This window comes from Neobacillus sp. DY30 (genome assembly GCF_030123065.1).
Classification (GTDB): Bacteria; Bacillota; Bacilli; order Bacillales; family Cytobacillaceae; genus Neobacillus.
Genome location: NZ_CP126093.1, coordinates 2047474 through 2508846 on the forward strand (window position 1 = coordinate 2047474; position 461373 = coordinate 2508846).

396 protein-coding genes, 2 tRNA genes, 2 pseudogenes and 3 riboswitches (2 of these 403 cut by a window edge) are annotated in these 461373 nt (G+C 38.0%); of the genes and pseudogenes, 311 read left to right on the plus strand and 89 right to left on the minus strand.

Features of this window, described 5'->3' with window-relative positions; genetic code table 11:
- The 7 genes from QNH29_RS10000 to QNH29_RS10030 all read left to right on the plus strand — a co-directional run.
- On the plus strand, positions 1–1033 hold the 3' portion of the coding sequence (locus QNH29_RS10000; RefSeq protein ID WP_283864637.1) for an APC family permease. The gene continues 323 nt to the left of window position 1, outside the view; 1033 of the gene's 1356 nt are visible here — the last part of the coding sequence; its start codon lies beyond the left edge, outside the window; its stop codon occupies positions 1031–1033.
- Positions 1034–1055: 22 nt separating this feature from the next.
- Positions 1056–2678, plus strand: a complete 1623-nt coding sequence (locus QNH29_RS10005) for an amidohydrolase (RefSeq protein ID WP_283864638.1) — start codon at positions 1056–1058, stop codon at positions 2676–2678.
- A 121-nt stretch (positions 2679–2799) separates the two neighbouring features.
- Positions 2800–3381 carry a TetR/AcrR family transcriptional regulator gene (locus QNH29_RS10010; RefSeq protein WP_283864639.1) on the plus strand — a complete coding sequence of 194 codons (582 nt, stop codon included), beginning with the start codon at positions 2800–2802 and terminating at the stop codon, positions 3379–3381.
- Between the two features lie 415 nt (positions 3382–3796).
- Complete coding sequence (locus QNH29_RS10015) at positions 3797–4135, plus strand: YolD-like family protein (RefSeq protein ID WP_283864640.1); 339 nt, start codon at positions 3797–3799, stop codon at positions 4133–4135.
- Positions 4136–4426: 291 nt separating this feature from the next.
- Positions 4427–4651 carry a hypothetical protein gene (locus tag QNH29_RS10020; RefSeq protein ID WP_283864641.1) on the plus strand — a complete coding sequence of 75 codons (225 nt, stop codon included), beginning with the start codon at positions 4427–4429 and terminating at the stop codon, positions 4649–4651.
- Between the two features lie 442 nt (positions 4652–5093).
- Complete coding sequence (locus QNH29_RS10025; RefSeq protein WP_283864642.1) at positions 5094–5654, plus strand: RNA 2'-phosphotransferase; 561 nt, start codon at positions 5094–5096, stop codon at positions 5652–5654.
- 130 nt (positions 5655–5784) lie between these two features.
- A complete protein-coding gene (locus QNH29_RS10030; protein ID WP_283864643.1) occupies positions 5785–6162 on the plus strand; it encodes an Imm50 family immunity protein in 378 nt (125 codons plus the stop codon).
- 132 nt (positions 6163–6294) lie between these two features.
- On the opposite strand, the gene QNH29_RS10035 is transcribed toward QNH29_RS10030, so the two are convergent.
- Positions 6295–7311 carry a DUF3231 family protein gene (locus QNH29_RS10035; RefSeq protein WP_283864644.1) on the minus strand — a complete coding sequence of 339 codons (1017 nt, stop codon included), beginning with the start codon at positions 7309–7311 and terminating at the stop codon, positions 6295–6297.
- A 306-nt stretch (positions 7312–7617) separates the two neighbouring features.
- Positions 7618–8835, minus strand: coding sequence for an IS110 family RNA-guided transposase (locus QNH29_RS10040; protein WP_283862563.1), 1218 nt, complete (start codon positions 8833–8835; stop codon positions 7618–7620).
- A gap of 713 nt (positions 8836–9548) precedes the next feature.
- On the opposite strand from QNH29_RS10040, the gene QNH29_RS10045 reads away from it, so the two are divergent.
- The 6 genes from QNH29_RS10045 to QNH29_RS10070 all read left to right on the plus strand — a co-directional run bounded on the left by QNH29_RS10045 (position 9549) and on the right by QNH29_RS10070 (position 15629).
- Positions 9549–9893 (plus strand): PadR family transcriptional regulator, encoded by a 345-nt coding sequence (locus tag QNH29_RS10045; RefSeq protein ID WP_283864645.1) that lies wholly within the window; start codon positions 9549–9551, stop codon positions 9891–9893.
- Positions 9884–11152, plus strand: a complete 1269-nt coding sequence (locus tag QNH29_RS10050) for an FtsW/RodA/SpoVE family cell cycle protein (protein ID WP_283864646.1) — start codon at positions 9884–9886, stop codon at positions 11150–11152. Before QNH29_RS10045 ends, QNH29_RS10050 begins: the two co-directional genes overlap by 10 nt.
- A 271-nt stretch (positions 11153–11423) precedes the next feature.
- The gene (locus QNH29_RS10055) at positions 11424–11723 is read left to right on the plus strand and encodes a hypothetical protein (RefSeq protein ID WP_283864647.1); all 300 of its coding nucleotides are present in this window, start codon (positions 11424–11426) and stop codon (positions 11721–11723) included.
- A 431-nt stretch (positions 11724–12154) separates the two neighbouring features.
- A complete protein-coding gene (locus QNH29_RS10060; RefSeq protein ID WP_283864648.1) occupies positions 12155–13450 on the plus strand; it encodes an IS110 family RNA-guided transposase in 1296 nt (431 codons plus the stop codon).
- A 939-nt stretch (positions 13451–14389) separates the two neighbouring features.
- Positions 14390–14920, plus strand: a complete 531-nt coding sequence (locus QNH29_RS10065) for a hypothetical protein (RefSeq protein ID WP_283864649.1) — start codon at positions 14390–14392, stop codon at positions 14918–14920.
- A 145-nt stretch (positions 14921–15065) separates the two neighbouring features.
- Positions 15066–15629, plus strand: coding sequence for a DMP19 family protein (locus tag QNH29_RS10070; RefSeq protein ID WP_283864650.1), 564 nt, complete (start codon positions 15066–15068; stop codon positions 15627–15629).
- Between the two features lie 72 nt (positions 15630–15701).
- On the opposite strand, the gene QNH29_RS10075 is transcribed toward QNH29_RS10070, so the two are convergent.
- On the minus strand, positions 15702–16541 hold the full coding sequence (locus tag QNH29_RS10075; protein ID WP_283864651.1) for a tyrosine-type recombinase/integrase: 840 nt from the start codon (positions 16539–16541) through the stop codon (positions 15702–15704).
- Between the two features lie 543 nt (positions 16542–17084).
- Here QNH29_RS10075 and QNH29_RS10080 point away from each other — a divergent pair.
- The 7 genes from QNH29_RS10080 (at position 17085) to QNH29_RS10110 (ending at position 25233) form a co-directional block, all read left to right on the plus strand.
- Positions 17085–17651 (plus strand): CBO0543 family protein, encoded by a 567-nt coding sequence (locus QNH29_RS10080; protein WP_283864652.1) that lies wholly within the window; start codon positions 17085–17087, stop codon positions 17649–17651.
- Positions 17652–18019: 368 nt separating this feature from the next.
- The gene (locus tag QNH29_RS10085; protein WP_283864653.1) at positions 18020–19315 is read left to right on the plus strand and encodes an IS110 family RNA-guided transposase; all 1296 of its coding nucleotides are present in this window, start codon (positions 18020–18022) and stop codon (positions 19313–19315) included.
- A 614-nt stretch (positions 19316–19929) separates the two neighbouring features.
- A complete protein-coding gene (locus tag QNH29_RS10090; protein WP_283864654.1) occupies positions 19930–20508 on the plus strand; it encodes a biotin transporter BioY in 579 nt (192 codons plus the stop codon).
- 406 nt (positions 20509–20914) lie between these two features.
- Positions 20915–21193 (plus strand): FAD-dependent monooxygenase, encoded by a 279-nt coding sequence (locus tag QNH29_RS10095; RefSeq protein ID WP_481858790.1) that lies wholly within the window; start codon positions 20915–20917, stop codon positions 21191–21193.
- Between the two features lie 511 nt (positions 21194–21704).
- Positions 21705–23069 (plus strand): MFS transporter, encoded by a 1365-nt coding sequence (locus QNH29_RS10100; protein WP_283864655.1) that lies wholly within the window; start codon positions 21705–21707, stop codon positions 23067–23069.
- A 344-nt stretch (positions 23070–23413) separates the two neighbouring features.
- Complete coding sequence (locus QNH29_RS10105) at positions 23414–24712, plus strand: aromatic ring-hydroxylating oxygenase subunit alpha (RefSeq protein ID WP_481858823.1); 1299 nt, start codon at positions 23414–23416, stop codon at positions 24710–24712.
- Complete coding sequence (locus QNH29_RS10110) at positions 24709–25233, plus strand: aromatic-ring-hydroxylating dioxygenase subunit beta (RefSeq protein ID WP_283864657.1); 525 nt, start codon at positions 24709–24711, stop codon at positions 25231–25233. Before QNH29_RS10105 ends, QNH29_RS10110 begins: the two co-directional genes overlap by 4 nt.
- Before the next feature lie 779 nt (positions 25234–26012).
- Here QNH29_RS10110 and QNH29_RS10115 read toward each other — a convergent pair.
- Both QNH29_RS10115 and QNH29_RS10120 read right to left on the minus strand, forming a co-directional pair.
- A tRNA-Arg gene (locus QNH29_RS10115) sits at positions 26013–26086 on the minus strand.
- Between the two features lie 68 nt (positions 26087–26154).
- Positions 26155–26862 carry a YwaF family protein gene (locus QNH29_RS10120; protein WP_283864658.1) on the minus strand — a complete coding sequence of 236 codons (708 nt, stop codon included), beginning with the start codon at positions 26860–26862 and terminating at the stop codon, positions 26155–26157.
- Between the two features lie 162 nt (positions 26863–27024).
- Between QNH29_RS10120 and mutS the strand changes: the two genes are divergently transcribed.
- Complete coding sequence (gene mutS / locus QNH29_RS10125) at positions 27025–29619, plus strand: DNA mismatch repair protein MutS (protein ID WP_283864659.1); 2595 nt, start codon at positions 27025–27027, stop codon at positions 29617–29619.
- Positions 29620–29631: 12 nt separating this feature from the next.
- The gene (gene mutL / locus QNH29_RS10130; protein ID WP_283864660.1) at positions 29632–31518 is read left to right on the plus strand and encodes a DNA mismatch repair endonuclease MutL; all 1887 of its coding nucleotides are present in this window, start codon (positions 29632–29634) and stop codon (positions 31516–31518) included.
- Positions 31519–31719: 201 nt separating this feature from the next.
- On the opposite strand, the gene QNH29_RS10135 is transcribed toward mutL, so the two are convergent.
- A complete protein-coding gene (locus QNH29_RS10135; protein WP_283864661.1) occupies positions 31720–32091 on the minus strand; it encodes a VOC family protein in 372 nt (123 codons plus the stop codon).
- A 221-nt stretch (positions 32092–32312) separates the two neighbouring features.
- Between QNH29_RS10135 and QNH29_RS10140 the strand changes: the two genes are divergently transcribed.
- From QNH29_RS10140 to QNH29_RS10150, 3 genes are all read left to right on the plus strand, one after another.
- Positions 32313–32765, plus strand: a complete 453-nt coding sequence (locus QNH29_RS10140) for a hypothetical protein (protein WP_283864662.1) — start codon at positions 32313–32315, stop codon at positions 32763–32765.
- A 328-nt stretch (positions 32766–33093) separates the two neighbouring features.
- Positions 33094–33666 carry a YsnF/AvaK domain-containing protein gene (locus QNH29_RS10145; RefSeq protein ID WP_283864663.1) on the plus strand — a complete coding sequence of 191 codons (573 nt, stop codon included), beginning with the start codon at positions 33094–33096 and terminating at the stop codon, positions 33664–33666.
- Between the two features lie 67 nt (positions 33667–33733).
- Complete coding sequence (locus QNH29_RS10150) at positions 33734–34159, plus strand: YsnF/AvaK domain-containing protein (RefSeq protein WP_283864664.1); 426 nt, start codon at positions 33734–33736, stop codon at positions 34157–34159.
- Between the two features lie 100 nt (positions 34160–34259).
- Here QNH29_RS10150 and mreBH read toward each other — a convergent pair whose 3' ends face one another.
- Positions 34260–35267: a rod-share determining protein MreBH gene (gene mreBH, locus QNH29_RS10155; RefSeq protein WP_283864665.1), complete on the minus strand. Its 1008-nt coding sequence runs from the start codon at positions 35265–35267 to the stop codon at positions 34260–34262.
- A 329-nt stretch (positions 35268–35596) separates the two neighbouring features.
- Between mreBH and miaA the strand changes: the two genes are divergently transcribed.
- The 3 genes from miaA (at position 35597) to spoVK (ending at position 37999) form a co-directional block, all read left to right on the plus strand.
- A complete protein-coding gene (miaA, locus tag QNH29_RS10160) occupies positions 35597–36553 on the plus strand; it encodes a tRNA (adenosine(37)-N6)-dimethylallyltransferase MiaA (protein WP_283864666.1) in 957 nt (318 codons plus the stop codon).
- Between the two features lie 26 nt (positions 36554–36579).
- Positions 36580–36810 (plus strand): RNA chaperone Hfq, encoded by a 231-nt coding sequence (gene hfq, locus QNH29_RS10165; RefSeq protein ID WP_034672853.1) that lies wholly within the window; start codon positions 36580–36582, stop codon positions 36808–36810.
- Between the two features lie 238 nt (positions 36811–37048).
- Positions 37049–37999, plus strand: a complete 951-nt coding sequence (spoVK, locus tag QNH29_RS10170; protein ID WP_283864667.1) for a stage V sporulation protein K — start codon at positions 37049–37051, stop codon at positions 37997–37999.
- Between the two features lie 36 nt (positions 38000–38035).
- On the opposite strand, the gene QNH29_RS10175 is transcribed toward spoVK, so the two are convergent.
- Positions 38036–38641, minus strand: a complete 606-nt coding sequence (locus QNH29_RS10175; RefSeq protein WP_283864668.1) for a trimeric intracellular cation channel family protein — start codon at positions 38639–38641, stop codon at positions 38036–38038.
- 175 nt (positions 38642–38816) lie between these two features.
- Between QNH29_RS10175 and hflX the strand changes: the two genes are divergently transcribed.
- The 4 genes from hflX to glnA all read left to right on the plus strand — a co-directional run bounded on the left by hflX (position 38817) and on the right by glnA (position 43264).
- Positions 38817–40085 carry a GTPase HflX gene (gene hflX / locus QNH29_RS10180; RefSeq protein ID WP_283864669.1) on the plus strand — a complete coding sequence of 423 codons (1269 nt, stop codon included), beginning with the start codon at positions 38817–38819 and terminating at the stop codon, positions 40083–40085.
- 4 nt (positions 40086–40089) lie between these two features.
- Positions 40090–41361, plus strand: coding sequence for a methionine gamma-lyase family protein (locus QNH29_RS10185; protein ID WP_283864670.1), 1272 nt, complete (start codon positions 40090–40092; stop codon positions 41359–41361).
- A 144-nt stretch (positions 41362–41505) separates the two neighbouring features.
- Positions 41506–41907: a MerR family transcriptional regulator gene (locus QNH29_RS10190; protein ID WP_283864671.1), complete on the plus strand. Its 402-nt coding sequence runs from the start codon at positions 41506–41508 to the stop codon at positions 41905–41907.
- 22 nt (positions 41908–41929) lie between these two features.
- Positions 41930–43264: a type I glutamate--ammonia ligase gene (glnA, locus tag QNH29_RS10195; RefSeq protein WP_283864672.1), complete on the plus strand. Its 1335-nt coding sequence runs from the start codon at positions 41930–41932 to the stop codon at positions 43262–43264.
- A 187-nt stretch (positions 43265–43451) separates the two neighbouring features.
- On the opposite strand, the gene QNH29_RS10200 is transcribed toward glnA, so the two are convergent.
- Together QNH29_RS10200 and lexA are read right to left on the minus strand one after the other, a co-directional pair.
- Positions 43452–43742, minus strand: coding sequence for a DUF4257 domain-containing protein (locus QNH29_RS10200; RefSeq protein ID WP_283864673.1), 291 nt, complete (start codon positions 43740–43742; stop codon positions 43452–43454).
- 304 nt (positions 43743–44046) lie between these two features.
- Positions 44047–44670 (minus strand): transcriptional repressor LexA, encoded by a 624-nt coding sequence (gene lexA, locus QNH29_RS10205; protein WP_283864674.1) that lies wholly within the window; start codon positions 44668–44670, stop codon positions 44047–44049.
- Positions 44671–44827: 157 nt separating this feature from the next.
- Between lexA and yneA the strand changes: the two genes are divergently transcribed.
- The 9 genes from yneA to QNH29_RS10250 all read left to right on the plus strand — a co-directional run bounded on the left by yneA (position 44828) and on the right by QNH29_RS10250 (position 53674).
- Positions 44828–45151 carry a cell division suppressor protein YneA gene (yneA, locus tag QNH29_RS10210; protein ID WP_283864675.1) on the plus strand — a complete coding sequence of 108 codons (324 nt, stop codon included), beginning with the start codon at positions 44828–44830 and terminating at the stop codon, positions 45149–45151.
- Between the two features lie 9 nt (positions 45152–45160).
- Complete coding sequence (locus tag QNH29_RS10215; protein ID WP_283865583.1) at positions 45161–45820, plus strand: YneB family resolvase-like protein; 660 nt, start codon at positions 45161–45163, stop codon at positions 45818–45820.
- Between the two features lie 118 nt (positions 45821–45938).
- Entirely contained in the window at positions 45939–46169 is a 231-nt protein-coding gene (locus tag QNH29_RS10220; protein WP_283864676.1) for a DUF896 domain-containing protein, read from the plus strand.
- Between the two features lie 180 nt (positions 46170–46349).
- Positions 46350–48356 carry a transketolase gene (gene tkt / locus QNH29_RS10225; RefSeq protein ID WP_283864677.1) on the plus strand — a complete coding sequence of 669 codons (2007 nt, stop codon included), beginning with the start codon at positions 46350–46352 and terminating at the stop codon, positions 48354–48356.
- 244 nt (positions 48357–48600) lie between these two features.
- Positions 48601–49041: a sporulation inhibitor of replication protein SirA gene (gene sirA, locus QNH29_RS10230; RefSeq protein ID WP_283864678.1), complete on the plus strand. Its 441-nt coding sequence runs from the start codon at positions 48601–48603 to the stop codon at positions 49039–49041.
- A gap of 77 nt (positions 49042–49118) precedes the next feature.
- Entirely contained in the window at positions 49119–49340 is a 222-nt protein-coding gene (locus QNH29_RS10235) for a YneF family protein (protein ID WP_283864679.1), read from the plus strand.
- A gap of 151 nt (positions 49341–49491) precedes the next feature.
- Positions 49492–49962 (plus strand): hypothetical protein, encoded by a 471-nt coding sequence (locus QNH29_RS10240; protein ID WP_283864680.1) that lies wholly within the window; start codon positions 49492–49494, stop codon positions 49960–49962.
- Between the two features lie 165 nt (positions 49963–50127).
- Positions 50128–51879: an ABC transporter transmembrane domain-containing protein gene (locus tag QNH29_RS10245; RefSeq protein WP_283864681.1), complete on the plus strand. Its 1752-nt coding sequence runs from the start codon at positions 50128–50130 to the stop codon at positions 51877–51879.
- Positions 51866–53674, plus strand: a complete 1809-nt coding sequence (locus QNH29_RS10250) for an ABC transporter ATP-binding protein (RefSeq protein WP_481858791.1) — start codon at positions 51866–51868, stop codon at positions 53672–53674. The genes QNH29_RS10245 and QNH29_RS10250 overlap by 14 nt, the downstream gene beginning before the upstream one ends.
- Positions 53675–53711: 37 nt before the next feature.
- Here the strand turns inward: QNH29_RS10250 and QNH29_RS10255 are convergent, their stop codons facing one another.
- Positions 53712–53891 (minus strand): aspartyl-phosphate phosphatase Spo0E family protein, encoded by a 180-nt coding sequence (locus tag QNH29_RS10255; protein WP_283864682.1) that lies wholly within the window; start codon positions 53889–53891, stop codon positions 53712–53714.
- Positions 53892–54152: 261 nt separating this feature from the next.
- Here QNH29_RS10255 and QNH29_RS10260 point away from each other — a divergent pair, with 261 nt between their 5' ends.
- A complete protein-coding gene (locus QNH29_RS10260; RefSeq protein WP_283864683.1) occupies positions 54153–54860 on the plus strand; it encodes a cytochrome c biogenesis CcdA family protein in 708 nt (235 codons plus the stop codon).
- A gap of 37 nt (positions 54861–54897) precedes the next feature.
- Positions 54898–55371: a CcdC family protein gene (locus tag QNH29_RS10265; RefSeq protein ID WP_283864684.1), complete on the plus strand. Its 474-nt coding sequence runs from the start codon at positions 54898–54900 to the stop codon at positions 55369–55371.
- A 48-nt stretch (positions 55372–55419) separates the two neighbouring features.
- On the opposite strand, the gene QNH29_RS10270 is transcribed toward QNH29_RS10265, so the two are convergent.
- Positions 55420–55902 carry a hypothetical protein gene (locus QNH29_RS10270; protein WP_283864685.1) on the minus strand — a complete coding sequence of 161 codons (483 nt, stop codon included), beginning with the start codon at positions 55900–55902 and terminating at the stop codon, positions 55420–55422.
- An 80-nt stretch (positions 55903–55982) separates the two neighbouring features.
- Complete coding sequence (locus QNH29_RS10275) at positions 55983–56411, minus strand: DUF2621 domain-containing protein (protein WP_283864686.1); 429 nt, start codon at positions 56409–56411, stop codon at positions 55983–55985.
- Between the two features lie 217 nt (positions 56412–56628).
- Between QNH29_RS10275 and QNH29_RS10280 the strand changes: the two genes are divergently transcribed.
- From QNH29_RS10280 to QNH29_RS10315, 8 genes are all read left to right on the plus strand, one after another.
- Positions 56629–56725, plus strand: a tRNA-Sec gene (locus QNH29_RS10280).
- Between the two features lie 138 nt (positions 56726–56863).
- Positions 56864–57370 (plus strand): tyrosine-type recombinase/integrase, encoded by a 507-nt coding sequence (locus tag QNH29_RS10285; RefSeq protein WP_283864687.1) that lies wholly within the window; start codon positions 56864–56866, stop codon positions 57368–57370.
- A gap of 9 nt (positions 57371–57379) precedes the next feature.
- Entirely contained in the window at positions 57380–57817 is a 438-nt protein-coding gene (locus QNH29_RS10290) for a tyrosine-type recombinase/integrase (RefSeq protein ID WP_283864688.1), read from the plus strand.
- 355 nt (positions 57818–58172) lie between these two features.
- Entirely contained in the window at positions 58173–58784 is a 612-nt protein-coding gene (locus tag QNH29_RS10295; RefSeq protein WP_283864689.1) for a hypothetical protein, read from the plus strand.
- A gap of 146 nt (positions 58785–58930) precedes the next feature.
- Positions 58931–59818, plus strand: coding sequence for a hypothetical protein (locus QNH29_RS10300; RefSeq protein WP_283864690.1), 888 nt, complete (start codon positions 58931–58933; stop codon positions 59816–59818).
- A 136-nt stretch (positions 59819–59954) separates the two neighbouring features.
- Positions 59955–60596: a DUF5655 domain-containing protein gene (locus QNH29_RS10305; protein WP_283864691.1), complete on the plus strand. Its 642-nt coding sequence runs from the start codon at positions 59955–59957 to the stop codon at positions 60594–60596.
- Positions 60597–60620: 24 nt separating this feature from the next.
- Complete coding sequence (locus QNH29_RS10310) at positions 60621–60917, plus strand: hypothetical protein (RefSeq protein ID WP_283864692.1); 297 nt, start codon at positions 60621–60623, stop codon at positions 60915–60917.
- A 110-nt stretch (positions 60918–61027) separates the two neighbouring features.
- Positions 61028–62125: an L-dopachrome tautomerase-related protein gene (locus QNH29_RS10315; protein WP_283864693.1), complete on the plus strand. Its 1098-nt coding sequence runs from the start codon at positions 61028–61030 to the stop codon at positions 62123–62125.
- Between the two features lie 148 nt (positions 62126–62273).
- Here the strand turns inward: QNH29_RS10315 and QNH29_RS10320 are convergent, their stop codons facing one another.
- The 6 genes from QNH29_RS10320 to QNH29_RS10345 form a co-directional block, all read right to left on the minus strand.
- Entirely contained in the window at positions 62274–62573 is a 300-nt protein-coding gene (locus tag QNH29_RS10320) for a spore coat protein (RefSeq protein ID WP_283864694.1), read from the minus strand.
- 18 nt (positions 62574–62591) lie between these two features.
- Positions 62592–62786 carry a hypothetical protein gene (locus tag QNH29_RS10325; protein WP_007083743.1) on the minus strand — a complete coding sequence of 65 codons (195 nt, stop codon included), beginning with the start codon at positions 62784–62786 and terminating at the stop codon, positions 62592–62594.
- A 17-nt stretch (positions 62787–62803) separates the two neighbouring features.
- On the minus strand, positions 62804–63940 hold the full coding sequence (locus QNH29_RS10330; RefSeq protein WP_283864695.1) for a zinc-dependent alcohol dehydrogenase: 1137 nt from the start codon (positions 63938–63940) through the stop codon (positions 62804–62806).
- 18 nt (positions 63941–63958) lie between these two features.
- Positions 63959–64327, minus strand: coding sequence for a spore coat protein (locus QNH29_RS10335; RefSeq protein WP_101648872.1), 369 nt, complete (start codon positions 64325–64327; stop codon positions 63959–63961).
- A 16-nt stretch (positions 64328–64343) separates the two neighbouring features.
- On the minus strand, positions 64344–64589 hold the full coding sequence (locus QNH29_RS10340) for a spore gernimation protein GerQ (protein WP_066255762.1): 246 nt from the start codon (positions 64587–64589) through the stop codon (positions 64344–64346).
- A 254-nt stretch (positions 64590–64843) separates the two neighbouring features.
- Positions 64844–65281 (minus strand): hypothetical protein, encoded by a 438-nt coding sequence (locus tag QNH29_RS10345; RefSeq protein ID WP_283864696.1) that lies wholly within the window; start codon positions 65279–65281, stop codon positions 64844–64846.
- Between the two features lie 667 nt (positions 65282–65948).
- On the opposite strand from QNH29_RS10345, the gene ltrA reads away from it, so the two are divergent.
- From ltrA to QNH29_RS10375, 6 genes are all read left to right on the plus strand, one after another.
- Positions 65949–67241 carry a group II intron reverse transcriptase/maturase gene (ltrA, locus tag QNH29_RS10350; protein WP_283865585.1) on the plus strand — a complete coding sequence of 431 codons (1293 nt, stop codon included), beginning with the start codon at positions 65949–65951 and terminating at the stop codon, positions 67239–67241.
- A 418-nt stretch (positions 67242–67659) separates the two neighbouring features.
- Entirely contained in the window at positions 67660–67989 is a 330-nt protein-coding gene (locus tag QNH29_RS10355) for a zinc-ribbon domain-containing protein (RefSeq protein WP_283865586.1), read from the plus strand.
- A complete protein-coding gene (locus QNH29_RS30405) occupies positions 67958–68080 on the plus strand; it encodes a zinc-ribbon domain-containing protein (protein WP_481858824.1) in 123 nt (40 codons plus the stop codon). Before QNH29_RS10355 ends, QNH29_RS30405 begins: the two co-directional genes overlap by 32 nt.
- A gap of 462 nt (positions 68081–68542) precedes the next feature.
- Positions 68543–68818, plus strand: coding sequence for a hypothetical protein (locus QNH29_RS10360; protein ID WP_283864697.1), 276 nt, complete (start codon positions 68543–68545; stop codon positions 68816–68818).
- Positions 68819–69501: 683 nt separating this feature from the next.
- Entirely contained in the window at positions 69502–75840 is a 6339-nt protein-coding gene (locus QNH29_RS10370; RefSeq protein WP_481858792.1) for a pectinesterase family protein, read from the plus strand.
- A gap of 89 nt (positions 75841–75929) precedes the next feature.
- Complete coding sequence (locus tag QNH29_RS10375; protein ID WP_283864698.1) at positions 75930–78266, plus strand: OmpL47-type beta-barrel domain-containing protein; 2337 nt, start codon at positions 75930–75932, stop codon at positions 78264–78266.
- Positions 78267–78417: 151 nt separating this feature from the next.
- On the opposite strand, the gene QNH29_RS10380 is transcribed toward QNH29_RS10375, so the two are convergent.
- A complete protein-coding gene (locus QNH29_RS10380; protein WP_283864699.1) occupies positions 78418–78546 on the minus strand; it encodes a hypothetical protein in 129 nt (42 codons plus the stop codon).
- Positions 78543–79796, minus strand: a complete 1254-nt coding sequence (locus tag QNH29_RS10385) for an ATP-binding protein (RefSeq protein WP_283864700.1) — start codon at positions 79794–79796, stop codon at positions 78543–78545. Before QNH29_RS10385 ends, QNH29_RS10380 begins: the two co-directional genes overlap by 4 nt.
- Before the next feature lie 415 nt (positions 79797–80211).
- Between QNH29_RS10385 and QNH29_RS10390 the strand changes: the two genes are divergently transcribed.
- From QNH29_RS10390 to QNH29_RS10435, 10 genes are all read left to right on the plus strand, one after another.
- Positions 80212–80661: a YflT domain-containing protein gene (locus QNH29_RS10390; RefSeq protein WP_283864701.1), complete on the plus strand. Its 450-nt coding sequence runs from the start codon at positions 80212–80214 to the stop codon at positions 80659–80661.
- Positions 80662–81386: 725 nt separating this feature from the next.
- A complete protein-coding gene (locus QNH29_RS10395; protein WP_283864702.1) occupies positions 81387–82124 on the plus strand; it encodes a GntR family transcriptional regulator in 738 nt (245 codons plus the stop codon).
- A gap of 66 nt (positions 82125–82190) precedes the next feature.
- Entirely contained in the window at positions 82191–83033 is an 843-nt protein-coding gene (locus QNH29_RS10400) for a fructoselysine 6-kinase (protein WP_283864703.1), read from the plus strand.
- A 104-nt stretch (positions 83034–83137) separates the two neighbouring features.
- Entirely contained in the window at positions 83138–84430 is a 1293-nt protein-coding gene (locus QNH29_RS10405; RefSeq protein WP_283864704.1) for an ABC transporter substrate-binding protein, read from the plus strand.
- Between the two features lie 152 nt (positions 84431–84582).
- On the plus strand, positions 84583–85470 hold the full coding sequence (locus QNH29_RS10410) for a carbohydrate ABC transporter permease (protein WP_283864705.1): 888 nt from the start codon (positions 84583–84585) through the stop codon (positions 85468–85470).
- Positions 85471–85472: 2 nt separating this feature from the next.
- On the plus strand, positions 85473–86372 hold the full coding sequence (locus tag QNH29_RS10415) for a carbohydrate ABC transporter permease (RefSeq protein WP_283864706.1): 900 nt from the start codon (positions 85473–85475) through the stop codon (positions 86370–86372).
- A gap of 149 nt (positions 86373–86521) precedes the next feature.
- On the plus strand, positions 86522–86668 hold the full coding sequence (locus QNH29_RS10420; RefSeq protein ID WP_283864707.1) for a hypothetical protein: 147 nt from the start codon (positions 86522–86524) through the stop codon (positions 86666–86668).
- Between the two features lie 65 nt (positions 86669–86733).
- Entirely contained in the window at positions 86734–87915 is a 1182-nt protein-coding gene (locus tag QNH29_RS10425; RefSeq protein ID WP_283865588.1) for an MDR family MFS transporter, read from the plus strand.
- 133 nt (positions 87916–88048) lie between these two features.
- Positions 88049–89062 carry an SIS domain-containing protein gene (locus tag QNH29_RS10430; RefSeq protein ID WP_283864708.1) on the plus strand — a complete coding sequence of 338 codons (1014 nt, stop codon included), beginning with the start codon at positions 88049–88051 and terminating at the stop codon, positions 89060–89062.
- A gap of 12 nt (positions 89063–89074) precedes the next feature.
- On the plus strand, positions 89075–90088 hold the full coding sequence (locus QNH29_RS10435) for an SIS domain-containing protein (protein WP_283864709.1): 1014 nt from the start codon (positions 89075–89077) through the stop codon (positions 90086–90088).
- A 26-nt stretch (positions 90089–90114) separates the two neighbouring features.
- On the opposite strand, the gene QNH29_RS10440 is transcribed toward QNH29_RS10435, so the two are convergent.
- On the minus strand, positions 90115–90273 hold the full coding sequence (locus QNH29_RS10440; protein ID WP_283864710.1) for a TIGR03943 family putative permease subunit: 159 nt from the start codon (positions 90271–90273) through the stop codon (positions 90115–90117).
- A gap of 434 nt (positions 90274–90707) precedes the next feature.
- On the opposite strand from QNH29_RS10440, the gene rpmG reads away from it, so the two are divergent.
- From rpmG to QNH29_RS10465, 5 genes are all read left to right on the plus strand, one after another.
- Positions 90708–90857 (plus strand): 50S ribosomal protein L33, encoded by a 150-nt coding sequence (rpmG, locus tag QNH29_RS10445; protein WP_283864711.1) that lies wholly within the window; start codon positions 90708–90710, stop codon positions 90855–90857.
- 113 nt (positions 90858–90970) lie between these two features.
- Positions 90971–92173: a GTP-binding protein gene (locus QNH29_RS10450; RefSeq protein WP_283865589.1), complete on the plus strand. Its 1203-nt coding sequence runs from the start codon at positions 90971–90973 to the stop codon at positions 92171–92173.
- A 125-nt stretch (positions 92174–92298) separates the two neighbouring features.
- Positions 92299–92595, plus strand: coding sequence for an AbrB/MazE/SpoVT family DNA-binding domain-containing protein (locus tag QNH29_RS10455; protein ID WP_283864712.1), 297 nt, complete (start codon positions 92299–92301; stop codon positions 92593–92595).
- A gap of 328 nt (positions 92596–92923) precedes the next feature.
- A complete protein-coding gene (locus QNH29_RS10460; RefSeq protein ID WP_283864713.1) occupies positions 92924–95428 on the plus strand; it encodes a cyanophycinase in 2505 nt (834 codons plus the stop codon).
- A 300-nt stretch (positions 95429–95728) separates the two neighbouring features.
- Positions 95729–97162 carry an alkaline phosphatase PhoX gene (locus QNH29_RS10465; protein WP_283864714.1) on the plus strand — a complete coding sequence of 478 codons (1434 nt, stop codon included), beginning with the start codon at positions 95729–95731 and terminating at the stop codon, positions 97160–97162.
- Between the two features lie 179 nt (positions 97163–97341).
- Here the strand turns inward: QNH29_RS10465 and QNH29_RS10470 are convergent, their stop codons facing one another.
- On the minus strand, positions 97342–99165 hold the full coding sequence (locus QNH29_RS10470) for a helix-turn-helix domain-containing protein (RefSeq protein ID WP_283864715.1): 1824 nt from the start codon (positions 99163–99165) through the stop codon (positions 97342–97344).
- Positions 99166–99329: 164 nt separating this feature from the next.
- Between QNH29_RS10470 and QNH29_RS10475 the strand changes: the two genes are divergently transcribed.
- The 4 genes from QNH29_RS10475 to QNH29_RS10490 all read left to right on the plus strand — a co-directional run bounded on the left by QNH29_RS10475 (position 99330) and on the right by QNH29_RS10490 (position 106587).
- Positions 99330–100511 (plus strand): M20 metallopeptidase family protein, encoded by a 1182-nt coding sequence (locus QNH29_RS10475; protein ID WP_283864716.1) that lies wholly within the window; start codon positions 99330–99332, stop codon positions 100509–100511.
- Positions 100512–100558: 47 nt separating this feature from the next.
- On the plus strand, positions 100559–101806 hold the full coding sequence (locus tag QNH29_RS10480; protein WP_283864717.1) for an MFS transporter: 1248 nt from the start codon (positions 100559–100561) through the stop codon (positions 101804–101806).
- 246 nt (positions 101807–102052) lie between these two features.
- On the plus strand, positions 102053–104677 hold the full coding sequence (gene ppsA / locus QNH29_RS10485; RefSeq protein ID WP_283865590.1) for a phosphoenolpyruvate synthase: 2625 nt from the start codon (positions 102053–102055) through the stop codon (positions 104675–104677).
- Positions 104678–104880: 203 nt separating this feature from the next.
- A complete protein-coding gene (locus QNH29_RS10490; protein WP_283864718.1) occupies positions 104881–106587 on the plus strand; it encodes a hydroxysqualene dehydroxylase in 1707 nt (568 codons plus the stop codon).
- A 228-nt stretch (positions 106588–106815) separates the two neighbouring features.
- On the opposite strand, the gene QNH29_RS10495 is transcribed toward QNH29_RS10490, so the two are convergent.
- From QNH29_RS10495 to QNH29_RS10505, 3 genes are all read right to left on the minus strand, one after another.
- Positions 106816–107553: an SH3 domain-containing protein gene (locus QNH29_RS10495; RefSeq protein ID WP_283864719.1), complete on the minus strand. Its 738-nt coding sequence runs from the start codon at positions 107551–107553 to the stop codon at positions 106816–106818.
- Between the two features lie 5 nt (positions 107554–107558).
- Entirely contained in the window at positions 107559–108479 is a 921-nt protein-coding gene (locus tag QNH29_RS10500) for a hypothetical protein (protein WP_283864720.1), read from the minus strand.
- Positions 108480–108743: 264 nt separating this feature from the next.
- Positions 108744–109715 carry a bile acid:sodium symporter family protein gene (locus QNH29_RS10505; protein ID WP_283864721.1) on the minus strand — a complete coding sequence of 324 codons (972 nt, stop codon included), beginning with the start codon at positions 109713–109715 and terminating at the stop codon, positions 108744–108746.
- 555 nt (positions 109716–110270) lie between these two features.
- Here QNH29_RS10505 and QNH29_RS10510 point away from each other — a divergent pair.
- On the plus strand, positions 110271–110471 hold the full coding sequence (locus tag QNH29_RS10510; protein ID WP_283864722.1) for a hypothetical protein: 201 nt from the start codon (positions 110271–110273) through the stop codon (positions 110469–110471).
- A 347-nt stretch (positions 110472–110818) separates the two neighbouring features.
- Positions 110819–112831 (plus strand): glycoside hydrolase family 43 protein, encoded by a 2013-nt coding sequence (locus tag QNH29_RS10515; RefSeq protein ID WP_283864723.1) that lies wholly within the window; start codon positions 110819–110821, stop codon positions 112829–112831.
- A gap of 580 nt (positions 112832–113411) precedes the next feature.
- On the opposite strand, the gene QNH29_RS10520 is transcribed toward QNH29_RS10515, so the two are convergent.
- Both QNH29_RS10520 and QNH29_RS10525 read right to left on the minus strand, forming a co-directional pair.
- On the minus strand, positions 113412–114575 hold the full coding sequence (locus tag QNH29_RS10520; RefSeq protein ID WP_283864724.1) for a serine hydrolase domain-containing protein: 1164 nt from the start codon (positions 114573–114575) through the stop codon (positions 113412–113414).
- An 85-nt stretch (positions 114576–114660) separates the two neighbouring features.
- Positions 114661–115938, minus strand: a complete 1278-nt coding sequence (locus tag QNH29_RS10525) for an endo-1,4-beta-xylanase (RefSeq protein WP_283864725.1) — start codon at positions 115936–115938, stop codon at positions 114661–114663.
- 332 nt (positions 115939–116270) lie between these two features.
- On the opposite strand from QNH29_RS10525, the gene QNH29_RS10530 reads away from it, so the two are divergent.
- On the plus strand, positions 116271–116432 hold the full coding sequence (locus QNH29_RS10530) for a hypothetical protein (RefSeq protein ID WP_283864726.1): 162 nt from the start codon (positions 116271–116273) through the stop codon (positions 116430–116432).
- A 195-nt stretch (positions 116433–116627) separates the two neighbouring features.
- On the opposite strand, the gene QNH29_RS10535 is transcribed toward QNH29_RS10530, so the two are convergent.
- Positions 116628–117497, minus strand: a complete 870-nt coding sequence (locus QNH29_RS10535; protein WP_283864727.1) for an SDR family oxidoreductase — start codon at positions 117495–117497, stop codon at positions 116628–116630.
- A gap of 486 nt (positions 117498–117983) precedes the next feature.
- On the opposite strand from QNH29_RS10535, the gene QNH29_RS10540 reads away from it, so the two are divergent.
- The 9 genes from QNH29_RS10540 to QNH29_RS10580 all read left to right on the plus strand — a co-directional run bounded on the left by QNH29_RS10540 (position 117984) and on the right by QNH29_RS10580 (position 127303).
- On the plus strand, positions 117984–118175 hold the full coding sequence (locus tag QNH29_RS10540) for a hypothetical protein (protein ID WP_283864728.1): 192 nt from the start codon (positions 117984–117986) through the stop codon (positions 118173–118175).
- Positions 118176–118331: 156 nt separating this feature from the next.
- On the plus strand, positions 118332–118952 hold the full coding sequence (locus tag QNH29_RS10545) for a class I SAM-dependent methyltransferase (protein ID WP_283864729.1): 621 nt from the start codon (positions 118332–118334) through the stop codon (positions 118950–118952).
- A 230-nt stretch (positions 118953–119182) separates the two neighbouring features.
- A complete protein-coding gene (locus QNH29_RS10550) occupies positions 119183–119650 on the plus strand; it encodes a hypothetical protein (protein ID WP_283864730.1) in 468 nt (155 codons plus the stop codon).
- A 1-nt stretch (position 119651) separates the two neighbouring features.
- Positions 119652–120146 carry a hypothetical protein gene (locus tag QNH29_RS10555; protein ID WP_283864731.1) on the plus strand — a complete coding sequence of 165 codons (495 nt, stop codon included), beginning with the start codon at positions 119652–119654 and terminating at the stop codon, positions 120144–120146.
- 154 nt (positions 120147–120300) lie between these two features.
- A complete protein-coding gene (locus QNH29_RS10560) occupies positions 120301–122067 on the plus strand; it encodes a sigma-54-dependent Fis family transcriptional regulator (RefSeq protein WP_283864732.1) in 1767 nt (588 codons plus the stop codon).
- A gap of 212 nt (positions 122068–122279) precedes the next feature.
- The gene (locus tag QNH29_RS10565) at positions 122280–123257 is read left to right on the plus strand and encodes a 2-keto-3-deoxygluconate permease (protein WP_283864733.1); all 978 of its coding nucleotides are present in this window, start codon (positions 122280–122282) and stop codon (positions 123255–123257) included.
- A gap of 107 nt (positions 123258–123364) precedes the next feature.
- On the plus strand, positions 123365–124654 hold the full coding sequence (locus QNH29_RS10570) for a four-carbon acid sugar kinase family protein (RefSeq protein ID WP_283864734.1): 1290 nt from the start codon (positions 123365–123367) through the stop codon (positions 124652–124654).
- Entirely contained in the window at positions 124655–125650 is a 996-nt protein-coding gene (pdxA, locus tag QNH29_RS10575; protein WP_283864735.1) for a 4-hydroxythreonine-4-phosphate dehydrogenase PdxA, read from the plus strand.
- Positions 125651–126058: 408 nt separating this feature from the next.
- Positions 126059–127303, plus strand: a complete 1245-nt coding sequence (locus QNH29_RS10580; protein WP_283864736.1) for an endo-1,4-beta-xylanase — start codon at positions 126059–126061, stop codon at positions 127301–127303.
- Positions 127304–127402: 99 nt separating this feature from the next.
- Here QNH29_RS10580 and QNH29_RS10585 read toward each other — a convergent pair whose 3' ends face one another.
- Complete coding sequence (locus tag QNH29_RS10585; protein ID WP_283864737.1) at positions 127403–127846, minus strand: GNAT family N-acetyltransferase; 444 nt, start codon at positions 127844–127846, stop codon at positions 127403–127405.
- A 119-nt stretch (positions 127847–127965) separates the two neighbouring features.
- Here QNH29_RS10585 and QNH29_RS10590 point away from each other — a divergent pair, with 119 nt between their 5' ends.
- From QNH29_RS10590 to katG, 4 genes are all read left to right on the plus strand, one after another.
- Positions 127966–128418: a MarR family winged helix-turn-helix transcriptional regulator gene (locus QNH29_RS10590; RefSeq protein ID WP_283864738.1), complete on the plus strand. Its 453-nt coding sequence runs from the start codon at positions 127966–127968 to the stop codon at positions 128416–128418.
- 27 nt (positions 128419–128445) lie between these two features.
- On the plus strand, positions 128446–128964 hold the full coding sequence (gene paiA, locus QNH29_RS10595) for a spermidine/spermine N(1)-acetyltransferase (protein ID WP_283864739.1): 519 nt from the start codon (positions 128446–128448) through the stop codon (positions 128962–128964).
- A 398-nt stretch (positions 128965–129362) separates the two neighbouring features.
- Positions 129363–129545 carry a Fur-regulated basic protein FbpA gene (locus QNH29_RS10600; protein WP_283865591.1) on the plus strand — a complete coding sequence of 61 codons (183 nt, stop codon included), beginning with the start codon at positions 129363–129365 and terminating at the stop codon, positions 129543–129545.
- A gap of 247 nt (positions 129546–129792) precedes the next feature.
- A complete protein-coding gene (gene katG, locus QNH29_RS10605) occupies positions 129793–132003 on the plus strand; it encodes a catalase/peroxidase HPI (RefSeq protein ID WP_283864740.1) in 2211 nt (736 codons plus the stop codon).
- Positions 132004–132187: 184 nt separating this feature from the next.
- On the opposite strand, the gene QNH29_RS10610 is transcribed toward katG, so the two are convergent.
- Positions 132188–132352 (minus strand): hypothetical protein, encoded by a 165-nt coding sequence (locus QNH29_RS10610; protein ID WP_283864741.1) that lies wholly within the window; start codon positions 132350–132352, stop codon positions 132188–132190.
- A 144-nt stretch (positions 132353–132496) separates the two neighbouring features.
- Between QNH29_RS10610 and QNH29_RS10615 the strand changes: the two genes are divergently transcribed.
- The 3 genes from QNH29_RS10615 to QNH29_RS10625 all read left to right on the plus strand — a co-directional run bounded on the left by QNH29_RS10615 (position 132497) and on the right by QNH29_RS10625 (position 135001).
- Positions 132497–133162, plus strand: coding sequence for a GntR family transcriptional regulator (locus QNH29_RS10615; protein ID WP_283865592.1), 666 nt, complete (start codon positions 132497–132499; stop codon positions 133160–133162).
- 5 nt (positions 133163–133167) lie between these two features.
- Positions 133168–134142: a DMT family transporter gene (locus tag QNH29_RS10620; RefSeq protein WP_283864742.1), complete on the plus strand. Its 975-nt coding sequence runs from the start codon at positions 133168–133170 to the stop codon at positions 134140–134142.
- A gap of 523 nt (positions 134143–134665) precedes the next feature.
- Entirely contained in the window at positions 134666–135001 is a 336-nt protein-coding gene (locus QNH29_RS10625) for a hypothetical protein (RefSeq protein ID WP_283864743.1), read from the plus strand.
- A 78-nt stretch (positions 135002–135079) separates the two neighbouring features.
- Here QNH29_RS10625 and QNH29_RS10630 read toward each other — a convergent pair whose 3' ends face one another.
- The 3 genes from QNH29_RS10630 to QNH29_RS10640 all read right to left on the minus strand — a co-directional run bounded on the left by QNH29_RS10630 (position 135080) and on the right by QNH29_RS10640 (position 139055).
- Positions 135080–135202 carry an anti-repressor SinI family protein gene (locus QNH29_RS10630; protein ID WP_283864744.1) on the minus strand — a complete coding sequence of 41 codons (123 nt, stop codon included), beginning with the start codon at positions 135200–135202 and terminating at the stop codon, positions 135080–135082.
- Positions 135203–135699: 497 nt separating this feature from the next.
- Positions 135700–137007 carry a M14 family zinc carboxypeptidase gene (locus tag QNH29_RS10635; protein ID WP_283864745.1) on the minus strand — a complete coding sequence of 436 codons (1308 nt, stop codon included), beginning with the start codon at positions 137005–137007 and terminating at the stop codon, positions 135700–135702.
- 227 nt (positions 137008–137234) lie between these two features.
- Complete coding sequence (locus tag QNH29_RS10640) at positions 137235–139055, minus strand: helix-turn-helix domain-containing protein (RefSeq protein ID WP_283864746.1); 1821 nt, start codon at positions 139053–139055, stop codon at positions 137235–137237.
- A 257-nt stretch (positions 139056–139312) separates the two neighbouring features.
- Between QNH29_RS10640 and QNH29_RS10645 the strand changes: the two genes are divergently transcribed.
- From QNH29_RS10645 to QNH29_RS10675, 7 genes are all read left to right on the plus strand, one after another.
- Positions 139313–140452, plus strand: coding sequence for an acyl-CoA dehydrogenase (locus tag QNH29_RS10645; protein WP_283864747.1), 1140 nt, complete (start codon positions 139313–139315; stop codon positions 140450–140452).
- Positions 140453–140490: 38 nt separating this feature from the next.
- Entirely contained in the window at positions 140491–142461 is a 1971-nt protein-coding gene (locus QNH29_RS10650) for an acetate--CoA ligase (RefSeq protein ID WP_283864748.1), read from the plus strand.
- 172 nt (positions 142462–142633) lie between these two features.
- The gene (gene accC / locus QNH29_RS10655; protein ID WP_283864749.1) at positions 142634–143995 is read left to right on the plus strand and encodes an acetyl-CoA carboxylase biotin carboxylase subunit; all 1362 of its coding nucleotides are present in this window, start codon (positions 142634–142636) and stop codon (positions 143993–143995) included.
- Between the two features lie 12 nt (positions 143996–144007).
- Positions 144008–144220 (plus strand): acetyl-CoA carboxylase biotin carboxyl carrier protein subunit, encoded by a 213-nt coding sequence (locus QNH29_RS10660; protein WP_283864750.1) that lies wholly within the window; start codon positions 144008–144010, stop codon positions 144218–144220.
- 33 nt (positions 144221–144253) lie between these two features.
- A complete protein-coding gene (locus QNH29_RS10665) occupies positions 144254–145180 on the plus strand; it encodes a hydroxymethylglutaryl-CoA lyase (RefSeq protein WP_283864751.1) in 927 nt (308 codons plus the stop codon).
- A 13-nt stretch (positions 145181–145193) separates the two neighbouring features.
- The gene (locus tag QNH29_RS10670) at positions 145194–145976 is read left to right on the plus strand and encodes an enoyl-CoA hydratase (RefSeq protein WP_283864752.1); all 783 of its coding nucleotides are present in this window, start codon (positions 145194–145196) and stop codon (positions 145974–145976) included.
- A 41-nt stretch (positions 145977–146017) separates the two neighbouring features.
- Positions 146018–147550, plus strand: coding sequence for an acyl-CoA carboxylase subunit beta (locus QNH29_RS10675; RefSeq protein ID WP_481858825.1), 1533 nt, complete (start codon positions 146018–146020; stop codon positions 147548–147550).
- A 148-nt stretch (positions 147551–147698) separates the two neighbouring features.
- Here the strand turns inward: QNH29_RS10675 and QNH29_RS10680 are convergent, their stop codons facing one another.
- On the minus strand, positions 147699–147902 hold the full coding sequence (locus QNH29_RS10680; protein WP_283864754.1) for a hypothetical protein: 204 nt from the start codon (positions 147900–147902) through the stop codon (positions 147699–147701).
- 376 nt (positions 147903–148278) lie between these two features.
- Between QNH29_RS10680 and QNH29_RS10685 the strand changes: the two genes are divergently transcribed.
- Entirely contained in the window at positions 148279–150261 is a 1983-nt protein-coding gene (locus QNH29_RS10685) for an oxidoreductase (protein ID WP_283864755.1), read from the plus strand.
- Positions 150262–150413: 152 nt separating this feature from the next.
- Here the strand turns inward: QNH29_RS10685 and QNH29_RS10690 are convergent, their stop codons facing one another.
- Complete coding sequence (locus tag QNH29_RS10690; RefSeq protein WP_283864756.1) at positions 150414–151256, minus strand: aldo/keto reductase; 843 nt, start codon at positions 151254–151256, stop codon at positions 150414–150416.
- A 196-nt stretch (positions 151257–151452) separates the two neighbouring features.
- Between QNH29_RS10690 and QNH29_RS10695 the strand changes: the two genes are divergently transcribed.
- Positions 151453–152106 (plus strand): DsbA family oxidoreductase, encoded by a 654-nt coding sequence (locus QNH29_RS10695; RefSeq protein ID WP_283865593.1) that lies wholly within the window; start codon positions 151453–151455, stop codon positions 152104–152106.
- A 41-nt stretch (positions 152107–152147) separates the two neighbouring features.
- Here QNH29_RS10695 and QNH29_RS10700 read toward each other — a convergent pair whose 3' ends face one another.
- The 4 genes from QNH29_RS10700 to gltC all read right to left on the minus strand — a co-directional run bounded on the left by QNH29_RS10700 (position 152148) and on the right by gltC (position 154424).
- Positions 152148–152387 carry a hypothetical protein gene (locus QNH29_RS10700; RefSeq protein WP_283864757.1) on the minus strand — a complete coding sequence of 80 codons (240 nt, stop codon included), beginning with the start codon at positions 152385–152387 and terminating at the stop codon, positions 152148–152150.
- Between the two features lie 27 nt (positions 152388–152414).
- On the minus strand, positions 152415–152849 hold the full coding sequence (locus QNH29_RS10705) for a glycine/sarcosine/betaine reductase selenoprotein B family protein (RefSeq protein ID WP_283864758.1): 435 nt from the start codon (positions 152847–152849) through the stop codon (positions 152415–152417).
- A 36-nt stretch (positions 152850–152885) separates the two neighbouring features.
- Positions 152886–153386, minus strand: coding sequence for a peroxiredoxin (locus tag QNH29_RS10710; protein ID WP_283864759.1), 501 nt, complete (start codon positions 153384–153386; stop codon positions 152886–152888).
- 135 nt (positions 153387–153521) lie between these two features.
- Positions 153522–154424: a glutamate biosynthesis transcriptional regulator GltC gene (gene gltC / locus QNH29_RS10715; RefSeq protein ID WP_283864760.1), complete on the minus strand. Its 903-nt coding sequence runs from the start codon at positions 154422–154424 to the stop codon at positions 153522–153524.
- 133 nt (positions 154425–154557) lie between these two features.
- Here gltC and gltB point away from each other — a divergent pair, with 133 nt between their 5' ends.
- Both gltB and gltD read left to right on the plus strand, forming a co-directional pair.
- Positions 154558–159105 carry a glutamate synthase large subunit gene (gene gltB, locus QNH29_RS10720; protein ID WP_283864761.1) on the plus strand — a complete coding sequence of 1516 codons (4548 nt, stop codon included), beginning with the start codon at positions 154558–154560 and terminating at the stop codon, positions 159103–159105.
- A 17-nt stretch (positions 159106–159122) separates the two neighbouring features.
- Positions 159123–160589, plus strand: coding sequence for a glutamate synthase small subunit (gene gltD / locus QNH29_RS10725; protein ID WP_283864762.1), 1467 nt, complete (start codon positions 159123–159125; stop codon positions 160587–160589).
- Positions 160590–161161: 572 nt separating this feature from the next.
- Here gltD and QNH29_RS10730 read toward each other — a convergent pair.
- Positions 161162–161740 (minus strand): M15 family metallopeptidase, encoded by a 579-nt coding sequence (locus tag QNH29_RS10730; RefSeq protein WP_283864763.1) that lies wholly within the window; start codon positions 161738–161740, stop codon positions 161162–161164.
- Positions 161741–161999: 259 nt separating this feature from the next.
- On the opposite strand from QNH29_RS10730, the gene QNH29_RS10735 reads away from it, so the two are divergent.
- The 7 genes from QNH29_RS10735 to QNH29_RS10765 all read left to right on the plus strand — a co-directional run bounded on the left by QNH29_RS10735 (position 162000) and on the right by QNH29_RS10765 (position 168922).
- Positions 162000–162788, plus strand: coding sequence for a C39 family peptidase (locus tag QNH29_RS10735; protein ID WP_283864764.1), 789 nt, complete (start codon positions 162000–162002; stop codon positions 162786–162788).
- An 87-nt stretch (positions 162789–162875) separates the two neighbouring features.
- Positions 162876–163574 (plus strand): response regulator transcription factor, encoded by a 699-nt coding sequence (locus tag QNH29_RS10740; RefSeq protein WP_283864765.1) that lies wholly within the window; start codon positions 162876–162878, stop codon positions 163572–163574.
- The gene (locus QNH29_RS10745) at positions 163552–165036 is read left to right on the plus strand and encodes a sensor histidine kinase (protein ID WP_283864766.1); all 1485 of its coding nucleotides are present in this window, start codon (positions 163552–163554) and stop codon (positions 165034–165036) included. Before QNH29_RS10740 ends, QNH29_RS10745 begins: the two co-directional genes overlap by 23 nt.
- A 143-nt stretch (positions 165037–165179) precedes the next feature.
- Positions 165180–166328 (plus strand): efflux RND transporter periplasmic adaptor subunit, encoded by a 1149-nt coding sequence (locus QNH29_RS10750; protein WP_283864767.1) that lies wholly within the window; start codon positions 165180–165182, stop codon positions 166326–166328.
- Entirely contained in the window at positions 166325–167590 is a 1266-nt protein-coding gene (locus QNH29_RS10755) for an ABC transporter permease (protein ID WP_283864768.1), read from the plus strand. Before QNH29_RS10750 ends, QNH29_RS10755 begins: the two co-directional genes overlap by 4 nt.
- 14 nt (positions 167591–167604) lie before the next feature.
- A complete protein-coding gene (locus tag QNH29_RS10760) occupies positions 167605–168237 on the plus strand; it encodes a hypothetical protein (RefSeq protein ID WP_283864769.1) in 633 nt (210 codons plus the stop codon).
- Complete coding sequence (locus tag QNH29_RS10765) at positions 168182–168922, plus strand: ABC transporter ATP-binding protein (protein ID WP_349654897.1); 741 nt, start codon at positions 168182–168184, stop codon at positions 168920–168922. Before QNH29_RS10760 ends, QNH29_RS10765 begins: the two co-directional genes overlap by 56 nt.
- Before the next feature lie 69 nt (positions 168923–168991).
- On the opposite strand, the gene QNH29_RS10770 is transcribed toward QNH29_RS10765, so the two are convergent.
- Positions 168992–170191, minus strand: a complete 1200-nt coding sequence (locus tag QNH29_RS10770; protein WP_283864770.1) for a nitrate/nitrite transporter — start codon at positions 170189–170191, stop codon at positions 168992–168994.
- An 870-nt stretch (positions 170192–171061) separates the two neighbouring features.
- Between QNH29_RS10770 and nirB the strand changes: the two genes are divergently transcribed.
- The 11 genes from nirB (at position 171062) to QNH29_RS10825 (ending at position 190511) form a co-directional block, all read left to right on the plus strand.
- A complete protein-coding gene (nirB, locus tag QNH29_RS10775; protein WP_283864771.1) occupies positions 171062–173422 on the plus strand; it encodes a nitrite reductase large subunit NirB in 2361 nt (786 codons plus the stop codon).
- Between the two features lie 36 nt (positions 173423–173458).
- On the plus strand, positions 173459–175609 hold the full coding sequence (gene nasC, locus QNH29_RS10780) for an assimilatory nitrate reductase catalytic subunit NasC (protein WP_283864772.1): 2151 nt from the start codon (positions 173459–173461) through the stop codon (positions 175607–175609).
- Between the two features lie 305 nt (positions 175610–175914).
- A complete protein-coding gene (locus tag QNH29_RS10785; protein WP_283864773.1) occupies positions 175915–176445 on the plus strand; it encodes a hypothetical protein in 531 nt (176 codons plus the stop codon).
- A 247-nt stretch (positions 176446–176692) separates the two neighbouring features.
- Positions 176693–177790 (plus strand): Wadjet anti-phage system protein JetD domain-containing protein, encoded by a 1098-nt coding sequence (locus QNH29_RS10790; RefSeq protein ID WP_283864774.1) that lies wholly within the window; start codon positions 176693–176695, stop codon positions 177788–177790.
- A complete protein-coding gene (locus QNH29_RS10795; protein WP_283865595.1) occupies positions 177781–179292 on the plus strand; it encodes a hypothetical protein in 1512 nt (503 codons plus the stop codon). Before QNH29_RS10790 ends, QNH29_RS10795 begins: the two co-directional genes overlap by 10 nt.
- Positions 179289–180038: a DUF6063 family protein gene (locus QNH29_RS10800; RefSeq protein WP_283864775.1), complete on the plus strand. Its 750-nt coding sequence runs from the start codon at positions 179289–179291 to the stop codon at positions 180036–180038. Before QNH29_RS10795 ends, QNH29_RS10800 begins: the two co-directional genes overlap by 4 nt.
- The gene (locus tag QNH29_RS10805) at positions 180016–184473 is read left to right on the plus strand and encodes a coiled-coil domain-containing protein (RefSeq protein WP_283864776.1); all 4458 of its coding nucleotides are present in this window, start codon (positions 180016–180018) and stop codon (positions 184471–184473) included. Before QNH29_RS10800 ends, QNH29_RS10805 begins: the two co-directional genes overlap by 23 nt.
- A gap of 393 nt (positions 184474–184866) precedes the next feature.
- Entirely contained in the window at positions 184867–186612 is a 1746-nt protein-coding gene (locus tag QNH29_RS10810; RefSeq protein ID WP_283864777.1) for an alkaline phosphatase D family protein, read from the plus strand.
- A 208-nt stretch (positions 186613–186820) separates the two neighbouring features.
- On the plus strand, positions 186821–187312 hold the full coding sequence (locus tag QNH29_RS10815; protein WP_283864778.1) for a DUF6803 family protein: 492 nt from the start codon (positions 186821–186823) through the stop codon (positions 187310–187312).
- A 784-nt stretch (positions 187313–188096) separates the two neighbouring features.
- Positions 188097–189458 (plus strand): cytochrome ubiquinol oxidase subunit I, encoded by a 1362-nt coding sequence (locus QNH29_RS10820; protein WP_283864779.1) that lies wholly within the window; start codon positions 188097–188099, stop codon positions 189456–189458.
- A 12-nt stretch (positions 189459–189470) separates the two neighbouring features.
- The gene (locus QNH29_RS10825; protein WP_283864780.1) at positions 189471–190511 is read left to right on the plus strand and encodes a cytochrome d ubiquinol oxidase subunit II; all 1041 of its coding nucleotides are present in this window, start codon (positions 189471–189473) and stop codon (positions 190509–190511) included.
- A gap of 401 nt (positions 190512–190912) precedes the next feature.
- Here QNH29_RS10825 and QNH29_RS10830 read toward each other — a convergent pair whose 3' ends face one another.
- Entirely contained in the window at positions 190913–193477 is a 2565-nt protein-coding gene (locus QNH29_RS10830; protein ID WP_283864781.1) for a substrate-binding domain-containing protein, read from the minus strand.
- Positions 193478–193667: 190 nt separating this feature from the next.
- Here QNH29_RS10830 and QNH29_RS10835 point away from each other — a divergent pair, with 190 nt between their 5' ends.
- The 14 genes from QNH29_RS10835 to QNH29_RS10900 all read left to right on the plus strand — a co-directional run bounded on the left by QNH29_RS10835 (position 193668) and on the right by QNH29_RS10900 (position 211514).
- On the plus strand, positions 193668–194384 hold the full coding sequence (locus tag QNH29_RS10835) for a LytR/AlgR family response regulator transcription factor (RefSeq protein ID WP_283864782.1): 717 nt from the start codon (positions 193668–193670) through the stop codon (positions 194382–194384).
- 204 nt (positions 194385–194588) lie between these two features.
- Positions 194589–195584 carry a LacI family DNA-binding transcriptional regulator gene (locus QNH29_RS10840; protein WP_283864783.1) on the plus strand — a complete coding sequence of 332 codons (996 nt, stop codon included), beginning with the start codon at positions 194589–194591 and terminating at the stop codon, positions 195582–195584.
- A gap of 208 nt (positions 195585–195792) precedes the next feature.
- Positions 195793–196965, plus strand: a complete 1173-nt coding sequence (locus QNH29_RS10845; RefSeq protein WP_283864784.1) for a substrate-binding domain-containing protein — start codon at positions 195793–195795, stop codon at positions 196963–196965.
- A gap of 439 nt (positions 196966–197404) precedes the next feature.
- On the plus strand, positions 197405–198436 hold the full coding sequence (locus QNH29_RS10850; RefSeq protein WP_283864785.1) for a Bug family tripartite tricarboxylate transporter substrate binding protein: 1032 nt from the start codon (positions 197405–197407) through the stop codon (positions 198434–198436).
- Between the two features lie 59 nt (positions 198437–198495).
- Positions 198496–198951: a tripartite tricarboxylate transporter TctB family protein gene (locus tag QNH29_RS10855; protein WP_283864786.1), complete on the plus strand. Its 456-nt coding sequence runs from the start codon at positions 198496–198498 to the stop codon at positions 198949–198951.
- A 33-nt stretch (positions 198952–198984) separates the two neighbouring features.
- Positions 198985–200511 carry a tripartite tricarboxylate transporter permease gene (locus QNH29_RS10860; RefSeq protein ID WP_283864787.1) on the plus strand — a complete coding sequence of 509 codons (1527 nt, stop codon included), beginning with the start codon at positions 198985–198987 and terminating at the stop codon, positions 200509–200511.
- Positions 200512–200580: 69 nt separating this feature from the next.
- Positions 200581–202203: an ATP-binding protein gene (locus tag QNH29_RS10865; protein ID WP_283864788.1), complete on the plus strand. Its 1623-nt coding sequence runs from the start codon at positions 200581–200583 to the stop codon at positions 202201–202203.
- Positions 202169–202888, plus strand: a complete 720-nt coding sequence (locus QNH29_RS10870; RefSeq protein WP_283864789.1) for a response regulator — start codon at positions 202169–202171, stop codon at positions 202886–202888. Before QNH29_RS10865 ends, QNH29_RS10870 begins: the two co-directional genes overlap by 35 nt.
- Before the next feature lie 29 nt (positions 202889–202917).
- On the plus strand, positions 202918–204525 hold the full coding sequence (locus QNH29_RS10875) for an ATP-binding protein (protein ID WP_283865596.1): 1608 nt from the start codon (positions 202918–202920) through the stop codon (positions 204523–204525).
- The gene (locus QNH29_RS10880; RefSeq protein ID WP_283864790.1) at positions 204509–205201 is read left to right on the plus strand and encodes a response regulator; all 693 of its coding nucleotides are present in this window, start codon (positions 204509–204511) and stop codon (positions 205199–205201) included. The genes QNH29_RS10875 and QNH29_RS10880 overlap by 17 nt, the downstream gene beginning before the upstream one ends.
- 87 nt (positions 205202–205288) lie before the next feature.
- Positions 205289–206686 (plus strand): CitMHS family transporter, encoded by a 1398-nt coding sequence (locus tag QNH29_RS10885; protein ID WP_349654898.1) that lies wholly within the window; start codon positions 205289–205291, stop codon positions 206684–206686.
- Between the two features lie 257 nt (positions 206687–206943).
- On the plus strand, positions 206944–207876 hold the full coding sequence (locus tag QNH29_RS10890; RefSeq protein ID WP_283864792.1) for an AEC family transporter: 933 nt from the start codon (positions 206944–206946) through the stop codon (positions 207874–207876).
- A gap of 117 nt (positions 207877–207993) precedes the next feature.
- Positions 207994–209742: a sigma-54 interaction domain-containing protein gene (locus QNH29_RS10895; protein WP_283864793.1), complete on the plus strand. Its 1749-nt coding sequence runs from the start codon at positions 207994–207996 to the stop codon at positions 209740–209742.
- A gap of 23 nt (positions 209743–209765) precedes the next feature.
- Positions 209766–211514, plus strand: a complete 1749-nt coding sequence (locus tag QNH29_RS10900) for a sigma-54 interaction domain-containing protein (RefSeq protein WP_283864794.1) — start codon at positions 209766–209768, stop codon at positions 211512–211514.
- Positions 211515–211711: 197 nt separating this feature from the next.
- Here QNH29_RS10900 and QNH29_RS10905 read toward each other — a convergent pair whose 3' ends face one another.
- The 3 genes from QNH29_RS10905 to QNH29_RS10915 all read right to left on the minus strand — a co-directional run bounded on the left by QNH29_RS10905 (position 211712) and on the right by QNH29_RS10915 (position 214333).
- Positions 211712–212146, minus strand: coding sequence for a CBS domain-containing protein (locus tag QNH29_RS10905; protein WP_283864795.1), 435 nt, complete (start codon positions 212144–212146; stop codon positions 211712–211714).
- A 101-nt stretch (positions 212147–212247) separates the two neighbouring features.
- Positions 212248–212805, minus strand: a complete 558-nt coding sequence (locus QNH29_RS10910; RefSeq protein WP_283864796.1) for a CBO0543 family protein — start codon at positions 212803–212805, stop codon at positions 212248–212250.
- Between the two features lie 178 nt (positions 212806–212983).
- Positions 212984–214333: an MFS transporter gene (locus QNH29_RS10915; protein ID WP_283864797.1), complete on the minus strand. Its 1350-nt coding sequence runs from the start codon at positions 214331–214333 to the stop codon at positions 212984–212986.
- A gap of 514 nt (positions 214334–214847) precedes the next feature.
- Between QNH29_RS10915 and QNH29_RS10920 the strand changes: the two genes are divergently transcribed.
- The 6 genes from QNH29_RS10920 (at position 214848) to QNH29_RS10945 (ending at position 221444) form a co-directional block, all read left to right on the plus strand.
- Positions 214848–215978 (plus strand): FAD-dependent monooxygenase, encoded by a 1131-nt coding sequence (locus QNH29_RS10920; RefSeq protein WP_283864798.1) that lies wholly within the window; start codon positions 214848–214850, stop codon positions 215976–215978.
- 32 nt (positions 215979–216010) lie between these two features.
- Positions 216011–217117, plus strand: coding sequence for an alpha/beta hydrolase family protein (locus tag QNH29_RS10925; RefSeq protein ID WP_283864799.1), 1107 nt, complete (start codon positions 216011–216013; stop codon positions 217115–217117).
- A gap of 34 nt (positions 217118–217151) precedes the next feature.
- Positions 217152–218096, plus strand: coding sequence for a VOC family protein (locus QNH29_RS10930; protein ID WP_283864800.1), 945 nt, complete (start codon positions 217152–217154; stop codon positions 218094–218096).
- 81 nt (positions 218097–218177) lie between these two features.
- Complete coding sequence (locus QNH29_RS10935; RefSeq protein WP_283865597.1) at positions 218178–219086, plus strand: fumarylacetoacetate hydrolase family protein; 909 nt, start codon at positions 218178–218180, stop codon at positions 219084–219086.
- A gap of 114 nt (positions 219087–219200) precedes the next feature.
- On the plus strand, positions 219201–219956 hold the full coding sequence (locus QNH29_RS10940; RefSeq protein WP_283864801.1) for a cyclase family protein: 756 nt from the start codon (positions 219201–219203) through the stop codon (positions 219954–219956).
- Positions 219957–220181: 225 nt separating this feature from the next.
- Complete coding sequence (locus QNH29_RS10945; protein WP_283864802.1) at positions 220182–221444, plus strand: MFS transporter; 1263 nt, start codon at positions 220182–220184, stop codon at positions 221442–221444.
- Between the two features lie 67 nt (positions 221445–221511).
- On the opposite strand, the gene QNH29_RS10950 is transcribed toward QNH29_RS10945, so the two are convergent.
- Complete coding sequence (locus QNH29_RS10950) at positions 221512–222447, minus strand: amidohydrolase family protein (protein WP_283864803.1); 936 nt, start codon at positions 222445–222447, stop codon at positions 221512–221514.
- Between the two features lie 23 nt (positions 222448–222470).
- Positions 222471–223247, minus strand: coding sequence for an IclR family transcriptional regulator (locus tag QNH29_RS10955; protein WP_283864804.1), 777 nt, complete (start codon positions 223245–223247; stop codon positions 222471–222473).
- 225 nt (positions 223248–223472) lie between these two features.
- Here QNH29_RS10955 and QNH29_RS10960 point away from each other — a divergent pair, with 225 nt between their 5' ends.
- The 22 genes from QNH29_RS10960 to QNH29_RS11065 all read left to right on the plus strand — a co-directional run bounded on the left by QNH29_RS10960 (position 223473) and on the right by QNH29_RS11065 (position 245409).
- On the plus strand, positions 223473–224936 hold the full coding sequence (locus QNH29_RS10960) for an aldehyde dehydrogenase (protein ID WP_283864805.1): 1464 nt from the start codon (positions 223473–223475) through the stop codon (positions 224934–224936).
- A gap of 15 nt (positions 224937–224951) precedes the next feature.
- Positions 224952–225728 (plus strand): 2-keto-4-pentenoate hydratase, encoded by a 777-nt coding sequence (locus QNH29_RS10965; protein ID WP_283864806.1) that lies wholly within the window; start codon positions 224952–224954, stop codon positions 225726–225728.
- Between the two features lie 18 nt (positions 225729–225746).
- A complete protein-coding gene (locus QNH29_RS10970) occupies positions 225747–226529 on the plus strand; it encodes a 2-keto-4-pentenoate hydratase (protein WP_283864807.1) in 783 nt (260 codons plus the stop codon).
- A gap of 24 nt (positions 226530–226553) precedes the next feature.
- Positions 226554–226736 (plus strand): 4-oxalocrotonate tautomerase, encoded by a 183-nt coding sequence (locus tag QNH29_RS10975; protein ID WP_179599365.1) that lies wholly within the window; start codon positions 226554–226556, stop codon positions 226734–226736.
- 610 nt (positions 226737–227346) lie between these two features.
- Positions 227347–228195: a DODA-type extradiol aromatic ring-opening family dioxygenase gene (locus QNH29_RS10980; RefSeq protein ID WP_283865598.1), complete on the plus strand. Its 849-nt coding sequence runs from the start codon at positions 227347–227349 to the stop codon at positions 228193–228195.
- Positions 228196–228215: 20 nt separating this feature from the next.
- A complete protein-coding gene (gene pobA / locus QNH29_RS10985) occupies positions 228216–229421 on the plus strand; it encodes a 4-hydroxybenzoate 3-monooxygenase (protein WP_283864808.1) in 1206 nt (401 codons plus the stop codon).
- A 461-nt stretch (positions 229422–229882) separates the two neighbouring features.
- A complete protein-coding gene (locus QNH29_RS10990) occupies positions 229883–231175 on the plus strand; it encodes an ABC transporter substrate-binding protein (RefSeq protein ID WP_283864809.1) in 1293 nt (430 codons plus the stop codon).
- 116 nt (positions 231176–231291) lie between these two features.
- Positions 231292–232233: a carbohydrate ABC transporter permease gene (locus QNH29_RS10995; protein ID WP_283864810.1), complete on the plus strand. Its 942-nt coding sequence runs from the start codon at positions 231292–231294 to the stop codon at positions 232231–232233.
- On the plus strand, positions 232234–233049 hold the full coding sequence (locus QNH29_RS11000) for a carbohydrate ABC transporter permease (RefSeq protein ID WP_283864811.1): 816 nt from the start codon (positions 232234–232236) through the stop codon (positions 233047–233049).
- Between the two features lie 151 nt (positions 233050–233200).
- Complete coding sequence (locus QNH29_RS11005; protein WP_283864812.1) at positions 233201–234544, plus strand: ADP-ribosylglycohydrolase family protein; 1344 nt, start codon at positions 233201–233203, stop codon at positions 234542–234544.
- Entirely contained in the window at positions 234541–235332 is a 792-nt protein-coding gene (locus QNH29_RS11010; RefSeq protein ID WP_283864813.1) for a zinc-dependent alcohol dehydrogenase family protein, read from the plus strand. Before QNH29_RS11005 ends, QNH29_RS11010 begins: the two co-directional genes overlap by 4 nt.
- A gap of 537 nt (positions 235333–235869) precedes the next feature.
- Positions 235870–236721, plus strand: coding sequence for a helix-turn-helix domain-containing protein (locus QNH29_RS11015; RefSeq protein ID WP_283864814.1), 852 nt, complete (start codon positions 235870–235872; stop codon positions 236719–236721).
- Positions 236722–236783: 62 nt separating this feature from the next.
- Entirely contained in the window at positions 236784–237836 is a 1053-nt protein-coding gene (locus QNH29_RS11020) for a zinc-dependent alcohol dehydrogenase (protein WP_283865599.1), read from the plus strand.
- An 18-nt stretch (positions 237837–237854) separates the two neighbouring features.
- Positions 237855–238667, plus strand: a complete 813-nt coding sequence (locus QNH29_RS11025; RefSeq protein WP_283864815.1) for a sugar phosphate isomerase/epimerase family protein — start codon at positions 237855–237857, stop codon at positions 238665–238667.
- A gap of 58 nt (positions 238668–238725) precedes the next feature.
- Complete coding sequence (locus tag QNH29_RS11030; RefSeq protein WP_349654908.1) at positions 238726–239046, plus strand: ABC transporter permease subunit; 321 nt, start codon at positions 238726–238728, stop codon at positions 239044–239046.
- Between the two features lie 12 nt (positions 239047–239058).
- On the plus strand, positions 239059–239199 hold the full coding sequence (locus tag QNH29_RS11035; protein ID WP_283864817.1) for a hypothetical protein: 141 nt from the start codon (positions 239059–239061) through the stop codon (positions 239197–239199).
- An 83-nt stretch (positions 239200–239282) separates the two neighbouring features.
- On the plus strand, positions 239283–240461 hold the full coding sequence (locus QNH29_RS11040; RefSeq protein ID WP_283864818.1) for a Gfo/Idh/MocA family protein: 1179 nt from the start codon (positions 239283–239285) through the stop codon (positions 240459–240461).
- Positions 240458–241429, plus strand: a complete 972-nt coding sequence (locus QNH29_RS11045) for a sugar phosphate isomerase/epimerase family protein (RefSeq protein WP_283864819.1) — start codon at positions 240458–240460, stop codon at positions 241427–241429. Before QNH29_RS11040 ends, QNH29_RS11045 begins: the two co-directional genes overlap by 4 nt.
- 119 nt (positions 241430–241548) lie before the next feature.
- Complete coding sequence (locus QNH29_RS11050) at positions 241549–242286, plus strand: glycerophosphodiester phosphodiesterase (protein ID WP_283864820.1); 738 nt, start codon at positions 241549–241551, stop codon at positions 242284–242286.
- Between the two features lie 65 nt (positions 242287–242351).
- The gene (locus QNH29_RS11055; protein ID WP_283864821.1) at positions 242352–243089 is read left to right on the plus strand and encodes an MgtC/SapB family protein; all 738 of its coding nucleotides are present in this window, start codon (positions 242352–242354) and stop codon (positions 243087–243089) included.
- 359 nt (positions 243090–243448) lie between these two features.
- On the plus strand, positions 243449–245119 hold the full coding sequence (locus tag QNH29_RS11060) for a glycerol-3-phosphate dehydrogenase/oxidase (protein ID WP_283864822.1): 1671 nt from the start codon (positions 243449–243451) through the stop codon (positions 245117–245119).
- 137 nt (positions 245120–245256) lie between these two features.
- Positions 245257–245409, plus strand: coding sequence for a hypothetical protein (locus tag QNH29_RS11065; protein ID WP_283864823.1), 153 nt, complete (start codon positions 245257–245259; stop codon positions 245407–245409).
- A gap of 133 nt (positions 245410–245542) precedes the next feature.
- On the opposite strand, the gene QNH29_RS11070 is transcribed toward QNH29_RS11065, so the two are convergent.
- Positions 245543–246301, minus strand: coding sequence for an IclR family transcriptional regulator (locus QNH29_RS11070; protein ID WP_283864824.1), 759 nt, complete (start codon positions 246299–246301; stop codon positions 245543–245545).
- Positions 246302–246484: 183 nt separating this feature from the next.
- Here QNH29_RS11070 and QNH29_RS11075 point away from each other — a divergent pair, with 183 nt between their 5' ends.
- The 9 genes from QNH29_RS11075 (at position 246485) to QNH29_RS11115 (ending at position 258114) form a co-directional block, all read left to right on the plus strand.
- On the plus strand, positions 246485–247339 hold the full coding sequence (locus tag QNH29_RS11075) for a dimethylarginine dimethylaminohydrolase family protein (protein WP_283865600.1): 855 nt from the start codon (positions 246485–246487) through the stop codon (positions 247337–247339).
- Positions 247340–247356: 17 nt separating this feature from the next.
- Positions 247357–248118, plus strand: coding sequence for a dimethylarginine dimethylaminohydrolase family protein (locus tag QNH29_RS11080; protein WP_283864825.1), 762 nt, complete (start codon positions 247357–247359; stop codon positions 248116–248118).
- Positions 248119–248162: 44 nt separating this feature from the next.
- Positions 248163–249572: an amino acid permease gene (locus QNH29_RS11085; protein WP_283864826.1), complete on the plus strand. Its 1410-nt coding sequence runs from the start codon at positions 248163–248165 to the stop codon at positions 249570–249572.
- Positions 249573–249719: 147 nt separating this feature from the next.
- Positions 249720–251345, plus strand: coding sequence for a M20/M25/M40 family metallo-hydrolase (locus QNH29_RS11090; protein WP_283864827.1), 1626 nt, complete (start codon positions 249720–249722; stop codon positions 251343–251345).
- A gap of 140 nt (positions 251346–251485) precedes the next feature.
- Positions 251486–252130: a DNA-3-methyladenine glycosylase gene (locus tag QNH29_RS11095; protein WP_283864828.1), complete on the plus strand. Its 645-nt coding sequence runs from the start codon at positions 251486–251488 to the stop codon at positions 252128–252130.
- A gap of 101 nt (positions 252131–252231) precedes the next feature.
- Positions 252232–253419 carry a GDSL-type esterase/lipase family protein gene (locus QNH29_RS11100; protein WP_349654899.1) on the plus strand — a complete coding sequence of 396 codons (1188 nt, stop codon included), beginning with the start codon at positions 252232–252234 and terminating at the stop codon, positions 253417–253419.
- Between the two features lie 128 nt (positions 253420–253547).
- Entirely contained in the window at positions 253548–254951 is a 1404-nt protein-coding gene (gene thrC, locus QNH29_RS11105; RefSeq protein ID WP_283864829.1) for a threonine synthase, read from the plus strand.
- Positions 254952–255089: 138 nt separating this feature from the next.
- Complete coding sequence (locus QNH29_RS11110) at positions 255090–255431, plus strand: hypothetical protein (RefSeq protein ID WP_283864830.1); 342 nt, start codon at positions 255090–255092, stop codon at positions 255429–255431.
- A 142-nt stretch (positions 255432–255573) separates the two neighbouring features.
- On the plus strand, positions 255574–258114 hold the full coding sequence (locus tag QNH29_RS11115) for a GH39 family glycosyl hydrolase (protein ID WP_283864831.1): 2541 nt from the start codon (positions 255574–255576) through the stop codon (positions 258112–258114).
- 35 nt (positions 258115–258149) lie between these two features.
- Here the strand turns inward: QNH29_RS11115 and QNH29_RS11120 are convergent, their stop codons facing one another.
- Complete coding sequence (locus tag QNH29_RS11120) at positions 258150–258542, minus strand: C-glycoside deglycosidase beta subunit domain-containing protein (protein WP_283864832.1); 393 nt, start codon at positions 258540–258542, stop codon at positions 258150–258152.
- Position 258543: 1 nt separating this feature from the next.
- Positions 258544–259563, minus strand: coding sequence for a sugar phosphate isomerase/epimerase family protein (locus tag QNH29_RS11125; RefSeq protein ID WP_283864833.1), 1020 nt, complete (start codon positions 259561–259563; stop codon positions 258544–258546).
- Between the two features lie 358 nt (positions 259564–259921).
- Between QNH29_RS11125 and QNH29_RS11130 the strand changes: the two genes are divergently transcribed.
- From QNH29_RS11130 to QNH29_RS11175, 10 genes are all read left to right on the plus strand, one after another.
- Positions 259922–260710 carry a sugar phosphate isomerase/epimerase family protein gene (locus tag QNH29_RS11130; RefSeq protein WP_283864834.1) on the plus strand — a complete coding sequence of 263 codons (789 nt, stop codon included), beginning with the start codon at positions 259922–259924 and terminating at the stop codon, positions 260708–260710.
- A gap of 20 nt (positions 260711–260730) precedes the next feature.
- Positions 260731–261825, plus strand: a complete 1095-nt coding sequence (locus QNH29_RS11135) for a Gfo/Idh/MocA family protein (RefSeq protein WP_283864835.1) — start codon at positions 260731–260733, stop codon at positions 261823–261825.
- 83 nt (positions 261826–261908) lie between these two features.
- A complete protein-coding gene (gene bglX / locus QNH29_RS11140) occupies positions 261909–264155 on the plus strand; it encodes a beta-glucosidase BglX (protein ID WP_283864836.1) in 2247 nt (748 codons plus the stop codon).
- 394 nt (positions 264156–264549) lie between these two features.
- Positions 264550–265947, plus strand: a complete 1398-nt coding sequence (locus tag QNH29_RS11145; RefSeq protein ID WP_283864837.1) for an MFS transporter — start codon at positions 264550–264552, stop codon at positions 265945–265947.
- Positions 265948–266016: 69 nt separating this feature from the next.
- A complete protein-coding gene (locus QNH29_RS11150) occupies positions 266017–268695 on the plus strand; it encodes a sugar-binding domain-containing protein (RefSeq protein WP_283864838.1) in 2679 nt (892 codons plus the stop codon).
- A 259-nt stretch (positions 268696–268954) separates the two neighbouring features.
- Positions 268955–269860 (plus strand): sugar phosphate isomerase/epimerase family protein, encoded by a 906-nt coding sequence (locus QNH29_RS11155; protein WP_283864839.1) that lies wholly within the window; start codon positions 268955–268957, stop codon positions 269858–269860.
- Between the two features lie 54 nt (positions 269861–269914).
- A complete protein-coding gene (locus QNH29_RS11160) occupies positions 269915–271042 on the plus strand; it encodes a Gfo/Idh/MocA family protein (protein WP_283864840.1) in 1128 nt (375 codons plus the stop codon).
- 11 nt (positions 271043–271053) lie between these two features.
- Entirely contained in the window at positions 271054–271509 is a 456-nt protein-coding gene (locus QNH29_RS11165; protein ID WP_283864841.1) for a C-glycoside deglycosidase beta subunit domain-containing protein, read from the plus strand.
- On the plus strand, positions 271506–272477 hold the full coding sequence (locus tag QNH29_RS11170) for a sugar phosphate isomerase/epimerase family protein (protein ID WP_283864842.1): 972 nt from the start codon (positions 271506–271508) through the stop codon (positions 272475–272477). The genes QNH29_RS11165 and QNH29_RS11170 overlap by 4 nt, the downstream gene beginning before the upstream one ends.
- Positions 272478–272528: 51 nt before the next feature.
- Positions 272529–273497: an ROK family glucokinase gene (locus tag QNH29_RS11175; protein WP_283865601.1), complete on the plus strand. Its 969-nt coding sequence runs from the start codon at positions 272529–272531 to the stop codon at positions 273495–273497.
- Positions 273498–273563: 66 nt separating this feature from the next.
- On the opposite strand, the gene QNH29_RS11180 is transcribed toward QNH29_RS11175, so the two are convergent.
- The gene (locus QNH29_RS11180; protein ID WP_283864843.1) at positions 273564–275105 is read right to left on the minus strand and encodes a DUF5597 domain-containing protein; all 1542 of its coding nucleotides are present in this window, start codon (positions 275103–275105) and stop codon (positions 273564–273566) included.
- Between the two features lie 123 nt (positions 275106–275228).
- On the opposite strand from QNH29_RS11180, the gene QNH29_RS11185 reads away from it, so the two are divergent.
- From QNH29_RS11185 to QNH29_RS11230, 10 genes are all read left to right on the plus strand, one after another.
- Positions 275229–276050: an AraC family transcriptional regulator gene (locus QNH29_RS11185; RefSeq protein ID WP_283864844.1), complete on the plus strand. Its 822-nt coding sequence runs from the start codon at positions 275229–275231 to the stop codon at positions 276048–276050.
- A 282-nt stretch (positions 276051–276332) separates the two neighbouring features.
- On the plus strand, positions 276333–277226 hold the full coding sequence (locus tag QNH29_RS11190) for a sugar phosphate isomerase/epimerase family protein (protein ID WP_283864845.1): 894 nt from the start codon (positions 276333–276335) through the stop codon (positions 277224–277226).
- 11 nt (positions 277227–277237) lie between these two features.
- Complete coding sequence (locus QNH29_RS11195) at positions 277238–277639, plus strand: C-glycoside deglycosidase beta subunit domain-containing protein (protein ID WP_283864846.1); 402 nt, start codon at positions 277238–277240, stop codon at positions 277637–277639.
- A gap of 396 nt (positions 277640–278035) precedes the next feature.
- Positions 278036–279688 carry a glycoside hydrolase family 43 protein gene (locus QNH29_RS11200; RefSeq protein ID WP_283864847.1) on the plus strand — a complete coding sequence of 551 codons (1653 nt, stop codon included), beginning with the start codon at positions 278036–278038 and terminating at the stop codon, positions 279686–279688.
- 186 nt (positions 279689–279874) lie between these two features.
- On the plus strand, positions 279875–281128 hold the full coding sequence (locus tag QNH29_RS11205; RefSeq protein WP_283864848.1) for an MFS transporter: 1254 nt from the start codon (positions 279875–279877) through the stop codon (positions 281126–281128).
- 7 nt (positions 281129–281135) lie between these two features.
- Positions 281136–281996, plus strand: a complete 861-nt coding sequence (locus QNH29_RS11210; protein WP_283865602.1) for a sugar phosphate isomerase/epimerase family protein — start codon at positions 281136–281138, stop codon at positions 281994–281996.
- 114 nt (positions 281997–282110) lie between these two features.
- Positions 282111–283040, plus strand: a complete 930-nt coding sequence (locus QNH29_RS11215) for an AraC family transcriptional regulator (protein ID WP_283864849.1) — start codon at positions 282111–282113, stop codon at positions 283038–283040.
- A gap of 165 nt (positions 283041–283205) precedes the next feature.
- Positions 283206–284693 carry an ABC transporter substrate-binding protein gene (locus QNH29_RS11220; RefSeq protein ID WP_283864850.1) on the plus strand — a complete coding sequence of 496 codons (1488 nt, stop codon included), beginning with the start codon at positions 283206–283208 and terminating at the stop codon, positions 284691–284693.
- A gap of 197 nt (positions 284694–284890) precedes the next feature.
- On the plus strand, positions 284891–285793 hold the full coding sequence (locus QNH29_RS11225; protein ID WP_283865603.1) for an ABC transporter permease: 903 nt from the start codon (positions 284891–284893) through the stop codon (positions 285791–285793).
- Between the two features lie 17 nt (positions 285794–285810).
- Positions 285811–286698, plus strand: coding sequence for a carbohydrate ABC transporter permease (locus tag QNH29_RS11230; protein ID WP_283864851.1), 888 nt, complete (start codon positions 285811–285813; stop codon positions 286696–286698).
- 85 nt (positions 286699–286783) lie between these two features.
- On the opposite strand, the gene QNH29_RS11235 is transcribed toward QNH29_RS11230, so the two are convergent.
- From QNH29_RS11235 to QNH29_RS11255, 5 genes are read right to left on the minus strand one after another with little or no spacing between them, the layout of a single operon-like run.
- The gene (locus QNH29_RS11235) at positions 286784–288112 is read right to left on the minus strand and encodes a replicative DNA helicase (protein ID WP_283864852.1); all 1329 of its coding nucleotides are present in this window, start codon (positions 288110–288112) and stop codon (positions 286784–286786) included.
- The gene (locus QNH29_RS11240; RefSeq protein ID WP_283864853.1) at positions 288027–288371 is read right to left on the minus strand and encodes a replicative helicase loader/inhibitor; all 345 of its coding nucleotides are present in this window, start codon (positions 288369–288371) and stop codon (positions 288027–288029) included. Before QNH29_RS11240 ends, QNH29_RS11235 begins: the two co-directional genes overlap by 86 nt.
- Positions 288371–289327, minus strand: a complete 957-nt coding sequence (locus QNH29_RS11245) for a hypothetical protein (protein ID WP_283864854.1) — start codon at positions 289325–289327, stop codon at positions 288371–288373. The genes QNH29_RS11240 and QNH29_RS11245 overlap by 1 nt, the downstream gene beginning before the upstream one ends.
- 34 nt (positions 289328–289361) lie before the next feature.
- Positions 289362–290906: a response regulator transcription factor gene (locus tag QNH29_RS11250; protein ID WP_283864855.1), complete on the minus strand. Its 1545-nt coding sequence runs from the start codon at positions 290904–290906 to the stop codon at positions 289362–289364.
- Entirely contained in the window at positions 290881–292653 is a 1773-nt protein-coding gene (locus QNH29_RS11255) for a cache domain-containing sensor histidine kinase (RefSeq protein WP_283864856.1), read from the minus strand. Before QNH29_RS11255 ends, QNH29_RS11250 begins: the two co-directional genes overlap by 26 nt.
- A 373-nt stretch (positions 292654–293026) precedes the next feature.
- Between QNH29_RS11255 and QNH29_RS11260 the strand changes: the two genes are divergently transcribed.
- The 6 genes from QNH29_RS11260 (at position 293027) to QNH29_RS11285 (ending at position 304599) form a co-directional block, all read left to right on the plus strand.
- Positions 293027–294043, plus strand: coding sequence for an ABC transporter substrate-binding protein (locus QNH29_RS11260; RefSeq protein ID WP_283864857.1), 1017 nt, complete (start codon positions 293027–293029; stop codon positions 294041–294043).
- A 121-nt stretch (positions 294044–294164) separates the two neighbouring features.
- Complete coding sequence (locus tag QNH29_RS11265) at positions 294165–295655, plus strand: sugar ABC transporter ATP-binding protein (protein ID WP_283865604.1); 1491 nt, start codon at positions 294165–294167, stop codon at positions 295653–295655.
- Position 295656: 1 nt separating this feature from the next.
- Positions 295657–296700 carry an ABC transporter permease gene (locus QNH29_RS11270; RefSeq protein WP_283864858.1) on the plus strand — a complete coding sequence of 348 codons (1044 nt, stop codon included), beginning with the start codon at positions 295657–295659 and terminating at the stop codon, positions 296698–296700.
- On the plus strand, positions 296697–297695 hold the full coding sequence (yjfF, locus tag QNH29_RS11275) for a galactofuranose ABC transporter, permease protein YjfF (protein WP_283864859.1): 999 nt from the start codon (positions 296697–296699) through the stop codon (positions 297693–297695). Before QNH29_RS11270 ends, yjfF begins: the two co-directional genes overlap by 4 nt.
- Before the next feature lie 24 nt (positions 297696–297719).
- The gene (locus QNH29_RS11280; protein ID WP_283864860.1) at positions 297720–303812 is read left to right on the plus strand and encodes an immunoglobulin-like domain-containing protein; all 6093 of its coding nucleotides are present in this window, start codon (positions 297720–297722) and stop codon (positions 303810–303812) included.
- A gap of 154 nt (positions 303813–303966) precedes the next feature.
- On the plus strand, positions 303967–304599 hold the full coding sequence (locus tag QNH29_RS11285; protein ID WP_283864861.1) for a fumarylacetoacetate hydrolase family protein: 633 nt from the start codon (positions 303967–303969) through the stop codon (positions 304597–304599).
- Positions 304600–304669: 70 nt separating this feature from the next.
- Here QNH29_RS11285 and ligD read toward each other — a convergent pair whose 3' ends face one another.
- Positions 304670–305569 carry a non-homologous end-joining DNA ligase gene (ligD, locus tag QNH29_RS11290; RefSeq protein ID WP_283864862.1) on the minus strand — a complete coding sequence of 300 codons (900 nt, stop codon included), beginning with the start codon at positions 305567–305569 and terminating at the stop codon, positions 304670–304672.
- Positions 305570–305634: 65 nt separating this feature from the next.
- On the opposite strand from ligD, the gene QNH29_RS11295 reads away from it, so the two are divergent.
- A complete protein-coding gene (locus QNH29_RS11295) occupies positions 305635–306591 on the plus strand; it encodes an ATP-dependent DNA ligase (protein WP_283864863.1) in 957 nt (318 codons plus the stop codon).
- Positions 306592–306653: 62 nt separating this feature from the next.
- Here QNH29_RS11295 and QNH29_RS11300 read toward each other — a convergent pair whose 3' ends face one another.
- Complete coding sequence (locus QNH29_RS11300; RefSeq protein ID WP_283864864.1) at positions 306654–307517, minus strand: YhcN/YlaJ family sporulation lipoprotein; 864 nt, start codon at positions 307515–307517, stop codon at positions 306654–306656.
- Between the two features lie 437 nt (positions 307518–307954).
- Here QNH29_RS11300 and QNH29_RS11305 point away from each other — a divergent pair, with 437 nt between their 5' ends.
- The 5 genes from QNH29_RS11305 (at position 307955) to QNH29_RS11325 (ending at position 312863) form a co-directional block, all read left to right on the plus strand.
- Positions 307955–308356, plus strand: coding sequence for a hypothetical protein (locus QNH29_RS11305; protein ID WP_283864865.1), 402 nt, complete (start codon positions 307955–307957; stop codon positions 308354–308356).
- Positions 308357–308446: 90 nt separating this feature from the next.
- The gene (locus tag QNH29_RS11310; RefSeq protein ID WP_283864866.1) at positions 308447–308662 is read left to right on the plus strand and encodes an aspartyl-phosphate phosphatase Spo0E family protein; all 216 of its coding nucleotides are present in this window, start codon (positions 308447–308449) and stop codon (positions 308660–308662) included.
- Between the two features lie 118 nt (positions 308663–308780).
- Positions 308781–309413 carry an SIMPL domain-containing protein gene (locus tag QNH29_RS11315; protein ID WP_283864867.1) on the plus strand — a complete coding sequence of 211 codons (633 nt, stop codon included), beginning with the start codon at positions 308781–308783 and terminating at the stop codon, positions 309411–309413.
- 177 nt (positions 309414–309590) lie between these two features.
- On the plus strand, positions 309591–310838 hold the full coding sequence (locus QNH29_RS11320) for a S1C family serine protease (RefSeq protein ID WP_283864868.1): 1248 nt from the start codon (positions 309591–309593) through the stop codon (positions 310836–310838).
- A 66-nt stretch (positions 310839–310904) separates the two neighbouring features.
- Complete coding sequence (locus QNH29_RS11325) at positions 310905–312863, plus strand: peptidoglycan D,D-transpeptidase FtsI family protein (protein ID WP_283864869.1); 1959 nt, start codon at positions 310905–310907, stop codon at positions 312861–312863.
- 189 nt (positions 312864–313052) lie between these two features.
- Here QNH29_RS11325 and QNH29_RS11330 read toward each other — a convergent pair whose 3' ends face one another.
- A complete protein-coding gene (locus tag QNH29_RS11330; protein WP_283864870.1) occupies positions 313053–314081 on the minus strand; it encodes a LacI family DNA-binding transcriptional regulator in 1029 nt (342 codons plus the stop codon).
- Positions 314082–314591: 510 nt separating this feature from the next.
- On the opposite strand from QNH29_RS11330, the gene QNH29_RS11335 reads away from it, so the two are divergent.
- The 16 genes and pseudogenes from QNH29_RS11335 (at position 314592) to QNH29_RS11410 (ending at position 333655) form a co-directional block, all read left to right on the plus strand.
- Positions 314592–316277 carry an alpha-amylase family glycosyl hydrolase gene (locus QNH29_RS11335; protein ID WP_283864871.1) on the plus strand — a complete coding sequence of 562 codons (1686 nt, stop codon included), beginning with the start codon at positions 314592–314594 and terminating at the stop codon, positions 316275–316277.
- 12 nt (positions 316278–316289) lie between these two features.
- On the plus strand, positions 316290–317588 hold the full coding sequence (locus QNH29_RS11340; RefSeq protein WP_283864872.1) for an ABC transporter substrate-binding protein: 1299 nt from the start codon (positions 316290–316292) through the stop codon (positions 317586–317588).
- 102 nt (positions 317589–317690) lie between these two features.
- Complete coding sequence (locus tag QNH29_RS11345; protein ID WP_283864873.1) at positions 317691–318560, plus strand: carbohydrate ABC transporter permease; 870 nt, start codon at positions 317691–317693, stop codon at positions 318558–318560.
- Positions 318560–319414: a carbohydrate ABC transporter permease gene (locus QNH29_RS11350; protein WP_283864874.1), complete on the plus strand. Its 855-nt coding sequence runs from the start codon at positions 318560–318562 to the stop codon at positions 319412–319414. The genes QNH29_RS11345 and QNH29_RS11350 overlap by 1 nt, the downstream gene beginning before the upstream one ends.
- 29 nt (positions 319415–319443) lie before the next feature.
- Positions 319444–320502 carry a zinc-dependent alcohol dehydrogenase gene (locus QNH29_RS11355; RefSeq protein WP_283864875.1) on the plus strand — a complete coding sequence of 353 codons (1059 nt, stop codon included), beginning with the start codon at positions 319444–319446 and terminating at the stop codon, positions 320500–320502.
- A 73-nt stretch (positions 320503–320575) separates the two neighbouring features.
- Positions 320576–321370 (plus strand): sugar phosphate isomerase/epimerase family protein, encoded by a 795-nt coding sequence (locus QNH29_RS11360; protein ID WP_283864876.1) that lies wholly within the window; start codon positions 320576–320578, stop codon positions 321368–321370.
- Between the two features lie 15 nt (positions 321371–321385).
- Positions 321386–322420 carry a Gfo/Idh/MocA family protein gene (locus QNH29_RS11365; protein ID WP_283864877.1) on the plus strand — a complete coding sequence of 345 codons (1035 nt, stop codon included), beginning with the start codon at positions 321386–321388 and terminating at the stop codon, positions 322418–322420.
- The gene (locus tag QNH29_RS11370) at positions 322417–324639 is read left to right on the plus strand and encodes a glycoside hydrolase family 65 protein (RefSeq protein ID WP_283864878.1); all 2223 of its coding nucleotides are present in this window, start codon (positions 322417–322419) and stop codon (positions 324637–324639) included. The genes QNH29_RS11365 and QNH29_RS11370 overlap by 4 nt, the downstream gene beginning before the upstream one ends.
- An 11-nt stretch (positions 324640–324650) precedes the next feature.
- On the plus strand, positions 324651–325322 hold the full coding sequence (pgmB, locus tag QNH29_RS11375; protein WP_283864879.1) for a beta-phosphoglucomutase: 672 nt from the start codon (positions 324651–324653) through the stop codon (positions 325320–325322).
- Positions 325323–325388: 66 nt separating this feature from the next.
- On the plus strand, positions 325389–326543 hold the full coding sequence (locus QNH29_RS11380; protein ID WP_283864880.1) for a glycerate kinase family protein: 1155 nt from the start codon (positions 325389–325391) through the stop codon (positions 326541–326543).
- 248 nt (positions 326544–326791) lie between these two features.
- Positions 326792–327048: pseudogene (locus QNH29_RS11385) on the plus strand (transposase); the annotation flags it as partial.
- A gap of 213 nt (positions 327049–327261) precedes the next feature.
- Positions 327262–328014 (plus strand): NAD-dependent epimerase/dehydratase family protein, encoded by a 753-nt coding sequence (locus QNH29_RS11390; RefSeq protein ID WP_283864882.1) that lies wholly within the window; start codon positions 327262–327264, stop codon positions 328012–328014.
- Between the two features lie 96 nt (positions 328015–328110).
- The gene (gene uxaC, locus QNH29_RS11395; protein WP_283864883.1) at positions 328111–329547 is read left to right on the plus strand and encodes a glucuronate isomerase; all 1437 of its coding nucleotides are present in this window, start codon (positions 328111–328113) and stop codon (positions 329545–329547) included.
- Positions 329548–329622: 75 nt separating this feature from the next.
- Positions 329623–330621, plus strand: a complete 999-nt coding sequence (locus QNH29_RS11400; protein ID WP_283865605.1) for a LacI family DNA-binding transcriptional regulator — start codon at positions 329623–329625, stop codon at positions 330619–330621.
- A gap of 61 nt (positions 330622–330682) precedes the next feature.
- Positions 330683–332146, plus strand: coding sequence for a tagaturonate reductase (locus QNH29_RS11405; protein ID WP_283864884.1), 1464 nt, complete (start codon positions 330683–330685; stop codon positions 332144–332146).
- A 15-nt stretch (positions 332147–332161) separates the two neighbouring features.
- Positions 332162–333655, plus strand: a complete 1494-nt coding sequence (locus tag QNH29_RS11410; protein WP_283864885.1) for a UxaA family hydrolase — start codon at positions 332162–332164, stop codon at positions 333653–333655.
- Between the two features lie 542 nt (positions 333656–334197).
- On the opposite strand, the gene QNH29_RS11415 is transcribed toward QNH29_RS11410, so the two are convergent.
- Together QNH29_RS11415 and QNH29_RS11420 are read right to left on the minus strand one after the other, a co-directional pair.
- Positions 334198–335961, minus strand: a complete 1764-nt coding sequence (locus tag QNH29_RS11415; RefSeq protein WP_283864886.1) for an ABC transporter ATP-binding protein — start codon at positions 335959–335961, stop codon at positions 334198–334200.
- A 41-nt stretch (positions 335962–336002) separates the two neighbouring features.
- Positions 336003–336686 carry a rhamnogalacturonan acetylesterase gene (locus QNH29_RS11420; RefSeq protein WP_283864887.1) on the minus strand — a complete coding sequence of 228 codons (684 nt, stop codon included), beginning with the start codon at positions 336684–336686 and terminating at the stop codon, positions 336003–336005.
- A 307-nt stretch (positions 336687–336993) separates the two neighbouring features.
- Between QNH29_RS11420 and QNH29_RS11425 the strand changes: the two genes are divergently transcribed.
- The gene (locus QNH29_RS11425; protein WP_283864888.1) at positions 336994–339255 is read left to right on the plus strand and encodes a helix-turn-helix transcriptional regulator; all 2262 of its coding nucleotides are present in this window, start codon (positions 336994–336996) and stop codon (positions 339253–339255) included.
- A gap of 45 nt (positions 339256–339300) precedes the next feature.
- Here the strand turns inward: QNH29_RS11425 and QNH29_RS11430 are convergent, their stop codons facing one another.
- Positions 339301–340185 (minus strand): carbohydrate ABC transporter permease, encoded by an 885-nt coding sequence (locus QNH29_RS11430; RefSeq protein WP_283864889.1) that lies wholly within the window; start codon positions 340183–340185, stop codon positions 339301–339303.
- A gap of 443 nt (positions 340186–340628) precedes the next feature.
- On the opposite strand from QNH29_RS11430, the gene QNH29_RS11435 reads away from it, so the two are divergent.
- The 13 genes from QNH29_RS11435 to QNH29_RS11495 all read left to right on the plus strand — a co-directional run bounded on the left by QNH29_RS11435 (position 340629) and on the right by QNH29_RS11495 (position 358764).
- Positions 340629–341486 (plus strand): ABC transporter permease, encoded by an 858-nt coding sequence (locus QNH29_RS11435; protein ID WP_283865606.1) that lies wholly within the window; start codon positions 340629–340631, stop codon positions 341484–341486.
- 21 nt (positions 341487–341507) lie between these two features.
- Positions 341508–342191 (plus strand): YesL family protein, encoded by a 684-nt coding sequence (locus QNH29_RS11440; RefSeq protein ID WP_283864890.1) that lies wholly within the window; start codon positions 341508–341510, stop codon positions 342189–342191.
- Positions 342136–343665 (plus strand): extracellular solute-binding protein, encoded by a 1530-nt coding sequence (locus QNH29_RS11445; protein WP_283864891.1) that lies wholly within the window; start codon positions 342136–342138, stop codon positions 343663–343665. The genes QNH29_RS11440 and QNH29_RS11445 overlap by 56 nt, the downstream gene beginning before the upstream one ends.
- Positions 343666–344039: 374 nt before the next feature.
- Positions 344040–345155, plus strand: a complete 1116-nt coding sequence (locus QNH29_RS11450) for a glycoside hydrolase family 88/105 protein (RefSeq protein ID WP_283864892.1) — start codon at positions 344040–344042, stop codon at positions 345153–345155.
- 4 nt (positions 345156–345159) lie between these two features.
- Entirely contained in the window at positions 345160–346494 is a 1335-nt protein-coding gene (locus QNH29_RS11455) for a glycoside hydrolase family 28 protein (RefSeq protein ID WP_283864893.1), read from the plus strand.
- Positions 346491–347390: a dienelactone hydrolase family protein gene (locus tag QNH29_RS11460; protein ID WP_481858793.1), complete on the plus strand. Its 900-nt coding sequence runs from the start codon at positions 346491–346493 to the stop codon at positions 347388–347390. The genes QNH29_RS11455 and QNH29_RS11460 overlap by 4 nt, the downstream gene beginning before the upstream one ends.
- Before the next feature lie 20 nt (positions 347391–347410).
- Positions 347411–348298 (plus strand): pectinesterase family protein, encoded by an 888-nt coding sequence (locus QNH29_RS11465; protein WP_283864894.1) that lies wholly within the window; start codon positions 347411–347413, stop codon positions 348296–348298.
- A 19-nt stretch (positions 348299–348317) separates the two neighbouring features.
- A complete protein-coding gene (locus QNH29_RS11470; protein WP_283864895.1) occupies positions 348318–348779 on the plus strand; it encodes a DUF4064 domain-containing protein in 462 nt (153 codons plus the stop codon).
- The gene (locus tag QNH29_RS11475) at positions 348736–350304 is read left to right on the plus strand and encodes a glycoside hydrolase family 43 protein (RefSeq protein ID WP_283864896.1); all 1569 of its coding nucleotides are present in this window, start codon (positions 348736–348738) and stop codon (positions 350302–350304) included. The genes QNH29_RS11470 and QNH29_RS11475 overlap by 44 nt, the downstream gene beginning before the upstream one ends.
- 39 nt (positions 350305–350343) lie before the next feature.
- Positions 350344–353286, plus strand: coding sequence for a fibronectin type III domain-containing protein (locus QNH29_RS11480; protein WP_283864897.1), 2943 nt, complete (start codon positions 350344–350346; stop codon positions 353284–353286).
- A gap of 89 nt (positions 353287–353375) precedes the next feature.
- The gene (locus QNH29_RS11485; RefSeq protein WP_283864898.1) at positions 353376–355799 is read left to right on the plus strand and encodes an Ig-like domain-containing protein; all 2424 of its coding nucleotides are present in this window, start codon (positions 353376–353378) and stop codon (positions 355797–355799) included.
- Between the two features lie 607 nt (positions 355800–356406).
- On the plus strand, positions 356407–357621 hold the full coding sequence (locus tag QNH29_RS11490; RefSeq protein WP_283864899.1) for an MFS transporter: 1215 nt from the start codon (positions 356407–356409) through the stop codon (positions 357619–357621).
- A gap of 183 nt (positions 357622–357804) precedes the next feature.
- Positions 357805–358764 (plus strand): aldolase catalytic domain-containing protein, encoded by a 960-nt coding sequence (locus QNH29_RS11495; protein WP_283864900.1) that lies wholly within the window; start codon positions 357805–357807, stop codon positions 358762–358764.
- 52 nt (positions 358765–358816) lie between these two features.
- Here the strand turns inward: QNH29_RS11495 and QNH29_RS11500 are convergent, their stop codons facing one another.
- Positions 358817–359557, minus strand: coding sequence for a metallophosphoesterase family protein (locus tag QNH29_RS11500; RefSeq protein WP_283864901.1), 741 nt, complete (start codon positions 359555–359557; stop codon positions 358817–358819).
- Positions 359558–359569: 12 nt separating this feature from the next.
- Complete coding sequence (locus QNH29_RS11505) at positions 359570–360301, minus strand: hypothetical protein (protein WP_283864902.1); 732 nt, start codon at positions 360299–360301, stop codon at positions 359570–359572.
- 296 nt (positions 360302–360597) lie between these two features.
- Here QNH29_RS11505 and QNH29_RS11510 point away from each other — a divergent pair, with 296 nt between their 5' ends.
- A complete protein-coding gene (locus QNH29_RS11510; RefSeq protein WP_283864903.1) occupies positions 360598–360747 on the plus strand; it encodes a hypothetical protein in 150 nt (49 codons plus the stop codon).
- Positions 360748–360873: 126 nt separating this feature from the next.
- Positions 360874–361012, plus strand: a riboswitch (cyclic di-AMP (ydaO/yuaA leader).
- A 177-nt stretch (positions 361013–361189) separates the two neighbouring features.
- Complete coding sequence (locus QNH29_RS11515) at positions 361190–362659, plus strand: amino acid permease (protein WP_283865608.1); 1470 nt, start codon at positions 361190–361192, stop codon at positions 362657–362659.
- A 59-nt stretch (positions 362660–362718) separates the two neighbouring features.
- On the opposite strand, the gene metE is transcribed toward QNH29_RS11515, so the two are convergent.
- A complete protein-coding gene (gene metE / locus QNH29_RS11520) occupies positions 362719–365013 on the minus strand; it encodes a 5-methyltetrahydropteroyltriglutamate--homocysteine S-methyltransferase (RefSeq protein WP_283864904.1) in 2295 nt (764 codons plus the stop codon).
- 175 nt (positions 365014–365188) lie between these two features.
- Positions 365189–365370, minus strand: a riboswitch (cobalamin riboswitch).
- Positions 365371–365516: 146 nt separating this feature from the next.
- Positions 365517–365694: riboswitch (cobalamin riboswitch) on the plus strand.
- Between the two features lie 130 nt (positions 365695–365824).
- Here metE and QNH29_RS11525 point away from each other — a divergent pair.
- The 5 genes from QNH29_RS11525 to ypfJ all read left to right on the plus strand — a co-directional run bounded on the left by QNH29_RS11525 (position 365825) and on the right by ypfJ (position 372036).
- Positions 365825–368137, plus strand: a complete 2313-nt coding sequence (locus QNH29_RS11525; RefSeq protein ID WP_283865609.1) for a ribonucleoside-diphosphate reductase subunit alpha — start codon at positions 365825–365827, stop codon at positions 368135–368137.
- A gap of 27 nt (positions 368138–368164) precedes the next feature.
- Entirely contained in the window at positions 368165–369208 is a 1044-nt protein-coding gene (locus tag QNH29_RS11530; RefSeq protein WP_283864905.1) for a ribonucleotide-diphosphate reductase subunit beta, read from the plus strand.
- Positions 369189–369683, plus strand: coding sequence for a flavodoxin domain-containing protein (locus QNH29_RS11535; RefSeq protein WP_283864906.1), 495 nt, complete (start codon positions 369189–369191; stop codon positions 369681–369683). Before QNH29_RS11530 ends, QNH29_RS11535 begins: the two co-directional genes overlap by 20 nt.
- A 147-nt stretch (positions 369684–369830) precedes the next feature.
- Entirely contained in the window at positions 369831–370628 is a 798-nt protein-coding gene (locus QNH29_RS11540; protein ID WP_283864907.1) for a DUF2935 domain-containing protein, read from the plus strand.
- Positions 370629–371199: 571 nt separating this feature from the next.
- Positions 371200–372036 carry a KPN_02809 family neutral zinc metallopeptidase gene (gene ypfJ / locus QNH29_RS11545; RefSeq protein WP_283864908.1) on the plus strand — a complete coding sequence of 279 codons (837 nt, stop codon included), beginning with the start codon at positions 371200–371202 and terminating at the stop codon, positions 372034–372036.
- Positions 372037–372076: 40 nt separating this feature from the next.
- Here ypfJ and QNH29_RS11550 read toward each other — a convergent pair whose 3' ends face one another.
- The 3 genes from QNH29_RS11550 to QNH29_RS11560 all read right to left on the minus strand — a co-directional run bounded on the left by QNH29_RS11550 (position 372077) and on the right by QNH29_RS11560 (position 374347).
- The gene (locus QNH29_RS11550; protein ID WP_283864909.1) at positions 372077–372634 is read right to left on the minus strand and encodes a hypothetical protein; all 558 of its coding nucleotides are present in this window, start codon (positions 372632–372634) and stop codon (positions 372077–372079) included.
- Between the two features lie 74 nt (positions 372635–372708).
- Positions 372709–373617 (minus strand): AEC family transporter, encoded by a 909-nt coding sequence (locus tag QNH29_RS11555; protein WP_283864910.1) that lies wholly within the window; start codon positions 373615–373617, stop codon positions 372709–372711.
- 151 nt (positions 373618–373768) lie between these two features.
- A complete protein-coding gene (locus QNH29_RS11560; RefSeq protein WP_283864911.1) occupies positions 373769–374347 on the minus strand; it encodes a LysE family translocator in 579 nt (192 codons plus the stop codon).
- A gap of 133 nt (positions 374348–374480) precedes the next feature.
- On the opposite strand from QNH29_RS11560, the gene QNH29_RS11565 reads away from it, so the two are divergent.
- From QNH29_RS11565 to QNH29_RS11580, 4 genes are all read left to right on the plus strand, one after another.
- The gene (locus QNH29_RS11565; RefSeq protein ID WP_283864912.1) at positions 374481–375383 is read left to right on the plus strand and encodes a LysR family transcriptional regulator; all 903 of its coding nucleotides are present in this window, start codon (positions 374481–374483) and stop codon (positions 375381–375383) included.
- A gap of 76 nt (positions 375384–375459) precedes the next feature.
- Positions 375460–375606: a hypothetical protein gene (locus QNH29_RS11570; protein ID WP_283864913.1), complete on the plus strand. Its 147-nt coding sequence runs from the start codon at positions 375460–375462 to the stop codon at positions 375604–375606.
- A 55-nt stretch (positions 375607–375661) separates the two neighbouring features.
- Positions 375662–375949, plus strand: coding sequence for a hypothetical protein (locus QNH29_RS11575; protein WP_283864914.1), 288 nt, complete (start codon positions 375662–375664; stop codon positions 375947–375949).
- Between the two features lie 42 nt (positions 375950–375991).
- Positions 375992–376570, plus strand: coding sequence for a uracil-DNA glycosylase (locus QNH29_RS11580; RefSeq protein ID WP_283864915.1), 579 nt, complete (start codon positions 375992–375994; stop codon positions 376568–376570).
- A gap of 83 nt (positions 376571–376653) precedes the next feature.
- Here the strand turns inward: QNH29_RS11580 and QNH29_RS11585 are convergent, their stop codons facing one another.
- Positions 376654–378666, minus strand: coding sequence for an alpha-galactosidase (locus QNH29_RS11585; protein ID WP_283864916.1), 2013 nt, complete (start codon positions 378664–378666; stop codon positions 376654–376656).
- A gap of 288 nt (positions 378667–378954) precedes the next feature.
- Here QNH29_RS11585 and QNH29_RS30410 point away from each other — a divergent pair, with 288 nt between their 5' ends.
- Entirely contained in the window at positions 378955–379167 is a 213-nt protein-coding gene (locus QNH29_RS30410) for a YczF family membrane protein (protein WP_481858826.1), read from the plus strand.
- 13 nt (positions 379168–379180) lie between these two features.
- On the opposite strand, the gene QNH29_RS11590 is transcribed toward QNH29_RS30410, so the two are convergent.
- Genes QNH29_RS11590 through QNH29_RS11600 form a run of 3 tightly spaced genes read right to left on the minus strand, consistent with a single transcriptional unit; the run spans position 379181 to position 382974 of the window.
- Complete coding sequence (locus QNH29_RS11590; protein ID WP_283864917.1) at positions 379181–380281, minus strand: GerAB/ArcD/ProY family transporter; 1101 nt, start codon at positions 380279–380281, stop codon at positions 379181–379183.
- Positions 380282–380301: 20 nt separating this feature from the next.
- Positions 380302–381474 carry a Ger(x)C family spore germination protein gene (locus QNH29_RS11595; protein WP_283864918.1) on the minus strand — a complete coding sequence of 391 codons (1173 nt, stop codon included), beginning with the start codon at positions 381472–381474 and terminating at the stop codon, positions 380302–380304.
- A 9-nt stretch (positions 381475–381483) separates the two neighbouring features.
- Positions 381484–382974, minus strand: coding sequence for a spore germination protein (locus QNH29_RS11600; protein WP_283864919.1), 1491 nt, complete (start codon positions 382972–382974; stop codon positions 381484–381486).
- 241 nt (positions 382975–383215) lie between these two features.
- Here QNH29_RS11600 and QNH29_RS11605 point away from each other — a divergent pair, with 241 nt between their 5' ends.
- Positions 383216–384439: an ATP-binding protein gene (locus QNH29_RS11605; protein WP_283865610.1), complete on the plus strand. Its 1224-nt coding sequence runs from the start codon at positions 383216–383218 to the stop codon at positions 384437–384439.
- A gap of 253 nt (positions 384440–384692) precedes the next feature.
- Here the strand turns inward: QNH29_RS11605 and QNH29_RS11610 are convergent, their stop codons facing one another.
- Entirely contained in the window at positions 384693–385391 is a 699-nt protein-coding gene (locus tag QNH29_RS11610) for a hypothetical protein (RefSeq protein WP_283864920.1), read from the minus strand.
- A 379-nt stretch (positions 385392–385770) separates the two neighbouring features.
- Between QNH29_RS11610 and QNH29_RS11615 the strand changes: the two genes are divergently transcribed.
- The 4 genes from QNH29_RS11615 to QNH29_RS11630 all read left to right on the plus strand — a co-directional run bounded on the left by QNH29_RS11615 (position 385771) and on the right by QNH29_RS11630 (position 390632).
- Positions 385771–385905, plus strand: coding sequence for a hypothetical protein (locus QNH29_RS11615; protein ID WP_283864921.1), 135 nt, complete (start codon positions 385771–385773; stop codon positions 385903–385905).
- 203 nt (positions 385906–386108) lie between these two features.
- On the plus strand, positions 386109–386738 hold the full coding sequence (locus QNH29_RS11620; RefSeq protein WP_283864922.1) for a hypothetical protein: 630 nt from the start codon (positions 386109–386111) through the stop codon (positions 386736–386738).
- Between the two features lie 316 nt (positions 386739–387054).
- The gene (locus tag QNH29_RS11625; RefSeq protein WP_283864923.1) at positions 387055–388842 is read left to right on the plus strand and encodes an ABC transporter ATP-binding protein; all 1788 of its coding nucleotides are present in this window, start codon (positions 387055–387057) and stop codon (positions 388840–388842) included.
- A 23-nt stretch (positions 388843–388865) separates the two neighbouring features.
- On the plus strand, positions 388866–390632 hold the full coding sequence (locus QNH29_RS11630) for an ABC transporter ATP-binding protein (RefSeq protein ID WP_283864924.1): 1767 nt from the start codon (positions 388866–388868) through the stop codon (positions 390630–390632).
- Positions 390633–390678: 46 nt separating this feature from the next.
- Here QNH29_RS11630 and QNH29_RS11635 read toward each other — a convergent pair whose 3' ends face one another.
- A complete protein-coding gene (locus tag QNH29_RS11635; RefSeq protein ID WP_283865611.1) occupies positions 390679–391527 on the minus strand; it encodes an AraC family transcriptional regulator in 849 nt (282 codons plus the stop codon).
- A 236-nt stretch (positions 391528–391763) separates the two neighbouring features.
- Between QNH29_RS11635 and QNH29_RS11640 the strand changes: the two genes are divergently transcribed.
- Both QNH29_RS11640 and QNH29_RS11645 read left to right on the plus strand, forming a co-directional pair.
- The gene (locus QNH29_RS11640) at positions 391764–392456 is read left to right on the plus strand and encodes a response regulator transcription factor (RefSeq protein WP_283864925.1); all 693 of its coding nucleotides are present in this window, start codon (positions 391764–391766) and stop codon (positions 392454–392456) included.
- Positions 392434–394677, plus strand: a complete 2244-nt coding sequence (locus tag QNH29_RS11645; protein WP_283864926.1) for a histidine kinase dimerization/phospho-acceptor domain-containing protein — start codon at positions 392434–392436, stop codon at positions 394675–394677. The genes QNH29_RS11640 and QNH29_RS11645 overlap by 23 nt, the downstream gene beginning before the upstream one ends.
- A 34-nt stretch (positions 394678–394711) precedes the next feature.
- On the opposite strand, the gene QNH29_RS11650 is transcribed toward QNH29_RS11645, so the two are convergent.
- Complete coding sequence (locus QNH29_RS11650; RefSeq protein ID WP_283864927.1) at positions 394712–395278, minus strand: cysteine dioxygenase; 567 nt, start codon at positions 395276–395278, stop codon at positions 394712–394714.
- 11 nt (positions 395279–395289) lie between these two features.
- Entirely contained in the window at positions 395290–396213 is a 924-nt protein-coding gene (locus QNH29_RS11655; protein ID WP_283864928.1) for a DMT family transporter, read from the minus strand.
- Between the two features lie 160 nt (positions 396214–396373).
- Between QNH29_RS11655 and QNH29_RS11660 the strand changes: the two genes are divergently transcribed.
- The 25 genes and pseudogenes from QNH29_RS11660 to QNH29_RS11780 all read left to right on the plus strand — a co-directional run bounded on the left by QNH29_RS11660 (position 396374) and on the right by QNH29_RS11780 (position 421942).
- Entirely contained in the window at positions 396374–397063 is a 690-nt protein-coding gene (locus tag QNH29_RS11660) for a DUF4145 domain-containing protein (protein WP_283864929.1), read from the plus strand.
- Between the two features lie 381 nt (positions 397064–397444).
- A complete protein-coding gene (locus tag QNH29_RS11665; RefSeq protein ID WP_283864930.1) occupies positions 397445–397798 on the plus strand; it encodes a hypothetical protein in 354 nt (117 codons plus the stop codon).
- 177 nt (positions 397799–397975) lie between these two features.
- Complete coding sequence (locus QNH29_RS11670) at positions 397976–398446, plus strand: PTS sugar transporter subunit IIA (RefSeq protein ID WP_283864931.1); 471 nt, start codon at positions 397976–397978, stop codon at positions 398444–398446.
- Between the two features lie 153 nt (positions 398447–398599).
- On the plus strand, positions 398600–399316 hold the full coding sequence (locus QNH29_RS11675) for a (Fe-S)-binding protein (protein WP_283864932.1): 717 nt from the start codon (positions 398600–398602) through the stop codon (positions 399314–399316).
- A gap of 202 nt (positions 399317–399518) precedes the next feature.
- Positions 399519–400943 (plus strand): LutB/LldF family L-lactate oxidation iron-sulfur protein, encoded by a 1425-nt coding sequence (locus QNH29_RS11680; RefSeq protein WP_283864933.1) that lies wholly within the window; start codon positions 399519–399521, stop codon positions 400941–400943.
- Between the two features lies 1 nt (position 400944).
- Positions 400945–401664, plus strand: a complete 720-nt coding sequence (locus QNH29_RS11685) for a LutC/YkgG family protein (RefSeq protein WP_283864934.1) — start codon at positions 400945–400947, stop codon at positions 401662–401664.
- 24 nt (positions 401665–401688) lie between these two features.
- A complete protein-coding gene (locus QNH29_RS11690) occupies positions 401689–402654 on the plus strand; it encodes a Gfo/Idh/MocA family protein (protein WP_349654901.1) in 966 nt (321 codons plus the stop codon).
- Between the two features lie 405 nt (positions 402655–403059).
- Positions 403060–405129 carry a bifunctional aldolase/short-chain dehydrogenase gene (locus QNH29_RS11695; protein WP_283864935.1) on the plus strand — a complete coding sequence of 690 codons (2070 nt, stop codon included), beginning with the start codon at positions 403060–403062 and terminating at the stop codon, positions 405127–405129.
- A 13-nt stretch (positions 405130–405142) separates the two neighbouring features.
- Positions 405143–405283, plus strand: a complete 141-nt coding sequence (gene sda, locus QNH29_RS11700) for a sporulation histidine kinase inhibitor Sda (protein WP_283864936.1) — start codon at positions 405143–405145, stop codon at positions 405281–405283.
- Positions 405284–405523: 240 nt separating this feature from the next.
- The gene (locus tag QNH29_RS11705) at positions 405524–406159 is read left to right on the plus strand and encodes a YesL family protein (protein ID WP_283864937.1); all 636 of its coding nucleotides are present in this window, start codon (positions 405524–405526) and stop codon (positions 406157–406159) included.
- Between the two features lie 301 nt (positions 406160–406460).
- A complete protein-coding gene (locus QNH29_RS11710) occupies positions 406461–407615 on the plus strand; it encodes a family 8 glycosyl hydrolase (RefSeq protein WP_283864938.1) in 1155 nt (384 codons plus the stop codon).
- A 127-nt stretch (positions 407616–407742) separates the two neighbouring features.
- Positions 407743–409323, plus strand: coding sequence for a response regulator transcription factor (locus QNH29_RS11715; RefSeq protein WP_283864939.1), 1581 nt, complete (start codon positions 407743–407745; stop codon positions 409321–409323).
- Entirely contained in the window at positions 409320–411107 is a 1788-nt protein-coding gene (locus tag QNH29_RS11720) for a sensor histidine kinase (protein WP_283864940.1), read from the plus strand. Before QNH29_RS11715 ends, QNH29_RS11720 begins: the two co-directional genes overlap by 4 nt.
- Positions 411108–411190: 83 nt before the next feature.
- Complete coding sequence (locus tag QNH29_RS11725; RefSeq protein WP_283864941.1) at positions 411191–412849, plus strand: ABC transporter substrate-binding protein; 1659 nt, start codon at positions 411191–411193, stop codon at positions 412847–412849.
- Positions 412850–413035: 186 nt separating this feature from the next.
- A complete protein-coding gene (locus QNH29_RS11730) occupies positions 413036–414010 on the plus strand; it encodes an ABC transporter permease (RefSeq protein WP_283865613.1) in 975 nt (324 codons plus the stop codon).
- Between the two features lie 11 nt (positions 414011–414021).
- The gene (locus tag QNH29_RS11735) at positions 414022–414951 is read left to right on the plus strand and encodes a carbohydrate ABC transporter permease (RefSeq protein ID WP_283864942.1); all 930 of its coding nucleotides are present in this window, start codon (positions 414022–414024) and stop codon (positions 414949–414951) included.
- A 69-nt stretch (positions 414952–415020) separates the two neighbouring features.
- Positions 415021–416010: an endo-1,4-beta-xylanase gene (locus QNH29_RS11740; RefSeq protein WP_283864943.1), complete on the plus strand. Its 990-nt coding sequence runs from the start codon at positions 415021–415023 to the stop codon at positions 416008–416010.
- 44 nt (positions 416011–416054) lie between these two features.
- Positions 416055–416395: pseudogene (locus QNH29_RS11745) on the plus strand (SDR family NAD(P)-dependent oxidoreductase); the annotation flags it as partial.
- A 68-nt stretch (positions 416396–416463) separates the two neighbouring features.
- Entirely contained in the window at positions 416464–416604 is a 141-nt protein-coding gene (locus QNH29_RS11750; protein ID WP_283864944.1) for a hypothetical protein, read from the plus strand.
- Positions 416605–416693: 89 nt separating this feature from the next.
- Positions 416694–417488, plus strand: coding sequence for a Nif3-like dinuclear metal center hexameric protein (locus QNH29_RS11755; protein WP_283864945.1), 795 nt, complete (start codon positions 416694–416696; stop codon positions 417486–417488).
- Between the two features lie 39 nt (positions 417489–417527).
- Positions 417528–419627, plus strand: coding sequence for an alpha-glucuronidase family glycosyl hydrolase (locus tag QNH29_RS11760; protein WP_481858794.1), 2100 nt, complete (start codon positions 417528–417530; stop codon positions 419625–419627).
- 69 nt (positions 419628–419696) lie between these two features.
- Positions 419697–420155, plus strand: a complete 459-nt coding sequence (locus QNH29_RS11765; protein WP_283864946.1) for a VOC family protein — start codon at positions 419697–419699, stop codon at positions 420153–420155.
- Positions 420156–420224: 69 nt separating this feature from the next.
- The gene (locus QNH29_RS11770) at positions 420225–420920 is read left to right on the plus strand and encodes an SDR family oxidoreductase (protein ID WP_283864947.1); all 696 of its coding nucleotides are present in this window, start codon (positions 420225–420227) and stop codon (positions 420918–420920) included.
- A gap of 15 nt (positions 420921–420935) precedes the next feature.
- Entirely contained in the window at positions 420936–421592 is a 657-nt protein-coding gene (locus QNH29_RS11775; RefSeq protein ID WP_283864948.1) for a ThuA domain-containing protein, read from the plus strand.
- Positions 421593–421678: 86 nt separating this feature from the next.
- The gene (locus QNH29_RS11780) at positions 421679–421942 is read left to right on the plus strand and encodes a hypothetical protein (RefSeq protein WP_283864949.1); all 264 of its coding nucleotides are present in this window, start codon (positions 421679–421681) and stop codon (positions 421940–421942) included.
- A 76-nt stretch (positions 421943–422018) separates the two neighbouring features.
- Here QNH29_RS11780 and QNH29_RS11785 read toward each other — a convergent pair whose 3' ends face one another.
- The gene (locus tag QNH29_RS11785; RefSeq protein ID WP_283864950.1) at positions 422019–422462 is read right to left on the minus strand and encodes a cell wall hydrolase; all 444 of its coding nucleotides are present in this window, start codon (positions 422460–422462) and stop codon (positions 422019–422021) included.
- Between the two features lie 222 nt (positions 422463–422684).
- Here QNH29_RS11785 and QNH29_RS11790 point away from each other — a divergent pair, with 222 nt between their 5' ends.
- From QNH29_RS11790 to rhaA, 4 genes are all read left to right on the plus strand, one after another.
- Complete coding sequence (locus QNH29_RS11790) at positions 422685–423137, plus strand: PNPOx family protein (RefSeq protein ID WP_283864951.1); 453 nt, start codon at positions 422685–422687, stop codon at positions 423135–423137.
- Between the two features lie 273 nt (positions 423138–423410).
- Positions 423411–424019: a hypothetical protein gene (locus tag QNH29_RS11795; RefSeq protein WP_283864952.1), complete on the plus strand. Its 609-nt coding sequence runs from the start codon at positions 423411–423413 to the stop codon at positions 424017–424019.
- A 170-nt stretch (positions 424020–424189) separates the two neighbouring features.
- Positions 424190–425608, plus strand: coding sequence for a rhamnulokinase (gene rhaB / locus QNH29_RS11800; protein ID WP_283864953.1), 1419 nt, complete (start codon positions 424190–424192; stop codon positions 425606–425608).
- 21 nt (positions 425609–425629) lie between these two features.
- The gene (gene rhaA, locus QNH29_RS11805; RefSeq protein ID WP_283864954.1) at positions 425630–426883 is read left to right on the plus strand and encodes an L-rhamnose isomerase; all 1254 of its coding nucleotides are present in this window, start codon (positions 425630–425632) and stop codon (positions 426881–426883) included.
- A 100-nt stretch (positions 426884–426983) separates the two neighbouring features.
- Here rhaA and QNH29_RS11810 read toward each other — a convergent pair whose 3' ends face one another.
- The 3 genes from QNH29_RS11810 to QNH29_RS11820 are packed head-to-tail and all read right to left on the minus strand — an operon-like array spanning position 426984 to position 427795.
- Entirely contained in the window at positions 426984–427121 is a 138-nt protein-coding gene (locus QNH29_RS11810; protein ID WP_283864955.1) for a hypothetical protein, read from the minus strand.
- A 26-nt stretch (positions 427122–427147) separates the two neighbouring features.
- Complete coding sequence (locus QNH29_RS11815; RefSeq protein WP_283864956.1) at positions 427148–427492, minus strand: spore coat protein; 345 nt, start codon at positions 427490–427492, stop codon at positions 427148–427150.
- A 27-nt stretch (positions 427493–427519) separates the two neighbouring features.
- Positions 427520–427795, minus strand: a complete 276-nt coding sequence (locus tag QNH29_RS11820; protein WP_283864957.1) for a ferritin-like domain-containing protein — start codon at positions 427793–427795, stop codon at positions 427520–427522.
- Between the two features lie 186 nt (positions 427796–427981).
- Here QNH29_RS11820 and QNH29_RS11825 point away from each other — a divergent pair, with 186 nt between their 5' ends.
- Positions 427982–428743: a DeoR/GlpR family DNA-binding transcription regulator gene (locus tag QNH29_RS11825; RefSeq protein ID WP_283864958.1), complete on the plus strand. Its 762-nt coding sequence runs from the start codon at positions 427982–427984 to the stop codon at positions 428741–428743.
- Positions 428744–428852: 109 nt separating this feature from the next.
- Positions 428853–429686: an SPL family radical SAM protein gene (locus tag QNH29_RS11830; RefSeq protein WP_283864959.1), complete on the plus strand. Its 834-nt coding sequence runs from the start codon at positions 428853–428855 to the stop codon at positions 429684–429686.
- 68 nt (positions 429687–429754) lie between these two features.
- On the opposite strand, the gene QNH29_RS11835 is transcribed toward QNH29_RS11830, so the two are convergent.
- Positions 429755–430639 carry a LysR family transcriptional regulator gene (locus QNH29_RS11835; RefSeq protein ID WP_283864960.1) on the minus strand — a complete coding sequence of 295 codons (885 nt, stop codon included), beginning with the start codon at positions 430637–430639 and terminating at the stop codon, positions 429755–429757.
- Positions 430640–430803: 164 nt separating this feature from the next.
- On the opposite strand from QNH29_RS11835, the gene QNH29_RS11840 reads away from it, so the two are divergent.
- The 7 genes from QNH29_RS11840 to QNH29_RS11870 all read left to right on the plus strand — a co-directional run bounded on the left by QNH29_RS11840 (position 430804) and on the right by QNH29_RS11870 (position 440124).
- A complete protein-coding gene (locus QNH29_RS11840) occupies positions 430804–433698 on the plus strand; it encodes a 2-oxoglutarate dehydrogenase E1 component (RefSeq protein ID WP_283864961.1) in 2895 nt (964 codons plus the stop codon).
- A 72-nt stretch (positions 433699–433770) separates the two neighbouring features.
- Positions 433771–435021: a 2-oxoglutarate dehydrogenase complex dihydrolipoyllysine-residue succinyltransferase gene (odhB, locus tag QNH29_RS11845; protein WP_283864962.1), complete on the plus strand. Its 1251-nt coding sequence runs from the start codon at positions 433771–433773 to the stop codon at positions 435019–435021.
- Between the two features lie 260 nt (positions 435022–435281).
- Positions 435282–436112, plus strand: coding sequence for a rhamnulose-1-phosphate aldolase (gene rhaD, locus QNH29_RS11850; protein ID WP_283865615.1), 831 nt, complete (start codon positions 435282–435284; stop codon positions 436110–436112).
- A gap of 130 nt (positions 436113–436242) precedes the next feature.
- Positions 436243–437202 (plus strand): AraC family transcriptional regulator, encoded by a 960-nt coding sequence (locus QNH29_RS11855; protein ID WP_283864963.1) that lies wholly within the window; start codon positions 436243–436245, stop codon positions 437200–437202.
- Positions 437203–437245: 43 nt separating this feature from the next.
- A complete protein-coding gene (gene brnQ, locus QNH29_RS11860) occupies positions 437246–438571 on the plus strand; it encodes a branched-chain amino acid transport system II carrier protein (protein WP_283864964.1) in 1326 nt (441 codons plus the stop codon).
- Positions 438572–438861: 290 nt separating this feature from the next.
- Entirely contained in the window at positions 438862–439107 is a 246-nt protein-coding gene (locus tag QNH29_RS11865) for a hypothetical protein (RefSeq protein WP_283864965.1), read from the plus strand.
- Between the two features lie 234 nt (positions 439108–439341).
- Positions 439342–440124 carry a hypothetical protein gene (locus tag QNH29_RS11870; RefSeq protein WP_283864966.1) on the plus strand — a complete coding sequence of 261 codons (783 nt, stop codon included), beginning with the start codon at positions 439342–439344 and terminating at the stop codon, positions 440122–440124.
- 65 nt (positions 440125–440189) lie between these two features.
- Here the strand turns inward: QNH29_RS11870 and QNH29_RS11875 are convergent, their stop codons facing one another.
- Both QNH29_RS11875 and QNH29_RS11880 read right to left on the minus strand, forming a co-directional pair.
- A complete protein-coding gene (locus QNH29_RS11875) occupies positions 440190–440852 on the minus strand; it encodes a Crp/Fnr family transcriptional regulator (protein WP_283864967.1) in 663 nt (220 codons plus the stop codon).
- Positions 440849–441484, minus strand: coding sequence for a Crp/Fnr family transcriptional regulator (locus QNH29_RS11880; protein ID WP_283864968.1), 636 nt, complete (start codon positions 441482–441484; stop codon positions 440849–440851). The genes QNH29_RS11875 and QNH29_RS11880 overlap by 4 nt, the downstream gene beginning before the upstream one ends.
- Positions 441485–441922: 438 nt before the next feature.
- Between QNH29_RS11880 and QNH29_RS11885 the strand changes: the two genes are divergently transcribed.
- The 14 genes from QNH29_RS11885 (at position 441923) to QNH29_RS11950 (ending at position 455838) form a co-directional block, all read left to right on the plus strand.
- A complete protein-coding gene (locus QNH29_RS11885) occupies positions 441923–443200 on the plus strand; it encodes an MFS transporter (protein WP_283865616.1) in 1278 nt (425 codons plus the stop codon).
- A gap of 157 nt (positions 443201–443357) precedes the next feature.
- Positions 443358–444836, plus strand: a complete 1479-nt coding sequence (locus QNH29_RS11890; protein ID WP_283864969.1) for a 4-hydroxyphenylacetate 3-hydroxylase family protein — start codon at positions 443358–443360, stop codon at positions 444834–444836.
- 32 nt (positions 444837–444868) lie between these two features.
- Entirely contained in the window at positions 444869–445393 is a 525-nt protein-coding gene (locus tag QNH29_RS11895) for an FAD synthetase family protein (protein ID WP_283864971.1), read from the plus strand.
- 43 nt (positions 445394–445436) lie between these two features.
- Positions 445437–446000: an NADPH-dependent FMN reductase gene (locus QNH29_RS11900; protein ID WP_283864972.1), complete on the plus strand. Its 564-nt coding sequence runs from the start codon at positions 445437–445439 to the stop codon at positions 445998–446000.
- 64 nt (positions 446001–446064) lie between these two features.
- Positions 446065–446604 carry a 3-hydroxyanthranilate 3,4-dioxygenase gene (locus QNH29_RS11905; protein ID WP_283864973.1) on the plus strand — a complete coding sequence of 180 codons (540 nt, stop codon included), beginning with the start codon at positions 446065–446067 and terminating at the stop codon, positions 446602–446604.
- Complete coding sequence (locus QNH29_RS11910; RefSeq protein ID WP_283864974.1) at positions 446589–447599, plus strand: amidohydrolase family protein; 1011 nt, start codon at positions 446589–446591, stop codon at positions 447597–447599. Before QNH29_RS11905 ends, QNH29_RS11910 begins: the two co-directional genes overlap by 16 nt.
- A gap of 19 nt (positions 447600–447618) precedes the next feature.
- On the plus strand, positions 447619–448095 hold the full coding sequence (locus QNH29_RS11915; RefSeq protein ID WP_481858795.1) for a RidA family protein: 477 nt from the start codon (positions 447619–447621) through the stop codon (positions 448093–448095).
- Complete coding sequence (locus QNH29_RS11920; protein WP_283864975.1) at positions 448088–449554, plus strand: aldehyde dehydrogenase; 1467 nt, start codon at positions 448088–448090, stop codon at positions 449552–449554. The genes QNH29_RS11915 and QNH29_RS11920 overlap by 8 nt, the downstream gene beginning before the upstream one ends.
- A 66-nt stretch (positions 449555–449620) precedes the next feature.
- Positions 449621–450400, plus strand: coding sequence for a 2-keto-4-pentenoate hydratase (locus QNH29_RS11925; RefSeq protein WP_283864976.1), 780 nt, complete (start codon positions 449621–449623; stop codon positions 450398–450400).
- 20 nt (positions 450401–450420) lie between these two features.
- Positions 450421–451209 carry a 2-keto-4-pentenoate hydratase gene (locus tag QNH29_RS11930; RefSeq protein WP_283864977.1) on the plus strand — a complete coding sequence of 263 codons (789 nt, stop codon included), beginning with the start codon at positions 450421–450423 and terminating at the stop codon, positions 451207–451209.
- Positions 451210–451254: 45 nt separating this feature from the next.
- Complete coding sequence (kynU, locus tag QNH29_RS11935; RefSeq protein WP_283864978.1) at positions 451255–452526, plus strand: kynureninase; 1272 nt, start codon at positions 451255–451257, stop codon at positions 452524–452526.
- Positions 452527–452551: 25 nt separating this feature from the next.
- On the plus strand, positions 452552–453982 hold the full coding sequence (locus QNH29_RS11940) for an amino acid permease (RefSeq protein ID WP_283864979.1): 1431 nt from the start codon (positions 452552–452554) through the stop codon (positions 453980–453982).
- A 40-nt stretch (positions 453983–454022) separates the two neighbouring features.
- Entirely contained in the window at positions 454023–454871 is an 849-nt protein-coding gene (kynA, locus tag QNH29_RS11945) for a tryptophan 2,3-dioxygenase (protein WP_283864980.1), read from the plus strand.
- Positions 454872–455022: 151 nt separating this feature from the next.
- A complete protein-coding gene (locus tag QNH29_RS11950) occupies positions 455023–455838 on the plus strand; it encodes an alpha/beta hydrolase (protein WP_283864981.1) in 816 nt (271 codons plus the stop codon).
- A 16-nt stretch (positions 455839–455854) separates the two neighbouring features.
- On the opposite strand, the gene QNH29_RS11955 is transcribed toward QNH29_RS11950, so the two are convergent.
- The 4 genes from QNH29_RS11955 to QNH29_RS11970 form a co-directional block, all read right to left on the minus strand.
- Positions 455855–456148, minus strand: coding sequence for a hypothetical protein (locus tag QNH29_RS11955; RefSeq protein WP_283864982.1), 294 nt, complete (start codon positions 456146–456148; stop codon positions 455855–455857).
- A 94-nt stretch (positions 456149–456242) separates the two neighbouring features.
- Complete coding sequence (locus QNH29_RS11960) at positions 456243–457505, minus strand: cation:proton antiporter (RefSeq protein WP_283864983.1); 1263 nt, start codon at positions 457503–457505, stop codon at positions 456243–456245.
- Positions 457506–457510: 5 nt separating this feature from the next.
- Positions 457511–458011: a cation:proton antiporter regulatory subunit gene (locus QNH29_RS11965; RefSeq protein ID WP_283864984.1), complete on the minus strand. Its 501-nt coding sequence runs from the start codon at positions 458009–458011 to the stop codon at positions 457511–457513.
- 47 nt (positions 458012–458058) lie between these two features.
- Positions 458059–458619: a tyrosine-type recombinase/integrase gene (locus QNH29_RS11970; RefSeq protein WP_283864985.1), complete on the minus strand. Its 561-nt coding sequence runs from the start codon at positions 458617–458619 to the stop codon at positions 458059–458061.
- A gap of 197 nt (positions 458620–458816) precedes the next feature.
- Between QNH29_RS11970 and QNH29_RS11975 the strand changes: the two genes are divergently transcribed.
- On the plus strand, positions 458817–459779 hold the full coding sequence (locus QNH29_RS11975) for a 2-hydroxyacid dehydrogenase (protein ID WP_283864986.1): 963 nt from the start codon (positions 458817–458819) through the stop codon (positions 459777–459779).
- A 20-nt stretch (positions 459780–459799) separates the two neighbouring features.
- On the opposite strand, the gene QNH29_RS11980 is transcribed toward QNH29_RS11975, so the two are convergent.
- A complete protein-coding gene (locus QNH29_RS11980) occupies positions 459800–460585 on the minus strand; it encodes an alpha/beta hydrolase (RefSeq protein ID WP_283864987.1) in 786 nt (261 codons plus the stop codon).
- Between the two features lie 384 nt (positions 460586–460969).
- Between QNH29_RS11980 and QNH29_RS11985 the strand changes: the two genes are divergently transcribed.
- Positions 460970–461176: a Fur-regulated basic protein FbpA gene (locus tag QNH29_RS11985; protein ID WP_283864988.1), complete on the plus strand. Its 207-nt coding sequence runs from the start codon at positions 460970–460972 to the stop codon at positions 461174–461176.
- A gap of 145 nt (positions 461177–461321) precedes the next feature.
- A protein-coding gene (locus tag QNH29_RS11990; protein ID WP_283864989.1) for a GNAT family N-acetyltransferase crosses the window boundary here: on the plus strand, positions 461322–461373 show its 5' portion. 1160 nt of this gene lie beyond the right edge of the window; 52 of the gene's 1212 nt are visible here — the first part of the coding sequence; the start codon lies at positions 461322–461324; its stop codon lies off the right edge, out of view.

Genomic DNA, 461373 nt, shown 5'->3' on the forward strand with positions numbered 1-461373 from the left:
GCTATTTGGTATTTTTATAAATGCGTATTTACCTATGATTCCAATGCCAGTTTGTATCATTGGCTTCATTCTCATCATTACTGTCATTAATATTCTGGGAATTAAGTTTGCGACTAATGTAAGCTCTGTTTTGCTAGCTTTTCAAATCCTATTCATTGTTACCTTTTGCATTTTCAGTATAAAGGGGCTTATCGATGGAAAGGGAACAGGAGATTTATTGTCAATTACCCCATTTTTTGATGCTAATGTTGAGTTTTCTAGTATTTTATCGATTGTTCCACTGCTTTGCTTTAGCTTTTTAGGTTTTGATGCCGTGACAACATTAGCGGAAGAAACGAAAGACCCTAAGAGAACATTGCCGCGAGCCATTTACCTAATTACGTTTATCGGAGGCATACTATTTGTCGCTTCAACCTATTTTGCCCAATCAATTTACCCGAATTTTGCGTCTTTTAATGACCCTGAATCCGCTGCAGTCGATATTCTAATTTATGCTGGTGGCAATTTCTTAAATGCTTTCTTCCTTAGTGTCACTATTACGGCTGCCATTTCATCGGCTGTTGCATCAGGTGGAAGCGGTTCCAGAGTTTTATTTGCAATGGGCAGGGAAAATATTTTGCCGAGTAGGATTTTTGGTTATTTATCACCAAAATATAGAACCCCAGTCTTTAATATCTTTATTATTGCTCTCATTGCCTTATCAGCGCTCTTTTTAGATTTAAATACAGCTGCGGCTTTCATAAACTACGGAGCCCTGTTTGCTTTTACCTTTGTTAATCTTTCCGTGATGGTTCATTTTGTTGGCAGGAAAAAACAGCGGACATTCAAAGATATCCTTTTTTATTTTATTATTCCTTTGTTTGGTGCATCTATCACCGCCCTATTTTGGTCGAAACTGGATATCCATTCGATGGTATTAGGGAGCCTTTGGCTGCTAATCGGCTTTAGTTATCTTGTTTATTTAACAAAGTTTTTCCGTCAGAAGCCGCCTGAGTTGGACTTTGATGAATCACAGATTGATATGTCAGTATAAAAAATAAAGATTGGAGATTAGTATGAAAGCGGATATTATTTTAACTAGCAAGGCGGTGTTTACTGGATTAGAGGAGGTACCAAAACCAGCAGCTATCGCTATTTCAGAGAATCGAATTATCGCAGTTACATCTATAGAAGAAATGGATTCCTATATTGGTGAGCGTACCTTAATTTACAATTATGAGAATCAACTAATCATCCCTGGTTTTCATGATTTTCATGTCCATGCCATGATGGGAGGTCTTTCTCTAGAAAGTCTGAACCTATTTGAGGCGCGTTCAGAAAGAGAAGCAGTTGAAATGGTTAAACGATATGCTGCATCTAAAGGTCCAGAGGAATGGATTATTGGTTTTATGTGGGATTCCAGCTACTGGGACGAAAAAAAGTTTCCCAATCGGCATTCTTTAGACCAGGCTATTCCAGACAGACCTGTTGTCCTATTCCATGCAGAAGGACATTATACATGGGTGAATTCAAAAGCGTTGGAGATTGCATCCATTTATAAGCATACCCCCAATCCCCCGAACGGAATTATTGAGAAAGATGCGAATGGGGAACTTTCAGGCATCCTAATTGAAGAAGCTTCTTCACTTATTACCATGTATGCCTATGATTTCTCACAAGAGAAAAAGAAACAGTTTTTTAAAAACTTTTTACATGAGGCGGCCCGGTTGGGTGTAACCTCAGTAAATAATTTATTTGGAACAGAAACATTAAGTAAACTAGATGATTTTGAGCTTTTCCGTGAATTTGAATCCGCAGATGAACTTACGGTACGAATGCATCTTTTTCCAGCCTTGAATGGGAATATAGAAGAGGCAATCGAACTACGTGAAAAATATCAATCTAGTAAATTGCGGGTAGCAGGACTTAAACAGTTTATTGATGGGGTCATCACTAGCAGAACAGCTTTTTTGCTTGATCCATATTCGGACAAGACTGATACTTTCGGGATGCCTGCGCATAGCTTCGAGGAGGTTTTTAAATGGGTAGAGGAAGCGGACCGTCATGGATTTAGCATTCGTTTTCATGCGATTGGGGACGCAGCTATCCGATTTGCACTTGATGCCTATGAAAATGCCCAACAAAAGAATGGTATACGTGACTCCAGGCATTCGATTGAACATATTGAAGTGATTCATCCAAAAGATATCTCTCGGTTTGCAGAGCTAAATGTGATTGCTTCGATGCAGCCTGATCACATTGCCTTGTCTGAAAGGGATACCTATACCGAACGGATTGGTAAGCAACGTGAAAAATATGTGTTTATGATTAATACGTTAAAAAATGCTGGAGCAAAATTGGCTTTCGGATCAGATTTTCCAATTGACTCCTTAAATCCATTACGGCAAATTTATCGGGCAGTAACCCGGATTGACAGCAGCGATAAGGATGTTTGGAATCCAGATGAACGAATTACCGTTTCGGATGCTATTAAAGCGTATACATCGGGTTCTGCCTATGGAACATTTAGGGAACATGAGTTGGGAACCATTGAAGAAGGCAAGCTGGCGGATTTAGCTGTGCTAGATCGAAACTTATTCGAGATTCCAGCTGTGGAAATCTTAAAAGCAAAAGTTCAATTAACCTTAAGTGATGGAAAAATTGTTTATTCCGATCAACCGGTTATAGTAAAAAAATAATAATTAGTTGAAAAGCCCTGTTGATTATGAAAGCAGGGCTATTTTTATTGGTATTTTTAGACTTAACGGGGAATTCATTATATAATTTAATGAATGATAGGTAGTTTTGGAGGATATTCGGATGACAAAGGATAAGATAATCGCAGCGGCAATGGCGCTTTTTGCGAAAAATGGATATGAAGGAACCGCTTTATCTGACATTGCAAAGGAAGTTGGCATCCGCAAACCATCCATTTATAATCATTTTAAAAGTAAAGAAGAGATCTTCTTAAAGATTTACGAGGATATATTATGGTTGCATGTTAAAAAAATAGAGAAGCTAATGGACGAGATTAAAGACCATCCTCCAAAAGATCAGCTTTATCAAATTCTTATGCTTACATGTCAGTATTATCTTGATTACCAGGAGCAGTCCACTTTCCTGAATAGGGCTACTTTTTTCGCTCCAGAAGGGTTAAAGGAAGAAATACAAAACCAATTTATGGCTGCAGAAGAGAAAATGTCCGAGATTTTAAGGAAAATTCTGAATGAGGGAATGGAAAGCAAGGAAATTCGAGAAGGGAACATAGAAGATTTTATCATGTCCTTTTATTGTTTAATTGATGGAATCTTTATTGAATTTTCCTATTATGGTGCGGAAAAAATGATTCCAAGAATCCCGAACATTTGGAAGAACTTTTGGTACGGATTAAAGAATGATTAATGAGCGCACCGATGTTAGATTCATACCTGAATGAATTTAAATATTATGCCGGAAACTTAGCTGTTTCATAAATACAACTATTACAAATAAAACAGAAAAAACCCTTGCTAAGCAAGGGTTTTTGTACGTCCCGAAGAGGATTCGAACCTCCGACCTACAGTTTAGGAAACTGTCCGTTATGGTCCGGTGAGCTACTCGTTATGTAAAACGCTTATGTCATCGCATTGTCAGCGGATTGATTGACCGATAGTGTCGACGTAAGTCCTACGGCTTTTTATTTTGTAACCTACATACGTATTTTGCCGAATAGTCAGCGAATTGTCAATACACGTCGTTTTGTACGTTTTTATTTTGTTTACATACGGAACGTTTGTTCGTATATAATAGTAATATTAAAACGAAGGAGTGATTCGATATGGCAATACGCGATAGGGGAAAAATCAAGTGGAATCCCGCATCATTTATGCCTGAAGGCTTCGCTATGACTCGCGAAATGTATAAGGACCAAATGCGCCAGGCTAAGCCGATACTGGACGAATATCAGACGGAGGAGTTCGACCTGCGCATTAAGTACGCAATGGAATACAGACATGCGGTAAAGATATCGGTATGGTGTGACGGTTTCATAACGGACTATACTGGCGGCATACAGCGCGTGGAACCTATTACGCATGAGCTGCGCCTTGAAGTTAATCCAGGCGAATATGAGCGCATCGCTTTCGATGATGTTACCGCAGTGAAGGTCGTAGATTGAGCGAAATAAAAAAGAGGATTACCCACGCAGGGTAATCCTCCTATGTTCTATAGAGAAGTTGGGCAACCAAAAAAAGTCAGGTCGGGTTCGAGATTCGGAGTTGTACTATTATTAACGAATTGTAAAATAACAAAGGTAATCAATTGATCGGCAGTTGGAGAAGGGTTGTTTCTGAGTGTTAATGAAAATTGTCTCGGAGTGGTTTCACCCGATACTAGACCCATTCCAGACATAATGACTTGACAAGAAGCATTTTCTTGGAAACAGATAACATTTTGAAAGCTTGTCGCAGTGAATGTGAAATTTCTAGGCGGAATCACGCCACTCGTATCGGTAAATGTTGCGGAAAATGTGGAGAAGTCAAGCCTATCTACACAAGCGTCAACGTTTATTGTAAGATTTCCGCTTCTTGTCACATTATCTGCGAAAGTCATATTAATTGTACCGATTGTTGAGGTAATAGGCGTTGAACGTACGCCACAAGAACATCTAATTCCCATCGTTACACATCCTTAACTATTAATTTACTTCTATTGTATTTTTACTTGGAGAAGCCCGTGTGTGTTAACGTCATTACAACGATACCTACCGGGGGTATATAATAAACTACGTGGAACAGTCGGTAGACCGCCAAAGAAAAATGAAATTTAACTTTAATAATGTAATTTCTAATTTAAACACTTCCTAGCTGTAATAAGGTGCTTAGGAGGTGTTTTATTATTTTGTGAGTTATTTCAAGATTTTCAATATAAGAAGAGGTGGACAGTAATGAAAAACTTATTAAAAATAACAGAAGTTGCATTATCTTAACTGATTGGGAATTGTATAAATTATCAGATAAAATATGTGTGTGGTGGGAGGGATTATGAGTGGTAGACCAGAAAGAAATATAAAAAATTAATTAAATCCTAATGGAGGCATATTTTTAATTAATTGATTTACTAAAGGGGGAGAATCCTTGTACGATAAGAAAAAAAGAGACAAATTAAGTAAATTTATGAGCTATATTCTAAGACACAATCCAGCTGAATTTGGGCTAACACATGATTTTGAAGGATTTGTTCCACTTGTAGAATTTATTAGTGCCGTTCAAAAAGAAAAGCAATGGGAGGATATTAATCAGGAGGTAATTGAACAGGTTGTCCGTGAATGTGAAAAGCAGAGATATGAAATCGTTGGAGCAAACATCCGTGCGAGATATGGGCACAGCAAGACAAATGTTTCATATCATCCAAGCGTGCCACCGAATATTTTGTATCACGGTACTAACAGTAATGCTATCTCTGATATCCTTCGAACAGGAGTACAGCCTATGAATAGGCAATATGTGCATCTCTCGGAAACAACTAAATTTGCCTCACTCGCTGGCAAACGTCGAGGTGAGTTGGTGCTGGTTGTAGTAGATGCTCAAAGGGCTCACAATGCGGGAGTGAAGTTTTATCCTGCAGGAGGTGAGGTGTGGCTTAGCGAAGCTATTCCTCCGCAATTTATCAAATATAATAAGCAGGACCAGTTGTAAAAGGACATTTTTATGTCATCCTCTGGGAAATATTAGATCAGCCTTCTTCAAGTAACGGGGCAGTTTAGCCGAAGAAGGAATGGTAAAATAGAATAAACAAATTGAGTGTAATTTATGGGGGCTGAAGAATATGTGGAATGATTATTTTAGTGATGACAAATTCATCTCAATGATATACACCAATATACCTCCTTTGATAAACCTTCGAATTGAAAAGATTGAAATTTCCCGTGAAGGAGATAGGATAACAATAGGTTTTGATTTGCCTACTTTCCCAGATAAACCACCAAAAAAGTGGCTTGAAAGAGGCTATTCAACTGCTTTTATTGAAATAGACTTCTTTGACATAAAAGAAGTTAATATAAAATCAATTGAAAATACATATAGAGGCGATATTGAAATCAAAAAAGATGTTGAAACCGATATTTTTATCGTCAAAATAATCGGTACAGTTGAAACATTAATAAAAGCAGGTGCTGGTATTATTCAATCTGTTAAAGGATATTAAATTTTTCTTGTTGGACTAACGGGTCAGTTTAGTTGAACAAGTAGATGTGATTTTATGTTGTCTTTGAATCATGAAGTGCTTAACATTAAAAAGCTAGGAATCGTTCCTAGCGTCCAGTTTCTGAAATATTATTTATTTCCCTTTTCCGTTGGCAAGCGATTCTCGGTCACTTGCTGTTGGAGGCTGCTCTAACCATCCATTTTTTATCATTAGGTTTGCTCCGTCTTCTCCAAATTTTAAAAGTTCTAAAATTAGTCGTAAGTAATCGGCACCTATATCTCTTCTTGAATTGACACTCATAGCAGAGCCGTAAAATGATAGGGATAATTGTGTAGACAATTGAATTTGGTACATCATATATTTATCTGAAAAGGTCATAGAAGTAGAATTTGTGATCATCGATTGCCAAGAAATAGGTGAATTTAATTTATCTTCCTTAAACACCGAGTCAAATATTTTTATGTGTTTATTGGCAATTTCAAGTCCCCTCATGAAATGTTGACGAATCTCTTTTGATTGGGTTACTTGAATGAATCCCACTTTTAAAGCAGCATGTAGATGCATTTTTAGCATATTGAAACTAATATCTCCAATTTCAATAGCATTCAGCGGACGACGATCTCCCAACCATCCCGTTAAAAAACTTTGATGCTTTACAAAATCAATTGAATCGGGTGGTGAAATAATAGGAGGTCGTGTAAAAAGTCCTTTTGAAAGCATCAAATCAATGGATTGATCAAAAAGCTCCATCGTTTCGGACATGCAGGTTATGTAATACTTCCGCAAGTCAGAACGAATTGAATTACTAACAGACAAAGCATATCCAGTCATCCCTTGCAAAGTCATGATATAAATATAATTTAGGTAGAAAGGGTCTTGAAAAAGACGAGGTGCGTGGATGTTTACGTCGTCTTCTTCCGTAAACCCAAGTGGAATAGGGTAATTTTCTTTCGACATGAATTCTGTAATTTTTTTGACATGCTTTTTGGATAATTCAAGGGAAGTTTGGTAGATCGATTTGACTTCATGATCTTCGATATGTTCGAGTGCATAACGAAAGAAACAAATGGACATTGTCTCAAAAATGTATTGAGTCCAAAGGCTTGCAATTTCTGGAGCAGTTAATCGAATTGGGTTATTTGTCTTCAAGATTTATCCTCCAATAAGCGAAATTCTAAAGTGTTTTTATTGTTCTCTCAGAGAATGAAAAATATGTTAAAAATCGGAAAACTTCAACCATCATATTTCTATTGTGAAAAATTGTACTTAAGCTAACGGGTGCAATAGTTAAAGATAATGATCGCTGCTGGGGCGGTCTTTTTTCTTATTGTACTACCATGAAAATTAACTTCTGTTAGAACCGAAAAATGGCAATACTTAAATAAACGCAGCTCATTCATCTTTTTAAAAGGGGAGAGCGTCTGATCTTTGGCGGTTATATACTTGTTTAATGGATTAGGAAGCTTCTGTTATTGTAACCGAATAGCCTAAGTTTTCTAGCCTACGAACCGAATGGCGTACAATAGATACCTGTCTTTGTTTATCAAAGTAGTCTTCGCCTAAGTCTACATACATTTCTTTTCTAATTAACAGGTAATATGCAATCCGCAATATTGCATGTGCAACTACTATTGCTGCTCTTTTGTTTCCTTTTCGTCCTGCTGTTCGTCGATATAGTGCACCTAGATAGTTTTTAGAACCTCTCACTGATTGAGCTGCTTCAGTTAATGCTGATCTTAAATACTTATTTCCTTTTTTCGATCTAGTTGATTTTCTTTTTCCAGCACTTTCGTTATGTCCAGGTACGAGAGCTGCCCACGAACAAAGATGTGCCGCAGTTGGAAATTGTTTTTTAACATCAGTACCGATTTCAGCTAGAATTTGTTCAGCCATTCTTCTGGCGATTCCAGGTATCGAATCTAGTCTTTCAATATCTTCTTCATAAGTGCTAACTCGTTCGGCTATTTCTTGATCTAGCATTTCAATTTGCTCAGTTAGAAAATCAATGTGGGTTAAAATCGTCTTGAGCATTAAGCGTTGATGTGGGTTTACATAGCCCTGAAGTGCTAATTCAAGTTGTTCTTTTTTCTTTTTCATTGTACGACGAGCGAAGTTTGCTAGTTTCTCAGGATCATCTTCGCCATCAGCGATAGCTCGAAGCATATCCTTTGAGGAAACCCCCATAATATCAGAAACGACAGAGCCTAGTTTGATGTTGGCTCCTTCTAAAACTTTTTGAATCCGATTATGTTGTCTTGCACGTTCTTCTATAATACTACGGCGATAACGAACAAGTTCTCGCAGCTCTCTTTGAGTTCGATTTGGAATGAAACTCGCTTTGAGTAGACCATGGCGAAGAAGTTGTGCAATCCATTCGGCATCTTTAACGTCGGTCTTACGACCTGGGAGTGCCTTCATGTGTTGGGCGTTTACAACTAGAAACTCAATCCCTTCAGATTCTAGTAAGTTGACTATAGGTTTCCAATAAACACTCGTGCTTTCCATTGCTACATGTGTACAACCATGTTCTTTAACCCAGTCGATTAACTTGAGTAGAAAAACTGTTTTAGTAGAAAACGTTTGAATCTCCTTTCCATCAGGTGTCATAATACACGCAGTGATATTATCTTTATGAACATCCATACCACATGCTCTTTCAATGATTACATCCATTGAAATTCTTCCTTTCTAGGCTTATAAATTGGAGGCTGGTGCAACAATCAGAATAAGGATTAATCTACCATGAGTGCTTCCCGTAAGGGAGCGACAGTTTGTGGTGCACCGTGGTCGTTGGAGTCAGACTAACGGATGGGCTCTATGGCACCATAGTACATCGACCTTCCTCTCCAGCCTTAGGACAAGTATGGACGGATTCAATACATTTTCATTCTTTGTGATGAAGAGCTGTTTTTTAGTGATTCATGGATGGCTAACGGGACAGTTTAATAGAATAAAGAGTTTTACCATAACTAGGTTAATAACATTAAGGATTATCATATGGGGAATATAAATTTGTTGGAGATAAGATTAAAAGTATTTCAGCTTTAGCTTGGAATCCTTTTTAAAGTATAATTTATTCGTTTATTGAAGTATTCGTAAAACCGCACTTATTTAATAATACAAATAAATTTAATATCAGTTTCATCTTATTCCCTTTAGTACTTAAGATACTTAAATATAAATATGATACAAGTGGTGTTCACCGATCTGGGAGAATGATTTTTGATAAAGCGGTTAATTTCCTTGTGATTAGAGTAGATTCTACTAAATTATCCTTGTTAGAATCAAAAAGCTGTATCAAAAGAATTGACACACATAAATATGTAATATAACATATACCTATGATTACTATGCATAGAAATAGTATGTATTGGAGGGAGACTGTTATGAAGATTAGTAAAGAGTTGCTAAAAGGTAGTACCACTACTCTTATTTTAAGCCTACTTAATTCAAAACCAATGTATGGCTATGAAATTATTAAAGAGTTGGAAATGAAGTCTGAGGGAATTTTTAGTTTTAAAGAAGGAACGATTTATCCCATCCTGCACACCCTTGAAGATAAAGGACTGATTATTTCTTATTGGGAAGAAGGCCACGGGAAGAGAAAGAGAAAATATTATAATATCAATGGAAAAGGTAAGGAATTTATAAAGGAAAAAAAAGAAGAATGGTCAATCTTTAAGACTGCAGTGGACGAAGTGTTGAAAGGAGAGAAAATCGTATGGGATTAGAAAACGATTTTGAAGTATATATTAAAGAATTGTGTAAACAAATAAGAAATAAAGATGTACACTCTAGTATAAAACTTGAAATAAGTGATCATCTTCAGACACTTAAAGAGGAAGCCTTGCTTGCTGGACTCTCAGAAGAAGAGGCAATCGATCAAGCATTGGCTCGTATGGGAGATGTAAAGTTGCTTGGAAAGCAGCTTAACGAGACCCATAAAGCCCCAATGGATATCAAAACCATACTTCCAGTAATGACAGCTTCACTGTTTGGATTACTAGTAATGTATTATTTACAATTTCATTCTACTTTTACAGAGATTCAGGATATGAAAGTATTTAATAAAAGTCTTATCTTTTACTTGTTAGGAATTCTGCTGATGCTAAGCTTGTCTACGTTTGATTATAGAAAGTTATTAAAGTTCTCCAAACACCTATATGCGGGAACGGTCCTAATTCTATTAATAACTGTTCTTTTTGGTGTTAGAGTCGATGGTGTTCCTTTTTTAATCTTAGGTTTTGCCAATATTAATTTTACCGAGATTACTCCTTTTCTCCTTGTTATGTCCTTTGCTGGAATCTTTCATTCTTGGAATTGGAATGATTCTCGAAAATCTTGGCTTGGAGTAGGTATTCTGGCATTACCTATCTTATTGTTATTAACAACAAGTGCCATAGCAACTTCTATCATTTGTATTATTGGCTGCACAGCCATTATGTTTGGATCTAGAGCCAGTCTTAAACAAGCAATAACATTCGCAGCAGCTGCCTCTATATGGCCAATCTTCAACCTGTTGGTTCTATCTCAAAATTATACATCGATCGATACCAAGGATATTAAAAAATTAGGCGCATCTGATTTTATTGGAAATAGTCTTAATCTAACCCCAAATTTAATTTCTGAAGTACATACAGATTTTATATTCACGTACATCATCTATTCATTTGGCTGGTTAGCCGCGATTATTGCTTTCGTATTGGTTGTGTTTTTTATTTGGAGAATATTGAGTGCTGCGAAAAGCGTTAATTTCATTTATGGTAAAATGCTGGCTATAGGGTTGGCAGTAACCTTTGCTAGCCAATTTATACTAAGCATCCTGACAAACCTGGGCTTATCACCTTTACCTGGTGTAGCCATGCCATTCATGAGCTTTGGAGGCTCACATATATTGTTGGAGATGATTGCAGTAGGTCTGATTTTAAGCATATTCAGAAGACTAAAAGCAGCTGATATACTCTGGTTGGACGTAAAAAATAATACCTAAACTATTATAGTGATATTCCCTTAATTCCCCTCTTCGTAATATAAAAAAGGGGAATTATTTTTTTTCATTTTAGGATGCGTAAATTAGTTTAAGTGTAATAACTTCAAAATATCAAAAAATAACAGATGACTATGCCAATCATTTTTGACCCAGTATAAGTCTACTATGCATTAAAGAATGACTACTTTCTTATTACACATTCCTGCACCTTTACTTCCATAACCGCAGCAATCTATTTATGTATAAAAATTAGTTCTTATACATATTTTTCATGCAATATGTTTCATTCAGTTTAATAAACATACTGCCAAAACATACATTCATTAAATGCCAACAACATAATGGAATTATTCTTATCGTGATTGGTATCATCTTTTTTCTCATTTCAAAGTGGTTATGGAAAAAGGGAGACCCCAAAGAGACCTTTATGGAAGCAATAGGAGATTTAATATCAGATTTAATAGGCTGGCAGTTACCTGTTGTCTTTTCTGGAATAAAAGCGTGGTCATTATTTATATGGTTTATTGGGTTAGTATCAGTATTATTTGGAGTGGTATTGATTATATTCTAATGCAATAACGGGTGCAATAATTTAGGAGAGAATTTCAAGTGAATGACAAAATTATGGAAACATCTATTGCAGAACTATACTCAAGACTTGCGGTAGCCCCTTTATATATTATCCAACTGATATTTTGTATAGGCTACTTAATTTTCACACGAAAAGACAAAGGGATTTTTGTGTTTATATTTAAAATTTATTCCATTTTTATAATTGTTAATTATCTTGTTGCACTTTATTATCGTTTCTTTCACTAACGGGTAGCAAGAGTTAAGGATGGGATCGCTGCGGCGATCTTTTTTCTTGTTGAGCTAACGGGGCAGCATTCCTGTAATGAATGAAAATGAGATTTGAACAAAAAAATAACCTCTTGGTAGAATGAGAGAGTCCTAAGCCGGCAAGCAAAAAGGATAAACTCAATAAAACCAGGAGGATATGAAATGAATTATAACCAAAATGAAAAGATTGCTCAAATTACTTCTCAAACTCTAATTATAGGCGTTGATATCGCGAAATTCAAACATGTGGCACGGGCACAGGACTACAGAGGAATAGAATTCGGATCACCTTGTTATTTTGAGAATACTAAGCAAGGATTTGAAGTGTTTCTCGAGTGGATCTTTCATTTAAAGGAAGATCAGGCCATGGAAAAAGTGATAGTAGGTATGGAACCTACTGGCCACTATTGGCTAAATCTAGCTCATATACTAAAAGAAAATAATATAAAGTTTGTCGCAGTGAACCCGTTACATGTAAAGAAAAGTAAGGAACTTGATGACAACTCACCGACTAAGAACGATGTGAAAGATGCTAAAGTCATCGCACAGCTGGTCAAGGATGGGAGATACGCTGAACCAACGATTCCACAAGGTGTTTATGCAGAACTCCGCGTGGCGAAAAAAATGCGTGATCTCTTAACTGACGACCTTCAAACGGTACAAGGTCAGATTCACAACTGGCTAGATCGCTATTTTCCTGAGTTTTTAACAGTCTTTAAGAGTTGGGAAGGGAAAGCAGCCTTGCAATTTTTAAGGCTAGGAGCCCTACCGTATGAACTAATTCATTTCACGGATCAGTACTTATTGGATCATTTACGAAAAGCAGTTAGTCGGAGTGTAGGACTAAACAAAATACTAGAGTTAAAACAAGCAGCTAGAGAGTCCATCGGACTATGCCAAGGTTCTAATATGGCCAAATTAGAACTAGCGACTCTGCTTGATAAATATGACTTGATACAAGAGAAGTTCGTAGAACTTGATAATAAGATTGATAACCTAATTGAACATATCCCTGGCGTTCAACAAATGTTAGCTATTAAGGGAGTAGGGAGAGATACGGTTGCCGGCTTCTTTGCGGAAGTTGGAAATCTTCAAGACTATAATCACCCTAGACAAATCATAAAGCTAGCTGGATTGAGCTTGAAGGAGAACACCTCTGGCAAGCATAAAGGACAAACAAAAATCACAAAACGAGGTAGGAAGAAGCTGAGGGCTCTCCTCTTCAGGGTTTGTATGATCATGGTCGCGAAGAATTCGGCCTTTAATGCATTGCATACCTATTATACTCAACGCCCGGATAATCCACTCAAGAAAATGCAGTCTCTGATTGCCTTATGCAATAAGTTAATACGTTTATTCTTTGCCATTGGTAAGAAACAATTTGAGTTTAGTGAAGAGCGAATGTTAAAGGATATTCCTCATATGAGAGCAAACATAGAAGTTGAAAAAGCAGCTTAATTCAGTTGAAACAGTAAAGTAGAAAAGAGTTTTAGTTTTAAAAGTCTCGTACATTTGAAGCACGGATTAGTCAGCAAAGCAACTAAACATCGGGCAATGACCCTGTGGGGCAGCATGACTGACATCCACCTCATGGAAAGGTTGGACGAAGGAATTTGAGAGCGAAGACTCTGTGAGACATGGGAGGGTTGACCTCCATGAGATATGTGGACATCCACCAGTGCGATCATATTTTTACTCATTTACCATTTTTTGCAAATGCGTGGCTAAAGAGCAACAGTCTTTTTTTCTTCGAAAGCCCAAATTTATCCTTACGAGATAAATCCAACCATAGTAGCGAGCATTTACTCAAAAATAACATTCTATAAAATACTGAGAAAGCTGGAGAAAACGTGAGTTTTCACTTTGTTTATTGAGGGAGGTTAGTTGAATAAGATGATAGATGTAATCCTTTGGGATTAAATGTTTTGCTTTGTTAGAACGATAAATTAATTGGTATCTATAATGACTAGTTACAAGGAAGTCAATTTTAAGCTTTACTTAATACAAAATGAAGTTTTCTGGAATGATTATTTGCGTTGAGCAATCATAAGAATTAGTTGAGTCTCTACCTTGCTCAAATTTATGAAGAATATCTACTTATTGAGTTAAACGGGAACGTAGAAAAAAGGGATGTGAAATAGAAATGGAGAAAAAATTATTATCTATTGGATTACAAATTTTAGTTTTATATTCGTTTGTATTAATTTGTTTATTTAAATAAAGGTATGGACTTAATTGAAAAAGAATTTGGGAAAAGGGCAATCATTCGTGGGGGGGGATTTATCTTTTTCAACCATCAGATGCCATCAAGGTCATACACAAATGCAAAGAACTTGGACTGAACATACTTGGCTCAATTTATCAGAATATTTAAAATATTCAAAGGGGGAATGATTTTTGAAAAAGAATATTTTTAGTTTTATACTTGTTATTATTTCAATTTTTCTGTTAAGTATTGGGATTTATCAAGGAATTAAAATTCACAAATTAGGAATTAAAAATCACAAATTAGCTTCAAGCTTAGAAGAAAAAGCAATAAAAGAAGTAAAAGCAAAAGCAGAAATAAAAGCACAAAAAAAAGAAATAGCAGAAATTAAACAAAAAGTAGAAGATATGGAATTTGGAGATAAACTTTGGGATATGATTTATAATGCAAAAATTGATGTAATAAAAAATGAAACAACCTTCATAAAAAGTTATACAATGATAAATACCAGTGGTAAAGCATTAAAGGATGTATTTATTGATTATTTTATTTATGATAAAAATGGAGTTAAAATTGCTAAATCAACTATGGTTTATACTGAACATATTGGAATTGGTCAAAAGTTTACAATGACAGCAGATGTAAGTGCAATTCAAGGTAGAGATATTGAATTAAATTATGTAACTTGGGATTATGCCGAAGGAACAGATATTACGAATTAAAATATTGTGAAGTTTTGTACTTAAACTATAGGGTGCGATTGTTCAATAAGAACAGTCGCTTTTCTTGTTCCGCTAACGAGGCAGGTTAGTTGAAGTAGAATTATGGGTAATTGTAGTAAAATGTTTTTATTAGGGGGAATGTGTTGTGAAACATAGAAAAGAAAAAGACCTAGTGACTAATGAAATGACTGAGGATGATATCTGGAACTTTCTTATGAAACATTTAGATGAATATAAATCCCCAACAGAAAACAAAAGAAAAGACCAAATGACTAAGGACGATATCTGGAACGCAGTTATTAAAATGATGGGCAAATATGACTTCCCAACAGAAAACCAAATTGCTAATGAAGTATTTATTGTTTTTAATTACTATTCAGAAATGGAAAGTGGAGGTCACGAAAGTTTGTTCACTTGGTTCTCATGGCATATTGAGAAAGTAGGAATAACCAATTACTTGAAGGAACTTACAGGTATTCTTGAAAAAATTGGTGCTTATGATTATTCAAAAATTGAAAAAGAATATGGTGAAGAATTATGGAAACTATTCAAAGCATTGGAAAATAATGATAATGAAGAAGAGGATTTTTCTAGTATTCTCAGGAAAGCGAATAATGAATATAAAAAACTCGATGGGAAATTGGGTGATTTATTAGAAACTTATTTTGTTAGTATTTATACTGAATTGATTGAAGTAGTTGAAGATTAAGTCGTTCTTCAACAAACGGGTAGCAAGAGTGAAATAAAGCAACGCATTCAAGATGCGCTGCTTTATTCATTTTTAAAAATACTTCATATATAATTGCTGCCTGATGCTTCCGCTTAACTGGGCATATATCCGGGTGGTTTCACTTTTTTCATGACCTAATAGGCTTTGAATAACATCTAGAGGTGCTCCATTATTCAATAAATGGGTTGCATAGCTGTGCCTTAGTTGGTGCGGATGAATTTCTTTGTTAATGCTGGCGCGGTTTGAAATCCGCTTAATAATGTATCGCATCTGGGCAATGCTCATTCGATGAGGATCCCGTTCCGTGACAAAAATAGCAGTGTCCCTGTCTTCGCGATTATCTAGGTATCGTTTTAACCAAATTTCGCTGCGGATATTGAAATAGACCTCCCGTTCCTTATCGCCTTTACCTCTGATAATGGCGGATCGGTTCGACCAATTAATTCTGCCTCTATCTAAGGAAACAATTTCTCCTATTCGGCATCCAGTGGAGAACATGAATTCAAACAGAGCCTTTTCCATTGGGGTGCAGCAGGCTTCCCGTAAATGCTCAATTTCCATTTCGGTCAGAAATTTAGGTATTCTTTTCCCGGTTTTAGGTTCTTTAATTTTAGCTGCTGGGTTTTTGGGGATATGCCCTTCTTCATGAGACCATCGAAATAATGATTTCATAAAACGAATTCGATGAGCCAAACTTGCAGGCTTAAGGCTTTCACTTGATTTTGCTAAATAAGCTTTTAATTGAACCGTAGTGATCGTATCAAGTTGAACATCATTAATAAAGCGTATAAGTAAGCCGGACTGTAGTTTATATGCTTTTAATGTTTGCGGCGAAAATCCTTCAATACGTTTATCAGATTCATACGTTTCCCAAGCTTGTGACAATAACAAGTTCATCTCTCCCTAAAAATTCTATTTTTCAGGAATTATTGACCTGATTCACGAAATTGAAACGGAGGTTCTTATTAAGCTAAAGGTGCAGTTTAGTGGAAGAAGGGATTATAGTAAAATAAGGCTGGTTATTGATAAAAATCTAAGTTATATGACTTATTAGCAACCAGTCGTGATAATATTGGTTATTTAAATCGAAGGTTATTTACATCAAGTTCTACTTACTGGTAAAAAGTGTCCCAAACAACAGTTAGAGCAAAAATATCTGCAAGCAAAAGAGTTAACCTATGAGATAAAAGACCTTCCTAATGTGTTTTGTAGGTTTCACAATTTTGAGCCAATTCCTTATGACTGCGATATAAAAGTCGAGTTTGTTATTGATACCATATAGATAGAGTTTATTCACCTTCTTATTAAGCTAACGAAACCGTATAGCAAGACAACAGACACCTAAAATAGGTGTATTTTTTATGGAAGTATATTCAATTCATAAAGTGTCGAAAATATTTAATATGTCTAAGGTCCGTTGGAGTGGATTTATAAATGGAATATAAAGAAAATGTAAAAAAGATGATTGACGATAATACCAATCAGGCCCAAGAAATAATACAACAAAAAATTGAGATTTGGTCCAATCATGTAGTCTTCTCAGGTTTATGGTGGTTTGGGGTAGTACTATCCATTATACCTTGGCTTATTTGGATAAAATACAGAAAAAAGGATAGTACCGACCGTATTTTATATGCTGGTTTTTACGTAATCATTGTATCACTTTGTTTGGATGTGGTAGGAGATCAATTTGGTTTTTGGCATTATAGATTTAATGTAATGCCTGTACTTCCAACTTATTTTCCTTGGGATATTACATTAATGCCAATATCCGTCATGTTTATTCTGCAAATTAAACCTGCTTTTAATCCAGTTATAAAAGCAATATTGTTTGCACTTTTTTCTGCGTATATAGCCGAACCATTCTTTCATTGGATGGGCGTTTATGTTCTAACTGGATGGAAATATTCCTATTCCTTCCCTATACAGATCATAATATATTTAATTGCACATTACCTTAGTAGAAGAGAAAGATTTTCCCCGTTTTATATCAAGAAGTAACTAAAGATATTATTAATAGTCCTTCAAGGGCTCTTTTTGTTTGCTTTTTAATGAAAGTGACAAGCAACTAACGAATATCTCTAGTGATAAAACAGAGCTGTCATAAAAGGCAGTCTTTTTTATTGAGCTAACGGGCAGCATTCCTGTAATAAAACAAAGTTTGTGAAAAAATGTACTTAAACAAACGGGTGCAATAGTTAAAGATGAGATCGCTGCGGCGGTCTTTTTGCTTGTTCAGCTAACGAAGCAGCATTCCTGTAATGAATGAAAATGGGGTTTGAACAAAAAAAGAACCTCTTGGTAGAATGAGAGAGTCCTAGAGCTGGCCAGCAAAAAAGGACAATCCCCAAATACCAGGAGGTCTTAACATGAATTATAACCAAAATGAAAAGATTGCTCAAATTACTTCTAGGACATTAATTATAGGTGTTGATATTGCGAAATTCAAGCATGTCGCACGTGCACAGGACTACAGAGGAATGGAGTTTGGTTCCCCTTGTTATTTTGATAATACCAAGGAAGGATTTCAACTGTTTCTTAATTGGATCAATCAATTAAAACTGGAACAACACATGGAAAAAGCGATCGTAGGGATGGAACCTACTGGCCACTATTGGCTAAACCTAGCTCATATTCTAAAAGAAAATCAAATAAAGTTTGTCGCTGTGAACCCATTACATGTAAAGAAGAGTAAGGAACTTGACGATAATTCACCGACTAAAAACGATGTGAAAGACGCTAGAGTCATCGCTCAGTTGGTCAAGGACGGGAGATATGCTGAACCGACGATACCACAAGGTGTTTATGCAGAACTTCGTGTGGCGAAAAAAATACGTGATCTCCTAACTGATGACCTTCAAACGGTACAAGGCCAGATTCACAACTGGCTAGATCGCTATTTTCCTGAGTTTCTAACCGTCTTTAAGAGTTGGGAAGGAAAAGCAGCGTTGCAATTTTTAAGGTTAGGAGCATTACCAAATGAACTGATCAATTTCTCTGATCAGTACTTATTAGACCATCTACGGAAAGCAGTTAGCCGTAGTGTAGGAATAAACAAAATACAAGAGTTAAAAAAAGCAGCTAAAGAGTCCATCGGACTTTGCCAAGGTTCAACTATGGCCAAATTAGAACTGGCCACTCTGCTTGATAAATATGACTTGATACAAGAGAAGTTCGAAGAACTAGATCAGAAGATAGATAACTTGATTGAACATATACCTGGTGTCCAGCAAATGTTAGCCATCAAGGGCGTGGGGAGAGATACGGTTGCCGGCTTCTTTGCAGAAGTGGGAGATCTACAAGAGTATTCGCACCCGAGACAAATCATAAAGTTAGCTGGATTAAGCTTGAAAGAGAATACTTCTGGCAAGCATAAAGGGCAAACAAGGATCACTAAAAGGGGGAGGAAGAAGTTAAGGGCTCTCCTCTTCAGAGTGAGTATGATTATGGTCGCGAAGAACTCGGCCTTTAAAGCGCTGCATGTCTATTACACGCAGCGTCCGGACAATCCTCTAAAGAAAATGCAGTCTCTGATTGCATTGTGTAATAAGCTAATACGTATATTTTTTGCCATTGGAAAGAAACAATTTGAGTTTAGTGAAGAGAGAATGTTACAGGATATCCCTCATATGAGAGCAAACATAGAAGTTGAAAAAGCAGCGTAATTCAGTAAGAGCAGTAGGTAGAAAAGGATTTTAGATGTTATAAGTCTCGGACATTTGAAGCACGGATTAGTCAGCAAAGCAACTAAACTTCGGGCAAGGATCCTGTGGAGCAGCATGACTGACATCCACCTCATGGAAAGGTTGGACGAAGGAATTTGAGAGCGAAGACTCTGTGAGGCATGGGAGGGTTGACCTCCATGAGAAATGTGGACATCCACCAGTGCGATCATATTTTTACTCATCCACCATTTTTTGTAAGTGTGTGGCTAATGTGATATCAGTCTTTTTGCTTCAAAGACCCAAATTTATCCTGACGAGATAAATCCAACCAAAGTAGCGAGCTGTAAACTCTAAAATAACAATCTATAAAATACTGAGAATACTGGAGAAAACGTGAGTTTTCACTTTGTTTATTGAGGGAGTTTAGTTCAACAAGTTGGATCAAATGCCATTTCTTTTTATGTTTCTTTTGAAACCCTTTCAGATATTTCAAAATAAATCCTCGGAGGTGCACTGGCACCTCTTTTTTTGGGTTGACAAATTTTTTAAATATAAATATAGTTTAATTGTTAACTAAATATAAAAATTAGTTTACATTCGAAAGGGAGAAACAGATGACAAATCCACAATTGAAATTAAGAATGATGATTGTGACAGCACTTTTTGCTGCAATCATTGGCGTAATGGCTCAAATTACAATTCCACTTCCGCTCGTTCCAATTACAGGACAAACCCTTGCCATTGGCTTAGCAGCAACAATCCTAGGTTCTCGTTATGGAACCTTATCGGTCATTTTATATTTAATTATTGGTTCTGCAGGAGTACCTGTATTCGCTGAATTTTCAGGTGGAATTTCAAAGCTTATCGGACCCACTGGAGGTTATTTAGTTGGCTTCCTTCCAGCTACCTTCCTAATCGGATGGTTTATGGAAAAAACAGCCTTCAACTTCAAGAATGCTGTGATTGCTAATAGTATTGGAATGCTCGTTACTTTGGCATTCGGCACTGCTTGGCTAAAGATTGCTGCCGAGCTTTCTTGGACAGCTGCTTTTGCAGGAGGATTTACTCCGTTTATCATTGTTGGATTAATCAAGGCTGCCCTTGCTTCGTGGATTGGTGTCTTAATTCGAAACCGATTAACTTCTGCTAGGCTATTGTTTTCAGAAAAAAAAGACCAAACAAAATCAGCCTAAAAAATTTTAATGTTTGTAATTTATGCTTCAGATCCATCGCAGGGAAAGGCTAATAAACTCTTAATTCTGCCGTAAATGTGTTCCAATCCGTGCAAATAAAGCTTTATTATTTATGCAACTAACTGGTGCGATTCTTCAATAACGAGGGGTCGCTTTTTTTATTGAAGTAACGACGCAGGATAGCTTAATAAGAGATGTTAAGATTATAATGTTAAAATTGAAATCAATAAGTGAGGAGAAATAATGAAATTTTATATTGCATCAAGCTTTAAAAATATAGATAGGGTTAGGTATGTTAGTGAAAAATTAAAAGAAAAAGGGTATAACATATTGAAGGAAATTTATCTTGTTTTCATTTTACCTAGAAAAGCCCTATTTAAAGCGCTTTTTCTAGTATATTTTTTTTGTGTACCTGTTTCTTGCAGGTGATGCGGCCCATATCGTTCCTCCTACAGGGGCAAAGGGGCTTAATCTAGCAATCTCCAACATTCTTGTCCTATCAGAAGGGCTTAAGGAATACTTTCAATCAGGAAATGGTAATATTCTATCCCGTTACTCTAAATTATGTCTGCGTAGAATTTGGAAGGCACAGCGATTCTCCTGGTGGATGACAACCACCTTGCATCGGAATTTTGACCATAGCTCATTTGAGTACAGCATCCAGCTAGCTATCTGGAGTACGTAACATCATCCCATATGGCTGCAGCAAGCCTTGCAGAAAACTATGTCGGACTGCCATTCGAGATTAACAGTTCTTTTCTAAATAAGAACACTGTGCTTTCAACTCTGTAAAATGAAAATCAACTGCTGCTTCCTAAAGCTTAAGGAGCCAGCTTTTTTATTTTGGCTTTTGAAAAAGACTATAGATGGGCTGATGAGGACAGTGAAAGGAAATTTTTTCCGATTTATGTCCTCATGAAAGGCTGATTAGGAAAGATTATGTAATTTCTTCAGTTTATTATTATTATGGAAACACATGAGGATTGTTAGTGTACGGTCTTAAAGAAAAACTAAAAATATTTTTGATTGTTGCCTATAGCGAAACTAGCTGATTGTTCGTGGGCAAAAACCACTCTATTATAACTTTAGAAAATATATTTCAGAAAGGGAGGAGAATTAGCATAACCGTAAGAAAATTTCTATTCATTTTTGTATGCGTTTACAGATTATAATAATTAAGTTTGGAGCTGATAATTATGCGTACAGTAAACCCTTCTGAGGTTGTTGCTGCAAGTAAATTTAACCGCTTTCATCTTCTTGTTTATCTTTGGTGCTTTTATGCCATTATGTTTGATGGGTTTGATATTGCAATGTTTGGAGTCAGTTTGCCTTGGCTGATGGAGGAATGGAATTTATCACCGGTTCAGGCAGGGGCCGTAGGAAGTTATTCGCTGGTGGGCATGATGGTGGGTGCGTTTATTTTTGGCCCTTTGGCTGATAAAATCGGCAAGAAAAAGGTTTTAGGTATTTGTATGATTCTATTCAGTGTCTTCACTCTTGGGGCAGGGCTGGCACCTAATACAACATTTTTTACGGTCATGCGTTTTATTGCTTCTCTTGGAATGGGCGGTTTAATGCCAATGGTTATTTCCACGATGACAGAGTATTCACCCAAGAAAAACAGAGCATTAATCGTTGCTACAATGTATTGCGGATACTCTCTTGGAGGAATCCTGGCAAACCTTATCGGAATGTATCTGGTGCCATCTACTGATTGGAGAGTCATCTACTGGATTGGAGTTATTCCATTTTTTACCTTACCATTCTTTTTTAAGTATTTTCCTGAATCCCTTTCATTTAATGTCATCAAGAAAAAAACAGACGAGCTTGCATCCGTCCTAAATCGGGTTGACCCTGGTGGTAATTATAAAAATTCGGATTCCTATCAATTTTCAAATGGTCAAAAAGCTTACAAAGGATCAACGGTTAAAAAGATATTTGAAAATAATCGTACGGTAAGCACGATTGCGATTTGGTTTGCCGTCTTTAGCTGCCTGCTGATGGTTTATGGTCTAAATACTTGGCTGCCTAAGATCATGCAGCAGTCAGGTTATGGTATGACTTCAAGCTTATCTTTTAATCTTGTGTTATGCTGCGGTCAAGTGCTTGGTTCCTTATTTGGCGGATATTTAGCCGAGAAAATTGGACATAAGCGCATTCTCATCAGTCTTTATATATTAGGCGCAGTGTGCTTTGTATCCTTAAGTATCACTTCTAACCTATTTCTTCTATATATCTTGATTATGATTGGCGGGGCATGTACAGTCGGTAATATGAATCTGGCGAACCCATACATTGCGGAGTATTATCCCCCAGAGGCCCGCGCAACGGGTATGGGCTGGGCCCTTGGATTTGGCCGGATTGGTGCCATTTTAGCACCAACATTGATTGCCTATATTCTCGCCATCGGGATTGCACCGCAACACGCGTTTATTGCCTTTGCTATCCCAAGTATTGTCGGAGCTATCTCTCTATTAATTGTTAATGAAAAGTATGGCAGCTTTGATAAATTAACTGAAGAAAAGGCTGCGATGAAGATGAAAGCACCAGTTAATGCTTAATTAGAAAGGTCCTTTGTAATAAATAAAAAAACGCCTTCCGGTTTGCTTTATTCCGGAAGGAAAACTGCGTATTTTTTATACATAGGCTGTGTTAATGGTTATTGTTGATTTTGTCCAATGTTGATTGGAGCGGAAGGCGCGAGACTCCTGCGGGCGGTAGGGGACAGGGGAGACCCCGCAGGTGCTAAAGCGCCGAGGAGGCTCCCCGTACCGCCCGCGGAAAGCGAAACGCCTGGAGCGCAAATCAACAAGCAAGTTTAACACAGCCTATACATAAAAAGGAGGACGACTACGTGATCAAGAAAACATTGAATGAAAAGGCTTTTCATTTGTTAAAAGAAAAGATGGAACAAGGTCTATTGCCTCAATGGGTCATTACCGATCCAGATATTTATGATTTGGAAATTGAAAAGATTTATGGACATACATGGCAATTCCTCGGCCATGAAACAGAAATTAAGGAGCCTGGCAGCTATGTAACACGCTGGATGGTGAATGATCCTGTTCTTCTTGTCAGGACACGTCAAGGGGATGTCAAAGCATTTCTAAATTCCTGTACCCACCGCGGGACACAGCTGTGCACGGCTGACCGCGGGAATAAAAAAACCTTTACGTGCCCGTACCATGGATGGAGCTACAATCTTGAAGGTGAACTAGTCGGTATCGTTGCAGGAAATAAGGTTTATGGAGAGGAAATGGACAAGTCAGAGTGGGGGCTTCGTCCGATTCCGCAAGTGGCAAGCTATCAGGGAATGATCTTTGGGAATCTGGACCCGAACGCTGAATCTTTAGAAGATTATCTTGGCGAGATGAAATGGTATTTTGATATTCTACTAGGCAGAAGCGGCGGCATGGAGGTAAGGGGACTGCCGCAGCGATGGGTGGCAAAAGCCAATTGGAAAGCGACAGCCGAAAACTTTGCTGCCGACCCGTATCATGTACAGACGACTCACCGTTCCACGGTTGAAATGGGAATCAGCCCGGAAGATCCTCTTTATGCAGGATATGGGCATCAAGTTGTCATGAAAAATGCCCATGGAATCAATGTCATTACCTCAAAAACGGGGAAAGCAAGAGTTCCTTTCCAAGGTACTCCCGAGTCAATGTGGCCATTGTTTGAAAAACATTTGACTCCTGAGCAGCTCGACATACAGTCAAAGGTGACGGTTTTTGTAGGCGGTGTTTATCCTAATCTTTCATTTGTCAGCCCGATTCACGGAACAGAAGGGCATTTACATAATTACTTAAACTTCCGAATGTGGAGGCCGATTGCACCTGACCGGGTGGAGGTTTGGTGCTGGTTTTTAATCGATAAAGCTGCTCCAGAAGAATATAAGGAAGACGCCTATCGCGGTTATCTTGGTTCGTTTGGTCCGAGCGGAACGTTGGAACAGGATGATACAGAAACATGGGCACGGATTGTGGAAGTAAGTAAAGGGTTGATGATGCGGGATAAAGAACTGAATTATAACAGTGTCAGCAACTATTTGATGGGATATTCCCATGTGAAACCAGATGAGAATTTCCCTGGACCGGGAACAGCGTATCCAACGACCTATATTGATACCTTATCACGAAAAATGCATGAGCATTGGCTTGAACTAATATCAAAAGACATGTTTGAGAAGGAGGTAAGCCGATGAGCTTGAACGTCCAAAACAAAGTAACAGCTGATATTCATTTGGAAATAACCAACCTTCTTAACATGGAAGCTTATTATTTGGATAACCGAAAATATAAAGAGTGGCTTGAGCTTTTGGCAGATACCATTACCTACAGAATGCCGCTGCGTGAAACCGTGGAAGGTGTTGGTGTTTCCAATATTGCCGAGGATTCTGCCTTTTTCGAGGAAACGAAGACTTCGTTGAGAACAAGGGTCAATCGATTATATACGAAATCCGCCTGGGTCGAAAACCCATCAACTAGACAGCGTCATTTTATTACCAACATTTATGTTGAAGCGACTGCTGATCCGGATGAATACAAAGTACGGAGTTATTTCCTTTTCATGCGCAGCAGAGCATCTACTTCAGATATTGAGCAAATGTTTGGCGAACGCCATGACATCATTAGAAAAATCGATAACGAATGGAAAATTTGTTCGCGAACCATCTATCCTGATCAATCCGTTATTACCACGATGAACATGAGTATGTTTTTATAAAAATGCTTTGTTCATTTTTAATTGTCACTAGGACGGGGGTATGCGTATTTGAAGTTTTAAAATTTAATCCCTTATTGTAATCTAGATTATCTTGACATTTCCTTATTTCTGGTGGTCACAGTTTCGCTGGTACTACCTCAATATATAAGCTAGAGTTTAAGAAGATATGCTGTTTAGAGCGCATTTTTTCACTATCTAATGGGGGACACTTTGGGGACAAATTTGGGCAAACTGTTCCCAATATCAAAGACTGAATCATAAAGAGACTTAATAAAAACCTTGTTATATCAATACTTTCATAATTAAACTGTTATAATCATAAAGTATAACTATCATTGACAGAGTGAGCTCACATAAAGCCCTGATATTAACCAGGGCTTTTCTTTTTATTTTGAATACGGTACATGTTATTTGGATTTTAAAGAAGCTGAATACGTCTGTCCACTGAATTAATTTTGTTGGAAATCCTCCCCAAACAGCCCCCAAAACCTCCCCCAAATGGTTGGGGGGAAAAACATGATTATACAGGTAGAAATAAAAGAAAAAACCCTAGAAGCGTTGATATAACGCGGTTTCTAGGGTCTTTATGAATGCTCTTTACAGAGCATTTCAATTAACGTGAGTAGAACTCAACTAGCAGTTATGTTTGTAAATCCATTCATGAGGGAACAATTTTTTAATTTTTACATTTGCGGCAGATTTGCGGCAATGAAGAATCATATAAAATAAAAAACCTTGCCGCACATCCTAAATAGGTTGATTTGACAAGGTTTTTGTTACGTCCCGAAGAGGATTCGAACCTCCGACCTACAGTTTAGGAAACTGTTGCTCTATCCTGCTGAGCTATCGGGACACTTTTATTGGGAACGTTACTTATTATAAATAGTTAATCTAAAAAGGTCAATAAGTAAATACCCAGAACTAACCAAGTCTTTTTTTACGGAAAATGAACCAAACGATTAGGCTAAGGGAAATTAATAAAAACTCCATTGAAAGGATGTACAAGGGATACGGACCTAAAAGATCCAAAAGGCTGGGACTCTTTGGTTTATGGCTTAAAAACATATAATTTCCGTCGACTGCTTTATTGATAAGCATAATGATTGGCATTAATACATTCAAAAAGACGAACAATTTTACAACCGATAAAATGGTTGGTCGGTAGCCTACCACCCAGGTGAAATAAAAGACAACCCAAATGTCCATTAAATGGGTATAGAAAAAATGAAAAAAGCGAAAATGCGGGAAGTCAAAATTCAATAATGGTGTAAAGATTGCTTGAGATGCTCCCAATAAGGCTGTGAATAACAATATTTCATATAAGACCTTTTTCCTCGTTAACAATAATAGCACCGATAATACCAGGCTGATACTGCACAATTCTAATGGAATGGCATGACTGACATCCCAAATGCCATTAACCGTCATCCAAATATGGTACGTTACTTCTATTAATAGTAGAGATAACCCTGCCGTTACCTCTGCCTTTTTCCACTTTTTATCCCTAAGAGAATCCCTATTAAAATAAATTAAAACAGAACCAAGAAAAAGAAGGGCAATAATCATAAAATGGCTGATAGAAAACATTTCAAAATTAAATTCCTTATAACTGCCTCCAAACCATCCCATGAGGTTCACCCTTTTCGATTTAGTACTATAAATTATATGCAAGTATCTAGTAACAACGAACATTATCGTTAAAAGAAATTTCTACCTCATCTAAGTTTAACTGATATATGATATAATAGTTTGTCGAAGATACACGAATTGATTAAACATGTGGAGGTCATTATGGCTGGTTATACGCCGATGATACAGCAATACTTAACCGTGAAGGCAGATTATCAGGATGCCTTTTTATTTTTTCGCTTAGGCGATTTCTATGAAATGTTCTTTGACGATGCGATTAAAGCATCACAAGAATTAGAGATAACATTAACTAGCAGAGAGGGCGGTACAGAAGATCGCATCCCAATGTGCGGAGTACCCTATCATTCTGCACCAAACTATATTGAACAGCTTATTTCAAAAGGCTATAAAGTGGCGATATGCGAGCAGATGGAAGACGCCAAGCAAACCAAAGGCATGGTAAGACGGGAAGTTGTCCAGCTTATCACACCTGGTACGGTAATGGATGGCAAGTCGTTAACGGATAAAGAAAATAACTACATTGCCTCGATTTCTTATTTTGATGATCAAACCTATGGTTTTGCTTATACCGATCTTTCAACGGGTGAAAGCAAAGTCACACAGCTGTCAGCTAATTTTGATGAAGTATTAAATGAACTTGCTGTTTTAAGTACAAAAGAAGTGGTTGTGGCAAGCAGTTTTGATGCTGAATTGCAACGGAAAATGCGGGAACGTGATGTACTGGCCATTTCATTTGAGGATAATAGTTCAATAGAGATTAATTTTTCGAATCTCTTGGATAACCTCAATCAAGATAAGCTAAAACAAAGTGCTGCCAGGTTATTTCACTATTTGTACCGTTCCCAAAAGCGAAGTCTTGACCACCTGCAGCCTGTGACTACTTATCAAATCCATCAATATATGAAGATTGATTACTACTCAAAAAGAAATCTTGAATTGACAGAAACCATTCGTTCTAAAGGCAAGAAAGGTTCCTTACTGTGGCTGTTGGATGAAACAATGACAGCAATGGGCGGCCGGATGCTGAAAACGTGGATTGATCGTCCCTTACTTTCACGCGAAGACATTGAGCACCGTCAAACGATTGTAGAAGTATTGATGAACAAGTATTTCGAACGCCAGGAGCTGCGGGAAAAGTTAATCGAAGTTTATGATTTGGAGCGGCTCGCAGGACGTGTGGCCTTTGGAAATGTAAATGCCCGTGATCTCGTTCAATTAAAGCGTTCATTAATGCAGATTCCATACCTAAAACAAATTCTTGAGGGCATGGAACATGAAGTGGTTAAACAGATTGCCGACTCACTTGATCCTTGTGAAGAAGTAACTGATTTATTAGAGCAGGCCATTGTTGATAATCCTCCTCTTTCACTAAAAGAAGGGAATATCATTCGTGACGGATACCATGATCAGTTAGATCAATATCGTTATGCCAGCCGAAACGGCAAAACCTGGATTGCCCAGCTTGAACGTGAAGAGCGGGAAAAGACGGGGATAAAGTCTCTGAAGGTAGGGTTTAACAGAGTATTTGGTTACTATATTGAGGTTACGCGTGCAAACCTTCATCTGTTAACAGAAGGGCAGTATGAACGTAAACAAACCTTAACCAATGCGGAACGTTTTATTACCCCAGATTTGAAAGAAAAAGAAGCATTAATATTAGAAGCGGAAGAAAAATGCGGGGAGCTTGAATATGAACTGTTTACGGAAATTCGTGAGATTGTCAAAGAACATATTCCGCGCCTGCAGGCTGCTGCAAAAGCAGTAAGTGATCTGGATGTTCTCCAGTGCTTTGCAGAAGTGAGTGAAAACCGCCGCTATGTAAAACCACAGTTTTCTACAGAGGGTAAAGTGGTTATAAAAGAAGGCAGACATCCTGTGGTAGAAAAGGTGTTGAATGCACAGGAGTATGTAGCGAACGACTGCTTTATGGACAGCGATCGTGAGGTTCTTCTCATCACGGGTCCAAACATGAGCGGTAAAAGTACGTACATGCGTCAAATTGCCTTAACTGCCATTTTAGCGCAGATTGGCTGTTATGTACCGGCAGATGAGGCAGTGCTGCCGATTTTTGACCAAGTATTTACGCGTATTGGAGCAGCGGACGATTTGATTTCCGGCCAAAGTACGTTCATGGTCGAAATGCTGGAAGCCAGAAATGCTCTTACCAATGCAACGCAAAACAGTTTAATTCTATTTGATGAAATTGGCCGCGGTACTTCTACCTATGATGGGATGGCACTGGCGCAGGCAATTATTGAATACATCCATAAACATATTGGTGCCAAAACATTGTTTTCCACTCATTACCATGAATTAACCGTTCTTGATGGCGAGTTAGACAAATTAAAGAACATCCATGTCAGCGCGATTGAGCACAATGGCAAGCTAGTATTCCTTCATAAAATAAAAGAAGGACCGACGGATAAGAGTTACGGAATACACGTTGCTCAATTAGCAGAGCTTCCGAAGGAATTAATCCATCGGGCCAATGAAATTTTATCGGCACTCGAAAAACCAGATGTACAACCTGTGGCTGTTAAAAGTGCAGTGAAGGAAATCGAGGAACAGCCAGCACAGCTGTCGTTCTTTGATGAACCGAGAGAGCCCAAGAAACAAGAGCTTTCTTCAAAAGAAAAGAAAGTTTTAGATAAAATGAAAGAAACTGATCTATTAGACATTACACCGCTTCAAGCGATTAATTTATTGTACGAGCTTCAGAAGAAGTTGAAAAACTAGGAGGTGACTCGTTTGGGTAAGATTATCCAGCTAGATGATGCACTATCCAATAAGATTGCAGCAGGTGAGGTAGTCGAACGTCCTGCTTCTGTTGTAAAAGAATTAGTAGAGAATGCGATTGATGCTGGCAGTACGGTCATTGAAATAGAAGTAGAAGAAGCAGGGCTGGCGAAGATTCGAATTACGGATAATGGAAACGGCATTGAAGAAGAAGACGTCTTACTTGCCTTCCAACGTCATGCCACAAGTAAAATTAAGAATGAAAATGACTTATTCCGGATTCGTACCCTTGGGTTTCGCGGGGAAGCTCTGCCGAGTATCGCTTCCGTTTCACGTTTGGAGATGAAGACCTCAACTGGTGATGGTGCCGGGAATCGTGTGGTCATTGAAGGCGGCAAGGTAGAAGTATATGAGAAAGCGTCAAGCAGACGCGGAACGGATATTACGATCACCGATTTGTTTTTTAACACACCAGCACGCTTAAAGTATATGAAAACCATTCATACGGAGCTTGGGAATATTACGGATGTGGTGAACCGACTTGCACTCTCCCATCCAGAAGTTGCGTTCCGCTTAATTCATAACGAACGTAAGCTGCTGCAAACAAACGGTAATGGTGATGTCCGCCAAGTGCTGGCGTCCATTTATGGAATGGCGATCGCCAAACAGCTTGTACCGATATCAGGAAAATCACTAGATTACAAGATTAGCGGCTATGCCTCCATGCCTGAGGTAACGAGGGCGTCTAGAAACTATATTTCTACAATGATCAATGGCCGTTTTATCAAAAATTATGCCCTAGCCAAAGCAATTCAGGAAGGATACCATACGTTACTTCCTATCGGAAGATTTCCGATTGTGCTCCTCAATATCGAAATGGACCCATTATTGGTGGATGTCAATGTACACCCATCTAAAATGGAGGTACGCATCAGTAAGGAAGCAGAACTAAATGAATTAGTCACAGATATCATCAAAAATGAGTTTAAATCGAAGGTTTTAATTCCATCTGCTTATACGCAAGAAAAAAAAGAGAAACCAAAGTCTGAACAGACTGCGTTAATTCTTGATGAACGGACGAATGATACGCCGGTTAGTAAAGAAATCACATGGGAACGGCCAGCCTTTGCAAATAACACCATTCAAGAAAAGACGGAACCTTTAAAGGTAAATTATGAACTCCTGCAGCCAAGAGTAGAAGTGGAAAATGACCATCAAGATTGGGAATTCGAAGAACCCGAACTCGAACCCGAACAGGAACCAATTGAAACAGTAAAGTATACTGAAGCTACGCACGAGGATGACAAAACAGAAAGCAGAATCCCTCGTTTATACCCTATTGGTCAAATGCACGGCACGTATATCTTTGCTCAAAATGAAAATGGGTTATATATTATCGACCAGCATGCGGCACAGGAACGGCTGAAATATGAGTATTACCGTGAGAAGGTGGGGCAGGTCCATGCGGAGCTCCAGGAATTGCTCGTTCCCATTACGCTGGACTATTCTACGGACGAATACCTGAAAATTAACGAAAATCGTGTAGAATTGGAAAAGGTCGGAATATTTCTTGAGGAATTCGGATTGAACAGCTATATTATTCGTTCCCATCCGCAGTGGTTCCCTAAAGGTGAAGAAAAGCAACTTATCGAAGAGATGATTGAGCAGCTCCTATCGATGAAAAAGGTGGATATCAAAAAGTTGCGTGAGGAAGCTGCGATTATGATGAGCTGTAAAGCTTCCATTAAAGCAAATCGTCATTTGCGCAATGATGAAATCCAGGCATTACTGGATGACTTAAGAAAAGCTTCGGATCCCTTCACCTGTCCGCATGGAAGACCGATTATCGTTCATTATTCGTCGTATGAAATGGAAAAAATGTTTAAACGGGTAATGTAAGCTTGTATCGAGTGTTTTCTTTTTATAAGAAAGCACTCTTTTTTTATAGGCTTTGTTCAATATGGTATTAATTTTTAGGCTTTGTTAAATAGTATTGTTGTTTTTCAGGAAAAAAATATGGGAACGTCTGATTTGGACCTTCCCGTTCTTATTTCGTTAAAGCACCCGTTAATGAAATAAGGTAATTTATTTATTATAATCCTACCAGTGTACTTGAAGTTTATTACCATTTGGATCATAAAAGTGGAAAAAGGAATGACCATTATCTTCTTTTATATCCTCGACCTTAACTTGATTATCATTTAAGTGTTGATGAAATTTAGATAATTCTGGACTTGTAAAGCCAATGCTAAATTCTTGTTCATTATCAATTGTAAAATGTGCAAATGTTTCATCTTCGGTAGGAACTAAGATAAGTAAGAAAGGTCCTTCATTTACTTTTAAAATTGCAAGTTCCTCAGTATTGTTTAGTAACTGGAGCCCTAATACATCTCTATACCATTGTGCAGACAGTTCTAAATCTTTTACAGGAATTCTAATATAATGTACTTGTTCAATAAATGATTTACTCATAGCCTTCTCTCCTTTATTTAATCCGGTATATCAAATAGTTCCCTTTCTATATACCTTTTTCCTTCCGATTATTGAATTAACCTGCCCTTTAACGGAACAATAATCTTCCATACCTCTTTACTAAAAATCAAAAATGAAAAAAATATTCAGAATAGGACTTATATTTGGCTGGTGGATAGTGTAAAATTACACTATAAGAGGGAGATAAAGGAGGTGGCCGAATGTTTGTATTTGGCATCTTAAGCACTTTTTTACCTATTGTTATCATTATTTTTGTAATCGTTTATGCTGCGAAAAACAAAGAAATGGGGGGAGAAGCAGTGATACGTCATCTTTATACGTATTTAGTTTTGTTTGCAACACTTATGATGGTGATTGGCGGGGGGATTTCGATTTTTATGGCCGCGGCAGATTTAGTCAGTCCGCCGGGCTACTATCAAAACTTTGAAGATTTTAAACAGGTTTACCATGATGGCAAGGTTCCAACAGAGGAAAGCCAAAAGTTATCAGATGATGAAATTCGTGAAAGATATGACCAAATGGTAAAAGATGAAAAGAACCGTGCTAGAGAAAATGCGAAAAACCAAATTATTAAAAGCTTAGGATTTATTGTTATCCCACTTCCAATTTTTCTTTATTTTAACAATATGAGAAAGCGTCAAAGTGAAATTTAAAGGTAATGGCAAGAGTACCCTCATTCCCAACGGGTACAGTTATATATCATAAAACTTAATAATATAGGGAAGATGACTATCAAAATGCATGTAAAACGATAGTCATTTTTTATTGGAATTTAGGAATTTCAGGTATATTTAATTAATAATTACAGTCGTCTATATTGTTCGATAAAAGTTAATAAAAAATGGGTTATAGAAGTTTTTTTGGGTGATATTTTCAAATAATAAGTTTGAAGAGGTTTTCTTAATCCATAAGAATAAAAATACCTATTGAGTAGATTATATAAAGGCATTACTTTAAAACAATTTGCGAGGAGGAATTCTTATGGGTAACATTTTTGATATGTTTGGTGATGATTCACAAAATACAAATAATCAAGACAGCAAAAATAATTCAGGAACTCAAGGAAACAATGCTAGCTCAAGCACTCAAGGAAACAATGCTAGCTCAAGCACTCAAGGAACCAATGCTAGCTCAAGCACTCAAGATAATCAAACGAACGGCTCCCTAGAGCTACATAAGGAAGAGCTAGACATTACGAAAAATAAGGTCGATGCTGGTGAAGTTGTCCTTTCAAAAGATGTTGTAGAAGAACAAAAAACTGTAGAAGTTCCTGTTATGCATGAGGAAGTTGTGATAAAGAGAACGCCAGTGAACGAACGTAGTAATGCAACGATAAGTTCTGAGGAGACCATCCATATTCCTGTCAGTCAGGAGCAAGTTCAGGTAAACAAATATACGGTAACAACTGAGGAAGTCTCAGCTTCCAAACGCCAAGTTGAGGAAACACAGCAAGTTCAGGAAACTCTTAGACGTGAAACGGCAAATGTTAATACAACTGGAAGTGTTGACTTTGTTTCTGATACAACAGGTTTTGAAGATATAAATAACAGCTAATAATAATAACACCTTTTCACCCTCCATAATGAAAAGGTGTTTTCACTCTTTTCCTTGGAGGAGGATTATGGTGTCTGAGCAGTCTGAAAAGGCAAATATCCACAATGATGATTTAACAATCAAATTACATAAGGAAGAACTGCAGGTAAGTAAAAAGTGGATAGATACAGCTAACGTTACGGTTTATAAGAAAATTTATACTGAAGAGAAGCAAATTTCGGTTCCTGTCCGCCGTGAGGAGTTAATCATTGAGAAAAAGGTAGTAAATTCAGATGGGGCAACTAATAATGATATTGAAACCATTTGTATTCCTATAAGGGAAGATCGTATTGAGGTTACTTTACATCCAACTCTGCTTGAGGATGTAGAAATATATAAGAACCAATATGAAGAAATAAAAGAGGTTATAGAAACTCTCCAGGAAGAAAAAGTTCATATTGAAACTATAGGTGACATAAAGGTAACCGTTAATAATCCATTATCAACGACATAAATGAAGAATTTCAGCCTTTTTAAAAAAATTAAAGTAATGAAAAATAAACTGGCTCTTAAGTGAACTGAGCCAGTTTATTTACCTATTCATTAATTACTCATTACTTCACTGCAGCTGGCAGTTTATGCATGTATTTAAGGGCCTTTCCCGTTCCGATTGCAACGGATTCTAGCGGGTTCGGAGCGAGTTGTACCGGAACAAAAATCTCTTTGCTCAGCCATTCTTCCATCCCTTTCATTAATGCACCTCCGCCAGTTAAAATCACACCGCGATCGACGATATCACCGCTCAATTCAGCAGGACAATCCTCAAGGGTTGCCCGAATCGCTTCTAGGATATGAGATAATGATTCTTTTAACGCATTGCGAATTTCGTAGGATGATAGTGTCACGGTTTTAGGCAAACCTGTCACTAGATCACGTCCGCGAACCTCCATGGTAAGTTCTTCGTGATCAATTAACGCATAACCAATTTCCATTTTAATATTCTCAGCAGTTCGTTCACCGATTAATACATTATATTCTTTTCGGACATATTGAATGATTTCTTCATCAAGACGGTCGCCGCCAATTTTAATAGAATGGCAGGACACAACCCCGCCGAAAGATATAATCGCTACCTCTGTATTACCTCCGCCAATATCGACAACCACATTAGCTACCGGCTCGTCCACAGGCATTCCCGCACCAATAGCAGCGGCAACGGGTTCTTCAATTAACTGGATTTTTTTTGCGCCGGCATTTCTCACGGCGTCTTGAATCGCTCGTCTTTCCACACTTGTTGATCCGGACGGTGTACAGATTACGACATTTGGCTTACGAACGGCAAAGCCAACTGATTTAGAAGCTTTTCGCATGATATGCTTCAAAAGCTCTGTAGTAAGGTCATAATCTGCAATAACGCCTTCTTTTAATGGCCGGATGGCAACAATTTTTTCAGGCGTTTTTCCAATCATTTCTTTTGCTTCTGTTCCAAAAGCAACAACTTTTTTCGTTTCTGTATCAATCGCTACCACAGAAGGTTCATTCACTGCGATTCCTTTATTTTTACTATAAACTAATATATTTGCTGTTCCTAAATCGATTCCAATTTCAAAGTTTGATAACATTCCAATTCACCTAATTTCCTATTTTTCGACAACTTGCCACGCTGACTAGCTATCTTTCTACAAAATAAGCTACGATTAAGACTACCATGAGTTTGGGGGTAAAACGCTTTTTGTAAATGAAACGTTATGTGAATGTAAAGATGTAAAAGAAATAACTTTATTGAGACAAAAATGGAATAAAATAAATCCTTTGTAAAAACATGCATAGAAAAGTTAATTTTTGATTATACTTATTTGATGTTCAACTGCTTTTAATGTTATATATTAGGATGTAAGTGTGACTTGGTTCCTGCCATCACGGAAATTGAGAAAAGGGCAGTGTGAAGATCTTGGATTCAAAACAGAAATTATTAGTCATTATTGGACCAACGGCAGTTGGTAAAACAAAGTTAAGCATTGAACTGGCCAAACTGTATAATGGCGAAATTATCAGCGGTGATTCCATGCAGATTTACCGCAGTATGGATATCGGAACTGCGAAAATAAAACCTGAGGAAATGGAAGAAATTCCTCACCATTTGATTGATATTAAAGAGCCGGATGAGAGTTTTTCTGTTGCGGAATTCCAGCAGCTGGTGCGGGAAAAAATAACAGACATTGCTTCAAAAGGCAAGCTGCCTATCATCGTTGGCGGGACTGGCTTATATATTCAATCAGTCATCTATGATTATCAGTTTTCTGAGGCTCCTGCCGATGAAGCGTTTCGGCTGCAGCTTGAAGAGAGGGCAAAGGAAATTGGCAATGAAGCTTTGCATCAGGAGTTAACGAAAGTAGATCCTGAGAGTGCCAGCCAAATTCATCCGAATAATGTAAGAAGGGTGATAAGGGCACTTGAAATTTTTCATTGTACTGGTAAGATTATGAGTGACTATCAAAATAATCAACAGCCTGACCTTCTTTATGAAACTGCACTGATCGGTTTAACGATGGAGAGGGAAAAACTTTATGAACGGATTAATATGCGAGTCGACATGATGATAGCGGAAGGTCTGCTTGACGAAGTCAGTATGTTACACAAGCAGGGGCTGAGAGATTGTCAATCCATTCAGGCTATAGGCTATAAGGAAATCTATGATTATTTGGATGGGAAGGTTAGTCTAGAGATTGCTGTTGAAAATTTAAAACAAAATTCAAGACGATATGCAAAAAGACAGCTAACTTGGTTTCGCAATAAAATGGAAGTAAAATGGTTTGACATGACAGATGTCGTAAATTTGTCAAAAAAAATAACCGAAATTTCACATTACATTGAAGGAAAGCTACAAGTAAAATCGAATACATATTAGTAGAGATAAAAGAGGAGGATATACAAATGAAAACCACGATTAACATTCAGGACCAATTTTTAAACCAGTGCCGTAAGGATAATACCCATGTAACGGTATTCTTATTAAACGGATTCCAATTACGAGGCCAAATTAAAGGCTTTGATAATTTTACTGTCCTTTTTGAATCGGAAGGAAAACAGCAGCTGGTTTACAAGCACGCCATTTCAACCTTTGCACCACAAAGAAATGTTCAGCTTGACCTGGATGCCCAATAATCACCTTTATCATCTGAGTCCATGGAATCCATGGACTCTTTTTTATTTTTAATAATGAATTGTAAATATGATGAATACATATAAATGAAGGAGTATTGCTTGGGAAGCGCATAGAAGGATTAGAGTGAACTTTATTAGCAATTTCCTCTCGTTATTTGTCAAAATGAGCAATTATTTTTTCAAGTCAACGATAAAAGCTGCCTAACGTATACTGTTTGCAGAATGAGAGGTGAAGGCTTTGGATCAACCGATTCGCATGAAAAGTAATGGACAAATAACAGTATCCCTTAACTCGCAAAAGAGGAAGTCCTTAACGAAAGAGCTGCCTGTTCCTCCAGTTGTTCCAAAGGTTATTCCCCCGGAGCACTCGGCATTAAAGGAAATTGAAGAAGAGCTCGGGGCATTAGTGGGTATGGAAGAAATGAAACGAATGATAAAAGAAATTTATGCTTGGATTTATGTCAATAAAAAACGTGAAGAACTGGGACTGAAGGCTAGAAAACAAGCTCTTCATATGATGTTTAAAGGGAATCCGGGAACAGGAAAAACAACAGTAGCACGATTAATTGGCAAGCTCTTTTTAAAAATGAATGTTCTGTCTAAAGGGCATCTAATTGAGGCGGAACGAGCGGACCTCGTGGGGGAATATATAGGACATACCGCACAAAAAACAAGAGATCTCATTAAGAAAGCGCAGGGGGGAATCCTGTTCATTGATGAGGCGTATTCATTAGGACGAGGCGGGGAGAAGGATTTCGGAAAAGAAGCGATTGATACGCTCGTGAAACATATGGAGGATAAACAGCATGAATTTATTCTAATTTTGGCTGGATATTCCCGGGAGATGGATTATTTCTTAACACTAAACCCTGGGCTCCATTCCCGTTTCCCGCTCGTAATTGACTTTCCGAATTACAGTATTGAGCAATTGATGGAAATTGCAAGCCGCATGCTCGATGAGAGAGAATATTCTTTAAGTCATGAGGCGGAAAAGAAGCTGAAGGATCATTTAATTTGGGTCAAAGCGGTACTCAGTCCAAATAGCTTTTCGAATGGGCGATATGTTCGTAATATTATTGAAAAGTCCATTCGTGCTCAAGCGATGCGGCTCCTATTGCAAAACAGCTTTGACAAACATGAATTGATGACACTGCGAAGTAATGATTTAATCTTCGAAGAAGACTCATAGTACAAAAAAATCGACGGAACGTATTCCGTCGATTTATTAATGTGCACCTAGTCTTCTCGATGGCAGTTTCCAATGGAATGTATAAGAAACCACCCGTAGAGCTGTTATGAGTACAAATAAAGAGTATAACTCCCATGGGCTTACGGCAACTTTTAACCCGATCATAAGACCTGCAAGTATCGCCCATACTGCGTATATTTCCGCTCTTAAAACGACTGGCTTTCTCCCAGCAAGTAAGTCGCGAATAATCCCTCCGCCAATTCCAGTTAAGACTGCAGCGACAATAACTGCGCTTATCGGATGATCCATATTGGCTGCGTAAATGGCACCTTGAATGGCGAATGCAGATAAGCCGATGGCATCGAAAAAGTTTCCCCATTTTTGCCAATGACGCAAGAGATTATTTGGAAACAGAAACACAGCTGTAATCGATAATAAGGCAATTTGAAAAAACATCCCTTGTTCCCATAGTGCGGAAACGGGGACACCAATTAATAAATTCCGAATTGCTCCGCCGCCAAAAGCAGTTACAATTCCTAATATATAAACCCCTAATATATCATACTCTTCTTCCATCGCAACAATGGCTCCGCTGACTGCAAAAGCAATCGTTCCAATAATACTTAAGACATCCCATGTCATGTTCGTTTCCCCTCGATGAAAAAATACTTTTATTTTTTAATTCTCTGTAAACAATAAGATTTTAACACGGAAGTAAAATTAATCAAGATAAAAATTAAAAAATCCGCTTTAGATTAGGGGATTTTCATCATTTTTGGTATGATAAGGAAAGAATTTATGAAAAAGAGGTGTTGGTATGGAACAAGAAGTGAGCTTAGAAAAAGCTATCTTAGTTGGCTGCCAAACGCAAACATTAGATGATAGTCGTTTCCAATATTCAATGGAAGAACTTGCTTCCTTAACAGAAACCGCTAAGGGTGAAGTTCTGATGTCTGTTTCTCAAAAACGAGAGCGGATTCACCCTGCTCTATACATAGGAAAAGGGAAAGTAGAAGAATTAAAAGCCCTTGTCGATGAAGTCGAGGCTGACTTGGTAATATTTAACGATGAATTATCACCAAGCCAAAAAAGAAATCTCGCTTCTGAATTAAACGCCCGCATTATTGACCGGACTCAGCTTATATTAGATATTTTTGCACAAAGAGCAAGATCAAAAGAGGGTAAACTTCAGGTGGAATTGGCACAGCTTCAATACTTATTGCCGCGTCTTGCCGGTCAAGGAACCGCTTTATCAAGATTAGGGGCTGGTATTGGAACAAGAGGGCCGGGGGAAACAAAGTTAGAATCTGACCGCCGTCATATCCGTCGAAGAATTGATGATATTAAGAACCAGCTAGGTGTAATTGTTCAGCACCGAGATCGTTACCGGGAAAGAAGAAAGAAAAACAAAACATTCCAAATCGCGATTGTTGGTTATACGAATGCAGGTAAATCCACACTTTTTAACCGACTTTCCGAAGCAGATTCTTATGAAGAAAATCAATTATTCGCAACCTTGGATCCAATGACACGCAAACTTGTTTTACCAAGCGGGTATCAAACCTTAATAACAGATACAGTTGGATTCATTCAAGACTTGCCAACAGCGCTGATTGCCGCCTTCCGTTCGACTCTAGAAGAGGTGAAAGAAGCGGACCTTCTTTTGCATGTAGTCGATATGGCCAATGCGGATTATTTCCAGCATGAAAAAACAGTTAATAAACTGCTTGAAGACTTAGAAGTAAAAGACATTCCGCAGATTACTGTTTATAATAAGAGAGATATTAAACATCCTGACTTTGTACCAACAACGAACACGCCTCTAATCTTCATAAGCGCCTATGATAAAGAGGACCGCAATGAACTAAAAAGAAAAATCGAAAAAGTCATCATTGAAATGATGGATCAATATCATGTGAGTATTCCTTCAACAGAGGGGAAACTGCTCGCACAATTAAAGAATGAAACGATTGTCAGGGAACTTGTCTTTGATGAAGTAAAAGAGCTTTATCAATGTCGAGGATTTTCTCTTCCTGACCACCAAATTTCCGGACAATTAGAGAAATATAAAACTAGAATGGAGTAACAGCATGTTTCAACAGTTAAGAAATGGGGAAAAGCTTCAACAGATCACTAAGAGTGTAGAGCAGCAAATTGCCTCCATACATAAAGGAATCGACGAAAGAATTGAATCCAATCAATTTCGAGTATTGAAAAGTTACCAAAAGCACCGAGTCAGTGATTCTCATTTTATCCCTTCGACAGGGTACGGGTATGACGATATTGGCAGAGATACATTAGAATTGATTTATGCAGATGTGTTTGGCGGTGAGGCGGGCTTAGTCCGTCCTCAAATTATCTCTGGAACACATGCAATTTCAATAGCGTTATTTGGGATTTTGCGTCCTGGAGACGAACTGCTTTATATTACCGGGAAACCGTACGATACCCTGGAAGAAATTGTCGGCATCCGGGGGAATGGTGTTGGTTCCTTAAAGGAATTTGGGATTTCTTATGATAGTGCAGCACTAACAGAAGAAGGAAGAATTGACTGGGATGTCGTTGCCTCTAAAATCAAAAGTAATACGAAAATGATTGGAATACAACGTTCAAAAGGGTATGCAACCCGCCCATCTTTCACAATCGCTGAAATCAAAGAAATGATCTCCTTTGTAAAAGAAATAAAAGAAGATGTCGTGGTTTTTGTGGACAACTGTTACGGGGAATTTGTTGAAGAATTAGAGCCATGTCATGTAGGTGCTGATTTAATGGCGGGGTCACTAATTAAAAACCCAGGTGGAGGAATTGCGAAAACAGGCGGGTATATCGTAGGTAAAAAACAATACGTAGAAGCCTGTTCGTATCGCATGACATCACCAGGTATCGGTGCAGAAGCTGGAGCTTCACTCTACAGCCTGCAGGAGATGTATCAAGGTTTCTTTTTAGCGCCGCATGTAGTCGGACAAGCATTGAAGGGTGCTGTTTTTACATCAGCACTATTAGAAAAATTAGGAATGAATTCATCACCGAAGTGGGATGCAAATCGCACGGATTTAATTCAATCTGTTCAATTTGATGATAAAGAAAAAATGATTGCCTTTTGCCAGGCGATTCAGTTTGCCTCGCCAATTAATTCACATGTTACTGCGTATCCGGCATATATGCCAGGGTATGAGGACGATGTAATTATGGCGGCTGGAACGTTTATTCAAGGAGCGAGTATTGAATTAACTGCTGATGGCCCGATTAGACCCCCATATGTGGCCTATGTCCAAGGTGGGTTAACCTATTCACATGTTAAAATGGCCGTTTGTATTGCTGTAGATTCTTTAATCGAGAAAAAATTGATTGAATTAAACTAGGGCAAAATGCAAAGGATAACGAAAGCAGTTTTCCTTTCTTTTTTAATGAAAAAACCATGTAAGAAAAGCTAACATAAGATTGACATCTTTTCTGACACGAAATATAATAGCATTATAAATCAGCAAAAGGAGAGGAGAAATTAAATGAGTGGAAAAGAATTACGCCGCTCAATGCCACTATTTCCAATTGGAACGGTCATGCAGCTAACAGAATTAACAGCTAGACAAATCCGTTACTATGAAGAGCACGAATTGATTTCTCCAGCTAGAACAGATGGGAATAGAAGACTCTTTAGCTTAAACGATATTGATAGACTATTAGAAATTAAGGATCTCATTGATCAAGGAATAAATATGGCTGGTATTAAACAGCTGTTATTGGTCAGAGAACAACAGGCGAATGTTATCCAGCAGCAGGCTGAAAAAGCCAAGCAGGAATTAACAGACGAACAGTTAAGGAATTTACTCCGTCAAGAATTACAGCAGGCTGGAAGATTCAATCGTTCGTCACTAAGGCAAGGGGATATGTCACGATTTTTTCACTAATTAAATTTTGGAGGTAATAAAGATGGCAAAGTTTACTAGAGAAGATATTAAGCGGTTGGCAGCAGAGGAAAATGTTAAATTTATTCGTTTACAATTTACTGATATTCTAGGAACTATCAAAAACGTTGAGATTCCTATCAGTCAGTTAGAAAAAGCTCTTGATAATAAAATGATGTTTGACGGTTCTTCTATCGAAGGTTTCGTACGTATCGAAGAATCTGATATGTATCTATATCCAGATTTAAACACTTGGGTGGTATTCCCGTGGACAGCTGAAAAAGGAAAAGTAGCACGTTTAATCTGTGATATCTATACGGCAGAAGGACAGCCATTTGATGGAGATCCTCGTAACAACTTAAGAAGAGTATTAAAGGAAATGGAAGAGTTAGGTTTCACGAACTTTAACTTAGGACCTGAGCCAGAATTCTTCTTGTTCAAATTAGACCAAAAAGGTGAGCCAACACTAGAGTTGAACGACCAAGGCGGTTACTTCGATTTCGCACCAACAGATTTAGGTGAAAACTGCCGTCGTGATATCGTACTAGAATTAGAAGAAATGGGCTTTGAAATTGAAGCTTCTCACCACGAAGTAGCACCAGGACAACATGAAATTGACTTTAAATATGCGGACGCGTTAACAGCTTGTGACCAAATCCAAACATTTAAATTAGTAGTAAAAACAATTGCTCGTAAGCACGGTTTACACGCTACGTTTATGCCAAAACCATTATACGGAGTGAACGGTTCCGGAATGCACATGAATCTTTCATTATTTAAAGATGGCGCTAATTCATTCTACGAGCCAACTGGTGATTTAGAAATGAGTGATACAGCTCGTCAATTCATCGCTGGTATCTTAAAGCACGCACCAAGCTTTACGGCGGTAACGAATCCAACAGTAAACTCTTATAAGCGTCTAGTTCCTGGCTATGAAGCACCTTGCTATGTTGCATGGTCTGCTAGAAACCGTTCACCATTAATTCGTATCCCTGCTTCTCGCGGCTTAAGTACTCGTGTAGAGGTAAGAAGCGTTGACCCAGCTGCTAACCCATACCTAGCAATGGCTGTTCTATTAAAAGCTGGCTTAGATGGAATCAAGAACAAATTAACTCCTCCAGCTCCAGTTGACCGCAACATCTATGTAATGAGCAAAGAAGAAAGAATCGAAGAAGGAATCATCGATCTTCCAGCAACTCTAGCTCAAGCATTAGACCTATTAAAGTCTGATGAAGTGATTATATCTGGTTTAGGAGAGCACATCTTCGAACACTTTATTGAAGCAAAAGAAATCGAATGGGATATGTTCCGCACCGTTGTTCACCCTTGGGAACGCGAACAATATATGAGCATGTACTAAAATTAAGTAACCTGGTTTGGACGCGAGTCCTTACCGGGTTTTTTTATGTTATAACAATTCATGATGACCGTTTTTTGAGTAAAAATAGAAAAGTGGTAATCATGGAGGGTTCAGATGACAGAATTTTAGGGAATGCGAAAATAGAAAAAACCCAGGATGGATAATCTTCCAATCTGGGCTATTGCGTTCATGATTCTTTTTCTTTATTTTCGGTGAGTGATCTAAAATTAGTTAGTATAATATCACCACTAATTCCAGCAAGGGCCGATAGAAAAACAGTTTCAACCATTGAATTTGGAGTTGTGTAAATCATTATGAGGAGAGCTGAGACAGCACCTAGAAGCAACTCTTCTAAAAAACCTAAATAGATAAACCTCTTTGTTTTCCTGGGCATAATTATTTTTCCGTGCTTTCGAACATGCCCGACAATCCCAACTGTACCACCAATAACCATCGAGAAAATAATGTCATTCAACACTTTTTCCACACTCCTTAAGCCTAGTTTTTTGGACCTAAGGTAAAATCATGGTGTAATACCATTATACAAATAGTGGAAACTAGTTAGAATGAGTAAATATACACATTTTTGTATGAAATGCAAGAAAATTATAAAATAATATTAAAATTGTAGTATTGATTCGGACAAGGCAAGATGAAATAAAGGGGTTATAGTCTAAATAGGACATCCAATCGGCCACTGATGATTACTACTATCAATCAGGTCTAAATGAAGCATGATAAAAAAAGAGTACAATTCGTAACTCGAATTGTACTCTTTAAGATTAATGTATATGTCGATAAACCCCAATTACTTTTCCAAGAATAGAAACATTCCTTAAGATAATCGGATCCATGGTTGAGTTTTCAGGCTGTAAGCGAATATAATCTTTTTCCTTAAAAAATCTTTTACAGGTCGCTTCATCTTCCTCAGTCATCGCCACAACGATATCTCCATTGTTCGCAGTTGGCTGCTGTCTTACGATTACGTAATCTCCATCGAGAATTCCAGCTTCTATCATACTCTCACCCATGATCTCTAGCATAAATACTTGCTCGTCTGCAGGTGCTAGACTTTCAGGAAGTGGAAAGAACTCTTCAACGTTTTCGATGGCGGTAATTGGAAGACCTGCAGTTACTTTACCCACAACCGGTACATTGACAACATTATTTCTTGGGATATGAGCAGTTTCATCTACTTCTAGGATTTCAATCGCTCTTGGTTTAGTAGGATCTCGTCTAATTAGTCCTTTGCTTTCCAAACGTGCTAGATGACCGTGGACGGTAGAACTAGAGGCAAGTCCTACTGCTTCACCAATTTCTCGAACGGATGGCGGATACCCTTTCTTCTTTACTTCCCCTTTAATAAACTCAAGGATATCCTGCTGGCGCTTAGATATTTTTGTCATATAGATACACCTCGCCCTATGTAATATTTACCTTTATTATAGCATGTTCGTATATTTTATACAAACATAAGTTCGAATTTTTATTGACAACAAACAGGTGTTCGAACTATAATGAAAACAAATAAAACGAACATACATTCTGAATAGGGGTTATAGTATGAAAAAAATATGGGACAGATACTCTTATGCGATTTTATTAATCATCTTGAGCTGCTTAGTAGCTTTTAGTTTATCATTGCGTTTTAATACGGAAGAAACAGAAACCTTCCTTACTATTACTGTTTCGGAAGGGGACTCTATTTGGAAAATCTCTAACCAATATTCCAGCCAGCATTCTTTCTCGAATGATGAATTTATCAGCTGGGTTAAGCACCATAATGAAATTGAGGGAGATAAGATTTTCCCTGGGGAAGAACTAATTATACCAGTAAACTATGAAGTTGGGTCTATGACTGAATATGCCAGCGCTGCAGGGGAATAAAGTCTGATGGTGAATGCGATTATTTACTGCCGGGTAAGCACAAACAAAGAAACCCAGGAAACGTCATTAAAGCGACAAGAAGAGGAGCTCACGCTACTTGCAAGTCAATATCATTTTAATGTTGTCTCCATTATCAGAGAACAGGCTAGTGGTTATGAACTAGAAAGAGACGGAATCCTGGAGTTATTAGATTTATTGAAACAAAAAAATATACATGCCGTGTTAATTCAAGATGAAACGAGACTCGGAAGAGGGAATGCAAAGATTGCCCTCTTGCATTGTATATTAAAAGAAGACGTGAAACTTTATAGTATTTCTCATAATGGTGAGCTACAGTTATCCGAAAGTGATTCAATGGTATTAAAGATCGTTGGGATGGTCGAAGAATATCAGCGAAAGTTACATAATATAAAAATCAAACGTGGAATGAAACGAGCCGTCGCTCAGGGATACAAGCCTGAAGAAAATCTAAAAAATCTCGAATCCAATTCTGGTCGCGAGAAAATAGAAGTACCTGTAGAAGAAATTGTCCGACTGAGAAAAAACAAATTAACTTTTTCAGAGATTGCCGCTACATTAAGAGGATTTGGATATAATATTTCTAAAGCAACCGTCCACAGACGGTATCAGGAATATCAACAAGAATCTACTGAGTCAGAAGAAGAGTAGGCCATTTGCTTGTCAGATGGTCTATTTTTTAGTAAAATCAGTCTTTAAGTGTGACTGTGTTTAGAGGGATATCAACTGACTTGGTACACAGTCTAAGTCTTTGAAAGGAGGGTCCTAAATGCTCTCAAAAGAAAAAATGGCGAGAATTAATGAGCTTGCGAGAAAAGCAAAAGCAACTGGATTAACAGAAGCTGAAGCGAAGGAACAATCAAAATTAAGAAGCGAGTATTTGACCACATTCCGCAATTCTATGCTGGATACATTAACAAATACAAAAATCATTGACCCTGAGGGAAATGACGTAACGCCAGAAAAAATTAAACAAAGAAAAAAATATAATCTTCATTAATCCAGGAAAACATTTTTGTTTTCCTTTTTACATATTGCGTAACAACCTGTGTCAAAATATAATGAAGTGAAATAATTTGTTTAGTAGTCAAATTAATTGTTGAATTAATGTGAAGAGAGCTATAATATAAAGGTTGTTATTATTTTTTTTTATCCTAGAGAATCAGGAGTGATGTAAACAATGTTTGATACTATTGATGCTTTGTCGGTAACCTCTATTCGTACGCTTTCAATTGATATGATTGAAAAAGCAAACTCAGGACATCCTGGAATGCCAATGGGTGCAGCACCAATGACCTATGCTTTATGGACTCGTTTCATGAACCACAATCCAAAGAACCCAGAGTGGTTTAACCGTGATCGTTTTGTATTATCAGCAGGCCATGGATCTGCTTTATTATACAGCATGCTTCATTTATCTGGTTATAATCTATCAATAGATGACTTGAAGCAATTCCGTCAATGGGGAAGTAAAACTCCAGGACACCCTGAGTACGGTCATACTGAAGGGGTAGAAGCTACAACTGGTCCACTTGGACAAGGTATTGCTATGGCAGTAGGTATGGCAATGGCAGAGCGTCATACTGCTAGTGTCTACAATAAGGACAATTATGAACTTGTGAACCATTATACATATAGTATTTGTGGTGATGGAGATTTAATGGAAGGTGTTTCAGCTGAGGCAGCGTCACTAGCTGGACACTTAAAATTAGGTCGATTAGTGGTTTTATATGATTCAAATGATATTTCACTTGATGGTGATTTGGACAAATCCTTCTCAGAAAGCGTTAAGGAACGTTTCTTATCATACGGCTGGCAATACCTGCGCGTAGAAGATGGAAATAATTTAGAAGAAATCTCTAAAGCCCTTGAAGAGGCTCGAAATGACCTTGACCGTCCAACGATGATTGAAGTTAGAACAGTTATCGGATATGGTTCACCAAACCGTGCAGGTACTTCTGGCGTCCATGGTTCTCCGCTTGGAGCTGACGAATTAAAGCTTACAAAAGAAGCTTATAAATGGACTTTTGAAGAAGATTTCCATGTTCCACAGGAAGTTTATGACCACTTCCAAAACCTTATCGTTGAAAACGGAACGAAGAAAGAAAAAGAATGGAATGACCTTTTTGCACAGTATAAAAAGGAATATCCTGAATTAGCAGATCAATTAGAAAAAGTATTGAAGAACGAATTACCAGAAGGCTGGGATAAGGATATTCCTGTATACAGCGAAGGAAAAAGTTTAGCTAGCCGTGCATCATCTGGTGAAGCTCTTAACGGCATTGCGAAAAACTTACCAATATTTATTGGTGGTTCTGCTGACCTTGCTGGTTCAAACAAAACTATGATTAAAGGTACTGGCGATTTCATGCCAGGAAGCTATGAAGGCCGTAATATCTGGTTCGGTGTCCGTGAATTTGCAATGGGTGCTGCCATGAACGGTATTGCATTACATGGCGGAGTGAAGATCTTTGGAGGAACATTCTTTGTATTCTCAGATTACCTTCGTCCAGCAATCCGCTTGGCTGCGTTAATGGGCTTACCAGTAACATACGTATTCACTCATGACAGTATTGCTGTTGGTGAAGATGGTCCAACGCATGAGCCTGTAGAACAGCTTGCAGCATTACGTGCAATGCCAGGTCTTTCAATTATCCGTCCAGCAGATGGAAATGAAACGGCTGCAGCATGGAAACTAGCAGTTGAATCTACAAACAAACCGACTGCGTTAGTATTAACACGTCAAGACCTGCCAACATTAAAAGGAACTGACAAAAACGCATACGAAGGCGTTTCAAAAGGAGCATATGTGGTTTCTCCTTCTGAAAGAGAGACTCCTGATGCATTACTATTAGCAACTGGTTCTGAAGTAAGTTTAGCTGTTGAAGCACAAGCTGCTCTAGCTGGCGAAGGTATTCATGTTTCTGTTGTAAGCATGCCATCATGGGATCGCTTTGAACAGCAATCACAAGAATACAAGAACTCAGTACTTCCTAAGAACGTTAAGAAGCGTCTTGGAATTGAAGTTGGTTCTTCGTTCGGCTGGCACAAATACACAGGCGATGAAGGGGATGTCCTAGCAATCGATACATTCGGGGCTTCTGCACCTGGAGAAAAGATTATGGAAGAGTACGGCTTCAGCGTTAGCAATGTAGTTGCACGTGTAAAAGCATTACTTCAAAAATAAAATGATTAACTTTAAGGGAACGGCAAATAGCCGTTCTCTTTTTTTGTCAGCAATATGATTTTATTGACCGCGGGAAGATTGTAGAGTTTTATATTATTCCAAATATTAGTGGGATATAATAAAATTTGTAAGAAACTTATGAATTCGACAATAATAGTGATATTTTTTGCCGATAAAAGACAAATGTTTCGATAGTGCATATTTTATAATTGATAGAAAGGGATTTAACGAAGGAGAGATCGTGGTGAGACATTATCAGCTTTATTTAATAGAAGATGAATTTGCCGCCCATTACTTCGGAAGAGAGCGTATGTTTTTTCAGCTTTTTCATGAACATGACAAAGCAGAAGGTGAACTTAAATTTATCACGAATAAACAAATAACGTATATAACAAAGTCGATAGAGGTTTTAAAAATCCATAGATTAATACAGAAACAGCTTGGAAAAAAGAAAGGATTTCGTGCTGAACATGGTACATACTCGATTGAGTTAAGTGGAAAACTAAGCACAGCGAAACTAAGGGTATTTCAGGATTTAATCACGATTGAGGCTTCAGGCACTTATGAAGCAGAAACTATATTCTTTGAAGTGTTGAGAAAATGTGAATCCTCTTTCATGGCATTAGACCTCGACCATCAGAGATTTGGCTGGTTAAAGCCTATTAAAGAGAGAAAATATGTCTAATCTTTTAAAAGAGAATATTGTATATTCCCGTTTAATTTAGTACACTGTATGGTAGACAACATGAAGGAGGAAGTTTAATGGGTACAGGTTTATGGATTCTAGTAGTTGTACTAGCATTAGTAGCTGGTGTAGCGCTGGGATTTTTCATTGCTCGAAGATACATGATGGATTACTTAAAGAAAAATCCGCCAATTAATGAGCAAATGTTAAAAATGATGATGATGCAAATGGGTATGAAACCTTCTCAAAAGAAGATCAACCAAATGATGTCAGCAATGAACAAACAACAAGGAAAATAATAGATGAACTAAAACCATTTTATCCTTAGATAAGATGGTTTTTTTATTTGTTCAGAAAATTATTATTTTAATAAAATATATTGAAATATGGGATAAATAGGTACATAATAGTTACGCTATGAACAACTACATATATAAAGGGGCATTTATTATGAAAAAGGTTTTATCACTTATTTTAATTTTACTTCTTGCATTAACAGCTTGCGGCACGGCAGAAAAAGAGGAAACTGCTTCTCCTGAAGAAAAGAAAACAGAAGAGGACACCAATGCTGCTAAAGAAAATACAACAACTACAAGAGAGTTAACAGCTGAAGATGAGAAGTTCAGTAAATTAATAGTAGAGAAAAAATATGATGAAGTCGTGAAGGAGACCATTTCTTTAAAGACTGAATCACAAAAAGACTTCTATTATATCGGGTCAGCATTTATTAAAACGAATGAAAATCAAACAAAGACCTATGATCCAGCCGATTTGACTGCGATGAAAACAGATTATCAGGTAATCGTAAATTATATAAACAGAGTCAAGCTTGTTCCTGATGAAATCAAAGCTGAAGTTGACGGATTAAAAACGGCTGCAGAAGCAAAAGTAGCAGAAGCGGATAAACAATTAACAAAATAATCATGGCTTAGCACTCATTACAATGAGTGCTATTTTTATATATGGAAAAAAGTGTCTAAATCTTTATTATTTTATTAATATTTGATAAAATATACCTTCGGGTGGGATGAAATATTTTTTGAAAATAATAAAAAGATAAGGTCAAATATTTTTCGGGGGAAAATTATGAGAGTATTTTTAGACTTAGGATGGTTTTTTAAGCAAGAGAAAAAAGCTTATCTATCCGGAATCGTAATTCTACTGTTTGTAGCATTACTGCAACTAATACCGCCAAAGGTCATTGGAGTGATCGCCGATCATATTCATGATGGCACGTTGACAAAAGGAGTACTCCTGGAGTGGATGGTGATATTAGTCGGAGCCGGAATCGGTATGTATGTGTTGAGGTATTTTTGGCGGATTATGATTTTTGGTTCGGCAGTTAAACTGAGCCGGCAGTTAAGAAATAACTTATATGAACACTTTACAAACATGTCTCCTTCGTTTTACCAGAAAAGGAGAACAGGGGATTTAATGGCACATGCAACAAATGACCTTCAGGCGATCCAACAGACCGCTGGGCTTGGAGTCTTAACATTAGTAGATTCGCTTTCAACAGGCGGAACAGTGATTTTAGCGATGGCTTTTACCATAAGTTGGAAATTAACGTTGATTTGTTTAATCCCAATGCCTCTTATGGTCATCTTAACAAATTGGTTTGGCACCATGCTCCACCGTACTTTCCACAAGGCGCAGGAAGCGTTTTCTGACTTAAATGATAAAACACAGGAAAGTATTTCAGGGATTAAGGTGATTAAAACCTTTGGTCAGGAAAAAGAAGACATTGAAGATTTTCGAAAGCAATCAGAAGACGTCGTACAAAAAAACATCGTGGTTGCAAAAATAGATTCCTTATATGATCCTACAATTTCAATCATAGTAGGCATTTCGTTCTTCCTTTCGATACTATTTGGTTCCAAATATGTGTTAGCAGGGGAAATGTCGATTGGTGAATTAATTTCCTTTACGACCTATTTAGGACTATTAATCTGGCCAATGCTTGCCTTCGGCTGGTTATTTAATATCGTCGAACGCGGCCGCGCCTCCTACGACCGTGTGGCAGCGCTGCTTCGTGAAAAGTCGGATATTACCGACAAAAGTGGTGCCTTGGAATTAGTACCTAGCGGCGGGATCACCTATGACATTAAGAAGTTCACGTTCCCAGGTGAAAAAGAACCCATGTTAAAGAATATCTCCTTTACGATTAATAGAGGAGAAACACTTGGCATTGTAGGGAAAACAGGCGCAGGTAAAACAACACTGTTAAAACTTCTCATTCGTGAATTTGAAGACTATGAAGGGGAAATTACCTTCGGAGGTCATACGCTCCAAGAGTATAAGCTGGAGAAATTACGTGAGGCGATTGGCTATGTTCCACAGGACCACTTCTTATTTTCGGCGAGTGTTGCTGAAAATATTGCCTTCACAAACCCTCAAATTTCAAAAGAAGAAATCTATGACGCTGCAAGGCTAGCTAGTATTCATGAAGATATCCTTCGTTTCACGGAAGGATATCAAACGGTTGTTGGTGAGAGGGGGGTATCACTGTCAGGCGGTCAGAAACAGAGAATTTCGATTGCGCGTGCGCTGTTGATGAATCCTGAAGTGCTGGTACTGGATGATTCTATTTCTGCTGTTGATGCCAAGACAGAAGAGGCCATTCTTTCTTCATTAAGGCAGAATCGTGAAGGGAAAACGACGATTATTACTTCGCACCGTTTGAGCGCCATTCAACACGCAAACTTAATCCTTGTCCTTGATGAAGGTGAAGTCATGGAGCGGGGAACGCATGAAGAGCTAATGACAAAGGGTGGCTGGTATAAGGAAATGTATATACGTCAGCAGCTAGAGGAGTTGGTTGAGCATGGAGGACATTAAGATGGAAGAAAAAGAGCAGCTGACTGAAACCGAGCAAAAAAAGGTTTTATTTCGCCTATTATCCTATACGAAACCGCATAAAAAGACAATTATCCTTGCATTCAGTCTATTGGTAATAACCACATTAGGTGAGTTAGCAGCCCCGATTCTTGTAAAAATCTTTATTGATGATTACTTAACACCAGGAAACTTAGTTTTTCAACCACTGTTCATTCTAGGGGCAAGCTATTTAGGAATTCAAATTGTAAAATCACTATTGTTGTTTTTTCAATTAGTAAAGTTTCAGGAGATTGCGTTAAAAATTATTCAACAGCTGCGGGTTGATATCTTTTCGAAGGTGCAGTCACTTGGACTGAAATATTTTGACCAAACACCGGCAGGAAGTATTGTTTCTAGGATTACGAACGATACCGAAGCGATTAAAGATATGTTTGTTACCGTACTTTCGACCTTTATACAAAGCGGATTTTTATTAACAGGTATTTTCATAACCATGTTTATTTTAGATGTAAAATTGGCACTATTCTGTTTGATTTTTATACCTTTAATTCTGCTTGTTATGAGTTTGTACCGTAAATTTAGTTCACGTTTTTATTTGGATATGCGCGAAAGACTCAGTCAATTGAATGCGAAGCTGAGTGAATCGCTGCAGGGAATGAGTATTATTCAGGTATTCCGTCAGGAGAAGCGACTTCGCAAAGAGTTCGAAGACATCAATGAAAAGCACTATAACGCGGGTATGAAAAATATTAAAATTGACGGGTTACTGCTGCGGCCTGCAGTAGACTTGATTTTTATTTTAGGACTAATCATCGTCTTAAATTATTTTGGTATCACTTCATTGGACAGTCCGGTTGAAATCGGTGTGCTGTATGCGTTTGTCAATTATCTGGAGCGTTTCTTTGAACCAGTCAATAATATGATGATGCGATTATCCTTATATCAGCAAGCCATTGTGGCTGGGGCACGTGTTTTTAGAATCTTGGATATGCAAGAATTGGCACCGGGACAACTTGAAGAAAGTAATCTATCAATCGAAGAGGGAAGAATTGAATTTAAGAATTTAACCTTTTCTTACGATGGGCAGCGAGATGTATTAAAAAATATATCCTTTACAGCACATCCTGGAGAAACGGTTGCACTCGTCGGACATACGGGAAGCGGGAAAAGTTCGATTATTAATCTATTAATGAGATTTTATGAATACGAGAAGGGCGATATTTTAATCGATGGTAAATCGATTCGTGATTTTTCGAAGGGTGAGTTACGAGATAAGATGGGGCTAGTCCTGCAGGATCCTTTCTTGTTTTATGGAACCGTTAGAGATAATATTACACTTCATAATCATCATTTAACAGATGAGCAGGTGGAGGAAGCCGCTAAATTTGTTCAGGCACATACATTTATCGAAAAGCTGGAAGATTCCTATCATCATAAAGTGGTAGAACGAGGATCAACTTTTTCAAGTGGACAGCGGCAATTAATTGCCTTTGCAAGGACGATTGCTGCCAATCCGAAGATCCTTGTCCTTGATGAAGCAACCGCTAATATTGATACTGAAACTGAAGAAGCCATTCAAACAGCTCTAGCAAAAATGAGAAAAGGGCGGACGACGATTGCCATTGCCCATCGGTTATCGACGATTCAGGACGCTAACTTAATTCTCGTCTTGCACCAAGGAGAAATTGTGGAAAGAGGAACACATCAAGAGTTATTGGCACTCGGCGGGCTCTACCATAAAATGTTCCTATTGCAAAATGGGGCTGTTGAACGTTTAGAAGATGTTATGCATTAGATAAGAAAAAATCCTGGCAAATTGCCAGGATTTTTTACTATAGACTCGCCACTCGGTGAGATTTCTTTATATACTTTCGATTATATTCATTTAATAGGTGGTCTAATTCCTGGCTATAGCGAATCGCAATGGAGGAAGTCAGGCCGTTGGTGACCGCGACTTGAATTAATTCAGCACGCTTTTTTTCAATTAGTGCAATAAGTTCTTGTTTAATCATCGCCGTGGTCCTTTCCGGAGTACTCCAATAATAGAAAACATTGATAGTTATTCTCTACCAATGTTTTACTAGTATAACCTAAGATGGGAATAAATACAAAGATATTTGTAAAAAAATATCCAAATAATGTTGGAAATTACTAGAAATATAGATGAAATGTGTATTCGCTTCTGCCGACACAAAATATTCATGTTAATCATTATCTTTTAGGGGGAAGTTTTGCTAAAATGAAGGAGTATCGACTATAGTGGGAGTGTTAATATGACGGATGTAAATATATTTTTAGCTCTAGGTGCGGGCTTTTTAAGTTTTATCTCACCATGCTGTTTACCACTTTATCCTGCATTTCTATCGTATATCACGGGGATGTCTGTAGGGGAGTTAAAAACTGATAATGCCATGCTTCAAAAGCGGAGCCTTCTACATACTATTTTCTTCCTTTTAGGGTTTTCGGCGATCTTCATCGCAATTGGTTTTGGCACCTCCTTTGTAGGAAGCTTCTTCCTCGAGTACAAAGATCTCATTCGTCAGCTTGGCGGTATATTTATTGTGCTATTTGGTTTAATTATTGTAGGAGTATTTAAACCAGAGTTCTTAATGAAAGATCGGAAATTGGAATTTAAAAATCGACCTTCAGGTTATTTTGGATCAGCGCTTATTGGAATGGCCTTCGCGGCCGGCTGGACTCCATGTACAGGTCCAATTCTTTCGGCGGTTATAGCATTGGCTGCCACAAACCCTGGTTCAGGAGTACTGTACATGACTGCATATTCTCTTGGATTTGCTATACCGTTTTTAATCTTATCTTTCTTCGTCGGTCGAATGAAATGGATTCGCAAAAACAGTGGAAAGATTATGAAATTCGGCGGTTATATTATGATTGCAATGGGTATCATCCTGTTTTTTGACTGGATGACAAAAATCATTGAGGTGTTCTCATTAATGTTTGGTGGATTTACTGGATTCTAATCATGAAAGCTGTATTTTTTAATAGGGGATGGAACCTATGAACTTCGTTGTTGTTTCTTCAATTGGAGCGGTATTTATGGGGATATTGGCTTTATTTGTCCGTATGAAAGCTGCTAAGAAACCTACAAATGCAAAGAAAATTATCCTGCCGCCTGTTTTTATGTCGAGCGGGGCATTAATGTATGTAGTACCACAATTTCGATTAACTGGTATGGAAATCATTGAGGTCGTCACTTTGGGAATGCTATTTTCGATTCTCTTAATTAAAACATCTAAATTTGAAATCCGTGAAAACGAAATCTATCTAAAACGCTCAAAAGCTTTTATTTACATTCTAGCAGGGTTATTAGTGGTGAGGCTTGGATTGAAGACGATTCTAAGTGCAACCATTGATTACGGTGAACTTAGCGGTATGTTTTTCTTGCTGGCATTTAGTATGATAGTGCCGTGGCGGGTTGCGATGTATATTGATTACAAAAAGCTATATAGGCAGCTTCATGGTCAACACTGACACTGCTATATAAATACGCTCAGGGCAATGGATAGCTCTGAGCGTTTTTTAATATCGATATCTTTTGATTTTATCAAACAAATACTGTACTCCATATAAAAGATAGGCTTTATAGTGTAAGTAGAAGAAAAACTGAATATGATTTAATCGCCCCAGATTAATAATTTTAAACTTTTTAAGAACATCAATAATAACGAAGGCAAACAGTCCATCAGAAATTACATTAAGTAACGTAAACTTCTTAAAGTTTCCGTTTGAGATTTTAAGAAGCCACATTGAAAAAGGCGCATATGGACCCACACTAAAATGAAGTTCATCTCTTATAAATGATTTTTTCTTATCGTAAAACTTCCACCAATTCCGCTTGTGTCCATATAAATGATTCATGATCTCGAAAATAATAATAAACACACCCGAAAAAGAATATCGTTTAAAATCACGCTTTCCTATAAATAATAAGGATAACCATGGAATCAATATGATCAATAGGTTAAATATTTTGTGTCTCTTAGTTGCCGAACGTTTTGCCATCCTAATCACCCCAAACTGCTATTTGACTCCTTTTTAAAATATCCAAATTTATGAAAAAAAACCGCCAAATTTTAGACGGTTTAGAATAAATGCTCATATGGAGCTACATCAATTCGATTTTCAAACAGTTTTTTACGTAAAAATTTATGATCTCTTTTCGGTGTGGCTTGAATGTAACCGCGAATAACGAGCTCTTCTGTAATTTTTGGGACTTTTTCATTTAGAGCAAGTTCGCCAATCTTACCAGCTATTTTATGCCTAGCAACATCGCGGAATAATTCGGGAACCGGGCTGACCAAATCTTCTAGAAGAGCTTTCTCTTCGTCACCCCACAAATGACGGGATTCATTCACATAGTATTCTTCCCAGTCCATTACGGATTTTCCATCGTCTTTTGGCATTCTCTTAAGAAACTTACGAAACATAAAAAATCCGCCAATTGCCATAGCCCCGGCAAAGGCAAAAATCCATATTAAAATAAACCAAAGAAACCAACCTGTTAATTGCATTGTTTTCACCCACACGATACTATTTTCATCTATTTATTATAGTCTGTAATATGGTGAAAAGACAAGCCATTGCCTTTATTATGAAGGAAAAGCGGGTATAAAAGAGGGGGCAATAATTGTCGGAAAAATGACAAAATACCCACCTCTATTGATTATTCCTATTTTCCATAGTATTATGATTACAAATGCTAGTTATCTTTTTTACAATAATAATTCTGGGGCTGAATGGGGTACTGGTGTCCTCCACAGTCTTCAAAACTGCTTGAGACCTGCGTGCCAGGTCTGGTGGGTTCGATTCCCACGCAGTCCCGCCAAAATAAGATTTTCAATCATTTACATAATTTCTCACCTCCACAGTCTTTTGTGTATTTTGAACGACACTGTGTGTGACCGAGAAGCTAAAACTGTGTGTGTTCAGAGCCTTCAAATTATTATATTTGGAGGTTTTTTATATGCGTAAAAGTGTTAGAAAACATGGAAGAGTAATTACAACGAGAACTATCAATGAAAGCTTTACAATGTGTGAGATGTTTGAGAGGTTTATGTGGTTTAAACAGTCTGAGGGTTTAGCACCTCGTACTATTGAAGAATATGAGATTCACTTTAAATGGCTATTGGATTATCTACAACAAGACTTAACAAGTGAACAAATGACACTTAAGGTGTTTCTTGATTGGATTGATTTCATGTTGAATGATATGGGTCTTCAACCAACTACCGTAAACATTCGTGTAAGAACAATGAGAGCATTTCTACGATGGTGTTATCTGGAGAATCTTATTGGTACTCCAATTCACGAGCGGTTTAAACCAATGAAAACAGCAGAAGACACAATTGAAGCTTTAACTGTTACTGAAATAAAGACTTTGTTAAACGCTTTTGATGAATCAACTTTTGTTGGTTTTAGAGATAAAGTTATGGTAATGGTTCTACTTGATTCAATGGTTCGTATATCCTAACTATTAGCAATGAAGAGGAGAAACGTTGACTTCAAAGCTGGGGTTATTAAGCTGGAAGCTATGAATACGAAAACAAGGAAAGCACGTGAAGTACCTGTTTCAAGTAAGACTATGAAGCTACTCAAGGAGTATATTATTGAATCAGAGGATTTTGGAGAAGACCTTCTTTTTTTGACTTATGACGGTAGGGAAATGGTTTCTAATACTTGGAGGACTAGACTTCATGATGTGGCACATCTTACTGGTATAAAAAAAGCTGTCAGACCTCATGTTTTAAGACATACAGGAGCATTGCTCTATATCATGAACGGTGGTGACCCTTTTAGTTTACAAAAGATACTTGGTCATACAGACATGAGTATGACAAGAAAGTATATTCAAATGACAAACATGGATGTTAAACGACAGCATAATTCCTTTAGTCCATTGAAAAATGTTTTTAGGTAAAGCTTCCAATTACTTGGGGGCTTTTTTCATTTTATAAATCATTCAATCACTTACAATTATTCGTAATGTGAAAAAACAATTGCTCATTTTCGGACACAAATCCGTTGAGCCACACTTTTTTAAGATATACAATCCAATAATCAATGCTAAATAAAATTCGGTTCTTATCAAAATGATTTTAAAATTACCTTAAAAAAGGGGTATTCTGCTCCCACGATCCGCTGTATTATAATTGCGTGCGAATCCATTCAGAAACCTGTTATTTGAGATGATTTCACGTGTGAATTGGCGTGTTTGCTTTACAAAAAGGATTTCCCCTATTCTTCCTTGAATATAGTTTTAGAAGATAAAATTGGTGGTGAAAGAGTATATGTTATCTAATATCTCAAAGGCTTTAAACGAAGGTCAATTTTCGAGTGATATATATCTAAGTTTAGATGGATTACAGGTAGATGATGATAAACTATTACTCACAATTATAGTTACAGATGACAATGATGAAAAACTCCAAGAATGGGAAGTGACCTGTACAGGTCTTAGAAATCATAAACTAGATGTTAATTTTTTTGAAGAATTTGAAGTGTTAGATGAACACATTTTTCTATGGGAGTTCAACTATAACACAGCGGATTTGTTTTTTAAGGGAAATATTAATGATATTAACGGAGTTATCGGAGAATTATTTATAATTCATTCAAACCTAGCGAAAGGTCAAATACCTCTTGAAAAGTATTTAAATATCAATTATTACAATGTGGATATAAGGCATTTATTAAGTCAAGGAGAGGGGTTATTCAGTAAAGGACCAGTTAATTTAATAAAGGTGTACGAAAAGGTATTGTCAGAGAATGGCTATAAAACATCTATTATTGAGTATCCTACCAAAGGAAGTACCGTATATAAAATATTTGTTTTTGGAGATTCATACGTTGTGGCTAAAGATTTCCAGGCTTTTCAAGTTTTGTAGATGTCTATATTGAACTAACAGGTGCATTACAGCAACAAGGGGTAATATTATTCCCCCACGATCTGCTGTTATTAATGTTACGTGTGAATATAAAGATATTCAATATAATTGCACTCCTAAACCAGAAAAAGAAGGAGGTATAATTTTTGCAAAATATACAGGTTATTGAAAAATTAAACCTTGAACAGATAGCTGGTGAACATGACACACATAATATTAGTATTGACTTTGATGGAAATTTGATTTTGCTAACGTCGACTATACGCGAGGGAAACCATCATCATACAATTTTTCAACATACAAAATGGGGGGTGCAAAAAATAAACATTCCTCCTTCACAAGAGCCTTTTCACTATGCACAGCCATTAGGTAACTATTGGCTTCTTGTAAACGCACGTGTAAGTAATAATAAAACGCATAATGCTTTTGTTTACGATGAAAATCAGAATTTGATGTCATCCTTTCATATGGGAGATGGAATAGAGGATGTTCAAACTACAAAGAATAATGAAATTTGGGTGAGTTATTTTGATGAAGGAGTATTTGGAAGTTCTATTGGAGCAAGCGGATTACTTTGCTTTGATAAAAATGGGATACAGATATTTGACTTCGTAAAATTTGTACAAACTCCTAGTAACAATGAAATCCCTTTTATTGATGACTGTTATTCTTTGAATGTTTCTTCAAATGAAACTGTATATTTGTACTATTATTCGGACTTCCCTTTGTTAGCAATTCATAATAAGACAGGTTATGAGTTAGTAAATGATAACCTGTTAAAAAAATCGCCAATTGTAGGAAGCAAAGCCTTTTCAATTTGGAAAGATTATATCCTATTCGGTCATGGTTATAAAAATAAAGGGCAAATACATCTTTATACATCACAAACAAAGACCATCCAAAGCTATATTCCAGTGAATGATGAGAATGATATAATTGACTATGATTATGCAATTGGAAGAAAGCACAGGCTTTTTTTAGTTTGTAAAAATACTGTGTACCTACTTAATATTCAAGATTTAATTGATGAGTAATGCTGTTTTCTTTTTGAGGAACGTGTGCTTTAATTCCACATCAAATGGACTGTTTTGGCAGTCTTTTAGCTAAAGCGTTTCTGTAATAAGCGGGAACGCTTTCACATGAATGGTTAGGGATTGGAGATAATTATAGATGAGGTATTTTGATTACTTAGAAATAAATCAAAAAGAATTTGTCACACAATTAGAACGTCTTTTTACTGTGTATAAAGTACAACCCGTTGGCAACGGGTACATTGATTGTATTGTGATGAAGAATGACTTCAAAGAGTTTATTAAAGAAATAACGGCTATAGGGATTCTTATTACTGATGTTTCTTGGTGGTGTTATGTAAAGCCAACCGAGGATAATGAATCTACTGAATGCCCACACGGCATGGGAGGACCAGAATCAGAATATTATGAAGGTTGGTTTAGTGAATTGCAAAATGACTTTTTTGAAGCAGATGTAGAATTCTCAAATAAGGCATCTAATGTTTATGAAATATATTCAAAAATACTCGATTTATTGAAAAAAATTGGACCTTTTGAAATTGAGTTTAAAAAGACTTCTATACATCTTTTGAATAAATCTTCCTTCGGAGGAATTCATCCAAAAAAGAAATGGTTGGATTTTAATTTAGTAACAAATCATCAAATTGAACACGAGAAGATTACTAAAATTGAACAAGTTTCAAAAAACAGATTTCACAATAACTTTAGATTTCATAGTGAAGACGAACTAAATCAAGAGTTTTTAGTTCTTTTAAAAGAATCATATCTATTAATGAGTTAGTTAGAGAAAGGATATTTATTACCAATGAACAGCATTTTCTTTGGAATTATTTCTGGTATAATATTTGGCTTATTATCTGTACTACTAATGCTCCCGATCAAATTTGAAGATAAACTTATTGCTATTATTGGTTCATTTATTAATCGTTTTACGATTGGTTTCTTAATATCAGTAACTGTTCTTCCTATGTATGGTTGGACAAAAGGAATTTTGATAGGGTTGTTAATTAGCCTCCCAGACGCACTTATTACAAAAGCCTATTTACCAATTATTGGTTTGGGAGTAATCGGAGGAGCTATTATTGGAGGCTTTATTGGCTAAAGTAGTGTCAATCAGCTTTTCGTATAGAAAAACTTATTAAGAACCATGCACTAGAAAAAATATAAATCATATATAGGTGATATCCCGTTTGAATGCTTGAGGAGGATATTATGAAACCTATGTTACCTAGTGAAAAATATTTCGGTAATTTAGAACTAGTTTATGCATTTTATGGGGCTATGCCTACAGGTGTTACTGTTTCAGAAACCGGTCGTATTTTCATTTGCTTTCCGAAATGGGGAGACGATGTTAAATTTACGGTGGGGGAAATTGTTGAGGATAAATTGCAGCCTTATCCTAATTTACAAACCAATTTGGTTAATCCCGAGAATATCACAATGACTTTCATCAGTGTCCAAAGTGTAGTTGCTGATGGAAGGGGAACGCTTTGGATATTAGATACAGCTGCACTCAATTTTTCTGAACCTATTAAAGGGGGGGCAAAATTAGTCGCTGTTGATTTAGAAACCAATACAATAAGAAAAGTATATACTTTTACAGAAGATGTTGTCCTGCCTACAACTTATCTGAATGATGTCCGTTTTGATTTTCGTGTTGGAAAAGCAGGTTATGCCTATATAACGGATTCTTCTTCAAGAGGACCTGGAGCTATTATCGTCTTAGATTTATCAAATGGAAACGCGTTTAGACGGTTAAATGGAGCAAATTCAACTTCACCCGATCCCTATTTTTTACCGAAGGTAGAAGGTCAAATTTTAATGAATCGAAACAAAGACGGTTCAACTTCTCCATTTAGATTGGCGTCTGACAGTCTTGCGATTTCTCCCGATGGAAAGATATTATTTTTTGCTCCACTAACCAGTCGTCATTTGTTCTCAATCCCAACAGAAGCCCTGAGAGACAGAACGATACCGGAAATGGATTTACCTTATCATGTGGAGTATTGGGGAGAAAAAGGTGCGTCTGATGGAATGATCACGGATGCAAAGGGAACTGTTTATGCGGGGGATTATGAAAACAACAGTATCCGTAAGGTATTGCCAAATGGCATAATGGAAACTATCGCACATGATCCGAGAATTTTGTGGCCGGATACTTTTTCAATTGGTCCGGATCAATATTTGTATGTCATTGTGAACCAATTACATCGACAGCCTAGATTTCATTATGGAAAAGACTTACGACAGAAACCATATAGTTTACTTCGTATCAAAATTGATGAATTTCCTGCTCCGACCTTTTCATAATAAAATTAGTCAATTAATTGATTTCATTATATAGTGTAAACAAACACGAGTAAGCAAGAAGTATTAACTTTATTTACTTCTGCCAAAACAACTCAAAATGGTTTAATAGGAACAGTTTAATTGGTGTTAAACTGTTCCTAGAAATTTTTTATAATGTCGGTAAGTTCAATGCTGTATTGATATTTTTTAAATCCAAACTGATCTGTTCGTTTGTATCCCAAGCATGGTACCATCCTTTTTCTACCATATATGCGGATATTTGTTCATGCATATCAAGTGCTTCCACTAAATGGCGAGTGAGCATTTCTTTAATTTCCGGTGTTCCTGATTCTGTTACTGCCATGGCATAATTTCTAACTCCACTTTTAGCTGAAATCAGTAGGTCCATTGCAACGACTTGATCCGATAGTCCGTCCATGCCAGTTAAAGTTTCTATGATTGGATTCATGTTCATTCATCTCCTAATTTACTGCTTAGCGTTGGAAAGGATAGAAGCATATTCTTGTAATTGTCTCGTAGATACATCAATGTCTTGCTGCATAATATCTTTTAAAAGCTGATCTGTAACTAACGCTTTCATCGTTTTGGATTTAGTTAAACAAGTGGTCTTAAATGCAGCCATCTCATGGACCTCAAGAACTTCATGTAAGGCGTAGTTCATTTTTTATACCTCCTTCCTTAAGGTTTCAACACGACTTTTATACAATCATCCATTTTTGTGTCAAAAATCTCATAGCCACGCTTTGCTTCACTAAGTGGAAGTACATGACTTACGACATCTCCTGGATCAATTTTTCCGGTCGTAACTAATTCAAACATATATGGCATATAGTGGATGACAGGTGCTTGACCGGAGCGGATATTGATATTTCGCTGCATAATATCTCCAAAAGGGAAACCATTATATCTGCCGCCGTAAACGCCAGTAACTTGAATTGTCCCGCCTTTACGCACTGCTTGTGAAGCCATGATAAACGCACTTAATGCTCCGCCTTGAAGCTTCATTCCGCTTGCAAGGAACTCCAAATCAGTCATTTTACCGTCCATACCAACTGCATCAATGACAACATCAGCGCCGCCTTTGGTGATTTCCTTCAGGTAACTTCCTACATTCTCATGGTCCTCAAAGTTAACAATTTCTACTTTGTTGGTGCGCTTGGCGTGCTGCAGGCGATAATTGACATAATCAACTGCAATGACTCGCTTTGCCCCTTTTAACCAACAGAATTTTTGAGCAAAAAGACCAACGGGACCACATCCAAGAACAATAACTGTATCTCCACCCTTTACGCCTGCATTGTCAACAGTCCAAAAACCAGTAGTCATCGCATCGGCAATAACGGTTAACTTTTCATCTGGTTCTTCACAAGTCTCTGGAATTTTAAAATGAGTAAAGTTGGCAAATGGCACTCTTAAATATTCAGCTTGCCCACCTGGATAGCCCCCCGTCGTACCAGAATATCCGAAATAGGCACCCATATCACCATTATCATTAGAATTATCACATTGGCTTTCCAAATGGTTTTTACAAAAAAAGCATTCACCGCATGCTATATTAAAGGGAATAATTACTCGATCTCCCTTTTTTAGTTTAGTCACACCCGGGCCAACTTCTTCGACGATTCCCATTGGTTCATGGCCAATAACATAGTTTTCTTGAAGGTTAGGAATCATGCCATGGATTAAATGTAAATCAGAACCACATATAGCTGTACTCGTTACTTTAATAATCATGTCATCTGGTTTTTCAATCTTTGGATCTGGAACTTCTTTGACTACAACATTTTTAATACCTTGATACGTTACCGCCTTCATTGGTTACAGCCTCCAGTGTTAGTGTTCATCAGGTGTCCGGTCAAACATACCTTTTCTATTGGTCTCAACAGGAAATAGATTCATTTTGCCAATCATCAAAGTATTGTTGGCAGAGAGTTGGTCTAATTGATATTGTTCACTTAATTCGTATGGATGGAACCATTTTTTACTAATCATTAATTCTGTAATTTCTTGGTGCATGGCAATTCCTTGCATTAACTGGTTTCGTAAGAGGGTTCTAACATCAGGTGACGCGGACTCCGTTAATGCAACCGCAATATTGCGCACACCTTCCTTGGCACGAAGAAGTAAATCCATCGCAAATGTGGTATCTGCTAACTCTGGTACGTGTAGCGAGTTTATAGGGTCTAAATAGTCATTGTTCAATGAATTTGCCTTCCTTTCAATTTATTATTGGTGTTGGCCGGTTTTGAGGAACAGGCGCTTCAAAAGGTGCACGTTGATAAATTGCCTGTAATTCTCCAAGTGCTTGCATGGATTGTTCAACATCTTTTTGCATTAGTGCTCTCAAATCATGATCAAATACCAGTCCTTGCATTAGTTTTGATTTCGCTAAGCAAAGGGTTTTGAAATTAATAACTTCATGTAAATCCAATGATTCATGATCGGCTAATTTTTGATTATCCATTTCTAATTAACCTCCTTATTCGTTAATACAATCAAATGTATTGTTTCAAAAATAAGAGGGAAACATTCTTTAAGTTTTTTTTATAATTGGTATATTATCTTAAATGGTTGGATTATTTATAAAGCGGGGGAAATTCATTTATTGTGATTGCTGAGGATGATTGCTGCTGCGGTTTTTTTCTTGTAGCAAAAAAAATGTTCAACCAGAAATATCTGGTTGAACTTATACTCATATTGTTGATTATGAACCTCCATCTAAGAAAAATCGTATTTATTATTGAAGAGACGTCTTATAACAGACATTGAAAATCTGACCAATAAAAAGGAAAAAGAAAGCGAATAAAAAGTGGTTTTCCAATTCCACCCCTTTTTATATTTAACAAGCTGTGTGTTTTTTTCTAGCCATAGCTCAGTCATAGTCATGGGTACACTGAAATACAGAACTTTTAAAAGGCACTGAAGGATGCGGGAATCAAACACCACACTTGTTTTAACTTGTTTTGGAAATCGGGTGGGATATTTAACATAACCAGTATTTACAACAAGTTTATCGACCAATGATGCATAATAACTTTTTATAAAGAAAACAAAGAGCCAGTCCTTTGCGAGTGATTTTTTAATTAAGTAAATAAAGGAACTAATACCAAAGAAATATAGCAATTTTATAAGGTTTTTTTCAAATTTTCGACCCATGTTTAGCGCCTCCATAAGATAGGTTATCTCTGAGGCAGGTGGTTATACTTAGGACATTCGAAAATTAGATAAGTAAACAATGAATGAATAAACAAGGGTCTATTTTTTTATATAAAAACTTAAACAAAAGGGTGCGTTGATCAAAGAAGGATTAACGCTTTTTTTGTTGGCGTGCCCAGGCAAGCCGTTAATTGCTAACTGGTGGAAGTCCAGTCTAGGTAAGAACCAAGTCGCCTAGTAGCTGACAGGCAGCTGGTGGAGTAATCCTAAGGTTGAAGCCCTGTGCCAGCAACTTTACAGGTTGTAACATAAAGTGAATCCTGCCGCCTCGTCAAGAGCAACCTGGAAACAGGACAAGGAGAAGTCGAGCCTTGCGACAAAGGGCGAAGACCATGGAAGGTGTGTAGAACTTGGAACAACACTCAAGAATCTCTCGGGGTATGGGGAACGACATGTAAAGAAAGTAAGTTTCGGAACTGGGGAGACCCTACTTTACCCTTACGGTTAAGGAAAGAGAAAGCCTATAAGCAATTGCGAAATGGTGGACTGTAAAGAGGGAGTCGGAGGAGGTCATAGTACCAATGATTATCATGACAACACAACATGATGTAGGGAAGGACCTCTACTTTGTTCATGTGTTTAAAGGAGGTAAGAGTAAGTGAATGCTATGAAATTAGCTAACTACACCGATGTAAAAGCTCAAGAACTTTGGAAAACACTATATCTATGTGCCAAGGAGAATCCGAAACGTAAGTTTCATGCTTTATATGATAAAGTTTATCGACCTGATATATTACTAGAAGCCTGGAAGCGTGTAAAAAGAAAGAGAGGTAGTGGAGGAGTAGACGGACAAACGATTGAAGAAATCGTTACTAACTACGGGGAAAGAAAATTCTTAAATGAGCTGTATACTCAGCTAAAAGAGAATAAATATAATCCAAGCCCTGTACTAAGAACGTATATTCCAAAAGAAAATGGAAAGAAGAGACCATTAGGGATTCCGACTATAAAAGATAGAGTGGTACAAATGGCAACAAAGTTGGTTATTGAACCGATATTTGAAGCTGATTTTCAAGAATGTTCTTTTGGTTTTCGCCCAAAAAGAAATGCACACCAAGCAATGGCTAGCATAAGAGAGGCAAGCAAAAGAAGTTCATGGGTAGTGGACGTTGATATTCAAGGGTATTTTGACAACATAAACCAAGAAAAGTTGTTAAAATTAATAGAACAGAAAATCAATGACCGCAGAATCCTAAAGTTAATTCGAAAATGGCTACGTGCTGGGATAATGGAGGAAGGTAATGTTAGAAATCCCCTAACGGGGACACCACAAGGAGGAGTGATTTCTCCTTTACTAGCGAATATTTATCTAAATACATTGGACAAGCTCTGGTTAAAGAAATTCCATCACCTAGGAGAACTAGTTCGTTATGCAGATGATCTTGTAATATTAACAAGAACAAAACAACAAGCGATTGAGAGTATACAAGTATTACAGGCTATTATGAAAAAGCTAGACTTGACTATTAATCGGGACAAATCAAGACTAGTCCACTTGTTTGATAATAAAGAGGGGTTCGATTTCCTAGGTTTCCACAATCGTAAATTCGAAGTACATAATAAAGGGGGAAGACCCTTTTACGCTATGGCTCATATTCCGAAGAAGAATGCCATGAAAAAGATGAGAGCAAAGATAAAGGCATTTACAGAGCCAAGAACCAAGTTATATTTAGACATTAAGGAATTGGTAAAAGGATTAAATAGAATACTGCAAGGGTATAAGAACTATTACAAGATTTCACCAATCGCATTTAAGTGGCTAAATCAGATTGACTGGTATGTGCTTGAAAGGCTCACACTCTTTTACAATAAGAAAAAGAACAACAGAAGAAAACATGGTAACTTAAAGACTATTCAGGATGAAGTAAATTATTTAATCGTAAAGCTAGCACGGAATTAACCGTAAAGCACAAGAAAGAAGAACATCGGAAAGCCGTATGAGGGAAAACTTCACGTACGGTTTGATGAGGGGGAGCTGAAATTAAATGAGGATAGCGTAAGCTATCTCATTGAAATCAGTTCTCTACTCTACAACAAGCAAGGGATAAAAAATTGGAAACCAATACCTTAAATTTATTATTCCTTCTTCAAATTTACGGGGGCTTTGTTGGAACAAGGGCTAAAGCCTTTTTCTTATTGAAGTAACGGAAGGTTAGTGGAATAATGGCTTTCATATATCTGGTACACACTTAAAGGAGATATGGAATACTCCTTTGAAAAACAAAAAAGCTACCGTAACTTAAAATGTACCCGATAGAGTAGACACTAAAAAAGTCCTCTAACTCGGTTGCCCTTTTTGTGCAGGAAAAAGGGTTTCAATTGATAATTGTTTAGCTACAGTAAATCTAGAGTTAGCCAAGGAATGGTGTCAAGAGAAAAATGGCAATTTAACAATTTATGATGTGACCCGTAGCTCTGGGAAACAAGTATGGTGGAAATGCACAAAAGGTCATGAATGGACTGCGAAAATCTCCTCTAGAAACAAAGGTAACGGTTGTCCCTATTGTTCTGGTAAAAAGGTGTGTAAGGATAATTCCTTGGAAACGGTTGATCCCATACTTGCAGAACAAAGGCATCCTGCCAAAAATTCATTGACACCTAAAGAAGTTACCGCACATTACGGAAAAAAAAGTATGGTGGGCATGTAAGAATGGTCACGAATGGGAAGCTACCGTTGACCAAAGAAGCCGTGCTCGTACTAGGAATTGCCCTATTTGTATGGGAAGGAGAAAAAATTAGACAGATTTGACACAATTAAACCTAACAATTTATTGGGTCTGTTTTTTTATTATGATTAGCATTTAAGCTAATCATTTTTTATTCACTGGACAAACGATTTTTAATTCGATAAAATTACTTTAAACTGTAGCACATGGATATGTATAAACTGTGTGGTTACGGTGAGTATTTTTATAAAATATTAAAGGATAAATCAGGACTTAGCCCATACATAGCAAGGAATCAAACATTATCAGAAAATTCAAAATGACTATCCAAGTCTTCAAAACTGCTTGAGACCTGCGTGCCAGGTCTGGTGGGGTCGATTCCCACACAGTCCCGCCAACATAACTTTAAGTAAACGCTCAATCACTTAATTGATTTTTAAGTCTAGTGGGCTTTTTTGCGTGCGAAATTATTGGCAGCTTAGAATTCTCAATCATTTTAATTAAAAATTTATTTATAAACGAAGGAGCAAGAAAGATGAAGTTTCCCAAAAACATTATATTAGATTCTGTTGCTGAACGTAAAAACGACCCAGATTACGGACTAGAATTTGTTCAGGAACTTGGAAACGATGACGCAGGTTTTTCTGAAATGGTAGTAATTATTTTTAAGTACAAAGGAAAATATTATAGTGTTGATATCCAACGTGTAAATGGAGAAAATAATTACGATCATTGGGACGTTGAAGTTGATTGTCCTGAGGTAATACAAAAACAAGCCATTCAATATTATTGGGAAGAAGTCAAAGCTTAAATTAATATTTTATACAATACTTAAAATAACGGTTTATAGTAATCTAATAAACACTATAAAGCGAGAAACCTTGATCAAACTATACTTCACGGTACATTAAAATTTTAGAAAAACTGGTGCCAGCAAACTTCAAAACAGATTGAGACCTAAGCGCCAGGGCTGGTCTGTTCGATTCCCACGCAGTCCCGCAAAAAAATATTACATAGTACTAGTGCGACTGGTTTTGTGTGTACTAGCGTGTCAAATCCACCAAATTCTTGAAAGAAGGGTGGATTTTTTTATGGCTATTTGACGTTCGAAAGAATGTCAAATACTATTTCTTCTAAAAATATTAAACAAAAATAGTAAAATTTTATATATAGTTATCTGAAATTTCTAATTATAATAAATGTTGCAAAATAGTTCTTAACCATCTTGTTCAATTTCCTTAACATGATAGAAACTATAAAACTTCTTTGCTTTTTTTCGTTTTTCATTGGTAAATCATCAAAGTCATTTCAAAATACGGATTATTAAAAGAGATATTTAGGTTATCTCTTTCTAATAATAAAGATTTTTTGTTGCAAGGGGGTGAAAAGGGGACGTCGCAGTAACTATATGATACTTATAGTTCTGTATACAACTAGGATGTAAATTGGAAACGGTTTCAAGTTATCTAGGGCAAATTAACTAGGGAGGAACAGATGGTTGTAAAAAAAGTATTAAGAATTATTTTTATGTATTCTCTTGTACTATCTATTGTAGTAAGCGGATTCGGAGGATTTCCAAACACTACGGTTCATGCTGCCAGCCTTTCAATAACTAGCGGTGGAGGTTGGTTTGAAACGGCATATGTAGAATGGTCGCCTGTAAGTGATGCGGCAGGGTATAACGTATATGTTAAATCTGCGAGTGCACAAGATTCTCAATATAAACAAATTGATTCTGAATTAATTCGAAGCTACGGATCGTATTGGAGAGCTGACGCGGTAGGGCTTGCAGCTGGAGACTATGTCATGAAAGTTGAAGCAGTACTGTCAGATCGTTCAACAGTAAGTACGGTTTCAAATACGCTGTCCGTAACAGCACATGACAGATCAGGATTTGCTTTTGCATCAAACTCAACATATGGCACAGGTTCAGGTGCTTATAATGATGATGGAACACTTAAGGCTGGTGCTCAAGTTGTTTATGTAACATCTGAGAATGCACAAACCGTAACTCATGATGTGATCACCAGCAGTTCAGGAGCTGTAACAACTGCTGTGGGTATAGGTAACATTCTGAACTTGAGACAAAAAGGCTATGATAAAACACCGCTTGCCATTCGATTTATTGGAAAAATTACAGATGCTGACATGAATGGGCAACTTAACAGCAACGGATATCTTCAAGTGAAAGGTAACTCCAATTATTCGGAAATGAATATTACATTAGAGGGTATCGGGGAAGATACTTACGCTTATGGATGGGGGATCCTGCTTCGTTATGTCGGTAATGTAGAAGTAAGAAACTTAGGTATTGCCCTATTCCCTGACGATGGTATTTCAATGGATACTGGCAACGTTAATGTTTGGATTCATCATAATGATCTTTTCTATGGAACAGCAGGAGGAGATGCCGACCAGGCAAAAGGCGACGGTTCCACTGACCTGAAAAGTGGATCCACCTATATTACCCTTTCTTATAATCACTACTGGGATTCCGGAAAAGCATCTCTAGTCGGTTTGAATGAATCAGCAGAATTCTTTGTAACCTTGCACCATAACTGGTTTGATCATTCAGACTCTCGTCATCCGCGAATAAGAACAGGAACTGTTCATGTATACAATAACTTTTTTGACGGTATCTCTAAATATGGTGTTGGTGTAACAACAGGAAGTTCATCCTTTGTGGAATCAAACTACTTTAGAAATGCGAAATATCCAATGATGAGTTCCTTGCAAGGTACGGACGCTTTAGGAGTAGGTACATTCTCGGGCGAAAATGGAGGAATGATTAAAGCATACAACAATCGGATTGTTGATGCTGCAAGTCTTATCTATGCCAATTCCGATGCAGGAACAACTCCAGCTCACGAGACATCATTTGATGCTTACTTAGCTTCGTCAAGAAGTGAAACCGTTCCAAGCTCTTACAAAACCCTAGTAGGCGGAACAACTTATAATAACTTTGATACTCTCATCGATTTGGGCGTAACGGCATCTGACATTGATGACGTAAGCCTAGTCGAACAAACGGTTACAGCAGAAGCTGGACGCCTAAATAAGGGAGACTTTACATGGGAATTTGATGATGCTGTTGATGATCGATCGGCTAGTCTAAATACAGCACTGATGTCTAAAATACAAAATTATAAAACCCAACTTGTATCTGTAGGGGGGCAATCAACTCCATCAGAGCCAACAAAACCAACAGAACCAACACACAGAAAAATCGACGTATGGGACTTTGGAGGAATTCAAACCTCGGGAGATCTATACAACAATAATATTACAGCGGAGGTTCTGAACAGTAAAACTACAATTAAGTCCGGGACATTTGTAACCACTGCTTTTGGGGATTTAACCATTGCCAATCCGGTTACAAGTGATAGGTCCTACTATTATGAGTCAGATGGCTCTACCGTAGGTGTAAATTCCTCTGGTTTCTGGGGAACTCAAAAGTACAGTTATGAAGACGGATATAACGCGAACGGAGTTTATTACGCAAACGGTACGGGAGGTTCCACGAGAAGGTATTTGACTCTTGATAATGTTGCAGCTGGGGATAAAATTACCGTTTATGGTGGAACGAGTAATGGAGATGAAACCCTTCACTTTGTTCACGCAACTGTGAGTGTAAGTGGTACCACAGTTACAGTAAAACCGGATGCTTCACAGGTTCAGGATAGTACAGCTGCTTTTACAACATCTGCACAAAAAGTTGAATTCACAGCACAATATTCCGGATCGTATCAAATTTATGTTTCAGCTGATAAAGGCGGTAAACCTTATTTCCAAAGAGTGATGAGGACTCCAGGCGTTAAGGTAAGTGGAGCTGTGAATTTAAATGGCAGCGATATTTCTGCAGGTTATGCACTTAATTTTACGAATCAGAAATCAGGCGATACTACAACCGTAAATGTTCATGCAGACAATACCTTTGATGCGGTTCTCGCAACGGGCTATGATTATATTGTTAGTTTAAAGAATATAGCCAGTTACAGAATTTCCGATGAAACCAAGGTCATAAGCACATCCACTTCTGATATTACGGCAGGAAAAAGTGTTAGCTTTGATGTTGTAGCTAACAAGCTTGTTTCCGTTAGTGGTAATATTAAGGGCTTTGACAGCAGTTATGATGTAAGTAAATTACAAATCAAATTTACTCCTCCAGATGGAAGCCTTGTCTCACCGGTGACAGCAATCGTAAATACCAATGATAAGACATTTACAGCAGATGTTCAGGATGGAGTACAATATACAGCCGTTATTTCGGGTGTTAACGATTATGAAATTGTCGATGGCGGTATTATCAATTTAAGCGCTGACACCGTTCATGATATTACAGTTGCTAAAAAAGCAGTACACACTGCAACTGGTTTATTCCAGGGATTACCGTCAACTGCTCAAATTTCAAGTCTTACATTTACAAATGTCGATGATGGATACACGTATGCTGGGACCGTTTCAAATGGCGGATACACAGTAATTCTTAGAGATGGTGCATATGAGGTTACAGCTGTTAGTTCCGAGAATTATAGTACGAGTTCTCACGTAGTGATGAATGGGCAGGATAAAACAAAGGATATTTTGTTTGTTAACAACACTGCTCCAGAATCCCTTGCCTGGGTTCCGGATTTGTATGTTGGCGACAGCTCAAAGACCAATAATTTCAGTACAGTTAAGGATGCTCTCGATGCAGCAGCCCGAATGAATCCAACAGATGAAGCTCACAGAATCACCATTCATATTGCACCGGGTGTATACAGAGCACAGCTGGTAATAAATACTCCATATATTACACTTGTAAATTCTCATTCAAATCCAACGAGCGATCCAAGTACGCAGGTTAAAATTACTTGGTATTACGGTATTGGGTATAAATATTACAGCATGGGGCCTAACGGTTTCTATGATGAAGAAAAAGCATTTGATAAGTATTCCAAAAATATTGCCAGTAAATGGGGAGGTACCGTTTATCTCACCAGTAAGGCTTCCGACTTCAAAGCAGAAAACATCATATTTGAAAATTCCTTCAACAAATATATGACAGATGAGGAATTAGCAGATGGTGTGGAGCTTGCCAATATACCATCCGCAAGCCCGATCAATGTAGAAAGAAAGTCTTTTACAGATGTTACTTCAAAAGCAGCTACAGAAAGGGCTGCCGCTATGATAATCGAGGGAAACCGTGCAGAGTTTGTGAATTGTAGTTTCCTAGGAAGCCAGGACACACTTTACACCGGTGGCAGCGGTACGAATAGCAGTTATTTTAAAAACTCTTTTATAGAAGGTAACACAGACTATATTTTTGGTGATGGAAATGTGGTATTTGATAATGTTACATTGAATTTTGCCGGTTACAGTGATAAGGCTGTAGGTGGTTATATCACAGCAGCAAAGGATACAGCATCCCATGGTTACCTATTTAGAAACAGTACTGTAACAGCCAGCAGTAAGAATATGCAAACTTCAGGTTTCTTCGGAAGACCTTGGGGAGCAGGAGCAAAAGTAACCTTCTTGAACACTAAGCTTCAGAGCAATTCGATCATAGACCCTAAAGGCTGGACGGATATGAGTGGCCCGCCTGAAAATGCAAATTTTGCAGAATACAATACAACATATAACCATTCAGCAGTAGATACATCCCAAAGAAGAGGATCCGTTTTAACGGAGGCACAAGCTGCAGAAATTAATGTTGCCGATTATCTTGGAGGTTGGACACCATCATCTTATACAGCTGACAGTGATACAGCGCCAACATTTAAGGTTGCTCCTTACTTCACAACAGATGATGATATCAATATACCTTACGTTGGAAATACCATTAGCTTAGGTTATGAATTTACTAATCCAAATGATAACGTAAACGACAGTTCTTTAATTCAGTGGTACAGAGTAAGTCCGGAGGGAACTGAAACGTTGATCCATGCAACAACAGCATATATTTCCAAAACTTACAAGATTACTAGTGCCGATGCAGGCAATTATATCAAGGCTGTTGTTACGCCGGAAACCGTGAATGGTTTGAAGGGCACACAGATGTCTATTAAACTTGACAACCTGGCTAGAGTAGGCTCGTCCGGTGGCGGAGGGAATGAGATTCCGGATGGTCAGCGTGTAAATATTTATCTAGCAGGTGATTCAACGGTCAAGACATACGGCCCAACCTCAGATACAGGCGGCTGGGGAGAATACTTACAGAAATTTTTCAATTCGGATAAGGTGAATGTTGTTAATTATGCCAACGGAGGCAGAAGCTCAAGGAGCTTTATAAATGAGGGAAGTCTTGATAAAATCGCTTCTACCATTAAAGCCGGAGACTATTTGCTGGTTCAATTTGGACATAATGATGAAGCCAATCAATCAGGATTTCTCTTAGACAGATTTGTTTCTATGGGAGAACCGGATGCAAATGGTATTTATCCTTCCATTCCGGGTGTTGAAGAGGCCACACCGGCAAGTCTTTCACTACAGTATGGAGCAACATTTTATCCATATACTAGCGGAACCTTCAAGTGGTATCTGCAGCAGTATATTGATGTAGCAAAAAATGCAGGTGCAACACCTATTTTAGTTACTCCTGTTTCAAGACAGTATTTTTACGCAGATGGCACCATAAGAACTCATCATGATGCTACGGACACCACAACTGGAACAGTTATAACTGCCAATAATGCTTATGTAAGAGCTGTTGAACAGTTAGGTGCAGAACAGGGTGTTAAAGTGATTGATATGTTTGATTTAACAAAAGAGTCCTTTGAAAAAGCATACAAGAATGACCCTGCAGCCACTAATGGAAGCTCGCCTTCAGCAAAGGCATTAATGGTTCCTGCAGATTCAACTCATAATAATAAGATTGGCGGTTTTTATAATGGCGCTTTAATTGCCGATCAAATACAGGACCTTGGATATAACATCTCTAACTACGTTATTCCACCTATAAGAGTAGGCGGTGTAGACGGTAAGAACAGCGTACAATTTGAAGTGGATTCAAACAGTAAAGTAAGTGTATATACCCCTGATGCAAGCGGTGTTTATACAAGTCAGCTAAATACGTATTGGACTGGTGAGACCCAGGCTCTTATTGACCGGCTTTCCGCACCTGTGGATCATACCGCTCCAGTCACAACCTCCAATGCTCCAACGGATTGGTCGAATGACGAGGTAACCGTCAAACTGGACGCTTCCGATAACGAGAGTGGTGTTGCCGAAACCTTTTATTCAATTGATGGGTCTGATTATGTGAAGGGTACATCCTTTACAATAGATTCCGAGGGAGACCATACTGTGTCCTTCTATTCTATTGATAAAGCAGGAAATATTGAAGAAAAGCAAACTATTTCTATTAAACTAGATTTCACTACTCCTACTATTGATATAACTGGCTTAGTGAATGATCGTTACAACGATTCCGCGGAGATCAATCCGCTCATAGAGCTCAAAGATCATTTGTCCGGAATTGACCACACAAAAACCATACTCACATTGGATGGAAACACCGTAGAAAATGGGAAGACCATTCCTCTTTATACTCTGCCGCTTGGTCAGCACGAGTATAGCGTAACAGCATACGATTTGGCTGGGAATAAGGTGACCCAAGTTGTTAAGTTCCAAACAACCACAAGCATCCAATCATTAAAGGAATTAATTAACCGCTTCACGGAAGCCGGATGGATAGATAGTAACGGCATAGCTAATAGTTTGCAGGGAAAGCTGGACGCGGAAAATTTAGCTGCATTTGTGAATGAAGTGAAAGCTCAAAGCGGCAAACATATTTCTGTACATTATGCAGATTATCTTATCCGAGATGCTGAATACTTGTTGTCTAATAAATAAATAGATTGATCAGAAAAGCTCCCACTTTTTTATATGAATGGGGAGCTTTTCTCAAGGCGGAGCTTCAATTGTTGAGAGGGGGTTCAAGAATGAAAATGAAATCAAAGAAAACGATTAGCACATTACTGACTTTCATCATGTTTTTCACCTTAGCATTTAACAACGTTGTGGCATTTGCCAGTGATACATCTAACAACTCGACAATAACAGCAAAAACTACTGCTGATACTCCAACGATTTGGATTGTTGGGGATTCGACCGTAAGCTCTTTTACGGATAATTACTATTATCCAAGGTATGGATGGGGCACTCAAATTGGAAATTATCTCGATGGCTCCTTCAACATACAAAATCTTGCCTTGTCCGGAAGAAGTTCAAAAAGCTATACATCTGATCCTGAGTATCAGACGCTGCTCGGCGGTATGAAGAGTGGAGATTATTTATTAATTGGTTTCGGCCATAATGATGAAAAAACGGAGCCGGAAAGATATACAAATCCGAATGGAACCTATTTGGATCCAGGATCATTTGCGAATTCCTTGTATGAAAATTATATTAAACCGGCTCAGGCGGCGGGAACTCAAGTCATCCTTTCTACTCCTATTGTCAGAAGAGCGGAATCGGGTGTATGGAGCAATTCCAATCTTCATATTACAGGTACTGTCGGAGAGTTTCCAGGCGGAGATTATCCGCAAGCCATTAGGGATTTGGGGACAGCGCTTAATGTACCGGTAGTTGATATGACTACTTTAACTAAAAGTTTATATGATGAATTGGGCCCAAGTGAAACTCTGTATCTTCATGCGTGGACCTCTTCAAAATCGCAAAGTGTGGATAATACACATACCAATATCTGGGGCGCAAGGTATAATGCATACCTTTTAACAAAGGCAATAAAAGAATTAGGCGTAACCGGAATAGCAGAACATGTGATAAATGCTGCAGCGCCAACGAAAGCAGATACATTAATTCCAAATCCTAATTACCTAGAGACGCCGTATAACGGTGAATTGCCGCAAAGTGCTTTATGGGCAGATTATGGTATTTGGAAAGGCACGGTGTTTGGTGATATTGGGGGTGTTCCAAGTACTGCAAATCAGACCCTTGAAACAGATAATGATGGAAACATGCATATTGCAGTAGCCAATAATAAAGGGAAAATAGCCAGTGTTACTGATGGATTTGCCATGTATTACTATAAAGTACCTGCAAACAGCACATTTACACTAACAGCTAAAGCGAAAATTAATGGGTTTAGTTTGAATGATCAAGTATCCTTTGGTTTGATGGCCAGGGATGAAATGCATATCGATTCTTATATAAACACTACTCTGGGTGATTATGTTGCAGCAGCACCTTTAAAGCTCACTAAGGCAGCGACAGGAGGATTTTGGAATAGTTTCGCTAGAAAGAGTGGAGTTCTTACCCAAGGTGGAACAGCTAAAAACCCAATTGCAGCAGGAGACACCATAAATCTTTCTATTACAAGCAATTCAGACGGTTATGCAACTAAATTTGGAAATGAAGAAACAATCACTGGTGGGTTTGATTTTAAACTTACAAGCATCGATCCAGATTACGTTTACGTAGGTATGTTCGTAGCACGTAATGCAGATATAACCTTTAGTGATATTAAACTGGTAGTTGATGGTGTTGAAGTGACAGCAGCTGATTCTACCGCACCTGTTACAGTGGCTACTGTCACACCAGCTCAACCGGACGGGCTGAACGGCTGGTATACAAACGATGTAAAGTTAAGTCTTAATGCTTCTGACAACCTATCGGGTGTGGCCAAAACGAAGTATAGCTTTGATGGTGGAAACACTTGGAAAACATACACTGAACCGATTACCATCAATCAAGATGGAAAATACGATATAAGCTATCGTTCATTGGATAATGCCGGAAATATGGAAGAGAAGCAAAACATTTCTATTAATCTAGATGCCACTGCTCCTACTATCGATATAACTGGCATTGCGAATGATCTTTACTACGATTCCGTGGACATCAATCCGGTCATAGAACTTAATGATAATTTGGCCGGAATTGACAGTACAAAAACAACAATCATTTTGGATGGAAACATCGTAGAAAATGGGAAGACCATTCCTCTTTATACTTTGCCGCTTGGTCAGCACGAGTATAGCGTAACAGCTTATGATTTTGCTGGGAATATGGTGACCCAAGTTGTTAAGTTCGAAACTTCTACAAGCATCCAATCATTAAAGGAATTAATTACACGCTTTACGGATGCAGGATGGATAGAAAGTAACGGCATAGCTAATAGCTTGCAGAGTAAGCTGGACGTGGAAAATTTGGCTGCATTTTTAAATGAAGTTAGGGCTCAAAGCGGCAAGCATATTTCTGTACAATATGCAGATTATCTTATCCGAGATGCTGAATACTTGTTGTTTAGTAAATAAATCATAATTGAAAAATTTAGCTCAACGGAAGTATAGTTCTCCCCCTTCTATATGAAGGGGGAGATTTTCTAGTAACAGCAGTGTTGTTATATTTGTAGGTTTTTTGTATGCGTAAAAATGTGAGAAAACCAGGGAAAAGTAGTAGCCAACCCTATGCTTTTTCAAGTAGAGAATCAATTTGAATTTCTCCCGAATAGCCTTTTGGCTTTTCGGCAACCCATTGATAATAAAGGCGCCAGATACCATCCAATATCTGGATGCCACCTGGCACCTTGTTCATGAAGTATAAATAGGAAGTGTTATTCGTATTATTGTTCCTTTATTTAAAACACTATTTATCTTAATTTTCCCATTCATTGTCTCTATTGTTTTTACAACAACCATTGAACCTAACCCAGTCCCCTTTTCTTTAGTGCTGTAATAAGGTTCGCCAAAACGGTTTATTTGTTCTTTGCTCATTCCAACACCGTTATCGCTTATCTCGATAATGATATCGAATTTACTTACGAGTGTAACTAAACTAAGCTCACCACCGTTTGGCATAGCCTCGATACTATTTTTAATCAGGTTTAAAAAACATTGCTTGAAATGTTGAATGTTTCCGCGTGTAATTCCTGGCACTAACTCTTCTGATATCTTCACCGAATTCATATTGGCCAATGGTTTCGTCATTTCAATAATACTTCTTATTTCACGATCTATTAAAATGATACCTATATCTTCGGTTGCAGGTTTTGCATATGCTAAGTAATCACTAATAATTGTCTCTGCAGATTTAAGCTCTCTAACCACATGTTGAAAGTACTGTTCTCTAACTTCTTGAGAAAGATTAGGGGCTTTTAGGAGATCAATAAACCCCTTTACAACTGTTAAAGGATTTCTAACTTCGTGGGAAATACTCGCTGCTAACTGGCTAACAACTTCCATCTTTTCTAGCTTTGCTATTTTTGACTTTATACTAATTGCGTCACTTAATATTTCTATTATATATACAACTAAAAACATGACTACTGGAGGAAGGAACATAAAATAAAACATATAAGCTTCAGTCACCCTAAATGAATCAGATATAATAACAGCTATAGAAGTTGTTAGTATTCCAAGACACAAAGATAACAGAACTGAGAAAATAAGCTTATTTTTTCTATTGAACATGCTGAACTTTTTTGAAAGTAGTGCCGTTATAATAAAGATCACGATATAAACAATAAGAGTTAGTGAATTGAATCCATAAATAAAAAATCTAAACGCCAACGAAATTATCAACAAGGCAGCCCCGACAGGCCATCCGCCATAAAGTATACCAATTAAAAAAGGAATTTGCCTTAAATCATGTACACAATATTCATCAATATAAATAGGGAATTTCATACATAAAATACTTGGTAAACTCATGCATGCTGTAATAAGGGTTTTTTGGTAATTTTTAAGCGTTTTAAAATTATCAATTAAAACGAAGAAAACAAAAATACTTACTAAAATGTAAAACAAATTATCTAAAACATTTTGATTAATATAAATGAAGTCCATAGTAAATATCCTTTGTCAAAATTTATTAAACAACTTAATAATAAGGGATACATCCAATAAAGAGAGATTTTTTTATTTAGTGAAAAACTCCCAAAAATGGATATTAACTTACTAGTTAAGAAATTTGCAAGAATATTATAGACAATGTTTATGTGTTAATGAAAGAGCTGTAAGATTATGATTGGTGCGAATTAAACCATGCTACAGTTAGGATTATTCATAGAGATTAAGGAAGGCTAGCAGGGGTTAAAAAGCGTATTGGTCCACAACATTCCGATATACAGGAGCGTTATGGTTTATAAAAAATGGCGGTGATCCTTCTACTTACAAAAGACTTATGGCAATAAAGTATGTTTAATTCCTTCTCAGGGCGGGTAGCTAAAATAAGGACAATCAATCCAAAGGAGGAATTTCAATGTACGAACATGAAAAGCATTTGGTGGGAGTTTACGATTCTGAACAAGAGGTTATTCAGGCGGTAGAAGATTTAAAACGCCAGGGTTATGCTTCAGAAGATATTTCAGTTATCGGGAAAGACAAAGACGTTGTTAAAGACATTAATGATACTACTGGTACGACAACTGAAAAAAGTGCCCTTACTGGAGCTGCAACAGGTGGGGCACTTGGTGGAATATTAGGATTGCTTGCAGGCGTAGGTGCCCTTGCTATACCAGGTATCGGACCTATTGTAGCGGCTGGGCCAATAGCTGCTACCTTGACTGGGGCGGCCGCCGGAGCAGGCATAGGTGGCTTGGCAGGAGTTTTAGTTGGATTAGGAATTCCTGAAGATGAGGCGGACCGTTACGAAGGCTATGTAAAAGAAGGTAAATTCCTTGTTGTGGTGGAACGCCGACAAACATTCTAGGTGAAGGAAAATGAGTGGATACAAAGATGAACCAAAACGATACAGACGTAACTATAAAATCAAATGGTCCATACAATGTTCCGGTCACTTCGATGAATCAAATAAAAGAGCTGGTATGAGAAATTTTTTTCATATCAGCTTTTACTTTAAATAGGCATTAATAAAAATGAAAAGAGTTTACGATAAAAATAATTAAGATTACTATATTTCCCCAAACTCTCTTTTTTTAATACATACGGCATCTTTCTTAGAGAAAAACTCACAAATATCGACATTATTCTAATAAGACTCATGGCAGAATTCCTAGCATTAACAGGGGGACAAGGTAAAATTGTCAATCCCTGGTTGAGTTAATTTTACTAATTTTGTAGATATTTGTTTAATAGATAATATATTGACAAGGGGGCGGAATTGAATTATTCTAAATTTAATTAATAATTCTGACAACAAGAAAAACTTTCCATGGTTTTTCAGTTACTGACAAGAATGAACTCCATTCTACAATCTCCTTCGGTAAACATCATCCTAGAGCCTTTTTTATTTCGAAATAATTGTAAGCGCTTTTAAAAAAGTAACTTCCTATTCCTAATTTCTAGATAGAATTGATCATAGCTTTACTCTAAATGGTATATACCAATTCAAAAAAACAAGAATTTACAAATGAAGTAAAAATACTATATTCTATGAATATGGATTGAATATGTGCATATACGGGAGTAATAGAGATGAGCAGAATGAACAAAGATGAAGAGGATGTTCCTTTTTACAAACAATTAAAAAATAAAATTCTCGATGAAATTGAAAGCGGAAAGCTTAAGCACGGTGATAAGCTTCCTTCGGAACGAGAATTGGCTGAGCAGTTTCAAATCAGCCGGATGACAGCAAGACATACCTTGTCGATCTTGGAGCGGGAAGGTGTAGTGGAGCGGCGTGTGGGGTCGGGTACTTTTATTAACAATAAGAAAATCCAAATGGATTTTGTTACCTTTAATAGTTTTACCAAGAACATGCTAAGTAAAGGATTAATACCGAGCACACAGATTTTGTCCATTCGTAAAATGAAAGCCACACCTAATTTAGCTCAAAAGCTTAAACTGCCCCTTGGAGAAATGATGATCGCTATTCAACGGCTTCGGCTTGTTAACGAGACTCCGATCTCGATTGAAGAATCTTTCCTGGCAGAGAAGCTTTGTCCAGGGCTCGATGAAATTATTACTGACAATGATTCCTTGTATGAAATTTTAGAAAGTGAGTACGGGATTGTCCTTGTCATGGCAAAGGAGTATATGCAGGTCACGGTTTCCGATGAGAGTGAGAGCAAGCTTTTGAAAATACGTTCCGAGAGCCCGTGTATCTTCCAAGAAGCAGTTGCTTTTGATACCAATGAAAAGGAAATTGAATTCTCCACATCCTTAACGAGAAGTGATATAGTCAAGTTTTATTCTGAATTAAAGCTGAAATGATGGTTAACATCATTTCAACGTAGTTTAAATGGTATATACCAATAGTGAAAATCGGGGGTTATTTCGATGAAGGTAATCGGTGTTGGCGATAATGTGGTTGATAAGTATGTTTATAAAAAAACGATGTATCCAGGGGGAAATGCCTTAAATTTCAGTGTATATGCTAAACAGTTAGGGATTGAAGCAGCCTATCTTGGCGTGTTCGGTAATGATCGGGCTGCAGAGCATATTATTGCCACCTTAAAAAACTTGAATGTGGACATTTCTAACTGTCGGCAATATGAAGGGGAAAATGGCTTTTCCGCCGTTGATTTAGTAGATGGTGACCGGGTGTTCATCGGCGGAAATGGGGGCGGTGTTCAAATGGATCATCCGATTGTCCTCAGCTCAGATGACTTGGAATATATTAAAAGCTTTGATATTGCCCATAGCAGTATCTACAGTGAGATGGATTCTGAGTTACATAAATTAAAAGAATCCGGGATCCTGGTATCCTATGATTTTTCGAGTGATTATAACGATGAATTGCTAGCGAAGAATTGCCCTCATATCGATATAAGCTTGCTCTCCTGCGGGCAATTGAGCGAAATGGAAGTAGAGAATCTATTAAAACGTGCCAATTCATACGGGAGTAAATTAGTAGTGGGCACAATGGGCTCACGCGGCTCAATTGTCTATGACGGCCAATCTTTTTATCGCCAGAAGCCGCACTTTGTGCAGCCGGTTGATACACTGGGTGCCGGAGATTCCTTTTTTACTGCATTTATCTTACATTATCTCTCTCAAAAAAAGGAAAATCCTGAAATTCAGGAAGCCAACCTCCTCCAAAAAAGTATGGAGGAAGGGGCCAAGTTTGCGGCAAAGACATGTCTTGTAGATGGTGCATTTGGTTATGGGATTCCCTTTTAATTTACTTAAAGGGATTAAAATATAAAACCATTCATAGAAGTTTGGGGGGTGAAGGAATACGCTTTTGTAGGATTGATTTTATAAAAATAAGGAGGGTTAATGAAATGAGAAGGAAAATAAACGTACTATTAACAGTACTAATGGTGTTCGCTCTAGTCCTGACAGGATGCTCTAGTTCCTCTTCCAGCAATGAAGAGTCGGGGAAAGTTGTATTAAAGTTTTTGCATAAGTGGCCGCAACCAGAATACGCTCCTTATTTTGAAGAAGTAGTGAAAGCCTTTGAAAAGGATAACCCAGATATCACCATTAAAATGGAAGCGATTGCAGATGAGCCTATTAAAGACAAGCTCCGTGTAATTCTAGGCGGTAACGAAGTTCCCGACATTATGTTTTCGTGGTCAGGTGAATTTGCCAGGAAATTCGTCCGTGCTGATGCAGCCTTAGATTTAACTCCTTATTTAAATGAAGATACAGCTTGGAAGGACAGTTTTATTCCGGCATCTCTTCAGCCTTTCACATCAGATGACAAAAATTACGGGATTCCGCTTCGTTTCAATGGAAAATTCTTTGTTTACAACAAGAAGATTTTTGATAAATATCAACTGCAGGCACCTACTACTTGGGATGAATTTATACAAGTGCTAGACACCTTGAAAAAGGGCGGAGAAACGCCTATTATTCTAGGAAACCAAAGTCCATGGGCAGCAATCCATTACTTAACAGGCTTAAACCAAAAGATGGTAGCCCAGGATGTGAGAATGAAAGACTATAACCCAACATCAGGTGAGTTTACAGATCCAGGCTATGTAACAGCCATGCAAATGTTAGCTGATTTGAATAAGAAGGGTTATTTTATGAAGAATGTGAACTCTAGTTCTCATGATATGGGACAACAATTATTTGCAGCCGGTAAGGGAGCAATCTTCTATGTCGAATTAGAAGAATTCCAAACGATTGAGAATAATATGAAAGGAAACTGGGGCTTCTTTCCAATGCCGTCCATTGCAGATGGTAAGGGCAGTCAGAGTTTCATTACCGGAGCACCGGATGGATTTATCGTTTCTTCCAAAACAAAACATCCAAAAGAAGCGATTAAATTCTTGAAGTTTTTAACAAGTAAAGAGAATGCCATAAAGCTTGTGGAGCAAATTGGCTGGCCAAGTCCGATTGATGGGGCTACAAACCAAGATACAGCTTTGAAGGAAGTGGCTGAGGGTGTGGAAGTCATGAAGAAGGCTGAAGGTATGGCTGAATGGCTCGACACAGATGTCCATGCGAAGGTAGCGGATGTGTATCTATCCAATATTCAACTATTGCTTGATGGATCCAAATCTCCAGAAGAAATTATCAAAGAAGTACAAGATGTAGCTAAGCAAGTACAAAGTGAAGTGGAATAAGAAAAGCGGAAGCCCCTTTTTAGAGACTAATGCACTATCATCTGGGTCCTGTGCTAGAACAGTAATCAATTTTACTGGATGTTACATTTTTTATAAACGAGAAAGGGTAGGCAGGGCACATCTGCTTACCCCCTCCTAGGAGGAAGTTGGGGATGACAAAAACATTTAAAAACAGCCAAACTGCGATACTTTTTATTTTGCCGGCGCTCCTATTCATCCTGTTTTTTGTATTTTTGCCGATTGTATTAAATCTATATAACAGTTTGTTTCGGTGGAATTCCTTTGAGGCTGGGAGAGTTTTTGTTGGCTTAGAGTATTATGGCAGACTTTTCAAGGATCCAATCTTTTTTACTGCATTGAAAAATAATTCTCTGTACGCTGTCATTTCATTGGTTTTTCAGATAGGTATGGGCTTGATCATTGCAGCCATATTAGAAGATAAATTGATTAGAAGGTTTCAGCCCTTTTTCCGTACTGTCTTTTTTATCCCATCTGTTATTTCCATTGCGGTTGTCGGTTTGTTATGGCAGCTCCTCTATAACCCAGAAGTGGGTTTAGTGAACGGGGTGTTAAATGCAATCGGGCAATCGGAATGGGCATTATCTTGGCTGGGTGACAGTAAAACCGCGATTTATGCTGTTGTTGCTGTTTCACAATGGCAGTACACCGGTTATATGGTGATGTTATTCTTGCTTGCGATGCAAAAAATTCCTTTTGAATATTATGAAGCGTCCATGATTGATGGAGCTTCTAAGATAAAAACATTCTTTTTCATCACCTTGCCGCAAATGAAGGAAATGATTCTGGTCGGTACGGTGATCACGGTAATCGGTGCGTTCAAAGTATTCGATGAAGTGTATGTAATGACAAATGGTGGGCCAGGCCGTTCAACCGAAGTGTTAGGAACGATGCTTTATCGTGCAGCCTTCCGAAATGATGAAATGGGCTACGCTTCCACCATCGGCACTATTATTTTTGTCGTCACCCTCACTCTTTCCTTAATTCAGTTAAAAATAGGCAAATCGGGAAAGGAGGCGTAGCAATGACGAATAATAATACAGTGGCTGAAACGAATGAAATAAAAGAAATCAAGACAGAAAGTTCCAAGCTGTCCTTTAAGGTGAAAAACAGAATTTTTCAAACGGGTGTGCTTATATGGTTTAGTCTCTTTGCATTGGTGATCATTTATCCAATCCTTTGGCTCGGCTTGAGCGGACTAAAATCTAATGCTGACTTTTTCTTAAATACCTGGTCGCTTCCGGAAAAATGGCTGTGGGAAAATTATCGGGCCGCTTGGGATGCCGGGATTGGTCAATTTTTCCTTAATAGTGTGTTCATTACGGTGGTATCGGTCGTAACGGTATTACTGCTGGGGTCGATGGCCGCTTTTGGATTAAGCCGCTTCCAGTTTAAAGGACAGAGTATTTTGCTTGTCATTATTCTAAGCGGGCTAATGCTGGCGCCGCAGGTTAGCTTAATTCCACTTTACAAATTACTGCAGGCGATTGGACTGTACAATACTTATTGGGCGTTAATTCTCCCGTATGTTGCATTTCAACTGCCGTTTTCAATTTTCTTGATGCGCTCCTATTTTTTGTCGATTCCGAAAGAGCTTGAGGAGTCAGCGATTATTGATGGGTGTAATAGTTGGAAGGTGTACCGAAATATAATTGTTCCGATGGGGAAACCGATTATTGCCTCGTGTGCGTTATTAACGGGAATGAACGTGTGGAATGAATTTATGTTTGCGTTAGTTTTTGTAGAGGATTCTGCCCTCAGGACGATTCCGGTGGGTCTGATGAATTTGAGAAGTCAGTTGAATACCAATTTCGGAATTCAATTGGCGGGGTTAGCCATTTCGGCGCTGCCAATGATTATCGCGTACATTGTTTTCCAAAAACAATTTGTGCGTGGTCTCTCGGCAGGTAGTGTAAAAGGATAATGGATACAGGTAAAGAGTCATAGGGGGAATGAAAAGGAAAGGGTTGGTTCGCTTTCCTCTTCCCTCTCCATCACTCTAGTTAGTATGTTTAGTTTAAATGGTATATACCAAATAGAAAACTACGATGGGAACAGAGTAGGAGGGATTGGATGGGCAAAATCAAACTGTCGCAAAAAGGAGGAATGAACTTTCATTATCTGCACTATCCGCTGGACTATTTGTTAGAGGTGATGGTGAAGTATGAGTTTGAAAGCGGAGGTATTGTTCCGAATAGGGTGACTAATTCAGTGATATAAAGGAGTTTTATCCTATGTCGATTTGGAGGAGTTATCCCAAGAGCCTAAAAGTTTTATTAATCGCAATGTTGGTCAATTCCACCGGTATGGCATTTCTTTGGCCCTTGCACACCATCTACATGACACAAGGGATGGAAAAAACGCTGTCTGAAGCAGGTTTTGTTCTAATGCTTCATTCAGGAGCTGAGATTGTTGGCAGTTTCCTTGGCGGCTACTTATATGACCGCATTCGTGGGAAACGGACCCTTTTACTTTCGGTCCTAGCAGCTGCCTGTTTTATTTTCATTATTTCAATTGGTCTATCATGGCCTGTCTATATCCTAATGATGGTCCTGCTTGGATTGGCCATTGGGATCATTTTTCCTCCCATCTATGCCCTTGCAGGAATTGTTTGGAAGGAAGGCGGCAGAAAAAGCTTCAATCTCATCTATCTGGTTCTTAATTTTGGTGTGGCAGTAGGTACCGCTTTAGGCGGCATAGTAGCGCAATTCTCTTTTCAATACGTCTTTTGGGTCAATGGATTCACCTATCTTGTCTTTATCATCATTGTTTGGTTCGCACTCGAAGAACCTGACCCAGTTATTGAAACTGTGAAGGTGAAGAAGGAACATGTCCTGAATCCGAAACATGAGGTGCGTCCTGCACAAAGCTTTAATTCCTTACTGGTTCTTTGTTTAGGATTTATGTTTTGCTGGGTCACCTATATCCAATGGCAAACGAGTATTTCCAACTATATGCACCAGTTAGGATTTACGTTGTCAGCCTATAGTGCTTTGTGGACCATCAACGGGATCCTAATCTTATTGGGTCAGCCTTTGATCCAATGGTTTATGGCCCGCATGAAAGTACCGATAAAGTGGCAGCTTTTATCGGGCGTACTCTTTTTTATGGCTACTTTCGGCCTCTTGTCACAGAGTCATTCCTATGGCGGGTTTGTTGCGGGAATGGTGATAATGACGATCGGAGAAATCCTTATTTTTCCGGCCGTGCCAGCGATTGCGGATCGACTGGCACCCATAAAAAGAAGAGGAATGTACCAAGGCTTAGTGAGTGGTGCTGCCAATGTGGGAAGAACAATCGGACCTTTACTAGGCGGGCTGCTCTACGATGGACTTGGACCGTTGGTGCTGCTGTATGGATGTATTTTTATTGGTGGATTCGCCTTGATTTGTTTTGGTACATATCAAAGGCTCCAATATACGCAAAATGAGTTTCATCTGCCAAAGTCAATAAATAAAGGAGGATAAAAAAATGTAAGCGACGTACAAAAGACTTTGGATGTCTTTAAAAAACAAAGCATAGATCGTGTCTATTTCGTAGGTACTATAAGGCACCAAGAAGGTAGTCCTAATAATTCAAAAAAATTTGGAGGTTGTGTACATGTTGAAATTTGATACTGAGTTATTTTTACAATTGGTTGGGAAAGAGGCCATCGCGAAGAGAGAGGAAATTGAGAAGGTTGTTGATGGCATTTCGGCTAAAGGATTTAAAAACATTTTCCTTATCGGCTCCGGCGGGACGATTGCGATGATGTATCCCTATGAGTATATCTTAAAGTCCAATTCTACACTGGAGGTACATGCGGAAATTGCAGCTGAGCTTATGGTGATGAATAATCGTCACCTGACTAAGGACTCTGTTTGTATCTTTGCTTCCGTTACTGGCACGACAAAAGAAACAGTAGCCGCAGCTGAGTTCTGTAAGAGCAAGGGTGCCACAACGATTGGACTAGTCGCAGAACAAGGCACACCATTGGCTGAGGCTGTTGATTACTGCATCTCCACTGGTCATGAGAAGCATTCGTTTGACACGTTCTTTATTCACCTGCAGCTGCTAACGTTCCGTTTTATTCATAACAATGATGAGTTTCCGCAATATGATCAGTTTGCAAAAGAAATTTCCCTTTTACCACAAGGGATCGTCGATGCGTTAGAGCAGTTCGACTCACAAGCTGAGCAATTCGCGATCAAACATAAAAATACCGATTATCATATGCTGGTTGGGGCCGGGAACCTGTGGGGGAATACTTATTCCTACGCAATGTGTATCCTAGAAGAAATGCAATGGATCAAGTCTAAATCCATCCATGCGGCTGAATTCTTCCACGGCACGCTTGAGTTGGTTGAAGAGGATACAAGTGTGATTTTATTCAAGGGCGAGGACGAAACTCGTCCATTGGTGGAACGTGTGGAACGATTCGCCGAAAATATCACCAACGAATTGTTTATTATAGATACAAAGGATTACCGCTTGGAAGGAGTTAGTGATGAATTCAGAAAGCACTTTGCGGTCTGCCTGAACTGGGCATTAACGGGCCGAATCAGTGTATATCTTGAGCGTGAAAGAAATCATCCGTTAGAGACGCGCAGATATTACCGTAAAATGGCTTACTAGGAGGCGGCCAGTATGTTTAACTTTGATGCGGAAAGATATTTAACCATTCAAAATGGTGCCTTATCTCTTAAGGATGAATTTGATCAGGTGATTGATTCGCTGATAGAAAAAGGGGTGGAAAATGTATTCTTTGTTGGGACTGGGGGAGCGGTCATCCTGATGCGACCAGCTGAATATATTTTAAAAACACATTCCAGCCTGCCGGTTTATACAGAAATCTCTTCGGAATTAATGTTGATGGATCATCAGCGCCTGGGTAATCATTCATTGGTTATCTTGCCTTCTTTGTCTGGTACAACCAAAGAAACAGTGGAGGCAGCGGCGTTTTGTAAAGTAAAGGGTGCGGTAACCATCAGCCTTGTGGGTCATGCCGGTACACCGTTAGCGAAGGAAACCGATTATACTTTTGTTAATTATGCGGCTGATGATACCTCCTGTGAATCGTTCTATATCCAGTCTTATTTACTAGCGTTTCGTTTGATGTATAAGCGAAATGAATTTCCAGTCTACCATCAATTTGTTGAGGAAATGAGACATTTGCCAAATGCCCTCCTTACCGTGAAGGAAGCGGTAGAACCGCGGGCGGCGGAGTTTGCCTTGAAACATAAAGATACACCGTACCATATCCTTTCTGGAACAGGGATCGATTGGGGTCAAACCTATTATTATGGCATGTGTATTTTAGAAGAAATGCAGTGGATTAAAACACGACCGGTTCATGCCTCTGATTTTTTCCATGGTACCTTGGAATTAGTGGAAGAAGATACGAGCATTATTCTGCTAAAAGGGGAAGATCGAACCCGTCAGCTAGCGGAAAGAGTCGAGCGATTTGCTAAACATTACTCGAAGGAAGTAACCATTTTTGATACGAAGGAATATCCTTTAGAGGGTATTTCCGAAGGTCTGCGTAGTCTCGTTTCTCCTACTGTCTTTGCAGCGTTACTTGAGAGAGTCAGCTGCCATTTGGAAGAGCAAAGGAATCACCCGCTGACAATTAGAAGATATTATAAAAAAGTACCATTTTAATAGAATAATTTGTTGGGAAGCGGCCTTCATAGTGTTGGCTGCTTTTTTTTAGTACTATTTTCTTTATATACAAATCCTTTTAATTTGATTTTTTTTCCTTTATATTTACCAATATCCATGCCTATCTCATTGTAATAAGCGGCACAAACATCTTCGTTCATCTCGATGGTGTTTTTTTGTTTCACTGTTTAACCGTTGAAATGATTAATGCCAACACAACCATAACAAATCTCGGGACCATTTCCAGTTTCTAAAAATGCTTTAGCCGGTAAAAAGGTTTGTACAGAAGCAGCAATGAATGCTTCTATTACCTGATAATAATTGTTTTAATGAAATTCCCTGCCGTAAGAAAGCAGGCAGGGATGTAAGAGGAATTATAGTTAGCAATGAGGGGGATTAAGTGTAGAAATTTTCATAAAATACTCCTTGATTTAGAATGTGATAAAACGGAATTTTTACGTTTTATAAAACTATGTGTTTGTAAATAAATTTAGGAATCATTTCGATTTATATTTTTAAAAGTAAGAAATCATCGTTCTACCGCTTGACATTAAAACGAAATTGGGATAAAGTGCAAATCGTAATCATTTTGATTTAAAATCATTAAGGAGGAAGCAAAATGCGTGTGAAAATTACTTTACAATGTACAGAAACTGGCGACAGAAATTACATTACAACAAAGAACAAGCGGAATAATCCGGATAGACTCGAACTAAAGAAATATTCTCCTCGATTGAATCGCTATACGATACACAGAGAAACAAAGTAAGAAAATGGTGTAGTTAAATGCCCTTTAATGCCTGAGTCATTTCAAGTTTATAAAATAGGTATAAAGTTTAAATCGTAATGATTATTATTTGTAAAACGAAAGGGAGAATAATGATGAAAGATAACAGAATTCCAGTAACTGTTTTAAGCGGCTATTTAGGAGCAGGGAAGACCACTTTACTTAACCATATACTTCAGAACCGAGATGGATTAAGAGTTGCCGTTATTGTTAATGACATGAGTGAAATTAATGTGGATGCAGAGTTGGTAAAACAGGGAGGGGGGTTAAACAGAACGGAAGAAAAGCTTGTGGAACTATCAAATGGATGTATATGCTGTACATTAAGAGAAGACCTTTTAAAAGAAGTGGAACGACTGGTTGAGATTGGAAATATAGATTATATTGTGATTGAATCAACAGGTATAAGCGAACCAGTACCCGTTGCACAAACTTTTTCTTACATAGATGAAGAGCTAGGTATTGATCTTACAAAGGATTGTAAACTCGATACAATGGTTACCGTGGTTGATGCAAACAGGTTTTGGCATGACTTTGCCTCAGGAGATCTCCTGCTGGAAAGAAACCAGGGTGTCGGTGAAGAGGATGAGAGAAGTGTTGCAGACTTATTAATAGACCAAATTGAGTTTTGTGATGTCTTAATCCTTAATAAATGCGATTTGCTTGAAGAGGAACAATTAATTCAACTGGAGGTTTTTTTAAGAAAGTTACAGCCTACAGCGAAGTTTCATCGTTCCATAAAGGGGAATATTCACCTATCAGAGATTTTAAATACAGGTTTGTTTAATTTCGAAGCCGCAAGCGAATCTGCCGGCTGGGTTAAAGAATTGGAAGCACCCGAGCATACTCCGGAAACGGAAGAGTATGGAATCAGCTCCTTTGTTTATAGAAGTTGGATCCCATTTCATTCTGAAAGGTTCAATCGCTGGGTAGAAGAAATGCCAGAAGAAATTGTGAGGGCAAAAGGAATCGTTTGGTGTGCAACCAGGAATGACGTAGTTTTATTATTTTCACAAGCAGGTCCATCGGTTCAATTAGACCCGGTAGCATATTGGATTGCCTCCTTGTCCTCAGAGCAACAAGCCCAATATTTTGAAGAAGACCCGACCTTAAAAGAAGATTGGGATGAAAAGTTTGGAGATCGGAAAAATGAAATCGTTGTGATCGGAATCCACATGGATAAAGAAGTTGTAAAAGCTTCTTTAGATTACTGTTTATTAACACAAGATGAGATGTTAGAAGATTGGAATAAAATGGGTGACCCCTTCGTGTGGAATATTACTACAGCAGTTAAATAAAATCAACGAGCCTACAATGTATGAATGTAGGCTCATTGATTTTATTTTAGAGCCCGCCCTTTCAATTTTATTCTTGATAAGATTGCCTGCTTCTAGCCAATCAAAACACTTCAGGGAGGGATTGAATGAGTAAAGTCAAATTAAGAAAAAATGGACAATTGTACATTCCTAAAACTCTTACTAAAATATTAAATATTGAAGTAGGTGACATTATTAATATTTTTATAGATGGTAAAAAAATAGTATTAACAAGTAAAGCGGGATTTGAAAAAGAAAATAAGTGTACCTATAATCGAAATGGAACCATCCATATACCGGTAGAAATTAGACAATTAAGTAATATCGACACAGATGCAAGTTTTACTATTACTATTGATGAAAAGGAAAAACGGGTATGCCTTATTCCTGATTTAACAGATTAAATGAGATTCGTGAAGATTTCAAAAAAAATAGGGAGTATTTGTTTTCCTAATTACCATAAAGCAAAAAATATGTAAGTTTTTAACCAAGTGGAAGATTGGCTTTTCTATCACTTGCGGCAAACTTTGAGCTTGTTCCATCCACTTATAAAGCCCCTCAAAATAGCGAAGGAAACTGGGTATATTGCTAAATGGCTGTACCAATAACAACCATTTTTCACCAATAAGAATTTTTCTCTATATAATTTCCTGATTTTTCAGAGTTCTTCTTCTGGCATAAAACTTGCAACTAATAAAAATGAACATAGGAAATGAAAGGAGAAAGATACTTATGAAAAAATGGATTGTTTTTACCATCCTTCTGCTCCTCTTTGGAAGTGCAGGAACCCCAGAAATCCAGGCAATGAAAAACTCAGACACGATTAAGGGGAATCTTGTGATTGTCGGAGGTGCTCTCGGGAGCACAAATCGGGATGTTTATCAAAAGTTTATCGATTTAGCCGGCGGGAATGACCAAGCTAAGATTGGGATCATCCCGGCTGCGTCGGGTTCACTAAAATCATCCTTTGCATATAAAAAGGACTTGCTGTCATACGGGGTGAAGGAGTCATCAGTAGAAATTCTCCCTGTATCTTCACACGACTTCAGCGGAACAGAGGAAGATGAAAGCAGCTGGAAGAAGAACAGCGACAGCAGGGAGCTCGCTGAGAAAATTGAAAAATTGACAGGGATCTGGTTTGTCGGCGGAGATCAGCTTAAAATAACTGAGGCCCTTCTAAAGAAAAATGGCAAAAATACACAAGCACTTGATGCTATCTGGAAGATTTATAGAGAGGGCGCCGTCCTAGGAGGAACCAGTGCAGGAGCCGCTATTATGAGTGATGTAATGATTACTGGCGGAGATAGCCTTGGCGGCTTTAAACAGGAATTCACTAAAAAAGACCAATCAAATCCGTCGGAGGAATATGCCCCGGTTTATATTGAGAAGGGGCTGGGATTCTTTCAATGGGGTATTTTAGACCAGCATTTTGATGAGCGTGCAAGACTTGGCCGATTAGCTGCCACAGCGATCACGTACAATACCCGAGACCTCGTTTATGGAATAGATGAAGACACCGCCATGGTCGTCAATAATCAGAATCAGACAATTGAAGTAACAGGAAGAAGCGGAGTGGCAGTCCTAGATGTCACAAAGGCCAAAAGAAAAGGAAAGCAGATAGAGAATGTTGACATCAGTTACTTATCTGCCGGCGACAAACTTCATGCGAAATCTAAGGAATTCACATTCAAAGAGGATAAAGCTGAAACGAAAGGATACGAGTATTATGACTTCAAGCCGCTGCCGGCCACAGGAGTCCTTTCCTCTTATGGATCTCTGAAACATTACCTTTCATATTCATTGGTTGACAATGCAATCACAGATAAGGTAGAGAGCTATATATACAATTCTGCTGGAGAAGGATTCAAGCTTATTTTCGAGAAGGGCGAAGATACAAATGGGTATTGGGGCTATGAAGATGGCCAGAAAGATTCCTATTCACTGCTGCATGTAAAAATGAGTATCGAGCCTGTTTCTGTCTTATTTGAGAAAAAGCCTGATCTGTTTAAGGACTTTTATCAGAATTCCAGCTTCACTTCAGAGGAAGAAGGATTAGAAGCAGGCAATAAGGGCAGCCTTGTGATAGCTGGCGGTGCGCTCGGAAGCAGCAACCAGGAAGTCTACGAAGCGTTCATTTCCAGAGCTGGAGAAAATCCCAAAATCGGAATTGTCCCAGCAGCCAGTTCCAGCTTGAAATCTTCCTTTGCATTCAAGTCAGATCTTGAACGGTATGGCGTGCCTGCAGAAAACATTGATATACTGAAAATCGCCAGCCGTGACTTTAAAGGAACAGTAGAAAATGAATCTCTTTGGAAAAATAACAGAAATGATCCGCAGCTTGCAGAGCAGATTAAAAACTATGATGCCATCTGGTTTGTAGGCGGAGATCAGACAAATATTACAGCTTCCCTTCTAAATCAAGACGGATCTAGATCAATAGTGCTCCAAAGCATCTGGGATATTTATCATAATGGAGCCGTTTTGGGAGGAACAAGTGCAGGGGCAGCCATTATGAGTGATGTGATGCTGGCAGGCGGCGGAAGCCACAACACGCTCACATCAGGGTTTATTGATAGCTATGACAACATGACTCAGCAGGAAGGCGGTCCAGGTTACTTGGAAAAAGGATTGGGATTCTTCCCGCATGGCATCGTTGATCAGCACTTTGATAAAAAGGCGAGACTTGGACGTTTGATTGCCACAGCAGCCGCACATGGACAACAGGATGAGTTTTCATATGGGATTGATGAGGACACTGCACTGGTTCTTGACAATGCCACTGGTAAATTAACAGCAGCAGGAAGAGGAGGAGTTTCCGTCATCGACTTATCGAAGGTAGAGGAACAAAAAGACGCTCCTTCTCTCTATAAAAATATCCGCCTTTCCTGGATGAAATCGGGAGATGTTCTGGATCTTGAAACGAAGGAGTTCACCATAAGGAAAGACAAACTTTCCACAAAAGATCATGAGTATTACCACTACGAAGCGGCTCCCCATTCAGGTGTGCTGTCTCCGCATGGAAGCCTGGGTCACTTTATTTCCTATAATCTCACTGATAATCGTACTGAGGAAGTGGTGAAGAGCTACAGCTTTTCTGAAGGAGAAGGATTTGAGTTAACTTTTCGCAAAGGACCTCAAACAGATGGATTCTGGGGATACAAAGACGGAAGCAAAGATGATTATTCCTTCGTTGGAGTGGAACTGGACATAGAACCCGTAACAGTAAAAATCCAGTGATAAAAATAAAGTACCACAGCTTTGAACTATTGCCTATCTGGGTGCATTTGCTATAGCAGAACAGGTTTTAATTACGTCTATCTTACTAGCAACAATTTCAGTCTATCTATTAAGACAGACCCTATACCAAACAGCTAAATAACCAGCCATTAAGAAGACTCGTTGGTAACGAGTCTTCTATTATTTACAATTCTTTATCAATCGTTTACTGAATATTTACATAAATCCCATCATCTCTTAAAACTCCTCCATTAATCTATTACTAGATTCAAAATATACATAATTGAGGAGAGATAGTTAATGATTAATGAGACTTCTAAAAACGGATTGAATAGAAGAGACTTTTTAAAAGCAGGAGGAATGGGTACACTTGCTCTTACGCTTGGATCAACTGGTGTGTTAGCACTCGGTTCGAAAGCATTTGCGGATAATACGAATAATCCTGCCAGCGGTTTTGGCGGATATGGTCCTTTGGTTCCGGATCCAAATGGAATTCTCGATCTTCCACAAGGGTTTCATTACAAAATTATCTCCAAAGAGGGAGAGTTGATGTCCAATGGGGCAAAAATCCCGGGAGCTTTTGATGGGATGGCAGCTTTTGAAGGTCCAAACAATACGACCATCCTTGTTCGTAATCATGAATTAGGGACAGGCCCGGCATTTGGAAGCAATCCGTATGATGCAAATGCACAAGGCGGTACAACGGCTCTAATTGTAGGAGCTAATCGAGAAGTTATTAAAGAATATGTAACGTCTTCAGGTACAATCCGAAATTGTGCGGGTGGTGCAACACCTTGGGGGACTTGGCTGACTTGTGAAGAAAATCGTTCTACTGGACACGGTTATGTATTCGAAGTAGATCCACAGCAGCCTGAAAATGATATGTCCAGAACTCCAATCAAGGAAATGGGCCGCTTTGCACACGAAGCCTGTGCCATTGACCCATCTACAGGATATGTATACTTAACTGAAGATGCGAGCCCAAGCTACCTTTATCGTTTTATCCCAAATAACACAAGCCAAAAGCCTGGCGCATTACAAGAGGGCGGTACGCTTTATGCGGCTGCGATTGAAGCGGTAACTGATCCAGCAGCAAGCACTTTCAAAACAGGCCAAACTTTTAAAATTGTTTGGAAGAAAGTAGACCCTCATATGTGCCGCGAGGAAGCAGCTGCACAAAACTGTATTAAATTCTCAAGACTTGAGGGAGCGTTCTTCCAAGAGGGTGTTTTCTGGTTCGACGACACTTCTGCCGGTGACAAAAAACTCGGACGCGTATACCGCTATATTCCTCACACGAATACATTAGAGCTTTTCTATGAGGGAAATGATGCACGAGAAATGGAATATCCAGATAATATCTGCATGACTCCATGGGGTGACCTTTGGTATGCAGAAGATGGTTCCGGCCAAGATCGACTGATGGGAATTACCCCTGAAGGCAAAGTCTATCCTTTTGCCGCTAACCGACTAAGTGATTCTGAACTTGCAGGCCCTACCTTCTCACCTGATGGAAACACGCTGTTTGTTAATATTCAAAGCCCAGGCAAAACCTTTGCTATTTGGGGACCGTTCCAACGAAGAAACTCTGCACGTGCAAGGGAAATGTCATATGCTGCCCCTGCGAATCTAGCACCACAAGTTTCAGATAAAGTGGCTAAGGCTGCAGAGGAACAAGGTATGTCCATTCTAGAAGCAGCAGCATTTGAGCGTCATGGAGTGGAATTAATCTAAGTTGAGGAATTCTAGTTATAACTTAAGCTAAGTGGTCCCATTATTGGTACTATACTGTGAAATTACTAAAAAGTAGAAATAAGGAGAAAAATAGCAGCCTGCATGATGCAAGCTGCTATTTCTTATATTGTACAATTGACTTCAATTTCCTTCTTGCGATTTCTAATAGGTTTCCCAGACTATGTTCCTAAAAAGGTTTTAAAAAGATAGAACCCCAGCTGTACTTTTAGGTAATCTTCATAATGATTAAAATCCATATCAAGAATATCCTCAATTTTCTTCAGGCGAAGATAGAGTGTATTTGTATGAATATGAAGTTCTTTGGCAGTAGTAGTCATGGAACGGTTATTCTGTATATACGTGAAAAGTGTGTGCAGAAGTTCGTCGTTTTTCCCCTGATCAGTCCACAATTTGGAAAACGTCTCGCGCAGAAATGCATCGATTTCTTCTAGAGAATGATTTAAAAAAAAGCTGCTGATGCCGATATTACTGTAATGAAGAATGCCTTTTTTCTTTTGTTTTTTCAAATATAGAAGGGCTTTTTCGGCTTTTAAATGATTTTCTTCCGCTTGACCGGGATAGTATTGCCCTGAACTGATTCCTGCCCGGGCTACTACTGTAAACCGTTCGTTCCACCATTTAATGCTACTTTCAATAATTTCTGTAAAATATGCTCCGTAGCTAGCATTTGGGACAGAAGAAAAAACCGTAATTTTGTTATTGTAGCTAAAAAGCAAGCTGTTTTCTAATGTTATTTTCTTTTTAATATGTGTTAGCAGAAGCAGAGCATCGTTTTCAAGAGCATGCAGATCGACGTTTCCATCTAATTCAATTAAAGCTGTTTGAAGAAAATAATGACTATTAATTCCTAACTCCTTTGCAGCAATCTCGGCATGCTGAGGATTTTTTATTTTTAGAAACTGTTGATATGTTTCATAGGTTTTCTTATACATGATTTCAGCCTGTGATCTAAGTTTCATAATTTCTAGAGAAAGAATAGGAGCACCTTGTTCAATGATAATGTGATCGAGTTGCGATAGAGGGGAGCTTCCTTCTACAATTAGACATCCTAATAAAATAGAGCCAGACCTAATCGGATATATATAACAATCAATTTGGACCGTATCACAAATTGATATATAAGCTGGTTTGGATTTATTAGTAAAGAGAAAGAAAATATCATCTATACATTTAGCGAAATCCACATCATGTTGTGGGACCAATTTTCCTTCGAGATAATCCGCATAAACAAAATTCGTGTTCATCATTTTATTCATTTCTAAAATAATAGCATTCATACCCTTGTTTTGAACTGATAGCTCCGTTAGGAGATTGTGAATGTTTGTTCTCTTTTCTAACAGCGTATTGGTTTCTTTGAGCCTTTGTGATAAATGGGTAACTTCATTCAAGGTATTCTGTACTTCTGTATAGAGATTGGCATTATGAAGTGCAATAGCAGCCTGTGAAGCAAAACTTTGTAAAAGAAGGAGGTCTGTTTCGCTGAGACCATCTTCTATATCAAAGCAATGAAGTGTCATGACGCCAATCCGTTTTGTTCCAAATGAAACAGGGACGGATAAAATAGACTTAATATTTTGGTTATTATGGTGCGCCTTTTCAATAAATTCAAAATTCTCTTTACTCAAGTCTCCCATATTATTATAAATTTCTTCCATTGTGGTAATTAGTCTAACACGTCCGTCCCTGAAAACCTTGCCTGTAATAGACTCACCGATATTTACTTTAAAGTAGTTAATATTATGATTAAAGCCAACATATGCCTTTATAATCAGTTTATTCGAAGGCTCATCAAACATTTGTATATATCCTGCCTCGGCTGTCTCCACTATATTTAACGCAAAATGCATGATTTTTTTCAATACTTCATCCAATTCTAGCGTCGAGTTTATTGCTCGAAAGCTCTCCATTAAATTCATTACATGATCCTGTGCTTTTTGACTCTCTAAACTTAATTGTTGAAAGAAGGTTTCTTTTATTTTCATATTCACACCTCTACTGTTGATATCAACATAGTTTATCTATCAACGTTGTTTAATCCTACATTGACGGGTATATCTAAAATTATATAACATTTAGTAAATACTAAAAAGTGAAAATATTCAATTTTGAAACCGTTGTCAATTGTATGAGGAGGATATAATTTATTATGGAAAAAACAGCATTCAAGGAATTAGAAAATATATTTGAAGATCTCGTTAATATTAGACGAGACTTACATATGTATCCGGAATTGTCATTTGAAGAAGAAAGAACTCCGTCCATTATTGCAACCTTTTTAAGAGAGTGTGGACTAGAAGTAAAAACCGAAGTTGGGGGACGAGGAATTACTGCCTTGTTAAAAGGAGCAAAACCAGGAAAAACTGTTGCACTGCGTGCAGATTTCGATGCTCTGCCAATTCAGGATGAAAAGTCTGTTCCCTATAAATCAAAAATACCTGGTATCATGCATGCTTGCGGGCATGATATACATACTGCATCACTACTTGGTACGGCCTATGCGCTCAGTAAAGTTAAGGAGCACCTGCATGGCAATGTGCTGTTTATTCACCAATTTGCTGAAGAGGTTATTCCTGGCGGTGCAAAAGCAATGATTGAAGATGGGTGTCTTGAGAATGTAGATGTAGTCTACGGTGCTCATGTATTGTCAAATTTACCTGTAGGACAGATTCTTTTTAAAGAAGATTACATGATGGCAGCTGGAGATAAATTTGAAATTGTTGTGGAAGGAAAAGGAGGACATGGATCTTCACCTCATCTTGCTGTGGATCCAATCCTTATTGGGAGCCAAATTGTCACGAATATCCAGCAGATTACCGCGAGCCGTATTAATGCGACAAATCCTGCTGTAATATCTGTATGTTCGTTTGATGGTGTAAGCAGATATAATATCATTCCTGATAAAGTGATTTTATCTGGGACAGTTCGTACGTTTTCGGAGGAAGCCCGAGAACTTGCCGAAACGTATATTAAGAGAGTAGCAGAGGCCGCGTGCAGCGGGGCAGGTGCCAATTGTGTCGTAACGTATGAATACGGCTATCCTTCTGTATGCAACAATTCTGAAGAAGCACTTCGTATTAAACGTATAGGTGAAAAGATTGTAGGAAAAGAAAATGTTTCAGAGTCTCCTTTACAGATGGCGATGGAGGACTTTGCCTATTATGTAAGAGAGAAGCCAGGTGCATTTTTTAATGTAGGAGGAATGAATTCTGCTATTGAAGCGGTCTTTCCACATCATCACCCAAAATTTGATGTGGATGAACAGTCTATTCTTATAGCTGGAAAAATGTTTATTTCACTTGTTTTCGATTATATAAACTACGCTAATTAATATATTTAGAGAAACTTATCCCGGTGGTATTTGTAGGAGGCATTATTATGGAAACTAAGCAAATTAACAATAAAAAGAGGCATATGATTTTAGCACTGTTGTTTTTAGGATGGTGTTTATCTTATCTTGACAGGATGGCAATGAATGTTGGGATTGTTGAAATTGCAAAAGATTTTAACCTTAGCCCGGCTGTTATGGGGATCGTGCTGAGTAGTTTTTTTGCTGGCTATGCTTTAATGCAATTGCCTGGAGGATGGCTTGCAGATAAATTTGGATCAAGAAAAGTAATTGCAATTGCCATTTTGTTCTGGTCACTATTTACCGTGTTAACAGGAATGGCCTGGTCCCTTATGTCTATGATTATTATTCGTTTTATGTTCGGTCTCGGAGAAGGAGGATATCCCGCAGCCAGCTCCAAAGCAATAGCCGATGTCTTTCCTAAAGAAGAGCGAACTAGTGCCCAAACAATCATGATGTCTTCCAATTCACTTGGCGGAGTGATTGCTCCTTTAATTGCTACTCCCCTTCTTGTGTGGGTAGGTTGGCAAAATTTATTTATCTCTATTGGTTTAGCCGGGGTTTTGGTTGCAGCGTTACTTTGGTATTATTTAAATCCGACAAATATGCAGGTCGAAAGAGTTGATGAAGAAACGGATCAAAAAGCTTCTTTTAAAGATGTTTTAAAGATGCGGACAAGCTGGCAGCTGGCCATCATGTGGTTTGGAGTAAGTACGGTTGTATGGGGACTCATTTCTTGGATGCCTCCTTATCTTGTTAATGTAAGAGGTCTCGATTTGATGTCTATGGGTATGCTTACGTCTATACCGGCACTTGCTGGAGCTTTGGGTGTTGTTATTGGTGGTCAACTTATTAAGTCTGTTCTAAGTGGAAAAGAAAAATATCTTGCAATTGTAAGCCTTATCATCATGATTGTTTCACTGTATTTGTTATTCAATGCACCGTCTGTTTCCTTAGTTATTACTTATCAAGCTATATGTATGTTTTTCCATGGACCAGTTGTAGCTACCATTTTTGGCCTTCCACATAAAATATTCTCAAAAAATGTGATAGGGTCTACTTTTGGGATGATTAATCTTGGTGGGATGATTGGTGCATTTCTTGCACCAATGGTTATGGGTTATTTAATTGAAGTCTTTAATGGTTCGTATGTATCCGCATTCATGTACATTATTGTCTGTGCTGTTTTAAGCATCTTTGCAGCAGCTAGTCTGAATTCAACAAATAATCCTTTAGGAAATGCTCAGGTAGTGACCCGCAACGAAGAAATTATATAAAATTAATGGGTAATTAATATAGGGACAAGACTTTGTCCATTTCGATTATAGTTCTGCAATAATTTTTTATAGCTATTTAATATAAATGGTGTACTTAAATGAGAAATCCACTTTGTAAAGGAAAAGTGGATTTTTTATATACTCAGTTATTACACTAAACAAATCATTTAGTGTATGCAAGGATTACATTGGCAATCTCCTCAATAAAATACAAAGAAGACATTATTTATTTGGGAGGGGTCTGCCATAAATGTCTATGTGCTCAGGTTTCGAGATATAGACCCAACAATGATTATGGCTGTTGGGGGCAAAGGGCTAAATCTGGGGGAACTCTCGAGGATTGAAGGAATTCGGGTGCCAGCTGGCTTTTGCATTACCACAGAAGCTTACAAAAAAATAATCGGCCAGGATAGTGAGATCAGCAAGTTACTGGATCAACTCTTGGAGCTAAGAGCCGATGAGAGGGTAGAAATAGGTGTTATTAGTGGTAAGATCCGCAGTCTTATTGAGAAAACGGAAATACCCCTGGATATCGAAACCGAGATCATTTGGTATCTAACAGAGTATGGAGAGAAGCATGCTTACGCGGTTCGTTCCAGTGCTACAGCCGAGGATTTGCCGCTTGTTTCCTTCGCAGGCCAGCAGGATACGTTTTTGAATATCATTGGAAAAGAGGCAATCCTTCAACATATCCGTCAGTGCTGGGCGTCCCTTTTTACAGACAGGGCGGTGATTTACCGCATCCAGAATGGATTCGACCACCGAAAAGTTTACTTGTCGGTTGTGATTCAAAGGATGATCATCCCTCAAGCTTCAGGAATTTTGTTTACAGCAGATCCTGTTACTTCCAACCGTAAGGTAATCTCGATTGATGCCAGCTTTGGACTTGGCGAGGCACTCGTCTCTGGTTTAGTTAATGCAGATAACTATAAGGTTCGGGATGGAACCATTGTTGAAAAGACGATCTCTGCCAAGAAACTAGTCATTCAGCCATTAGAAAAAGGGGGTATAAAGGAAAAAGAGATCGAGTTGGACCAACAGAACAGCCAAACCCTTACGGATACCCAAATCTTACAGCTGGAAAAAGTGGGAAGAAAGATTGAGGCTTATTTTTCCTGCCCGCAGGACATCGAATGGTGTCTTTCTGAAGAGGGGTTATATATCGTCCAAAGCCGCCCCATCACAACCTTATTCCCAATCCCTGAGTGTGAGGATGGGCAGAACAGAGTATACTTGTCGTTTGGTCATTTACAGATGATGACAGACGCCATTAGACCATTGGGTATATCCTTTTTAATGTATTTAACTGAACAATTTCCAGTTCGTATAGCTGGTGGAAGACTGTTTATTGACCTTACTTACGACCTGACCTCTCCTGTTGGCCGACGAACCCTGCTTTCTGCAATAGGCAAGCACGACCATCTCTCGAAGAATGCGATTTTAAGTTTGATACAGAGAACAGATTTTATGAATTCATTGCCGCGGGGAAAGAGAGCATTTAATCTCGGTGCCGAAGGAATATCCTGGACACTTCCCCTACAGGTAATCAACATATACCGAAAAAACGACCCGGCAATCGCCCATAATCTTATCAATCTCAACCAAGTATCCATTACGGAACTGCAGAAACGAATTGCACCACTATCGGGAGACGACCTGTTTTCCTTTATTAAGGAAGACCTTAAGGAATTAACAGAACGCTTATATGATCCTCGAAGTCTAGGCATTATTATAGCTGGGGCATTAGCATGGGACTGGATCAATAAAAACATGGAAAGATGGTTGGGGGAGAAGAACGCAGCTGACATACTTTCCCAATCGGTATTAAACAACATTACATCTGAAATGGGTCTTGCTCTCATGGATGTATCGGACATCGTTCGGCCATATACCGCGGTAATTGAGGTTTTTGAGCATACCAGTGATGAGACCTTTTTTGAGGACTTAGCCAAACTGGAAGGCGGGAGTGCTATTATAAACGCAATGAGGGGGTTCCTTGAAAACTATGGAATGCGCTGTTCCGGAGAGATTGATATTACAAGTCCACGTTGGAGAGAAGAGCCAAGCGCACTCTTTCCTATGATTCTCAGCAATATAAAGAATTTTGCACCTCATTCAAGCAAAATTAAATTTGAGCAAGGCAAGGTGGAGGCAGAGCAGCTGGGGGAGGATCTTTTGAGACGTTTGAGGCAATTGCCCGGCGGCAAACGAAAGGCAAAAAAGACAAAGAAGATGATCAGCGTTTTACGCAATTTTATCGGATACCGGGAATATCCCAAATACGCTTTTATTACACGCTTTGACATTTACAAGCAGAAGCTGATGAAGGAGGCCGCTATACTGGTTCAAAAGGGAGTAATTCAAGAAAAAGAAGACATCTACTATTTATCCTTTAAGGAACTCCGTGAAACAGTTTGCACCAATCATGTGGATTACAGGGTTATTAATGAGAGAAAAGGCGATTATGAAGTCTATCAGAAGTTGACACCACCGCGGGTGATGACCTCCGATGGCGAGGTTATATTCGGCAAATATGATACCGATGATATCCCCCAAGGTGCCTTGGCGGGGGTCCCTGCATCAACCGGCATTATCGAGGGGCGGGCACGTGTCATTTTAAAAATAGAGAATACTCAGATTGAGGATGGAGATATTCTCGTAACGACATTTACCGATCCCAGCTGGACACCGCTATTTGTATCTGTCAAAGGTTTGGTAACGGAAGTAGGCGGGCTCATGACCCATGGTTCCGTCGTTGCCCGCGAATATGGTCTTCCTGCCGTCGTAGGAGTGGAAAACGCAACAAAGCTAATAAAGGATGGACAGAGGATCCGAGTGAACGGTACGGCAGGGTATATAGAAATATTATGATTGTATGTTTCTTAAAAAATAAAAAGATATGTAATTAACTTCAGGATATCGACTTTTTCTCACTGCAGACACCGCCAATGTCCAGTCACCCACACAATGCAGGGTATGGAGTGAAGAGAGGCCAGTGTTCCTGAATGTCCAATCTCCTCCAATTCCTATTGCATATATTGGATTATTCTAATCTATGCAAAGAAGGTGAGTCCATGAAGAAAGTGGCCATCTTGGGAGGCGGGGTGGCTGGCCTTAGTGCTGCTCATGAACTGGCAGAAAGGGGATTTGACGTAACAGTATACGAAAGCAAAAAGATTCCGGGTGGAAAAGCACGGTCGATTCCTGTTCCCCATTCTGGTACGAGCGGGAGAAAAAATCTCCCTGGAGAACACGGATTTCGTTGCTTTCCCGGTTTTTATCGCCATATCATTGATACGATGAAACGAATCCCTTATGACCAAAAGCAGAGTGTTTATGATCAATTAGTTTCGGCTCGGGAGATGGGTCTTGCCCGCTTTGACCATCAACTAGTCGCCATCTCCACTTCCATTCCAAAATCTATGACCGGTATCAAAAAGAACTTGAAAGCATTGTTCGATTCGGATTGGGGACTTTCAGAAGAAGAAGTGGTATTTTTTACGGAGCGGCTTTGGCAGGTGATGACGAGCTGCAGGAAGCGAATTATGGATGAATATGAAAGGATAAGCTGGTGGGATTATCTCGATGGAGATAACCAATCGAAGAACTTCCATGAAGTGTTTGCTTCCATTTCCCGGTCATTGGTCGCCGCGAAATCTACTGAAGCAAGTACCAAGACCTTCGGAACGGTTCTTGCCCAACTCCTTATGGGCATTCTTACACCAACCAATGATTGTGACCGAGTCCTAAATGGCCCGACCAATGAGGTGTGGATTGATCCATGGATCAGCTATTTGAAACAAAAAGGAGTTCGTTATTATACCAATGCATCAGTGTGCGGCTTTCAAATCCAAGAAGGCAAAATCACGGGTGTTCATATCGAAAGGGGAGGAACTGACGAGTTAGTTTATGCGGACTTTTACTTAAGCACTCTCCCAGTGGAAGTTATGGCCCCATTAGTGTCATCAGATATGCTTAGGGCAGATCCGACACTGATAGGATTGAAGAAGCTTGCCAAAGATGTTGATTGGATGAACGGAATCCAGTTCTTTATGAAACGCGATGTGCCTATCGTAAACGGCCATCTGATCATTATGGATTCACCGTGGGCGATTACGGCCATTTCACAAAAGCAATTTTGGAACGGGAAGGACCTCCAGCAATATGGGGATGGTCAGATTATGGGGATTATTTCGGTTGATATATCAGAATGGAACAAACCAGGCATTCTTTTTGGAAAAAAGGCAATCGAATGCACAAAAGACGAAATTAAAGATGAAGTATGGGCACAGCTGAAAAAAGCCTTAAATCACGAAAAAGTGATGCTTAGGGATGAGGATATTCACTCTTGGTTTTTGGATCCGGACATTCATTTCGACGCTGCCGGAAAAATGATTAATAGTGAGCCTTTACTTATAAACAAAGTTTTTGCGTGGAGCTTAAGGCCCTATGCTTATACACAGATTCCCAATCTCTTCCTAGCTTCAGATTATGTGCGTACGAATACGGATCTGGCGTCGATGGAAGCCGCCAATGAGGCAGCACGCCGAGCGGTCAACAGTATATTAGATGCCGCCTTTTCAAATAAAAGGAAGTGCAAAATATGGGACATGTATAAATTTGACCTTTTAACTCCCTGGCACATTCACGATTGGGTACGCTATCGGAAAGGGCTCCCATGGGATGGCGGATCCTCCTTCTGTTCAAGAATTGTTTACTTGCTCCTCTATGCAGGCAAATATGCTTGGGGAAAAGCCAAAAAGTTTAGATGGTTTTCGTAGCAAGATTATGAAAGTACCATATTGGCTTAGTTTGAGAGAGGATTGTGTGAGATTGAGACTGGCAGGTTCACCTTTTGATAAATTCGTAAATCTTTAAGTCAGGAGAGCGACTATTCCACTTGGAAGCCAACTCTCCTTATTTAAGTTGTTCTTGTATTTGGAAAAGGAGCTTAAAATCAATAAAATTATTCTTTCATCACGACTCTAAGATTATCATAACCTCTTAATTTATTGCTTTTCCCTGACAATCAATGCCGATATCCAGCCTTCGATTCCGTTTGTAGTTTGAACTTTTAGCCACTTTATTCCTTTGGAATCTACTTGTTCTTCATTCAAAAAGTGTATGATTTCACCATTTGTGATCGTGTATAGACGGGCCGCGGTTAGTGCGGGAGCTTCACGAATATTTCCGCCATCTTCATATTTCTTATTTAAAATCAATTCTTTTTGATCAGGTGAAGTCCCAGATGCTTGTACGTGCACATGTTCTTGGTTTAACCAGGCCTCCGCTTTCCTCCATTCTTGTGTATACCACTCATTTGGATTGTTCATGATGGCAGCAGTTAGCAAAATCACTACAGAGGTGGCAGCATAGAAGGTCCATTTTTTAATTCTGCTCTTATTCCGTTTCCGTTTCGTGAAAAGCTCAATCATTTTGTTGAGAAAATTTTCGAACAAGGCAAACATTCCTTCAATGATTTCAATCCAAACAGGTATACCTGCTATTCCTGCTTCTCTCCGACGTCTTTGTAATGTGGCAAGAAGTGTCATGATTGGGTAAGAAATGGGATATATCATCTTTTTCAACAAACGGCACAACAGGTTTAAGAAGGGAGGAATAATGTACAACAATATCAGCCTTACGAGTTGTAAGAGCACAAAGAGAGCCAAAAAAAGACGCATCCATTCCGGCAGGAAAGAAATAAGTGACCAAATCCAAAACAGCTGGTTTAAAATGGATTCCACAATCGCTACTCTCCTTTATTTAAATAGGATTGAAGTTCTCTCTTTGGACCAGAAATCTGTTTTTTTCGATTGATATTTTCTAGATTAACAGGGAGATAGGGAAATAGTTTTTTTAGCTTGGCCAATCTTTGTTCTGCCTCAAACTGGTCAATAGAGTGATCGTTGATTAAGTTGAAAAGTTGTTTGTTTACCTCAAGTTTGAAGGCTTGATTTTGGCTAAACTCCGATTCCACTAACCGCTTTGCCATTTCATTCTTTTCTCCAAGCTTTCCAGCAGTGATAAAATCTCCTGCTTGAAGAGCATCTTTAATCGAGATAGAAATCCGGCGCGCTTCCTGCAAGTCCAGAGCCTCTTGATAGGCAGATAGTTCAGCGTTCCGGTCTAAATCAGCGATTGCCTCATCATGGCGTTGGTCCCGAATACCTTGCCGGATCAAAACACGAACATTTCGAACAACAATTCCAGCCTCTCTTAATACCTTGACTAATGGCGAGGTTTGAAAAAATTCTTCAATATGCCGGGCAAACCTAAGCTCTTCTTCAATAGGATAAAATCTTGCTTCCGACTCCACCCAGAAGGGCAAATTATTATTTATAATGTCGCCAAATTCTCCTGCATTTTGTTGAACTAACCGTTCGGGGTGTTCAACGGCAATGTCGATAAATAGATTGACAGAAAACCTTCTTCCTCTTGTTGCCGAAGGAACTTCCTCTTTGTATGTGATGGTATGCTGCTGCATATTGACTGTATAAACCCTTTTATATTTGCCAATCCGTAATTCACTGCGTGACAAACGCTCTCCATTTTTAACTGCACAGTATTCATTGTGATTATTAACATAAACAAAGGCATAAGTCATCGACGACGCAGGCGGCTTTTCCAAAAAACTAAATTTCACATCTTTAACATCTTCAATAAATTGCATTAGGTTTTTTTCCTCCTGGTTTACTATTTTAATTGAGAGATCACTTACCCTTGTCTACAATCTATGCAGACAACCGGAAGAAAAGCCCCATATCTTTGCAGAAATTGGAGAAAAGGGAGCTGAAATAATATGATTTCATTGGTTGTGGGGAAAATTTGAGGTTGTTTTTGGACAAACAAAAGTTATGCCAAATAATAAAGAATGGGAATACAAAAAAAACACCTTCATGTGGACGTTGATTTCCAACAATGAAGGTGCAGTTATCTAGTTTGTTAATTGTGAATTTTTTGAATCCGTATCAAGCGACTTATTGTTACCCATCCGATTAAATAGGGTCGCTAATATTGGTCCAGAAATATTGTGCCAAACACTAAAAATTGCACTTGGTACAGCAGATAATGGTGAGAAATGTGCAGAAGCAATAGCAGCACCTAAGCCGGAGTTTTGCATCCCAACTTCAATGGCAACTGCTTTTTTCTTTGATAAATCCATCTTGAATAACTTTCCAAAGAGAAAGCCCACTAAATAACCAAGGACATTATGAAGGATAACAACAGCAAAAATGATTAACCCCGTTTTAGCAATATTTTGTTGGTTAACAGATACTACTGCGGCTACAATCGCAACGATTCCTATAATGGATACAAGCGGAAGTACTTTTACACTTGCCAGTGCTTGACGATTAAATAACTTTTTAATAATTACCCCTAGGACGATCGGTACAATCACAATTTTGACAATGGAAACAAATAAGCTAGCTGGATCTACAGGAATCCATTCGCTTGCAAGTAATAAAATAAGGGCTGGTGTTACCACAGGTGCTAGCAGTGTTGTCACTGAGGTAATGGTAACACTTAGTGGAACATCACCTTTCGCCAAGAAAGTCATAACATTCGATGAAGTCCCGCCCGGACAGCAGCCGACTAAAATAACTCCTACAGCAATTTCAGGTGGTAATTGTAATCCTTTTGCAAGTAAAAAAGCAAGAACAGGCATGATTAAAAATTGACCAATAACTCCAATCGCTACATCCTTTGGACGTCTGAAAACTTCTTTAAAATCTCCTGCAGACAATGTTAGTCCCATTCCAAACATAATGATTCCTAATAGGAGGGAAATATGTGGTGCGATCCACGTAAATGCTGATGGCCAAAAAAACGAAAGGGCAGCAAATAATAGTACCCAAACGGCAAAAGTACTGCCGGCTAATTGGCTTACTTTCTCTAAAACTTTCATTTTTTACACCTCTGACTTGAATTTTTGTAATGAAAAGAATTATAGAGTAGTTTTTGAATAAAAACAATAGTTAGAATATTAAATTATCAAAAAAACAAGGAGATAAATATATACGTTTAAACAAGATTGGTGTCTACACCGGTGAGTAATCAGTATGAGAAGAAGATAGGGTTAAGAAAATTTTTTGCTTGCGCATTTGTAGTATAACTGCGGATTTATCATTAATTTATGATGATAGTCCAATCTATCCTTGCGTTTTGAAATAACATAGGAGGAATTAGACTTAGAAATTAGGGTTGGTGGTAAAAAAATTGAGGATCCGGATATGGCGATGGATATGGCGGTTATGGGTTCGGTTGCTTTTATGGCGATAATGCAATAAAGTTTGTAAGTCACATATTGTGCATTTTATTGTATAAGCTGATTCATTTCACTGGGGTTCGGTTTGTTTTTGATTATTTGAGCCCAGGAGATTTTTTAAAAAATTTACAAGGATTTTATTAATTTTTAGCCAATTCTATACGTAAATAATAGAAACAGGAGAGGAAGTGGAGTATGAGATATCAACGAACGTTTTTTATGATTAATGATTTGGTCATCGAAGTCAAAAAGCCTGAAATAACGTTAAAAAAAGTCATAGTAGCCAAAATTAAAATAGAAAATGAAGAATATAGAATGCTCCGAAAAAAATTCAATGAAGATTTATTTCATATAGAGAAAAAGCCTGATGGGTGGTACATAACAGAAAAAGAGTAAGAACAAGCGTAACGGAGTAGAGAAAATATGAATATAGTTGGAGGAGAGCAGTCACATGACTGTTCTCTTTCTTTTTAATTGAGCTTAAAGTATGTTGAATCGTCACGTTATCCTTACCAATATATGACCACTTGCGACTTGTCGATTAGGATTACGTAATTCGCAATCATAAAAAAACACAATTTTTTTAAAATATCCTTACTTTTCTTATTAGATTCTTTACTTATTTCAAAATATTCTCTAATATTTTCAATATATTTTCTAATTTCATTCAATTGGAAGCGTTTTATACTTTTAAAAGTATTCAAGCTTTTCTATTAATTTTTGACGGAGGGAGATTTTTAAAAATGTATAAGAAATTGTTAGCCCTTACTGCGGCTTCTTCCATGCTATTAAATTTCGTACCAAGTAATGGGTCGATTGCTTCGGCGCAACAAAATGAAAGTACACTAGATTATATGATGGCAAGTACAAATCCAGCGACCAAAACCATAAAAGCTGTGTTGGATGATGTCCCTGAAGTAATTGGGGCGCCAAATATTGAGCTAGAAGTTCAAGTGAAACTAGATGAACTAGCAAAAGGAAAGTACACTTCTTTAAATGCGTCTTTCAATATTCCTGATAGCCTTACTGTAACTGGGGTTGAGTTCAATTCGAAGAATATTATAGGAGCCAGTTCTTATACGTATTCAAAGGACAATTTAAAGCTTCATGTTAAGGGCGGGAACGTAAGTTTTGCGCATAAAGGTTCAGATTTATTCGCAAAGATCAAACTAAAAGTAAAAGATTTTGTGACATCCGACCAGACCGATGTTATCCGGACAAATTCTATTCAGGCCGAGAGTAGTGATGGCGAGGATATTGTCTATTCCGTAGATAAAGCAGTGGCCTACATTGGGTTGAAACAATTGGATACAGGTGCGATTGCAAAAATTCCTGGTTATGCCAATTCGCTAATGAGCCATAAATTTGGTGCTGATCCACATGCGATGGTCTATGATGGCAGAGTTTATATTTATATGACAAACGATGAGTTCGAATATGATGCAAACGGCAATTTAAAAGATAATTCCTATAGCAAAATCAATACGGTTAATGTCATCTCTTCTGATGATATGATGAACTGGACGGACCACGGTGCGATTCCTGTTGCTGGTCCTAATGGTGCGGCAAAGTGGGCAACCCAATCATGGGCTGTATCTGTTGAACATAAGGAGATTGATGGAAAAGATAAATTCTTCCTCTATTTTTCAAATAACGCGTCAGGCATTGGTGTACTTACATCCGATAGCCCGATTGGACCTTGGACAGATCCGCTTGGAAAACCGTTAATCGGCCGGAATGACCCTGCAGCTCAGGGTGTAACCTGGCTGTTTGACCCTGCAGGCTTTGTCGATGATGATGGTCAAGCATTTCTGTACTATGGTGGAGGAGTACCTGGTAACCCGCCTACTCAGGAGCAAGCCGAACACCCGGCAACTGCGAGAGTCATTAAGCTAAGTGATGACATGATCCATACCGTGGGGGAACCTCAAGTCATTGATGCCCCATTCTTGTTCGAAGCTTCTGGAATGCACAAGAAAAATGGCAAGTACTATTACTCATATAGTACAAACTTCTCTGGTGTGCGGCAGGGTGATGATCCGGGGACTGGCGAAATTGCGTATATGACCAGTGATTCACCAATGGGACCTTGGACGTATGAGGGTACAGCACTTAGGAATCCATGGGTTTTCTTCGGTGTCGGAGGAAATAACCATCAAGATTTCTTCGAGTTTAAAGGTGAATCGTATATCACTTACCATGCCCAAACGGTAGCAAAAGCCATGAACCAAGCCAAAGGTTATCGTTCCCCTCATATTAATAAGGTCGAATATGATGAAAATGGCAAGATTAAAGATGTCAAAGCAGATATGAAAGGTGTATCCCAGGTGGCCAACCTTGACCCGTATAAGCGGAATGAGGCTGAAACAATCGGATGGAATGCAGGTATTAAAACCGAAAAGTCCCAAGCGCCTGGCAGCATGGTTGAAAGCATTAACCTCAATGTAACCGATATCAATAATGGAGACTGGGTTGCTGTCTCTCAAGCGGATTTCGGAAAAAATGGAGCTGCTTCCTTTGAAGCAAATATTGCCTCAACTGTCGGCGGTGAAATTGAAATTCGTGTAGACAGCCCAGTTGGTGAAGTGATTGGAGCGCTCGAGGTTACCCCGACTGGAGGAGACCAGGGATGGCGATTGATGAAGACAGAGGTCAAGAAGGTTAGCGGCATACACAATATCTTCTTCATCTTTAAAGGAGAAGGAGAAAACAACTTATTTAATATGGATTATTGGAAATTCACGGAGAGAGATTAATCTTAAAAAAACGGGCTTCCGACTTTCGTTGGAGGCCCGTTCTTTGAATTTAATTTGGTTCGGAAGTCTTATTTCTTGTTTAAACTTAATAAACTTTTACTTTATATATTAATAGGTTTTGTGTCCAGCTCTAATAAGTCATTACAATCTCCATAGATTTTCTCAGTTGAAGAGGGAGATTCGTGCTCGAGTAAGCGTGAAAATTCAAGTAGCGGTAACGAAAGAGGTAGATTCGTGCTCGAGGAGTCGAAAGGTTCAGGGAGGGGAAACAAAAGAGGGAGATTCGTGCCCGATAAACCGAAAAAATTAAGGTGGCGGTAACGAATAGAGACTCATGCTAGAGCAGCGGGAAACTTAGTAGCTCAAAAAAACAGGAATAGGAAGGCCAGCCTTCCCCATTTAAAGAGAAGGCCGCAGTACTTTTGTTCCTACAGTTAAAGATCACGGATGAGTTTTTTGCACCAGAATCTTAGAAAAAATCTCCTGCATCACTATTTTTATTGAAATAGCAATTGCTTGGACCAATGCTGATTTCGATATTCATTTTGATTACTTGGTTATCCTTTATATCAACCATGTCTTATAGAGAACTATAAATAACCGACCGAAGTCGTGGATGATGGTATGCCTCAAAGTTAGGCAGCATTTGCTGCATATACACAGCAGAAACCTTTTCTTTTGGGTCTATTAATACCCAAGTGCCCGCTAATCCACACCAGCCGAATTCTCCAATTGAACTGTTACTGCCAGCTAGAAGCGGATCAATCATGACTCGGACACCCAATCCATAACCATAGCCCTTGAGAAAATCCCAGTTATAGTGCTGCGCCACGTCTGGCTGTAAATGATTGGTGGCCATTAGTTCAATCGTTTTTCTTCCTAAAATTTTGACACCGTTAAGCTCGCCTCCGTTTGCCAGCATATGGGCAAATCGGCTATAGTCACCTAACGTAGACAGCAATCCTCCGCCACCACTTTCAAACTTGGATTCTGGCTGATAATATCCATCCATTAAAGAATTTTTGGATAACTCCCCATTTTCACTGCGATTGTAAAGGGTGCAAAGACGGTCTTTTTTCTCCTCGGGAATCTTGAAAAATGTGTCTTTCATTTCCAAAGGATCAAATATTTCATCTTTTAAAAATTGTCCAAAGGATTTACCTGACACGACTTCAATCAGTGTTCCCAAGACGTCATGGCTATAACCATATTGCCATTGTGTTCCCGGTTCAAAGGCCAGTGGAATCTTGCTGAGTATTTTGGAGAGGGTTCTGACATCTAAATTTTCGGCACCGTTGTCGTTATTAAAGTTAGTGAGCGCCAGTTTAACCTGACGTTCTGTTTCATTTCCATCCCCTCCATAGGTTAATCCGGAGGTCATCATGAAGAGATCTTTGATCTTGATTGATTCGGTAGCAGGTAAAATCGATAAATCTCCGTTTTTATTTCTATGGTAAACTTTTAGTTCTTTGAATTCCGGAAGATAGTCTTCAAGAGGATCATTCAGCAAAAACAATCCCCGTTCATATAAAATAAGGGCAGCAACACACGTTACCACTTTGGTGTTTGAGTAAATTCTATAAATCGTATCCGGTAAAATTGGTGTTTCAGTTTCAATGTCGGCGTACCCAATGTAATCTTCAAATACTGTTTTTCCTTGATGGGTAACGAAACAGGCACATCCAGCAGGACCTTTTTCGACAAAGTTTTTTAATAAAGGATGCAGTTTTTCAAAAGATTTCAAATCGCTTTCCCTCCTTATGAAGCATTCACTTACAGAAAAGTAGATACTTCCATTTAACACTTTCAGCTGAAGATTGGCCTGGAATTTACAGTAGTACACCTGTCTTGGCTAGTTTGACTATCTGCATTGTTTCATCGTCATTTTCTAATTTGAAACTAACATTCTTATTTTCACAAACAAGATCATAGTCACCAAGGAATCCTTCAAATGAAACCATTCCTTTATCATCAGTTTTGGAGGTCACATTGGTATTCCAGTCACCTTTGATCAATTTCTGTAATACTTTATAAGATGGTTTTAAGCTATTATCCTTTCGAATAAATCCGCTGGGAGCACCAATCCATGCACCATCATCACTGAACTGCCAGGATGAAATGGCTTCTACCAGAGGATGTTTAAATAGAATAGAATACATTTCTTCTACTTCTTTTGCCTGGCGTTCTTCGTCCTCTGGTGTAGACGGCCAATCTGGAATCTGATAATCATTCAGATCGTTAATTTCTGGAGGCATAAGATGCCCGGATAACAATGAGTTTTCTGTAAAATGAATAGGAAGACCAAAGTGGGAGAAACGGTCCAATACTTCTTCCAATTTCTCACGTCCCCAATAACCCTGATGCTGATGGGACTGAATACCAATCGCATCAATTTGGACACCTGCATGTAAACATCCTTCTATTAAAATTTCATAGTTAATAGATGTATTAAAGTCATTTAATAATAGAGTCGCATTTGGATTGAATTCACGGGTTTTGGCAAACATTTCTTTTATCATGCCTACACGGCCAAGTTCTTTACAAATTCTTGTAATACCGTTGTCATATTTATCATAGATTGGCATGATCACCACTTCATTAATTACATCCCACATATCGATTAATCCTTTGAAGTCAGATACTTCACGTTCAATTCTAGCAAACTGTGCTTTCAGGATTTCTTCATTGCCCATATTCAGAAGCCATGGAGCTGTTGCTGTATGCCAGACAAGAGGATGTCCTTTTACTTCTACGTTTCGCTTCTTTAACCATTGTGCAGCAGCCTTTAATTCTTTTGTCCGTGGTTTTCCTTTTTCAGGCTCAAATCCTCCCCAATAGTCAGGAAAAACTCCCCAATAGAAAGGCAGAGTTGCAAAGTTAAAAACATCTAGAAACTTATCCATTTTATCTTCCAAAAATGCAAGTCGCTCAGCTGGAACACTTTTATTTGCCACTTCAATGGTATCAAAAATACCACAGCCAAATAAAAACTTATGGTTAGTTTGTCTTAGTGAAACATCCTTTCCTTTAACAGGATTTCCTGATGCATCCACGAGTTTGATGGTTTTTCGTGCCAAACGGTGTTCAAATCCAATTGTTTGTCCCATGAAAAAAATTACCTCCATTTTCAACACTAATTCCAGAGTTTATTAAAAGAAAACGTTTTCGTATTCTTGTTTAAATATTACAAAACTTAATCTAATCAGTAAACTAACTCTCTTGTATATATTTAATTTTTTAAACTTTTCCTTTAAATATTAATAGATTTTGTGTCCAGCTCTAATAAATCATAACAATATCCATAGATTATCAGTTAAAGTGGGTATTCGTGCCCGAGGAAGCGAGAACATTGAAGCAGCGGTAACGAAAAAGTTAAATTCGTGCCCGAGAAGTCGAAAAAGATCAAGGCGCGGTAACGAAAGAGGGAGATTCGTGCCCGGTGGACCGAAAAAATGTAGAAAGCGGTAACGAAAGAGAGTTTCATGCCAGAGCAGTGGAAAATGAACTGTTACTGCCAGCTAAGCACTTTCAAACTTTGCTTCTGGCTATAGGAAAAGAAAATCATAGACATGGCAAGTTAGTAATTGATGTGTTAAAATGAACTTCCTTGGCAGGGGCTTTAAAGATTGTATAAAGGAAGCAGGGATGTATGTACCAAATTCCCTGCTTCTTTTATTTTGAAATTAATCAAAATTAGTGGATTTGACTAAAATTGTATCCTTTATTTTTAATGTGTTTAGGTTTATATGGTTTTATTAAATTAAGTGTTGGTTTTAGTACATAGCTTCTATATCCATTACCCATTAACGACTTGTCCACCATTAATATGCAGAATTTGTCCAGTTACATAGGATGAATCTGAATTTGATGCGAGGTAGACAAATGCAGGAGCTAATTCTTCCGGCTGTCCAGGGCGCTTCATCGGTGTATTCTGTCCAAATTCACTTACTTCTTCCGCGGTAAAAGTAGAAGGTATAAGTGGTGTCCAAATCGGTCCTGGAGCGACTCCATTTACCCTGATTCCTTTCTCAGCAAGCTGAAGGGCAAGAGACCTTGTAAAGCTAGTAATCGCACCTTTTGTAGAAGAATAGTCTAGCAGCTTTGGATGCCCTTTATAGGCAGTGATGGACGTTGTATTAATAATGGCACTTCCTTTTTTTAGGTGCGGCAGTGCGGATTTTGTTAAATGGAACATAGAAAAAACATTTGTCCGGAATGTTTTTTCCAGTTGTTCTGTACTGATTTCCATAATGCTTTCCTGAGGGTGCTGTTCAGCAGCGTTGTTCACAAGGATATCAAGGCCGCCAAGCTCATCTACAGTTTGCTGTACAGCTTGTTTACAGAAGGCTTCATCACCGATGTCTCCAGCAATTAATAAACATCTCCCGCCTTGCTCCTCAACCAGCTGTTTTGTTTCTTCTGCGTCATTGCTTTCATTTAAATAAATAATCGCAACATTTGCTCCTTCCTTTACGAAAGCTATTGCCACTGAACGTCCAATTCCACTGTCTCCTCCGGTAATGATTGCATTTTTTCCTTGCAGTTTGTTGCTTCCTTTGTAGTCCGGATTCTCGGTTTCTGGAAGTGGCTTCATATCCTTCTGAATTCCTGGCTGTTGGCTTTGTACTTGTTCAGGCAATTTGCTAGGGTATTGTTCATTGTTCATTGCAATATGACCTCCTATAAATTTTTGATGTTAATTCAGTACCCTTTGGAGGATGAGAATAAACCAATATTCCTTACTGATTTATCTTCTAATCTTTTGAAACCAGAAAAAAATGTAGAAATTTCAATTAAATTGGAAAACGAAAAATGTTAAATATTTCTAAGGAAAGGGAATGTTAAAATCAAATACAGCTCAATTGAATATTGTTGCGAGATTAGTTGTTTTATGGAACTGAACAATACTCTAATGGGGGAATGGAAATGAAAATCTTTAAACCGGAATGGCTTTCATTAAGTAAAGAAACCAAGCTGAAACTAATTCGTTTAGCGATATTGGAAAACAAAAGAAGGTGCTTATAACATCAGCCCGAGATAATTTATGGCCAAGATATTCTCGGAACGGAAGTAATGCGGAATTGAATAAGACGACATAAATAAGATGATTTCATCATATTTATCAGCAATGAGAGGTTAAAGAGGTGAAATCATGTTACGTAACGTTATCAGAAGATTCATCTTGTTTCTGATTGGAAGTTCGATTTTTGCTGCCTTTATCGGATATGCCCTGCATAAGGCTGGCCTCATATCATTTCAAGGTAATTCTCAATCCCAAAGAGCACTGAATATCAAAGAACGTAACCGAACTAGAAGAGTTGGTAGAATTCGAGTTACTACTTAATTAGAATAAGGTGTACTGTCACTATTCGAAATAATTACATTCGACAAGTGACAGGCACCTTTTTTTTCGGTTGATTTCAACCACTGTCTTAGAGGAAATGAATTAATTAGTATAGAAATAGTTATTAAGGAAAGTTTTCTCTAGGAGAGGAAAGAAATGAATAATTTTTGGAATAGAGTAATATATAAAATTTGGTCTCCTATGTATGACAGATTCTTTAACTCTGGTGTCTTTTTGAATGCACGAAGACAAATATTTCAGCAGATACCTTTTAATTGTGATCAAGTTGTTTTGTTTGTTGGTGTTGGCACAGGTGCTGATTTGGAGTTAATTAATACTTCGGATCTCAATATAACTGCCATTGATTTTTCACCTGATATGCTTAAGCGGGCAAAGAAAAAGTTTAACCATTCCTCTATTAAGTTCATAGAAATGGACGCTCAGAATATGCAGTTTAGAAATGAAACATTTGATATTGTCGTGGCAAGTCTTATTCTATCTGTAGTACCTGATCCAGATAAGTGTTTTGCAGAAATGACAAGGGTCTTAAAAAAAGAAGGTAAAATAATTATATTTGATAAATTTGTATATAAAGAACAAAAATTATCTTTACTCAAAAAACTTCTTAGACCACTTATAAAAGTATTAGGCACGGATATAGGATTGAATTTTGAAGAACTGTTCAGCCAAATGAATAAAGCTTTAACGGTGGATGAAGATAAAGAAATAATGTTAAATGGGATGTACAGAAAAATAGTAATGAGTAAACGAAGTTGATAAGAAGGATAATTACATAAAGTATCTTATAATACTTAAAGGGAAAAGCTGACAAGGTAAACAAATCGTTCACCTTGTCAGCTTTTTTCGCACTCTACAGTTCGTATGAAAGAGTAAATTCCGCTAAACCATGCTAAAATGTTAAATCTTTCTTCTTCTTACTTGCATAAATCCTTTTATTTTATCAAAGCCTAAATAAAGGTGATTAATAAAATAAAGGTGGACCTACGATGGTATTATCTATAATTGTCTATATAGCGTGGTTAGGTATTGCAGTGTTTTATGCTATGAAGAAGCCATTTTCAAAAATTGAAATATCTGCCATCATTTTATTCGTTTTTATTATTGATATTAACCGGAGCTGGATCACTAATGATGAACTGAAATATATTACATATTCCGAGGTTCCACTAAAGTATATTGCATATATTATTGATCGTACTTTTATTACTCCATTATTTATAGCAATTGGAATAAATAGTATTCCAAGAAACTCGACATTGTTAAAGAAAACTACAGCAATCCTTATTTCTTCCTTTGTTTTAATTTTAATTAGAATTGTGTTACTCAGTTTTAATGTTGTTCATTACCATCAATGGAATTTGATTTATGATTATCTATACTTTGTTTTACTATACTTGTTAGGATATTTTATTTTATATTGTTACAACTCATTTGTTCTAAAGGAGCTAAAATGAAATGATTTGGATCGACAACTTTAGCTTGAATGAGATATCACTAATCATCATGAATATTATCGCCTACTCCTTAATGAAGTTTTTACCAAAAAAACTTAGCAGGGAAGTAACTTTTATAAGTGTACTTGCAGGATTATCAACAGGAATGTTATTTGATTTTACGCTTGGTGGAGGCCCTGTAGATTTTTATAAACAAAATGATAGTAATCACTATGAATTATTTGATGTCTTCTATTATACATTATTTGCTCCGTTTGGTTATTTTTATATGTATTTTTATCATGTATTACGGATTAATAAAATAACATTTATCTTTTATGTAACTGTTTGGTCTCTTATTGGTTTAACCTTTCAATGGATAGCTAGCCTTCTGCATATCCTTACTTATCAAAATAACTATCAATTATCGTATTCTTTTCCTATTTTCTTACTGATTCAAACTTTGACGGGGATCTTTTACGTTTTCATTACTAGTAATAATAAAAAATTGGTCTAAAGATATATTCATTAAAGAATTGTCTTAAAGGTAAGGGAGGACAGTATTTGATACTGTTCTCCTTTTCCGTGTACAGGATACAAGGACCGAGTGGTAGTCAGTCATTTCTTTTTGTATAATGATTGTAGCAAACTGCAACAGAGGGGGTAATGTTTTGGCGATAAAAACTTTATTTATTGCACCATATAGAGGGCTAAAGGAATTAGCGACGGTCCTAGCTAAACAGCAAAATGACCTTGATATTGTGATAGAAGAAGCGGATTTAGGCGATGCAATTCCTGTAGTAAAGGAAAATGAAAATAAAGGCATACAATTCATTATTAGTCGCGGTGGGACAGCAAAGTTAATCAGTCAATTCACCAATATACCGGTCGTTGAAATTAAGTTATCTGGTTATGATATTTTAAGAACCTTAACGTTGATTAAAGATTATCAAATGAAGGTTCATATGATTGGTTTTCCTAATATATGTAATGATGTTTTATCCGTCGCCAATTTATTAACTATTGATATATCCTATACGGTTGTTCATCAAAAAGAAGAAGTAGCGAATGCTGTTAAGGAAGCTTGGAAGAATGGTGCTCAGCTTATCCTGGGTGATACGATTACCGTAAATACAGCTGAAAGTTTCGGTTTGCAGGGAATGATGATCACAACGGGCAAGGAATCAGTGCTGGAAGTTTTTGACCAAGTAAGACAGATGAATCGGGCCATGAAGCAATTAGAATCGGACTACTCTGTATATAAGAATTTCATTCATTCTATGAAGGATTGTGTTGTAATCTTTCAAGAAAGCGGCAAAATTGTTTTTGCTAATCAAGCATTTATTCAGAAACTTTATAAGAAAAATAAAGAAATCAATCAACTTTCGATATTTAGTCTGCCAGAAGATTTTCTCCCGTTAATCGATGAGTTATTGGCGATTAAAACCCCTTATTCGATGATTAATAAAAATATGGTACTAGATGGTGAGGGTTTACGTGTGACTGCTGGACGAATAGATCACGGTAAATATTACTATTTTAGAATTCATGAAAAAGATGTTGAGGGGAAAAAGAATATAGAAGTACATAAAGGCCGTATTCCCAAAACATCTCTTGCTCAATTAGTAACGACAAGCCCTATTATGAAAAATGTGTTAACAAAAGCAAGGACAGCGGCAGACACGAAGGATCCCCTTATCATTTGGGGGGCTAATGGTGTTGGTAAAAAGTTTCTCGCTTCCTCGATCCATTCTGAGAGTGAAAATCGTAATAGTCAATTTGTAGAACTTGTGATTCAAACTGATTCATCAACTGTCACCGAAGAAATTGGATTTGTACTTTCCACCCTTGAAAAAACAACTGTGTATGTACTAGGATTTGAACTTATTTCTAAAGAACGGCAAAAAGAGATGATGGAACTTATTACGAATAAACAAATAAGAGCTATCTTTTCTTTTTCATTCGATCCAGGTAAGAATACTAATTTATTCCAAAGGGAAATAATAAGTCTATTGAATGCAAACTCTATTTATATGCCAACCTTAAAAGAAAGAAACGAGGACTTAGGAGAGTTAATTCGGTTGTTCGTAAGTATTTTTAATGCTCAATTTGGAAAACAAGTGGTGGGGATTAAGGAAGAGGCACTAGAATATCTCAGAAATTTCTCATGGACAGAAAACGTTAAACAACTAAAGAGTTTGGTAAAGGATTTGGTCATTGCCTCAGAAGGGGATTATATTGATAGTCAGGTAATTAATAACGTATCTCTTGATGACTCAATGGTGAGAAAGGGATCTGAGATTGACCTAACCAAAACGTTAGAAGAAATTGAAAAAGAAGTGATCCTTAAAGTTCTCAAAGAAGAAAATATGAATCAAACCAAAGCTGCTAAGCGCTTGGGAATTAACCGTACGACCTTATGGAGGAAAATAAATTAACGTTGCAAATTGCAACGTTAATTTATTTTTATTATTTTTTTAAAAAAACTATTGCAATATTGAACATAAGTATCTATAATCACATTTGTAAGCGCATTACATTTAGAACAAAAAAGAACAGTGTTGCATTTTTGATCTATTTTATTTTTTATCATAGGAAAGAGCGTTTTCATTAGAATGTAAGCGCAAATAAAAACAAAGGGGATATTACAATGAAAATTAAACAAACGTTGGATAGAATTCCAGGCGGAATGATGGTAGTACCTTTATTGCTGGCTGCTACTATTAATACATTTGCTCCAAATCTACTTCGCATTGGTAATTTTACAGAGGCTTTATTTGTAAATGGAGCAGGGACGCTAATTGCACTTTTCTTGCTTTGTGCAGGGGCTCAAATAAATGTTCGAAATATCGGAGTATCAGTTAGTAAAGGTGCAACTCTTCTTTTTGTTAAATGGGTAGTGGGTGCGATTGTTGGTTTAGTAGCCTTTATGATGGCAGATGCAAATGGTTTATTCTTTGGATTAGTTCCAATGGCGATTATTGCAGCCATGACAAATAGTAATGGCGGCTTATACATGGCTTTAGTTGGTCAATATGGTAAGGCTGACGACAAAGCAGCTTATTCACTATTAGCACTAAATGATGGTCCTTTCTTAACAATGGTAGCATTGACGATTTTCGGTACAATGGGATTTATTGAAGGAATGTTCTCGGCAACGGCATTTATTTCTGTACTACTTCCAATCGTTGTAGGTTTTATTCTTGGTAATTTAGATGGTGAAATGAGAGAATTCTTTGCAAAAGGAAGCGACATGTTAATTCCGTTCTTTGCCTTCGCTTTAGGTATGGGAATTAACTTCCAAGCAATTATTACAGGTGGATTAGCTGGTATTGCCATTGGAATCATGACTGTTTTACTAACAGGTTCAGTATCATACTTCGTTTTCAAAACACTTAAATGGAACCCAATTGTAGGTGCTGCTGAAGGATCTACTGCAGGAAATGCGGTTGCTACACCGGCTGCTATTGCAGCGGCAAGCCCGGCATTTGCGGCGAACGTTGAATTAGCGACAGTTCAGGTTGCTGCTAGTGTAGTAACGACTGCTATTCTTTTACCGCTGTTTGTTGCTTTTCTTGTGAAACGTTTAGAGAAAAAGGGTAAAACTGCATCAACTAATTTCCAATAAATAAATTAGAGGAACCATTCAATTTTCTGAATGGCTTTCTCTATTATTGTAATCTATTAAAATATAGAATAATTGTAGTTTTCTATAGACAGTAAGGAGTGCAAACAATGAAATTAGCCATTATTGCAGATGATTTAACGGGAGCTAACGACAGTGGAGTACAGCTAGCGAAGTTCGGTTTGAAAACATCTGTATTATTTGGACTAGATAAAAAAGCCGTTCATGATTCAGAAGCTGTCGTCTTTGATACGGATAGCCGTTCGATTGACAAAAATGAGGCGTACCATAAAGTTTTTGAAGTTATGCAATTTCTAAAAGAACAAGGTGTTAAAAATATTTATAAAAAAATTGACTCAACATTGAGAGGGAATTTGGGCAGCGAGATTGATGCTGTTTACGAAACAATAAAACCAGATTTTGTTTTCATCGTTCCAGGGTATCCTAAAAATGGGAGAACAGTAATAAATGGTCATCATTATTTAAATGGGATTCTTTTAAATGAAACTGAAATTGCCAATGATCCCAAAACTCCAGTTACAGAATCTCATATACCGACTCTATTAATGCAACAAACGAACCGAACTGTTGGTTTAATTGAGAAAGATGTTTTGCGAAATGGGAAAGTCAGCATTCTACAACAAGTCGAAGAATTTGCAAAAAAAGGTATTTCCTATATTGTTGTTGATTCAGAAACAGAAGAAGATTTGGAAATGATTTTAAGATATACAAAGGAAGTTAACTTTACTATCACTTGGGTAGGATCTGCCGGACTAGCTAATTATCTCCCTGCATATTACGAAATTGAAAAGACAGAGAGCCAATTGTCGATTCCATCCCATAATAAACCTATACTAACTGTGGTAGGCAGTGTAAATAAAAATTCCAGACACCAGTTAAGTGTTGTACTAAAGAAAGATGGTGTGACTGGAATTAAAGTGGAATCCTACAAAGCGGTTTCGTGTGAAGAGGAACGAACAGCGGAAATCACAAACGTGGTAAAGTCTGCCAGATCTGCAGTCAAAAATGGTCATGATGTTGTCATTTACACTACTGGCGAAACAAAAGATATAGAAAAAGCAAGAAAAACTGGGAAAGAAAATGGCTTTAATTATACAGAAACGAGTAATGAAATTGTCAAAATGATGGGTGAAATATGTGCTGCATTGATTGAGGATAAGCTATTTAAAGGGATAGTAATGACTGGCGGCGACACGGCAAAACAAGTATGTGAAATATGGGGCGTAAAAGGCTTTTATCTGCATGATGAATTAGAAATAGGTGTACCGATTTCAACATTTATCGGCATAGAAGACATCTTTGTCATTACAAAAGCTGGTGGTTTTGGGAAAGAAACGGTGTTTGTTCACGCAATTGATAAGTTAAAAGGAGTGCTTTAAATGAAACCAATTATCGGAATTACTATGGGAGATGCTGCAGGAATTGGGCCAGAAATAATTGTTAAATCGTTAATGGACAAGGATATTTATGATCAATGCCAACCGGTAGTGATTGGTGATGCGAAAATTTTAGAGCGAGTAAAACCAATTGTGAATGCTGATGTACAAATCAATGTGATTAATACTGTATCAGAAGCAAAAAACGAGTTTGGAATAATAGATGTCATTGATTTAGACTTACTTCCGGTTGATTTGCCATTCGGTCAAGTATCAGGTGATGCGGGAAATGCTGCTTATCAATACATTGCCAAAGCTGTAGCCTTAGCGAAGGAAAAAGAAATCAATGCCATCTGTACAGCTCCACTAAACAAAGAGGCTATGCATAAAGGTGGTCATCTGTATCCAGGTCACACGGAAATTTTGGCGAAATTGACGGACACAGAAGATTTTTCAATGATGCTGACAGCACCAAACTTAAAAGTAATCCATCTCACTACACATGTCGGTTTGATCAAAGCAATTGAAATGATTAATCCGGAGAGAACTTACAAGGTAATAAAATTAGCACATGATACATTATCAAGAGCGGGAATTAAAAACCCAAGTGTGGCTGTTTGTGGAATCAACCCACATGCCGGTGAAAATGGGCTTTTCGGTAATGGTGAGGAAGAAGAAAAACTAATTCCTGGAATCGAAAAGGCTAAAGCAGAAGGAATTAATGCTTCCGGACCGCACCCAGCAGACACTCTATTTTTCCGTGCGGCTCGTGGCGACTTTGATATTGTTGTGGCGTGTTATCATGATCAAGGTCACGCACCGATTAAAGTAATGGGGATAGAAGATGGTGTAAACATTACGGTAGGATTGAAAGGCGGGGTTATCCGTACATCCGTTGACCATGGCACTGCGTTTGATATTGCTGGAAAAAACATTGCTGATTCAAGGAGTATGAAAGCAGCTATAAAGTCAGCCATTGAACTTGCACCAAGAGATTAATCATAGAAAGATCCTTTCTTATATAAGAAGGGGTCTTTTTTTTGGGCAAGGCACTCAAACATAATTGGAGTTACTTAGAGATTTTGGATATACGTTGTAAGTTATATAGTACGTATATTTGTGGAACTGCTTTTTGTTTTTTAGGATAGTTAGTCTATTTGGTAAACAAACTTTTTTGTGATGATCGTGATACTCAAAAGGTAATAAAATCAACCGTGAAAATAGTCACCTTGTAAATGATGTGTACATTTTTGTATAGTGAATATACCTATTATGGAGTTGAAAACCTTTAATAGTAAAAGTAAGACCTTTACTTTGTTTGGTATATAGACAAAGTTATTTACGTTACAATAAATTCAGAAAAAGAAGAATACTCTTTTAAATCTATTAAAAAAGGGAGATTAAAACATGCTAAAAGTTTTACGTAAACCGATTATTTCTGGATTAGCTTTAGCTTTATTACTACCGGTTGGGTCAGCAGGTGCAGAAACTAATATTTCAAATAAGCCAAGTATTAGCGGATTAACAGCACCACAATTGGATCAAAGATACAAAGATTCTTTTACTATCGGAGCGGCAGTGGAACCCTCTCAATTGTTAGATTCAAAAGACTCACAAATGTTAAAGCGTCATTTTAATAGTATTGTAGCAGAGAATGTTATGAAGCCTAGCAGTTTACAGCCAGTAGAAGGAAATTTCAACTGGGAACCGGCAGATAAACTTGTTAAGTTTGCTAGAGAAAATGGAATGGACATGCGCGGCCATACCCTAGTCTGGCATAGCCAAGTACCAGATTGGTTCTTTCAAGATGAAAGTGGAAAACCAATGGTTGTTTGGCAGAATGGAAAGCAAGCGGTTGCTGATCCAGCAAATCTTGCGGCTAACAAAGAGCTTTTATTAAGCCGCTTAGAAAATCATGTTAAAACGGTCGTATCACGTTATAAAAATGATATTAAATCTTGGGATGTTGTCAATGAAGTAATCGATGAATGGGGCGGACGACAAGATGGTATGCGTCAATCTCCATGGTTCCTAATCACTGGAACGGACTATATTAAAGTTGCTTTTGAAACAGCTAGAAAATATGCTGCTCCAGACGCAAAGCTATATATCAATGATTACAATACAGAAGTAGAACCAAAAAGAACACACCTTTATAACCTAGTAAAAACTTTAAAAGGGCAAGGCGTTCCAATTGATGGTGTTGGGCATCAGTCTCACATCCAAATCGGCTGGCCTTCTGAAAAAGAAATTGAAGATACGATTAACATGTTTGCTGCTCTTGGATTAGATAACCAAATTACCGAGCTTGATGTTAGTATGTATGGCTGGCCGGTAAGGGCGTTTCCGACATATGAAGCAATTCCAGAACAAAAATTCATAGATCAAGCAGCTCGTTATGATCGTTTATTTAAGTTATACGAAAAACTTGGTGATAAAATCAGTAATGTGACTTTCTGGGGTATTGCAGATAACCATACATGGTTGAATGACCGTGCAGATGTTTACTATGATGCAGATGGAAATGTTGTAACACTGCCAACTGCACCATATGCTAAAATGGTAGCTAGATCAGGTAAAGACGCACCATTTGTATTTGATCCAGAATACAATGTAAAACCTGCTTATTGGGCAATTATCGACCACAAATAAGATAATAGAAAAATAAAAAAGCTAGCAAGGTTGACCAATCGTTGACCTTGTTAGCTTTTTTAAGTTCTTATGAAAGAGTATATTTAACTAGCCTTACCCTCAATTATTGGCAGACAAATCTTTGAGCATAAGAATATGGGGAATGCCATCTTCCATAAAGATATCAGATGAAGTCTGATAACCAAGTTTTTTATAAAAACCTTCTGCATGTGTTTGTCCATGTAATTTAACCTTTGAGGCTCCCCGTTCTGACGCAATTTCTTCTAACGTGTTTATAATGGTTTTTCCAAGGCCGAATTTACGGTAAGGTTCGAGAATACAAATTCTCTCTAATTTTCCTGCTCCATCGATAAACCTGATCCTTCCCGTTCCGACTGGTTGTTCATTGTATTGAACTAATATGTGTTCACAAAGTCCATTCAGTGTATCAAATTGATCAAATTCATCTTCCAGCGGTACGCCTTGTTCTTTTACAAATACTTCTTTTCGAATAGTAAATGCTGCTCTTAACTCTTCATCGGTTGTTACTCTTTTTGGATTCATTGTATCAGTCCTTTTTTATCCATCTTCATTTTGTTGCAAATGCAATAAAACTTGTGTATATTTAAATTATATCATTTTTATAGTAAATGCAACAAAAAATATTGGTTAAGGAGTTCAAAATGAAAGAAATATTACGTGAAATCGGAATGATCGCTAGGGCATTAGATTCTATCAGTAATATCGAATTTAAAGAGTATGACCTAACAAAAGGGCAGTATTTGTACCTTGTTCGAATATGTGAAAACCCTGGAATCATTCAAGAGAAGTTAGCTGAGATGATAAAAGTAGATCGAACAACAGCAGCCCGGGCTATTAAGAAACTTGAAATGAATGGTTTTATTGAAAAGAAACTAGATGAACATAATCAGAAAATAAAAAGACTTTTCTGTACTGAGAAAGGGAAAACTGTTTATCCTTTCATAAAAAGAGAGAATGATCATTCCAATAAGGTTGCTTTAGAGGGACTTACTAAATTGGAAGTGGAGACACTTTTTAATCTTCTTCAAAGAGTAAGGAAAAATGTAGAAGTGGATTGGGAATTTGTTAAAAAAGGTAACAAAAGAATTTATTGATTATATAGAAGGAGAGACAGAACAAAAATGGCAATAGAAATAAACAAGTGCAGGAATGAAGATTTAGTCGTACTACAAAAAATAAGTTGTGAGACATTTACTGAAACATTTAAGGATCAGAACTCACCAGAAAATATGAATGCCTATTTAGAAAGAGCATTTAACTTCAAACAATTAGAAAAAGAATTATCCCAAATCTCTTCGCAATTCTTTTTTGTTTATTTTAATAATAAAGTTGCTGGGTATTTAAAGGTCAATATCAATGACGCTCAGTCGGAAGAAATGGGTGAGGAATCCCTTGAGGTTGAGAGGATTTATATAAAAGAACAATTTCAAAAACATGGGCTGGGTAAATATCTGCTGAATAAAGCGATAGAAACTGCTCGGGAATGTAAGAAAAAAAAAATCTGGCTTGGTGTATGGGAAAAAAACGAAAATGCTATCGCTTTTTATAAAAAAATGGGGTTTGTGCAAACTGGAGCACACTCTTTTTATATGGGTGATGAAGAACAAATAGACTTTATCATGACTAAAACAATTATCTAATGTGCTTTTCATGTAGAAAAGCATGTTTTTATTTAAGGATCTTGGTTTTATGGGCGTTATCCCGATGAGATAGTTCCCGTAATGAAGGGATATCGGTTATATCGACACTATCCCGTCCAGATTGTTACGTTAATTTTGGGTTCCTCTAATTATCGGCACTATCTAGGTCTGATTGTCCCGATAATTAGAAGCACCCAGTTTTACAGGTACTATCCGTTACAGATTGTTCCCATAATTAAAGGAGCCAATTTTTAACCGGCACTATCCCGTCCTAATAGGCCATTTTTTTAATTTTTTAATTCCTACTTTACAGATAGGAATTATAAGTTTATAATAAAGTTATCAAATAACAGTTGTATTCAAGGGAAAGACTTTCTAAATCTAAAGGAGTGTTTCTAATGAGAAAAAATGATGAAAAAAAGCGGCAAAGACTTATTAATAAACTAATTTTCTTAAACGTATATAATAAAGACGATCAACAGCTATATGACTTTTCACTATCAAAATTAGAATATGAGTATAGAAGATTTAAATTATCAAACCATCCACATGATGTATTTGGTTCTATTCAGTGGGTATAAAATAAATGGTTAAGACTGCATGGTGTTTTTACACCTGCAGTTTTTTTTTTCAAAGGAAATAATCACTTGGGTGTTGGAAATCTATGGATTTTGTTACAAATTTGTGATTATTATGGATAATTTATCAAATTTTAGTAATAGCCTAGTAGAATAAAAATAGAATAGTTATTGTCAGAAGTTTGTATATTTTTGACCACTAGAAAGGATAATTATTTGTTCCTGATTTAACAAAGAGAGGGGAATAACGATGGATGTTAAAAACAATGCTAATGCAGAAGGGTGCCCGTTTCATCACGGAGGCGCTGCTAGTTATAAATCTAGCGGTACGACAAATCGGGATTGGTGGCCAAACCAATTAAACTTGAATCTTCTTCATCAGCATGACAGAAAATCTAACCCTATGGGAGAAGGCTTTGTTTATACAGAAGAATTTAAAAAACTAGATTACTATGCTCTTAAGCAGGATCTTCAAGAGCTCATGACAACCAGTCAAGATTGGTGGCCTGCGGACTACGGTCATTATGGTCCATTTTTTATCCGTATGTCGTGGCATGCCGCAGGAACTTATCGTATAACCGATGGCCGGGGCGGCGGCGGAACGGGTGCACAGCGTTTTGCTCCGCTTAACAGCTGGCCAGACAACGGCAACCTTGATAAAGCGCGCAGGCTCCTATGGCCGGTTAAGCAAAAGTATGGCAATAAGATTTCTTGGGCGGACTTGCTCCTCTTAGCAGGTAATGTTGCGATTGAATCCATGGGAGGCAAGACCTTTGGTTTTGGCGGCGGACGTGAGGACATTTGGCACCCGGAAGAAGACATTTACTGGGGCACAGAAACAGACTGGCTGGGTGATAATCGTTACTCAGGAGATCGTGAACTGCAAAACCCACTTGCTGCTGTTCAGATGGGGCTTATTTATGTGAACCCTGAAGGTCCAAACGGTAACCCGGACCCTGTTGCAAGTGCCCGTGATATACGTGAAACTTTTGCACGAATGGGAATGAACGATGAAGAGACAGTGGCACTAATTGCCGGGGGTCACACTTTTGGTAAGGCACACGGTGCTGGGGACGCTGCTCATGTTGGCCCTGAACCAGAAGCTGCCCCAATTGAAGCACAGGGCCTGGGTTGGTTAAGTACACATGGAAGCGGTAAGGGGCGAGACACTATCACCAGCGGTATTGAAGGAGCTTGGACGGCTAATCCAACAAAGTGGGACAATGGTTACTTTGATCTATTGTTTAAATATCAATGGTGGCTTACAAAGAGTCCTGCAGGTGCCTATCAATGGCTTGCTGTCAATCCTGATGAGAAGGATCTTGCACCGGATGCAGAAGATTCATCCATAAAAGTTCCAACGATGATGACCACAGCGGATATGGCTTTACGCTATGATCCTGAATACGAAAAGATTTCGCGTCGTTTCCACCAAAATCCAGAAGAATTTGCCGACGTGTTTGCCCGTGCATGGTTTAAACTTCTTCATCGTGATATGGGTCCAAAAGTAAGATATCTAGGCCCGGAGGTTCCAAAAGAAGAACTAATTTGGCAAGATCCTGTGCCGACTGTTGATTATGAATTAACAGAGGGGGAAGTAGAAGAGCTTAAAGCGAAAATCCTCAACTCAGGACTTACAGTCAGCGAGTTAGTTACAACGGCTTGGGCTTCTGCTAGCACCTACCGTGGATCAGATATGCGCGGCGGCGCTAATGGTGCACGTATCCGTCTTGCTCCGCAGAAGGATTGGGAAGTGAATCAGCCGGAGCAGCTTGCAAAAGTGTTAGGTGTATTCGAAGACATACAAAGTAAATTAAAGAAGAAAGTCAGCCTTGCTGATTTGATTGTACTAGGCGGCAGTGCTGCGATAGAAAAGGCAGCACGTGATGCAGGCTTTGATGTAACCGTTCCTTTTGCTCCTGGACGAGGTGACGCCACTGAAGAGCAAACAGATGTTGAAAGCTTTGCTGTACTAGAACCTGTCGCTGATGGTTTCCGTAACTACCAGAAAGGGAAGTATAGAGTAAGTCCAGAGGAGCTACTAGTGGACAAGGCACAACTTTTAGGTCTGACTGCGCCAGAAATGACAGCACTGATTGGCGGTATGCGTGTACTAGGCACCAACCACGGTGGAGCAGAACATGGTGTATTCACTGAGCGTGCAGGCACACTTACAAATGATTTCTTTGTTAATTTGCTTGACATGGGCGTTGAGTGGAAGCCTGTGGAGGAAAACGTATATGTAGGACGTGATCGGAAATCAGGTAAAGTCGTGCGTACCGCAACTAGAGTGGACCTCGTGTTCGGCTCAAACTCCGTTCTTCGGGCAATAGCAGAAGTTTATGCTCAAGACGATAACCAAGAGAAGTTTGTACGTGACTTTATCGCTGCTTGGGTCAAAGTAATGAATGCAGACCGCTTTGATCTTAAGTTGAAGAAAGCTCAAAAAATAAGCATTTAAAGGTAAAACCATTGTAATTTTCTAGTAATAACCAAGTGCCTGTCATTACCCGATATTGTCGATTTCACCTCGATATGATTCGGTTAGTGCCAGGCACTTTCATTTTTTTTGCCCTAAAACATGCTAGTGACCAGCTTGGAGTTTTAAGGATATAAAAAACGCCATAAAAAATGGCGTTGTATACTTATTGGCTGTTTCTATTGCGATTTCTATTTTGACCGTTGTTTCGATCATCAGGAGTAACTGCATCAACAACATTTTCGAGAGCTTGACCAATCTTGTCCATAATTCCATTATCATTGTTATTTTCGCGATTATTATTTCCTTGACGATTATTTTGATTATCCAATTTTATCACCTCCAAATAATAGAGTGCGCAATTTTTAGAAATTCAACCTGATAAATCCAAAAATAAACATCAAATAAGGGCCTTCTGAGATGATGAAGAATAGAAATGATTGTAATAAAAACCAATATGCGATATATTGGTTTTATGGAAAATAATATGATAAAACCAATTAAGCGCTTGTCGTTAAGAGATGAAGTCTATCAAACGTTAAAAAAATCCATCATTAACCTGGAGTTAAAACCCGAAGAACGCTTAAGTGACAAAGAATTAGCTGAGAAGTTTGGAATTAGCCGCACTCCAGTTAGAGAAGCACTTAAACGACTTGAAGATGAAGGACTGGTTGAGTCAATTCCAGGATCATCTACCCGGGTAGCACCATTAAAATTAGAGGAGGCGAAACATGCGTTTACTGTTGTAGCAGCTTTACATGCATTAGCTGCCCGCCTTGCAAGTCCTTTATTGAAGGAGAAGGATATTGAAGAAATAGAGCTTAGTAATCAAACTTTGAGACTAGCTATTGAAAATGGTGATGTGATTAAAGCAATTGAGGCAGATGGATCTTTTCACAAGGTTTTCCTGGACGCGGCTGAGAACCCTGAAATTGCATTAGCGTTGGAACGTATCGTCCCGAAAATCCAGCGTCTAGAAATCTCACAATTTATTTCAGTTAAAGGGTTAAAATCCGTAGAACAGCACAACCAAATAATTTCAGCCTGTAAAAATCATGAGCATGAAAAAGTAGTACGTCTTGTAGAAGATAACTGGCTTAGTCTTGGCGAACTGTTATCACAGCAAATGGGGCCGAGGTGAGTTCAGTGAAATCAATCGTAATCGGAATTTGTGCTGCCTTCTTTTTTGCATTTACATTTGTTCTTAACGCTTCCATGGAGTTGTCTGGAGGCAGCTGGATTTGGAGTGCTTCGCTCCGATACATTTTTATGGTGCCATTTCTTTTGTGTATTGTCATCATAAGGAAAAACCTGCGGCCGCTAGTAACAGAAATGAAAGCAAAACCAGGAAAATGGCTGATATGGAGCTTTGTTGGCTTCGGATTATTTTATGCCCCTTTATGTTTTGCAGCTGCATACTCACCAGGCTGGTTAATTGCCGGTACATGGCAAATAACAATCATTTCGGGCGCATTACTGGCACCGTTATTTTTTGTAACGATACATACAAAGAATGGTCCATTACAGACAAGAGGAAAAATTCCCTTTAGAGGGCTTATCATGTCTATGATCATTTTGTTAGGTATTGTTCTCATGCAGATGGAACATGCAAAGCAGCTTTCACTTGAGAATGTGTTATTAGGTGTCGTTCCGATTCTAATCGCCTCATTTGCCTATCCTTTAGGAAATCGTAAAATGATGGATGTATGTGAAGGGCGGTTAGATGCATATCAACGCGTGTTAGGAATGACATTAGCAAGTCTTCCATTCTGGCTTTTACTTTCACTCTACGGCTTGTTTACCGTTGGAGTACCTAGTGGCGGGCAAAGTCTTCAATCCTTATTGGTGGCACTTTCTTCAGGTGTCATTGCAACGGTCTTATTTTTTGCGGCCACAGATATGGTAAGAGGAAATATGCAAAAGTTAGCAGCAGTTGAAGCAACACAATCAATGGAAGTGGTTTTTGCATTAGTTGGGGAACTGTTATTTTTATCCATTGCTTTTCCAACCCTGTTATCATGGATCGGTATTTTTGTTGTCATCTTAGGGATGATTTTGCATAGCTATGTATCAAATAGAAAAGTGGAACATCATTTAAATCAGTCAGTGAACATAAACTAAGTGGCAATGCTGAGAGTAAAGGGTTCCATTTTAAGGTGCTTTATTATAAGAAACAAGAATTGGCGTATGAATTGGCATACGTCTTTTTTATGTTGAGGGCTCAGGTTAAGCACAGGAGCTGATAAATAGACGGAAAAGTTCCGCTTAATAAGTAAACATTATCAAAAAAGGCTTAAATAGACGGAGAGATTCCGCCTATTGACTAGAAAAACGTGAAATATGGTGGATTTTTTTTTGCATAAGCGGAAAATCTCCGCTTAAATACCCCGAAACGAGCTCATTTCTACATTTAACCGGAAAGTCTCCGCTTATTTTACTTTTGCTAGTTACTCGAAAAAGGATGTTACTTGTAGGTTCGAATTCATTTAAGTATCTTACCACGTGACAAAAACAGCTGTTAATAAGGCAAAACCGTTTCCTTTGAAAAAGGGTAGAGGGTTTTGCCTATTTTTGCACTTGATTGTTCTTAATTAAGAACCTATAATAATTATGAATTGTAAAAAAATGGAGGTGGGATGTTTTCATGAGACGTCAGGAGGTTGTTATTTATGCAAGTACATATGATTCCAAGAATGATGAAGGAAAAGTTGTTCAAGTTGGAGAAATTCATATTCTAAGTAAAAAACAAGCTTCTTCTAGCGAAAAAGGTGTTTCCAACGGTCACAGAATCGCTCAAGTAGAAGTACCATTTGAAGTGGCTCAAAGAATTATTGGGCAAGTACCAGCTGTTTGTGAGATTGAATATGAAATTACTGTAGTAAATAAAGCGCTTGTACTTCTTCCGAAAAACGTACAAGTTTTGAAAGAAATCGAGCGTTTAAATGTATTAGAGGAGGCCAATTATATCAGCGTAATTTGATGGTAACTCGGAACAAAGCAGGGCTATCCCAATCTGCTTTGTTTCTTGGCGGTATTAAAAAAGACCTCAGCATAAGGTCTACGAAGATTCATTGAGGAAACTCCTGATTTCATCAAAAGAAATTCCCAAATTTCGTGCTTCAACGATTAGTTCTAACCATTCTTGATCAAGCTCTTTTTCACCTTGCAAAGCTGATTCCATAATAATTATGTATCCTCCTAAAATAACAGAAAATTTTAGTTAAAACCATTAGATTTCACAACAAGAGTCTGGTGTGATTATTCATCACTAAAGAGTTTTGATGCACATTTCTTACAAGTTACCTTACCGACCTCAACAAACTTAATTTGTTTAAGTGTTTTCCTTTTAATAACCAGATCAGAATGATACTTTAGGCCACATGCACAAGAATTTAAATCTTTTACAATATGAACCTTCTTTTTCTTTTCAATAAGTGGATATAACATTCTTTCACGCCTTTATAAAAAAAATGTTCTTAATTCAGAACTTCTCTTGTTGTAATTGTAAGATAATTGCTAGAATTTGTAAATATTTTTCGGTAAAAATACCCAAATAAAACGGAATTAGATTGTGACTTTCGAAATATATATAGGTGCTTTGATTCATATTAATGTCCCAAAAGCCAAAAAAGACTGACCTCAAAAGTAATTTTTACTTTTAAGGTCAGTCTTTGCTCGTTAATCCCTAGTCGTAGGATCTTCAATTCTATTCGTTGATTCTGGGATGGCGTCATAAATTGCAGGGTCCACATCATGAATCGATCCGTCTGCAAGCCCTTTAAATACCTCAAATAATGGTACTTTTACGGTTTCCTTTAGCATGCCGGCTTGTTTTTGTCCAAGTGTCTGACTTTGTCCTTTTATTTCAATCAGCATGATAGCAGCGTCATTTAAAGCAAACGCTCCGAGCGCTGTACCTGGAAGGTTAACATCAGGATATTTCTGAATGGCTCCATAATGCGAGTTCCCTCTTTGAAGAGCAAGATTGGCCAGTGCGTTCACTTGTTTACCCAGCTTTAATACGTCCGCATCTACTTCATAGTGATTGCCTGTAAAAGGATCTGTGTAAGGATCTGCCACTACAGCAGCTACTTGAACTGGAACAGATCTATTGTCCTCATCGGAAAGGGTATTGAATCCGCGGTGGTGAACATCTACAAAAACATCAGGTTTAAAGTCTTTAAATACTTTTGTCACCGTACGTGCTTCGGCAGTAACATAGAAACCGCCATAATTGCTATTATTGGTTGCTCTATTATTCAAGAAATCAGCAATTTCAACTGGATCTTCATTTTCCACTCTAAAATCTAAATTCGGATTGTAGTCGCGGTTTTGGTCGTAACCAGGAATTCCATACACCACACGGCCCTCATTTGCCTGGCCTCTTTCACTGCCATCAGCATTATAGTACCAAGGAGCCAAGGTACCTGCAGGTAGATTTATATTTTCTGGAAGCCAGGTTTGGTGTGTATAACGAGTAGGGTACCATTTCCCTTCGAATGTATTATCTGATCCTTCAGGATTAATTCTTGGCATAATCCAAATGGACACATTTTCTAGTATTTCATCAATTTCCTGTCCGCCGCTAGATAGTTTTTTAATGATATCAATGGCAGCCTCGGTTCCAATTTGTTCGTTGCCATGAATTTGCGTCGTAATTAAAATTCTTTTTTTATTTGGATCTGCATCGCCGAATTTAACAAGGTACAATGGATCGCCTTTTTCTGCTTCGGTTTTATATCCATCTAATGTATGGTTAGAATAACCGACAACTTCTAACTTCATTTTCCCTTTAGACGATGCTTCTAGTTTCTGCAGAGTATTGGTTAGTTCCGCATTTGACATGTAACTTGATAAAGAGATATTTTGTTCTCCCTCGATGTAAGGTCCGTTTGGATTTGATTGAGGTCCGGCAAATGCTGTGGATGAAAGTGTCATCGTTAATGCCATGGCGGCTGGGATAACAGCCTTTGAAAACCTTTTCATAGAATTTTCCCCCTAGTATGTAATAGCTGCAATTTTATTTCGGGTGTAGAAATAAAACGCAGTTAATTAGTATATTACCAAGGAAAATGTTTTGATTACACTGAAAAATTGCTATATTTAGGAAAATGAATCATTAGCCCTTATCTGCACCTTCATTCCAGACAATATTACCCAATGTTATCTATTAAAAAGATGGGCTTTTTTTCCTGTTTTTACGAACATTTCTATCATTTCTTTAATGTATCTTTATCCTTTATAAACTGATAAATATTGATGGCTAAATGAATATTAAAAAGGGATTGACTATCATTCAAGTCTGTTACTAGAATTTCCTCGATTCGTTTTAAACGATAACTTAACGTATTCGTGTGAATATGCAAGGTATCCACCGTTCTCTTGATATTTTGATTTTGGTCTAAATATGCAATCAGCGTACTTAACAATTCACCTTTTCTAGATTGTTCGTATTGAATAAGTGGACCTAATACTTCCTGAATAAAATCAATTAATTCTTCCTTAGAGTTTTGTAAAATAAACCTCTGAACCCCGAGATCTGTATAACTAATGACTCTATCATCAAACAGATAGTTTTTGAGAAATTTTATGCACTTAGTAGCTTCTACAAATGACTCATGAACAAGAGTAAGACCTTGCTTCATTCTGCCAATACCAACGGACACGTCTATCTCACTATACTTATTACTCATTTCTAGCTGTAACTTCCGAGCAAGTTCCTTTATTTCAGCAACATGATTGGATGAAGAAACTCTTGAATTCAATGATAGCAGGGCTGCGATTTGATTTTTGTCCCTAACTGCGGTTACTTGAAAGTTCCTGCCAAGCAATGTCCTATTAGTCATATGGAGTAAATTTCTAATAACAGGATCACTAATAACATGTTGTTCGTTTATCTTGTCTTTAGCATTGATAATAATCGCCGCGTAGTTCCAGTTAGGATCAAAATGTAAATTTTTTGCTTTCTGAATCAACAGCTCATCAATCTGTCCTGAAAAGAGTTTGGTTACAAATTCTCCTCTTAAACGCTGCTGTGTCTCAAAAACCGCTTGTTCTTTTACAAGTTCAAGTGAAATAACCGTACAAGCATGTTCAAGAGCAGCAATATCCACTTTACTGACTTTTTGTTTTGAAAGGATGATTAGACCGCCAAGAGACTTTTGTCTAGAGCCAAGCGGTAATACAACTAATTGATATGTATCGTCTATTAATGTTATTTCAGAAACGGTATGTGAGTTTTCTAGATTTAAGATAATTTGTTTTGCATACGCTTTCATAAATTCACTCATTTCAACGGAGAAGGAGGAGTGGCAGGCAGAAGCCCTAAGCTCTCCAATTTCATCAAAAAGAAACAAATGCTGTCCAATTGTATTATGTATATAATTCAAAATTGATTGAATACCTTCTCCATTCACAACAAGGTTTGCTAAGTTTCTATGTATTTCAATGGAATGGGAAAGCTTGCGAACCATTTTTTCTTTTTCAAAAAATAGTTTTGATTTTTCCAAGGCAACCGCTGCTTGGTGACCAATCGCTTCCAATAAATGAATATCCTCCTGCTTGAACTGCAAGGATTGTTCAAATGAGTCCAATGTAATGACTCCGATACATTCTCCCTTTTGTAAAATAGGGGAAGAAATAACAGAGGTAAAATGAAAATTGCTCGGAATTGCCTGGTCTAATAAATCTCTATTATATGGAGTTAATGTAGACAATGCTTGTTTAACTTCTCCCTCATCCCAAAAAATGAGGCATTTTTTTGCAGCAAAGGCCATACCTGTCATGGACTCGCCGCTTTCTAGTTTAATTTGCCTAAAAATATGTGGATAAAATAATCCTTGAGCTGATTTTGCGATCAGCCGATTCTGGCTTTTGTCAAAAATCCAAATCGAACCGCCCCCAGCAGCTTCCACCACAGAGATCGTTTCACTCATAATGGATTCAAAAATGGAGTTGATATCCAATTTAGAATTAATAACGTTGGACACATGGATTAAGGACTTTAGTTGCCGATGAGTTAATGTTTCTTGCACCGTTTCATCACCCTTCCTATATGAAACTTATATTACATATTGGTCTACTTTTGTGAATTTGTGTAAAAGTCACAAATTTATTACAACTATATTCATGAAAAGGTACATAGCATAATAATGCTAATCGTTATATTCTGATTATAAGAAAATTATGAAAGCATTGAAAGGGGGGACTGTCCAAAGAATAGCAGTTTAATAGGTTGTTTTTAACTTTTTGGCTAATAACAATCTTAATATTTGGAAGGGGTTGTAGAAAAATGAATTTTGATTTAACAAAAGAACAAGAGATGATCCGCAATTTAATTCGGGATTTTGCAGATGCTGAGGTAGCTCCTGGGGCAGATGAACGTGATCGAACAGGAGATTTCCCAAAGGAGGTATTTTCAAAATTAGCAGAGCTGGGGATTATGGGTCTTCCATTTCCTGAACAATATGGTGGTGGTGAAGCAGATACAATCTCTTTCGCAATCGTCGTTGAAGAACTAAGCCGCGTTTGTGCCTCTACTGGTATTACATATTCTGCACATATTTCATTAGGCGGTGCTCCGCTTAATTTATTTGGTACCCACGAACAAAAAGAAAAATACTTAACACCGATTTGTACGGGAGAATCTTTCGGGGCTTTTGGATTGACGGAACCAAATGCAGGCTCAGATGCAAGTGGAACCCAAACAACAGCAGTACTCGATGGAGATGAGTGGGTCATTAACGGCTCTAAATGTTTCATAACAAATGCTAGCTATGCCAAACACCTGGCAGTGACAGCTGTAACTGACCGCTCAAAAGGAATCAATGGTATCAGCGCTTTTATTGTTCCTACAAATGCTCCAGGCTTCTCTGTCATTGATAACTATGAAAAAATGGGTCTACATGCTTCCAATACAACAGAACTAATCATGGACAATGTAAGGGTCCCTAAAGAAAACCTTTTAGGTACAATTGGAAACGGTTACAAACAGTTTTTAGCCACACTTGACGGCGGGAGAATCGGAATTGGGGCTATGGCGGTAGGAATTGCTCAAGGTGCATATGAAAAATCGCTTCAATATGCAAAAGAGAGAAAGCAGTTTGGAAAAAGTCTATCCAACTTCCAAGCTATCCAGTTTAAGCTCGCTGACATGGCCATGAATATTGAATTAGCTCGGAATATGGTCTTTAAAGCAGCATGGTTAAAGGATCAAGGAAGAGTATTTAAGAAGGAAGCAGCATATGCAAAGTTATTTGCTTCAGAAATTTGTATGCGTGCTTGTGACCAAGCGGTACAAATTCATGGCGGATATGGATATATGAAGGAATATCAAGTTGAGCGTTTCTTCCGTGACGCAAAACTCTTGGAGATCGGTGAAGGAACATCTGAGGTTCAACGAATGGTCATTGCGAAACAAATTGGATGTTAAAGAACGGTCAATAAATATTATTGTTAAAGGAGCCTAACATGGATATCAGTGGAATTTTACAAGTTGTTTCAAATAGTAAACTCATTTATCCAGCCAAAGAAAAAGTGCAGTCAACCTCTATTGGAAGCACCGAAGCTTTTCAAAAACTTCTTAAACAATCTCAAGAAGATCCTGCAACATTCTGGGATACTGCAGCACGTGAACTTGTTTGGTATGAACCGTGGAATGAAACCATAAGTGGAGAACTTCCTGATTTTCGCTTTTTTACCGGCGGGATTAGTAACCCAAGTGTAAACTTACTAGATCGTCATATCGAAAATGGTGCAGGCAACCGAACCGCTCTGATTTGGGAGGGTGAAAACGGGGACAGTAAATTCTTCACTTATAACATGCTTCTTTCCGAAGTCAATCGATTTGCAAATGTTCTTAAATCATTGGGTGTGAAAAAAGGCGATTGTGTAGCTATTTTTCTTCCAAATCTAGCTGAGGCGATTATCTCTGTTTTAGCTTGTTTTCGGATTGGCGCGGTTTACAATACGATTTTCTCTGGTTACTCTGAAAAATCACTGACCGACAGACTCGTTAATTTTAAGCCGAAAGTATTGATTACTGCTGACGCAACGGAACGGAGAGGTAAACTCATTCGTTTAAAGGAAAAAGTCGACCATGTTGTACCATCTATACCTTCTATTGAAGCTGTCATTGTTGTAGACCGATTAGGGACAGAGGTTCAAATGAAAGAAGGCCGGGATTATTGGTGGCATGAGCAGACAAAAGCAGCAAGTATAGTTTGCGAACCTGAGAGATTAGAAGCAAATGAGAGTGGTATTGTATTTTATACAAGCGGGACAACAGGTAAACCAAAAGGTGTCGTTCATTCTGGAATGGCTTTTGTTATTCAGAATTATATGTATGCCAAGTATCATATGGATCACCGTCAAGACGATGTTTTATGGTGTACCGCGGACATCGGCTGGTTAACCATGCATATTTGGGGAATAGCAGGTGCTCTTGCCAACGGTATTACAACCGTTGTATATGAAGGTGCTGTTGATTATCCAACGAAGGACCGTTTTTATCAAATCATTGAAAAATACAGGGTAAATAAACTTTTTACTGCTCCAACCGCCTTAAGGATGTTAAAAAGTATGGGAGAAAAGGTTTTAGACAAATTTGATTTATCTTGTCTCGATGTCATTTCCCTTGTTGGAGAACCTTTCGATCCTGAAACTTGGTATTGGACATATGAGGTGTTAGGTAAGAAGAAAGTTTATATCAATAACACTTGGGGTCAAACCGAAACAGCAGGGTCTCCTATTGCCGGTGCAGCATGGCTGACACCAATGAAACCTGGGGCCGCGGGAACTGCCTTTTTAGGTGCTGTTTTAGATGTAGTGGATGAAGAAGGCAATTCAGTTAACCCTGGCAGGTTAGGAAATCTCGTTATTCGAAAACCATTCCCTATGTTATGCCGTACACTTTGGAAAGAACCTGAGCGCTATTACGCATCCTATTTTAGTCAAGTGGAAGGCTGCTATTATGCTAGCGACTTGGCATTAATTGATCATGATGGATATTTATGGGTAGTTGGCCGTTCCGATGATGCGTTTAATGTTGCAGGACATCGTTTAAGTACAATGGAAATGGAAAGTGCAGTACTCGAAATTGAGGGTGTTTCGGAAACGGCGATCATTGGAGTTCCTGACGAAATTAAAGGAGAAGTTCCGCTCGTATTTGTTCGTCTCGCTGATGGGTACCAAGAAACAGCTCAATTAAAACAGCAAATAAATGATCAAATTATTCAACAAATTGGTAAGATTGCAGCTCCTAAATCAATTGTGTTTACAGATATGCTGCCAAAAACCGTCAGCGGAAAAATTATGCGCCGCTTATTAAAGGAAATTGTGGTATCTGGAAAGGTTCAAGGTGACATTACGGGACTAGAAGATCCAGCATCCGTAGCACAAATACAAAAAATTGTTGCTGAAAAGGCATCAGTCAAAAGGTAGTTAGCAGAGCTGGTCATTTATCAGGAGCATATTTGGCAAATGACCGGCTGCATATGGAAGATTAAGAGTTAAAGAGCTAAAAAAATAAATCATTATGTTTTTACATATCTTTATATAGTAGCTTACGCGTATTGAATCTATTTTGATAAAAGCGAGAAAGGGTGGAAAAGGCATGTTCAAAAAAGTATTAATTGCTAACCGCGGTGAAATTGCTGTTCGTGTAATCCGTACATGCAAAGCCTTAGGGATTACAACGATTGGAGTCTACTCTGAAGCTGACGCTGATGCTCCACATGTAAAAATGGCGGATGAGGCCTATTTAATTGGAGGTTCCCGGGTAGCTGAAAGCTATTTAAATATCAATAAAATACTAGAAGTCGCTCAAGGATCAGGAGCGGAGGCAGTCCACCCAGGCTACGGCCTTCTTTCCGAAAATGCTGAATTTGCTCGCCGTTGTGAGGAAGCCGGTCTTATATTCATCGGACCTTCTCCAAAGGTTATTTCGAAAATGGGAAGTAAAATTGAATCACGTAAAGTAATGGAAGAAGCAGGTGTTCCTGTTGTTCCAGGAATCACCTACCCACTCTCAGATGCAGAGGAAGCCGTAGAAGTGGCAGACAGAATCGGTTATCCCGTCATGCTGAAAGCTTCTGCTGGAGGTGGCGGAATTGGAATGCAGGTGGTCCAGAACGGAGATGAAATCCGTAAAGCTTTCGCGGGCAACCAAAAGCGGGCTACTGATTTTTTTGGTGATGGATCGATGTATATTGAAAAATTTGTACCAAATCCAAGACATATTGAGATTCAAATCTTAGCCGACAATTCGGGAAATACTGTTTATCTTTGGGAACGTGAATGTTCGATTCAGCGCCGTCATCAAAAAGTGGTAGAAGAAGCCCCATCCTCGTTTATCACCGAAGAAACCCGGACAAAGATGGGCGAAGCTGCAGTCAAAGCGGCAAAATCAATTGGGTATAAAAATGCCGGGACCATCGAGTTCTTAGTGGATGAAGAGCAAAACTTCTATTTTCTTGAAATGAATACACGTTTGCAAGTGGAGCACCCGGTTACGGAAGAAATTACAGGATTAGATTTAGTGGAACAACAATTGCAAATTGCGGCAGGTCAACCTTTGAGCTTTTCTCAAAAAGATGTAAAACGTGAGGGCCATGCCATTGAAGTACGAATTTATGCAGAAGACCCTAAAACATTTTTCCCTTCACCTGGAAAAATAACAAAATTAGAACTACCGAACGGACCGGGAGTTCGACATGAATTAGCTATTCATGGTCAATCGGCAGTGACTCCTTTTTATGACCCAATGATCGCGAAGCTTGTTGTCAAAGGCAGCAATCGTGACGAGGCAATCCAACGCCTGCAAGCTGCATTAGCGGATTATCAGATTGAAGGGATTAAAACAAATATCCCGATGCTGCAGGAGGTAATCGCCCATTCGGCATTCCATTCAGGCGATACGACAACAGATTTTGTCAGCAAGTATTTAAAACCAACTAAACCAAAAAAGGTGAAATAGGAGGAATAAATCATGAGTGAAATTATTGCAAGTATGGCTGGAAGTGTATGGAAGGTATTAGTTCAAGTTGGGGATCAAGTAGAAGAGGGCCAGGATGTTGTGATTTTAGAATCGATGAAAATGGAAATCCCGATCGCTGCTGAATTCGATGGAACGGTCAAAGAAGTAAAAGTGGCAGAAGGCGAATTTGTAAATGAAGGCGACGTTATTGTGGTAGTAGAATAAAGCCACAGGTAAAGGTGGAAAGGAGATGGAACAATGAAGTGGCCTGCAAGTGTAACGATTAAAGAGGTGGGTCCTCGTGACGGGTTACAAAACGAAAAAAATTTTATTTCAACAGAAGATAAAATCACTTGGATTAATCAATTGTCAGAAAGTGGATTAAAACATATTGAAATCACCTCATTTGTTAATCCAAACTGGATTCCGGCACTTTTTGATGCAGTTGCTGTTGCAACTGGCATTACCAAAGTGCCTGGTGTCACGTATACAGCACTCGTTCCAAATCTCCAAGGGTTGGAACGGGCTTTTCAAACAAATATTGATGAAGTTGCAGTATTTATGTCAGCTAGTGAAACTCATAATCTAAAAAATATCAATAAAACGATTGACCAAACTTTCCCTGTGTTAAGAGATTTGGTAAGAGAAACCCTTTCTGCCGGTAAACTCAGCAGAGGTTATGTGTCGACCGTTTTTGGCTGTCCATATGAAGGGCAGGTTGATATTGACGAAGTTATACGGGTTTCCGAATCTTTATTTGAGATGGGGATTGGGGAGCTGTCTCTCGGGGATACAATCGGTGTTGCAAATCCAAAGCAAGTTCAAGAAGTGTTGGATGTTTTATTGAAAAGATTTCCAGCAGATAAGTTAGCCATGCATTTTCATGATACGAGGGGAACCGCATTGGCCAACATCTTAGTAGCATTAGAAATGGGGATTACCATTTTTGATTCTTCTCTTGGCGGCTTAGGAGGATGTCCCTATGCGCCTGGGGCTGCAGGAAACGCAGCGACAGATGATTTAATCTATATGCTTCACGGGATGGGTATCCATACAGGAGTAGATCAGCAAAAGCTGCTGTATGCCTCTCAATTTATCCAAGAGAAAATCGGCCGAACTTTACCAAGTAAAAGTTTTCAAGCGGCAAGCTCACAGCTGGGTGGAACACTTGGAAGTACTGTGTAAGGAAGGTGAAATCATGAATAAAACGATATTAGTTAATAAACTGGATAACGGAATCGTAATGATTACGTTAAATAGACCGGAAGCTGCTAATGCTTTATCCATACAGATGTTAGAGGGTCTGCGGGACACGATCCTTACATGTAAATTTGATGTGTCAGTCCGCTGTATCGTGATTACAGGGGCTGGAGAAAAAGCTTTTTGTGCAGGAGCTGATTTAAAAGAAAGAGCTGGGATGGATCGTGTTCAGGTGAGAAAAACCGTTTCCTTGATTCGCGATACGATCAACGCTTTAGAATCATTACCCCAACCGGTCATCGCGGCTGTGAACGGTGTAGCTTTTGGCGGCGGAACGGAACTGGCGCTTGCTTGTGATTTCCGTATTGCCTCTGAAACTGCCAAGCTAGGTCTTACAGAAACTTCACTTGGAATTATTCCTGGAGCAGGCGGAACACAGCGTTTACCTAGATTAGTAGGAAAGGGACGTGCCAAAGAGCTGATTTTTACTGCGAGGAGAATTGATGCACAAGAGGCCCTTGAAATTGGATTAGTAGAGTATACAGTTCCATTTGAAGGTTTATTAGATAAAGCATTAGATTTGGCAGGGAAAATTGTTCGGAATGGTCCAATCGCCGTCGCACAAGCAAAGTTTGCAATCGATAAAGGTTATGATGTTGACCTCAGCACCGGTCTTGCGATTGAGCAAAACGCCTATGAAGTAACGATTCCAACAAAAGATCGATTAGAGGGATTACAGGCTTTTAAAGAGAAACGTACTCCAAATTACATTGGAGAATAATAGAAACTTACATGAAACGAGGAGGAAAAATGACTGTGGAAATGAAACCTCTCCAACAAACGGTACAAGATCGAGTCGAACAAATTAAAAAGGGCGGACCTCCTAAATATCACGAGAAAAACCAAGAACAGGGAAAATTATTCGTCCGTGAGCGTTTATCATTACTATTTGATTCTGACCTTGAACTAGAGGATGGTCTATTTGCAAACTGTATGGCGGGAGATCTTCCTGCAGACGGAGTTGTGACAGGGATGGGTAAGATAAATGGCCAGACAGTTTGTGTGATGGCTAATGATTCAACCATCAAAGCTGGTTCTTGGGGAGCACGGACGGTTGAAAAAATCATCCGAATCCAAGAAACGGCAGAAAAGCTCAGGGTGCCATTATTATATTTGGTAGATTCGGCTGGAGCGCGGATAACAGATCAGGTGGAAATGTTCCCCGGGCGCCGTGGTGCAGGAAGAATTTTTTACAATCAAGTAAAACTCTCAGGAAAAATTCCTCAGATTTGTATTCTATTTGGACCATCTGCAGCAGGCGGCGCTTATATTCCAGCCTTTTGTGACATTGTTATTATGGTTGATAAAAATGCCTCGATGTACCTCGGTTCACCAAGAATGGCAGAAATGGTTATTGGTGAAAATGTAACCTTGGAGGAAATGGGCGGCGCCCGCATGCACTGCTCGGTTTCAGGCTGCGGTGATGTTCTGGCGAAAAATGAAGAGGAAGCCATCGCAATGGCTAGAAACTATCTTTCTTATTTTCCGGCTAATTTTTCAGAAAAACCTCCTGTTCGTGAGGCAGTAGATCCTAAACAATTGAAGAAACCATTAGAAGAGTTAATTCCGGTGAATCAAAACGCTCCATTTAATATGGTTGATTTAATTAATGGGATTATTGATGAAGGCTCTTTCTTCGAAATTAAGAAGCTTTTTGCCGGTGAACTGATCACAGGACTTGCCCGAATGGAGGGGAAAGCTGTTGGAATCATCGCCAATCAGCCGCGTGTGAAAGGCGGAGTGTTATTCCACGATTCAGCAGATAAGGCAGCTAAATTTATTAATCTTTGTGATGCCTTCCATATTCCACTTTTATTCCTAGTGGATGTGCCTGGATTTATGATCGGAACAAAGGTAGAACGGGCAGGGATTATTCGCCATGGTGCGAAAATGATTTCTGCCATGTCTGAAGCAAGTGTTCCAAAAATCTCTGTTATTGTTCGTAAAGCATATGGTGCTGGTCTTTATGCAATGGCTGGTCCTGCGTTTGAACCGGATGCATGTCTTGCTTTGCCTTCCGCATCGATAGCGGTTATGGGACCGGAAGCAGCCGTTAATGCTGTTTATGCGAATAAAATTGCTGCACTGCCTGAAGAGGAGCGTGCTGCATTTATTGAACAAAAGCGTGAGGAATATAAAGAAGATATTGATATTTATAATTTGGCCTCCGAAATGGTCATAGATGGAATAATCCCAGCAAACTCATTACGTAAAGAACTAGTCACTCGTTTTGAAGCATATACTTCAAAATATCTGATTTTCTCAGAACGAAAACATCCGGTGTACCCGGTATAATTGGTAATCCGATTAGGAAGTAGTAAGACAAAAGGGAATAATTTGAAAATCTGCAGACCTATAAAAGAGAGGATCTGCAGATTTTTTACTTTCCATTTCTGCTTGACAACTAACAAAATTTAATACTGGTGCATTTATTAAGAAAGAGTTAAACTAGCACATTTTTTCTTTTTTCACGGAGAATTTCCTTTTCTGCAAGCTCCCACCAACGTTCGGTACTAGTCAAAGGATGATCTGTACCCATTGTTCCTGGCAGCATATCAATTCCAAATCGAACGTTATCTAGCGAATGTTCATCCTCGTTATAATTTATACAAATTCGGTAAATATCTTCAAAATCAGCGAATGACATGATCAGGACCTCCCTTCCAATTAGGATTAGGGGTTAAGAAATGATCAAAATCCCTTTCCTTTATTATACTTCCAATCATTCTTCATTTTAGGGATAATAGTGAACAAATTTTGAATTTTTAAATAATTTAGAAGACTGGCCCATAGTGGGATAAGACATAAAAAATGAACGAATATCATTCAAATGGTTAACGTAGAAAACTTTCAAGGGAAATGGTATCCACTTTCCATTTTTTCGTTAATTTTACACAGAATTGTCACGAAACAATCATATAACGGTACAAAAATTAAGTGAGTGTGAATTAAAATTAATTTAGGGGGAAAATCCTCTATAATTGTGAAAACTTTCACAAACTTAGATAAAGGGAGGCTTCAAAATGCAATACCCAAATATATTTAAAGAAGGTAAAATAGGCAATTTAAAACTAAAAAACAGAATTGTCATGCCCCCTATGGGAACGAATTTGGCTGGTCCTGAAGGGGAAGTTACGGATCAACTCCTAGCCTATTATGAAGAGAGGGCAAAAGGTGGAACAGGGTTAATCATAGTTGAATTTACCTGTATCGATTATGAATATGGGAAAGGATTTGTTAGGCAGCTAAGGCTGGATGATGATCGCTTCATTCCAGGAATAAACGCACTTGCCAATTCGGTACATAATTATGGAGCCAAGGTGTTTGTTCAAATTCATCATGCCGGCAGACAGTCAAACTCCTTATTAATTGGTGGAAAACAAATTGTCGCACCAAGCAGGATAGCCTGCGCCACAGTTGGAGAAGAACCTCGTGAATTATCAACAGCAGAAGTGAAAGAGCTAGTAAATAAATTTGTTCAGACCGCCATTAGATGTAAGCAGGCTGGCATTGATGGTGTTGAGGTTCACGCTGCCCATGGTTATTTAATTAACCAGTTCTTGAGCCCGGAGGCAAATTTCCGTACAGATGAGTACGGAGGCAGCTTTAGGAATCGAATGAGATTTATCGAAGAAATCATTGCCGGTATTAAAGAAAAGTGCGGAGACGATTATCCTGTCACTGTCCGTATTAACGTTGATGATTTTACAAAAGGAGGGATAGATTTACAGTTAGGTAAAGATATATGCCGGTACCTAGAAAAATTAGGAGTAGATGGTTTGCATGTTAGTTGTGGAACCTATGACTCTATGGACAGAATAATTGAATCTCCTTTATTTGAACAAGGCTGGAGAGTCTACCTGGCAGAGGAGATAAAAAAAGATGTAACCATTCCAGTGATTACAGTTGGGTCTATCCGCGAACCACAGTTTGTAGAAAATATTTTAGCAGAGGGAAAAGCTGACTTTGTGGCCATAGGCAGGGGGTTAATCGCTGATCCTGAATGGGTAAACAAAACCATGGAGGGACGCGAAACAGAAATTAGAAAATGTATTAACTGCCTCCATTGTTTACATTCAGTTACGGGTAACGCACACATTCTCTGTTCCATCAACGCCAGGGCAGGAAGGGAACTCGAGTTTAAGGAGATGAAGCACCTTTCTTCTGATGAAAAACGCCATGTTGTAATCGTTGGCGGCGGGCCAGGTGGAATGGAAGCGGCACGTAATCTTTCATTAAAAGGATATGACGTGACTCTTTTTGAGAAGGGAAGTCAGCTTGGCGGCCAATTACACCTTGTAACCGACCCAACCTATAAAGAGAAAATGACCTGGCATATTCAATACCTCGAGCATGAAATGAAACGTTTAAAGATTGATGTCCGTATGAATACAGAAGCTACTGTTGAAGAGATCAAATCTATCCAGCCTTATGCTGTCTTCTTGGCTACAGGCGGCAGACCAAAGCTCCCACAAGTGGAAGGTCATGATTTAGATCATGTATACACCTATGAAGAGGTAAAATTACAGGAAAAAGTATTTACGAATAATAAAGTGACAGTTGTTGGAAGTGGTATGATCTGTCATGGTACTACCCGCCGCCTTGCAGAAGCAGGCAATGAAGTGACATATGTAGAAATTCCAACAAAAGCAAGCAAAAGAATTGGGGCTGAAACAAGATTAAGACTTCTAAATAAGCTTAGAAGTGTAAATGTAAATATTATTACCGGCCACCAAGTGGTGAAAATACTTTCTGACCGTATCATTGTAGAGGACTTAGTTTCTCGAAAACGCACAGAATTGGAAACCGAGTTTATCGTCGTTGCCATGGGTGTCGAAGCATATAATCCACTTGAGGAAACCGTAAGGGAGCAGATAGAAAATGTGTTTGTATTAGGAGACGCAGCAGGCTATGCATCCCTTGGAGACGCCACTAGAGACGCTTTTGAAAAGGCATATTTCCTCGAATCCCTTGTTACAGACAGGGAAGAAGTGGTATCGATTTAGAAAATAGCAACTTATTATCATGCTTGGGACTGCCCTTTTTATCTAAAAAATAAGAAAAAATTAAAAAACTACAATACAAATTGAGGTATCTCTTTTATAAAGGAGATACCTCAAAACTTTACAAGTGTAATTAGGAAAAACGTCGAACGTGATTAAAATTCCTCATAAACCGCAGGATCCTGATTAGCAATCCTTCCATCAGGGCGGCTTAAGGCCGATATCATAGCCATTTCTGCCTCATCCAGTGAAAAGTCGAAAATAGAAATATTCTCTAATTGGCGAACCGGTGATGCTGATTTAGGAATTGAAATGGCACCAAGCTGGTAGTGCCAACGTAAAACAATTTGTGCAATTGTTTTGTTATGATGGGCAGCAATGGTTTGTAGTGTATCAATCTCTAAATCTTTGAATCCGCGAGTGAATGGGCTCCAAGATTCTGTCGCAATATTTTTCTCTTCATGATATTTTCTTTGTTCAGCCTGGTTAAAGAATGGATGTAATTCAATTTGGTTAATGCTTGGTTTGATGCCTGTTTCGTTTTCCAAACGATCCAGGTGTTCAGGTAAGAAATTACAAACCCCTATGGAACGAACAAGTCCCCATTTTTTAGCATTAATCAAAGCCTGCCAAGCTTCTACATATTTATCCTGGTTAGGGTTCGGCCAGTGAATGAGGTATAGATCATAGTAATCTAGGTTCGCTCGGTATAGAGATTCTTGAATGGTTGCTACTGCTTTGTCGTATTCATGATAGCGTCCGGGAAGTTTGGAAGTAATGAGTAATTCATGTCTTGGTACAGAACTGCGGCGAACAGCTTCCCCAACTGTTCCTTCGTTTTCGTAATTATAAGCTGAATCAATAAGGCGATAGCCATTATTGATCGCACTTACAATGGCATTTACTCCATCAATTCCTTTAAGAGGGTATGTACCAAAACCAATTACTGGAAAGCTTAATCCATCATTTAAGGTAACCTCTGGAATACTAATTTCCATAAACTAACACTCCTCTAAATTAATATCTAAAGATTACCACAATTTTAAATCTACTTCATTTATTTGTAGTGACGAGTATAAGCCAAAAACGTGTAAAATAACTTCATTTCCCCTATACTAAACATGAATATCGGTATAGGAGGGAAAGATTATGCAAATTGAAATGTGGACAGATTTTGCTTGACCATTTTGCTATATTGGCAAGAAGCGTCTGGAGGACGCTCTTAAACAGATTAACCACCCCATTGAAGTGACATATCGAAGCTATGAATTAGATCCAACAATGGGACGGGATGTTAAAGAAACTATGTACGAAACATTAGCCAAGAAATATGGCATGAGCATTGCACAGGCAAGAGCAAATGTCGACAGAGTGGTACAAATGGCGAAGGAAGTTGGATTGGAGTATCACATGGATACGCTCATCCAAACGAACACCTTTGATGCACACCGTTTAACCTTGTATGCGAAAAATCATGGGAAAATGAAAGAGATGACCGAGCGGATTCTTCGTGCTTATTTTACCGAATCTAAACATATTGGTGATCACGAAACCTTAACCGATCTAGCAGTTGAAGTTGGCTTGAATCGGGAAGCTGTAGCGAAAATGTTAGCAAGTGAGGAAATGGCAGATGAGGTTCATTTCGATGAACAGACCGCCAAACAATATGGGGTTACGGGTGTGCCATTCTTCTTGATTAATAAAAAGTATGCACTTACTGGTGCCCAGCCAACGGAGACGTTCGTTCAGGCACTGAAAAAGGTTATTGCAGAAAATCAAATTACGGTATTAAACAGTCAAGACGGAGATTTTTGTGATGACGATGGCTGTGAAATTCCTAAAAAGTAATATACAAAAGGGACGGCGACCAAGCCGTCCCTTCTTATTGCTTAATAAGATGGAAAATGAGCATCATGGATGTTGCCTGGCTCTTGTCTTTCACTTAGTTCTGCCAGTGCAGCCATTAATACTTTCATTTGTGTTGTTTTATCATGAGGCTTTCCTAATGAATGTCCAAATTCAAAACCGACAGGATGGATAGCCCGTGGCGGTCTCATTAAGCTGGATTGTTCTACGTCCAATGTAATTAATGTTGTAGGTATTCCCTGTGATTCAATGCCGCGCTGCACTGTAACTACAGTGCGATGACAAAGCGGTCAGCCGGCAGTTAAAAGAACGGCGTCCGCTTTTGACCGAACGACTTCTTTAACCAATGCAGGGATTGTTTCTTTATTAATAATGTTCAGCCGCATGGAATAACCCATCATGGTCATATGTTTCTCAGCTACCCCGCCAAGGTCTCCATCTTCAACCATTTCCCGCAAGCGGTCGATCGGGAAGACGCAGTTAATATCCTCTTTTGGAGCATCCGTATTATAATGCTCCTTTGGGGCTGCATGTGTGACGGTTAGATCCTTTGAATCAACATCTCCCGGAATAATACGGAAGGTCGCATCTCCAACTGAGGGATCCGTGTTAAATGCCTCCTGGTTCTTTAGATGAACACCAGAAGTAGAAACAATCATAATGGTCATTTCATGCAGTGGTTTGGTACTAGGTGTATATGGGATAGCTTTTCTTGAGAGTTCCATACACAGCCTCCTTATATTCTACTAACAATATTCGAATTAGAGTTTACGTAAAACATCAAACAATTCTTCGTTATCAGGCTGCTTATCTAGTGGGTGAACATCAATCCATTGAACGATTCCTTCTTTATCAATGATAAAGAGGGCGCGCTCAGAGGCTCCATATGCCGGCTCGTTTTTGTTTTTTCGAAGAACGCCATATTTCTCCGAAACTTCTCCATGTGGATAGAAATCGGAACATAGCGGATACGATATCCCGCCAATTGATTTTGCCCATGCATCATGACTGTGAACGCTATCGACTGAAATACCCAGGACCTGGGTATCAAAATCTTCAAAACGAGGGAGATCATCCTCGTATGAAGGCATTTGCGCGCCTCAAACTGGGGTCCAATCTAGAGGATAAAAACACAGAAATACATTTTTGGATCCGCGGAATTCACTTAACGTCACTCTGCGGCCGCCATGGGCTTCCACTGTGAAATCCGGTGCCGGATCACCAACTTTTAAGGTGCTTGTTTCAGTAGCTCCTTGTGGCATGTTATTATCTCCTTTCTAGTGTAAAATTCACGAACACTTTTTATTATTCCCATATACATTTTGGATTAATCGGAAATTTAAGTATATAAATCCTTCTTTCAATGGCATGGAGGAGAGTATTTTTTCAAAAACTCATTATTTGTATTGGTCCAACCGGTTGAAAAATTGGATTAGAAATTGATAGAAGTTCTTTTCGGAAGGTCCAATGTCCCTATGTTTCGGAATAATAACCCCAACTGTACGCAATGCCTTTGGTGCTTCAATCGGTACCTTGACTGTGAACCTGGGAACAGAGTCATAAAAAGTACTTTCAGGTAATAAGCTAACGCCGATTCCTGCTGATACAAGGCCTTTTAACGCATCCATATCCTCCCCTTCGGATACAATATTCGGTTCAAACCCAGCCTCGTGACAGGAATCTACAGCAATTTTTCGAAGCACATATCCCTCTGGAAATAAGACAAATGGATCTGTCCGCAAGTCACTTAAATACAGACTTTTTCTATCAGCCAATGGGTGCTGCTGTGGTATCAGTGCAACAATACTTTCCATAAATAATATCTTAGCTTCGAGATCTGGTTCCTTCATGGGGACGGGACCGAGAAAGGCTAAATCGATTTCACCGTTTTTAACCGCATCTATTAAGTTGGCATACGAGCCATGCCTTAAATGGAAATTAACATTTGGCGCTATTTCCTTGTAAGCAGAAATAAGAGTTGGAAGCCAATAAATGGAGAGACTCGAAGGATATCCGATACGAAGAGTGCCTCCTAATGGATTGAGATATTCTTCTACTTTTTCTTTCCCTTCATCTAATGTGTTTAAAGCGCTTTTGGCAAATTCTAGAAAAATATTTCCGACCTGTGTAACTTTAATATTCCTGCCGACCCTTTCTAACAATTTAACCCCTAGCTCTTCTTCCAGTTTGGTAATTTGATAGCTAACGGCAGATTGTGCAACGTTTAGATGATCAGCTGCCTCTGTAACATGCTGCCGTTCCGCCACTTCGATAAAATAACGTAATTGACGAAGCTCCATTGCTAACCCTCTTTTCATTTATATAAGAATTAGATTGATTTGATATAAATTATATATTGTTTGTATTAAATAGAAAACCTAAAATAGTGGATATAAATATTTCGACAATTCAACTTACAGGGAGAGATTTGAAATGACGTATCATCAACTACCAAAAGCACAAGGTCTCTACCGTCCAGAATTTGAACATGATGCCTGTGGAATCGGCTTGTATGCTCACATAAAAGGAAATGCCACTCATGATATCGTGGCAAAAGGACTAAAAATGCTTTGTCAATTAGATCATCGCGGCGGACAGGGGAGTGACCCGCTTACAGGCGATGGCGCTGGACTTATGGTTCAAATACCGGATCAATTTTTCCGCCAAGAATGTTCAGAAATCAACTTACCAGACAAAGGGAAATACGGCGTGGGGATGCTGTTTTTTTCAAAGGATGATAGGGAACGGGAAGAAATCGAAAACTATATTAATAAAATGGTCGAACAAGAGGGGCAAACGGTGCTTGGCTGGAGAACAGTCCCAGTCAATTCAGAAACAATAGGGCTAACCGCACAGGAAAGCTGTCCGGTAATTCGCCAGTTGTTTGTTGGTGATAACGAAAAAAGTTCGGATTCATTAGCATTTGAAAGAAAATTGTATGTGATTCGCAAACTTGCAGAAAAATGGGCAAAGGAATCAGAATATCGTTTTTACTTTGCTAGTCTTTCTAGCAGGACGATTGTTTACAAAGGGCTGTTAACGCCGGAACAAGTAGATCAGTTCTACTTGGATCTGCAGAATGAGAATTTTGTCTCTGCATTTGCTTTAGTGCATTCGCGCTTTAGTACAAACACGTTCCCAAGCTGGGAAAGAGCACATCCAAATCGTTATTTAATTCACAATGGCGAGATTAATACACTACAGGGAAATATTCACTGGATGAAGGCACGGGAAAGTCAATTTGTGTCAGAGGCGTTTGGAACAGATTTGGAAAAAATTCTGCCTATCCTCGATACAGATGGAAGTGATTCATCTATCTTAGATAATGCGCTTGAATTTTTAGTGCTTGCCGGCAGAAAGCCTGCACATGCGGCGATGATGCTTGTCCCGGAACCTTGGTCTGAAAATCCTCATATCACTGGGGATAAGCGGGCTTTTTATGAATATCACAGTACTTTAATGGAGCCATGGGATGGACCGTCTGCTATATCTTTTACGGATGGGAAACAAATCGGTGCGATCTTGGATCGAAACGGCCTGCGTCCAGCTCGTTATTATGTTACTGAAGATGATTACATTATCTTTTCTTCCGAGGTTGGGGTCATTGATGTAGAGCCAGAAAAGGTATTGTACAAAGAGCGCTTGAGCCCAGGGAAAATGCTTTTAATTGATTTAGAAGAAGGACGGATTATTTCCGATGAGGAGATCAAAGCACAGTTAGCGAGTCAACAGCCGTATCAGCAATGGCTAAATAATCAGCTTGTTCGCTTGGAAGATAACGTAGAGGCTGAGGGAGAAATCCCGGCTGATCTACTGACCCTTCAAAAAGCCTTTGGATATACGTACGAAGATATTCAAAAATATATTCTTCCTGCAGTGACTGAAGGCAAGGATCCACTCGGAGCAATGGGAAATGATATGCCGCTTGCTGTTTTATCAGACCGGCCACAGAATTTGTTTAATTATTTTAAGCAATTATTTGCCCAAGTAACCAATCCGCCGATTGACTCGATTCGTGAAGCCATCGTTACTTCCACCATTTCTTATTTAGGAGCAGAAGGCAATTTACTTCATCCATCAGCAGAAAATTGCCGTCGGATACAGTTGGAGACACCAATCCTAACCAACGGCCAGCTTGAAGATTTAAAGAATAACAAATCATTTAAAAGCAAAGTAATCGACATTCTTTTTACAGAGGATTTAGGGAAAAGCATTGGCGAAATTTGCCTTCAAGCAGAAAAAGCAATTGCAGTCGGTGCAAGCTTAATTATCCTGTCTGATCGAAATTTGAACGCAAAAGGTATTGCCATTCCGTCATTATTGGCAGTGAGCGCCCTTCATCAGCACTTGATTCGTGAAGGATTGAGAACGAAGGCAAGTATCATAATTGAAACAGGTGAAGTAAGAGAAGTTCACCATTTTGCTGTCCTGCTTGGATATGGTGTGGATGCGATTAACCCATATCTTGTGTTCGCTACCTATCAGCAAGCTGTTCAGGAAGGAACCATACCATTTACGTATCAAGAAGCGGTGAAGAAGTATATCTATGCTATGACCGAGGGTGTTGTAAAGGTCATGTCAAAAATGGGGATTTCAACTGTACAAAGCTACCGTGGGGCACAGATTTTTGAAGCGGTTGGGATCAGCTCTGATGTTATCGACACCTACTTTACTGGTACAGTTTCACAGCTCGGCGGAATTGGTTTAGACACAATCGCCGAGGAAGCGATGCTGCGTCATGGTTTAGCATTTAATGAATCAACCGACAAGACCCTAGAATCAGGAAGTAACTTCCAATGGAGACATGATGGTGAACACCATGCCTTTAATCCTGGAACTATTCATACCCTGCAATGGGCTTGCCGCAATGGTGATTATGAATTATTTAAAAAATATTCAACACAGGCAAATGAAGAAAGACTTGGCTTCTTACGCAACTTATTCTCCTTTAATGGAACACAGCAAGCTGTACCGATTGAAGAAGTAGAATCAGTTGATTCCATCGTGCGCCGCTTTAAAACTGGAGCGATGTCCTTTGGATCGATCAGTAAGGAAGCACATGAAACATTAGCAATCGCCATGAACCGTCTAGGCGGTAAGAGCAACAGCGGTGAAGGCGGGGAAGATTCAAGCCGATATATGGTAGATGAAAATGGCGACAATAGAGGAAGTGCGATTAAACAGGTTGCTTCCGGACGATTTGGTGTAAAAAGTCACTATCTTGTGAATGCCCAAGAGCTGCAAATTAAAATGGCACAAGGTGCAAAGCCTGGTGAAGGCGGACAGTTGATGGGTACTAAGGTATATCCATGGGTTGCTGATGTTCGCGGTGCAACGCCAGGAGTAAGCTTAATTTCTCCGCCGCCGCATCACGATATCTACTCCATTGAGGATTTGGCACAGCTTATTCATGATTTGAAAAATGCTAATCGTGATGCTCGGATTAGCGTAAAGCTTGTTTCTAAAGGCGGGGTCGGAACGATTGCTGCAGGTGTTGCAAAAGCAGTGGCAGATGTTATTGTCATCAGTGGTTATGATGGAGGAACAGGTGCATCGCCAAAAACGAGTATTCAGCACGCAGGATTGCCGTGGGAACTTGGATTAGCAGAAGCACACCAAACGCTTATGCTGAATGGCTTACGTGATAGAGTTGTACTTGAAACAGATGGAAAATTAATGACAGGTAAGGATGTTGTAATGGCTGCATTACTTGGAGCGGAGGAGTTTGGTTTTGCAACAGCACCATTAGTTGTCCTTGGCTGTGTCATGATGCGTGTTTGTCATTTGGATACATGTCCGGTTGGAATTGCCACTCAAAACCCAGAGCTTCGCAGAAAGTTTACGGGTGAAGCAGATTATATCGTTAACTTCATGCGTTTTATTGCACAGGAAGTGCGTGAGCTTATGGCTGAACTTGGTTTCAGAACTGTTGAAGAAATGGTCGGCCGAGCAGATGTATTAACGGTAAGTGAGCGGGCAAAAGCACATTGGAAGGCTCAGCATTTGGATTTGAAATCTTTGCTCTACAAGCCTGAAGGTGCACGTACTTTTAAACGACCACAAAATCATAGAATCAATGAATCTCTTGATATCCAAAAAATTCTACCGGCTGTTCAACCGGCATTAGAACAGGGAACACCTGTAGATTTAAGCTTCCCAATTACGAACATCAATCGCGTTGTTGGTACAATCGTCGGAAGTGAAATTTCCAAACGTTACGGAGAAGAAGGTCTTCCAGATGATACGATTACGTTACGATTTGCCGGTTCTGCAGGGCAAAGCTTTGGTGCCTTTGTACCAAAGGGGATGACTCTTGAACTTACCGGGGACGCGAACGATTATGTTGGTAAAGGTCTATCTGGCGGTAAGATTATTGTAAGAGCTGATGAGCATACAAAGATTGCTTCAGGAGAAAACGTCATTGCAGGGAACGTAGCGTTTATTGGCGCAACCAGCGGTGAAGGTTATATTAACGGGCGTGCCGGTGAACGTTTTGCAGTTCGAAACAGCGGAGCCAATGTTGTTGTTGAAGGAATAGGCGACCATGGCTGTGAGTATATGACTGGCGGACGCGTTGTTATTTTAGGAGAAGTTGGCAAAAATTTTGCAGCTGGAATGTCTGGCGGAATTGCCTACGTGTTACCAGAAGACAGGGATGCATTTACGTATTTATGTAATCAAGAATTGATTGAATTTGAATCAGTATCAACTGCTGCTGAACAGGATGAGCTAAAACAGTTAATCGAAAACCATTTCTATTACACTCAAAGTGTAAAGGCTAGCTGTGTTCTAGAAGACTGGGAAAAGTGTGTTAGAAAATTTGTCAAAGTCATTCCGAAAGATTATAAACGGATGATTGATTTGATTGAAGAGCAAAAATTAGCAGGATTATCGGAAGAAGAAGCAGTCATGAGTGCCTTTTTAGCGAATTCCTCTGCAAAATCAAAACCAACTAAACAGCAGGAAGCTGTAAACCGCTAAGAAAGGGGAGAGGAACAATGGGAAAACCTACGGGATTTATGGAGTATGCCCGCGAAAAAGTGGGAGAAAGAAATCCGCTTACACGCCAAAACGATTGGAAAGAATATACGGTTCCTTTTTCTGATGAAAAGTTACGTATACAGGGGGCACGGTGCATGGATTGCTCCATCCCCTTCTGCCATACCGGGATGGAGATTAAAGGAGCAACATCAGGCTGTCCAATTCATAACCTGATTCCGGAGTGGAATGATCTAGTCTACCGTGGCCGTTGGAAAGAAGCACTTGACCGGTTGATGAAAACTAATAATTTTCCTGAGTTTACAGGCAGGGTTTGTCCGGCACCATGTGAAGGTTCATGCACGTTAGCCATTTCCGACCCAGCGGTTACCATTAAGAATATTGAACAAGCAATTATCGATAAAGGCTTTGAAAACGGATGGATCACACCAAGAATTCCTAAGTCGCGGACTGGAAAAAAGGTGGCGGTTATCGGTTCCGGCCCTGCTGGTTTGGCAGCGGCCGATCAGCTTAATGAAGCAGGCCATTCCGTAACGGTTTTTGAACGTGCCGACCGCCCGGGTGGTTTGCTGATGTATGGAATTCCAAACATGAAGCTTGAAAAAGAAGTTGTTGAACGCCGGATTCGCTTATTGACACAAGAGGGTATCGACTTCGTTACAAATACAGAAGTGGGTAAAGATATTACAGCTGACGAACTTCAAGGACAATTCGATGCGGTGATCCTTTGTACAGGTGCACAAAAGCAGCGCGATTTAGTGATTGAAGGCCGTGAAGCAAAGGGAATTCACTTTGCGATGGATTATTTAACTCTAGCGACAAAAAGTCTATTAGACTCGAACTTTGAAGATGGTCAATTTATCAATGTTGAAGACAAAGACGTCATCGTAATTGGCGGCGGAGACACAGGTGCCGACTGTGTGGCAACAGCACTCCGTCAAAAAGCGAAGAGCGTCGTTCAGTTCGGTAAGCATCCGCAATTGCCTAGTGAACGTGCAGCTGATAATTTATGGCCAGCATATCCTAACGTATTTACAATGGATTATGCTTATAAGGAAGCAGCAGCCAAATTTGGTGACGATCCACGTGAATACTCGATTCAAACAAAGAAAATCATCGCCGATGAGAATGGAAACCTGAAAGAACTTCACACCATTCAAATGGAGAAAATAAAGGATGAAGGCGGCCGTTATTATTTTAAAGAAATTCCAGGTACTGAAAAAGTATGGCCAGCACAGTTTGTGTTTATCGCCATTGGATTTGAAGGTACTGAACAGCCATTGTTAAGCCAATTCGGTGTGGAAGCAGTCAATCAAAAGGTTGCAGCTAAATACGGTGAGTTTAAAACAAACGTTGAAGGAGTATTCGCTGCAGGCGATGCCAGAAGAGGTCAAAGCCTTATCGTTTGGGCGATTAACGAGGGCCGGGAAGTTGCACAGGAAGTTGATAAATACTTGATGGGGTGAAAAACTCCTTTCATCCAATAGATTGCTTAAATTCTTGACCTATTGCTTAAATACCGTACAGGGATACTCTCCTTGTGCGGTTTTTAGCTTGCCCACAAAGGTGTAAATGGGAATTTAGAGAGGTAGCTAGATAAAGGCTGTTTACATTTATTGTTGTTTTTATATCAGAGTTAACTTTTTAAAAAAAATCAAGTGCCTTGAGGACTAAACGGATGAGTGGAAAGAAAGATTTGTCCTTAAAGGAGGGTCTTGAGGACAAATCGGAAAAGTAGAAGGAAAGATTTGTCCTTAAAGGAGGGTCTTGAGGACAAATCGGAAAAGTGGAAAGAAAGATTTGTCCTTAAAGGAGGGTCTTGAGGACAAATCGGAAAAGTGGAAAGAAAGATTTGTCCTTAATCAAGGGTTTTGAGGACAAATCACCCGCTCCTTTATATAACACAGTTACCTTTATACCAACAAACTATGTCTGTAGTAATCTGATTGAATAACAAAAACAAACACCATCTCTATTCGATGGTGTTTATTTTTTCTTTTAAAAGTAAGTTGAGCAAAATTGGAAGAAATTATAGAAATCACTGGGTATCTGCTACGGCAGATGACTCGTCAGGTCTTGCTCCATTCTGCAAATCGGCAATTTTCAAACCAAAATCCATTTGGAAATGTGGATAATCTTTAAAACCCTTCCAGTCTCCGCCCCACTCAAACCCTAGTGACTTAGCTATTTTCACTACCTCGGACCAATCGGACTTTCCATTTTGATTACGATCATATTGACGATCCCAAATAACGTCTCCTGAAGGAGTTTCAAGAGCAAAATCAATCGCGAGCCCATAATTATGGTATGATTCTCCACCTTTTGCATTTGTGACAATATTGCCCTCTGTCGTACGTCCTTGTTCATAAATGGTATTCTGCTCCTCTATACTGCGGAATCCGTCAGTAATTACAACAACAATTCCTATTTTTGCTGCTTGTTGAACCAATTGATCGCTTCGTTCCTTTACTACGGGATGAAGTTCGGTTGGTAAAGGTACGTCTTTCTTCGGTTCCATGCCTGTTGCTTTAGAAGGCATGGTTTCTTTGTCTTTTAATATGAAAATAGTACTAATCCCTACAGCAAGTAGAAATAGTAACAATTTAACCCTTTTCATGGTGCCTCTTCCTTTCGCGTTTAGAAGACTATATTAATCTATTAATCCCTTGTATTATTCAATATAAACCTTAAACAATTCTTAATAGTATAAAACCAATATGTTACATAATAAACAATCATGATGTTCTAGTAAAGGTAAATAACTTCTATTCTATTAATTCTAACATAGGCTCGTTTTTATATGTTTAAGAAAAGTTTAAGGATGTTCCTCCATAATAAAGCTAGTCAATAATTCAATAACGGGAGGATCAAAATCAATGAAATTAAAAGTACTTATCCTAATACTTGCTATAGGGATATTCATAGGAGTTAATTATGCGGAAGCACAAAAATCTGATTCTCAACCTACTACAGAAACTAGTAATGAAATAGAAGAAACAAACCAAGAAGAACAGGATACGACTACGTATTCGACTGTATTATCCACTGACCAGGCTCAAGTTGTGAGCCTGGTTCAAAACGGGAAAATAGTTGATGTTCCCCATATCCAGCAAATGCCTGAATTACCACGTGGCTGTGAAGTTACTAGTCTAGCAATGCTCCTACAGTATGCAGGTGTTTCTGTAGACAAAATGACGCTTGCGCAAGAAATAACCACCATTCCTTTCCGTGATCCAAATGGAATGAGGGGAAATCCAAATGATGGATTTGTTGGGGATATCTATTCGTTTGATAATCCAGGTTATGGCGTTTACCATGCCCCAGTTGCAGCCTTGGCCGAAACGTATTTACCAGGTAGAATAATAGATTTAACAGGCGGAAGTATTGATTCTGTTTACAATATGATCGGCAATGGTTCTCCTGTTTGGGTCATTACAAATTCAAGATTTTCTCAGCTGCCGGAAACTGAATTTACCACATGGCAAACATCCTCTGGAGAAATTCAAATAACATATAGAGAGCATAGTGTCTTAGTAGTAGGTTACGATGAAAATAATGTGTATTTAAACGACCCATTAGCCGAACAACCTTATACTGCCGTTTCAAGAGAAGGTTTTGAAGAATCATGGATTCAAATGGGAAAACAAGCTATTAGTTATCAATAAATTAGACACGAATTTAGATTTCATCACAAACTTATCACAAACTTTTGATAATGATAAGACATACCAAGAACTAGAAAGGGATGTACTGTGAAAAAACCATTAATACTAATCGCTGATGATGAAATAAGGCTGGCAAAACTTGTTACCGACTTTCTAGTAAACTCGGGATTTGGAGTGTTAACAGCAACAGATGGGATGCAAGCATTTAACCTTTTTAACGAGTACCGAAGTAAAATAGATCTCATTATTCTAGACGTTATGATGCCGCAAATGGATGGATGGGAAGTATTAAAAGAAATCAAAAGTATCTCCTGTGTTCCGATTATTATGCTTACGGCAAAAGCGGAAGAGCCGGATCAATTAACTGGTTTCAAACTTGGCGCAAATGATTATGTGACCAAACCATTCTCTCCTAGTGTGCTCGTTGCAAGAGTTGAAAATCTATTAAAGCGTTCGGGGAAGGTTGGCGGCGAAAGACTGCTATCTGGGAACCTTTCCATCGATTTAATTGAACACAATGCATATATTGACAATACCGTTATTGAATTAACGCCAAAGGAATTTGATTTACTGGTCTATTTCATTCAAAACGATGGGATTGCGTTATCAAGGGACAATATATTGAATGCAGTCTGGAACCACGATTATTTTGGTGACTTGCGAACAGTAGATACTCATGTTAAACAATTACGCGCAAAGTTAGGGCTATTCAGTTGTTACATTCAGACAGTCCGAGGAATTGGATATAGAATGAGGTGTCAGCATGAGGATCTCGATAAGAGTTAAATTATTTTTTATCCTAACATCGATTATTCTTCTTTTTGTCATCTTAACCCAGTTTTTCGGCATCCTTTTCCTTGAGGATTTTTATATTTCTTCAAAAAAGAAGTATTTAAAGGAAAGTCTTGGACAAGTACAGCAAATCGTATCTACAGAAACTGATTATGAAAACAGCCTTGCTGCTCTGCAAGATAATAAAAATATTAATATCTTCATTACCGATAAAGAATACAATATTATTTTTTTGACCGCTCTTCTAAAACGTAAGGATAAAATTCCGGTTGACACTGGTAAATTATTGGATAAACATGAAGAACATATAAATGATGAGATTGGTCGTTTATCGGAAGAACAAGAGATTGTCACACGTACAGATCCAAGGACAGGTACTGAATTCTTGAGTTTATATTCTATTATTGAACTTCCAGATGATGTGGAAGGGTATGTAGAGATTAGCTCATCCATCGATGCCATGAAAGATAGCATCCATGCAGCAAGTAATTTTATTCTTTATTTATCAATAGTGGTTACCATAATCGGAACGTGTATCATTTTTTATGTGTCTAGAAAGATTTCAAAGCCAATTGAAAAGATCGGCATGTTAACCGCTGATATGGCTAATCTAGATTTTTCACAAAGAATTGAAGTCAACTCAAATGATGAAATAGGTGATCTTTGTAAAAATATCAATTTGCTATCTGTAAAGTTAGATAAAACTCTAAATGAGCTTGCCAATGCTAATCTTCAATTGAAAAAAGATATCGAGATGAAAGAACGAATTGATCAATCAAGAAAAGAATTAATAGCCAATGTTTCACATGAACTTAAAACTCCTATTTCGCTCATTGCAGGTTATTCGGAGGGGCTTAAGGTAAATGTAAATAAAGAGGATAAGGATTTTTACTGTGATGTCATTATTGATGAAGCGGAGAAAATGAACAGATTAGTACTAAGCCTTCTAGACCTTTCTCAGGTTGAAGGTGGATTCAAACAAATGAAGAAAGAATTTATTACCGCAAACGAAATCATTGAAATTACTCTTGAGAAATTCAGATTGATTTTTAAAGAAAAAGAGATTGATGTAGAAGTTTCATGTGATGGTGATTGTTTGGTCGATGCAGATCCAGAAAGAATAGAACAGGTTTTAACAAACTATCTTACCAATGCTATAAATCATGTTGATGATAGAAAAATAATAATACTAAGAGCACACGAGCAAGAGGAAAAAGTGGTAGTTAGTGTTTTTAATACCGGAAATCCTATTTCTGCTGATGAAATGGATAAAATATGGGACAGCTTTTACAAAATTGACAAAGCTCGTACCCGTGAATATGGTGGTTCTGGCCTCGGATTAACTATTGTAAAAGCGATAATAGAGGCACACGATGGAAAATATGGCACCACCAATCATAAAGAAAGTGTAGAATTTTGGTTCAGCTTAAATAAGCAGCATCATACAGCTCCTTAAAACAGGTGCTGTTTTTTTATGCATTTTTATTCTTGTTTCGTTAATAGTTTATTAATTAAATCTTCACATAGCCATCACAAACCCTTTCTAAAATAAAGCTTGTAAAACTAGTCCATTGTAAATTAGGAAAGGGTTGAACCATATTGAAGAAAAAGGCAATCGCAATTATTCTGTCCTGCTCGTTTGGTATATCATTATTAGCAGGATGTACCAAGGAAGCAGAAGCAGTCCCTGTAAAAACGTCTGAGCAAAAAGTAGTAAAAGGCAACTTGGAAGTTGGTCTTTCAGCAGATGGTCGAATCAGCAGATCCATCACAAATTTAAATTTTGAAGTTTCAGGAACTGTAAAAAAGATTAATGTTGCGGTAGGACAACCTGTAAAAGCTGGCGACATTCTTGCCGAACTTGATGATACGGATCTCCAGCTTGCCGTCACTCAAGCACAAAATGCACTTAGTAAGGCTGAGGCTAGCTATACAGACTCGGTAAACCAACGGGAAATAAATCAAATGGAATCGAAAATAAAGGTTGATGAAGCTAAAGCTAGATGGGATGAAAAGCCTGATGACGGGTCTCTTAAAGCGGCATATGAACTTGAGCAAAAGAAGTATCAGAATTTAGTAAATAATAATTCTACGATTCAGAACGCTAAATTAAGTGTAGAAGAAGCAAAAAACAAACTGCAGGAAGCAAAGAATAATTTGAGCAAAATTTATCTAAAAGCCCCTATCGATGGTGAAATCATGAGCCTTAAATATAAGGTAGGTGAAGTTGTCACAGGAAGTCAGTCTGGTTCGAATAATAGTTCTGCTTCATCAGGGAGTGCATTTATGACCATTGTAGACCCAAGTGTCATCTATGTTAAAGCCACTGCTACAGAGACTGATATTTCAGGGATTGAAATCGGACAGCAAATGAGAGTGGCCATTGACTCTGTATCTCTTGAAAATGTTGCGGGCGAAGTCGTAACAGTTAGTGATACTCCTTCTATTGATAGCTCTGGTGTTGTTACCTATGAAGTTACCGGAAAACTGGCAGAGCCAAATGACATTATTAAAGATGGAATGACAGCTTTTATTACCTTTTTAAAGAAAGAAAAGACAGATGTTCTGCTAGTACCAAACAAAGCGATTTTTGTTGAAGATGGTAAGCAATATGTGAATATTAAAACATCTAAAGAAGAACCTGAAAAAAGGGCTATTACAGGCGGCTTGACAAATGGTATCCAAACCGAAGTGGTTGAAGGTCTTAAAGAAGGAGAGACCGTTGTCATAGGTGGTGTACAAAAATGAAATTAGTTGAGCAGTTACGTTCCGTTATGCTCAGCGTATCTACTAATAAGTTTAGAGTAATCCTGACATCGCTCGGAATTATTATCGGTACCTTTACCATCATAATGGTTGTCGGTATTGGTAAAGCAAGTGAAAAAGCAGTAGAAGACCAGTTTAAGAGGCTTTCAGTTGAGAGTATTACCATCACAAAGGCACGTGGAGCGGGAGGCAGGGGGATGCCCGGCTCAACCTCATCGAAATCTTTGACAAAGCAAGAGGCGCTTCAGATGTCTGAACTCCTTACCAATGTTAAGAGTGTTGGAATTAGTATTGGAACATCATCAGACGTAGCAAATGGGTTAACCACTTCAACTGCAAGTATACAAGGAATCAATGAGGCTTATGCTGCTATCACCAATTTGACTCCATTAAGTGGAGATATTTTTACGGATGAAGATGGTGTATTACGAAACAAGGTTGTGGTTCTTGGTTACAATTTAGCGGATCTTTTGTTCGAAGGTGATATCAATTCAGCTGTTGGTTCAAAAATCTTGTTAAAAGGAACATCTTATACCGTTACAGGTGTTTTGAATCGTATAGGTGGTTCTGGAGGGATTAGTTCCGGCGGAGGAGCTATGGCAAGTTCAACAACTGCAGATGATATGGCGTTTATCCCTTATGATGTTGCATTAAAGTACACGACTGGTACTAGCGGTACAAGAGGTGGAGGCGGCGGGTCAGGAATGGTCACAATTATTGCCCAGGCAAACGACATTAACAGCGTTCAGCCTGCTATTGATGAAATTAAGCAATATATCGGAGAAATCACGGGTGACTCAGAATCGTATTCTGTTGTTGATGCAGGAAGTACGCTAGCATCTGCACAGGAGACGTCAAGTACCATGTCTGCCTTGTTGATAGCTGTTGCAGCTATTGTCATGATTGTAAGTGGAATCGGAATTATGAACGTGCTTATGGTGGCGGTTAAGGAACGAACACGTGAGATTGGAATTCTAAAAAGTATTGGTGCAGAGAGGAATGTCATACTCCTTGAATTCCTGTTCGAGGCAATAACTATCAGTTTGTGCGGCGGTTTGCTGGGGGTATTACTCAGTATATCTGCACCATGGGTACTATCATTTACGGAAATTGATTATTTACCTTCCCTTGAAGGGATTCTTCTAGGATTAGGATTTTCCGTGATTACCGGGGTTTTCTTTGGATACTATCCTGCTGCAAAAGCCTCCAAGTTAAAACCGATAGAAGCATTAAATTATGATTGATTGGAGTGGGAATTTTGAAAAAATTACGCTTACTAAATATCTTGGCCACTGGTCTGATTGTTTTAACGATTGTCGGTTGTTCAAGCGCAGCTGCATCAGATGATCAAACCACAGCTGAACAGAGTACTAGAAAAGAAGCAAACTCGAAATCAGTAGATTTGGCAGAAGTTGATGTGTACGGTGAAGTATCAGAGGTAATTGGAAATGAAGTAACGTTGAAGCTCTTGAAGATACCTGACATGTCAGCTGTGAACAGAGAAAAGGGTACTGGTGGCGCTCCAACTGATAGTAAAGCTGAAGGCGGAGCTGCAACCGGAACCCCTCCAACGGATGGAGCCGCAGCTGGAGCAGCCGGAGGAGGAGCAGGCGGCGGCATGAGAGAAAAGCAATATACAGGTGAAGTGAAAACCATTATTATTCCTGTCGGTACGCCTATTGTGTCAATGACCAGAGGGGAAGAGGGAATGGTGGAAACGGAAATCAGTATGAATGAATTAACCTCAGGAAATACATTGTCCATTTATTATCAGGAAGATGGAAAAACCATTGAGAAAATAACAATCAGAAAGCCAAGAACAGGGGGTGGGCAAGGTGGGCAAGGTGGTCAAGGTGGACCAGATGGACCAGGTTGGAAAACCGGTAATTAGGATGACAAATATCAACAAGTCATATGGTAAAGCAGAAAGCAAAGTCAATGTTTTAAAAGAAGTATCATTAACGGTTGAACAAGGGGAATTTGTTGCCATTCTTGGTCCCTCCGGCTCTGGGAAAACAACATTGATGAACCTAATTGGTCTTATTGATACGGTTGACAGCGGGGATTATTTTCTAGATGGGGTAGATATTAAGGAGCATTCAGAAAAAAGCTATGCCAAAATCAGAAATGAAAAAATCGGCTTTGTCTTCCAAAAATTTAATCTTATTTCAAAATATACTGCCCTTTATAATGTAGCCCTGCCTCTTCTGCTTCGAGGTGAAAGCTATAAAAAGGCAAAACAGAAAGCAACAGAAACTCTGACTAGAGTAGGACTTGGTGATCGCATTTATCACCGTCCCAACCAGCTCTCTGGAGGTCAGCAACAGCGGGTTGCCATCGCGCGTGCATTGGTCGGCGAATGTCCTTTGATTTTAGCCGACGAGCCGACAGGTGCCCTTGACCAAAAAACAGGGAGGGAAGTGCTGTCCTTTATTCAAAACCTGAACAATGAAGGTAAAACTATTGTAATGATCACTCATGATGAAAGTATTGCGTCAATGGCGAAAAGAATCATATATGTAGAGGACGGAAGGATTAAACAGGGAGAAAAGGTTAAGGAATTATCCTATAAGTGATAAAGCATGAGTTGGTTTCAATATCCAACTCATGCCTTTTAGGCTTTTTATTTAATGATAGAACTCATATTAAAAGGATGCACGATTTGACTCCAGGTTTTTCCTCCAGGATATTTGAGCCATGACTAAAACGATAAGAGCACATAATCCAACACCGGCTAAAATGTAAAATCCAGCAGCATACGTTCCTGTCATTTGTTTAAGTGACCCCAGTATGTTAGGAACAAAGAATCCACCCACGCCGCCAGCCGCTCCGACAATACCAGTGATCACACCAATTTCCTCCTGGAATCGCTGAGGAACTAATTGGAATACCGCTCCATTTCCCATGCCAAGACAAAGCATCCCTATAAACAAAATTGCAATAGCAACAGGCAGGACAGGGAGCTGGCTTATGCTGAACATAGTGAGACCAACTCCAATAAATAAGAAGGTTAACAAACGAACTCCGCCAATTTTATCTGCGATGTATCCGCCAACCGGTCGGAAAAAGCTTCCGGCCGCAACACATAAGGTAACGAAATCACCAGCACGTACCTTTGTTAACTGATATTGATCTACAAAAAAGATGCTTAAAAAACTAGAAAGTCCAACAAAGCCCCCAAAGGTCACACTATAAAGAAGGCAGAAATATAAAGTATCCTTTTGTTTAAAAACCTGAAAATACTCTTTCATTGGTTTTGCTTTTGGCTGGGATGGAGCATCTTTGGCCATTACAACGTATAAAACAAACACGATAAGAAGAGGTAAAAGGGCAAGGCCCATTACATTATGCCAGCCGATATTTTCGGCCAAACGTGGTCCGAATAAAGTAGCCAATAGCGTACCGCTGTTCCCCGCACCTGCAATACCCATAGCCAATCCCTGTAAATGCGGCGGGTACCACCGGCTCGCCATTGGAATAGCTGCCGCAAAACTTGCACCTGCAACTCCAAGGAGTATTCCAATCAGGAAAAGTTCAGTAAGAGTTTGACCGAATAACCATCCCCATAGGAGTGGTATCATTGTCACCGTCATCCCGATGACCGCTGTTTTTTTAGGACCAATTCGATCCGTTAAGAAACCGAGAATCAGCCGAAAAAAAGAACCGCTTAAGATAGGGACAGCTACTATTAAACCTCTCTCAGAAGGAGAAAGATTAAAATCGTTTGTGATATAAACCCCTAATGCCCCCAACATAACCCAAATCATGAAACTGATATCAAAGTATAGAAATGAAGCCACTAAAGATGGAGCATGGCCCGCCTTTTTTAAATCTGCTAATTTCATCCTGTTTACTCCTCTCATTTGTTTATTATTCTATCAGGAGTTACCACCCGATATTTTTGGTTCCTTTTGAAAATAGGACTTTAGCTAGTAAAACGATGAATGAACCCAAGCCAATTTTTTTCATTTTCCATACCTCCTAATTTTTATAGTTTTAAGAATAATCTGACACTGTAAATTTGTCTCAATTGTTGTTAAGAAAGCTTACACATGTATTTTTTTCTTCCATGGGAAATCGGTATAATTACTAGGTTTTTGCTAATTAAAAACATCGAGGGAAAATCCATTGGACTCTACTATGAGATTTGTCCTTAAGGCCCCATATTGAGGACAAATCTAGTGGACACGTTAATGAGATTTGTCCTTAAGGCCCCAAATTGAGGACAAATCTAGTGGACACGTTAATGAGATTTGTCCTTAAGGCCCCAAATTGAGGACAAATCAGTGGACACGTTAATGAGATTTGTCCTTAAGGCCCCAAATTGAGGACAAATCTAGTGGACACGTTAATGAGATTTGTCCTTAAGGCCCATTATTGAAGACAATCCATTGGACTCTACAATGAGATTTGTCCTTAAGCCCCCATATTGAGGACAAATCTAGTGGATTCTAATATGGGATTTGTCCTTAAGATCCAGCACAGAACGCAAAAACAGGAAAAGGTGTCTATAAGCTGTTCGCATTCCGACAGAACAACCCACAAAAAAAACAAAGCCATTCCGTATACCGGTCTTATTCAAACAGAGTACCTTTCCCTAAGAAAAAACTAGTATGTAAGGAAATATAACGTATTTCATTTTTTTATTTTGACTTTATGTAATAATTGGTGGCATTAAGTTTGATGTGAGAAAAAATAACAGCTGGAGGTTTAGAATGAGTAAAAAAAAGCTGGTATTAGTGGGAAACGGTATGGCGGGTGTCCGATGTATTGAGGAGATTTTGAAGCTGGATCCCTTAGGTTTTGAGATTACTATTTTGGGAAGTGAGCCCCACGTAAATTATAATCGAATTCTTTTATCCTCCATTTTACAGGGGAGCACCTCTTTTGGAGATATTACACTGCATGACCATGAATGGTATGAACGTCATGATATCCATTTGTTTACCGGGGAGACAGTAGTTGAAATTGATAAACAAAAGCAGGTTATCAAGACGGATAAAAACCGAATTGTTTCTTATGATCAACTAATTTTAGCTACTGGCTCTGTTCCGATTTCGCTTCCGATCCCAGGCGCTGATAAACAAGGAGTAGTTACTTTCAGAACAATAGAAGATTGTCAGAAAATAATTGAAATCTCTAAAAAAAACAAAAAAACAGTGGTGATTGGCGGAGGGGTGTTGGGATTAGAAGCGGCAAAGGGTCTTCTTAATCTCGGCATGAACGTATATGTCGTTCATATTGGCAGTTATTTAATGGAGAGGCAGTTAGATGAAACTGCGGCTAGAATGCTTCAAAAAGAACTAGAAGGTCAAGGAATGAAATTCCTATTAGAAAAAGAAACGAAGGAAATAGTCGGAGGTATTGATGCGAAAGGTGTCCGTTTTCATGATGGGACAGAAGTTGAAGCCGATTTGGTTGTGATGGCTGCAGGTGTCAGACCGAATATTCAACTTGCAAAGAAAACCGGATTGGAAACAAACCGAGCAATAATAGTCAATGATTATATGGAGACGAGTGTACCGAACATTTACGCAGTAGGAGAGTGTGTAGAGCATCGAGGAATAGCCTATGGATTGGTACAGCCTCTTTATGAGCAAGGTAAAGTATTAGCAAAACGGATTTGTGGTATGGAAGGTCCAGGTTACGAAGGAAGTGTCCTATCCACTCAGTTGAAAATTTCAGGTGTAGACCTGTTTTCAGCAGGAATTATTCATGATAAGGATTCTTCCAACCAATCAATAAAGATTTATGATGAAGTTGAAAGAGTGTATAAAAAAGTAGTTATACAGGATCAAAAGATTATTGGTGCCGTGTTGTTTGGTGATACAAAAGAACGAGTCAGGCTGCTAGATATGATTCTAAAACAACAGGATGTTTCCGATGTAGAAAAGGTTTCGCTTTTTCCACACAAAGACGCAGGATCTACAGCGTCCCTTCCTGCAGCTAAAATCATATGCAATTGTAATAATGTGACGAAAGGAACTATTCAGGAGGCTATTCAACGAGAAGGGTTGATGACTGTTGAAGAAATCAAAAAATGTACGAAGGCTTCAAGTTCCTGTGGAGGATGTAAACCACTTGTGGCCGACCTGCTGTCATATATACAGAATAATGGATTCGAAGAGGTCTCAAATGAAAAGTCATGCCTATGTTCGTGTACAACATTAAATGATGATGAAGTGGTTCAGAAGATGCAGTGGCATGGATTAACGTCTGTACAAGAAGTTATGGAAGTCTTAAATTGGAAAACTAGTGAAGGCTGTTCTATTTGCCGGCCAGCGATTAATTATTACTTAGGAATGATTAATCCAGAATATGAGATTAAACAAGAAGTTCTTTTTATAAATGAAAACATGAATGCTGTGATTCAATCAGATGGGACCTATACCCTTATCCCGCAAATGTATGGAGGCCAAACAAATCCCGATCAGTTAAGAAGAATTGCTGAAGTCGCTGAAAAACATCATATAAACGATCTGGCAATTACGAGTGACCAAAGAATTCATTTACTTGGTGTCAAAAAAGAAGCGTTGTCTCAGGTATGGGCAGACTTGAACATGCCGTTATGTACACCGCATGTTAATGGTGTCCAAAACATTAAGACGTGTATAGGGGAACATATTTGTTCATGTAATAAAAAAACATCTATCGAGCTAGCTGTAAGCATAGAAAAGCAACTCGAATTTCTAACTACCCCATACCGAGTCAAAATGGGCATATCCTCTTGCTTGCATAACGGGGCAGGTTCGACCACAAAAGATGTGGGCGTCATAAGGGTTGACCGGGGCTGGGAAATTTATGTCGGCGGAAGCAGCGGGCGGCATGTTCGTTCGGGAGAGTTATTATATGTTGCTGCAACTCCTGAAGAAGCGATGGAGTTAATCAGCGGATTTGTTCAATATTATCGTGAAACAGCTAATTATTTGGAGCGCACGTGGGAATGGGTAGAAAGAGTCGGATTAATTCATGTAAGGGAAGTATTATTGGATGAAAGCCTTCGGCAGCAGCTGCTTGAGCGTTTGGCTGAGGAGATAGCCTTCCGCAAGAATTTAGTAGAGCGAAGCCGTTATTAACTAATTAAAAAAATAATAAAATAGGGGGTGTGTCGTTTGACTGAATTGTTATTAAAGTATTTTCGTACTAAGCAGCAGGAAGTGAAGTCAGAAAAAAGATATGATACACAATGTCCGTTTTGCAGTATGCAATGTAAAATGCAGCTGCTAGAACAATCCGTTGTTACCAGAAAAAAATATGTAACGATTGGAAAAAATAACCCTACTACTGAGGGCAGATTATGTATGAAGGGGATGAATGCCCATCAACACAGCTTTCATAACGAGCGATTGAAATATCCATTGCTTAAAAAAAATGGAGAATTTGTCCGAGTTAGCTGGGAAGAGGCATTGGAACATATTAAGAGTAACTTTACTAGAATTCAAAAGGATGATGGCCAGAATGCCTTATCTGTTTATGGAAGTGCGTCCATTACAAATGAAGAAGCTTATTTACTTGGAAAATTTGCACGGGTCGCGTTAAAAACGAGATATATAGATTATAATGGCAGATTATGCATGTCAGCAGCGGCTTCCGCAGCCACTCAAACGTTTGGGGTCGACAGAGGATTTACAAATACCCTGCAGGAAATTCCATTTACTCGATGTATCATCCTTGCGGGGACGAATATCGCAGAATGTCAGCCTACCATCATGCCTTATTTTGAGAAGGCAAAGGAAAATGGTGCTTATATTATTGCCATTGATCCGCGCGAAACAGCAACAACGAAAATGGCGGACTTGCATTTGAAAATTAAACCAGGAACAGATGCCGCTTTAGCCAACGGGTTATTAAAGGTGATTATAGAGGAAAACTATATAGACCCTGAATTTATTAATGAACGTGTCAAAGGTTTTGAGGAAGTCCGACAACATTTATTAACCATGAATTTACAAGAAATTGAGGAAATAACAGGGGTTCCAAAAGAGCAAATTCAAAAGGCGGCGCGTAAGTTTGGGAAAGAAGACACGGGGATGATTTTTACTGCAAGAGGGGTAGAACAGCATACGGACGGCTCTATCGCTGTGCGAAACTTCCTGAATATTCTTATCTCCACTGGAAAAATTGGCAAGCAAAATTGTGGTTATGGAGCGATTACTGGACAGGGAAATGGTCAGGGTGCAAGGGAACACGGACAGAAAGCAGACCAACTTCCAGGATATCGATCAATTGAAAACGAGGAACATCGTGCTTATATTGCAAGCGTTTGGGGCGTGAAAAAAGATGAAATACCTAGAAAAGGTGTTTCCGCATTTGAAATGATGGAAAAAATCGATAACGGTGAGATTACGGGAATGTTTTTAATGTGCTCCAATCCAGTGGTTTCTAATCCGAACGCACAATTTGTAAAAAAGGCACTACAAAAGTTGAAATACTTAGTAGCGGTAGATCTGTTTATGTCAGAAACTGCGAGATTAGCAGATGTCATTTTACCGGCTTCTTCATATTTAGAGGATGAAGGAACGATGACGAATGTGGAAGGACGAGTGACTTTGAGGGAAGCAAGTTATCCTTGTCCGGGAGAAGTGAAACATGATTGGCAAATTATATGCGAAGTAGCACGTGTTCTTGGTAAAGGACAATATTTTAACTTTTCGTCTGCGGAAGAAATTTTTAATGAATTACGGGTTGCGAGCCGTGGAGGAAAAGCGGATTATTATGGTATCACCTATCATCGTCTGCGGAAGGAAGGAGGCATCCTTTGGCCGTGCCCTGACCTTGAGCATAAAGGAACAACACGTTTGTTTGAAGCTTCGTTTTCCCACCCTGATGGCAGAGCGGAGATGGTAGCAGTCCCAAATCGTCCAGAAATGCCTAAGGAACAGCTGAGCGAGGAGTTTCCCCTCTATTTAACAACCGGAAGAGTAATGGCTCACTATTTAACGGGAGTACAAACGAGAAAAAGTCCGGCATTGGCAGCTAGAAATGTAGAATCCTTTGTAGAAATTCACCCGGTAACTGCTAAAAAATACGGTATTAAAGATTGTTCCTTAGTAAGGATTGAATCCAAAAGAGGCAGTATTGTTGTCAGGAGTATATGGTCGGAAACCATCCGTCAGGATACCGTATTTGTTCCTTTTCATTGGTCCGACTCGCAAAATGTGAATCTATTAGTTTCACAAGACCTCGATCCTGTGTGCAAAATGCCAGGATTTAAATTAAGTGCAGTAAAAGTAAGGTCAGTTATGGATTCATTCGGAAATTAAATAGAAAAAAAGAAAAGCTGACAAGGTGTTTTTATCTACCTGTCAGCTTTTTATATCGTTTAAGTTAAAAATAAAAAATTCAAGTCTCATTAAATCGCCTGCCGTCGACATTGTACAGATTTCTAAAATAGGACTTTTTGATTAAAAAGAGTGGAAATTGTTGTTTTATGAAAGAAAAAGCAGGATTTTGATTTTAGAAAATTGAATTTAATATTACAAACTACGACCCGAATAGCTGCAGTTAGAAAATATCGGAATTATTTTATTCATCGAGCCCAATCAATCTATGAAAGAAGGTAAACGGAATGATTGAAAATTTTTTCGCTGACTATAAAAAGTATATTGTTACACCGGTCGATGAAAGGCAAAATGGTAACGAAGGATTTGATCCAAAAAATTATGCTTCACATTATATCCTGACACTGTCTATTTTTAATTCCCGTTTATCAACTTGGGAAGACGCTAGTAAATATGATATAGATGTTGAAAAAAGTATCAAAACGGTTCTCGAGGAATTTAACCTAAAGCAACGTGAAAGATATCATCTTCAATTACTTGAATTAGTAAAGCAAAAAAACTATTTTGTATTGGCTCTTTCCTCAAAAACAAAATTTGAAACAAAGGAAGAGAATGACCGTATATCTTTTATTGTTGATAAACTGCTAACGAACCCTTTTTATGTTGGACAAGGATGGTTTAATTTAATAGGGGAAAAAGGAAGAGTAGCACGAAAGCTATTTAGTTGTTCATTTATGAAATATGGAATAGAAAACCAAGAGAATATCGGCGAATTCATTCCTAAAAATGGGGAGATAAAGCTGGTAAAAAATCTATGAACCAAATAAATTTCTTGATAACTCATTATATTAAACATATCCCAAAACTTGGCGGCTGAAATCATAGATTTCAGTCATTTTTTGTATACAGGAACTAACTAAATCATTAACAGGCGTAGAGTAATCAAGCTACACTTCCTTAAAATTTGCAGCCGGTCATTATAGTAAGAAAATTTCTTTTAGAAACAATTACGTAACTAGTTTATAATATAAGGATGTCCATAATGGTTAGTAGGAGTCTTTTCCTTTGAGTCTTAAAAGATTAAAGCAGGTGATCACAATCAATATCATTGAAACACGGGTGAGAGGGTTTATAGCCGATATTCAACACCCAAAGCAAAAAAAGAAGATTAATATAAACGATTTAGAACTTCAGCTGCGCAGGCTTTTAGAAGATTATTTCGAAATGGACGGGTATACATTGTTTTACCGCACCATTGAAACCTTGCAAACTGAGGGAATACTAATACCTATACAAAATAATCAATATAATGGCAGAACTCCAAGCCTGCCTTTGAATTACTGGGTGAATATAAAAGTTCAGGAGAACAAATGGGATCGTCTCGCGATGATGAAGTTAAGTGATCAGTTTGATTTTTCCTTATATGAACGGCATCCCGAATGGCAGACGCCAGACGAATGGAGTCGCATCCAGAATGTATATACTTTTCTACAATCCTTTCAAGAACGGGAAATCGTGTCAGTTGAAGAAAGAAGCTTAGAGCTCTTTGGTCATGAAAAATTTCTACTCGACGGTGATAGTTTTCCGGAGGGGAAGGGATTTTTAGCTAGAATCGGAGTATCAGAAGACCAGCTTAAAATGGTGAACTACGGGGAGCCATTTGTATTTTGGATGAAACAAGGGAAAGAAATCAAAGATATTCATCGCGTTCTGATTGTTGAGAATCTATCCTTCTTTCATACTTCCATTAAATTATTGGAAGCCAATCAACTTGATTATGAACCTGAATTGATTATTTATGGTGAAGGAACGAAAATTGAACGGAGCTTTTCCTTTTTCTTCCGAATGTTTCCACTGAACAACTATCTTTTCTATTACGCAGGAGATCTTGATGCTGCAGGATACGGTATCATTAGCAGGCTAATAGAAAAATACCCGGATTGCTGTATTCAGCCTGCCTTGAAAATTTATCGGAAAATGCTTGAATGTATGGCACAAAGAAATGACCAAAAGCAAGGTCAAACACAAAATCTCAAATACCGTGATGCCTTCTTTCAGTGGTTTACCGAAGAAGAGCAAAATCAATTAATGCAATTATGGCAGGAAAATAAACGAATCCCTCAAGAAGTTTTAACAATTGAAACATGGAGGAGATGGATGTGAACGAATCATGGGAAGGATTCGCCCAGAGAATGCAGCGGTTAAATCCACTGTTTGAGCTTGGGAGGGGAATGGAAGTAGGCGAATTGAAACCTCATATCCAAACCATTCTCATGCAAGTGCTTCTCACCATTTTTTACAGAGAATTAAATGATGATGATCATAGAAGAAAAACAGATATCAAGTATATGGTAGAAGACTCTATTAAACAAATGAAGCTTTTAGCTGACGAGAAACAGATTGAACGGATTACGAGCGGTCTCCTGTACCAGGGAAAAGAAGAATACAGTAAACCGTTTGAAGCCTTATATTACGATGAAATCAGACAATCCTGGGAGACACAAACCTTTCGATATGTCACCATGGATGAACTATATACGAATTTAGAGATGGGTGGATCGATTGTTTATAAACTGACCGATGTTGCTCAAGAAATGATCTTTATGAGCAGGGAAATGGCTGAGGAATTTTCCATCACGATTGAACAGCTCTATAGTATGCAGCTAATAAAAAATGGTAATTTTCGAAAAGCTACTCGAAACCTCGATCACCTCATTTCACGTGTTAACCGCTTAATGGCTAATGAATTCTCTTTCCAAAAGGAAATGATCAACAATCCCAAAATCTTATTGATCGAAGAAGAATGGCAACGGTCCGACAATCGGATTGAAATTGAACAGCAATTTGAAGAAGAGAAAAATCACTTCCGTACCATTACGAGTATGATCGAAAAGACGAAGCGAAGAAATGAAGAAGATGATTATATACAAAAAGAATTAATTCTTCTCCAGGAAAAAATCGGTCATACAAGACAGCTGCATGATCGTTTTGCAAAGTTAGTCATTCAAAATATTTCCTATGAGATGAAATTAAAAGCGGAAAACCCTTCATTGTTTTGGGAAAACAGTCTCGTTTCCTTTCGGGAGCATTTTTATGAAAACTGGTTCATGAAGGAAGGCGTTCGCAGTTTCACAGACATAGAAAAAATTCTATCGCCAATCTTCTCACCGAAAAATGAATTCATATTGCCGCTTGATTGGATTTGGGGTGAGCAAGAACTTAATGAAAAAACCGTAACCGATTCAATCATGGAAGAAGAGACAGAAGAAAGTATTACCCGACTGCGAGTAACCAACTGGGATTCTGTGATTAAGGCATGGAGTTATGTATTTCAGTTTTTACAAACAAATGGTGAGTTTTCCTTAACGGATTTAAAAGAGCTGCCATTAGAAGTGCAGGATTTATGGTTTGAAGAATCTGAAACGATCGATTTATGGATGATGTTCGATAAAAAGCCGCTGAAGGTCCAAGTACTGCACCGAAAGGAAGAAACCTTAAGCGATGAAAGGGAGATTCTTCTTTATAAACTAATGCAGGAATATCCACAATTTGAAATGTTTGAAGGGTTAAAGGTTTTTACCATGTTCGATCATCAATCGGAACCTTTCCTGTGGTATCAAACAAAAATTACCCCTTTTAAAATATGTGTAGAGGAGAATAAATGATGAATGCGGAAACGATCAAAAAAGCATCAGCTGTCTATTTTACTCTATTAAAAGAAAAAGTAATTGACGAAAATAGTGAACACTTCCAAACTTATTTTGATCCGGAAGTAAGACAGACAGTACTATTATTAGCAGACGAATCTGGTACATATATCATTGAAGCACCTAAACGCATCCATTTAGTGGTTCAGCCAACCGGTTCGGTTTTTGCGACGAATTTTACCCATTTGAAGGATAAGCATAAGCAAGTTGAAACGAAAAAACATTTCCATCTTATCAGCATGATTATTATGTCTTTTTTAGCAGCCATCGATCGTAACCAGGCAGCAAAAATCCGTACGAAGCGCGAAGGAATCAGCTATTATGCATTAGAACGCCAAGTGAATGATCTCATTATGAAATGGGAGAGCATTCTTAAAAATCAACCTGCCTTCGGAGAAGAAGAACGAATTGATATGAAGGAAGTGGTGACCACATGGAAATACATGGAGGTCGATAGTGACGATTTTGGGCTAAAAAAGGGCAATAGGCGAACTAGAATCGGTTTAATTGCTGGCGCTATGCGCTTGTTAGAAACCGAGGGGCTAATCGTCATATTGGACAGGGACGATATCGCAAAGGTCATTCCAAAACAGGAGCTTTTTGAGCGAATAGATTACTTATATCACGATTATGACCGGTATGAACTTTTTAAAAAGTTAATGACGTCAGAGGAGGAAGAGCATGCCGAAAATCCATCGAATTAGAATTGTCGGCCTGAAGTATGATGGCATGCAAAAGCAATATAAAGACACCACATTTAATTTTCATAATGAAGAAACATCCACAAATGGTCTGATTGCGATGATGAATGGCGGCGGAAAAGGTGTGTTCCTTCAGACCATTTTCCAAATCCTTAAACCCGGAACTTCTTGGGGAAAGCAAAACAATCGTTATTATCAACAGTTCTTTTTTAATAATAAAGAGCAGTTTATTCCCTATACTTTTCATGTTCTCATTCAGTGGGAATTGGACGGTTCTGATCGCCGCCATTTGATAACCGGCGGAATGTTTTCAGCCGAGCAGCGGATTTCAATGAGTGAAGAAAACGAGAATAAAACCTTGGAACAAGAAGCTAAGATCCTTCCTAATATTACATTCTATACAAGAGAATTTGAGCGGAAAGAAGAAGCCGCCGTTGAACATATTCCGCTCTATGAAAATGGTGAAGTTGCTGAAACTGAGAGTTTAAAAGACTATTTAAAGTGGAATGGATATGACGTTTACCGAGATACGAAGAAGCACTATCGCATCCTTGATACATACGGGATTAACCGTAAAGACTGGGACATTATGAAGGACATTAATAAGGATGAAGGCGGCGTTGGGAAATACTTCGAAGGAGCCGAGGACGATCATTCCCTGTTCCAAAAACGAATCATTCCCACTGTAAGTCAGGTTTTACATCGAACGGAACATCAAAAGAACGATCTTGTGGAGATTTTTAAAAGTCAGGCGAGTATTGCAAAGGATCTGCCTGTACTCCTAAAAAGAGAGCAAGCACATAAAGAGTTTTTAGAAGACATTGTCCCATTTGAAGAGCACGTAGCTAAAGGGGTAGAACATAAAGAAATTGTTCAGGAAAGTGTACAGACTGGCAGGCAGCTTCTTGGCGCTCTTGAGCATTTGAAGCAAACAGAAGAGGAACATTTGCTTACTCTGCAGAAAGACATAGAGAAACTACTCATTAAGCAGGCAGATTTACGATATCAAAAGGATAATTTAGAGTTTGCAAAAGCTCACAGAGAGGTCATGGATTGGGAAAAGAAATTAGTACAAGAAAAAGAAAAACATGTATCCTTACAAGACATTGTCAAAGAGAAACAGGAGCGAAAGGAACAACTTGCTTTTCAAGCTTTATTAAAAGAATGGTATGAAAACGAACAGAGTATTCGCCTGCTATCTCAGCAGATCGCGACGTTGGAACAAAACAGCGGTTTAGAACAAGTGAATCAAAGAATGGATGAAATTAAGCAAATAGCGAAATCACAGTGGGAGCATTCCGTTTTATCGATACAAGAAGGGATAAAACAGTATATAGGGTATCAGAAGTTCTTAACTAAAAAAGTGAAGGAACTGTCTCAGCAAGACAAACATAAGACTAAAGAAATTGCACAGCTTAGTACAGAAATTGATTTTCTATATACGCAAATGCATACCTTTGATTCTAAGGAAGCAGCACTCATCCAACAATTTGGCGATCGCTTAACCTATGACTTAAAGGGCTTGACCGATAGTTTCTTGAAACAAATTGACGAGAAAAAAGCAAAATTAGCAGAACTGCAAACGAAAGATAGGGAATCTAGCGAGAAGCAAAACAAATTAGCCACTTCACATGGTACGCTCGTCCAAGCGATTCAGTTTTCAGAAGCAAAATGTGAGGAATTAAACCTTGCAAATGAAAAGCAAAAAGAACGAGAAGCGAAACTTTTCGATAAGCTTCACGGTTTATTAGATAATGTCACAGTGCCGTTTACGCACTCGCTCTTATCGAAATATAGTTTACAAATAGAAGAAGCACTGAGCAATAACCGCCAGCAAGCCGAACAAATCAAAAAAGAACTTTGGGAAACACAACTCGATCATTCTTTAAACGATGAGCCCTTCTGGATTGCCAATAAAGATGTGAAAGAGTTAAAGGAATGGATTGATGAGAAGACTGGAATTGATGTCTTTTATGGAACACAATTTCTTCAATCATTAAGCCCTGCGGAATTAGCGAATACCCTTCTCGCGTATCCGCTCCTTCCATACGGTTTGGTCGTAAGCGGGCAGCAATGGCAAAAAATTAACCAGCAGGTTCTTTCAGGAAGAATGTTTAAAAGTCCAGTTCCGATTTTCTTGCGTGAAGAAATGAACAAAGAACAGCATCAACCATCCTTTGTCATCATTAACGGGAATGAGAAAGAGCTTTTAACCGATAAAAATCAGTTTACCGGCTGGAAAATCCAGATTGCTAAACAAATAGAAGACAAGAAAGATACACTCTTTGAAATTGAAAAAACAGAAACATCCTTGCGTCGTATTTTAAAAGAAATCGATCGTTTTTCAACAAGTGAGCTTTCTAGTGATATCGAAAAAGCGATAATTACGGAACAGAATGCTCTTCTTTCTCTAAAAACGAAACTACAGGAAATTAAGACGCAAGAAGAGAAAGAAAAAGAATTACAGCTTGCGTTAAAAGCACAGCTAGAAATGACACAAGGAAAGATTGAAAAGTTCACAAGAAATGTAGAAACATTAGAGGATTTTGAAAAAGAAAAAGCGCTGCACCAAGAAAATAAACGCGTGAAACTAGAAAAAGAGAAACAGAAGGAAGCCTTAGATTCTCAACAGCAAGAAATTGGAAAAGAGTATCAGCAAACCGTTGAACTTCAAAATCAGTGGAATCAAACATACTTAGAATGGAAACTTACAACTGAACAAAATATTAAGGTCATTGCTTTCTTTATTGAAGAAGCCGTTTTTCCTGCTGAACAAAAAGGTGATCAAAGCGAAGAGGTCCCTAAGCTTTCACCACATTTATTACAAGAGATCAATGGAAGTATCGAAGAGCTAAAACAGCTTCAAAAATCAAAAGAAGAACAGGCGAGGGAATTACTTGTTCTTCAAGCCAGAAAGGAAACCGAGCAAAAGCAGCAAAAGAAATTAGAGAAAAAACTCCATGCACATGATGAGGAATGGAAAAATGGTGTTGAACCTGAGGAACCAATTAGTATATTAGAAAACATGCTGCAAAATGCTCAGAAGGAAGCAAAGACAGCGGAAAAAGAAGAACGGGAACAAGGCACAGCGGTAACCGTTGCAGAAACGAGCTTAAAGCATGCCATCGAACAGCGTGATAAATTAGGAAAAAAGGTAGAAAAGCATGAAAAACAGTCTGAAGCCTGGGAAGACCTTGACTTAGAAATCAAAGAAGTAGAAATAAAAGACCAAACGAAAGTAACGAAAGAGGCAGTAAAGAAGGCTGAAAAGGTTCAAAAAGAAACAGAAACGAATATTGCAGGCTATGAAGGAGATCTATTAACTCTTTCAGTTATTCTTAAAGAGGAAGCTGCTGTGTTTACGAATGAGGATGTTGAAAAAGTTAAGAGTCAAGGTAAAGCATGTATCTTATCCTGGTGTGAAGAACATCAAGGTATTCAAGAAGAAGGTCAAGAAAAGCATGCGAAAATTGATCAATCATTGCGTAATCTAAAGCTTACCATTGAAGGCAAAGATTGGGAGATTCGTTTTAAAAATGAAGTATTAACAACACTGGACCACTTGGATACTAGGCATTACGCGCATATCCAAAGTATCGTTAAAAATATGAAGCGTTTTTCACAAAGCGGATTGGAACAATTAGAGCGCGATAAGGAACGGGCAGAGAAGGCACAAAACTTCTGGGCAAGTCGTGCGAGCATGAAAGTAATGAGTATTTCAGAAGCGATTCGTTCGATGGTGGCAAAAATGAAGCTTAAAAATGAACGAGGATCGTTTCCGCTCGTCCAGCTTAAAGAAGACATCTTGCCCAAAAAGCCTGAAGATATTGAACCGCTGTTGAAGCAGCATTTTGTTTCTGCGATTAACAAAATTACCAAACAATTTGATATGATTGACGACCAAAACCGGGCCTTAGATGAAGAAATAAAACAACTAATCAGTGATGAACAAATATTATTTGTATCCCTTCGAAATCGTTATCCTGAGCTTTTGGTCTACAACATGCGAACGGATAATGCTTTTATGTACGGGAAACCGCAAAGAGAGCACTATTCAACCTGGCAGACAATTAATCAAGGTTCTAAGACGAAATCGGATGGCAGTGGAGGACAAAAGTTATCAGCCCGAATGGTAATGATGATGATGTTATTATCAGTAAAAAGTGAAACCGATCAAAGCTGGGTTCCTTTAGTCTGTGATAATCCCTTTGGACAAGCTGCATCGGCGCATGTCCTTGACCCAATCTTCGCCGTTGCCGAAAAACTGAAGTTCCAATTCATCGTTGTTACACCACCTGAACTGGTTAAAACGGAAATCAGTCAAAGATTTGAAGCCTATTATAAATTAGACTTCATTCGTGAAAAAGGAAAAGAAATTGTTTCCGACACGATTGTTCCTGCCTTTCGGATTTACCAGGGGCAGGAAGTAACTCAGTAAGATAATGCAAGAATTATGTCACCAAGGAAACTTAAAAAATCTCACTTTCTATAAAGAAAGTGGGATTTTTTATTGTACATGAGCCGCCTTAGAAGGTCGGAGAAGAATCAAGCATATTAAAATGAAATGGCAGTTTGTAAGTTTTTTATGAAAATACTATTAAAAAAAACAGGAGAGAATAACTATTTAAAATCGATAAATCCGCCGTTGATAGGGAAAGATAGAAATTATTATTGTAAAGTCTATTCCGTATCTAAACTGAAAGTCCTATTAATTATTAACCATCTTTCGAACACTCCTCTATCCTTCTATTTACAATCTTCATAATCCTTTAACAAATCCTGGATATAATCAGAGTCGTGGTAAAAATATGTATTCTGAGAGGGGAAAATCATGACAAATTTGGATGAAATGATTAGGAAGTTTAACGAACAAAATTTAAAAAAGAATTTAGACCGTCGTAGCTTTCTTCATGGAGCCGGCAAGATTGCTGGGCTATCCCTTGGGCTGACCATTGCTCAGTCATTGGGAGGATTTAAAGTAGATGCGGCTCCGAGTTTTAGTGAATATCCATTCACACTTGGAGTTGCTTCCGGTGATCCGCTGTCAGACAGTGTCGTACTATGGACAAGGTTGGCTCCGGATCCATTAAACGGTGGAGGAATGCCCGCTCATGTCGTTCCTGTTAATTGGGAGCTTTCAACAGACGAAAACTTTCGAAATGTAATCAAACGAGGAACGGAACATGCTTCCCCTAATCTCGCACATTCAATCCATGTAGAAGTGAGTGGCCTGAAAGCAAATACTGTTTATTTTTATCGTTTCAAGACAGGAAATGAACTCAGTCCTGTTGGAAAAACAAAAACCTTACCTGCAGCAGGTGCCAGTGTAGCAAGTATGACGTTCGCATTCGCATCCTGTCAGCAATATGAACACGGCTTTTTTACTGCATACAAACATATGGCCAAAGAGGATCTCGACCTAGTATTCCACCTTGGGGATTATATATATGAATACGGTCCAAACGAGTATCTTTCACCAACGGGCAATGTCCGTGTCCATAAAGGCGATGAAATTATCACGATTGAAGATTATCGCAACCGTCATGCTCAATATCGTTCAGATGAACATTTAAGGGCTGCGCATGCTGCATTCCCGTGGGTTGTTACGTGGGATGATCATGAAGTGGAAAACAATTACGCAAATCTCATTCCAGAAAAAGGTCAGTCTGTTGAGGCTTTTATCAAGCGCCGCGCTGCTGCGTACCAGGCTTATTACGAACATATGCCGCTTCGAAGGTCGTCATTGCCGCATGATGGCGGCATGCAATTGTATCGGGATTTTACATATGGTGATTTGGCGAATTTTTATATTCTTGATACACGGCAGTACCGTGATGATCAGGCGAATGGTGATGGTTCGAAAGCACATACACCTGAATCATTGGATCCAAAGCGCACTCTTCTTGGAGCAGAACAAGAAAAATGGCTTCTTGGCAATCTAGGAAGTTCAAAATCATATTGGAATGTCCTGGCTCAGCAGATATTCTTTGCACAGCGCAAATCTGGAAGCATTACAGCTCCAAAATACAGCATGGATTCATGGGATGGCTATCCTGCGGCACGCCAGCGCATTACGGATTTCGTTGCTGACGAAAACATTAACAATATTGTCGTTCTCACTGGAGATGTCCATGCAAGCTGGGCTTCTAACCTAATGACTGATTACAACAATCCAGAATCTCGAATTTTTGGAGCAGAGTTTGTTGGAACATCTATTACTTCGGGTGGAAACGGATCAGACTGGCGTGCAGATACGGCCAAATCTTTAGCGGACAACCCACACATTAAATTCTTTAATAATTACCGTGGTTATGTTCGTTGCCAGGTCACTCCTGAACAATGGCGTGCTGATTACCGTGTCGTCCCATTTGTGACGGAGCATGGAGCAGATATTTCAACAAGAGCATCGTTTATTTTTGAGAAAGACCAGAACGGACTCAAAGAAATAGCGGCTACTACAATACCAATGGGTGTGCAAATGTCTAATGAAGTGGAAGAAGATCGCCACCGTGCCCACTCCCGGGCCCACGAAAAACAAATGGAGAAAAAGCGCAAACGCGAAGCCGTTACGAACTAATCTTTGCTAATCATTGAATATTAAAAAAGTAAAAAAATAGAGCTGGCGGGAGATTACCGTCCGCTCTATTTTTATGAAAGTAGAAGAGCATTACTAGCGAGAACATGTCATGTTTCTGTCACAGATTCTTCATCGTATCTTTATATCCTAAACTTACAATCAAACTTCAGAGAAACAAAACAAAGAAGTTTTAGGAGGATATAGGCATATGAACATGACACATTATATGGGCTTACTTGCAGACAATCAACCATGGAACCTGATTATTTTTATGGCAATTCCGGTTATCTGTGCAGAAACAATTGCTGTAACTGAATTAGCGATATTGTTTACTAGAAATCTAACTGGTAAATTAAGATTGGTTAACAAAATAACATCCATTTTTGTTGGTATTTATTTTACTGGTATTTTTATCTACTTGCTATTTAATGCGGTTATTCCAATAACATCAAATGGAGAATGGCATGGATGGATTGATGTAGTTGCAGTAGGGTTCTACTTACTTGGAATCATCCCTTTACTGGGCATGGCACTATTGGATCTAAATCTTATTTATAAAAACAAATCACAAGAAGAAAAATTAAAAGTTCACGCAACTTTTGTTGGGATGTTTCTAATATTTGCACACATTGCCATGATCGCTGGAATGGTTGATCCAACAATCGTTTCTGACATGCCAAGAATGGGTCATAACATGTAAATATAAGGTTTGCACTAGTTGGATCGAGATCAGTAAATTTGGTTTATCGTGACCATTACTTTTTAGGCGATTCGGTCACTAAAGAACCTTTATAGTGCCCGTAGCTCTTACTTATTTTAGGTTATGGTCACTAAAGAACCTTTATAGTGCCCGTAGCTCTTACTTATTTTAGGTTAAGGTCACTAAGGAGCCCTTATAGTGACCGTAGCTCTTACTTATTTTAGATTACGGTCACTAAAGAGCCCTTATAGTAACCGTAGCTTTTACTTATTTTAGATTACGGTCACTAAAGAGCCCTTATAATGACCGTAGCTCTTACTTATTTTAGATTACGGTCACTAAAGAGCCCTAGAGTTACGATGAACTTGCCGCGGAATACAAAGCTTTTCAATACAATGAAAATCTCACCTTCAAAATGGAAGGTGAGATTTTTATTAACCTACATCGTCATATTCCCAGACTGATTCATCAAGTTCATTTGGGTCATTGTCCCGTAAGACTGCATATAGTTACTTTGAGTTGTATCCTTTAAGGCATGAATTTGATTAAATCCTCTCTGATTCGCATATTAGAAAGCTTCATAGACCATGTCAGCACTTGCATATGCTCCAAGTGTCATAGTCATAATCGAATCCTCCCAAAGGTTTATTTCGTGTATCCCTCATTAATGATTTCCCCGGCTAAACACAAATAATCTATTAAAAAAGAAATCACCAGCTCTACATATTAATGGTCATTTTGGAAATAATTATCATGACCATGATACGTTAGGGGAGAATTCATTTTGAGTGATTTATTAATAGCCCGTTCCTTATTTGGGACGACAATGGCTTTTCACATTATATTTGCTACGATAGGAGTCGGTTTGCCGCTGATGATTTTGGCTGCAGAACTTCTCTATCAAAAAACAAAAGATCAAGATTACGTGGTAATGGCGAAACGATGGACGAAGGCATTTGCCGTTCTACTGGGAGTCGGGATCCCGACTGGTACGATTGCGGGTGTACAATTATCGTTACTATGGCCTGGTTTTATGGAAGTGATTGGTCGAGTGATGCCACTTCCTTTCCAAATTGAAATCTATGCTTTTTTTATTGAGGCGTTGTTTATGTCTATTTACGTCTATGCTGCTGAGAGAATTGCTCCTTGGATGCGTATTGCCAGCTTAGTGCTGGTCGCAATCGGGGCTCTTTCCTCCGCTGTTTTAATTACCAATGTTCATGCCTTTCAAGGGACACCTGCTGGATTCCGTTATGAAAATGGAAAATTCCTAGATATCGATCCTTGGGCCGCTTTTTTTAATCCAAGCTTCTTTGTTACTGCTGGACATGTGGCATTGTCTGCCTATGTAGTGGGGGCTTTTGTTGTTGCATCTGTTGCGTCCTTTAAAATGATGAAAAATAAAATCGGGTCAAGAGTATATCTGTTTCATCAAAAAGCACTCGTCCTAAGTCTGGTCGTAGGTGGTATCTTTGCTTTTCTAACTGCTATAAATGGACATGAATCGGCTCAATACCTTCATAAATACCAGCCGGAAAAATTAGCTGCAGCAGAAGGGTTATTTGAAACACAATCCCATGCACCCTTAGCCATTGGTGGTTTTACGGACAAAGAAACGAAGGAAATTAAAGGAGCTATTGAAATACCTTGGGCGCTGAGTTTTCTCGCGGGGAACAGCTTTGATACCGTGGTTGTCGGTTTAAACGATTTTCCAGAAGAACTATGGCCGCCATTATTCATCCATACTCTTTTTAATGGAATGGTGTTTATAGGCTCGGCACTGATTATGGTTCCTTTGCTTGTTTTTGCATGGAGGAAATTTCTCAAAAAAACACATTACCCAAAGATTATGCTTTGGGGGCTGGTTACGACAGGTCCTCTGGCAGTGATCGCCATTGAATGCGGTTGGATTTTTGCCTGCACTGGCCGTCAGCCATGGGTAATCTACCATATCTTTTCGACAGCAGAGTCTGCAACGACGGCAACGAACTTAGGTACACTTTTTATATCGTTTATTGTTGTTTACATTATCCTAGGGCTTTCTGTGGTGTTCGTATTACTCTATTTCTTTAGAAAAAATACAGAATTAGATGATATCGAACGGGCAGAGAAAAAAGGCATCCCATTATTTAGTTCAAATTCGTAGGAGGAATAACAAATGGCTGATGCTCTAATTGCAATTACCGTGCTATGGGGTTTCGTGTTTATTTATGCTGTCATGGCCACAATGGATTTTGGAGCCGGTTTTTGGTCAATGATTTACATTAATCGGGAAAAAACAAAGGCAACCAACATTGCCAATCGGTATTTATCACCTACTTGGGAAGTAACAAATACCTTTATTGTTGCGTTAGTCGTTGCTGTTTACAGCCTTTTTCCAAGTGCGGCCTACACTCTAGGGACAATTTTACTGATTCCAGGCAGCTTAATTCTGCTTTTACTTGCATTACGGAGTGCCTTTTTAGTTTTTTCAAATATAGCTACGGAATATAAAAAGCCGCTAACTTACATTTCTGGCATTGCGGGAATTATTATTCCTGGCCTGTTAATTAGCGTTTTGCCAATTACGCATGGTCACTATGTTGATTTTACAGACGGCAGCGTGAATTTAAACCTTAACAGGCTTTTTTCGAGTCCCAATGAATATGCCTTTATAGGGTTTGCCATCACGAGTACACTTTTCCTCTCTTCTTTATTATTAGCGGATTATTCGAAAGCTTCGAATGAAATGGAGGCGTACCGAGTTTACCTTCGCGATGGAAAAATCCTGGGTCCGATTTCATTGATTATGGCGTTACTGATTATGCTTACGTTAAAAAATGAAGTCGGTTGGCTGTATGATAAGATGATGGAGGATCTTCCATTATTATTAATATCGGTTGGCTTCTTTTTAATAATAGGTTTTGGTTTATATGCGCCAAACCCTTTCAAAAAAGGGGAGCGTGGCATGCCAAGACTCGCTGTCATTGCCGTTACGATTCAATACCTGATTGCAAGCTATGTCTATGGAAAGGCCCATTTGCCGTATATCATCTATCCGAATGTTACCATTGAGTCCGCCTTTACAGACCCTAACTCCTTTAGAGCCGTGTTTATCACCTATATTGTCGGTTTCGCGATCCTGTTCCCAGGCTTTATTTACTTTTGGAGTTTATTCATGAATGATAAACGATATTTGAGGCAAAAGGGGAACCAGTAGGATCAGAACCGGATAGCCTGGTCATTGTCGGCATAGAGGATATTCACCTTGCCTACATACCTGGCAACGCGACCCGTATCCGTGTTAAAGCATCAGGTGATTTAGTACAAGTTGAAATGAATGAACTGGTGTAGGAGTAAACTGGATAAGAAAAGCGCAAGCGCCCTGTTAAGCCTCGACAAGCAAATGTTATCCACCCGGAAAGTCGCTCTTTGACTTTTTGGATCGAGGTTATTTGACCTCGAAGGGCTGGGCGCAGGAGTTAGACAGTTAACGTAAAAAAGCTCTAGTCCAATCTAGAGCTTTTTCTAATACTGCTGATTATCAAATATTGCAGGAAAAAAATATGAGCATAGAAACATACATAGGGGAAATCAAAAATAAAACATTAATCATGCTAATTAAAAGTACTTTTGAATGGCATCCGGAGGATCTTGACGATAAGCCAGTTTCCAAACCTTTAAGATATTTTCTTTTGTTACTTTCATCGCTGGTACAACATAGAAAGGAGCTACTTCCTTCCCAAGTAATGAATATCCCGCAATAATTGCTTGTGCAACTCCATTTTCATAAGGTAATTGCGCTCCAAGACCTTTAATATTTCCTCCAGAAGCAATTTGATATGCTGCACTACTTCCCAAATCAACGGTCGTAATGACTATATCAGTTTTCCCTGCTTTACGTGCTGCAGCTAGTACTCCTTTCGCGGGTTCATCCCAAATGGCAAAAATACCATCTAAATCTGGATTTTTTGCTAACATACCAGTGGCTGCTTTTTCCGCATCGTTTGGGGTGGTAATTCCAGTACGTACAACAATTTTAATATTTGGATATTTTTCTTTAATCGTAGTTTCGAATGCTTCTATACGCTGATTATTTACAAAGAAATCAACATTGTGGAAAATAATACCAATCTTACCTTTTCCTTTAAGTTCTTTACCCATAATCTCGGCTGCGAATATACCATTTCCATAGTTGTCAGATGTAACAACGCTCACATAATCTTTGCTAAATTCTAATCCTTCAGGCATGCTATCCATAAGAATTAGTTTGATTCCTGCTTCAGCAGCCTTTTTAAAAGCGGGAGCAGTTGCAACTGGATCAACCGGTAAGCTAACGATAACATCTGGTTTTTTAGCCATGATTATTTCGATATCTATTAATTGTTTTTCAGGCTTAAATTGTGCATCCGTAACAGCAACAACTTCAATACCCATTTTTTCAAAAGTATCTTTCAAACCATTAATGATCGCCGTTGAAAAATCATTTTCAGTATAGTGCATGGCAACAGCTGCCTTATAATTCATTTCCTTAAGCTTTTTCAGGTCTTTCAACGATAACTGGAGTGTTTTGGCTGAAATAGCCTCCTCTCCATGCGGCCCTGTGCTTAAAATTTCTTCATCCGGAATATTTTGGTTAATCGTACTATTCAGCGTTTCTCTTATGATGGTCAAAAACTCTTTTACATTAAAGGGTTTTGTTACATAATTATCAAACCCCTTGTCTAATGTATATTGAATATCCTGCGGAAGCGCATTGGCACTTACAGCAATTACGGCAATATCTTTTGTTTGTTTTATTGTTTTTAACCTATCAAATATTTCATAGCCATGGATATCGGGAAGGTTTAGATCAAGCAGAATCAAGTCCACTTTTTCATTCGCTGCCATTTCTAATCCTTCTTTTCCGGAACGAGCGGATAAAAGCGTATAGGAAGGCTGCGATTTCATGATGTTCCTTACTAGGTTTACGTTCGACGGGTTATCTTCAATATACAGTAAACGGTAGTCATCTGCCCTCCGGATATTATCCTTAGTAAGTTCAACCTCTTCACCCCATCTCATCACAGGCTTTAAATCATGGGGAAGAGGGAGGCTAAAGCAAAAATCACTTCCTAAACCTTTTTGACTCGTTACACTAATTTGCCCTCCCATTAGCTGGACGAGCTGTTTTACTAAAGACAATCCAATACCTGTACCTTCTTCTTGTGTCCCTTCAATTCTGTAAAAGGGAACAAATACCTTTTGATATTCTTCAACTGAAATTCCGACCCCTGTATCCGCAACATGAATGACCTGCTCGTTTCCTTTCAAATATGAGAATATCATGACTTTGCCACCTTCCCGATTATATTTGATCGCATTATCGAGAAGATTAAGAAAGATTTGTTTAAGACGAATGGGATCGGCAAGAATAAATATGTTTTGCCAGTAATCCAATTGGTTATGTATACTAATTCGCTTATTCTTGGCCAGTGGCTGCACGATATTGATACATTCATTGATAATCGTTAGAAGATCAATCTCTTCAATCGATACTTTTATATGGCCCGTCTCTATTCTTGATAAATCTAAAATATCGTTAATTATACTTAATAAATGTCTCCCTCCACTTAAAATCTCTTGGACAAAATCACGCTGATCATCATTTAAGGTTTCTTCAATTTCTAATAGCTGTGCAAAACCAAGGATTCCATTCAATGGTGTACGGAGTTCATGACTCATTTTAGACAGAAAGTCGGATTTAGCCATATTTGCTTTTTCTGCCTCTTCTTTAGCTTGAATTAAGGCATTTTTCATCTTTTTGCGTTCGGTGATATCAGAAATGGTAACAAGGGCAGCCTGTTCTTCATTATCACAAATTTTAAGAGGCGTTGAATTGACTGAGATCCATTTAGGTTCCTTATTCCCGTCGTTAATACCTAATATGAAATCATGGAAAGGAATACCATCCTTAAGTGTTATTATTCCTGGTAACTGAGAATAGGGTAACGGTGATCCGTCTTCATTTATATATTCTAGTTGCATCAAGCTGGATTCAGTTAAGAACTCTGATTTAATCCCCAGTATTTTTTCTGCATTTTCATTTAGGGCAACCATTTTCCCCGACTTTTCAAGAATCATTACACATTCGGACATGGTCCGAAGAACTTCCTTATATAAATTATCTTTATAAAAGATTTCCATTTTTTCTCCACCATTCCCTTTCGATTCGAAAAAACTACCTAAGCCGGATGTACTGTCTTATACTGTAAGTAGTTAGATTGCCTACTAACTAAAAAATAAGAAGTCATTTATTTCATTTTTTCACATATTATCTAGTTAATACGTTATGTGATATAGTTTAAACCAAACTTAATTACATGAGGGATGATTTATGAAAGTTTTGATTGCAGAGGACAATGCACCATCTAGAAAATTGTTAAAGCATCTGATTAAATCTGTTCCGAACTATCAAATTGTCGGAGAAGCAGTAAATGGTGAGGATTTAATCAACAAGGTAATGATGGAAAAGCCCGACATCGTGTTAGTTGATATTAACATGCCTTTATTGAACGGAATGGAAGCGGTTAAATCGTGTAAAAAAATTCTGCCAACCTTGCAGGTTATTTTTATCACAGGCCATGATGAATACGCGCTGGAAGCCTTTGGGGTGAATGCGATCGATTACATTGTAAAACCGATTGAAAGGGGCAGGCTTTATTCCGCTTTAGAGCGGGCAGCAGCCTTTTCGAAGAAAACCGGCACGGTTACGCCATCTGCTCCTGTCAAAAAGGATTTAATGATCAAACAGCGTAACCAGTATTCTTTTATTCCGTTAGAGGAGATTATTTTTATTGAAAGAGCTGACCGAAAGTCCGTCATTCATACGGTTAATCAAAAAATTGAGTTAAATGAAGCGTTAACCGACCTTGAAGAAATTCTTGATTCGCGATTTGTTGCCTCCCATCGTTCTTATATTATCAATTTGCAACATTTAACGAAAATTGAAGCGGCTGGCCAATCGTACAATGCCTATTTTAAAAATTATGAAGAGACTGCAAAGGTTTCGAAGAATAAGCTTGCAGAGTTGCAAAAATGTAAATCGTTGTAAAAAGTAAGGCTCAGTAATGAAAAATTACTGGGTCTTATTTTTTTTTAAAAAAAAGCTTTTTTTGTTCGAATGAATGAAATGGCTTTCTGGATGAAAAAAACTAGTAGCCAATTGGACAAAAAGCTTGTCTGAAGGCGATTAGACGACAGTTTTGTAATCGATTACAATCCGAGTATAGAAACAGGAAAGGAAAAGAGAACAGAGATGGTTGGGATTGTGGATGTAGCAAAAAAGGCTAATGTTTCAACTGCAACAGTATCTCGTGTATTAACAAAGCCTGAAACAGTTAGGGGAACAACGACGGAAAAAGTGTTAAAGGCGATTGAAGCATTGAATTATCAGCCTAATATCTTAGCACGCCAGCTAAGAAGACTCGAAACGAAGACAATTCTAGTCGTTGTGCCTGACATTACAAATCCCTTTTTTTCAAAGGTGTTAAGGGGGATTGAAGCTGTCGCAGTTGCAAAAGGATATCAGGTTTTACTCGGTGATACAGGCAATGATGTGGAACGAGAAAAGGGGTATTTAAACATCCTGCAGCAAAAAAAAGCAGATGGAATGGTTTTATTAACCGCCAGAATGGATGCAGCAGCCGTTGAAGAGGTGGCCCGAAGTTTTCCGGTGGTGCTGGCATGTGAATATATTGAAGGCTCCAGGATCCCAACTGTTTCCATTGATAACATCAGTGGTGCCAGAAAGGCAACGGAATATTTAATCGATTTGGGACACGAAAGAATTGGCTGCATCACTGGACCTCTCGATATCGTATTGAGCCGAGACCGCCTCAAAGGATTTTATCAGGCGATGGCAAGGAAAAACCTTATCGTTGACCCCGTGTTAGTCCAGGAGGGTGACTTCTCATTTGATAGCGGTTTTAATCTCATGATGAAGTTTTTCGCTCTTGGCCAACTCCCAACAGCGATATTCGCTGCAAGCGATGATATGGCCATGGGAGTGATTAAGGCGATTAAATCAAAGGGTCTTAAGGTTCCTGAGGATATTTCGGTTCTAGGTTTTGATAATCTAAAATTTTCCTCCATATTTGAACCGGGTCTTACAACGATTGCACAGCCAGCATTCGAAATTGGTGAGAACGCGATGGAATTACTGATGAAGCTCATCAACAAAGAGGAAGTCAAACGCGAGCAAATTATCTTAGCTGACCAGTTGGTTGTAAGGGAGTCTGTCAGAACTATTTAAAAATTTTTAATAAGAAATGTAATCCTTTGCATTTTTGGGAAGTCCATGAGATTCCTATTCTATCTCTTAAATGTAAACGATTACTAGATAAAATTTACTAAACTTTCAATTTATGAAAAGGGGGTGGTGCCACACTTTAGATTCTAAGGGTGGTGCCAACAAAATAACGAGCTTTAACTAAATAACTAAAATAGTGGGGGTTAATCAAATGAAAAAGAGTTTTTCACTTTCGGTATTATTGTTATTGATTTTAAGTATCGTGCTGACGGGATGCGGCGGCAATAAATCTACTTCAGGTGATCAAGCAACGACAAAAAAGAATGAAAACTATTCAGAAACAGCTTCAGGTCCATTAACGATCAATCCAGCAATTCCAGACTTAGAAGTTAAAGATAAAGGTCCAAACGGTGAACAAGCTGTTTCAGCAAAGACATTACAGCTTACGGAAGAAGAGCTAAAAAAGATTAAAGATGGAAAATATAAAGCGGCCATTGTTATGCATTATTCTGGTACTGACTATATGAATGCCGCAGTAGGTGCGATGCAGGATACGTTTAAGAAAATGGGTATCAAAGTAGTTGCTGTAACAGATGCACAGTTTAAAGCAGAAAAGCAAGTAAATGATATTGAAACGGTTTTAGCAAAAAAACCTGACATCATGATTTCAGTTCCAGTTGATGCCGTTTCTACAGCACCGGCTTATAAAAAAGCAGTTGCACAAGGGGTTAAATTAGTATTTATGGATGGAGCTGCAGAAGGCCTTGTCCCTGGAAAAGATTACATCAGTATTGTATCTGGTGACAACGCGGGTAACGGAGCAACAGCAGCGGACGTTATGGCTGAAAAACTAGGTGGAAAAGGTAAAGTTGGTATTGTATATCACGATGTAAACTTCTTTGTAACAAAAAATCGTTCGGATGCCTTTGAAGCAAGAATCAAGGAAAAATATCCAAATATTGAGATTGTAGCAAAAGGCGGTATTACCGGTCCAAACGATGCTGAAAAAGTAGCTTCTGCGATGCTTACAAGAAATAAAGATATTGATGGAATCTTTGCTCCATGGGATGTACCTGCTGAAGGTGTTATGGCAGCTGCCCGCACTGCAGGCAAAAATGATCTTGTTGTAACAACTGTTGACTTGGGAACAAACGTTGCAATTTCAATTGCACAGGATGGAATCGTAAAAGGACTTGGAGCTCAGCTGCCATATGACCAAGGTGTTGCACAAGGGATTCTTTCCGGCTATGCACTATTAGGTAAGGAAGCGCCAGCTTATGTTGCTTCGCCATCGATTAAAGTCACAAAAGATAATGTATTAGATTCTTGGAAGCTTATCTACGGGACAGAAGCACCAAAAACAGTTCAAGATGCAATGAAATAAAAAATAGGATAGGGGCTGCCCGAAAAGCAGCCTCTATCACGAAAAGAAGGTGAACTTGATGGAACAACCTATTCTAGAAATGAAAAATATTAGTAAAGCATTTAACGGGATTCCCGTATTAAAAGATGTTAATTTCTCCGTGAAAAAAGGGAACGGCTATTTCTTGGTCGGCTAATAGAATTTCTTTGGCACGATCTAGATTCATATGAACACCTCAATATTATCCTATCCTATACAGGAATTTTATATTCTAAGCTCAGTAATAACCCCCTGGATGAAATAATTGATAGACAGAAGAAGTAACAAAGATTATCACATATTCTTCGTGAACAAAATGAACAAAATGGTTAATAAGTTTTTAATGCTGTTTAAATGTATAATCTATTAAATATTCAAAAGTTTTGTAAAATTAAGAAAACGTTTACAAGGGGGAAATGAAATGTTTTCTATTAAAAAAATCTCAGCAGTAATGTTTGCAGGAGCAATGGCACTGAGCCTTGGTGCTTGCAGCAGCAGTAATGAAACAGCAAGCCCGGGTAAGAAAGAAGAAACTACTGGCTATCCTACGAAAGCGATTACAGTGGTCGCGCCATCAGGGGCAGGTGGCGGATGGGATTTAACCGCTCGCGCGTTCACGAAAGTGCTGGGTGAAACGAAGATTGTTGATCAGCCTTTGACGGTAGAGAATAAGCCTGGCGGCGGGGGCGCTGTCTTCATGGCTGAATACGCTACCCAGCAAGTTGAGAATAATGATATGCTTTTTGTCAATTCACCACCGATTGTGATTAACAACCTGAAAAAAGAAGGAAATAGTCCATACGGTTACAAAAATACAACACCATTGGCGCAGCTGACAAAAGATTTTGGGGCAATTGTTGTAAAAGCAGATTCCAAATTTACAGACTTAAAATCAGTTTTGGAAGAGGTAAAGAAAGATCCTAGTAAACTAACATTTGCAGGTGGATCTGCACCAGGTTCCATGGACCATTTAATTTCCATTCTTCCGGCTTATAAATATGGAGTAGATCCAACAAAAGTAAAATACGTTTCCTATGATGGCGGCGGTGAAGCAATTACTGCACTTCTTGGCGGTAACGCAGATGTCATTGGTACCGATGCCTCTAGTGTTAAAGAATTTTTAAAAGCGGGCAAGGTGCGCGTGTTGGCGATTACTTCAGATGAGCGTTTAGCTGGTGATTTTAAAGATGTTTCAACGGCAAAAGAACAGGGTGTTGACGCGGAGTTTACGATTTGGCGAGGGGTTTTCGGACCGGAAAAAATGTCTAAAGAAGCAAAGACATATTGGGAACAAGCAATTGATAAGCTAGTTAATTCTCCTGAATGGAAAAAAGAAGTAGAAACGCAAGGCTGGGAATTGGAATATAAAAACAGCTCTGATTTCAAAAAGTTTTTAGAGGAGCAAGAAAGCCAAGTCCAACAATTATTAACAGCACTAGGAATGCAAAAGTAAAACAGGAGGGAAGGAGTTAACTTTCTCCTTCCTCTATTTTTTCTAAAGGGGGATTAGAAATGGAATTAAAATTCGATTACATTGCATCCACATTGTTCCTAGCTGTTGGTATTCTCTTTATGATTGGGAGCAAGAGTCTTGGAAGCTCATCCTATGGAAGTGCAGTAGGACCTGATATCTTTCCATTAATACTTGGAAGCGCACTCGTTTTATTAAGTATCCGTTTATTTTATGAAACTTTCGTCACCCACAATCAACAGAGAACGAAGGAAAAATTACAGTACAAGCCTTTCTTAATCATTTTCGCGGCTACATTGTTTTATATATTAACCTTGGAAACAATCGGGTATGTCATCACTACTTTTCTATTTTTATTCGTTTGCTTTCAAACAATGGAACGTTCGAAAGTGATTCTATCGCTTATCATATCTGCTGGCTTTTCAGGACTTGTTTATTTTTTATATGTAGAACTTTTAAAAGGTACACTTCCGGACTGGCCAATTTGGTTTCAATAGTTAACAAGGAAGCTTTTAGAAAGGAGACGAAGCATGAGTACTATCGATTATTTATTTCAGGGATTCGGAACGGCACTTATTTGGTATAATATCCTTTTTGCTTTTATTGGCGTTTTAATTGGGACAGCTGTTGGTGTGCTTCCTGGAATTGGACCGATGAGTGGTGTTGCACTTCTCATTCCGGTAACCGCTTCTATTACAGGCGGCCTCCCGCCAGAACAGGCGGCAACGAGTGCAATCATCCTGCTCGCTGGAGTTTATTATGGAGCGATGTATGGAGGATCGACGACTTCCATTCTATTAAATACACCAGGGGAATCCTCTTCTGTCGTGACCACTTTAGATGGTTACCAGATGGCAAAGAAGGGAAGAGCGGGAAGTGCCTTGTCCATTGCGGCGATTGGTTCCTTTGTGGCCGGGATTGTTACACTTGTAGCTCTGATTCTATTAGCGAAACCTCTTTCAGCAGTAGCGATTAAATTTGGACCTGCAGAGTATTTTTCTTTAATGCTGTTGGGGCTGGGAGCTGTCAGTGGACTGGCTGGAAAATCGGTAACGAAAGCATTAATCATGACAGTTTGTGGGTTATTACTTGGAACGATTGGAATTGACAGCGTATCAGGTATTGCGAGATTCACCTTTGATGTCCCGTGGCTTTTTCAGGGAATAGAGTTTTTAACGATTGCAGTAGGATTGTTTGCACTCGGTGAAGTGTTTAAGACCATCTTGGAAAAAGATGAGGAAGAGGCTGAAATTGCAAAGATAAATAACTTACTGCCATCTAAAGAAGAGTTAAAAGAATCTGCAGGTCCCATCACCCGCGGTTCGATATTAGGTTTTTTCGTAGGAATTTTACCTGGTGCCGGGGCAACTCTTGCTTCCTTCTTTTCTTATATTCTAGAAAAAAAGATTTCAAAAACTCCTTCAAAGTTTGGAACGGGAACAATTGCTGGGGTTGCTGCACCAGAATCGGCGAATAACGCGGCATCTGGCGGGGCTCTGATTCCATTATTAACATTAGGTATTCCAGGATCAGGTACAACGGCCATTTTAATGGGAGCATTGATGATGTATAATGTTCAACCAGGACCGTTATTATTTGAGGACCACCCTCAAGTGGCATGGGGACTGATTGCCAGCATGTTTATCGGAAATATCATGCTTTTAATTTTAAATCTCCCGCTTGTCAAAGTGTTTGCCAAAATTATACAAACACCAAAACAATTCTTGATTCCTTTGATTATTGCAATCTCAATTTTTGGGGTCTATGCGGTCCAAGTATCGACTTACGATCTTTTACTTTTATTGGGATGTGGACTTCTAGGATATTTCTTAAGCAAGAACGATTATCCAATTGCCCCTCTCGTACTAGGGTTGGTATTAGGTCCCATGGTCGAGAATAATTTACGAAGGGCTTTAACGATTTCGAATGGTGATTTCAGTATATTCGTTACACGACCAATTTCTCTCGTTTTTCTTCTCATTACTCTTCTATGGCTGGTCATTCCGTTCATAATGAAAAGAAGAGGAAAGGATGTAATTATCAATATCGAAGGATAATTTTTATAATAATGCGAAAACTCCTTTATTTAAGGAGTTTTTTTACTATAATATGAATGAGGTGATTGCATGCGGTTACATTCGAAATTAATGCTAGTCATTCTTCTTCTAATTATCTTAATCGGAGTTATTTTTGAGGTCACTTTTAAGAATATAATGGAGACCAATCTTAAACATGAAATAGGTTCTAAAGCCTTATCTGTAGCTCAATCGATTGCAAGTATGCCAGATATTAAGGAAGCATTTCATGCGGAAAACCCAGCGGCCGTTATTCAGCCGATCGCAGAAAGCATTCGGAAACAGGTTGGAGCAGAATTTATTGTGATTGGGAATACGAATGAAATCAGATACTCGCATCCCAATCCGAAGCGGTTAGGACAAAAAATGGTTGGGGGAGATAATGAACTTGTTTTCAAAGGAGAACCTGTTATATCAGAATCTATTGGGACTCTCGGTCCGTCTCTAAGGGGAAAAGCACCAATCTTTGAACAGGGAGAAGTTATTGGCGTGGTATCTGTCGGCTATCTTCAAACGGATATTGAAAAGGAAGTTTCAAAAGTCCAGAAGAAAATCTTTTTTACTACGTTCCTTATTTTAATTGGTGGATTACTAGCTGCCTTACTCATTTCTTTAAATATAAAAAAAGCGTTGTTTGGTCTAGAACCGAAAGAAATCGCCTGGATGTACCAAGAGAAACATGCCATATTAGAATCAATTCATGAAGGAATCATTGCAATCGATACTGATGGACGAATTACCGTTGTGAATGAAACAGCTCATAAAATTTTAGGGGTACCGAATGAAATGCTGCTCCGTGGAAAAAGAATCGAAGAGGTCATAGAAAATACAAATTTACTAGAAGTCGTTCAAAATGGGAAGGCAGAATATGATAGGGAAACTATCATTTTTGGGGAGGTATTTTTGGCAAACCGGATTCCGATTTTTAATAAGAAAGGTGATGTGATTGGGGCTGTAGCAAGTTTACGGAATAAGTCGGAGCTTGCCCAGTTACTGCAGGAATTATCCCATGTAAAAGCCTACGCAGAAGGTTTGCGTGCTCAAACCCACGAGTATTCCAATCGTCTCTATACCCTACTAGGTTTGATCCAATTAGGGTCTTATAAAGAAGCCATTGATTTTATCTCAAAGGAAGTGGATGTCACACAAGGATTCATTCAATTTTTAATGAAGGAAATACCCGATCCTATTATTGCTGGATTTATATTAGGGAAGGTAAGTCTAGCAAGCGAATTGAAGGTGAAGTTTTCAATAGATAGAGAGAGCAGCTTTAAAGACATACCATTTGAAATCAGCAGAGATTCATTAGTAACCATTATTGGCAACCTTGTCAATAATGCTTTTGAAGCTGTAAGAGAAAATATTGGAGAAAAAAGAGTATCTCTATTTTTTACCGACCTTGGTAAAGAGCTCATTATTGAGGTAGAGGACAATGGAAAAGGAATAGATAGTAATGTTAACGGCCAGATATTCAAAGAAGGCTTTACGACAAAGGACAAGAACAGTAATGCCGGCATTGGACTGAGTCTCGTTCAAAATGCAATTAATAGTTTAGGTGGATATGTCACGTTTTCATCTAAAGTGGGAGAAGGAACGATTTTCACTGTGGCGATTCCAAAAAGCATGGGGGATGTGAACGATGGTGAACAGGAATATCGAATTGTTAATTATTGAGGATGACTTAAGGATAGCAGAGATCCAAAAACGTTACATTGAACAGATTGAAGGCTTCCAAACAGTAGGAATTGCTGCAAGTTATCTTGAGGCCAGAACCTTAATTGATATCTTAAAACCGGATTTACTTTTGCTGGATGTATATTTTCCAGACATGAATGGGCTCGATCTTTTAAAGGAAACAAAACAGCAGCCCAAACAAATGGATGTTATTATGATTACAGCAACAAAGGAAATAAATCAGGTCCAAGAAGCCATTCGTATTGGTGTTTTCGATTATATTATCAAGCCAGTTGTTTTTGACCGCTTTAAACAATCGTTACTGAGATATAAGGATTATCACACAAAGGTATTAGAATTAGGGAAAGAAAATATTCATGTCACACAACAGCAGGTGGACAAGCTTTTACGAAAAGATGTTGATGGTGCAAGTAACGAAAAGTCTTACCTTCCAAAAGGGATTGACCCGCTAACGCTTGAAAAAGTAATGGAGTTTCTCAGGAAGGTTGAATATGGACTAACAGCAGAGAGTGTGGCGAAAGAAATCGGTGTAAGCAGGACAACTGCAAGAAGATACCTTGAACATTTAGTATCAAATGACAGCATTGAGGCCGATTTATCATACGGAACTGTAGGCCGGCCAGAACGAGTTTATATCGTTTCAAACAAAGTAACTAAATTTTAAAAGCTTTATTTTAATAGGAGGTTTTCTGCCTGAAGACAATTAAAGTTTCACTGCAAACCAAAATATTCGGGCTGGTTCTCTCACTAGGTTTATTGTTAATTTTACTTTTAACAGGATTTTATAGTTATATGGAAAGTAACCAAATTGAGGAAAACAAGGGAAGGCTCGCTTTAGAATTATCGAAAACCGTATCATTTATTCCAACTATCATCGATGCTTTTCAAACAAGCGACCCAGCAAAAACGATACAGCCTATCGCAGAAAAGATAAGAAAAGAAACAGGTGCCGAATTTGTAGTCATAGGAAATAGAGATGGCACGAGATATTCGCATCCTTTGAAAACAAAAATTGGGCAGAAAATGACAGGGGGAGATAATGAAAGAGCGCTTGTCCAAGGAGAGTATTATATCTCGAAGGCAGAAGGTACACTAGGACCATCTATTAGAGGAAAATCCCCTATTTTTAATCAGCAAGGGGAGATTATCGGAATCGTTTCAGTAGGATATCTCCTTGAAGATGTCAATCAGCAAATTCTAAATAATCTGAGGAGAGTACTCATTGTATCCTTTTTCGCCATTTTGATTTCACTTATAGGCAGTGTTTTACTGGGACGAAATATCCGCAGGGATACAATGGGGCTCGAGCCTTACCAAATTGCATCCCTATATAAAGAGAAAAACGCTGTACTCCATGCGGTAAAAGAAGGCATCTTAGCAATTGATAAAGAAGGCAACATTACAATGATGAATCAGCAGGCGAAGCGGCTTCTACAGCTTCGGGGATCCGTCAGAAATATGAAAGTGGATGGGCTATTTCCATCAAATTATTTGTATGAGGTATTAACAACGGGAAACTCTCAATCAGATAAAGAAATGATCTGGAATGATAAAACCATCATCGTTAATAGTACTCCGATTGTTGATGAAAATGGTATTAAAGGGGTTGTTGCTTCTTTTCGTGACAAAACAGAAATAGAGCAAATGCTAAATACTATATCTGAAGTAAAAAGATATTCGGAAGATCTTCGTGCACAAACCCATGAATTTACCAATAAACTATACGTTTTAATGGGTCTGCTTCAGCTTGGTCAATATAGAGAGGCAATAAATATGATCCAAAGCGAAACCCAAACTCTGCAATTTCAGAATGCAGTCGTTTTTAACCAAATAAAGGATACAAAAGTGCAGGCAATCCTTTTGGGGAAATTAGGAAAAGCATCAGAAAAGAAAATTAAGTTTGAGATCATTCCAGACAGCTATTTGGAAAGATTACCATCCCATGTTAAACTATCAAACTTGATCGTGATCCTTGGCAACTTAATTGATAATGCCTTTGAAGCTGTCTATAAATGTGAAAAACCTACCGTTAAGTTTTTCGCCATGGATATCGGAAGTGATATCATTTTTGAGATTTCAGACAATGGGATGGGAATAAGGGATGAGAACATTCCTCTTCTGTTTGAAAGGGGATTTACCTTAAAAAAAGGTAATGAACCGAGGGGATTTGGCTTATCAAATGCTGAAGAGGCTGTAGTGGAGCTGAATGGGATGATCGAGGTCCAAAGTAATCCAGAAAGTGGAACTGTATTTACCGTTTATCTTCCAAAGACTGTGCAAGGAGATGAGAATTTTGGATAAGATAAAAGTGGCTATAGCGGAAGACGACTTTCGAATAGCGGATATACATGAGAAATTTTTAGAAAAGTTTAAGGAAATTGATGTGGTTGGTAAATCATTGAATGGTGAACAGACTATGCAATTATTAGAGCAGAAGACCCCAGATTTACTGCTTTTAGATGTGTATATGCCGGATGTACTTGGTTCTGAGCTGCTTCCTGTAATTCGGGAGAAATTTCCAAAGGTCAGTATTATTATGATAACAGCCGCAACAGACAAAGTTTTCCTCGAAAAAGCTTTAAGCTATGGTGTTGAGAATTACTTAATCAAGCCAGTAAGTAGGGAAAAATTTGATGAGGTCATTCAGGATTATATTAAAAAACTCGAGCTTCTTTCAGCAGCGCAGGAAGTTAATCAGAATTATGTTGATCTGCTGTTTCGTAAAGGGAAAAATGAAGCGCTGACAAAGAGCGGAGGATTGCCAAAAGGAATTGACGAAATTACTTTAGGAAAAGTTAAGGCTGTTTTCCACGTAAGAAAAGGTGGAATTTCCGCAGAAGAGGTTGGTAAGGAAATTGGAGCTTCTCGGATAACTGCACGAAGGTACTTGGAGTTTCTCTCCTCCACACAGGAGGTTAGAGCAGAAGTGGTTTATGGAATTGTGGGAAGACCGGAAAGAAAATACTACCCAGTTTAGGAAGGAGGGCAAATTACCCTCCTTCTGTTCTTTTTTAATACTTCTATTAGATTTTTTTTTGAGGAAAATCACTTTCACGTGAACAAAATGTACAAAATCAATTTTACTTACGTTAATAACTTTACTTTGGTAACGTTTTCACTACTGAATATTTTGATTATATTTAATATACAAATAAAAGGGGTGAAAAAGATGCTAGCTATATTAGGTTTTTTGATGATACTTACCTTTATGATTTTAATTATGACAAGACGTCTTCCTGCGATGATTGCACTTATCGTTATTCCTGTCATTTTTGCATTTATGGGCGGCTTTGGAAAAGAAATGGGGCCGATGGCGCTTGAAGGAATTAAAAGTGTTGCCCCAACAGGAATTATGATCCTCTTCGCAATTCTCTTCTTCGGTATCATGATTGATGCAGGTGTATTTGATCCTATTATTTCTACTATATTAAAGGTTGTAAAGGGAGATCCGTTAAAAATAGCGATTGGTACGGCAGTTCTTGCACTAGTAATATCTCTTGACGGAGACGGAACAACTACATACATGATTACGATTTCTGCCATGCTGCCATTGTATAAACGGATTGGCATGAAACCATTAATTCTTGCGGGAATTGCTGTTTCTGCTTCAGGTGTCATGAATCTTCTACCGTGGGGTGGACCTACCGCAAGAGCAATGACCGCTTTACAACTGGAGATGTCAGATATTTTTATTCCGGTTATCCCCAGCATGGTGGGTGGAATTCTTTTCGTATTGTTCATGGCCTACTGCCTTGGAAGAAAAGAAAGGAAACGGGTTGGTATTTTGCAAATTGATTTCAGCATCAATGCTGAGGTAGCTGCTACTTCAGAAGATGTTTATCTCAAACGGCCAAAGTTAATACTCGTAAACTATTTTTTAACGATTATTTTATTAGTTGCACTAATCAATGAGCTTCTCCCAGCAACTGTTTTGTTTATGATTGGATTTGCAGTGGCTATTACGATAAATTATCCAAAAATTAGTGATCAAAGAGAGCGTATTGTCAATTATGCTGATAATGCCTTATCGGTTGTTTCTATGGTATTTGCAGCAGGGATCTTTACTGGTATACTTACTGGTACGAAAATGGTCGATGCGATGGCAACCTCAATGATTTCCTATATTCCTGATGTTCTAGGTTCTCAATTTGCACTTATTACAGCGATTATCAGCGCACCTCTAACGTTCTTCATGTCGAATGATGCTTTTTACTATGGTGTTTTACCTTTGCTTGCTAAAGCAGCTAGTGTATATGGAATTGACCCTGAGTTTATCGGACGTGCTTCATTGTTGGGGCAGCCTGTCCATTTATTAAGCCCGCTTGTACCTTCAACGTACTTATTAGTCGGTATGGTGGGAGAAGATTTTGGGGACTTACAGCGCGCATTTCTCAAATGGGCCTGTGGTTCGACTTTGGTAATGATAGTCGTTGCAATTTTATTGTCAATTATTCCTTTTTAACGAAAAGTGAAAATCGATTGGGGATGAGTGTTAATGTGGATAATCACCGTCTATTCAAAGGGGAACAATATTTCTATGTTTGAATTTAATTCTGAAAAAGAAGCCAGAGAAGTTTTTAAGAATGTTAAAGGTTGTAAGATTCTATCAGAGATTATTTATTATAACGATTAGGTAGTATAAGAAATAGGAAAATGCAATTTATTAATTAATAAACTGCATTATTCCTTTTTTCATTAGAAAGAGAGAAGGTAAGCTATATGAATATTTTATTTCATATATTATTGGATATTATTTTTCCGATATTCGTGTTAATTGGGGTAGGTGCCTTATTGCAGCGGAAAATAAGAATGGATTTATCTACACTGTCAACATTGACGGTGTATTTCTTATTGCCTGCCGTTTGTTTTGTAAACATTTATCAGAGCAAAATGTCAAGTGAGTTAATTAGCCAAACATTACTATTTTTAATCCTATTTAATATTCTGCTTATCCTTACCAGTATGTTTATTGCAAAAGCGAACAAGTTTGACCGTAAGTTGACAGCAACCTTTAAGAACAGCATGGTTTTGAGTAATTCTGGTAATTATGGTCTCCCTGTAAGTGAATTAGTTTTTTCTGCTAATCCTGCTGGTATGTCGATACAGATTATTATTTCTATTTTTCAAAATCTCCTTACTTTTACATATGGCTTTTTCAACAGTGTCTCTGCCCAGAGCAGCGGTAGAGAAATCTTGAGTAAGATTATCCGTCTTCCGGTTATCTACGCTTTATTATCAGCCATATTGTTGAAAGGGCTCAATATTCAAATTCCACAATTTTTGTGGAAGCCAATTGAAAATTCATCAAATGCGTTTTTGGCCGTTGCACTGGTCACCCTTGGAGCTCAAGTAGCATTTTTAAGGATTACACGAATATCTAGACCGATTGTTTGGATTGTAACTGGCCGGTTGATTATTTCTCCTTTCGTTGGGTTACTAGTTATATACTCTCTTGGATTAACAGGAATAACTGCTCAGGCACTATTTATAGCCAGCTCATTTCCTACTTCAAGAAATAGTGCTTTACTGGCACTCGAGTATGATAATTACCCGGAATATGCTTCGCAAGCAGTTCTATTAACTACTGTTATCAGCAGTATTACCGTTGCAATTGTTGTTTATCTATCAAAAATTCTTTTTGGAAATGGATAGGGCAGGTAGTGGTTATTGCTTAATGATATTTCAAAATAATCAGACTATATGTTATAATTTTCTAATACATAAAGAATTCTTGTTAAATACTATTGTATGAGGCGGTGAATATTTAGTATGAATACAATAGAACAGCCTTTAATAGAATGCTTTCAAAAGGTTTGCAGCTCCATTGGAAGTTTTAAAACAGGGATAACAGAAATCTACCTTCTGAATAATCTTTATACATACCATTGCCATTACGATACCCGTGAGAAAAAAGTCATCGTTGATGAAAATGAGCGTAAAAGGTTGAATACGATAAATTGGAAAGAATCTATTCATTCAAATGCTATATATTCCGAGGAGTCTCAAACATTATTGATTTATGCCTGTCCGGTTTTACAAAATGGTGAACATCAATATACATTAGTGACAAAATATCATGAAAAAAATAATAAAAAAATACTACAAATTCTAGACCTCCTGGCAAAACAGCTAAGTTATCAACTCGTAACCCAGCCAAATCTTAAATCCTTATTCTTGCATAGTAAATATCAGCAGCAAATAACGAACACCATCGAGGAAGGGTACTTGACCGTTGATCAAAAAGGAATTATTACTTTTATAAATAAAATTGGGACTAGCATTCTAGGACTTGATGAAAATGAACTAACCGGGAAGTCACTAATCGGAATTCTTCCTAATTTTAAGCCTTCCCCTCTTGTAACACTACAAACAAAAGAGAACTGGGTGAACCGTGAAGTATCTTTTGAATCACCAAAAGGGAAGATTCATCTAGTTTTTTCTGTAACACCTTTATTTGAAAATGGGGGTCCTGTTGGAATCGTCATTACCTTTAGAGAAATGAAAATTATCATGAAAAAATTGGAGAGCTTAGTCAATATCAATCCAATATTTCAATTCGAAGATATCATATATAAAAGCACTTCCATGCAAGAGTTGATTAAGACAGCAAAGGTCGCGGCAAAAACAGAATCTAATATTTTAATAGAAGGGGAGAGCGGGACCGGAAAAGAACTAATCGCTCAAGCCATACATAATCAAAGCCAGCGTAAAGGGAAGCCGTTTGTTGTCATTGACTGTTCTTCCATACCGAGAGATTTAGTAGAAAGTGAGTTATTCGGCTATGTCGATGGCGCTTTTACTGGTGCCCGAAAAGGCGGAAGGCTTGGAAAATTTGAAGTTGCCAATGGAGGTACTGTATTTCTTGATGAAATCGGGGAAATGCCTTTAGAAATTCAAGTGAAACTGCTGCGTGTTCTTCAAACCCGTACAATTACACGTGTTGGCGGACATGAGCCGACAACATGTAATGTTAGAATCATTGCAGCAACGAACCGAAATCTTGAGGCAGAAGTTGAATACCAAAATTTTCGATTAGATCTTTATTATCGTTTAAATGTCCTGCAGCTAACCATCCCACCAATAAGGGAAAGAGAGGGTGACATTCCCTTATTGGCAAAAACCTTAGTTGAGGTAGCAGCAAAACGAACCAATCGTCAAGCACCAACCATCTCTTTGGAAACGATGAAAATACTTGAAAGCTATTCATGGCCCGGAAATATAAGAGAATTAGAGAATGTAATAGAAAGAGCGATTCTAATTGCTCATGTTGTGATGGAACCTGAACACTTACCCAATTATCTGCTGAATGCACTTGTTAATAGTGATAAAAGAAAACCGGCGCAATCTATCAATCTTAATGATGCGAATTCTATTAGAGAGAAGGAAAAGGAATTAATTCGTAACACTCTTGATCATGTATATTGGAACAAAAGCCAAGCAGCGCGAAAACTGGGGATATCCCGCTCAAACTTATATGAGAAAATAGCAAAATATAATATTGAACAGGTGAATAGATAAATGTAAAAGGGATGATATCAATCATGGTTATTCATATCGACCTTGTGGTGGACATAGTTAAAAAGGTGTTTGAGCAATACAAAACCTACAATGAAATAAATACGCAAATCCAAATTGTGAGTTCCGATCTATCTTACATTTGTCATTTCGACCCTCATTTAGATGAAGTGTTTTTGGATAGTGGCAGAGGAATTGACCTGCCCCGTGATGTAACACTCATGCACAAAACGACATGCTATACTAACACCTTGTCTGGATGGGCTCCGGCAGGAAAATCAGAATTTTTATACTCCTCACCCATTATCGTAGAGAAAAAAACTAAGTATTATTTGGTGTGTACCTCTGAAATTGCTCATGATGCACTTACTCTAGTTATAGTAGAACTTTTGTCAACGTATATTAGCACCATGCTTGAAACAAACATGAAGCTTCAGGAGGTTCACTTAAAAAACGATCATATGAAACAGATTACCGAAACGGTTAGTGCAGGCAGTTTATCTGTTGATAAGTTTGGAAACATCATGTTTATTAATGAGGTGGGAGGGGAAATGCTCGGTGTAAGAGCAGAAGAAGTATTAGGACAGCCCATTTCTAAGGTTTTGGATAACCAGGCATTTTCATTAGACGTTTTGGAAATTGGTATGCCGGTCATTAACAAAGACATAATTATAAAAATTAATAAGGGGCAATATCATTTTCGATTATCTTCCGTTCCCCTCTATGATAATTCGAATGAACCAATCGGGGTTATGTTTCACTTTAAAGATATTAGAAAAGAAGTAGAGATGATTGTTAACACAAAGGGCTTTTTTAACTTTGATGATATTATATATCAATGTAAAGAAATGGAGAGTTTAATCCAATTAGCCAAAAAGGCGGCATTACAGGACTCAAGTATCTTAATTGAGGGTGAAAGCGGAACAGGGAAGGAACTCATTGCCCAGTCTATTCATAATTACAGCATCCGTTCGAACCATCCATTTATTGTCATTGATTGCTCTGCTATACCAAGGAATCTAGTGGAAAGTGAATTATTTGGCTATGAAGCTGGTGCGTTTACCGGTTCTCACAAAGGCGGCATGATGGGAAAGTTCGAACGTGCCAACGGTGGGACGGTTTTCCTAGATGAGATTGGAGAAATGCCATTAGAGATTCAATCCAAGCTTCTTCGTGTGATACAAAGCAGGTCGATCACGAGAATCGGAGGACATGAACCGATTTCACTTAATATCAGGATTATTGCAGCTACAAATAGAAATTTGGCGCAAGAAGTATCGGAAGGTAATTTTCGAAATGATTTATATTATCGACTGAATGTGATCAATTTGTTCGTCCCGGCTTTACGTGATCGTAAAGGAGATCTTCCGCTACTTGTGAATAAATTGATGGAAAAGACAGCGAAGCGCGAAAAAAGGGAAGTTCCCAATCTTTTAGGCAGGGTCATGGAGGTTCTAGAAAACTACCCTTGGCCGGGGAATATTAGGGAACTGGAAAATACAATGGAACGCGCTGTCATCCTTGCAAATGGCGAAATTGATTATCTACATTTACCTAAGCGCTTATTGATACAAAACATTAACTTGAGTACCACACCGGTTCAAAGAGAAATTTTTGTTAATCAGACTCCACAAAAACCAAAGTATGTTATGGAACAGCAATTAATAATCAATGCCCTTAAAGAGTCAAAAGGGAACAAGAGTAAAGCAGCAAAAAAGCTCGGCATTGCCAGATCCACTTTGTATGAAAAAATGTATCTGTATCAATTATCATAGCCGTTTTATTACATAAAAGAGTCTTCCCTTTACAATAAAGGGGTTCCGTTTTTTTGTGTTTTCTTAACATGAATGGACCTGTATTTATAAAAAGGCCTCTACGCCAAAACATAAAATATGTTTTGGATCGTAGAGGCCTGATTACTTATTTAATATGAACTTTCCCAGTGGCACATATCGGATACATTGGCTTTTGATTAGAAGTTTGATAGTTTAGGTTCGGCAGGATTCGATATATTCTTAAGGGCTTGTCCAGCTTCATCAGTCGACTGATGATTAACAGCTAAATCACCTAGGGAGACGATTCCAACCAATTTGTCATCCTCCACAATAGGAAGACGGCGAATTTGGTGCTGGGACATGAGTCTTACCGCTTCCTCCACTGACATTTCTTTGTTTCCTTTTACAACATTGTCGGTTACTAATTCAGAAATCGTGGAGTCAGGCGTATAATCATTGACAAAACCCTTTATGACTAAATCCCGATCGGTTACGATTCCTACTAATTTTTCATTATCACAAATTGGAACGGCCCCCACATCCAGCTCTTTCATTTTCATGGCAACCTCTTTACACGTACTTTCTGGACAACAGCTATCAACATTGGTCGTCATTACTTCAGCAACATTCATGCTCATTCCTCCTTTATGATTTATCATTTTATTTACTACCCGCCACACCATATAGTTAAACATGATTTGGAGAATTTGAATTAAGGGTCACCTTTTTATCTTTAACGGTTACCCTCTCTCTGTATTTTAATAATTTTAAAAACTAACCCTCTAGAGAAAACTCCCATTAAGAAAAAACCGAAAAATGAAAAAACATGGTTCCATTTAAGTGGTTTATAAAGGTTCAGCATTTCTGCAAGAGGTTCCAAGACAAAAGCAAAAATGAGAGACATAATCAGAAGAACGATCGTAAAGGATTTCCAGCTTGAAAAATTTTGATAAACTAACATATAAAGTATTGGGAGTAACGTGTAATCTATCGGAACTAAAGGAGTACAAAGTGGAAGGAGAGTATCGGAATAAACCCACATTGAAAAATTCCACCCCATGACATCAAGAAAAGTTGACATAGATATGATAAAAAATCCATATAATAAAATTTCTAAAATACGGCTTTTATCAACTATCTTCCTCCAAAAAAACCACGGAACAATTGTCAAAACAAGTAGAATCCACCATTTTAATGAAAAAACAAAATTATGTATCCAATAATCCATCATCATATTATTTAACTCAATGGTATATTGTTGGATTTCTTTAGGTGTTGGAATTTTCTGCAAATATTACACCTCCATTTACTGCATTTAGTTTTATCCCAAAGTTTTTATCATTAAACATCCTTTTAATGTACAAATTTCTACAAAGCTCCTAATAAAGAAACTCGCCAATTTTTACTATGGCGAGTTCTGCTTTTTATATCTACCAATAAGGATGTCAGAAAAACACCTTAAAATGGACTCAACTCACATGAACTTTAATAGATTCCTCTTTGGCAACGTTCTCATTTTGATAGGCGCTTTTTAAAGGCACCATAAAGAGGGCTGCGGCTGCAATCAAGCCAGGAATCGCAAAGGCGATAAAGTTTAAGTGAATTGGTAAAGAAACGGATAATAGGAATCCTCCTAAAAGTGGCCCCAGCATACCGCCAGTCCTGCCGACTCCGGAAGCCATCCCTAATGCTGTAGATCTAATCGTTGGCGGATAGTACTGAGAAACATAGGCCTGGACAATATTCTGTGCACCAATAGTTGCCGCTCCTGCAATTGCTACCAATAGGTATATTACAAAGGTATTTCCTCCAAATCCAAGGAGTGTCAGAGCAACTGCGCCTGAGGCATACATCGGAACAAGCATTTTTTTTGAACCGTATTTATCACAAAGTCGTCCAATTATAAGTGTACCGATAATGGCTCCCCCTTGGAGGGCAATAAGAAAGCCTAGGCTTGAATTTAATCCGTAGCCTGCTTCCATCATCAATTTTGGAAGCCAAGTATTCAAACCATAAACCATCAATAAACAACTGAAAAACGCTGTCCAGAACATAACCGTACTGAATGCCCGGTTATCTTTAAATAATCCTATTATAGGAACTTTTGATTCTTGTATTTTTATGTCCATAATTTCATCATGCTCACTAAAATGCAATTCTGGACTTACTTTAGCAAGAGTTGCAATCAATTTTTCTTTTTTTCCAGTACGGATTAGATAGCTTGCTGTTTCGGGCAGCTGTTTATACATAATAGGCAAAAACAGTAATGGGACACCTGCAAACCAGAAGATAGATTCCCAACCAAATGAAGGCATTAAGAAGATCCCTATTAATGGAGCAAGAATTCCCCCAACAGAATAACCACATAATACGATACTTACAATCATACTTCTCATCGTTTTCGGAGCATAGTCCGTTAAAAGCGCGATAACATTAGGCATGATTCCTCCCAAACCTAACCCCGCTAAGAAACGGAAGGTTGAGAAAGTCGTTGGGGTTTCAGCAAAACCGCATAGGAACGTAAATAAACTAAACAGTACTAATGTTATTGCAACTACGTTTTTTCTGCCAATCCTGTCGGCTAAAGTACCGAAAAAGATTGCTCCGAACATCATCCCGAATAACCCATATGTTCCGATTGCCCCAGCTTCCACAGATGATAGATTCCATTCCTCTATTAAGCTAGGGACGACCGTTCCATAGACGACCAAATCATAACCATCAAACAAGATAATGACAAAACTCCATAATAGTAATCCTAGATGAAAGCGGTTGAATTTGCTGTTTGCAATTATTTCAGTAGAATTAATCGTTTTCATATTTTTCCCCCTAAATATTTAAAATTAAATGATAACGCTTACGAAAATGTGACAACTCATAATGGTTATGTAGGTTAACACTAATTACACTTTACTAATAGTTAATATCGTTCTCTAATTAGAGATTATAAACATTTAAAGTTTTTATTTCAATATATAATTTATATTTTTCGGAATATTAATACGAAGTTGGCACAAAAAAAGCGGGGACTATGCCTTTTTGAGTCTGGGATCCAAAAAGTCTTTATTAAAAACGCTCTCTGTTTTTAGTTTGTTGTACTGATTTCGGACAATCCAAACACATGTGTAGTGTTTTCGGACAATTACTCGCTTAAGTGTAATTCTATATTTTTGGAATATTGCAAAATGACAACGTTTTCTATTTTGGCACACTTCTTGCAATATGAATTGGTATAGGATTCACACACCTTTTTACTATGTACACAGTGTGAAGATTATTTTTTTGACTGCATGAAGCATTGAATCCTAAAGCTAAATAAAAGGAGGGGTTTTCTTGTCAAAAGTAAAAAAGGTTCTTATCGTTGGGGGCGGCATCGGCGGGCTGGCGACAGCTATTGCTTTACAAAAGGCCGGAATTGAAACAGAGATTGTTGAAAAACAAAAGGAATGGAATGTTTATGGAGTAGGGATCATTCTACAATCCAATGCACTAAGGGCAATTGATGCACTTGGGATTACGAAAGAATTCCTAGCAGTGGGAACAACACACTCTGCCTTACATATCCGCGACGCCAAAGGAAATATGATCTTTGATGCACCTATTCATCCATCAGGAAAGTTTAATATGACGGGAGGTATTCCAAGAAGGAACTTCCATGAAATTTTGCTGCATGAGGCTATTGAAAAAGGGACAAAGATTCGAATGGGTACCACTGTTGATGTGATTGAACATGCAGACAGCTTTGTTTATACACAATTTACCGATGGTACCTCAGGGACCTATGATCTTGTCATTGGAGCTGATGGAGTCAGATCAAAGGTTCGTAACTTGGTGTTTGGCGATATTGAACCAAACTTCGTCGGACAGGCTGTCTGGCGTTATACACTCAAGCGTCCTGAGAATCTCGAGAACATTACGATGTTTTATGGACGGAAAGCCAAAGCTGGGATTGTTCCTATGACCGAGGATAGCTGTTATGTTTTTGTTGTTACGGCAGAACCAGGAAACCCATGGAAGCAAGAAGACCAGCTGCATGTTCTTATGCGTGAGGCCCTTCAAGAATTTGGCGGCTTAGTTGCGGAACTAAGTGGACAAATTACCGATCCAAAAGAAGTGGTGTATCGTCCGCTTGAAACCCTTATTGTTGAGAAACCTTGGTATCGGGAAAGGGTGCTGTTAATTGGCGATGCTGCACATGCAACTGTCCCGCATTTAGCACAAGGTGCTGCGATGGCGATAGAGGATGCCCTTGTATTATCGGAATTGCTTCAAAAAGATGAGCCAGTTTCAGATATTTTAGATGAATTTATGGTTCGGCGCTTTGAACGCTGTAAGTTTGTCGTCGATCATTCAAACACGTTGGTTAATTGGGAGCTCTTGCAATTAGAAGGCAGGCTGCCGAAAGAGAATAACCCGAACGCCATTGTGGCACAAAGCTTAGTTAGAATGACAGAGGTTATCTAGAAAAAATAAATAGAATACGGAGTGTAGTAAATATGTGGCATTATTTTCCTGAACATTATATGTGGTCTTATCAAATTGTAAGGATGTTTAGCCAGGCACATTTTGGCGGCGGTGAGGTGAATGAAATTCTCGAAGCAGCCGGTAATATTACCCTTGGTGATACGGATAGTTTCCATTATGCATGGATGGGAGCTGGGAACCGCTCGCTTGCTGTTGCGAATGAAGCCCTTGATAAGGAGCATATTGGAACTGCTAGAGCTGCTTTTTTACGGGCGTCCAATTATATCCGAACCGCTGAGTTTTTCCTGCAGCCAGATGATCCTAGAAAAATACCAACCTACTTAAAAGGGGTAGAATCGTTCAGAAAAGGGGCAGAAATGGTGGAAAATCCGCCAGTGGCAGTCCAAGTTCCCTATGAAAACTCATTTCTGCCAGGGTACTTTTTCGCTGTACCAGGCAAAAAAGAATCTCCATTAGTCATCATGTTTGGCGGTCTTGATTCAACAGCAGAGGAATTATATTTTGGTCCCGCACAGCTATTAAATGAACGGGGAATTGCCCTCCTTGCTATTGACGGTCCTGGGCAGGGCGGAGCATTAAGGTTGAACCATATTTCATCCCGTTACGATTACAATGTCGCGGGTACCGCTGCTTATGAATGGGCTGCGCAGAACCTGGATATCGATCCAAATCGAGTTGGAATTATGGCGGTTTCAATGGGCGGATATATGGCAGCGAGATCAGCAGCCTTTGAACCCCGCTTCAAGGCATGCGCCGTTTGGGGTGCTGTTTATGATTATCAATCTGTTTGGGCAAAGCGTCCAGATAACCATCCGTTAGCGAAAATTCTCCAGCATGTTGTAGGTGCAGAATCTATGGATGAAGCGAGGAAAAAGTTGGACCTCTTTAATCTTAAAGGAGTGGCTGAAAAAATCAGTATGCCAACTTATATTATCCATGGTGAAGATGATCGTCAGGTCTCTGTCGAGAACGCTTACAACCTATACAATGATTTAACCTGCCCAAGATGGTTGAAAATTGTTCCAACGAGCAGTCCGGGTTCCGCTCATTGCCAGGTGGATAACGTAACCGAGACTTATGAAATGTACGATTGGCTCAAGCTTCAGTTGAACGCATAATACACTATTATTCATTTTTAGGAGGAAGAAAATCATGCCAAAAAGAAATCACTTTATCTCACAATTAGCCCACGTGGAATTATTAAGTCCAAAACCAGAAGAATCCGTGAAATTCTTTAGAGAAGTTTTGGGAATGGAGGAATCCGGAAGAATCGGCCAATCTGTTTACATGCGTGCATGGGGCGAATTTTTTCATCACAGTTTAAAGATAACTGAAGCAAAAACAAAAGGAGTTGGCCATATAAGCTGGCGTGCAGAAAGTGATGAAGATCTGCTGGATGCCGTTGAATACATTGAGAACCTTGGCTGCGGCAAAGGCTGGATTGATGGAGATCTAGGACACGGAAGGGCCTATCAATTCTACTCTCCTGATGGACATTTAGAAGAAATCTTTTGGGATGTAGAGCTTGCAGAAATCCCTGCCCATTTGAAAAGTAAATGGAGATCCCGTCCGCAAAAAAATCCAAGCCGCGGTGCGTCTGTCAGACGATTAGACCATGTGACGCTATGGACAAGTGATGTAACCCGTCATACCAATTTCTATAAAGAGTTAGGTTTTAAACATAATGAAGGAATTATCATTCCAAATGGAACAGAGGTTGGTTCGTTATTAGCTGTTTCAAGCTTATCTCATGAAATTGCCTTATTTGCTGATTTTAAAAGGGAGCATGGGCAGCTGAACCATTTATGCTTTGCTGTGGAAAACCGTGACCAAGTGCTGGAGACTGCAGATTATGTGGTGGATAACGGCTACAGATTAGAGATGAAACCATTTAAACATGCTGTGGGTGAGGCGTTTACGACTTATGCGATTGAACCAGGCGGCAATCGGATTGAAATCTATGGCGGTTCTCCATTGTACTTTGCCCCAGATTATGGTCCAAAGATGTGGAAGGTTGAGGAAAATCCGAACGATGCCTGGGATGAAGTGAATATTTTTGAATCCAAGCAGTTTGATAGTATCAGAGAAAAAGCTTAACTTATTTTAAGTTTTATGAATGTAATAAAGGGCGTCTTAGAGATGTCCTTTATTAGTTTAAGAGATTGGGGAGATTATTTTATGAAATTTGTTACTTTTCGAAACCCGGAAGGTGTCCATCGGGCCGGATGGCTTCGCAATGACGGAGTAGTGGATATGCAATTTGCTGGTCAAGGAAAATTACCAGGCAGCATTCGTGAATTGCTGCAGCACCAAGATGACTATATGCCAGTAATCCAATCAATTGAAAAAAATGTCCAATCCACCTATTCAATCGAAGAAGTTGAATTGCTTGCACCGTTGCCAAACCCATGTACATTCCGGGATTATGTAGCATTTGAAACGCATGTTAAAAACGCAGCAGCGACACATGGGAACACCGTTGCACCTGAGTGGTATGAGGTACCTATCTTTTATTTTTCAAATCCGAATGTCATGAGGGGGCCAGGTGAAGACATAGCACGCCCAAAAAAATGTGTGAGATTGGATTACGAATTAGAAATGGCTTGTATCATCGGGAAAGAAGGGAAAAACATTAAAGCAAGTGAAGCGGAAGAATATATCTTCGGCTATACGATTTTAAATGATTGGTCTGCCAGGGATTTGCAGGCACAGGAAATGAAGGTATTACTCGGTCCAGCAAAGGGGAAAGATTTTGCTACTTCTATTGGGCCATGGATTGTCACAAAAGATGAATTGCAACCATACAAAATTGGTGATGTCTTCGACTTGGAAATGACGGCGAAAGTAAACGGAGAAGTATGGTCTAATGGGAATTTTAAAGATATATACTATTCATTCGGCCAAATGATTGAGCGGGCATCAGAGGATGTGACGTTGTATCCTGGTGACATTATCGGCTCAGGAACTGTTGGATTTGGCTGTGTTTTAGAATTGGGAACTGACAAGTACCGCTGGCTGGAGCCTGGAGATGAGATAGAGTTAGAGATTACGGGGCTGGGGGTTCTTAGAAATAAGATTGTTGGGTAATGGGAATGTTTCCTCTTGAAAGGCTGTTGAGACCCGAATCTTTGAAAAACTGATAGAAAAGGTCCTCATGAAAGGCTCATGAGACCCAGACTTTTGAAAATTACGGAGGATTATATGGTTAAAATAATAGATTTAAGTGTTTCAATCGAAGAAGAATTAAAAGATCCACTTCCCTTTTCAATCCGCTATGAAACACATGAAGAGGGTGCTGAATTTGGTGCAAAGCTGGTTGGAGTTAAACCGGACGATTTTCCCGAACGAAAGGGACTTGCTGGCGAGTTTTTAACTCTCACAAGTCATGCCGGCACTCACGTCGATGCACCATGGCATTATTGGCCAACAGCAGAAGGGAAACCTGCAAGGACGATAGATGAACTCCCGCTTGAATGGTTTTTCAATGATGGCGTTGTCCTTGACTTTACTGATAAACCAGCGGGTTATGCAGTAACCATTTCAGACCTCCAGGAGAAATTACAAAAAATAGATTACCAACTAAAGCCGTATGATATCGTGATGATTCGTTGTGATGCGGATAAAAAAAGATACCAGCCCAATTATAGTGAAATTCATGTAGGTGTTTCAGCTGAGGCAACTCTCTGGCTGATTGATCAAGGTATTAGAGTAATGGGGACAGACGGCTGGGGCTGGGATACTCCATTGGCTATTCAAGCCGCGGATTATAAGGAAAATCCACGTCCAGGTGTACTATGGGCAGCTCATTATGCTGGTAAGGAAAAAGAATATTGCCAAATTGAAAAACTAGCAAACTTGGATCAATTACCTTCATACGGATTTAAGGTATCCGTTTTCCCTGTAAAAATCAAAGGCGCCAGCGGAGGGTGGACCCGGGCAGTCGCGATTATCGATTAAAACAACAATTCAAAGCGATTATGGGATGGGGATAACCGGACTTTTTGATTGGAATCGTTCCCTTAAACGGCAAAATGAGAGATATAGGGAAAGATACTAAGAGAATCGTTCCCGTGTATGGCGTAAATGAGATTAAGAGGGAACAATACCAATAAAATCTTGTTCCCATGAACAGCGAAAACTAAGTGTTATAGGAACAATCGTAAATAATAAAGGGGTGTCGTTGTGAGTAAAACTAGCCAATCATTCTTTAGGTATGAAAATAACCTGCTGATTCTTTTATTTTTGGTGTTTGGTCTTGTTTTTATGGACAGGTTAAGTATTATCTATTTGTTTCCATTTGTATCAGAGGAGTTAAATTTGAGTAACACTCAAATGGGAATGATTGTCGGAGCTACGAGCATTGCATGGGGGATCTCAACCTTACTATTTGCTAGTGTTTCAGATTTTATTGGCAAAAAGAAACTCACGTTAATTATCTTTATACTTGGTTTTTCGATCGCTACCTTTACTTCTGGTTTAGTTGGCGGGTTGGGTTCGCTTATTCTTGTTCGTTTATTGATGGGTGTTACAGAGGGCCCGGTCATTCCATTGGTTCAATCGACTATGATGGCGGAATCAATGCCAAAAAGAAGAGGCTCAAATTTAGGATTTATCCAGGGGTCTGGTGCATTATTAGGGAATGCTGTTGCTCCTGTTATCGTCGTGGCTATCGCTGCAGCAACAAATTGGCGCTATTCGTTCTTCGCATTAGCTATACCCGGAATCATCTTAGCGGTAATACTAATTTTTTATATGAAAGAGCCTAATTTTACATTCAGCCATGGGAATGACCACAAAAAAGGAAAGCCAACGTTTCAGGAGTATAAAAGTGTATTTAAAACCCGTAACGTTTGGGTCAGTATGCTGATGGCTATTTTTTACATGATGTATTTGTTAGTATTTACCAGTTTTATGCCGCTATTTTTATCGGGTGTTTCAAACTATAGTGAAGCACAATATGGAGCTATTTTAGGGATAATGGGGATAGGGATGTTCGTCTGGCAATTTCTTCTGCCGTTTTTATCCGATAGACTTGGCAGGAAGACAATCATTGTTCCTGCAACATTAATCGCTATTCTGCTTCCGCTTGCGGTGGCAGCTTTTCATACGAACTTTGCCCTGCTGGCTATTTCAATCTTCTTTCTTACGATAGGATTTGGGGCACAGCCTCTCTATCTTGCCATCATACCATCGGAGTCGGTTCCGAAGGTGTTTACTGCAACCGCCATCGCTAGTGTTGTCCTTACCGGAGAAATTATCGGCGGAACAGCAGGGCCTGTACTTGCTGGAATCCTTGCCGATAAGTTTAGTTTGTACACACCGCTGTGGCTTGCAAGCGGGACAGCAGTTGTTTTCTTCTTGTTATCGTTTCTTCTAAAGGAAACTGCACCAGTAAAAGTTTCTCCTGAGATTTCAGAAGATTCTGCTATCAACACCACTGTCTAAACTAGAAGGTTAGGAACCACTAAAGGCACCAGAATATATCGATTCCAGTGCCTTTAGTCATTCATTTTTATTCTAATAAAGAACTTACGCCGTTTTGAAATTTTCCCTCAGGCGGCCATACAGAAAGGTCGAAGGGGTAATCCGATCCCGGAACAACTCTGTCTGCTCCAACTGCATTAACCAGGAAATCCAGACTTTCTTTATTCCACAATACAGTATCATACCAAAAGCGTTTTAAGTATTCAGACGGGGTTGCCTTAAGCTTAGACGATACAAGGTTCCACTGCTCATACCCTTTGTCCAACCGGCCTATTTGATACGGTAAGAAACCGCCGCCATGGGCAAAAAGGATTTTTACATTTGGATATCTGTCAATTAGTCCGCTTAATAACAGATCCGTCGCACAAACCGTTGTTTCCCATGGCACCCCTATTAAATTGGGCATCATTCTTCTGTTTAATCGAGGGTCTTCACACAACAATGGATGGATAAAAACAATGGCTTTTTGGCGATTGGCTTCTTCAAAAAAAGGTGTAAAAAATTCATCGGATAACATCTGTCCTGAAAGACCAGGACCGATAATGACGCCTTTTAATCCAAGATTCATAGCAGTTTGTAAGACTTGGGCTGCTTTGTCTGGGTTGGTAAGGGGTACGGTGCCTAATGCTGAGATTTTTTGAGGAGCTGACCTAGACCACTCTGCCAATGAGTGATTATATACGTTAGAGATATCCGTTGTGATTTCATCAGGAAAATCATAAAGAAATAGCTGCGGGATGGGCGAAACAACAGAATGAGTTACCCCCGCGCTCTCCTGTTGCGTTAGGTAGAGTTCACTGTCAATAAAGGCTTTTTTTAGTTCAAAGCCCCATTTTTCATTAATAAATAAGAAATCATCTTTGTTTACTTCTTTTTGAATCCATTTGGCATTTACCAGTTCCTTGTTATCCTTTAGCCAGGAAATAACATCAGACGGGATAAAATGAGTATGAAAGTCATGCATTTGATAAACTCCTTTTCATAAAATTAGCCCCTGTATCCCATTCGTTCTGAGACTTCCTTGGCAGCAACTATTATTTTCTTAGCAAAACCTTGAACCTTATGAGATTGAATTCTTTGTTTCGGCCCGACAACTGACAAGGCTGCAATCACGTTACCTTTATAATCGTAAATGGGTGCAGCAATGGAATTTACTCCTTCATTTAATTCTTCAAAGCTAGTAGAATATCCATTTTGCTTTATTTCTTGTAAATTAGCACGGAGAAGCTCGGGGTCTGTAATCGTGTTTTTTGTAAATTTTTCTAATCCTTGATCGAGAACTGCGCTAACCAATTCTTCATCTGCGTAGGCAAGCAGTACTTTACCAGAGCTCGTACAGTGAGGAGGATTTCGTCTGCCAACATGAGTTAAGAATCTTACAGGATGATTACATTCTACTTTTTGCAAATAGATAACCTCTAGTTTATCGATTACAGAAATGTGAGCGGTTTCGCCAAGGTTTTCAACAAGCCTGCTTAAGACAGGGTATGACTCGCGATACACATCTGTATTGCTATTAACAATACTGCTTAAGGAAAGAAGTGAGAATCCAAGTCGATATTTTTTTGATTCAGGGTCTTTGTAAACAAAGCCTTCACTAGCCAGCGTGGCCATCGTTCGGCTGACCGTGCTTTTGTTAAGTCCAAGTTCGCTTGAGATATCACTAACCTTTTTTTCAGGCTCATCCATCGTAAAGCTTTTTAATATTTTCAGCGCATTTCTAACAGAGGAAAGATATTGATCCTCTTGATTTTTAACTTCCAAGTGACTCACATCCTTGTTTCAATATAGAAAACAATGTTGTTCTATAGTACGCAATATAGCAGAAAGTTTTTTAAAAGAAAAGGGAAAATTAAAATTATTTCGATTATTAAAATTTATTTTAAAATTCTTTATAGTTGTTGCGCATAGAGCAACAGTAGCGTTGTATGTGAAACTCGCAAGCGTTACCATCAAATTATAAATTTTCCTACTAGGAGGAATCGTGATATGCAAGTAGAAACTAAAGTTAAAGCAATTAATTGTTTACACTTCATTAATGGGCAGTTTGTTGAATCTCAAAATAAAAAATCATTTGAAAATATTAATCCCGCCACAGAAGAAGTGTTAGGAACGGTTGCAGAAGGTGGAAAAGAAGAAGTAGATTATGCGGTAGCAGCTGCCAGAAGAGCATTAAACGGAAAGTGGAAAAATATGACGACAGGAGAACGTTCAAAAATCCTTCGTCGAATCGGTGATTTGATCCTAGAAAGACAAGAGGAATTAGCTCGTTTAGAATCATTGGATACGGGAAAACCGTTTTGGCTCGCAAATAGCATAGATATCCCGCGGGCAGCGTACAACTTCCATTTTTTTGCTGATTATATGATTTCTGTTAACACGGACGCCAATCAGCAGGATGACCAGGCGATTCATTATTCGTACCGCCGTCCAGTGGGGGTTGTGGGCATTATTAAACCTTGGAACCTGCCATTACTATTGTTAACTTGGAAACTTGCACCTTGTCTTGCGATGGGGAACACAGCCGTAATTAAACCAGCCGAGTGGACACCCATGACAGCAACAGTGTTGATGGAGATTTGTAAAGAAGCTGGAGTGCCAGATGGGGTTGTCAATCTCGTCCATGGTTTCGGTCCGAATTCTGCCGGCGGTGCCATTTCTGAACATCCAGATATCGATGCGATTTCCTTCATTGGTGAACCAGGTACAGGTTCTGCGATCATGAAAGCAGCATCAAGTTCCTTGAAAAAATTATCATTTGAACTAGGCGGTAAAAACCCAAACATTATTTTTGCCGACTCTGACCTTGATGAAGTCGTTGAAACCACCATTAAATCTAGTTTCATTAACCAAGGCGAAGTTTGCTTATGCGGATCACGAATTTATGTAGAACGACCAGCCTATGAAGAATTTTTGAAAAAATTTGTTGAGAAAGTAAAAACACTAAAAGTTGGTAAGCCGGAAAATGAAGATACTAAGGTAGGAGCATTAATCAGTAAAGAACATTATGACCGTGTAAATAGCTATATTGAGATTGCTCGAAATGATGGTGCGAACATTCTTACTGGCGGCAAACGCCCAGATGGATTTGACAAAGGATATTATTTAGAGCCAACCATTATTACTGGTTTGGACCGGAATTCCCGCTGTGTCCGTGAAGAAATATTTGGACCTGTCGTAACAGTAATGCCATTTGATATGGAAGAAGAAGTGATTGTACAGGCGAACGATAGCCATTATGGTTTAAGTGCAACCATCTGGACCAATGATTTAAGACGAGCTCACCGTGTTGCCCATCAAATTGAAGCGGGCATTATCTGGGTTAATACTTGGTTCTTACGCGATCTTCGTACCCCATTCGGCGGAATGAAAAACAGCGGTATCGGAAGAACCGGCGGCATGCATAGTATTGATTTCTATTCAGAATTATCGAATATTACAATTAAGCTTTAGAAGGGAGTAAGAGAATTGAACAGTAAAATAGAAGTGTTTGCTAAAACATTGGCAGAAGCAGAGTTTACAAGAGTTGGAATTGTACCGCTTACTTCAATGGATTCTGAGCTGACAGTAAAGGAAGCCTATTATGTCCAGCTCGAAAATATCAAGAAAAAGGTAGAACAAGGACAGAAAATCGTTGGAAAAAAGATTGGTTTAACTTCACTGGCCATGCAAAACCTTTTAGGTGTTGATGAGCCGGATTATGGACACCTATTAGACAGCATGGTGGTTGAAAACGGGGGATATATTTCCATCGAGAAAGTTTTACAGCCAAAGGTTGAGGCAGAGATTGCCTTTATTTTAAAAAAAGAATTACGTGGTCCAAATCTTACCGCTCTAGATGTTCTTCAGGCAACAGAATATATTGTTCCGGCGCTTGAAATCGTTGATAGCAGAGTAAAGGATTGGAAGATAAAACTGGCTGATACAGTTGCAGATAATGCTTCGTCTGGGTTTTATGTGCTTGGCGGCAAGCCAGTGAAGGTTGAAGACATCGATCTTGAACTGCTCGGAATGGCTTTTTATAAAAATGGCGAGTTAGTCAATACAGGGGTTGGCGCGGCTGCATTAGGCAATCCAGCCAATTGTGTTGCTTGGCTTGCTAATAAGCTGTCAGAATTTGATATCCCCTTGCGCGCAGGTGAAGTGATTCTCTCTGGAGCCTTATCGGCAGCGATAGAAGCGCGGGCAGGAGATACATTTACCGCTAGATTCGCACACATTGGGCAGGTAAGCGTCCATTTTTAGAACGGAGGAGAAATTTTCATGAGTCAATATAGGGAAATTGCCAACTACCTCGTTTCAGCGGAGGAGGAAAGGCGTGAAGTTCAAAAGGTAACGGTGAGTCAGAAGCCGGATTTAACGGTGGAGGAAGCGTATCTTGTTCAGCAAGAAATCGTAAACCGCAAATTAAATGAAGGAAGAAGAATTGTTGGTCCTAAGATGGGCTTAACCAGCTTTGCCAAAATGAAGCAAATGGGCATTGAAGAACCTATCTATGGATATGTGTTTGATTATATGTTGATTGAAAATGGCGGCAAAGTCCGCTTAAGTGATTTGATTCATCCGAAAGTAGAGGCAGAGGTTGCTTTTGTAATGGGAGCAGATCTTGAAGGTCCTGGAATAACTGGGGCACAGGTTCTCGCAAAAACGGAATACGTTCTCCCGGCATTGGAAATCATCGACAGCCGTTATGAAAACTTTCAATTTACGCTGCCGGACGTCATTGCTGACAATGCCTCAACCTCAAGGGTTGTGTTTGGAACATCCTTAAAAAAACCGGAACAATTTGAATTGGACCTTGTCGGCGCAACGCTTTCCATTAATGGTGAAATCAAGGAATTGGGTGCAGGTGCTGCTGTCCTAGGACACCCAGCCCATTCTGTGGCGATGCTTGCCAATATGCTGGCTCGAAAGGGTGATAAGGTCCGCAAAGGTGACGTGATCTTAACGGGCGGCATTACCGCTGCTGTCAAATTAAGCTATGGCGATATCGTAACCGGAAAATTTGATGGTTTTGGCGAAGTATCGTTTACCGTAACCGATTAAAAAATTGTAAGTGGAGGGTTATTCATGCCGATTATTCAAGTGCAAATGATGGAAGGAAGACCAAAAGAAAAAGTAGCAGAATTAATTCGGAATGTAACGAATACCGTTTCTGAAACCTTGGATGCTCCGAAAGAAAATATACGAGTAATCGTAACGGAAATCCCTAAGACGCACTGGGGGAAAGCTGGGGAGCCAGTAGAAAAATAACCATTTAGCTAAGCATGGTGGTAATTACTGCCATGCTAAGTTGATGCTTTACTGAAAATGGTAATTTAATTCGTTCTATAGTGACCGACGCGGATCTCGATAGAGAATTTATGGACTATGAAGCTCCTTTAGTGACCAGAGTGAAGCTTAAAATAAAATTTGAGTAACTATAGAGCTCTTATAGTGACCGAGATTTAGCTCGAAAAAGAATTTCGGTAACTATAGAGCTCTTATAGTGACCGAGATTTAGCTCGAAAAAGAATTTCGGTAACTATAGAGCTCTTATAGTGACCGAGATAAAGCTCGAAAAAGAACTTGGGTAACTATAGAGCTCTTATAGTGACCGAGATAAAGCTCGAAAAAGAATTTCGGTAACTATAGAGCTCTTATAGTGACCGAGATAAAGCTCGAAAAAGAATTTGGGTAACTATAGAGCTCTTATAGTGACCGAGATAAAGCTCGAAAAAGAATTTGGGTAACTATAGAGCTCTTATAGTGACCGAGATAAAGCTCGAAAAAGAATTTCGGTAACTATAGAGCTCTTATAGTGACGACCAGAAACTAGTAATAAAGCTTTCTTTGAATGAAAAATATTTTAGGGGGTTTTATGATGACGATTGAATTTAGTATGTTAGCTCCTCACGTTCCGAGTATGTGTCATGAGGATCTAGTACCTGAATTCCAAAGGGATATGGCTGCTTCGATGAAGGAAATTGGAAAACAGCTGAAGGAGATGAATCCAGATGTAATTGTATTGGTTTCCTGTCATTGGCCGTCTACTTTCTTCCATTATGTTGATTGCACACCTATTCATAAAGGAATCCTTACCGCATTTGAAGCACCCGATTTAATTAAGGATGTTGCTTACCATTATCCTGGTGATGAAGATTTGGCTAATCAATTAGTAAAAGCAGGAGAAGAAGCGGGCCTGCAGGTGCAAGGTGTAAATGATCCCTATTATCTTTGGGATTATGGAACTGTGGTTCCTTTACGCTATTTGGTTCCGAATGAAGATATCCCGGTCATCAATTTATCTGTTACCTTGGCCGCTAGTTTAGAAGAAACATATAAATGGGGGCAAACCATTGCCAAAGTATTAAGAGAGACTGACAAAAAGGTTGTATTTGTTTCCAGTGGTGCACTTTCTCATAATTTAGTCCGTGGCAGACATAATAAGCCAACCGTTACTGAACATGCAATGGATAAACAGTTTATAGAATTTATGATGAATAAAAACTATCAAGCAGCTTATGAAATGCTGCCTGAATATACGAGGTTTGCCAGAGTCGAGTCAGGGGGACGTCACCTTGCAATGTTGTTCAGTATGATAGAGGAAGGCTGGGAGCCTGCTTTTTTGGCTGATGGTCAATCATCCGGAAGCTGGAACGCCGTCATTACATTTGGAAAAAAAGCAGCTGCAATCTCTGAAACTATTGAAGAAACAGAATTTGCTAAATAACTCTGGATAGGAGGGATCATATGCGTACACAAGTAGGAATTATCGGAGCAGGTCCTGCTGGACTTTTGCTGTCACATTTATTGCATTTACAAGGAATTGATTCTATCATTCTAGAATCGCGCTCGAGGGAAGAAATTGAAGGAACCATTCGTGCAGGTGTCCTTGAACAGGGAACGGTCGATTTATTGAATGCAACTGGTGTCGGTGACCGAATGATGAAGGAAGGGCATTTTCACCATGGAATTGAATTGCAATTCAATGGGAAAAGACATCGGATTGATATGCATGAACTAACCGGAGGGAAAAAGATTACCGTTTATGCTCAGCATGAGGTGATTAAAGATTTAGTCGCAGCACGTCTGGAAGCAGGTGCAAAGATTTATTTTAATGTTAAGGATGTCAGCCTTCATCAAATAGAAACATCAACACCTAAAATCCGGTTCCTTCCTGAAAATGGAACAGATGCAGAAGAACTAAACTGTGATTTTATTGCGGGCTGTGATGGGTTTCATGGACCGAGCCGGCAGGCAATTCCAACAAACCTCCGGGTTGAAAAACAAAAAATATATCCTTATGGCTGGTTAGGAATTCTTGCAAAAACACCAACTGTTAATCCTGAATTAATTTATTCCAACCATGAAAGAGGTTTTGCGTTAATAAGCACAAGGTCGCCTGAAATCCAGCGGCACTATATTCAAGTGGACCCAAAGAATGATATAGCTGATTGGTCAGATGATCGTATTTGGTCTGAACTTCATGCACGTGTTGATATGGATGGCTGGAGCATGCTGGATGGACCGATTATTCAAAAGAATATTGTTTCCATGCGCAGTTTCGTATGTGAAACGATGCGCTATGGGAATCTATTCCTTGCGGGTGACGCTGCCCATATTGTCCCCCCAACAGGTGCGAAAGGTTTAAACTTAGCAGCAGCCGACATTCAAGTATTGGCAAGGGGCTTGGGCGAATATTATCATTCGGGTGAGGATGATATTCTTACTCGTTATGCAGAAATTTGTCTCCGCCGTATTTGGAAAGCGCAAAGATTTTCTTACTGGATGACTACTATGCTGCATCGGAACGTTGAGCATAGCCCGTTTGAATATAATATCCAATTGGCTGAGTTAGATTATGTGACTTCCTCACAGGCAGCTGCGGCAAGTCTAGCGGAAAATTACGTCGGGTTACCGATGGAAATAAAGAGTAATTATTCGATAAAGATTTAATTAAGTCTGATATGAAAGCGAATACAAACATAGCTAAAATAATTATGGCACCTTCCACAAAGGAGGGTGCCTTTGAACATTTTCCTAGAGTAGTATCTATTAGATAAAATACTTAATTATATTTATTTTTAACAAAACACTAAGGATAATGTAGAAAGTAATTTCTAATTATTGGGCTTTAACCTGTAAAACTGTTAAATACATATGTAATCAGGATGTATAAATTTAAAAAATAATCAAATATAATTACGATGTAAACGCTTTAATTGGTAGTTTGATTGAATCAATTAACTTTTATACAGGTGATGGAGGTGTAATGGGAATTAATTAATACTAGGTGTTTTATACAAAGCACCAATTTAAACTTAATAAAGTTTGATATTCACATTGAAACAAAAATGAAAATTTTTATCGAACTCTGGTCGATTATTTCATGTGTTATTAGATAAAAAGGAGGCTGTATGATGAAGAGTTTTAGGAATGCAAGGAAAGGAATTCTTCCAGTTTTATTATTAGTAGTTTTGGTTATCTCAGGTTGCAGCTCGAAGTCCTCAGGAGAATCCAAGAACGTCATTACAGTTCCTGATGCTGCCATCTGGGGGGAGGAAAGTTCAGCTTTACAAACTATGTATGATTTATATCAAAAAGATCACCCTGAATATAAGATTAAACAAGTAACCATAAAGGAAGTTGAAACGGCCTTAGCTGCCGGTGAGGGATCTGATCTACTCCTAATGGACCCTTTTGTCGCAAAAGAGAGTTTTAAGCAGGGATATGTGGAGCCGTTAGATAAATATTATGAAAAATATCAATACGATAAAGAGATGTTCCAATGGGCTAAGAATGCATATGCCTTTGAGGGAAAAACAATTGGAATCCCATGGAACTACGAAGGTCTGGTTCTAGTCTATAACAAAACATTGTTTAAGGAAAACAACTGGGAGGTTCCTCAAAATTACAGCGAATTGGAAAGTCTAATCAAGGAATTAAAAAAGAAGGACTTGATTCCTCTAGCATGGGGAACGGCTGATTGTGCGAGTTGTGATAACTGGTGGATATCTAGCATAGTGAATAGTACATTAGGTCAGGACGGTACGAAACAACTGTTTTCCGGAGATAAAAAGTGGACAGACCCTGAAATGATAGAGGCTGTTCAGCGTTATTCTGATTTTTGGAATAATGGATATCTTAGCGATAAAAAATCCCATGCTATTTCTCAAGAAGATAGCATGCAGTTATTTGCACAGGGAAAGGCTGCCATGAAATTAGACGGTACATGGTCTCTCGCATCTGACCTTCAAACGGGCTTTGATATCGGATATGCTCCTTTCCCCAGCTGGGATCCTAATGGAAAGCCTGTTATTCCTCTTGGAGTCGGAGGCGGTTTAGTAATTAATGCGAAATCCAAACACAAAGATCAAGTGGCAGAACTATTGAGTTATTTCTTTCATGAGGATGTTGTAGAGGAAATGGCTAAGAATGGGATTCCGGAGCCTATAAATGCAGATTTCAGTAATATGGACTTAAAACCTAATGTAGCTGAAGCACTTAATTTAATTAGTGAAGCTGCCTCTAAGGGAGAGACGGGTTACGTAAGTTGGTCTTATGGTTCTCCGCGTGTAGTAAATGCTATACAGGAATTTCCAAACGTATACCTTAAGAAAACAACTCCTGAAAAATGGCTGGAAAAGTTACAAGAACTAAAAGAGAAGGATATTGTTGAAAAAACTCTTTTTGATCTAGGTAACTACTAATAACGGTTGAAAGAAGGAGAATGAAACATTTCTCCTTCTTTCTCTAAATATTTAATAGTTTTCTAGATTACAAGTTCTTGCGTTAATCATTCCACTTTCTGAAAGGAGTACAGCTTATGCAAACGATGAATACGAATTTAAAGACTTCCAGTTCTGTCATTCTAGATTCCAAGGTACACAAGAAACACACTAGGAAACGAAATTGGGTGGGATGGTTTTTTATTTTGCCGGGTCTTTTGTTTCATATTTTAGCTGTGACCATTCCTGCCGTCATGTCATTATATTTGCCATTTACAGAATGGAACGGACTGAATACCCCAAAGTTTATAGGAATAGCAAACTTTATTGAAGCTTTCCAAGACAGTGTCGTTTTTACAGCATTTTTTAATAATATAAAATGGACTCTTTTCTGGATCACCATTCCCCTTATCTTTTCATTTTTAATTGCGTATTTGTTGAGAAAAGTAAATAAAGGACAAACATTTTATCAAGCAACTTATTTCTCTACTTCCATTATTACCGTAACAGTAGCAGGTCAAATTTGGTTTTGGATTTATAATCCGTTCAGCGGTGTTAATTTTTATTTGGATAAAGCAGGTTTAGGATTTATAGAAGTGCCAGGTCTAACAATTCCTGCCATTGCATTATTTTCAGTCTTATTTGCTGATATGTGGAAAGGTTTTGGTACGAATGTCATTTGGTTATTAGCCGCAATGACTCAAACGGATAAATCTTTAGAAGAGGCTGCGAAAATAGAGGGAGCGAATCGTTTCCAAATTTTGAGGCATGTTTTTCTCCCACAATTGCGCCCGACATTAACAGTTATTACTCTATTAACCATTTTAGGATCTTTTGGAGCATTTGAAATGGTTTACGTAATGACGTCCGGCGGACCAGCTCATTCTACGGAAACATTATCTACTTATTACTACTCATTAAGTACTAGCGGCAGACGGGCTGGATATGCTTCAGCTGTTGCCTTGTTCCAGACTTTTATTGCAATCTTTATCATTATTGCATTTGCATATATTAGAAAAAAGAAGGGATGGGATGTATAAATGTCAATACCAAAAATTAATTGGCGCCATATTCCTTTAATTTTAGTGAGCATATATTCTCTATTTCCGATGTACCTGCTTCTTATTAATTCCTTTAAAACAAAGTCCGAAATTATTACAAACCCAATGGGGCTGCCATCAGTTTGGACATTCGAAAACTATAGCAATGCATGGATTCAAGGAAATTATAGTGTGGCTTACATTAACACAATCATTATTACGGGAACAACCGTTATTTTAGTTGCGATTCTTTCAGGATTAGCAGCATACGGTCTTTCCCATTTGCAAACTCCTGGTTCTAATTGGCTTATGGGCTATTTGTTTATTTCTATGAGTTTGCCTGTTGGGTTTATCCCTTTGTTCTTTATGGCTGTGAAATTTGGGCTAATAAATACTTATATGGGTGTCATTATCCCTTATGTTGGCGGGGGTTTTGCCTTTAATGTATTTTTACTTCGGGCTTATATGATTGGGATTCCAAAAGAGTTGGTAGAGTCCGCAAAAGTGGATGGGTGCAATTCATTGCAAGCTTTCTTTAAAATCATTGTACCGCTCAGTAAACCCGCTTTTATAATCGTGATGATCTTCTCTACACTTGGAACTTGGAATGAATTCTTTTTGGCAAATGCTTTATTACAAATAGAGGAAGTTAGAACGGTATCAGCTCAGTATTTAAGCTTTGGAAGCAAATATAGTACAAACTGGGCACTTATGGCAGCTGGAGGAGTAATAAGTGTTATTCCAATGATTCTTTTATTCCTCTTTATGACGAGAAAGTTCGTTGCCGGGTTGCAAGAAGGTGGCGTGAAGTTTTAATGACACGAGTTTAACAATAGTTACATAATCATTTTATGTTGGTTATGTTTATGATTAAATAGATTTTCATTAAATTTGAATAAAAAACTTATAAAAACAGAAGGGACTGATTCCTACGTATTCATTATTACCGGTAATTATAGATTATGAGTTGCAACAAAAGCTAGAAGAAGGTTGTGAAGTTGGTAACTTAAGAAAGCAATTTGATGAATGGCTTTTTTCTAAAGGGTGCAGCAAAAGAGAAGTCTTCTTCGCAATCCTTGAAAAAGAATTAGTATATAACAAAGAGGATGAAAAAGAACTGGTACCAATTTATGAACAGCTTCTACAATTGACCAATCAAGAAGAATTAGAAAATCATCCTGAGGAATTAAGACATATACTGCCCCCTTCTTCAGGAGTCTTTATAGATCCTCTAATAGACTTATCTAAGGAAGAACTGTTTGATAAAATTTATGGAGGATGGTTAGGACGTAGTACGGGGTGTACACTTGGAAAACCAGTTGAACTTTGGCCTTATGAAAAAGTTTGTTCCTATCTTAAGCTAACGAATTCCTTTCCTCTTAACGATTATATTCCTGCCCTAGAACCAATGCCTGAGGGCTATAAATTTAAGGAAGATTCTGAAACCGCTGTAAAAAATCGAGTAGACGGAACTCCTCGTGATGATGATATGGATTATCCTATCTTAAATCTTCAAGTACTTGATAAACATGGTTCCGCTTTTACCACAGAAGATGTTGCTCAAATGTGGCTGCTAACAATGCCGTATAGACTAGTTTATACAGCTGAACGTGTTGCCTATAGAAATTTTATATTGGGAAAAATACCCCCTGATACCGCTAATTATCGTAATCCATATAGAGAATGGATAGGTGCACAAATAAGGGCTGATCTTTGGGGATGGGTAAATCCAGGAAATCCCCAAGCAGCGGCTGAAATGGCATACCGCGATGCGAAGCTATCACACACCAGTAATGGACTGTATGGTGAATTATGGGTATCGGCCATGATTTCTGAAGCTTTTGTCAGGAGCAATGTAGGGGAAATCATTAATCAGGGGTTATCGTTTATCCCTCCTTCATCACGTTTAGCCAAAATGATTAACCAAGTTATTCAGTGGTCCCACCAATTTGAAAACTGGGAAGAATGCTTCCAAAAAATTCAGGAATACTATGGGGACTACAATGCAGTACACACAATAAATAATGCTGCAATAGTAACGATGGCCTTACTATATAGTAAAGGCGACTTCCATAAAGGTATAACAATAGCAGTTATGGCAGGGTGGGATACGGATTGTAATGGTGCTACAGTGGGTTCTATCCTTGGAGTAATGAATGGAGCTTCTAAATTACCTAAGCAATGGATTTCTCCTTTAAATGATACCATTACAACTCTAGTGGGCATGGACCGTGTCATTAAAATATCTACGCTCGCAGAACGGACTATGTTTCATGCTCTTAATCATACTATTGGGGTAAATAGACAATGAGGGCAGCCGTATTAACGAAAAAAATGGAGATGAAAATTAAGGAACTTTCCATTCCATCTCCATTAGAAAATGAAGTAATCATAAATGTTAAAGCCTGTGGTATTTGTGGTACTGATCAGCATATATATCATGGGCAACCTGGGTCTGCACAGGTAGAATTTCCGATCGTGTTAGGTCACGAATTATCTGGTGAAATTGTAAGACTCGGCGAAAAGGTAACTAAGTTTAATTTAGGTGACCGTGTCTCGATAGACCCGAATATATATTGTGGTGAATGTGAGTATTGTCGAGGGAATCGTCAACATCTTTGTGAAAATCTCCAAGCAATTGGAGTTACTAGAGATGGAGGAATGGGAGAGTACTGTGCTGTTCCTTCTAGTAATTGTTATATAATACCGGATGGGATTTCATTTGAAGAAGGGGCCATGATTGAACCGCTTGGTTGTGTATTGCATGGGTTTTCTCAAATAAAAATATGGCCAGGTGCCTCTGTGTTAATAGTAGGGGGCGGATATATCGGATTAATGATGTTGCAAATGGCAAAAATGTATGGAGCATTTCCAATTGTAGTAAGTGAACCTGATATAACGAAACATGAACTTGCCATCCAATTAGGCGGTGATGAAGTAATCACCCCGGAAGAACTCTCTCAACATTTAATAGGCTTTGATATCGTTATTGAATGTGTGGGTAGAAAAGAAAGTATGGAACAGGCTGTAAAAATGGCGAAAAAAGGCGGCAATATTTTATTGTTTGGTGTAGCAGCACCAGATATGAAAATTGAATAAGTCCATTTGATATTTTTTCAAAAGAGTTAAACATAAAAGGATCTTTTATTAATCCACATACACATGACCATGCGATATCGTTAGTTCAACAGGGTAAGATACAAATTAAACCTTTGTTAAGTCACTATTTCAGGTTGGAAGATATACCGACCATAATGAATGATTATCGTAAGATGAATGTAATGAAGGGAATAATCCGATATTCGGAAAAAATATAAAATAACAGGAAGAAATTTGGTATATCCAATTTATAAGCATGGTGTAGTTTATTCAAAGCATTTGATGCGATATCGCAGCGAGTGCTTTTTTCTCTTTTTTTCTGTGGTATCCTTCTTAACCCCTAAAATACTAATAACACATGGTATAATTTTCCGTATTTTACCACCTGTAAAACGGTTAAATATCACTTTATTACAAGTCTGTTAATATTTTTGAAAAGTCCATATAATGAATAATGTAAACCTTTTCATAGAGACATAAAAAGTGAAACAAGCATTTTTAAAGGTTGTAACGGATGAATTTAAGGGGGAATGATCATTGCATCCAATAATGGATTATCTTTTGCAAAGTGCAGAACTCTCAATAGTGGAATTTAATATTCATGAAAGAAATGAAATGCAAACTTTTAACCGTACCCTTCCCAGTTATGTCATGTCATATATAAAGAAAGGGGAAGCAAAGCTAAGAATTAGGGATGAAGTATATCCTTTAGCACCTGGGACTGTCGTCATCATTCCTCCCCATATTGAGCATGACCATTACAAAGAAACAAAAGATGAAACCATATTTTTATGGTGCCATTTCACTTACGAAATTGGCAGTGCTTTAGATGTAATGAAAATATTTAACCTCCCGATCACATTTAAACTACAAAACCCTGAAATATTTGAACGGGTTTTTGTAGATTTTGTGGAAATTACAGATTCTCAAGATTTTTTAATTAAAACCATCTTAAAAAAAGCGAAATCCTATGAAATTCTATACTTGCTGCTCGAAAACATTATGAGATCTCAGGAAAAAGTCTTTGAACAGGATCAATCGAAGGGATTCATTTCTATGCTAACCCAAATTGTAAAAAATCCCGAAAAGGAAGTTTCATTAAAAGAATTATCTAATCAGTTTCATCTGCACCCAACCTATATAAGTAATCGCTTTAAAGAATTGTTTGGCAAATCTCCTATTCAAATACAGCGGGAACTAAAAATTGACCGTGCCAAAAAATTATTAAGGTCGACCGAGATGACAGTAACTGAAATCGCATATGAGGTTGGTTTTACAGTAGTCCCGGGGTTTACTAGATTATTTAAGAATTATGTGGGCATATCACCTACCCAATATAGAAATATGAATACAAAATGGAACAGCAATATTTCGGTTGTTAAACAATAGGGGTACCCCCTTTTCTATAGTAAGTAAAAAGAAAAAATCTCTATTTGAGGAGGATCAATATGATAAAACAATTAGTCGCGGTGGCACCGCATAAGGCAGCTATCTTGGAATGTGAGGATCGCACAATAAAAGCAAATGAAGTGAGGGTTCAGGTAAAGTTCGCTTCACCGAAACATGGTTCGGAGCTGGCGGGTTTTAGAGGAGAAAGTCCACACATGGATGAGTATTATGATGAATCTTGGCACACCTTTTTACCACGTCCCGAGACCGATATAAAGGGCGTTAATTTCGGAAATTGGAATCTAGGAAACCAATGGGTAGGCATCATCACTGAATTAGGCTCAGAGGTTGTCGATTACAAGGTTGGGGACAGGGTTTGCGGATATGGCGGGATTAGAGAAACTCATATAGTTAACGCAGTTAATAACTTTTACCTATTAAAAATGCCAGAAGAGATGTCCTGGAAAAGTGCTGTATGTTTTGATCCCGCCCAGTTTGCATTGGGAGGAATCAGAGATGCCCATGTTAGGGCAGGAGATCGGGTCGCAATTATAGGTTTGGGTGCTATTGGACAGTTGGCAGCACAAATGGCCAAATTAGCAGGAGCTAGCTATGTTGCAGTTGTTGACCCGATTGAAAAACGCCGTCAAGTTGCATTACATACTGGTGCAGATGAAGCCTTCGATCCCCTCAATCAGGATGTAGGCTTGGAATTAAAGAAAGCAACCAATAAATTAGGTGTCGATGTTGTCATCGAAACAAGTGCGAATGAATTTGCCCTTCAGCAGTCGTTAAGAGGATTGGCATACGGAGGTACAATCGCATATGTTGGCTGGGCTCGTCCTTTTAAAGGTGGTTTAGATCTTGGCAGAGAAGCCCATTTTAATAATGCCAAAATTGTATTCTCCAGAGCATGTAGTGAGCCCAATCCGGATTACCCCCGTTGGAGCTGGAGACGTATTGAAGAAACTTGCTGGAAAATGTTGTCGGAAGGAATGCTTAATTGTGAAGGCATCGTAGATCCGGTGGTTCCTTTTGAAGAATCTGCGTCAGGATATGAAAGAAATGTAGATTTGTTTCCAGATCAAAGCGTAAAGCTGGGAGTTAAGTTTTAATGAACAGGAGGAAAAATAGTGAAATTTGCCTTGCAGGATAAGTTAACCGGATTAAAAAATTATCAGGAGATTTTTGAGGTGGCTCTAAGCCTTGGCTTTGATGGAGTGGAAATTACCCATTTTGAAGGACCATTAACCAAAGAGACTTCGCGTTCAATTCTTCATGCTTCACATGCAACAGGAATTCAGGCAAGTGCAGTTTGTGGAGGTTATAACCATTGGATTGGGGATTTTGTTGAAACGAATCGACTCGAAGCCGTCCAAGGCATCAAATCATCATTGCAATATACCGCTGAGATTGGTGCGCAAGGCATAATTGCCCCAGCAGCTTATGGGATGTTTTCAAGAAAATTGCCGCCTTTTCATCCTCCGAGAGGTGCGGAAGGGGATCGAAAAGCCTTGCTGGATTCCTTAACAAGAATTGCAGAGGATGCTGAAAAATTTAATGTTAATTTTTTCCTAGAACCCTTGAACCGGTACGAAGATCATATGTTAAACACCGTTTCCCAAGCTGTTTCACTCGCGAAGGAAGTCGGCAGTGACAAGATAAAAGTAATGGCAGACTTTTTTCACATGTCCATTGAGGAATCAAAAATAGAAGAGGCAATATCTTTGTATCATCCTTATATAGGTTATTACCATTTGGCAGACAGTAACAGGCTGGAACCGGGAAAAGGCCACACAGATTTTGCCGAACCTCTTGCTCTTTTGAATAACATCCAATATAAAGGGTTTTTGTCTTATGAATGTGGTTTAAGTGGGGAAGCGCAAAAGTCATTGCTGGAGTCTATTACATTCTTAAAAAACACACAAAAAATAGCCCAAGCTTAAGGGGGATCGTAATCTTAATTTTGGCATCTCTTGCAGATTATGCTTTCGGGAAGTTGAAATTTCCCGGCAAAAATGCACTCTTTTATTTTTTTACTTGGTAATGGTGCCGATTCAGGCGATGATTATTGCCTTATGTTACAACATCCAAGGTATGGGGCTTATCAATACCTTTTGGTCGATGATTATTCCGAATTTCGGTCTGTCGGTGCCTTTCGCCATATTTATGATACGGGCATTCTTTAAAGACCTTCCTGACGAGCTAATGGACTCTGCAAAAACTGAAAGCTGTAACGAGTTTCAAACTTTTTTCCGTGTATACCTTTCTTTGATGGTACCGGCGATCACCTCGTTATTTGTTTTTGAGTTTAAGTGGGCCTAGAATGATTTCTTGTTGCCGTTATTGTTTGTTTACGATGACGCTTACCGAACTTTGCCGCTCGGTTTGATGAATTACTATGGTGCATATACTGATGACCAATCCTTAATCGCCGCAGGCGTAAGTATATCGATTGTACTAATTATTGTTGTTTAGATGATTTTCCAAAGAAAATTGATAGAAGGGATTACGGCAGGTTCCGTGAAAGGATAATTACTGCTCGATGGGAGAGATACAAAATGGAGAAAATAAAGGTTGGAATTATCGGAACTGGGTTTATTGGACCTACCCATATTGAGGCTATTAGAAGACTTGGTTTTGTAGAAGTAATTGGTTTGGCAGAAACCAGTATCGAAATGGCGAAAAAAAAAGCAGCCGAGTTAAACATACCAAAAGCGTTTGGCGATTATCGTGAAATGCTGAAAGACAGTGAGATCCAGGTTGTACACAATTGTACGCCAAATCACCTTCATTTTATGATAAATAAAGAAATTATTTTGGCAGGCAAGCATGTCATTTCTGAAAAGCCGTTGGCGATGAATATTCAAGAGTCGGCGGAATTGTTGGATTTGGCCGAGAAACATGGTGTTGTCCATGGAGTGAATTTTAATTATAGACAACATGCCGCTGTCAAAAACTTGCAAGCAAAAATTGCAAACGGGGACATTGGACAGGTGAACCTTGTACATGGCAGCTATCTGCAGGATTGGTTATTGTATGAAACAGACTTTAACTGGCGTCTTACCCCAGAAGTGGGCGGTAAATCCCGGGCAATTGCCGACATTGGTTCCCATTGGTGCGATACGGTCCAATACGTAACCGGAAAGCGGATAGTGGAAGTTTTCGCCGATTTGGCAACGGTGGTTCCTGTCAGAAAGAAAGCCAAAAATACGATTGCTACTTTTAGTACACAAACTCCGGATGAACAAGAATATGAAGAAATTCCAATCCATACAGAAGATTATGCATCCGTTCTTGTCAGGTTTGAAGATGGTGGAAGAGGAGTCTTTACCGTCTCCCAAGTTAGCGCTGGCCGGAAAAATAGATTAAGTTTTGAAATCAATGGTAGTCAATGCTCAGTTTTCTGGAATCAGGAGGAGCCAGAAAAATTATGGATTGGTCATAGAGATCGAGCGAATGAAACCCTATTGGCGGATCCTTCCCTGTTTACCAAAGAAGCAAGGTCACAAATTCATCATCCTGGCGGACACAATGAGGGCTGGCCAGACGCACTTAAGAATATGATGCTGAATTTCTACTCTTTTGTTCGCGATGGCAAGAGCCTGAAATCAGACAAGCCAAATTTTGCGACATTTAAAGACGGCCATAATTCCATGTGTATCACAAACGCTATCTTGGAGAGTAATGAGCAGCAAAAATGGGTGAAGGTTCAGACTACAAGGGAGGTATATGCATGAAACTGGGAGTATTTACGGTTCTATATCAGAATCTGTCTTTTGAAGTGATGCTGGATAAATTGGCGGAGATGGGCGTGGAGGCAGTGGAATTGGGAACGGGGAATTATCCCGGCAATAAACACTGTAACCCGGATGAATTGCTCTCATCTCCTGAAAAAATTAGGTCTTTCCTACGAGCAATCGAAAGCCGGGGATTAATGATAAGCGGATTAAGTTGTCATGGAAATCCCTTGCACCCTGATAAAAAGTTTGCTAAAGAATCTCACGATGTATGGAGAAAAACAGTTTTGTTGGCGGAACGTTTGAGTGTCCCTGTTGTAAATGGCTTTTCCGGCTGTCCAGGTGATTATGAGGGAGCCAAGAATCCTAATTGGGTTACATGTTCATGGCCGAGGGAGTATGCAGATGTTCTTAACTGGCAATGGAACGAGGTGGTCATTCCTTATTGGAAAGAGGAGGCGAAATTCGCCAAGCTGCATGGAATAAACCAAATTGCTCTTGAAATGCATCCCGGTTTCGTGGTCTACAATCCGGAAACTTTGCTCAAATTAAGAGATTATGCAGGTGAAAACATTGGAGCAAACTTTGACCCAAGCCACTTGTTTTGGCAGGGAATTGACCCGGTTGAAGCGATTAAAACTCTTGGCCGTGAAAAAGCCATCTTCCACTTCCATGCAAAAGACACTTATATGGATCAGGCAAACATTAGAATAAACGGTGTTTTAGATACGAAACATTATGGCAATATCCTGGATCGCTCATGGTCATTCCGTTCAGTAGGATACGGGCATGATGAGAAAATATGGAAGGATATGGTCAGTGCCCTTCGCACTGTAGGATATGATTATGTTCTCTCCATTGAACATGAAGATAAGCTTGCTTCTATCGATGAGGGTCTAAGTAAAGCGATGTTGGCTCTAAAGAGCATCCTGTTTAAAGAGCAATTAACTGAGATGTGGTGGGCATAAAGTAAAGGCCTAAATGAGCACTAGCTTTGGATTGAAAAAATAAAAAAGCAATAAAGAAAGCAGTGAATTTCGTTATGAAATAGCACTGCTTTTGCATTTATAAAAATGGAGGGGTTTTTATGCCATTGTGTATGGCTCACAGGGGTTTTTCGGGGGTAGCACCAGAAAATACCTTAATCGCTTTTGAAAAGGCTTTGGAATTAGATTTTGTTACGTCAATTGAATTGGATGTCCAACTATCCAAAGACGAAATTCCAGTGATAATTCACGACTTTTCGTTAGAACGGACGACGAATGGTTTCGGGTTTGTGAAGGATAAAACGTTCCATGAATTAAGGGAATTGGATGCTGGAAGTTGGTTTTCAAATCATTATGCCGGAGAGAGAATACCAAGTTTGGAGGAGGTTTTAACATTTTTGAGGAACAAAGACTGTTTTATAAATATCGAATTAAAAACAGCTGGCGGCGAATACAAAGGGTATGAACACACTATTATTGATTTGGTTAAGAAATACGATTTGGAAAAAAAAGTTTGTTTGACCTCGTTTGACCATGAAGTCATAAAAAATATTAAAAACATAGAAACGGAAATTAGGACAGGTTTAATTATCGAGGGAAATCCTGTATTGTTACGTGAACAATTGTTAGAGTGCGGAGCTACTATTCTTTCAATTAACGTGAATTTCTTGACTTATGAATTAGTGGAAAGGTTAAAAAAGGATGATATTGACATAGTTACCTGGACAGTAAATGATGCTGCAACGATGGAAAAGGTTATCGGGATTTCGAAGGATATTTATATCTGTACGAATTTCCCTGATAGATATATGGAAACAGTAACAAACATGAATAAATAAATTTGTTAAAGTAATGGTACAGACACATAAGATGAGCCCGATAAAATGAAATAAGGTGAAGTAAAATGGACTTTATAGATTACTATTTTAACCCGAATGATCTCTTGTTCGTGAAGCGTCTGGGGTTATCTGCCCTTCTTGGATGCATGATTGGCTGGGAAAGAGAGTACTCAAATAAAACAGCAGGGGTAAAAACACATCTGTTGGTATCATTGGGAAGTTGTTTGTTGATGCTCTTGTCTATTTATGGTTTTTTGGATTGGATAAACCATCCAAACGTCCGTTATGACCCATCACGTTTAGCTGCACAAGTCATAAATGGTATCGGTTTTTTGGCAGCAGGTGCAATATTGGTTAGACCGAATTTAGTCGTGACGGGGCTAACTACTTCGGCTTCCCTTTGGGTAGCAATGGGAATTGGATTGGCAGTTGGTTCCGGAAATTATTTCATGGCCATTGCAACTACAACACTCGTACTTCTGGTATTAACCATTATCCCGCGTGTTGAGGAGCGGCTTATAAGAAGATCGAGATGGGATTTAGATCTCCTTATGGAGGATAAACCAGGTGTGCTTGGAAAAATTACATCATTTTTAGGAGGACACAATATCAATATATTAAAAATAAATACATCTATCTTAAAAGACTCAGATTATCAAGTTTGTATAAAAATAAAGGTGAAAACAAGAAAAGGATTAGATGATGTCCTTATTGGAGTTCAAAGGATTGAGGGAGTCATTGAGGTATCGAATAATATGGTGGATATTAAAAAGCATAGTCATCTCAAGGCATCCAATCTATGAGAGGCTTGATCATTGTAGAAACTGCTAATTATCAAGATTTAATAAAGCTGAACGGTAGGGATAACTAAGATATAATTTACTTATTAGTGAAAAAAACAGGAGAGCGGAGTCCATTACTACTTCCAAGAAGAAAATTTGTGAGCATTTTAGCAGAGTATAGTTGCACTTTGACTGTATTTTTAAAATACTGAATTTTTATCTTTTCACGATAATTATAAGTTATAATTATAGTAAATTAATATCTGACGGTTCGATATTTGGAGAGACCAAAACGCCAGTTATAGCATTTGCTATAATGCACGTTTGGTCTCTTTTTTTATAGATTGCTAATTTGATGATTCACATAGGAGGAACCATAAATGACATTTTCAGCATTAAAAAGAGAAGATCAGCTTAACATCATATCGAAAGAACAGTATGACCTGCTTATTATTGGCGGCGGCATTACGGGAGCAGGAATCGCTTTGGATGCCTCCCTCCGAGGAATGAAGGTTGCTCTCATTGACATGCAGGACTTTGCGGCAGGTACGTCAAGCCGTTCAACCAAGCTAGTTCATGGAGGATTACGATACTTAAAGCAATTTCAAGTTGGCTTAGTTGCAGAAGTAGGTAAAGAACGGGCAATTGTCTACGAAAATGGCCCACATGTTACCAAACCTGAATGGATGCTTCTTCCCCTCCATAAAGGCGGGACATTCGGTCCTTTGAGTACATCTATCGGTTTACGCCTTTACGATTATTTAGCTGGCGTGAAAAAGTCTGAAAAGAGACGCATGCTTTCACGGGATGAAACCATTTCGAAAGAACCGCTTATAAAAAAAGAAGGGCTCAAGGGTGGTGGCTATTATGTTGAATACCGTACAGATGATGCCCGATTAACCATTGAAGTCATAAAGGCTGCCTACGAAAATGGAGCAAATTTAATAAACTATGTAAAAGCTGAGGAGTTTATTTATCACAATGAAGTGATAATCGGGGTCAAGGCGAAGGATATGCTTACAAACAAGGCAGTAAACATCACAACGAAAAAAGTGGTAAATGCGGGTGGTCCCTGGGTTGATCATATTCGTAAAAAGGATTACTCAAGGAATAACAAACAGCTCCGTTTGACAAAAGGTGTACATATTGTTATCGATCAGGCTGTCTTCCCGCTGCGCCAAGCCGTATATTTTGACACTCCAGATGGACGGATGGTGTTCGCAATACCCCGTGACGGCAAAACCTATGTAGGAACGACAGATACATTTTATGGTGAGAACGCGACTCGTCCCAATATGCTTGAGGAAGACCGTGAATATATATTGAATGCCATGCATTTTATGTTTCCCAAGGTAAAGGTTACACACAAAGACATAGAATCGAGCTGGGCAGGCGTCCGTCCATTAATATACGAAGAAGGAAAGGACCCTTCAGAGATATCACGTAAAGATGAAATATGGGAAGGAGAAAGCGGACTCATTACAATTGCGGGAGGCAAATTGACCGGATACCGGAAGATGGCAGAGTCAGTCGTGGACCTAATTGCAAAACGCCTTGGGGAAGATGGGCAATTTTTTAAAGAATCAAAAACAAAAACATATCCAATTTCAGGCGGCAAAGTCGGAGGTTCTAAAGGGTTTCACGAATATAGTTCCCTTAAAGAACAAGAAGTAATGGAGGCAGGATTCACCAAGGAAGAAGGACGCCGTCTTGTTCAAATGTACGGTTCAAATGTGAATGAAATTTTCCATTACGCAACAACATTCAATGTGTTAGAAAACACAAAATTAACGAAAATCGTTTATTCGCAACTAATGTACTCCATTGAGCATGAAATGGCAGCTACACCTGCGGATTTCTTCATTCGCCGTACAGGTGCCCTATTTTTCAATATCAACTGGGTCCGTACTTGGAAGGATGAGGTACTGTTATTTATGGAGGAAAAATTTAATTGGAATAAGAAACAGACAGCTCTTTATAAAGAGGAGCTCGAAATAGAGCTAAAAGATGCCGTCATACCTGTCGATTTGCAACAAAACAAAGCCATTTGAGGGAGCTCGTGCTCTCTCTTTTTTGCTTTTTAAAAGGGAGAATTAGATTTAACTATATAGGTGAACTAAGTGTGATTTTTATACTAAGATAAACTATGAAATGATTGGTTACATTAATATTCTGGAGGTGATTGTAAATGGCAGATAACAAAAAGAAAAGTCGTTCATCAGAGGCTGAAATACTTGCTAATCAAGCGGAAGCGTCTCGACACCAAGCTGGGTCTTCAGGCAAATATGGAACGGAATTCGCAAGTGTGGATAACAAAGAAACTGGAAAAATTGAACCATAGAAAAAAAGGCACCCGCTCATTGGGTGCTTTGACAAGTCAGCTGCGAATTAAAAATATTAGTGTTAAGTTCACCTGCCAATTACTTGACTTATACTTAAAAGATTCAATCCAAGTGATGATTTTCACTTGGGCTTTATTTATGTTTCGTGTGGATATAAAGTTTATTGCCTAGTTTTGCTGATATACGCAAGCCGTAATGGATAACTTTTTCAATTAATAACTGTTTTTTTTCATCTGTTTGGTTGATGTCAACGTAACCAATACTTAATGCTCCTATTAATTCATTGGAGTGATTGAATATGGGAGCTGCTACAGAGGAGGTGCCTATGGTCCTTTCTCCGTGACTTTCTCCAAAACCTTTTTGCTGAATGGTGTTTAGCTGTTGTAAAAACCAATCCATTTCTTCTTTCGGTACTAACTCACTTATGATTTTTAAAGCATCATCCCTATTCATATGGGCCAGCATGACTTTATTGGCAGCCCCGATATTCATTGGGATTCTAATTCCCAACTGGTCATAAATCCGGATTGGATTATGCGGACAATCAATTCTTTCGACCACTAAAGCTTCCAAGCCAATAGGCTTACTGAAATAAACACTCTCCTCCACTTCATGCATTAAAGACTCCATTTCAGGGCGGATCAGCCCGACAAAATCAAAGGTATCATACATTTGTAAGCCATATTCCAGCCAGGAATACCCCATTGAATAGAGTTTAAGATTCGGATCCTGCTGAATTAATCCATGTTTGATCATGGATTGTAGAAGACGATGCATAGTGCTTACAGGCAAGTCACACTCCTTTGATAAATCTGTAATCGAGAACCAATTTTTAGTATCGCTTTGCGCTAGGACTTTAATTACTTGCATAGCTCGGTCAATTGTCTGCACTTTATTCAACCCCAATCATTATGTTTATGAACTAGGTAAAGAAAGGAATAATTTATTTTTCAGTAAATTCAAAATTCATTGACAAGTATTTCTAATTTTAATAATATCATATTATAAGTTTCCATTAAAAGAAAAAGTTTTCCACTATGCGGAAAAAGGAGGTTAAAAAACTTGTTATCTTCTATGCATAAAAATCTTAACAAGGTAATTTTAAAACATCCAAAGGACGCTTTTATCAGTCAAGAGCACCTAAGAAATGAATGGGAAAAGTTTAATTACATCAATGAACCGGACTACATAAAAGCACAAAATGAATTTGAACAGTTTCATGCGATTATTCGAGAACATGTGGCTGAAATTGAATTTTTACCTGCTTCAGGGACAGTTGGATTAGATTCGCTTTACGCCCATGACCCTGTAAAATTCACGAAAAATGGAGCCATTATTTTAAAATCTGGTAAAAAATTACGTCAGCCAGAGGCAGAGGCTTATAAACAATTTTTACTAGAACAGAAGATTCCTATAGTTGGTGAACTAACAGGCGAGGCGGTAGCTGATGGTGGAGACCTCGTCTGGCTCGATGATCAGACTTTATTGATTGGACGCGGTTATCGTACGAATGATGAAGCCATCCGACAAATCAAGGAAATGACAAAGGAGATGGTTGAAGAGTGTATTGTTGTTCAATTACCGCATGACCAGGGGGAAGAAGAATGTCTTCATCTTATGTCAATCATTAGTATCGTAGATGAGAATCTGGCAGTGGTTTATTCAAGACTTATGCCGGTATTCCTTCGGCAGCTGCTAGTTAAGCGAGGTTTTCAATTAATAGAGGTACCTGATGAAGAGTATCACCGCCTGGGCTGTAATGTTCTTGCGCTCGCACCAAGAGTCTGCGTGATGGTTTCAGGGAATCCGTCAACAAAGGAACAATTACTTGCAGCTGGCGCAACTGTCTATGAATATGAAGGAAATGAAATTTCTTATTTAGGAACGGGGGGACCTACATGTCTTACATGTCCAGTAGCAAGAGGTTAAAAAAGGAGGAGAGTATCATGTTTAAAAATACGATTGTTAAAATACCAAGTGAAAGCTATGTCAATGGGTTAACTACTTCCGATTTAGGAAGACCTAATTTCGAAATCGCATTAGAACAGCATCAGGCCTATATAGACGCGTTGAAAAAATGCGGTACAACCGTAACAATTCTTCCTAGTAATATTGAATTTCCTGACTCAACTTTTGTAGAGGATACAGCGGTATTGACACCTAATTTCGCTGTCATTTCGAATCCAGGGGCACTTTCCCGGAATGGTGAAATCCATGAAATGGAACCTGTACTTAAATCATTCTATGAATCTATTTATTCTATTAAGGATCCGGGAACTCTTGATGGGGGTGATATCCTTCAGATTGAAGATCACTTTTATATAGGAATTTCTGCTAGAACTAACCATGAGGGTGCGTTGCAATTAAAAACGATCCTTGAATTGGAGGGTTACAAAAGTACCATTGTTGAGTTAAAGAAATTCTTCCATTTAAAAACAGGTATTGCTTATTTAGGCAATCAAACGATAGTGGTCGCAGGGGAATTTATTGATCATCCCGAGTTTAACCAATATCAAAAAATAGTTGTTCCACCTGAAGAGGAATACGCAGCAAATTGTATCTGTGTGAATGATTATGTCATTATTCCTGCTGGTTATCCTATAACAAAACAAAAAATTAACGATGCAGGGTATCAGACCATCGAACTCGAAATGTCAGAATTCCGTAAACAGGATGGCGGATTAAGCTGCTTGTCACTGCGATTTTAATTATGTAAAGGGGTAATGCTATTTAAAGAGGGGTGGGAGAGGGAATGGAAACAGTGAATCAGGTAAGTCAGGAAAATCAATTAAATCGATCCATGAAACGCAGACATTTATTTATGCTTTCATTAGGGGGAGTTATTGGAACGGGATTGTTTTTAAATGCTGGTTATACCATTAATCAGTCGGGAGCCGGCGGTGCATTAGTTGGGTATTTGTTTGGCGGGATCATTTTGTACCTGGTCATGGTCTGCTTAGGTGAGCTCGCTGTCTATATGCCAGTCACAGGATCTTTTCAAACATATGCCAGTAAATTCATAAGTCCTTCTGCCGGGTTCTCTTTAGGATGGATGTACTTTATTGGGTCGGCTACTACGGCTGGGGTTGAATTCACCGCCGCTGGGATCCTCATGCAGAGGTGGTTCCCAGATGTTTCTGTTTGGATATGGTGTGCGTTGTTTATATTGTTGTTGTTCGGACTTAATGCTTTAACGACAAGAGGTTTCGCCGAGGCAGAATATTGGTTTGCCGGTATTAAGGTAATTGCTGTAATTTTCTTTATCATTATAGGTGCCGGAGCCATCTTGGGAATTATTCCTCTCGAAGACAGACCTGCACCATTATTGGACAATCTAGCTCCATCCGGATTATTTCCAGCAGGAATTGCCATTCTTTTTGTGACGATGATGAATGTTATTTTTTCTTACCAAGGATCTGAATTAATCGGGATTGCTGCTGGAGAGAGCGAGGAACCTTCAAAGAATATCCCCCGTGCTATTCGCAACGTGTTATTTAGGATTATTGTCTTTTATTTGGCTTCTATTATTATTTTATCTGCGATTTTTCCAACGGAAGAACTCGGTTTATTAGAAAGTCCTTTCGTAACGTTAATGGATCTTGCTGGAATTCCATTTGCACCAGATATTATGAACTTTGTTATCCTGACTGCGATATTATCAGTAGGAAACTCTTGTATCTATGCTTCTACACGTCTTTTGTGGGCCATGGCTCACGAGGGAATGGCACCAAAACGGTTTGGGAGACTTTCAAAACGGAAGGTTCCATTTAGAGCTCTAGTGTTTACGATGATATTCTCACTATTATCACTTTTGACTAGCGTTATTGCTGCAGATACAGTTTTCGTTTTATTAATGTCTGTTGCCGGAATATCCGTGACCATCTCCTGGATTGGAATCGCACTATCTCAGTTAATGTTCCGGCGCAAATATTTACAGGGCGGTGGGAAATTAGAGGATCTGCAATACAAAGTCCCATTTTATCCGCTAATTCCAATCGTATGTATCGTATTTTGCGTATCCATCCTTATATTCCTGGCATTTGACCCAACACAACTAATAGGACTCCTCATCGGACTAGGATTCCTAGCAATATGCTATATATTCTACTACATCAAAAACAAACAAACCAAAGCAAACTCAGAAACGAATATAAACGGATAACATAGGTGAAATAATATTGGTGAAATAATATTGGTGAAATAATATTGGTGACAGGCACCACTCGTGGACAGTGTCCACCTCAGGTGGACACTTCCTCGCCTCAGGCGGGCACTCGTTTATGGAATATTGGTAAAGGGGAATAAATTTATGGAACAACTTAGGTGGGGAACTCCGGATAGGCTGCGGAATTTGTTGTGTGAACTGGTGAGCTGGAAGAGTATGACGTTAACCGAGGGGGAGCGGGAGTTTCCAAGCAAGCTTCGGGCAAAATTACAGGATTTGCAGTATTTTCAGGAGAATCCCGGTTATTTAGGTCTTCATGATGCTGATTTGGGCCGGCGATTCTTAACGGGGTTATATAAGCATCCTTCATCAAAGGATACGATTGTTTTACTGAGTCATTTTGATACGGTAAACACTGAGGAATATGGGGATCTGGAGGAGTATGCCTATCAGCCGGAAGAATTGACGAAATTATTAGTAAATAGAATTGATGAATTAGATGGGGATTCGCATAGAGACCTCCTATCTGGTGAATATATTTTTGGCCGGGGCACAATGGATATGAAGATGGGACTGGCAATGCATATGGGCTTATTGGAAAAAGCTACTGTTGAGAAGTGGCCAATAAATCTCCTGCTGCTCACAGTCCCCGATGAAGAGGTAAATTCATCAGGAATGCGTGCTGCTGTTACGAAACTGCTCGACTTAAAAGATCAATATAATCTCAACTATAAACTTTTTCTGAACGGAGAGCCGGTATTTACCCAAGAACCGGGTGACAGAAGTTTTTATGTTTATTCTGGATCGATAGGAAAAATTATGCCATCTGCGCTCTTTTATGGAAAAGAAACACATGTTGGTGAACCACTCAGCGGCATTACAGCGCCATTTATTGCCTCATTTTTGACTCAGAGAATGGAGTGGAATTTGACGCTGCAAGAAAAAGTGAATGGCGAAACTACACCACTTCCTGTTACTCTTCAGCAAAAAGACTTACGGTTGGAATACTCTGCTCAAACGCCATTTCGTTCTGCAGCATTATATAATGTGTTTTTAATGAAACGGACTGCTGACGAAATTATGGAGATCTTTGAAAAAGTTGCTATTGACGCTGCAAAAGCCTGTAATCAGGCATATAAAGAGGTTTGTTTGAAGCACTCTGTGAAGCCGGTTGGTGAAGTCCGTGTTTTGCGTTACGAGGATTTACAAACATATGCAATCCGTAAATTTGGATTTGATTTTGTGGAGCAAATAAAGGCACAAGTTCAGGCAACTCCTAACTGGGATGATCGTGAAAAATCAATACGAATAGCAGACAGTTTGATGATTGAATGTCAGGAACTGACACCAGCAATCGTTTTACTCTATGCACCTCCTTATTATCCGGCAGTAAATTCATCTGATGATGATCTAGTTAAGAGATGTGTAAAGTTAGTTAGGGAACTAGGACAAAAAAATTTTAATTTACCTGTAAAACAGGTGCATTATTTTAATGGAATCAGTGACTTAAGCTATGTGAACTATCATGATGAGGGGAAAGGCTGGACTGCATTTAAAGCAAATACACCAGTTTGGGGAAGCAGTTACTGTATACCTTTTGATGCTATGACCCAGCTTCGTGCACCTGTATTAAATGTAGGTCCGTTTGGAAAAGATGCTCATAAAAGGACAGAAAGACTGCATATTAAAAGCGCTTTTGAAGAAGTACCGGCTCTAGTTGAGGATATGATAAAAATGATAATCAAAAGCATGTGTCAATCCATTCATTGATTTAAAAAACTGGCACCTTCCGCACAGGAGGGTGTCTTTTACCATTTTCACTGCATTTTTTATGATTAAAAAAATTATATTTTAATTCTCCGAAATAAGGGTAAACCAAAAAGAAAATGCATTATTATGGAGGCATCAGTATGGGTGAAATTCCACAAGACATCGATCCACTATCTCAGGATTTTTATGAACAGCCTACTCTAGAACTGGCGAAGGCATTACTTGGGTGCCTCCTTGTAAAAGAAACTGAACAGGGGTTAGCTGCAGGATATATTGTAGAAACCGAGGCATATATCGGTCCAAGTGACAGAGCCGCACATAGTTACAATAACAGGAGGACGGCTAGAACCGAGGTCATGTTCCAACTTTCTGGACTTGCCTATACTTATCTAATGCATACTCACTGCCTTTTTAATGTTGTCAGCGGCGGTGAAGAAAAACCTGAAGCTGTATTGGTTCGTGCCATAGAACCTCTGTATGGGATTGAGGTGATGAAGAGCAGGAGAGGGTTGGATGATTTGAAAAGTTTGACCAATGGTCCTGGAAAACTTACAAAATCATTGGGTATCACAATGGAAGACTATGGAAGTTCACTTACACTTCCGCCTTTATATATAGCTAATGGTATTTTTCCGGACAGTATTTCCGTTGGGAAAAGGATTGGAATTGACAACGCTGGTGAAGCCAAGGATTATCCATGGCGTTTCTGGATTACCGATAATAAGTTTGTTTCACGACATCAAAAAGCTGAATTTGTCATTCGTTCTAATAAAAACCCCTTTTAATAAAGGTAGTTTAAGATTTATAATATTTACAACAACTTAATTTATTCGACAGACAAAGTAATCGAAGCGTTTATTTAAGTGACCATGTGGAGGGGTGTAGGTTGGCTGAATTTGTTACAGAAAGATATCAGGAAATGATTTCAAAGTCTCTGTTTAGCAAGGGCAATAATAAAAGATTGAAAGCAGCAATGGAAAAAGCAGAAAGAGGCGGCGATGTTACGATTGCCTATATTGGGGGATCGATTACCCAAGGGGCAGGCGCGCAGCCAATACATACAGAATGTTATGCGTATAAATCTTATTTACAGTTTAAAAATATGTTTGGAAAACATGGCGGCGAAAATATCCATTTTGTGAAGGCGGGAGTCGGAGGAACCCCTTCACAGCTTGGGATGATACGGTATGAACGAGATATTTTAAGAGACGGAACCGTAGAACCAGATATCGTGGTTGTCGAATTTGCGGTAAACGATGCAGATGACGAAACGAATGGAGTTTGTTATGAAAGTCTTTGTTTGAAAATTCTTTCCAGGAAAAATAAACCTGCTGTTATCCTGCTATTCAGTGTGTTTGAGAATGATTGGAATCTGGAGGACAGGCTTTCTCCAGTGGGGAAACACTATGATTTGCCGATGGTAAGTGTGAAGGATGCCGTGGTTGAACAGTTCCGCCTGTCAAAGGAAGAAGGTAGCATAATTTCGAAGAATGAATTTTTTTACGATATTTATCATCCTACCAATGATGGTCATACCATAATGGCAGACTGCCTGGGATATCTATTCTCTGAAATTAAAAAATCTATAACAGATAACGACGATATAAATATAGAAAAACCACCTTTGATTGGTAATTATTTTGCTAATGTTCAATTACTGGAAAGAAAAGATAATCGAGACATCGTAAAAATAGAGGCAGGCAGCTTCTCTGATACAGATTATGACTTGCAGATGGCAGAAATGGATGAACATGATGTTCCATCACCGCAATTTCCGTATAACTGGATGCACACAGCCTTATCCGGAGATGTTAGTTTTAAAATGAGGATAAAGAGCAGCAGTCTCATCCTGATTTACAAGGATTCAGCCAGCATCGAGTTTGGGAAAGCAGATATTTTTGTAGATGGCCAATATGTACTGACGGCGGATCCTCATGAAAATAAGTGGAATCATTGCCACGCTGTAATTTTGTTTCAGGAAGAACACACCATGGAGCGTCAAATAGAAATTAAGATGGCCAGTGGATATGAAGAAAAGTGTTTTACGATACTAGGTTTTGGAGTTACGGTGTAAAAAATTAATAGACTATTCACGCAAATTTGTATTAAAATGAAATTTATATATTTAGCTCTATTGAATAACAGTATTCTCCCGCACCAAACCTAGGGCAATAAAACTTATAATATATATTGGAGGCAGCTATGAACTTTGTTAGTACACGCGGCAATGTAAGTAAAATTGGATTTATTGACACAGTCCTAATGGGGCTGGCAAATGATGGAGGACTATTAGTACCGGAGAAAATCCCACAAATTCCTGCAGAAAAGTTAGACGCCATGTCTAAGTTAACGTATCAAGAATTAGCATACGAAATCTTTTCCTATTATGTTGATGGTGAAATTCCAGACCATGAGTTGAAAGAATTAATCGAAAAAAGCTACGCAACCTTCCGCCATCCGGAGGTTACCCCTGTTCAAAAGTTAAAGGATAACATGTATGTATTAGAACTTTTCCACGGTCCAACCTTTGCTTTTAAAGATATTGCGCTTCAATTTTTAGGGAATTTATATTCTTATGTGTCTAAGAAGACAGGGGAGTCGATTCATATTCTCGGTGCTACTTCAGGGGATACGGGGGCCTCAGCGATTGAAGGTGTCAGAGGTAAAGAAGGCATTCGCATTTGTATTTTACATCCATATGGGAAAGTAAGTAAGGTACAAGAATTACAGATGACAACAGTAGACGATAAAAGTGTGTTGAATTTAGCTATCAAAGGAACATTTGATGATGGCCAAAGAATCATCAAGGAATTGTTTGCAGATGTGGATTTTAAAAATAAATATCATATGCGTGCGATTAATTCGATTAACTTTGTACGGATTATGGCGCAAACGGTATATTATTTCTATGCATATTTCCAAGTAAAAAAGGAAGCGGAGTTAAAGACGATTAACTTTAGTGTTCCGACAGGTAATTTTGGAGATATCTTTGCTGGTTATCTTGCAAAGAAAATGGGACTGCCGGTTGGTAAACTCATCGTTGCGACCAATGAGAATAACATTTTAGAAAGTTTTATCAAAGATGGAGTGTACAAGCCTGGAGAATTCCGCAGCACTTTCAGCCCTTCTATGGATATCCAAGTAGCCAGCAATTTTGAGCGCTATCTATATTATCTACTTGGAGAAGATCCAAAGGCCGTTTCGGAAGTAATGGAAAGCTTTAAAGTAGAAGGCAAAATTGTTGTAAGCGGCGATTTGCTTCATAAAGTGCAAGAAGATTTTGCGGCACATGGAGTGAATGGGGAAGAGTGCCTGCAAACTATTAGCAAGTACAATACAGAAACCCGTTATTTATTAGACCCACACACGGCGTGCGGGGTAGCTGCATACGAAAGTTGTAATAATCCAAGTGAGATTTGTGTGACATTATCAACTGCTCATCCAGCAAAGTTTAATGAATCCATTGAGCGTTGCAATATCGAGCAGACATTCCCTGAGGAAATTAATCAATTGTTTAATAAACCGCAGCATCTGGAAGTTGTTGAAGTGGACAAAGATGAAATCGTTCAGCATTTAGAAAAGCTTTTTAGTCTTTCCACAAAATAAGATGAAAATTTTGGGCGCTTTCCTAAAGGAAGGTGCTTTTTTATTATAATAGTCAACCGTCTCAATCGAACGTTAGAAATAGAATATGCTCTCCTACTTTGGATAAAGTAACACTAAAAGAGTAGAAGAGGTGTTAGTTTGAAAGTCTTGGTCATAGGGGCAATTATTTTTGGTGCTATTGTTTTTTCGTTATTACCGATCTTATCAGCACATTTTTTTCAACCAACTTTAAAAGACAGCATTAAATTTAATGTTTATTTTCTCCCTCTTTCATTTATAGGAAACATTATCCTATCATGGGGTTTCATTCAAGGCAGCAAAACTTTTGGAAATACGGTCATGCTTGGTGGTCTTCAAACAGGTGTTTATGCAGTAGTTGTTACATTGTTATCTATTTTGTTTTTACAGCAGAAAATTTCAGTGTATTCCATTATAGGTCTTGTTCTAATTGCAGTTGGTACTATTTTTTTAAATAAGTAAGGAATGAAGCAGCCTGGTTCATACGCAACTAGGCTATCCATAATATTAATTAAATTTTAAATAATTCGTCGAGTTTTAAATTGTTGATATGTTATATTAAAAAATAGTAGTTTAAAGAACAGCATTTTAGGGAGGGATGGAATTGGTTGGTTCGCAAACTTTCCAATCTTCAATCGATTCGAAGTTAGTAACGATTTCAGTGATGAACCACAAGAGTAACCTGGAACATGCCCACAGAGAGATAGAATTGATCTATATGATAAAAGGTAATTTGCAGGTTAAAGTGAATAATAAAATTTTTCAAATGAAAAGTTCTGATTTTGTATTGGTAAATTCTAATGAATTTCATTCTTTCCATTCTAATGAAGATAATTTATTTATTGTTTTTCATATTAATTACTTTGAGCTAAGTTCGCTTCTAGCCCAAAAAAATCTATTATTCACTTGTAATTCACTTGAACACGACCACTCAGCCAATCACGAATTAAGAACAGTGATTGAAAACTTACTAACAGTATATATGAAAGTAAACCATTTTTCTCAAGTAGAATTTTTAGAAAAAACTTATAAATTCATTTCAACGCTTCGAATGAATTTTTTACAGAATCAAAATCAAATGCTGCTTAATACGTCCATCAAAGGCCAAAATGATCGATTAACAGAAATCATTGATTATATTCAAAGTAACTATCGAGAGCCTTTATCGTTAGAGGAAGTCGCTAGTATTCATTATCTCTCCATTCCTTATCTATCTAAGTTTTTTAAAAAGCAAACCGGAAAAACATTCTCGCAATACTTGAATGAGATTCGTTTGGCCCATGCTGTTAACGAATTAGTTAACTCTGATAAACCAATAACTAGAATTGCATTAGATAATGGATTTCCAAATCTAGCTTCCTTTAATAGAGTCTTTAATGAAAGTTATCAACTAAAGCCTGTTGAATACAGAAAACAAATGTCTGGAACCACAGTGAAGAAAGAAAACTCAATCAATGATATTAGTAGTCTAGAAACCAATGAAGCACTAACCGAGCTGCGCGATTATCTGAAAAGTACGGAGGATAAAAGAGGTCAGTCCACTCCTGAATTCAGACATGATACGGAAACCGAAGTTGTCAAAATTGGGAAAACAGATGCTTTTATAAAGTATTGGAATCGATTACTGAATATTGGGTATGCAAAAGATTTATTGAATTCCGATATGCAGGAGCAAATTACCCTTCTGCAATCAGAAATCGGCTTTACCTATGCGAGATTTTGGGGATTGTTTGGGGATGATATGCTGCTAGAAGATCGCTCTGGAGGAAACGTTACTTACAATTTTTCGAATGCGAACAAATTATTGGATTTTCTCATTAAAAATAAATTAAAACCCTTTATTGAGATGGGGCCAAAACCAAAAATCATTCAAAAAGCGATTGGGGAAACTCTTGTCATCCAAACAATAAGCAGTGAAAGGACATTGTCCGAATGGCACAATCTCGTGACGGCGTTTTTGCTGCAATGCATCGAACGTTATGGTATTGAAGAAGTCGAGACATGGTATTTTGAATTATGGCGGCCAATGGATGAACTTAATAGTAAAGCAGAGGAAGAAAAAGATTTCCTCGCTAAAATGCAGAACAATCAAAATCGAGATCCAGAATTTGATGGGTATTTTAAGATATTTAGTGAATTTAAAAAGACTGCGCAAAACCTGGTTCCTGGAGCAAAGATAGGAGGATGTGGTTTAAGCATGGATCTAGAAGGTGACAAACTGGATTTCTTGCTGGACCAATGGAAACAGCAAGAAATTCAGCCCGACTTCCTCTCCATTTATCTTTATCCTATTGAAATAGATCGTGATAAATATAGGGTTCCAATCAAAAATTTACATTCAACGAATCCTCACTATGTCTTAAATAAGTTAAATGATGTAAGAAAATCTCTGAAAAGAGCAGGTTATGAGAATTTAGAACTAAACGTCACCGAATGGAATATCTCCATCTCTAATCGTAATTATCTTAATGATAGCAGTTTTAAAGCGTCCTATATGGTAAAGAATATTGTTGAGAATTTGAATCAAAATCAATTGAAAATGATGGGATACTGGTTGAGTTCTGATATTTTTAGTGATTTTCGAGATTCGAAAAATATTCTTCATGGCGGTGCCGGGCTGTTGACCAAAAATGGCATTAAAAAACCGAGTTACCATGCATTCGTACTTTTAAAACAATTAGGTGAGATTCTAGTAGCGAAAGGTGACAATTATATTGTTACCAAAAAATCCGGTGATCGTTATCAAGTAGTATGTTTTAACTACAAACATTTCAATTATTCTTACTACCTGCATCCTGAGGGCAGTACAGGAATCCACGAGCAATATGAAATTTTTGAAAATAATGAGCCTATGAATCTCTCATTAGAAATACTAGGTATTGCGAATGGGAAATATCGTGTTAAAGAACTAAAATTAAACCGCGATCATGGCAGTATTTTAGATGAATGGTTGAAATTTGGTGTGGTGGATGACATCAAACCGGATGAAGTGGATTATTTTAAGCAAATTTGTGTACCTCATATGAAAGTTGATCATTCACTTGTTGACAATCATTCCATTATCTTAAAAGGGGAACTTCAACCCCATGAAGTGCGCTTGTTTGAGCTAAATTTGCTATTTGGCGAGAGAGAAAAAAGAGGGTAAAAATCTTTATGAGATTTTTACCCTCTTTTAATTTATTAACCTATTTCAACAGTCCTTACTTTATGTCCAGCTAAAGGTACAGGTATATACGCAGTACGGACAATTACATCTAAAGCAATCTCGTGACTTCCCGCAGATAAACCGCCTTCTTTAAAGACTCTAACAGTTAACGGTTCTCCATATTCCCATTTATAGGTTGTGACGGTTTCCATTTCATCTAATGTAAACCAATCCACTTCATCAACTGAGCATCTAATATCCTCACGTGCCACCTTTTCACCATCTACTTCAACACCAATATCATTGACCATCGATAAGGGAATACCCCGATAATAGGTAATATTGGTCTTTAAAACAAATCCCGTTACATGATCAGCTTCTACTATATTCTTACAAGTATTTTCTAAGAACACATTATTATCAAACATCTTAGTATACCTCCTGACCTTCTAATTCTTTTATGAGGTTTCGAATAAGTGCTTGATGTGCTAAAACCTGCTCTTTTTCCTTCATTGGATTTCCAGGCAGTACCCAGCGGTTTCCTTCATATTCTGTAGAAACATAGCCATCATAGCCTTTTTCATGAAGATATTGCAGGATTCCATTATAATCCATCGAATATTCTTCTCCCGTTTCCGTCATTTCAAATAACTTAAAGTGGAAATGTTTAATGTAAGGCATATATTCATCTAAAATACTGTATGGTTCATTTTCATATCCATCTGCCATATGGGCAAAGAAGTAATCAGCATCTGACTTCAATAATTGCTTCAACTCAGCTGGGAATCCACCATTTTCAAGATAAACTTTTCTTGGGTCTTTTCCTTGCTCGAAAATGCGATTGATATAATCAATTACTTCTTGGCTTGTTCCTAAATGCTTACAATATTCTGCCATGACTCTTGGAAGCCTGCGGCAGAAAATCCCCGTATCAATCACAAGACCTACATAAGGAGAATTTAATCTCTGCATCTCTTTAATAAATTCTTGTGTTTTCTTAACATCGAAGCTCAAACCAGCATGGATTTCTAGTGCCAAAGTGACATTAAATTTTTCAGCATATGGCAACAATGGTTCGATGACAAAAGCGGGTACCATTGATACCAAACGAATCAGCTTAATCCCTAATCGACTTGCAAGTTTAATTTCTTCAATAAGTAAATCAACACACTCTTTTTTCGTTAATTCTCGATTTTTGTATAAGTTTGTATTTAAGAAAACGTCTGCAATCACTGGCTTCATTTTATAGGTCGAAACTAATCGATCCCATTCTTCTAAAGTTTTTTCTGATGGATGGGGGGCGTTATGCATCATCTGATCAGGAATGATTTCAATTCCTTCAACCGAATTTTCTGCGAGAAATTTAAAGATATCCTCTAGGCTCATACGCTTATTTAAATATTCATCCTGTAAACTATACAAACTTACGCATGTTTTTAATTTGCTCATTAAAAAATCTCCCTTCATGTTTTCTTATTTGATGTCGCTTACACATGTATCATAACCTGCGTATCTCTCCATGCCTTTTCATTAATTATCTTAGTAGATATATATTTTCGTCTCTTTTTGGTTTCCTTCTTTTACTCACAAACAGAGGTTAAAAAAAACATATAAATTTTTAACCTCTAGTCTATTCAGCTGCTTTTATGAAATTAAAATAAATTAAAATCTGCAATAAATTGGTTAACAGGTGAGGAGATGAGCAAAATCAAATGGATTAAAATAAGATTGTAAGCGTTACTCAAACACAAATAGTTATATAGATTGGTAGACCAATAATTAATAAAAGGAAAAGAGTGGGTTAAAAATGATGCAACTTGGAATTATTGCCACAGCTACAGAAGAAAGTTTTCAAAAAGCAAAGCGAAAAGGACTAGATTTTATTGAAGTATGTGTGAACGAAGGTCAAGATGTCGATGCCTTTTATCGCAATCGGGAAAATTTAAAGAGATGGAAAGATGAATACGGTGTTGCGGTTGGCTCAATTGGCAGATGGAAGTCTTTGCGCATTGATGAAAAGGGAAGTGTCATTGAAGAGGAATTAGAAAGATGCTATCAATTGATTGATGTGGCAGAAGAATTAGGTTGTACGAATTTTGTGAGTGGCTGTAATTATGTTGACGAATTATCCTTTTATGAAAACTGTACAGCAGCAATAAACTTTTTCTCCCTGCTTATGGATTACGCGAAACCAAAAGGAGTAAAGGTCTCAACTTACAACTGCCGAAAAGTAAACTATGTCAATACTCCAGAGGTATGGAAAATCGTTCATGGTCATTTAAAAGACTTAGGGATTAAGTTTGACCCATCCCACAGCCGATATTTTGGAGGAGATTACTTACAGGAAACATTAGATTGGGGAGAGCGTTTTAACCACATTCATTTAAAGGGTTCCATGATCATTAATGGTCAAAGAGTAGATGATCCACCAGCAGGGTTGGATCAAACAGATTGGAAAACCTTTATTTCATTACTAAGAGTGAAAGGATATTCCGGGGGCTTGAGTATTGAGCCGCATTCACCAGTTTGGACAGGGGAACTTGGTGAAAAAGGAATTGATTTTACCATCGAATACATGAGGAAAATTGCATTTTAATGCATGGGGGAGAGGTTTAAATGAATAAGCGAAAATTAAGATATGGGTTAATAGGTGCTGGGAGTAATGCGGAAAGAAAGCATTTAAATAATTATAGGGATCTCCCTAATATTGAATTAGTCTCTATATGTGATGTGAATATTGAAAATGCTAATAGATTAGCTGATAAATATAAGATTGATAAAGTTTATAGCAATTATAAAGATATGCTGAATGCTGAAGATTTGGATCTAGTAAGTGTTTGTACACCTAACTATTTACACGCGGAAATTTCCATTTATGCCCTTTTAAAGGGAGTAAATGTTCATTGTGAGAAACCATTAGCAGTCAATGCAATCGAAGCCAAAAAAATCACCGAAGCTAAAAATAAATCAGGGAAAAAGGTAATGCTTGGCTTAAATAACCGCTTTACAAACGAAGCGGTTTACTTGAAGAAATATATTGATGCGGGCTTCCTAGGTGAAATATACCAAGCGAAGGCTGGCTGGATTAGACGAAGTGGAATACCTGGAAGAGGCACCTGGTTTACGAATAAAGATTATGCTGGCGGCGGTGTTATGATTGATTTGGGTGTTCACTATTTGGATTTAGCTATGTACCTAATGGGTATGCCAGAACCTTCATATGTGACTGGAGCCACTTATAATAATTTTGACCAGACGACTACCCGGAATCGAAATGGGTATAAGGGAAATCCAAATGGTATCTTTAATGTCGAAGATTCTGCTATTGGCTTTATTGGTCTTAAAAATGGTGCAACAGTCAATTTTGAATTCAGCTGGGCCTCCAATATTGAAAAAGACAAGCAGTTTGTTGAAATACTAGGAACGAAAGGTGGAGTTTCTCTCATAAATGGTGTGTTAAAAATTCATTCTGAACTATTGGACACCTGTGTTGATATTTCTCCTATTTTGAATCCTACTATTAAATTAATGAATGAATTTGAACACTTTACAAATAGTATTATATCAGGAGATCCATTAATAGCTCCCGCGGAGCATGGAGTTTACATGATGAATATTATTGATCATTTTTATCAAGCTGCAAGTAAAAATGAGCCTGTTTTTTTCGAGCAAGAGAAAAATAAAATTCTATTACTTTCTTCATCGTTTTAAAGAAAAAGTATCCGATGGATAGATTTTAATTAAATCATTCTATCGGATATTTTATGTATTTTTAATTATCAAAGTTGAGAGGAATGATTATCGTTATGCTAGAAACGGCTATGCAGGATAAAATGATAGTGGAAGATTGCGAAAGTAAAATAAATGAATTAATTGGCAAAATGACTTTAGAAGAAAAGGTTGGTCAACTTACACAAATTGTTCCATCTCTTTATGGTGCATTTGAAGAAATTATTACAAAGTTGGTTGAAGGTGAGATTTCCTATCAGGAATTTCAGGCAATGGAGAAGAATTATCATAAGGATGAAATCAGAGAAGGTATTCTCGGTTCCATGGGTGGAGTTACAGGAGCAGAAATCTCTAATGAATTACAAAAAATAGCCATAGAGGAGTCAAGACTAGGAATTCCAATGCTATTTGGCTTGGATGTTATCCATGGCTATAAAACTATTTTTCCAATTCCGCTTGCAGAAGCGTGTAGTTGGGATTTGGAAATAATCGAGAAAACGGCAGAAATTGCTGCTAAAGAGGCTTCGGCAGCTGGGATTCATTGGACCTATGCACCGATGGTAGATATCACCAGAGACCCGCGTTGGGGACGAATTGCAGAAGGTGCAGGAGAAGATACATATTTGGGGAGTATGATTGGAGCTGCGCGAGTAAAAGGGTTTCAAGGAGGAGACTTATCTGAGTCTCAAAGAATTCTTGCCTGTGCAAAGCACTTTGCTGCTTATGGAGGGGCTGTGGGCGGCCGGGATTATAATACAGTGGACATGTCGCTTCAAACTCTTCATGAGGTTTACCTTCCTCCTTTTGAAGCAGCAGCGAGAGCCGGTGTTGCAACATTCATGAGTGCCTTTAATGATTTAAATGGTATCCCGTGTTCGGTCAATAACTACCTTTTAACAGAAGTATTAAGAGAACAGTTAGGATTCAAAGGATTTGTTATTAGTGATGCTAATTCGATCGCAGAAGTGGTCGTTCATGGAGAATCCGTTGATCGCAAGGAAGCAAGTAAGAAGGCATTACTAGCAGGGTTAGAAATGGATATGAGTCACGGTACTTACCAACAGGATTTACCAGAACAAATCAAAAATGGTGATATTCCTGTAGATGTATTGGACGAAGCAGTTCGCCGTGTCTTACGAGTGAAATTTCATATGGGACTATTTGATAACCCATACAGAACGAATAAAGAATTGGAAGAAAAAACCTTGCTTGCTCCTGAACATGTTAAAGTGGCTAGAGAGATGGCGCAACGCTCCATTGTATTGTTGAAGAACGACGACAATATCCTGCCTTTAAAGAAGAATCTAAAGAAAATTGCTGTTGTTGGTCCATTGGCTGATAATCAGAAGGAAATGTTGGGTACATGGGCGGTAACGGGTGATCCAACGTCGGTAGTCACTGTTCTATCAGGAATCCAATCTGCGGTGGATAAGGATACAGAAATCGTCTATTCAAAGGGCTGCGAAGTCATTGGAAATAAAAATATGGACTTTGATGCGGCCGTTCAATTAGCAAATGAATCTGATGTGATTATTGCGGTCGTTGGTGAAAATGCCGACATGAGCGGAGAAGCTTCAAGCCGTATGGATCTAAACTTACCTGGTAGACAGGAAGATTTATTAAAGGCATTGCATCAAACAGGTAAACCAGTTGTTGTTGTCCTCATTAACGGAAGACCATTAACGATTCCTTGGGCGGCTGAGAACGTATCTGCGATTGTAGAAGCATGGCAATTGGGCATTCAGAGCGGTAATGCGATAGCGGATGTTTTGTTTGGAGACTACAATCCAAGCGGTAAACTAGTCGCTACTTTTCCATATTCCGTTGGCCAAGTGCCAATCTATTATAATCATCCGAAAACAGGAAGACCAGCAGGTAAAATAAAATTCACATCCAAATATATAGATGGACCATCTGAGCCATTGTATCCTTTTGGTTTTGGTTTAAGCTACACAACATTTGAATATGAAAATCTTCTTCTTTCTTCTTCTGAAGTGACTAAAGAAGGGAAAGTGACAGTGAATGTAGATGTAATCAATTCAGGAGGCCGCACTGGAGAAGAAATTGTCCAGCTGTATATTTCTGATGTTGTTGCAAGCCGAGTAAGACCCGTTAAGGAGTTAAAAGGATTTAAAAAGGTAGCACTTCAGCCAGGGGAGACCAAAACCGTTAGTTTTGAGCTTGAGATCAAGAATCTTGGTTTCTACAATGAGGCAATGGAGTACATGATTGAACCAGGTTTATTTAAAGTTTTTGTCGGTCCTAATTCAAAGGATGAGCTTGAAGGAGAATTTATAGTAGTTAATTATTAATTTATTTAATTAATAGTTTTATTTTTGACGCAACCCTTTAATTTATTTTAGTGGTTGCGTTCTTTTTTTTGTTATCATCATGCATTGGATTGACTATTTATTCATTTAACCTAATCAAATATGTGATAAAATAACTAGAAAAAGAGATGAGCGTGAACAGTTTCAGATAGTATTTTCCTAATATTGGATTTTTTAGATTAAAAATAACAGTATAATTTTTATCCTAGTAAAAATGAAAGCCCTTTAATTTTAAAAAAGGTTAAAATATGAGAGTTATATGTTTAATAATATGAAGGCGTTTGCATAAAGGGTCAGATAATATAATGGTAACAGTAGCTACTGTAAGGAAGAAATACACATGTTGGGGTCAGTACTTAAAAATAGGAGGAGAAATATGGCAAATGTTGTTGTTCAGCAAACTAATGATATCGTTGCACCTCAGAGTACCGAAAAGCTAAGTTTTATGACCAAGTTAAGTTATGGTTTTGGAGAGTTTTCTGCTAGCGTTGTTTGGAGTTTAGCATCATCCTATTTATTATTCTTTTATACGGATGTTTTCGGAATCGCAGGTGGTGTGGCTGCTGTCATTTTACTAGTTGCCAGGGTTTGGGATTGTTTCGTAGATCCGATACTTGGACTAGTAATGGAACGTACGAAAAGCAAACACGGACGTTTTAGACCATATATTCTTTACGGGGCATTAGCTCTATGTGCCCTTAATATCTTAACTTTTTACACTCCAGATCTTTCAACTACCGGCAAGGTGATTTACGCTACGATTACTTATTTATTATTAGGTACAGTTCACTCAGTGGTTAACGTTCCATATGGTGCACTGGCAACCGTAATGACAAGAGATACAAACGAAAGAACGAATTTAAACGTTTATAGAGGAGTTTTTGGACAATTAGCAGGTATTCTAACAGGTGCTGCTGTAATGCCTTTAATTACTTTTTTAGGTAAGGGAAATCAACAAAACGGGTTTTTCTATGCAGCAATTGTTTTATCACTAGTATCAGCTCCACTTCTTATCTTAACGTTTAAAAACTGTAAGGAAGTTGTTACTCCAGCAAAAGAAGAAAGACCAACTATTAAAGAATCATTAAAATCTGTTTGGTCCAATAAACCAGTATTGTTAATTTTATCTAGTCTTTTCATTGTTTTACTTGGTGTATTTGGCAGAATAGGAACTATTGTATATTACGCTATTTATGTATTAAATCGACCAGATTTAATTGCGGTATTATTTACAATTTTATCGGTTTGTGGAGCAATTGGAGCTTTTGGCGTTTCTTTTATTGCAAAATTCTTTGAAAAGAAGACCCTTTTGATTGCCGGCTCCATTGTTATGGGACTTGGCTGGTGTGGATTGTATTTAACACCTGTGACAAACTTTACGATGATCTATATTTTGTCAGCGATTTCATGTATTCCTCTTGGATTCAGCGGCCTTATGGTGTTCAGTATGGTTGGTGACGCGATCGATGAGAGTCAATTAAAGACGGGCGTACGTGCAGACGGTGCAATCTATTCCTTTACAAGTCTAGTAACCAAGATTGCGAGCGCTGCAGTAGGAGCTTTAAGCGCCGCTATACTAGGAGCAATCGGGTATGTTGCGAATACACAACAAACTCCGGAAGTAGTGAACGGAATTAACATGTTAGTAAATTTAGGACCTGGTCTATTATTGATTATCGGAACGATTCCATTGTTCTTCTATCATATTACAAAGGCAAGAGCTATGAAGAATACAGAAGAACTTCTAAAAAGACAAAATGGATTAACAATATAAATTTGCATAGAGCTTATAAGTTATACAAATATGTGTAGCTTATAAGCTATTTTAATAGGAGGATTCATCATGGAAAGAACCATAAAGGATTTAATCAATCATAAAAATGAAAATTACATTCTTCCTTTTCTTTGGATGAAAGGGGAAGATGAACAAATAATCAGAGAAGAAATTTCAAAAATCTATGAATGCGGAATACGAGGCATCTGTGTAGAAGCAAGGCCGCATCCCGATTTCGCAGGTCCAGGATGGTGGCATGACCTCGATATCGTTATGGAAGAGGCCAAAGAGCGAGGTATGCGTGTTTGGGTGTTAGATGATGCTCATTTTCCAACCGGATATGCCAATGGTTTAATTGAGAAAAAATATCCGGACCGGAAGAAAACCTATATTAACTACAATACTCTCGATATCTTAGGAGCCCAAAATGAGGTAACGGTACATATTACCCCTATGCTAAAACCAAAGACTTCCTGGTTGGATATTGGTAAACCGATAGACAAAGAAGAACAAAAAAACAATAAATTAATTAGTGCCGTAGCAGCAAAGTTAGTAACAGACGGTATTATTTCTGAAGAATTAATAGATTTAACGGACAGAGTTGTGGGCGAATTTTTAACATGCTCATTGCCAGAGGGACCATGGAGACTTTATGTCGTCTATGAAACCAAGACAGATGGCGGGAATCCGAAATATATCAATATGATCGATGAAGAGTCTGTCAGCACACAGCTTGAAGCAGTGTATGAACCACATTTTGATCGTTATAAGGAGGAATTTGGTAAGACGTTTGCCGGATTCTTTTCTGATGAGCCAGCTTTTGGAAATGTAAATGGATTTGATTTCAATGAATCGATTGGTAGAAAAGATATGCCATTACCTTGGAGTGAAGAGGCAAAAACTATGCTTACTGACGCTCTTGGGGAGGACTGGCGGTTGTATCTCCCATATTTATGGAATAGTTCTGAAGAAATGAATCAATGTGTTCATACTCGATATACGTATATGGATATCGTTACTCGTTTATATGAAAAGAACTTTAGTAAACAATTAGGACAATGGTGCGAAGACCGTAATGTTGAATACATTGGCCACGTTATTGAAGATAATGATCAGCACAGCCGATTAGGAAGCGGTGCGGGGCATTTCTTTAGAGCTTTGTCAGGCCAGCATATGTCGGGAATTGATGTGATAGGCGGTCAAGTAATTTTTGGTGGTGCTGGTTTAGAGAGAAGGGGAGTCTTCAAAGGAGACGGAGAATTCTATCATTATACATTAGGCAAGCTCGGTTCTTCCTACGGTCATCTAGACCCTAAGAAAAAGGGTAGAACCATGTGTGAACTTTTTGGAGCTTATGGCTGGAAGCTTGGTGTCAGGGATATGAAGTATATTTTGGACCACTTACTTGTCCGTGGTATCAATTATCTCGTGCCACATGCCTTTTCTATGCGTGAGTACCCTGACTTTGACTGTCCACCGCATTTTTATGCAAGAGGGCATAATCCGCAGTTCAAGCATTTTGCCCATCTTATGCACTATGCCAATCGCCTTTGTCATATTTTTAATGGTGGTACTCATGTTGCTCCAGCAGCCATTTTATATCACGGTGAAAGTGAATGGACTGGGGAATATATGAAAATGCAAAAACCAGCCAGAGTACTGATTGAAAATCAAATCGATTTTGATTTTGTTCCGATTGATATCCTAAATAATCTAGGTTCTTATAATGGAAATGTGGAGAATAAGGTTTTACACATCAATGGTGAAGAATTTAAATGTTTAGTGATACCGTACAGTCAATATATAACGAAAGAATTGGCTGCTTTTATTAAAAATGCAGAAGGCTTGGAGATTATTTTTGTAGACGGAAGACCTGAAGGGATTTCGAATATAGTAGATCGACTGGAAGCATCAGAACTTTTGGGGGCTATTGAAAAATGTAAAGTGGTTTCTTTAAGTGAGTTAGCTTCTGTCCTTAAGTCAGATGGAATTTTTGATATTCAATTAAGGAAGCCTTTTAAAGACTTAACTTATTACCATTATACTAAGGAAAATAATATTTACATGTTTCAGAATGAATCCGCACATGAGACCTTTAGTGGTGAAATTGAATTATCCTCTGGAGAATTTGCTATTGTCTATAACGGGCTAGAAAATACATTCGAAAAACTACCACTAAGAAAGGAAAACGGAAAGGCGATAATTTATTTAGAGCTTAAGCCTTATGAATCTTATGTGGTGTTTGTTAGTGATGATGATCAAGGCAGCGAGTTCAGAGAGTATCGTCCGGTTTCTATGAAGATTTCGGATTGTGAAGATACATTGGATCTATCAATAGATTGGAACTATTCACTGGTTAAAAATATCGAATATCCAAATTTCGGTGAAGCGAATTCAATGAAAAAATTAATGCCCATTTCCAAAGAAAATCCTAGCTTCACTGGTATCATTAAGTATGAAAAGACATTTAATTTAGAAGAAGGTCCAAAAGAAGGAATATTATCATTCGAGTACATTTATGAAGCAGTTGAACTATGGATCAACGATGAATATGCAGGGATGAAAGTGTGTGCACCATATGTGTTCGATGTTACAAACTATTTAAGGGAAGGTACCAATACCATTCGTGTGGAAGTGGCAACTACCTTAGACCGGGATCGTTTCAATCACCCAGAACCTCCATTTATTGTGTGGCACGACGCAATCGACCCAACCGGAATGTTTGGAAAAATAACTCTATCGATATAAGTAACTTTTGAGGTGTGATACACAATGTATCGCACCTTTTTTATATTATCTTAATCACAATCTCCTTAGATTAAAAAAAAACATATAATTCTTAACCTATTTTTATATTTAAAAAATGAAAACTAGAAAAAAGACGAAAATTTATACCTGATAAGGATAATTAATGAAAGGGAACAGGCGTAAAAAGCAGTTATGATATATATGTAAGCGGAATCAATATATAAGTTTAGTAAAAACACAGGAGGAGGAACAGACAGCAATGAAGCTTGGATTTAATAGCGCGATTTTGAATGAATGCAGCTTTGAAGAAGTCATTGACTATGCAGCTGATAACGGATTTTCATGCGTGGAGATCTGTGCGTGGCCCAAAGGGAAAGCAGCTCGGAAATATGCTGGTGTTACCCATATTGATGTAGATCACTTAGATGTGGATTACATTAAAAATTATACCGAAGCAAAAGGAGTAAGAATTTCCGCTATTGCTTATTATCCAAATGCTTTAGATACAGATCAGGAAAAAAGTGATTACTACGTAACTCACATCAAAAAATGTATCGAGGCAGCCAACAAGCTTGATATAAACATGGTAACAACTTTTATTGGGAGAGCCCAAAAGAAAACAGTAGAAGAAAATCTAGAAATTATGACAGCAGTTTGGAAGCCTATCGTAGAATACGCAGAAGAACTTGGGGTAAAAATTGCGATTGAAAATTGTCCGATGTTATTTACTAATGATGAGTGGCCAGGTGGACAAAACCTCATGACAACACCAGCCATCTTCCGCCGTGTGTTTGAAGCTATTCCAAATAAAAATCTCGGATTAAATTTTGATCCTTCTCATTTTGTTTGGCAGCAAATGGATTATATCAAGCCGATTTATGAGTTCCAGGATCGGATTTTCCACATCCACTTCAAAGATATTAAAGTGTACAAGGATCGTTTAAATGATGTGGGAATCATGGCAACGCCTCTTGAATACATCTCACCTAAACTACCAGGTCTGGGGGATGTGAATTGGGGACAATATGTATCTGCCTTAACAGATATCGGTTACCGAGGATTTGCCGTCATTGAAGTAGAGGACAAGGCATTCGAAGATTCACTTAAATCTAAAAAAGACTCTATTAAAATTAGCAAAAACTATTTGAGTCAATACTTCGCTTAAATAGATTATCAAACTATAAATCATAAATAATGAGGAAAAAGGAGAAGATACATTATGGGTAAATTAAAAATTGGTATTATTGGCTGCGGTGGTATTGCAAATCAAAAGCATTTTCCGGCATTAGCACAGTTTAAAGAAATTAGTGAAATCGTTGCTTTTTGTGATATCGTCATTGAACGTGCAGAAAAAGCAGCGAAAGAATTTGGAACACCAGATGCTAAAGTTTACGAAGACTATCGTGAGCTATTAAAGGATGAATCGATTGATCTTGTACACGTTTTAACTCCAAACGTTAGCCATAGCCCAATTACAGTTGCAGCCTTTGAAGCAGGAAAGCATGTTATGTGTGAAAAACCAATGGCTCATACTACAGAAGCTGCTCAAAAAATGATCGATGCTTGGAAAAAGTCAGGCAAGAAATTCACGATTGGTTATCAAAATCGCTTCCGTCCAGAAGTTCAATCACTTCATAAAGCTTGTGAAAAAGACGAGCTTGGGGATATTTATTTTGCAAAAGCACATGCGCTTCGCCGCCGTGCTGTACCAACTTGGGGAGTGTTCCCAGATAAGTCTCAACAAGGCGGCGGTCCATTAATCGATATTGGTACTCATGCACTTGACATTACTTTATGGATGATGGATAACTACAAACCAGTTTCTGTAACAGGTTCTGTTTTCAATAAATTAGGTAATCTGTCAGAAGCAGTTGAAGGTAATATGTTCGGACCATGGGATCCAGAAACATATGAAGTAGAAGACTCTGCGTTTGGTTACATTAAAATGGAAAATGGAGCGACGATTTTCCTTGAGTCATCTTGGGCTCTAAACGTTTTAGAATCTAGAGAAGCAGCGACTACTCTTTGCGGAACTAAGGCTGGAGCACAAATCAATTCCGGCATGAGCTTCCGTACAAATGAGTTAGTTTATAATACTGCACGCAACGGGATGTTAACTGAAGAGAAAAACTCCGCAGGCGGAGCGATTGCGTTCTTTGAAGGCGGATCCAATAAACCAGAAGTACTAGAAGCAAAACAATGGCTAGAGGCCGTTTTGTATGATAGAGAACCACTTGTAAAACCAGAACAAGCATTTGTGGTAACGAAAATTTTAGATGCTGTTTATAAATCTGCAGAAACAGGTAAAGAAATTGTGTTTGAAGAAGAGACAGTTTTAAGCAAATAGGAGGTGCAAACATGGCATTTAGTATGAAGCTGCCATTCGTCGATGTTGTTTGTGATGATAGTTTAAAAAACACATACGTGAATGGTAAAAAGCTGGGATATGAGTTCCAAATCCGACTAAGCAACTATCGCGGACACTATTTATCTTGTATTGAGGAGTTTGCTGTAACGGTGGATGGCCAGGAAGTAAATCCAGATCATCTAACTTTTACTCTTAATGGCAAAGAGTTTACTGTAAAACAGCTGCCAAGTCTTGTTTCAGAGTTTTGGAATTTAATAGCGCCAGCTACAATTAATGTTTATCAACCAGGAGGATTGACAGAAGGGGAACATCAAATTGAAGTGAAATTAATGTTACGTATCCCTTATATGGCGGTTCCAGGAAGAAAGATTGAACGTGAATATGCCGTACTAGATTCATGTGGCAGTAAAACCCTAACAATAAGAGAGGAGGTAATGGCCAAATGAGTAACATTAAGTTAGGGGTTTCTTTATACAGCTTCACAGATGAGTATGTAAAAGGAAAATTTTCATTAGAGGACTGTATTCGTACGGCAGCTGAATATGGAGCAGAAGGGTTTGAATTGGTAGGCACGCAAATGCTGCCTTCTTATCCATATGTAAGTGACAAAGTGTTAAATGAATTTAAAGCAATGACGAATCACTATGGTATTGAATTCGTCTCTTATGGGGCAAATGCAGACCGTGGGTTAAGATCTGATAGAGATTTGACGGATGATGAATTACTACAATCGGCCATTATTGATTTGAAAACGGCCAATAAATTGGGCTGTAAAATCATGCGTGCTCAATACCTATTATCGCCGGCAGCATTTGCTAAACTCGCACCTTATGCGGAAAGCTATGGTATTAAGGTTGGAATCGAAATCCATAATCCTGAAACGCCAACTTCACCAAAAATCCAAGAATATGTGGAAGTAATTGATAAAACAGGCTCCAACTATTTAGGATTTGTAACAGATTTTGGAACTTTTGCAACTCGGCCAAATAAACCTCATTGGGACGAGGCTCTAGCAAATGGAGCTCCTCTTGAATTACTGGAAATGGCTGCTCAATTACGCTATGAAGGTGTGCCAAGAGAGGAAGCACGACAAAGGCTGATTGAAGCTGGTGCTAATGGTCCTGTAATGGGGGCATTACAGGGTATGTATGGGTTCGTGACATTCTATAACGAGCCTGATTTGGAAGGTTTAAAGAAAATCATGCCATATAATATTCACTTCCATGGGAAATTCCATTATATAGATGAGAATCTTGAGGAAGCGAGTATTCCTTATCAGGATATTTTACCGATTATCCAAAATTCTGGTTTCGACGGATATATAATGGCAGAATATGAGGATCATTTATCGGGAAGAGCTTTACAAATGACAAAACGTCTTTTGGAAATGGAAAGAAAAATACTAGCTAAATAAATTGAGAGAATACAGGTGAAATTCACCTGTATTCTTTACTAAGGCGGGAGAATATTGAAGAAATTAATTGGGATTGATTTAGGTGGCACTACAGTAAAATTCGCCATATTAACAGAAGAAGGTGAAGTTCAACAAAAGTGGAGCATTGAGACAGATATTCAAGAAGCCGGAAAGAATATTGTCCCAAACATTATCGAATCCATTAACCATCGTCTAGAATTATACGGGTTGTCAGCTGATGCATTCATAGGAATCGGAATGGGGTCTCCAGGTACAGTTGATCGTGAGAAAGGGACTGTTATCGGAGCCTTTAATTTAAATTGGAGTACTCTGCAGCCAGTGAAAGAATTGATCGAAGCAGGGACAGGGATTCCTTTTTATATTGATAATGATGCGAATGTAGCAGCATTAGGCGAGCGCTGGAAAGGTGCCGGTGAAAATGGGGCAGATGTGGTCTTCGTTACACTTGGAACAGGTGTGGGCGGGGGGATAATTGCAGATGGCAACCTCATTCATGGTAAGGTTGGAGCAGCCGGGGAAATTGGCCATATTATTGTAGATTCTGAAGGCTATCTCTGTACTTGTGAAAATCAGGGCTGTCTTGAAACTGTCGCAAGTGCTACTGGTGTAGTCCGATTGGCTAGGGATTTTTCAGAAAAATTTTCTGGGGAATCAGAACTGAAGTGGTTAATTGACGATGGACAAGAAGTAACGGCAAAGACAGTGTTCGAACAAGCCAAACGTGGCGATAAATTAGCATTAATTGTTGTAGATAAATTTTATTATTACTTAGGACTTGCCTGTGGCAATATTGGGAATATATTAAACCCTGAGACTATTGTAATTGGCGGGGGAGTATCGGCCGCAGGAGATATGCTGTTAAAAGGAGTCGAAGAATATTTTCTAAAATATGCTTTCCCAACAGTAAAAACAAGTACAAAATTAAAACTGGCTCAATTAGGTAATGATGCGGGTGTTATTGGGGCAGCATCATTGGTAAAACAATCAAGTAAGAATTAAAAATGAAAGATGCCAACTATTCACTAAAGAATAATTGGCATTTTTTTGTCCTAATATTAATTCATTCTAATACTCATATACCTGAGTTCTATAAGTTGCTGGCATATCTTTCAATTGTATCATCATTTTTTCGTCACCGTTTAAGACACGTCCCGCTTTCCATTCTCCCTTAACAAATTCGCCTTCTTCAAATCGTAGTAAATCCACGTGTGTATTGTTTCCTGATTTTGAAAATAATTGAACCTTCATCATCGTTCCAATAACGACAAATTCATTTTCTGAAACCTCAAAAATCATACCGCCAGAAGTTGGCTTATAGGGTGCTTTCGGCGAGTAAGATACGAGAATATCATATTTGTCAAAATGAAGAAGTTTACCAAAGTCATGTTCATTTCTCTTTACGAAACTTTGTAAATGACTAGTATTTCTATATTTAAAATAAAGCGGCTTGATATTTTCGATAATAGAATAGCTCTTGGCAAGATACGCTGCGCTGCCTTCTATTTCAAAAGCTGAAGGGTCAATATTTAATGCCACCATTAACTCTAGTGGTGGTTTGTCAATATTTTCAGGATTCATCAAAAGTTCCTCTATGCCAAACGGTGAATAACAAATCGCGTTACATCCGCCAACAGCATATAAAGCATATGTAGCAGATACCGCATCTTTGCGGACCTCCGGAACGAATAGCGGATTGCCGTTCTGACTATATTGATCCAGCACATCAGGTACATATGGAACATAAATATCCGGTGCAAGACAAAATAGAGATGGAGCCAATAAATTCCACATTTTTTGCATCTTCATTACGGGACCGCCGCTTGGATAGGTCCCCGCACGCCACGGGAATTGTTCCAACCAGGCATTGGCGTAGCAAGGAAGAGGATAAGCGTTTTGTCCAGCCTGAGTGATTTTTTCTACTGCGGATGAAAAATAATAAGCCATAAAGTATTCGCACGCTTCGTAGCCAAAAGCTTCTTCCCATGTTCCGAAGACTTGGAATGCTTCTGAAACTGCTTCAGGAATTTCTTGAGAAAAAGCTGCATTTGCTTGATTAGAATAATCACGATCACTACCTAAAATTCCGATTTCATTTTCAACCTGCATAACAATAACAGTATTTTCTTCTGAATCAATAGATTTGATAAATTTCATTAGGTGATAAAAAGCATTTGCATCCTTTTCAACTGCTGCTTCACATAATGGTGAAATAGTATTTAAAGGTTCTCCGGAAGCTTTACAAGCTCGGAAATAAGTTCGTGAATCTTGCTTTATCCAATGTGGTACATATTTAGATTCTGAATTTTTCCATAAGCCAAACCAGAGGAATATAAGATGCATGTTATTTTCACGCGCTTGGTTGATCAGTCCTTCAACGAGTGTAAAGTCAAATTGATTTTCTTCAGGCTCAATTAATTCCCAGTAAACAGGAACAATGACGGAATTCATATTTAATGTTTTTATATTTGGCCAAACATTTTTTTCCATATATTCGAGGCTAGAGGCACTGGAATTACGGATTTCTCCCGCTAAAGCAATAAAGGGTTCGTCATGAACGTATAAAGTTGGAATATCATTGTTTATTTTAATATGTGGCAATGTTGACATACTATAAGCACCCTTTCATAATAAGAATATATTAATATGATAATAGATTGTGAAATTAGAGGAAATCTTAGAATATTACGATGAATATGATTATATTAAGAAAAGGAAGGTGATTCTTCAGTAATGAACAAGGTTTTTTTTACAAAATATACTGAACAAAATATTAAACTTCCTTTTGTCTTATATTCTTTAGGTTTAGATCATAGGCAGGAATACATCAACAGACCAACAGGATTGCCTTTTTTTCAATTGATTCAAGCTGTCAAAGGAAACGGTGTCCTAGAAATAGAAGATAAACAGTATGTGGTGGAGGAAGGGAGTGGGATGTTACTCTTTCCTAATGTTGGTCATAAATATTACGGAGTGAGCAACGAATGGGATGTTCATTTCATGTGTTTTACAGGCTATGGAACAAAGGAATTTTTTGAAAACGTAGGAATTAAACAATCAGGCATTTATAAACAAAACGATATTGAAAAAATAGAACAATATATGGAGGATTTATTTTTAATATATACACGAAATAGTCCAACGGAAATGTATGATTTTTCAAAAATACTTTATGAAATCTTAATGGTAATTGCAAAATCAACCACGTTACACAATGAAAAGTCTTTTCAAAATCAGAATAAGAAAATACATCTTGTTATGGACTACATAAACGAACATTATACAGAGCCTATTGTGTTATCTGACTTAGCAGAGATAGTAGATTTGTCAAAAGAATATCTTTGTCAGTTATTTAAAAAAATTAATGGATTTTCTATTTTTGACTATATTACTGATGTTCGTTTAGCCCAGGCGAAAACCCTACTCATTCAAGAACGGGACGAGAAAATCAAGAACATCAGTAGATTGTGTGGATATGAAGATGTCAGCTATTTTGGGATGGTATTTAAGAAAAAAGAAGGTATGACACCAGCGAAATTCAGAGAACTACATTAAAATGGAACATACGAAAGTTTAAGGGTGCCAAGCAGAATTAAAATGCTTGGCGTTTTTATTACTGAAGATGGATCTATCGTAGACAAAATAAAAGAGGATAAAAATTAACCTTTAATTTTTATCCTCTTTTTTATAATTTAAGCTATATGGCGGTAAAAGTAACAAGAATCTATATCTATTAAGTTAATTAAAGGAAATGATTAATTGTAAAGTTAGATTATTATTAAGGATGTAAGCGTAATCAGCGATTTTTAATTAATAGTAAAAGGAGAGAAAGTCGAAATGACTAATAAGGTGGATATAAATATAAAGCCAAAACGAGGAGTTTCTCTTTACAGTTATGCAGGTGAATATGGTGTCACAATGAGTTTGGAAGATATGTTTGCTGAAATGCATGATATGGGTGCGAGGGGATTAGAAATCCTAGCAAACTCACATATTGAAGGCTATCCAAATCCTAGCGAAGAATGGCTCAAGAATTGGGACAGGTTGATTGAAAAGTATGATATTGTACCGGTTGAATATGGACATTGGGTAGATTCCCGCCTCTATCAGGGAAGACATCTTACGGCGGTGGAATCGTATGAGATGCTGGTTCGCGATTTCAAACTAGCCAACAGACTCGGTTTCACGGTTCTTCGTACCAAATTAGGAGTCATTGATAATGATTTAACTCCTGTAGAAAATTGGAGAGAGTTTATTAAAATGGCACTGCCGATGGCAGAAAAGTATAATGTGCGCATGTGTCCGGAAATTCATGCTCCTACGCTTCTAAAATCCAAGATGGTGGATGATTATGTGGCGTTCATTGAAGAGACAGGCACGAAATATTTTGGTTTGAATATCGACTTTGGTGTTTTTACGACACAGACTATACCAGCTAGTGAATGGGGGCCAAATGAGTTTATCATGCCTGAAAGTGATCACAGTCCGGTAGAGGATATTATTCCACTGCTGCCATATTTATATTGCTGTCATGCCAAATTCGTAAAGATGTCAGATGATTTCGAAGAGATGACGATTCCATATGAAAAGGTTATTAACACACTGATAGAGCACAACTGGGATGGCTATATGGTAAGTGAGTATGAAGGACCGAAGAAGGATGTGCCTGGTTATGCTGTTGAACAAGTACGGAAACACCACGTCATGATGAAAAGAATTTTGGGAGAATAGGAGAGAATCGTATGTTAGAAAAACCTTGTATTCAATCGAGAGGCTTTAAAAATGTAGAAAGTAATGGGAAAATCACAGGCTTTCAAGTTAATATCCGTTCCTTATATTATAGAGGACTCTGGCTTTCTCAGTTGCGCCCTGCTACGGTTACAGTAGATGGTGAAACGTTTTCGGGAGATCAGATTACCTGGACGATTAATGGTGCTACTTATACACAAGCGGAAATGGCTGAGCTCGGAGATGTTCACTGGGGCCTGTTAGAACCTGCCACTCTTACTGTTGCAAAAGAAGGCGGCTTGGAATCAGGAAGTCATGAAATAGAAGTTAACTATACTTATAGCTGCTCTTATTTTCCTCCAGTGGTGGATACAGTTCTTGGCGGTACACAAAAGAGGACACTGATTTTGGTTTGATTTTAAGTAATGAAACATGAAATACAGTACGTAGTTTTGGCAGGTGCCCGAACTGGATAAGGGAACCGGTGCCACGATCACCAATAAGCGCTATTCGTGCCCGAACCCGTAAAGGAACCGGTGCCACGGTCACGAATTTGCGCTATTCGTGCCCAAACTGGGTAAAGGAACCGGTGCCACGGTCACGAATTTGCGCTATTCGTGCCCGAACTGGATAAATGAACCGGTGCCACGGTCACGAAAGCTATCTTTATAAAAAGCAGTGATCCTAACGCTGACCATAATCTTGAATGAGTTCCATACTACAGTAATAACACTTTTGTAAAAGAATGTGACTTCAGACAAACTTGATTAAAAAGTTTAGTAGATTCCAAGTGAAAAACTAAAAAATAAAAGGTGATCTATTTGAAGAAAAAACAGATACACAACCCAATTTTACCAGGCTTTTATCCTGATCCTTCCATTTGCAGGGTGGGAGATGATTTCTACATGATTACATCAAGTTTCTCCTTATTTCCTGGAGTTCCTATTTTCCATAGTACAGACCTGGCTAATTGGGAACAGATTGGACATGTACTCGACCGAAAGTCACAGCTGCACACCACGGCAAATCATATGACAGCCGGAATCATGGCGCCAACACTTCGCTATCATGATGGTACCTTCTACATGATTACGACAAATGTCAGCGACAAATGGAATTTTATAGTGACTGCTACCGATCCCAAGGGTCCATGGTCAGATCCATATTGGATAGAAGGCTGTCCGGGAATTGATGCATCCTTATTTTTTGACGACGATGGGAAGGCATACATCACCGGTACTAGAGGTGAAGTCAGTCATGACGGTACACATGGAAGTCAAGTGATCTGGATTGGTGAAATTGATCTGGTCAATATGAAACTTGTCGGTGAAAAAAAGACGATATGGAGCGGAGCCTTAATGAATTGCGCTTCACCTGAAGCTCCTCATCTTTACAAGAAGGATGGGTATTACTACTTGATGATTGCAGAGGGTGGTACGGAACACTATCATTCAGTCACGATCGCACGCACAAAAAATATTTTTGATTATTATGAGGGATATGCTGGAAATCCGATTTTGACCCATCGCCACCTAGGCAAACAGTATCCTATCTGTAATGTTGGCCATGCTGATTTCGTTGAACTAATAAACGGAGAATGGTATGCTGTTATGCTTGCCTCACGCCTCATCGAGGGCTATCATAAAAATCTTGGAAGGGAAACCTTTATTGCACCAGTCGTTTGGGAAGATGGCTGGCCGGTCATTAGCCCTGGAACGGGAAAAGTAGAATGGAGTTATCCCGCACCTGAACTCCCTGCCACTGTGCAAAAGCCTAGATCTGTGAGGGATGATTTCGAGGGCGAAAAGCTAGGAATGGATTGGGTATACTTCGGCACACCTTATGAAGATTTTCATACGCTCTTAGACAGCAAGTTGACTTTGAAATTGCTGCCACGTTCCATGAGCCCTGAATTACGTAAAATCGACTTGTCTGCAACCAAAACGGATGAGGGTGCTCCGAGTTTAAGCTTTATCGGACGCAGACTACAGCATGCAAACTTTCGGATTTCGGCCAGTATGAGTTTTGATGCATGTTCAGAGAATGAGACAGCAGGACTTGTCGTGATGCAGGCATCTAATCATCAATTCCGGTTGGAACGATCGATGGAGAAAGGACAGCAGATTCTGAGGCTGATCCAGTGTACCAGTGAGTTAACCGGATACCCGCACCAGCCGCACTTCAAAGGTATAACGACTGAAAGCGAGCTAGCAAAAACTGTGGTCGATGGTGGAGATATCAATCTGAGTATTATTGCAGAAGGACAAGATTATAGCTTTTATTATGGCAAAGTGGACGAGAGCCTCACCTTACTATACGAGAACGCAGACGCTAGAAAAATAAATCCCGAAATTGTTGGCGGTATGGTGGGAACAATGCTTGGCATGTTTGCAAGTTCGAACGGACAAGAGAGTATTAACAAAGCAGAATTTGATTGGTTTGACTATAACGGAATTGAACAATAAAGATCGTTGTTAGAGAGATTAAAAATCATAGTTAGATTTTTAATCTCTTTATTTTTCAAGAAATATCCGAAAAAACTAGGATAAGAATTGCACTATTAAGAGATTAAATAATCGAAATGAAGTTAGTAAATAGAAAGGTAATATTAAATAAGCAGAGTTTTTAGTTTTTAGAACAGGAGAAAGTGAATGCAAAGGTTTAATATGTTAAAAGTAATGAGAAATATGCCATTACTAATTCTAATGGTAAACACATTTATCGCTTTAGTTGGGGTTGGTTTGGCAATTCCGGTTCTTCCCAAATTTATTTCAGAAATCGGTGCCAGCGGTAAAGATATGGGATATCTCGTAGCAGCAACAGGACTAACTCAGTTTCTATTTTCACCACTAGGCGGGAAGCTTTCAGATCAATATGGTCGGAAGATAATTACTGTTATTGGTTTGGCGATTATAATGGTGTCTCAATTTATGTTCAGTGTAGGCACTGATCTCTGGGTCCTTTATCTGTCACGCTTCATCGGGGGAATTGGTGTTGGCTTGCTTATACCCGCTACGATGGCATATGTAGCCGATGTTACCACATTAGAAAATCGCGGAAAAGGGATGGGGTTACTTGGTGCTTCCATTTCGCTCGGTTTTGTTATTGGTCCAGGAATTGGAGGATTTCTTGCAGAGTTCGGCATACGTGTACCGTTTTATGCTTCAGCGCTCGCCGCAGCTATCGCCATGCTCGTATCGCTGTTATTTTTACCAGAGTCATTGTCAAAAGCACAACAACATGAGTTTAGAAATTCATCGTTGGAACAAAACGGAATGGTTCATGACATCAAAAGGTCTTTTAAAGTGTCTTACTTCGTACTCTTACTACTCGTCTTTACTATGACATTTGGACTGGCAAACTTTGAAACAATCTTTGGATTATATGTTACTGAAAAGTATGAGTATACCCCTAAAGATATTTCTATCATCATGACGATAGCAGCTTTAATTGGTGTGATCATTCAGGCGCTCGTGGTAGATAAACTGCTGCAGCGTTTCAATGAAATTAGGGTGATTAATGTTTGTTTCTTGCTATCTGCACTAACGATGGTTGTCATATTATTATCCGGGAATTTTTTATTTATGTTAATGATGAATATTTTATTTATTTTATTTACCTCGATTCTTCGACCTGCCATTAATACGTTGCTATCAAAAATGGCTGGAAGTGAACAGGGCTTTGCTGCGGGAATGAACAATGCTTATAGTAGTTTAGGTAATATTATCGGACCTTCCTTAGCGGGAATTTTATTTGATGTTTCCTTTAATGTTCCATTTATATTTGGTGCCGTAATTTTGTTAGGCAGTATTGTCATGTGTGTGGCATGGAATCAGAAAGCTAGACAAAATTCTGATTTTGTTTTGATTTTAAGCGGCAAAAGTAAACTCGTGAAGGAGAGATGAATTGACAATGGAAATTGGATTAAATTTATTTTCAGTATTTAAGGAACTAAACGAAGATTACTTTGGTACCTTGGAGCATGTAGCAGAAATGGGGTATAAGAATCTTGAATTGCTAACAGTAAATTTTTCTACGGGAGAGCGATATTCAGATGCTTTTTCCCTTCCCGTCATTAAACAGAAGTTGGAGGACTTAGGGCTAAATGCTTTTTCAGCGCATGAAGGTGTTGCTCCAGGAAGCGCAATAATGGATGCTGATTGGGATCGTATTGTTGAAGAAAATGCTGAACTTGGTTGTCAGTCGATTGTTTTCCCAATGGCATTTATTTCAGGACGAGAAGACACACTACAAACAGCAGAACATCTAAATTTAATCGGGGAAAAATGCAATAAAGCAGGACTAAGCTTTTACTATCATAACCATGCGCATGAGTTTAGAAGAATAGGAGAAACATCATTATTTGAACTACTCGCAGAAAATACGGATCCAGCTCTCGTAAAATTTGAGTTAGATCTAGTATGGGTGATGAGAGGTGGATATGATCCGTTGGCATTACTCGAAAAACTTGGCAGTCGCTGTGATATGATCCACCAAAAAGATTTAGGGCAGCACGTGAATCCAGTAAATATTTTGTCTGCAATATCTCAAGGAAATCTAGATACGATGAAAATTTACACAGAGATGGTAAAACCAAATGATTTTGTTAATCTAGGAACCGGTATCGTTAATTTTCAAGAGACCTATCAAAAGCTTCATCAACTGGGATATGTTCGTTATGCAATTGTAGAGAATGAAGGACAGCCGGGGAATAAATTTACAAGTATTGCGGACGATTTAAAAGTCATGGAGAAATATGTTCAAGCACGTTAATGAGTAGATTATCTTGTCATCAAGTTAAGCCGCAAAGTTACAGTAAAACTTTAGCGGTTTTTTTAATTTTTAGGCATCTATTATTACCTAATTATTTAATCGTAAGGAGGCTATATGAAATATCCATATGAGTCTGTAGTAGTGAATGAGGAAATACCGATGTTTATGTTGATGACGAGTGTTAAATATGTTGCGATGCACTGGCATGACCGGATTGAATTTTTATTTGTTCTGAAAGGGCGGATTCATGTATATGTCGGCAGAGATGAATATTTTTTACAGGAAGATGACTTATTGCTTATTAATAGTAATGAAGTTCACGGTGTAGAATCGAGTGAGGACAATAAACTAATCGTTCTTCAAATCCCTGTCTCATATATCAAAAAAATTTACAAAAACATTGAAAATGAAACGTTCCACTGCCAATCTTTTCAATCTGTGGAACAAGACAGATTTAATAATATCCGATCGTTAATTGCCCAATTAATGATAATCTCAAGAAACAAAAAGGATGGGTATGAAGTTAAAATACATTCTCTTTTATTAGATATCGTTTACAACCTCATTTGCAAATTTAGAGTAAAAAATAATGTGGATTTTTACAGAAACAGTAAGAAAGATATACAACGACTTACTAGGATCACTAGCTATATTCAACAGAATTTTATGCATCCTATTACATTAAATGAAATTGCAGAAAATGAACAACTAACGGTCCCTTACTTATCCAAATACTTTCAACAGCATATGGGACAATCCTTTGTTAAATATTTAAATGGTATTCGCTTAGAACATGCTGTCCGAACGATGCTGGAATCAGATTGGCCTATTATTCAAATCGCCATGGAATCTGGTTTTTCCAATCTAAATACCTTCCATAAACTATTTAAAGAAACCTTTCACGCCACACCCTATCAATATCGAAAAAAACAATCGAATAACGCTATCAGCATACGTCAAAAGAAAAAAGGGGTTGAAGGGTATCAATATCATGAAGAAGCTGATTTAAACTATTTGAATAAATATTTGTTATTTTCTGAATAATAATAAAAATTGATATCATTTATATTAAAATACTGGACGTTTTCTAGTTAATTCCTCTCTATAATAATCAGTAATAAACCGCTTTCATATAGATGGATGTTAAAAACAAAGTAAGTAATCTATCAAAAAGGCGGGTTATGGTGATTAAAAATAGGGGGTAAATACATGAGGAAATTAATTAGTTTTATTCTTGTAAGTTTTTTACTGTTAATTACAGCGTGTAGTCCGAAACAGGAAAGCTCAACGAATGAAAGCACTGGATCTAATGAAGGTACATCAGAGGTTAATGTTGTACTATTTTCAGCTTCCGTTCCGAAAGATTTAAAAATAGTAGAAGATGAAATTAACAAGATTACCAAAGAAAAGATTAATGTGAAAATTAAATTGTCACCCATTAATATTGGTGCCTATGTTCAACAAACGAATTTGATGTTATCGAGCAATGAAAAAGTAGATTTAATGCTCGTTGCTTCCTTTTTTGGCTACACTTCCCAAGCGGCAAAAGGACAATTACTTCCTCTGGATGATTTGGTAGATAAATATGGTCCTGATATCAAAAAGGTAATGGATGAGGATTATTTGAATGCATCGAAGGTCGGCGGGAAATTATATGCGGTTCCAACCCTACGAGATATGGCTTCAGCCAGTGGGATTTTGATGCGCAAAGATTTAGTAGAAAAGTATAATATTGATGTTAGTAAGGTAAAAACTTTAGATGATTTAGAGAAAGTATTGAAAACGATAAAGGATAACGAAAAAGATTTGACTCCACTTGTTCCTTCAAATCCTGGACAGCAGCCAACCATGATTTATAACTGGTTCGATCGTCTAGGTGATGGTTTAGGTGTACTGCCTAAATATGATAATAATTTGAAAGTTGTAAACTTGTATGAAACGGACGAATATGCAGAATTTGTAAAGAAAATGAGAAAATGGCAGAACGAAGGACTTCTTATGAAAAATCCAGGTACAAATACGGAAACGGGCGGAAACTTAGTAAAGTCTAATGTAGGTTTTAGTTATTTAAGTCCTCTTAAGCCAGGGATAGACTCACAAGAATCTAAAAATACTCAAATGCCTATGGTTTCAGCCTCACTTGGAGAACCAGTATCGACAACATTTGGTGTAACAACGATGATGTGGGGGATTCCTCAAAGTTCCAAAATCCCAAAAGACGCGATGAAATTTCTAAATTTAATGTATCAAGACAAAGAGTTAGTTAATTTACTAAGTTGGGGTATTGAAGGAAAACATTATGAAAAAGTATCGGAAACCTTGGTTAAGTATCCTGAAGGCGTGGATGCAACAAACAATGGTTACAATTTAAATATGAACTTTGCTATGGGAAATTCCTTCCTTTCCTATATATTTGAAGGGAATGACCCAGAACTTTGGAATCAAATGGATGGTTTTAACAAAAGTGCCATTAAATCTAAGGCATTAGGTTTTAATTTTGACAGTTCACCGGTGAAAACAGAAGTCACTGCAGTTACCAATGTCGTTAATAAGTATACAATCGGTTTGGAAAACGGAGTGTTAGATCCCGAAACGGAATTACCGAAATTTATTAAAGAATTAAAGGCTGCCGGTATGGACAAGATTGTTGCAGAAAAACAAAAACAATTGGATGATTGGGCCAAAACGCAAAAATAACATCGTAAACTATCCGCTAATACTTTCTTAAACTTTTATATGGAGATTAAAAATCCAAGTTTGATTTTTAATCTCTTTTTTTATAATGCTTTTAAATGACAAATGTACAAGGAGGAATAGGGATGTCAGAGGTTACGGTAAAGAAATTGCAAGCAGATGTTCAAACAATACCTGTTAGAAAAGTTAACACTAGACTAATGAAATTGAAAAGGGCTCTGCCGCTATTCATCATGATGCTGCCTGGTTTACTATACTTGCTTATCAACAATTACTTACCGATGTTTGGCTTTATCATTGCTTTTAAAGATATTAATTTCGCAAAAGGAATCTTGGGAAGTGATTGGATTGGCTTTAAAAACTTCGAATACTTGTTTAGCACAAGAGATGCATTTGTGATTACTCGTAATACCATTCTTTATAATGGAGGATTTATTATTTTAAATACTGTATTGGCCATCGCGGTAGCCATAATGTTAAATGAAATTAAAAATAAGCTGGCAAAAAGTTTTTATCAAAGTGTTATCCTTATGCCATTTTTGATTTCAATGGTTATTGTCAGCTATTTGGGCTATGCCTTCTTTAGCGAGGATACCGGTTATCTCAACAATACTATCCTTCCTTTGCTAGGACTTGATGGAGTTTCTTGGTACTCAGAAGCAAAATATTGGCCCTATATTTTAACATTCATCAATATGTGGAAAGGTGTCGGTTTCTTGTGCGTTATTTACCTGGCTGCCATTATCGGAATCGACCAAGAATTCTATGAAGCTGCTACGTTGGATGGAGCGAATAAATGGCAGCAAATCCTTCATATTACGATTCCATCCATCATGCCAGTGATTATCATGATGACATTATTGGCAATCGGGCGCATTTTCTACTCAGATTTTGGGTTGTTCTATCAAGTACCAATGAATTCAGGTGCGATTTATGACACGACAAATGTTATTGATACTTATGTTTACCGTGGGTTAATGCAGCTTGGGGACATTGGGATGTCGGCAGCTGCCGGGCTCTATCAATCCGTTGTAGGATTTATCCTTGTTTTAGTATCAAACTATCTTGTTCGAAGAAAAAGTAAAGATAATGCATTATTTTAAGCCATAGGGGGAGCAAAATGTATAGATCAGATCGAATTACCGCTTGGGTGTCACATATCTTTTTAATTATACTTGCTGCAGGTAGTATTATTCCCTTGGTCCTTCTTTTATCTTCATCCTTTTCAAGTGAAGCCTCAATCTTGAAAGAGGGATACTCTTTTTTTCCAAAGGAGTTTAGCTTTGCGGCATATGAGTACCTGTTAACTAATTCAGCAAGTATTTTACGGGCCTACGGTATCACCATTTTCGTTACGGTTTTGGGAACCTTTGTCAGCTTGGCGATGACTGCACTTTTGGCTTACGCACTTTCTCGTCGTGATTTACCATACCGAAACTTTTTTGCATTTTTTGTTTTCTTTACACTCTTGTTTAATGGTGGACTTGTTCCGACCTATCTTGTATATACTCAAGTATTTGACATAAAAAATACAATCTGGGCACTAATCGTACCTGGTTTGTTAATGAACGGATTTAACGTATTATTAATGAGAACCTTTTTTATTACTTCCATACCTGAGCCTGTCATTGAATCAGCACGGATGGACGGTGCAGGTGAATTTAGAACCTTTTTCTCCATCGTTCTGCCGCTTTCATTGCCCATTTTGGCTACAATTGGGTTACTTCAAACAATCTTTTATTGGAACGATTGGTTTAATGGACTGATTTATATTACAGAACCATCCTTATTCAGTATCCAAAACATGTTAAATAGAATACTGACGGATATTCAATTTTTGGCTAGCAGTAATTTAGGTACTAACACAAGCTCTGCTGCTTCCCAGATTCCTACCACAGGTGTGCGGATGGCAATTGCAGTAATCGGTTTCCTTCCAATACTTATTGCTTATCCATTCTTCCAAAAGTACCTTGTAAAAGGGATTGCGCTAGGATCGGTTAAAGGCTGAAAACTTACATAAAACAGGTTAGAAATCGCATTTGGATTTTTAACCTGTTTTTCTATGGAATACGATGAGGATCCGAGTTGAATATCTATACCGGAAAATCCCGATAACGGCTATAGTTTTTCTCAAATAAAAGTTTAATAACACCCACCGGTCCATTTCGATGCTTTGCGATATTCAAGTTAATTATTTCAGCTGAATCCGACCTTACTGGTTCCACATCTTCCCGGCTTAGCAGCATGATTACATCTGCATCCTGTTCGATACTTCCGGAATCTCGCAAATCTGACATCACTGGACGTTTGTCAGCTCGCTGCTCGACACCTCTTGATAACTGAGACAATAGGATAATCGGTACTTCGTATTGCCTGGCAATCAGCTTTAGCTCACGTGTTATATTTCCAACCGCTAAATCCTGACGCTCAAAACTCTTTGTTTGGGTGATTAACTGTAAATAATCAATCACTATCAAGTGATTACTATTTGGATGCTCCCGCTTTGTCTTTTGAATGGAAGCACGAATGTCCGCAATCGTTTGACGCGGTTGGTCGTGTATGTGAATATTCCATTGATCTATCGTTCCAAGCTCATGAACACCTCGATTATGGTCATCACTGCTGAAATAATGATAAGGATCTTTCCATTTGGAGCCGTCTACATAGGAAATATCACTCAGCATTCGTTTAAGCAGTTGTATAGCAGGCATTTCTAATGAAAAGAAATCTACCACTCCGCCATTTTTACAGCAATTTTTTGCTAGATTATGAGCAAGGGCGGTTTTCCCAACGGATGGCCTTGCAGCAACAATGATGAGATCCCCATTTTGAAGCCCATTTAACATACCATTAACGAGGGAAAACCCAGTGTCTATTCCAGATATATTACCTTTATCTTCGACCATCTCTAAATAAACCTCGGTTAAGATATCACGTTTTGATTTGCCATTTACCTTACCTACATCCTGCATGTCAGTATAAAGTTTATAAAAATCCTCAGCTGCATCGATTGTTTTCTCGTTTAAGATGCGGAAGGCAGCCTTCTGAAACATTCGAAGTTTATAATCATTTAAAATAATAGTTTGATAGTGTTCATAATTGGCAGGGGATGGGCAGCACCCTGCAATATCTATCATATAACTATAACCTATATCTTCAATGGCGGTCCCCAGTTTTTCCGCTACCAGTACAACATCAATCGGCTTATTCTCTTTTTGCAGCTCCCGGAACGCTTGAAACAGGAGTTGATTTCGCTTTTGTGAAAAATGGCATGCCTCTAAGGTGATTTCATGTATAAGCTCAGGTGCAAGAAACACAGCTCCTAAAAGAATACCTTCAGCTTGAAACAGATTTTCGTGGTGAATATTCGGCGAGCCAGGCAGGTAGTGGTCCTCGTTTGTTAGATTTAGAGTGTGATTCAATTCTTTCACATCCTTTCTTAATCCATTCTTGTAATATTATTGGGAAATCATTGTCATCAAAAGAAAATACAGCTATATCCGCAATAGTTGGCGGGAAGGGACTTCTTCTAATATGTTTTTTGACCTTCGCTTTCACTTTTTCATAATCCATTTCGGAGCAAAATTCAAACCATTGCTGTATCGTTTCGTCCTTAAAGATACAGTTGGAATAGATGGATTCAATTAATACTAAAAGTTCCATTACTTCTTTCTTGGTCATTATGCTTCCTCCTCTAACGAAATTTTCCCTTCAAGAATCAATCGTTCAATCCGATCAGACATTGATTCTTTCTTAGATTTATTTTGCTGGTTGGGATTCTTCTCAGTTTCTAGTTTTGTCCCAATTACTTTCTCACAATACGAGACACTGCTAATATTTCCGTTTGGATTCTTCAGAAGGTATTCATCAAAAATTTCCACTAACAAAGATTCTAACTGCTCCGTTTTTACCGGAAGGCTGCAGATTCTCTCCACTGCCAATTTATCTTTTTGGCTTAATAAGTTTCCTTGATTTCGTAAATCGATAAATTTTCTAGAGAGTCTTTCTCGCTTCACAATGTCATCATCAGTGGCTCCTGGTGAAGGGTGATTGTAATTTTCTTGAATGTGATGATGTTTATTATTTTTATTTTTTAAATTCTTATATTCTTTCTTTCTATTATTTTGTTCCAGTTCCGTTTTATTATCGTTCTGCGGCCGTTCCACTTCCGTTTCGCGAAACGGAGGGCAAAAAAAATCAGCTGGTCCATCTAAACACTTAAAATCATCGGTATTTACCACTGTAAATAGTGTTCCCAACGGGGTTTCTTCAGCCAGCAGCAGTCCTTTTTTTACAAGTTTGTCAACAGCCCGTTTTACCGTACTTTTCGCAAGCGCCTTCTTGGATCTTCCTTCTATGTACATCAAATCTTGACTTAACTGGGAATAAGCCCTTATATATTGTCCTTTTTTTATCTTTATCCCGTTCAAAACGATTCCATCAGCGTAAGCTGCCTTCATCAAGATCCAAACATATAGCCGGAAAGCCGTTACGTTAAACCATAATTCATCATTCGTAAATTGTTTCGTCAATTTTACCCAGCCAGACATTTCACCATCTCCTAAAAAGTTTTTCTCACCCTTTATATATTGAAAAAATACAAAAAAGGACATGGTCATAAAAAATATTTTTTTCATAAAATAAAAAGCTGCTCATATTTTAGAGCAGCTTTTACCCACGTAACTTAAATTGTCTCGTTGTCATCCCCGTTAACTTTTTAAATAAATTACAAAAATAATGTGAATCGTTATATCCAACTTTTTGGGCGATTTCATAGGTTTTTTCGTTCGTTGATTTGAGCAGCCTTTTAGCATGTTCCATTCGTATATTGGTGATATATTCCACTAATGTCTGCCCGGTTTCCTGACTAAACATATGGCTGAAGTAAGAAGGGCTGACATTAACCCTGTTTGCGATACTCTGTAGGGATAACTGTGTGTCATGAAACTGACTTTGAATATATTCCATCGCTATTTGAATGACAGGATTATAGGGGAATTTTGACTGAGCTGCTGATTTGAAAACCGTTAGCAGCATCTCAGTTATGTAGCGATCGACCTCTGAATATTCCCTAATCCAGCCGGCTCTCATCTCTATGTTATTAATTCCTTGTAAAAGTTCGGCGTTTTCCATCCCCATTTCTTTAATATATTGCTTAATGCTAATCGTAAAATCAAGTAAAGAATAATAGATAAAAAAAGGTGCGCTATTATTTGCTTCTTGTAAAAATAGTGTATATCTTTTTGAAAAATCAGTGATTGAATCAACATCCCCGTTTTTTAGAAATTCCAGTAATTCATTACGATTCGAGAGGAATACCTCATGATTGGCTGAAACTTTCTTGTCATTGTCAACCTGTTTGTGCTTATGGATTATTTTATGATAGTTCTTTTCTTCTTCTGCATCCAAAAACGAAACAGCAATTCCTTGCATACGAGATTGTACTTTTCCAAATCCAAAAATTAAGGGGCTTTCAATATTTTGTTCCCGAATGGTGAGGCACTTTTCCCTTAATACTCTAGCTTCATGTTCGAGCCTGCTTTTGGAATCACCTTTCATAATGAAAACCATTTCCTTTGGGTTCAGTTTAAAATGGAGACAGGAATATTGGTCTGTTATCCAATTCATAGAGTCAATGTCAATGGCCTCTTTTGCTTCAATGATAAGAATATAATAATAACTTGAAACCAGGTCGATTCCTAGATGGGTGGCTTTATTAATCGCTTCGGAAGGTGAGTAAATACCTTGGCATAAATCGTGTAAGAAAGTTTCTTGGGTGATGGATTTGCTTTGTGAGGCAAGGTGTTGGAGTTCAGTTAGTTGGTTTTGTGCCAACAACTCCTCGTCAATTTGATGTGATACTTTATGTAAGATTTTCAGTAATTCAATAGCACTAATGGGCTTTAAGCAATATTCTGTAATTTGAACTCTCAACGCTTCACGAGCATATTCAAATTCATCATGACCACTTAAGATAATAATTTTAACGGCTGGCATTTTTTCACGAAGGATTCTACTAAATTCTAATCCGTCCATAAAAGGCATTTTGATATCTGTGATGACAATATCAGGCTGATATTTTTCGACTAAGGGGAGGGCGATTTCTCCATCGGAGGCATCGCCGCAGTAGACAAACCCTTCGTTTTTCCAATTGATACTATTCTTTATCCCTTCACGGACCTGTACTTCATCATCCAATAGAAAGATTTTTTTCATCACAATCTACCTCCGCTGGAATGGTTAAACAAATAATGGCACCTTCTTGATAGTGACTATTGATGGTTAATCCGAACGGTCTTCCGTAATAAAGCTCAATACGTTGTTGAACATTGTACATGCCAAAGCCGCCGCTCTCTCTTTTAGGAGGAACTCCTAGAGACAACTGCTGCCTGATCTCTGCCAAACGATCTTCTTTAATACCAATACCATTATCAATAATCTGAATACAGATATTCCCGTTCCAGTCAAAATCTCCTTTTATAATAATTAATCCTTTGCCGCGTTTGTTTTTAATTCCATGATAAATAGCATTTTCAACAAGAGGCTGTAGCGTTAATTTTAAGACCTTATAGTGAAGAATTTCTTCATTTATATGAAAAGAAACATCTAAAATATCACGATACCTAATTTTTTGGATAATGAGATAGTTTCGAATATGCTCCATTTCCTCGCGAATCGTAATCCAATCTTTACCTCCACTTAGCGTAATCCTGAAAAAGTATGAGAGAGCGTTTGTCATCTCAATGACCTCAGTACTTTTTTTCGCTTCAGCCATCCAAATGATATTGTCTAAGGTGTTGTAGAGAAAATGGGGGTTAATCTGGCTCTGCAACGCACGAAATTCCGCTTTTGTCAGCTGCTTTTGTTCTTCTACACTTTTCTGAAGCAATGATTTAATTTTGGCAATCATGCTATTAAAACTATTTCCAAGATCCGCAATTTCATCAGCACTTTCATTTACTACCTTTACATCTAAATTTCCGAGAGAGGCCAAACTCATTTTCTGTTTTAAAAGACGTATAGGTCTGATGAGTTTATTGGAAATGAAAAAATAAAGGGTAATGGTAAAAATAATACTGCATGCCACCGTAAGAATAATTAATCTTCTAATTTCATTTGCATCTCTCATGATCTCGTCAGTGTGAGCCTGGCCAATGACTTTCCAGCCAGTTGTTTCTACCGTGTCAAAAACGGTTACTACCGTCTCAGATGCATTTGTTACGACTCCTGAATCTTTTTTTCTTATGGAATTCCAGTCTGAAATAAAAAACCGTCCCGCATCACCTTTAGATGAGAAAAAAACAGATTCACCAAACCCTGTTTCAATATGGAAGGAACCCGTATCACCTAATGAATCCTTTTTAAGGATATCTTTTATGGCTGATGCATCCACAATGATATTAATAAATCCAATGACATCGTCGGTGACTTCTGAAATAACGGAACTTGTGATCGAAATGACAGGCAGACCATTATGGACGGTTGGCTGAATGAGTGTTTCTTCCTTTTGATTGAGTAACATCTTATAGTCTGGATTTTTACTAGGGATTTTTTCTAATTGATGTACTCCATATCTTTCACTAATGACCTTACCTTCAAGGTTGAAAATACTGATCGATCGAATATATTTACTAGATTGATAAATTTCCCTATAGAAAGAAAACATATTTAAGATGGTTTTTGCTTCTTCTTGGGTGTTATCCTGATTAATTAAAAACTGAATCGTGCTTTCCTGTTTACCAATTTCAGTGAATCGTTTGACGTCTTGGAAGATTACGTCTATTTCCTGGCTTACTTCGTTGGCTTGCACCTTGGCAAAGGAATTAGCATTCTCTGAAATAATATGTATTGACTTAACATAAGAAATGACTCCTACTAAAATCAGTGGAATAACCGTTAAAAGGACAAACATGATTAGTAGTTTGGTTCGCAAGCTAGAAACAATCCATTTTGTTAGTTTCATAGATAAATCCCTTTTAATAGAAATTTTTTATGATTATACCACTAATGTAAACGGTTACCAGTGAACAAAGACATAGGAACTTTTGCCTAAGATGTAAACCAATAGGTTCAAATCCTTATTCATTCTAGCAAAATAGGACTTATGAGCCAATCCGTCACACTGAAATTAACAAAAAAAATACACTTTTCTGAAAATATTATACTTTCCCTTATGACGAAGAAGATAAATAGCGAAATTATTTCTAACTTTTTCGTAAACTATTCTATTCATCCTCAGTTGAAAGCGTTTTATAATCAATTCAAGCTAATGATAGATCAACAAATAAATCTGGTTATTAGCCATTCAAGTATGGGATAGAAGGGGGATTTTACGAATGAACAAACAAGTTAAATCAAAAATTATGCTGCTCATCATGATCTCATTTGTATTATTTTTAGCTGCATGTTCGTCTGGGAGTACTGGCGGTGAGGCAAGTAGTAATGGGAACAAGGGCGGTGGAAATTCCGGTGAGAAATTGGTGATTGGGTTTTCACAAGTAGGAGCGGAAAGCGAGTGGAGAACAGCAAATACGGAGTCAGTCAAGAAAGCAATTACGGACGCAGGTCATGAATTAAAGTTTTCTGATGCGCAGCAAAAACAAGAAAACCAAATTAAAGCCATTCGTTCGTTTATTGCACAAAAGGTTGATGCCATCGTATTTTCACCAGTTGTGGAAACAGGATTTGAGACCGTTTTAAAGGAAGCAAAAACAGCAGGAATTCCAGTATTCTTAGCTGACCGTGCTGTAGACATTGAAGATGACTCTTTATGGGTAACATTCTTAGGATCTGACTTTGTGGAAGAAGGCAGAAAGGCAGCTAATTGGTTAATAGAAGAAATGGAAGATGTGGATGGAGAAGTAAATATTGTTGAACTTCAAGGTACCGTTGGATCTGCGCCAGCAATTGACCGGAAAGAAGGCTTTGAAGAGGTAATGGCTGATCATCCAAACTTTAAGATTATCAAGTCTCAATCAGGTGACTTTACACGCGCTAAAGGAAAAGAAGTGATGGAAGCTTTCTTAAAATCAGATGGTGATAACATTGACGTTCTATACTCCCACAACGATGACATGGCAATCGGTGCCATTCAGGCAATAGAGGAATACGGCCTAAAGCCAGGTGAGGACATCAAAATTATTGGTGTAGATGCGGTAAAAGGTGCGTTCGAAGCAATGGCAGCAGGAAAAATGAATGTGACAGTCGAGTGTAATCCATTATTTGGACCTCAATTGGTTGATTTAATTGAAGCACATATTTCTGGAGAAAAGTTAGAAAAACGTATCTCTGTAGAAGAAAGCATTTATACAATGGATCAAGCTGAGGAACTGCTTCCAACTCGTAAATATTAGTTTGCACAACCGGAGCCACTAAACGTCCATTTCACAATGTGTCAGTTAGTGGCTTCATAAATGATTAAACAAACAGAGTGAGGAGGTAAAGGTTTTGAGTAAACAAAAGGCAAGACTTGAAATGAAAGGAATTACGAAAACCTTCCCGGGAGTAAGGGCATTATCGAATGTAAGTTTGCGGTTATTCCCTGGCGAAGTTCATGCTTTAATGGGTGAAAATGGTGCAGGCAAATCTACACTTATCAAAGTCCTTACAGGTGTTTATATAGCTGATGAGGGTACGATCACGTTAGATGGAATCCCTATTCATGTAACAACCCCGCTTGAGGCGCAAGAATTAGGTATAAGCACGGTTTATCAAGAAGTAAACCTATGCCCAAACCTATCCGTTGTCGAAAATATTTTTATTGGCCGTGAAATCATGAAAAGAGGCCGAATTGATTGGAAAGAAATGAATCGAAGGGCAGAGGAATTACTACGTAATCTTAATCTAAAACTTGATGTCACAAAAACACTCTCTTCCTATTCTGTTGCGATTCAACAAATGGTAGCGATTGTACGTGCATTAAATGTTTCGGCAAAAGTCCTGATTCTTGATGAACCGACTTCAAGTCTGGATATGAATGAAGTGAAACAGCTGTTTTCTGTTATCAGGCAACTTAAACAGCAAGGATTATCAATTGTTTTCATCAGCCATTTCCTTGATCAAATATATGAAATTACCGATCGTCTTACCGTTCTTCGTAATGGTGAATGGATAGGCGAGTATAGAACACAAGATCTTTCAAGGCTTGAATTAGTCTCAAAAATGATTGGAAAAGAATTATCGGATATCAGTTCATTATCAGAAGCCACCAGAAACAAAGTAGATGTAGAAGGGGAGCTCCTTTTAGAAGCGGTTCAGTTATCTAAAAAAGGTCATATTGAACCGTTCGATCTTCAGTTGAGAAAAGGTGAAATGATGGGTCTTGCAGGCTTACTCGGCTCAGGTAGATCGGAATTGGCGAGATTATTGTTTGGTGCAGATAAGGCAGATACGGGGGAAATAAAAATCAAAGGGAAAACAGTTCAGCTAAATTCCCCAAGACAGGCGATTTCCAATAAAATTGCATTTTCCTCTGAAAATAGAAAAACAGAAGGGATTATTGCCGATCTATCCATCCGTGAAAATATGATTCTAGCAATTCAAGGAATCAAGGGATGGTTTAACTATATTCCCAGAAAGAAACAAGAAGAAATCGTGGATGAGTATATAAAATTGTTAAATATTAATCCTCCAAACCCCGAGCAATTAATTAAGAACTTAAGTGGAGGAAACCAACAGAAAGTGCTTCTGGCTAGATGGCTGATTACCAATCCCGACTTACTCATTCTGGATGAACCAACACGCGGCATTGATATCGGAGCAAAAGCTGAAATTCAAAAATTAATGGTTTCTTTAAGTGAGAAGGGGATGTCAATTTTATTTATTTCATCCGAATTGGAAGAAGTACTGCGGACGTGTAGAAGGATTTCTGTATTAAGAGACCATAAAAAGGTTTCTGAGATTGATAATCAACACCAGATCTCACAACAAGATATTATGAAAGAAATCGCGGGGGGAGTGAGATGATATGATCAAATCGAGATTATTTTGGCCGGTACTTATTCTACTCATTATTCTAGCTATTAATCTACTATTTGACCCAGGTTTTTTTCAAATAGAAGTAAAGAACGGTCATCTTACAGGAAGTCTCATTGATATCCTCAATCGCGGAGCACCGCTTATTCTTATTTCACTAGGGATGACGCTGGTCATTGCCACAAAAGGAATTGACCTTGGAGTAGGGTCTGTCATTGCCATGTCAGGTGCGATTGCGGCTATGACGGTAGGATCAAGTGCCTCGAATGATAGTTTGGTTCCATTGTTCACAGGTATTGCTTTTGCCATTGGTTTATCGATGGCTGCAGGTCTTTGGAACGGTCTATTAGTATCGCGATTTGGGATTCAACCGATTGTGGCGACATTGGTGTTAATGGTAGCAGGGCGTGGTATTGCTCAATTAATAACAAATGGACAAATCACTACGATTTATTATAAACCTTATTCATTTATCGGCGGAGGCTATTTGTTCGGGATCCCGTTCTCGGTGTATATCGTGGCAGCAGTGTTTTGCTTTACCCTGTTCATGACAAAAAGGACGGCCATCGGTTTATTTATTCAATCTGTCGGGACCAACCCCGAGGCCAGCCGATTATCAGGGATCAATTCAAAAAACATAATGTTATTAGTCTATTTCTTTTCTGGCTTTTGTGCCGGTGTTGGCGGTTTAATATTAAGTTCCAACGTTGCGAGTGCGGATGGAAATAATGCGGGATTATGGTATGAGTTGGATGCCATCCTTGCGGTTGTTATTGGAGGAACATCCTTATTGGGCGGCAGATTTTACTTAATGGGTACCGTGATTGGTGCGTTGATTATTCAAAGTTTGACTACGACTATTTATTCTATTGGTATTCCTCCTGAAACAAACCTTTTAGTAAAAGCCATTGTTGTGCTCATCGTATGTTTGCTGCAATCACCAGCCTTTAGGGAAAAAGTATTGGGGAAATCGAAGAGAAAGTCTTATAACAACATTTCACAAGAAAATAATGAACAAGGAGTGAATCTATCATGATCTCTCTAAAGATGAATAAAAAGTTTTACCCATTGATAGTCACTCTGAGCTTATTTCTATTCATGTACTTGTACGGTTCTTTCACTTATACGGGTTTTGCATCCCCGCAAGTGTTTCTCAACTTGTTTATTGATAATGCGTTTTTAATTATTGTGGCGGTTGGAATGACATTTGTCATCCTTTCGGGTGGAATTGATTTGTCTGTGGGTTCTGTCATTGCCTTAACGAGTATGGTAACAGCAAGCTTACTTCAATCTGGTAATCTATCAGCATGGATTGTCATCCCGATTGCGTTATGTATCGGACCCATCCTTGGTTTTATCATGGGCTGTCTCATCCATTTTTACAACTTACAACCATTTATCGTGACCCTAGCAGGAATGTTTTTAGCACGGGGATTGAGTTTTGTTATCAGTGTAGAGACGATTTCGATTAATGAAGCGTTTTTTCAATTCGCTGCAAATACGAAGATTTTTATCGGTGAATATTTTGTTTCCATAAGTGTATTAATTGCTTTACTGGTGGTTGTAGCATCCATTTTTATCGCTCATTATACAAAATTTGGCCGTAATGTTTATGCCATTGGCGGGAATGAGCAGTCTGCGATGTTAATGGGACTTCCTGTCGGGAAGACGAAAATCCTCATTTATACACTCAGTGGATTTTGTTCTTCTCTAGCAGGAGTCGTATTTACTTTTTATATGCTTTCCGGTTATGGCCTCCATGCTAATGGATTAGAACTCGATGCCATCGCTGCAGTTGTCATTGGGGGAACCCTCTTAACGGGCGGAGCAGGGTACGTTGCGGGAAGCGTGGTCGGTGTCTTGATATTAGGCGTGATTCAGACACTCATCGTTTTCGAAGGGACACTAAGTTCTTGGTGGACGAAAATTGCCATCGGTGTATTACTCCTAGTATTCATTTTGTTCCAGCGTATAAGTGCGCTTAAAGGAGTAGGGAAAAGCAGACCATATCTCAAACATAACTTGTTATAAAAATTTATTACCAGGGAGACTAAAATGAAAAAGATGAAAAAATTATCAATCTTTTTAATTGTTTTGATGGTGTTTAATACATTTTCAAGTGTGCTTCCCCAAAAAACATTTGCAGAGGAACCACCCTCACTAGCAGATGACTTGATTCTTCATTATGATATGAAGACAACCAAACAAGATGGGGAACAAATCATTGTTGAAAATGTTTCGGGCGATGGATTTGACGGTATTTTTAAAAATCCAAGCAATGGTAAACTCGTAAAAAACGATGAGGTCGGATTTATAAGCTTTAATGGCAGCGGATCGACTTCAAACAGCGGATATATCGAAATACCAAAAGGTGCTGATGGTTCCGATTTATTAAGCGGAAAAGAAGATGTAACCGTTTCCACTCTGATGAATTGGGAAAATGATGGAGCAAACCGCTGGGTATTTGGGTTAGGGACCGTCTCCGATGACGCTCAATTTGGAAACAAGTATTTTTTTGTTACACCAAGACATGGATCTGGTAATGTGGCAGCAACCGGGATTTCAAAGGCAGGATGGAGCAGTGAATCGTTGCATAAAGGATCGGCGGCTATGAACGCTAGAACCTGGGAAATTGCTACTGTTGTGTTCTCCGGAGCTACTGATACAATCACTCTCTACGTGAATGGCAAAAAGGTAGTTTCAGGACCAGCAAAGGGAATAAAGCTATCAGAGATCATCGATCCAGCTGCAGCATACTCTGGATTTATTGGAAAATCAATCTTTAAAAATGATCCTTTCTTTAAAGGAAGTATTGGCGATTTTCGTGTTTATGGAAAGGCTTTGACAGAACAAGAAGTTGGGAATGTGTATAACGTAACGGCACAAAAAATCCAACAAATTAATCAATTATTAATCATGGAAGCACAAGATTCTCTTACGATTGCAGACTATTTAGGTAAAAAAAATACTAGTGTCGATACGATAACAGAGAATTTATCCCTACCAACAGCAGGAAAAAACGGAGTAGAGATAGCATGGACTTCAAGTAACCCAGAAGTTATTGCAAATGACGGTACTGTAACCCGTCCGGCAGTTGATTCTAAAGATGCAATAGTGGAACTTACTGCTAATCTAGCATATGAAGGACTAACCTCTAGTAAAACATTTAAGGTAACAGTATTAAAGCAATATACAGATCAGCAGAAAGTAGATTTAGATGCTGCTAGTCTATCGATCCATAATTCAGATAAGGTAAAAGGGAATATCACTCTCCCTATTTCAGGTGAAGAAGGTTCAACAATTAGCTGGGAAAGCTCACACCCAGAAATCATTAAGGGATCGGTTGAAGCGGGAGACGTTGTCTCAAAACTTGGCCAGGTTACACGTCCGAATGCAGATACAAACGTTACGTTAAAAGCAACAGTTTCAAAAGGTGAAGCCTCGAAAACTGTTACCTTCGAATTAATTGTAATCAAAAAGCCGGAAAAGAAAGAATACGACGCATACTTCTTCTCCTATTTTACCGGTGAGTATGAAGGCGGAGAAGAAATTTCATTTGCGACTGCGGAAGATCCATTAAAGTGGAGAGCGTTAAATAATGGAGAATCGATTATCCAGTCAACAATGGGTGAAAAGGGATTACGTGATCCATTCATCATTCGTTCACCAGAAGGCGATAAATTCTATATGCTGGCAACTGACTTGAAAATGGGGGAAAGTACGAACTTTGATCAAGCCCAAATTACAGGAAGTCACAGCATGATGATTTGGGAATCAGATGATCTTGTAAATTGGAGCGAACAAAGAATGGTAGAGGTGGCGCCGAAAACAGGGGGAAACACCTGGGCCCCGGAAGCATTTTATAATGAAAAAACGGGAGAATACGTGGTATTCTGGGCGTCATCGATGAAGGATGCAGAAACATACGGCAGTTATCCAAACGGCAGACCATCCGGTCAATACAACGTCATGTATTATGCGACCACAAGAGACTTCTATACATTCTCTGAACCTAAAGTGTTTATTGATGAAAGTTTCCCAACGATCGATACAAGCTTTGTGGAGAATGAAGGAACACTTTATCGTTTGACGAAATCTGAAGTGAATTACAAAGTCTATTACGAAAAAACAAATGATATTTTCTATGATAAAGATGGAATTACTGAAAATGGCTACCAGTACGACCTGATTGCCGGTACAAAAGATGGAAATCGAGGGCTAATTGGTCTGAACGGAAATAACGAGGGGCAGCTGGTTTTCAAAGATATCCATGAAGATAAATGGTGGATGTTTTTAGATTCTTGGCCATATCATGTTCGGTGGTCAACGAATTTAGAAGATGGAAGTCAGTTTGTTAATAATGTTCTTCCTTCATCTGAATATGCTTTGCCTCCGGGACCTCGTCACGGAACGGTAATTCCGATTACACGTGAAGAATATAACGCGCTGCAAGAAAAATATGGCAAGCCAGGTCCTGAAAAATCAGAAAAACCGGTCGTTCACTATACATTTGATCCGGAAGATATGGAGGGAACTACGGTTAAAGATGTATCCAACAATGGTTTCAATGCAAAATTAGTCGGTGGTGCTGTCGTAGATACTAAAGAGGCAATTGGAAATTCTACTGGTTCCGTTGCTCTTGATGGATCAACAGGTTATGTTGAATTACCAAAAAATTTAATTAAAGAATTAAACCTAGAAAGTATGACGATGTCAACATGGGTAAATGTAAAGGGGAATCAAGCAAATCAGCGGATTTTTGATTTCTCTTCTGACACAGGAAGAATTGTAAATCGAAATACGATGTATTTAAGCACTCAAGGGGATTCAGGAAACTTGGAATTCGCGATTGTTACACCATTTACTGAAAAGTTTGGCAATCAAAATTCTCTTTTAGGCAGCAACTACAAATATGCGGTAAGAGCACCAATGATGGCGGATAAGTCATGGCAGCATGTAGCGGTTACAATTGAAGAATATGATGCTGTTGTCTATGTAAATGGTAAAGAGGTAGCCAGAAGTTCAACCTATAATGTTGAGCCAAGGATGCTTTTAGAAACGACCATGAACTATTTAGGTAAGTCTAGCAACAATTCACATAGTTTATTTAATGGTAAGTTTGATGAGTTTAAAATTTATAACCGTGCTTTATCTGCAGAAGAAATTGCGAACCTTGCCGATGAAGAAGTTCCTGCTCCTCCGGTTGAAGAGCCAAAAGGAGCTGAATTAATTCTCGATTACGATATGAAAAATATCGAGGGAACTACTGTAATAGACAATACAGGAAAGTTTAATGGAACACTTGTGAATCCACAAAACGCTCAAGTATTAAATGGTGAAAATGTAGGTTCCGTCAGCTTCCAAGGCGGATCGGTCAGCTCTTATATTGAAATGCCTAAGGGTGTACTAGACGGATTGGAAAGTGTAACGGTTTCTTCATTAGTAAATTGGGACGGCAATCGTGAGGCAGAATGGATATTTGCATTAGGGCAGGATAGCAATAAATATCTCTTCGCCACCCCAAGCCGCAATTCCGGAGACCGCTCCGCTCGAGTTGGACTAGGAATTACTAGCTGGCAGAATGAAGCAGGAGCCAATGCGACAACAGGTAAATTAGAAGCAGATAAATGGAGATTAGTAACCGCGGTTATGTCTGGGGAAAAGAAAAAAATCACCTTGTATATAGATGGAGTTGAAGTAGGCTCTGGTCCAACAAATGGCTATACATTAGCTCAAATTAACAATCTAAATGGCAGAAGCGGTTATATTGCCAGATCATTCTATTCCGGGGATCCATATTTCGGCGGGATGGTTGCTGATTTTGAGGTTTATAACGGAGCTTTATCTCCAGAAGAGATTTTAACATTAAAGGATAAAGCAGCAGAAAAATTGGAGGCCATGGACGGATTAATTCTTGAGAATGCAGCCGGGCAATTAGATTATGCTGATTTTCTCAATAAAAACACAAACAAGGATGAAATCTTGACTGATTTAAAGTTCCCTGAAGTGGGCACAAATGGAACCACGATTACGTGGGCATCGCAAAATAACGAGGTCATTACCAATAATGGTGAGGTAAAGAGACCGACCTTTGAAGAAGGAAACAAACAGGTTGTGATTATTGCTACGATCTCGGACGGCAAAAATACCATTACGAAGGAATTTACGGTAACGGTATTAAGTAAGTTGAAAGATTCTGTTGCAGTCAGAAAAGATGCGGAAGCATTAACCGTTTATAATATTAACGACGTTCGAGGAAATTTAACCTTGCCGAAAAAAGGGGAAAATGGTTCTATCATAACCTGGAAGTCAGCTGACTCTTCGATTATTACACCAAGTGGAGAAGTAACTCGTCCAAAACATGGGAATGGTGATGTGACGGTTAAGTTGACAGCTTCAATTCGACTCAATCATGAAGTTATTACAAAGGCATTTTTGGCCAATGTGAAAGAAATGCCTCAAAAACAAGACTATGAAGGTTATGTTTTCAGTTATTTTACAGGTGAAGGCCAGGCAAATGGTGAGCAGATTTACTTTGCTCTTAGCGAAGGAAATGATCCGCTGCATTGGAAAGAATTAAACAATGCACAGCCATCGATTACATCTGAACTCGGTGAAAAGGGCCTACGTGATCCGTTTATTATTCGCTCACCAGAAGGGGATAAGTTTTACCTTATTGCCACAGATTTAAAAATCTATGGAAATGGCAATTGGGACAGAGCACAAAGAGCAGGAAGCAAATCGATTATGGTATGGGAATCAACCGATTTGGTTAACTGGTCAGACCAAAGAATGGTAGAAGTTTCTCCTGAATCAGCTGGAAATACGTGGGCGCCTGAAGTTATGTATGACGATACAACAGGGGAGTATATTGTATTCTGGGCATCTAAACTGTACGATAACGAAGAACATAGCGGTTCAAGCCATCAGCGCATGATGTACGCGAAGACGAGAGATTTCTATACGTTTACAGAACCGGAAGTATATATTGATTACGGTTATTCGATTATTGATACAACTATGATTGAACATGAGGGAAAAGTCTATCGTTTTACAAAGGATGAAAGAGGTAATTCAGCCTCCACACCAAATGGTAAGTTTATTTTCCAAGAGGTTGGTGATTCTGTTTTAGATCCAAACTTCACTCTAATTAAAGAAGGAATTGGAAAAGGAGTCATTGGTCAAGGAGAAGGAGCCACTGTATTTAAATCAAACACGGAAGAAAAATGGTATATGTTTATCGATGAATTCGGCGGCAGAGGGTATGTACCGTTTGAAACCACTGATTTACAATCAGGTGAATGGAAGCTGTCTGAAAACTATGATTTACCTGGACGTCCGCGTCACGGTACAGTCTTACCGGTTACAAAAGCAGAATATAATGCATTACTTGCTAATGCACCTGCTGTTAAAGTACCAGACTCTGAACAAAAGGTTTCAGGGATTAGTATCGACAAAGAAAAATTGGATGTCGTAGAAGGAAATTCTGAACAAATCAAAGCAACCGTTACACCTGAGCAAGCAGTTAACAAAGGTGTTGTTTGGTCCAGCAGTAATGAAGCCGTTGCGGAAGTCGATGAAAATGGTGTGATGACAGCCAAGAAAGAAGGTAAAGTATTGATTACGGCTGCAACCGTGGAAGGTGGTTTTATAGCTGTCAGTGAGGTAACCGTTATCGATGATTCCACTCCGCCAGTGATTACCATAACTGGAAATTTGGAAACCTATTCTGTTGATTCTATGGTGGAAATTACTTGCAGCGCGGCAGATGAGTTATCCGGTATTGCTTCTGCAAAATGTCCAAATGTGGAAGGACCAGCCTACAACTTTAAAATAGGTGTTAATACATTCACTGCGTCAGCTATAGATAAAGCTGGGAACACGGTGGAAGTGGAGTTTCAATTTACTGTCACCTTAGATTTGGATAGTTTAAGCAGATTGACAGAATCATTTGTGACGAATGAAGGAATCTCCAATGGACTAACGAGCAAGCTTCAAGCAGCAAAAGAATCTTCTGTCAAAGGCAATGAAGAAGCTATGGCTGGTCAGCTAACATCCTATGAAAATCAATTAATAGCACAAAGAGGTAAGTCTATAACTGAACAAAATGCGGATATCTTACTTTCTTTCGTTCAACATCTTAAATAATAAAGTAGATTCCTTAGAACCTTAGCCCTTGACTCTATAGGGCTAAGGTTCTTTATTTGCATATGGATTATAGGTATGACACCATGTAGTAGACCGCATTAGATACGGTCAATTGGTGAAAATTCAAAGAGAATATACTTACTGAAAATGAGGGATGGTCTTGAACAAGGTAAATAACATTTATTGTGTTGGTCGAAACTACGCAGCACATGCCAAGGAACTACAAAATGAAGTACCCACTTCTCCCATGCTATTTTCTAAACCTACCCATGCCTTGGCAAAAGCTGCTGGTCGGGAAGTTTCACTCTCTGGCAATCGTGGATCTATTCATTTTGAAACGGAAATTGTCATTAGAATAGGTAAACCATATGAACAGGGGATAAAACTAGAGGATATAATAGACAGTTTTACGATTGGCATTGATTTCACGCTAAGGGATGTCCAAAATGAACTCAAGAAAAAAGGACATCCATGGCTGTTAGCAAAAGGGTTTCCTAACTCAGCCATTGTCAGCAAGTTTATTCCCTTTCCTGGGATAGAGGAAATGAAGAAGATTGACTTCATTCTTCAAAAAAACGGGGAGACTGTGCAGCAAGGCAATATCAAAAATATGCTTTTTGATTTACAGACAATTATCGACTTTACAGCCCTAAACTTTGGATTAGGTGAGGGAGATCTAATTTATACGGGAACTCCTGAAGGTGTTGGCCCCGTAAATGACATGGATCATCTAACTTTATTTTGGGGAAATTCCGTTCTAGGTGAATGTTTTATTAAGTTAGAATAAAAAACTATGCAACAGGCTCTTGAAATAATCCCTAAGGCCTGTTTCTTATGTATTACTAACAGAATCGCCCTTAAACATCGTTTCTTTCAATAAAACTGAGAATATCATCTAGTGGATGATAGAGTTTTTCTGTTGTGACCGGATTAAACAAATCCCCCATTTTTTCTATCCTATTCTTGATATTTAGTATAGTAAAGTCTGTCGGCTTAATACCTGTTTCTACCTCTTCCCAAGTTAGAGGAGTAGCTATGGTTGGATTTGATTTGGCTCTAGCAGTGTAAACCACTGGCATCGTCCGTCCTTTCCATAGCTGCAAATAATCAAAATAAAGTTTATTTCCTCGCTTCGAAACGACACGTTCAAGGGTTATGTGCTGCGGCATTTGCTCAGCAAAATACTGAGCAATAAAGGTATTTATTTTTCTGGTTTGTTCAAATGTATAATTGGGCTGAATTGGCACAAATACTTGCATACCGGATGACCCTGATGTACGAGGAACCGAGGTTAAACCAAGTGATTCCAAAAGTTGCTTTAACTTAATTGCTACCTCTAACACAATATCAAAGCTATTATCCTCGGGAGGATCTAAATCGAATACCATTTCCAGCGGATAATCGGTTTTATCGTGACGATCAAATGGAACATGAAATTCAATACCACCATAGTTTGCAGCCCAGACTAAGGTGGCGCGATTATTTAACAATATTCGCTCCTTCTGTTTATAGAGTGTATGGCTAACCCATGCTGGCGCCGTCTGAGGAAGTGATCTTTTTTCAATTTTTTTGCCATGTATTCCGTTAGGATAAACCCAAATCATTAATAATCGTTCTTTAGCATGCTGGATTAGATAAAATGAAACATCTAGCAAATACTGAATGTAATCCATTTTTGTAATGCCTTGATTTTCCCAAATAACCTTCTCAGGATGCGTAATTTCAATATGATGCCCATCAACCTCTATTTCTCCCACACGTAAAACCCCCTGTTCTACTCTATATTTTCAGTGATTATGGTTAAAACTATGTATTATTTACAATGGGGGAGATCAAGCTGGAACCGATTTTTGCAATGGAGCCTGTTAGCAGTGATACTATTCCGACAGAGGAGGAATGGATCGCACAAGTTAAATGGGACGGTGTTAGAATTCTTACCTATTCTGACAATCAAGAAGTACGGCTTTATAATCGAAAAAAGAATGAACGGACCTTTCATTTTCCAGAAATTATACCCATTCATGAATACTGTTCCAGCACTTCCGTGATTTTAGATGGAGAAGTTATCTCTTTAGGAGAAGATGGAAGGCCATCTTTTCAACAAGTGATGAGGCGAGATGGTTTGCGGAATTTAGAACGAATAAAAATGGCTGCAGAATCTATCCCAATTATATATATGATTTTCGACGTGATTTACTTGGATGGCGAGTGGATTCATAACAAGCCGTTTCATGAAAGAAATCAAATACTTGGTGACATCATCACTCCTAATGGACATATTCAGCTAGTTCCCTCCATGACTGAGGCTGAAGCCTTATTTCATGCTATTAAGGAACAAGGCATGGAAGGGATTATTATGAAAAGGACCAGTTCCCCGTATTCAATAGGAAAAAAGCGGGATGACTGGCTTAAAGTAAAAAATTATCGAGATATTATTGCTGTCATTGGAGGTTTTACTTTAGGGTATGATACTGTTAATTCAATCCTCCTCGGCTTATATGATCATGAAGGGAACCTCCATTATGTGGGCCATACAGGGACTGGAAAAATGACGGTTAGTGGTTGGAAAGAACTAACGAAAGAATTAAGGGTATTGGTGACAGGTCAACATCCTTTTAACAAGACACCTTCACGCCATGCTCATGCCACCTGGGTACGACCAGTAAAGACGGTTAAGATAAAATTCGCTGAGTGGACAGAAGGCGGGGCTATGAGGCAGCCAAGTATTGAAGGTTTCATTGAGGTTCCTCCTCACGAATGTATGTTCGAGAGAACCTAATTTTTTAATTGAAACGGGAAAACTGCCGATTCGTGAATTCGACAGTTTTTCCCATTGGATTATTAATCAAAGAACCTTCCGACAGTATCGGTAAAATCATCCCAGATACCATCTCTGTTTCGGCCATTTTGAATATCATTGGTATAAGTGTTCATTTGTGTGTAAAAATCGTTATCGTATGAAACATACACTTTGTGAATATTTTTGTCAGCTGCCCTAACTTGGTCAGCGATTCTTTGTTCTAGACGATTGGATACTTCTTTATAGTTGGTACCGCCTGTTCCATTGTTACCATTCATATTCGTGCCATTTCTGCCTGTATTACCCGTATTGCCCATATTTGTTCCTGTTCCATCATTACCATTATTACCGGTGTTTGTGTTATTTCCAGTTATACGGTCAGTCCCAGCACCTGTATTGTTTCCGTTAATTGCGCCAGCCCCAGTATTTAAGTTGTGATTCGTAGTGCCGGTTATCCCAGAGTTAGTATAGTTTCCTGTAATCCCGGTATTCCCAGTATTTGTGAGATTACCATTATTTTGGGTATTGCCAGCATTATTGCCGTTTCCACCCCTGTTATTCGTTGTATTTGTTCCCGTGCCCGCACGATCACCGGTAGTATCTCGCTGATTGTTTAACTGGACAGCCACGTAGGCATCGTTATTGCGGATGATTACATGAGCTTGATCCACTTCTCCTAAACGTTCTACATTATTTGCTGCACGCGTTGAAACCCTTAAATTTTGGTTCGAAACATTTCTTCCGGTAATACCATTGTTATCATTGTTTCTAACATCGTTTCTAACATTATTTACCCCTAAATTTCCACCGTTGTTATCGCCGCCTGCATTTTGATTATCTCCGGCACAACCCGTTAAACCGATGAGAGTAGAGGTTAAAACGAAAGTAATCAAGCCTTTTTTCAAGTTTTGTCAACTCCTCAAAAAATTATCTTACAGATATATCGTGGCTTATCTGAGTCGAACTATTCTGGTTCAGAGATGACAAAAAATAGCTTAAAAGGAAAAACCGTTGATTTTCCCTCAAATGAAAATCAACAAATGATTAACCTTTAATAAATTAACAAAGTTTATTTAGTTCGTATATTTATCAATCTTAAACTAGATAATAATAATGCGGAGATTATGGATTAACCCTATATACCTTTGCTAAAGGATAGTTTTCATAAGAGCGGTCAAGCTGTCTTTCCATACTATAAATGAAAAAACGAGAACCCCGGTTAGTGTGACCGTGGTTATTTTATTTTTTAGAGGTTAATCATTTTTTCTATTATTTTTTTGCACTTTCACCAAGTTTTCACCAAACTCTACTAAACTTAATCCATCAAAAGGAGGAGAAACAGATGAATACTAAAGTGAAAAAAAGTATTTTCTGGGTCGCACTGATTACACCAATGGTTTTAGGAGTCTACTTTCTTTTTGGAGGATATAGTGCACTGGCATCTGGATCACATGGACATGGTCGAGGAGGAATGGGACACGGTGGAGGCTTCGGAGGTTATCAGGTAATGAACGGGGCACACCATGGAGGATTTTCCTGGATCGCATTCCTATTAATCCTAATTGTTGGGATTGCTTTGGTAGTTCTATTCGTAAAGTGGCTGAGAAAAAAATCAAAAGCTTCTGCGATGAAACAGTTTATCTATACATCTATTATTACTACACCTAAACCAATCATGAACCAGACTACGAGTATTTTGGATCAGTGGGAAAAAAATTTAACAAATAAAAAGAACAATTATTAAAATGGGAATTTTTAAAAGAATTAAAAGGATTGCGAAGGCTGATATTAATGAAAGGTAAGCACTATGTTAGGTGCTTACTTTTCAGTATCTATGGAAAGAATCGTTTACTTCATGATTAAACAAGAAATGATAAAAAAAATCGAGTTAAAAAGGAGTCATTTAATTCAGGCGGCTTGCCAACATGGATTTACCTCACCGCTAACCATCAAGTATAGTGAAGAATTGGATCATCTCCTCAATCTATATGCTAAGAAACAAATAATAGTTTACAAGGAACAAAAAATAACAGCCTCTAATAACACATAGAGGCTTAATTTATGCCGAAAACAGTTACAAGTTTTAACATTTTGTTCATAATTTGGTAACAAACTTTGGACATCCTATCATCGTAATACCCAAACTATTTTTAGGAGGAATATAAAAGATGAGAAAGATGTACATGACATTTGCCATTGCCTTATTGTTTGGACTTTTCGGTTCTTCCCAGACTTATGCTGCAGCGGAAGGAAAATCAGAAGTACACGGCCATGGTCATTTCAAGCACAATCCTGAGTTTATTAAAAAGAAGGCAGAATCACTGGGGATTGAAACAGAAGGAAAAGACACAGAGACCATTGCAAAAGAAGTTAAGGAAACAATAATTAAACAAAAGGCTAAGGAACTGGGGATTGACAGTAATGGTAAAGACCTTGATTCATTAGCGAAGGAAGTATGGGAAACCGAAATAAAAAAGGAAGCAAAAGAGCTGGGAATCACGACGGAAGGGAAAGAGCTACATAATCTAGCTAGAGAAGTCCGTGAAACCCAAATTATAAAAGAGGCAAAAGAGCTGGGGATTTCTACTGATAATAAGGATCTTCACACCATAGCACACGAAGTCCGGGAAAAAAGGATATTCCAAGCAGCAGAGAAGTTGGGAATAGAAACAAAAAATAAGTCTGCTGAAGAACTTTTTAAAGAAATCATGACAAACCATGCAGATAAGGCAAAGGAGCTAAATCTATTTCCTCATAAAGGCGGTAAGGTGCACTTCTTTGACAAGTCAAAAGAAAATTAATTTGTGAATAAATAGGGTAGTAAAATGGCTACCCTATTTTTTTCTTTTTTTTATGCACCGTCAAAAAATAGCCGCTAAAGGTTCTAGGTCTATTACATTATTATTAATATTTTATTCATATCTTGGGGGTATCATGGTTTTAACAGAGAAAGTTCAATCATTGAGGAGGATATTAAAATGACTGATTTTAATAGATATAATACAAATTTGTTTGAAGAAACTGCGAAAACAGCAAAACCCAAAAAGTGGCGGGGAGTTTTAGCAACGGTGAGTGCTGGCGTTATTGGTTCGATGCTAACCATGGCTATCCTTCCTTATTCGGATCAGATAGAAAGCTTGTATTCTACGGTTGAACAAAAAGTTTCAAATCAAACCGAAAGTAGTAGTAATAATTCAGATCAAGTAATGGCACAGCAAACTACAGCAACTAATCTATCTGATACTTCAGGTTCCATGGCAGACATGGTAGAGGAAGCTTCCAAAGCTATTGTAGGAATTGTAAATAAACAAGCACAAGACAACTATTATCCAAATACTGGTAGTTCTGAAACCGTTGAAAGTGGCAATGGAACAGGAGTTGTTTTTAAGATTGACGATGACAGTGCTTATATTGTGACAAATAATCATGTGATTGAAAATGCAACTGAGCTTGAAATCACTGTCTCCGGTGGGGAGAAGACAACGGCTGAAGTGATTGGCGCAGATGTCCTTACTGACTTAGCCGTATTAAAGATTGATGCAAAATATGCAGCCACTAAATTGGATTTTGGCGATTCTAGTACTCTAAGAGCTGGTGATTCCGTCTTAGCGATTGGAAATCCGCTTGGTTTAGACTTTTCCAACACTGTAACCCAAGGAATCGTGAGTGCTGTTAACCGAACTGTTGCCGTTTCTACTTCTGCTGGAGAATGGGATTTAAATGTTATTCAAACCGATGCTGCCATTAATCCTGGAAATAGTGGTGGAGCCCTGATCAATACTTCTGGTCAAGTAATTGGCATTAATAGTTTAAAAATCTCAGAGGATGGGGTAGAGGGATTAGGATTCGCGATTCCAAGTAATGATTTAATACCAATTATTAATGAAATTATGGAAAAGGGACAAGTGGAGCGCCCTTATATTGGAATTGGATTAGCCAGTTTAGAAGAAATACCTTCGATGTACTTGCAAAATCTTCCCCAAACAATTGAAGGCGGAGCAATGGTAACAAATATTGATTCGAATTCAGCTGCTGCTCAAGCGGGCCTTAAAGTACAAGATATTATTACATCTATTAATGATAAGACGATAACAAGTTCTGATAACCTAAGAAAATACCTATATTCTGAACTTGAAGTAGGTGACACTGTGTCCCTGGGCGTATACCGTGGGGCTGAAAAAATGACCATCAAATTAACACTATCAAGCAGTAATTCTATAAAATAGGTTATTAAATTGTAGGGAGCTATACTGAGCTTCCTTTTTTATACGTCTTACGGAAGGAGAGCAAGAATGATAGAGAAGAAGCGAAACAAACTACTCTATTCTCGGATACGTATTTTATTCATTATTGTCATTTTACTATTTTCCATCTTGATTATACGCTTGGGCAAAATACAAATTGTACAGGGGGAAGAATATAGAGCCGAGAGTAAAAAAACTACAAAAACAGTCTATTCTTGGAATACCCCCCGTGGGAAAATCTATGATCGTAACGGAAATGTGTTAGTTGAAAACGAGCCTATTTATACGTTAACCTACACAAATCCTTCAAACAGCTATTCCCAGGAGGACAAACTAGATTTAGCCAACACTTTAGCTGGAATCATTACTATGACAACAGATAATGTTACAGAGCGGGATAAAAAAGATTACTGGGTATTAACGAGAAAACAGGAAGCTTATGCAAAATTAACGAGCGAAGAACAAAAGAACCTAGATGATAGTGAAGAATATCAACTTATTCTAGAGCGTATTACCGAACAAGAATTAGCAAGTATACCACCAGTTGAAATGGAAGTACTGGCTATTAAAAGAGAAATGGATGTAGACTCATCTTCAGCAAATCGAATCAAATCTGGATTAACAATTCAAGAAATGGCCATAGTGAATGAGCGTTTAGAGGAACTTCCGGGAGTAGAGGTAAAAATTGATTCCGAACGTAAATACGTTTATGGTGACACCCTCCGCCAGTTATTTGGCAATGTAGGACAAATTCCCGAAGAAGAAGCAGAATCGTACAAAAGTGATGGATATGCATTGAGTGACTTAGTTGGAACCAGCTTTCTAGAACAGCAATACGAAGAAGTGCTGCGTGGAACAAAAGAAAAACAAACCTTTGTTGAGGATATAACAGGGAAGATCTCTGACGTAAAGGTAACTGCAGGGGAACCCGGAAAAGATGTGGTTTTGACCATTGATTTAAAGCTTCAACAAGAGGTGGAAAAAATCATTGAAGAAGAATTAAAAAAGGCCGAAGGTGCTGAAAGTGCTTACGTCGTAATGAGCAATCCTGCTACAGGTGAAATTTTAGCGATTGCAGGGAAAAAAGAATCGGATAATCAACTAAAAGATGAATTATATGGAGCAATTTATAACTCTTATGCCATGGGATCAGCCGTAAAAGGAGCAACGGTGTTAACAGGGTATGAAACAGGTGTTATCTCACCGGGGGATACATTTGTCGATTCTCCTATAAAAATTAGTGGAACACCTATTAAAAAATCTTACGTCAATATGGGGACGATTAATGATTTAACTGCACTTGAACGGTCTTCCAATGTTTATATGTTTCATATTTCGATGAAAATAGGAGATTATGATTATGCAAGAAAATTAGGATTTAAAAATCCGGAGAAAGCTTATGAGACGATGAGAAGGTATTTTGGTCAATTTGGCCTTGGGGTAGAAACAGAAATCGACTTACCAAATGAAGCAACAGGATATAATGGCGGGGTACAAAAATTAGGGAACTTAATGGATTACGCCATTGGTCAATTTGATACGTATACTCCACTTCAACTACTTCAATATGTATCAACTATTGCCAATGACGGCAAGCGAGTTCAGCCTCATTTCATGAAGGAAGTGCGTGAACCAAGTAATGAGAATGGTAATTCTGAAGAAGTTATTGAAGAATTCCAAACCAATGTATTAAATACCGTTGATATGGACCTTTCCTTTATTGAACGGGTTCAGAATGGATTTCATCGAGTTATGAACGGAAATCAGGGAACCGCAACATCTGCCTTCAAAGGTGCCGTCTATGATCCGGCCGGAAAAACGGGTACAGCTCAAGTTTCTGATGGAAATGGAGGCTACAACTATAATTTAACCTTAGTCGGGTATGCTCCATATGAAAATCCGGAGGTTGCCATTTCAGTGGTCGTTCCTAATGTGGAAAATGATAGTAGTGGTATAAATAAGACAATTGGAAGAAAGATTCTTGATTTTTATTTTCAGAATAAGTAATAATAGAAAAGCTGCTATCTTTTATTAAAGAAGGACCTCTCTAACTTTAGATATAGATTATTATGAGTAGAACAAGGTAGGTAGTGATTAGTATACCACTGTTTGGAATATAATTGTTATTTTTTAACAATATTATGTAAATACACAAAAAGTCAACGGATAGTAAAAATCCATTGACTTTTTATAATTTTAACTATTATAGGTATATCTTTTGAGAACGGAATCTCGAATAACTTTTTCTGTCTTAATGATCGTATTTACTGCCTCAGGCTTCTTTTTTCTAATGATAGAAAATAGAAGGTTTGCCCCTGTTTCTCCTATCTTTCTAACCGGAATTTCTATACTAGTCAGGGAAGGAGTCAGGAAGGGATTGAAACTTGAATTACTGTAACCGACTACGGATAGATCTTGTGGAATGGAAACGCCAAGTTCTGTTGCGGTTTTATAAATGCTCATGACTTTTAAGTCATCTGTGGCCAACACGGCTGAAGGGCGATTACCTCCCAATATCAGCTTCCTAGCTGCAAGGCTGCCTGCTTCGACATTGTACCCGCCGTCAATCATCCAATCTTCCCGAACTGGCATTTGATGATCCTCCATACAGGCTTTATAGCCATTTAGACGATCCATAGAAACATGGTATTCAAGTGGAGAGTGTACACAGGCAATCCGCTTATGGCCTTGTTCTATTAAATATTTTGTTAACTCATAACTATCATGATAGTTATCGGTATCTACTGAAAATATATTCTTATAATTTCCTTCGACTTTACCAATGACGACAATTGGAATACTAAAAACGTCAAGCTGTTTGAATAATTCTTCATTGGTAGGCGAACTTAACATAATGATTCCTTTGATCATTTTTTCTTTAATTTTGGTAATGCACTTCTCGAGTTCATCCCTGCTATTTTTAGCGGTTTGCAGGATGACATCAAAATTTTCTTCCTCCGCCTTTTCTGCTACTGTCTGGAGGATTTCTGAGAAAAAAGGATTGTTTGATGTAGTTTTTGCAGACCTGGAGACCACCATGATTGCATCAAAACTGGAGGAAAGAGCTCTGGCCAATTTACTAGGCTGGTAATTCAATTCTTCAATTGCTTTCATGACACGATTTCTGGCATCTTCAGAAATATTGTTCTGATTATTCAATACGCGAGATACGGTCGATTTTGAAACATTTGCAGCCCGCGCAATATCATATATCGTATAGCCCAATGAAACTCCTCCTCTAAAAAAAAGATATATAAGATTCAAACGAATCACATTGAAATTTTATTAGTAAATTAATATACAGATTATATGGTTGAAATTCAAATCAATCAACAACAAGTTATTAGTATTTTACTATTAAATTTCTTAAAAGTAAATTCTGCACAAAATTGGTTGACATGAAAGGTGTTCTGTAATATATTTAGCACGTGGGAGCGGTACCAATGATTTAAATCTATTTTTTTAGTGGATTTGGGAGCGGTACCAAATAAGCCTATTTCTATTTTTTCTAAATTGGGAGCGGTACCACCTTAAGTGAATTTACTTTTCTAGTATAATTTACACAATGGTATCAATGAGCTCTTTATATTTTTTTATGTTTCTGGGAGCGGTACCAATCTTGACTACACAAGTTTTTTTAAAGGGAAAATCAATTTATGAAACTATCTTTCTATGATTTATTAACTAGGTACTTTTTTTTATCTTTAATGGGAGCGGTACCAACAAGGAGGAACTATGAAAACGATTAAAGAAAGACTTTCATTTATTTATGAGGATCATGATATTGATTCACTTTGGACAAGCATTGAGGAGCGTATGGCGAAAACAAAGGCGCTGCCTCTTAAGGAAAGGAAACAGAACTGGGATCAACGAGATGTTTTCCTGATTTCATATGGCGACCAATTTCAGGAAAGCAACCAACCTACTTTAAACACCTTTAAAAAGATGTTTGATAAATACTTAGCAGATAAGTTTGAAATTGTTCACTTGCTTCCTTTTTATCCATACTCCTCAGATGACGGTTTTTCCGTTATTGATTACAAGAAAGTAAATCCTGACTTGGGCGATTGGGAGCACATATCTGAGCTTTCAAAGTCTGCTAGGATTATGTTTGATGATGTGTGTAACCATATCTCTGCCAAGAGTGACTGGTTTCAAGAATTTCTAAAAGGGAATCCGGAATATGAAAATTATTTCATTGATATGGATCCAACGATTGATTTGAGTGCGGTTACAAGACCAAGGGCTCATCCACTGTTAACCAAATTCATTTTAGATAATGGAAAAGAGAAGAATATTTGGACAACCTTCAGTGAAGATCAGATTGACTTGAACTTTGCTAATCCTCAAGTGTTACTCGAGATGATTGACGTATTGCTCTTTTACATTGAGCAAGGAGCAGAATATATTCGGTTGGATGCAATCGGATTCTTGTGGAAAGAAGCTGGTACAACAAGTATCCATCTCGAAAAAACACATGAAATCGTGAAGATTTTCCGCTCCATTGCGGATGAAGTTGCGAAGGGGACAGTGCTCATTACGGAAACAAACGTCCCACACATAGATAATGTTTCTTATTTTGGAAATGGTAATGATGAGGCACATATGGTTTACCAATTCCCACTGCCGCCACTTGTTCTTTATTCTATCCATAATGGTAATGGAACGGCACTTTCGAAGTGGGCTAGGGAGCTTCCGCCAACTGGGCTGGATACAACCTTTTTCAATTTCCTCGCATCCCATGACGGGATTGGAGTAAATCCGATTCGCGGAATTATTCCGGAAGAAGAGATACTGTCTATGATCGATGATTTACAAAAAGAAGGGGCATTGGTCAACTATAAGAAAAATCCAGATGGGACCCAGAGCCCATATGAAATTAATGTCACTTATCTTGATGCGTTAAATCTACAATCTGATGATGATGATCTTCGTGTAAAAAGGTTCTTAGCTGCTCATTCGATTCTGTTGGCACTACCTGGTGTACCTGCTATCTATGTTCAAAGCATATTAGGTTCGCGGAATGACGTTGAAGGCGTATCAAGGACAGGGATGAACCGCTCGATCAATCGCCAAAAATACAATATGGACGACATTGAAAATGAGCTTAACAATCCGGAAACTTTACGGAATAAAGTCTTCACTGAATTAACCAACATCATCGCAGTAAGGAAAGAAGAAACTCTATTCCATCCGAATACGAGAATGGAAGTCCTTGATTTCGGAGAGAAGGTGTTTGCTTTTAAACGGGTAAATGATAAGGAAGAAAGCCTTTTAGCCATCACTAACCTAACCAATGAATGTATTGAATGTGACCTAAAAGGAAGCTTTTTTGATACTATTTCAGGTGAAAATATAAATTGTAATCATTCCATTTCATTAAAACCATATCAGTTTGTTTGGCTGAAGCCAGCTAATTAGGAGGGAAGAGCAATGATAAAAAGGGGATTGTTGGTATTCATTGGGTTGCTTGTCGTAGCAGTGTTAACTGCTTGTGGCAACGGAAATGAAAATGATGGAAAGACAACAATCGAATTTATGCATTCATCTGTTGAACAGGAACGGCTGGCTGTTATTAATAAATTAGTTGCAAAGTTCGAGAAAGAAAATCCAGATATTAAAATCAGGCAAGTTCCAGTCGAAGAAGATTCTTATAATACAAAAGTTGTAACGTTGGCAAGTGCAGGGGTGCTTCCTGCAGTCATTGAAGTAGGACAAGATTATGCAAAAGTAATGGATAAGGACGAGCTTATCGACAAAAATGCTGTAAAAAGTGTTCTCAATCAAGTAGGTCATGATCATTTTTATGAGGGTGCATTGAAATTAGTAAAAACAGAAGATGGCAAAAGTTTCACTGGGTTACCAATCAGTGGTTGGGTTCAAGGCATTTGGTACAACAAAGAAATGCTTGCTTCTCAAGGATTTGAAGAACCGAAAAGTTGGGATGAAGTTTTAACGATAGCAAAGGAATTTACAGACAGCAGCAACAAAAAGTACGGAATTGCCTTACCAACTGTTGAAGGTGGATTTTCTGAGCAATCATTTTCTCAATTTGCCCTTTCAAACAATGCAAATGTCCTAGATCGGGAAGGCAATCTCAATATGAATTCTTCAGAAATGAAAGAGGCACTGACTTTCTATCAAGAATTAGCAAAGTACACAATGCCTGGCTCTAACGATGTAACCGAAGTTAAGGACGCCTTCATGAACGGATCAGCACCGATGGCGGTTTATTCAACCTATATCCTTCCAGCTGTATATGAACAAGGTAATTCAGCAAATATTGGTTTTGCTATACCAACTGAAGATACAAGAGCTGTTTATGGAACTGTATCTGCACTGACTATTTCCTCTGGTTTGGAGGATGTACAAAAAACAGCAGCAAAGAAATTCGTTGAATTTATGGCACAACCGGAAAATATGACCAGTTGGGTATTAATGTCACCCGGTGGCGCCCAGCCAGTTAGCGAACTCGTTGTCGAGAATGAAGTGTATCTTGCAAACGATGTTGTGAAATCCTTTGGTGAGCTTTCAACTGAAATTGCAGCATCTTTCAATGATATTCAAGTGTTTGGATTAGTTGAAGGAAAAAACTTCCTAAAAATGGGGGATATTACGAGCTCAGGCGCTATTCCTAAATTAATCAATGCTATAACGGTTGGTGAAAAGAACGTTAAGAGTGAACTGAAAAAAGCTGATAAAGCTATTTCGGAAATTTTAGAAGAAATATAATGGGAATATAGGGGGTCTCATGCAAAAAGATCCCCTCCTACTAACAATCTTAAAAAAACAATACTTGAAATAAAACATTTCATTATTCCTTAGGGGGGTACCATGAAAACCATTAAAAGGGAGAAATCAGATTTAAAATTAGCAATGGTCTTGCTTTTTCCAAGTATCTTCTTGGTGCTGTTGCTTGTTGCGTACCCGATGATCTCCAACATCCAGATTAGCTTCTTTGATCAACCAATAAACCAGAGATTAAGTGCAACCTTTGTTGGTATTAAAAATTACATTTCAATTCTGTCAGATGGAGCGTTTTTTCAATCATTAGGCATTACTCTTTTATATATGATTCTCGCCGTGGCAGGTAGTACGGTTCTGGGATTGGGCGTAGCCATGTTCTTTAATCGGCCATTTAAATTCCGGAAACTTTCCAGGTCCTTAATCATTTTGTCTTATGTTACACCTTCCATTTCCTTGGTGTTTGCATGGAAATATATGTTCAATAATAGTTATGGTGTGGTGAACTACTTAGTTGTAGACGTTTTTAACCTGGCTGACAAGGCTCCTCTTTGGTTTGATAATCCGGTCAGCAGCTTTATTCTAGTTGTAATCTTTGCTATTTGGAGATATTTTCCTTATGCGTTTATTTCCTTTTTAGCAATTCTTCAAACGATTGATACATCTATCTATGAAGCAGCAGAAATTGACGGGGCATCTGCTTGGGAAAAATTTAAAATTGTTACCCTGCCGGCCATTATGCCAGTGCTTATCACAGTAATAACATTGCGTTCGATTTGGTTATTCTATATGTTTACTGATGTTTTCCTACTTACAAACAAAGTGGACATTCTGGGGATTTACTTGTATAAAACAGCATTTGCCTTCAATGATCTTGGCAAAGCGGCATCCATTTCAGTTATTCTATTTATCATTTTATCCCTTGTAATTATGGCAACACGAAAGCGGGTGAAATACTAATGGCAATGGCCAGAAGTAAAAAGAATCAGGCAATCAAGACAGTTGGATTTTACACGGGGCTAATCGGCCTGTTAACGATTTCCCTTTTTCCATTTTTCATTATGCTGATGACATCCTTTAAGTCTACAGAGGAAGCGGTTTCAACCAGTCCGACGCTTTTTCCAAAAGAGTGGACGTTCAAGCATTTTATCGATATTTTCAATCCGGATATTTTTCCATTTTTATCGTATTTTAAAAATAGCTTAGTTGTCTCGTTAACGGCATCCGGACTAGCTGTTCTCATCGCAATCTTTGGTGCTTACGCTCTTTCTAGACTGAAATTTATGGGGAGAACAACGATCAATGCAAGTTTTTATACGGTGTATATGTTTTCAGGTATCTTGCTAGTTGTTCCATTGTTCAAAATTATTTCCGGACTTGGTCTGTACAATACGAAAACAGCGTTAATCATTACGATGATCGTTCAGACACTGCCAACAGCAATTTTTATGTTAAAGAGCTATTTCGATACGATTCCAGAAGACTTGGAAGAGGCAGCTAGTATTGATGGTTTAAATCGTATTCAAATTATTTTCAAAATCATTATCCCATTATCTTTATCTGGGATTATCTCAGTATTTGTTTATTCCTTTATGGTTGCATGGAATGATTACTTGTTTGCCTCGATTTTCTTGTCAGACTCGTTGAATTTCACTTTGCCTATCGGATTGAACACATTATTCAGTACACCAGATTATGTTTGGGGTCGGATGATGGCAGCCTCACTAATCACCGCACTCCCAGTTGTGATTATGTACTCGATTTCTGATTACTTTATTAAAGGTGGCGCAACTGAGGGCGGAGTAAAAGGATAATACATTTAATTGAAAGAGGTTATAAAGAAATGAAAAAACTAATTGCTGCAGCACCAAGAGAGGCTGCATTGGTGGAATATGAAGATCGTCAAATTAAACCGAATGAAGTCAAAGTTAGTGTTGAATTTGCCTCTCCTAAGCACGGGACGGAAGTAGTAGATTTCCGCGGAATCACTCCGTTTATGGATGAGGATTTCAATGAAGAATGGCGCATGTTTATGCCCCGCGCGGAAGGTTCAAAACCAGGGATTGTGTTTGGTGAATTTCAACTTGGAAACATGATCGTTGGTAAAATCGTCGAAGTCGGAAGTGAAGTAACGGATTATCAGCTAGGAGAAACGGTTTGCACGTACGGTCCCATTATGGAAACTTTGATTGTGAATGCCGTTGATAATCACCGTCTGCGTAAAATGCCAGAGGGTGGAAAATGGCAAAATGCAGTTTGTTATGATCCTGCACAATATGCAATGGCAGGGGTTCGTGATGCCAATGTTCGTGCTGGAGATTATGTAGTGGTTGTCGGATTAGGCGCTATTGGTCAAATTGCGGTACAGCTTGCAAAAAGAGCAGGTGCAAGTATTGTTATTGGGGTTGACCCATTGGCAAATCGATGTGATATTGCTCTACGCAATGGTGCTGACTACTGTCTCGATCCAACTGCTTGTGATGTTGGTTATGAAGTGAAGAAGCTCACCAATAAAATGGGCGCTGATTCTATCATTGAAACAAGTGGAGTTGCTGCTGCACTTCAAGCAGCATTAAAGGGAATTGCCTATGGCGGAATTATTTCTTATGTAGCCTTTGGTAAACCACTTCCCGCAGGATTGAACTTTGGTCGTGAAGCCCATTTCAACAATGCGAAGATTATCTTCTCTCGAGCGGCAAGTGAGCCTAACCCGGATTATCCACGTTGGAACAGAAAACGTATTGAAGATACTTGCTGGGAATTGTTAATGAACGGTTATCTAAATTGTGAGGATATTATTGATCCTATTGTTCGCTTTGAAGAAAGTGCAGAAGCTTATATGGAATTTGTCGACCAACGTCCGGAGTTAAGCATCAAGATGGGAATCGAATATAAAAAGTAATCATGAGTGCCGCCTTTAATCAGGCGGCCTATCCATAGTATGAACATCAATCGCTTTCATGGAGGAATAGACGATGAAACTCGGAACGCAAAATCAAGCATTTTTTCCAGAGAATATTAAGGAAAAGTTCCAATACTTAAAGGAAGTCGGATTCGATGGCTTTGAAATAGATGGAAAATTTTTAGTAGATCATCTTGATGAAATAAAAGAAGCGATTGCGGAAACAGGAATACCAGTTTATACCGCATGTGGTGGATATACTGGCTGGATTGGGGACTTTATTGAAGAACGCAGGTTTAATGGTCTGGCTGAAATCAAACAAATTCTTGAAGCGCTACAAGAAGTAGGTGGAAAAGGAATTGTTGTTCCAGCTGCTTGGGGAATGTTTACCTATCGCCTTCCACCAATGGCTTCACCTAGAAGTCAGGCAGGAGATCGTAAGGCTGTAACAGAATCTCTTGTTTATCTTGACAAAGTGGCGGAAGAAACAGGGACGACGATTTTCCTTGAGCCATTGAACCGCTATCAGGACCATATGATTAATACACTGGCTGATGCCCGCAGTTATATTGAAGAAAATGGATTTAAGAATGTAAAAATCATTGCGGATTTCTATCATATGAACATTGAAGAAGATGATATTTCTGAAGCATTGCACAAAAACCGAGACTTAGTCGGTCATATCCACCTTGCTGATAACCATCGTTTTCAACCAGGCAGCGGTTCTCTCGACTTCAAGAAACATTTTAACACCTTAAAAGAAGATGGCTATGAAGGTTTTCTAACCATCGAATGCCGTGTCAGAGGAAACGACCTTGAAGCTGAATACAGACGGGCAGTCAAACATCTTAGAGAATCCTTACGTTAAAAGGAGGATACAACATTGAAAAAGAAAGTTGCGATTATTGGAGCAGGACAAGTAGCTGAAAAAGTCCATGTTGCCTATTATCAAACAAGAGAAGAACTAGAAATTGTCGCAGTTGTTGGTCCAAATCCTGATAAGGTGAAGGAATTCGCTGAGAGAAATCATATTCCACATTTTTATACGGATGCAGAAGAAATGTATGCAGCTGAGAAGCCGGATATTGTGAGTATTTGTAGCCCAAACCGATTCCATTGTGAGAATGTTCTACAGGCGATTGCCCATGGCTGCGATGTGATGTGTGAAAAACCGCCAGCTATTTCTGCTGCTGAAGCAAAGGAAATGAAAGAAGCAGCAGAACGAAACCATTGTTTGCTTGCGTATGATTTTCATCACCGGTTTGCAGAGGATGTTGCCATTCTTCGTGAAAAAGTCAAGGACGGTGTCCTGGGTGATGTCTATGTGACGAAAGCAAAGGCTTTGCGCCGTTGTGGAATCCCAGGATGGGGAACTTTTACAAATAAGAAAGTTCAAGGCGGTGGCCCTCTTATTGATTTGGGGGCGCATATGCTCGACGCAGCCCTCTATGTACTTGGATTCCCGAAAATCGAGAAGGTTACGGCTAAAATGTATCAAAAGATTGGAACGAAAAAATCAAAAGGTACTCTCGGAGAATGGGATCCTGCTAAATTTGAAGTTGAAGATTCCCTGTTTGGATTTATCGAACTTGAAGGCGGCCGCTTGTTACAAATTGAAACATCCTTTGCCTTAAATATAAAAGAAGACTCAGTGATGAACGTAGAGTTCTGTGGCGACCAAGCTGGTGCGACACTTTTTCCTACCCAAATCTATACAGATGAAGGAGGCGAGCTTGTTTCGCTTTTGAACAGAGAATTGGCTGATCCTGATCGCCATCAGAAAAGCATGGAAGCATTTGTGGACCGCTGCTTGGGCAAGGATGTCATGGTGGCAGATGGAAAGCAAGGATACGTCATCCAACAATTAATCGAGGCGTTGTACCAATCTGCTGAAAAAGGTGAAAGTGTATCATTATGAAAACTAAACAAGTAATATACGACAATTATTTTGATCTACACTCTCTAAATAAATACTCAAGTGTTATGGCTTTAGGAAATGGATATTTAGGTGTCCGTGCAGCACATGAGGAGAACTATACAGGTCAAACCCGCGGGATGTATGTGGCAGGTGTCTATAATAAAGCAAGTGCAAATGACACGTCAGATCTTGTTAATTTACCCGACATTTCTGGTATGTTGATTGAGATTGACGGAAAGATTTTTTCCATGCTGGAAGGAGATGTGCTTTCTTATCAGCGAGCTTTAAGATTAGAAACAGGTGAGCTAAGACGAGAGTTCATTTGGAAAGACAAAACAGGGGCACGTTTCCAATTTGTTTTTCAACGTTTTGTTGCCAAGAATCAGTTACATTTGCTTGCATCGAAGGTAACAGTTACAAGTTTGGACCAGCCAGCGAGAATTAAGATTATTACCGGAATTGATGCTCAGCAGACAAACTTTGGGAAACAACATTTAATAGAAGAAAGTGTCCGGGTTTTTAACGAAGAGATCCTTCAAGGAGTGTATCAAACGACGGAAACCGGAATTACGATTGCGATAGCGGCCAGCATACATGCTCCTGAGGGAAGCCGTATTTCTTTTTCCGCAAAAAACCGCCAATTGAATGCAGCGATTGTTCAGGATATCGAAAAAGAAGAGCCATTTGTTTTTGAGAAAATCGGAACCGTTTACACTTCGCTCGAAATTGCAAATCCGGAAAGTGCAGGTTTAGCAGATCTTGAGGCTAATAGCTTGCTAGGTTATGAGGCTCTGCTTGAAAAGTCTACTAGTGCATGGCAGGAGTTTTGGTTGCAAAAGGGCATTGAAATTCAATCTACAGATGCATTCGACCAGACCGCTATGGATTTTGCTCTCTATCACATGGAGATTATGACGCCTGCTCATGACGAGCGTTTCAGTGTCGGTGCCAAAGGGTTAACAGGGGAAGGATATAAAGGGCATGTCTTTTGGGACACCGAAATTTTTATTACTCCTTTTCATCTGTTCACAGAGCCAGAAACCGCGAAGAAGCTTTTGCGTTACCGGTACCTCCATTTGCAGAAGGCAAAGGAAAAGGCGGCCCAAAACGGATATGAAGGTGCGTTATTCCCATGGGAAAGTGCATTATCTGGAAAAGAGGAAACACCGGAGTTTGCAGCGATCAACATACGGACAGGAACTCGACAAAAGGTAGCCTCTGCACTAAGTGAGCATCATATCGTTGCGGATATTGCCTTTGCAGTTGTTCAGTATTTCCAAAACACATTAGATGAAGAGTTCATGAAAAATGAAGGCCTTGCACTGCTTAAAGAAACGGCACAGTTTTGGATTAGCCGTGCAGTAGAAGAAGGTGACAAGCTTTCCATCAAAGATGTAATCGGGCCGGATGAGTACACAGAGCACATTGACAACAATGCCTATACGAATTACATGGCGTACTACAATGTAGAACAAGCCCTTTATTTTATCAATCAATTCCACGATGCTGACGAACAGTTTGTCAGCCGAGGAAAGGACTTTTTGAACTGTTTGTATCTTCCAAAGCCTAATGAAAACAAGATCATTCCGCAGGATGATACCTTTTTATCGAAGCCTGAAATTGACTTGACCCCGTATAAACAAACACAGGGAAGTCAGGCAATTTTGCTGGATTATTCGCGTGCTGAGGTCAATGAAATGCAGATTTTAAAACAAGCAGATACCGTTATGCTGCTGTATCTATTACCGGATCTGTTTCCAAAAGAAGTTGTCGCGAAGAACCTCTATTATTACGAAGAGCATACGATTCATGATTCTTCGCTCAGCAAGGCAATCCACGCGATTGTTGCAGCCCGGTGCGACGACGAGGAAGCAGCTTACCGATTCTTTAAGGAAGCATGCTTAATCGATTTGGGGCCAAATCCGCATTCTTCTGATGAGGGCATCCACGCAGCCTCTTTAGGCGCTATTTGGCTGACTGCCATGTTTGGTTTTGCCAATATGTCACAGGTTGCGGAACGCCTTACTTTTAACCCTAAGTTACCGAAAAACTGGTCGGAACTGACCTTTCCACTTACTTATCAGGGGCGGAAACTTACTGTTAAGATGACTCACGAGCATTTTGAGATTACGAAGCTATCAGGGCCCGATTTAGATATTGAGATTAACGGTAGGGAATATCGTTTGAGTGACCGGGTTGAAGATGAAATTAAGAAATAGGGGAATGAGATATGGAAAAAAACCGTATAGAAGCAGTTGTTTTTGACCTGGATGGAGTGATTACCGACACGGCGCATTATCATTTCCTTGCATGGAAGCAGCTTGCAGAAGAAGTGGGAATTACGATTGATGAGGTATTTAATGAGAGACTGAAAGGCATCAGCCGCATGGATTCCCTTGAGTTAATTTTATTAGAGGGCAATCGGGAGAATGATTTTACCTTAGCAGAAAAAGAAGAAATGGCAACCAAAAAGAATCTGCACTACTGTGAGTTCTTAAAGGAATTATCACCAGAGGCAGTTTTGCCGGGCATTCTAGAATTAATTGCTGCGATCAAAGCTGAGGGGATTTCAATTGGACTTGCTTCCGTTTCAAAAAATGCAGAGACGGTATTAAAGGCGCTTCAGTTAGAAGCAGCATTTGATTACTGTGCAGATGCAGCCAAAATTAGCAAATCAAAGCCAGATCCAGAGATTTTCCTTACAGCCTGCAAAGGACTTGGAGCCAATCCAGCCTTTTCAATTGGTATTGAAGATGCCCAAGCGGGGATTCAAGCGATAAAAGCTAGCGGCATGTTTGCAGTTGGCGTCGGCGATTATCTGGAAGGTGCGGATTACAAGGTCGAAGCCACATCTCAACTTGATTGGGAGATAATAAAAGAAAGATATTTCGCTAGATTATAATTTAAATAAGCCTGTAGACAAATGTTTACAGGTGTTTTTTATAAGAAAAAGAGGGGGAGCAGGCAGTTGAATATTTTAGTTGCAATGGATTCTTTAAAGGGAAGCTTATCATCTGTCGAAGCAAATAAGGCCATCGCTGAAGGATTTTCAGCCATTAATTCAGATTTTAATATTGTGACGGTGCCAATTGCTGATGGTGGCGAGGGTACCGTAGAGGCGCTAGTACATGCGACAAATGGACAATTTATTGAAAAAATTGTTACAGGACCCTTAGGGCAACCGGTGAACGCACGATTCGGAATTTTAGGGGACAAGAAGACTGCAGTTATTGAGATTGCGGAAGCATGTGGATTACCATTATTATCTGTTGAGAAGCGTAATCCTCTGTTAACAACTTCCTTTGGTGTCGGGGAACTTATTTTAGAAGCGGTGGAACAGGGCTGCCATGATATTATCATCGGTCTTGGCGGCAGTGCCACCAATGATGCTGGAGTTGGAATGCTGCAGGCACTAGGGTATCAATTTTTTACTCTAGAGGGTGAACTTGTTGGATTTAGCGGAGATGAGCTAAAGAAAATTGCAAGGATAGATACGAGCGCTGTTCCCGATCAGGTGAAAAACTTGAAGTTTCGTGTTGCTTGTGATGTAAATAATCCGTTATATGGCTTGAATGGTGCGGCTTATATTTATGGGCCACAAAAAGGAGCAACACCAGAAATAGTAAAGGAATTAGATGATGGCCTTCGGAATTTTGCTGCAGTGGTTTGGGAACAGGTGGGTAAGGATTTGCAGCAGATACCAGGAGCGGGTGCTGCCGGTGGGTTGGGAGCGGCTTTTGCAGGTTTCTTAGGTGCTGAACTGGAATCCGGTGTACAGCTGATACTTGATTACGCGAGGTTGGAGGAAAAGCTACAGGGAGTGAACCTTACGATTACAGGTGAGGGGAAACTTGATGGTCAAACGTCAATGGGTAAAGCCCCGGCAGGAATTGCAGATCTTTCCAAAAAGCATGGAATACCTGTTATTGCGCTTGCTGGAGATATATCAGAAGGAAATCCTTCCCTGCATGAGTCAGGAATCACCTCGTACTTTACCATCGTGAGCGGGCCTGTTGACTTAGAAACAGCAATTAATCCAGAAGTAACCAGGTTAAACTTAAGGCGAACAGCAGAGCAAATAGGCAGGTTTTTAATAAAGTTTGATTTTCAATTGATTCATTAAAAAAATATGCTCCTTTATGTTACTTCAAAACACAATGTGGTGGTCAATCAAAATTTCCTTTCGAATTAAGACTCATATTAAAATAAGCTCTATCAATAAAAAAATAACATTCATCAGCTTGTTTTTCTAAATAAACTAAAAACTTTAAAGGATAAAGTCCATATAATTGTGTAAAAAGAAAGAGTCATTTTATTCACTCTTGGCAACACTGTTTTCAACCACGATAAACAATGAAAAGAGGAATTAAAATGACTCAGTTACAGTTTAACCTAGATTTAGACCTTTTAAAAGAATCTGTTATCAATTCTAATCTGGATATGGTGATTAAATCAGCGATTGTCTTAGTCATTAATGAAGTCATGGAAAATAAAAGGGACAATTATTTGCGTGCGGCTTCTTTTGAACGGTCTCCAGACCGCCGAGACTACCGAAACGGCTACTATGAACGTGAATTGATTCTAGGTATTGGAAACTAAAACTAAAGGTACCAAGGACCAGAAATGGTATAAATAAGTCAATTGGAAGAAAGATTCTCGATTATTATTTTCAGAATAAGTAAATGTATGAAAGAGCTGCTCCGAATATAGAGCAGCTATTTCCACGTGTTGTATTTACTTTTTTCTTTTCACAAAAGGGATATCTTCTTTCGTGAACGGAAATTTTAATAAAGAAAAGCGTTAACCTAAATAAAGGAATTAACTCCAACGGAGGAAAAACAATGAAAAAAAAGGTAACCATCATAGGCGGGGCTGGGACAATTGGAACGATTTTATACAAAGGGCTCCGTGACAAATATCATATCGTTATCCTAGATAAAAATGTTCCTGAGCATTCGGACGAATTTGTAGAAGTTGATGCCACTAATTTTAATATGCTACTAGAGAGCATCCCGAAAGATTCCGAGGCCCTTATTAATTTACTTACCATAAAAACTGAAAATGATTTAAACAATGTCCAGGAGTTCCATAAGATGACCAATATTCACTTTATTTCTTCTTTCTATGTGTTACATGCAGCCATAACATTAGGAATTCCTAAAGTAGTTTATGCAAGCAGTAATCATACAACTGATTATTATGAGAAAAACGGGTTTTCATCATTAGGCAGGGAGATCAACACCAATGATTTTCCTTCATCCCGTGGACTTTACGGGGTTTTAAAATTTGCTTCTGAAAATATTGGTCAAATATTGGCTCTGCAGACAAACAATCTTTCAATCATTAATTTGCGAATTGGAAGTGTACATCCGGATGAGGAAAAAGCAGTGAAAGAAGATGAACGTCTACTTCGGACTTTGTTGTCTCATGAAGATACAGTTCAGCTTTTTGAAATAGCTCTTCAGTCAAGCGTTAGGTTTGGAACCTATTATGGTGTTTCTGATAACCCTGGTAAACCTTGGTCAACGGAAAGTGCCATGCGAGAGCTTGGCTTTATTTCAAAGGTTAATTCAACAGACATTGAAAAATGTTAACGTTAACATTCTCTGTTTACATTGGTCCACGAAATTGTTAGACTAAAAGTAAGTTAATTTGTTAACGTTAACATTTTAAAAATAGGATGGTGCAGAATGGGAAAATTTATGGATGAAAACTTTTTACTGAAAAATAAAACCGCAATCACTTTATTCCATGATTACGCAAAAGATATGCCAATTATTGATTACCACTGTCATTTAAGCCCGAAAGAAATCTATGAAAATAAAAAATTTAAAAATATTACGGAAGCCTGGTTGTATGGTGACCATTACAAATGGAGAGCCATGAGGGCGAATGGAATTGAAGAAGAATATATCACTGGTGGAGCAAGTGATTATGATAAATTTCTTGCTTGGGCAAAAACCATCCCGATGACCATTGGTAACCCTTTGTATAACTGGACCCATTTAGAATTACAACGTTTCTTCGGAATTTATGATATTTTGAATGAACAAAGTGCCCCGACTATTTGGGAAAAAGTAAATGCTAAATTAAACGAGGAAGGATTTCGTGTCAGGGATTTTATTAAAAATTCAAAGGTAAAAGTGGTTTGTACCACAGATGACCCGATCGACAACCTTGAATACCATCTAAAGTTAAGAGAAGAAAATGACTATTCAGTAAGTGTTGTACCAGGTTTCAGACCGGATAAAGGATTAGAAATAAATCGAGAAGGCTTCATTGATTGGGTGGCTAAGCTTGGAGAAGCTGCAGAAATTGATATAAATAATTATGAAGATTACCTTGCTGCACTTGAATCACGCGTTCATTTTTTCCATGAGGCAGGCGGGCGAGTGTCAGATCATGCTTTAGATTCTATGGTATATGAAGAGGCGAGCTTTGAAGAAGTGGCTGAAATTTTTGCTAAAAGAACGTCTGGCAGTGTGATTTCTCTTGAAGCAGAAAAGAAGTTCAAAACGTTCACGTTAATTTATCTTGGGAAGCTATATGCAGAGCTCGACTGGGCGATGCAGTTCCATATCAATGCTCACCGTAACAATAATAGCAGGATGTTTAAGATTCTTGGTCCCGACACCGGTTATGATTCTATTAACGATGACCAGATTGCAAAGCCGTTAGTAAAAATTCTCGACGCGTTAGAGCAGGAAAACAAGCTTCCCAAAACCATTATTTATTCTTTAAATCCAGCCGATAATGTGGTAATTGCAAGTATCATTAATAGCTTTCAAGACGGCAGGACTCCAGGGAAAATTCAATTCGGTACAGCTTGGTGGTTCAACGATACAAAGGAAGGTATGCTTGAGCAGATGAAGGCATTGTCTTCCGTTGGTCTTTTCAGCCGGTTTATCGGAATGCTTACTGACTCAAGGAGTTTCCTATCTTATACAAGACATGAATATTTCCGGAGACTGGTTTGTAATTTAATTGGAGAATGGGTTGAAAACGGTGAGGTTCCATGTGATATGGATTTACTTGGAAATATCGTTCAAGGAATATCCTATCACAATGCTAAAAATTATTTTGATTTTCAGGAAACAGCAAAAGTCGAACATATCTCTAATAATTAATGGATAAGAGCTGGCGGGGCGGGGCAGATAAGGTATAATGAACGAAAATAGAGAATGCAAAAGGAAGGTCAGACAATGGTTACGATTAAAGATATTGCTAAATTGGCCAACGTATCTCATACAACTGTTTCTAGGGCACTGAATAACAGCCCTCTTATCAAAGAGCCAACAAGGAGAAAAATCCTTGAAATTGCTTCCCAGCTAAATTATTCACCAAATTATAATGCCAAAAGTCTGGTTATGCAGAAGTCTCATACGCTTGGTTTATTTTTAACCAGCATCAGTAATGGGACTTCCGCAAGCTTTCTTGCTGATACAATTAAAGGTGTAAATAGTGTCATTACCCAAGAATATAACTTGTTTATCCGTGGCATCGATGATTATCAGGATTTTTCGAGTATTAATCCACAAAGATTTGACGGAATTATCGTGATGAGCCAAAGTGTACGAGATCATGCTTTTATTTATCATGTACTGCAAAAAGAAATTCCTCTTGTTGTCCTTAACAGAGAAATTGAGGAAGATTACATCATCAACATTTTATCCAACGATACAGAGGGATCAAGACAAGCTGTCCAGTATCTGATTGATTGCGGACATACAGACATCGCAGTTATTGAAGGAATTCCAACCTTTAAATCTACGCAAATGCGTAAGGACGGTTACCTTACTGCGCTGATTGAAAATGGCATTTCGATTCAACCTGAGTATTCCGTGAGCGGAAATTATGATATGGAAAGCGGATATCGGGGAATGGAAAAATTACTTTCCTTAAGCAAGCCTCCGACAGCCGTTTTTTGTTCAAATGACGATATGGCCATTGGTGCAATGAATGCCGTGTTTGCTAGTGGATTGAATGTCCCGAATGACATATCCATTATTGGGTTTGATGACATTGGTTTTGCCCAGTATACAACACCAAAGCTAACAACGGTAAAACGACCGGTAGAACAAATCAGTATACTAGGTGCGAAAAAAATCCTATCACTGGTAACAGGCCAAGAAGAAAAAACCGAAAAAGTCTTTACCAATACAGAACTAATCATAAGAGATTCGGTTAAGAAGAGAGGTTAGTTTTAACCTTTCTTTATAGATAAAAATGTTAACGTGTGCATTTTAGGAAGGGGAAGGATTCGTGCAACGACTAAATCAAAAAATACACCAGAAATATACCTCATATCCCGAGAAGGTGCTCCAGTTCGGGGAAGGAAACTTTTTAAGAGGGTTTATTGACTGGCAAATCCAAGTTCTTAATGAGAAGACGAATTTCAATGGAAGTGTAGTTGTTGTTCAGCCCCGGGGCAATAACAAGATTGAAAGGCTGAATAAACAGGATGGACTGTTCACCCTTTATTTACAGGGCATAGAAGAAGGTCAATTAGTAAATCAGCATCAAGTGATCGAGTCAATCAGCAGAGGTATTAATTTATTTACCGATTATCCGGAATATATCAAGCTCGCAGGGACAGAAGATCTCCGATTTATCATTTCAAATACGACAGAAGCGGGAATTGTGTTTGACCCGACAGATCAGTTGGAGGATCGGCCGCAAAAGAGTTTTCCAGGGAAACTGACTGCATTCCTTTATCACCGTTTCAAGGCGTTTGCCGGTGATGAAAATCGAGGGTGCATTATCGTTCCATGTGAACTAATTGAAAGAAACGGGGAAGTGCTGAGGGAAATCGTATTCCAATATGCAAGATCATGGAACCTTGAGGATGAATTTATTGAATGGATAAAGAACGCTAATACCTTTTGTTCATGCCTTGTCGACCGAATTGTACCAGGATTTCCGAGCGATTCCTATAATGAAAAAACCCAACAACTTGGATATAAGGATGAATTAATGGTGGTAGGGGAGCCATATCATCTTTGGGTCATTGAGGGACCAGAATGGATAAAAAATGAGCTGAAAGTGGAAGGGACAGGGCTAAACACACTGATTGTCGATGATTTAACTCCTTACAGAATACGGAAGGTCCGGATATTAAACGGTACACACACAGCTATGACTCCGGTTGCTTATCTTTACGGTTTAAACACGGTGGAAGATAGTATAAATCATGAAGAAGTAGGCATGTTTATTAAAAAAATGATCACAGAGGAAATAATCCCTACTTTAGAGGGTAGTAAAACAGAGCTGGCAAGCTATGCAAATGATGTGATTAGCCGTTTTGCTAATCCGTATATCAAGCATTATTTAATGAGCATTGCCTTAAATTCTATTTCTAAATTTCAGACTAGAAACCTGCCTGCCTTATTGGATTATGTTGAAAACTATAATAGTCTGCCAAAGCGTATAGTATTTTCACTTAGCTGCCTGCTTTATTTTTATCGGGGAATCAGAGGGAATGAGGTAATAGAACTACAAGATAATCCAGAAATTATTCAGTTCTTTAAAACTCAGTGGGAAAAATTTGATCAGCAAGAACAAACAATGGCAGAACTGGTGAATAAGGTCCTGGCGGAGCAAAGGTTATGGGGGATGGATTTGACTTCTATTCAAAATCTAGAAAATACCGTCAGTACCAACCTCCTTACTATCTATCAAAGGGGCGTTAAGGAAGCTCTTAAAGAATTGTTTGAAAAATCCATTTAGTAGGAGGCAGATAAAATGAAAGATTTTCTTCAAATCACCGACAACGATAATATTATTCTAGCACTTAGAAACTTTAAGAAAAATGAAACCATTCATATTAATGGCAAGAATATACAAATAAAAGAAGACATCAGCCGTGGCCATAAAATAGCTATAAAAGATATTTACCTCAATGATAATATTATTAAATATGGTTATCCAATCGGCCATGCACTGGGGATGATTACACCTGGTGAACATGTTCATACCCATAACACCAAAACGAATCTATCAGGAACACAGGAATACGAATATATGTTTAAGGAATCTCCGAATCTATATAAAAATGAAAATCGAACATTCCAGGGATATCGTCGAGAAGATGGTAATGTTGGAATTCGGAATGAATTATGGATTGTGCCTACAGTCGGCTGTGTCAACGGAATTGCCGAGAAGATTATCAAGCGGTTTGAGCGTCATGTTGGCAACATTAGCCCGTTTGACAACGTCCTTGTGTTAAAACATAACTATGGATGTTCACAATTAGGTGATGACCATGAAAACACAAAGCAAATACTGATTAATGCAGTAAAACATCCCAATGCAGGCGGTGTTTTGGTTTTAGGTCTTGGCTGTGAGAATAATGAGCTGCCAGAGTTTAAAAAGGCGTTGGGTGAAGTAAATGAGGAGAGAGTGAAATTTCTGATCTCTCAAAATGTTACCGATGAAATCGAAGAAGGTTTTAAACAGGTCATGGAAATCTATGAAAATGCTAAAAATGACAAAAGAGAACCCATTCCTCTATCTGAATTGAAAATAGGTTTAAAATGCGGTGGATCTGATGGTTTTTCTGGCATTACTGCCAACCCGCTTCTAGGTAAATTCTCAGATTATTTAATTGCACAAGGGGGCACAACCGTCCTCACTGAAGTCCCGGAAATGTTTGGTGCAGAAACGATATTAATGGAACGTGCTGCCGATGAAAAGGTCTTTGATAAGATTGTGGATCTGATTAATGACTTTAAGGAATATTTTTTGCGCCATAAGCAACCTGTTTATGAAAACCCTTCCCCAGGGAACAAATCTGGAGGGATTACGACACTAGAAGACAAATCCCTTGGATGCACACAGAAAGCGGGAACAAGCACCATAGTCGATGTCTTAAAATATGGCGAAACACTTAAAACAAAAGGTTTAAATCTCTTAAGTGCCCCGGGCAATGACCTGATTGCTTCAACGGCGCTTGGTGCGGCCGGCTGTCAGATGGTTTTGTTTACGACAGGTCGGGGAACACCGTTCGGAACCTTTGTGCCAACGATGAAAATTTCAACTAACACCCAAATCTATGAAACAAAGCCACATTGGATTGACTTTAATGCAGGAACATTGTTGGATGATGGGGTAATGCCAGAACAAGTGTTGAATAATTTTGTTGATTATATTGTTCAAGTTGCAAGCGGCGAATTTGTCAATAATGAGAAAAATGACTTTAGAGAGATTTCGATTTTTAAGAGTGGAGTTACGCTTTAATATGACACTAAAAAATCCCTTTTGAGGAGACAGTGATACAGTCGCTCAAAAGGGGTTTTTTTGGGTGTGTCTTGATAGTTCCGATAATTAGTGGCGGCTAGGTTTATCGGCACAATCCCGGCCAGATAGTTCCGATAATTTGGGAAGCCCGGGATTATCGGCACAATCCCGGCCAGATAGTTCCGATAATTTGGGAAGCCCGGGTTTATCGGCACAATCCCGGCCAGATAGTTCCGATAATTTGTGGAGCTGGGTTTATCGGCACAATTCCGGCCAGATAGTTCCGATAATTTGTGGAGCTGGGTTTATCGGCACAATTCCGGCCAGATAGTATCGATAATTTGTGGAGCCTTGGTTTATCGGCACAAACCGTGTCTGATAGTTACGCTAATCTGTGGACCCGTGATTTATCGGCACAAACCTGGTCAGAAAGTTCCGATAATTTGTGGAGCCTCGGTTTATTGGCACAATCCCAAACTGGTAAAAAAAAGATGCCTGGCTTGGTTTCCTTAGCATCAAGTATTATCCTTTTTGCTAGTCTGCTACATTTGTAATTGCTTCAACTCATAAAACTTCCCTTTAGTAACCATTAATTCATCGTAGGTACCGAATTCTACGCAACGTCCGTTTTCGATAACTGCTATTTTATCTGCATTACGAATAGTCGAAAGACGGTGAGCCACGATAAAAGTAGTCCGGCCATGACATAAAGTATCCAAGGCTTCTTGAATCTTTTTCTCAGAATGGCTGTCTAATGCTGAAGTGGCTTCATCTAAAATTATGACCTTTGGATTCCGAATTAATGCTCTCGCGATTGATACCCTTTGCCTCTGACCTCCTGACAGCTTATCCCCATGTTCTCCGATTTTCGTGTTCAATCCATCAGGAAGCTTCTGAATGACATCCCAAAGGTTTGCAGCTACTAAAACCCTTTTTAGTTCTTCTTCTGTAACAGATGGCATGCCATAAGTTATATTTTGAAGAATGGTTCCAGAGAATAAAATGGTTGCTTGAGGGACTACTGCTAAATGATATCGAAAGGATCGTAAATCAATGGAGGACATATCATGACCATCTAAAAGAATTTTTCCATCAGTAGGTTGAATAAACCCAATGAGTAAATTCAAAATGGTTGATTTTCCAGAACCAGATTCGCCGACAAATGCGACAGTTTCTCCTTGTTTAACCTCTAAGTTGATATCTTGGAGAATCGTTTGATCACTATTAGGATACCGGTAACAAACCTGTTGTAAGGAAAAATTTCCATTTACTTGTTTAACTTTTGGTTTGTTTTCATGATTTTCAACTTCACCTGCTGTTAAAATTTCGCCGATCGAATTAACCGATTCCAGGCCCTTCGCGATAGTGGGTATTAAAGTTATTATACTAGATACAGAATTTACTACAGTTGTAAAGTACGTTTGATACATCACCACTTCACCTGGAGTAATAGAACCACGTAATGCCAAAATACCCGTGAAAACTAAACAAATAATTTGAAAAACTTGAAAACTAGCCCAACTGACAGAACCAAATAATGATTGAATGATGTCTAATTGAAACCCTTTTGTTAATATTTGTTGGAATCGGCGATTTAAACGGCGTACCTCTTGATTCTCTAACGCATGCGCACGAGCAATGGGCACTAATTCAATCATTTCAATCACACGGGCAGAGGTTTCTTCCATTTCTTGACGAAATTCAGAGTTTGAGGTTTTGATTTTTTTACGGAAAACCACAATGATAAGAGCAGAAATCGGTACAGTTAAGATAAAAAATAGAAATACAGTAGGACTGTTGTATAACGTAATTGCTAAGGCAACTACTAGATTAACTAGAATATTTAAACTACTGACAAACACTTGTGAGGAGAGTGTTTGGACAGCTTCTACGTCTCGCATTATTTTCGATTGGAGCCTGCCAGACTGCATCTCCTTTTGATAGGGAATCGAAAGTTCTTGCAGTTTTTTTATAAGCGAGGCACGTAAACCTGATTCGACACTACGAATTGCATAGCTATGCAGTTTAGTATGATAATAATTTGTTACGATGTTTTGCAGTACCAATATAAACATAACAATCGCATTAAGATAAATCGTTTGAATGCCACCGCCATCCTGAATCGTAGCTGCATTAATTACATTTGCAATGGCAATGGGCATTACCCAAGCGGGGATATGTTTAATGATAAAAAAAACAGCCGAATAAAATATTCTTAAGTAATTTCCTTTATATAATCCTACTAGTACCTTAAAGGAATTTTTCTGATTTTTATTATAGATTTGCTGTACAAATGACTCTTCCATTGATTCAACTCCCTATAATGGCTGAAAAATATAGTAGTTCACTATTTTAGTAGGTTTCTTAGTGGTAAGTCACTTTGTTGGATTGCTTCAATAATTAATTGAGCCACTTTTTTTGCACCCTCTTCATTGAAGTGGGTGTTGTCGATAATCCCCTCAGGATAGTTTTCGGATTGACCCGGAGGTAAATGCAAGTAGTACTTTTTTGATTCCTCATTGCCAATCTTTCCTATAAATTCGGTGGTAATCCTATGTATGTCTATAACAGGTACATGGTTTTTCTCTGCAAATTGAATCATTGCCTGGGGATATTCTCCAACTGACATGTAATCAATTTTGTCCTCTTCAAACTTTCTTCGAGTGACGGATGTTAAAAGTAGTGGATAGGCATTTTTTCGAAAAGCCACCTGGATAAATTGGCCGAGGTTCTCCTGATAGTCACCATAAGGGAGCGTTCCGCGTTCTGGATCTTCTATTTTTTGATCATTGTGACCAAACTGGATAATTAAGAAATCTCCGGGTTGAATGCTTTTTTCGATTGCAGCTAAATGACCCTCGTTTATGAATGATTTTGTGCTGCGTCCATTAATGGCATGATTTTCAATCCTGACATTCTCTTTAAAGTAAGCTTGAAATGCTTCCCCCCAGCCCGTTTCTGGCCGTTTTTCAGGTAGTTTCATAGCAGCTGTTGAATCTCCTGCAATATAAATCGTGATTTGATTCTCCATTTTTCTCAGCGCTCCCATTTATAAAAATTTCTTAATAATACCTGCTAAATGCATATGTACACGTTAACATTTTTATGTTAAAACAAAAATAGACCCTATTTTCATTCATCAAGGTTATTACAGAGGGGAGATAGTTGAAGTGAATGGGAAAATGTTAACGTTAACATTGTATAATCTAACGGTTTTTGTGTCAATGCATATAAAATACTAGATATAGATGCTCGGTTACATAGTCTTGTAAATATAGAATTTGTAGTTTATCATTACGTAAGCGTTATCAAATTTTTGAAAATTTAATTTTTTATACATGGAAGAAGAAACATTTAATGAAGGAGTGAAATTATTGAGACGAGCAAGAGTGTTTTACAAGCTGTTTATCCCGTTTTTCTTAGTAGGTACAGGGCTTGTCATTGGATTTAGCATATTTATCTATAATTCCACTTATACTTCCGTTGAGGAAAGTTTCTTAAAGGACAAGAAAAATTATACAAAACAAATTCTTAACAATGTTGAACAAAAAGTAAGAACAATCGAGTATGGCTATACTGCTTATAGTGCAACTTCTAAATTCGAAGAAATCTTTAAGAATCCTTTGTCAGGTAAAGATTTTGCTATATACCGAGATATCAAAAAAGAGATGAGTTACATAGAAATGATGGGAATAGAAGGCAGCAATAATAGTTTAGTAAGCTTGGAAGGCAACTGGGGAATTATTAGCGGTTCTTTGAAGTCACTAACAGCGGAGGAGGTTACTGAATACAAAAATACATATATTAACAATATTAACAATAACCTTTTTTGGAAACCGATAAAATCTGGAATCGAAATGGTGATGACTTTACCGATGTATAAAAGGGAAAAATTCGCGTTAGGAATATCGTATATTCCCAGAAGAAGTATTGAACAGATTATTGGTGACCAAAACAATAGAGTAGAAATTTATAATAAAAAAAATCAATTACTTTACTCGAGCATGAAGAAGGATAGTGAAGTGAAAAAAGGAAGCTTTCAAGATTTTAATGCAGTGACTAATAAAAGCGGGCAACCTGCCAATGTTTTAGAAACAGATGATGGAAAGAAATATGTTTATATGCAGTCTGACTATAATCATTGGCTTTATGTAGTGGAAATAGATGAAAATGAGATTGGCAGTATTATTCATAATACGAGAGTAGGACTTTTTATTGTCTCGGCCCTATTGATTGTTTTGGTAGGAATTATTTCATATGTATTGGCGGTTTCATACACACGACCGATAAAGAAAATACAGGAAAAACTGGACATTCAGGGGGTACATAAAAAACAAAATGAACTTTCCTTTTTGTCAGACTCGATCGATAAAATTGTTGGACAAAACGAACTGTTAACCGCCAGCCTGTCTATGCAACAACCTCAATTAGAGACATTATTTGTTTTAAGTTTATTTAGAAAACGAATCTCTGAAAACGATGTGATGAATCGTTTAGAGCAATTTGGCTACCATTTTGATGAGGAAAAGGTGTTTTATACTGGTTTGATTCAAATTGACAGCATGGATCATCAACAAGTTGGAGATAAAAATCTTTTATTATTGGCGATTAATAATATCGTGGGAGAAATTGTACCTAAGGATGAACGGTTAAATCCAATCGTTTTAAATGATGAAATGCAGGCAACAATCTTTATCTTAGATAAAAGTGATCAAGAACCTGAACGGCGAATTATGAAGTTTTATGAGGAAATCCGAGATGAAGTGAAAAAATCGCTGAATATCATTATAAGTGTTGGTATTAGCCCCATCTATGAATCGTTAATTGATAGTAAAAAAGCGGTAGATTTAGCAAAAGAATCGCTTCATTACCGAGTAAATGTTGGACCAGAATCCATTATATTCTATAATGATATTTCTTCGATGTTAAATGATGCGTCCATTTCCAAATTCCCTGTCGAATTACTTAATGAGTTATTAAATGCTGTTCGCTCTGGTCATGAGGAAGACGTCATGAACATGGTCGACCTGCTTGTCGATGAGATTTTTCGTCTAAATAAAAATCCTATTAGCTTGGGAGTTACCTTAATAAGAGTAATAAATGAGCTGGTACAATTAGGACAACTATTAGGTGCTGAATCAAAAATCTTCGAAAATATAAAGAAACTATATCAAGCAGCCATAAATGCCTATTATCCAGAAAAAATTAAGGAAATGTTAATTAACGATTTAATTAAACCCGTCATTATAAGTACACACGATAAGACAGAAAGAGGGTTTAAATCCTTATCTGAAAAAATCGTATATATCGTACAAACCGAATACGACCAGGAAATTTCCCTGGATATTATTGCAGATCGGTTGCATTACAACCCTAACTATTTAAGCAATGTATTTAAAAAGGAGTATGGGGAGAACTTTGTAGACTATCTAATGAATTACCGTCTCCAAATGGCACAAACCTTGTTAAAGGATACCGATTTGGCGGTGAAAGATATCGCTGAACGCTTGCAATATCGGAATTCCCAAAACTTTATCCGTTTCTTCAAAAAGAAGTTGGGAATGACCCCAGGAGATTATCGTAAAGAATATATGCATTAGGAAAGCTTCTGCAGCAGCAGAAGCCTTTTTTGATGAGTATCTATTTTATCCTTTTACAGATCCTACTAACGCACCTTTAACGAAGTATTTTTGCACAAATGGATAAGCAATTAACATTGGAACAGTAGCAATTACAATTACAGCCATTTTAATCGTTTGAGCAGGCGGTACGACATCTACTGAGGATCCTTCGGCTTGCATACCACTAGAGACAATGACAATTTGTCGTAATAGTACTTGTATCGGCCACTTAGTAGAATCATTAATGTATAGAATGGCCGTCATATACGTATTCCAATAGGTGACTGCATAGAACAAAGAAATGGTAGCGATGGATGGTAATGCCAGCGGCAGCATGATTTTAACAAAGACACCAAAATCTGTGCAGCCGTCCATTTTAGCCGATTCTTCTAAACTATCAGGTAAGGCTTGGAAGAAGTTTCTCATAATAATTAAGTTGAACGCATTAATGGCAACAGGCAAGATTAATGACCAATAAGAATCAATTAAACCGACGGATTTTACAACTAAGAAGGTTGGAATCATACCGCCGCTGAACAGCATGGAGAAAACAACAATAAAATTAATTGAATTTCTCCCCACTAGATATCTTCTGGATAAGCCGTACGCCATTAAAGCAGTTAGAACCATACTAACCAAAGTACCGATACCCGTTACTCCAATCGAAACAGCTAATGATTTAAAGAGGGTAGGGGTTGATAAAATATAGCGATAGGCATCCAAAGAAAAAGTACGTGGAAATAAGATAAACTTTCTTGCTACCACTTCCTGGGTAGAGGCAAATGAACTTGCGATCACATTGACAAATGGAAGAAAACAGATAAGTGCAATCAAAATTAGAATGGTTCCATTAATAATCGGAAAAACTAGACCTCCTTTTTTTCTTTTATTCTTTTGCGTTTTCTTCATGTAAATCCTCCTCGCTTGAGTATAATAAGCCTTTATCTTTTAGTAAGATAATCCAACCTTATCATTCGATCTAAATTACGTATATAATCAATATCCCACTATTGATTCAATAGAATAGAGAGCGCTTTCACCAAGAAAAAGATGCTCTGAAAAGAGATAATCATATCCCGTTGAAAACTATCATTATGGTGGATACAATGCTTAAAAACCTTGATACCAAAGGGGATTATAAGCGTAATCATAAAATGATTATGTACGTAATTTTTCCATTTCAGTATGCTTAAAACAAGCAAGGAAAACAAATAGAAAAGAGGAGGAATGAAATGGAAGGTGCTGTAAACCAAAATAATCAACCATTGCCCATTTTGACAGCGAGAGAGCTAAAGATTAAAAAAAGACAAAAAATCATTGCCGGATTAAAAACGAATAAGTTCTTATATTTTATGATCTTTCCTGGGTTACTTTATTTCATTATATTTAAGTACTTACCGATGGCTGGTCTCATTATTGCGTTTCAAGACTATCAGCCATTCTTAGGGATCTTAGGAAGTCCATGGGTTGGTCTCAAACATTTTATTCGTTTATTTACGGAACCTACTTTCTTCATGTTATTAAAGAATACGTTAATTTTGTTTGCTTTAAATCTCGTAATCTTTTTTCCAATGCCAATTATCGTAGCTCTCATGCTGAATGAAGTGAAGAATAGATACTTTAAAGCTGGAATTCAAACCATTATCTATATACCTCACTTTATGTCTTGGGTAATTATTGTTTCCATCTCTTTTATCTTTTTAAATGTGGATGGCGGTATTATTAATGAATTCTTAGCTTCTATAGGAATGGAGAAAATCAGCTTCTTAACTTCACCGGATTGGACCAGGACCATTTACATCACACAAATCATTTGGAAAGAATTAGGGTGGTCAACAATCATTTATCTAGCTGCTATTACAGCAGTGGATACACAATTATATGAAGCAGCTGAAATGGATGGTGCTGGCCGTATTCGAAAAACTTGGCATGTAACCTTACCTGCTATTCGTCCAGTCATTATTACTCTATTAATCTTGAAGATTGGAAGCACCTTGGATTTAGGTTTTGAACATATGTACCTTTTACTGAACTCCTTAAACCGCAGTGTTGCAGAAATTTTTGATACTTATATCTATACAGCAGGTTTAAAAAATGGACAGTTGAGTTTCAGTACTGCTGTAGGTTTATTTAAAGGGCTTGTTGGATTGGTATTGGTCATCCTTGCGAATAAACTAGCAAAGAAATTTGGAGAAGATGGCGTGTATTAAAGAGGAGAAGGAGGGGATATCATGCTGAAATCAGTGGAAAGGTTAAACCATGTATTAACGATCATCCTTAACTTGGTATACGTAAATTTTTTATGGATACTCTTTACCATTTTGGGAGTAGGTATCTTCGGTATTGGCCCCTCCACTTATGCATTGGTTAGTATTTGCAGGCAATGGATTCGTGGCCAAAGCCTGCCCGTTTTCAAGACCTACTGGAAGTATTACAAAGAGAGTTTTATAGAATCTGTCATCATTAGTTGGCTTTATCTAATAGGCGGGATTGTTTTAATCGTTGATTTAATGCATGTATCTAATTGGTACATTAGAGTTGCATTATTTTTGATAAGTTTTGTCTATTTATTATCACTCATTTATATCTTTCCGATTATGGCTCATTATAATTGGAAGGGAATTCTCATTAAAATCAAGATGTCCCTATTATTTGGTTTTTCCTGCCTGCAGTACTCACTCGTTTTATTTTTAGTAACGAGTGTAATTTATTGGGCAGCAGCCAACTTTTTTCCAGGGGTTTTAACCTTTTTAGGTATTAGTTTCTTATTCTATTTGATTACTTGGACAGTTAATCAAGTGTTTACAAGAATGGAAACGATGGATGCCGAAGAGCTAGAAGATAAATATATTCACCAAAATGCAAAGGAGAATTGGGATGAAAAAACAAAAAGTATCAAAGTTAGCCAGTGTTAGTTTAGCAGGTGCGCTTTTATTAGCGGGGTGCAACAGTACAGCCTCTAACGAAAAGGAATCAACAAAGGAAGTTGACAAAAACAGTACTGCCGAAATTACTTGGCTAAATATTTTGCATACAGCTTCACCGCCGACAGATACAGTATTAGACCAAATCGAGAAAAAAACAAATACAGAAATTAAATTCTCTTGGATCCCGGATGCCTCAAAAGAGGAACGTCTAAATACAGCATTAGCTTCAGATTCATTAGCAGATATTGTTACTTTAACCATTTTGGAGAATTCTTCTGTTCGTAATGCCTTGAAATCAGGGATGTTCTGGAATGTCGAAGATTATCTAGATGAGTTCCCTAACTTAAAAGCGATTACAAAAGACATACGTGTCTCAGCCTCAATTGAAGGTAAACTATACGGCATTCCGTTTCAAAAAGATTTAGCGCGAAATGGTGTCGTTATTCGGAAAGATTGGTTAGATAAAGTAGGTTTGGCTGTTCCAAAAACAACAGAAGAATTAATGGAAGTAGCGAAAGCGTTTACAGAAAAAGATCCGGATGGCAATGGAAAAAATGATACGACGGGATTTATGGATCGTAGTGATTTAATCTACGGTGCTTTCAAAACTTTAGGTTCATACCACGGGACACCAAATAATTGGCAGGTGGATAAAAAGGGCAACTTTACAGCTGAGTTTGAAACAGATGGCTATATTCAAACAATGGACTACATGAAAGAGTTATATCAAAACGGCTGGATCAACAAGGACTTTGCTGTAACAGCCAAAACAGATCAACAGCAAAACTTTGCTCAAGGCAAGGCTGGTATTTATGTAGGGGCCTTATTCGATGCTAAAAATCTCCAAACAATGGCAGCAGGTATCCAAGACAATATGGAACTTGCTTTAGTCAATGATATGACATCTGAATCATATACTGAACGAGCCATTTGGTCTGCAGGTAATGGTATTGGCGGACTACTCGCATTCCCTCGTTCAGAAGTAAAGGATGAAGCAGAATTAAAACGTCTTCTGCAATTTGTAAATGATTTAATCGATCCTGAAACCTATACGTTAATGACCTACGGTATTGAAGGAACCCATTATAAACTCAATGATGATGGTGCATATGAAATTATTAACCAAGATTTATGGCAGCAAGAAGTTCAGCCGTTTGCAGCTTCACGTCCAAAAGAAAGCGGTTATGGTCTAAAGGATCCTAACCCAATTAAAGCACTAGCAGATGAAATGATTGCTGAAAACGCAGAATATGCTGTCTTTAACCCTGCCGTTCCTTTAGAGTCGCCAACATTCACTACACAAGGTTCGGAGTTACAAAAGATTATTACGGACGCTACTTATCAATACATTTTAGGTGAAATCTCTCTCGATGATTTTAAGAAAGCGGTTAAAAACTGGAATGATCAAGGCGGAAAAACAATAAAAGAGGAATACAAAGCGGCGTATAACGAGGCAAAATAATCACCAGTGGAGGTCTTTTTATTGAACTTTGTTCAATAGGAATACCTCCATTCTACATCCTGCCAAATCTCTTTTGCCATAACCCAAAAGCAATCTTTGGTTACCACTAAACCAAGAATTTGCATTAGCGGTAATCAAAGCAACTCTTTGGTTACCACAAAGCCAGCAATTTCACTTCTGTGGTAACCAAAGCAACTCTTTAGTTACCACAAAGCCAGCAATTTCACTTATGCGGTAACCAAAACCACTCTTTGGTTACCACTAAGCCAGAGATTTCACTTTAGCGGTAACCAAAACCACTCGTTGGTTACCACTAAGCAAGAAATTTTGCTTTAGCACAAAATAATAGAAAAGAGAATAGGAGAGTGATCGTGATGAAGTGGTCCGTTAAAACAGCAAACTCGATTATGGAAAGGCTGCCTCGTTTATATGAAGACAAAGGATATAAAGGTAAGTGGTCTTATGATTATGGCGTGATATTTAAAGGGTTTGAAAGAGTTTGGAGGCAAACAGGAGAAGCGAAATATTTTAATTATATCAAAGAAAACATGGATTACTTTATCCAAGAAGATGGATCCATTAAAGGGTATCATCTAGATGAATATAATATCGATCATATCAATAATGGAAAAATGTTATTTGTCCTATACAAAGAAACTGGAGAAGAAAAGTATAAAAAAGCTGCTGAATTATTGCGCAGTCAGCTCGAAACACACCCTAGAACATCGGAAGGTGCATTTTGGCATAAACAAATTTATCCCTATCAAATTTGGCTGGATGGTTTGTACATGGGCTCACCTTTTTATGCAGAGTATCAAACAACCTTTGCTAATGGTGAAGGGTTAGAAGATATCATTCGTCAGTTTAACATTAGTTATCAACATTTACTAGATGAAAAGACTGGGCTTTTATATCATGCCTGGGATGAGAAAAAGGTGCAGCCGTGGGCCAATAAAGAAACTGGATTGTCTGAGAACTTCTGGGGTCGCTCGATGGGCTGGTATTTATTAGCGTTAGTCGATACGTTAGAAATCTTGCCAGAAGATACTCCGGATCGGGACTATCTTGTACAGATAACAGAGAAAACATTGAAGGCTCTTGTAAACTACCAAGATGAATCGAGTGGTGTCTGGTATCAAGTACCAGATAAGGGACATGAAAAGGGGAATTACTTAGAAGCCTCGTGCAGCAGCATGTTTGTATGTGCAATAGCAAAAGGGATTCGCCTGGGTGTACTTGATCGAAATGTATGGGAAAACCAATTAAGAAAATCGCATCAAGGATTATTGGACGAATTTGTCTTGCTAACAAAAGAGGGCTGGGTGAATTTAAATAAGAATTGTCAGGTTGCTGGTTTAGGAGGACATGACAAACGTGATGGTACCTATACGTATTACATTAGTGAGCCAATTATATGTAATGACCAAAAAGGGCTCGGTGCGTTTTTACAAGCTTTAGCTGAATTTGAAGAAGTAATGAATAAGGAGTAAATATATGACCACTTACGATATTACCGAATTCGGTGCAAGAAACGATGGAATTTTATGTACACAATCTATCCAGAAGGCCATTGATGAAGCCTCTGAAAACGGCGGCGGGCAAATCTTGATTCCATCAGGTGTCTTTTTTACAGGGGCATTATTTTTAAAAAATAATATTGAATTGCATCTTTCTGCAGGGGCCATTTTAAAATTTTCGGATGAACAAAAGGACTATCCGGTGGTCGTTTCTCGTTGGGAAGGTGTTGTGCGAGAGGTATATGCGTCTTGTATCTATTCAGAAGATGCAAAAAATATTGCTATTACGGGTTTTGGCACCATTGATGGCAATGGGGAGAAATGGTGGCATATTTTTCGAAATGAGCGAGAAAAGCTGGCTTATCCGCGTCCGAAATTGATTAGTTTTGACGGATGTGAGCATATCACCATACGAGATGTAACCTTAATCAATTCACCAAGCTGGACCGTGAATCCGATTCGTTGCCACGATGTAACAGTCGATAATCTATCTATTATCAATCCATCAGACTCACCCAATACGGATGGGATTGACCCGGAATCTTGTAAAAACGTAAGAATCAGCAACTGTCACATTGATGTAGGAGATGATTGTATCGCAATTAAAGCGGGTACGGAAGATACTGCAGATAGAGTATCTTGTGAGAACATTACCATTACAAACTGTACAATGGTTCATGGCCATGGGGCAGTGGTATTTGGCAGTGAAATGAGTGGTGATATCCGGAATGTTACCATTAGTAACTGTACCTTCCAGGATACGGACCGGGGAATTCGCTTTAAATCACGGCGTGGACGTGGAGGAGTCGTGGAAGATATTCGTGTCGACAATATTGTTATGGAACGGGTAATGTGCCCATTTATTCTGAACTTATACTACTTCTGTGGACCAAAAGGAAAGGATAAATATGTCTGGGATAAAAACCCCTATCCAATAACAGAAGAAACACCGATGTTCAGACGAATCCATTTTGCTAATATTACCGCTCGAAATGTTCATGCCTCCGCTGGTTTTATCTATGGCTTAGCAGAGCAATACGTTTCCGAGATAACATTTAATAACATTGATATTTCTATGGCAGAAAATGCAATTCCCGGGAAACCTGCGATGATGGCAGGAATAGAGGATATGAATAATCGAGGTTTTTATGTAGGATTCTCCAAAGACATCCTATTTAATCGCGTAACCATCGAAAATCATGAGGGTCCAGCTTTCCATGTTGAATATAGTGAGGAAGTAGAGATTACCCACTGCAAATCAAAGAATACAAAAGCTGAAGAAGTACTCCTTAAGGAAGTAGGGGTAGTGTGAGTGAAAACAGGCGCAGTCAACTGATTAATTTGTTAGGAGAACGCCCACAATCGGAAAACCCATCTCCACAATTAATTAGTATAGAGAAGAGACAGGGGTTTGTTTTAGAAAGTTTAATGCTGCATTTAAATGACATTGAAACGGTCCCGGCATATTTTGCTAAACCATTGAATGCTGTTGAACCATTACCAACGGTCATCTTTAATCATTCACATGGCGGCAATTTTGACCAAGGGAAAGAGGAACTCTTATCCAGCAGCTCTTATTTGCAAAACCCTTCCTTCCTTGAAGAGATAATCGAACTTGGGTTTGCTGTTTGTTCAATAGATATGTGGGGCTTTAATCAACGCAAAGGCAAACAAGAAAGTGAATTGGTAAAAGAAATGCTGTTAGATGGCCAGACTCTGTGGGGGATGCGGTTATTCGATAACATGGCCTTGTTAGATTATCTGGAAACGCGGTCAGATGTCGATCACACCAGAATAGCCACAATTGGAATGTCAATGGGTGGATTAATGAGCTGGTGGCTGGCAGCTCTGGATGAGCGTATTAAGGTCACGGTCGACATCGCAGCACAAGTGGATATCGAGATATTAAAACAGAAACGTGGTTTGGATCATCATGGATTCTACTACTATGTTCCTGGATTTCTAAAACATTTTACGACATTAGCCGTTCAAGAAATGATTGCCCCAAGGCCACGTCTCAGCATGATCGGTAAGGATGATCGAATGTGTCCGATAGAAGGCGCAGAATTTTTAAATGAACAATTGAAAATTATATATGAACAACAATGTGTTTCTGAAAATTGGGAGGGCAGAATTCTCACAGGGGGACATCAGGAAACAAAGGAAATGAGAGCATTATGGAAAACATTCATAAAGAAACACCTTTAAATTTTCTAAAAAGTCTAGTTGTGGGAAAAAATGAATTCTGTGATTTTTCTAGTATTCAAGAGGCGCTAGATAGTTGTCGTGACGTAAATGGACCGATAAAAATAACGGTTTTAAGTGGATTGTATTATGAAAATATTACCTTATATCAATCTAACATTACATTGATAGGAATAGGTATTGTTAGGATTATCGGAAGACGATACGCACTACAAAAAGATGAGCAGCTGAGGGAAATAGGTACCTTTCAGACCGCGACTCTGTTTATTAATGGTGAAAATATTCGTTTTGAGAATATCGAGATTAGTAATGTTGCAGGACCGGGTGAAAAGGTGGGCCAGGCGATTGCTTTATATAGTGAAGGAAACAACGTAACCTTTAAAAATTGTTCTTTTAGAGGACAGCAAGACACCATTTGTCTGGGGCCGCTGCCAGAAACGCAAAAAAATGGCCAGCCTTTTTCTACTCCTGAAATTAGAACTATTTTTATAGAAAACACTAGTTATTTTTTTAATTGCTATATTGAAGGCACGATTGATTTTATTTTTGGGGGTGGGGAAGCAGTATTTGAAGACTGTGAAATTAAGTCATTGAAAAGGCCAAACAACAAAGATGGTTATGTTACTGCTGCTTCCACTTCTAAAAATAAAAAAGGTTTTTATTTTAATCGATGTTTTATTACTGCAGATGCAGATGTTAAAAATGTCTTTTTAGGAAGACCATGGCGCCCCTATGCAAAAACTACTTTTGCTAAATGTATGATTGGTTCACATATACATCCCAATCGATGGGATGATTGGGGAAATAAAGCGAATAGAATAACGGTTACTTATAAGGAAATCAACAATCGATATAGAGATCAAGGGAAAAGGAACAAATTAGATTGGATTGATTTCATACAACTAGATTAATAGGAAAGGAACATGGAGAATGAAGCGAAAATGGGAAGTGATAATTGGAATAGCAGGTGTGATACTTTGTGTGATTTTCTTAGGCGGGTTTTCATTAACGATAACTTCCATGGAGGAAAGTACGTTTCAGACAACCGTTTTTCCTATCTTGCAGGAAGGCGTTTCTGAAAAATATATTTCCGAGAGTTTTGAAGCAATGAATGTGTTAGCTATTTGGTTTGGTGTTACCCTGCTAATCGTATTTATTCTAGTTGCTCTTGCTTCTCTATCGATTTGGCAAAATAAATATCCCAAAAGGGGAGCTGTCCTTTTTATTTTTGCCGGCTTAGCAACTTTAATAGGTACCCAATTTATTGCTTTTCCCATTGCTTTTCTCTTTTTTACAGCAGCAGGTTTATGTCTTCTTAGAAAAATAAAGGACAAAAAAGGAGTAGAAAATGTATCAAACAAAAATTACCAATCCGATTTTACCAGGATTTAATCCAGATCCTTATATTTTAAAGGTGGAGGATACGTACTATATTGCCGTATCTTCCTTCGAATGGCTGCCAGGAGTCCGCATTTATCAATCAAGGGATTTAGTCAACTGGGAACATGAAACGGATATTTTAACAAATCAAGTAGATTTACGCGGTAATCCACAAAACGGAAGTATTTGGGCGCCGCAGCTTAGTTACTCTGAAGGTTTATTTTTTCTAGTCTATACCGATGTAAAAAGTACAAAACGACCATTTAAAGACAGTCATAATTATCTCATTTCAGCACCTAGTATCAATGGTCCATGGTCGACACCCGTGTACTTAAATAGCAGCGGTTTTGATCCATCTTTATTCCATGATACCGATGGACGTAAGTGGCTGTTAAACGAAATATGGGATTACCGGTTAACAACAGGCAATAAATCAGCAGGAGTTGTCCTTCAAGAATACAACCCGGAAATTCAGATGTTAACAGGTCCTGTCTATAAAATTTTTGATGGTACAGAATTGGCAAAAACTGAAGCACCACATATTTATCGTCATAATGATTATTACTATTTAATCACCGCAGAAGGTGGAACAGGTTCTGGTCACTCTGTTACGGTTTGCCGTGCAAAAAAACTTACTGGACCATATGAATTGGATCCACACTACCCCATGTTAACAGCTAGTGATAAACCCGAGTCACCATTACAATGTTCAGGTCACGGCAGTATTGTTCAAACGCCGCTGGGCAACTGGTATATGGTCTATTTATGTACTCGCCCATTAATGGGAAAAGCAGCGATTTTAGGGCGTGAAACGGCTATTCAAGAAGTTTACTGGACAGAAGATGGCTGGCTGCGACTAGTAGAAGGCGGCAATGGACCAGTGGCAGAAACAGAAATCATTACTACAGAGCCAGTTGTACAAAGGAAAAATACAAACTTCCGTGATGATTTTACAGGTGCCCTCGATAAAGAGTGGAATAGCCTCCGTATATTGGTGGATGAGTCTTGGTGTGATTTAACAAGCCGAGAAGGGTATTTACGTTTAATCTCTGGTGATTCCATTCAATCCTTATTTGAACATCATATATTGGCTATCCGCCAAAAGGATTTCCAGTTTCATGCATATACGAAAATCGACTATACTCCAAAAACCTATAATCAAATGGCTGGATTACTGCTGTACTTAAATGATAGTAATTATCTTTATGCCTATTTGACTTATGATGAGGAAAAAGGCCGTGTCCTTCGATTGATGAAGTGCAGAGATGGTGAATTTTCACTAACTCCTGACATAATTCCAACAGAAGATGGTCAAGTAGAGTTAAAGATTGAAGTCAACGGAACAGTTGGAAATTATTATTATAGAATGGCTGGAGACAATCTTTGGCACGGAATTGGAGAATCTCAAGATTTGTTATTCTTGGCTGGAGGATTTACCGGTAACTTTGTAGGAATCGCTGTTCATGATATGGACCGTAAAGCCGGTTCTTATGCTGATTTTGATTTCTTTGAATATCGTGGACTTGATTCACTGTAACCATTAGGATGTCCGAAAATAGTAGGGAGGTTAGGATAGTTGAAAATTTTTAAGGTTAGTATTTATATTTTACTCATATTTTTACTGCTACTCAGTCAAGTTGGTGCAACAGCTTTAGCAAACAAACCATATTCGGAAAATGACCTGCCTGCTCCAGTAAACCTACAGATACCCAATCTTGCTATAGACGAGGACAGTATAACCCTTGTTTGGGAAAAACCTGAAAATTATCAGGATATTACAGATTTTAATGTATATATGAATGGAAAGAAAATTGGCAGTGCTTTAAAGGATAATCGCGGCCCTGCAAAAGCATATATTGATAATTTTTATGAGAATATTGATAAAGACGATTTCCATGTTGATATTCTTATTCATAATTTTATGGTAGAAAATCTTAAACCAAACAAATCATATGAATTTTATGTAACTTCGGTTAATGCAGAAGGGATCGAATCAGCTCCTTCCAATACAGTAGTTGGGAAAACTACAGCAGTACCGGAAATTTTCAATATTGTTGATTTTGGTGCAACACCAGATGATGAAACAAAAGATACAAAAGCCATACAAGCAGCCATTGATGCGGCGACACCAGGAGCAAAGGTACTAATACCCGAAGGAAAGTTTATCTCTGGGGAATTATGGCTTAAGTCCGATATGACGCTGCAAGTGGATGGATATTTACTGGGTTCATCCGATGCGGAAGATTATAGCATGAATTTTTGGCTGTATGATTACTCGACCGATGAGCGTTCTTACTCCCTAATCAATGCTCATACCTACCATTACGGCAGTTTAAAGAATATTAGAATAGTAGGAAACGGGATCATTGATGGTAACGGATGGAAATATGATAAAAGCCATCCAACGATTGATGAACTTGGCAACGAGCTTCCTCGTCTAGTTGCAGGTAATAACACTAAAGTTACAGGGGATGTAAAAGTAGTAAATGGAAAAATGAGTCCTATAAATTCTGAGGCAGAGAGCACTTTCGGATTACTAGCTGCAAATCAGTCTTACGCTGCTCAAGTAATGGGGATGGATGCAAAATCTGCTTATTCTGGTCGATCTAATCTGATTACGGTTCGCGGGGTAGACGGTATGTATTATGAAGGAATTACCCAGCTTAATCCAGCCAATCACGGGATTGTGAATCTTCACAGTAAAAACATTGTTGTAAATGGTACCATTTCTAAAACATATGATGGAAATAATGCGGATGGATATGAGTTCGGTGATTCGCAAAACATTATGGTCTTCAATAACTTCGTAGATACTGGCGACGATGCGATTAACTTTGCTTCTGGTATGGGCCAAGCTGCTGCTGAAAAAGAACCAACGGGTAATGCATGGATTTTTAATAATTATATTCGTGAAGGTCACGGTGGAGTGGTAACAGGAAGTCATACTGGCAGCTGGATACAAGATTTTGTAGTAGAAGATAACATTATGTATAAAACGGATGTTGGCTTACGCAGTAAAACCAATACTCCGATGGGCGGCGGAGCAAGAAATATCCTCTTCAGAGATAATGCATTAGAGGGAATAGATGGAGATGGTCCATTTGTTTTCACTTCTGCTTATACTGACGCGAATGCTTCCATTCTTTATGAACCAGCTCAAAAAATATCCCAATTTAGAGATATGGAGATTGTCAATACAACCGTACGCAACCAAGGCGGCAGTAAGAAACAGTCAATCCTAGTAAGTGGTAATGATGATGTAGGGGAGGTCTACCACGAAAATATTACTTTTAGAAATGTGAAATTTGATAATGTCTTTTCTGTAAATATGGATTACGCGAAGGATTTTAAATTTATTAATGTAGCTTTTACAAATGTCAAAGATAATGGTGGAAATCCATGGAGAATTAAAAACTCAACAGGGCTAGTCTTTGAAAATACAACAAATGCTCCAGAAAATGCTATTCAAAAGCCGGAATGGTCAGAAACTGCGACAGTCCAAGCAGAAACTTCTTCAGATGGAAAGAGCGTTACCTTAACTTGGGATAAAGCGACCGATAATATGGCTGTTTCAGGGTACACACTTTATAAAGACGAAGAAAAAATAGGTTCCAATTATACCACCACGCCGAATACAAGCTATACGGTGAAGGGATTATCTCCAGCTAAAGAATATACGTTTAAGGTTGAAGCCGCAGATGCAACCGGGAACCGTACATCGAATGGTCCTGAAATTAGAATAAAAACTGCAGGAACTGCAGATGTAACACCTCCAACGCTTCCTGAAAATACTGAAATTTCAGAACCCGCGATTAAAATACCTGCTAATGTTACCTTTAGTGGAAAAGAAGCTGATGTCGTTTATCCTGGTTTCACTTGGGCAACTGTTGCTTGGAACGCTGCGAGTGACGATATAGGGATTGCAGGATATAACGTTTATGCTAACGGAAAGTTACATGGATTTGTTAAATCTAGTAAATACACGCTTACAAATCTTGAGCCAGGTACAAAATATAAGATTGAAGTGGAAGCGGTTGACCTAGCAGGAAATAAGAAGCTTTATGACAGTTCAAAGGAAATCGAAACGGCTGTCCCATATGCAATTGGGGCTCCAACCTTTGATGGCGGGTTAACGGCTGCAATTGGAAAGGATGGAACGAGCGTTTCTCTTTCTTGGAACAAGGCTGCTGCAATTAACCAAGAAGTTATTGGGTACCGTGTATATGTTGATGGGCAGCCGATTAAGCCTGAAGGGGTTGAATTTACTCCAATCAATGCGGAAATGACGACTGTTGAAACGAATTACACAGTGACTGGCCTTAAACAAGGCAAAAAATATACGTTTAAAGTGGAAGCTGTTGGCCATGGAATCAAATATTCCAAACGAGAAAGACTCTCCGGTACTATTTTAAACGGTCTTGTAAAAGTTGATGGATATCGCTGGAGTGGTAAGGGGCCGAGTGAAACGGTTCATCTGATTCCTGGTAAAGCGGTTAGTGAGGAAGCGAAAAATAAGTAACTATTAATTAACTGTAGGTGCTAAATAATAAGGGGTCTTTAATCTTGGTTAAAGACCCCCAAATATGATCATGTGGAGATGATTAAACCTTGAATAAAAGATTAATTAAGAGAAAGAAAATGAAGACTTCCATAATAGCTGCAGCAATAACCATTTCAAGCTTAGCTGCAGTTCCTATAGATAATAAAGCGAATGCCGTTACTGCAGCGGTTGATAATCTTGATAAAGTACTTGCATTTCCAGGGGCAGAAGGCGGGGGCCGTTACACTTCCGGCGGAAGATTTGGTGAAGTCTATATCGTTAACACTCTAGAAGATTATGGAACGGGAGAAAACGCTATCCAAGGTTCCCTGCGTGATGCCGTAAGTAAGGATAACCGCTTCATTGTCTTTAATATTTCCGGAAACATCAATTTAAAAGAACCGCTTTCCCTACGAAAACGCAAGAATGTCACTATTGCTGGACAAACTGCTCCGGGTGATGGAATCACCATTACTGGATACGAAACGAATATCAGTGATTCTGAGAATGTTATTATTCGCTATCTCCGATTCCGTCCAGGTGCTGAAAATGTGCATACCGGTGATTCTATGGATGCCATTTGGGGTAGAAGCATGAAAAATGTCATGATCGATCATATATCAACAAGCTGGTCTACTGATGAAACGATGTCCTTATATCGCGCGGAAAACATGACTGTACAGTGGTCTATTGTTGCGGAGAGTTTAGCAATGAGCGGTCATACGAAGGGTCGTCATGGGTACGGTGGAATATGGGGTGGAGTAAATACCACATACCATCACAATCTGGTTGCAAACCATACCTCTCGAAATCCCCGTTTAGGCGGCGGCACTGCCGAGGCAGATGACAACAACCATATTGGCTTGTTTGATATAAGAAATAATGTGATTTATAACTGGGGATTTAACACTGCATACGGCGGAGGCAGAGCTTATGCCAATTATATGAATAACTATATGAAGCCGGGATTAGGCACACGTACAAGTGTAGAATCAAGGGTGATTGATGCAGGGGAGAAAGACAAACCAGGTAAATTTTACATTAACGGAAATGTACTTGAAGGGAATAGTGAGGTATCCAACGACAATTCAAAAGGCATTTATGTTTCTGAAAGCGCTGCTCCAACAACAGAAATCGTCAATGAAGAGTTTATGATGGATGGAACAGCGGAAGAAGCACTTCGAACAACAACTGCTGAAGAAGCATATACTGAGGTTTTAACTAGAGCTGGTGCAACGTATCCAAAAAGGGACGCCTTGGATGCCAGAATTGTAAACGAAGTGAAGAACAATCTAGGAAGATTTGTTAATCGTCATGAAGAAGTAGGGGGCCTTCCATTTACGGAAATAACTTCTCGGCCAACAGATTTTGATAAGGATCAAGATGGGATAGCAGATGCTTGGGAGCTTAAAAATGGTTTAGATCCGAATAATTCTAATGATAGCCAAGAATTATCCACAGATCAAAGCGGTTATACTAATCTTGAAAATTACGTTAATTCCTTGATTGATATGGAATACAAACCAGAAAACCCAGAAATTTCATTGAAAAGCCCAACAAATAATCAGATTTATAAAACTAGTGAAGCCGTTACTATTGAAGCAAATATAACAGGTAAGTCAGAGATTGAGAGAGTAGAATTTTATAATGGAGATCAGATTATTGGAACCGTTACTAGCGAGCCATTTACTCTGACTACCATATTACCAGATGGTACCTATTATATTTCCGCCAAGGCAATTGATCAATCAGGTTTCAAGACACAGGCGACAGCCTCTGTTATACATGTCAACAGCGATACCAATCTAAAACAATGGAAATCTACGGATATTGGAACACCAAATATTCCAGGTCATGCTTCCCTTACAAGTGATGTAATGACCGTAAAAGGTTCCGGAAAGTTAATAACAGCTGATGATAAATTCCATTTTACTTATCGTAATTTGGCAGGGGATGGAGAATTGATAGCAAAGGTAGAGACTATGACACCTGTCGACCACCATGCTTTTGCTGGATTAATGATCCGGGAAACTCTTGAAAAAGATGCAAAAACCGTGGCGTTAGGTCTTTCCTATACAAAATCTTATTCTTGGAAGGAAAACGGAACAACATACTATAGAAATCCATGGTCTGCCTATTTAGCCTCTCGTTATGAACAAGGTGGAAATATGGACGAGTTGGATGAAAACCTTGATACTCCTACTAGTGCGATGGAATCTGGAGTTGCGTTACTAAACGATATCCCATTTAAAGATAAGGACCAGCATTTGGGTTATTATTTAAAACTTAAACGAACAGGTGATGTATTTAGAGCTGAGGGATCTACCGATGGAATTAACTGGACGCTAATAGGAGAAAGAAAGATCGAAATGAATAAGAAAGTTTATATTGGGATGGCCGTTGATGGGAACAAAGTGTCTAACCGTATAGATAATCTAAATACAGCTACTTTTTCTGATATACATTTCAACTTTGCAAAATCAAGCAATTAATTGACTATATTCATTTTGGAATGTATCAAAAAAACAGACATTGAGAATTACGAATAAATATTTTGGCTCTGTTACAACTGAATGTTGATTTCACTTGTTTGAAAAAATAAACAGAAGAATTCCGGCTAAATTGGGAAATACCCATATTTCCTTATATATAGGCGTAGTTTTTCCGCTTATATGATTGAAATTTTAAGAATTTGTCTAATTTAGAGCAGTTAGGCGGAATATTTCCGCTTATTTCTTCTTTTTAAGCTTTTCTTTATACATTAGCAGGAAATTCTCCGTCTATTAATTCTTCCTGCAGCAAATCAACAATGAATAATAACAGAAATTTTTTTAACCGCGCTGTGATAACCACTTGTGCGGTTTTTTAATAAATTTTATTTTATTAATATATTGTCAGCTAATTATTATCATGATACTATTAGTTGAAATTAAATCCCTTTAAATCTGGTCCAGAGAGGCCAAAAAGGCGAAGTAACTTCATACATATTTATTATGTCTATGAATGCCTTTTTGTCCTGTGGATAGAAAGGCATTTTTTTTCACTCAAAATCAAATCTTTTAATCTGAGTCCTGTGAGGCTCGAAAGGAGACAACAAGAATGGATTATCGTAAAAAAACAGTAGTCGCATCCGTAGCAGGTTTGACATTAGAGGGCATGGATATTATGTTTATCTCCTTTGCGATGTCGATGATCATAGCAGAGTTTCAAATCGATATGGCAGCGGGAGGACTTATTTCTTCCATTACAAATTTAGGAATGCTGGCTGGAGGAGTTATTTTCGGTATCTTAGCAGATAAATTTGGACGAGTTAGAATTTTCACCTATACGATTCTATTATTTGCTGTCGGAACCGCATTAACCGGTCTAGCACAAAATATTGAACAAGTATATTTATTTAGATTTATTGCCGGCTTAGGTGCAGGTGGAGAATACGGTATTGGGATGGCTCTGGTAGCTGAGGCTTGGCCAAAAAATAAACAAGGGCGTGCTTCCTCATATGTTAGTGTCGGTGCTCAATACGGTGTTATCCTAGCAGCTCTTCTTAGTGCGATGATACTTCCATCCTTGGGTTGGAGATGGTTGTTCTTCGTTGGATTGGTCCCGGTTATTTTCGCGTTTATCGTTCGAAAGAAACTAGACGAATCACCAGCATGGCTGGAGTCACAAAAGAAAAAGCAACTGGTCCAGAAGCAGGGAAAACTAAAACAATTATTTGCAACACCAAGAATTACAGTCACTACGGTTGCTTTAGCAATCATGGCAACGGTACAAATTGCTGGTTATAATGGTTTGATGATTTGGCTTCCATCCATGCTCCAACAATCCCAAGGCTTATCGGTTTCAAGCTCGGCGCTTTGGACAATCAGTACTGCAGCAGGGATGATTGCAGGTATGTTAACATTTGGACAATTTATGGATCGGTTCGGAATGAAGCGTTCATATGGAATCTTCTTATCTGCTTCGGCTGTTGCTGTTTTCCTATATTCCTATGCTTCAGGAAGTACAGGTCTCCTAATCGGCGGTGCAATTGTAGGATTCTTCTCCAATGGAATGTTTGCAGGTTACGGAGCTTTAATTAGCAAGTATTATTCTGTAGAAATTCGCAGTACAGCAACGAATACTATTTTTAACTTCGGCAGAGCCTTAGGGGGATTATCACCAATTTTAGTAGGATATATCCTTCAACACGCAAATGTAACGGTTGCGATGGGATATCTTTCAGCACTTTATTGTATCTCTTTTATAGTAATGATTACATTACAAAAAGGAAAAGGCAGCCAAGAAATCAATACTCTATCTAAAGCAGTATAATGTTTTTAACCAGCCAATCTCTCACGGAGATTGGCTTGTTTATTGTAAAATAAATGAATTTTTGGAAAATAGCATTGACTCACGCGAATGAAACATGATATAAACACAGTAAGAATTTTAGTACTTTAAAGCAACTGACTTACAATTAACGACAAAAAAGGATACACAGGAGGAATTACTTTCATGGGACATCGTACCAAAATTTTAGACTGCACCATTCGAGATGGAGGCTTAGTGAACAATTGGGATTTTAGTGTCGAATTTGTTCAAGACTTGTATAATAGCTTAAGTGCAGCAGGTGTTGAATATATGGAGATTGGATACAAAAATTCTCCAAAACTTCTCAATGCGACTGAGCCAAATCCATGGAGATTTCTAGACGATAACTTTTTGAAAGAAATCTTCCCTGAGAAAAAATCCACAAAATTTTCTGCTCTAGTAGATATTGGCCGTGTAGATCCGAATGACATTTTACCACGTGAACAAAGTGTTTTAGATATGATTCGAGTGGCATGTTATATCCGTGAAGTGGACAAGGGATTAGAGCTTGTACAAATGTTTCATGATTTGGGTTATGAGACTTCACTTAATATTATGGCTTTATCGAGTGTACCAGAAAAGCAGCTTACGAAAGCATTTGATATGGTAAGGGAAAGTCCTGTAGATGTTGTCTATATCGTCGATTCTTTTGGAAGCTTGGATCCTAGTGATATCGAGCACCAAGTGAAGAAATTCCAAGAATTAATTCCTAACAAACAGCTCGGAATCCATACACATAACAACATGCAGTTAGCATTTGCAAATACATTAGCGGCAATGCAAAATGGGGTTACATACCTCGATTCATCTGTTTATGGAATGGGACGTGCTGCAGGTAACTGTAACACAGAACTTCTTGTAAGCTACATCCAAAAGCCAAGCTACGAATTGAAGCCTGTACTTGAAATGATTGAAAAGCACATGCTTGAAATGCGCCAGAAGTGGGAGTGGGGTTATATCATTCCGTATATGATTTCTGGTGTATTGAATGAACATCCACGTGTGGCAATGGCTTATCGTGACAGCGCCGATCGTGATAAATTCGCAGACTTTTACGACAAGGTAACATCACCGGAAGTTTCTGTTTCACCAGCGACGAAATAATTTAGACTGAAAACAAGTACCTCTGATCTTAGAGGTACTTGTTTTGTCTATACTACTTTTTTAATCCTCGATATTTTGCTGTTGTTAATTCTTGAATATATTCCTCAAGCTCGGGCATTTCCATTTCTTTTGCTATTTGAATGGATGCTTGGATATCATATGGAACTCGAACAAGTTGTATAGAAAATACTCCATTGTCACTTTGATTAAATACTCCTTCAAGAATTGCATAGGATGCTTGCGTGAGATCAAGAGGATTTCCTACACTGCCCACGTTGCATAATGTTTTACCTTTAATATTTTGCTGGTAGGCATTATGAATATCTCCATATAAAACTACATCAGGCTCTCTCTTTCCTGCTATATTTTTTGTGTGTTCTGTGTTCTCGAACATACTTAAGCGACGTTCAAGAGAGTCCCACGGTTGTATCCTTTCATAGACACTGCGAGGGGAAGCATGAAACATTCTGACTAGTTTTCCGCTCATCATAAATTCTATTGAAAACGGCAGTTCTTCTAAATCATTCATTTGTATTTTCGTTAATTGGTTCTGGTGCCACTTGATGGTGTCGGACTCTTGAGGTTTAGGAAAGAAATCATCCCAATTGCCTCTTACCACTGTTTCACAATGCTTTTGGATCATTTGTATGGCCAAGTTTGATTGCGGTCCTTTACCCACTAAATCACCTAGACAAATAATTCTTTTGATGTGTCTAGAATTAATGTCAGCCAGTACGGATTCTAGTGCAGGGATATTTCCATGAATGTCTGAAATAACAGCGATTTTATCCATTTAAAAAAACTCCTAACTATTTATAAGAAAATAATTCTCCACTTGTCTCTTCATTTCCTGTAGATTTTCCTGAAATTGTTTATGCCGATGACCATTACTTCCTGAAGGGTGAGGGAATCCCTTCAAAGTATGTTTATTTTTATAACAGTGGTCAAGCACTTTGCTTACATTTACCCCTAAAGGGATAATCAATGGATGTTCGATCCTAGAGGTATCTTTAATAAAATTATTCTTTACATATTCCAATAGCATTTCCGTTTTTAATATATCTGGCCGTGAACCATTAAAATTACGGTGGTTGAAAAATACTGCATGCGGGAGGATGGAGGTTGTGTAGACGAGATGACTAGCAGAACCAAATAAATCGTTTGAGGAAGAAATGCCCAGATATCTTGGCAAGTCAAGTTCATCTAACATCGCTATGAGGTTTTTTCTCATCGTTCCCTCGAAACTAGCACTTTTTTTAACATTATGAAGGAGCTCCTCATCATTTAAATGTCTATTCTCAATAACAGTTGTATAAGCTTTTTTCATCTGGTGGAATCCAGGTGTAATCCCTGCAATAACAACCTTAGCTTTTTCGTTAATGAAGTCAAATGGGGTGTAATAAACTTCAAGTTTTTTCTTTTCATCTTTTTCCAATAAGAATGTTGAATTTAAAAGATCATGATCTGATAAGGGTAAATCTAGAGAAACAATTTTTTCTTTATATATATGAAATTTTGCTTCCGTAACCATTCCCATGAATACTACCTCCATTCTTTACAAAGGTGACCTATGGGAACACGATATAAACATTATTACGCAAAATATTTTGGCATAGCAAAAAAAATTTGCAGTAATTGCTTGTTAAAGAATCATAAAATGTATATTTCTACTGACAAACATCTTGGCACATTTATTGCATTAAAAAAATACAAGATATAAAACATCTCTATGTTACTAATGGTAATAACCAAGGCATAGAAAACCTGTTTTGATTTATCTGTAATATTCGGAAGGCTTGGGTCAAAAAATCATTGAATAGGAGGGCAATTAGTATGTGGGTCATTACGGTGTATTCAGAATCGAGTATTCAAATGTTTGAGTTTGATAATAAAGAGGAAGCCACAACCACCTACAAGAGTATAGAAGGATGTAAATTCTTAAGCGAAGTGATCTACTATAATGATTTTGATTTGGTTAAATAAGAATTTTCTTTTTATAAAGGCAAATACAGTATTTTAAAGGAAGTTTAAGTTATTTTTATATTTTTGTAAAAAAATATTTTACTTTTCTTAAAATAGTAATTATTATAATAATGAAAATAGTTTCAAATTTCTAAATCGCTGAAACCATTAGGCACGGGGGAACCATATGGATTTAAAAATCCAAGGGGTGAATCCTTTTTAAGGTAGGGCTACTCAGGAGGCCCGAATCCGACAGCTAACCTCGTAAGCGTTTATGAGAAGGAAGGTGGAACTTGTGACAGTATTATTTAATGTCTACAAGTCTATTTCTCATGACTTGTAGACATTTTTTTGTTTATTTAATAGGGGGGAAGGACTTGCAAAAAGTCATTGCAATCATTTGTTTGTAACCGTTTTCTAGTAAAAATGAGGGGGACTGTAATAAATGTTACCAGAACGTGTAATGGAGAAATACGAGCATTCAGTAAGTCAACAAAATGAACAATCATTAAAACGCGAGTTAAAATCTAGACACTTAACGATGATTTCAATTGGAGGTGCAATTGGTACTGGACTGTTCCTGAGCAGCGGGGCAGCCATCAGTACAGCCGGCCCTGGGGGTGCTTTGCTCGCCTATGCAATAGTGGGCGCAATGGTCTTTTTTATCATGACTAGTTTAGGAGAAATGGCTGCTTTTATGCCCGTGAGCGGTTCCTTTAGTACGTATGGTACTAAATTTGTGGATCCTGCATTTGGTTTTGCGATTGGATGGACATACTGGTTTAGCTGGGCGATGACGATTGCAGCGGAGTTAGCAGCATCGACGATGATCATGAAATTTTGGTTTCCTGATAGTCCTTCTTTAGTATGGAGTGGTTCGTTTTTAGCTCTTATCTTTCTATTAAACTATTTATCTGTAAAAGGTTATGGAGAAGGGGAATATTGGCTATCATTAATAAAAGTATCAGCAATTGTTATCTTTATAGTTGTTGGCTTACTGATGATTTTCGGCATTATGGGGGGAGAAGCAGTAGGGTTTAAAAACTTTACAGTGGAAAAGGCTCCTTTTTCAGGCGGTATTTTAAGTGTATTTATTGTTTTTATTGCAGCAGGTTTTTCTTTTCAAGGTACGGAAATCGTAGGGGTTACCGCAGGAGAAAGTGAGGATCCGGCGAAAAATGTACCAAAGGCGATTAAAAATGTTTTCTGGAGAATCCTTATTTTTTATATTTTGGCGATTGGCGTAATCGGACTTCTTATTCCTTATACGAATCCAAATTTACAAAATGATAATGTAATGGTAAGTCCATTTACCCTTATATTTGAAAAGGCAGGGATTGCCTTTGCTGCATCCCTTATGAATGCAGTTATTTTAACGGCGGTATTATCAGCTGGTAATTCTAGTTTATATGCTTCAACACGCATGCTGTATTCGATGGCCAAAGCGGGACAAGCACCGCAGATTTTTGGAAAACTAAACAATCGTGGTGTTCCGGTTGCTGGTATGATTTTAACATGTGCTATAGGTGCGCTTGCCTTTTTGGCTTCCTTTTTTGGTGATGGTACTGTCTACATTTGGTTAATGAATGCCATCAGTATTACTGGATTTATCTTTTGGCTGGGTATTTCCATCAGTCATTATCGATTCCGTAAAGCCCTTAACGCTCAAGGACATTCATTGGACAAGTTACCTTATAAGGCGAAATGGTTTCCGATTGGTCCAATCTTCGCGATTGCCTGTGGCATTATCGTCATATTAGCTCAAAATTTCCAAGCATTTCTTGCTGACCAAATCGATTGGGGCGGTGTGGTAGCAGCTTACTTGGGTATTCCGTTTTTCCTAAGTCTATATTTTGGATATAAACTCATAAAGAAAACAAAAGTGGTTAAACTCGAGGAAGTAGAGTTTGACTTTGACAAAAAATATAACTAATTAAGAAATTACAGGCTCTTAGGAATAACCCTAAGAGCCTGTTTATTTCTAAGGAACCTTTAAAAAACTGTTTGCTGTAGCTGTTGACGAAGTTTCCGTGCAGCTGTGACCATATTTTTTAAGGAAGCAATCGTTTCATCTTCATGACGTGTTTTTAACCCACAATCTGGATTCACCCAAAACTGTTCCTTCGAAATAATCTCTAAGCTGTCTTTTAAGATGGTGTCGATTTCTTCAACACTTGGGACACGAGGGCTGTGTATATCATAGACACCTAGCCCAATACCAAGTTCATATGGATTTTGTTTTAGTGATTGAATTAGTTCCCCATGACTTCGAGACGTTTCGATCGAAATGACGTCCGCGTCAAGGGCACGAATCGGCTCTATAAAGTTATTAAACTCGCAATAGCACATATGCGTATGAATTTGTGTTTCATTTCTGACACTTGAAGTGGCGAGTTTAAATGCATTTACTGCCCATGACAAATATTCCTTCCAATCCTCTTTCCTAAGTGGCAAGCCTTCACGTAAAGCTGGTTCGTCCACCTGAATAATGGCAATGCCAGCATCTTCTAATGCTTGAATTTCTTCCTTTAACGCTAAGGCAATTTGGTTGGCTACTTGTTCACGAGAAAGATCATCACGGACAAAAGACCAATTTAAGATGGTGACAGGGCCTGTTAACATTCCTTTCACATACTTAGACGTTAGCTCCTGTGCCTCCGCTACTTCCTTCACAGTCATTGGTGATGTCCACTCGACGTCCCCATATATAATCGGCGGTTTCACACAACGTGACCCATAGGAAACCACCCAGGCTTTTTCTGTAAAAGCAAATCCTTTTAGCTTTTCACCAAAGTACTCCACCATATCGGTTCGTTCAAATTCACCGTGTACTAAGACATCAAGGCCAATTTCTTCCTGGATTTGAATCCAGCGTGCGGTTTCACTTTTCAAAAACTCAGAATATTCAGTATCTGTTATTTCATTTCTGCGCCATGCTGTGCGAGTTCTTTTTACTTGTTCTGATTGAGGGAAGCTTCCAATTGTGGTTGTTGGAAATTCCGGTAATTGCAAAGCCTCTTGCTGTAATGGTTGGCGTTCTTTAAAGGGCATTGGACGTGTAAAATGCTCTTCTCTAACTTGTAATAAAAGCTCCTTCACACGTGGATTTTTCCTTGCCTCATGCTGCTCTAAAGCTTGAACTGCCACTATACTTTGTGACACATTTTTACTTCCTGACCATTTCTCTTCTGAAACGAAGGATGTTATATGCGTTAACTCGATGATTTTCTCATTGGCAAAGGATAATGCATTAAGTAATGTTGGATCCAGAGTTTTTTCAGATTTAGTTGTGACAGGTACGTGCTGTAAACTGCAAGAAGATTGAACCCACGCTTCTTGTACACCGCTTAAGGATAAAATAGCTTTTGTCATCATTCCTTTTTCAGCTAAACTTGCACGCCAAATATCACGCCCATTTATGATACCAATCCCTAATACTTTATCTTGTGGGAAACCGTATTTACGAAGTGAAGCCATATTCTGTTCAGAACCATGAATAAAATCTAGCCCAACTCCAGCAACAGGTAATTGTATGAGCTCTTCATACGCCGATAGTCCTTCAAAATAGGTTTGTAACATCAGTCTTGCTGCAGGTACTTCTTCAGCCAATTGTTTATAAATTTGTTGAACTAGTTTGATATCTTCAGGTGCCAGCGAAAGGACTAATGCTGGTTCTTCCACTTGAATCCAGTCTGCTCCGGCATTTACAAGTTGTTGCAGTACCTGAACATAAAGAGGCAAGAGTCTTAAAATAAATGATGCTTTAGATATCGAATCGTAGCCTTTAGATAATTGAACAAATGTATAGGGACCTATAATAGTCGGCTTTGTAATTAGACCTAGTTCGAACTTCGCTTCTAAAAAATAATCTAAAATATAGTTTTGAGTTAATTTTAGCGGCTTGCCTTCATACTCCGGAACTATGTAGTGGTAGTTTGTATTAAACCATTTTGTCATTTCAGAAGCCACAACATCATTTGCTCCACGCGCCATTGCGTAATAAGTTGTAAGATTTACCTTTTCATCAGTCCATTTATAACGGTCTGGAATTAAACCGAACATTGCCGATAGGTCCAGCATACGGTCATAAAAAGTAAAATCTCCAACCGTAAGTAAGTCTAATCCTAATGATTGCTGATGCTTCAAATGATTTAAGCGAATATTCTTCATCTCAAAGATAAACGCTTCCTCTGATTTTTCACCTTTCCAAAAAGATTCAACACAACGTTTCCACTCTCGATTACCGCCAATATAGGGGTAACCAATGGCTGTACTAGCTAATTTCATAGACAATTCCTCCTTTTCATTTTACATATTTCCAAATACAAAAAGCCATCTCCGTGAAACGGAAATGGCTATACAATCAAGTTAACGGTATGTTTAAATGGATGAATAAACAATACTACTCATAACTCGTTTGTCGTACAAATGAATGTCACCACCTATTTCCACGTAGGTATCTGGTGTGTACTAGACATTGGCAGGTCTCCTGGCTTATCATCAATGCTCCTCACACCTTCCCGTCCAAAGACAGTGGTATTGCGTGATTCACTCCGAATTACAGTTGCGGGACAGCGACGGAATTACACCGTTCTTCCCTTTTAAGCCAAGCTTCAGCTTGGCACCAATTCTTACACGATATGTAATTGCCAATTAATATAACATATAAAAAATCATTCGTACATAATTTTCTGAGAATTATTTTTGTTATTGTCAAAGTAAATATAGTATATTATAGTTGTCCATATACAATATTTAGTGTCATTTGCTTGAAAAGATACTAAATATAGATAATGACCAATTTAAATGGTGTCTATAAAGACTTAATAGGGAATCTGGTGTAAGTCCAGAACTGTACCCGCAACTGTAAGTGCTGACGAAATGATCATATCCACTGTCTAAGGACGGGAAGGGATTAGAGTAGGGTGAAGCACAAGTCAGGAGACCTGCCATTTCAATTACGTATTATCTTCTTCGGGAGCTGGGAAGATATAACGAGGGTATCCTGTTATACAGTCAATGAGCTGTACTATAGATTATTCCACGTTATCAAACCCATCTTCCTTGATGGGTTTTTTGTCGTATCACTCACGAAGTCATTACGAAAAGAAATGAGGAACTTTGTATGGCAGTAAACAGTATTTATTCAGAAAAGGAATCCGTTTTGACGGCAATAAAGAAAGCTTCCGAAAAATATAATCTAGACACAAACGAACTAGTTGAAAAGGTTACTAATCTTGAAGACTCATCCATATATGAACAATCCCTTTTTTATGCATTAAATCAAATTTCTATGACTGACCCAAACTGGACCTTTCTGGCAGCCAATCTTTATTTACAGGAACTTTATCGGAATGCTTCAACCAGCAGGGGATATCAGCCGGAAAAAAAATACGGTGATTTTTACACGCTGATTGCTGAATTAACCAAAATAGGAATCTATTCTGAGGATCTATTACAGGGCTATTCAAAAGAAGAGATTCAACTACTAGGTTCTGAAATAATATCAGAACGGGACCATTTGTTTAATTATATAGGGTTGTTTTTACTAGCAGATCGTTATTTGGCAAAAGATTACGACGGGAAACTGTACGAGCTGCCTCAAGAACGGTTTATGATCATTGCTATGACCTTGATGAAAAAAGAACAAAAAGAAAACAGGTTAAACCTTGTTAAAGAAGCATACTGGGCACTTAGTAACTTATATATGACCGTTGCCACACCAACTCTATCAAATGCTGGAAAAAGTTTTGGGCAGCTCTCTTCGTGTTTCATCGATACGGTAGACGATTCTTTAGATGGAATTTATTTAAACAATTGGGACGTCGCTAGATTAAGCAAGGATGGCGGCGGTCTAGGTATTTATCTAGGCAAGGTACGTGCCTTAGGTTCAGATATAAAAAGATTCAAAGGGAATTCCTCCGGAGTGGTACCATGGATTCGTCTTATTAATGATACTGCTGTGAGTGTCGACCAATTGGGCCAAAGGCAGGGAGCAATCGCCGTTTATTTAGATGTATTCCATAAAGATATTATGAATGGTTTTTTAGATTTAAAGACAAATAACGGTGACGAAAGACGAAAGGCTCATGATATTTTTACAGGTGTTTGTGTACCTGACTTTTTTATGAGGAAATTAGAAGAGGTAGATGCAAACGGTCGAAGTGTTGGAGAGTGGCATACCTTTTGTCCTCACCAAGTAAAACAAATGATGGGGTGGAAGGACCAAGACGGAAATCCCCTTGGCTTGGAAGATTTTTATGATGAGAGCGATGCAAAGTTTTTTACTGAAAAGTATGAAGAAGCCGTAAACCATCCTTTACTTCCGCGAAAAACCTACCGAGCAATGGATATTATGGCAAGGATCATGATTTCACAATTAGAAACAGGTACTCCATATATGTTTTATCGGGATGAAGTAAATCGTCAAAATCCAAACAAACATGTAAGAGAAAGGGGACATGCTTCGATTTTTTGCAGTAATTTGTGTACTGAGATTACGCAGAATATGTCTGCCACTACGATTGTGAAAGAATATAAAGATGAAGATGGAAATATTGTCATTGTCCGAAAACCTGGGGACTTTGTTGTCTGCAATTTATCATCTATTAATCTGCCGAAAGCGGTAAAAGGGAATGTACTAGAAAGATTGATTCCTATTCAAATGAGAATGCTGGACAATGTGATTGATCTTAACACCATCTCAGTTGGACAAGCAGAAGTGACAAATAAGCAATATCGGCCAGTAGGATTAGGTACGTTTGGCTGGCATCACCTTCTTGCATTAGAAGGCATCTATTGGGAATCTAATGAAGCAGTTGAATATGCAGATCGACTATATGAGGATATTGCTTACATTACGATTCGTTCATCGGTGGAATTAGCTAAGGAAAAAGGCTGCTATCCAAAATTTGAAGGTTCCGAATGGCATTCTGGCAAGTATTTTGAACGGAAAGAGTATAAATCAGTTCGATGGAACCAATTAATGGAGGATATTTCGAGGTACGGGGTTCGAAACGGCTGGATGATGGCGATTGCACCAAACTCATCGACGGCAAAGATTGGCGGTTCCACCGATGGGATTGATCCTTTATATGCGGTCGAGTACGCAGAGGAAAAGAAAAATTTCAAATTTAAGGTAACGGCGCCTGACTTGGATCATAACAGTTACAATTTTTATCGACGAACCAGGCATGTGTTGGATCAGACATGGAGTATAAGGCAAAACGCCGCCAGGCAGCGCCATATCGACCAATCGATTAGTTTCAATCTTTATGTTTGTCATGATATTAAAGCAATAGAGTTATTAAATCTTCATAGAGAAGCATGGAGGCAGGGCTTAAAAACGACTTATTACATAAGAAGCACTTCTCAAGCTGAGATAGAAGAATGTGAAGCATGTCAAAGTTAGTAGAGAAGAATTGAGGAGGTTTATTTGATGATTGATACACCGTTAACAAAAATACATTTACTAAATCCTGACTTTCCAAACAAATCCACTGGTATTATTAATGGAAAGTCATCCGGGATTCTAAACTGGAATGATATTGCCTATCCTAAAATGTACGACTTATATCAGACTCTATTATCAAATTTTTGGAAACCGCAGGAAATTAATATGCAGGATGATATAAAACAATGGGATCTTCTTAGTGATCATGAAAAAGATGTGTTTCTGCGTATAAATACACAGCTTGCTTCACTTGATAGCTTGCAGACCCCAACCATGAGTCAAGTCATGGATTATGTGAGTGACTCCAGTTTTAAAGCGATATTTGCTGTAATTTCACAACAAGAAGCCGTTCATAATGAATCCTATTCTTATATACTAAGCTCGCTTGTACCCATTGGCGAACAAAATGATCGATTTAATCAAGCAAAAAGTGATCACATTGTAAGAAAACGAAATCAACTTATCTTAGATGCCTATGAGGAATTTAGGCAGAAGCCAACGCCACAATCCTTATTTAAGTTATGTGTAAACTCAATTAACCTAGAAGGTATTTATTTTTACGCCGGTTTTGCTTTTTTCTATCATCTGGCACGTCAGCAAAAAATGCTGAAAACAAGTACGATGATCAGCTATATTCAACGTGACGAAATGCAGCATGCGTATTTTATTGCTCAATTTATTCGAATCCTATTAACTGAAAATCCTGAGCTTCATACAGATGTAAATATTAACTACATCTACCAAACGATTAACGAAGCGGTTGAGCTAGAAAAAGAGTGGGCTCACTATATTTTAGCCGAAATTAAAGGAATCGATTTAGAGGAATTTGAAGGGTATGTAGAATATTTAGCCAATAAACGATTAAGACAGCTTGGCTTAAAAAATTTATATGAAGAAAGAAGCAATCCAATGCCGTGGATACAAATATTTGGAGATGAAATGATGAATGAGACCAAATCTGATTTCTTTGAACAAAAGTCTAGAACTTATTCAAAGGTCTCACAATCCAATGGATTTGACGAACTCTAAATTATCAGTAGCCATTGTTTACACGTCGGTATCAGGAAATACCGAAGAATTGGCCGAAATGATTTATCAAATCTTTTTAACTTGGTCAGTCGATGCAGCTATTTATAGAATAGAAGAGTTTTCTTTATCGGACCTACTTCACTATGATGTAGTAGCGATTGGAACGTATACTTGGGGAAATGGTGACATCCCAAAGGAAATGAGGCCGCTGTATAATGCGGTTGAATTCACTAGCAGAAAGGACATGACTACTGCTGTATTTGGAACAGGCGACAGCTTTTACCCGATGTTTTGCGGTGCAGTTGATCAATTTCGCGACATGCTGTACGTTCACACAAACTTAGCTGCGACCTTGAAGGTAGAGCTTCGACCGCAACGTCAGGATTTACAGCGTTGTGAAAAGTTTGTTGAATCGTTGCTATTTCGTGCTGGGATGCATGGTTATGCGAGAGTAAATCCGGTTATGCGAAAGTAAATCTGGTTATGCGAAAGTAAATCTGGCTATGCGCTAGTAAATCTAGTTTAGCATAAGAACATCCGCAGACCCAATGTTCATAGGACGTCCTATAGGAGAATAAATATCAACTTAGTGTGGGTATTTTTTATCCTAGGAGGAATAGACATGAGTGAAGCGGTTGAAAGGTCAGCCAGATTTGAACATCGGTTTTGGCTTCAAATATTAGGTGATCATTCTAGGTTTATTTTTGAAGCACTTGCTCCCATTCAAACAATGGAGATTGAGCAGGCATCAAATTTTATTAACATATTTGATACACTCTTAGAACGAGCAAAATCTGCACCACTGACACAACTAACAGCTAAAGTAGAACCAGAGGTGCTTAGACTACGGGAATTCAAATTAGAATTAATAAGAAAACACCTTGTTGGAAAAATCAAAATTCATCTTTCACCTACTTTTATCAATCATATGGTAAATGAGTTGGAGGAATATTTAAGGATATTAAGTCATTTAAAAGAGGGGGAAATTCCTCCCGTTTACCATGAACTCCACCATCACCTTCTATGGTTATTGGATGCAGCCGGACATTCAGATGCTATCTATACCAATTTAGATGGTGTTGAAAAGCCATTAAGAAAGAAAAGTAAGGAATTTAAGAAGGAGTTTGAGGGGTTTTATCTAAAAGCTGTAGAGCTGGCAGGTTACTTAAGAACAAATTTAACTGAATTTCCAGCTTTAACAAAAATGACGAAGGATGCTCAATTAGAAATTAAATTGTTTCAAAATTTTTTAATGGAGATTGAAGAGTTAGAACTTACTAACCAAGCATTGGGAACATTTGCACCGTTAATGGCTGATCATATGTACCGGGAAGAATGTTATTATTTAATGAAATTATCAGAATCGGCAAACGTTGAACCGCCAAATTGTGATCCTGCTAAACCTCGACTTAAGGAATAAATTTTTTTAGAATTCATTGACGGTTTTAGTCCAAAGAGCATAAAAGGTTGATGAAGGACAAATCAGGTGAATGCCCAGAGAGTTTTGTCCTTCATAAGGTTGATGAAGGACAAATCAGGTGAATGCCCAGAGAGTTTTGTCCTTCATAAGGTTGATGAAGGACAAATCAGGTGAATGCCTAGAGAGATTCGTCCTTCATAAGGTTAATGAAGGACAAATCAGGTGAATGCCCAGAGAGATTTGTCCTTCATAAGGTTGATGAAGGACAAATCAGGTGAATGCCTAGAGAGATTCGTCCTTCATAAGGTTAATGAAGGACAAATCAGGTGAATGCCCAGAGAGTTTTGTTCTTCATAAGGTCGATGAAGGACAAATCCGGGAAGACCCTAGTGAGATTCGTCCTTCATAATAAAATCATCGACATTAGCCATTAACAAAGCGAAAGAATAAAAAAGTGTTCAGGGGCGATTCCCTGAACACTTTTTGCGTCATGAACCCTACTGTTTTTGTTTAATAAAGCTTAGAAAAGGGGAAACACTATTCATCATTAAAACTATAGGGGGATAAAATAATGCTTTGGAAAGGAAGACGGCAAAGTTCAAACATTGAAGACCGAAGAGGTATGGGGATGGGAGGAAAAACCGTTCTAGGAGGAGGGATTGGCAGTATTGTTGTAATTCTTCTGTTTGCACTGCTCGGAGGGAATCCCGGGGATTTGTTGAATACGACTCCATCGACATATAATTCCAATTCCAACACTCCTATGAATGTATCTTCACAAGAAGAGGAATTGGCGGATTTTGTTTCTGTCGTCCTTGCTGATACAGAAGATGTATGGTCAGCTGAATTTGAGAAAAGAGGCATGGTATACGAAAATCCAAAGCTGGTGTTGTTTAGGGATAGCGTGCAGTCGGCTTGTGGAGCGGCTAATTCAGCTGTAGGACCTTTCTATTGTCCGGGTGACCACAAACTTTATATCGATTTAAGTTTTTATCAGGAACTTAAACAAAGATTCCAAGCACCTGGTGATTTTGCAATGGCGTACGTCATTGCCCATGAGGTAGGGCACCATGTTCAGACTCTTTTACATAGTGGACAGGATGTCCCAGCAGCCAAAAAGCGGACCAATGAATATTCCGTTCGATTTGAATTGCAGGCAGACTACTTGGCGGGTGTTTGGGCTCACTATGCTGAAGGGAAGGGCTACCTTGAAAAAGGTGATCTGGAAGAGGCACTTAATGCAGCGCATGCTGTCGGCGATGATACCATCCAGAAGAAAGCACAAGGCTATGTTGTACCTGATAGCTTTACACATGGAACCTCTGAGCAGCGGAAGCGATGGTTTAATAAAGGCTTCAAGAACGGTACCTTAGAGGGCGGAGATACATTTAACGCAGCAAATCTTTAAAGGACTGTTTGGGACAGGCTCTATCAGGGTCTGTCCTTGCTTAATTGTCTAAAGAAAAAACTTCTGTAATAAGCAGAGATTTCTCAGAAAAAATGCAATACATATCTGTAATCATATTATGAATGCGTGTGCTTCGAATAACTAAGCCTTCATATCCCTGTTTGACAAGGCTTTCACGAAATTTTGTATTGGCTTCTTCTTTATTTAAAAGTATGGCATTATTTTTCCAGGTAATGTTTCTTTTTTTTGAGCCTAAATAATCACAATATAAGTCACGATCCCTCATAAACAGGTCAAATGATTCCTCCGTGGCAGATTCGTAAATTTTTAAATTTGGTTCATCTATATACACTTTATAGATAAAGCCGCTAACGGGTCTTTGATATTGAACGATTTTTGGCTCTCCATTTTCCCAAAACTCACTCTTAGATTTTTCGATAACCGTCTCCGAACCAGTTGCAAAAGGTTTTGCTGAATGGATATCCGAAGTAAACCAAAATCCGATCGTATTGATATCATTACTTAAATTTTGAACGACGGTGTCTTTATTAAAACTTTGAAAATTACTGATAGATCCATGGTAAACAATCATTTCCATAACCTCCACTATTAACTTGCCCAGAATATCAGAAAAACCCACTAAGTTTTATAACTAGTGGGTTTAAAGTCTTACTATATAAAGTTTGCAAAAATATATAAAATAACAATACTAACTAATATCGTTATATTGGACATTGTAGCAATGAAACGGGTGCTGTTGGTGCTGTATTTAAATTCAACTGCAAAAGTTAGAGCAGAAGCGGCAACCGGAAGCAACAGTCCAATGAGAATGGTATACCGAAACATCATATCGAAAGGAAGGATAAAGTATAAAACTAATCCAACAATAAGACCTAAACCATATCGGAAAGTTAAGAATTTTACCATAGGCTTAATAAATTGTTTATCGAATTTAAAATTTAAAAAGAGTCCTAATAACAATAAGGATAACGGCATATTTGCTCCAGAAATTTTATCTGCAACATTAATGATCAAGTCTGGTAATTGGATATGGGTAAGATTCAAAATACTTGCAATAAGATAGGTCATTAATGGAATAGACTTCCCCAGTTTTTTTAGAATTTCCATTGGGTTCAGCCGCAGACCTTCTTCTGAAAAATAACTACCTAAAATAAAACATATTCCAAAGACAACAAAGGATGCTCCTACGTCAAACATACTAAAATAGGTTAAGCCATCGATCCCCCAGATGGCATAAACTAAAGGAAATGCAAATAAGCCTACATTAAACCCGGAAGATAACATGAGAAGAGAGCCCTTTAATTCTCTATCCTCATTTTTAAACACTAATAAGCCTAGTAAGGCTGTTATAATTCCATAAACGAGTACAATCACAGGTAACACGATTAATGAGGTTTCTACCTTTACGGAATCGAATGTTACAAGAACTAAGGCAGGAAGGGTAATTTTAAAAATAATTTTTGAAATCACTTCTCCATCTTTTTCTTGCAAAATATTTAATCGTTTTAGTAGATAACCAAATGCAATGATGATAATAATATAAAGAAATTCCTGATTCATTTTAAAAGCTCCTCTATGAATGTCTTAGGTGGATTTTTTATTTGTTTATTGACTGAACAATACTCTCTTATTAAACCACAAATTCACTTATTACGTAATAAAAACATCGGCAAGGTTATTTTCCTTGCCGATGTTTTTATCGTTATACGTTCTAAATAAAAATACTCGCCGCTGAGTAAAGCAATAACATGCTCATAATGAGTCGGAAGGGTTTGTCATATTTAGCGAAGAACTTTTTGAAAATCGAGCCGAATCCGGACCATAAAAGCAGTGCCATCCATCCTAAAAAAATTGTTACGATCAAGTAAAAACCTATTAATTTATAGGATTGATAAAACGGTAATATAAAGGCACTCAATACGGTTAAAAAGAACAAAATGCTTTTAACATTTATGAGCTGAAAGAAAAATCCAGACAGGAAAGAAGATTTCACGTTACTAGAGTCATCCTCAGAACTTTTTTGCAAACCCACCTTCCATGCCAAGTAGAGTAGATATACGGCACCTGCTATTTTGAAATAAGGCTCTGCAAAAGGGAGCCAATTGTATAGACGAGTTGTAAAAACTCCGCTTATAAATCCCAAAACCGCAAACCCAGCCAAAATTCCGCTATTGAATTTCCATGACCCTGCAAAACCAAACCTCCGTGCTTCATTCATCATTAAGATGTTACTTGGACCCGGTGTAATGGATGTAATAATGACATACGATAGAAAAGCAATTATACTCATAAACCCACCTTCATTTACTAATTTACTATTGAACAGCCTTTATTGTATGATGATTGTAACTATAAATAAAATTGAAATTATTATTTTTATTATCATTGTTTTCGATAATACCTTCAACAAAGGGAGAAACTAGATGGAAATTAGACATTTACTTACATTTATGACGATCGTAGAAATCGGCAGTTATACAGGGGCTGCGTCGAAGTTAGGGTATACGCAGTCCACGATTACGTCTCATATACAGGCGCTCGAACAAGAAATTGGCGGAGAGCTGTTTACGTATATAAAAAGGAAATTACAGCTTACCTATATAGGCAGGGAACTTATACCTTTAGCCGAAGACTTACTTGCCACTCATGAACAGATAAAGAACATGAAAAGCACCCAGGAGATTAAGGGAGTACTAAAAGTGGCTGCACCAGAGTCATTGACGATATCTAGAATAGGTCCAATTATTAGGGAATACTCCTTAAAATATCCTCAGGTCAAACTAATACTTAGTAACGGTACTTGCGGGCAAAACCAAATTGATTTAATCAGTGGCAGGGTAGATGTTGCCTTCATGGTCTATCCAGAACTCAAACAAGAAAAATGCGTCCATTATTCACTATTTGAGGAGAAAATAGTCCTCGTAAGTAGTACGCATGGTCCAGAGCATTTTGATCAATATAAAGTAAATAACGCTAATTATTTTTTTATCACGAATGAAGAAGGATGCAGTTATAGGACCATGTTTGAAAAATACCTCTTAAGACATGATATATACAACTTTCAAACCATGGAGTTATGGAGTATAGAGGCTATCAAAAAGATTGTTATGAGTGGAATTGGATTTGCGGTATTACCTTACATTACGGTCAAAGAAGAAGTAGAAAGTGGAAAGCTAAAACTCTTACGACACAATGAAAAATTCGAACCTATTTACTCCCATATGCTGGTCAAAAAGAAAAAGTGGTTATCCCCGGCCGTAGAAGCATTTATTGAACTTGTTTTAAAAACGACTGCTGAATCTAATAAAGATACTGTTTGTTCATAATATAATTAATAATTCTTCGTATATTTCCTTTACACACAATAGATAATATAACTGATTTACTAAAGGAGATGACAGAATGAAAACTAAGGATGATTTTAAAACAGGAGCAAAAGTTACAGCGGATAATCAAGTTTATGGAACACCTAATAGTAAAAGCAAAAATGGCACTGGTGATTCACCAAATGATAATGGTGGTAAGACTAAAAAAGGACTTGATCGTTAAGGAAGCAGCCAATTAATATTGGCTGTTTTTTTTCACAAAATTAGGTGAGGATTGAATGGTTAATAAAAATCTAAGCGAACAAGAGTGGGTTTACAATTACCTTCAGAAATGTAAAAAACCCATACCTCTAGTTTTAGGTTCGAGAGGTACTTGGAGGATTAATCGAAATAAGGCGATTATTTTAGTGGCATTTACCCTCCCAGATATAGCAGTTATGAGAGATTTGCACAATGTTAGAAAAAATCCTATACGAGAAATGAAATATAAAGATATCGTGTATTACGCAGTAAATATGGTAGATAAAAAACAAGTTGAGTACGTGATTGATTATTGGAAAGAATAAGAAACATGTTAAATGAAAAACAAGTTCCAGGAGATGAAAGGTATGTCTACATTTTGTGCTGAACTATGGCCTGAGGATCCGACCCCAGCAGACTTTGAGAATTGCCGTGAATGCGGTCTTTATCAGCACGGATCGCGTATGGTATGGGGAGAAGGAAATCCGGACGCGCCGATCATGGTTATCCTGGATAATCCTGGAGCCAGGGAAGATCGTGAAGGGAATTCAGTTGTTTGCGGTACAAGACAAACACTACAGCAAGCTGCAGGTGAAGCAGGCTTGAAAAAAGACGACTTGTACGTAACTTATATCCTTAAAAGAAGACCAGTACGTGCTTATAACAAGGATGAGGTTCGACAAACCTTTATGATTCATTTGGAACAACAAATTCTACAAAAAAAGCCCAAACTGATTCTATGTTTAGGGAATGTGGCAGTACATTCCTTTTTTCGAAACTCAGAAGGTGATGTAAAAACTTTACGGGGAACTTGGCACAATGTTCAAGGTTATCAAACCACTGTTGCGTACCATCCATTGGCTGTGAGACGCCGTCCCAACTTATGGGCATATTTTTTACGTGATTGGGAGTTTGTTGCAGAGGGCTATCATACATTAACGGATTAGTGGTATTAGTAAAAAATGGGGCACCCTTCGTTCGAACAAAGGATGCCCACATATTAAAAATTTACATTTCGATTTAATCGGGTCTATGAAACAAGCTTATTTGTGCGTTCTGCTTGTTTAGTAGAATTTGTTCTGAATCTAGCAATCATAAATATTACGGCTACTGAGGCTAAGGTAAATGAAACGATTAGAAGAGCCGTCATTCTTACGGAGGAATGATCATCTGAATGTCCTTCCATCGATTTTTTACTTTCACCTATTTTGTTAACTGCAGTAATTTTATAAGCATACGTGACGCCACTCTTCAGTTTAGCGCTATTATCCATATAGTGTGGATCTGATAGATCTGTAGCAATTGCTTTGTAGTCGCTGCTTAAACCAAGGATATTAATCTCTTTCCGAAAGACCGTATAGGATTCTGCTCCAAATGTTGGATTCCAACTGAGTGAAACAGAATGATTATTTTTCCTGTCCGCCAACACCCAGTCTGGCTTGCTTGGAACTTTCGTTAATTCAGTATGAAAGGAATAAATTCCAATCTGTTTTTCGGTTTCTCCTGATAATGAGGAAACTTTCCAAAAATATCGGGTATCTTTATCTAGGTTCTTTATATCTACAGTGGGTTTAGAGACGGTTTGATCAACAACAATATTTTTTAACCTTGGATCTGTCGCCACCTCTACATGATAACTGTCTGCCCCGGAAACAGCCTCCCAATTTAATGTGACCTTGGAAGGGTTCACTCCAGTTGCTCCACTTTCAGGAGAGACAGTAAGCGCTGAAGCTGGCACTACTTTGATCATACGTGAAGCATGGATGGATAGCTCAGTAGTGAACCCCTTTGTCTTACTTCCTAAATCTTGATGACTCCACAAATCACGCACGATTGCAGATTCCTCAATTCCCAAATCTGCCCATTTAACACTAACATCATGTGTAGACGAGCCTAAATTAAATAGAGCTACATTAAAGGAACCGTCCGGAAGGCTTTGGTAAAATACCTGAGCGTCGTCCTTTTTATATAGACGCTTCCCAGCAACACCACTTTGATTGACACCTAGAATCTCATCATTTGTTAATAAACTGACCCCGAAATCATCCAGCTTTGTTAGGTCATTTCCAATCACAAACTGAGATGCGGCAATGGCCCATAGAGAAACATAAGAAATTTTCTCGTCATTTGTTAAACCATCCTTGGTGCCATTTGCCACATTCAGTGAATCTAAATCATTCCAGCCGCCAGGACCTGCATGAGGCTGCCACTCAGCGACATCATCAAATCTCCTCGTCACCTTTTTCCATGATGCATGGTAGGGTGTCCCGTAAGCCTCTACATCATGGTCTGTACGCCAGCCATTGGATAATTGTTTCCAGGTAGAAATATGTTTAATATCGAGGTTATTCGACAATTCCACATATATGGGTCTGCCTGTTTTCTCGAGTGCCTTTGCCCATGCTTCAACATCGGCTATATCCTGATTTCGAACACCATCAATTTTAAGGTAATCGATGCCATACGATGCAAAAAGTTTTGCCCATGAATCAATAAACTCCTGTGCACCTGGCTTTGAAAAATCGATGGCATACATTTTCTCAAAGTTAAAATTCTTCTTTTCCCCTTTACTAAAGTCCACAATATCCTTTGCATGGTACGGTGTTCCTTCAATTGGTGTGTTTTGATCTACCGCTGCTTTTGGAATACCAAGCGTAACGTAAAAACCAAACTTCAATCCCTTGCTGTGGATATAGTCTCCAAGGGCCTTCATCCCATTGGGGAATTTCTTAGGATCAACCGCCCACCTGCCATATTCATCAACGGTAGTCCGCCAATCGAGCATATAATAATCATCAAGATTCACATATTGATAGCCGTGCGACTTAAATCTTGCTGCCAAAACATCTGCTGCTGCTTTAATCTTATCCTCAGTCGGTTTTTTTCGAATCGAACTCCAGCTGCTCCATCCCATAAAAGGACGTTCTGCCAGTTCATTATAGGAAGAAGCGCTTGCTTCGATTGGAGCGAAAGTAGAAACGGAAAAAATACCGGACAGTATAAATGAGCAGGAGACAAAAGTTGCCATTATTTTCTTAAGCATAAAATCCTCCTCAAAAAGATGTATATAAGTACTATATTAATATAGAAAACTCAATATTTTAATGAACAATATGTTCCAACAATTTCTCAGGTTGAACCAGGAGGTTAAGGGTAACGAATAGCACTTGTAACTGAATATAAAAAAGCAATGTTTTGTATGTGGATACAAAACATTGCTTTGGTTGGGGATCTTTATACAAATGATTGATATGGTTATGAATAAAAAAACTTGTTCATTATAGTAAGGATACTAGTTGAATGATATTAAAAGGACTTGTGGGTGAACGTTGTGCTTTCAGCAGGATTTCTAATTTTTATATTTATAAGTACAATCTCTCTAATTGTTCTTATAGACATTATACAAGGTCATGATGTGTACGAAGCCTGGCTTAGTATCAGTAAATTATTAAGAGTAGCAAAGGGAGAAGATTATTTTCTAATTTTGATTTGTTTCATCATTTTGGGTCTGTTAATTCTAGATAAAATCCGAAGAAAAAAATAACTTCTTAAAAGTTTTAATTCATCCCATTTTTTATTTTCCCCTTGATTAAAACAGTGAGCAGTAATAAAAGGGGGATGATAATTTGTAATGGAATATGAAGCAAGTACGGTACGACTTTTAGTCCTTCATCTAAGTGATTTTGGTAACTAGGTGCTATTATTATGGAAGATATTAATATCAATCCTCCTACCAAATAGTTGGAGAGTGCACTTGATTTTATTTTAAACAAAGTGCTAATTCCAATGACTGCACAAAAGAAAAACATGGTTATTTTAATGAACCCTAAGAACACAACTAAAATGATGACAAAAGAATCTAACCGTTGAATAAATCCTGCAATATCTATAAAGCTGGCTGCTTTAAGTGTGGGAAAAGATGATCTTGATAAGACGTCAGTTCCTAGTACACAAATTAATAAAAGAATATTTAAGGTAAAATAAATTCCTGCAAATAGTACTGCCATCATCCCAGTCTTCAATATTTTTGTTTGTTTATTTATATAGGGGAAGATCATTGAGAGTGTAATTAATTCCCCATAAGGAACGGTTACATTTAACGGGAGCGCTTTAATAATTGGTTTCCATCCATCTGCAAGGATTGGTTTTAGATTTTCGAGATGGATAAGATCGGTTATGATAAACATAATATTAATCATTAATAAAGTAAAACCAATCAATAAAAAGCAAATACATGCTCCCCTTGCAAATACTTCAAACCCGAAATTTACCGTGTAGATTAAGGTAAACATCATACAAATACCAACAACCGTAATAGAAGTTCTGTAATAAGCAGAATTAATGAGTATTTCTTCAATATCTCGTAAAACTCTTGACGCTATATAAATAAAATAAATAATATAAAAATAACTAAAGATACTTCCTAGGAACTTACCCCAAATTTTCCTTATATATTCTGTAAGGGGAAGAGTAGGATATCTCTTATGAAGATGATAGTATATCGTGAGTAAAATTAATCCAGAAAAAGGTGAGATAAGGGTAAGAATCCAAGCATCTTGTTTGGCTCCGCTGCCAATATCTAAAAAAATGGTGGTCCCAAACAAAAAAAGGACGATTAAGCAGAAAAGTTGAAATCCATCAATTTTCACATTAGCCATATCTGTATACCTCTTTACTATTAATTAGGTTCATAGGGATCCGTTACAAGGCCTGAATCATTTATAGAACCTTTTACGTTAACCTCCACTTTTGCCTTGCTGAAAATGGTGTTCCACTCTTTTTTGTGTTTTTTCCAATAACGAGGATTTTCTTTTGATAGTGTAGATCCAAATCCAAACACATCTGATCCTGTACTCTGTGAAATCTGAATGGTTCGCTGTACTTGTCTTCTAATTTCTTTTTCTAAATCCGTCTCAATTTTTGTTAACACTTTTGTGTCTGTTATATCTTTATTGCAATTTATTTCAGATATTTCTGTGTTTATTGCGATGTTGACTTGTAAAGTGGGAACAGGCCTTAAAAGGGTTTTAATTGACCCTTTACTTCTTTTGGAAATAAGTGTAATATACTCTTTTCCACAGGGTATAGGAAATGATGTACTCTCTATTTCTGATAAAATTAAATTGGCGTTACGAGCCATTTCTCCATCATACCATTTTACCAATTTATCTTTTTTAAATAGCGCCAAACCACTAATTTCGATAACTGATGGTTTGATATCATTTAAATTGTTCGTTTGGTTTTTGGATTTAAGTTTTTTATTTAGTTTAATCCCTGGTAATAGGAGGTCTTTACCTTCACTTGTAAGAGTAGCAATGACTTCATGTAAATTCATTGTTTTCGCGATACCATAAAATTTTTGATCGTTTTCGCTTGTACTTTTTACACTTTTTGTTGGATTTGATTCAAGTGGTTCCACCACCCCGAGTACATTTTCTGCTGATGTTCCTCTTGCAATAAAAACAGGAAAAGTGGACTTTGCTTGTTTTCCTCTTTCAAATAAATCGAATATTAAATTTGTTCCTTTCCGTGCCAACTTTTCACTAATGACGACCAGCGATAAATGTGAAACGTCGTTCTCTCTAGGAATAATACTAGAGGCTCTTCGATAGGCATCTAATACTGTCTTTGATTCTGCCGTATAGTTAGAAACTGGTATCCCGGTAGGAGTTCCAATCGGGGATAATTGACTTGGATTAATCACTTGGAACGTAACCCGATATCCATTTTCAATATCTTGAGAGACATCTATCCCCACAGCTATGACAAGACCTAATTGGTTTAACTCCCTGTAATTAGAACAGCCCGGGATTAACAGGATGATGAGCAGCAAAGTAACGAGTTTTCTCATTTTTGACTCCTACTCGAATTCATTTTGTTTTCGTTTCATAGTACCCTTTGAAGAATTCATATTTAAGGAAGTAATCGGAAACCGAATTAAGCTATCTTTCAGAGCACCTATTTTGAAGGGGGCTAACGGAGCAAAATAAGGGACACCAAAAGAACGTAAACTACAAAGATGTACTAATATACATAAAGTAAGTAATAAAATGCCGTAAAATCCGATAAAAGCCGAAGATAAAATTAACAAAAACCGCAAGCCTCTGGCAGTATTGACAATATTTGTATTCGGAAGAGTAAAGCTATTTATGGCTGAGGTAGCTACAATAATCACAATGGCTGCTGAAACAAAACCTGCTTCAACTGCAGCTTGACCTAATATGAGTGCGCCAACAATGGAAACAGCTGGACCAATTGCTCGAGGCATTCGAACTCCAGCCTCCCTCAAAACTTCAAATGCAAGTTCCATAATCAATAATTCAATAATCGCTGGAAAAGGAACCCGTTCTCTCTGTGCCATTAACGTGACCATTAATGTAGTAGGGATTAATCCTTGATGATGCGTTATTAAAGCTAAATAAACGGCGGAGGCATACATATTTAAAAGGAAAGAGCCAATTCGAATTAATCTCAAAAATGAGCTAAAAACATTATTTTCATAGTAATCTTCAGGTGATTGAAAAAACTGAATGAGTAATACCGGTAAAATTATGACAAAGGGTGTTCCTTGGATTATAATAGCAATTTTGCCTTCTAATAAATTCGCAGTCACAACATCAGGTCTTTCGGAACTTTGCATAAGAGGGAAGAGTGTCTTTCTGTTGTCTCGAACTGCTTCTTCAATGTAATTGGCTTCAAGTACCGAGTCTATCTTAATCGATTTTATCCGTGACATTGCTTCCATGACAGTGCCGTGATCGGCGATTCCCTCCATGTACATAATTCCTACGTCTGTTTTTGTTACACTGCCTACTTTTGTTGTTTTAAGCCTTAACTTAGCATTTTGGATTCTAGACCGGATTAATGATATGTTTGTACTCAGATTCTCTGTAAAGCTATCCTTCGGCCCTTTAATAACAGTTTGGGTAGTTGGTTCCGTAATCGAACGCGATTTAAACTTTCTGGTACCTACTTTTATTGCTTTTGAGGACTCATCGAGAAGTATAACGGTATCTCCAGCTAAAATACTTTCTAAAAGCTCTGACCAATTGAATATAAATTCGATAGAAGTTACAGATATAATCTGCACTATTTTATCTGCTAATTTCTCTGTAGATTTAAAGGAATAAGTATCTCTATTAAGTTGAATAATTGGGCTAATAACATTCTCCGTAATGCTTTGATCATCCACGATACCTTCAATATGGATAATGACTACGTTTTTAGTGGAAACTTGAAGTTTTCTAATGGATAGATCGTCGCTATTACCGAGTGCCATTTTCAGTTTTCTGATGTTTTCCTCTGCGTTCTCGCTAAGTGGAATTCTTTGATTTTTATTATTTTCAGTCATTTCCAATCCTCCTTTCGAAAAAAATTCCTAATTAATATTATTTTTTCCAGTAATAACTATATTATGATTAATTATTTTTGAGGCTAAAGAATGTAAGCTAGAGGAGTCAAATAATGTAGAGTAAAGTTATTAAAAGACATAGAGGTATGTATTAAAATCCAACATGGTGTAGTAAAATATTATTTTATACGTAATTCTTTGTTACAACTCTTATGGAAGGAGTTTCACTTTGCTAGAATCATTGCTTTTAAATTTCCTTTTTCTACTATTTCCGGTTTTAACTTTTCTAATTTTCTTTGAAAGTAGGTTCCATAGCTATAATCAATATTTTCTTACACTTCTTTCATCTATATCGATGGTTTTATGTATGGCATTTCCTATACGATTAGAAATCGGGTTCATTTTTGATTTACGTTATATTCCTTTGCTAATTATTGCTCTTTTTGGCGGATACAAGTTTTCTTTCCCACTATTTATTGTCTTAAATGCATATCGGTTTTTAGTTGGCGGGGAAGGTACGATACATTCGTTATTGTTTGCATCTGTTATTTTTATTATAGTCCCACTCTTACATAAATGGTTTTTGAACCAAAGTACCAAGAAACGAATCTGGACTGCCGTAGTGGCCGCTATTCTGACTATGCTCCTATATCTAACAATTCTTGGTACATTAATGCCGGATTTGAATAAGGAATTCTGGACATTAACGTTCCATGCGTTAACGACTCATGCTGTTGTTATGTTCATTATTATGATTTTAATAGAGCAAATACTTGCTAATATCAAGAAGCGTGAATCTACTCAACGGTCGGAAAGATACAATATAATCAGTGAATTGTCAGCTAGTGTTGCTCATGAAATTAGAAATCCGCTTACAGTTACAAATGGATTTCTGCAGCTTCTTAATAAATCTCAAAACATTACGCAAGAAGAGAAAAAGTATATCGATTTCTCATTAGTAGAATTAAAACGTGCTGAAGGAATTGTAAGCGACTTTCTGGCATTTGCTAAGCCTCAAAGTGAAAATATGATTGTTTCTAATCTTAAAGAGGAAACAGAATATGTTAAAAACATCATTACTCCATTTGCTAATATGCACCAGGTTGAGATCCAATATCAGTTTACTAACACATTAATGATTCAATATGATAAAAACCAGATGCAGCAATGCTTTATGAATTTATATAAAAATGGAATTGAATCGATGATAGAAAAAGGTGGAGTCCTTTCTATCAATGTAACCGACCACAAGAATGATATCATAATTAAAATTAAAGATACTGGGGTAGGAATGACGAAGAAAGAAGTGCTTCAATTAGGAAGACCGTATTATTCTACAAAGAATGAAGGAACTGGTCTTGGCATGCTAATGGTTTATAGTACAATCAATAAAATAAATGGAAAAATTGAAGTACAGAGTGAAAAAGGGAAAGGAACTATGTTTATCATTTCTATTCCTGCTTAATTATTAATATAGGATAAGGGTGAAATTGCAGATGTAATAGGGATGAAACAATAAATGAAAAGACTTAACCCCATGGTTAAGTCTTTTTATTTTAATGAATTGCTTCATTCTCTTTATTGATAAGTCTTAGCCTGCGATTGATCCTTTCCCTATTATTTTTATATCTATTTAATCGAGAAGGATTATCCTTTTAATCCTTCGTTTCGATTATTTTTCTAGTATGAAATTGTCTATTCCTTTTCTGGAAAGCAATTTATCCTCCCCTCATACTTAAGATGGGGTGGTTCCGATCACCTGGACCGATAAAATCTAATGCGGCAGGAGAGAATACCATAACTTTTCTTTTAACGCCCTCAACAAGCATTCGGATTGGATCTATAACTTCAGTATCTTGAAAGACATGGCCTCCAAAGATTATCCTCTTTTTGGCCCTCCTTCCAAAGAAAATCATATTTTTCTTCTTACCAGTGTTAACGAAAACACTCTCTTTCGACTCCTCATGAAGTGTCGATGGTACCATTTCTGTTTGTAATACTTCTTCTTCAATCGAAGCAATTATTCCAATTTCACGGTTATTTAAGATTAAGACGAAGTCATATCCTGTAGCTGTTTTCTTTTGCACAACGGATACATCATTTGTAATAGACGTGACGAAATCTTCAGATTCCATGGTGTGTGAGTTAGGAGAGGTTTCTTTTTTCTTGATGACGCGAAAAAATGCTTTTGCACCAATTTCTTCGTCAGAAAAGTCAAACGGTTTTATACTCTGTGTACGTACAAGGTATAAACTATTAACCTTTTCTTTGCTATTTAATTGGACACATAAAGCAACATCTTCATTCACCACCTTTCCCTCAATGTTGGAGAGCGTAGGGACATTCATTTTCATTCCTGGAAATTGAACGAAGATGTAGCTAAAGTTTTTCTTAGGCTGTACATCCAGAAGTCTCATAAACTCACAACCTTTCCGAATAGTTACAAGGTTATTTACCTTGTTAATGTATAATTCCACATCATTTCCTGCGTACCTGTTTTTGTATGAAGAGTTTTCATCGTCACTTTCTTATGAAATGTGATGTATCACCCCTATAATTGAGTTTTTATGAGCAATTGTCCTATCGAAAAACAAAGAATGAAAAGTATTTGTCGTTTATTTACAAGAATTAGTAGAGGTTAGAATGAAATTAATATTACTTATTTGAGAAAAAATCCATATATGTAATTTACATATATGGTTAAAATGAGTTATTATATATGTAAATTACACATAAGAGTAAAAATTATTCATTTGGTGCTAAAAGTTTCATTATTTTAAGAATGGAGGCATTTTTGTGAGTAAGAAAGAAGAAATTTTGATTTATAAAACATCCAATATTCTTAGGAAAGATACGAGCATGATGAGGTTAAACGATATTATTGAGGAACTGGTACGAATTATTGAATCCAAAACAAAAAATAAATCATAGCTTGATTATGACAATGTAAAGATAATTTTGCTGTTTATGTTGGTGAAGCGTACTTAAAGAGTTATGCCAGACAACTCGAGCTTTACCAATCTATGATCTATCAATTTTATAAAAGGTATTCTAGTTTTCTTGAGCTCTACATACCTCCGTTCATAGTGAGGATAAAATAGAGAAATTTAAAAAGTAAATGAGGAGGAACGAAGATGGTACAAAATGTGATGCATCAAAAAGAAGAAGTCCTAAAAAAGGAAGTTAATAAAGTTGAGGTACCGAAAGTAGAGGTTCCAAAAGTAGAAAAGCAAAATGAACCAAGCTATGTTACGGATTCATTTATTGAAACGTTTTGGGATCAAATTGAAGTTGCAGTATCTCGTACAAGAGATTATAGAGAACAAAGCCAAGAACTTTACTTAAACGCTATAAAAGAAACAACGAAGTTCAATGGAGTATACAGCAAAACTTTACTAGGTCTTTTTAATCAAGCAACAAAATTAAATGGCGATTTGAGTAAAGGGTTATTCCAAAACAACATTCTTAATACAAATGAATCTACTCATGAAGTGACCGAATCTTTTAAAAGTCATGTAAGTGAAGCAACTAGTAAATTAGAAGAGCTTAATTTAACTCCAATTAGCTCAGCCTTAGATTTAATTGAAAGAACTGAGATGCTTTTTGTACAAAATAGCGAAGCATTCATTGAATATACAAATAAAGCAGGGAATGCTTGGGAAGCTGTCACAGACAATTATTTAAAACAAGCTAGACAAACTCATCAAAATATTGCCCATCTATTTGAAGATAGCGTGCGTGCACTTGTTGCTCCAATTAAATAATGTAAATAGGGAATACACATTCTTAGATGGATGAGCGCTTCTTTGTTAATAAATATCCTATATCGCACAAAAAAGCAGCTTTGCCTTCACTAGTAGACAGTGTTTTTGATTAATAGGCTTTAAAAGTAACATTTTTTATTTTAGCTCTACTTGTTTCTCATATTGAGAGACAGGTAGTTTTTTTTTTTTTTGGATGTTATTTGATTCTTAGATACCTTAATACAGCATAATAATCCATGAAAGATGATGGGGAAATCCATTGTGATTGGATGAAGGGTGAGTTATTCTAAGCATATTCCTTTATGAAGGAGGGGGTATGATGAGTAAAAAACCAATCTTTAAGGAGCATTTTGTTCTACATAAATGGAGTTTTCTGCTGGGTACAATCCTTTTAACTGTCTCCCTTGTGTTGCAATTATTTGTCCCCGTTTTATTAAAATCGTTCACAGATGGGCTTCAAAATGAATCCATTCATGTTTCTGATTTATGGGAGTTGTCTTTATGGTTTGTTAGTGTCGGACTCGGTGCTTTTCTATTTCGGTCGAGTGGCCGCATTTATATATTCAAAATGTCAAGAATCCTAGAGAGGGACTTACGGAGTGCATTGTTTTCACATTGGGAGAGGCTGCAGACTGAATATTATCAAAACCAGCGAATTGGGAATTTGATGGCTCATGCCGTAAACGATGTCAATATCATGAGGCAGATCGTTATGCAGGGATATTTTCAGATGGTTGAAGCTGCCGTGCTTATTTCAATCTCTGTATTTATGATGGCTAGTACGATACATTTCTATTTAACGTTACTGGTCTTATTACCTTTACCAGGATTAACGTATATTGCCTATTGTTTCCGGTCAAAGATTCAAACGCATTCCTTAAAAGTACAAGAAGCAATTGGGACATTGACAAGCCGAGTTCAAGAATTTTGTTCGGGGATTAGTGTTATCAAAACCTATACCCAAGAGGAAGAAGAACGGAAGAAATTTACTAACGATAATAAGGACAATGTCGAGGTCAATAAACAGTTAATCCGTGCAAATTCGCTGTTCTCCTCATTAAGTCAGGGAATTGTCGGATTAAGTTATTTAATTTCCATCGTATTTGGCTCGATTTTAGTGATGAAGAGTACCATTTCTCTTGGCGATTTTGTTGCTTTTAATACCTATTTATCTTTGTTGATTGCCCCAATTGAAAACATAGGAAAGGTCATAAATCTCCTCCAGCAGGGTAAAGCAGCAGATAATCGAATTCGTGAGGTTTTAACCACGGAACCTACTATTCTAGATGAAGCAGGGATTACGCCTATAACCGCTATTCAAGGTAATATTAGTCTCAGGAGTTTATCTTTCAAGTACCAAAGGGGTAAAGAGAGTGTATTAAAGAATATCAACGTTTCCATCCCCAAAGGAACTAGTCTAGCCATTGTGGGAAAAGTAGGAAGCGGAAAATCAACCTTAGTCAATCTGCTCTTACGTTTATACAATCCTCCAAAAAATTCAATTTTTATCGATGACCATGATATCCGAGATGTTCCATTAAAAACTCTGCGGGAATCGGTTGCATACGTCCCACAAGACAATTTTTTATTTTCCACATCCATAAAAGAGAACATAGCCTTTGACCCAAATCCCTACCAAGAAGAACAGGTATTACAGGCAGCAAAGCAAGCCCACGTTTATGAAGATATTATGGATCTTCCTGATAAATTTGACACTGAATTAGGAGAAAGGGGACTTTCTTTATCAGGTGGACAACGACAGCGTGTCAGTATCGCAAGAGCATTGATAAAACCTTCTCCTATCCTCATTTTAGATGACAGCCTATCGGCAGTGGATTCTAAAACGGAAACCAATATCTTAAACACACTGAGAACACAAATGAAAAGTAGAACTTCCATCATTATTAGCCACCGAATTTCTACGATACAGGAGGCAGATCAAATTATTGTTTTAGATAAAGGGGAGATCGTCGAAAGGGGCACACATCAATCTCTTTTAAAACAAGATGGAATTTACAAAAAAATGTTTACTCAGCAAACCACGGAATTTACCAGTCCCATATTTAATGGAAGAAAGATACTCATAAAGAAAAGGAGGAGATAATGATACGAAGGATAAAAAAAGGAATGCAACCCGCAATAGGTGACCGTCAATTGTTAAAAGGTATGTTGATGTTCGCAAGACCCTATCGAAAACTCCTCTTTTTTTCATTACTGCTGACAGGCTTTATTGTAATAGCCAGTTTAGCTCAGCCATTTATTATTAAAGTGGCAATCGACTCTTACATCAAGATGAACGATTATCAAGGGTTGATGTTCTTGGGCATTATCTATTTCTTATTGATCATGGTTTCTTCTATTTGTACCTATTTCCAAAATAATACCCTTCAATTTACAGGGCAGTATGTAATATATGATTTCCGCCAAGCCATTTTTAAGCAATTATCTTTAATGCAGATGGATTTTTTTAGGAAAAATCCAATTGGCAGGTTAGTTACTAGAATCACCCATGATGTTGAATCTCTTAACCAACTATACTCTCAAGTTATTGTGAACTTAGTAAAAGAATTGTTGATTCTGATTGGAATCATCGCCCTAATGTTATATATGAGTGTAAAACTAACCCTGATTTGCTTTTTAGTCATACCAGTCATAGCCATCGTCACCTTTTATTTTAAAAGGGTATTACGTGATACACAGAGGAAGCTAAGGACGCTTCTTTCATCGCTTCTTTCCTATCTAGCTGAAAATCTCTCCGGTATGAGTGTTATCCAACTATTCGCGCGCGAAAGAAAACAGCTGGAACGTTTTAATGAATTAAATGAGGAGCATTATCGGGCTGGAATGCGTCAAACGGTAATCAATTCTATTTTTAATCCCTCTATTGGATTATTTGGGAATATTTCGCTTGCACTTTTAGTTTGGTATGGAGGAAGAAGTGTAGTAGATGGAAGTATTACCTTTGGTACCGTATATGCATTTACTCATTATGTCAGGCAGTTTTTTGAACCACTTAGAGGATTAGCTGACAGGTTTAATCAAATTCAAGCTGCGCTTGCGTCAGCTGAACGGATTTTTGAAACCTTAGAATCAAAACCAACAATCGTAAATCCTGTCCACGCTAAGGAACTTCCGGATTCAGTAAAGGGAGACATTGTATTTAACCATGTTTGGTTTGCTTACAAGAATGAAGAATGGGTATTGAAGGATGTACATTTTAGAATCAATCAAGGAGAAACAGTAGGTGTTGTCGGTGCAACAGGAGCCGGCAAAAGCTCGATTATCCAACTCATAAATCGGTTTTATGATAATCAAAAGGGGACAATTAGCCTTGATGGAATTAACATAAAAGACGTTGCTTTAAACGACCTTCGAAGGCATATCGGAATCATTCAACAAGACGCGTTTGTCTTTTCAGGGACTGTCTTTGACAATATTCGCTTGAATCATACCCAAGTTAGTAATGAAGAAATTATAAAAGCCGCAAAGGCTGTAAATATTGATTCTTTCTTTAGAATGCTGCCTCAAGGATATAACACGGTGCTGGGAGAGGAAGGAACCGTATTGTCCGCGGGACAAAAACAGCTGCTTTCCTTTCTAAGAGCCATGATTGCGGATACCGATGTTCTTATTCTTGATGAAGCGACAGCCAATATTGATACAGAAACAGAACAAGCCGTTCAAGAAGCCTTAAGAGAAATGTCCAAAAATCGAACCACCATTATCATCGCACATCGACTTTCCACTATTCAGCATGCAGATAGAATTATTGTCTTAGATAAAGGCAGAATTGTAGAAATGGGAGATCACCAACAGCTGCTAAACAACCAATCGGTGTACTATCAGTTATGCCAGAATCAGAGTAAAGGGAAACCTTTAAAAGTAACACTTTAAGTTGGAAATGTAAAAAGGATGGTCAGGAACCTGAACCATCCTTTTTCTATTGGTCTAACAATTTTTGTTCATCACTGAATTGAGTAGGAGAGACGCCAACTATCTTTTTGAAAATACGACTGAAATAGAGTTCATCCTCGTATCCGACATTTTGACTAACCTCTTTGACCCTTATATCAGAATGAGCAAGAAGCTCTTTTGCCCGGTCAATTCGTAAGTGGGTTAAATATTCAATTGGACTGTAGCCAGTATTCTTTTTGAAAAGTCTCGAATAGTGACTTTTACTTAAGCCTGCCAACTTTGCTAAGTCTGTTAAGGTTATAGCCTGATGATAATGGTGGCCGATATAATCAATCGTTTCCTCAATCACTTGTCTCGTGTCCTTAGAAACCGTTTGTGCATGAAAGTCCTGTATCAACGTTAGTAATAGTTCTTGAAATAAAATCTTTTGTCTAAATGCAATGGTTGAACCTCTGCGTTTAGACAAAGCATTGATTTCATCGAATATTAGGGCAACCCCAGAGCTGTTTTTTATGGGATAAACTCCATGTAACGGGAAAGATATATCCTGAGGCTGTTTGAAATGCCAATGCTCTTTTTTCTCAAAAGCTCCTGCATGAGTAAACCGAATAAAATAAAACTCTAGAGGATTTGAAGAGGAAGATTTTTTGTCGCATATCATCCCAGGTGTAAAAACGATAAGTTTCCCTGGTGAAAGGTCATTTTTTTTACCATTAATTATTATTTCGCCATTTCCTTTCATAATAAACCATAGGGAATGATAGAGAGGCTTTTTCCCTTTTTTATTCCAATTGGGAGGACAAGTTTTGTAACCTGCTAACAATAAGGAAAAGGTTAACTCATTTAGTTTAGAAGTTAGGCTGCCAAGATCCATAAACAAAGAGCTTCATCCTTTACAGATAGATTGCTAATTTTAGAATATCTATACGCTAAAAATACAAAAATATACTATGTTCTATATACTTTGATAGAATCTAAAGGGAAGTATGTAGAGTTAATCTTAAGAAAATCTTCATTTTTCTCCTACTTTAAACTTAAGAAATATTGCTTATACTAGACTCATTGATAAGGAAATGTAATGCAACAAATTGGAAAGGGGGTATTTTCTATATGAATCAATATACTGTGCTGGTGGTAGATGATGATAAAGAAATTCGTGATGGGATTGAAATCTACTTAAGAAATGAAGGTCTTATAGTTTTTAAGGCACAAGATGGCATTGAAGCATTAGAAATTATAAATGAACAAGAGGTACATTTGATTCTGCTGGATGTTATGATGCCGAGAATGGATGGGATATCGGCTACATTTAAAATACGAGAACAAAAGAATATTCCCATCATTATTTTAAGTGCGAAAAGTGAAGATACGGATAAGATTTTAGGCTTGCAGGTTGGCGCGGATGATTACATAACAAAACCTTTTAATCCATTGGAACTTATTGCAAGAGTAAAATCCCAGCTTAGAAGGTATGTGACATTGGGTCAATTTGATCGAAAAAATAAAACCATTGATTTAAATGGTCTTACGATTGATCAGGAGGCAAAGGAAGTTGCTGTAAACGGGGAACGCGTAAAATTAACACCGATTGAATATAAAATTGTTGAATTACTAATGGTCAATGCTGGCCGTGTATTTTCAATCTCTGATATATATGAACGGGTTTGGAATGAACCTTGCTACAATGCCGAAAATACGGTAGCAGTGCATATTCGTAAAATTCGAGAAAAAATCGAAATTGACCCAAAAAATCCAAGATATTTAAAGGTGGTGTGGGGAATTGGATACAAAATGGAGAAATAGAATAAAAATCATCGGTTGGCTTGTATTGTTTGCCTTTGGAGTCGGTGGTGTAATATCCGCTTTAATTAATGAAAATGATTATTATCAGCGTAATTACTTTAAAACATCACAATTTCATCATGAACTAGATACTTTTACACAGTATATTCATGCATTTGAAATTACTTACCGAACAAAGGAAGAAATGAAAGAGGCTGTAACCGTATCAAAGAACGAAATAGAAAACCAAAGATACCACGATGGGAGTTTAACTGAACAAATCAGGGGCATAGAACAGCAGTATCAACCTAGAATAGATGAAGCAAGAGCAAATAAAAATGAAAAAATTGCAGAAATCTATGTCAAGGAACGTGATCAAAAAATAGATGAGGTTACAAAAAACTTTGAAAGTGATGAAAATATTAAGAAGAGTATCATGGAAGAGAAAATAGAAAATATAGAAGCGTATTTCAAGGAGCTGGAAAATTATCGCCAGGAGTATGAGAATTACCAAGAGACATTTGCTTATTATTTAAAAAATACTGAAACAGGTCAAATATTCTCCAATCTACCAACAAAGAATAGCGAAATAGTTGACCAATATATAGATGAAGAAAATATGTACTATATTGCAAGCTATCCAACAAAAGAAAATGGTTATCTTGTTTTTAATCAAGATCCATTAGTCATTGGGTATCATATGGTTGACCTGCCGCCTAATAACTCCAATGATCTTTATGAAGGAAAGATAGGAGTTTCAAAGGAAGCCCCTTTAACAAACATGATCATGCAGAATTATCAGAACTATGATAATCAAAGAATCGTTTATTGGATTTATACGTTAGCCGGCATCCTTGCATTAGCTGCAAGTGGAATTTTAGGAAAGAGAATGGCTGTTATCGGGAAGCTTGCACCAAGTAAATGGCAGAGTAAATATAACAGTATTCCGTTTGATGCTGCATTATTTTTACAAGGGATATTTATTATAGCTTCCATGGCTTTAATAGATAATACATCTTATATCTATTTTAACATTGCAGCAGATGATATTATCATCAATCTTGGATTTTTAACCATAGTCATTGGGTTAACGATGGTACAAGCCATCTATCTGTTTAATAGACTTAAAACCATCACATCTGAAAAGGATGTTTGGCGTAAAACGATAATCGGACGTGTGCTGAAAAGGACTAAAAATTTCTTTGGTGCTATCGTTAACACTTTTCGTAATGCCTTTCTGAATCGAAGAGTGGGAACCCAGGTTTTTCTGCTTTTGACCATTGTTTTTTCGTTTGGAATCTTAACGGCACTCATTTTTGTTGACGAAGACTTCATTGCGCTTTTTATTCCAGCCATTTTGATCATCGGGCTGCCGCTTATGATCCTAATTATCAAACGAACAGGTTATTTTAATCAAATCCTTTCAAATGCTTCAGCATTGGCAAAGGGTGAATTTAAACCCGATTTAAGTATTGTTGGAGGGTCTGTTTTTGCCAAGCTTGCAGAAGATATCAACCAAATGAAATCGGGCGTCAAAACGTCTCAAAATGCCCAAGCAAAAAGTGAAAGGCTAAAAACCGAACTAATCACAAATGTTAGTCATGACTTGCGTACACCCTTAACTTCTATTATTACGTATTCGGATCTCTTGAAAAATCCTCAATTATCAGAGGATGAACGAAATGCGTATATTGAAATTATTGATCGTAAGTCAAAGCGGTTAAAAGTTTTAATTGATGATCTATTTGAAGTCTCAAAAATGGCCAGTGGAGCGATTGAGCTGACAAAAGCTAAGGTTGACATCGTCCAATTGCTTCAACAATCACTGGCTGAGTACAATGAAACAATGGAAGAGTCTCACGTTCAATTTAGGGTATCAAATCCCGAGCATCCTATTTATGCATTTGTTGATGGCCAAAAGCTTTGGCGGGTATTTGATAATATAATTGGAAACATCACCAAATATTCATTAGAACATTCAAGAGCGTATATTATAATCAAAGATGAAAATCATCAAGTGATGATTACTTTTAAAAATGTTTCTAAGTATGAGTTAAGTGAGAATATCGATGAATTATTTGAACGGTTTAAACGTGGGGATGAATCACGGCATACGGATGGGTCTGGGTTAGGTTTAGCTATTGCTAAGTCGATCATTGATTTACATGGAGGTACTTTAGAAATTGATGTAGATGGAGACTTGTTTAAAGTGACGGTTATTCTCAGTCTTTTAGATCAATAATATGTTAAAAACAATGAGACCTGGATTCTAGGTCTCATTTGTTAGGCTTTGTATTTAATTTTATCTCTTTTAGCTTTTGATACTGTTCATCTGGCCACCATGCCCCGCAATCATCGGATACCACACAGGCTGCACATTTCTCTAAGTCATAAACCATCATACCGGTAATGGGTGGGGAATAAAGATGGAGGGTTACCATATCTGTATTGTTTGAGGCTTTCATTTTATGGACGGCCTTTTTTGGTGCATAAAAATATTGCCCTTTATGGTGGTACTGATAAAATATTTCTTTCGGTAAGCTATCACCTTTAACTTCAAAAACAGAATTAAGGGAAGTACCTGTGATTACTTGGATCCAGCCGTGAGAATTGCCATGATCATGAGGGGCACACTCCAACTGAGACCAATTCATTACAAGCAGCTCGACTTCATCATTTTTATATAGAAGCTTTCGATTGTAAGGCTTTCCTTCAGAAGGTTGTGGTAATTGTGTGAGATCATCAAGTTTCATATCTATTTGTAACAAGGCATCCTTCAAGTCGGTTTTAGATGGACTTTTTAAAGAATCTAATACAGTCTTAATCTTAGCTATCAAAGTCATAAGCTCTCCTCCTATAGCCGTTTCTTTAAGAAGCGCAACAACATAGGCACAAGCTGACCGTTTACAATAATTACTCCTATTATAATTATGATTCCACCAGCAGCACTTATGAGTAAAACTTTTTCTTGTAAGAGCAGTACTGCAGCAATTAATGTTGCAATGGGCTCCAAATAGAGAAACATTGAAACCTTCGAAGCCTCTAAAACCTTAAGCGCTTTTCCCCAATACCAATAAGCAATTCCTGAAACAAAAACTCCAAGAAACATAAGATGAGCCCACTCTGCATGGGTTAATAATGAAAGGTTTTCCCAGCCCCTATTTCTAATAATAAAAGGTGTAGTAAGAATCAAGCCCGTTAAACACATATAAAACGTAACAACGAGAGGGGGATAAGGAATATTTAAACTTTTTAATAGTACAGAATAAATAGCCCAATTTAACGTGCTAAGAATCATTAGAAGAAAGCCAATATTCATAACGATCTGAAAGGATTGTCCACTTCTTGTCACAGTTATAACGAGAACACCGGTTATCGCCAGTACCATACCAACAGCTTTGGTTATACTCATTTTTTCATGTAAGAAAAGAACCGAGAGAATCACAGTAAAAACGGGTGAAAACGATATGAGCCAGCCAGCAGCAGATGCATTAATTGTCAATAAAGCAGTGGCCTGGAGTACTTGATGAACAAAAACTCCGAGAATGCCAAGTACCATTAGATGTGGCACATATCTAATGGAAATTTGCAAACGGTGACGTAGTATTAGCAAAAGAAAAAGCAAAAATAAGGCTCCAATCCCAAACCGAATGACGAGCAAGGAATAAGGATCCAACTTATCCAGAACAGCTTTTGTGGAAACAAAGGAAACTCCCCAAAAACTAATTGACATCAACGCATACATCGAAGCAGTTAACTTCGACCCAAAATTTGACATGCTGAACAGTCCTTTCAGCAAAAAAGATAGTTATTTTATCTTATGCTTGTCCAAATAGAACATGATTTTTCTTTTTAGGGGAAACCTAACAATGGTATAGATGTTATTATTTCAAATATAAATGTATTTACATAAAGTGGAAAAGTAGGGAGGCTAAGGTATGAGAAGGATAAACCCTGGTTCCGTCAATTCTTATATTCGTTATGGAAATGTAAAAATACCCAAGAGCATACAAAGTGAGTGCCCACAATGCCGAAACATTACCGAATTTATGATTAATGCAAACTTCCAAAGCAGCAAGAATGGATTGCTTACAGAATCCAGTTGTCCTGGGTGTAAAAAATCAACGGTATTTATTATTATGACGAAGGATGGTCAGGATGAGCAAAATGAACATGCAGATACATACATCTATGACACCCAAGCTTCAAAACATCTCATAAATCATATAGAAAGTCTCCCTAATATACCAAAAGATCTTATTAGAGCGTATCGATCAGCGATAAATGTATTCGAATCAAGAGAGAATTCTGCTACTGCGGTTATGTCTAAACGTGTTATTGAGAGTATTCTAAAACATTTTCTTAAAGAAAAAAGTAAGGGACAGCCTTTATCGCAGCAGCTTGAAATCCTCCCAAATCAAGTTGATCTCGCAAAGCCAATCCAATCTCTTAGTCACCTGCTAGCAACAGATGGACCCTTACATCGGATGCTTGAATTGGAATCAGAAATGGATTACGAAACAACTTCCTTATTAATGGATTTGCTTGAAAGTCTCATTGAATATCTTTTTGTCCTGCCTGGAAAAATTGAAGTGACACATAATAAAATCGCTAAAAAATTTAATTAAAAGGTCCCCTTGAATCATGGTGTATTAACGGGATTCAAGGGGGTTTTACCATTTATTTTATTCAACCATAAATATATATTCTCTGAACCGTTCATAAAATAGGACTAAAAGGACTAAAGGAGCAGTGGAGGGGATGTCAATGGAGATAATAAAATGCCCGGATTGTAGGAAATTAAGATTATTTGAAGACGGAAGATGTTCAAATTGTGGGTATTGTTCAAGTGTCAGAGCATCCATTAATGCCTTATATTCACATCGAAAGCCCTCAAAATATGAACAATTCAAAGCAAGGAAAAAATCGAAAGCAAATTAAATCTAGGTGTCATCCTATTAGCCCAAAACATACACTTTCTATAGAAATAATTTTGAGGAGAGGATGAAATGCAGCCCGAAATGCAAAAAGCGATCATACTTGCTGAAAATATAAATGGGTTTATTAAATTTGTTCAAAATCAAAGAACATTAAATAATTTTAGAATTGATAACAATAAATTATTACAAATCAACTATCTAGTTGAAGAATACAAGTTTCAAATCGTTGCAGATGAACTAATCAGAATCAACCAGTTTGATTGGAATGAAAAATACACACTTTATCTCGTAAACCAATTCCAACAAGGAATTACCATCATTGACGAATATGTGAAGAATAACTACAATGAATTATTTATTGTGACAGCGAGATTACACACATTAATAAACTTATGTAATAGTTTTAGTAAAATAGCTTCATAAGGTACCATTATCCGCATTAGCCGTGCGGATTATTTGTTTAGTGTAAAAAATAATGAAAATTCAAAAGAGACTGACCTAAGCGTATGTTTTGATAAACGAATATAATTAGGGGAAAATATAACAGTAAAGATTTTTTTAAAAAGTAATCGATTTGATTTAAAAAGGCGGTATTTATTTATGTTTAAAAATTTTTTCAAAAGTAAAAAGGTAGAAGTGGATACTTCAATTTTGCAGCCATTGGAAGGGGAAATCATACCTTTAGATGTTGTTCCTGATCCAGTATTTTCGCAAAAAATGATTGGCGATGGTTTTGCTGTAAATCCTACAAATGGAACAGTTGTAGCTCCAGTAGATGGTGAGGTTATCAGTGTATTTCCGACCAAACATGCGGTTAGCGTAAAATCTGCCGATGGCAGAGAAATTTTAATTCATGTTGGACTTGAAACCGTATCTCTAAATGGGGAAGGCTTTACATCGTTTGTAAGTGACGGTCAACGTGTCCAAAAAGGTCAGAAACTGCTCGAAGCAGACTTCGATAGTATTAAAGAAAAAGTACCATCCATCATTACGCCAGTCATCTTTACAAACTTGGCAGAGGATGAAAAAGTGGTCATTGAAGAACAAGAAATAAAAATTATTAAAAAATAATATATACTCATGAGGGAGCAAGCTTTTAAGAGCTTGCTCTTTTTTATTTTTAGGAAAATTTAATTAACTAGATTCAAAAATAAACAAACATATATTATAATAAAAACAAAAATAAATAAAAATTAGTTCCGATTTAGCAAGGGGATGAAAAGGATGAGGGTAAGTTTATTTGCAACATGCCTTGTTGATATGTTCCAAAGCAATGTAGGTAAAGCAACGGTTGAGCTGCTGGAAAGACTTGGCTGTGAGATTGAATTCCCAGAATCACAGGTGTGCTGCGGGCAGCCAGCTTATAATAGTGGATATACAAAAGAGTCTAAAGAGGCGATGAAAAGGATGATTGATACTTTTTCGGAAGCGGAATACGTTGTATCACCCTCTGGGTCATGCGCTTTTATGTTTCATGAATATCCTCATGTTTTCAAAGGAGATCCTGTTTGGGAACCAAAAGCAAAAAAGTTAGCAGATAAAACCTATGAACTTACACAATTTATTGTCGATGTATTAAAGGTTGAAGATGTCGGGGCAAAATTGGAAGGAAATGCAACCTATCATACCTCCTGCCATATGACCAGATTACTAGGAGTTAAAGAAGCACCTATGATTCTTTTAAAAAATGTAAAAGGGCTTAATTTTACCGAGCTTCCTGGAAAAGAACAGTGCTGCGGATTTGGCGGCACTTTCTCGGTTAAAATGGCACAAATATCAGAACAAATGGTAGATGAGAAAGTCTGCCATGTAGAAGACACAGGTGCTGAATATCTCATTGGCGCCGATACCGGCTGTCTGATGAATATTGGCGGTCGTATTGATCGAAAAGGTAAGCCGATAAAGGTTATGCATATTGCTGAGGTATTGAATAGTCGATGATAGAAGTATCTCAATTTTACTGAAAATCATAGTGAAGAGCGATTTGGGTAAAGTGGGAAGGTCCCATATGCCCGAAAAATCAAGACGAAGAGAATTTTGGGTAAAGTGGGAAGGTCCTATATGCCCGAAAATCAAGCTGAATGGGAATTACGGTCAAATAGAGTAGTTCTATCTGACTCAAATAGGATGGGGGGGAAACCAAATGGCCATGAAAATAAGCAATGAGCACTTTAAGGAACGTGTCGACAAGGGCATTCATGACGATTTTATGCGTGGAGCTGTTTCTGGTGCACAAGATGGTATGGGTGTAAAAAGGCGCCTCGTAACGGAAGAATTGGGGAACTGGGAAGACTGGCGCTCACATGGAGAAGAAATTCGCCAGCATGTCCTTGAAAACTTAGATTATTATCTTGAGCAGCTTAGTGAAAATGTTGCCAAAAGAGGGGGGCATGTATTTTTCGCCCAAACAAAAGAGGAAGCTAACGAATATATTCGCGGGGTAGTAAAGCAGAAAAACGCCAAGAAAATTGTAAAGTCAAAATCGATGGTGACGGAAGAAATCAGCTTAAATGCAGCCTTGGAACAAGAAGGCTGTGAGGTCATTGAAACCGACCTTGGTGAATATATTCTCCAAGTCGATGATCACGACCCGCCATCCCATATTGTGGTGCCGGCGTTACATAAAAACAAAGAACAAATACGAGACGTGTTCACAGAAAAACTTGGCTACACGAAAACGTCAAAACCAGAAGAATTAGCCTGGCACGCCCGGGAAATGCTGCGAGATGAATATTTATCTGCTGATATTGGCATTACCGGTTGTAACTTTGCCGTCGCAGAAACAGGTTCTTTTAGTTTAGTAACGAACGAAGGGAATGCTGATTTAGTTACTGCGTTACCAAAAACACAAATTACCGTTATGGGAATGGAGCGGATCGTACCAACCTTTGAAGAAATGGAAGTACTCGTTTCCCTTTTAACCAGAAGTGCGGTTGGCCAGAAACTAACGAGTTATATTACCGTCCTTACAGGCCCAAGAGAAAAACTGGACGTGGATGGTCCAGAGGAATTTCACCTCGTCATTGTTGATAATGGACGCTCCAAAATCCTAGGGGGAGAATTCCAATCAGTACTGCAATGTATTCGCTGTGCAGCTTGCGTAAATGTATGTCCAGTCTATCGCCATGTCGGCGGCCATTCTTACGGTTCTATTTATTCAGGACCAATAGGGGCTGTGCTTTCACCGCTGCTAGGCGGTTACGATGAATTTAAAGAGCTGCCGTATGCTTCGACACTTTGCGGAGCATGTACAGAAGTTTGCCCGGTAAAAATTCCATTGCATAACCTCCTTCATAAACATCGAGAAGTCATTGTCGAGAAGGAAGGAAAGGCACCAATTTCAGAAAAACTAGCGATGAAGGCATTTGGGTTAGGCGCAGCATCACCAACTTTATATAAAATTGGTTCCAAAATTGCTCCAACCGCGATGAATCCGTTTACGTCTGGTGACAAGATCTCTAAGGGTCCTGGACCATTAAAGGCATGGACAGAAATCCGTGAGTTCCCGGCACCAAATAAAGAAAGATTTAGAGATTGGTTTAAAAACCGAGAAAAAGGGGGCAAATAGTATGACTGGTACAATACAAAATCGTGATGCCTTTTTGAATCAAATTGCCAGCCAGATTGGCAGGCCCCGGAAATCTGCTAAAGTCGAACGGCCAAAATGGAAATTTAGGCCGCAGGATGAGGTACTAAAAGGTGCAACACAAGATGAGCTCCTAGACGTGTTAACAGAGCAGTGTAAAAAAATCCATACAAGCCTTTACATCACTGATCTTAAAGACTTATCATCCACCCTTCACGAAGTTGTTACTCAATATGGTGGGGGACCAATCGTCACATGGAAGGATGAGCGGTTTTCAAAATGGGGTCTTGATTCTTTACTGAAAACACAATGGCCAAGCCAAGATTATGATGTTTATGAATGGGATCATACGAAGGGTTCAGAAAATATCAAAAAATCGGAAAAGGCAAATGTCGGAATCACAATTAGTGAAATCACGCTTGCGGAATCAGGAACGGTTGTATTATTCAGCGATCAGGATAAGGGCAGAACAGTAAGCTTTTTACCTGCGACGTATATCGCGCTGATTCCAAAAAGCACGCTAGTACCAAGAATGACACAGGCTGCCCAAAAAATGAGAGAAATTTATGAAAAAACAGGACATGTCGCTTCTTGTATCAATTTTATAACTGGACCGAGTAATTCAGCAGATATCGAATTAAATCTTGTGGTTGGTGTACATGGGCCAGTAAAAGCTTCTTATATTGTTATTAATGATTTATAACCGAAATAAAAAGGAGAGATTTCCTTGAAAGTAGGGTTCATTGGTACCGGGTGGTTTGCAAAAACGCATGCAGCGATATTGTCAGAAATGGATGGAGTAGATGTAGCTGCATTCTGTGGTACAACTATTGAAAAGGCTGAAAAAGAAGCGAGAAACTGGTCGAACGCAAAGGGTTATACAAATGTTGATGATATGTTAGAAAAACAGAAACTCGACGCTGTCTATATTTGTGTACCACCAATGGCACATGGAGAAATTGAATTGGCTTTGATAGATAGAAACATTCCTTTCTTTGTAGAAAAACCGCTTGGAATAGACGAACAGCCGATCCAGATTGCAAGGAAAATAGAAGAAAAAGGACTTATTACCTCAGTTGGATACCACTGGCGTTATAAAGAAACGACAAATAAGGCTTTGGCATTACTACAGGAAAGTAAAGCGGGGATTGCCGTAGGTTATTGGATGGGGAATATGCCGATGATTCCTTGGTGGAGAGATGTAGATAAATCCGGGGGCCAATTTGTGGAGCAAACCACACATATTGTCGACCTTTTACGGTACTTATGTGGTGAAATTATCGAAGTGTATGCAGCTTATGGCAACAAGGTCATGCAGGAAAAGGTGGAAGGAACCACTGTGGCGGACGTTGGCAGTGTCATGATGAAGTTAAAAAATGGCATGGTAGCAACGATCTCAAATACTTGTATCTTGAAAGATTCCGGCAAGGTAGGTTTGGATTTGTATTTAGAAGAAGGAATTATAGAGTTGCGTAATGAGCATTTACGAGAAATTAACGGAAAACAAATACTAGAATATAAAGATCAAGTTAATCCATACATGGTAGAAAATAAGATATTTCTTGAAGCAGTAAAAACTGGCAACCCAGAAAAAATATTAGCAGACTACAAAGATTCTCTAAAAACACACCAAGTAACTCTTGCAGCCAATCAATCAGCAATAAGCGGTCAGCCAATTAAATTGGGAGTTTAGCAATAATAAAAAACGAAGTCGACAAGTCTATGTGCTAGTCGGCTTTTTATATAGGCTTTGTAGAAGACTTGATTTCATTTTTTCCATAAAACCTTATGAAGGACGAATCTCAATGTGGAATCACCTGATTAGTCTTTCATCAACCTTATGAAGGACAAATCTCACTGGGAATTCTCCTGATTAGTCTTTCATCGACCTTATGAAGGACGAAACTCATTCGAAACTTTACTAAGTTGTCCTTCATTGACCTTTTATACCGTTGTCCTAAAAATAAAACAAACTTTTATACAAGAAAACAAAAAAATAAAAACATTTATATTTTCGCTATTCAAAAATAAACAAACATATATTATAATAAAACAGAAGATAACAAACATAATTACAAACAAACGGGGGAACTAGTAAATGGTAAAGAACTTATGGGAAAGTGAAAAAGCTTCACAAGCAGCTAAAGGGGTAGAAGAATTAGTGTATCGTTCCAATTTAATTGGAACAGATCGTGCCGTTTGTAACTGGGGTGGCGGCAATACTTCCATGAAAACAACGGAAAAAGACTTTCGTGGTCGTGATATTGAAGTGATGTGGGTAAAGGGCAGCGGCTCTGATTTGGCAACGATGAAGGCTCAAAACTTCACGGGACTAAATTTAGAGGATATTCGCCCATTATTCGAACGTGATGAAATGACCGACGAAGATATGGTTGCCTATCTTTCGCATTGCATGATTGACAGCAAGCATCCAAGAGCTTCTATTGAAACGTTATTACACGCATTTTTACCATTCAAGCATGTTGACCATACACACCCAGACGCCATCATCAGCATTTGCTGTGCAGACAATGGTAAGCAAATTGCGGAAGAGATTTTTGGAGCTCGGTTTGTTTGGGTACCATATGTACGCCCTGGCTTCACACTTTCAAAAATGATCGCAGAAGGTGTAAGAAACAATCCAAATGCTGAACTAGTGTTAATGGAAAAACACGGACTGGTGACATGGGGAGAAACTTCTAAAGAGTCCTACTCAAAAACGATTGAAATCATCAATGAAGCAGAAACCTTTATCAATGCAAAATTAAATGAAGAAACTGTGTTTGGCGGTCAAAAATATCAATCTCTTACTGATGAAGAAGCAGCCAGCATTCTAGCAAAAGTAATGCCGATCATCCGCGGTGCCGTAAGTGAAGAAAAGAAAATGCTTTTAACTTACGATCGTGGTGAAGATGTACTTCAATTTGTTAACAGCTATCAAGCACCTGAGCTTTCACAGATCGGAGCAGCTTGCCCAGATCACTTAGTCCATACAAAAATGGTACCACTATACATCAATTGGGATCCACAAACAAAAGATGTTGAAGCATTAATCGAAAGCATCAAAGAAGGAGTTGCTAGTTTCAAAGAGGGATACAAGGCTTACTTTGAGGGCAACAAAAACGAAGGCGACAAAATGTTTGAACCAGCTCCACGTGTTATTTTAATTCCTGGTGTAGGTATGGTGAATTCTGGTAAGGATGTAAATAACTCAAGAGTAAGCGGTGCCCTGTATCACCGTGCGATTGCTGTAATGAAAGGTTCTACCACTCTAGGAAACTTTGTTTCATTAAGTGAAAACGAATCTTATAACGTAGAATACTGGCCATTGGAATTATACAAATTAACTCTTGCTCCTGCTGAAGCTGAATTTTCTCGCAAAGTAGCTTTCATTACTGGTGGAGCAGGCGGTATCGGTAGTGCAACTGCTCGTCGTTTAGTATCTGAAGGTGCTCACGTAGTACTGGCAGATTTAAATCTTGAAGGCGCAGAAAAGGTAGCAGCTGAAATTAACGAGCAATACGGTTCTAACCGTGCCCTTGCTGTGAAAATGGATGTTACAAGTGAAGAGCAAGTCCAAGCTGCATTTGATCAAACAGCTCTTACATTTGGTGGCGTAGACATTATCGTAAACAATGCAGGTCTTGCTACATCTAGTCCATTTGACGAAACTACTCTTAAAGAGTGGAACTTAAACATGAATGTGCTAGGTACTGGCTATTTTTTAGTAGCACGCGAAGCATTCAAACAAATGAAGGGCCAAGGGATCGGCGGTAACATGGTATTTATCGGTTCTAAGAACTCTGTGTATGCAGGTAAAAATGCAGCAGCTTATAGCTCTGTAAAAGCACTTGAAACACACTTAGCAAGATGTATCGCAGCTGAAGGCGGCGAGTTTGGAATCCGTGTTAACTCTGTTCTTCCGGATGCGGTACTTCAAGGTTCTGCCATTTGGGGATCAAGCTGGCGGGAAGAACGTGCGGCAGCGTACGGAATTCACCCAGACCAATTAGAAGAACACTATCGTAAGCGTACTACATTACTAGTAAATATCTACCCATCAGATATTGCTGAATCCATCGCATTCTTTGCTTCATCAAAATCTGACCGAACTACAGGATGCATGTTAACTGTTGATGGCGGAGTTCCAGCTGCGTTTACAAGATAAGTAATTTTAGTGGGTGACGAGAACAGATATGCAAATCCTTAGTATTGAACATTTGTATGAGGTATTAAATAGAGCAGTAGAGTTAAATCTGCATCAGGAATTTATTGAATTAGTAGTAAGTGAAATAAACAATAAAACGATAATAGTAAATTAAAGTAAAGAAAAAATAACTAAATGCCTTTATCAATGAATTTAGGGCATAAAGAACAGACGCAAATTTTAATTAAATTTGCGCAAGTATTAATGAAATAATCAAACTGGTCCCAAATTGGCCTCCTTTTTGGGACCTGTTTTATTTTTGGTAAGATTACGATATAAATATTTTGTAACTATATAGACGTAAATGCTTGTTTTATATATGATTAATGAAAACGTATTCTAACGGGGTGACACAATGCAGAACAATGTCGTTTTTGGGAGATTGTATATTGTTTGTGATTGTATTATGAAACTAGCTTATCTAAATCTTTTATGGATTGTCTTCTCAGTAGGTGGATTAATTGTTTTTGGCAGTATACCTGCTTCTGTATCCTTATTCACCATCGTACGGAAATGGCTGATAAATAAAGAAACGGATTTGCCAATTTTTCATACCTTTTTTCAGATTTACAAAAATGAGTTTCTTAAATCAAATAAGCTTGGATTTATCTTAGTTATTATGGGACTGTTTTTATATTATGATTTTAAATTGATTATGGCCAATGGAGGAATCCTGCAATATACATTAATGGTTCCTTTACTTTTGATTAGCCTATTTTATGTCATTACACTTCTTTATATCTTCCCTGTGTATGTACATTTTGATCAAAAGGTATTCCAGTACTTTAAAAATTCGTTTTATATTGGATTAATAAATATTGATATTACGATTCTTATGGTGTTATTAATCACTCTAATCGGATTCTTTTTCTCAATCATACCAGGTTTATTTCCATTTTTTTGCTTGAGCTTACCTGGGGTTTCGATTATGTGGGGAGCAGCCTTAAGCTTTCGAAGAATTGAAAAGAAACAGCAAAAGATTAGTGCTTAAAAGTGAGAGTTTCAAGTGTGTTTATTAGATTCATAAAATTTTGCCAGAAACTTAGTTTGTCCGATAGACAAACTAAGTTTCTGTAGCTATAATAAAATAAATGAAACGTATTCAAATACAAGATTACTAAATCATTAATCTTATATTTGAAATATCTGTAAGCGTTGCCACAGCATACATAACATAGACAAATAAAAATGTGCTGGCAGTTTATTACTACCAGCACATTTAAATATATATCATCAAGTTTAAACAAAAAAGACATGCAATTAATCACTTCTTATTAATCGGAGGGAAATATATGTCAAGACTAGTGGAAATGCAGGAAGGTTCATTTTATACTGGGCAATATCGCAATCTATTTAAAGAAATTGGAAAAACAGATGAAGAAATTTCAACTAGAATTCAGCAAAATTGGGAAGAGTTATTCAATGGAAATGAGGATACAAGAATCTACTATCCCGTTGGAGATGATTTAGGATACATGCTGGATACAGGAAACCTGGATGTACGGACTGAGGGCATGTCATATGGAATGATGATGGCTGTACAAATGGACAATAAAGAAGTCTTTGATCGTTTGTGGAAGTGGACTATGAAGTATATGTATATGACCACTGGAGAAAATGCGGGCTACTTTGCATGGTCTTGTAACCCGGACGGTTCTAAACGAGCTTATGGTCCCGCGCCGGATGGAGAAGAATTTTTTGCAATGGCGTTGTTTTTTGCTTCTCATCGTTGGGGTGATGGTCATGCGCCTTTTAATTATAGCATTCAGGCGAAAGACTTGCTGCGTACTTGTATTCATAAAGGAGAAAATGGTGACGGATATCCAATGTGGAATACGGAAAATAAACTCATTAAATTTATCCCAAATTGTGAGTTTTCCGACCCATCTTATCATTTACCACACTTCTATGAACTCTTTGCACTATGGGCTTACGAAGAGGATCGGCCGTTTTGGAAGGAAGCAGCAGCTGCGAGCAGAGAATATCTAAAAATTGCTTGTCATCCAGTAACAGGCTTGGCTGCAGAGTATGCATATTATGATGGAACGCCAAACAATGAAAATGGGTATGGGCATTTTTTTAGTGACTCTTATCGCGTTGCAGCAAACATCGGGCTTGATTTTGAGTGGTTTAGAGGAGATGAATGGGAGCGGGAAGAAGCAAATAAAATTCAAGCCTTCTTTGCGGAAAAAGTCCCTGCTGACTATCGCAGATACACGATTGCCGGTGAACCATTCGAAGAGAAATCTCTTCATCCTATTGGCTTGCTTGCAACAAACGCCATGGCTTCTCTAGCCGCCGATGATATTGAGGGTAAAAAATGGGTGGAGTTGTTGTGGAATACTCCGGTTAGAACTGGGGTTAGAAGATACTATGATAACTGCTTATACTTTTTTAGTATTTTAGCCTTAAGTGGCAACTATAAAATTTGGATGCCAAAAGAATAGATTAATAAAAAGGAAGGTCCGCAAGGTTTTATTTTGCGGGCCTTCTCAATAAATGGAATTGTTTTTATTTTTCTTCGATAAATTCCTAAATACATATTAAGCGTGTAAAAGTAGGAGAGTGACGGAAATGAACAAAGTTATGTTAGTAGATGATGAAATGTATTTCCGTAAAGGATTAAGAAATTTAATAAATTGGGAAGACTGTGGCTTTAAGGTAGTCGGAGAAGCCGCAAACGGCGAAGATGCCCTTAAGATGATCCATGATTTAAACCCGGACCTTGTGATTACAGATATCCGTATGCCTGTACTTGATGGTATTGGACTCATTAAACAAGCCATAGAAATAGAGGGAATTCACACTAAATTTATTATTATCAGCGGATATAGTGATTTTAAATATGCACAACAAGCATTAAGATACGGTGTTCACGATTTTGTATTAAAGCCAATTGACCAAGATGAAATTGAACAAACACTTAGAGTACTATCAAAAACGTTAAACGAGGAAAAAAAACTTCAAGAACAAAGGCTGGAAGAACAAGTAAAAAAAGTGTTTCATCATCTTTTGTCAGGAGAGGTTGAAGAGAATGATTCCAAAGACCTTTTAAAACTCCTTTCCCTTGGGAATCCAAGCGAGTTCTTTTACCTACTGGTCGAAGTAAATGGAGTACATGAGTCTAGCAAGATAAAACAAGTTAAATCTACATTAGCCGATATAATCGGAAATGTTTGTGAACGCAAAGAAAGAATCTGTATTCAAGAGGTATCAAACGGTGTTTTGGGTGTGTTAATTACCTCAAATCACTTATCAAGGTTTCAAATGAGCCTAAAGAAATTGATTACTTGGGTAAGGAAAGAACTGACGAACAGGATCTCCAAGAATTTTACATTTTACGTTGGTAAAGGAGTACCAAGCCTTACTTTGTTAAAGAATTCCAATGAAACGGTGGAAAAGGCACAACAGCATAAATATGCAAATAGCGAAGATGGACTCCTTTTCTTTGAAAAGATTGTAGATAAACCGATTACGTTTGCCGAGCTGGACGAAACAGTATATCATCCATTAATTGAACAAATTGAAGAAGAATCTACATCTATGATTAAGCATTCAATAGACGTACTTTTTCAGTCTCTTGTCTCAAAGAAACTATCTAAAACTGCAGTTCTTGCTTCACTTACTAGTTTTATACAAAATGTACATAAAATTATTAAGAAGATGGGAGGAGATCCTTCAAGTTTACAATCGTATCGGGTTATTTTTCACCTGCAAAATTACCCCTTGACTATACCTCAGATAAAGGAATTGATTATTGATTTTGTAATTGAGTGTAAAGATGAAATTTCTAATTTAAGGAAGCAGGCTACAAATGGTGAAGTTCACAAAATAAAACATTATATTGACTTACATTACCACGAGAATATTAGCTTAAAAACTATTGCTTCTAAGTTTTTTATGAATCCAGTATATTTGGGGCAATTGTTTAAGAAAACATATGGAATCTACTTTAAGGATTACTTACTTCAAGTAAGAATTAACGAGGCTAAAAAGCAGCTGCGTCAATCCGAAAAAAGAATTTATGAAATAGCTGAAAGCGTTGGATTCAATAATACGGATTATTTTGTGACTATTTTCGGAAAGTTAGAGAAAATTACACCATCTGAGTATCGGAATAAATTAATAAACGATAGAAAAGTGATAAAAAAATGAGAAGGTCAACCCTAAGTTTTCATAATATTCGATTAAAAAATAAAATGCTGATCATGTACTTTTTTGCCGTATTCATTCCAATCGTATTAACAAATGTAATCTTTTATATTGTTACAATTGAAAATGTTAAAAAACAGCAAATGGATGATAGCACCTTGGCATTGCAGCAGATTAATAGTGAATTTAAAAGGATTATTGACGAGGCTGTAGGAATATCTTCCTCCTATTATACTAACTTAAATTTAAATCTATTTTTAGAAACCGATTATATGTCAGATATAGAATATATAGAAAGACATTATAATTTTTTAAGAAATCTCAATCAGACTAACCCATTAAACCCATCTATTAACAGCATTCGCTTTTATACAGATAACCAAACAGTCATCTATTCAGGCGGGGTTTATCCAATTGACAGCCTTGAACAATCAATACACTTCGAGGATGAGCTTACAAAAAGTAATGGCTCGCAAATACTGATTGATACACCTTCAAATAAAAATTTAGAAACCTTTAGTATTATCCGTAATTTGGATTACTTTTATAAAGATAAACAAAAATTTGTAAAGGTTGAAATAAATTCTTCAGCGATAAGAGGCATCTTTAACAACGTAACCTTTAAAGGGGATGTTTACTTACTTAATGAAAGAGGGGAGATTGAATACACAACCAATCGTTTCTTAACACAAATGGATAAGTCTATTAATTTTAATCAAATAAATAAAGAGAATAATCAGGTTACCATCCGTACGAAACTTGATAGCGGTTCTTATTTAAAAGACTGGACAATTGTAGGAACCATATCGGAAGAAACAATGCTTACAACAGTTAATAAATCTAAACTCTTTATTTTCTTGCTGGCATGTATAAACTTTTTAGCACCAACCATTATTATTGTGGTTATATCTAGATCATTTTTGATTCGATTACAAAGGATTTTACGCCATGTAAAGAGGATGGAGAAACAAAACTTTGAGCTTATTGATGACCAGGAATTTGAAGATGAAATTGGTCAATTAACAAGTGAATTCAATAGAATGACTAAAAAAATCAAGGATTTAATTAATGATGTGTTATTAGTTAATATTCAAAACAAGGATTTAGAAATTAAACGAAACCGGGCACAGTTAAGTGCACTGCAAAGCCAAATCAATCCTCATTTTTTATTTAACGCTTTAGAAACCATTCGAATGAGAAGCTTAATGAAGGAGGAAAAAGAAACCGCGAAAATCATTCATAATATGGCTAAAATTTTTAGAAACTCCCTGACGTGGGGGAGGGACTTTGTACCAATTAGGGATGAAATAAATTTAATTATTAGCTTTTTAGAAATTCAAAGATATAGATTCGGAGATAAATTAGATTATGAAATTCATGTGGATGAATCTACAGAAGAATATAAGATTCCAAATATGGCCATTTTACCATTTATAGAAAACGCAAGCATTCATGGAATTGAGCCATTGAAGGAAAATGGAAAAATTAATCTATCAATTTCTTTAAAAGATAATCTTCTAACCTGTGTTATTAAAGATAATGGGGTTGGAATGACGGAAGGGAAGAGAAAGCAATTATTAGCATCATTAAAAAATGAGGAAGATATAGGGGAGAATGTTGGAATTAAAAATGTTTATTATCGCTTGAATCTATACTATCCGGATCAGTTCTATTTTAATATTGATAGTCATCTAGACTATGGAACAATCATCACCATTCAATTGCCACTTCAAATAGATAGCCAGATAAACGGCAATTTAGAAAAAAACCTATACTTTATTAAGTAACATCTATAGTTTTTAGGTAGTGAGAAAAAGCTATTCCATTTTATAATGAAAGTGCTTTCATAAAAGAAATGGGGGGTAAGCAAATGTTTAAGAGTAAGATTTTTATGGTACTTCTAATGTTTGTGCTGCTAGTGTCTGTAGCAGGATGCACAAAAGACGAAAGTTCAAGTGGTAAGGAAAGTAAATCAGGTGACTCAAAGGAACCAGTAACATTCAGTTATTACAATGCAGCAAGCCCTGGAAAAGACATGAATACGAACGAAACAGTGATTGGGAAAGAGCTCGAAAAACAAACGGGTGTAAACTTTAAGGTAGAATATGCTGTCGGTGATATTAACACTAAAATTGGGACAATGATTGCAAGCGGTAAGTATCCAGATCTATTAGTTCCAGATGCTGCTTTACCCAAAGTATTAGATGCAGGTGCTTTTATTGAGCTTAATGATTTAATCGACAAACATGCACCAAATATTAAAAAATTATATGGCCCATATTTAAATAGAATGAAAGACAAAGACGGAAAAATTTTCTTTATTCCGATGGAAGCTAGCCAAGGGTTTATTGCAAACCCTAATATTGACCAAGGTGCATTTTGGATTCAGCGTGCAGTATTAAAAGAAGCTGGCTATCCTAAAATTAAAACTCTTGATGAATATTTTAAGTTAATTGAAGATTACAAAAAGAAGCATCCAGAGGTGGAAGGAAAATCAACAATTGGGTTTACAGCTTTAACTTATGACTGGAGATTCTTTGCCCTATCAAATACTCCTAACCATTTAGCAGGCTACCCAAATGATGGCGGCGTTCAGGTTGATATGAAAACACATGAAGCTAAGGTTTACGGAAACAATGATGACACCAAACGTTATTTAAAAGAATTAAACGAGTTAAATAGCAAAGGATTGTTTGACAAGGAAGCGTTTGTTGGTAACTATGATGAATATCTTGCAAAGTTAACATCTGGACGTGTACTAGGGTTTTTTGACTACGGATGGCAAATTGGACAAGCAGAGGATAATCTTAAAAATGCCGGTGTTGACGATAAGCGTTATATGGCGTTACCAATTACATTTGATGAAAATACAAAAGATCAATATTTAGATCCACCATCATTTGTATCTAACCGTGGTGTTGGTATTACCGTTAGTGCGAAGGATCCTGTTCGTATCATTAAGTATTTGGACAATATGGTCAAAGAAGAAAACCAAAAACTAATTCTGTGGGGAATTAAAGGCGACACTTATGAAGTAAATGATGAAGGTCGTTTCTATCGTACAGAAGAACAAATTGCTAAAACATCGGATGAGAAATTTAGAGAAGATTTTGGTTCTAAGATTTATGAATGGGGCTGGCCTCGTGGAAATGGACTTTACGCCGATGGTAATGCATGGGAGCCAAGAAGGCAAGCAGAAGTTGCTCAAATGTCCTACACAGACGGAGATAAAAAATTGCTAGAAGCATATGGAGTTCAAGTGTTCTCTGACCTTTTTGCTAAGCCAGAGGATCGTCCTTGGTATCCAGCTTGGAGTGTACAACTTGAAGAGGGATCAAAGGAACAAATATTCTCTCAAAGACAAACAGATTTGCAAAAGAAATATTATCCTAAATTAGTTTTAGCTAAACCTTCAGAATTCGAATCCATTTGGACAGAGTATAAGAAAGAATATAATGCTCTGGATGTAAAGGTTTACGAGGAGACGATGACCAAGGAAATCAAAAAGCTAATTGACCAAGCTGAGTAATAGAAAAAAGAGGTGAAGGCCGATATTGCCAAATTGGCTTTTCGGCTTTCTCCTTTAAATAACATTAATCCTCAAGATCATAAGCCGCACCTTGGAGCCAGGTGTGTGAATGATTATTCTGGGGTGTGGCTTATGATGATGAGTATATAACGTTTGCTTACTAAAGAGGAGGGGGTAAATATGCAAATGGAGTCAAGAGTAACACAGGAGGGAATCGATACCTCCATATTGGTTCAGCCAAAAAAATCTAAGAAAATATTTATTAAGAAAATGATGACACAAAAAGCATTGATTGCAATGAGTTTTCCATTTTTGATATGGTTATTCATTTTCAAATACATTCCATTGTGGGGTTGGTCAATTGCTTTCCAGGATTTTAAGCCTGCTAAAAGTCTGCTTGACCAGGAATGGATTGGGCTTGAACATTTTAAGTTTTTATTTACTGACCCTAATTTTTACCGCGTGCTTCGTAACACACTTGGTATGAGCACCATTAACCTAGTTTTAGGTTTTGTCACGGCAATTGGTCTTGCCCTCCTATTAAATGAAATTAGACATGCTAAGTTTAAAAAATTGGTCCAAACGATTAGTTATATGCCCCATTTCATTTCGTGGGTAGTTGCAGCTAGTATAATTTCTTACTCTCTTTCCCTTGATAACGGTATTGTCAATATCGTCTTATTAAAATTAGGGATCGTCGATGAACCCATTCTATGGCTTGGTAAGGAAACGTGGTTTTGGGGAATCAATGGGGTATCCGATATTTGGAAAAATGTGGGATGGAATACAATCATTTATTTAGCTGCTATTACAATGATTGACCCTGAGCAATATGAGGCAGCTGATATTGACGGTGCTACTAGGTTACAGCGTATACGATATATCACATTGCCATCTTTAAAACCAACTATCATTATTTTGATGATCATGAATTTAGGATATATCTTAGAATCAGGCTTTGAGGCTCAATATCTATTAGGAAATCCATTAAATCTCGCCTATTCGGAAAACTTGGATATTTATGTATTAAAATACGGGATTTCATTAGGTAACTTCTCGCTTGCCACTGCTGCAGGAATATTTAAGACGGTCGTTAGTTTCATTTTCTTATTTATAGCAAACCATATTGCCAAACGGTTTGATCAGCCAAGGCTTTTCTAGGAGGGATTTTTATGGGACAAAAAGGACTTTTTAAAGCAACCAGGTATCATTCAGGACCAGGTGATTATATTTTTGATATTTTTAATTACACGTTTATGGTTTTCCTTTGTGTTGTAATGTTGTATCCGTTTCTAAACCAAATGGCGGTTTCTTTAAATGATGCTAATGATTCCATAAAAGGCGGAATTTTTCTCTTGCCTAGAGAATTTACTTGGGCCAATTATCAACATGTATTTGGTGAGGCTAGCATTATACAATCTTTCATGATTTCAGTTCTACGAACACTCATCGGAACATTGACTTCCGTACTTGGTACTGCAATGGTTGCGTATACCATTAGCCGCAAGGATTTTGTGTTTAAAAAATTTGTGACAATCGCCTTTGTTCTTACGATGTATTTCAATGGAGGACTTATTCCTAACTATTTGCTAATCAAGGAACTAAATTTATTAGATAGCTTTTGGGTATATATTTTACCTGGAATCATTGGAGTATTTAATCTTATTGTTATTCGCTCATTTATTGAGGGAATTCCTGAGAGTTTATTCGAATCAGCAAAAATTGATGGGGCAGGAGATTTTACTATATTTATTAAAATTGTCCTCCCATTGTCAATGCCGGTCTTAGCTACTGTTTCATTATTTGTTGCCGTTTATCAATGGAATTCATGGTTTGATGTTTTCTTGTATAATTCTTCTGTTCCAGAATTAAGTACTTTGCAATATGAACTTATGAAAATTCTACAGAACTCAAACGCGTCAATGTCAGGTAAAACTGCCGCAGATGCTTTTGCGAGTAGTAATTCATCTGCAAACTCAGTTACACCTACTTCCATTAGAGCAACCATGACCATTATTGCTAGTTTACCAATCATAATGGTTTACCCATTCCTGCAAAAGTATTTCGTAAAAGGATTAACGTTAGGCGGAGTAAAAGGTTGAAAAAAGAATCAGATGAGTTCTCTCATCTGATTTTTTTAATAAAATTATTGAATTAAGGAGAGATTCATAATGGTGAAAACGACAGTAGAAGTTCCTTCTTTATCTAAGGTGTATGAAGCATCTTTTAACATTGGTGCAGCTGTGAATTTAAGGACAATTGAGTCACAAAAGGATTTATTAAGAAAACATTTTAATAGTATTACAGCCGAAAATGATATGAAATTTATTGAAATTCAGCCTGTTGAGGGACAGTTTACGTTTGAAAAAGCTGATCAATTGGCTGCCTTTGCGAAGGAAAATGGAATGAAAATGCGCGGGCATACATTAGTCTGGCATAATCAGACGCCTGAATGGGTATTTGAAGGCGCAGATAGAGAAACGCTTTTACAACGAATGAAAGAACATATTACTGCGGTAATGAACAGATATAAAGGGACGATTTTCTGCTGGGATGTGGTAAACGAAGCGGTAACTGATGAGGGTACAGAATTATTACGTTCTACTAAATGGTTAGAAATAATCGGAGAAGATTATATCGAAAAAGCATTTGAATTTGCACATGAGGCAGACCCGGCCGCCCTGCTTTTTTACAATGATTATAATGAATCTAATCCGGAAAAACGCGAAAAAATCTATAAACTTGTCAAATCTCTAGTTGATAAGGGTGTTCCGATTCACGGAATTGGCCTCCAAGCGCATTGGAATTTAGTCAATCCAAGTCTCGAAGATATTCGTACAGCGATTGAACGGTACGCATCCCTTGGCTTGAAGCTTCACCTTACAGAATTGGATGTATCCGTCTTCAACTTTGAAGATAAGCGGACTGACCTTACAGAACCTACCCAAGAAATGTTAGAGTTGCAGGCTGAAAGATACCACCAAGTATTTCAAGTGCTTCGTCAATATCGAGATTATATTACTTCTGTAACCTTTTGGGGAGCGGCCGATGATTATACCTGGTTAAGCGATTTTCCTGTTAGAGGCAGAAAAAACTGGCCATTCCTTTTTGACGAAAATCATCAGCCAAAAGAATCTTTTTGGAAGGTTGTTCAATATTAAACATAGTTTAGTAGAGATGGCAGGCAGAAAAGGGAGAATAGCAGATGTTACCTTTGAATCTTAATCTACAGGGGAAAGTAGCTGCCGTAACAGGCGGTGGTGGAGTTTTATGCGGATGTATGGCTAGAGAATTGACAAGACAGGGAATGAAAGTGGCTATATTAAACACAACCTTTGAAAAGCAGTTAAGGTTGTTGAGGACATCAAGTGTGAAGGTGGTGAGGCCATCGACATCGAATGTGATGTCCTAAGTGTTGATAGTGTGAAACGTGCAGAGGAAATTGTCACTGCGGAATTTGGTGTCTGTGATGTCCTTATCAATGGTGCAGGCGGCAATCATCCAAATGGAATTACTACAAAGGAAATCTTTGAAAAAAATGATCTTCCCAGTGGATGGCGGATTTTTGGCTTACTCGGGAGTATACAAATAAACTCTAAAAATGGTGGGAATGTATGATCAATGTAGCGATTATCGGTACAGGAGCCATTGCTTCCGCACTTATAAAGCATATCATCTTTTTCAAGATCGATGTAAGATTGGCGCTATTTGTGACATTTATCCTGAAGAGGCTGAAAAATGGCATCAGATTTTAACCTCGATGCTGAAGTTTACATCGACTATCACCAAATGTTAAATAGGCGTTCTTTATGAACGTCTTGTAACCCCTGAAAGGGTGAAATCAATGCCAATTACGGTACAAAATGTACTTGATAAATTAATGGAACCAGTGGAGAGAATCCCAAAGACTGTGGATACTCTTAAGGCAGGTAATCTAGGAACTGAAATAAAGGGAATTGCGACAGCCTTTATGGCTACACACAAGGTCATTGAACAAACCATTGCTTTGGGTGCAAATTTGTTGATTACCCATGAAGGGATATACTTCAGCCATCACGACGATACCGAATTTTTGGAAAAGGATCCGGTGTATGACGAAAAACGCAGGTTGATTATTGAGTCAGGTCTTGCAATCTACCGTTTCCATGATTATTGGCATCGGTATCAGCCAGATGGAATTATGGCTGGTTTAATTCAGGCTCTCGACTGGCAAGCCTATATTGAAGAAAATCAGCAAGCTGTAACAATTCTAACGATTCCACCCATGACATTAGCACAGATTTCCGAGTATCTAAAGGTACGGCTAGGGATACAGTATTTACGATATTCTGGAGATTTAGCGATGAGATGTACTCGCATTGGGCTCTTAGCTGGGTATCGAGGTGGGGGAAGTTTATGTATCCCGCTATATGAACAGGAAGAATTAGATTTAATTATTTATGGAGAAGGACCAGAATGGGAAACTCCGGAATATGTCCGAGATGCGATTAAACTAGGAAAGAACAGAAACCTTATCGTTCTTGGGCATATGGAAAGTGAAGAACCTGGAATGAGTTATTTATCACAATGTTTGCAATCAATGTTTCCGAGTATACCAACCTATTTTATTCCAGTAGAGCAAGCCTTGCAGGTTATATGAATCGGAAAACGTTAATGAAATGGATAGGCAGTGATAAAGTTGAAAAGTACTTTCAAAAATAGCTCAAAAAATAGTGCAGACTTATACAAAGCAGAACATAATGAAAGTTATGCTGCTTGGCTGCAATATAAAAAGATAGAAAATCGAGTCATAGCAGAAGAATATACTCAATGGTGCAGGAGTCTTACCGTTTTAGGGGATTCTGTCGTCATGGAATCCGCTAAGAGGGAACTTATCGAAGGTATTTCTTCTATGTTAGGAATGAAGCCGGAATCCAGCTCGGAACCTCAGCAATCTGGTCTTGTATTAGCTGAAATAGGTACGGTTGGCGATTTAGTAGATGTAGATGGTAAACAACTAAATGATGATGGATACGTAATTAAAACAGTTTTCTCGGGTCAGGAAAATACTATATACATTGTGGGCAAAAAGGATAAAGGTGTCTTATATGGTGCCTTTCATTTATTGCGCCTCATGCAAAACAGGGAAAATATACAACAGCTCAACATCGTTGAAAACCCTAAAAATCAATTACGCATGCTTAACCAGTGGGACAATATGGATGGCAGTATCGAACGAGGATATGCAGGAAACTCGATTTTCTACAAAGACTATCAATTCTCAGCTGAGCTTAATAGAGTTGGAGATTATGCAAGACTTCTAGCTTCCGTTGGTATTAACGGAATTGCTATTAACAATGTGAATGTTCACCAGGAGGAGACGAATTTAATTACCAGCTCTTTACTCCCAAAAGTGGCTGAAGTGGCCGGTATTTTTAGGTCTTATGGTATTACAACATTCCTTAGCGTCAATTATGCGAGTACAATCCAAATTGGAAATTTAACAACAGCTGACCCGCTAAATTCAGAGGTTCGCGAATGGTGGAAAGAGAAAGCAGAAGAGATATACAGCTATATTCCTGACTTCGGCGGGTTCCTAGTGAAAGCCGATTCAGAACACCGCCCTGGACCATTTACATATGGACGCAATCATGCAGATGGTGCAAATATGCTCGCAGATTCACTACAGCCTTTTAATGGGATTGTTCTTTGGAGATGTTTTGTTTATAACTGCCTTCAAGATTGGCGTGACCGCTCTACCGATCGAGCAAGAGCTGCATATGACCATTTTAAACCGTTAGACGGCCAGTTCCATTCCAATGTAATATTACAGATTAAGAACGGTCCAATGGATTTCCAAGTCCGCGAAGCTGTTTCGCCATTATTAGGTGCGATGGAAAAAACGAATCAAATGTTGGAATTCCAAATCACTCAAGAATATACAGGACAACAACGGCATCTTTGTTATCTGGTTCCACAATGGAAAGAAATTCTGGATTTTGACACGTATGCAAATGGAAAGGGATCAGAGATCAAAAAGGTCGTAGATGGCTCTCTGTACCGCAACCGGTATAGCGGGATTACCGCCGTATCCAATATTGGAAATGATTATAATTGGACCGGTCACACGCTTGCACAAGCTAATCTATACGGATTCGGACGCTTGACGTGGAACCCAGATTTAACATCTGAAAGTATCACAGATGAATGGATCGGACAAACCTTTGGCGATGATCAATTGGTTAAAGAACAGGTTAGCAGAATGTTGCTAAAATCATGGAGTATCTATGAAAAATATGCGTCACCACTTGGTGTTGGCTGGATGGTAAATCCAAATCACCATTATGGACCAAACGTCGACGGGTATGAATACTCCGTTTGGGGGACGTACCACTTTGCAGATTGGCAAGGAATTGGAGTGGACAGGACGGTAAAAACAGGAACGGGTTACACCTCTCAATATTTTAAAGAAAATGCAGAAATGTATGAAGGGCTTGAAACATGCCCAGATGAATTGCTGTTATTTTTCCATCATGTCCCTTATACGCATAAGCTAAAATCAGGAGTAACAGTGATTCAACATATTTACAATACTCACTTTGAAGGGGTAGAAGAGGCTGAGGAATTGGTTGAAACTTGGTTACAGCTTAAGGGAAAAATTGATTCTGAGCGATTTGAAGATATCTTAAACCGATTACAGGAACAGGCGGACCATTCTAAAGAATGGCGGGATATTATTAATACCTATTTTTATAGAAAATCAGGAATTAAAGATGAGTTAAATAGAAAAATCTATTAATTTGATAGAAGGAAGAACAGTTCTTTGTCACTAATCTTCAGATCGTAAATAATAGGAGGTTTCATTCACATGACAGGAAAAAATGCTCTTGGAACAAACGTGATTGCACAAATTGGTATTCTTGTTAATGATATTGAAAAAACAAGCCAGAAATATGCTGATTTCTTTGGGATAGAAAAACCCGAGTGGAGTTTAACTAATCCATTGGAGCTTGCAAAAACAGAGTTTGAGGGAAACACAACTGAGGCTCGTGCAAAACTAGCATTTTTTGATATGGGATCTCTTCAATTAGAATTAATTGAACCGGATCATTATCCTAGTACGTGGCGGAAACATTTGGATGAGCATGGCGAAGGTCCTCACCATATTGCCTTTTTTATAGAAGGAATGCAAGAAAAAGTTGCTATAATGGAAAGTAAGCAAATGCCGTTACTTCAAAAAGGGGAATACACCGGTGGAAGATACGCGTACATGGACACATTCAAAGACCTTAAAATTATTACGGAATTATTAGAAAACGATCGATAAATAGGTGATGGAGGAGATACTTGTATGGTACTCCTCTCCTTTTAAAATTACTAATAGGTGGGATAAAAGATGCGGATTTTGATAACGGGGGCAAATAGAGGTTTAGGATTGGCCTTATCAAAGATTGGGGCTGAAAGAGGCCATCAAATTATTTCTGGAGTCAGGGATCTCCAAAAAAGTGAAGAAAGTCTAACACATTCTGAGATTTATAAATCCATTTCACTCCTGCCTTTAGATGTAACAGATGAAGAATCCGTTTCTTCAGCTGCTAATACAGTGAAAGAAAACTTTGGCACCATTGACGCAATCATTAATAATGCAGGGGTTTTATTAGAACGTGATAAACAGATTGAGGAATTGGATCTGGATCAGGTGAAAGTAACATTCGATGTCAATTTCTTTGGTCCTATTCGAGTGGTAAAACATTTCCTTCCTCTTCTAATGATGGGTGATCGTTCTTCAATCATCAACATTTCTTCCGAAGCCGGTAGTATGGCGAATGCTTATGGAGGTGACTATGCATATGCTTCTTCTAAGACAGCATTGAACATGTTCACGCTGCAATTAAGCCAGTATGTAAAGAATAATAATATTAACGTTTACTCCGTACATCCAGGGTGGATTAAAACAGACATGGGCGGAGAAAGAGCGCCAGGGAACCCTATTGATACGGCCAAGGGGATATTTGATATTATTGAAGGTAAACAAGAGATATCCGATGACAATGTTTTTATCACATATGAAGGGCAGCCAATGCCATTATAACGAAGATAAAGAGTGGTGAATGAATTGATTAGATTGGCAGCAGTGCTTGGCGATTATTATCATTCGCATGAATGGGCGAAAGAAACACTTGAAAAAGCTTTGAACATTGGTAAGGAAGACATTGAAATCGACTATTGCCATCCAGAGCAATTACCAGAAGTACTTAGGAAGCAGCCAGATGCGGTGATTCTTTTTAAAGAAAATAGATACAATCCTTTGGAAGAAAACGCAGAGACATGGATGACAGAAGAACTCTCGTTAGTAATAACCAATTATGTAGAGAATGGCGGCAGCTGGCTTGCATGGCACTCTGGTTTAGCTTCATATCCTGTTGAAGGACCTTACGTAAAAATGTTAAAGGGGTATTTTCTTTATCATCCTGAAAAGCACCAGTATGTCCATTACAAAGCTGCCGAAGGAAACGCAGTCGTTCCAAGTTCTACTTCTTTTGAAATTATGGACGAACATTATTTTGTTCATTGTGATAAGGGGAATACAAATGTATTTCTTGTCGCTGAGTCAATTGATGGCAAAGCTGAGGCAGGGTGGTTCCACCATTATGGAGCGGGAAAAGTATGTTGTTTAACACCTGCTCATAATAAAAACGGGCTATTGAACGAGAATTTTTTGAATGTTTTAAGAAACTGTGTAAACTGGCTAATTTTAAGATAGCAAAATCGATCTATATATTCTTCTATACTGTATTAGTTTCAAACTTTGGGGAAACTAACATATAAAACGGTTAGGAGTGAACAAGGATGTTCATGCAAGGATCGATAATAGCAGGAGAGTTTGATTCATCTTTAAATGAATTTGTTCTACAACAAGTGAAACATTTTGAAACAGAATCTATTCTTAAGGAAAACCAATTAAACCAAATCTATGATTACCTTAAAAGAAACCAACACCAAGAGGATGGACAAATTATCACCTTATATGATCAAATGCCGATAAGATTATCTCAAGAAGAAATTATCCGGTTTATTGTTGATTTAGAAAAAGTTAAGTGTTTGTATCAATAACTGACTAAAATGTTATTGTGTTGGCGGGTTTTTTTGAATATTGGAGTATGTAAAAAGCTTACTCAAATGAGTAAGCTTAAGGTCCAACATAAACACTTTCACATGTTCCTGGTTTTGGTTCATAATAACAATGCTGCTTAAATTGACCAGAATGCGGTTGACCGTACCAGGTTGGCGGGCATGGAGCATACGGATTAAAATACCAAAGGGAATATTTTGATGGGTGTTCTCTCCAATAATCCAAATTCTGTTTGGCTAATCTTTTTTCCGCTGATCGCGCTCTTTGATAAAATACATTCCCTTTTTGAACGGCTTCGAAAGAAAAATTGCCTCCTTGGACATGAAAAATGACATCGTTCACGTTTCTAAGATCTTTAAAATCTAAACAATCTGCTTTAACACGATTAACAATGACATTGCCAACCATTAACATTCCCTGTTTTCCTTCACCCTCAGCTTCTGCCCTCATCATCCTTGCCATTAAGTCAACATCTGAACTTCTGTAATTTATTCTTGGCATCTATCTTCTCACCCCAAAAATATAGTATGAAAAAACAGATAATGATGTCATTGTTTGTGAATAAAGAATGTCTTATGTGCTTGATTTTAAGAACGTGTATGTCTGTGCTGTGATTATGCCTATAGATCATAAAATATGCTAAAATAATGGAAACGCACTACTCATCAAGCTGGGACTACTTCTTCCAGTAAAAGTCAATTTTTTGAAAAGGAGATAACAACAATGTCCAAAACTTTAGATTCTTTGAGCACAGAACTCGTTTCTTCTTTACAAGGAGAAAAAATGGTTTCATTGATTACGTTAGACGCTGAAACCAAATTCCCTCAATTAAGTGTTGTATCTTGGGTTTATGCCAATCCTAACGGGACTCAAATAAAGATAGCTCTAGGGCATAAAGCATCAAGCATCGAGAACATTCGCAGAAATCCTAATGTTCTAGTTGGAATCATTGGGGCCGGAAGCTGCTATGAAGTACGTGGTACCGCACAGGTATCACAGATATATGAGAAGACAATGAAACTATGTATAGTAACCATTGAGGTTGAAGCGGTGGAGAATGTTATGTTCTACGGCGGCAAAGTTACCGTGGAACCGGAATATGAAAAAACCTATAATCCAGAACTAGCGAAAAAACTAGATTCAGAGGTTTACGAGCTTTTTACACAGAACGATTAATAAGAATTTGGAAACACGCCTGGAAATGTTCAGGCGTTTATTCATGTAATAGGCGGGAATTCTCCGCCTATGAATTCTCATACCTACACAAAAATACATATGGAGGAGGCAGAAATGGTAATTCGACATTTACTGCCGGGATACAAAAAGTTAATTCTATAAGATTTCTGAAAAAAACAATTATTCATAAGAATGTAGTAGTATTATGAAAATTTTTATACTAAAATTAATAAAACAGTCAATAGAAAGCGATTATAGAAGGGAGTACAACAATTGAAGCAAAACCTCAAAGCAATCCTTGCACCCATGAGTCCTAGACAAAGACTGGAATATATATGGGATTATTACAAGTTTCATATCATTGGGACAATTGCCGCTATCATCCTATTAATCTCTTTTATTAGCAGTATTGGTGACAAAAAAGAAATTATCCTAAATATGACGATTATTGGACAAGGGGTAAATCCAGAAGGTGTTAGTCAATTACAAGAACAATTAACCAACAAGCTTGTGCAAGACAAAGGCAATAAAGAAGTTTTTGTTCAATTTTTAACATATAATAAAGATAGTATGGACCAGGCTTCGCAAGCAGCGATACAAAAAATGTCTGCAGAGATTACGCTTGGAGCCATTGATTTGTTGATTGTTGAAAAAGAATTATTCGACGAAATTTCCTCACAGCCATCATCGTTAGTAGCATTAAATGATATCAAGGGAACTGATAACCTGTTAAAATCTGATGATAAAGTTTACGGGATCAGTGCATCTGATATTAATCTGTTGACTCCTCTCGAATTGGATGAAAACAAGATATTATGTGTCCCTGGTACAACAAAAAACTTGAAGAATATCAATAAATTTTTCACATTAGCAACCCAGTAAAACAAAAAGGAGATTCTTTCAACTCGGAAGAATCTCCTTTTTTTGTATGTATGGACCATGCTTGAGTGCAAATAAGGACAATAAATTAGTCGAATCACGTTATAGGAAAATCGTAATTTTCTAGTAAGATAGAGATGTCAGTAAGCGTTTCCAATGGGAAGGTGATATTAATGCCAAAATACAGTATAGCCGTCGACATCGGAGCATCAAGTGGAAGACTTATATTGGGGTATCTTGAAGATGGACGATTAAAACTAAATGAAATTCATCGCTTTGAAAACAAAATCGTAAAAAAAGGGGATTCCTTTTGCTGGGAAGCCGATAAACTTTTCCAAGAAATCAAAAATGGACTGAAAAAGTGCAAGGACCTGGGCATTAAGCCAGACAGCATGGGAATTGATACATGGGCAGTCGACTTTTTGTTATTAGATGAAAATGATCAGCCGTTAACTGACGCTGTTTCCTATCGTGACCCGCGCACAGATGGAATGATGGAAGAGGTCTTCCAGCTGTTTTCAAAAGAGTGGCTTTACCTTGAAACAGGCATTCAGTTTCAGAAGTTTAATACAATCTATCAATTATATTCTATCAAGAAAAATAATCCTGAAATTCTAGAAAAAGCAAAATCATTTTTGATGATTCCCGATTATTTTAATTACTTACTTACAGGTAAGAAAGCAAATGAATACACGAATGCAACCTCTACACAGCTGGTAAATTCCTTCACGAAACACTGGGATAATCAGATATTAGATGTACTCGGAATTAATAAAGAAATGTTCCAGGAAATCAAAACTCCAAAAAGTATTCTTGGAACTCTATCAGAAAATCTCGTTTCAGAGCTTGGTTTCGACCTTCAAGTTATTCTACCTGCCACACATGATACAGGTTCAGCGGTGATTGCCGTACCGGAAGAAGAGGAATCCATCTATATCAGTTCCGGCACATGGTCACTCATTGGAGTAGAAAACTATTTTCCAATCTGTGTAACGAAGGCATTGGACTATAACTTTACAAACGAAGGCGGGATTGATTTCCAATATCGATTCTTGAAAAATATCATGGGTCTATGGATGATCCAAGAAGTGAAGGGGAATTACAATGACGAATATTCCTTTGCCCAGCTTGTGGATTTAGCAAGAGAAGCAGGGGATTATAAGGCCACAGTAAATGTAAACGATGACCGTTTCCTAAAGCCGGATAACATGATTGAAGCCATCATGAATTATTGTATTGAAACGCAACAGCCTGTACCAAGTACTCCTGGTGAAGTGGCAAAATGTGTGTTTGAAAGTTTAGCAGTAAGCTACCAAGAAGCTGTTGGCGAGATTGAAGAGATTTTCGAAAAGAAGTTTACAAAAATTAACGTTATTGGCGGCGGCTGTCAAAATGAAATGCTTAATCAGCTCATTGCTGATGTCACCCATAAAGAAGTCTATGCTGGACCTGTTGAAGCAACGGCGATTGGTAACATAGCAGCGCAATTAATGGCTCTGGGAGAAATCAGCGATATTAAAGAAGCACGTTCGATTATTAAAGAGTCATTTGAAGTGAAAAAGTATCAACCAACTCAGCAAGTAATCAGCTAAATAAAGAAAGGAAGAATATACATGTCAATTAAAGAAAATTTTGAACTTGCGAAACAAGCATATGCTAAATGGGGAGTAGATGTTGAGGAAGTAGTGGAAAAGCTAAAAAGTGTACCAATTTCCATCCATTGCTGGCAAGGCGATGATGTTGCTGGATTTGAAGTTAACCAAAACGAATTATCAGGCGGTATTGATGTTACCGGAAATTATCCAGGAAAAGCAAAAACAGCTGAACAATTAAGAAGTGATTTAGAGAAGGCTTTATCGTTAATCCCAGGAAAACATCGTGTTAATTTACATGCGATTTATGCAGAAACAAATGGGGAAGTGGTTGAACGTGATCAGCTTGAACCAAAACATTTTGAGAACTGGGTAAAGTGGGCAAAGGAAAATGGATTAGGCTTGGATTATAACCCAACATTATTCTCACATCCGAAAGCAGATGACGGTTTAACTCTATCTCATCCAAACGAAGAAATCCGTGAGTTCTGGATTAATCACTGTATTGGCAGCCGTAAAATTGGTGAATATTTCGGAAGAGAACTAGGTACACCAGCATTAACAAACATTTGGATTCCAGATGGCTATAAAGATATTCCAAGTGACCGTCTGACTCCAAGAAAAAGATTAAAAGAATCATTAGATAAAATCTTTGCAATTGAAATGGATGAAAGATATAACCTTGATGCTGTTGAAAGTAAAGTATTTGGAATTGGTTCTGAGTCTTATGTAGTTGGCTCGCACGAATTTTATTTGAACTATGCGATGAAGAATAATAAATTGTGTTTACTCGATACCGGTCACTACCATCCAACCGAAACAGTTTCTAATAAAATCTCTTCTATGCTTTTATTTAGCGAAAAACTTGCGTTACACGTTTCAAGACCCGTTCGCTGGGACAGTGACCATGTTGTAATTCTTGATGATGAATTAAGAGAAATCGCATTAGAAATCGTTCGAAACGACGCTTTAGACCGTGTGATCATCGGACTAGATTTCTTTGATGCAAGTATTAACCGAGTTGCAGCTTGGACCATTGGTACACGGAACATGATTAAAGCTCTCCTTTATGCGATGCTAGTACCAAATGAATATTTAAAGCAACTTCAAGAAGAAGGCAACTTTACTGAAAGATTAGCATTAATGGAAGAATTCAAAACCTATCCATTTGGTGCAGTTTGGGATTACTATTGTGAAAAGATGGGTGTTCCAGTAAGAGAAGCTTGGTTAGAAGAAGTAAAAGCTTATGAGCAAGAGGTACTATTAAAGCGATAATCTAACAATGTAAAAAAACAGACCTATTTCACTGTACTCACTTATGTCGGATAAATTCTAATAAGTGGGACAGTTCAAATAGTATCTGTTTTTTTATTTTTTAGAGACGGTCATCTTCCCATGCTCTATCATAGTCTTTGATATTGTCATTTCCAGTTCTAGTAAGGCTATCGGCAGCCTTATTGGTTTTATTAGATTTCATAAGCTTTGTTACTTTAACTCTATCGTCCTTTTTCAAAATCGCATTACCTCCAAAAGATAACGTTAATACGGAAATTGCGATGAATAGTTATTAAATTGTTGATAAGCTTGGTCTAATTTCTGCTGTTCTTCTGCCTCTAATTTATACCATCCATGCTGGAACATGAGGTTATAAAGTTCCCTGCAGCTTTGATGTGTTTCAGTCAGAATTTGTAATACATCCGTATAAAGCTGTTCGTGACTCGCTTCCCTTACCGCAATGTTAAGACTGTCTGTTAAATACTTACATGTACTAAGTGCGTCATTAACAAAATCTCGATCATTCATATCTGGAGTTTTAACTTTAGGCAATTCTCCAGTTTGAGGATTCGTAATTTGATTGCTGCTTTGACTTTGCTGATTGGACATTTCTCTTCCTCCGTTCCTTACTATTCGTTACTGTTGTTGCATCTGCTGTGTATTAGGAAGATTGGCTAATACAGAATTGTTATCCACCTGAAGGTGAGTTAGTAATCGTTGATAATGATTTTGATGCATTTGGCCTGCCTTATTCAGCGCTTCCTTTAATTGAGGATTTTGGATTTGATTTGCCATAAAATGAAATTTCTTAAATGCCAAAAGCTCCCATGATAAGGCATCCTTTAAGTAAAGCACATCCTTTGTCGTAATAGCCCTTGGTGGATTTGGAATTGGTGGTTGATTATTCTGCATAGATAATACTCCTTTCAGTTGACTTCCAACAAATTTATATTTTGCAAAATGTAACCATTATATGCTTTTTATTTTTATATCTTATTTTTGTTTTTCAAACATTATGTTATAGTTATAATTGAAAACAAACATAAATAAAGGAAAAAACAATATAAATAAAAATGGCGGTTTGGAAGGGTGCAGGATATGCTAGTAGCGGAAAGGCAAAGAAAAATTGTTGAGTTAGTAAATGAAAAGCTAAGTGTAAGAGTTACGGAACTGAGTAAAATTTTTTCTGTAACGGAAGAAACGATTCGCAGGGACCTTGAAAAGCTTGAAAAAGAAAATCTATTAATGAGAAGTCATGGCGGAGCAGTTAGTATTGAAAAGGATCAGGGTGAAACTTCCTATATAGAAAGGGAAATCACCAACGCTGCTGAGAAGAAAGCCATTGCCGCAGAGGCGGTGCGTTCTGTTGAGCCGGGGGACCAAATTGTTTTGGACGCAAGTACAACGGCATGGTATGTGGCAAAGGAATTAGAGGATATGCCATTAACGGTACTAACAAACTCAATTAAAGTAGCAATAGAACTGAGCAAAAAAGAACAAATCAAAGTCATTTCCACAGGTGGAACGTTATTATCACAATCTCTATCATATGTCGGTCCGCTTGCAGAACGCTCTCTCGGAATGTATCACGTCAATAAGGCGTTTATCTCTTGCAAAGGAGTGCACCTTGAAAAAGGACTAAGTGACTTCAATGAGTTACAAGCACTACTGAAGAAGCAAATGATGGACATTGCGGATGAAACAATCCTCATGGTAGATTCAAGTAAGTTTGGGACACGAGCATTTTCGCAAATTGCTCCTATAATAAAGATTGACTGTATAATTACTGATTCAAACATAGATGACCAAACCAAAAAACTGCTAGAAGAGAAAAACATTAAAGTAACCATAGCGAATTAAGCATTGGAAAAGTTACATAGCATAACGAAAAACCAAAACCCTATCTTTTTATAGAAGGGTTTTTTAGTTTATTATAAATAATAGGTGAGCTAACGAGAGGGGCCATGCAATGGGGATTATAGTACAAGAAATTTTTTCTAAGAAAATCCTAACCGAAGCAAAGGGTTATTTAGATGTTGGATTTACTCATTCTTTAAATCCCTATAGTGGTTGTGCGTTTTCTTGCAGGTACTGCTATGTAAGAGAAATGCCAATTCAACGATTCAAAGAAATTCCTTGGGGAGAATGGATAGACATAAAAACAAACGCAGCTGAGAATTACCGAAATGAAATCATAAAACTTCGTAAGAAAAACAAACCCGTGAATATTTTCATGTCTTCTGCAACCGATCCTTACCAACCCATTGAACGGACAGCAAACATTGTCAGAGAGATATTAAAAGTAATGATAGAAAATCCACCGGATTCACTTTGGGTTCAAACACGATCCCCACTGATCACAAAAGATATAGATTTGTTAGCGGTGTTGAAAGAAAAATGTAAAGTCCTTGTATCGATGACAGTTGAAACAGACAGAGAAGACATAAAACAAATCTTTGCTCCTTTTGCTCCCGGAATTAACTTACGGTTAAAGGCTTTGAAAGAAATTCATGATGCGGGAATAACCACACAAGCTTCGATATCACCAGTATTGCCATTTACTTCTGATTTTCCGAAAGTGTTGGAAAGAATCGTCGACCACATTTGGATTGATACGTTAACCATTGGGGATGGTGCAAAGGGGAAACGTTCCGAGAGATTAGGAATGCCCATGCTGTTTAAGGACCATGATTTATCGAAATGGTATCGAAAAGATATCCATGTCATGGTAGAAAAGTATTTTCATAAATATTTCCCTAGTGAAATGATACGGGTTTCTAAACAAGAAGCCTTCTTAGAATAAACAAGCTTGAGCTTTCATAATGAAAAAGATTCAGACCATTTGGTCTGAATCTTTACATATGGTTTCTATCAATTTTCTTTCCAATCAAAATTTTCGATGAAATGTACGAATGCCTTAACTACATTCCATTCCAAAGACTCTTTATGATAATACATCCACGTTCTTCGCAAAATAGGAGTTCCTTCTAGATCTAAGAGATTAATTTTGTATAAATCTTCAATTCCAGTAACAACCCTGCTCGACAAGATGCCATAGCCTAAACCATTTATGACCATCTCTTTACACGTATCAACTTGGTCGACTTCTATACTAATAAAGGGCTCTTCAGCATAATTTTCTGCCCACCAGTGGTCAATGACTGATTTTAATAAATAATCCCCTCTATAATCAATTCTAGGAAGACGAGGAAGGTCCGTCATATCAATCTTATCTTTTGATGCAACACAGATGGTCTCCTCAAATATTTGATGTTTCGATAAACCTCTCCAGCCATAATCTCCTCGAACAAAACTAATATGGACATCTTTATTATGGATTAGTTGCGTTACGTCCCTGCTCCAGCCCGTAACAACCTTGAATTCCACATGGGGATATTGCTGTTTAAATAGTTTTAAAATATAAGGAAGTTCATAATTCGCAAAAAAATTGGATACCCCCAATTTCAACGTACCTACCACTTCATTGCTCTCGTTATTACTCATATTTTTGACAGTTTCTTTTACCCTTTGATAATGAGCAAGGGCCTCCTCAGCACAATGGACTAGATATTCTCCTTGAGGGGTGAAGTGCACCCCCCGGCTTTCACGGGTTATGATTTTAACACCTAGCTCTTCCTGCAAATGCTTTAATCGATTCGTTAATGCGGGTTGTGTCAGAAATAATAGTCGTGCTGTTTTTGTTAGATTTTTTTGATGATAAAGTTCCTTCAGTATTTCCCAATCACGATAATCCATGTTCACCCATCTACCTGATATAATTTTTTTTTATTAATAAATATAATTTTTTATCATTTTCTTTATTTCAATTATTACATTATCCTAATACTGAAGCAATCAATAAAACATTATTAAATTATCCAATCTTAACATAAAGGAAACTCAAACTTGGGGGTATTGTAATGGGAGTGGAAAACCAACCAAATCCATGGAAAAGATTTACTGGTCCTAACCTGGGCTATGTAATAGAACAATATGAACGGTATTTGAACGGGTCAGGCACTATTGATCCTGAATTAATTGAGCTTTTTATTGAATGGGGCTCACCATTGTCTATTGAGTCAGCTTATAAGAAAGAACCAATTGAACATGAAAAGATTAATCCTACTAATCTGGCAGATTTAGAAAAAGTAATGAAAGTGGTAAAACTGCTCGAAAACATTCGTTCTCACGGACATTTAGTGTCAAAATTAAATCCGTTAGAAGAAAATCAAAACGATCATGAGTTTTTCAACACTCAAAAACATGGAGTTAGTGAACATGATTTGAAAGCGATTCCAGCTAAATTGGTTTGGGAGGAAGCACCGGAAGGTATTCAAAACGCATGGGATGCTATGAATCATTTAAAGAATATGTATACCTCTACAATAGCCTTCGAATTTAACCACGTCCATGATATCGAGGAAGTAAAATGGTTAACTCAAATGGTAGAGACGGGTTCACTGCAGCAATCTTTATCAAAAGATGAGCAAATGAAGCTATTAAAGATTTTGACAGAGGTTGAAGGATTTGAGCAATTCTTGCATAAAACCTTTGTCGGCCAAAAGAGATTCTCCATTGAAGGTGTTGACATGCTTGTGCCCATGCTGGATGAAGCGGTGCGAGAAGGTGTTGGTGAGGGAGTACGCAATGTCTTGATCGGTATGGCACATCGCGGCCGCTTAAGCGTTCTTGCACATGTATTAAACAAACCATACAGCAAGATTTTCTCTGAGTTTCAGCACTCTTACGCAAAACAACAAGGTCCGTCAGAAGATTTAGTTGACATTAGTGAGGGATGGACCGGAGATGTGAAATACCATTTAGGCCGTGATCGCTTTGTTGAAGGTCCTAATACCTTTAGTACACGAATTACCTTAGCCAATAATCCAAGTCATCTTGAATTTGTAAATCCCGTGGTCGAAGGGTTTGCAAGAGCAGCACAAGAGGATAGACAGAAATCTGGATACCCGGAGCAGGATGTTAAAAAAGCATTTGCGATTTTGGTTCATGGTGATGCAGCATTTCCTGGTCAGGGAATTGTTGCCGAAACATTAAATTTGGGCGGACTAAAAGGATACCGAACTGGCGGAACCATCCATATTATTGCAAACAATATGGTTGGCTTTACGACAGATAGCCACGATTCTCGTTCAACGAGATATTCGAGTGACCTGGCAAAAGGGTTTGAGATTCCAATCGTACATGTAAATGCGGATGATCCAGAAGCCTGTCTGGCAGCTGTTCGCCTTGCATATCAATACCGAGCACGTTTTCAAAAGGATTTTGTGATTGATTTAGTCGGATACCGAAGATTTGGCCACAATGAAATGGATGATCCAGCAGTAACCCAGCCGCAAGTGTACAAAAAAATTGCGAGCCATCCAACTGTAAGAGCATTGTATTCCAAACAGCTGCAAATGAAAGGCATTCTTGATTCCAAAGAAGTAGAGCAAATCAACCTAAGTGTCCAAGGGAAGCTGCAAGCGGAATATGAAAAAGTGTCAGAGAAGAAGCAGGGTGAATCTCCTGCAGAAGTTGAGGTTCCTGGGGTTATTGCCAAGGGAATTCCACCCTTGGACACAAGCGTGCCGCTTGATACTTTGCGCGAGCTAAACGGTGAACTATTGAAATGGCCGGAAGGTTTTCATGTTTATCCAAAATTAAAGCGGATTCTCGAGCGCCGTGAAACAGCGCTTGATGAGAACGGAAAAGTAGAATGGGCAGTAGCAGAAGTCCTGGCATTCGCAGCCATGTTAAAAGAAGGAACGCCGATTCGTTTAACAGGTCAAGATTCTGAACGTGGAACTTTTGCACAGCGACACATTTTGCTCCACGATTCAGAAAGCAATAAAACTTATTCACCTTTACACCGTCTTCCACAAGCACGGGCCTCGTTTGCAGTTCATAATAGCCCGCTGTCGGAAGCTGCTGTTGTAGGTTTTGAATATGGCTACAATGTATTTGCTCCTGAAACACTTGTCATGTGGGAAGCACAATATGGCGACTTCGCCAACACGGCACAGCCCCTATTTGATCAGTTCGTTTCGTCGGCACGAGCAAAATGGGGACAAAAATCCGGGCTTACACTTTTATTGCCTCACGGTTATGAGGGGCAAGGTCCCGAGCACTCCAGCGCCCGACTTGAACGTTTCTTACAATTGGCAGCCGAAAATAACTGGACTGTAGCAAACCTGACAAGTGCGGCCCAATATTTTCATATTTTGCGCCGTCAAGCATCGATTTTAGGTACTGAGTATGTTCGTCCACTAGTGATAATGACACCGAAGAGTCTGCTTAGACACCCTATGGTCTCATCCTATGCGGCAGCTCTTAGCGATGGCCAGTTCCAAACGGTTATGGAACAGGAGAATCTAGGAAAAGAGACAGAGAAGGTAAAACGGTTAGTGTTAACGACGGGTAAGGTAGCAATCGATCTTGCTTTAGAAATCGACTCAAATAATGAAAAGAGAAATTTGGACGAGATACACATTGTGCGAGTTGAACAATTGTATCCATTCCCGAAGGAAAAAATTGAACCCATCATTAATCGATATCCCAACTTGCGGGAAATTGTTTGGGTGCAGGAAGAACCGAAGAATATGGGAGCATGGCATTATATTGCTCCAACTCTTTATGAGCTTGCTGCTGACAGCCTGACTGTCGGTTACATCGGGCGTCAGTATCGTTCAAGCACCGCAGGCGGTGACCCATTAGTTCATAAGAAGGAACAAGAACGTATTATCGAACAGGCGTTAAATACTGATAGTATAGTAATTACTCAGAATCAAGAAAAAGAGTCTACTAGAAACAGATAAATCATTACCGAGAAACCAAGTTGAAATCCTAATTTGAAAAGACTTAACCTAATTCCTAGGAGGATATGAAACATGATAGAAATAAAAGTACCGGAACTGGCAGAATCCATTTCAGAAGGAACCATTTCTCAATGGCTCATTAATATAGGTGATAAAGTATCCAAAGGGGATAGTGTTGTAGAACTGGAAACTGACAAAGTTAATATAGAATTAAATGCCGAATACTCAGGTGTTATCACAAAAGTATTAAAAGAACCTGGTGATACGGTAGAAGTAGGTGATGTCATTGCTGTTATTGAAGAGAACGCAGCTGAAGGTGTTACTCCTGCTGTTCCAGCGGCATCTCCTGAAAAACCGGCTAATGAACCATTAGACCAGCCTAGCGGGCATCAAGAGATAGAACTTCCGAAAACGGATCGTCCGATTGCTTCACCCGCCGCAAGAAAAATGGCAAGAGAACTAGGAATCGATTTAAACCAAGTAAGCACTCGTGATCCCCTTGGCAGAATTAGACCTGAAGATGTAAAAGCACATACGAGTACTACTAATGTAACGGAAGAACCAAAGTTGGAAAAGGTAAGTCCAAAACCTATCACACAACAAATAGATGCAGAGTTTGATAAACCAGTAGAACGTGTGAAAATGTCACGCCGCCGTCAAACGATCGCGAAACGCTTGGTTGAAGTTCAACATACCGCTGCAATGTTAACAACCTTTAACGAAGTTGATATGACTGCCATTATGGATTTACGCAGTAAACGGAAAGATGTCTTTTTTGAAAAACATGGTGTCCGACTTGGATTCATGTCATTTTTTACAAAAGCTGTGGTTTCAGCTTTAAAGCAATTCCCTCTTTTAAATGCCGAAATTCAAGGCGATGAATTGATTATCAAGAAGTTTTACGATATCGGTATTGCAGTTGCTGCGCCGGAAGGTCTGGTTGTACCTGTAGTCCGCAATGCAAACCAGAAAAACTTTGCTGAAATTGAACAAGAAATCAGTGAACTTGGTAAGAAAGCTCGCGATAACGCCCTTACTTTAAAGGATTTACAAGGTGGAACTTTTACGATTACAAACGGTGGTGTTTTCGGTTCTTTAATGTCAACACCAATTTTAAATAGCCCGCAAGTAGGGATACTCGGTATGCATAAAATCCAGTTAAGACCTGTAGCAATTGATAAAGAACGAATGGAAAACCGCCCGATGATGTATATTGCTCTTTCTTACGATCATCGAATTGTAGATGGAAAAGAGGCTGTTAGTTTCCTTGCCGCAGTAAAGGAATTGTTAGAAGATCCGCACTCTTTATTATTAGAAGGATAAACCAAAACCAACAGACCGTTTTACGGTCTGTTTTTATTTTTCAAAGACACATTAGTGGCCATGTTGTTAACTAAGTAAAAGCAAACGGACTCAATTGTGACAAAAATGTTGATTAAACAAAAATAAACAGAAAAATATATTTGTTTTTATGTTGATTTATGTTTGTTTTGGGTTTATGATTACAGTGTAAAGAATAAAACAAACAAACAAACTTTCAAATAAACCAAAGTGTTCATATAAGGAGAGAAATGAAAATGAGTATGACTTTGATAAACGACGCTATTTACTCTGCTCCATTTTTACAAGAAATGTTAGAAACAACCTCAAATTTATATCGTTTAGGCTGGGATGAACGAAATGGGGGGAATATCAGTTATTTATTACATGAATATGAGATTCTTCCATTTTTGAATGTAGACGATGTTAAAAGAACAGTACCAATGAACTTTGATGCAAAAGCACTTGCTGGACGGTACTTCATCGTTACCGGTTCAGGGAAATATTTTAAAAATGTAAAAAGAGATCCAGCTAATAACCTCGGTATTATCCGCATTTCAGGTGATGGTAAAAGCTATGAAATCCTTTGGGGATTTGAAGATGGCGGGGTTGCAACTAGCGAATTGCCAACACATCTTATGAACCATATGAAACGCTTTGCAGTTGATAAGACACATCGTGTAATTATGCACTGTCACGCAACAAACTTGATTGCGATGTCCTTTACACATAGTTTAAAGGAAGAGGATTTTACAAAGACCTTATGGGAAATGTGCACGGAATGTCTGGTTGTTTTTCCTGAAGGGGTAGGAATCATTCCTTGGATTGTTCCAGGAACAAATGCCATAGGCGAAGCAACTGCAGAGAAAATGGAACAAGTCCGACTCGTACTTTGGCAGCATCATGGAATCTTCGGAGCTGGCAGTACACTGGATGAAACCTTTGGTTTGATTGAAACAGCTGAAAAAGCCGCTGAAGTTTATACCATTGTATGTGCCCAAGGTGGTAAAAAACAAACCATTACCGACCAGCAGCTTTTAGATTTAGCAAATGCGTTTAAAGTGGAACCACGAAAAGGGATACTTAAACGATAGAATGTAATGAATGAAGGTATGTTTATTAAAAAGGAACATACTTTTTTTGTTCTATTCGGTGCAGGGAAATGGTATGATAATATCTTATAAAAAAGCACTTTGTGATCCAATTAGAAAATAGGTGAAAAGAGTGAACCAGGAACTGCTATACGAACTTTTACAACTAACAGATGAAGAGAAAGAAATTCTCGAGCAGCAAACAAATGTAAGTAAAGATCTCTATACAAGTAAGACGAATTTTATTATTGAGAGTGAAAAATTCTTAAGTAAAGATAAAATGATCATGGTTCGCAAGCATACAAGATTTGTGGATTTCCCTTTACATAAACATGATTACATTGAGGTCAATTATGTTTATAATGGGGAATTGCAGCAAACAGTTGGGGGAAGACAAATTACGTTTAAAAAAGGAGAACTGCTGCTCTTAAACCAACATATTGAACATGAAATTAAAGCCTGTGAGACAGAAGATATTATCATTAATTTCATTATTCGTCCTGCTTTTTTTGACTTTATATTTTCCTATTTAAGTTCTGAGAATATTGTCAGTGATTTTTTATTGAGCAGTCTTTACAATAATACACAAAACGGGCAATTTCTTTATTTTAAGGTTTCAGAAGTAGAAGAGATACAGAACTTAATAGGAAAAATGATTCACGAAATTATGTATCCAACCTCTTTTTCAGAGTCTGCGATTAAACTTTATATGGGTCTGTTAATGATAGAGCTCATAAAGAATTCTGATAAGGTAGAGAGAAAAGAAGAAGCGTCCATTACTCATTATTTGGTGGTGGAATCACTTAAATATATTGAGGAACACTATAAGGAAGCCTCTTTATATGAATTGTCAGAGCAATTGAAACAATCGCATTATGGTCTAAGTAAAACCATTAAAAAGGCAACGTCTCGAACATTTAAAGATCTTCTCCAAGAAAGAAGGCTGGACAAGGCGAAAGAATTATTAGAAGGAAGCGATTTACCGATTGCATTGATTGTTGAACAGGTAGGCTATGATAATATCAGTTATTTTTATCGAATTTTTAAAGAGAAATATGGAAGAACTCCTAAAGAATTCAGAATGAATAAATGATATAATAAAATAATATTTTTTCATTATAAGGAGCTACATCATCATGAATTTTTCTGCAAAACAAGTTGTCTTTATTAGTTTTATGTTGTTTTCTATGTTTTTTGGAGCTGGTAATTTAATATTCCCTCCATTTCTTGGTCAATCAGCAGGTGACCAGTTATGGGTTGCTCTTGCTGGTTTTATTGTATCTGCCGTTGGACTGCCGATATTAGGAGTTATTGCGGTGGCTAAGGCAGGTAGTTTAAATGACCTGAATCTCAGAGTTCACCCTATCTTTGCACTTGTTTTTCCATTTTTAATTTACATTGCCATTGGTCCAGGACTAGCGATTCCTCGTGCAGGGAGCCTTGCATTTGAAATGGGTGCGGCGCCTTTCTTGCCGGAGAATTTTGTGGGAAGTCCGGTCTCTTTATTCATCTATACGATCGTTTTTTTTGGACTAGCCGCATGGTTAAGTTTGTATCCATCAAAACTGATTAGTCTTTTTGGAAAGTTACTTACTCCAATTCTTTTAGCACTAATCGCAATTATCTTTGTAAAGAGCTTAATGGATCCTATTGGTTCATTTGATTCACCTATAGGGAATTATCGTGACAATCCTATGTTCCAAGGAATATTGGAAGGGTATTTAACCATGGATGCCTTGGCAGCACTGGCATTTGGAATTGTCATTGCTAACACGCTGACAGCACAAGGTGTTCGTGATTCAAAAATGAAATCACGCTATATGATGTACGCAGGTGTGGGTGCCGGTTTGTTATTAGCAGTGATTTATCTAATTTTAGGCTATTTAGGGGCGGCAAGTTCTTCATTAGGACAAGCAGAGAATGGGGCCATTATTTTGTCTAACATCATGACGGACTTGTTTGGCCAAAGTGGAACACTCATACTAGGTATTGTCTTTACATTGGCATGTTTCTGTGTTTCCATTGGGTTAATTACCTCATGCAGCCAATTCTTCTCCACAGCTATACCAAAAGTCGCTTATAAGGTATGGGTTGTTATCTTGGCTGTTCTTAGTACTGCGATTGCCAATTTAGGATTAACACAAATTCTGCAGATTTCAGTACCTATACTTGGAATGATTTACCCGATTGCCATTGTTCTAATCTTCTTGGGACTCTTTGATGATTTGATTAAAAGGAATTCATATATTTATATCACTGTGGTCGGCTTTGTGGCTTTATTCAGTATATTAGATACAATAAATAAAACCTTTCTAAATAATATATGGGGCGAGGGATTTGAAATTCTTCCTTTCTATATCGAGGGGATCGGCTGGCTAACCCCTGCAGTTGTTGGCTTAATCGTTGGTTTTCTTTTAGGAAAGTTAAGAGGTCCTTCACCTGTAACAAGAACAAATCTATAGTATTGTTTGAAAACGAGAAACCAATAAATATAAGGTTTCTCGTTTTTTTGTTTTAAAAAAAATGTTATAAAGGGGTTCATGAAGCCCAAAACAGAGCTTGAAAAGAAAAAACGGTCATCATGATGGGAGCATGAATCCCACAAATAAAAAGCACATAAAAATTTGTTTTCATTACTAACCATATTCCAATAACAGTGAAGTTTCCGCGGATTTAAAAACTATTACATCAAATAGAACGAACAAAAAAGTAAAGCATAGACTATTGTATCAAACTGTAAGGGTGTCAAACCATGAAAAGGATGAGACAAGTACAACCAATGATTGGGCAGGCGTGGACTGGGAGACATGTAGTCTTACTTCATTGTTCAACGAATAATCAACTTATTCATTTATATAAAAGCTACCACGCACCAATTGAGCCTCCACGCGAAAACTGTGCTGAAACATTATCACAATTATTAAGTATCGGCTATCGTATTCATGCTATTACAGCTATTTCACACAATCAAATTCAATACTTTTTGGTCCTTGAATAAAGTTCATTTTTTCAACCAGATAAACAGCCGCTTTGCTCCTAATAAAGGCGGCTGTTTTCAATTGACCCAAATTAGTAAAACTATCTGATTATTACTTGGGTGAAAAGGATAGTCTTTTTTATCCATTCACATAAATTCTAAACTTATTTATTATTATTTATATTACATACCGAGTTCGACTGATTATGTATTTTTCAATATCCAAGAGCTTACTTGAGGGGAAGGTGGAAAATAGTGAACACAGATCAAGCTTATGAATTGTTAACAGATGCAGGTGTAAATGAAGAAATCAGTATTCAAACAGTTAGACGATGGCTGCGTGAAAGAAAAATAAAATACGTGGGCACAGTTTCTCAGAATTCTGGATACATACTTGATGATACAGACCAAGCCTTGAACATGTTAAAGGATGCAGGTGTTTCTGAACGTAGTGGAATCCAAATTGTTCGACGATGGCTTAGGGAAGGTAAGATTCAAAACGTGGGGAATGGGAGGATTGAATATTTTCCAAATGAAACTCTCTCAAAGGTGTATTTAAATAACGATACTGATCAGGAAAAGACCTTAGCTCAATTAAAAGTAAAACTTAATACACAGGATGGGCTTATAAAAGGGATGGAAAAACTACATAAGTCATCTATTGATACTTTAATTCAACAAAGAGAAAATTTAAATAAAGAAATCATCAAACTAGAGCATGAAAATAGTGACCTGCAAAAGGAAACTAGAAAGCTACTAAAAGAGAATATTGAATTACGAAATCAATTGTTAAAATTAAAGGAAGAACTTTCTAAAGGAAACAATAGAGAGCCTGATAATGTTCAGGAAACAATACCTTATAAAATGAATGATATCCGTCGAAAGTTAGGACTCTCAAAAACGGCCAGTCATAAAGACGTTTCTTCAGGGTATAAAAAATTATTAAAAGTAACGCATCCAGATCAAGGCGGAAACGCAGCAGCTTTTCATTATATTAAAACAGATTATGATTATTTTAGAAATTGTATCAAAGAATAATTGATTCATCTGACTAAATACACTTTTAACCTTTCTAGTGCCTAACAATAAAGTTAGGCACCTTTTTATTCCTTATGGGTCAACATTAATAAATCCAAGTTTTCAATGGTAATACCAACAGATATACGGAGTTCCTTTAATTGATTAATATCCATGATTTCAATGGTCCTATTAGGGAGGTCGATGATTTTTTGAGTCTTCCACTTATTAAGAATTTTATTAACTGTAATTCTTGAGGTACCTATGTAACGGGCAAATGATGTTTGATCAATGGAGCAGCTGCCATTTTCATTAATTAGTTTTAATAGATAATGCGCCATTTGTTGTTCAACGGGGGAGTTTAGAAAAGCTATTATCTCTGCAAGTATTCTAAATTTATAAATAAGTGAATTGGTAAAAATACATGCTGCTTCAGGATGATTTTCACAAACTTTTTCTAACGCTTCATCAGAAAACTGATAGACAACCGATGAACATGTAGTTAAAGCAGAGGTTAGATAGGCTTCCTTTCTTGAACCGTGTTCTCCGAATAACATTCCTTCTGGAACATAATTAACTGTGCGTTCCACACCCTCTTTTGAAAGGAGGGTGATTTTAATACCTCCTTCAGATAAGAAGAAAAAACCTTTTCCTTCACATCCCTGACGGTAAACAACTGAATTTTCCGCTAGCACAAGTTTATTCCCATAACTTAAATATGGACTCCAAGCGTTTCGAAGTTTATTCATGTATTCACCCTGCCTTGAATCTTTTTTAATTCATCGGAATTTTTTATGAGGATTTTTTTTCCGTGAACCTCTATGAACTCATTTTCCTTCCATTGTTTTAGAATCTTATAAATGGTAATTCTTGTTAAACCTGTGCATTTTGTTAGTTCTTGCTGTGATAGAGGAACTTCATAATTCTTAAATTCATAACAGATATTCAAAAGAATCACGGACAACTGCTGTTCTGGAGTAAGTGTGTCCAAGTAAATTTTATCGGCTAAAATATGCATTTTATGGATGACGGTTCTTATTACCATGTGTAGAATTGAAGGTTGATATGTTAGTAGATTTTGAAAATGATCACAATCGAAATAGTAGAGTACTGTGTCATTTACAGCTGTTGCTGTAGTAAAATGCGGCTTACGGTCCATAGCTTGAATACCTAATAATTGCCCTGGAATTGCGATGTTTAGCATGCGCTCTTTTCCGTTTGTCGTTTTTGTTGTCACTTTCACTAATCCCTTTTGGATATAATAAAATCCTTCTCCCATTGTCCCTTGTTGGTAAATACATTTTTTTTCCTTGAAAAATTGTCTGGTCCCAAATTGCAAACATGTTTCCCAATTAATATCACTGTCAAAAAGGATTGCCACCCTATCAACTCCTAAGTGAAATTTAAGTGTTTAGGTTTAATAACATGCTGATGTGTATTATTTGTTAACGCTTACATTTACTTCAGATTAATAGATATGTATTGTTAAATTCACATAACAAAGGCAAGAAAAAAAGTTTATTAATGTTAACTACTTAACAATAGTGTAAAAGATTAAAAATATAAAATCAATATAGGTAAATTATTTTCTAAATAATCAGCCAATTCATGGAACTTCCACTTAATTTGAAATGAAGGAAGGCAATCATGAAATTATTGAAAAAAGGGGGGAACTTCAGAAATTCATCCAAGAATAAACACCAATGCCTATTGGAACAAATTCTAAAAAGGAGATGGTTGGATGAACAGAGAAGTACAATCATTGATTACGGAAGATTTAACGAAACAGAATATTGGATTAAATACTACTAAATTATCAATGAAAAGTATGCCAAAAGCAACGTTTGTGGTTGTTATACTTTGCTGGTTTGCAATGCTGGCAGACGGATATGATTTAGGAATCTATGGTGCTGTATTACCATCCTTAATGGAATATAAAGATTGGAGTATGACTCCAGCCCAAGCAGGTGCAATAGGAAGTTATGCACTAATGGGTATGCTGATCGGTGCCATCTGTGTTGGAACAGTTACGGATATGATTGGCCGTAAATTGACCTTAATTTTTTGCGTTTCCATATTTTCGATTTCAATGTGTCTGGTCGCACTTTCAACTTCTCCGGAAATGTTTGGAATCTTTCGCTTTATTGGCGGTCTTGGACTTGGTGGAGTAATTCCTACAGCATCTGCATTAACAATCGAGTATTCTCCTGTCCAGCATCGATCAAAAATGTACGCTATTATGTATACTGGCTATCCAATCGGAGGAGTCCTTGGCGCTTTATTTTCCATGTTTCTTTTAGAGGATTATGGATGGAGATTAATGTTTTGGATTGGTGTCATTCCACTATTAGTTATTCCTTTTATTATTAAATTTCTTCCCGAGTCAATTAGCTTTCTAATTGCTAAGAAAAAGTTTGATAAGGCTGAAAGAATAGCAAAAAAATATCAACTTCCTAATGATTTTATCCAAAGCAGTATAGATGTTGAGACCAAAGGAAAATCGAATAAATTCGCCGCAATTGCGAGTCTATTCTCACGGACAAATATTCGGGCAACCATGTTTTTTTGGGTTACTTTCTTTCTAGGTCTTCTTATGATTTATGGATTAAGTACATGGTTGCCAAAAATGATGCGTGAGGCAGGATATCCGCTTGGACCTAGTTTAGGATTTTTACTGATGTTAAATCTATCTGCGGCGATTGGTGCTTTAGTAGCAGGAACAGCAGCAGACCGGTGGGGCTCTAGAAAAATTATTAGCCTTTCTTATTTCTTAGCGGGAATTTCAATCGCACTATTAAGTATAAAATCTTCGATGTTCGTTGTGTATGGATTAGTGGGTATTGCTGGTTTTGGGACGATCGGAACTACACTTATTCTAAATGCCTACATTTCCAAATATTTTGAAGCAGCCAATCGAGCAACTGCCCTTGGATGGGCACTTGGGTTTGGACGAATAGGAGCAATTTCAGGTCCAATTCTGATAGGGTTCTTCATGAGCTCGAATTTTGACTTCGCCATTAATTTTTATCTTTTTGCAGTTGCAGGAGTCTTAGCTTCCATTACAATCTTGTTTATTCCTAAAAAAGGAAATATATAAAAAGTAAAAGCCGCACTCTTCTAATCAATAAAAGAGTCGGCTTTTATTCTTCAAAAGATAGAATCGTTTAACTTTTTTGAAAAAAGTGTTAACCAGACTACAATGACTTAAAAATCTCAGTTTTATAATGACAATATGAAACATAAGGAGGTTGTATATGGGAATTCGTACAGGAGCACAGTATATTGAGGCATTAAAATTACGTAATCCAGAAGTTTGGTTATCGGGGAAAAGAGTAACAAATATCTTTGACGAACCGGTTTTCAAGCAGCCAATTCTTGAAATGGCGAAGCTGTATGATTTGCAGCATGACCCAGAGTATCAAGGAGAGATTACTCATATTTGTGAAGAAACTGGTGAAAGAATTTCAAATGCATTTATCGTACCCAAAAGCTATCAAGATCTAGAGGCTCGAAGAAAGACGTTTGAAGTTTTTGCTAAAGCAACTTTTGGATTAATGGGAAGAACTCCTGATTTTCTAAATGTAGTGGTAACTTCTATGGCAAGTAATTCCAAGTTCTTGGACAAATACAATCCTGAATGGGGAAAAAACATTCGTGCCTATTATAAGCATGTTCGCGACAAAGACCTATTTTTAACACACGCTATTATTAATCCACAAAATGACCGCAGTAAATCATCACATGAACAACAGGATATGTTTACTCATTTAGGTGCTGTTAAAGAAACCCCAGATGGCTTGGTTGTAAGAGGGGCTAAAATGCTGGCAACCCTTGCACCCATTACCGATGAAGTAATTGTTTATTCTTTCCCAGGATTTAAACCCGGAGATGAACGCTACGCTTTAGCTTTTGCATTGCCGCTTGATACGCCAGGGCTCCGAATTTTATGCCGTGAAGCGATGCAGGATGGAAAACGTTCCGTATATGACCACCCATTAGCTTCAAGATTCGAAGAAATGGACGCGGTCTTAGTATTTAATGATGTTTTAGTTCCGTGGGATCGTGTTTTCCTTTATAACAATGTCGAGGCAGCTAATCTACTATATCCAAAAACAGGAATTGGGATCCAGCCCGCACATCAATCAGGAGTAAGAGGTTTAATAAAGCTGCAATTTGCTACAGAAGTAGCCTGTAAATTAGCAGACTCCATTGGTGTTGATTGTTATCTAAATGTTCAAAACGATTTAGGTGAATTAGTCCAATCCGTGGAGTCCATACGCGCTTTGCTTAGAATTGCAGAGTATGAATATGAAGTCACACCTACTGGTGAGGTGATGCCTGCCTATGCACCTCTTGAAACCATTCGAGGATTGCTGCCGAAAATGTATCCACGTGCCATTGAAGTAATGCAAATTATCGGTGCGGGAGGGCTATTAATGTCACCTACTGATGCAGATTTTGAAAATCCAGATTTACGAGAAGATTTAGAACGATATTACGTGGGAAGAGAAGGAGTAACTGCAGAAGATCGGGTTCATCTCTTTAAGCTGGCATGGGATCTATGCGGCGAGGCATTTGGGCAAAGAATCCTTCAATACGAACGTTATTACACAGGAGATCCAATCCGCAAGAGAGCTATTTTCTATAACAACCATAAAAAAAATCATTCATTTAAGCTGGTTGAAGAAGCAATGGAGATTTTTGAAGGTAAAAAAGAAGTTCCAAGTTTTTAAAACTATTCCACTATCTTGAGGAGGTGTGATTGATGCAAACGATAAAAGATAGTATTTTGACACTTAAAGGTTCTGTTATTGCTATTGGTGCGTTTGATGGGGTACACAAAGGACACCAAGCTGTCATTAGACAGGCTGTGGAAAAAAGCCTTTTTCATCAGGTTCCAAGCGTTGTTTATACGTTTGACCCGCCTCCTCGACATCTTTTTAAAGGTGCCCAAATCTTGACACCCATTCAAGAAAAGGTAACAAGGATTTATAAATTGGGTGTAGATTATGTGATTGTTGCTAGTTTTGATGAATGGTATGCAACGCGTCCTCCTGAGGATTTTATCAGTGAATTATCCAAGCTTAGCCCGGTAGAAGTGTCTATTGGTACGGATTTCCGTTTTGGAAAAGGTAGAAAAGGTGATATTGACCTATTAAAAAAGTACTTTCAGATCAATGTGACATTGCCTGTATATTGCAATGAGGGAGAACTTATTTCATCCACAAGAATTCGTCAGTTAATTTCCGAGGGAGATTATCAACAGTCATACGCTTTATTGGGGTGGTAATAAAACTATGGGTACTTAATAGAAACAAAAGGGGTTAGACACTATGAAACTATTAGGAATTTCAGGCACGATTATTGGAGCCAAGACGAGTATTGTTGTCCTAAAGGTCCTTGAAGAAGTAAAGAAACACCATCCAAATGTGGAAATTGAATTGTTGGATTTAAGAGAATTTGATGTCCAGTTTTGTGATGGCCGAAACCCTGGTGCTTACACAGGAGATACAAAAAAAGTTCTTGATATCATTCAATCTGCTGATTTTTATATTATCGGAACACCAATATTTCAAGGCTCATTATCAGGGCCACTTAAGAATGTATTTGATCTAATCAATCCCAAGGATTTTCGTAATAAAGTAATGGGATTTGTCGCTACAGGCGGTACTTACCAGCACTATCTGGTTGTTGAAAACCAATTGAAACCAATTGCAGGATTTTTCCGGGCATTCGTAGCGCCAGGCTATGTGTACGTTAATAACGATCATTTCAATAAAGATAATGAAATCATCGATCAGGAAGTATTAAATAGAATTTCAGACTTAGCAAAAGAAGTAGTATTTATGCAAGAAGCATTAAAATCAACAGAGGAAAAAGTAGAAAGTGTCATTTAACCAGACCTTATTTTTTATTTAAATATAAGTGGGGTCAATAAAATTCGAGAGGGGATAAATAGTCATGACAAATTCATTAAAACCAATAAACCTATGGGGATTTATCGAAGAACATAAGGAACAATTAAAGCCGCCGGTTAATAATAAAGTCATTTGGAAGGATTCGGAGCTAATGTTTATGATCCTTGGCGGGCCTAACAAACGACGTGATTTTCACGTTGATCCATCGGAAGAAATTTTTTATCAATTAAAAGGTGATTGTTTTGTTGAAATTATCAATGCAGAGGGTAAAAGAGAAGTCATTACAGTGAAGGAAGGAGAGGTATTCCATTTACCTCCAAATGTACCTCACTCTCCGCATCGTGTCGCCGATACAATCGGAATTGTAATTGAGCGTGATAGAGCAGACGGTGAATTAGAGGATTTTGTTTGGTTCTGTGAGCAATGTGATTCTGAAATGCACCGTGTTACTGTCCAATTGTCAAATATTGAAGTACAGGTAAAAGAGGCAATTAATGGATTTAACAGTAATGTAGAGCTTCGTACTTGTAAGAATTGTAGACATGTCATGGCAGAAGAAGCGAGTGAATGGAAATGCGAGTAGATTTTCACACGCATATCATTCCTGAAAAATTTCCGGACTTTGCTGCAAAATACCAAAATGATAGATGGCCAATTCTCCAGCCAACTTGCTCATGCGGCGCCAACATTATGGTTGCAGGAAAAGTGTTTCGTGAAGTGACTGACCAGGTTTGGAGTCCAGAGAAGCGGATTCTTGATATGGAAAAAGAAAATGTAGATGTACAGGTTCTCTCGCCAATTCCAGTAACGTTTTCTTACTGGGCACCGATAGAAGAAGCTGAAATCATGGCAAGATTTCAAAATGATTTTATCGCGGAGACGGTGGCTCAACATCCAACAAAGTTTATTGGACTTGGGACAGTTCCTCTGCAAAATGTGGAATCTGCCCTTCGTGAAGTAGACCGTTGTGTTCATAAGCTTGGGTTAAAGGGAATTGAAATCGGCACGAACATTAATGGGAAAAATTTAGATGATGAATCCTTAACAGATTTCTTTGCGATGTGTGAGAAGTGGAATGTTCCTATATTCGTGCATCCATGGGAAACATTGGGCAGAGACCGGTTGACCAAACATAACCTAATGTACACAGTGGGGATGCCAAGTGAGACGGCTTTAGCTGCTGCAAGTTTAATTCTAGGCGGTGTCATTGAAAAGTTTCCGGGATTAAAAATTTGTATTTCCCATGGCGGCGGCTCACTGCCATATATTCTTCCCCGCCTCGATCATGGGTGGAATGTATGGCCGCATCTACAGTTGACGGAGCAGCCTCCAAGTTTTTATGCCAAGAAATTTTTCTATGATTCTATCGTAAATAATCCCGTGAATATTAAATTCCTAGTTGAAAAATTCGGAGCAGACCAAGTTATCATGGGATCTGATTACCCATTCCTGCTTAGGGAGACACCTCCTGGAAAGATTATTGATGATACTTTATCCCTTACAGCAGACGAAAGAAGAGCAATGTTAGGTGAAAATGCACTAAGATTCTTAAATATACCGGTTAGTCAACCAATTTAGTAGGAAAAGAGATGAGTAGATGATAGAAATAGTCATGACACCAGAAGAAAAATTACAGCAGATGGGCTTGGAGCTTCCGGCTCTACGCCCTGCATCTGGAAATTATGTAAGCTGTGTTCGGACAGGGAATCTTCTATTTACCTCAGGTCAGGGGACAAATGAATTCCGTGGGAAATTGGGTGAAGATGTATCAATCGAAGTAGGATATCAGGCTGCTAGACAGTGCATGCTCAATCTTTTAGCCGTTATTAAACATGAACTCGGCGACCTTAGCAAAGTGAAAAGAGTGATCAAGATCCTTGGTTTTGTCAACAGTACTCCTGATTTTACTGACCAGCCAAAAGTAATGAATGGCTCCTCAGACTTGTTGGTTGAGATATTTGGAGAAAAAGGCAGACACGGCAGGTCAGCTGTTGGGATGGCACAGCTCCCACACAATAATGCGGTAGAGGTTGAGATGATTATAGAAGTTGAGGAGGGTGCTCAAAATGAGTAAGTTGCTTGAAAAACAGCTTAAGATTGACGATGCAAAACTATTTATTAATGGAGAATATGTAAATGCTAGTTCAGGGGAAACCTTTGACACTATTAATCCGGCAACAAATCAAAAGTTAGCTTCAGTCGCAAGTGCCAGTGTGCATGACGTTGAAAATGCGATTCAAGTTGCACAAACGACTTATGAATCTGGTATTTGGAGCAAAATGCCAGTTGAAGAGAGAGCTAAGATTCTTTGTCGAATGTCTGACCTTGTTATGGCTCGTGTTGATGAGCTTGCACTGCTGGAAACATTAGATGTGGGAAAGCCGATAAAGGAAAGTAGAGATTTTGATATACCAAGAGCGGCTTCAAATTTACGATTCTTTGCTGAAATGGCAAAGTATATTCATCATGAGCATTATCCTCAATCCAAGCATATGAGCTATACGCAGTATGCTCCAGCTGGAGTAACAAGTTTAATCATTCCTTGGAATCTGCCATTCATGCAAATGACTTGGAAAGTTTCTGCAGCATTAGCTGCAGGCAATACGGTCATTGTGAAACCAGCATCTTATACTCCGTTAAGTGCTGTCATGTTGGGTGAAATTGCCAATGAAGCTGGCCTTCCGCCAGGAGTCTTGAATATTCTTACTGGACCAGGCTCAACGGTGGGGACAGCAATGACCACCCACCCATTTGTACGCAGGATCTCTTTTGTCGGTGAAAGTACAACCGGTAAAACAGTCATGAGAAATGCAGCCTCACAGTTAATCCCAGTTTCACTGGAATTAGGCGGAAAATCAGCGAATATTGTGTTCGATGATGCTGACTTGGATGAAGCAGTCCAAGGTTCGATTGAAGCGATTTTTAGAAATCAAGGTGAAATCTGTCTTGCAGGTTCAAGGCTGTTGGTACAGGAAACCGTTTACGAACGATTCCTTGATAAATTGGTAACAACTGTTAAGAAAATAAAAGTTGGAGACCCACTGGATGCAAATACGGATATGGGTGCCCTTATTTCCACTAATCATTTAGAAACTGTTGACAAATATGTTCAGATTGGCTTAGAGGAGGGTGCAAAGCTTGCTACAGGCGGAAAGCGCGTAGAAGGTTTAACAGAAGGTAATTTTTACGAGCCAACCGTACTCTATGATGTCGATAATAAAATGAGAGTAGCGCAGGAAGAAATTTTCGGGCCGGTGTTAGTGGTTATTCCTTTTAAAACAGAAGAGGAAGCGATTCAAATTGCGAATGATTCGATTTACGGGTTGGCTGGTGTTGTATGGTCAAATGATTTGAGGCGTGCCCATCGTGTAGCAGATCGGATTAATTCTGGCTTATTCTGGATTAATTGTTGGTACTATCGAGACTTACGAACGCCTTTTGGCGGGTCGAAGGCTAGTGGTATTGGCAGGGAAGGCGGACGTCATAGTTTCGAATTCTACACGGAGGCTAAAACGATTACCATGAAATTGTAAGAGATTAGGGAAAGAGTGGCTGCATGGCCACTTTTTCCTATAATGATAAAAAGGCAGGTGGATATAATGAGTAGTTTCTTAGATTCGATTACAGCTGAATTAATTAGGGCAGAGAATAGTCAAATGCCAGTAATGCCTCTGTCTGAGGGGGTTTCTACCCTTAATATTCGTGATGCATACCTTATACAGCTTAAAGTAATTGAAAGAAAGATAAAAGAAGGACATAAGATTATTGGGAAGAAAGTGGGTCTAACAAGCACTGCCATGCAGCAGATGCTCGGAGTTGATGAACCTGATTACGGCCACCTATTAGATACTATGAGGATTTCTGATGGTGAAAAGGTCAAGATCAGTGAATTCATCAGTCCAAAAGTCGAGGCAGAAATTGGTTTTATTTTAGATAAGGACTTAGTAGGACCAAATGTGAATTATATAGACGTGTTAATGGCTGTAAAATATGTAGTGCCGACCATTGAGATCATTGATAGCCGTATAGCTGATTGGAAAATTAGATTAGAAGATACAGTGGCGGATAATGGATCATCTGCAAGAGTAGTTGTTGGGAATAAATTGAGTACAATAGAAGGCTTTAATTTACGAACCCAGGGAATGGTCCTTTATAAAAATGATGAAATAGTTGCCACAGGAGCTGGAACAGCGGCGTTAGGACACCCTGCAAAAGCAGTTGCCTGGTTGGCGAATAAATTACATGAATTTGGCATCCATTTAAAAGCCGGTGAGTTGATTCTTCCAGGAGCACTTTCTGGTGCAGTTCCTGTAAAAGAGGGAGATAAGATTTCAGCACATTTCGGCTTATTGGGAACTGTTTCTGTAACATTCGAGTAAACAAAAAGGAGGCTTTATACATGAAACTGATGCAAGGAACAGAACAAGAAATTGTAAAATACCTTTTAGACGCAGAAAAGGAAAAACGGGAAGTCGAAAAAATTACGACAAAATACCCGGCCTTAACATTTGAGCAGGCATATGAAATCCAACAAAAATTGATTGAGCAAAAAGAACAGGAAGGACTTCGACGAATTGGTGTTAAACTCGGGTTAACAAGTAAAGCGAAGCAAGAAATGATGGGGGTCCATGAAGCGATTTATGGATATCTAATGGATGATATGCTTGCCACAGAATGGGAGCCCGTACCTTATAGCAGTTTCATCCATCCAAAGGCAGAACCTGAAATTGCCTTCTTTATTGATGAAGATATCCAAGGGACATCTGTTACAGCGGAAGATATTTTAAGTGTTACAAAATATGTGGCACCAGCTATTGAGATTATTGATAGTCGTTATTTAGATTTCAAGTTTACTCTGGTTGATGTTGTGGCTGATAACTGTTCATCTTCAAAATTTATCGTCGGAAACAAATGGAAGTATCCTGAATCTCTTGACCTTAAAGAAATTGGTGTATATATGTCCAAAAATTCAGAAGTGGCCACTGTCGGCACAAGTGCTGCAGTATTAGGAAATCCTGCTGTAGCGGTAGCCTGGGCAGTAAATAAGCTTGGAGAAACGGGACGCGGCTTAAAAAAAGGTGATATCGTTCTTAGTGGTGCCATTACGGAAGCGATTAGCTTTCAAGCTGGAGATACCATTTTGGTAGATTTTGCAGAACTGGGCAGTGTATCATTCTCTTGTATATAATAGTATAGAATGTAGATAGAAATAAATGTAGAGGAGAGGATACAAATGGAATTAACATTAGAGTATGCCAAACAATTAGACCGAACTGACAGCTTGAACAGATTTAGAGAGGAATTTTACATAAAACCAAATACAATTTATATGGATGGAAATTCTTTGGGTCTTCTTTCAAAAAGAGCGGAACGTACTCTCTTAGAATCATTAAATGATTGGAAAGAACATGGAATTGATGGATGGACAAAAGGGAAACACCCATGGTTTTTTTTATCAGAAAGATTAGGAGAGATGATGGCACCTTTAGTAGGTGCTTCTTCGGATGAAGTCATTGTAACGGGTTCGACCACGGTAAATTTGCATCAACTTGTTGCTACTTTTTATAAGCCGGAAGGAAAGAAGTTAAAAATTCTTGCTGACGAATTAACCTTTCCATCTGATATTTATGCTCTTCAAAGCCAGCTTCGCATACATGGATTTGATCCGGATACACATCTTATTCGTGTAAAAAGCCGTGATGGCCGTTTCTTAGATGAAGAGGATATTATCGAGGCAATGACCGAAGACATTGCACTCATCATTTTACCGACTGTACTTTACCGAAGCGGTCAAATCTTAGACATGAAGCGTCTAACAGCTGAGGCGAATAAAAGAGGGATCTTAATCGGTTTTGATGGCTGCCATTCCATCGGTGCCATACCACATTCGTTTAGTGAATGGGGTGTTGACTTTGCCTATTGGTGCAATTATAAGCATTTAAATGGTGGTCCAGGAAGTGTTGGCGGATTATATGTAAACAAAAAACACTTTGGAACTGCTCCTGGACTTGCGGGCTGGTTTGGTTCTAATAAAGAGAAACAATTCGATATGGAACATAGGTTAACACCTGCTGAATCAGCAGGAGCCTATCAAATTGGCACACCACATGTTTTAAGTCTTGCTCCTTTACTAGGTGCCTTGGAGATTTTTGAAGAAGCGGGTATTGAAAATATACGGGAAAAGTCATTAAAAATTAATCGATTCTTGATGGACTTGTTAGAGCAAGAGTTATCCGATATGGGCTTCAGCATAGGGAACCCGGAGGAAGATGTGCGCCGAGGAGGTCATGTGAGCCTAGAGCATAAAGAAGCAGCACGGATTTGCAAGGCATTAAAAGAAAATGGTATTATTCCTGATTTCCGCGCACCTAATATTATTCGTCTAGCTCCAGTGGCTCTTTACACCTCTTATAGTGAGGTATGGGAAGTAGTACAAATTCTAAAGAAAATTATGGAAGAAAGACAATATGAAAAGTTCGCAAATGAACGAGAGGTCGTAGCATAAAATTACTAATAGTAGGAGGAACTATATGGGGAACAAAATTACTCATTTAAATAAAGGCAATGAATCCGAAAAGGGATTGAAGCGTGAATTAAAAACCAAGCAGCTAACGATGATTGCAATGGGGTGTGCCATTGGTACGGGTTTATTCCTTGGAAGCGGTCTTGCCATTAGTACTGCTGGACCGGGTGTAATACTCAGTTATGCAATTGGTGCATTTATTGTATTACTATTAATGGGGTGTTTATCCGAAATGACGGTTGCTCACCCAACGTCGGGGTCCTTTGGCACCATTTCAGAAAAGTATGTTAGCCCGCTGGCTGGTTTTCTTGTCCGCTATTCCTATTGGATAGCAAACGTTCTTGCGGTCGGGGTAGAAGTGAGTGCCATTGCTGTCTATATGAAGTACTGGTTCCCTGATGTTCCTGGATTCGTCTGGATTTTGTTGTTTGCGGGTGTATTAATTTATGTAAATGCCACAAGCGTAAATACCTTTGCCACTTTTGAGTATTGGTTCTCGATGATCAAAATAAGTGCAATAGTTGGTTTCATACTTTTAGGATCTTATGTTTTATTTGGTAATTCAGCTCAGCCGAATATGGGACCTGAGAATATTGTAAATGACGGAGGTTTCCTGCCTTTTGGTTGGTGGGGGATGTGGGTCGCAATCTTTATTTCATTATTTAGCTTTTTAGGAACAGAAATGATAGCGGTTACCGCTGGGGAAGCTAAAGATCCCGACGTTGCGGTGCCAAAAGCTCTGAAAGCAACGGTATTCCGATTATCTACATTCTATATTATTACTATTGGAATTATGTTAATGATTGTTCCTTGGAAATCCGCCGGTGTGGAAGAAAGTCCTTTTGTAAAAGTAATGGAACTCTTAAATATCCCCGGTGCTTCCGGTATTATGAACTTTATTATTTTAACTGCTGCATTATCCGCAATGAACAGTCAACTTTATGCATCAACAAGAATGATGTTTTCATTATCACAAGGTAATGACGCTCCTGCATTTTTAAGTAAATTAAACAAAAAAGGAGTACCGTTAAAGGCTCTTGGAGTTTCTACTTTAGGGATTTTCCTTGCAGCTGCAGTAAATGCATTATTACCAGGCTCCTCCTATGCGTTTATGATGGGGATTTCAATGTTCGGTGCTATTTTTACATGGTTTATGGTGTTTGTATCCCATTTATTTTTCAGGAGAAAGTGGGAGAAGTCAAATGGCCGTAAATTGCCTGTAAAAATGATTGGCTTTCCTTATTTAACGATCGCAGGAGCAGTACTACTATTGAGTTTAATGATAACAACATGGTTTACAGATTTTAAAATTATGCTTCAATTCGGAATTCCGTGGTTACTGTTTTTAACGGCTGCTTATTTCTTTTTTAAAAAAGGATCCAACACTCAAAAATCAGGAAATGATACGAATGATATTTTAAATGAGAATATAAATTAACTCTACATTAGGACAACATAAGAACAGGGGAGAATTTTACATGAATACACCAGAAAAAAACATAAGCAGCGGTTTGGAAAAAACGATTCAAACAGATTTCCAAAAAGAAATGTCATATGGTGATTATCTGCACCTTGATAAGATTTTAGATAGTCAGCACCGGTTATCTGATCACCATGATGAAATGTTATTTATTATCATCCACCAAGCAAGTGAATTATGGATGAAATTAATTATTCATGAATTATCAGAAGCGATTAAGTATATTCGCCAGAATGATTTAGAACCTTCCTTTAAAATTCTGTCGCGTGTTTCAAGAATTCAGCAGCAGTTGATTCAATCATGGAGTGTCCTTTCAACTTTGACACCTTCTGAGTACTTGGAGTTTAGGGATAAGCTTGGTCAATCTTCCGGATTTCAGTCCTATCAGAATCGAATGATTGAATTTGCATTAGGTAACAAAAATGCTCATACTCTAGCAGTCTATCAGCATCAAACAGAACTTTACCAAAAAATGCAAGATGCTCTTCATAAACCAAGTATTTATGATGCAGCGATCCATGCGCTTGTTGCTCGTGGAATTCCTGTTGATGACGAGGTCTTAAATCGCGATTTGTCTAAAAACTATGAACCGAATGAAAGTGTTGAAGAAGCATGGCTGACAGTTTACCGTAATGTTGACCAATATTGGGATTTATACGAGCTGGCTGAAAAATTAGTCGATATTGGGAATCAACAGCAGTTATGGCGGTTCAATCATATGAGTACGGTAGAGAGAATTATTGGCCATAAACAGGGGACAGGAGGATCATCTGGAGTAACCTATTTAAAAAGAGTTCTAGACCAGCATTTCTTTCCTGAACTTTGGAGCTTAAGAACAAAGTTATAGAAAATTCATTAAAAAATAAGCAAAATGAAAAGCACCGATACGGGTGCTTTTTGTGTGGTTTCAATTTTTATTGAATATTTAGAAAAGATTACAAAGTTACGGTTCTTTCAAGTAAAATATAATGTAAATCTAAAAAGAAAGGTGAGATATTGTGCTTCATGAAAAAATAGAAATAACACATGAACAGGATACTGCAACTTTGTACACATACATACTAGATAATTCTCCAGATATAGATGCAAACCGTAAACGTCCAATGATTGTAATTTGTCCAGGAGGAGGGTATCGATTTACATCAGATCGAGAGGCGGAACCAGTGGCTATCCGCTTAAATGGTATGGGATTTCATACCTGTATCTTAAGATACAGTGTAAAACCTTCTGTATTTCCTACTGCACTATGTCAATTGGCGAAGGCTGTATGTAAGGTACGAGACCATGCAGAAGAGTGGAATGTAGATACTAATAAAATAATTGTTCTGGGCTTTTCAGCTGGAGGTCATTTGGCAGCAAGTCTTGGTGTTTTCTGGGACAAGGAGTTTTTAACCAACAAGCTTGAACTCTCAAAAGAACAAATTACTCCAAACGGTTTAGTCCTTTGCTATCCAGTCATAACATCAGGGCAAAATGCACATCGTGGTAGTTTTGAAGCTTTATTAGGGGAAAAGTGTAAAGATGACGAATATCTTAACTTGGTATCTTTGGAGAAACAGGTTACGGCTAATACCCCTCCAACTTTCTTATGGCATACTTTTACGGATATAGCCGTTCCTGTTGAAAATAGCTTTACGTTTGCAGAGGCACTTTTAAATAATAAAGTTTCTTTGGAAATGCACATTTATCCGAATGGAGTCCATGGATTATCCCTTGGAACGGAAGAAACGAAAAGAGTAGATAACGAAATGCACATTCAGCCAGAAGTTGTCAATTGGATTGAAATGGCTGGCCGATGGATAAAAGGACTTTGAAAATTTTCGTTTTCGGTTATTTTTTGCTTAACAGAAAAATACTTCCTGCTAAAGTAATCACCGAGAGATACTTACTCGCTAGAATCAGATAACTAATTGTTTGCGACTCCAAATGAACACTAGGATGTTTAATCAATGTATAAACGATCAGAATCCCAAAAAACAGGATAGTATAGGCATGTTTATAGGACGTGCTAATAATTAAGAATCTTTTATTGTCTTCTTTTTTATTGATAAGAAATATGATCTGATAGGATAAGACTAACAATAATAGATACGTTAATAGGATGATACCCTGCTCAATGGTCAATGGAGATCCTCCTTAACTTTTTTTGCTATAAAAAATATAGTTGAAAAAGCTAACAAAATGGTTATTTAGTCCATTTTGTTAGCTTTTTCACATTTTAAAGTCCAGGACTATCCTCTTTTTCATTTGGATGTGCGGGAATAGAAATTTTCTTTTTTGCTGATTTCCCTTTTTCCCATTTGAAAATCTTATTGAAAAATAGATAGATATTTTTGGATTCTTTCGTTAACAGCGGCCCAATAATAGCCAATATCAATACATATACAGCCGTAAAAGGTTTTAGGATTGGAAGTAATCCTCCTGCAAGTCCTAAATTAGCAACAATAATCGAAAATTCACCTCTTGAAACGATAGTTAATCCGATATTAGAGGATGCTTTATGAGACAAACCAGCTTTTCTCCCGGAAATCATTCCAGCAACAAAGTTACTAATGATGGTTAGGATTACTGCACCGACAGCAAGCCAAACCGCTCCTCCTAAACTGAAGGGGTCAATGCTTAATCCGAAGCTAAAGAAAAAGATCGCTCCAAAGAAGTCTCTAAAAGGGATGACTAGATGCTCTATGCGTTCACGATGTTCCGTTTCAGAGAAAACTAAACCTAATAATAATGCGCCAATGGCCTCGGCAACATGTAGTTTTTCTGAAAATCCAGCGATAAAAAATAAAGAAGCAAAAATGACGAGGATAAATATTTCATTAGATTTAATGTTTAGTAGTTTATTGAGAATAGGTGCCCCTTTTCGAGCAATTACAAAAAAGAGAATCATATATCCAAGTGAAATCAGAACGGATAGGATTGTTCCGCCAATAGTAGTCGAGCCGCCTAGCAATAGTCCAGACATTACCGAAAGGAATAAAGCAAGGAATATATCGTCGAACAAAATAATCCCTAAGATTAATTCTGTTTCCGAATTGGCAGTTCTTTTTAAATCGACGAGAACTTTTGCGACAATCGCACTAGAGGATACACTTAGGAGACCTGCAATGATTAAGGTTTCCATAATAGGAAAGCCAGTAGCAAAGCCATAAGCTAGACCTAAAGTAAAATTAAGTGCTACATAAATGGAACCGCCTACCACAATTGACCGTCCGGATCGAACTAATTTTCCCACTGAAAATTCAAGACCTAAATAAAATAGTAAAAATAAAACGCCGATTCGACCGAAAAACTCTATAATTTCTGAGCTTTTAATGAAGGTAAGATCAATAATACCGATTTGAGGAGCATGCGGACCTACAGCCATCCCTAAGAGGATAAGAAACGGGATGATTGAGAATTTCAATTTTCCTGCTAATACTGCAGTAAACGCAACTAAGACTAATGCGGTACCGACTTCAAAAACTAAATGATTCGTCACAAGTATCACCCGTCCCTTCTTGAGAGTACTTCTTTAACGATCCTTTTTACTTGGTTGCGTTCCCCAGACACGATCACTGTATCGCCCTCTTCTAAAAGAGTTTCAGGACCCGGAGTATGAATTTTTTTATGATTCTGACGTTTAATAATGGCAATAATATTTACTTCATAAGATTGACGGATATTTAGCTGTCCAATGGTTTGATTAACAGCTGCTGCTTTAGGTTCGACGTTAAACCATTCAATCACTAAATCATCAAATGCCATTTCTATCGTTTCTAATGCTTTTGGCGCGTATGTCATTCCACCAATTATGGCTGCAATTTGTCTTGCTTCCTGATCATTGAAGGTAGTACTAGCGATTGCTTCCTCGTAATCCTCCTGATCAAAATGATAAATGTCTCTTCTACCATCATCGTGAATGATAATCACAAGCTTATCCTTATTATTTGTAATTGCCTCAAATTTCTTCCCAATGCCAGGGAGCTCGATTTCGCGAATGTTCATTATTGCTTCCTCCTCAAATAATTTGTACATGGATAAGAGTGTTCTGCCTATAAGTTGACATCAATTTCAGTCCTAATTTTTTCATCTTTTGAAATTCCAAGATATTTTAGTGTTTCGGAAGGGGTTGAATGGTTGAAATGCTTCTGCAGAATGGAAATGGCAATTCCACGTTTATAGGCATGATATCCAAAGGTTTTACGCATGGAATTCGTCCCAATTTTACCTTGTATTCCAATGGCTTCTGCTGCCTGATGTATAATTCGGTAGGCTTGCTGGCGAGTAATCGGTTTTTCAGTTTTAGTAGACTTGAACAAGTAATTTGCAACGTTTAAATGTTCATTTTGGATATAGTGAAGAATGGCTTGCTTGACTTTAGAATTCAAATAAATTTCCTTCATCGTTTCATGATGTGGATAGGAATAAAAATTCTTAATACAGTCATCTTTTTCTAATACATCGCCAACCTTGATATCCAGCATTTCAGTAATTTTCAATCCCGTGTTAATGCCAAAAACAAACAGGAGATAATCTCGCTCTGAATGCTTTTTTAAATACTTTTTAATTGAATTAATCTGCTTGATGTCCCTTAGAGCTTCAACATACTCCATAAAAAATCTCCTTCATCCATGTTACATAATATTATTGTATCATGGTATTATGTAACATTCAAATTTTATGCATAACTATACAAATATCCCTTTTAAATCAGTATTAAAATGATAATTTAAATTCATTATTTGTTTATCGCAAGGTTTTATTACTTTATAATTAAATACAAGATAGTTTAACGAATGGAGATTATACAATGAAGCCAAAAGTAATTGTTTATAAAAAAGCGGATACGAGAATTTTGGATTATATTGCAGACAGTTGTGAGATTATTTATTTTGAGGAACTGGATTCAGAAATCTATCCTGTATTTCTTGAAGAATTAAAGAATGCCCATGGTTTATTGGGCTCGGGGCTAAAAGTAGACAAAGAGTTATTGAATCACGCACCACAATTGAAAATAGTCTCCAATATATCTGTCGGTTACGACAATCTGGATATGGCCGCTTTAACTAAGAGGGGAATCATGGCGACTAATACCCCAGATGTTCTAAATGACACGGTAGCAGATACCATTATGGGATTAATTCTTTCTGCTGCTAGAAGAATTCCAGAATTAGATCAATGGGTTAAATCGGGTCAATGGAAATCAGGTCTTGAAGAGAAGTGGTTTGGGGTCGATGTGCATCATAAAGTGCTGGGGATTATTGGAATGGGCGGTATTGGGTCCGCTGTGGCAAAAAGAGCACATTTTGGATTCGATATGGAGATTTTATATCATAATCGTTCCCGTAACGAAGATGCTGAAGAAAAATATGGTGCTACATACTGTACAATGGAGGAATTGCTAAAGAAGTCTGATTTTGTCTGCTTGATGACACCTTTAACTCCAGAGACCGTAAATTTGATTGGGAAAAAAGAATTCGAGTTTATGAAAGAGTCGGCGATTTTCATAAATGCTTCAAGAGGGAGAACTGTGGATGAAGAAGCGATGATTCAAGCATTACAAAAGGGGCATATACATGGTGCAGGATTAGATGTATTCGTTCAAGAGCCCGTGAGTAAAGATAACCCGCTTCTATCGATGAAGAATGTTGTTACGCTTCCACATATTGGCTCGGCCACCTATGAAACTCGATTAAAAATGGCCATGACAGCGGCAGAAAATTTAGTGACCGGGTTACAAGGAGAAATACCGCCAAACTTAATAAGAAAATAGGGAAGTAAACCTCGCCTATTTTAAGGCGAGGTTGTTTTATTTGTCGTTTTAAAAACATTACTTGAAAGTTTATGAATAAATAAGCTGCAATGTTGAGCAATTAACTCTTTATCATTGTCCATGCTAGCAACATGATAAGAATTATATAATGGAACCACCTCTTTTATTTCTGATTGAATGGAAGACAAAATATAATCTGTGTTTTCAGGCGGTACGACGTGGTCTTCTTCTGAACGAAAAGCAAGAACGGGGCAAGTAACATCTGGAAGCTTATCCCTCGTTTCTGCCATTAAAGCAAATAACTGGTGCATGGAACGTACTGGTGCTTTTGTATACGTGATTTCATGAACATTTTTTGCTTTTATATCGGGTTCTCCTTCATGAACAAAACGGGGGATGTGTTTATTTTTATACCATTCCATTGGAGGTATGGAGTTGATTGCCGGATTGATTAACATGATTCCTTTAATATTCTTATACTTTTGAGATAGATTTAGTGTTAGAGTACCACCCATAGACTGTCCTATGACGAAGATGTCACGGCAATGTTGTTTTAGAAAATTGTAACCTTCTTCAATACTTTTAATCCATTCGTGATAACTGCACCTTTCAAGATCCTCATAATGTGTACCATGCCCACTCAATCTAACTCCGAAGACTGTGAATCCTTCAGATGCAAGGTATTCGCCTAAATAACTAACACTCTGTGGTGTTCCTACAAAACCATGTGAAATTAAAATTCCAATTTCATTTCCTTTAAAGAAAAACGGGTCAGCTCCTTGTAACACGGGGTATTGTTCAATCATTTGTTAAACTCCTTCCTTTATCATTAGTAGAAGATAGTATGAAAAAAACACCTCCTGGTTATTGAGAGGTGCCTTTTGCTGTCAAATCGGCAAATTATTATTATGTACCTTTAAGATATACCTATAATTCCGATGTGTCAAGTTGGTTTTAATTATAAAGTCGAAAAATTTAAAAAAGTCTTGACAATATCCAGGTTACAAAGTATATTTTAGACTATAGTTTCAATCCCGAGTAAACAAGTAGGTAATATATGAAAAGAAAAGGAATAGTTTAATAGTAAGCCTATTGGTCAACCAATGGCCCCTCTTAATTTTGCTTATTGTGCAATATAGAGGAGCTTTTTTTTATTCCTTTTTACTGCAAATTATAAAGGAGAGTTGAAAGTGGGAAAAATTCTTCGACAAGCTGTGGAACATCGACGTTTAGAATTAATGAACAAACTTATTGCCTTTGGTGTTTATAAAAAAGATGAACAACATTTATTCGAGCTATCTCTAACAGACCTAGAAAACGAATTTAAGAAATTTATTTGGGATCAACATCCTCATAGTGAACTAGAATCCTTACATTGGGTGAAAAAAACAACTTAAGTTGAGCTTTCGACTAGAGACCTCCTAATTTGGAGGTCTCTTATTGTAACAATGATGAATTGCTATTTTTTAGGGAATTCTAATCCACCATTAGGCAAACACTATAATTTAAATGAATGAAGTTAATTTTTGGAGGTATATAAGTATGAGTCGACTAGACAGGCTCAAAATGGGGAAAGTGGAAACAAAGCACTTCC

Coding starts and splice junctions, on each gene's coding strand:
- QNH29_RS11735 (WP_283864942.1), top strand. CDS start 414,022: ATGGGACAAAAAGGACTTTTTAAAGCAACCAGGTATCATTCAGGACCA.
- QNH29_RS11555 (WP_283864910.1), bottom strand. CDS start 373,617: ATGAATCAGGAATTTCTTTATATTATTATCATCATTGCATTTGGTTAT.
- QNH29_RS11410 (WP_283864885.1), top strand. CDS start 332,162: ATGAAAGATTTTCTTCAAATCACCGACAACGATAATATTATTCTAGCA.
- QNH29_RS10870 (WP_283864789.1), top strand. CDS start 202,169: ATGGTGAACAGGAATATCGAATTGTTAATTATTGAGGATGACTTAAGG.
- QNH29_RS11340 (WP_283864872.1), top strand. CDS start 316,290: ATGATAAAAAGGGGATTGTTGGTATTCATTGGGTTGCTTGTCGTAGCA.
- QNH29_RS11785 (WP_283864950.1), bottom strand. CDS start 422,462: ATGCCAAGAATAAATTACAGAAGTTCAGATGTTGACTTAATGGCAAGG.
- QNH29_RS10385 (WP_283864700.1), bottom strand. CDS start 79,796: ATGGACTTCATTTATATTAATCAAAATGTTTTAGATAATTTGTTTTAC.
- QNH29_RS10145 (WP_283864663.1), top strand. CDS start 33,094: ATGGGTAACATTTTTGATATGTTTGGTGATGATTCACAAAATACAAAT.
- QNH29_RS11060 (WP_283864822.1), top strand. CDS start 243,449: ATGACATTTTCAGCATTAAAAAGAGAAGATCAGCTTAACATCATATCG.
- QNH29_RS11540 (WP_283864907.1), top strand. CDS start 369,831: ATGAGTGAAGCGGTTGAAAGGTCAGCCAGATTTGAACATCGGTTTTGG.
- QNH29_RS10970 (WP_283864807.1), top strand. CDS start 225,747: ATGAGTCAATATAGGGAAATTGCCAACTACCTCGTTTCAGCGGAGGAG.
- QNH29_RS11120 (WP_283864832.1), bottom strand. CDS start 258,542: ATGTTTGATAATAATGTGTTCTTAGAAAATACTTGTAAGAATATAGTA.
- QNH29_RS11550 (WP_283864909.1), bottom strand. CDS start 372,634: ATGGAAATGATTGTTTACCATGGATCTATCAGTAATTTTCAAAGTTTT.
- hfq (WP_034672853.1), top strand. CDS start 36,580: ATGAAAACCACGATTAACATTCAGGACCAATTTTTAAACCAGTGCCGT.
- QNH29_RS10540 (WP_283864728.1), top strand. CDS start 117,984: ATGTTACGTAACGTTATCAGAAGATTCATCTTGTTTCTGATTGGAAGT.
- QNH29_RS11655 (WP_283864928.1), bottom strand. CDS start 396,213: ATGTCAAATTTTGGGTCGAAGTTAACTGCTTCGATGTATGCGTTGATG.
- QNH29_RS11835 (WP_283864960.1), bottom strand. CDS start 430,639: ATGGATTATCGTGATTGGGAAATACTGAAGGAACTTTATCATCAAAAA.
- QNH29_RS11090 (WP_283864827.1), top strand. CDS start 249,720: ATGGAACAACTTAGGTGGGGAACTCCGGATAGGCTGCGGAATTTGTTG.
- QNH29_RS11830 (WP_283864959.1), top strand. CDS start 428,853: ATGGGGATTATAGTACAAGAAATTTTTTCTAAGAAAATCCTAACCGAA.
- thrC (WP_283864829.1), top strand. CDS start 253,548: ATGAACTTTGTTAGTACACGCGGCAATGTAAGTAAAATTGGATTTATT.
- rhaB (WP_283864953.1), top strand. CDS start 424,190: ATGCCAAAATACAGTATAGCCGTCGACATCGGAGCATCAAGTGGAAGA.
- QNH29_RS10470 (WP_283864715.1), bottom strand. CDS start 99,165: ATGAAAATAAAAGAAACCTTCTTTCAACAATTAAGTTTAGAGAGTCAA.
- QNH29_RS10535 (WP_283864727.1), bottom strand. CDS start 117,497: ATGAACAATGAACAATACCCTAGCAAATTGCCTGAACAAGTACAAAGC.
- QNH29_RS10835 (WP_283864782.1), top strand. CDS start 193,668: ATGAAAGTTTTGATTGCAGAGGACAATGCACCATCTAGAAAATTGTTA.
- QNH29_RS11245 (WP_283864854.1), bottom strand. CDS start 289,327: ATGAAAAAAATATTTTTTATGACCATGTCCTTTTTTGTATTTTTTCAA.
- QNH29_RS11165 (WP_283864841.1), top strand. CDS start 271,054: ATGGCATTTAGTATGAAGCTGCCATTCGTCGATGTTGTTTGTGATGAT.
- hflX (WP_283864669.1), top strand. CDS start 38,817: ATGGAACAAGAAGTGAGCTTAGAAAAAGCTATCTTAGTTGGCTGCCAA.
- QNH29_RS11490 (WP_283864899.1), top strand. CDS start 356,407: ATGGATTATCGTAAAAAAACAGTAGTCGCATCCGTAGCAGGTTTGACA.
- QNH29_RS11285 (WP_283864861.1), top strand. CDS start 303,967: ATGGTCTTGAACAAGGTAAATAACATTTATTGTGTTGGTCGAAACTAC.
- QNH29_RS10325 (WP_007083743.1), bottom strand. CDS start 62,786: ATGAACTACGCCTTACATGAAGTTCTTGAGGTCCATGAGATGGCTGCA.
- QNH29_RS10435 (WP_283864709.1), top strand. CDS start 89,075: ATGTTTAACTTTGATGCGGAAAGATATTTAACCATTCAAAATGGTGCC.
- QNH29_RS10995 (WP_283864810.1), top strand. CDS start 231,292: ATGCAAACGATGAATACGAATTTAAAGACTTCCAGTTCTGTCATTCTA.
- QNH29_RS10265 (WP_283864684.1), top strand. CDS start 54,898: ATGAACTTCGTTGTTGTTTCTTCAATTGGAGCGGTATTTATGGGGATA.
- QNH29_RS10785 (WP_283864773.1), top strand. CDS start 175,915: ATGATTGAAAATTTTTTCGCTGACTATAAAAAGTATATTGTTACACCG.
- QNH29_RS10285 (WP_283864687.1), top strand. CDS start 56,864: ATGCGTAAAAGTGTTAGAAAACATGGAAGAGTAATTACAACGAGAACT.
- QNH29_RS11050 (WP_283864820.1), top strand. CDS start 241,549: ATGCCATTGTGTATGGCTCACAGGGGTTTTTCGGGGGTAGCACCAGAA.
- QNH29_RS11345 (WP_283864873.1), top strand. CDS start 317,691: ATGAAAACCATTAAAAGGGAGAAATCAGATTTAAAATTAGCAATGGTC.
- QNH29_RS10465 (WP_283864714.1), top strand. CDS start 95,729: ATGATTAATGAGACTTCTAAAAACGGATTGAATAGAAGAGACTTTTTA.
- QNH29_RS10950 (WP_283864803.1), bottom strand. CDS start 222,447: ATGCATGACTTTCATACTCATTTTATCCCGTCTGATGTTATTTCCTGG.
- QNH29_RS10120 (WP_283864658.1), bottom strand. CDS start 26,862: ATGGGATGGTTTGGAGGCAGTTATAAGGAATTTAATTTTGAAATGTTT.
- QNH29_RS10735 (WP_283864764.1), top strand. CDS start 162,000: ATGAAATTAAAAGTACTTATCCTAATACTTGCTATAGGGATATTCATA.
- QNH29_RS10045 (WP_283864645.1), top strand. CDS start 9,549: ATGAAGATTAGTAAAGAGTTGCTAAAAGGTAGTACCACTACTCTTATT.
- QNH29_RS11205 (WP_283864848.1), top strand. CDS start 279,875: ATGCAAAGGTTTAATATGTTAAAAGTAATGAGAAATATGCCATTACTA.
- QNH29_RS10270 (WP_283864685.1), bottom strand. CDS start 55,902: ATGGCAAAACGTTCGGCAACTAAGAGACACAAAATATTTAACCTATTG.
- QNH29_RS10745 (WP_283864766.1), top strand. CDS start 163,552: ATGAGGATCTCGATAAGAGTTAAATTATTTTTTATCCTAACATCGATT.
- kynU (WP_283864978.1), top strand. CDS start 451,255: ATGGAATTAACATTAGAGTATGCCAAACAATTAGACCGAACTGACAGC.
- QNH29_RS11215 (WP_283864849.1), top strand. CDS start 282,111: ATGAAATATCCATATGAGTCTGTAGTAGTGAATGAGGAAATACCGATG.
- QNH29_RS11360 (WP_283864876.1), top strand. CDS start 320,576: ATGAAACTCGGAACGCAAAATCAAGCATTTTTTCCAGAGAATATTAAG.
- gltB (WP_283864761.1), top strand. CDS start 154,558: ATGACGTATCATCAACTACCAAAAGCACAAGGTCTCTACCGTCCAGAA.
- QNH29_RS11530 (WP_283864905.1), top strand. CDS start 368,165: ATGATTGATACACCGTTAACAAAAATACATTTACTAAATCCTGACTTT.
- QNH29_RS10050 (WP_283864646.1), top strand. CDS start 9,884: ATGGGATTAGAAAACGATTTTGAAGTATATATTAAAGAATTGTGTAAA.
- QNH29_RS11725 (WP_283864941.1), top strand. CDS start 411,191: ATGTTTAAGAGTAAGATTTTTATGGTACTTCTAATGTTTGTGCTGCTA.
- QNH29_RS11715 (WP_283864939.1), top strand. CDS start 407,743: ATGAACAAAGTTATGTTAGTAGATGATGAAATGTATTTCCGTAAAGGA.
- QNH29_RS11890 (WP_283864969.1), top strand. CDS start 443,358: ATGGGAATTCGTACAGGAGCACAGTATATTGAGGCATTAAAATTACGT.
- QNH29_RS10450 (WP_283865589.1), top strand. CDS start 90,971: ATGAAAGATAACAGAATTCCAGTAACTGTTTTAAGCGGCTATTTAGGA.
- QNH29_RS11255 (WP_283864856.1), bottom strand. CDS start 292,653: ATGAAACTAACAAAATGGATTGTTTCTAGCTTGCGAACCAAACTACTA.
- katG (WP_283864740.1), top strand. CDS start 129,793: ATGGATGTTAAAAACAATGCTAATGCAGAAGGGTGCCCGTTTCATCAC.
- QNH29_RS11610 (WP_283864920.1), bottom strand. CDS start 385,391: ATGAGACTTCTGGATGTACAGCCTAAGAAAAACTTTAGCTACATCTTC.
- QNH29_RS11310 (WP_283864866.1), top strand. CDS start 308,447: ATGGAAAGAATCGTTTACTTCATGATTAAACAAGAAATGATAAAAAAA.
- QNH29_RS11185 (WP_283864844.1), top strand. CDS start 275,229: ATGAACAAGGTTTTTTTTACAAAATATACTGAACAAAATATTAAACTT.
- QNH29_RS11210 (WP_283865602.1), top strand. CDS start 281,136: ATGGAAATTGGATTAAATTTATTTTCAGTATTTAAGGAACTAAACGAA.
- QNH29_RS11135 (WP_283864835.1), top strand. CDS start 260,731: ATGAATAAGCGAAAATTAAGATATGGGTTAATAGGTGCTGGGAGTAAT.
- QNH29_RS11885 (WP_283865616.1), top strand. CDS start 441,923: ATGAAAAGTATGCCAAAAGCAACGTTTGTGGTTGTTATACTTTGCTGG.
- QNH29_RS10345 (WP_283864696.1), bottom strand. CDS start 65,281: ATGGGTCGAAAATTTGAAAAAAACCTTATAAAATTGCTATATTTCTTT.
- yjfF (WP_283864859.1), top strand. CDS start 296,697: ATGATCTCTCTAAAGATGAATAAAAAGTTTTACCCATTGATAGTCACT.
- QNH29_RS10310 (WP_283864692.1), top strand. CDS start 60,621: ATGAACAGCATTTTCTTTGGAATTATTTCTGGTATAATATTTGGCTTA.
- QNH29_RS10960 (WP_283864805.1), top strand. CDS start 223,473: ATGCAAGTAGAAACTAAAGTTAAAGCAATTAATTGTTTACACTTCATT.
- QNH29_RS10235 (WP_283864679.1), top strand. CDS start 49,119: ATGGGTACAGGTTTATGGATTCTAGTAGTTGTACTAGCATTAGTAGCT.
- QNH29_RS11325 (WP_283864869.1), top strand. CDS start 310,905: ATGATAGAGAAGAAGCGAAACAAACTACTCTATTCTCGGATACGTATT.
- ypfJ (WP_283864908.1), top strand. CDS start 371,200: ATGCTTTGGAAAGGAAGACGGCAAAGTTCAAACATTGAAGACCGAAGA.
- QNH29_RS10840 (WP_283864783.1), top strand. CDS start 194,589: ATGGTTGGGATTGTGGATGTAGCAAAAAAGGCTAATGTTTCAACTGCA.
- QNH29_RS11320 (WP_283864868.1), top strand. CDS start 309,591: ATGACTGATTTTAATAGATATAATACAAATTTGTTTGAAGAAACTGCG.
- QNH29_RS11650 (WP_283864927.1), bottom strand. CDS start 395,278: ATGACTTTGATAGCTAAGATTAAGACTGTATTAGATTCTTTAAAAAGT.
- QNH29_RS11535 (WP_283864906.1), top strand. CDS start 369,189: ATGGATTTGACGAACTCTAAATTATCAGTAGCCATTGTTTACACGTCG.
- QNH29_RS11730 (WP_283865613.1), top strand. CDS start 413,036: ATGGAGTCAAGAGTAACACAGGAGGGAATCGATACCTCCATATTGGTT.
- QNH29_RS10930 (WP_283864800.1), top strand. CDS start 217,152: ATGCCAAAAAGAAATCACTTTATCTCACAATTAGCCCACGTGGAATTA.
- QNH29_RS11230 (WP_283864851.1), top strand. CDS start 285,811: ATGTATAGATCAGATCGAATTACCGCTTGGGTGTCACATATCTTTTTA.
- QNH29_RS10015 (WP_283864640.1), top strand. CDS start 3,797: ATGGCAATACGCGATAGGGGAAAAATCAAGTGGAATCCCGCATCATTT.
- QNH29_RS11195 (WP_283864846.1), top strand. CDS start 277,238: ATGTTAGAAAAACCTTGTATTCAATCGAGAGGCTTTAAAAATGTAGAA.
- QNH29_RS10590 (WP_283864738.1), top strand. CDS start 127,966: ATGAAAGAAATATTACGTGAAATCGGAATGATCGCTAGGGCATTAGAT.
- QNH29_RS10135 (WP_283864661.1), bottom strand. CDS start 32,091: ATGAGTAAATCATTTATTGAACAAGTACATTATATTAGAATTCCTGTA.
- QNH29_RS10855 (WP_283864786.1), top strand. CDS start 198,496: ATGGAATTAAAATTCGATTACATTGCATCCACATTGTTCCTAGCTGTT.
- QNH29_RS10420 (WP_283864707.1), top strand. CDS start 86,522: ATGGGCAAAATCAAACTGTCGCAAAAAGGAGGAATGAACTTTCATTAT.
- QNH29_RS11600 (WP_283864919.1), bottom strand. CDS start 382,974: ATGACTGAAAATAATAAAAATCAAAGAATTCCACTTAGCGAGAACGCA.
- QNH29_RS10665 (WP_283864751.1), top strand. CDS start 144,254: ATGAAGTGGCCTGCAAGTGTAACGATTAAAGAGGTGGGTCCTCGTGAC.
- QNH29_RS10810 (WP_283864777.1), top strand. CDS start 184,867: ATGACAAATTTGGATGAAATGATTAGGAAGTTTAACGAACAAAATTTA.
- QNH29_RS10395 (WP_283864702.1), top strand. CDS start 81,387: ATGAGCAGAATGAACAAAGATGAAGAGGATGTTCCTTTTTACAAACAA.
- QNH29_RS10925 (WP_283864799.1), top strand. CDS start 216,011: ATGTGGCATTATTTTCCTGAACATTATATGTGGTCTTATCAAATTGTA.
- QNH29_RS10675 (WP_481858825.1), top strand. CDS start 146,018: ATGAAACCTCTCCAACAAACGGTACAAGATCGAGTCGAACAAATTAAA.
- QNH29_RS11160 (WP_283864840.1), top strand. CDS start 269,915: ATGGGTAAATTAAAAATTGGTATTATTGGCTGCGGTGGTATTGCAAAT.
- QNH29_RS10730 (WP_283864763.1), bottom strand. CDS start 161,740: ATGAAAAGGGTTAAATTGTTACTATTTCTACTTGCTGTAGGGATTAGT.
- QNH29_RS11390 (WP_283864882.1), top strand. CDS start 327,262: ATGAAAAAAAAGGTAACCATCATAGGCGGGGCTGGGACAATTGGAACG.
- mreBH (WP_283864665.1), bottom strand. CDS start 35,267: ATGTTATCAAACTTTGAAATTGGAATCGATTTAGGAACAGCAAATATA.
- QNH29_RS10430 (WP_283864708.1), top strand. CDS start 88,049: ATGTTGAAATTTGATACTGAGTTATTTTTACAATTGGTTGGGAAAGAG.
- QNH29_RS10185 (WP_283864670.1), top strand. CDS start 40,090: ATGTTTCAACAGTTAAGAAATGGGGAAAAGCTTCAACAGATCACTAAG.
- QNH29_RS11790 (WP_283864951.1), top strand. CDS start 422,685: ATGTCCAAAACTTTAGATTCTTTGAGCACAGAACTCGTTTCTTCTTTA.
- brnQ (WP_283864964.1), top strand. CDS start 437,246: ATGAATTTTTCTGCAAAACAAGTTGTCTTTATTAGTTTTATGTTGTTT.
- QNH29_RS10580 (WP_283864736.1), top strand. CDS start 126,059: ATGCTAAAAGTTTTACGTAAACCGATTATTTCTGGATTAGCTTTAGCT.
- QNH29_RS10895 (WP_283864793.1), top strand. CDS start 207,994: ATGAATACAATAGAACAGCCTTTAATAGAATGCTTTCAAAAGGTTTGC.
- QNH29_RS10275 (WP_283864686.1), bottom strand. CDS start 56,411: ATGCAATTAACAGGTTGGTTTCTTTGGTTTATTTTAATATGGATTTTT.
- QNH29_RS10805 (WP_283864776.1), top strand. CDS start 180,016: ATGCCGAAAATCCATCGAATTAGAATTGTCGGCCTGAAGTATGATGGC.
- QNH29_RS11370 (WP_283864878.1), top strand. CDS start 322,417: ATGAAAACTAAACAAGTAATATACGACAATTATTTTGATCTACACTCT.
- QNH29_RS11770 (WP_283864947.1), top strand. CDS start 420,225: ATGCGGATTTTGATAACGGGGGCAAATAGAGGTTTAGGATTGGCCTTA.
- QNH29_RS10705 (WP_283864758.1), bottom strand. CDS start 152,849: ATGGAACTCTCAAGAAAAGCTATCCCATATACACCTAGTACCAAACCA.
- QNH29_RS11010 (WP_283864813.1), top strand. CDS start 234,541: ATGAGGGCAGCCGTATTAACGAAAAAAATGGAGATGAAAATTAAGGAA.
- QNH29_RS11250 (WP_283864855.1), bottom strand. CDS start 290,906: ATGAAAAAAATCTTTCTATTGGATGATGAAGTACAGGTCCGTGAAGGG.
- QNH29_RS10390 (WP_283864701.1), top strand. CDS start 80,212: ATGTACGAACATGAAAAGCATTTGGTGGGAGTTTACGATTCTGAACAA.
- QNH29_RS11075 (WP_283865600.1), top strand. CDS start 246,485: ATGCATAAAAATCTTAACAAGGTAATTTTAAAACATCCAAAGGACGCT.
- QNH29_RS10980 (WP_283865598.1), top strand. CDS start 227,347: ATGACGATTGAATTTAGTATGTTAGCTCCTCACGTTCCGAGTATGTGT.
- QNH29_RS11740 (WP_283864943.1), top strand. CDS start 415,021: ATGGTGAAAACGACAGTAGAAGTTCCTTCTTTATCTAAGGTGTATGAA.
- QNH29_RS11445 (WP_283864891.1), top strand. CDS start 342,136: ATGCAAAGGAGAATTGGGATGAAAAAACAAAAAGTATCAAAGTTAGCC.
- QNH29_RS11875 (WP_283864967.1), bottom strand. CDS start 440,852: ATGAATAAACTTCGAAACGCTTGGAGTCCATATTTAAGTTATGGGAAT.
- QNH29_RS11640 (WP_283864925.1), top strand. CDS start 391,764: ATGAATCAATATACTGTGCTGGTGGTAGATGATGATAAAGAAATTCGT.
- QNH29_RS11225 (WP_283865603.1), top strand. CDS start 284,891: ATGAAATTGAAAAGGGCTCTGCCGCTATTCATCATGATGCTGCCTGGT.
- QNH29_RS11155 (WP_283864839.1), top strand. CDS start 268,955: ATGAAGCTTGGATTTAATAGCGCGATTTTGAATGAATGCAGCTTTGAA.
- metE (WP_283864904.1), bottom strand. CDS start 365,013: ATGAAATTAGCTAGTACAGCCATTGGTTACCCCTATATTGGCGGTAAT.
- tkt (WP_283864677.1), top strand. CDS start 46,350: ATGTTTGATACTATTGATGCTTTGTCGGTAACCTCTATTCGTACGCTT.
- QNH29_RS11665 (WP_283864930.1), top strand. CDS start 397,445: ATGCAGCCCGAAATGCAAAAAGCGATCATACTTGCTGAAAATATAAAT.
- QNH29_RS11170 (WP_283864842.1), top strand. CDS start 271,506: ATGAGTAACATTAAGTTAGGGGTTTCTTTATACAGCTTCACAGATGAG.
- QNH29_RS11000 (WP_283864811.1), top strand. CDS start 232,234: ATGTCAATACCAAAAATTAATTGGCGCCATATTCCTTTAATTTTAGTG.
- QNH29_RS11705 (WP_283864937.1), top strand. CDS start 405,524: ATGCAGAACAATGTCGTTTTTGGGAGATTGTATATTGTTTGTGATTGT.
- QNH29_RS11270 (WP_283864858.1), top strand. CDS start 295,657: ATGATCAAATCGAGATTATTTTGGCCGGTACTTATTCTACTCATTATT.
- QNH29_RS10690 (WP_283864756.1), bottom strand. CDS start 151,256: ATGGAAATTAGTATTCCAGAGGTTACCTTAAATGATGGATTAAGCTTT.
- QNH29_RS10680 (WP_283864754.1), bottom strand. CDS start 147,902: ATGTCATTCGCTGATTTTGAAGATATTTACCGAATTTGTATAAATTAT.
- QNH29_RS11065 (WP_283864823.1), top strand. CDS start 245,257: ATGGCAGATAACAAAAAGAAAAGTCGTTCATCAGAGGCTGAAATACTT.
- QNH29_RS10055 (WP_283864647.1), top strand. CDS start 11,424: ATGCAATATGTTTCATTCAGTTTAATAAACATACTGCCAAAACATACA.
- QNH29_RS11685 (WP_283864934.1), top strand. CDS start 400,945: ATGACTGGTACAATACAAAATCGTGATGCCTTTTTGAATCAAATTGCC.
- QNH29_RS10975 (WP_179599365.1), top strand. CDS start 226,554: ATGCCGATTATTCAAGTGCAAATGATGGAAGGAAGACCAAAAGAAAAA.
- QNH29_RS10305 (WP_283864691.1), top strand. CDS start 59,955: ATGAGGTATTTTGATTACTTAGAAATAAATCAAAAAGAATTTGTCACA.
- QNH29_RS11415 (WP_283864886.1), bottom strand. CDS start 335,961: ATGGAAGAGTCATTTGTACAGCAAATCTATAATAAAAATCAGAAAAAT.
- kynA (WP_283864980.1), top strand. CDS start 454,023: ATGAATACACCAGAAAAAAACATAAGCAGCGGTTTGGAAAAAACGATT.
- QNH29_RS10490 (WP_283864718.1), top strand. CDS start 104,881: ATGAAGAAAGTGGCCATCTTGGGAGGCGGGGTGGCTGGCCTTAGTGCT.
- QNH29_RS10550 (WP_283864730.1), top strand. CDS start 119,183: ATGGTATTATCTATAATTGTCTATATAGCGTGGTTAGGTATTGCAGTG.
- QNH29_RS10415 (WP_283864706.1), top strand. CDS start 85,473: ATGACGAATAATAATACAGTGGCTGAAACGAATGAAATAAAAGAAATC.
- mutS (WP_283864659.1), top strand. CDS start 27,025: ATGGCTGGTTATACGCCGATGATACAGCAATACTTAACCGTGAAGGCA.
- QNH29_RS11355 (WP_283864875.1), top strand. CDS start 319,444: ATGAAAAAACTAATTGCTGCAGCACCAAGAGAGGCTGCATTGGTGGAA.
- QNH29_RS11980 (WP_283864987.1), bottom strand. CDS start 460,585: ATGATTGAACAATACCCCGTGTTACAAGGAGCTGACCCGTTTTTCTTT.
- QNH29_RS11040 (WP_283864818.1), top strand. CDS start 239,283: ATGGAGAAAATAAAGGTTGGAATTATCGGAACTGGGTTTATTGGACCT.
- QNH29_RS11910 (WP_283864974.1), top strand. CDS start 446,589: ATGGAAATGCGAGTAGATTTTCACACGCATATCATTCCTGAAAAATTT.
- QNH29_RS11435 (WP_283865606.1), top strand. CDS start 340,629: ATGATCTTTCCTGGGTTACTTTATTTCATTATATTTAAGTACTTACCG.
- QNH29_RS10885 (WP_349654898.1), top strand. CDS start 205,289: ATGTACAAAATCAATTTTACTTACGTTAATAACTTTACTTTGGTAACG.
- QNH29_RS10815 (WP_283864778.1), top strand. CDS start 186,821: ATGAACATGACACATTATATGGGCTTACTTGCAGACAATCAACCATGG.
- rhaA (WP_283864954.1), top strand. CDS start 425,630: ATGTCAATTAAAGAAAATTTTGAACTTGCGAAACAAGCATATGCTAAA.
- QNH29_RS11695 (WP_283864935.1), top strand. CDS start 403,060: ATGGTAAAGAACTTATGGGAAAGTGAAAAAGCTTCACAAGCAGCTAAA.
- QNH29_RS10425 (WP_283865588.1), top strand. CDS start 86,734: ATGTTGGTCAATTCCACCGGTATGGCATTTCTTTGGCCCTTGCACACC.
- QNH29_RS11450 (WP_283864892.1), top strand. CDS start 344,040: ATGAAGTGGTCCGTTAAAACAGCAAACTCGATTATGGAAAGGCTGCCT.
- QNH29_RS11755 (WP_283864945.1), top strand. CDS start 416,694: ATGCCAATTACGGTACAAAATGTACTTGATAAATTAATGGAACCAGTG.
- QNH29_RS10480 (WP_283864717.1), top strand. CDS start 100,559: ATGGAAACTAAGCAAATTAACAATAAAAAGAGGCATATGATTTTAGCA.
- QNH29_RS11315 (WP_283864867.1), top strand. CDS start 308,781: ATGAGAAAGATGTACATGACATTTGCCATTGCCTTATTGTTTGGACTT.
- QNH29_RS11265 (WP_283865604.1), top strand. CDS start 294,165: ATGAAAGGAATTACGAAAACCTTCCCGGGAGTAAGGGCATTATCGAAT.
- QNH29_RS10570 (WP_283864734.1), top strand. CDS start 123,365: ATGAAATTAGCCATTATTGCAGATGATTTAACGGGAGCTAACGACAGT.
- QNH29_RS11865 (WP_283864965.1), top strand. CDS start 438,862: ATGAAAAGGATGAGACAAGTACAACCAATGATTGGGCAGGCGTGGACT.
- QNH29_RS10405 (WP_283864704.1), top strand. CDS start 83,138: ATGAGAAGGAAAATAAACGTACTATTAACAGTACTAATGGTGTTCGCT.
- QNH29_RS10255 (WP_283864682.1), bottom strand. CDS start 53,891: ATGATTAAACAAGAACTTATTGCACTAATTGAAAAAAAGCGTGCTGAA.
- QNH29_RS10475 (WP_283864716.1), top strand. CDS start 99,330: ATGGAAAAAACAGCATTCAAGGAATTAGAAAATATATTTGAAGATCTC.
- QNH29_RS11150 (WP_283864838.1), top strand. CDS start 266,017: ATGGAAAGAACCATAAAGGATTTAATCAATCATAAAAATGAAAATTAC.
- QNH29_RS11500 (WP_283864901.1), bottom strand. CDS start 359,557: ATGGATAAAATCGCTGTTATTTCAGACATTCATGGAAATATCCCTGCA.
- QNH29_RS11595 (WP_283864918.1), bottom strand. CDS start 381,474: ATGAGAAAACTCGTTACTTTGCTGCTCATCATCCTGTTAATCCCGGGC.
- QNH29_RS10770 (WP_283864770.1), bottom strand. CDS start 170,191: ATGAAATTAGCAGATTTAAAAAAGGCGGGCCATGCTCCATCTTTAGTG.
- QNH29_RS10320 (WP_283864694.1), bottom strand. CDS start 62,573: ATGAATCCAATCATAGAAACTTTAACTGGCATGGACGGACTATCGGAT.
- QNH29_RS11470 (WP_283864895.1), top strand. CDS start 348,318: ATGAAGCGAAAATGGGAAGTGATAATTGGAATAGCAGGTGTGATACTT.
- QNH29_RS11660 (WP_283864929.1), top strand. CDS start 396,374: ATGAGAAGGATAAACCCTGGTTCCGTCAATTCTTATATTCGTTATGGA.
- QNH29_RS11475 (WP_283864896.1), top strand. CDS start 348,736: ATGTATCAAACAAAAATTACCAATCCGATTTTACCAGGATTTAATCCA.
- QNH29_RS10525 (WP_283864725.1), bottom strand. CDS start 115,938: ATGGGACAAACAATTGGATTTGAACACCGTTTGGCACGAAAAACCATC.
- QNH29_RS11260 (WP_283864857.1), top strand. CDS start 293,027: ATGAACAAACAAGTTAAATCAAAAATTATGCTGCTCATCATGATCTCA.
- QNH29_RS11430 (WP_283864889.1), bottom strand. CDS start 340,185: ATGAAGAAAACGCAAAAGAATAAAAGAAAAAAAGGAGGTCTAGTTTTT.
- QNH29_RS11335 (WP_283864871.1), top strand. CDS start 314,592: ATGAAAACGATTAAAGAAAGACTTTCATTTATTTATGAGGATCATGAT.
- QNH29_RS10935 (WP_283865597.1), top strand. CDS start 218,178: ATGAAATTTGTTACTTTTCGAAACCCGGAAGGTGTCCATCGGGCCGGA.
- pobA (WP_283864808.1), top strand. CDS start 228,216: ATGCGTACACAAGTAGGAATTATCGGAGCAGGTCCTGCTGGACTTTTG.
- QNH29_RS10175 (WP_283864668.1), bottom strand. CDS start 38,641: ATGACATGGGATGTCTTAAGTATTATTGGAACGATTGCTTTTGCAGTC.
- glnA (WP_283864672.1), top strand. CDS start 41,930: ATGGCAAAGTTTACTAGAGAAGATATTAAGCGGTTGGCAGCAGAGGAA.
- QNH29_RS11670 (WP_283864931.1), top strand. CDS start 397,976: ATGTTTAAAAATTTTTTCAAAAGTAAAAAGGTAGAAGTGGATACTTCA.
- QNH29_RS10040 (WP_283862563.1), bottom strand. CDS start 8,835: ATGGATGTAATCATTGAAAGAGCATGTGGTATGGATGTTCATAAAGAT.
- QNH29_RS10315 (WP_283864693.1), top strand. CDS start 61,028: ATGAAACCTATGTTACCTAGTGAAAAATATTTCGGTAATTTAGAACTA.
- QNH29_RS11970 (WP_283864985.1), bottom strand. CDS start 458,619: ATGGAGTATGTTGAAGCTCTAAGGGACATCAAGCAGATTAATTCAATT.
- QNH29_RS11280 (WP_283864860.1), top strand. CDS start 297,720: ATGAAAAAGATGAAAAAATTATCAATCTTTTTAATTGTTTTGATGGTG.
- QNH29_RS11295 (WP_283864863.1), top strand. CDS start 305,635: ATGGGGGAGATCAAGCTGGAACCGATTTTTGCAATGGAGCCTGTTAGC.
- QNH29_RS11930 (WP_283864977.1), top strand. CDS start 450,421: ATGAAACTGATGCAAGGAACAGAACAAGAAATTGTAAAATACCTTTTA.
- QNH29_RS11580 (WP_283864915.1), top strand. CDS start 375,992: ATGTCTACATTTTGTGCTGAACTATGGCCTGAGGATCCGACCCCAGCA.
- QNH29_RS11925 (WP_283864976.1), top strand. CDS start 449,621: ATGAGTAGTTTCTTAGATTCGATTACAGCTGAATTAATTAGGGCAGAG.
- rpmG (WP_283864711.1), top strand. CDS start 90,708: ATGCGTGTGAAAATTACTTTACAATGTACAGAAACTGGCGACAGAAAT.
- QNH29_RS10990 (WP_283864809.1), top strand. CDS start 229,883: ATGATGAAGAGTTTTAGGAATGCAAGGAAAGGAATTCTTCCAGTTTTA.
- QNH29_RS11625 (WP_283864923.1), top strand. CDS start 387,055: ATGATGAGTAAAAAACCAATCTTTAAGGAGCATTTTGTTCTACATAAA.
- QNH29_RS11510 (WP_283864903.1), top strand. CDS start 360,598: ATGTGGGTCATTACGGTGTATTCAGAATCGAGTATTCAAATGTTTGAG.
- QNH29_RS10585 (WP_283864737.1), bottom strand. CDS start 127,846: ATGAATCCAAAAAGAGTAACAACCGATGAAGAGTTAAGAGCAGCATTT.
- QNH29_RS11920 (WP_283864975.1), top strand. CDS start 448,088: ATGAGTAAGTTGCTTGAAAAACAGCTTAAGATTGACGATGCAAAACTA.
- QNH29_RS10100 (WP_283864655.1), top strand. CDS start 21,705: ATGCGTACAGTAAACCCTTCTGAGGTTGTTGCTGCAAGTAAATTTAAC.
- QNH29_RS11400 (WP_283865605.1), top strand. CDS start 329,623: ATGGTTACGATTAAAGATATTGCTAAATTGGCCAACGTATCTCATACA.
- QNH29_RS10500 (WP_283864720.1), bottom strand. CDS start 108,479: ATGCAATTTATTGAAGATGTTAAAGATGTGAAATTTAGTTTTTTGGAA.
- QNH29_RS11620 (WP_283864922.1), top strand. CDS start 386,109: ATGGTACAAAATGTGATGCATCAAAAAGAAGAAGTCCTAAAAAAGGAA.
- QNH29_RS11965 (WP_283864984.1), bottom strand. CDS start 458,011: ATGAACATTCGCGAAATCGAGCTCCCTGGCATTGGGAAGAAATTTGAG.
- QNH29_RS10080 (WP_283864652.1), top strand. CDS start 17,085: ATGGAATATAAAGAAAATGTAAAAAAGATGATTGACGATAATACCAAT.
- accC (WP_283864749.1), top strand. CDS start 142,634: ATGTTCAAAAAAGTATTAATTGCTAACCGCGGTGAAATTGCTGTTCGT.
- QNH29_RS10565 (WP_283864733.1), top strand. CDS start 122,280: ATGAAAATTAAACAAACGTTGGATAGAATTCCAGGCGGAATGATGGTA.
- rhaD (WP_283865615.1), top strand. CDS start 435,282: ATGACTTTGATAAACGACGCTATTTACTCTGCTCCATTTTTACAAGAA.
- QNH29_RS10105 (WP_481858823.1), top strand. CDS start 23,414: ATGGAACAAGGTCTATTGCCTCAATGGGTCATTACCGATCCAGATATT.
- QNH29_RS10890 (WP_283864792.1), top strand. CDS start 206,944: ATGAATATTTTATTTCATATATTATTGGATATTATTTTTCCGATATTC.
- paiA (WP_283864739.1), top strand. CDS start 128,446: ATGGCAATAGAAATAAACAAGTGCAGGAATGAAGATTTAGTCGTACTA.
- QNH29_RS10830 (WP_283864781.1), bottom strand. CDS start 193,477: ATGGAAATCTTTTATAAAGATAATTTATATAAGGAAGTTCTTCGGACC.
- QNH29_RS10140 (WP_283864662.1), top strand. CDS start 32,313: ATGTTTGTATTTGGCATCTTAAGCACTTTTTTACCTATTGTTATCATT.
- QNH29_RS11240 (WP_283864853.1), bottom strand. CDS start 288,371: ATGACCAAGAAAGAAGTAATGGAACTTTTAGTATTAATTGAATCCATC.
- QNH29_RS11570 (WP_283864913.1), top strand. CDS start 375,460: ATGAAAACTAAGGATGATTTTAAAACAGGAGCAAAAGTTACAGCGGAT.
- QNH29_RS10090 (WP_283864654.1), top strand. CDS start 19,930: ATGACAAATCCACAATTGAAATTAAGAATGATGATTGTGACAGCACTT.
- QNH29_RS10555 (WP_283864731.1), top strand. CDS start 119,652: ATGATTTGGATCGACAACTTTAGCTTGAATGAGATATCACTAATCATC.
- QNH29_RS11590 (WP_283864917.1), bottom strand. CDS start 380,281: ATGGCTAATGTGAAAATTGATGGATTTCAACTTTTCTGCTTAATCGTC.
- QNH29_RS11495 (WP_283864900.1), top strand. CDS start 357,805: ATGGGACATCGTACCAAAATTTTAGACTGCACCATTCGAGATGGAGGC.
- QNH29_RS10505 (WP_283864721.1), bottom strand. CDS start 109,715: ATGAAAGTTTTAGAGAAAGTAAGCCAATTAGCCGGCAGTACTTTTGCC.
- QNH29_RS10085 (WP_283864653.1), top strand. CDS start 18,020: ATGAATTATAACCAAAATGAAAAGATTGCTCAAATTACTTCTAGGACA.
- QNH29_RS10880 (WP_283864790.1), top strand. CDS start 204,509: ATGAGAATTTTGGATAAGATAAAAGTGGCTATAGCGGAAGACGACTTT.
- QNH29_RS11780 (WP_283864949.1), top strand. CDS start 421,679: ATGTTCATGCAAGGATCGATAATAGCAGGAGAGTTTGATTCATCTTTA.
- yneA (WP_283864675.1), top strand. CDS start 44,828: ATGAAAAAAATATGGGACAGATACTCTTATGCGATTTTATTAATCATC.
- QNH29_RS10370 (WP_481858792.1), top strand. CDS start 69,502: ATGGTTGTAAAAAAAGTATTAAGAATTATTTTTATGTATTCTCTTGTA.
- QNH29_RS10615 (WP_283865592.1), top strand. CDS start 132,497: ATGGAAAATAATATGATAAAACCAATTAAGCGCTTGTCGTTAAGAGAT.
- QNH29_RS11895 (WP_283864971.1), top strand. CDS start 444,869: ATGCAAACGATAAAAGATAGTATTTTGACACTTAAAGGTTCTGTTATT.
- lexA (WP_283864674.1), bottom strand. CDS start 44,670: ATGACAAAAATATCTAAGCGCCAGCAGGATATCCTTGAGTTTATTAAA.
- QNH29_RS11565 (WP_283864912.1), top strand. CDS start 374,481: ATGGAAATTAGACATTTACTTACATTTATGACGATCGTAGAAATCGGC.
- QNH29_RS11190 (WP_283864845.1), top strand. CDS start 276,333: ATGACTAATAAGGTGGATATAAATATAAAGCCAAAACGAGGAGTTTCT.
- QNH29_RS10330 (WP_283864695.1), bottom strand. CDS start 63,940: ATGAAGGCGGTAACGTATCAAGGTATTAAAAATGTTGTAGTCAAAGAA.
- QNH29_RS10240 (WP_283864680.1), top strand. CDS start 49,492: ATGAAAAAGGTTTTATCACTTATTTTAATTTTACTTCTTGCATTAACA.
- QNH29_RS11630 (WP_283864924.1), top strand. CDS start 388,866: ATGCAACCCGCAATAGGTGACCGTCAATTGTTAAAAGGTATGTTGATG.
- uxaC (WP_283864883.1), top strand. CDS start 328,111: ATGGGAAAATTTATGGATGAAAACTTTTTACTGAAAAATAAAACCGCA.
- QNH29_RS11560 (WP_283864911.1), bottom strand. CDS start 374,347: ATGAGTATAATTGCTTTTCTATCGTATGTCATTATTACATCCATTACA.
- pdxA (WP_283864735.1), top strand. CDS start 124,655: ATGAAACCAATTATCGGAATTACTATGGGAGATGCTGCAGGAATTGGG.
- QNH29_RS10650 (WP_283864748.1), top strand. CDS start 140,491: ATGGATATCAGTGGAATTTTACAAGTTGTTTCAAATAGTAAACTCATT.
- QNH29_RS10260 (WP_283864683.1), top strand. CDS start 54,153: ATGACGGATGTAAATATATTTTTAGCTCTAGGTGCGGGCTTTTTAAGT.
- QNH29_RS10900 (WP_283864794.1), top strand. CDS start 209,766: ATGGTTATTCATATCGACCTTGTGGTGGACATAGTTAAAAAGGTGTTT.
- QNH29_RS10150 (WP_283864664.1), top strand. CDS start 33,734: ATGGTGTCTGAGCAGTCTGAAAAGGCAAATATCCACAATGATGATTTA.
- QNH29_RS10360 (WP_283864697.1), top strand. CDS start 68,543: ATGAAGTTTCCCAAAAACATTATATTAGATTCTGTTGCTGAACGTAAA.
- QNH29_RS11720 (WP_283864940.1), top strand. CDS start 409,320: ATGAGAAGGTCAACCCTAAGTTTTCATAATATTCGATTAAAAAATAAA.
- QNH29_RS10660 (WP_283864750.1), top strand. CDS start 144,008: ATGAGTGAAATTATTGCAAGTATGGCTGGAAGTGTATGGAAGGTATTA.
- QNH29_RS10410 (WP_283864705.1), top strand. CDS start 84,583: ATGACAAAAACATTTAAAAACAGCCAAACTGCGATACTTTTTATTTTG.
- QNH29_RS11575 (WP_283864914.1), top strand. CDS start 375,662: ATGGTTAATAAAAATCTAAGCGAACAAGAGTGGGTTTACAATTACCTT.
- QNH29_RS10375 (WP_283864698.1), top strand. CDS start 75,930: ATGAAAATGAAATCAAAGAAAACGATTAGCACATTACTGACTTTCATC.
- QNH29_RS10030 (WP_283864643.1), top strand. CDS start 5,785: ATGTGGAATGATTATTTTAGTGATGACAAATTCATCTCAATGATATAC.
- QNH29_RS10905 (WP_283864795.1), bottom strand. CDS start 212,146: ATGAATGTTGCTGAAGTAATGACGACCAATGTTGATAGCTGTTGTCCA.
- QNH29_RS11425 (WP_283864888.1), top strand. CDS start 336,994: ATGGAAGAAGAAACATTTAATGAAGGAGTGAAATTATTGAGACGAGCA.
- odhB (WP_283864962.1), top strand. CDS start 433,771: ATGATAGAAATAAAAGTACCGGAACTGGCAGAATCCATTTCAGAAGGA.
- QNH29_RS10795 (WP_283865595.1), top strand. CDS start 177,781: ATGGATGTGAACGAATCATGGGAAGGATTCGCCCAGAGAATGCAGCGG.
- QNH29_RS11940 (WP_283864979.1), top strand. CDS start 452,552: ATGGGGAACAAAATTACTCATTTAAATAAAGGCAATGAATCCGAAAAG.
- QNH29_RS11055 (WP_283864821.1), top strand. CDS start 242,352: ATGGACTTTATAGATTACTATTTTAACCCGAATGATCTCTTGTTCGTG.
- pgmB (WP_283864879.1), top strand. CDS start 324,651: ATGGAAAAAAACCGTATAGAAGCAGTTGTTTTTGACCTGGATGGAGTG.
- QNH29_RS10005 (WP_283864638.1), top strand. CDS start 1,056: ATGAAAGCGGATATTATTTTAACTAGCAAGGCGGTGTTTACTGGATTA.
- QNH29_RS11915 (WP_481858795.1), top strand. CDS start 447,619: ATGATAGAAATAGTCATGACACCAGAAGAAAAATTACAGCAGATGGGC.
- QNH29_RS10865 (WP_283864788.1), top strand. CDS start 200,581: ATGCGGTTACATTCGAAATTAATGCTAGTCATTCTTCTTCTAATTATC.
- QNH29_RS10845 (WP_283864784.1), top strand. CDS start 195,793: ATGAAAAAGAGTTTTTCACTTTCGGTATTATTGTTATTGATTTTAAGT.
- QNH29_RS11440 (WP_283864890.1), top strand. CDS start 341,508: ATGCTGAAATCAGTGGAAAGGTTAAACCATGTATTAACGATCATCCTT.
- QNH29_RS10670 (WP_283864752.1), top strand. CDS start 145,194: ATGAATAAAACGATATTAGTTAATAAACTGGATAACGGAATCGTAATG.
- QNH29_RS10545 (WP_283864729.1), top strand. CDS start 118,332: ATGAATAATTTTTGGAATAGAGTAATATATAAAATTTGGTCTCCTATG.
- QNH29_RS10110 (WP_283864657.1), top strand. CDS start 24,709: ATGAGCTTGAACGTCCAAAACAAAGTAACAGCTGATATTCATTTGGAA.
- QNH29_RS10685 (WP_283864755.1), top strand. CDS start 148,279: ATGCAATACCCAAATATATTTAAAGAAGGTAAAATAGGCAATTTAAAA.
- bglX (WP_283864836.1), top strand. CDS start 261,909: ATGATTATCGTTATGCTAGAAACGGCTATGCAGGATAAAATGATAGTG.
- QNH29_RS11825 (WP_283864958.1), top strand. CDS start 427,982: ATGCTAGTAGCGGAAAGGCAAAGAAAAATTGTTGAGTTAGTAAATGAA.
- QNH29_RS10460 (WP_283864713.1), top strand. CDS start 92,924: ATGAAAAAATGGATTGTTTTTACCATCCTTCTGCTCCTCTTTGGAAGT.
- QNH29_RS10755 (WP_283864768.1), top strand. CDS start 166,325: ATGAAATTAGTTGAGCAGTTACGTTCCGTTATGCTCAGCGTATCTACT.
- QNH29_RS11515 (WP_283865608.1), top strand. CDS start 361,190: ATGGAGAAATACGAGCATTCAGTAAGTCAACAAAATGAACAATCATTA.
- nirB (WP_283864771.1), top strand. CDS start 171,062: ATGAGTAAAAAAAAGCTGGTATTAGTGGGAAACGGTATGGCGGGTGTC.
- QNH29_RS11635 (WP_283865611.1), bottom strand. CDS start 391,527: ATGGATCTTGGCAGCCTAACTTCTAAACTAAATGAGTTAACCTTTTCC.
- QNH29_RS11710 (WP_283864938.1), top strand. CDS start 406,461: ATGTCAAGACTAGTGGAAATGCAGGAAGGTTCATTTTATACTGGGCAA.
- QNH29_RS11085 (WP_283864826.1), top strand. CDS start 248,163: ATGGAAACAGTGAATCAGGTAAGTCAGGAAAATCAATTAAATCGATCC.
- QNH29_RS10190 (WP_283864671.1), top strand. CDS start 41,506: ATGAGTGGAAAAGAATTACGCCGCTCAATGCCACTATTTCCAATTGGA.
- QNH29_RS11750 (WP_283864944.1), top strand. CDS start 416,464: ATGATCAATGTAGCGATTATCGGTACAGGAGCCATTGCTTCCGCACTT.
- QNH29_RS10245 (WP_283864681.1), top strand. CDS start 50,128: ATGAGAGTATTTTTAGACTTAGGATGGTTTTTTAAGCAAGAGAAAAAA.
- QNH29_RS10510 (WP_283864722.1), top strand. CDS start 110,271: ATGAGATATCAACGAACGTTTTTTATGATTAATGATTTGGTCATCGAA.
- QNH29_RS10060 (WP_283864648.1), top strand. CDS start 12,155: ATGAATTATAACCAAAATGAAAAGATTGCTCAAATTACTTCTCAAACT.
- QNH29_RS11145 (WP_283864837.1), top strand. CDS start 264,550: ATGGCAAATGTTGTTGTTCAGCAAACTAATGATATCGTTGCACCTCAG.
- QNH29_RS11220 (WP_283864850.1), top strand. CDS start 283,206: ATGAGGAAATTAATTAGTTTTATTCTTGTAAGTTTTTTACTGTTAATT.
- QNH29_RS11080 (WP_283864825.1), top strand. CDS start 247,357: ATGTTTAAAAATACGATTGTTAAAATACCAAGTGAAAGCTATGTCAAT.
- QNH29_RS11975 (WP_283864986.1), top strand. CDS start 458,817: ATGAAGCCAAAAGTAATTGTTTATAAAAAAGCGGATACGAGAATTTTG.
- QNH29_RS10860 (WP_283864787.1), top strand. CDS start 198,985: ATGAGTACTATCGATTATTTATTTCAGGGATTCGGAACGGCACTTATT.
- QNH29_RS11905 (WP_283864973.1), top strand. CDS start 446,065: ATGACAAATTCATTAAAACCAATAAACCTATGGGGATTTATCGAAGAA.
- QNH29_RS11900 (WP_283864972.1), top strand. CDS start 445,437: ATGAAACTATTAGGAATTTCAGGCACGATTATTGGAGCCAAGACGAGT.
- gltD (WP_283864762.1), top strand. CDS start 159,123: ATGGGAAAACCTACGGGATTTATGGAGTATGCCCGCGAAAAAGTGGGA.
- ltrA (WP_283865585.1), top strand. CDS start 65,949: ATGAAATTAGCTAACTACACCGATGTAAAAGCTCAAGAACTTTGGAAA.
- QNH29_RS11815 (WP_283864956.1), bottom strand. CDS start 427,492: ATGTCCAATCAGCAAAGTCAAAGCAGCAATCAAATTACGAATCCTCAA.
- QNH29_RS10915 (WP_283864797.1), bottom strand. CDS start 214,333: ATGAAAACGATTAATTCTACTGAAATAATTGCAAACAGCAAATTCAAC.
- QNH29_RS11765 (WP_283864946.1), top strand. CDS start 419,697: ATGACAGGAAAAAATGCTCTTGGAACAAACGTGATTGCACAAATTGGT.
- QNH29_RS11125 (WP_283864833.1), bottom strand. CDS start 259,563: ATGAGCAAATTAAAAACATGCGTAAGTTTGTATAGTTTACAGGATGAA.
- QNH29_RS11045 (WP_283864819.1), top strand. CDS start 240,458: ATGAAACTGGGAGTATTTACGGTTCTATATCAGAATCTGTCTTTTGAA.
- QNH29_RS11675 (WP_283864932.1), top strand. CDS start 398,600: ATGAGGGTAAGTTTATTTGCAACATGCCTTGTTGATATGTTCCAAAGC.
- QNH29_RS11350 (WP_283864874.1), top strand. CDS start 318,560: ATGGCAATGGCCAGAAGTAAAAAGAATCAGGCAATCAAGACAGTTGGA.
- QNH29_RS11455 (WP_283864893.1), top strand. CDS start 345,160: ATGACCACTTACGATATTACCGAATTCGGTGCAAGAAACGATGGAATT.
- QNH29_RS11130 (WP_283864834.1), top strand. CDS start 259,922: ATGATGCAACTTGGAATTATTGCCACAGCTACAGAAGAAAGTTTTCAA.
- QNH29_RS10625 (WP_283864743.1), top strand. CDS start 134,666: ATGAGACGTCAGGAGGTTGTTATTTATGCAAGTACATATGATTCCAAG.
- QNH29_RS10380 (WP_283864699.1), bottom strand. CDS start 78,546: ATGAACAAGGTGCCAGGTGGCATCCAGATATTGGATGGTATCTGGCGC.
- QNH29_RS10600 (WP_283865591.1), top strand. CDS start 129,363: ATGAGAAAAAATGATGAAAAAAAGCGGCAAAGACTTATTAATAAACTA.
- QNH29_RS11505 (WP_283864902.1), bottom strand. CDS start 360,301: ATGGGAATGGTTACGGAAGCAAAATTTCATATATATAAAGAAAAAATT.
- QNH29_RS10220 (WP_283864676.1), top strand. CDS start 45,939: ATGCTCTCAAAAGAAAAAATGGCGAGAATTAATGAGCTTGCGAGAAAA.
- QNH29_RS10635 (WP_283864745.1), bottom strand. CDS start 137,007: ATGAAAAGGTTTTCAAAGGCTGTTATCCCAGCCGCCATGGCATTAACG.
- QNH29_RS10250 (WP_481858791.1), top strand. CDS start 51,866: ATGGAGGACATTAAGATGGAAGAAAAAGAGCAGCTGACTGAAACCGAG.
- QNH29_RS10400 (WP_283864703.1), top strand. CDS start 82,191: ATGAAGGTAATCGGTGTTGGCGATAATGTGGTTGATAAGTATGTTTAT.
- QNH29_RS11840 (WP_283864961.1), top strand. CDS start 430,804: ATGGGAGTGGAAAACCAACCAAATCCATGGAAAAGATTTACTGGTCCT.
- QNH29_RS10515 (WP_283864723.1), top strand. CDS start 110,819: ATGTATAAGAAATTGTTAGCCCTTACTGCGGCTTCTTCCATGCTATTA.
- QNH29_RS11180 (WP_283864843.1), bottom strand. CDS start 275,105: ATGTCAACATTGCCACATATTAAAATAAACAATGATATTCCAACTTTA.
- QNH29_RS10340 (WP_066255762.1), bottom strand. CDS start 64,589: ATGGATAATCAAAAATTAGCCGATCATGAATCATTGGATTTACATGAA.
- QNH29_RS11420 (WP_283864887.1), bottom strand. CDS start 336,686: ATGGAGAATCAAATCACGATTTATATTGCAGGAGATTCAACAGCTGCT.
- QNH29_RS11585 (WP_283864916.1), bottom strand. CDS start 378,666: ATGCTTAAGAAAATAATGGCAACTTTTGTCTCCTGCTCATTTATACTG.
- QNH29_RS10645 (WP_283864747.1), top strand. CDS start 139,313: ATGAATTTTGATTTAACAAAAGAACAAGAGATGATCCGCAATTTAATT.
- QNH29_RS10010 (WP_283864639.1), top strand. CDS start 2,800: ATGACAAAGGATAAGATAATCGCAGCGGCAATGGCGCTTTTTGCGAAA.
- QNH29_RS11820 (WP_283864957.1), bottom strand. CDS start 427,795: ATGCAGAATAATCAACCACCAATTCCAAATCCACCAAGGGCTATTACG.
- QNH29_RS10290 (WP_283864688.1), top strand. CDS start 57,380: ATGAAGAGGAGAAACGTTGACTTCAAAGCTGGGGTTATTAAGCTGGAA.
- QNH29_RS10630 (WP_283864744.1), bottom strand. CDS start 135,202: ATGGAATCAGCTTTGCAAGGTGAAAAAGAGCTTGATCAAGAATGGTTA.
- QNH29_RS11305 (WP_283864865.1), top strand. CDS start 307,955: ATGAATACTAAAGTGAAAAAAAGTATTTTCTGGGTCGCACTGATTACA.
- QNH29_RS10455 (WP_283864712.1), top strand. CDS start 92,299: ATGAGTAAAGTCAAATTAAGAAAAAATGGACAATTGTACATTCCTAAA.
- QNH29_RS10850 (WP_283864785.1), top strand. CDS start 197,405: ATGTTTTCTATTAAAAAAATCTCAGCAGTAATGTTTGCAGGAGCAATG.
- QNH29_RS10940 (WP_283864801.1), top strand. CDS start 219,201: ATGGTTAAAATAATAGATTTAAGTGTTTCAATCGAAGAAGAATTAAAA.
- QNH29_RS11680 (WP_283864933.1), top strand. CDS start 399,519: ATGGCCATGAAAATAAGCAATGAGCACTTTAAGGAACGTGTCGACAAG.
- QNH29_RS10800 (WP_283864775.1), top strand. CDS start 179,289: ATGATGAATGCGGAAACGATCAAAAAAGCATCAGCTGTCTATTTTACT.
- QNH29_RS11095 (WP_283864828.1), top strand. CDS start 251,486: ATGGGTGAAATTCCACAAGACATCGATCCACTATCTCAGGATTTTTAT.
- gltC (WP_283864760.1), bottom strand. CDS start 154,424: ATGGAGCTTCGTCAATTACGTTATTTTATCGAAGTGGCGGAACGGCAG.
- QNH29_RS10825 (WP_283864780.1), top strand. CDS start 189,471: ATGGCTGATGCTCTAATTGCAATTACCGTGCTATGGGGTTTCGTGTTT.